Source organism: Mucilaginibacter sp. 5C4 (assembly GCF_034345625.1).
In the GTDB taxonomy this organism is placed as follows: Bacteria; Bacteroidota; Bacteroidia; order Sphingobacteriales; family Sphingobacteriaceae; genus Mucilaginibacter; species Mucilaginibacter aurantiaciroseus.
Map to the genome: position 1 here is coordinate 3,278,168 of NZ_CP133775.1, position 461,373 is coordinate 3,739,540.

The window sequence follows — 461,373 nt, forward strand, 5'->3', positions numbered from 1 at the left end:
ACTGAACTTGGTAAAATGCACGCGCACTTAAAACAGGTCTATCAGGAACATGGTGTAGAAATAACCGACTTTTTCTATTGCCCCCACCACCCCAACTTTACCGGCGACTGTGATTGCCGCAAACCAAAACCGGGTTTGTTATTTCAAGGGATCGAAAAATATAACGTCGACCCATCCCAATCATACTTTATTGGCGACCGCGAGCGCGATGTAGAGGCCGGCACTGCCGCAGGCGTTAAAGGCATTTTGATTGATAGCGACCAGCCCATAAGCACCGTTTTGGATCAGATAGCATAATAGCAGATGAAGAAAATATCTTTTATCATATTAATGCTGATGGCTTTTGCACTTACTACCGCATCTGCACAAGACGAAAACTACCAGGCAAAGCAGCAGCTTAATCAGTTTAAAATAAAGAGCACGCTAAAGACCGAAACCGGTGAGATCAATTACCGCGGTTTGTCTAAGCCCGAACTGCAATCCAAACTAAATAACATCTTAAACGTTTCTGCTGATGACTTTGTAAGAACGCTGAATAACGAGCCTTCGCAGAAGAAGTTCCTGGAGGATGTAAAATTGGGATTATCCCGCTTCAACGGTTTTTATGCCGAACTTGATGCCGAGGATAAAACCCGCATTTGTGCGTACTTTGCCAAACTGATGGACGACGTGGGCATGGAAAGCCCCGAAGCGCTATTAAACAGATGGATCCAAAACCTGGAACCTGCCAACAAACAGTAAACGAACTACATGCAGATACCTGACAAATTAAAAAACTACGACACGCTGCTGTTTACGGCGATGGCTTTTTATGCCATATACCTGTTTACCAGTTATAGCGGCATAGGCATCTCGCCCGATTCTATCATGTACACCAGTGCCGCCCGTAGTTTCGTCGCGCATGGCACCCTGCATACGTTCAATAACATCCCCATTGTAGATTTCCCGGTATTTTACCCGCTATTTTTAGGCCTTATTAGTTTTGTAAGCCAGACAGACCCTGTTGCTTTTGGCGCGGTACTCAACATGTTTATGTTTGCCACGCTGGTATTTACCAGCGGGTGGATCATGTCGCGGTTCGTGCCGTCTTCGCACGTATACAAATGGCTGGTATTGGCGGCAATCATATTAAACCCCGGCTCGTTGCAGGTGTACTCCTATCTATGGTCGGAAACACTTTTTATCCTCGAGGTACTGCTCTTCATCATCGTTTTCCGCAAATATTTGCTTACCCACGCAGGCAAGTGGCTCATCTTTGCTGCCGGTATTGCCGCTGTGGCTTGTATCACCCGTTATGCCGCGGTAACTATCGTTGGTACAGGTGGCTTGTTATTACTGCTGGACAGGAAACTACCTATTAAGAAAAAGATCATTCATATATTAATATATGGCGTAGTTTGTATCTCGCTGCTAGTTGCCAACCTTACGTTCAACGCCCTGCACACCGGCACGGTAACCGGCCCAAGGGAACCATCGATAACATCCTTCAGCCAAAACCTTTATTATTTTGGCAGCGTGTTTTGCGAGTGGATGGGTATGAACCCGGATATGTACCCGGTGTTCGCTTTACCATTAGGCATCATTATTTTGGTTGGCTTCATAGCCGCGCTGGCCTTTAACTTTACCCGCCGCAAGCTGGATAGCTTTGAGAACCTGGCCATCACCTTCGCGCTGGTTTACGGGTTGTTTATTGTACTGTCATCTACCTTTTCGCGGTACGAACGCATCAACCCGCGCCTACTCGCGCCTATGTACATCCCCGCCTTATGGGGTTATACTAGTTGGGGCTTGCTGCTTTTAAAACGCATTTTAGATAAACGGGTACGCATAGCTGTGGCTGCTATATTTATACTGATGATGCTGGGTTATATCACCAAGATATTTTTGGTTGACAAACAGCGCTACAACGACCAGATAGCCGACGAATACGGCAACCCCGGCTATACCGATAACGACTGGATGGACTCCGAATTTGCCAAATATTTAAAAACTATTGATAAAGGCATGTTTGCGCCGAATGTGGGTATATATTCGGATGCACACGAAGCGGTTTACTTCTTCTCGGGAATGTCATCATACCTGGTGCCGCATATATTCTTTAAAAAGGATGTAGAGAAATTTTACAAGATCAAACGCTTCTACCTCATCTGGTTCAACAACCTCGAGAACCCGGAACTCATCAACATTAAAGACATCCAAAAGGTAAAAAAACTGAAAGTTATAAAGCAGTTTGACGAGGGTGCTATTTATGAGTATGAGGGAGAAAGATAGTCTGAACTCGAATTTAGGAATTTAGGAATTTAGGCTAATTCATTCTGTTAATTCACTAATTCCAAAAATTCGAGTTCAAACAATTACATAAGCACTTATACATATTGCCATTCTTATAAAAAAGCACATCAAAAATTATATTTTTGATAATCATTTTCACATAAAATTTTGATTTAATAAAATACGACATATATTTGCATCGCTTACCCAAAGCAAAATATAAAAATGAACGGACTTAACACATATCATTTACATCTGCACCATCACCACCATGTGGTGATCAGATAATATATGTTTCTACGCGAAATATCGTCCTCTGTTTATATTCATTTCCTAAAAATAAATTTGTGAAAACATTAAAAATAGCGATCCAGAAATCGGGTCGGCTCAACGAAAAATCCGTTGAATTATTAAAAAATTGCGGCCTTAATTTCGAAAATTATAAGAGCTCGCTTATCTCCCCCGTATCAAATTTCCCGTTAGAGATCCTTTTTCTGCGTGATGATGACATCCCCGAATATGTACAAGACGGCATTGCCGACCTGGGCATTGTAGGCGAAAACGTGATAGAGGAAACCGAGGTAGAAGTAAGCTACCTGCAAAAACTTGGCTTTGGTAAATGTTCGCTAAAAATAGCGGTACCAAACAATAACAGCATCACTGCTTTAGATCAGCTTAACGGCAAGGCAATCGCTACCACCTACCCGGTTATATTAGGGAAATACCTTAAAGAAAAAGGCATATCATCTGATATCCGCACCATTTCGGGTTCGGTAGAGATCTCTCCGGGCCTTGGTTTAAGCGATGCCATTTGCGACCTGGTATCTACCGGCGGCACATTAAAAAGCAACGGACTTGTGCCATTTGCGGATGTGATGAGCAGCGAGGCGATATTGATTGGCCAAAAAGGCAGCGAGAACGATGACCTGATCAAAGAACTGATCCAGCGCATCCAGTCGGTATTGCGTGCTAAAGAAACCAAGTACGTGGTACTGAATGTAGAGCGTAAAAACCTTGACGCGGTAATCGCATTATTACCGGGCGTTAAAAGCCCATCGGTAGTGCCATTGGCCGAGGTTGACTGGGTGGCAGTACACACCGTTATCCCCGAGCGCGATTTTTGGGACCGCATCAGTCAGTTAAAACAAGCCGGCGCGCAAGGCATTGTAGTAATGCCGATAGAGAAGATAATATTATAAAGCCCCACCCAAACCCTCTCCGCTGGTAAGCGGAAGGACTTTGTGGAGTGGGTTTAAAAAAATAAAAAGTCTCCCCAACCGGGGGAGATTATTCACAAGGTGTTGTTCTTATGGTGTTCATGAGGGCTACGCCGTTTAGAGGGTGCTTATGGAGACATTCAATTATTCAGAATTAAGTAAAACCGATATCGCCCGCCTGGTACAGCGTAATGTTGACCCTGCGAACGAGATCCGTGCTTTGGTTGAGGAGGTTATAGAAAACGTTAAGCAACATGGCGATAGCGCCCTGATTGACTACGCCAGCAAGTTTGACAAAGTTGACCTGACCAAACTTTACCTGGACAAGGCCGAACTGGAAGAGATCGCCTCAGCGGTATCCGAAGATCAGCAGGAAGCTTTGCAAACGGCTTACGCCAATATCTATAAATTCCACAAGGCGCAGTTAAAAGACGAGGACAAGGTAGAAACCATGCCCGGCGTAACCTGCTGGCGCGAGCTACGGGCAATTGAAAAAGTTGGCCTTTATATCCCCGGTGGTACGGCTGTATTGCCATCTACGTTTTTAATGCTGGGTATCCCTGCAAGGATAGCGGGATGCAAGGAGATCGTAGTTTGCTCGCCACCGCAAAAAAACGGCAAGGTTAACGCGTTTATCGCCTATGTAGCGTTGATGCTGGGTATTAACAAAGTTTATTTGGTTGGTGGTTCACAGGCCATCGCCTCTATGGCTTACGGTACGGAGACTATTGCGAAGGTTGATAAGATCTTTGGACCAGGCAATCAGTTTGTAACTAAAGCTAAAACCATTATTCAATCAACCACTACAACTGCTATAGATATGCCTGCGGGCCCTTCGGAAGTTTTGGTGATTGCTGATAGAAGCGCCAAACCTGCTTATGTAGCCGCCGACTTACTGGCACAGGCCGAGCACGGGATAGATAGCCAGTCGATACTGGTATGTACTTCGCAGGATATCGCTGATAAAACTTTGGCAGAAGTACAAAAGCAACTGGCCGTTTTACCACGTTACGAAATTGCTAAACAAGCATTGGATAATTCATACATCATCATCACCCAAAATTTGGATGAGGCGATGGATTTCAGTAATGAATACGCGCCCGAGCACTTAATTTTAGCGACTGAAAAATGGAAGGAGCTAACGCCAAATATCATCAACGCCGGTTCGGTATTCCTTGGTAATTTAACCCCGGAGAGCGCGGGTGATTATGCATCCGGCACCAACCATACATTGCCAACCAGCAGTTATGCAAGGGCATATTCGGGTGTATCGGTAGATTCGTTTGTGAAGAAGATAACCTTCCAGTATTTAACCGAAGAAGGCATCAAAAATATAGGCCCCTCGGTAGAGATACTGGCCGAAATGGAAGGCCTGCACGCGCATAGGAATGCGGTGAGTGTGAGGATGAAGAAATAAGAAGTAATGAAATAACAAATAAGCGCGTCGTTGGGGCGAAAGCCTCACCTAAATCCTTTCCAAAGGAAAAGACTTAAAAACAATAGAACCTCTCCTTTGGAGAGGGCAGGTGAGGCTACCTCGCAATGACAGACGGAACTAAAGACTATACAATGTTCGAGTTAAACAACATATTACGCGAAAACATCAAAAACCTAATCCCCTACTCATCCGCACGTGATGAGTATACGGGCGAGGCAAGTGTGTTTTTGGATGCGAACGAAAACGCGTTCGGTTCGCCTTTGGAACAGGCCTACAACCGCTATCCCGACCCTTTGCAGTACCGGGTAAAGATGAAGCTGAGCGAAATTAAAGGCGTACCTGCCCGCAACATCTTTTTGGGCAATGGCAGCGATGAAGCCATCGATATCCTGTTTCGCAGTTTCTGTAACCCGGGGGTAGACAATGTGATAATCGTACCGCCAACGTACGGCATGTACCAGGTATCGGCCAATATTAATGACATCGAGGCCAAAAAAGTATTACTTACCGAAGAGTACCAGCTCGACCTTGACGGCATTTCCGAAGCTATTGATAAAAACACTAAACTGATCTTTATCTGCTCGCCAAATAATCCAACGGGCAATTCCATCAACCGTGATGATATTGAAACCTTACTGGCAAACTTTAACGGTTTGGTTGTTATAGATGAGGCTTACATCAATTACAGTCGCCAAAAAACCTTTATACAGGAATTGACCGAGTACGCCAATTTAGTTGTGCTGCAAACCCTTTCCAAAGCCTGGGGGCTGGCAGGTTTACGTGTTGGTATGGCCTTTGCCAGCGAGGAGATCATCGAGGTGATGAACAAAGTTAAGCCACCTTATAATATGAACGAAGCATCGCAGCAACTGGCTTTGCAGGCGCTAAACAATGTATCGCTGGTAAACCTTTGGATCAAAGAAACGCTTGAACAGCGCGACAAACTGGTGCTTACCTTAAAAGAGTTTGATTTTGTGCTGGACATTTATCCATCCGATGCCAACTTCATTTTAGTAAAAACCACCAACGCAAAAGCCATTTACGACTTTTTGGTGCAACACGGCATCATCATCCGCGACCGCTCTAAAGTGGAGCTTTGCGAGGGCTGCCTGCGCATCACCATCGGCACGCCAGATGAAAATAAAACACTGATAGAAACCTTACAGCAATACAAATAATAATGAGCAAGCTGCAAAAAGTACTTTTTATTGACCGCGACGGCACCATCATTAACGAAACACCCGATGAGCAGATAGATTCGTTCGCGAAGCTGACGTTTTACCCCGGCGCTTTGCAATACCTGCCAAAAATTGCCGCCGAATTGGATTTTGAGTTAGTAATGGTAACCAATCAGGATGGTTTAGGTACAGCCGTTTACCCGGAGGACACCTTTTACCCGGTGCATAATTTCATCCTCAAAACGTTTGAGAACGAGGGCGTACACTTTTCGGATCAGGCTATCGACCGTACTTTTCCTGCTGACAATGCCCCTACCCGCAAACCGGCAACGGGCTTGTTAACAAAATATCTGGATGCAACTAAATACGATCTGGTCAATTCATTTACCATTGGCGACCGTAAGAACGACGTTCTGCTGGCTAAAAACCTGGGCGCAAAAGCTATCTGGCTAAATAACAAGTCGGGTTTGGGCGATGGTGAGTTTAAAACTGAAACAGATAGCGATATTGCCGGTGTAGTAGCCTTGCAAACCATAGAGTGGAATGATATTTACGAATTTTTAAAGCTAGGTCAACGTGTTTTTGAGCACAGCCGGGTTACAAAAGAAACCGACATCCGCATCAAAATAAACCTGGATGGTACGGGCGAGGCTAAAGTTTCAACAGGCCTGCACTTTTTTGACCACATGCTGGACCAGATCGCCCGCCACGGCAGCATCGACCTGGAAGTTACCGCCAAAGGCGACTTGCATATCGACGAGCACCATACCATTGAAGATACCGGCATCGCGTTAGGCGAAATTTTCGCTACAGCATTGGGCAATAAAATGGGTATTGAGCGTTATGGTTTCTGCCTGCCTATGGATGATTGCCTGGCACAGGCCGCAATAGATTTTGGCGGGAGAAACTGGATAGTATGGGATGCCGTATTTAACAGGGAGAAAGTTGGCGACGTTCCTACTGAGATGTTTTACCACTTTTTTAAATCGTTCAGCGATGCATCGAAATGTAACCTAAACATTAAAGCCGAAGGGCAAAACGAACATCACAAAATAGAAGCTATATTTAAAGCCTTTGCCAAAGCCATAAAAATGGCCGTAAAGCGCGACGTTAATAAAATGGTTTTACCTTCTACTAAAGGACTTTTGTAGGGAGGCAAGATGACAGGAAACAAGAATCAGGACAAAAAATTCTTGATTCTTAGGTCTTGACATCTTGATTCAATTTTAAAATATGATTGGTATAATTCGATATGGCGCCGGGAACATTTTCTCGCTTACTGCTGCTTTAGAGCGGCTGGGGATCGACTATGGTATGGTGAACACCGAGGCCGATCTGCTACAGTTCGACCGTTATATCATTCCGGGTGTTGGGCATGCGGGTGCTGCCATGCAAAAATTGGAACAAACAGGCTTGGTTCCGGCTATAAAAGCGCTTAAAAAACCCACATTGGGTATTTGTGTGGGGATGCAACTACTTACGGCTTATAGCGAAGAGGGCGATGCTAATTTGCTTAACCTGTTCCCTATCAAAACCTTAAAGTTTCCGCATAAAGACAGTTTTAAAGTACCGCATACGGGCTGGAACCAGGTGTTCGCTGAGAAAGAAAACCCCTTATTTGAAAATATACCGCTTGGGTCACACTTTTACTTCGTACATTCATACTTTATTGAGTACGATCAATCATTCACTTTGTCTTCAACCAGTTACATAAATAAATTTTCGGCATCAATTTGGCATGATAACTTTTACGGTGTGCAATTTCACCCTGAAAAGTCGGGCCCTTATGGCGAAATATTATTAAAAAACTTCTCTAAAATATAAAACATGTATATTATTCCTGCCATTGATATTCTGAATAAAAAAGTTGTGCGCCTGCGCGAAGGCGATTATCAGCAGGTTACAGAATACGATGTTACCCTCGAAGAAATGATAGATAGGTACCAGAGCAACGGTACCAACTTCATCCATATAATTGACCTTAACGGTGCCAAAAACGATTTTAGCAACCAACAATATCTGTTTGATGTGATCCGTAAAACAGACATGCAGGTGCAATACGGTGGTGGCATCCGCAGTATTGATAAGGTTAAGGAACTGATAGATGCCGGCGTTCACCGCGTTATTGTGGGCACACAGGCTATTACTAACCCATCTTTTTTAGAAGACTTGAGCAAAGCCATCTATGGCCGCGATAAATGCAGCGACCAGGTGGTTATTGCCATTGATGTGTTGGACGAAGTAATAAAATACTCCGGCTGGATGGAAAGCTCGCCCATTAAACTAATGGATTACGTGGACAAGTGCCTGGCGCTTGGTTTCTTCCGTTTTTTGTGTACAGATATTAATAAAGACGGTAAACTGGGCGGCGCGGGTGTAGACTTGTATAGCAAACTGCTTGACCATTCTCCGTTCATCAAACTTATCGCATCGGGTGGTGTAAGCTCAATGGCTGATATTGACGAACTAAGTAAAATAAAGGTGGAAGCTTGCGTGGTAGGCAAAGCCATTTACGAAAACCATATCAGTATCGAAGAAATTAAAAATTGGAATTTGGAATCTTTGATGTCCATATAATCGCGTCCGAAAGACGCTTACCCCAAACCGTCATTGCGAGCGTAGCGTGGCAATCCCCTACTTACAGAGCCGCTCTGTATAGCAAAGAGATTGCTTCGTACCTCACAATAACGATCTTATAAAATCATGCTCGCTAAAAGAATTATTCCCTGCCTTGACGTTAAAAACGGCCGCACAGTAAAAGGTGTGAACTTTGTTGACCTGCGCGATGCCGGCGACCCTGTAGAACTTGCCTGGAAGTATTCGCAGCAGGGTGCGGATGAACTGGTTTTCCTGGATATTACCGCTACGGTAGAGCGCCGCAAAACCATGGTAGAATTAGTAAAATCGGTAGCGAGGCAAATTAATATCCCATTTACTATTGGCGGTGGCATAAACGAGATTGCCGATGCCGATGCATTGCTTAATGCCGGTGCTGATAAGATCTCCATTAATTCTGCCGCGGTACGTAACCCGGCTTTGATTGATGAGTTAGCAAAGGCGTTTGGGGTACAGTTTGTGGTGATAGCGGTTGATACAAGGGTGATTGGCGATAAAAATATCGTCCACCTGAATGGCGGACGCTTACCAACAGAGAAACAAACTTTGGACTGGATCAAAGAGGCCGAGAGCCGTGGTGCAGGCGAGATCCTGCTTACCTCTATGGACCACGACGGTACAAAAGCAGGTTTTGATAACGGTTTACTTAAATTAGTAAACGATACGGTTAATATCCCAGTAATAGCATCGGGTGGTGCAGGGTCGGTGCAGCATTTTGTGGATGTTTTTCAAAAAACAAACGTTGATGCCGCGCTGGCAGCATCCGTATTTCATTACGGTGAAATATTGATACCCGATCTGAAATCGGTTTTAAGAGAAAATAATATTGAGGTGAGGGTGTAAAGCCCCACACAAATCCTCCCGAAAGGGAGGGCTTAACAAGAATTTAACAACAATAATTACATGTCTCTCCGCTAACCAGCGGAGGAGATTTAGAGGGGGCTTATGAACATCGACTTTAACAAAACAGACGGTTTAGTGCCGGTAGTGATACAGGACGAGCAAACGCTTGAGGTGCTGATGCTGGGTTACATGAACCAGGATGCATACGATAAAACGGTGCAGGAAAACATCGTTACTTTCTTCTCACGTTCAAAAAACCGCTTGTGGACCAAGGGCGAAACCAGTCAGAATTTTCTGCATGTAAAAAGCATGCATATCGATTGCGACAATGATACCATCCTGATAAAAGTTAAAGCCGACGGCCCAACCTGCCACACCGGCGCTCGCAGCTGTTTCCAAACAGAGTACAACCAGAACTTTTTGATGCAGCTGGAAAACATCATTGCTGACAGGTACGAGAACCCTAAAGAGGATTCGTATATCAACAAACTGCGTAAAAAAGGACTTAAAAAGATTACCCAAAAAGTTGGTGAAGAGGGCGTTGAAGTGGTAATAGCCGCCCTTTACGAAACAGAAACAGAACTGGTTGATGAAGCATCCGATCTGATGTTCCACCTGTTGGTACTACTAAAAGAAAAAGGCTTAAATTTGGAGCGCATAGCAAAGAATTTAGAGGAAAGACATAAGTAGTTCATAGTGGATAGTTCATGGTTCATAGCAGCTCAAACACCATGAACTATGATCTATTAACCATGAACCTATAACATGGAAGTACAAAAATCAGCAGAATTAACCGGCCACAGCAACCCTATATTTAGCCTGGAGCTTTCTCAAAAGCCAGGCATATTGTTTAGCGGGGGTAATGATAAAGGGCTTGTTGAATGGAACCTGGAAACCAACTCGTTCATTAAAGTAATGTTCCCGGTGATGGCTTCTATTTATGCTATCCATTGCCCTGCGGGTTATCCTTTGATGTTTGCAGGACTACGCAGCGGCGAAGTGTTAGTGTTCAACTTTATCGAGCAAAAGATAACGCATCGCTTAAGGCATCACGTAAAACCCATCTTCGATATAAAATCATCAGCCAAAAAAGATGAACTATTGATAGCATCCGAGGATGGCACTGTATCTGTTTGGAGCTTAAAAACCTTAGAACTACTTCATAGCATAAAGGTATCAAACGATACCATACGCTGCATTGCCATAAACCCTTCCGAAAACCGCATTGCTTTTGGCTGCCGCGATAACCGCGTTGTTATTTACGACCTGGAAGATTACAGCCTGATAAAAGCTTTGATAGGCCATACCATGGCGGTATTCTCCTTGCAATACTCGCCCACCGGCGATTACCTCGTATCCGGCGCACGAGATGCACAGATAAAGATCTGGGATGTTAAAACGTATTCGCTTATTCAAAATATTCCCGCGCACCTATTTGCGGTTAATCATATCCTCTTCCATCCTACCCAACCATATTTCGCTACAGCAAGCATGGATAAGAGCATCAAAATTTGGGATGCGGTTGATTTTAAGCTCCGAAAGATCATCAATCGCGAAAAAGGTTACGCCAGCCATGTATTATCTATCAACAAACTTGCGTGGACTGGCACTCAACTGCTTTCTGCAGGTGACGACAAAAAGGTAATTATTTGGAATACAACCTTTTAAAAATATTCTCAATAGCTCTAAAATTAACCAACAATTTCCCTTTTGTTCACAATAGTTTAATCTGTTCATTTTGTTCATTCTATTTTTACTATAACAGTCTACCTACAATTGGCGCGGAGGTACAAGCGCAGACTGGAGCAACGTCGCCAACTGGCGCATTGGCGCTGCTACTGTGGCACCCGCAACCCCACCTACTGCAATAGACAACGTTTTCATAGGGGTAACGGCACCACTTTTACTATTTAACCTCAAATAAACTCGGGCTATACGCCAACCGTTGCTTCGGTAACAATGGGCACTGTTAAAACAGTTAATCTTATCGTTAACGGCACACTTACGGTTACCGGGACACTCTTGCAAAGGCACGATGGTGCAACAGGTTTAAATATAAATGCTACAATAGCCGGTAGCGGCACCATCAATTGTAATAACCTGCACAGAGGAGAATTTAAGATGAGAACGAAAATTTTGATCAATAAAACACAACTTTTAAAGTTGGTTCTTTTATGCCTGGTGTTAACACTACAAACAATGGCAATTGTGCAAGACGACCTGCCCTGCTGCGGCGGCGCTACCTAATGTTCTATTGATGCCTGGTTAAGCATATTAATGCTCTTGGGAGTAGCTTATGGTGCTTACGCTATTAGCAGATCAAAAAAACGGGTCAAAAAAACAAGAATGAAAAAGAAATGAGTTTTAAGAATATCGCTTCACAACTTTAAGCCTGTGGGTATGGCGCTTAAGTTCTTCCGAGTAGATACCCTCAGTATCGATAGAATCTATCTTAACCTTGCCGGAGGCATGTATTATTTTACCCCCGCCCATAATAATACCCACATGGGTGATGCGCCCTTCGGGGTTATTGAAGAAAGCAAGGTCGCCGGGTTTGGCTTTTAGTACCGAGTCTACCAGTTCGCCCTGTTCTGCCTGTTGCGAGGCATCGCGTTTTAAAGCTATTCCCCTTAATTTATAAACTACCTGGGTAAAACCCGAGCAATCTATCCCAAAATGCGTGCGCCCACCCCACAAATAGGGCGCGTTTAAAAACGATTGGGCAATATTTAATATACTATTAGTATCGCCTATGGTGCCTATAATCTCAAATTTTTGATTGCCAACGTAGCTTGTAGTCCCTTCTAAAAAAGCAAGCGAAGCACCCGCGGGGAGATGAACTACAGTATTATCTATAATTTTCCAGGCTTGGGTAACGGCACTAAAGGTTACGGGCGGCGGCGTTTGTACAAGGCGCTTATAAGCCAGGTGGCCAAGCATAACAAACTGTAAACGATCTATCCAACCAGTGTAATTATCATAAGCAGTGGTGATTTGAACCCACTTATCTTTCCACTCTAAAATCTCGAAGGCTTCTCCAAACAACACTTGCGACACCATTTCGCTGCGGTCATTTGGTTCGGCACGTAAGGGTACAACGCTTAAATTACAGATCCCGTATTCCATTTATCAAGTCACAGATTATGACGGTAAAATAGTTATAAACTTTTGTTAAACAAAAAAGGGGAAAGCATTATCTGCTTTACCCTTTTTAAATAAGTATTTTAAAATTATCCGTTTTGATGCAACCAGTCTTTTTTGGCGTGCAATTCTTCTTCGGTTTCGCGTACATCTTCGTCATCCACACAGCAATCAACCGGGCAAACAGCAGCACATTGCGGCTCGTCATGAAAACCAACACACTCGGTACATTTATCCGGAACTATATAATAGATATCGTCAGACAATGCAGCCTGTGTTTCTTCGGCATTTAAGGTATTACCGTCGCCAAAATCAATTATTCCTTTTAAATCTGTACCGTCGCTAAAGCGCCAAGCCGCACCTGCATCATAAATAGCATTATTTGGGCACTCTGGTTCGCAGGCCCCGCAGTTTATGCATTCATCGGTGATTATAATCGCCATATTATTTAAATATTCTTGTAGTATTCTATTTACCTTTGCCCTATAATTCGGGTTGTGCAAATATAACAAAAAAAGGCCTTAAGGGTTTAGCCCGTTAACATATATATGTCAAAATTTAATATTCCGGGTATAGTAAATATATTTTCGGCGTTGGGGGAACTGTTGGCCGCGCCCGATCATGGGCTAATGGAAGTAATAGAGACCGAACGCCAGCACAACGCCTGGTTTACACCCCAAAGCGTACTAAACGCCGTAAAAGCTAACGGCGAAATGCTTAACAAAACCGACCTGGAGCAATGGATTGGCAAATACAATATTGCACAAGGTGGCAACAAAAAAGTTGGTTTGGTACTTGCCGGCAATATCCCGCTGGTGGGCTTCCATGACGTGCTTTGTGTGCTGGCAACCGGCAACCATGCGCTTATAAAAGCCTCCTCGCAAGATTCGCGCCTGATCAAATACGTACTGAACAAATTGGTGGAGATAGATGGTTCATATGCCGATAAATTCAGCATAGTAGAAAGGTTAGAAAATTTTGACGCTATCATCGCCACCGGCAGCAACAATACATCGCGCTATTTTGAGTATTACTTTGGCAAAGTGCCCAACATCATCCGTAAAAACCGTAACAGTATTGCGTTGCTTACAGGCGATGAAACAGCAGAGCAGTTAGCTTCTTTAGGCCACGATATTTTTGATTATTTTGGCTTAGGATGCCGTAATGTATCTAAGCTTTTGGTGCCCGAGGGTTATGTATTCAATTTCTTTTTTGAATCGATAGAACACTTTGCCCCTATCATCCATCACCACAAATACAATAACAATTACGATTATAATAAATCTATTTACCTGGTAAACCGCGACTTGCATTTGGATAACGGCTTCCTGTTATTGAAACAGGATACCCGATTAACCTCGCCCCTGGCCTGCCTGTTTTACGATACCTATACCGACCTTGCAGCAGCCGAACGATTATTGCAGGAACAAAGCGAAAACCTGCAGTGCATTGTCACCAATGCTAATATAAAAACAGAAAACCAGGTGGTAACGTTTGGCCAAAGCCAGCACCCTCAGTTACGGGATTATGCCGATGGTGTAGATACGATGGAATTTTTGTCGGGCTTAAGCTGAAAGCCGAATGCTAAAAGCAAAAAGCTTATTTCGGAATAACGATACGGCTTTCGGCTAAAAAAAGTAAATTTGAAACCTAAAGCTTTAAGCGCTCTGCTTTTAGCTTTTAGCTTTTAGCTTAAAATATGTACATTATAAAAGTAAAAGGCGTTGCCAAAATACCCGATTACGTGCAGTTGCGGGACGATAAATTCACCTTGCTAGCATACTTTAGGGTAGACAGGCCCGAGAAATCGTTACAAAAAATTGGCCTTTCTGATAAACATGACTACATTATGGGCGTTGTTAAAGAGCTGCCCTTTGGTAAAATATTAAAATTAGAGCTGTAAGTAAAATGATTGGAAACTCTATTATAAAACTAAATAACGTTGATATTTTTCAGCAAAAGCACCTGGTTTTATCAAACGTAAACCTGCATATTGATAAAGGCGATTTTGTTTGGCTTATTGGCCAAACCGGTTCAGGTAAAAGTAGTTTGCTAAAAGTTATTTATGGCGATCTGAACATTACCAGCGGCACGGGCCACGCATGTGGCTACGAGTTAAGTAAACTTGCTACCAAAGATGTGCCTTACCTGCGCCGTAAGCTGGGTATAGTTTTCCAGGATTTTCAATTATTGACAGATAGATCTGTTGAGCAAAACCTGCATTTTGTGTTACGTGCCACCGGCTGGGACGATAAAAAACAAATTACCGACCGCATTTTAGATGTATTAGAAAAAGTTGGCCTGCGTTCTAAACTTAAAAAAATGCCTCATGAGCTTTCGGGCGGCGAGCAGCAACGCGTAGTTATTGCCCGTGCATTGCTTAACAATCCCGAGATCATATTAGCTGATGAGCCTACAGGTAACCTGGACCCTGATACATCTGAAGAGATCGTTTTACTGCTTAAACAAATTAGCCAAAGCGGCACCGCTGTTGTTGTTGCCACACACGATTATCATATCATCCGCACCTTCCCCTCGCGTATTATCAAATGCGAGAACGGTAAGGTTTTAGAGGACGTGCAGATAGCATAGTTTTAGTAGCAGTTGCAGGTAGCAGCAGCAGTTTTAAACATACTGCCACTGCCACTTTTAACTGCCACATTACTTTCTGCCAGTATTTACAACATTTTCAAACCACTACTGCCAGCTTGTCGGGTTTAACCCGATGGCAGGATACTTGATTAGCACTACTTGCTATGAATTTTAACGACATGCTAAAGAAAAAAAATAAAGGAAATTCAGAAACTCCTGAAAATACCGCCGAAGTGACCAATGAAAACGGACAAGCTGACGGACAGGAACAAACTACTGAAACCACAGAGGCCGAAAATGGCCTTTCTGCCGAGGAAAAACATAAAGAAGAGTTAACCCAGGCAAATGATAAATATTTAAGGCTTTATGCCGAGTTTGATAACTTCCGTCGCCGTACTATCAAGGAGCGCGAAGATGCACGCAAAACAGAAGGTAAAGACATTATTATTGCCCTGTTGCCCGTTTTGGACGATTTTGAACGCGCTTTACGTGCTATGGATACGGTTACCGATGTTGTGCCTGTTAAAGAAGGCGTTGCTTTGATACAGCACAAACTAAAAAACATCCTAACCCAAAAGGGTTTAAAAGAAATGCAATCCATAGGCACCACGTTTGATCCTGATTTGCACGAGGCCATTACCAACATCCCTGCCCCGACTGACGATATGAAAGGCAAAGTGGTTGATGAAATGGAAAAAGGTTACGAGCTTAACGAGAAAGTTATCCGTTTCGCCAAAGTAATTGTTGGAGCGTAAGGATAATTAGTGATTAAGTGAATGACTGATTAAGTTAGTCGGCAACAGATCCTTCTTAATTTAAATACAGATTACAAAGCGTTAGTGATAAGTGATGCGGAAATCATCAATTCACTATCCCGATAGCTATCGGGACAATAAATAAATAATTAAAAACAATGGCTAAGAGAGATTATTACGATGTGCTGGGGATTAGCAAAGGCGCAGAGGCTGATGAGATAAAAAAGGCATATCGTAAAATGGCTATTAAATATCACCCAGATAAAAACGAGGGCGATAAAGAGGCTGAAGAAATGTTTAAGGAAGCTGCCGAAGCCTACGAGGTTTTAAGCAACCCCGAAAAACGCCAGCGCTACAACCAGTTTGGCCACGCTGCCAACGCGTCATCACCAAATGGTGGTGGTTACGGTGGCGGCAGCATGAATATGGACGACATATTTAGCCAGTTTGGTGATATATTTGGCGGTGGTAGCCCGTTCGACGGTTTCTTTGGTGGCGGCGGCGGTGGCCGCCAGGGTGGTGGCCGCAGGGTTGCCCGCGGCAGTAACCTGCGCATTAAAGTAAGGCTTTCGCTTGAGGAGATCGCTAACGGTGCCGAAAAGAAAATAAAAGTAAACAAGCAGATCCTATGTAAAACCTGTGACGGTACAGGCGCTAAAGATAAATCATCGTTCCAAACGTGTAAAACTTGTGGCGGCCAGGGTGCTGTACGCAGGGTTACCAATACCATTTTGGGCCAGATGCAAACAACCAGCACTTGCCCAACTTGTAACGGCGAAGGTTCTACCATTACGTCAAAATGTACCGTTTGCCATGGCGACGGCGTTATACGTGGCGAAGAAACCATCACCATAAACGTACCTGCAGGTGTAAGCGAAGGCATGCAGTTAAGCATGAGCGGCAAAGGTAACGCAGCCCCACGCGGCGGTGTACCCGGCGACCTGATCATATTGATAGAAGAGATCCCTCACGAAACCTTAAAACGCGATGGCAACAATGTGATATATGACCTGCATGTAAACTTTGTTGATGCCGCTTTAGGTACCAGTATAGAAGTGCCAACCATTGATGGTAAGGCCAAAATAAAACTGGAGCCTGGCACACAAGGTGGTAAAATATTGCGCCTGAAAGGCAAAGGCGTACCGGAAGTAAACTCATACCACCGCGGCGATCAATTGATCCACATCAACATCTGGACACCAAAAGCCCTGAGCCGCGAAGAACGCGAAGCTTTAGAAAAGCTACAAGGCTCACCAAACTTTAAACCCAACCCCGGCAAAAACGAAAAAAGCTTTTTCGAACGGATGAAGGAATATTTTGAATAGGTTTTGAGTTGAAAGCAGAAAGCTAAACGACGAAGATTTTAGAAGCCCGTGATCAAATTGATCATGGGCTTTTTTGTGTTTATAGAAGTTCACTAACGGTATCTTTAACGCATGCCTAATTCTCGCCATCTTGGTATATTACCCCTTATATTTTTCTTTCATTTCGCCATTGCTCAAAAACCGGCTATTAAAAACAATTACCAAACAGAAGCGGGGTTGCAGCATCTAAAGATATAGCGTCAATGATTTATTCGCTCGATATACACCCGCGGCCAAATTAGGTTTACCGCCATTGTGCGAAGGTTCATTTTACCAAACGGATAATAAGGTATTACATATACTGCTGCGTGTAACAGGCAAAGGCTGGAAAGGCCGCCTGTGGCTAACAGAAAGCGCAAACGATGGCGTTACCTGGTCGCGGCCGGTAGAAACCGACTTTTCTGACAACGATAGCAAGTTTCAATTGGGGCGCCTGCCCGATAAACGTTTTTATTATGTAGGTATACCCGATACCCTGCACCATTACGATTGCAATCCCTTAGTATCGTCTCTATCCGCAGATGGGAAACAATTCAACAAAAACTACATTATAGCCAATGAGCTTTACCACCTGAAACAAGAGGGACTATCGAAGGGCGGCCAATATGGCTATCCGGTCAGCACGCTCTACAATGGCGAAATGTACGTGATCATTTCCAGGCAAAAAGAATCGGTAGAGTTTTTACGGTTTAAATTAAATCAGCTTAAATAGCCCTTGGTTGTAACAATAATAGCCCTGCAATATCTAATTTAGCATAAAATTAAACCCAGCTATGCTAAGTATTCGCAACATTGTTAAACAATACGCCGGCCACCGCGCGTTAAACGATGTGAGCCTGGAGGTTGAAAGCGGCAAAATATTTGGCCTGCTTGGGCCAAATGGCGCCGGCAAAACCTCGCTCATCCGTATCATTAATCAAATTACAGCGCCTGATAGTGGCGAGGTATATTTTAACGGCGAAAGGTTAAACCAGTCGCACATCGAGCGCATTGGCTACCTGCCCGAAGAACGCGGCCTGTACAAAAAGATGGAAATTGGCGAGCAAATGATCTACCTGGCCCGCTTAAAAGGGCTAACCCGCGATGATGCTACCAAGAAACTTAAATTTTGGTTCGAGAAACTGGGCATGGAAAGCTGGTGGAAGAAAAAAATCGAAGAACTATCTAAAGGGATGCAGCAAAAGGCACAGTTTGTAGCCACCGTTTTACATGAGCCCGACCTTATCATATTGGACGAGCCCTTTAGCGGTTTCGACCCGGTAAATGCCGAATTGATAAAGGATGAGATCTTAGAACTAAACCGCAAAGGTGCTACCATCCTCTTCTCTACCCACCGTATGGAGTCTGTTGAGGAACTTTGTGATTCTATCGCCCTCATCCATAAATCGCATAAGATATTGGATGGCCGTGTTAAGCATATCCGCAACTCGTACAAAAACGAAACTTACCTGGTAGAATATACCGGCGAGCCGCTTGCCTTTGATGGCTCGCAGCCGTTTGATATTATCAGCGAACTTGCGGGCGAGGATCACAGCAATACTATCAAGCTAAAACTGAACAACAGCAATACCGCTAATGATGTGCTGCAGTACCTGTTACCCAAAACACGCATCAATATGCTGCAGGAAGTTATCCCGAGCATGAACGAGATCTTCATCGAAAAAGTAAACTTAATTGCCTAGGCCATGAACAAAATATTACTCATCATACAGCGCGAATACGTTACCCGTGTGCGCAAAAAGGCTTTTTTGATTATGATGTTTGCCGTGCCCTTGCTGCTGGCAGGCATGACCGCGTTGATCGCTTATGTGGCGAAGGACAACAACCAAATAACTAAACCGCAAGTGGTAAAAGTCATTGATGAAAGCCATTTATTTGAAAGCAAGTTAAAGAACGCCAAAAACATCCAGTTTATCCCTACTGATGAGACGGTAGAAAAAGCTAAAGAGGGTTTAAAAGACAACGAAGATCTTTCGGTGCTGTTGATCTCTAAAAATTATGCACACAAGCCTGTGCAGTTCTTCTCTAAAAAGAAACCATCTTTCACGCTTACCGGCGAGGTAGAAAACCAAATGAACGAGATCGCATCCACCAATACTATGCTGGCTAACCACATTGACACCGCATTGCTTAACCAGGCAAAAAAAAACAGGGTTAATGTAAGTGCAATGGAAGTTACAGAAGCTGGCACAAAAGATGCTAATGTTGGTGCGAGTATGGGCGTGGGCATTGCCTGTGCTATCCTCATTTATATGTCGCTGTTTATATATGGCGCACAGGTAATGCGCGGTGTTATCGAAGAAAAAACAAGCCGTATTATTGAGGTGATCATTTCGTCTGTAAAACCTTTTCAACTGATGCTGGGCAAAATTATCGGCGTTGGCCTGGTGGGTTTAACCCAATTTACTGCTTGGATAGTGTTATCTATCATCGCCACAAAAGTTGCGGGCAATAACTCTTCAAGTGGCATTATGGGTGCTTTACAAACCCTGCAAACCATCCCGGTTGGTTACGTGCTCGGTTGTTTCCTGTTTTACTTTATAACCGGCTACTTGTTGTACAGCGCGTTGTTCGCGGCGGTAGGCTCAGCGGTTGACAGCGAAACCGAAACGCAGCAGTTTATGTTCCCCATTACTTTGCCACTATTGTTTACTTACATTTTGTCTGTATCAGTATTATTCCAGGCACCGGATAGTCCGTTGGCTGTTTGGTTATCCATCATACCATTTACAGCCCCGGTTGCCATGATGGTAAGGATCCCGTTCGGCGGCGTGCCCGACTGGCAGTTAGCCCTGTCGATGTTTATGATGGTAGTAGGCTTCCTATTCACCACCTACGTAGCAGCACGTATTTACCGTGTAGGCATCCTGATGTATGGTAAAAAAGCAAGCTTTAAAGAATTGTCTAAATGGTTCTTTTATAAAGAGTAGTTTCCTAAACTAACAAATTTTAAAAATCCCTGCCTAAGCCAAAACTTTTGCAGGGATTTTTTACTTTAGCTGTCGATGAATAACAAGCGCATTGCCGTAATGGACCTCGGTACAAATACCTTTCACCTGCTGATAGCAGAAGGCCCTGCAGATAACTTTACCGAGATACTGCATCTTAACGAAGATGTAAAACTGGGCGAGGGCGGCATCAACAAAGGTATCATCCAGCCCGAGGCTTTTGAACGTGGCATTGCTGCTATGAAACGTTTCCGCAGTTACATTGATGCCAACAGCGTTACCGACATTAGGGCTATTGCCACATCTGCCATTCGCAGCGCTGCAAATGGTGCTGCTTTTATCCGCGAGATAAAGGCACAGGCCCACATAGATATTGAACTGATAACTGGCGAACAGGAAGCGGCCTATATTTACGAAGGTATTAACGCAAGCGGATGCCTTACGGATGATAACGCCCTTATTATGGATATTGGCGGTGGCAGTGTGGAGTTTATTATCGGCAATACCGATGAAGTGCTGTGGAAACAAAGTTTTGAGATCGGCGCCGCCCGCCTGATGGACAAGTTCCACCAAACCGACCCTATACCTGTCCAATCCATTAAAGAACTTACCCAATATTTAAACACCAAACTACCCGAGCTTTTCCTGGCGGCAGCTAAATACAAACCGACTATCCTCATCGGTTCATCGGGTGCGTTCGAGAGTTTTGCCGAGGTGATAGAACTGGAGAAAGGCAAAAACTTCAATCTCAAACAAACCAAAGTTTACGAGTTTGATATCGATGAACTGCTGGACCTGATAGAGCGCCTTATCAGATCATCACATAACCAGCGTGCCAAAATGAAGGGTATTATCCCGGTACGGGTAGATATGATTGTGGTGGCCAGCCTAATCACTATTTATATGATGCAAAAAATGGGCATAGCAGATGTTACTATGTCTACCTACTCATTAAAAGAGGGGGTGCTAGCGCAAATGCTGTGTTAAACCTCACGTCATGTCGAAATAAATTCGGCATGACGTGAGGTTTTTTTATCTTGCTCTCCTTATCGTCATCATACATGAAAAAACTTATCGGTGCGTCCTTGCTCCTGCTTTCTGCCGCTTTTGCTCAGGCGCAAAAAAAAACTAACGATACCATTATTACCAGCTACCAGCCTGCGCTGCTGTTCGCTCCTATTCCTTATACCGAAAAGGGGAACGAGTTCCACTCCGTAAACGGCGAACCGGGGCCAAAGTACTGGCAAAACCGGGTGGATTATAAATTGGCCGTAAAGCTGGATACTGTTACTAAAAGCATAAGCGGTACTTCCGATATCAGCTATACCAATAATAGCCCTGATGCCCTGCAATATTTATGGCTACAACTGGACCAAAACACTTATAAAAAAGATGCCCGCTCTAACTTTGTTACCGGCGCGCAGGCTACGCAGCATACCTCCGGCTACGAGATTGAATCTGTAGAGGTTGTTTCAGGGAACATTCGCACTAAAGTCAATTATAAAATTACAGATACCCGCATGCAGGTGCGTTTGAATACGCCTTTGTTGAAAGGGCTTATTAAACTAAGCATCAAATACCGTTATACCATTCCCGGTAATTTTGGCGGCCGTACCGATTATGTGGATACCAAAAATGGCAAGATCTACGAGATAGCCCAGTTTTTCCCGAGGATGTCCGTTTATGACGATAGCAGAGGCTGGGCAACTGCGCCATTTTTAGGAAGCGGCGAATTTTACTGCGAGTATGGCGATATTGACTACACCGTAACCGTACCATGGGATGTATTGGTGGCCGGCCCAGGCGACTTGCTGAACCCCAAAGAAGTTTTGACCGCTAAACAAATTGCAAGGTTAGAGGCTGCCCGCAACAGCGATAAAACCATCATGATCCGCAGCGCGGCAGAAATTAAAGACCCTTCATCGCGCCCGGTAAACAAAGGTACACTAACCTGGCACTACAAAATGCTGAACACCCGCGATGTGGCCTTTGGCGCATCTAAAGCGTTTATTTGGGATGCCGCAAGGGTGAACCTGCCCGGCGGAAAAAAATCGATGGCGATGTCGGTTTACCCGGTGGAGAGCCAGGGCAATGATGCCTGGGGCCGTGCGACAGAATACCTGAAAGGTTCAATGGAATATTTTTCGGAAAAGTGGTTTGTGTACCCATGGCCTACAGCCATCAACGAAGCCGGTATCGCAGGTGGTATGGAGTACCCCGGCATTGTATTCGATGGCATAAACGACAAGGGCAAAGAACTTTACTGGGTTACCGCGCACGAGATAGGCCATAACTGGTTCCCGATGATCGTGGGCAGTGATGAGCGCCGATTTGCATGGATGGACGAAGGGTTTAACACGTTCATCGACATTTACGCTTCAGATGCGTTTAACAAAGGCGAATACGCACCTAAACGCGATGGCGAATACGCCCCCGGTGGCGGCAACCCTGCCGATGAGATCATAGAGCATATCATCGACCCAAATTCGCCAAGTATTATGACCGCGCCGGATGCGATACCTGAAAAATACCGCCATCCCCTAACCTACTTTAAACCTGCCTTTGGGATGGTTTTGCTGCGCGAGCAGATCTTAGGGAAAGACCGTTTCGATTACGCTTTCAAAAACTACATCAACAAATGGGCATACAAACACCCGCAGCCCGATGATTTTTTCCGCTCGATGGAAAACGGCGCCGGCGAAGATCTGAGCTGGTTCTGGAAAGGTTGGTTCTACAATAACTACAAATTGGATATCGCCCTGATAGATGCCAAATACGTAGATAAAGACCACACTAAAGGCGTTAAACTAACCATTGCCAATAAAGAAATGATGGCCATGCCGTTCACTGTTGAAGCCAAACTTAAAGATGGCACAAAGCAACGCACCTATTTCCCGGTAGAAACCTGGCTGCAAAATAAGGTAACCACCTACATTTTACCAACCACGCAGGATGTAGAAAGCGTTACCATAGACCCGGATAATGCGTTACCGGATGTAAACAGGAAGAATAATAGTAAGAAGTTGTAGAGACGCGATACTTCGCGTTTAATATTCTTCACGTCATTGCTGTAAAGGTCAACTAATTCGGTAACAGAATTAGCTTTAAAGAATTAAAGCTACAACGTTATGCGGAACATTAATAATGACCTTACTTTAAAACGGAATTATTTAAGTAAATACCGTTTTCTGATTGGTGAGTACGAACAGGTAAAACGCCGGGAGCATCCCCATTTCAGGTTTGCCAAAGATTTCTATTTGGCTCACGATACAGATGCAAGGGCTTTCTTAAGTATTACAATCTTTTCAAGCAGTCGGGTAACGAAGATGATCTGTTGCCTGGTAAGCGCGGACCTAAGTATGGTAAGCGCAGGCCGTCCGAACAGGATGAGCAGCAGATATTAGACCTGCGGGACCGTGGTTGCAATAAGTTTGAGATCACGAATCAACTTAAACAGAAATCAAATAACTTTACACCATCACCTTCAGGTGTATACAATGTCCTGAAGCGGCATAACCGGAACCGTTTAAAGCCGGCAGACCGGGAAGTAAAGGTAAAGATCATTAAGGAACGTATGGGCCAATTAGGGCATATTGACTGTCATCATTTAAGCAAAAGTGTGATCAGGGGGCAAAACAGGAGGCTTTATCTCCTGTGTGTGCTGGATGATTACTCACGCGTAGCATGGGCACAGGTGATGGAAGACATTACCGCGCTAACCACCATGTTTACTGCTATGCATTGCATGCAGGCAATCAAGCGGGAGTTCGGTATACAGTTCGAGGAAATGATCGCAGACAACGGTCCTGAGTTTGGGCCATTTTCCAGTCAAAACAAAAAAAAGCACCCGTTTGAAAGAATGCTAATGGAGACTGGCATTAAACGCCGTTACATGAAACCCTACAGACCACAAACTAACGGTAAGGTTGAACGATTCTGGAGAACTTTAAAAGAAGATCTTATCGAAGAAACAGATTTTGATAGCCTGGAAGAATTAGAAGATGAATTGTTAAAATACCTCGTTTACTATAACTGGGAAAGACCACATCAAGGTATTAATGGGAAAAAACCTATAGATATGGTCTCCCTAAACAACAAATAAAATACCTGATTCTGTTACCGAATTACGTAACCCTTACAGCAATGACGCACGGTTGGGTGAAAATTATCTCATTTTCTTCAACTGCTGATACACCTTTTCGGTAGGCAGTCCCACAACATTGGTATAAGAACCATTGATCCGCTCGATGCCGATAAGGCCGATGCGTTGCTGGATGCCGTATGAGCCGGCTTTATCCATGGGTTGATATTCTACAACATAACTGCGGATCTCTTCATCCGTAAGCTTGCGGAAAAACACTTCACTCCTGTCGTAAAATTTATTGTATTGGCCTTTGTAAAGCAGGCAAACGCCTGTATAAACTTCATGCACCTTCCCCGATAAACGCTGCAGCATTTCAATAGCATGCTCGGTTGATTCGGGTTTACCCAATATCAGGCCATCGATTGCAACAATGGTATCCGCGGTAAGTACGATCTCGTCGTTAATATCTTCATCAAAGGCTTCAGCTTTTTTGGCAGCGATGTAAACGGCGATCTCGGCAGGCGTTAAACCATCCGGGTACGATTCATCAACCTCCTTTAAAACTACCCGGAAATCAATATCCATCAGCTTTAAAAGTTCCTGCCTGCGTGGTGATTTAGATGCGAGAATGATTGAGGGAAATTTGTTCATGGTTAATAGATCATGGTTCATGGTAGCTACTAAATTCCTAATGGCGATGACCATGAACCATCAACCATGAACTATATGCTAATATCCTACCAGCTATACGCTTCGGCGCTCATCCATTTGCCCTGTACCTTCATTACCTTTTCAATAATGTCGCGGGCACAGCCTTTGCCGCCGGCATAAGGTGATACATAGGCGCTAATGGCCTTAATTTCTTCGGCGGCATCAGCCGGGCAAACCGGGAGGCCAACCAATTTCATTACAGCCAGATCGGGGATATCATCGGCCATGTAAAGGATGTTGGCCGGGTTAATGCTTTTCTCCTCAATGTAGATCTTAAACCTTTCAGATTTGGTATGCGCACCCAAATAAACATCGTTTACACCCAGGCTATTTAAACGGAACAAAGCACTTTTAGACCTGCTACCAGATATTGCCACAACGTTATAACCGCATTTAACAGCCAGTTGCAAGGCGTAACCATCTTTAATATTAAAGGCACGGCTTTGCACACCGGTTTCGGTCACAAATATCGACCCATCGGTCAGCACGCCATCCACATCAAAAATAAACGTGGTAATATCTTTAAGCTTAGTTAAAAAAGATTCCATTGTTTGGGATTACACTGATTTAATATAAAAATCACCGATTGCAAAGCATCTGCACATCTAAAATTTGCACATGTGCACATGCAAAAAACTACTGGTTATCTCTCCACTCGTACACCCAGGCGCTTTGAATTTGCTCCAGGTGGCCTTCGCTCGATTCCTCGCGCGTGCCTTTAAAGTTTGGCAGGCTAAGCACCCAATCCAAAAGCTCGGTAAAGCGGATGCGGTATATTTTCGATTCACCAAAATCGTCACCAAATTTTTCGTACAGGCTCATAGCTATGTCCTCATGGTCGTTCCAGTGTATTGGCAGGGCGAATTTATCGTCGTTCATGTTTTCTCTTGATTCTTAGTTCTAAATGTCTTGATTTTACAGTTAGTGTCCCATAAAACCCGATTGATCCGGCAGGGTAACTTCAATATCGCCATCAATGATAACACACTGGCAACCCAGGCGCGATGTAATGCGCGGGTTTACAGCCCTATCGATAAAGTCTTCTTCCTTATCAGATATTTCCTGGATGTTATCCATCCCTTTGTTAACATATATATGGCAGGTACTGCAACCGCATACGCCACCGCAATTATGCTGCAGGTCGATGCCGTTTTCCAGGCAAACGTCTAAAACAGACTCTCCTTCGGCAATCGCAAGTTCCACACTTTCGTGGTCCTTCTCCTCAAAGTTAATCTTTACTTTAAAAATATTCATTTTGGCAAAAGTAACAAAATTACTTATCCCCGTTGCGGGTGTTTTGGTTTTTGATAATATCCTGACTTAAACGTGTATAAATTTCCTGCAAGTCGGGCTTCCCATTAAGCATCTGTAAATGGTTTCGCATGGTTTGTTCATCGTTACGCACAGCCGGGCCTGTTTGTACACCGTCAGGTGAGTGCTTTTTTATTTTATCAGCAGTTTCAGCTATCAGCGGGCGTAACATGTCGAAACCCATGTCGCTTCCGGCCAAAAGCTGCTCACCTATATTATAAAGGTGGTTAGTAAAATTACAGGCAAACACCGCAGCTAAATGCAATATTTTGCGCTGCGCGGAATTTACAAGGTAAACACTATTACTAATATCCCGGGCAAGTGCTTCCAACGTTTTAGTAATTGCTTCATCGGCACCTTCGATGCAAAGCGGCACTTCTCTAAAATTCACCTCTTTGGTTTTGCTGAAGGTTTGTAGCGGATAAAACACACCCGCGTTCGGTGTGCTTTTTAAGATTTCCTGCAGACCTACGGCCCCGGAAGTATGCGCAATAAGTTTATTATGGGTGGATAAAAGCGAGACAAATGATGCGATGGCATCGTCTTTTATGGCCAGTATAAAGATATCAGTATCCGGGCTGATGTCTTCTGGTTTATCTGTAGCCCCTGCCCCTACATGGTAAGCTAACAGCGAGGCGTTGTGCAAGTTACGGCTATACACCTGCACTATACGATGGCCTGCATTTTTTAATGCCGCCGCCAAATGAGTGGCAACATTGCCCGAACCAATAATAGTAATTCGCATAACAACTACATAAATAGATGGCACTAAATTAAATATTTAAAGTATTTTTAATCACTTAAATCTGTCAACTTAATTGATATGGAATTTTTGAAGAAACTTTTCTGGTTCATCGTGATCCTGTTGGTATTTGTAGCCGCTGCAGGCTATATTATTTACGACCATTATAACGTCGAGAAAAAAGAACTGACCTACGACCTCCGTAAAAACAGCAACGGCAGCTACATCGAACTTACCAACGGCGTTACCCACTACGAACTTGACGGCCCAGATACCGGCAAAGTGGTGGTGCTTATCCACGGCTTTAGCGTACCCTATTACATCTGGAACGGCACTTATGAATACCTAACCGAACACGGTTTCCGCGTTTTACGATATGACCAGTTTGGCCGCGGCTTTTCCGACCGGCCGAACGTTACTTACAACAAACAGCTTTATTTTGAGCAGTTGAACGAACTGCTGGACAAACTCCACCTTAAAAAACCGGTAAGCCTGGTTGGTGTATCATTCGGCGGCGAGGTAGCTACAGATTTTACAGCCGCTTACCCCAATGCGGTAAATAAAGTGGTACTAATAGACCCGGGCTATGTTGCCGAAAAACCAAAGTACCCATCCTTTGTGCTTGATTTTTACGAAGCTACCCATGCCGAACAACGCGCGCTTGGGCAAATGACTGATTTTAAACACCCAACCCGCCACCCAAGTTGGGTTGACCAATACCAGCCTCAAATGGAATACAAAGGCTTCCGCAGGGCGTTAGTTTCTACCGTTTATAATTACAACTACAATGCCCGCGAGGCCAATACTGCCCTGAATGATAAACATAAACAGGTTTTACTAATATGGGGCAAGGAAGATAACACCGTACCGTTTAAATACAGCGATTCGGTACGTAGTGTGCTTAAAGCAGAGTTTTTGCCTATAGATGATGCCGGCCACCTGCCTTACATTGAGCAGGACCAGATAGTTAACCCCGCTTTGGTAACATTTTTGAAGAAATAGTATCTAACTAAAAACAAACACTAATTAAACTACTATGGACATTTCCTTAATTACCACCAGCACCGGGTTAGACGGTTATAAAGTTGTTAAACATTTAGGCGTTGTACGCGGCATTACCGTGCGCAGCCGCAGCGTTATAGGCAATTTTGCCGGTGGCATCCAATCGCTGTTTGGCGGCAGGCTTTCTGTTTATGTAGAACTTTGCGAGAACGCCCGCGAAGAAGCTTACCACCTGTTGATACAACATGCCCAAGCTATAGGGGCAAACGCCATCATAGGTATGCGTTATGATGCCAACGAGGTGATGCAAGGCATTACCGAAGTATTGGCTTATGGTACCGCTGTGGTGGTTGAGAAAGTGGCGGAATAAATATTTTAATTGTCATGGTGAGCTTGTCGAACCATTTGTCGCGCGCGCAAGTCTTCGACAAACTCAGACTGACAAAACACAATAATCTTCTATCTTTGCTTCAAATTACACTCCTATGCAAGTAATAAAGCAATATATAGAAGAGAACAAGCAACGCCTGCTTGACGAATTATTTGAACTGCTGCGCTTCCCATCTGTTAGCGCCGATCCAAAATACGCGGCCGATGTTTTAAACGCTGCCGATTACGTAGCCAAAAAACTTACCGACGCCGGTGCCGATAATGTAGAGGTTTGCAAAACTGCAGGCTACCCTATTGTTTATGGCGACAAAATAATTGACGCTTCCCTGCCAACAGTTTTGGTTTACGGCCATTACGATGTTCAACCGCCGGATCCGTTGGAATTATGGCATACCCCACCCTTTGAGCCAACCGTGCGTGATGGTAAGATCTACGCCCGCGGCGCTTGTGATGATAAAGGCCAGTTTTACATGCACGTAAAAGCATTTGAGCTGATGATGCAAACTGACACCCTGCCCTGCAATATCAAATTTATGATTGAGGGCGAGGAAGAGGTAGGCTCCAACAACCTGGGCATTTTTGTTAAAGCCAATAAAGAACGTTTGAAAGCCGATGTGGTATTGATCTCTGATACCTCTATGATCAGCATGGAGCATCCGTCTTTAGAAACAGGCTTGCGTGGTTTATCATACCTGGAAGTGGAAGTGACCGGCCCTAACCGCGACCTGCACTCCGGCGTTTACGGTGGCGCTGTGGCAAACCCGGCAACTGTTTTGGCTAAAATGATCGCGTCGTTGCATGACGATGATAACCATATCACCATCCCCGGTTTTTATGACGATGTTACCGAACTTACCCCTGCCGAACGTGCAGAACTAAACGCAGCACCATACGACGAGGAAGAATATAAAAAAGACCTTGATATTGCCGAAACCTGGGGCGAAAAAGGTTATACCACATTTGAGCGTACCGGCACCCGCCCAACCTTAGAAGTTAACGGTATTTGGGGTGGTTACATTGGCGAAGGCGCCAAAACCGTATTACCATCAAAAGCAAGTGCCAAAATTTCGATGAGATTGGTACCTAACCAAACCTCAGAAAAGATCACCCAATTGTTTACAGATCATTTCCTGAAGATAGCGCCGAAATATGTTAAGGTAAAAGTTACCCCGCACCATGGCGGTGAGCCGGTAGTTACCCCTACCGATAGCGTTGCATACCGTGCGGCCCAAAAAGCCATTGCCGAGGCATTTGGCAAACAGCCTATCCCCACCCGTGGTGGCGGCAGTATCCCAATTGTGGCCCTTTTTGAGGCGGAATTAGGCCTAAAAACGGTGTTGATGGGCTTTGGCCTTGACAGTGATGCACTGCACTCACCAAACGAGAAGTACGATATCTTCAATTACTATAAAGGGATCGAAACTATCCCATTGTTCCACAAATATTTTGCGGAGTTGAGTAAATAAGATCAAAAACATTTCATTGTAGAGACGCGATACTTCGCGTCTCTTTTTATTTAGGGCATAAAGTGGCTTTGTACGAGGCAGACGCGAAGTATCGCGTCTCTACAATATTAAATTGTAATCTTCTCACACCCACTCAAAAACTCCTCATCAGCATCTGCTCCGATACCAATAGCGTTACTGATGTTTAGTTTGTAGCCATCGTAAGTAACACCGCCAACGCATGGGTCAACAAGGTGGCCCAGCATGCAGGTATCCATATCATAAAAATGAATATTGGGGCTGGCGTAAACAAAATGCAGCTTGGCGCTCAGGGCTATGCGGCTTTCCAGCATACCACCCATCATACAGGGGATGCCATGCTCAACAGCGATGTCGTGAATTTTCTTAGCTTCCAATATCCCGCCCGATTTTGCCATTTTGATATTGATGTAATCGCATGAATTGCTTTCTATCTGCATCCTCGCATCGTGGTGGTTATACACACTTTCATCAGCCATGATTTTTACAGGCGATAGCTTCATCAGCTCGGGCAGGCGGTCGTTGTACCAGGTGCGCATGGGTTGTTCGCAAAACTCAATATCGTAGGCGCCAATCGCCTGCAAAGCAAAAACAGCATCATCAAAACTCCAACCCTGGTTGGCGTCAACCCTTATCTTCATTTGCGGACCAACAGCCTCGCGAATTTGCTTAATGCGTTCCACATCGGTTTCGGCACCTTTGCCCAGTTTTACTTTCAGTATATTTGCGCCGGATGCTTTAAAGTCGATGGCTTTCTTTGCCATTACTTCCGGCGTACTGATGCCTATAGTAATGTCACTTTCTACCACACGTTTTTCTCCACCCAAAAACTGATATAAAGGCAAACCCGCGTTCTTAGCGGCAATATCATAAAGTGCAATATCAAATGCGCTTTTAATAGTAGTGTTACCCGCAACGGCATCATGTAATTGCTGCATCCGGGCGGGGATATCAAGCGCATCCTTGCCTATCCACAACCCGGCAAAATATTTAGCCATCACCAAACAGGTATCCTGCGTTTCGCCGACGATCATCGGGAAGGCTGAACATTCGCCCACGCCATAAAAACCCTTATCAGTATGGATGCGGATAAACACATTTTGCGCGTGGTCCATAGTACCGGTTGCAATGGTAAATGGCTCCATGGAGATGCTGAAACGGTATATATCGATGGAAGTGATGGTAACTGACATGGTAGAATTGCTTATCGCTAAATTAAGCGAATTAAATGTCGGTTTAACAAAAATTGTACATTAACACATTTATACTATATTTGCGTTAGTACTTCGTACTAATTCATTTCGGTTCTCCGGTTTCTGCCCTCTGTTCTAAGAAGCCGTCCATGCATCGAAAAACATCTTCAAGACAATTTATTTAAATAAAAAAATACATGGTATTAACAAATTTGCCTGGTCCGTTTGATTATAACTCAACCAGGAATAAACTTTTATTAACCGAATACGGCCGTAACGTACAAAACATGGTGAAATACATCGTGGCGTTACCAACAAAAGACGAGCGCAACAAATACGCGCAGGTAGTGATAGACCTGATGGGCTTTTTAAACCCCCACCTGCGCGATGTGGCCGATTTTAAACACAAACTTTGGGATCACCTGCACATCATTTCAGATTTTCAGCTGGATGTTGATTCGCCGTACCCAAAACCAAGCCCGGAGGCCATACACATGAAACCCGAGCCGCTTAAATACCCGCATCAGCGTATCAGGTACAAGCACTATGGTAAAACCATCGAGATGATGATCGAGAAGGCCAAAGCGATTGAAGAGCCGGAGCGTAAACGCCACATGGTGCAGGCGATAGCCAACTTCATGAAAATGGCTTACGTGCAGTGGAACAAAGATTCGGTTGCTGATGAAACCATTCTGTCGGATCTTTACGCATTATCCGGCGGTACATTAAAACTGGAAGAGAACATCAACCTAAACCGTGTCGAGTTCCGTGCTAACCCATACCAAAACAACCAGAACAATAACAACAGCCGCGGGCGTACCAACAATAACCAAAACAACCGCGGTGGCAGTGGTGGTAGCAGCAGCGGCGGGCGTACCAATAATAACAACCCGCGCAGCAACAATAACAACAACCAAAACAATCGCAACCGTAACCCGGGAGGGGCAAAAAAATACTAATTGATCATTAGTTCATAGTTGATGGTTAAGAGTTCATAGCAAGAACTTGCTACAGGCTACAATTGCGATTATTTTATAATCTTTGTGCCATAAGCATGATCTGACCATATGAATTAGGCCATGAACTATGAACCATCAACTATGAACTAAAAATGAGAAACGCATTCGAAATACAGGGCGGTAAAAAGCTTAAAGGCGAGATCATCCCCCAGGGCGCTAAAAACGAAGCATTACAAATTATAGCGGCGGTTTTATTAACCGCCGAAAAAATGACCATCAGTAACATCCCGGATATACAGGATGTAAACAAACTGATAGAATTACTGGGCGACATGGGCGTTGAGGTTAACCGCATATCGCGCGATACCTGCACATTCGAAGCCAAAGAGATTGACCAGGATTTCTTTAATTCTGAAGCATTTAAAACCAAGGGCGGCGGTTTACGCGGCTCTATTATGATATTGGGCCCGTTATTGGCCCGTTTCGGTAAGGCATCTATCCCAAAACCGGGTGGCGACAAAATTGGCCGCCGCAGGCTGGATACCCACTTCCTGGGTTTCGAGAAACTGGGCGCACGCTTTGATTTTAACCCCGAGAACGGTTTTTATAACGTTGATGCATCAAACCTGCAGGGTACTTACATCCTACTTGATGAAGCATCGGTAACCGGTACGGCTAACATTGTAATGGCAGCGGTACTGTCAAAAGGGACAACAACCATTTACAACGCGGCCTGCGAACCTTACCTGCAGCAGCTTTGTAAAATGCTTAACCGCATGGGCGCCAAAATAAGTGGCATCGCATCAAACTTACTGACTATTGAAGGCGTTACCGAACTTGGTGGTACCAAGCACCGTATGCTACCGGATATGATCGAGATAGGCTCGTTCATTGGCCTTGCCGCCATGACGGGTTCCGAGATCACCATTAAAGATGTGCATTACGACGAATTAGGGATGATCCCTGACGTATTTAAACGCTTAGGTATTAAACTGGAACGCCGTGGTGATGATATTTACATCCCATCACAAGACCATTACGAGATTGATACTTTCATCGATGGATCATTACTAACCGTTGCAGATTCACCATGGCCAGGCTTTACCCCCGACTTATTAAGCATCGTGTTGGTAGTAGCCACACAGGCAAAAGGATCGGTGTTGATTCACCAGAAAATGTTCGAAAGCCGTTTATTCTTTGTGGACAAATTGCTGGATATGGGCGCAAACATCATCCTTTGCGATCCGCACCGTGCTACCGTTATCGGTCTTGATAAAATGGTGCAGCTGCGTGGTATCTCCATGACCTCGCCGGATATCCGCGCGGGAGTATCGCTACTAATTGCTGCATTATCGGCACAGGGACAATCTACTATCTACAACATCGAGCAAATAGAACGCGGCTACCAAAATATAGATGAGCGCCTTATTGCGCTTGGTGCTGATATAAAACGCGTTTAATATTGAGGCAAAAGGCGAAAGGTAAAGGGTGAAAGGTTTTAACTTCCACATCTTTTACCTTTCACCTTTAACCTTTTACCTCAACCAAAATATTCCTACCTTTAGCCAAACCATCCTAAAACCCTATAATGCCTTATAAAAACCGGAGGTCATCGTATTCAACCTTTATACTGATCTTTGTTGCTTTAAAAATCATCCTTAACCTGTTTGCCATCAGCAATTTTGGCTTCCACCGAGATGAACTTTTGCACTTGGTTTTAGGCGACCATCTGGATTGGGGTTATAAAGAAGTACCACCATTCATCGCCTTACTGGCAAAAATAACCCTTACCGTTTTTGGCGATTCTGTTTTTGCGGCGCGTATCTTCAGCACCATAGCAAGCGGCTTTATTGTTTGGCTTACCGGCCAGATAACCACTGAACTGGGTGGCCGCAGGTATGCCATCACCATCGCTTGTTTATCATTGATCTTCGCCCCTGCCTTTGCCGCGAGCGGCTATTTATTCCAACCCGTGGTGTTCGATCAACTTTGGTGGGTGCTAACGGTTTGGCTATTTGCCAGGTATTTAAATACAGCAGATGTAAACTACCTTTACTGGATTGGTGCAGCTGTAGGTATAGGGATGCTTACCAAATATACCATGGCATTTTTTACCGCCTCGCTTATTGTAGGGATACTTATTAGCCGTGAGCGAAAGTTGTTGTCTAATAAACATGTTATTTACTCAGCGCTGATAGCCGTTTTGATATTTCTGCCTAATATAATCTGGCAGTTTGCGCACCATTTGCCGGTTATCCACCACATGCGGGAACTGCGCGAAACCCAGCTTGATTATGTAAAGCCTATAGATTTTGTGATGCAGCAGGTATTGGTAAATGGTGTTGCACTATTTGTTTGGTTCACCGGGTTTTGCTTTCTGCTATTCGCGTTTAAACTGCGCCGGTTCAGGTATCTCGCTATCGCATACATATTGATATTTTTGTTCTTGCTGGAGATGAACGGTAAAAGTTATTATCTGTTTGGTGCCTACCCTATGCTATTTGCAGCAGGTGGGTTCGCTTTAGAGCGGATGCTGAACCGTACCTACTATGTGTTGCGCACGGTAGCAGTTTTACTATTTGTTGTTCCTAACCTGCTATTACTGCCACTGGTATTACCAATACTACCACTTGGCCGCACGGTTAACTTCATCAAAAGTACCCAACAGCATTTACCGTTTTTTGCCTTCCTCACGAGATGGGAAGACCAAAAACAGCATCCCCTAACCCAAGATTATGCCGACATGCTGGGCTGGGACGAAATGGCTAAAAAAGCCGCTGATACTTACCATAGCCTTACCCCAGAGCAACAAAAGCACACCCAAATATTTGCAGATAATTACGGCCAGGCAGGTGCGCTGCATCATTATAGGCACAAATACAATCTGCCCGAAGTGATCAGCCTAAACAGCAGTTTCCAGCTTTGGGCTGCAGATAGTTTGAGCGCGCACTATATTATTTATGTGGATGATGATGACAACGTAGAGCGCAGGCTTAGCCCGCTTGTAGAAAGCTACCGCGAAACAGGAAAAGTATTAAACCCGCTGGCCCGCGAGCATAATTCGCGGATCTACCTCATCATCAACCCATCGCCCAAGCTCAACGAAGTTTACAAGGCAGAACTGGCTAAGAAAAGGTTACAGTAAAATGTGTGTCATGATGAGTTTGTCGAAACATTTATCGATTTGATAAGTCTTCGACAAGCTCAGACTGACTAAATCTAATCAATCCTTGTCAAGCTAAACAATTGTGAAGCATCTTATCGCCGCCTTTTGATTCCCTTATCAGATCGCCTTCGCTATAAAGGTGACAAAGTATACGATCCCTCTAAATTCCGCTCAGATCATCCGCAGGTATAACCAGCTTTCGATGTTTGGATACTTTCTCAAATAAGGTGTCGGGTGCAAAGGGCTTGGTCAGGTAATCGCACATACCGGCTTCGTAGGCTTTACTATGGGTTTCGGGCATGGCATCGGCTGTAAAAGCAATTACAGGCAGGTTAGGGTAGCTTAGTTTGATGACCCGGGTAGCTTCAAAACCATCCATTACAGGCATCTGCAAGTCCATAATAACAATATCATAGTTTCCGGCGTTCACCATATCAACCGCAATTTGCCCGTTCATGGCCTCATCTACTTTAGCCTGCCATTTCTTTAGGAATTTGGAAGCGATCATCAGGTTCATCTTGTTATCATCAACTACCAAAATGTTCATCCCATTAAGATTTGGCGGCAATACAATATCTGCAATGGCATTGGTGTGCTCCGGTTCGGTAACAGGCGCAGCAATTTTGAAGCGGATGCTGAAGGTAAAGCGGGTGCCTTTCCCCAGTTCACTAAATACGTGGATGCTGCTTTCGTAAAGCTCTATAAGGCGTTTGGTAATGGTTAAGCCAAGGCCGGTTCCACCATAATTATGGGTAATGGTTTGCGGGCCTTGTATAAACGGATCGAACACGATAGCCATATTCTCCGCTGCTATACCGATGCCTGTATCGTTAATAGTGAATTTGATGCTCACCTCATCGCTGTTCAGCTGTTCATTTTCAAGGATGATGCTTACTTTTCCCTCATGGGTAAATTTAACGGCATTGCTTACGAGGTTTATTAATATCTGACCAAGGCGGATTTGGTCGCCCATTAAAAAGTCGGGGATAGTTTCGTCGGCGATCAGTTCAATATCCAGGTTCTTTTCAACCGCTTTGGCATAGAATGATTGCCTGATGTTTTGCGCCAGTTGGTGGATGTTGAACGGTATATTGCTTAATTGAAGTTTACCAGCCTCTATCTTATTATAATCTAAAATATCGTTGATGATAGCCAACAAACTCTCGCTGCTGAATTTTAGGGTGTTCAGGTATTCTAATTGCTCGGGCTTGGGGTTTTCTTCGAGCAGGAGGTTTGTTGTGCCAATAACCGCATTCATGGGCGTGCGGATCTCGTGGCTCATGATCGACAAAAACTCCGATTTAAAGTGCGACGAACGCTCGGCCTGTTCCTTAGCCGAGATCAGTTCCTGCCTTACTTTTTGCTGTACGGTAATATCCTCGCCAATACTGGTGGTTTCTTTAATGTTGCCGTTCTCATCATAACTAACCGTGTTTTGCCAGCTAATGGTGCGCAATTCGCCGTCGCGGCAAATAACAGGGGTAACGTAGTGTGCCCGTATCGAGTTTGTTTTGAACCATATTGTCAGGATGTCTTGATGTTCGTCTGGTACAAAGCGTTCAATCCAGTCCATACCCAATATTTCCATCTGGCTGTACCCAAGCAGGTTTGCCAGGTACTTGTTACAAAAAATGACTTTACCATCAGCATTTAACGATACAGCTGCCAGTTTTATGGTTTCCAGCACCAATCGGTATTTATTTTCGGTACGGCGGTAATCAATTTCGGCCTGTTTGCGTTGGGTAATATCCTGCAGGGTGCCGATGATCTTGCGCACGCTGCCATCCTCGCGGTACATTAATTTGCCGGTAATAACGCTAATGTGCTTGATAGTGCCACTTGGGGTAATGATGCGGTATTCGTAAGACGAGCCGCTGCTATCGCCACTTTTAAACAGATGTTTTACAATATATTTATCATCGGGGTGGATTTGGTTTAGCAGCATCCGGCCAAAGCGCGATGCTGAACCATCTTGGTTTTCAACCTCGTAAATAGAATTTACCTCGTCGCTCCACGATAGCATATGTGTGTTGCTATCGTATTTCCAGTTACCAATTTTGGCAATGGTTTGTGCCTCTATTAATTCGGCCTGGCTAACCTTTACAGCTTTTTCGGCCAGCTTAGATTCGGTAATATCCTGTATAATGCCTACTACCCGTTTTAAACTGCCGTCTTCGTTTTGTGATACCTCACCGCGTAATATCCTCAGATATTTAAGGTTACCCTGTGGTGTGATGAATTTATGCTCCAAGCTATTTTCGCTAACGGAATTGATGTTGGTGAAATAGTTAACAGCAAACTCACGATCATCGGGGTGAACCATGCCCATGTAATATTCAAAACGGCTTAAATCTTCAGGCGCTTCTTCAACTTCTAAAATTTTAAAAAGGCTTTCAGACCAGTAGATTTCTTTGGTTTCGTCATCGTACCACCAGTTACCGGTTTTGGCAATATCCTGCGCCTGTAGCAAAAGATTTTTATTTTCGATAAGGGCGTCGGCATGTTTCTTTTGCTCAGAAATATCCGTTACCGAAACCGAGATACGTTTGGTATAATTGCCATGAACATCAAGCACCGGCGAAGCTTTGGCTACAAACCAGCCCGGCTCGCCATAAACCGATTGAAATTCTACCGTGGTGGTTTTTTGAAAGCGCATTACATCTTCATACACTTCATCAAAAGGCTTAGCCCTCTCGGGGCCAATGGCTTCGATAATAGTTTTATTCAAGAATGCATCAACCGTTAAATAATCGGGGCTGTTGGGGCCAAACCAAACGTTAATGCAAATACGGTTCTCATCAAACTCGAAAATAGTATCGTTAACCGAACTTATCAGCGCGTGCATTTGCTGCTGGCTGTTGCGCAGCTTCTCGGTATTGGTTAAAAGTGATTCGTTAAGTTGTATAATATTATTTACCGCTTTGGTAAACTGCATTTTATATGCCAGCATCACTAAAAACGAAACGTAGGCTATCACGGTAAATATACACAGCAAAATCATTAATATGTTAACCGATATGGCAACTTCTGGCGCCGTGTAATAAGCGGCAACAACCGCTACAAAATTAACGAGGCTGATACTTACAAATTCGCGCCGTTGTTTACAGAATAACGATAACGCAATAAATATAGTGATAGAACTAAAAACATAAACGTGCGAAAAACCGTTTACACTAAGCAGCACAAAATTATTTATAAAAAGGAAAGAGCATATGGTAGTATATACCATAGCTTTAAAAAGGCCTTCATTTTTACTATATGATAACCCCAATGTTACCAGGCAAAAAGCGCAGTTAATAGCACGCAGCCAAAGCGGGTCGTAAGAATTATCGAAACAAAGGTAATGTAACGCAGGGCTGGCTATTAATAAGCCCAATAAAATAAGCCTGTAAATAGTTATGTCGTTTTCAACCAATAGCAGCGCCCTGTTTTTAAATGACATATACAGTAGGGGAATTTTTATTTAAGCCAAACAAAATTGGGTAGTTAATAAGAATTAGTTAATAAGAATTTTACAAAGAGTAAATATATCTTACAGGCCATTAATACGCAGATTTATTTACATTTGTTGCAAATACATATTTTTTCTATGTCTGAAACTGCACAATTAAAAATTGGTGATAAAACATACGATTTGCCGGTGATAGAAGGTACCGAAGGCGAAAAGGCTATTGATATTTCTAAACTGCGCGACCTAACCGGTTATGTTACCTTAGATATTGGTTACAAAAATACAGGTGCCACCAAAAGTGCCATCACTTTTTTAGATGGCGAAGTAGGTATATTAAAATATCGCGGTTACCCAATTGAGCAACTTGCCGAAAAATCGACCTTTATTGAGGTTGCTTATTTGTTGATATACGGTCAACTGCCAACTACAGACCAATTGCAATCTTTCGAGTTTGAAATAAGCCACCATACCCTTGTACACGAGGATATGAAAAAGTTCTTCGATGGTTTCCCTTCGGGTTCGCACCCAATGGGTCAGCTGTCATCGTTAATTGGCGCTTTGGCTGCATTTAACCCTGCATCGTTAAAACAAGGCCTGTCTGCCGAAGAGATCAACATCGAGATCATTAAGCTTATTGCTAAAATGAGCACGATAGTATCTTGGATCTATAAAAAATCGTTAGGGCACCCGGTTATTTACCCGCGCAATAAAATGGATTATGTGACAAACTTTCTGCACATGACCTTTGGCCAGCGTACCGAGGATACCGAAATTGACCCTGTTGTAGTAAGCGCGATGAATAAATTACTGATACTGCATGCAGATCATGAGCAAAACTGCTCTACATCTACCGTGCGTATCGTTGGTTCATCAGATGCTAACCTTTATGCTTCTATATCTGCAGGGATCTCGGCACTTTGGGGCCCGCTTCATGGCGGTGCAAACCAGGCTGTGGTAGAAATGCTTCAAAAAATTAAAGAAGACGGCGGCGACGTTGATAAATGGGTTGCCAAAGCAAAAGATAAGAACGATCCTTTTCGATTAATGGGTTTTGGCCACCGTGTGTACAAAAACTTCGACCCGCGCGCTAAGATCATTAAAAAGGCCTGCTATGATATCCTGGAGAAATTAGGCATCAACGACGAAACTTTAGAGATAGCCAAAAAACTGGAAGAAGTTGCTTTAAGCGACCCTTACTTTGTTGAGCGTAAGCTTTACCCTAATGTAGATTTTTACTCGGGTATTATTTATACCGCGCTTGGTTTCCCTACAGAAATGTTTACCGTGCTTTTTGCCTTAGGCCGCCTGCCGGGATGGATTGCCCAATGGAAAGAAATGAAAGCGAACAAGGAGCCTATCGGCCGCCCACGCCAAATCTATGTTGGTGAAACCAATAAAGATTATACTGATATAAAAAACAGGTAATTAAAAGCCTAACCCCAGCCCTCCCCAACGAGAGGGAGTAAAATATAATAGCTTCACCTAAATCCTCTCCTTTGGCGAGGATTTAGGTGAAGCTACAAGCCCGCCGAACGACGGGCTTTTTTTGTAAAACGATGACACCACGCGAACTACTTAAACAATATTGGGAACATGACAGCTTCCGGCCGTTGCAGGAGGAGATCATCACATCCGTATTGCAAGGCAGGGATACGTTGGCTTTGCTGCCTACAGGTGGTGGTAAATCGGTATGTTTCCAGGTGCCGGCTATGGCTATGGAGGGAATCTGTATTGTGGTATCCCCGCTTATTGCCCTGATGAAAGACCAGGTCGAGAATCTGAAGACCAAAGGTATCGAGGCGATATATATTGTATCGGGCATGGGTAAACGTGAGGTGGATATCGCTTTAGATAACTGCGTTTACGGCCCGGTGAAGTTTTTGTACCTATCGCCCGAGCGTTTATTGTCTGACCTGGTGCGCGAGCGGATCAAGTACATGAAGGTAAACCTGTTCGCGGTTGATGAGGCACACTGTATTTCGCAATGGGGCTACGATTTCCGCCCGTCGTACCTGCACCTGTCCGACCTGCGGGAACTGCACCCCAATGTACCTGTACTTGCCCTTACCGCTACCGCAACTGCCGAAGTACGCGATGATATACAGGACAAGCTTCTTTTTAAAGATGGCATTGTTTACCAGCAAAGTTTCGAACGCAAGAATTTGCGGTATGTGGTACAAAACACTGAAGATAAATTGCGCAAACTATTGGATGTTGCCCACGGCATCAGCGGCAGCGGTATAGTATATGTGCGTAGCCGCAAGGAAACCTTTGAAATAGCCAAGCACTATAATCAACATAACATTAGTGCCGATTATTACCATGCAGGCCTCCCAACAGAAGAACGTTCGGCAAAGCAGGAAGCCTGGAAAAATAACCGTACCCGAATAATTGTGGCCACCAATGCATTCGGGATGGGGATAGATAAACCGGACGTTAGGTTTGTAATTCATAAAGACATGCCCGAGAGCCTGGAAGCCTACTATCAGGAAGCAGGCAGAGGAGGACGCGACGAAAAACGTGCTTACGGTATCTTATTATACAACCCAACCGACAGGCTAAGGCAGGAGAAGCGCTTTATCCAGAACTTTCCATCTATTGATGAGATAAAACAGATCTATCATTTTTTGGCGAATTATTGCCAGATAGCCTATGATGCAGGGGAAGGCACCAGCTTTGACCTTGACTTGGGCGAGTTTTGCAGTCGTTTTCAACTGGATGCTATTAAAACCATCAATGCCCTCAAGTTTTTGGAGCAGGATGAGTACCTCGCCTTTAACGAAAGTGTGTTCTTACCGTCGCGATTTAAATTTGAGGTTTTGAATGAAGAGCTTTATAATTTCCAGATCCAGAACCCGGGGTGGGACCCGTTTGTTAAAACTTTGTTGCGCTCTTACGGTGGTTCGTTTGAAAACTATGTGCGCATAAAGGAATACGATGTAGCCAAACGTACCGGCATGAACACCCAGCAGGTGATAGATGGACTAAAGCAATTACAGGATTTTAACCTGTTAAGCTACCTGCCGCAAACCGATAAACCACAGATAACCTGGCTTAAGCCAAGGCAGCATGCCAATAACCTATATATTAATAAAGTGTTTATAGACCAGCGGAAAGAAACCTATCGCCAGAAAATGATAGCTGTTTTTGCCTACGCCGAGCATAAACGTTGCCGAAGCCAGATGCTTTTGAATTATTTTGATGAGCAAAACGCACACAAATGTGGCGTTTGCGATATTTGCCTGGAAGAACGCCGACAAAAAAACGCCGACGAGATCTTCGATGACATCACCAATGAGATAGTGCAACTGCTAAGCACCGACACCTATACTATAGACGAGTTGATCACCTCCCTAAAGCTCGGCACCGAAAAAGAACGCATCGAAACCATCCGCCTGCTGCTTGATGCAGGCAAAGTTAAAACAGATGGCGGAAATTATTATTTGTAGAGGGATTCCCCGTCATCATTAATGACGCGTTTTTAATAAGGTTTTCCTTTTCAATCCGCTATATCCCCGCTGCTGTTACACCCGCCTCAAAAAACTTTACCATTTCACCGTCACAAACAGTCCGTTTACCGACATAAACTGCCCGTACATCTATTAGAGCCAAAATGGCTGTAACGTTTTGAAAGTGGTGACGTCATATTGGTGTATTTAAAAACAAGAAAATAATTAACACACTCACACTCAAAACAATAATAAAATGAAAAATTCAGTTTTAACCATAGCAACCATCTTCACTTTAGCATTAGGTACAGTAACATCAACCTTTGCATCTGTTACAAATAACAACAACGAAGAAGTAAGTACAGTACTTACAAATGTTAGCAAGATCAACAAAATAGAATTACACGGAAACGTTGAACTGTTCGTATCTGACGGCAACGCGGATGAAGTGAAGGTTTACAATAAATACTACGCAGAAAGCGCATTGGTACAAAGCCAGAACGGTACATTGCGTATCTCATCATACACTGATAAAAAACTAGTGGTTTGGGTAAAAGCTGCCGACCTGCAATCAATTGTTGCCAACGACAACTCAACCGTAAAATCATTCGGTAGTCTTGATAAATTGGATATCAACGTAACGCTGAACAACAACTCATCTGCCGATTTGAACCTTGACGCTTACAAAGCAAGCATCAACGTAAATGACCGTGCTAAAGCAAATATCAGTGGCACCGTTAACAACTACAGCCTTGTACAAGACCAGTCTGCAACTGTAAACCATACTAACCTGGCTGCTGCTAACCGTAGCAAAACAGTAACAAACAAATTTGTTAAGGCTGATGTATCTGAGTTAGCCGTACTGTAAGCATTACTTTTGCAAAAGTTCAACATATATTTAGGAAGCCATCGCTATAAGCGGTGGCTTTTTTGTTTATAGATGATTTGGCACGCTAAGAGTTTACTCACCCCGACTACGCTTCGCTAGTCGACCCTTTCTACTGCGCAAAGGGGTAACGCACATTGTTATAAATAAATCACCCCCTCTTTGCGCAGCAGAAAGGGAGGCAGTGGTAAGTAAACTCGTAAAGCGACGAATCATATGGTGTAATAGATACTTCATACGTTCAGCATGAAAAAACTAATGACACCCTGTCTTGGCTCTTGCTTCCTAACCTCTTCCATCAAAATCCCCTCTCCCTTTCACCGACAGTTTTCTAGCGTTTACCGATAGAAACCCGCACTGTATCTAATACACCCAAAATGGCTGTAACGTTTCTTTCGCACGTTCGTCATATAGGTGTATTTAATAACACAACTTATAGTATTCATAATCAAAATATTAATAAAATGAAAACAACAATCTTCACCATGGTAGCCGTAATGATTATGGCAGTGGTAACCACAACAAACACTTATGCAAGCGTTAATAATACCAATGAAGAAGCAGCAACTGTATTAACCAATATAAGCAAGATCAACAAGATAGAAATCCACGGAAATGTTGAGCTTTATGTATCTGACGGCGCTACCGACCAGGTTAAGGTTTACAACAAATACTACTCAGAAAGCGCTTTGGTACAAAGCAAAAATGGCGTGTTAAGAATCTCATCTTACAAAAACCAAAAATTAGTGGTTTGGGTAACCGCAGCAGACTTACAAACCATCAACGCTTATGATAATGCTGAAGTAAGATCATTTGGTAAATTAGAAAAATTAGACCTTGAAGTTAACTTATACAACACCGCAACTGCCGATTTAAATGTAGAAGCCTACAAAGCAACAGTAAACGTTAACGATGATGCCAAAGTAAGTTTAACAGGTAACATCAACAACTACAACTTAACCTGCTCACACCCTGCAAACGTTAGCCACAAAAATTTTGTAGCCGTTAATACTACCGCACAAACCACAGGGCCGGCAATTGCCAAAGCAAAACAAAACGAAATAGCAGTTTTATAATCAGACCTACTTTACAAAAGTCCATCATATATTAAAAGCCGTTAGATTAATCAGCGGCTTTTTTACTTTTAGTGTAACTTCAACCCATAAACCATCGTCCAAATACTAAACTAACAAAACATGAAAAACTTAAACTTTAAAATAGTGCTGCTGGTAGCAGCTGTATCTATCACCTTGTTCTCATCGTGCCGCAGGTTCAGGTGTATAAAAGGTACCGGTAACGTACGTACCGAAACCCGTAAAATGAAAGGTTTCACCAAAATAGATATCTCCGGCGGTTACAAAGTTACCTTAAAACAGGATAGTACCGAATCTATCTCCATTAGCATAGATGATAACTTGTTTAAATATGTAGAAACAACAGTGGAAGGCGGTACCCTAAAAGTACACAGTCGCCGTAACATTTGCCCAAGCGGCGAAAGCGTATTGGTAATAGGTGTTAAAAACCTGGAAGAGATTGGTGCATCGGGCGCTGTTGAGGTAAGATCTGACGGTCGCTTAAACGTAAAAGATTTGAGTATCGATCTATCGGGCTCAACAAAAATTGACCTTGACCTTAACGCCGGCAAAGTGCGTACAGGTGCAAGCGGCTCAAGCGAGATCTATCTGAAAGGCCAGGCGGCATCAAATGATATTGATATGAGCGGATCCGGTAAAGTTGAAGCCCTTGACTTTGTAGTAGGTAAATACAAGATCAGCACATCGGGCGCAAGCGAATGTAAAATAAATGTTTTGAACGAGTTGGATGTACATACCAGCGGCTCGAGCGACATCCAATACCGCGGTAACCCATCAAAAGTAAACAACGATCAATCGGGCGCGTCGTCTGTTAAAAAGATCGACTAAAAAAATATAATTTATATACTGTTTTTAAACAATGGCGGCTTTTAGCCGCCATTGTTGTTTTAGTGCAATTTTAAAATCCATAGTACATTGGGCGTTTATCTTAAAAAGCTTAAACCAGTAAACAACAGGGTGGTTAAATTTCAAAGCCAAGCCAAATGCATAACTAAATTCAAAATAAATTTATACTTTTGCGCCTCGAATTTTGTGCAGCCACAGGGCTATATTTTCAAAAAAGATTAAATTAATACCAGGTAAAAAAGATGAATATATCACAGGAAAAAATTGATAACCTGAATACAGTTGTTAAGATCAACATCCACCCGGAAGATTACCAGCCACGTGTTGAAAAAGCAATGAAAGACCAGGCTAAGAAAGCGAAATTACCAGGCTTCCGCCCGGGTATGGTTCCGGTTGGTCACATAAAAAAAATGTACGGTAAAAGCATTTTGGTTGATGAGATCAACAACATGCTATCTGATACTTTAAATAAATATTTAGACGAAGAAAAACTTGAAGTATTAGGCCAGCCTTTACCAAAAGTTGACGACAGTAAAGAATACAACTGGGATTTTGCCGATAACTTTGAGTTTAACTACGAAGTTGGTTTGGCCCCACAGTTTGATATCGATTTTTCATCGAAAGATAAATTACAGCATTACGTAATTAAAGTTGATGACGAGACTTTAGCATCACGTATCAAAAACATTCGCCGTAGCTATGGCAAAATGACAAATCCTGACGTATCGGCAGATGATGACGTGCTTTATTCTGAATTAACGCAACTTTCTCCGGATGGTTCTGTTTTTGAAGGAGGTGTAAGCAATATCGCATCTGTACGTTTAGACCAGATCAAGGATGAGAAAATCAAAAAATCTCTATTAGGTTTGAAAAAAGGCGACGAGCTGGTATTTGACATCAACGCGGCTTTTGATAACGATGCAGCTAAGGTTGCCGGTTTATTAAAAATTGAAGAAGATGAAGCAGCTGACTTAAAATCGAACTTTAAACTAACGGTAAAAAATGTTAACCGTTTAGAAGAAGGCGATTTGAACCAGGAGTTCTTTGATAAAATATTTGGTGAAGGTGTTGTTACCGACGAAGCAGGTTTCAAAGCTAAAATTACCGAAGAGTTAGAAATGATGATGACCCAGGATGCTGACCGCAAACTGCAGGACGAAATTTACAGTTACAGCGTTGGTAAAGTAGATTTTGAACTACCTGATGCATTTTTAAAACGTTGGTTAAAAGCTACAAACGAAAAGCTTACCGAGGAAGAACTGGAAGGTGGTTACAACGATTTTGCAAAAAACCTTAAATGGACACTTATCGAAAATAAATTGATGAAGGAAAACAACATCGATATTAAATACGAGGAAGTGTTTGAATTTGCAAAAGGCAGTTTAGACCAGCAGTTCCGTATGTACAGCCCACAGGCATTAACAGAAGAGCAGTTAGGCCAGTACACTGTACAATACCTTCAAAATAAAGAAAATGCTAACAAGGTATTTGAGCAAGTAAAAGCGCTTAAGGTGTTTGATTACATTAAGAGTGTTATTACGCTTGATAATAAAGAGATCCTGTTCTCTGATTTTAACAAGCTTACTGCATAAACAGTAAAGTTCAAATAACATAATTTACCAAAAGCATTTGCCCAACAGCAAGTGCTTTTGTGCTATAAGAGCAGCCCCGACAGCCCCACCCAAACCCTCCCCGGAAGGGAGGGCTTAAGATTTTTTTAAGTCTCGCCTTCCGGGGGAGACTTAAAGGGGGCTGGTGGGGCTACTTTTTTTTACTTTCAAAAAACTAAATAGTATAAAATCTATTCAACTAAAAACTATATTTATTGCGGGTAAGCGCCCGCTCTACAACAACTAAAATAACATACACATGAACAGTAATCCAGATAAAAACGAATTCAGAAAATATGCTGTTAAACATCACCGTATCAGCAGTACTTATGTAGACAGGTTTATTGGCGGTGTAAACCGTAACAGTATGCCAACAGGTATTGTAACCCCGCCAATGGGTTATACGCCTTATATTATAGAAGAGCGCCAGTTAAATATTTCGCAGTTAGACGTGTTTTCGCGTTTAATGATGGACCGTATCATTTTCCTGGGCGACCCTATTTACGACCAAAACGCTAACGTTATCCAGGCACAATTGTTATTCCTGCAATCTGCCGATGCAAAACGCGATATCCAGCTTTACATTAACTCACCGGGTGGTTCGGTTTATGCAGGTTTAGGTATTTATGATACTATGCAATTGATCTCAAACGATGTAGCTACTATCTGTACAGGTATGGCAGCATCAATGGGTGCGGTATTATTATGCGCCGGTGCAGAAGGCAAACGTGCCGCGTTACCACACTCACGGGTAATGATCCACCAGCCATCAGGCGGTGCACAGGGCCAGCAATCTGACATAGAGATCTCTTACCACGAGATCACAAAATTGAAAAAAGAATTATACCAGATCATTGCTGACCACAGCGGTGCATCATACGACAAAGTTTACGCGGCATCAGATCGTGATTATTGGATGATTGCCGAAGAAGCCAAAGAATTTGGTATGATAGACGAAATATTAAAAGGGAATAAAACAAAAGCAAAATAAATTTATTAGTAGTGATAATTGATCAGGCTGAGTTTACGGAAGGTACTATACCAGTCAAACAATCAGCTTGATCATTACTTACTTAAAATTGGTTTATACGAAGCCAAATTCCTATTTTTGAATAAAGTATACAAAAGATGAATAAGAACAGCAAGGAGATCAGGTGCTCGTTTTGTGGCGCCGGCAAGCAGGATTCCCTGATGCTGATTGCCGGTTTGGACGCACACATTTGTGATAAATGTGTAGACCAGGCAAACGAGATACTGGCAGAAGAATTAAAGGTGCGCAAAGTAAAAGCGGCACCGGCAATACCTTCTATGCTTAAACCAGCCGAAATAAAAGCCCACCTCGACCAATACATCATAGGCCAGGACGATGCCAAAAAGGTATTGTCGGTAGCTGTATATAACCACTACAAAAGGTTAAACCAGCGTATTGATAAGGATGAGGTAGAGATCGAAAAATCGAACATCATTATGGTGGGCGAAACCGGTACAGGTAAAACTCTGCTGGCTAAAACGCTTGCTAAAGTGCTTAATGTTCCGTTTTGTATTTGTGATGCTACGGTATTAACAGAGGCTGGTTACGTAGGCGAGGACGTGGAAAGTATTCTTACCCGTTTACTGCAGTCGGCAGATTACGACGTGAATACTGCCGAGCGTGGTATAGTATATATTGATGAGGTTGATAAAATTGCCCGCAAAAGCGATAACGCATCCATCACCCGCGATGTAAGCGGCGAAGGTGTGCAACAGGCTTTATTGAAGATCTTGGAGGGTACAATGGTCAACGTACCACCACAAGGTGGCCGTAAGCACCCGGATCAAAAAATGATAACGGTAAATACCAATAACATCTTGTTCATTTGCGGTGGCGCTTTTGATAGCATCGAGAAAAAGATAGCTAACCGCTTGCGTACCCAAACAGTTGGTTACAAAATGAAACGCGACGACAGCGAGATTGATATGAAGAACCTGTACAAGTACATTACTCCGCAGGATCTGAAATCGTTTGGTTTAATACCCGAGCTAATAGGCCGTTTACCGATATTAACTTACCTGAACCCGCTTGACCGCGAAGCATTGCATAATATCCTGACCGAGCCTAAAAACTCGTTACTTAAACAGTACAAAAAACTGTTTGAATATGAAGGTGTAAAGCTTGATTTTGATACTGATGTGCTTGATTTTATTGTTGATAAGGCAATGGAGTTTAAACTTGGCGCGCGTGGCTTACGCTCGATATGTGAGGCTATCATGATTGATGCGATGTTCGAATTCCCGTCCAAAAAAGATGTGAAGCGTTTGAACGTAACTTTAGCGTACGCGAGAGACAAATTTGAGAAGAGCGACCTTAAAAAGTTAAAGGTAGCTTAACATTAATTTGATAGTATAAGATTATTTTCGTACATTACACACTAACCCTGGTGATATCCACCGGGGTTTGCTGTATAAAAAGGTTTTATAACCTTAAATTATATACACATACACACAAAAAAGAGGAAAAAAAGATGAACGAAGAATTAGACGTAAAAAAAGACGACAACACAAACCCCGCAAAGAAAATTAAAGAAGTTTCAACCCCGGTAAAATCGGGCTTAAAAACTAAAGAAGCCATAGTGGCCAACTGGCTGCCGCGATATACCGGCCGCCCGCTTGATGCCTTTGGCGAATATATCATCCTGACCAATTTCTCCAAATACCTACATCTGTTTTCTGAATGGCATAATAATGAGCCTATTATGGGCTTAGATAAACCAATGCAAAGCGTAACAGCCGATGGTATCACTATTATCAACTTTGGAATGGGGAGCTCGGTAGCCGCCACGGTAATGGATCTTCTTACAGCTATTCACCCTAAAGCGGTAATATTTTTAGGCAAGTGCGGCGGCTTAAAAAAGAAGAATAACGTAGGCGATCTGATCCTGCCAATAGCCGCTATAAGGGGCGAGGGTACATCAAACGATTATTTACCTGCAGAAGTACCTGCACTACCTGCATTTGCCCTTCAAAAGGCAATTTCCACCACCATTCGCGACCAGGCACGTGATTATTGGACTGGCACCTGTTACACCACCAACCGTCGCGTTTGGGAGCATGATAAAGAGTTTAAAAAGTATTTAAAAAGCCTGCGCGCCATGGCGGTAGATATGGAAACAGCAACCATCTTTACCACCGGCTTCGCCAACAAGATCCCGACCGGAGCATTACTGCTGGTATCAGATCAGCCGATGATCCCGGAGGGCGTAAAGACCGCCGAAAGCGACAGCAACGTAACTACCCAATACGTAGAAACCCACCTGCGGGTAGGTATCGAATCGTTAAAGCAACTGATAAACGGTGGCTTGACGGTTAAGCACCTGAAGTTTTAGGGGTTAGTGAATGGTGAGTGGTTTGAACCTTTTTGAAATCTATGTCAAATACTCACTTAATCAACCACTCACTATTCACCATTAATTGCTAATTTTGGCGCCTATCCTGTTAAGTACACAGGTTAGTAGATTTTATAATATGTGGTACAACAATATACTCGAAACTGTAGGCAACACGCCGATGGTTAAGCTTAATAAGATAGCAAAGGACATCCCTGCTACCGTTTTAGCTAAAATAGAAACAACCAACCCCGGCAACTCTATTAAGGACCGTATGGCCCTTAAAATGATAGAAGACGCCGAGAAAAGCGGTAAACTTAAACCCGGCGGTACTATAATCGAAGGTACATCGGGCAATACCGGTATGGGTCTGGCTATCGCGGCGGTAATAAAAGGCTATAAATGTATTTTTACCAGTACCGATAAACAATCCAAAGAAAAGTTTGATGCCCTGCGCGCTTTCGGTGCCGAGGTCATTGTTTGCCCCACCAATGTAGAGCCGGAAGATCCAAGATCTTATTATTCGGTATCATCCCGTTTGGAGCGCGAGGTACCTAATTCATGGAAACCAAACCAGTACGATAACCCGAGTAATTCGCAGGCGCATTATGAAAGCACCGGGCCCGAGATATGGGAACAAACCGAAGGTAAAATAACCCACCTTATTGCAGGTGTTGGTACCGGCGGAACCATTAGTGGTACGGCCCGTTACCTCAAAGAAAAGAACCCTGCTATCAAGGTTTTAGGTATCGATACCTATGGCTCGGTATTTAAAAAATACAAGGAAACAGGCGAGTTTGATAAGAACGAAATCTACCCTTATATCACCGAAGGTATTGGCGAAGATTTCCTGCCGCAGAATGTTGATTTTAGCCTGATAGACCACTTCGAAAAAGTAAGCGATAAAGATGCTGCCCTGATGACCCGCGAAATTGCCCGCAAAGAAGGCATTTTTGCAGGTAACTCAACCGGTTCTGCTGTCGCGGGATTATTGCAGATGAAGGACATGTTTAAAGAGGGTGATGTAGTTGTGATCATCTTCCCTGATCATGGTACCCGTTACCTGGGCAAAATGTATAACGACGATTGGTTGCGCGACCGCGGCTTTATCAAAGAAGAAAAGCTAACCGCACGCCACATCATCAGCAAAAAGGAAAATCAGGAGATCGTTACCATCGATTGCGAAAAAACTGTTTTGGAGGCTATCAATACCATCAAATCACTTAACATCAGCCAGATCCCGGTTACCCAAAAAGGTATGGTGATCGGCAAAATTACCGAAAGCGATATACTGGATTCGCTGATAGAGAACCCGGGCATCAAATCGCAACCCGTTAAAAATATCTCAACCGCGCCATTCCCTTTTATCGACCTGAATACTTCTATCGATAAAATTTCGGGCATGATCAATAAGGATAATATTGCCGTATTGGTTGAGGATGATAATGGTAAAATAGAGATCATCACCCAGTACGATATCATTAACGCGATATCGGCTTAACAGGCTGAATCAAAAGATATAAAGAGAGACGCGATACTTCGCGTCTCTCTTTGTTTATATTAGTTTTTCACCCTGTTAAACATAGTGCAGATCAGATACTTCACTCATTCAAAACAAGAGCCCTGTAACTTTAATTTGTCCTTATCGCCTCTACCGGGTCAAGCCTTGAAGCAAACCAGGCGGGAACGATGCCAGATATCATACCGATGGCAACCGAGATACCGATACCAAATATGATGTTGCCCATATCAAGCACCACTTCAATACCGGATGCTGCCTTAACGCCGAGGGTACCCAAATACACCAGCAACAGGCCTATAACCCCTCCCATCAGGCATAATGATATGGCTTCTATCAAAAATTGAAGCAGGATAAAGTAATTTTTAGCCCCTAATGACTTTTGGATGCCGATGATATTGGTACGCTCTTTAACCGATACAAACATGATGTTGGCTATACCAAAACCACCTACCAGTATGGAGAAACCACCAATGATGGCGCCGGCTACATTTACAATACCAAATAACTGGTCGAGCTGGTTGGTAAGGATGGTTGATTTATTTAACGAAAAATCATCCTCGCCACCGGGGCGGATACTGTGGATAGAACGCATCAAACCGCGTACTTCACTTTCTACCTCTATATCGCTCAGGTTATCCTGGCCACGCACAACTATCTGCGGGTTATATTTCTCGTTCTCAATGTCGATAACGTTTTTGGCGAAGTTAAGCGGCAGCAAGATCTGGTTATCGCTGGTGATGCCTAATATATCTTTACCCTCTTTGGCAAAAACACCAATAATGGTAACCTTACGGCCCATAATTTTTATTTGCTTGCCCACACCCGTACCTCCCGGGAAAAGCGCGTCGGCAATATCAGCGCCAATAATGGTAACCGGTGCGCCCGTGCGCGATTCGATATCGGTAAAGTACCTGCCATCCTGAAAATCAAAATTCCATGTTTTATCATGATCGTGAGATACGGCATCTATCTGCGCGCCATCAACCGTATTACTTAGGTATTTGACGGTGCGGTTATCAATGCTAATTTCGTAAGAAAGGGCTTTTGCAGTTTGGCTACGGCGGCTTAACTGGTCAAAATCTCGCAGCTTAGGTACCGGGCGCTGCATATATTTCCACCAAGGGAAGTTATCCTCCCCTACCCATGGCCATTTTTGCACATAAATACTGTTACTGCCCAGCTTATTAACGCTTTTTTGCAGGTTGTTCCGCAACGTGTCAACTGCCGAAAATACCGCTATAATGGTAAAAATACCAATGGTTACGCCCAATAATGATAGCATGGTACGCAGCTTGTTTTGCCTAAGCGCATCGTACGCAAACAAAAAACTTTCGCGGATAAGTTTAAGTAATATCATATCGTTATTTTGATGTAACCGGGTGATTGATTCGCCTTGTTTAAAACAGTATTTGTTAGACGGTGTTAAACTATTTAAGTTACAGTAATTTTCACTTTTACTATTAACTATGTAGCCGTATCAAAAAAAGCGTGGAAAATAACAAATATTCCGTACATTTGCGCCCTGAAAATTCATATATATAAGCATGAAATTATCTCAATTTAAATTCAATTTACCCGAATCGTTAATTGCTCATTCTCCGTCAGATATCCGCGACGAATCCCGTTTGATGGTCCTACACCGCGATTCTGGTAAAATTGAGCATAAAATATTTAAGGATGTATTGGATTATTTTGATGACCAGGATGTAATGATCCTGAACAACACCAAAGTATTCCCGGCGCGTATGTATGGTAACAAAGAAAAAACCGGCGCTACCATCGAAGTATTTTTGCTTCGCGAATTAAATAAAGAATTACGCCTTTGGGATGTATTAGTTGACCCCGCCCGTAAAATACGCGTTGGTAACAAACTTTACTTTGGCGACGACGACCTGCTTATTGCCGAAGTTGTAGATAACACCACATCACGTGGCCGTACCATCCGTTTCCTTTTTGACGGTACCGATGAAGAGTTTCGCCGCAATGTGGAGATTCTGGGTGAAACACCACTTCCAAAATACATAAAACGCAAGGCTACTGCCGAAGATAAAGAGCGCTACCAAACCATATTTGCCAAGCACGAAGGAGCTGTTGCAGCCCCTACTGCCGGCTTACACTTTAGCCGCGAGCTAATGAAACGCCTTGAATTAAAAGGTGTTGAATTTGCCGAGGTTACCCTGCACGTTGGTTTAGGCACCTTCCGCCCGGTTGAGGTGGAGGATCTGACCAAACACAAAATGGATTCTGAGCAATTCATTATTGAAGATAAACAAGCAAGGATAGTTAACCGTGGTATCGAAAGAAAAAAACGGATTTGCGCGGTTGGTACAACATCTATGCGTGCAGTTGAATCGGCAGTATCTGCAGGTAAGATCTTGAAACCCGCAAACGACTGGACCAGCAAATTCATTTTCCCGCCGTACGAATTTAGTATCGCAAATACCATGATCACCAACTTCCACACACCCGAATCAACTTTGTTGATGATGGTTGCAGCATTTGGCGGTTACGACCATGTAATGAACGCCTACGAAGTAGCGGTTAAAGAAAAATACCGTTTCTACAGCTACGGCGACGCGATGCTGATTATATAAAATTAGATCTGAGACGTTAGATAAGAGATTTGAGATTAAAATCAATTTATCCGGATAAGAAAATGAGATATGAGACGGAAGTCCATATCTCATTTTTGTTTTATAGCTTTGGTTTATCAATAATTGCACATGCCCGGTCTCAACTCTCACATCTCATATCTCAAATCTACCTATGCAGTCATCGTCGCTGGTGGTTCGGGCAGCAGGATGCAGTCGGTATTGCCCAAACAATTTATTGAGCTTTGTGGCGAGCCGGTTTTGATGCATACCATCAGGGCGTTTCAGCAAAGCAATTCATCGCCAAAAATCATCTTAGCGTTGCATGCAGGCTATCACGGGCTTTGGGCCGAACTTTGCAACAAACATAATTTCACTATCCCCCATACCGTAATTACCGGTGGCGAGACCCGGTTCCATTCCGTAAAAAATGCTATTGATACAATTGACGGTAAGGATGCCCTGATTGCCTTGCATGATGCCGTACGGCCGCTTGTAAGCGCTGCAATCATCGACGAAGCCTACCAATGCGCTTTTAAGGATGGCACCGCTGTAACAGCCGTAAAAAGCCGCGATTCGATAAGGCAGGTGGTTGATAGAAGATCTACCAGCTTAAACCGTGATAACATCTACCTGGTACAAACCCCGCAAACGTTTCAATTAGCTTTATTAAAGAAAGCTTACGAGCAGCCATACACCGATAATTTTACCGATGATGCCTCGGTTGTAGAAAAAAGCGGCGTTGCCATAACGCTGATAGAAGGTAGTTACAGCAATATCAAAATTACCTTCCCCGAGGATATTACCATTGCAGAAGCACTTATAAATAAAAAAGCCACCATCCGTTAATAACGAATGGTGGCTGTAGATATATCTGATAAGATTATCAGGCCCTTCTTATTACACCAAGTAATAAAGCGATAATTGCTATTACCAGTAAAATGTGAATTAAGCCGCCCGCGTGGTTTACAAAGAATCCGAAGATCCATCCTATTACCAAAATAACTGCGATGATGTACAATAAGCCTCTCATAGTGTTGTGTGTTTAGTTAATGTTTAAATAGATGTAAATAATAAACCAACGTTATTATAAAAAGTTTTGGCATAAAAAACCCGGCATATACCGGGTTTATATTTTAATCGCTTTTACTAAGCCCTCCTGATCACGCCTAATATTACAGCAATAATTGCTATAACCAATAAAACATGAATAATGTTACCACCAAATGGTGATATAAATGCTCCAAAGATCCAGGCTATTACAAGGATTACAGCGATAAGGTACAATAAGCTTCTCATGGTAAAATGTTTTTTCTAGTTTAAGTAAATGTATTTACAGCACTTATACTAAAATCATTCCAAAAAAGAGGTATAAATAAAAAAGCCCTGCATGCAGGGCTTCTAAATTACTTAACCGGGGGCGCGTTAGTACTCGTCCTCGTTAAAAAAGAAGTCGTCTTTGGTAGGGTAATCCGGCCAGATCTCCTCTATATTTTCATACGGTTCACCATCATCTTCAAGTGCCTGCAGGTTCTCTATAACCTCTACAGGCGCTCCCGAACGTATGGCGTAATCTATTAATTCGTCTTTTGTGGCAGGCCATGGCGCATCTTCAAGGTGCGATGCTAATTCAAGTGTCCAATACATGTTTTTATGTTAAAGTGGTAAATTTTGCTTTTTCGCAAAAGTATAATATTTTTAAAATGATTATCAATATTTTTTTGTGTTTTTTTTTACATACGCGGGATCCATTGATTTTCAGGGATTTTATCAGCGTATCCAACCATCCTTGCTAAAGTGAACAAGTAATCACTCAACCTGTTCAGATAAATATTCACTTTCTCATCCACGGTACTTTCTTCGGCCAAATGTACGCTCAACCTTTCGGCACGGCGGCATACGCAGCGCGCTATATGGCAGTAAGATATGGTATTATTACCGCCCGGCAAAATAAAGTGGCGCAGCTGGGGCAGGGTCTCGTTCATGCGGTCCATTTCTTTCTCCAGCAGCTCAATATCTTCGGGGTAAAGGTCCGGTATAACCATTTTAGATTTTTCAGGATCAGCCGCCAATGATGAGCCTATGGTGAACAACCTGTCCTGTATTTGTTTCAGGATGTCCTTATCGTAGTCGGTAATTTGCTGGTCGCGGATGAGGCCGATGTACGAGTTCAGTTCATCTACCGTTCCGTAACTTTCTATCCGTAGGTGGTGCTTGGGCACGCGGGTACCGCCAATTAACGATGTATAGCCCTTATCCCCTGTTTTAGTGTATATCTTCATAACTACAATAGCAATTTAACAATTTTAACAGCGTTTTAACATATTGTGCTAAACTTGTACAGTATTATATTGTTCAAATATATTATTTAGAAACTATGAAACCCATAATATCATCGGCCAAAGTGTCGCTTATCTGTTTAATTACAGTTTCATTACTAAGCTTTAAATGCAGCAACGGCAATGCAAAAAAAATCGTTGTCGAAGCGCCAAAACCAAAGGCAGATTTTGCCACCTTTTTAACCGAAAAACAGTTCAACGCCCTGTTTCCCCAGCGCGACAAATTTTATACCTACAAAGCCTTTGTGCAGGCCGTTAACGAACTGGCGCAAATAAAGGTGCAGGTTACCCGCAGGGCGGTATCGGTATACCAATTCATTCGTACCAATAAAACCACCGGCAAGGCCACCACCGTGCGGCAGGACGGCGACTGGAACGAAGCTTGGGCCAAAGTGAAACCCGATAGTGTTTACACCGTAAATTATGGAAATTTTTGTGCCGAGAAAGACGCGGCAGGTAACAAACGCGAACTGGCAGCCTTTTTTGCCCAGATAGCACACGAAACCCGCCACGGACAGAATGAAAGTTACACGGATGGACTAATGCTGATCCACGAAAATAACACCTCGTTAAATTATGTTAGCGATAGCGACGAGTACCCACCCGTTAAAGGGCAAAAATATTATGGCCGCGGGCCGATGCAGATTAGCTATAACGGCAACTACGGCTACGCATCAGATTGTATTTTTGGCGACAGGCACGTATTGCTTAACAACCCTGCCTTAATAGAAACGGACCCGGTTGTTGCCTTTAAAACGGCTATCTATTTTTGGATGACGCCCGAAACCCACAAACCATCGGCACATGATGTAATGATAGGTAAATGGCAGCCAAACGCCGTAGATAAAGCTAAAGGCCGCACACCAGGTTTTGGCATGACCATACTTATTGTTAACGGTGAGTTGGAATGTAATAAAGGTGAAGACAACTACAGCATGAAAGACCGTGTTGGCTTTTACCAGTTCTTCCTTAAAAAATTGGGGGTAACCGATGATAACTGCGCATGCAGCTGCGGCAAAATGGAACCGTATAAGTATTAGTAGCATCGCCGTTCAAGAGTCAACGCTTGAACAATATAAATTGCAAGGGTCCACGCTTACGTCAATAAGATAAGCGTGGGCGCTTGAGTTGGCAGCTATTAACAAAAAAGGTGAACCAAGCTTAATGGTTCCCCTTTTTTATTATCTGCAATTTGGTGTCCCCACCGCATTTATTATTTATTCAGATTTTTCTATAAAGGCCCAGCTGTATTTACCATCAGCACCTTTGGTTATGCCAAAGTAATCGTAAATGCCGCTTGCACGGTCGCCGTTAGCGTCAAGGGCCTCGCTGCCGGTAATGCCCTGGTGTTTATTGGCCTGCTCTATAAAGCTGGTTTTCAGCTTGGCAAAGTCAGTTAAATCGCCATTATTAGCTTCGATAGTGTAAGCAATAGCCCATACAGCATCGTAAGCCGCCAATGCAAAAGCATCGGCATCTAATTTAGTTTTTGCTTTTATCCTGTCGGATATAGGTTTGTACTGAGGCTCCAAAGCAGCAGGTAAACCAACAGATGGTGCAAAAAAGCCCGTCGCGATTGCAAAATCAGCAGCTGTAGTACTTGTTGTGAATGCAGCGCTTAATACTGAGCCATCGCCACCATACCACTTAACTGCAGTAAGCGTAGGTTCGGCAGCTGCCTTTTCCATTATTTTCACACCCTCATCAAACGATGCCAGGTAAACGCCAACTTTACTGGCGCCATAAGTTGCGGTATACGCCGCTACTTTTGTTTTAATATCGGCAACAACCGCGGCATAATCTGCATCTATGGCGTATGGCGTTGCAGCGCTAACCACACCACCTTTAGCAATAAATGCCGCACCTACAGCTGTTTGCAAACCTTTATTACCGGCATCGTCCTGCGCAACCGTTATCAAAGCCGTGCGGCCTTTGTTGTAAATTGTATTTGCCATTGCCGTGCCTTCAATTTTATCTGCCGGGCAAAAACGGAATATAGCATCACCCGGGATAGCCAGGCTGCCCGCGGTACTGCTTTGGCTTACCACAATAATGTTCGATTGATCTACCTCGGGCTTTATGGCAGCCAGTTCTGAACTACTTTGCGGGCCAACAATAAAACTAACCCCATCGGTTTTTGAATTTTTAAACTGGGCAACGGCCAGGTCGGCAGAATGCCTGGTATCTACTACGCTTACACCAATGCTATAGGTATAGCCTTTATCTGCAAAGTATTTATTAACGTCATCGGCAGCAAGTTGCATAGCCGCGCTGGAGGTTATGCCTAATGTATTACCGCTGCCTGTTAATGTAAGCAGCCCCCTGATGTTAATGCCACGCGTTGTTGTAACTATTTTGCTTTTTTTGCACGATTGAAATACAAGCGCAACAGCCAAAAGCACAATAACCGGGAGTAATATTTTTTTCATATTATTTACAAAATGTTTAGTTATGCAAAATACGTTTAATTTGCCATTTTGTTCATTTGCCGCCTGTTTCATAATGAATTTGTTACCAAACTGTAACATCTGATATTATCTTTAGTCTGATTTTTTTATAGTAACGAATGGATAAATTTTTATTTGACACAACCGGGCTATCTTCAACCGAAACCAACGATTTTGAAGCCACCAGCCAGGTATTAAAAGAACAATTTAGGGTAGAAGTACCAGGATTTATCGATTTTCAGCTGGAGCAGTTCGAGGTATTAAATCACCATAAAGCGGTAAATATCCGCGATACCTTCGCCATAAAAAATGCCTGCGGTGATAGCTACCTGCTGTTTGTGGATATGGATACCGAGCATACCCCTCCAAAAGGCCGCAAAACCCTAATTACCGAATACCAACCCTGGGCCCTCGCATACTTAAAGCGCGATTTTGGCAGGGTTTTTATCCGCACCGAAACCATCATCGATAAGATCCGCGAGATCATATTCCCGATAGAGCTCGACTTTAAGGAGGACAAGCCCTTTAGCGACCGTTACTACGTACTAACCGACGATAAACGCAAGGCAGAGTATGCCATTACACAAGAGTTTAGAGATGCCATGATGGCTATCAAAGAAACCGATTTTGTGGTGGAGATCTTCGAGCATACCCTTATCATCGGCAACCGCAAACCCATAACACCCGAGCATACCCTTTACCTTGCCGATTTTGTAGCGCGGCTGGCGGAACTGAAGTGTTAATCCGGGCATTATTTTAATACCGCCGGTAGAATATAATTTTGCATCATTTTATCAACCTGTGGGTGGGCATAGCCCTGGTTAAGCTGCTCAACCGTAAGGTTTGGCGCTATTTGGTGCTGATAGTTAGTCAAAGAGTTACCCATAAAAGCCAGCATGCTTAGGTTACTTGTTGATGTTATCGTCAACTCTTTTAACATATCGCTATCGGTAAGTTTTGCCGCCTGTATGGTGCCCTTCAGGAAATATTGGCCGCATCATTTTCCCATTCACAAAGCAACTACCCTGCAAATTATCGCGGTATAATTCGAGGCTGTTAAACCATTGCTCGTGAAGTTAGATGTGGAAACCGCGGGTGTAACCTTTGGGTTTAATGTTATAATGCGGGTCCTGCCAGTTATGAAATAGCAGGCTGCCGGCGGTGCAATTGTAAACTTCTTTTTTGTTGCCCTCAGTTACTTTACCATCTAAAATAAAGGTAAAGTAGGCGTTTTCGTGGTAGTGCCAGTCTACCTTATTATGGGTGTATTAGGTATCGATAATGGTTGCAAAATCCAGGTGGAGGGTTTGGTTGGTTTGGCCGTAAAACCTGCCTGTTTTTAGCGTTTCCAAGATGTCTTGTTTTAAACTTTGTTAGGATCTGGTTTGGCACTTAATTCAAATGCTCTTATAGCATTATTTAAAATATCAGTATCGTTTTGAGTGAGGTTATTCGTGGTATCAGATACGATCTCTATTATTGCATAATACTCTTCTATCGAATTAATTTTTTGCCTTTTCAGTACTTTTGGAAGAGCCTCTTTCACCTTCAAATAAATTTCAAAGAAACCTGGAAGTTGGGCAGCTTTTAATTCAGCATCTAACAAACGTTGAGCATCACTAGATGAGTTGTTGCCTATACCACTAATTACGTCAGGCAATCCAGACTTTAATCCTCTCAGGGCAATTGTTTTGCTTTCAGCCTCCCAATTATTAAGAACTTTTATTGGAGATAACTCATCGACATCAAAACCGTCGGTAAGCCTTCAGATTGCATTATCTTTAACTGATGCTGCCAAAGTATTTCAAATACCTTTTTATATGTTTCGTAATTTGACTTATCGATTTTTAAAGGCATTTGTAAGCGGTTGAATATTATTTCCCTAAATCAATACCTTCTTTTTCGACTTTCTCCGGCACGCGCCTGCTTACAGTTTGGATATTCTCGTTCTGGTAGTCGTTCTCTACCAGGCCATCGCGCATGCGCACAATACGGTGGGCGTGCATGGCAATATCTTCCTCGTGGGTTACCAGTATAATGGTGTTGCCTTTAGCGTGGATATCTTCCAGCAGGCCCATAATTTCTATAGATGTTTTGGTATCCAGGTTACCGGTAGGCTCATCGGCAAGGATAATAGAGGGATCGTTAATAAGCGCGCGGGCTACGGCCACACGCTGGCGCTGCCCACCCGATAATTCGTTAGGCCTGTGATCGGTACGATTGCCAAGGCCAACATTTTCGAGGGCAAGGCGGGCACGTTCGTTACGTTTTTCTTTGCTGATGCCAGCGTAAACCAATGGCAGGGCAACATTATCTAAAGCGCTGTTACGCGGTAAAAGGTTAAACGTTTGGAAAACGAAACCAATCTCGGTGTTCCTAACCTCGGCAAGGTCATTATCCGTCATGTGGCTTACGTTGATGCCATTAAGGATATATTCGCCTTTGGTGGGGGTATCCAAACAGCCCAAGATATTCATCAGGGTTGATTTACCTGAACCCGACGGACCCATAAGCGCCACAAATTCGCCTTTATTAATATTTAAGGTTACCGATTTTATCGCGTGGATAATCTCCGAGCCAATAACGTATTTACGACCGATATCTTTAATTATAATAAGAGGCTCTTCCTTTTTGGTAACTATTGGCATGTTCCGTATTTTGTTACTTTGACAGCAGAGTGGTAGGAAATGTTACAGCAGGGAAAGATAAAAGATTATAAGAGCAAGAGGCAAGATTAAAGGTCTTTCAACAACTCTTTTGCATCCTTTAGATCAATTTTTCCTGCCGTGTGTAATTCAATCTGACTAAATGATGATTTAAGGTTTTTAAAAATCCGTTGCTCCTTATCATTTAACTTACGATTGTAATCTGGCTTAATTGATTTTTTGTTCATCTTATACCGCTCTACTTAATAACCTTCTCCACCAAAAAGTGGCTTTCGTCATGGTCGGGGGCATTCTCGAGTGCTTCTGCAGAGGTGATTTCTTGTTTTACCACATCTTCGCGCAGTATGTTTGGTTCGGCGGTCATGTACACCAATGGTTCAACACCGGTGGTATCTACCTCGTTCAGCTTATCCATAAACCCCAGTATCTTGTTCATGTCTTTGATCATGTCCTGCTTTTCGCTGTCGGCCAGTTTAAGGCGGGCCAGGTGGGCTATTTTATCAACCGTTTGTTCGTCTATGGTCATGCTCGTTAATTTTATTACTGATAATGGCGTGCACCTCGTCTCGCAGGGCATCGGCATCATCTATGGTTAAGTGCGCCGTTTCAATCGGCTTATGTACAAATATATCACATACGCCTGGCTTGCTGCCATATTTCTTGCCATCGTCCCAAAAAATCTTCCAGGTATTTAATGATGTTACCGGGATGATGGGCACTTTAAGCTCGATAGCCATCCGGAACGGGCCGTTTTTAAAAGTATGCAGTTGGGGTGGGAACCGGTCCGGTATGGTTGCCTCGGGGAAGATGATCACCGTTACGCCGTTACCCAAACGCTCCATAGCCACTTTAAACGCACGGAAGGATGCTATTTTGCTTTCGCGATTAACCGGGATATCAACCGTACGGAAGAAAAGGCGCGTAACTATACCATTAACTAATTCCTCTTTACCCATAAAACAGCAGTTACTTTTTACGAGGATGCTAAGGGCGGTGATATCAAGGTTTGACGTATGGTTGGGGCAAACAATGTATGTTTTACTCCAGTCGATGGGTTGTTCGAACTGGTAATTATATCTTATTCCCACACAAAACGAACTCACCAGCCCCCACACCCGGCGAACGGCATTCATGTTCTTGTATCTTTCGGCTTTGCGTGAAAAGTAATATAGTGAAGGCCAAAACAGAAAATAGAAAAGCCCAACGCTACCCTGGTAAAGGTATAGGTGCACTTTCTTCAATATCATTTTCATCGCCGTCAAAAATATAAAAAATAGTGACGTTTTAGCCTCCGCTAAACGGTGGAGACTTTATGGGCGCTATTAGGACAAACACGCTGTGAATAATCTTCCCCGATAGGGAATACTTATTTTAAAAAAAGCCCCTCTCCCCGGGAGAGGTGTTTGGGGTGAGGCCAAAAAATACTTACTTTCGCCCCCTATATGGAAACTGTTGTTAGCGGTATACGTTCTACCGGAAATTTGCACCTGGGTAATTACTACGGGGCTATTCAAAACTTCGTTAAAATGCAGAGTGAATACAAATGCTATTTTTTTATAGCCGACCTGCATTCGTTAACCACGCACCCTACCCCTGCCAATCTGCACGGCAACGTAAAGCAAGTTTTGGTAGAGTATTTGGCGGCCGGTATCGACCCTGAAAAAGCCACCATTTACGTACAAAGCGACGTGCCGGAAGTTACCGAACTGTACCTGTACTTAAACATGAATGCTTACCAGGGCGAGTTGGAACGCAGCACCTCTTTTAAAGATAAAGTACGCGCCAACCCCGATAACGTTAACGCCGGCCTTTTAACCTACCCGGTTTTAATGGCTGCCGATATATTGATCCACAAAGCAACAAAAGTACCCGTGGGTAAAGACCAGGAGCAACACCTTGAAATGTCGCGCACCTTTGGCAACCGCTTTAACAGGCTTTATAATAATGATTACTTCCCCGAGCCATACGCGTTTAGCATGGGCGAGAGCCTGGTGAAAATACCGGGGCTTGACGGTAAAGGTAAAATGGGCAAAAGCGAAGGCGAAGGCAATGCCATTTTCCTGAGCGATACGCCGGAGGCCATCCGCAAAAAAGTAATGCGCTCCGTTACAGATAGCGGCCCGACAGAAGATAACCAAGCCAAGCCGCAGGAGATCCAAAACCTGTTCGACCTGATGAAGGTGGTATCCACACCAGACACTATCGCGCACTTCGATAACCTGTACAACACCTGCGCTATCCGTTACGGTGACCTTAAAAAACAGCTTGCTGAGGATATGATCATTGCCACAACGCCTATCCGCGAAAGAATTGCCGATATAGCTAATGATGCACCAATGCTGAGGCAGGTGGCCCGCTACGGCGCTGCAAAGGCACGTGAAAGTGCTGCCAAAACCATTAAAGAAGTAAGAGAAATTATCGGTTTCAGGAATTTTTAGAGCCCCCCTCTAATCTCCCCCGGAAGGGGAGACTTTAAAATTAAACAAAAAGTCCTCCCTACCGTGGAGGATTTAGGTGGGGCTAATTTGTACTTTCAACTTTTGAATTATATCTTTAGAAAATGCACATAGCTATTGTAGGAAATATAGGCGCCGGTAAAACTACTCTTACCGAGATGTTAGCGAAAAATTACGGATGGGACCCCCTTTACGAGGCGGTTGACAATAACCCCTATCTGGAAGATTTTTATAACGAAATGAAACGCTGGAGCTTTAACCTGCAGATCTATTTCCTGAACAGCCGCTACCGCCAGATCGTAGACATCCAAAAAGGTGGCCGCGATATTATTCAGGACCGTACCATATATGAGGATGCCTACATTTTTGCAGAAAACCTGCACGATATGGGCTTGATGACCACCCGCGATTACGAAAACTACCAAAGCATGTTTGATAACATCACCGAGTTTATCAAACCACCGGACTTGCTGGTATATCTTAAAGCATCTGTCCCTACCCTGGTAAATAACATCCAACGCCGCGGCCGCGAGTACGAGATTGGCATCCGGATAGACTACCTATCCAAACTGAATGAAAAATACGACAAGTGGATTAACGGCTACAAGCTGGGCAAGCTGCTGGTGCTGGATAAAGACAATCTCGATTTTGCCAACAACACCGAAGATATGGCCTCTATTGTGGAGAAGATAGAGCGGGAAGTGAACGGGTTGTTTTAGCTCTTTGTTGTGTGTCTAAGCTTGTCGAAGGCTCATACACCTTGCTAATGGCTTGACAGGCTCACCATGACAGTTTTCTATCGTTATTATTGCTATCGCAAGCGTCCCGCTTGTGGCCGCACGCATGCTTTCTTAAACTATTTAATGGGGAGTATCATTTTTATAAGCTTGCCCGTGTTATCATACTCAGCTTCAAAAATGAGTTTATGATCTGATGAATATTCCTGCCACATGCCAAGACGCACTTCGTTGTATTCGTTTTTCCCAATAATACTTGCAGCGGTGGAAAATTGCTTTTCTACAATAACAAAACAATTTAAATGGGCATCATTTAGGGGGGCATATAAGGGTTTTTGATAATTGATATCATTTGCGCCATATTCCTGATTATAAAAACCCTTCCAATTAATAATTTCAACAGCGCTTATTATCTTATTCGAATAAAACTTTTCATCAAAAGGCCATTCCTTAATCGTAGTATCTTTTGCTACATAAAAAGCAATACTATCCTTATTAGTGTAATAAAAATACCGTGACGCATCGGTAGATGACCATTCAAAATTGGGGAAGGCTTTTTCTACGTCTTTTACGGTAGTTTTCCCGGGCTCCGTTTTAAATCCCCTTATATTTCCCGAAAAACCTTTCAGTAACCTTATTTTGGTAATAACGTCCGTGCTATCATTTCCCTGCAACACAATCATGCCCGGTTTTATGGTGTAACCATGGCTTAAAACATTAATCCCCCAGCTACTGCCTTTTAAAGTAGCGTTTATGCTATCTATGTCACCCATATTTAAATCATTCACCTTAACCCGCGACAATTTAAACCCGGTGTTCTTTAAATCGGCAAGGGTGGTGTAACCAGGTGTTATTTTATCTACCGTTAAGCCAGGTAAATAACTACTATTATAAAGCGAATCTTTAGGTTTGAAGGCAAAGCGCTGCGCCTCTATCCTGCATGAACTTAAAACAATAAAAAGTGAGAGTATTAAAATCTGCGCGTTGATCTTCATGATTCAGGTTTTGTTAAAGATAACATATCGTACATCAAATCTCTAAAAATTGCTAACCGATTATTTGCAAGCCTTAACACACTCAAATTTTCTCTTTCCCAATCTTTTCCACAAATATAAAATCACTCCCAAAATGCCGTTATTTTTCCTACTTTTGTATCCCGTACACAAACAATTGGTTTCGGCCTTAAAACCGCTTACCGGATTTCAAAAAAATCATGACTAAATACATTTTTGTTACGGGTGGAGTTACCTCATCGTTAGGAAAAGGCATTATTTCGGCCTCATTAGCTAAACTTTTACAGGCACGCGGTTATCGCGTAACCATCCAAAAATTCGATCCTTATATTAACATAGATCCGGGAACTTTAAACCCTTACGAACACGGCGAATGCTATGTTACCGAGGATGGTGCCGAAACCGACCTTGACCTTGGCCATTACGAGCGTTTCCTGAACACGCCAACATCAAAAGCCAACAATATTACTACCGGCCGTATCTACCAAAATGTCATCAACCGCGAACGCGAGGGTGCATTTCTTGGTAAAACCGTGCAGGTTGTACCACACATAACCGACGAGATAAAACGCAACATGCGCATCCTTGGCGAAACCGGCGATTACGACATTGTGATCACCGAGATCGGTGGTACCGTGGGCGATATCGAATCGTTACCGTTTGTAGAAGCTGTAAGGCAGTTTAAATGGGAAGCCGGCCCGGGCAACGCGCTGGTTATCCACCTAACGCTTATCCCTTTCCTTGCTGCAGCGGGCGAGCTGAAAACCAAACCTACCCAGCACTCGGTTAAGATGTTGCTGGAGTACGGCATCCAGCCGGATATATTGGTTTGCCGCACCGAGCACCATATTAATATGGACATCAGAAAAAAAATCGCATTATTTTGTAACGTTAACATCAACGCGGTTGTCGAATCGATGGATGCGTCAACAATTTATGATGTGCCGTTGCTGATGCTAAAAGAACAATTAGATAAAACGGTTTTAACCAAATTAAAGCTATCGCACAAAAACGAACCTAACCTGGATAACTGGAAAGACTTTTTGGGCCGCTTAAAAAATCCAACTTCCGAAGTAAAGATCGGCCTGGTTGGTAAATACGTGGAGCTACCGGATGCTTATAAATCTATCATCGAATCGTTCATCCACGCGGGTGCTAAAAACGAATGTAAGGTGCGTGTACAATATATCCCGTCGGAACAGTTAACCATTGAGAACGCGGTTGACAAATTGCGTGGCCTGCATGGTGTACTTGTTGCACCGGGCTTTGGCGAGCGTGGTTTTGAGGGTAAAATTGAAGCTATCCGTTATGTGCGCGAAAACAATATTCCGTTCTTTGGTATCTGTTTAGGTATGCAATGTTCTGTTGTGGAGTTTGGCCGTAACGTATTGAATTTGAAGGACGCCAGCAGTACCGAAATGAACCCTGCTACCCCTCACCCGGTTATCGCTATGATGGAAGACCAAAAAACTGTGATAAATAAAGGTGGTACCATGCGTTTAGGTGCTTACCCATGCGACCTTAAAAAAGGCAGCAAGGCGGCATTAGCTTACGGCAAAACACACATTAGCGAGCGCCACAGGCACCGTTACGAGTTTAACAACAGTTACTTAAAAGATTACGAAGCAGCAGGTTTAACCCCATCAGGTATCAACCCGGATAACGGCCTGGTTGAGGTTGTGGAATTGAAAAATCACCCGTTTTTTGTGGGCGCGCAGTTTCACCCCGAATTAAAATCAACAGTTGCTAATCCGCATCCGCTTTTTATTAACTTTGTCGCCGCTTCACTGGCTTATGCCCGCAAGAACTGATTAATAGTACGATACAATACATAATGGATAAAAATACGTTTACAGGGTTATTCCTGATCATGATTATTATGGGCGCTTCCATATATTTCATGAAACCTTCTGAAGCTGATATCAAAAAAGAACAGCTTACCGTTCACCTTGACTCGATCAAAAAAGGACTGATAAAAGACCGGGCTGCGATAGCTGCCGCCAAAACCGCAACCAAAATTGATACCGCTAAAAAAGCAGGTATTGTTGATTCGGCCGTTTTAAAAACACCTTTTGGCGCAGCTACTGTTGGCAGCGAGCAATTTGTAACCATCGAAAACAAAGAGATGCGCCTAAAGCTATCTACCAAAGGTGGCCGCATTTACTCTGCCGAGCTTAAAAACTACAAAACGTTCGATAAAAAACCATTAATATTATTTGATGGTAACGATAACAAGTTTGGCATTGCCCTAAAAGCAGGCGACAGGACCTTAAACACCAACGACCTTTACTTTACGCCAAGCGGCACGGGTTTACAGGTGGCAGATAAAGATTCATCGTCTATCACTATGCGTTTAAGCTATAGCCCAACGCAGTATGTAGATTATATTTACTCGCTTAAAGGCACAGGCTTTAAAGTTGGGTTGAACATCAAATCTACCGGTTTAGAGCAAGTAGTATCTACCACAGGCGGTTATAACCTTAACTGGAGCGCAAGTTTGCCTAAAAAGGAAAAGGATATGACGCAGGAGCGCCAATACTCTACCGTGTATTACAAAAATACCGATAACGAGGTTGACTACCTGAGCGAAACCAAAGATGATAAAAAAGCTATTGTAGAAAAGAAAATGCAATGGGTTGCGTTCAAGCAACACTTCTTCTCTAACGTGCTGATCGCTAAAGATGGCATCGCGAAGTCAGATTTTGAGGTTGCTACCGATGTTGCAGATACTGTTAATGTTAAACAGATGAAGGCCAACCTTACCCTTACGCCAAACGCGGCAGGTGCGGTACCTTTAGAGTTTTATTTTGGCCCTAACCGTTTCAATACTTTAAAGGATCAGGGTTACGATCTGCAAAAATTGGTTAACCTGGGCTGGGGACCTTTGAAATACATCAACCAGTTTGCGGTATTACCATTGTTTAACTTTTTGAACAAATTCAACTGGAACTACGGTATCATTATTTTGATACTAACAATCGTACTAAAATTGGTTTTGGCGCCGCTTACATACAAGTCGTACCTTTCGATGGCGAAAATGCGTGTTTTAAAGCCGGAAATGGACGAAATAAAAGGCAAAGTTGGCGAAGATAACCCTACCCTTTTACAACAGGAGTACCTCAAGCTTTATAAAAAGGCCGGGGTGAACCCATTGGGTGGTTGTTTGCCATTGCTGATCCAGATGCCTATCGTGATCGCGTTCTTCCGTTTCTTCCCAAGCTTATTTGAGCTTAGGGGCGAGAGTTTCCTTTGGATGCACGATCTATCCACTTACGATGCGGTTATTACCTTCGCTAAGATCCCTTTTATTGGTAACCACATTAGTTTAATGTGTTTGTTGATGACGATATCTACACTGATATACACGTACTTCAACAATCAGATCTCGGGTGCTACCGGGCAGATGAAATACATAGGCTACATTACCCCTATCATTTTCCTGGCTACGCTTAACAGCTACCCATCTGGTTTGAACTACTACTACTTTTTGGCCAACATGCTAACCTTTTTACAGCAATACTTAATTAAGTTTATGGTTGATGATAAAAAGATTCACGCGCAGATCCAGGAGAACAAAAAGAAACCTGATGATCCTAATAAGAAGAAAACAGGCTTCGGTGCTAAATTCGAAGAAATGATGCGCCAGCAACAACAAGTGCAGGCGAAGAAGAAGTAAGTTAATGGTGATTAGTTGATTAGAGATTAGTTGCCTAAATATTTAGAAACCCACAGCTAACCGCTGTGGGTTTTTTGTTGGAATCAGTTTTTTAAAATTTCTAATATTTACAACTAAAAATATTAGCAAAATTGTTTTACATTTGAAACCATGTATGCAATTGTGGATATCGAGACGACGGGCGGGCATGCCAGCGCTAATGGCATTACCGAGATTGCTATATGCATCCACGATGGCAAGAAAGTAACTCGCCGGTTCGAGTCGCTGGTTAACCCGCAGCGGGATATACCGGTTTATATCCGTGCCTTAACAGGCATCACCAACGAAATGGTGCAGAATGCGCCACTTTTTGAGGATGTAGCGCACGAGATCTACCACCTGCTTAAAGGCCAGATCTTTGTGGCCCACAACGTAAATTTCGATTATTCTTTCTTAAGATATCACCTGAATGCAGCTGGTTACGAACTGAATGCAAACAAGCTTTGCACAGTACGTTTAGGCCGTAAAATTATGCCGGGGCTGATGTCTTACAGCCTTGGTAAACTGTGCACCCATTTAGGCATCCAAAACAACAGCCGCCACCGTGCCATGGGCGATGCAGAGGCAACCGCGCAATTGTTAAGCCTATATTTAAAAAGCGATACTTCAAACCATATTAGTGCGGCGTTAAAGCAAAATAGTAAAGAACAGGTACTACCTGCCAACCTGCCTAAAGCGGACATTGAAGCCTTGCCGCCATCGCCGGGCATCTACTATTTCCATGATGAAAAGGGCAAAGTGGTTTATGTAGGCAAAGCCAAGAATATCAAAAAACGCGTTTGCAGTCACTTTACCGGCAATAATCCAAACCTACAGCGCCAGGAGTTTTTAAAGAACATTTATCGCATTAGTCACCAGGTTTGCGGAAACGAACTTATAGCGCTGGTAACCGAGGCAGTGGAGATCAAACGGCTATGGCCAAAGTACAACCGTTCGCTTAAGCGGTTCGAGAATACCTTTGGCATTTATATGTACGAAGACCAGCGGGGTTACCTGCGCCTGGCTGTAGATAAGCACCGCAAAAACATGCCGACAGTTTATGCCTGCAACTCGCTTTACGAAGGGCGTAACCTGTTGCTTAACCTGATAGATACCTTCGGCCTATGCCCAAAACTTTGTTTTATTCAAAAGAACGACCAGCCATGCTCGGGTGCTAATGTTGGTACTTGCGCCTGCGAAGGGCACGAATTGCCCGAGGTTTATAACGACCGCATCCAGGGTGCTTTAGATGAATTGAAAAAAGTACTGCCAACCTTTGCTATCCGCGATGAAGGCCGCACCGATGATGAGCATAGCTGCATCCTGATAGAAGAGGGCCGCTTTTATGGTATGGGTTATATTTCCCATTACTATGATGTTGGCAACATCCAGGCGCTTAAGAACTACCTTACACCCTACCCGGGAAATGATTATATCCGCAATATTGTAACGGGTTATGCGGAAAGGTTCCCACAAAGAAAGGTTATTTTTTCGGCGTAATGTTCGCCAAAGGCTGGCGCAAGCTTTCAGCTTGTGCCTAAAACAAGGTCAGCGTTTCAGCTAACGCAAGCTAAAAGCTTGCTGTAAATTTCCACACAAGTTACGCTACGCTAAACTTGCGCGAGTAGAATGAGCCAAATGTTCACGTTCACGATTGTGAACACACGCGAATATCCACATATTGTTAATAATCAGATATTTAAAATTTTAAATGCTGACAAAATAGCGCCACCACAGCTATCATTTATAATATTAATATACAAATCGCTCGAAAAGCAAAGGAAATTCTCTTTTCTCATCCTGAGTGATAGCGAAGGATCTATTATTGAACTGTACTCTTCGTTTTGCATGTCGGCGATTAGATGCTTCACGATGTTCAGTATGACAATGTGGACAATCGCGTCTACCACTTCCTTTCCAAAGAGTTATTAAAAGCATCAGCATTTACTTTCCAACTTCTCAAACAAATAAATTTCTAACAGGTTAATATATTATCATTTAAATATACAAAACCTACTATGGATAGCATTAACCAAAATCAACCTGAAGATAATTTTGAGAACCTGGAAGGCAACGAAGCCTGGAAAAAATTAAAAGAAATGGCCGAAGGCTTAAGCTGCTTTTTTTGCAGTAACATTAAAACCGGCTTACCTTTCTCCACCCGCCCTATGTCGCCACAAAAGGTTGACGATAACTGCGACCTATGGTTCCTTAGCGCCAATGACAGCCAAAAGAACGCGGAGATAGCGGTAGACCCAATGGTGCAGCTATTGTTCCAGGGATCAAAGTACGCTGATTTCCTTAACATTTACGGCATAGCCGAAATAACCGATGACAAGGAAAAAATTAAAGAATTATGGGAACCGATCCTAAAAACATGGTTTACCGAAGGTGTGGACGACCCGAGGATCTCTGTCATTAAAGTATCGCCCACACAAGGCTACTACTGGGATAACAAACATGGTAACGCTGTTGCATTTGTTAAACAACTGGTAGGTGCTGCCATCGGCAAAACACTTGATGATTCTATTGAAGGGAAACTGGAAATATAATAAGGGAGGCAAAAGTTCAAGAGACAAGAATCAATAAAGAAAATTTTTCCTGTACTGTCTTGTCTCTGATTTTTACTGTCCTGAATCCTTAAATTACTCCTGTCTTCTCCAGCTCCGCCTGCATTTGTTGTTGCAGTTTTAGGGCTTCGGCACGGGCTGCGTCAGCAAAGTCTTCGCCGTTGCTTGCATATATGATCCCACGGGATGAGTTTACGATCAAGCCACAATCTTTGGTCATACCGTATTGGCACACATCTTCCAGGCTTCCACCTTGCGCGCCAACACCGGGTACCAGCAGGAAATTGTCTGGCGCGTATTTACGGATATTGGTAAACTCGGTGCTTTTGGTAGCGCCAACCACAAACATCAGCCTATCTGCACCTGCCCACGTATTGGCTTTCTGGATCACAGTTTCATATAGCAAGCCGGTTTCAGTTTCCAGGTACTGAAAATCCTTACTCCCTACTGATGAGGTAAGCGCCAAAATGATCACCCATTTACCATCGTACTTTAAATACGGCGTAATACTGTCATTACCCATATATGGTGTAACGGTAATGGCATCAAAACTCATACCCGATGTTTCCTCATTAAAAAAGGCTTTGGCGTAATTATCAGATGTATTGCCAATATCGCCGCGCTTGGCGTCAATAATGTTCAGGATATCTTTAGGGGTATATTGCGCGGTGCTGATGAGGCTCTGCAAACCTTTCAATCCACGGCTCTCATAAAAGGCCGCATTTGGTTTATAGGCGATACAAAGATCTTTAGTGGCATCAATAATGCGCTTATTAAATTCAAAAACAGGATCGGGGGATTGCAGCAGAAATTGGGGGATCTTATCTATGTCGGTATCAAGGCCAACGCATAAAAATGATTTTTTCTGTTTGATCTGTTCAATAAGCTGTGCGCGAGATATCATGTAGATTTTGAATTTATTATGGTTTGCAAAACTAAAAAATTAAAATCAACCCTTTATTTTTTTAATAAATTTGAATTTTAAGATAATTTCGTTAAAATTGCATTGTTCTCCTGAATTATTTCTTGCACTAAAGAAACAATTTCATCTCCACGTACTTTATTAGTTAATACATTACCTGGCCTTTAATTGCATAATCAGGGTTTCACAAAACAATTTTCATATATAAAATCCTTTTGAACTATAATTCATATCATGTCTGATACAATCGAATTGAACGACAAACTCGTTTCTGAGTTGCGCGAAATTGCTAAAAGTTTGGGTATTGCAGAAGCAGATGAGCTTAGAAAAGCATCATTGGTCACAAAAATAGTTGAACAACAGCAGCTAATAGAAGTCGCCAGGAACCAACATAATACTGTTGAAAACAACTACGCAGAAAAACCGGCTGCAGAAGAAGCCGCCCCAGATACCGAGAAAACACGCAAACGCATCCGCTCTGTAAAAACCAAAGATACCCCACGCATTGAGGTACCTTTAGATGATACCAATCTATTTGAGCAGGAAGAAGATGCCCAGCAGCAACAGGAAGACGAAGGCAATTCAATAAATGCCGAAGCAGCACCTGCTACTGAAGCTACCGAAGAGCAAACCGGTGAAAAACCTGAGCAAGCCGGCCAGCCCGAGCAACCTGCCACTGAATGCCGCCCTCAAAAATTTGAGCGCCGCGCGCCGCAGCAGTCAAAAAACCAGGAGCCAGCTATAAACCTCGACTTTGATAACGTTATTGTTAACGAAGGCGTTTTAGAAATTATGCCTGATGGTTACGGTTTCCTGCGCTCGTCTGACTATAACTATCTGACTTCTCCCGATGATATTTACGTATCACAATCGCAAATAAAATTATTTGGCTTAAAAACAGGTGACACTGTTCGCGGTAGCATCCGCCCGCCAAAAGAAGGCGAAAAATATTTCCCGCTGGTACGTGTGGAAGCCATTAACGGCCGTATCCCGGCCGAAGTGCGCGACCGTGTACCTTTTGACCACTTAACGCCGCTTTTCCCGTCAGAGAAACTAAACTTGTTTACTGATGCAGGTAATTACTCTACCCGTATTATGGACTTGTTTTCGCCAATTGGTAAAGGCCAGCGTGGTTTAATTGTGGCGCAGCCAAAAACAGGTAAAACCATGTTGTTAAAGGATGTTGCCAACGCGATAGCCAAAAACCACCCGGAAGTTTACCTGATCATACTACTGATTGACGAACGCCCCGAGGAGGTTACCGATATGGCCCGTAGCGTACGCGCCGAAGTGGTTTCATCAACATTTGATGAGCCTGCAGAGCGCCACGTAAAAATTGCCAACATTGTGTTAGAAAAAGCAAAACGTATGGTTGAGTGTGGGCACGATGTAGTTATCCTTTTGGATTCTATTACCCGTTTGGCACGTGCTTACAATACGGTAGCGCCTGCATCCGGTAAAATATTATCGGGTGGTGTTGATGCCAACGCATTACACAAACCAAAACGCTTTTTTGGTGCCGCCCGTAATATCGAGGATGGCGGTTCATTAACCATCATCGCGACAGCATTAACAGAAACCGGTTCTAAAATGGACGAGGTTATATTTGAAGAGTTTAAAGGTACAGGTAACATGGAGTTACAACTGGATCGTAAACTATCTAACAAACGTATTTTCCCTGCTATCGATATCACCGCATCAAGCACCCGTCGAGACGACTTATTGCTTGACCGCGACACGCTGCAACGCATCTGGATACTGCGTAACCACCTTGCAGATATGAACTCGCAGGAATCAATGGAATTCTTACAGACGCAAATTAGAGGCACCCGTACTAACGAAGAATTTTTGATATCAATGAATTCATAATATCTTTACACCCAAAGGAGTTAATATTTAACAGAACGTTAATTACAACTCCTTTGGGTTTTTGTAAAATTTATGATACCTTCATGACCATTATGAGGCGACGGGTAAAAAAACATCTTCCAAATGCTATAACGTGTGCAAACCTGTTCAGCGGTTGCATAGGCATTGTTTTTACTTTCCAGGATAATCTTGTTTTTGCCGCCTATGCAATTTTCCTGGCAGCTATTTTTGATTTTTTCGACGGATTCGCCTCACGTGTTTTACAATCCTTTTCGGGCATAGGCAAGGATCTTGATTCCCTTGCAGATATGGTGAGCTTTGGCGTACTGCCCTCGGCCATTATGTACGAGCTATTGCTGCAAGCCCCGCAAATACCGCATGTAAGTGATTATCTGAATTTTATAGCGTTCCTAATCCCGGTATTTTCGGCCCTAAGGCTCGCTAAGTTCAATACCGACACCCGCCAGGCCGAAAGTTTTATTGGCCTCCCAACTCCCGCAAACGCTATCCTGATCGCCTCTATACCGTTGATATTAGAAAAATATAGCAGTATATCACGCTATATACTTAACCCTTACGGTTTAACGATATTTATTATTGTGATGTGTACCTTGCTGGTTGCCGAGATCCCGCTAATGTCGCTTAAGTTTAAGAACCGCGATCTGCATAAAAATTTTTATCGTTATATATTGCTGTTATTCTCGGCAATACTCATTCTATTTTTTAAATTTGCGGCAGTTCCGGTGATCATAGTTATGTACATCACCTTATCTTTAATTCAACTTAAATTTGCGGATGGTTCTGTAATAAGCGGCTCACAAAAACATAGTTAAGCCTTTGTTATTTTACTATCCTCTCAACAAAAAAACTGATGAAAAAATTCCTGGCCGAAATTGATGTAATGCCGAAGAAAGAAATACTTGACCCACAAGGAAAAGCCGTAACCGGCAGCATGAAAAACCTGGGCTTATCTGAAATACAAAACGTACGGATAGGTAAACACATCACCCTCGAAATTGAAGCCGACAGCACCGAAACCGCCAACGCTAAAGTTGACCAAGCCTGCAAAAACCTGTTAGCCAACCTTATTATGGAAAGCTACACCTTTACGGTTGAGGAAGTATAGTTAAAGTCGAAAGTCTGTATTCTACAGTCGAAAGTCTTTTTAAAGGTTACACAAAATAAACAGAAAGGGCAATCACATGGTGATTGCCCTTTCTGTTATATGACTTAAAACTTCTGACTGGAAGACTTTCGACTCCTACAAATTCGCTTCTTTTTCTTTCCTAATTTTCTCCAGTTCGATAAGATTGTTTTCTACCACTTCTTTAACGGCATTAAAATTGGCCTTTATTTCTTCGGGGTTTTCACCGCCGGCTTTGCAGGCCAGTTCAACAACTTGTATGTTAGCCTGGCTTTGTGGCATCCCAAAAAAGCCCAGGTTTGGTTTTAATTTATGTGCAGATTGTGCCGCAACAACCCAATCGCCGGCATTTATGGCATCAGTAATAGCCGTAATTAACTGAGGTGTTTGCTCCAGGAACATCCCGATAGAATCAACAATAAAATCGTCGCTGCCATCGGCAATTTCGTATAAAAACGACAGGTCAAGGTCTTGTGGTGGTAAGTTATCTGGCATCGTACAAGTTTATGATCTTAAATTTACACCTTTTTTACGGTCAAATCGTCGTTAAGGTTATTTTTCAACTCTAATATAGTTTTATTTAACACAGGATGCACCAAATTGGGCGCTATCATTCCCAAAGGCTCTAAGGTAAACCTTCTGTTATGTAATTGTGGATGGGGCACAGTTAGATTTACATCTTTAATGATCTCATCCCCATAAAACAAAATATCGATATCAATCGTGCGGCTTCCCCATTTCTCTTCCCGCTTGCGGCCCAGCTCGATCTCAATGGCCAATATCTTTTCCAATACTTTTTGTGCCGATAAAACGGTTTGCAGCAATATAACCTGGTTCAAATAATCGGGGAGGTCCGTTTTTCCCCATGATTGTGTTTCGTAAACAGGCGAGGTTTGTTGTATAGGCGCTATCTCCTGCCCTATGCGCGATATTGCGCTGTGCAAAAACAAATTACGGTTGCCAAGGTTGCTGCCCAGCAGTAAAAAAACATTAATCATGTTGTAACAAATAGTGTGTACGAGGCTCTTAATAGTAAGCTAATTACTAAGTTTGCATATATAGATTATTTATAACAGTTAATGAAACAATTCTTCAAATTTGTATTCGCCACAATAGTAGGTTTTACCCTTATTTTCGTTATAGGGTTTGCAATTTTATTAGGAATAATTGCTGCAGCCAGTAGTGATAAGACGGTGGATGTGGACGCCAATTCGGTGCTGCATATCAAATTTACAACCCCAATAAATGAGCGTACGCCAAATAACCCATTAGCAAATTTGAGTTTTTTGGGCCTCGATGGCGAAAAATCTATCGGCCTTAACGATATATTGGCAGGCATTAAAAAAGCCAAAACCGACGATAACATCAAAGGTGTTTTCCTGGATGAAAGCTACATGATGAGCGGCCAGGCCACAACCGAAGAGATCCGTAACGCGCTTATCGACTTTAAAAAATCTAAGAAATTCGTAATCGCTTATTCTGAAATTTACACCCAGGGGTTTTACTACCTGGCATCTGTTGCAGATAAGGTTTACATCAACCCAAAAGGCATTTTCGAGTTTAGGGGCTTTAGCTCCGAGATCACCTTCCTGAAAGGCGCACTGGATAAATTAGGCATCGAGGCACAGGTTATAAAAGTAGGCACTTACAAAAGCGCTGTAGAGCCTTACATCCTTACCAAAATGAGCGATGCTAACCGTTTGCAGGTTACTTCTTATTTAGGGTCGATGTATGATTATTTCCTTACGGGAATTGCTAAAAGCCGTAACATCAATAAAGATTCATTATTTAATTACGCCAACAGCGGCCTCATCCAACAACCGGAAGATGCCCTAAAATACAAGCTAATTGATGGCTTAAAATATAAGGACGAGATCCTGAGCGACCTTAAAAGCCGCACCGGGAAATCTGAGAAAAAAGATATATCGAGCGTTGAACTTGCCGACTACCTAAAAAGCAGTACTAAAACCACTACAGATCCTGATGATGTATCTTCATCAAACCGTATAGCCATTGTTTACGCATCGGGCGAAATTAACGGTGGCGATGGCAACGATAACAGCATTGGGTCTGAAACCATCTCCAAAGCCTTGCGTAAAGTACGTATGGACGATAAGGTGAAAGCGGTTGTTTTGCGTGTAAACTCACCAGGTGGCAGCTCGCTGGCGTCTGACGTGATCTGGCGCGAGGTAATGCTCACCAAAAAAGTAAAACCTATTATTGTTTCGATGGGTGATGTTGCAGCATCAGGCGGTTATTATATAGCCTGCGCGGCCGATTCTATCATTGCCGAGCCAAATACCATTACAGGTTCCATTGGTATTTTTGCCATACTGCCCAACATGCAAAAACTATTTACCGATAAATTGGGCCTTAGTTTTGACGGCGTAAAAACCGGTAAATATGCCGATCTGGGTGATGTTAGTCGCCCCCTTACACCCGAAGAAAGGGCTATCCTGCAAAATAGCGTAAACCATGGTTACGACGATTTTACAAAAGCGGTAGCCGCAGGCCGTGGCAAAACACAGGCTTACATCAACAGCATTGGCCAGGGCCGCGTGTGGACAGGCACCCAGGCTTTAAAAAATGGTTTGGTAGACAGGTTGGGTAACATTAACGACGCTGTAGCTTCTGCCGCTAAAAAGGCAAAACTTAAAGATTACAAGCTGGTATCCTACCCCGAGCAAAAAAGCATCTTCAACAAATTTGGCGAAGGTTTATCTGCCGAGGTTAAAGCGCATTTCGTACAATCCGAACTTGGCGACAACTACCGTTACTACGAACAAATAAAAGGCGTTACCAAAATGATGCGCACCCCGCAGGCACGCATGCCTTATGATGTGGTGATAAAATAATATTTTCGAGCCTATAGTTGATGGTTCATGGTTGATGGTACGAAATGTGCTGTTGAAACTATGAACCATTAACTATTATCTATGAACTCCCCCACCACTTTTGTATTTTTACCGCATATCTAAATTATGGAGAACAAACCCATAGCGCGTACGCTTCGTTTATTGTCGCAATTGATGGAATTGAACGAGGTAAACCCGTTCAAAATAAAGTCGATAGCTAATGCTGCCTTTAAGGTAGATAAGCTACCCTTTCAGCTTGCAGGTAAATCACTTGCCGAGTTAGAGACGATTGACGGCATTGGCAAAAGCATCGCGTCAAAAATTGCCGAACTGCTGGAAACCGGCACCATGGCCGAACTGCAGGACATGCTCGACAAAACGCCCGAGGGTGTAGTAGAGATGATGAATATCAAAGGCATCGGTGCAAAAAAAGTAGCCATCATCTGGAAAGAGCTTGGCATCGAAAACGTTGGCGAGCTATACTACGCCTGTAACGAGAACCGCCTTATTGAAGCCAAAGGCTTCGGGTTAAAAACCCAGGACGAGATCAAAAAGGTGATCGAGTTCCGCATGGCGGGGAATGGTAAGTTTCTTTATTCGCAGGTAGAGAAGGAAGTTAAAAACCTGATGGAAGAGATTAAAGGAATCTTTCCGGATGCGCTTAAACATGTGGCCGGCGAATTTCGAAGGCTTAACGAGATCATCAGCGAATTGGTTATAGTTGTAGGCAGCCTAAACCAGCAAGTAGCTTTTGAAGCTTTAGCTGAGTTGGATACCTTACAAAATGTTGTTTTAAACGGAACTCATATCTCCGCGGAACTGAAAAACGGCCTGCTGATCGATATTATCTGTGTTGACAAGGCAGACTACTATTACGAGCTGTTTGTAAATACCGGCACAACCGATCATGTGGAGGAAGTACTATCCCGCATCAACATCCCGCTGGAGCAGCCTGAAACCGAAGAAATCATCTATCAAAAAGCAGGCCTCGCCTGGATGCAACCCGAGTTGCGCGAAGGCACCATTTTTATAGAGAAAGCGGCAGAAAATAAACTGCCAACACTGATAAGTTATCACGATTTAAAAGGAACTCTGCACAACCACAGCACCTGGAGCGATGGCGTAAATACGCTGGAAGAAATTGCGCTTTACTGCCGTGATGAGTTGAAACTGGAATACCTTGGCATCTGCGACCATAGCAAAAGCGCCTTTTATGCAAAAGGTTTAAGCATCGAGCGGGTATTACAGCAACAGCAAGAGATTGACCATATTAATAAAAAGATAACCGGTTTCCATATTTTTAAAGGTATCGAATCTGACATATTGAATGACGGCGCGCTGGATTACCCGGACGAGATCCTGAAAAAGTTTGATTTTATTGTGGCATCGGTACACTCCAACCTAAAAATGAGTGAGGACAAAGCCACCGCCCGTTTAATAAAAGCGATAGAAAACCCATACACCACTATATTAGGCCACCCTACCGGCAGGCTTTTGCTAAGCCGCAAAGGGTATGATATAGATTACAAAAAAGTAATTGACGCCTGCGCTGCCAACAATGTGGTGATAGAAATAAACGCCAACCCGGTAAGGCTGGATCTTGACTGGCGCTGCCACCAATATGCGCTGGATAAAGGCGTTATGCTATCTATAAACCCGGATGCGCACCGTAATAGCGGCTTCCACGATATGGAGTACGGTACAAATGTTGCCCGCAAAGGGGGGGTAACAAAAGAAATGTGCTTAAACGCGCTATCTTTAGCAGAGATTACCAAAGTTTTTGAAAAAAAGAGAAAAGGTCAGTAAAGACAGAATTTGTCTGAACCTGAATTTTCAGAATTAAAGAATATTCAGAATGACCAGGTTTGAAGTCAGCAATGATTTAATGACCCAATGATACGAAAGAATGTTAACAGATAAAGTACGCGAACTTCAACAGTCGGGCCCAACACCAAACATTTTGGTAATTGGCGACCTAATGATCGATCATTATATTATAGGTGATGCCACCAGGCTCTCGCCCGAGGCACCCGTGCCCATCGTGAACGTAAAAAAGGAATTTACTACACCGGGTGGCGCAGCTAATGTCGCTCAAAATTTATTGTCGCTTGGTGCTAAAATTTCTTTAGCTGGTATCACAGGTGATGATGCCGATGCAGTGCGATTAACCGATATTTTAGTTGAAGAAGGGATAAATATAGATGGTATTTTTAAAGATACCACCCGCCCTACTACGGTAAAAACCCGTATAATGGCAGGCAGCCACCAGTTGGTACGTGTAGACAGGGAGGTTACAAACCCGCTAACCGAAGCCCTGCAAGCCGAATTTATTGAGCAGATAAAAGCGGGCATTGCGCAAGCGGACATTGTTATATTTTCGGACTACAATAAAGGCTTATTTTCTGAGGAACTTACACAGCAACTTATTGATGAGGCCAACAACCAAGGTAAAAAAGTAGTTATTGACCCTAAAGGCCTTAATTACGGTAAATATAAAGGTGCCTACATCATCAAGCCAAACCGCAAGGAACTGGCCGAGGCTGCCAAAACCGAAAAGATCACCAATATTGAAGAAGTGCAGCAAGCAGCCCGCATCATCCTAAAACAAACTGGTGCGGAATACATTGTGGTAACCCTATCTGAACAAGGTATGGTGATAATTAGTGAGTTGACTTACAAACTGTTACCGGTAAAAGCTACATCCGTATTTGACGTGACAGGCGCAGGGGATACCGTTATTGCCACCATGGTTTACTTTATAGCCCAGGGAATGAATGTAGAAGAAGCCTGCGAATTGGCTAACCATGCTGCCGCCATTGTAATTAGGCAAACCGGCGCAGCAGTTACTACAGTTGATGAAATACTGGAAGACATTAGTGGCAGAAGTTAGATATTTGTGTCCCAATAGCTATAGGGAAGAGATTAGATTTTAAATCTTAAAACTTAAGGTTGCTTAAATTTAGGATTTAGAGCTTAGAATTTAAGATTTAATTTTAGCTTTAGAATTTAAAGTTTTAGAAATCAGGATTTAAAAGAGATGGTTATTGAAGAACTATACGAGCATCAAAAATTAATACAGCTGGTTATCCAAAACCTTACGGGCGATATCGAGACGGCTTGCCATACCATGGTATCTGTATTAAAAAATGGTAAAAAGGTACTAATTGCCGGTAACGGCGGCAGCGCGGCCGATGCACAGCATATAGCTGCGGAATTAAGCGGCCGTTTTGTAAAAGAGCGTAAAGCCCTGCCCGGTATAGCCTTAACGGTTGATACATCGGCCCTTACGGCGATAGCGAATGATTATGGCTACAACCATGTATTCTCGCGCCAGATAGAGGCTTTGGCCCAACCCTGCGACTTGTTTATCGGGATCTCTACAAGCGGTAACAGCCAGGGAATTTTGAATGCATTTGAAACAGCTACTAAAATTGGCTGTAAAACGCTTGGTTTATCCGGCCGCGATGGTGGCAAAATGAATGGCATCTGCGATCTGAATATCATTGTTCCATCAGACATTACGGCAAGGATCCAGGAAATGCATATCCTTATCGGCCATATCCTGTGCAAGGCTGTGGATGAAGCCTATTAATTTTCTTAGCTTTATAACATGCGCCACGATCTCGAAAAAACACTCCTCGGCAAAATAACTACCCTGCCCCAACTTATCGCAAGCATCGCTGCATGGAAAAGCGAAGGCAAAAAAGTGGTGTTTACCAACGGCGTATTCGATCTGTTGCATTTGGGGCATATTACCTACCTATCTAAAGCTGCCGAACTGGGCGATAAACTTATCATCGGCTTAAATGCGGATGCATCGGTGAAAAGATTAAAAGGCGAAAGCCGCCCGGTAAATGATCAGAATAACCGTGCAGCGCTATTAGCGGCCCTGTTTTTTGTAGATGCCGTAATATTGTTTGAAGAAGATACCCCACGCGAACTAATTACCCACCTGATGCCCGATGTATTGGTTAAAGGTGCTGATTATACGGTAGAAAATATTGCCGGTGCCAAAGAAGTATTAGCCAATGGCGGCGAAGTGAAAACCATCACATTGGTTGATGGCTATTCTTCTACTTCCATCATTAATAAAATACGGGCACAAACGGTAAGCTGATGAAAATATTGGTTATCCGCTTTAGCTCGATGGGTGATATTATATATACCACACCAGTTGTGCGATGCCTAAAAAAGCAGTTGCCGGATGCCGAAGTGCACTTTCTGACTAAACCAGCCTTTAAATATATTTACGATAATAACCCCTACGTTGATAAGCTGCTGCTGCTGAAACCAGCCCTTAGCGAAACCATAGCGGAGATCAAAGCAGAGGGGTATGATTGTATTATAGACCTGCATAATAACCTGCGTACCGCTATAATCAAATTGCGTACGGGGATCAGATCGTCCACCTATAAAAAGCAAAGCATCCGTAAGTGGCTCAGCCTTAAGTTTAATTTGAAGCTGGTGCCGCCTACGCATTTGGTGGATAGGTACCTAAAAGCAGTCAGGTTTTTAGGCGTGACCAATGACGGTAAACCTATCGATTACTACATTAAACAAGATTACCAGCTACCTGCCCTGCTCCCGGCATCCCACCAAAATTATGTGGCTTTTGTAATTGGCGCTACACATTTTACAAAGCGGATGCCCAACAAAAAGATCATCAGCATTTGCAGGCAGATCAATTCGCCAATTATACTTTTGGGCGGTAACGATGTAAAAGCCAATGGCGACGAAATTGCCGCGGCTATCGGCACAAATATTTATAATGCCTGCGGGGTTACCACGCTTGATGAATCGGTTTTCCTGGTATCGCAAGCCAAAAGCATTATTGGTTTTGATACCGGCCTTACCCACATTGCAGAAGCTTTCGACAGGCGCATCGTATCTATCTGGGGCGGCACCGTGCCCGATCTTTTGGGCGTACAACCCTACATGGTTAAAGATGTTTTAGTAGCCGGGATTGACCTGAGCTGCCGCCCATGCTCGAAGTTTGGACTTGAAAAATGCCCGCTCGGGCATTTTAAATGCATGCACGACATTCCCGAAGAACCTATAACTGCGTTTACAAACAATGCAGCCGCGTTGCTGTAATTACTATATATCTACACGCCATGAAAAAGTTATTGCTGATCCGCCATGCTAAGGCAACCCACGAAAGTGGCTTTGTTGATTTTGAACGCCCGTTAACCGATAAAGGTTTCCGGCAAGCCGAATTGATAGCCGCGCGATTGCAGGCGAACAGCATTCAACCGCAAATATTGGTTGCAAGTCCCGCTTTGCGTACCCTGTCTACCGCAAACGTTTTTAGCCAGGTTTTAGGATTACAGCAAGCAATTACTGATAAGGCGATATACGATGCCAGCGAAAGTGCATTATTAAAAGTGATTGACGGTTTACCGCAGGATAAAGATTTTATTGCCCTTGTGGGTCATAATCCGGGTATTAGCCAAGTGCTTTATTACCTAAGCGGGGCTATTAGGGAAGTGCCCCCATGCTCGGTAGCGCTAATAGAATTTGAACTGGACACCTGGACAGAGATCTATGAAGCAACAGGAAAACTTGCCTTTTATGATACGCCGGGCTCCCTCTAAATCTCCCCCGGTAAGGGAGACTTTTTTATTTTAAGTCCTCCCTTTCGGGGAGGGTTTGGGTGGGGCTGTTAATTCACCTTATACATTTTCCCGGGTAACGACCGGATAAAACCCTGCAACTCCATATCAAGCAAGGTCATAGCTAACTGGCTCATAGGCATATTGGCTTTTATCGACAGGTCATCAATTGCCAGGGGAAGTTTATTTTGTTGGATGATTTCGTAAACCGCGCGTTCTTCCGCAGATAGGTCAATCGGCAGTATTAATTGTTCAGGCGGGCTTGTGATATCACTATTTTTTTCCCAACCCAGGCTGTAGGCCAGATCGGCAACGCAGGTTAGCAGGGCCGCTTTGTTATTACGGATCAGGAAATTACACCCTTCAGAATATTCGTCCCCCAACCTGCCGGGGAAAGCAAACACATCACGGTTATAACTATTGGCGATCTCGGCAGTGATCAACGCGCCGCCTTTTAGTCCGGCTTCTACCACAATGGTAGCATCTGCCATGCCGGCAACAATGCGGTTACGCGACGGGAAGTTCTCTCTGTTTGGCTTTGTGCCCGAGGGATATTCTGTTAAAAGCCCGCCATTTTGCTGCATCTTTTCGGCAAGTGAACTATTTTGGGTCGGATACATCCTATCGTAACCATGCCCAAGTACACCAACCGTTGGCACATTTAGCGCGATACTTTCGCGGTGCGCGGCTGTATCAATACCAAGGGCAAGCCCGCTTACTATTAAAATATTATAATCCTGCAGTTCCTCAATGAGTTGCTTGCACAAATTACGGCCGTAATCAGTAGCGTTACGGGTGCCTACAATACTAATGATGCGATGATTATTAAGGTTGGCGTTACCTTTTGAATAGAGTAGCAGAGGCGAATCATGGCAGTTTTTCAGGTTTCGCGGGAAACGTGGATCGGTATAGTATAATACATCCACTTTGTTGTTTTCGATGAACTTCAACTCCTGCTCGGCCCTGCGCAAGGCCTCATTAAAGTCGGATAGTTCAAGTCTTTTCGCGCCTACCCCACGGGCTTGGGTTAAGGCCTCCTTCGATTTTTTGAATACTTCTTCGGCACCACCAAAGTGGCTCGCCATTGACCGGGCAAGCACCGGCCCTATTTTATTTACAAATGTTAAAGCAACCTGGTGTAGTAGTGACATGTATTTTTCTGAAGCCCTAAAATATATATTTTCCTAAAATAATTAGCATTTATAGGTGAAATAAATTTGTTAGCGGCAATCAAACAGCCTTGTCATGATTAGCCTGTCGAACCATTAGCGGACTATTCCCCCCGCGCGCGCTTCGACAAGCTCAAACTGACAACCTCTATTTTAAAAATAATTTAAAGAAACTACAAAAATAGTTTGCAAACTATAAAAATAGTTCTACCTTTATTCAACTACAAAAATAGTTTGCTATGCAATTAAAAGAACTTACCAAGGCCGAGGAACAGATCATGCAGATACTGTGGCAATTGAAAGAAGGAATAGTAAAAGATATACTGGAGAAGATCCCCGAACCCAAGCCCGCTTATAACACGGTATCAACCGTGGTGCGCGTGCTGGAGGGCAAAGGATTTATAGACCATAAAGCATACGGCAATTCGCATGTGTACTTCCCCCTTATTAGTGAGGACGATTATAAGAAGTTTACGTTTGATAAGCTGATGACCAACTACTTTGATAATTCCTACAAAAGCCTGGTATCGTTCATCGCCGATGAAAAAGACCTTGGCCTGAAAGAATTGGATGAATTGACTGAACTGATCAACAAACTTAAATCTCAAAAAAAATGAGCTGGCTGCATTACCTGATCGAGGCAAATATTTACCTGAGTGTATTTTATTTGTGCTATTGCTTATTCCTGAACGGTGATACCCATTACCTGCTGGGCCGTGTATACCTCATATTTAGCTGCATAATTGCCTTTGTACTGCCGGTTACGCAGTTGAGTATCTTAAAACCGGTGATTCCTGAGATAAGAATTGAAGAGCCGCTTCCTTCGATAAATTTTAACCCGGTAAGGGTGCAGCAAATCAAATTTGCAGAACCCGTTAAACACTTTACGTTTGACGACGCTATGGTTTATATCTACGTAGCGGGTGTGGTTATTGCACTTTTTGTGTTGATATTCCGCCTGCGTAAGCTGTATATCCTTACACGTAAAAATCATTCATTGTATCAGGATCAGTACAAACTGGTTAAACTGACTGATGAGAACACCGCTTTCTCATTCTTCAATTACCTGTTCATTGGCAGCAACGTACCCCAGGCCGAAACCATTATAGCGCACGAGTTAGTGCACATCCGCCAAAAACACTCGGCAGATATTATCTTTTTGGAAGTTGTAAAAGTTTTTAACTGGTTTAACCCTTTCATCTACCTTATCCAACGCAGCCTTAAAACCATCCACGAGTACATAGCCGACGAGCAAACCGCCGCCTATGAGCAGGACGCCCTCGCCTACTCTTCTTTTTTATTGAACAACGCCTACGGCATACAGGGCAGTACTATAGCGCATTCATTCTTCAATTATAACCTATTAAAAAAGAGGATCATTATGTTAAACAAAAACCGATCGGGTAAGTTAGCGAGGCTAAAGTACCTGGCAGCGCTACCGCTTTGCGCGGGCATGCTCTGCGCATCTACCCTGGTGTTTAGTAAAGATTATGGCTTTATTGACCTGGCCCCGCGAAAAACTGCCGTACCCGCAATTAAACCTGATACCACTTTTGCTGTACGCCCGCCGGCCATTTTTGGTAAAAATTTCGTACTACAGGAAAATGGTTACCTAATAAATAAAAAAACAGAATATGCTACAGTTACCATAACAGATAAAGCCGGCAACAAAAAAACTTATAACAGCACTAATGCCACAGCGGCCGACCGTAAGATGCTAATGGAAAAGTACAACTACAAGTTTTTTAATTATAATATGAAGGCGTTCATCAAAGAAGCATCGGTAACAGACAAGGCCTTTAGTACAAATCCCAAGCTTCTGCCACCACCACCGCCGCCTGCTCCCCCTGTACAAAAACTTATGCCGCCCCCACCGCCGCCTATTGCTCCTTTAAAAACAAGTTTCCGGGATTTTGGTGATTATTTAAACATGAATGTTAAATATCCGAAAGCCGCCTTTGATAAAAAAAGCCAGGGAAGTATATCGTTAACATTTAGCGTTAATAAAAATGGTCACATCAGCAATGTAAAACTAAGCGGAAACCAAAGAATGGGCTTTGATGATGCTTTATTAAACTCAGTAAACGGCTATAAAGGCCAAATAAAAGATAAAGCCGGCGATTATACCATGATTGTGAACTTTATTATCATTGGAGCAAAACCGGTTACTTTCCCGTCACCGGCAAAACCGGGTAACTATGTAGGCGAAATTCATGTTTTAGGTATGACAGCCGAGCAGCGCAAAAGGCTAACCCCACCACCACCGCCGCCTGCCCCGCCAAAACCAGCAAGATCAGCTAACGTAAAACCTGTTGAGCCAATTGAAATTGTGCCGCCTGCTGTTAAGAAGAATGATGCAGCCCAAGTTTGGGGCACTGCAAAAGCGCCACTAATATTTGTAAATGGCGAAAGGTTTAAATTAAGCGAGCCGGTGCCAACCGGTAAAAAAGTATATATAACCGCATCAGATTCATCTGTTGTACATACCAAAGGTGATGCATACGCTTTAAACAAGTGGGAGCCGAAACAAAAAACCGCGTTATAGAACTATTTGGTAAATCATCAATCATAGTTAAGTGATTACCCCTTCACATAAATAACCTGCTTGGTTTCAAAAAACTCCTCCTCAAAGTAGTCTTTGAGATGATATTGCTGAACGGCTAAACCCGCTTCGGCAATTTCTTGTGTAAGGTCCCCGCCTTTTAAATACAGGATGCCGTTAGCTAATTTATTATTAGATTTTTTGCTGAATTTGCCCTTCACCCATGGGTAAAAATCTTTCAGCTGCGTAACCGCGCGCGATACCACAAAATCAAACTGCTGCTTAATCTCTTCGGCACGGGCGTGGGTGCCTTTAACGTTTTGCAAGCCTAAAGCCGCGGCAACTTCGTTAACTACCTTTATTTTTTTGCCGATAGAATCAACCAAATGGAAGTTTGTTTCGGGGAACATAATAGCCAATGGTATCCCAGGGAAGCCACCACCAGTGCCTACATCCAGCACATTTTCGCCGGGTAAAAAGGGCATCACCCTGGCTATACCAAGCGAGTGCAGCACGTGGCGCTCGTAAAGCAGGTCGATATCCTTACGGGATATTACGTTGATCTGGCTGTTCCAAAGGGTGTAAAGTTCCTGCAGCCGGGCAAACTGTGCTTGCTGTTCAGGAGTTAGGCCGGGAAAGTATTTGAGCAGGATATCAGATGTCATCCTTATTATGGCGGTTAATCACATTACCTAACAGGTAGCGTGCCCTAAACAATTGCGCCTTAACGGTGCCCAGAGGTAGGTCCAGCTGTTGTGCTATCTCCTCGTACGATAACTCGTCGAAATAGCGCAGGGTGATCAGGTTACGGTAACGGATGGGTAAACTTTCTATCAGTAATTTAAGTTCTTCTGTCTGTTGTTTTTTGATGGACGACTCCTCGGGATTCAGCAAGTCCGATTTGATCTGCAGCGGCTTTTCGTCGCCATCCTCATCCAGCATCCCGTGTATCGATTGAGTATTCAGCTTTTTCTTGCGGATAAAATCTATACAGTTATTGGTAGCCACACGGAAAAGCCAGGTACTAAAGGCGTACTCAGGCTGGTATTTTTCCAGTTTTTCAAAGGCTTTGGCAAAGGTTTCAACCATAAGGTCGTTGGCATCCTCCTTGTTGTTCACCATCTTCAACACCATAAAGTAAATGGAATCTTTATAGCGGTGCATCAGGTCGGCATAAGCTTTCTGGCTGCCCTCCCTTGCCTTTACAACCAAGTGAAAATCGTTCTTCGCATTTTCGGTAAAATTCTTATTTATTTCCATCTGGTGGTTTTAATAAAGGTACCTATCAATCCAAACACGTTTAAATATATGTAATATATCATATCAAAAAAGGGCAATGACCATACCAGATCACCGCAGGCCAATCGTTTAAATACCTTGCTATAAATAATTAACTGTAATGCTAACCTAAAAACCACTACGCCTATAGCTAACAGCGGCTCAAATTTGAACACCAGGCACAATATAAATAAAACATAAAATAAAAAGCCGCTAACCGCATCAAAACTAAGCGCGCGCCTGTGGATATTTTTATACAATTTACCTACGCCCATATGTCTTTTCTTTTGCCTGAACCAACCACCAAGGGTCGATTTAGCATCGGTATAAATAAAAGTATCGGGGTGTATCTCAATTACTGTATTTTCCGGTGTGGAGTTTTGGTTTACAAAAAGGTCGTCATCGCCGGATATTACGTGCATATGCGCCGCGAAACCCTTCGCCCCAAAAAATAAGGTTTTGGTATACGCCAGGTTACGGCCAATGCCCATGTAAGGGTTACCATTAAGCGCTGCCGATAGGTAGTTAAGAGCAGTCTTCAAGGTCTCGAACCTAATGAACGGGTTTAAGAAATTACCTGTACGGGTGTATGGCGAATAGCCTAAAACGATCTGCGTGCTGCCGGTAAACTTGGCCGCCATACGGGTGATCCAGTTTAGGGTATCGGGCTTGCAATCGGCATCGGTAAACAAAAGGTGCTCGTTTTTAGCCGCTTTGATACCCAGTGTTAAAGCGAACTTTTTACCGGTTTTAAAGCGGACATGCTCGGTAATGGTAACCACCTTAAGGTGTGCAAACTCGCGCTGTATATCCTGCAAAACCTCGTCAGAATTATCGCTCGAGCAATCGTTTATCACAACCACCTCGTAATCGGGATAATTTTGCTGTAATATATAAGGTAAGTTTTCGGTAAGGTTGCGGGCCTCATTTCGGGCGCTGATGATAACGGAAATGGGCACGCTTGGCGCTGGTATTGCATCCTGCAGGCTATAGCGCATAAGCTTACTGTGATTACTAATGAGGTAATACAGCTGCACAATAAAACATAACTGAAATAGAACAAATAATGCCTCTTGTATATAAGCTTCCAAACCCCTTAATAATAAGGTGCAAAGTTGATAAAAAAGGTTGTAATGTTGTAACATTTTAAGGTCGAAATGTTAATATATTTAATATAAGCCCCTACTTTTGATGTGTATTATTCCATAACCGCCAATTTCACACCATTTATATCGATTATTTTGGTTATATTAGTATGTAGGCTGCTCAAATAATCACCAATCTCTAATTATGGCGTTACCTACGGCCCGGGCTTTACGCTCATACTGCGCAGGCCTTATCCGTTAGCCAACGGGCTGCATACGCTGCAATCCTTAACGCAAATCTGCTATGCAAGGAGACGCGAAGTATCGCGTGTCTACAGATGTTTTTAACGTATAGACGCGATACTTCGCGTGTTTTGGAGATACAACAATTTCATTGCCGTTGGCTTCAGCCAACGGATAGCGAACATACATAAATGGCTTTAGCCTAAATTAAGTATGAATATTTGGCTAAAGCCATCTAATATGTTTAACTATTCCGTCCCTTAAAAGTGACGGCAATAAAATCTAAATTATTTTGTTTTCGCAGGCTTCATATCGTGTACTTTACGTTGCCCCTTTACCACTTTGCATCTCCACATTTCTGTCACCTCATAACCCGCAAACTTTTGTTAATTTTACGGGGATAAATGAAATTTAATTTAACAGCACAAGACCCCCTTTCTAAAGCCCGCGCGGGCGAGCTGACTACAGACCACGGGGTTATACAAACGCCAATTTTTATGCCTGTAGGCACAGCCGGCACGGTAAAAGCAGTACATCAGCGCGAGCTGAAGGACGATATTAAGGCGCAGATCATATTAGGGAACACCTACCACCTATACTTAAGGCCGGGGTTAAACACCATTGAACAGGCCGGTGGCCTGCATAAATTTAACGGTTGGGAAGGCCCTATTTTAACGGATAGCGGCGGTTACCAAGTGTATTCGCTTACCGATGTTCGTAAAATAAAGGAAGAAGGCGTAACATTCCGGTCGCATATAGATGGGTCTAAACACCTTTTTACGCCCGAGAATGTGATGGATATCCAACGCATTATAGGTGCCGATATCATCATGGCATTTGATGAGTGCACGCCCTACCCCTGCGATTATAACTATGCCAAACGCTCTATAGAGATGACCCATCGCTGGCTTAAACGCTGCTGCGACCGCTTTGACACTACAGAACCTAAATACGGTTACGACCAAACGCTGTTCCCTATTGTACAGGGGTCGGTTTATAAGGATCTGCGGGTGCGTTCTGCAGAGGTTATCGCGTCTTTTGAGCGCGAAGGAAACGCCATTGGCGGCCTCAGCGTAGGCGAACCGGCCGAAGAAATGTACGCCATGACCGAGGTAGTTTGTAATATACTGCCCGAGCATAAGCCACGTTACCTAATGGGTGTGGGCACGCCACTTAACCTGTTGGAAAACATTGCTTTAGGTATTGATATGTTTGATTGTGTGATGCCTACCCGTAACGCGCGTAACGGCATGTTATTTACCAAAGAGGGCATCATTAACATTAAAAACGAAAAGTGGAAGAACGATTTTAGCCCCATTGAGGCCGATAGCGATCTTTTTGCCGATACCTGTTACAGCAAAGCATACCTGCGCCACCTCATACATAGCGGCGAAATGCTGGGCGCGCAGATAGCAACCCTGCATAACCTGCACTTTTACATATGGTTAGTTAAGGTAGCACGCAATAAAATCATCAGCGGTGAGTTTTACGACTGGAAGAAAGTTATGGTAACCCGTTTAGGCCAAAGATTGTAAATGAAGCGCTTTTTAGATAAGCATTTAACCATTATAGATTCCTTTATCATGAGGAAGTACCTGGGCACATTCGTGTTCACGCTGGGTATTTTTTTGGTGATATCGGTTGTGTTTGACGTATCAGAACACCTGGACAATTTCCTGGGGGATGCTACCACGATACATGATGTAATATTTATTTATTACGCCGGCTTTGTGCCATTTTATATGATGCTACTATCGCCGCTGATCAACTTTTTAGCGGTAATTTTCTTCACGGCCAAGATGGCCAACCAGACCGAGATCGTCCCGATACTGACCAGTAAGGCCAGTTTTTACCGGTTTATGAGGCCGTATCTAATCTCCGCATCACTTATATTTTCAGTTTCTATACTGCTAAATCTTTACGTTTTACCATACACCAACAAGCTAAAAGTAACATTCGAAGCCTTGCATTTCTTTAAAAACGACGCTCCGTCCAAGAGCGAAGTGCACATCCAACTGGATAAACGCACCTTTGTTTACCTCGAAACTTACGACCCAAGCCTGCAAACAGGCTACAATTTTACCCTCGAAAAATTCGATGGGGATGAGTTAAAAGAGAAGCTTACTGCCACCAGCATTAAGTTTGATTCGCTCAAAAACAGGTGGACTTTGAACACGCCAACCATCCGTTATGTGAACGGTTTAAAGGAGATTTTAAAACAAAACATGCCTTCTTTAGATACCGTTTTAGACATGCGCCCGGTAGACTTTGAAGCCCACGATAACGTGATCAGCAACATCTACGGGGCCATGAGTTTGTCTATTTTAAACAAAGGAATTGAGAAAGAAAAGACCCGCAGCACGGGTGTTATTGTAGATATGCAATTCGAAAAATACAGGCGTTTTATAGAACCATTATCAACCTTTGTGCTCACTTGTATAGGCGTTGCTATCTCCTCCAGGAAGGTTCGCGGAGGGGTTGGGCTGCCACTTGGGATAGGGATTTTTATCTGCTTTACCTACATCGTGGTTAACAAATTCGCACTGGTTTTTGCCATTAAAGGAGGCTTCCCGCCATTAATAGCAGTGCTTACACCCAGCTTAATTTTTGGCACCTTAGCCTATATCCTCATCATCAAAGCACCAAAGTAATCAACAATAATGGCCGAAACGGGTATCAATTCAGGACGAAAAAATGTGATTTCGGGACTAAATAAAAACCTATTAATCCTCCATTTTACCGTTTTTATTTGGGGATTTACAGGAATTTTGGGCCAGGCGATCACCATTTCGGCCGTTAATTTGGTTTGGTATCGGGTGCTAATTGCAACCTTATCGTTGTTTTTATACTTCAAATTCAACAAAACCGCGTTCAAAATTGAGGCGAAAACGGTGCGAAAATTGGCGTTTACGGGCGCTTTAGTGGGCGGTCACTGGATACTTTTTTTCGCTTCTATCAAGCTTTCTACCATCCCTGTGGCCTTGGTCTGCCTCTCATCTATCACCCTTTTTACCGCCATTTTTGAGCCACTGATCAATAAAACACGTATCTCTAAAATGGAAATCGTAGCCGGAATTTTAATAATTATCGGCATCATTCTGATCTTCAAATTCGAATCTAAATACACTAAGGGCATCATATCCGGGCTTGTAAGCGCTATACTGGCCAGCCTTTTCTCCATCATCAACAGCCGCTTTGTAAAGAAAATGGACGCCCCTGTGATCGCATTTTACGAGCTGAGCGGCGCGCTGTTATGGATCACTATTTACCTTTTTGCTACCGGCGGGCTGGCAGAGTTTGCCATACCTAATCTCTCAGATATTGGTTACCTGGTTATCCTCGGCACCGTATGTACAGCCCTTGCGTACGTTGCAGGTGTATCTGTAATGCGCGAGATCTCGGCTTTTAAAGTAGCGCTTGTTACCAACCTGGAGCCGGTGTATGGCATCATTATGTCGTTCCTTTTCTTTGGCGATATGAATAAAATGTCGATTGGTTTTTGGGTTGGGTCTGTTATTATTTTGTCTACCGTTTTCCTGTTTCCTGTTGCCCAAAAGCAGGTGGCCAAGCGCCGTAACCGTTAATCTTTACATCCTTTTTTCGTAAAGATCATGTCTCCTTTATGCCTCAACTCCACGGGTAGGGGCAAAGCACGCCTCCATTTCCAAGGCATTTTAAGCCATTGTAAGCCATCCTGATTTTTAGAGGTACGATTTCACACCACAAACTTTTTGGGCGAAATGGTGCCATTTTCCAAAATCAATTAGTGTATTAAATTTAATATCCACTTTTACTTATAAACAAGCCCTAAAAACGGCTTAAATTTCATAATAAAGTTTGAATATACAATTCATAAAAATTAAATAATAGTTTGATAATCAATGCAATATGAAATTTATATATATTAAAAATTGACATATATCAAATTTAAAAAAATTACAAATACTAATAATTGTAGTAATTTATATTATAAGCACCATATAACTCATTTAGTTTATTGTAAATGAGATATTTAAACAAGGTTAAATAACGTAAAAATTCGCTTTGCTTAAACAGTAAGTAATTCGGAAGATAGTGTACCGAACTGGAAAGTTGAGATTTAAAATAAATTGGGGCAGATGCCGAACGCGTATACAGATTTGAATTTTGAGCGAAAAATCGGGATCAAAATTCAACGCCCGTTCAATCGGTATAAGGCGATTATCGTGCCATAAAAACTGAGATAGAATTTATTTGCAGGGGAAATTGAAAAGCCATTTGCCGGGTTGCGATTTTAAAAATAGATCTTAGGGTGTCTTGACCCGCCCGGTTTTATTCCGGTCAGAATTTCCCGTCAGGTTTTCGATTATCAAAATCCGGTATTTTAAAAATAGGTTTTAAAATCGCATCTTGTAGAAACTTAAAACCGGGGAAGAAACGATGAGCATCAAAAATATTATCGCGCTTGTAATTGTGGTGTTACTAACCATCATCATCATGCAAAATACCGACGAGGTGAAATTCACACTTTTGTTTAGTACGGGCTACATGTCGAAGTTGCCGGTGATGACAGCGATCGCGGTGTCGGCGTTTATTTTAGGCATACTGGTTGGCCGCCCAAAAAACAAGAAGTACAACATCAGCGAGCACTATGATGAGCTGCACGCAGATGAGGATAAAAATACACTAAGTGACGAAGACAGGGATTATATCAGCAAAGATTAGATGTGAGGTATGAGACGTTAGATTTGAGATAGATTCACATTCCATACCTTATCACACATTTTCAAATACCTGGTAGTGTTCCTTCATGTCATCAAGGTTTGGCGCTGTCTCAAAAATGCCAAAAACGGATGCGCCGCTTCCGCTCATACTCGCGTAAACGGCGCCATGCTCATACAGTTCTGCTTTTACGCCACGTATAATGGGGTGGTCGCGGAAGATATGGCCTTCAAAATCATTCTTAATATGCCCTCTCCATGCCGTAAGGGGTGTTTTTACCTGGTCGTATAACGAGTCGCGAACGGCAGCCGGTTTTACGCCTCTGTACGCTTCTGCGGTAGATACATGCTCATCAGGCATCACCAATACAATTTTATAGGCTGATAGGTCAAGGTTGATGGGTTCAAACTCATCTCCCTTCTCAAACGCGAAAACCGGCCTGTTACGGATAAAGAAAGCACAGTCGGCGCCAAGCGCGCGGGCGTAATCTTCCATCTTGTCATCACCAAGCTCAAGCCCAAATTTATCGTTCATCAGTTTAATGAAAAATCCGGCGTCGGCAGATCCGCCTCCAAGCCCCGCGCCTATCGGAATATTCTTCTTCAGGAAAATTTTCACGGGCGGTATATCGTGATTTTGTCTCAGTAGATGATAACCCTTGATGCAAAGGTTGTCTTCCAGCCTGCCGGGGATGTCCAAACCGTCAGATTCAAAACTCAGTTTATCGGCCTCCACCACCTCCAGCACATCGTTAATTTTGACGGGGTAAAAAACGGTTTCCAGATCATGGTAACCATCGGGGCGGCGGGCAATAATATTAAGGCCGATATTTATTTTGGCGTTGGGAAATGCTATCATCAAAAATTCAATTAACACCGCATGTATTTATACACATCAGTAGGATACCAAAAATAGATTATTTTTATTTGTAGTGATTTTTAAAAGTGAATAGTGGGTGGTTGATTGGGAGAATGGTTATTCTCTTTTCTAACTACTCACCATTTAACCACTCACCAATAAACTAACAAATGAAACAGTACCTCGACCTGATGCAGCATGTGATGGATAACGGAGCGCAAAAGCATGACCGCACCGGTACGGGCACATTAAGCGTGTTTGGTTACCAGATGCGTTTTAACCTGCAGGATGGCTTCCCGATGGTAACCACCAAGAAACTGCACCTGAAATCTATCATCCACGAGCTGATCTGGTTTTTAACCGGCAATACCAATATACAATACCTGAAAGATAACGGCGTACGCATTTGGGACGATTGGGCCGACGAGAACGGCAACCTTGGCCCGGTATACGGCTACCAATGGCGCAGCTGGCCTACGCCCGATGGCGGCCACATAGATCAGATAACACAGGTTGTAAACCAGATCAAAAACAACCCGGATTCGCGCCGCATGATGGTATCGGCCTGGAACGTTGCCGACGTTAACCAGATGGCGCTGCCACCGTGCCACAGCCTGTTCCAGTTTTACGTGCAGCCTGCTGATGCTTCAAAAGGCGAAACCCGAGGTAAATTATCCTGTCAGCTATATCAACGTAGTGCCGATATATTTTTGGGGGTACCCTTCAACATTGCATCCTACGCCCTGCTTACTATGATGGTAGCCCAGGTGTGTGATCTTGATTGTGGTGACTTCATACACACCTTTGGCGACGCTCACATTTATAACAATCACCTGGAGCAAGCCACGCTGCAATTAAGCCGCGACCCAAGGCCACTGCCAACTATGAAAATAAATCCCGATGTAAAAAACATCTTCGATTTTAAGTTTGAAGATTTTACATTGGAAAACTATGACCCGCATCCGCATATTAAAGGGATGGTTGCGGTTTAACAATATTTATATGTTTGCAATACAAACACGAAAAGAAATACATGATCTGATAAATGAACTACCTGACAAACATTTATTAGAAGTTTTACAATACATAAAACATATTATAAATGATGCTACCATTGCTAAGCATATAGAAAACATCATTGAGGAAAATAAAGAACTTTTTACAAGACTTGCCCAATGACAATAAGTATCATAGTAGCCATAGCCCAAAATTACGCCATTGGTAAAAACAACCAGTTGCTTTGGCACATGCCGAAGGACCTTAAACATTTTAAGGAGATCACATCCGGCCGCACCATTATTATGGGGCGCAAAACCTACGAGTCGGTAGGCAAGCCCCTGCCAAACCGTCGCAATATTGTGGTCACAAGACAGGATATAGAGATCCCCGGCTGTGAAGTGGTAAAATCTATCGATGAAGGCCTGTCGCTTTGCGCGCACGATGATGAAGTGTTTATTGGCGGCGGGGCCGAGATATATCGCCAGGCTATGGATAAAACCGACCGTATTTACCTCACAATAATCCACAAAGATTTTGAGGCCGATACCTTTTTCCCCGAAATTGACTACGTGAAATGGGACGAAGCCAGCCGGCAATATAACGAGCCGGATGAGAAAAACCCGCTCCCTTATTCATTTATCACACTAAACCGCCGGTAACAAAAACTTAGAATATTTTGTTTCAATTAAAAATTTCAGGCTTGTGAAATTTTATTAGATTTGCCGTCTTATTTAAAAAGCTTATAAACTAATTAATTACATATTTAATTCGCGATGCAAGGTAAAGGGGTTATTAAATTTTTCGCCATTCTGCTGGCTGTGGTTTGCTTATACCAGCTTTCATTCACATGGGTGGCCAACAAAGTTGAGAATGATGCCAAAGCATATTCTAAAGGCAATCTTGAAAAGGAAAAGGCTTATCTCGATTCTATTTCAACATTACCGGTTTACCCGGTGTTTGGCCATACTTACCAGTATTGCGTAGACAGGGAGCTTGCCCTGGGCCTCGACTTAAAAGGCGGTATGAACGTTACGATGCAAATTTCTTTGCGCGAGCTGGTAACTAAGTTATCAAACAACAACACCGATGTTGCCTTTAACCAAGCTTTAACAAACGCGCAACAACTTAGCGTAACCGAGCAAAAGGATTACATAACCCTTTTTGTTGACGAGTATGAAAAATTGGCACCAAACAGCAAACTTGCCGCCATATTTGCAAACAGCAACAATCAGGATAAGTTAAAATACAATTCATCAAACAGCGAAGTTGAAACTTACCTGAAAGACCAGGCATCGGTAGCGGTTCAACAATCATACACGGTATTACATACCCGTATTGATCAATTTGGTGTAACACAACCAAACATCCAGCTACAAAAAAGCACCAACCGGATTTTAATTGAACTACCAGGTGTTAAAGAGCCGGAGCGTGTTCGTAAATTATTATCAGGTTCGGCTAAATTGGAGTTTTATCAAACTTATGATAATACCGAGGTTTACGCTTTGTTAAACAACATTAACGGTTTATTGGCTGCTAAAGCTAAAGCTGCTGCTCCTAAAAAAGATACCGCAAAAGCAGACACTGCTAAAGCAAAACTTGCAGCTACTGCTAAACCGGCAACAGCTAAAAATTCTGCCGCATCCTTGTTAAGCAAATTAAAAAATGCAACAGCGGGTAAAGATTCTGCAGGTTTAAACAAAACACAAATTGCTGCACAGAACCCGTTATTCGCAGTAATGTCGCCGGTTACTTACCAGGACCAAAGCGGCCAGCAGCAATTAAACCCGGGCCCTATCGTAGGCTACTCGGCAGTTAAAGACACCGCTAAGGTTAACAACTATCTACACAGTGCAGATATCAAATCTGTTATACCACGAAACATGAAATTCCTTTGGGGTGTAAAACCTATCAAAAAAACAAAGGTATTTGAATTATATGCCATTAAACTTGCGGGTGCCGAAAATGGCCCGGTATTACAAGGCGACGTAATCAACGATGCACGTGCCGATATTGACCAGCAAAAAGGCGGCTTTGAGGTTACCATGTACATGAATTCTCAGGGTGCACAAAAATGGAAAACCGTTACTGCAGAAGCATCAGCTTCAGCACAAAAAAGAGCTATCGCTATCGTGTTAGACGATAACGTTTATTCTGCCCCTAACGTTCAAAACGAAATTTCTGGTGGTGTATCATCAATATCTGGCGGTAACTTCACACAAGAAGATACAAAAGATTTAGCCAACGTATTAAAAGCAGGCCGTTTACCGGCACCTGCCCGTATCATTGGCGAAGAAGTTGTAGGCCCATCATTAGGTGCGGAGGCTATCAGCGCAGGTTTATTATCATGTATCCTTGGTTTAGTAGTTATCCTTATCTTTATGGTAGCCTACTACAAACGCGCAGGTACTGTAGCTGTAATAGCGGTATTGATCAACGTATTCTTCCTGCTGGGTGTATTGGTAAGTATCCGTGCGGTGTTAACACTGCCTGGTATCGCCGGTATCATCCTGATATTGGGTGTTGCGGTTGATGCGAACGTATTGGTTTACGAGCGTGTGCGCGAAGAGCTTGGCTTAGGCAAGTCTATCCGTATAGCTGTTGCCGATGGTTTTAAACACGCTTTACCATCTATCCTTGATGCCAACATCAGTACCTTCTTAACAGGTGTTATATTGTTCTTATTTGGTAGCGGCCCTATACAAGGTTTCGCAACTACATTGATGATCGGTATCATAACAACGTTGTTCTGTTCATTATTGATCTCGAGGTTGATATTTGAGTTTATGTTAGAAAAAGGTTGGGACATTACCTTCTCTCGCCCTTGGAGCTCTCATACCTTCAAAAATGCTAACTACGCGTTTGTTAAAAATCGCTTCAAATTTTATATCTTCTCTGGTATATTTATCGTAGCTGGTCTGATATCAATGGCGACACGTGGTTTTAACTACGGCGTTGATTTTGGTGGTGGCCACACTTACATTATTAAGTTTGCCCATCCGGTTACTACCGAGCAGATCCACGAGTCTATTGACGGTGTTATTGGCCATGGTGCCGAGGTAAAAACATACGGTACTGGTAACAAAATGAGTATCAATACTAACTACCTGATCAATGACACTTCACCAAATGCCGATGATAAAGTAGAGGAAGCACTTATAAAAGCTTTAGCTGCTAACCCGGATACTAAAATTGAGAAGAGCCAGATCTTAAGCCACCAGAAAGTGGAGGCTACTATAGCAAACGAGGTTAAAGCTTCAGCTAAGTGGACCATCATTTTTGCTATCATCGTTATCTCTGCTTACATTTTGATCAGATTCCGCAAATGGCAGTTTAGCCTTGGTGCAATGGTTGCTACCGCGCACGATTCATTGCTGGTACTATCATTCTTCTCGTTGTTTAAGGATATCCTTCCGTTCTCTTTAGATATCGACCAGGCGTTTATCGCTGCATTGCTTACCGTAATTGGTTACTCAATTAACGATACCGTGGTAGTATTTGACCGTATCCGCGAGTTCTTACTGCACGAGAAAAATACCGACCCGAAAGAGGTTATTAACCACGCTATTAACAATACCTTAAGCCGTACCATTATTACTGCGTTTACAGTGATCCTGATATTAGTGATATTGTTCATCTTTGGTGGCGATGTTATCAAAGGCTTCTCATTCGCGTTGTTAATTGGTGTTATTTTTGGTACTTATTCGTCTATCTGTGTAGCCACACCGGTTATCATCGATTTTGGAAAGAAAGACCTGAAATAATCATTTCAATATAATTTTAAAGGCCCCAAAGAACATTTGGGGCCTTTTTTGTTTTACTACTAACAGTCCGCCAGCCCCATCTAAATCTCCCCCCGGAAGGGGAGACTTTAAAAATCATTAGTTCTCCCTTCAGGGGAGGGTTTGGGTGGGGATGGGGATGGCTTAATAAAACATTTGCTCATGAACCCCACTGATCAATCAAAATTCCCAACGGTAGTAATAATAGGCGGCGGCTTCGGCGGCATACAGGTAGCCAAACAACTTGCAGATAAGCCTGTAGAAGTTATCCTGATAGATAAGCACAACTACCACACCTTTCAGCCCCTGTTATACCAAGTAGCTACGGGTAGTTTGGAGTCCGAATCTATCGCTTTCTCGCTCCGGAAGAATTTTGAGGGACAAAAGAACTTGCGTTTCCGCCATACCGAGGTGAGCAAAATAGATGCCGAACGTAATGTTATCATAACCAGTATAGGTGAGATTGCCTATGATTACTTGGTTGTAGCCACAGGCTCAACCACCAACTTCTTCGGTAATAAAGAGATAGAGCATTACGCGATGCCCATGAAATCTATCCCCGAGGCATTAAACCTGCGCTACATGGTGCTACAAAACCTGGAGGAGGCCATTTTAAAACCCTCTAAGGAAGAACGCGCGCCTTTCCTATCATTCGTATTGGTTGGCGCCGGCCCTACCGGTGTAGAGCTTGCAGGCGCATTAGCAGAGTTACGTAACCACGTGCTGAATAAGGATTACCCCGAACTGATGAAAGAGGAAATGAAAGTTTACCTCGTAGACTTTCTCCCGAAGGTGTTAGGCTCATTCTCTGACGAAGGCTCAAAAGCTGCCGAGGATTTCCTGCACAAAATGGGCGTTGAGATATTGCTGAATGTTAAAGTAGAAAGCTTTGACGGTAAAGAAATAAAATTTGAGGGTGGTAAAAGCATCCTTACCAAAAATGTAATCTGGTCGGCAGGTGTGATGGGCGTTGTGCCCGAGGGCGTATCTAAAGATGCCATTGAAAAAGACAACCGTATAAAAACCGATACTATTTGCCGTGTTGCCGGCAGCACCAACATATTTGCTATTGGCGATGTGGCGGCTATGATTACCGAAGAAACCCCTAAAGGCCACCCCGGCGTGGCACAGGTTGCCATCCAAATGGGTGAAACTACAGGTAAAAATATTTATCGATTAATAAAAGGCGAACCAACCGTTCCGTTCAAGTATAATGACAAAGGCTCATTGGCAACTATCGGCCGTAACAAAGCCATTGCCGATCTGGGCAAACTAAAATTTCAGGGCTTTTTTGCCTGGCTGATATGGATGTTTGTGCACTTAATATCACTTATGGGTGGCCGTAACCGCGTTATTGTATTCATTAACTGGGTTGCCAGCTACGTTACCTATAATGGTGGCAGCAGGCTGATAATTCGTAACTTTAAACGCGAAGAGCTTGTGCAAAAAGACGAGCAGGTATCAAAACCAGACTAACCAATGGCCGAACATTTTAAGATCACCGAATGCCCACGCGATGCCATGCAGGGCTTGCACGACTTTGTACCTACTGACGTTAAAGCCGCTTACATCAACCTGCTTTTACAGGTAGGTTTTGATACGATTGATTTCGGCAGCTTTGTATCACCAAAGGCCATACCGCAACTGCGCGATACAGCGGAGGTTTTAAGCAAGCTCGACCTGGATAATACCAAATCGAAACTTTTAGCCATCATCGCCAATTACCGCGGCGCTGAGGATGCGGTTGTTCATCCGGAGATCCACTACCTGGGTTATCCCTTTTCAATTTCAGAAACATTTCAGCTTCGCAATACCAACACTACTATAGAACAGGCGTTTGACAATGTGAAGCGCATTAACGAGCTGTGCGGCGCTAATAATAAAAGCCTGTTAATTTATCTGTCCATGGGTTTTGGTAACCCTTACGGGGACGAGTGGAATACCGAAATAGTGCAGCACTGGGCGCAAAAGATGATAGAAGAAGGCATTGGTTATATTGCCTTATCAGACACCGTAGGCGCATCTACACCTGAACAGATCATCAGCCTGTACCCTGCCCTCACCAACTTATCAGAAATTACAGAAATTGGCGTGCACCTGCATTCCACGCCCGATACCTGGCAGGAAAAGATAGCCGCCGCTTATGAAGCAGGTTGTAAAAAGTTTGATGTAGCCTTAAAAGGACATGGCGGCTGCCCGATGGCCGCAGATGACCTCACAGGCAACATCGCAACCGAAAACCTTATAGCATATCTCCTCCACCAAAACCTCGACCTTGGGCTTGATCTGGGCAAATTAAGCGAAGCTATGGATTACTCGGGGAAAGTTTTTGGATGATGACGATAGTGTCTTGATTCCTGACTCTTGACTTTTTGATTCTATTTCTTCAAAACCATTTTATAATGCATCATCCCCGCCTCTTCAAACTGAGGCCCTACTTTTTCAAAGCCGAAGCGTTCGTAAAGGCCTACCGCGGGTGTTTGCGAGTTAAGGTATATGTAATCGGCATCAGCAGGCAAATTGGCTAATACGGCTTTTACAAGCGCCTGCCCTACGCCAAAACCGCGGAATTTTGAAAGCACAGCAAAACGTTCCAACTTATAGCCATCGGCAGCTTTGCGCCAGCGCGATGCCCCGGCAGGTTCACCATCAACGGTAACTAAAAAATGGTGAGATTCTTCTTCATTCGACCGTTCAAGGTCAGCAGGGCAGTTTTGGCCTATAACAAATACCTCGTGCCGTATAGCAAAAGCCGTCTCCAGGTCTGCGGGATTATTTACCGGCTTTACTTCTATTTTTGATGGCATGCTGGTAATGTGGTTTCGACCGGTAACCGGATAGTTTAGATTCGTGGTTCTCTTCTGCCGCATCTATTGAGTGCGTACAGGTAATATCATCCTCTTTCTCGGCCAAGTCAGATAATTGCACATAGAATTTATGCAGCTGATCCAGTTCTTTTTCGGTCAGGTCTTCAATAACAACCATCCGGTTGCTGGCACCCTGGTGCGATGCAAGCAACTCGTTCAACTTAAGGTGGATAGCTTTTGAATCTTTATTCTGCGTTTTTTGGATCAAAAACACCATTAAAAAGGTAATAATAGTTGTACCGGTATTGATAATAAGCTGCCAGGTATCCGAGTAGTTAAATATCGGCCCGGTTACCAACCATACTAAAATGGTACAGATAGCTATGATAAATGCTGCCGAACTACCAGTTGCTGCTGTTGCCCAGTTGGCAAACCTTTCAAATAGATTCTTTTTACCCTTAGCCATCGTTTTTAAATTTAAATAACAACTAAAAAGAAGCGCCAATGTTGTAACACCGGCGCTTCTTTTATTCCTAATAGTTTTGTAACAATTACAGTTTGCTGTTAACGTCTATACAGTTAAGATCGCCAAAAGCTTCGGTTAGCCTTTTAACAAAGGTCTCTTCTGCTTTACGTAACCAAACACGTGGGTCGTAATATTTTTTGTTTGGAGAATCTTCACCATCCGGGCTGCCAATTTGAGTTTGCAAGTAGCCTTCTTTTGCCTGGTAGTAATCCCTTATACCTTCCCAAAATGCAAACTGCATATCGGTATCTATGTTCATTTTAATAGCACCGTAAGATATCGCTTCGCGAATTTCTTCCTGGCTTGAACCAGAACCACCGTGGAATACAAAGTTGATCGGTTTCTCGGCAGTAAGGTTATGTTTCTCTTTCAAAAACTCTTGTGAGTTGTGTAAGATAACCGGTTGTAATTTAACGTTACCCGGTTTGTAAACACCATGTACGTTACCAAATGCAGCAGCAATGGTAAAGCGGTGGCTAACTTTAGAAAGTTCTTCGTAAGCGTAAGCAACCTCTTCCGGCTGGGTATATAAACGTGAGCTATCTACATCAGAGTTGTCAACGCCGTCTTCTTCGCCGCCGGTAACACCAAGCTCAATTTCAACGGTCATGCCCATTTTGGCCATGCGCTCAAGGTATTTGGCAGATATTTCAATATTTTCTTCGATAGGCTCTTCAGAAAGGTCTAACATGTGCGATGAGAACAACGGTTTGCCGGTTTCAGCAAAAAATTTCTCGCCATGCTCTAATAAACCGTCTATCCACGGCAATAATTTTTTAGCGGCGTGGTCGGTATGTAAAATAACCGCAACACCGTAGTGCTCGGCTAATAAATGCACGTGCTTTGCAGCAGATACACCACCTAAAATGCAGGCCTGTAGTTTTGAGTTATCTAATGATTTACCAGCGTAAAACTGGGCACCACCGTTTGATAACTGGATAATAACAGGTGAGTTAACAGCCGCAGCTGTTTCCATTACCGCGTTAATAGTGTTTGTGCCGATAACGTTAACGGCAGGTAAAGCAAACTGATGTTTTTTAGCTGCTTCAAATAGTTCCTGCACTTGGTCACCATGCAGAACACCTTTAATATTTTTTAAATCCATGAGCGTATGTTTGGGGCTCGAAGTTATAAAAATTATGGGTTTTACCTATATCATTATTAAAGTTTTAGCCAATTACGCTTAGCTAAATGCCAATAAATGTGCATAAAACCCGCCTGCTGCTTTATATAGGGTGTTATTTTTACACTTAGCAATTTTGTAAATTTTAATAAATGCTACCGTTTTAATAGGCATTACAGACAATTGTACTTGTGCGGCGTAAATAATTACATTTGATAAAAATGAAATTAAGTAAATGAACAGGCTACTAATTATCTTTATTGCATATAATATTATAACGGCAACGGCATGCAAGGCGCAACCAAATCCTAAAGTATGGACAAAAAAATACGAACAGGGTTTCTATAATTATCTTGACTCTACATCAAAACCAACGATGCCCAACAAGGTGCAACGAGAAAAATATGTAAACTTTTTTCTTGAGCGGCTAAAGCAGGAGATTCCCAATGGTTTAAACTCCGTATCAAAGGATAGCCTAAAAAACTTAAACATAAGGCTTGGCCGTGAATATGCTTTGATAGCCTATCAAAATGGCGAGATAACCGAACTTATCCCTGTTTACGAACGATGGACGCCATTGATCGATAAAACATTTAGAGATAACTTTAAAGCGATATTTTCGCCCAAATATCCAAAGACGACAGATAAATTTTGTGACTGTGTTTTAGAAAAACTCAAGAAAATGTATCCTAATTCTGTTATGGTACCAGTTCCTCAAAATACAATGAACAAGGTTGCTTTAGAATGCAAACCCATACTTGAACCTTAGCATCCTTGTAAATATTCTTCAAACTTGTTGTGATATTTTTTGTTTCTTTGCAGTACTTGAAAGACTTAGAAATAGACATGGCGTGGTTTAAGCGAGAAATTAAAGGGATAATTACGACTACTGAGGAGAAGAAAGAAGCCCCTGATGGCATCTGGAATAAATGCCCCAATTGTAAAAAACCTTTACATTACTCTGAACAGGTTGAAAACCAATACGTTTGCCACTACTGTGGTTTCCATTTACGCATTGGTTCAAAAGAATATTTTTCTGTTTTGTTTGATGATAACCAGTTTACCGAACTGTTTACCAACCTGCATTCAGGCGATCCATTAGAATTTACCGATACCAAAAAATATACCGACAGGTTAAAAGAAACTAAAACCAAAACAGGTTTAACCGATGCTATCCGCGCCGCTCATGGTAAAATGAACGGACAGGAACTGGTTATTGCCTGTATGGATTTTAACTTTATAGGCGGTTCGATGGGATCTGTAGTGGGCGAAAAAATCGCACGTTCTATAGATTATAGTATCGCTAACAAAGTACCTTTCCTGATGATCTCCAAATCGGGTGGTGCACGTATGATGGAGGCTGCATTCTCGTTAATGCAAATGGCTAAAACATCTGCTAAACTTGCTTTATTAAGCCAGGCAAAAGTTCCTTACATATCTTTATTGACTGACCCTACCACAGGTGGTGTAACCGCATCATACGCGATGCTGGGCGACATTAACATTGCCGAGCCGGGCGCGCTGATAGGTTTTGCAGGCCCGAGGGTTATTAAAGAAACTATCAAAAAAGACCTTCCAAAAGGCTTCCAAACCGCTGAGTTTGTAAAGGAGCACGGTTTCCTTGATTTTATAGTTGACCGACGCGAGATGAAAGAGAAACTGGCATCATTCTTAAAAATGCTTGCACCGGTTGCGACTAAAGAAGAAAAAGCTGAGCCACAGGCTTAACCCAAAATATCATTTAAACAAAAGGCCATTCGTTAGTTTTACGAATGGCCTTTTCTATTTCACTTTGTCATCCTGAGCGATAGCGAAGGATCTGTAGTGAACTATGCAAATCGCAGCCATGCATAACGAATAATAAATACTTCACATACGTTCAGCATGACAAGTTACTATTGGGAATTTAAATTATATCCCCTCGGTACCCGGCTCGTGGCCTAACATACGGCCTGTGGTGCGGCCTTGGTTACGGCTGGTAAAATTTGTTTTAGTTGCAGCCCCTGTGGCCGGAAACTCGTGACTATTCGGCGGGGTTACATCATTTTGTTCGCTATATGATGTATCAGCACCATCCTGCTGTTGTTCCTGCTCGTTTTGCTGGCGGTATCCTGTGCCTTCGTTATCTGATTGGCTTTCTTCAGGTGTTTCGTTCGGGTTGTGGTTCGGAATATATTCCGGGTTTTTTTCGTTACTTTCCATGGTTTTAGTTTTTAATTATTAACTAATAAATTATCAAAAACAAGGCCATTTTTTACAATTTAGAAATCATTTGCATATTATGCGTTTACCATGCAAAGCTCTTTAAGCTTAGCTACCACGTAATCAACTTCATCTTTAGTGTTATATTTAGAAAATGAGAACCTAACCGATGGCCTATTAGGGTTAGCGCCTATTGCCGTTAACACGTGTGAGCCAATATCCGTACCCGAGCTGCAGGCACTGCCGCCCGATGCTGAGATACCTGCAATATCCAAGTTAAATAACAGCATATCTGCCATTTCCATCTCCGGGAAAGAAGCGCTTAATACGGTATATAAACTTTTAGCAGGATCAGTTTCGCCATTAAACTCTACACCCGGAACGTTTTGCTCCAGTTGGGCTTTCATATAACTTTTCAAGTCCTGAATATACGCCTGGTGGGCATCCATATCGGCATAAGCCATTTCAAGCGCTTTGGCGAGGCCTGCAATTCCATAAACATTTTCGGTACCGCCACGCATATTGCGCTCCTGCGATCCGCCATATATCATCGGGTTAATTTTAACTTTATGGTTGATGTGTAAAAAGCCAATGCCTTTTGGGCCGTGTAGCTTATGTGCCGCGCAAACCATAAAGTGCAATTTAAGCTTTTTAAGGTCGTGCTTGTAGTGGCCTACCGTTTGTACCGTGTCGCTATGATACATGGCGTTGTAAGCCTCGCAGATCTCCCCTACGCGTTGGATATCTGTTAAGGTACCCAACTCGTTATTGGCATGCATCAGGGATACAAAACTGCGGTCGTTGATTTTTAATAAAGTTTCCAGGTGCTCATAATCAACGTTGCCCCTACAGTCAACATCGGCATAACTTAATTTGATAACACCTCCTTTTTCCATTGCCTGTAGCGTATGCACCACCGCATGGTGCTCCAGTTTAGTAGTGATGGCATGCGTTAGTTTATGATCAACAATACCGCAACGGATGGCCATGTTATCGGCCTCGGTACCGCCGCTGGTAAAAAATATCTCGGCAGGCGATGTATGCAGCAAGCCGGCAATCGTTTTGCGTGAACGCTCTATTAACGTACGTACCTCGCGCCCATGCGAATGGATGGACGAAGGGTTGCCAAACTGGCCTTCCATCGCCTTGTACATTTCCTTTAAAACTTCCGGATCAATAGCGGTAGTAGCGGCGTTGTCGAAATAAACTCGCATCGTTTCTTTTAATTATTACAGTCAGTAAAAATAACAGTTAACCAGCAGGATTCCCAACCCTAAAGGTTTATCTGTTATTCGTTTAAATTCAAAATTTCTTTTATATCAGTGATGATCTTGTTAGCCAAACTCTCTGCAACAGATTCCGAATTTGCTTCAGAATAAATGCGGATAATAGGCTCAGTGTTTGACCTGCGCAGGTGCACCCATTGCTTGTCAAACTCTATTTTTAAACCATCGATGGTAGAGTGCGGCTGTTTCTGGTATTTCTCTTCTACCTTTAACAACAACGCGTCGATATCCATCTCCGGTGTTAACGTGATCTTATTTTTAGAGATAAAGTAGCTTGGGTATGATGCCCTTAAAACCGATACCGGTTTACCATAATTAGCTAAATGTGTTAAGAACAAAGCTATACCAACCAAAGCATCACGGCCATAGTGCAGTTCGGGGTAAATTACTCCGCCGTTACCTTCACCACCGATGATGGCATTAACTTCTTTCATTTTGTTAACCACGTTCACCTCACCTACCGCGGCAGAATGGTATTCGCCACCGGCACTTTCGGTAACATCACGCAGGGCACGGGTTGATGAAAGGTTTGATACCGTGTTACCTTTTGCATTTTTCAACACGTAATCAGCAACGGCAACTAATGTATACTCTTCGCCAAACATGCTTCCATCTTCGCAAACAAAGCAAAGGCGGTCAACGTCCGGGTCAACAGCTATACCCAAATCAGATTTGGTTTTTAAAACCTCTTGCGACAAGGCTACCAGGTTTTCCGGCAGTGGCTCCGGATTGTGCGGGAAGTTGCCATCAGGCTCGCAATAAAGCTCATGGATAACCTCTACACCAAGTGCTTTTAACAAGGCCGGTACAAAAATACCACCTGTAGAATTAACGCAATCAATAGCTACTTTAAAATTTGCTTTTTTGATCGCGGCAACATCTACCAAAGGTAAGGCCAGCACTTTGTCGATATGTTTTTGCAGGTAGCTGTCGTCGTTGGTAACAGTACCCAAATCATTCACGTCTGCATATATAAAATCGCTGTTCTCAGCAATTTCTAAAACTTCTTTACCATCAATATCATTAATGAACTCACCTTTTTCGTTCAATAATTTAAGGGCGTTCCATTGTTTTGGGTTATGGCTTGCGGTGAGGATGATACCACCTGCAGCCTTTTCATCCGGCACGGCAACTTCAACAGTTGGAGTGGTTGACAAGCCTAAGTCTATCACATCAATACCCAAACCTTGCAGCGTGCCTATCACCAGGTTGTTTACCATACTGCCGGATAGGCGGGCATCGCGGCCCAAAACTATCTTTTTAATACCCGTGCGTTTAACCGCCCAGCTACCGTATGCAGATACAAATTTTACAATATCCAAAGGGGTTAAACCGTCGCCGGCTGCACCACCTATGGTACCCCTGATGCCCGAAATTGATTTTATGAGTGTCAAAATATATAGATGATTAGCCGCAAAAATAAGAATATTTAAGCTATAGCATTGTAAAAAAAGCAATAGTTTGCACATCAATTTATTGGCTATATTTACCCCGGTTCAAAACACTAAGTATATCACCACCATAACCCGATGCCCGATTTCCTACTAAACTTTGACCGGCATTTATTCTACTTCATCAATCACGACCTTTCAAACTCGTTTTTTGACGGTTTGATGCCGCTGATGCGCAACCCCAAATTCTGGATCCTGCTGTACCTGTTCATCATTATTTTTAGCATCTGGCGATACAAGAAACAGGGCATTATACTGGTAATATTTTTAGCTATTGCCGTTGGCTTTGCTGACTTTACCAGCGCCAGTATCATTAAACCCTATGTTTACCGCCTTCGCCCCTGCCGCGACCCGGCGACTGTACAAACCGACATTAACCGCGTAGCCTGCGGCCCGGGCTATAGCTTCCCATCCACACACGCTACAGATCATTTTGCCATAGCCGCATTTTTAAGCTTTATATTTTTTAAACGGTGGAAATGGGTACTGCCAGCAACGGTTGTATGGGCAGCTATCATTTGCTTTGCACAGGTTTATGTGGGTGTACATTACCCACTTGATGTTACCGGTGGGGCTATTTATGGCAGTTTGGTAGGGGTGCTGTTTGCGTTTGCGTTTAGAAAGGTAGTGCCGGGTTTTCAGGCGTAGGAATCGTACAAAACTATAAATGTCATGGTGAACCTGTCTAACCATTTGTCGCTCGCATAAGTCTTCGACAAGCTCAGACTGACAAGTATTTTACAAACAAAAAAGGCGCCTACTAAGCGCCTGGTATATTTTCCTGATTCTAAAAATCCTGACTCTCTTAAATTATCCCCTCATCTTATCCAGCAGATCGCTCAATTGTCCTGCTTCTTCTTCGCTAAGGTTTTGTTTGAACAGGTCTTTGATTTTAAAGCTGGCATCCATTTTTTTAAGGATCTCTAAACCTTCGTCGCTAATGCGGATATCCACGGCGCGGCGGTCGCGGGAGTTTGTACAGCGCGATACCAGGCCTTTTTGAACCAGGCGATCTACAATACGGGATGCATCCGACATCTTGTCTATCATCCTGTCCTTTAACAAATTTACGGTGGCAGGTTTTGGGTACTGGCCGCGTAAGATGCGCAGGATATTAAATTGTTGTTGGGTAAGTTTATAACGCTCAAATTCCGGGCGCATATAGTTGTTGATCCAACCATACGTATAGTTAAGGTTAATTACAGCTTTGTGGTAATTATCCTCAAAATTCGTGCTTTTTATATCTTCCTCTATTCCCATAATTTAACTATTCGGCAAATATAACCTATTTATTTTTTTCTTTTCTGTTCAGTTTTATCCTCGCCCCGGTAATTCCACGGGCAGTGCAGGCATTGGTTCTTACAGCAATAACCGCGCTTTAAATGGTATTCTTTTGTAAAAACGAAGTTACCATCCTCATTTATATAATAATCTACATTCTCCTGCAGCATCAGCTCAGCAATTTCACAAAAATATTGTTATTAAAGTAATTTTTTAAATGTGTGCCATCGCCATGCAGCGTCCATATCTGTTGTGGTTCCGTTTGTTCGATAGTTTTGATGATGTCGTTCCAGTCGGCATGGTCAGATATATATAGGGTATCCTGGTTGTTCACCTGCAGGTTTTTCCAACCCGATGCAAACAGGCGCTTCACCCCCGTAGCCCTTATATAACTCTCAAATGTAAACGGCGGAACGATATATACCCACTCCTCCTGCGTTTTCATCAGTTTGCGGCCATAGATCTGGTGGTTGCCTAACTCGAAGCCTAACTTTTGATAGATGGCATTGATAGGCATAATGCGGTGGTGTACCAGAACCTTTTTCTGCGGCGCGTAATCATTTATCATCCTGATCAATCGCTGGCTTTTACCCAGGCTGTAAGCGCCCAGCAAGATGTTTATTTTAATGTCGTTCAGCTTCTTGATCTCCTCTACCGGATCGGGGTGCGCGGTGTTGGGGTCGGCAAAGGTACTTTCGGTTATCAGCACGTCGGCCTTTACAAACTCAAAGGGTTCGCAGGTGGTATCGGGCTGTAGTTTATAATCACCGGTATACAGGTAGCGTGTGCCCTGGTAGTCCATCAGCACCTGTGCGGAACCCGGCATATGGCCCGCCGGAATAAAGGTTATCTGCACCTCACCAATAGTAAACGGCGCGCTGTAAGCCATTATATGGCTTGTTTTAGCCGCGCCTTTGCCGTAGCGCAGTTGCATAAAGGCATAAGTAGCAGCGGTGGTGTAAACATTGGTATTACCGCTTTTGGCATGATCTGCGTGGGCGTGGCTTATTACAGCGTTGGTAACCGGCAATTGCGGATCAAGGTAAAAATCGGCGTAACGGCAGTACAGTCCATTGGCATTAAAGGCAATAAAATCGTCTAATATCATGAATTTTTTTGGGCGATGGATAGATACAGCTGGTGCAGTTTTAATACCTGCGGGATAACGAGCTGCGTATCATCATTTTTAATTACATCGTTGGCCAAGGCCAGTTTTTTTTCTTCGGTAAACTGGCGGTCGTTCCGGGCCTTTACTTCATCGGCGGTAATGCCGTTGCGCTGGGTAACTCGTTTTATGCGGAGTTCTAATGGTGCGGTAACCATTATAGCCCTGTCGCATTTTTTATAGGAGCCACTCTCGAATAATATGGCGGCTTCCTTTAGTACGTAAGGCGCCTCTTTTTGGTTGAGCACCCATTTATCAAAAGCACGAAAAACAGCCGGATGAACCAGTGCATTCAGTTTGGCAAGCTGCTCTTTATCGTTAAACACAATACCTGCAATGTGCTTGCGGTTGAGCATGCCATCCTCAAAATAGGCTTCGTTACCAAAGGTTTGTTTAATGCCGGCAATAAGTTCGGCATCGGTTACCATCACATCTTTGGCGGCATCATCAGCATAAAAAACCGGGATACCCAATACCTCAAATATCTTGCAAACGGTGGTTTTGCCGCTGCCTATATTACCGGTGATGCCTACTTTAAACATTATTTTTTAATGATAAAATCAATATTCTGCGGCACTATTTTTACCACTTTACTGTACGATGGCATGCGCGTTACTTTTATCGGTAATACACTGTAGCCATTATGTCGCCATAGTTCCAGGTCGGCAACGGCTTCAAAATCATCCTCGCTCAAATCAGGGTAACTGGTTAACGATGTGGTGAACGTTACCTTAACCTTTTGCGGGAAGATCTTCACATCGTAATAATTATGGTTGTTCACCAGCTTTACGGGCACTTCTATCGTTTTCTCGGTGTATTCATCAATAGGAATGTTCACCATAACCGTTTTAGGCAGTACGCTGAGGTTACCCTCCCTAACGCCCTGAACCTTTATGCGGCCGTAATAATCCTCGTTCGCATTATTAATTTTAACGGTGTCTGTCTTCCACGAAGTTATCTTCTTCAAAATCTCGGCCGGGCCGCTAATGGTCACATAACGGGGTTTTATGTTGATGTTATCTGATTGTGCAAACTGCTTTTGATAGTTAACTGCCTGTACCAATTCGACAGGTACACGTTTTACCGTACGGCTGCTAAAATCAAAAAATAAGGTATCGGGAGTTATGGCGATGATCTCGTGCTCCATATCCTTATTGGCATTAATTTGCTTTAGCTGCGAACTAAGTACCACGTAATTTTTGGGGTCGATGGTATGGAGATCGACCGTAACTACCTTCTTCTCGTCACTCATCCTGAACATCAGCATTTGCCAGCCTGTACCCTGTACCATGGCATTAACCGTATCTGGCTGTAATGGATGAAAAGCGCGTTTCTGAGGTGCGTTCTTAAATACAATTACCTGTTTTATACTGAATTTGTAGGGATTGGACAACGTGGTAAAGATCCACGCAACTATGGCAATCACCAAGCAGGTTACAAAGGCTGATAATCGCCGGCGCTCAATTGCAGATAATTTAATTATTGCCATATTTCTTGAGGTAAAAGGTCAAGGGTTAAAGGTAAAGCAAAAGTTTTTAATGCGAAAAGGCGAAAGATAAGGCAGGCTATAAACCTGTGCCAATACCCTTCGCCTTTTACCTTTATCCTTTTAACCTTATTTAGTAACTACCGACGTATTCAATGCTTTTGAAGCATCTAACGATACGGCAGATTTATCGAAACGGATGCGGCCTCCGCCTTCTGTTTCGACAAGGAAAGTAGTATCGGCAACTTCGTAAATTTTACCGTGTATACCGGCAGTGGTTACAATTTTATCGCCTTTTTTTAGCTCGTCAACGTATTTCTTCTGGTCTTTTTGTTTCTTCATTTGGGGGCGGATCATGAAAAAGTAAAACACCACGGCAATTGCGCCAAACATAAGTAATTGTGGTAAACCTAAGCCTCCGCCGGCTTGTAATAAAACTGTATTTATCATCTGTATATTTAAATTATTTAGTAGTTGTTGGTGTGGTTACTTCGCCAATTAAATGTACCATGCTTTGCGCAGGGTTGGTATTGGATGTAATGGTAATTTGTTTATCCTGCAAACCCATTTTGTGGGCGCTGTTAAAAGTTACTTTTATAGCACCATCGGCACCCGGTTGTATTGGGGTAGCAGGCCACTCGGGCTTGGTACAGCCACAAGTTGCCACGGCATCTTTAATAATTAAAGGCGATTTACCGGTATTAGTGAACTTAAATTCATAAGTAACCTTTGCACCTTCGGCAATTTTGCCAAAGTCGTGGGTTTCTTTTTCAAACTTCATAACAGGCGCGTTGGTTGCGCTTGTATTACCATTATCAGCAACAGCCGCGCTTGCATTCTGGCCGGTTTGGTTACAGGCTGTAAACAGCATACCTGCAACAATTGCACATAAAAACAGCTTTTTCATTTGGGTTTATTTTAATTTACTACCCGATAGCTAACGGGATTATCAAATATTTTTCTTATATTGGTGATAGGCATTCGCCAACACTACTCAATCAATCCCCTGCCTATTTTCTTTATTTTGTTCTGCTCTTTAAGCTCAAACAAAATCTTGTCTAAGATACCGTTTATAAACGAATTACTCTTAGGTGTACTAAACTCCTTCGAGATCTCCAGGTACTCGTTAATGGTAACCTTAACCGGGATGGATGTAAAGTTAATAAACTCGGCAATAGCCATCTTCATTAATAGCGTATCCATCATCGCGATACGGTCAGGCTCCCAGTTCAGGGTCTTTTGTGCTATAAGCTCCTGGTAAGCTACATCATGGCGGATGCTTTGCTCAAACAGGTTCACCACAAATTCCCTGTCCTCAACCCAGTTACCGCTAATGTCGGCAAGCTTGTTTTCGGCGTAATTATCTGATGAAAAATTTTTGAATGTTTTTGCGATCAAAGCCTGAAGCACCTCGCGGTCAACCGGCCAGTATATAAATTTATCCTCAAAAACCTGCTCAGCTAATGACGATTTAAGGATCACCTTTTTAAAGATGAACTTAATAATGTCTTTATCCGTCTGCAGGGTATCGTCCGTTTTTGCGATGTATTCCGCATACTCGGTTGAATTTTTCAGCGTGGTGAAAAGTGATTTTGCAAGTTCAGGATCAAACGACCATTCAACTTTATACTTTTTAAGCGCGATAAGGTAATCGCGGTTATCTTTTAACGATACCAGGAAACGGTTGCTCATGATCTTAATACTGGCGTTAAGGTCATCGGCTGTTGGCAAATGTTTGTTGGCCCTCTCGGTCGCATCGGTTTCGCTGTAATCAATAACTTCGCTTATGAGCGATAGCATCCAGATATACATTTCAAAAACCTGGTCTATACTGCTGAGCAGGTTTTTCTCGTGCGCTTTAATATCTCTTGTATCCGATTGGTGGAACGCGTACAGCGACTGTAACACTTTTACCCTAAGGTGCCTTCTGTTTAACATGTTGTAAGAACGATTATGCCCACAATGGGCTGATGATAAATTTTAATAGGTTGATTTTACTTTTTTAATATCAGCAATACGCTTTTCGGCAATTTTATTTGCCGCGTTAGTAGTAGAAATATTTTCCAACTTAGAAAGTTTCAAAACATTACGGGTTGCCTCGTAAATATTTTCGGTAAGCTGCAGGGTGCGTTTTTTACTAAAACCCATCAGTTCCGAGTAGCAGTTAATAATACCGCCCGCGTTTATAACATAGTCGGGCGCAAACAGGATGCCTTTCTCCAGTAACATCTGCCCGTGCTCATGCTCGTCCTGTAATTGATTATTGGCCGATCCGGCTATAATGCCGCATTTTATCTTGACAATGGTTTCGGTATTGATAGTAGCGCCTAATGCGCAGGGCGAATAAATATCCGCGTCGATATCAAATATCGAATTGTTGGATACTGCTTCGGCACCGTATTTTTTAGATACCTGGCGGGTGCGTTCGTCGTTAATATCGCTGATGTAAACCTTGGCGTTCTCGTCGCGCAGTAACTTCACCAGGTTTTCGCCAACATGGCCAATGCCTTGTACAATTACCGCTTTGCCGGTAAGGCTATCGCTGCCAAACTGTTCTTTTACACAGGCTTTAATACCCATGTAAACACCTTTAGCTGCAATTGGCGATGGGTCGCCACTACCGCCTAAGCTTTCGGGGATGCCGGTAACGTACTGCGTTTCCATACGGATGTACTCCATGTCGCGCGGGTTGGTACCCACATCTTCAGATGTAATAAACTCCCCATTAAGGTTTTTGATAAAGCGGCCGAACTTACGCATCAGCGCCTCGTTCTTATCCTTGCGCGAATCGCCGATGATAACCGAATAGCCACCGCCCATATTTAAGCCGGCAATAGCACACTTGTAAGTCATGCTTTTTGAAAGGCGCAAAACATCATTCAAAGCATCTGCCTCGGTTTTGTATGCCCACATACGGGTACTGCCAAAAGCAGGGCCAAGCGTGGTATCATGTATCGCGATGATCGCCCTTAAACCGGTATCCGGGTCGCTGCAGTACACAACTTTTTTATGTCCGAAGGCATCGAGCTGGTTAAATATACTATCGGTGGGTTGTTGAACAGACATTTTATGGACGTGGCAAATGTATATTAATTATCGTTCGGCAAAAGTAGAGGTTTTTTTTTGCGTGGCAAAGTTAAAGTCGGGAAAGTCGATAGCCGGAAAGTCCGAAAGAAGAACATTATAGCTACTTTTTACTTTAGAGTTACTATTAAACATGTACTTTTGAAACACAAGGCAGCATCTTCCCGTCTTGCGGACTTTACTGACTTTTCGGACTGCTAATAAATGAAAGACCTCGCATACCTCAATAAATTCTTTTATAAATACCGCTGGCGCCTGGTGCCGGGTATACTGTTTGTGATCATATCTAACATATTTGGTGTGCTGCCGGCACAGGTTATCCGCATAGCTTTTGACCTGGTTACAGAGAATATCGGCGTTTACCAATTATTCGATGGTTTTAACAGGCAAACGGTTATTTACGATATTTTCGGCTCGAGTTTGTTGCTGTTTGGCATATTGGTGTTGGTGCTGGCATTGCTCAGGGGCTTGTTCCTGTTTTTTATGCGGCAGACCATTATCCTGATGTCGCGGCATATCGAGTATGACTTGAAGAACGAGATCTATGCCCATTACCAGCTTTTATCCCTTGCCTTTTACCGCCGCCACAACACCGGCGATTTGATGAACCGCGTTACTGAGGATGTAAGCCGTGTGCGCATGTACCTCGGCCCGGGCATCATGTACACCATTAATACCATTGTATTATTTGTACTGGTAATATATGCCATGCTTACGGTGAATGTAAGGCTGGCCGTTTTTTCGGTACTGCCATTGCCCATCTTGGCGGTGATCATATTTTATGTAAATACAGTTATCGAATACCGCAGCGAGAAGATCCAGCAGCGCCTGTCTTCTCTATCCAGCTTTGTACAAGAGAACTTTTCGGGCATCCGTGTCATCAAGTCATATGTGCGCGAAAGTTTTGTACGCGAAAAGTTTGCCGCCGAAAGTGAAGATTACAAAACCCAAAGCATGGCCATGGCTAAGGTGCAGGCTATGTTTTTCCCGTCGATGCTGTTGCTGATCGGTTTGAGTAATGTGATCACCATGTACATCGGTGGCGTTGAAGTAATGAAAGGCAACATCACCCCCGGTAACATCGCCGAGTTTATTGTGTACCTGAATATGCTGGCCTTCCCGGTGATATCCTTAGGATGGGTTACCTCGCTGATCCAGCGTGCGGCGGCTTCCCAAAAACGTATCAACGAGTTTTTGCACGAAGAGCCGGAGATCATTTCACCAAAGGCTGTCGACCATAAACTTGCCGGAAAAATAGAATTCAGGAACGTTTCATTCAATTATCCGGACACGGGCATAACCGCCCTGAAAAATGTTTCTTTTACGGCTAATCCGGGCGAAATGGTGGCGATAATTGGTCGTACAGGGTCGGGTAAATCCACCATTGCCAACTTGGCAATGCGGATGTATGATACCACCGGCGGCGAGATTTTAATTGACGACCTACCACTCACCAAACTCAACCTGGATAATTACCGCTCGCAAATTGGCTTTGTACCACAAGAGGTTTTCCTGTTCTCGGATATCATCTCCCACAACATTGCCTTTAGCGCCGATGTACTGGATATGCCCCGTGTAGAGCAAGCCGCCAAAGATGCTGCCGTTTATAACAACATTATGGAGTTGGAGAAAGGTTTTGAGACCTTGATCGGTGAGCGTGGCGTTACGCTATCTGGCGGTCAAAAACAGCGTGTAAGCATCGCCAGGGCCATCGTAAAACACCCGCAGGTATTGGTATTTGATGATTGCTTATCGGCAGTAGATACTCGTACCGAGGAAGAAATACTAAGCAACCTGGGCCGCATTATGCAAGGCAAAACCAGTGTTATCATATCGCACCGCATCTCTACCATTAAAAATGCCGACAATATTTTAGTGCTTGATAATGGTGAAATTGTAGAGCAGGGCACACATAGCCAGCTGATGGAACTTAAAGGCCCATATTTTGAGTTATACGAAAAACAACTTCTCGAGGAAGAGGAGCAAGCCTAAAACGCAACCCTTTACTCCTAATTGGCGTAAAAAAATGAAATAAAGGCTTATTTGTTGCCAGATTAAATACTTGCAATTAGTTTTTTATATATATTTATGCCACCAAAACTATTACAATAAAAAAAATATGGGAGATTTTGACAATAGAGAGCGTGAAGAAGTGTACTCCAAAAAGGTAAGGGCAGGTAAACGCACTTATTTTTTTGATGTAAAAGCAACCAGGTCTAACGATTACTACGTGACTATCACAGAAAGTAAAAAACGTTTAGAGGATGGTGTTTTTGTAAAACATAAAATTTTTCTTTATAAAGAAGACTTTGAGAAATTTGCCGAAGGCTTTAAAGACACGGTAGATTATATTAAAGACCACCAGGAAGTAGTTGAAAAACGCTATGAGTTTGGCGAGAACGTTGAAACGGCAAAAGCCGACGAGGATTTCTCTTTCTAATAAGAAATAACAAACCTAAATTATACAAAGAAATCCCCGCTTAATTAAGCAGGGATTTCTTATTTTATTTGATTTTGTAATTACCTACCCATCATTGCTGCGGCACCGCCAAGAACAGCGATAAGAATAAACAGCGCCATAAATGAAAGGTAGATGATAGCAAATATCCCCCACAATTTAAAAAACAATTTCAGTTTACCAAAAGCCAGATTGATTTCTTCCTGGTTTTGAAACGTCACTCCTTTTTTGATGAGATCGCCAAATTGATAAAGATACAAGGCAAAGAAAAAGCTTACCGCGGCTATAAGTAAATATAAAACTGTAGCTGCACCGCCTGCACCCACAGCGCCAGCCATCATTGGGTTTAAAGCGGCCATGGTAGTGAAAATAGCACCAACAAATAATGCCATAATAGCAATAAAAGCGGTGCCAATAAAGCCCATGATACCTAAAAAGCACGCCTATTGGCCGGCTTTTAGTAGGTAATACTGTGCTTGCTCGTTCAGGATAAGTTGTGGTTCGGGGGTTACCGGTTGTACCGGCATTTCGTCAATTTCCATTGTGTTAGTTTAAGGTGTTTAAAATTCTATTAAAGATATAAATTATCAAAATCGAAACAAGAAATAAACTAAATTTTCGGTACAAATATTCTTAATGGTTAATGCCTGGCATAAACAGCACGGCTATGGTAAAGTAAATAATAAGGCCGGTAACATCTACAAGAGTTGCCACGAATGGTGCGGATGACGTTGCAGGATCGGCCCCTAATTTCTTTAGAAGTAATGGCAGCATAGATCCCGCTAACGAGCCCCAAAGCACTACCCCTACAAGTGCTATACCCACTACAAAACCAACTATCATCCAGTCGGCGCCATAGATATTGCTGAATAGCGTCCAAATATAGATCCGCATAAAGCCTATTACACCCAAGGTTGTACCCAGTAATAAACCCGATATGATCTCGCGGCGCATAACCCGCCACCAATCTGAAATTGTTACCTCGCCCAAGGCCATTGCCTGTATAATTAAGGTTGATGCCTGCGAGCCGCTGTTACCCCCGCTTGATATAATAAGCGGCACAAATAAAGCCAGCACAACTTTTTGTGCAATAGCATTCTCAAAATGCCCCATAGCAGTAGCGGTAAGCATTTCGCCCAGAAAAAGCACAATTAGCCAGCTTACACGCTTTTTTACCAGGCGAAAGATATTTATATCCAGATAAGGTTCGTCCAAAGCCTCGGTACCACCAATTTTCTGGATATCCTCAGTGTATTCTTCATTTGCAATCCAAAGGATGTCATCTACCGTAACGATACCCAACAGGATGTTATCAGCATCGGTTACCGGCAGCGCGGTGCGGTTGTTCATTCTGAACACATTGATAGCGTCTTCCTGCGGGTCGTTGGCGCTAAGGGCAATCAGGCGGCCATCCATCAGGTCGCTGATTTTGGTTTCGGGTGCTACCAATAAAATCTCGCGGATCCGGATGTCATCCAGCAGGATACCGTTATCCCCTATCACATATATAACATCGATGGTTTCGGAATTTTTACCGTAGCGGCGAATGTGCGCTAAAACGCGGTTTACATCCCAGCTTTTTTTAACGGCAATGTAGTCGGGCGTCATCAAACGGCCAACGCTATCTTCTTTATAACCTAACAGGGAAAGCGCCTCTTTACGGTCGGCAGGCGATAGGTGCAATATCAGTTTAGTAACCGCATCGCCATGCAATTCGCTAAAAAACGCGGTACGGTCATCGGGTGGCAGTTCGTTTATGATCTCGCTTACCTTTTTTCCCGAAAGTTTTTTGATGATACGTTCCTGTGTAGGAAAATCAAGTATGCGGAACACATTTACCGCCCGGTTGATGGACAGGATCTCAATAAATTTGGGGCCATGTTCGGGCAGTTCATCTATAAGTTCCTCAACGTCAGATATATTGAGATTATTTAAATACTCCTGTAGCTGCGTAGTATCTTCCTGCTCCAGTAATAATTCTATCTGCTCAACCATCTCTTCCATAAGCCCCGTTTTTACATGTTATTAACCTATTTTGCTGCCTTTTATGACGTTGGCAAAAGTCGTTTATTTTTTCAAATTACAAGGCTTTTTTTCTGTTATCTTTGCGCTTTTAAAAGAGGCAGGAAAACAGAATTAAGAGACAAGATTCTTTTCTTGATTCCTGCGTCTTGTAATCTTGATTCAAAAAATAAACAAATGGGTTTACAATGTGGTATAGTGGGTTTGCCAAATGTGGGCAAGTCTACACTTTTTAACTGTTTATCAAATGCCAAGGCGCAGGCGGCAAATTTTCCGTTCTGTACCATTGAGCCAAACGTGGGTATAATTACCGTACCCGATGAACGCCTTACAAAATTAACAGAGATTGTTAACCCAAAAAGCATCGTTCCGAATGTTATAGAGATCGTAGATATTGCCGGCCTTGTTAAAGGTGCCAGCAAAGGCGAAGGTTTGGGTAACCAGTTCCTGGCTAATATACGTGCTACTAACGCTATTATCCACGTATTACGTTGCTTTGATAACGATAATGTGATCCATGTAGATGGTTCGGTTAACCCTATCCGCGATAAAGAGATCATCGATACCGAATTACAGTTGAAAGATCTGGATTCGATAGAAAAGAAGATCCAAAAGGTAGAAAAAATGGCTAAAACCGGTGGCGATAAAGAAGCTAAAAAAACCTACGATGTGCTAACCGTTTACAAAAACCATTTGCTTGAAGGTAAAAGCGCACGCACCGCACCTGTTGCCGAAGAAGATAAAGAATACATTGAAGATATTTGGTTGCTTACCGCAAAACCGGTAATGTACGTTTGTAATGTTGACGAAGGTTCGGTTACCACCGGTAACGCTTACGTGGAGAAGGTAAAGGCAGTAGCCAAAGAAGAAGGCGCCGAAGTTTTGGTGATATCTGCCCAAATAGAAGCCGAAATTGCCGAACTGGAATCATTTGAGGAGCGCCAGGAGTTTTTGGGCGATCTGGGATTAACTGAATCCGGCGTTAACAAGCTTATTAAAGCGGCTTACAGCCTGCTTAACCTTGCCACATACTTTACCGCGGGTGTACAGGAAGTACGCGCCTGGACTATTACCAAAGGCTTTACAGCCCCACAGGCGGCAGGTGTTATCCACACCGATTTTGAGAAAGGTTTTATCCGTGCCGAAGTGATCAAGTATGATGATTTTGTGAAATTTAAAGGATCTGAAGCATTAATCAAAGAAAACGGTAAAATGTCTGTAGAAGGCAAGACATACATTGTGCAGGATGGCGACATTATGCACTTTAGGTTTAACGTGTAGTTTTAGGGAATCAGGAAATTAAGAATCAGGAAACAAGACAGGACGAGCTCATCTTATTTCCTGATTCCTTGTATCTTGATTCTAAAAGATATCTTTGCAAAACGTTCTCGTAGTTCAATGGATAGAATTATGGCCTCCGAAGCCGTCGATATGAGTTCGAATCTCATCGGGAACACTGGTAGCAACCGTCTTAATTAATTTTAAGGCGGTTTTTTGTTTTAAGGGTATTCATGACTATTATTGTAATGTCGAATTCAGTTAACCAAACGCTACCTACATCATGAAGATCAAATTTGCACTGACCGTGTTGCTTGCTGCCTTTAGCTTTAATGCTGTAGGGCAAAGCAACAATACTTCTATTGCTGCTTACACACCTGCCAAAGCACCTTTGCGCCAAAGCCCTTATATCGAGCTTCCTCTTGGCGCTATTAAACCGCAAGGCTGGCTGCGCGAAATGCTGATCCGCCAGAAGACGGGGGCTACCGGCAACCTTGATAAATTATATCCGTTGGTAATGGGCAAGCGAAACGGCTGGCTTGGAGGCGACGGCGACCTTTGGGAACGTGGCCCCTACTGGATAGATGGTTTATTGCCACTTGCCTACATTTTGCAGGATAAAGAATTGATCGCTAAAGTAAAACCATGGATAGAATGGAGTTTGAAAAGTCAGCGTGCCGACGGTTACTTCGGCCCGTCGAAAGATCTTGGCCCTGAGAATGGTATCCAGCGAGATAACGCGCAGGACTGGTGGCCCAAAATGGTGATGCTTAAAGTAATGCAGCAATATTACTCGGCCACGGCCGATAAAAGGGTTATCCCTTTCATGACCAATTATTTTAAGTACCAGCTACAGGAATTACCCAAAAACCACCTGGACCACTGGACGTTTTGGGCACGATACCGCGGCGGCGATAACCTGGCGATGGTTTACTGGCTGTACAACAAAACCGGCGACAAGTTCCTGCTCGACCTTGCCGAGGTGATTCACAAGCAGACCTTTGATTATACCAACGCCTTCTTAAATACCGAGCTGCTACAAACAGATAACAGCATCCATGGCGTTAACCTTGCGGAGGGTATGAAAGAACCGATCATCTATTATCAGCATCATCCCGAAGCAAAATATGCCGACGCGATGGTGAAAGGTTTTAAAGACCTGCGCAAATACAATGAATCGGTTCCCGGCATGTTTGGCGGCGATGAGTCGTTGCATGGCAATAACCCTACCCAAGGGTCAGAACTTTGCAGCGCGGTTGAAATGATGTACACACTGGAGAACACCCTTGCTATTACGGGCAATGTAGGCTACGCCGATCATTTGGAGAAAGTAGCCTTTAACGTGATGCCAACCCAGGTTGATGAGAATTTTGTAGGCCGACAATATTTCCAGCAGGCTAATCAAGTAATGCTTACCCGCGCTACCCGCAACTTTGATGTAAACCACGATGGTACAGATGTTTGCTACGGCATACTTACAGGTTACGCCTGCTGTACATCAAACATGCACCAGGGCTGGCCAAAATTCGCGCAGAACTTATGGTATGCTACGCCTGATAAAGGTTTGGCGGCATTGGTTTATTCGCCAAGCGAGGTTAAGGCCTATGTGGGTAACAACACGGAGGTATCGTTTAAAGAAGAAACCAATTATCCGTTTGATGAAACCATCAAGTTCACCTATGGCGCTAAAAAAGGCGGTTTGGTTACGTTTCCGTTCCATCTGCGGATCCCGGAGTGGTGTACAAAGGCTACAATCAAAATTAACGGTACGGAATTTAAACAAGCCGATGGCAACCAAATAGTAATCATGAACCGCGCATGGAAAACCGGCGATGTAGTTGAGTTAAACCTGCCTATGCACATTTCTAAAAACGTGGGTTATGAAAACTCCATTTCGGTACAACGAGGCCCGATTGTTTACGCTTTAAAAATTGGCGAAGAAGTAAAAGAAGTAAAAAACACCAAAGATGCCGGCGAATATGGCGACAGCTATACCGAAATCCGCCCCACTACGCCATGGAACTACGGCCTGGTACGTGTAGATGATAAAAAACTGGATGAAGCCTTTAAAGTAGAGAACATAAAAGCTGTTGGCATTTACCCGTGGACAACCACAAACGCGCCTTTACAAATAAAAGCAAAGGGCAGGCGCATCCCGTCATGGGGCTTATATAACGACTCGGCGGGGCCGCTGCCATTTAGTACGATATGGAATTTGGAGACATCGAAAGAGGAAGAAGAACTGATTTTGATACCTTACGGATGCAGCCGTTTACGCATAACGCAGTTCCCGGTGATAGATAAAAGGTAGAATAGTTAGCGTAACCGATTAATTAGTCTACCTTTACCCACACACATGGAAGAAAGAAAATATTTAACAACCTGGAGAAAATACATCCCGGTTATACGCCTGCATCTGAAAAGGAGCTTGAATGAGGATCAAAGTTTTAAACTGAACATCACCGATTTCGAGTCGGCAGGCGACAGGGGCAAATCTGGCTACACGTTTAACATCGCGATGGAAAACGGTAAAGTAACCAACAACATTAGCGGCTCAGCTGTAGCACGCGATCTGTATGAAGCCCTTAAAACCGACGAGGCCATCAAAGAGATGCTTCAGGACAAAAATATCAAAATAAGCGTAGGTAAATCTTTTGTGCTGAGCATTAAAACTACCCACGTATCTGCTTTTAAATAAGCTATACCGATATTAAAAAAAAAAAGCCGCTTACTTAAAGTAAGCGGCTTTTTTATGTCCATAGATGTTCACGTTAACGCATGAACACTCGCAACATATTTGTAATAAATTGATAAACAGTTGATTAATAAATTCATTTTTTTGCAAAATCGTGAACATGAACAATTAAATCCTGAAATTATTTCTGCAACGCCGGTTGAAAGTGCGAGCTGATAGAGATCCTGTTCCATGCGTTTATGATGACGATAGCCAAAATTACCTGTCCCACATATTTAGCGCCTAATAGTTCGGTTGCTTTGTTATAGGTCTCGTCAGATACGCCTGCTTTGTTTATCAACGTAACCTCTTCTTTTAAAGCCAGTATAGCTTGTTCTTTCTCATCAAAGAATGGGGTATCCCTCCAGGCGCTAAGTGTATAAATGCGTTGCTCGGTCTCCCCTAATTTGCGGGCATCCCTGCTGTGCATATCTAAACAGTACGCGCAACCGTTTATTTGTGATGACCGTAGTTTGATCAGTTCTTTATGGATCGGGTCTATCTCGCTGCTGATAACGTAATTTTCTAAAGCCATTATAGCTTTATATGCATCGGGCTGGGTGGTTAAAATGTTTGCTCTTTTCATGATTGTCTTTGTTTTTTGTTAAGACAAATTTGCGCACAAACACCCCTTCAAAAAATGAACTGAGGTTAAGAAAAGAATCAAGATGTAAAGAGTCAGGAATCAAGACAAGGCCAAAAGGTTTCTGTCTTGATTCTTGATTCTAATAATCTTGATTCTCCTACTTCTCTCTCTTCGCCCTTATCCTACTCAAAAACTGCGGGGTAAAACCAAGGTATGATGCCAGCATGTATTGCGGCACGCGCTGTACAAAGTCTGGAAATAGTGAAATAAAGTAGCGGTAGCGCTGTTCATCGGTTTGGTTAAACAGGAAGCCTATACGGCGTTGCGAGGCCATGAAAGCCCTTTGCATGGTTAGCCTGAAGTAAGTATCCAGTTTGGGGATCTGCTCCAGCAGCGGGCCTTTATCGCGGTTATTAAGCAGCAATATTTCTGATGCTTCAATAGTTTGGATATAGGTCCCCGCGGGTACGTGGTTCAAAATACTGTTGTGGTCGGCAATCCACCAGTTCTCTAAAGCAAAATGTACTATCTGCTCATTCAGTTTGGCATTAACATAGTACTGCCTTAGCAAGCCACTCAATACAAAATACTCACCTTTACAATGCTGGCCGGGCTCGAGGATGATCTCCTTCTTTTTATATTTCTTCAGCTCCATAACATCGCAAAGCACCTGCTCTTCCTGCGGAGTAAGCTGCACATGGCGTTTAATATGGGCAAGTAGTTGTGGATACATAGGGGTGCTAATTTAGCTAATCCCCGGATATGTTTGTTTTTTAAGATTATGGCAGTTTAAACTCAAAGCGGTATAAAACCTTTTTCCCGGTTTGGGTTTTGGCATTAACTACCCCGCCATCTACCTTAATGGTGGTTACTAACTGACTTGCAGAATCAGTTTTGGCAGTTTTACATCAATAGTAAGCTTTACGCCCTGGCCAGATGATAACTCTACAGTTTTATTGAAGTTGCCTTTGTGGTGCTTTTCTATATGCTTACATTGTCTTGATCCTAGTATGAGATAAGAGCCGTTGTACCATCCGGGATCTCTGAAGTATACTCCACTTTATAAGAACTTTTCTTAGCGATCTTCAGTTCGCCTTTGCTCATATCATAAACGGTGTAACTGCAGCTGCTGGCAATAAGGGCAACAATAAAAAAGATAAATGTATTTTTTTATAAAACGAATATAAAAATGTGTCTTAAAAAAACGAGGCGTCTATAGCCTAATAGACGCCTCGTTTTTTAATCCGTTGCAAACTATTTTAAAGCCTTGGTGGCGTACGCGCGGCAGGCTTTTACTTCCCTCACCGCGTCAGACCCTTCAGGGATATTGTATTCCAGTTCTATCGTAGCCGGGAATTTGTATTTATTCTTCTTCATTAAGGAAAGTACTTCTTTTATAGGCGTACCGCCCTGCCCCCACACCGCGTTTGGCCCGTTGTTAAACTTGCGGTCCTTAATGTGCATGCTGGTGATGGGGTCGTGGTATTTCTCGATGAACGGCACAGGGCTGTTGGTTGGTTTAAAGTTATCAATTTATAATACGCATCAAACGGTGTATTAAAAGTTTTACGCTTGCAACTGCGGTAACGCTATCTCAAAATTAGCGCCGTTACCCGGGTGCGAGTCAATATGCATCGTACCCTTCAGGCTATCTACCAAATGTTTTACCAATGCCAACCCAAAGCCGTAGCCATGTTCGCCGCTTGTGCCATCGGTAGATTGGGCCTTGCCGCTTAGTATGATATCTATAGCCTGCTGACTTAAACCTACTCCCGTATCCGTCACATTTATTTGGAGCAAGTTTTGCGTTTCCTCTATTTTAAGGCTCAGGCTAACCGTTACCTTCCCGCTTATTGGGGTAAACTTCAGGGCGTTTGAAATGAGGTTACCGGTAATTTGCAGCAGTTTGCTTTTAGAGAATGGTATGGTTGATGAATTTATCGATGTACTTACAGTAAAGGCGATCTTCTTATTCATGGCTTGCGGCGTGTAAAGCTTTTCGAGTTTGTCTTTAAAAACAATCAGGTTAAACTCGTCAGCTTTCAGGTCGCACTGGGGCTTGTCGGCGGTCAATATCTCGTCTGCAAGTTCCAGTAACGAGCGGCCGCTTCGCTGGATCAGATTAATAAACTCCAGCACCTCTTCTATCTTATTCTCGTGTCCCTGCTCACTTATTACCTGCGCCAGGCCTATAATACCCCCTAAAGGCCCGCGGATGTCATGTGCTACCTTCTTTTTGGTTTCGTTGGCTTCGTGCAATTTGGTTTTGAGGCCGGTAATTAAACGGTGCACGTTCAGGCGGTTAACTATTTCGTCGGCTATGATCTTTAACAGCTCTATCTTCTCTGGCGATAACGTTTTCAGGTCTTTATCAAGCATACACAATGCCCCCAAATTATGGCCTTCATTTGTGGTTAAGGGGATGCCATAGTAATAGCGCAGATTGGGTTTACTTGCCACATAAAATTTATCTTTAAAACGGTCATCGGCTTTAAGGTCCTGCACTTCAAAGTGGTCGTTATTGCCGGCAATGGTATATTGGCAAACCGAGTCCTCGCGCAGCATCTGGTCAGTATCCAAACCGTGGTTGGTTATCGTCCATTGTGTAAACGAATCGATTAAATTAATCAGCGATATTTCGGTACCTGCAACTTTCGCGGCTAACTTCGCCAGATCTTTAAAACTGTCCTGGAAGCTCGTATAATCAAGGTCATAGTCGGCCAGACTGATAATCCTTTCCATTTCATTCTCGGGGATCGGGTTGTTTAGCATATATAAGAATTAATCGAACCTAATTACGTATATTTATTCTAAATGGTTGTCAAAAAACCATCCAAAAACGGCAATTATTCCTTGTAGTTTTAAAGTTGTAATGCTTTTCGCAATTTTATCGCAACAAACAATTTCGGGTTCAATTCTATTACTCAATAAACAATATTTATGGTACGCTTAATAATCCTGTCGATAATGTTATTTTTTCAAACTAATGAAAAACGTGTTTTAGCGCTATATACCACCAGTGCTGATAATGCTGCCTATACACAGCAATTGAAAATATTAAATGACGATAAGCCCGGCCTTGCCAGCAGGAATGTTGTTATCCAGACTTATATTTACAGTGACGCAAACGCTGCTGTATTTAATAAAAATAAGATAACAGGCTTTTTTACAGTTACATTAACGGGGAAAGACGGAGGTGAGAAATACCGTAGTTCGCAACCCATAACCCTGCAAAAACTTTACGGAATTATTGATGCGATGCCGATGCGGAAACAGGAAATGAAAAAACAATAATCACCCCACCAGCAAACCTTCATTATCTTTCAAGTCCACGCCCGAAAGTTTGCGCCTGAAACTTTCCTGCACCAGGTAAAAGATCTTATCTGCCGCCGATTTAAAATCCAGCCCGCCGGGGCGGATGTTGGAGATACAATTGCGAGAATTATCCTTTAAGCCGGGTTTGGGCTGATAAGTAAGATAAGCGCCAATACTATCTGCCGAGCTTAACCCTGGTCGTTCACCTATCAGTACGATAGAAAGTCTTGACTGTAACTCGTGGGCTATATTATCGCCAATGGCTACCCTGCCCTGCTCTACCAGGCATAGTGGCGCAATTTTTAAATTGGCGGCTGATAATTTGGGTATGAGCAATTGCAAAAGCGGCAGCACATTTTCATTTATCGCTATCGCGGATAACCCATCGGCAATAATAATCACTACATCGTCCCCTATTATCTGGTCGGCGAGTCGGTTAAGGGATTCTTCGTTGGATTTTCGGCCGAGATCGGGGCGTTGCAGGTATTGCGCGCGGCTGTCAGCCATACTATGCAGTTGCAAAACGGGGCGGTGGAATTGCCCCAGCGCATCTTCCAAACCTTCGGTGTCCATAGCAGAATAAACGGCGTCGCGGGCGTGGGCATGCGCCAGTTTAAACTCCAATGATTGTTTGGTTGGGATGCTGCTCCCCGTTGCGCCAATGGCGATGCGCGCGGCGGTAAACTCCTTTAAAAAGCTCAATGGATCGTTTTGGTCTGGTTTGGTTATTTTATCCATAAGCCCCCCATATCTTTTAACAAACCGGCTGCAGCGGTAGCAGAGCGGTTGCCTTGTTCATCAAATATGCCTTGTTTTATCAGCCATCGCTCAAACTCAGGCGCTGGTTTTAAGCCTAATACCTTACGCAAATACAAAGCATCATGGAAGGATGTGCTTTGGTAATTCAGCATAATATCATCGCTGCCGGGGATGCCCATGATGAAGTTGCAGCCTGCTACACCAAGTAGGGTGAGCAGGTTATCCATATCGTCCTGGTCGGCTTCGGCGTGGTTGGTATAGCAAATATCCATCCCCATGGGCAGGCCGAGCAGTTTGGCGCAAAAGTGATCTTCAAGCGCTGCGCGGATGATCTGCTTACCATCGTACAAATACTCGGGACCGATAAAACCCACTACCGAGTTCACCAAAAACGGGTTAAACTTTTTAGCTACCGCGTAAGCCCTCGCCTCACAGGTTTGCTGATCTACCCCGTGATGTGCATTTGCCGATAAGGCGCTGCCTTGGCCTGTTTCAAAATACATTACATTGTTGCCTACCGTGCCGCGGTTTAATGATAACGTGGCCTGGTAAGCTTCATCCAATAAGTTTAAACTCACCCCGAAACTTTTATTGGCCTTTTGCGTACCCGCGATGGATTGAAAACAAAGATCGACGGGTGCATTTTTATTGATGAGTTCAAGCGTAGTGGTGATATGGCTAAGCACACAGCTTTGGGTGGGGATGTCGAATTGCTGCCTCAGGTTGTCAACCAACACGAGGATCTGCATTACCGCCTGCGGACTATCCGTTGCCGGGTTGATACCTATTACCGCATCGCCGCTCCCATACAGCATCCCTTCTATCAAACTGGCAGCAATACCGCGCAGATCATCTGTGGGATGGTTGGGTTGTAACCGGGTAGAGAAGTGGCCGTGTAGGCCTATTGTATTACGGAACCGGGTAACCACCTCGCATTTTTTTGCTACCGCGATAAGATCCTGGTTGCGCATTATTTTTGAAACCGCGGCGGCCATCTCGGGCGTAATGGCATTTTCGATACTCTTTAGAACAAGGGTATCCGTTTCATCCTTTAGCAACCAGTCGCGCAGTTCACCGATGGTTAAATGGCTTATTAGTCCGAATGCATTTGCATCGTGGCTATCGATTATCAGTCGTGTAACATCATCCTCTTCGTAAGGGATGACAGCTTCATTCAGGAAAGTTTTAATGGGAACATCAGCCAATGTTATCTGGGCGGCAACACGTTCTTCGTAGGTTTCGGCGCTTAATCCCGCCAGGGCATCCCCGGTACGGAACGGCGAGGCTTTTGCCAGCAATATCCGCAGGTTATCAAACCTGTAAATCTTACCCTGTACGGTATGCTGATACGGCATATTGCTTTAGTTTTTACTAAGATAAATTCTTCGGCGTAAAAACCCGCAATTATGGGCTGTTTTAATAAAAGCTTAACATTGGCATGTCTTAGAGGAACTGCAAGACAGAGAAGAAAAATGAAGTGAGCACCACCACGGATAATAAAAATCCTCACCAACCTTAAACATGGCGAATGCTCACTTATTAATTATTGTACCACAACAGTAGCAGTAGCCATAGTTGAGTGGATAACGCATTTGTAAGTATAAGTACCGGCCATTGCAAACGTATGCGAAAACGAACCGGATTGGTTTAACATGCCGCTGTCAAAGCTGCCGGCAACATCGGTCGCTGTGTGTGGCGCGGTATCGGCATTTGTCCATTTTACGGCTTCGCCGGCTTTAATAGTAACGCTTGCAGGAGAAAAGGCGAAACCCGAAATACTTACAGAAGCGCCGCCTGTGGTGGGGGTCGTGGGAGTAGTAGGCGTAGTGGGCGTGGTTGGTGCAGGATCCTTGCTGCCCGATTTTGAACAGGCTGCAATACCCATAACCACAACCGCAATCATAAATGATACCCCTAAGATGTACTTTTTCATATTAAATGGTTTTAGTGTTTAATATGATTACGCCCACAATTGCAGGATGGTTGCTTTGTGCCGATAATGTTTTTTGGGATTATTTACTGATTGGGATAACCTGCTGTTCCAAAGCTTTTTCCATTAGCTCATCGTCCATTATCCGTTGCTTATGTTTACCCATCAGCATAAAAATGGCAATGGCAACAGCAAGCCCTGCAAAGAAGATTATGCTCAGCATAAAATTATAATACATAATGGCGAACATGCAAATGGTAGATATCACCAGCGCGATAGCCGGGAACAAAGGATAAAATATAGCAGCGAAAGGCCGCTCCATACGGGGTTCTTTTTTGCGGAGGATGAACAGGCTGATCATACTCATCATGTACATCACCACCGCCCCCATTACCGATAGGATGATGATCTGCCCTGTGGTACCGGTAAACAAGGCGATAAAACTAACTGCCCCGCCCGCTATAATAGCCCGGTGCGGCGTTTTAAATTTTTGATTGACCAATGCCAACCCGCGGGGTAAATAACCGCTCCTGGCCAAGGCAAACACCTGTCTTGATGATGCCAGAATCGTCCCATGGATGGATGCGATCAACCCGAACAAGCCTATACTGGCGAATATTTTGGTGAATCCGTTTGCCTTGCCTAAAACGATGCCGATAGCCTCAGGCAGGGGGTAATCCAGGTTGCTTAGTTTGCGCCAGTCGGTAACACCGCCGGTTAATATCATTACACCTAAAGCTAAAAACACAAGCGTAATTAGTGCCGAGATATAGCCCCGCGGGATGTTACGCTTTGGGTCTTTCACTTCTTCGGCAACCATAGCTACGCCCTCTATCGCCAGGTAAAACCATACCGCGAATGGCAGGGCCGCGAATACGCCGCTCCAGCCGAAAGGCATGGGGTTGGCTAAATAGTTATCCATTTTAAAGGATGGCGCAACCACACCCATAAAAAGCAACAATTCGCCAACAGCTAAAATGGTTATAAATACCGAGAACCTCGCCGACTCTTTCACCCCAGAAATATTCAACAATATAAACACCACGTTAAAAACCAGTGCCGATGGTAAAACCCCTATTTGCGGATGCAAAAAATGCAGATACGCCCCCAAAGAAAAAGCTATGGCGGGGGTGGCAAACAAAAAGTCTATCAGCGTGGCATAACCGGCTATCAGCCCACCAAAAGGCCCCATGGCACGGTAAGCATAAGCAAATGCACCGCCTGCATGCGGAATAGCGCTTGTTAACTCGGTATAGCTAAATATAAAGGTGACGTACATCAGCGTGACTACCAATGTGGCTACCAAAAAACCAATTGTGCCCGATACCGCCCAACCCAAATTCCAGCCAAAATATTCGCCGGATATTACAAGGCCTACCGCTATGGCCCAAAGGTGGATAGGCTTTAAAACACGTTTCAGTTGCTTGGCGTCAATATTTTCCAAAGGCTTGATATTTATGATTTTTACAAAGCCTTAAGATACTCATTAAAATTACCCAAACAAAAACAACTATACGCAACAATTTTAGTAACAATTGCTTACCATCTCAGTCTATTCTAACGAAAATGTAATATTCAACTAACCCTAAATTAATACTGGGGGTTTTTGTAAATTTGCGCTCCCTTAATTAATATGTATAGTGTCGGAATTAGGTAAACCTTCTATAAAACAAGCCTGGACTGCTGCCCTGCAATCACCAAAAAAACGTGATAAATTATTAATAGGTTCTTTTATTGTTGCCATCCTGCTATCATCCTTACCCATATTTTTTAGCTATATACAAAAACGACAAGGCATTGTACTTCATGATTGGATTTTGGCCCATGTGCCTGCATACGACGTTTCCATCATAATATTCACCATTATTTGGGGCATGGCTACACTGATATTTGTGCGCGCATTGTATAACCCTGTTATCTACATTAACTACGTGTGGACGCTGATATTCATCAACCTTGCACGCATGATAACCATTTACCTCATAGCGTTGGACCCGCCTGTTGGCCTTATCCACCTGGCAGACCCGCTTACCGGGGTATTCTACGGCAATACAGTTATAACCCGCGACCTGTTCTTCTCCGGCCACACATCAACCATGGTGCTTATATTTTTATGTTTGGAGAAACGTAACGATAAGATCCTGGGTTTTATATGCATTGTTGCTGTTATGGTACTATTGCTTGTTCAGCATATCCACTACACCATTGATGTGGTTGCGGCGCCCATCCTGGTATATCTGATATTCCTTGGCGTACGCAAAATGCTGAAGCTGGATACACTTAAAAACAACGAAAATTAAGTATGCGCCCCTCATAAACCGTTTGTGTTTACTGCATTAAAAGCTTAAATTTAAGGGCTTTATTATAACCAATAATACCCCTTATAAATGAAAAAGACCTTTATTGTGGCAGCCTTATTGCTTTGCACTTTTGTAGTGAAAGCGCAGCAAAAAACACCCCGCCAATTATTTCCAGACCTGTTCGAATCGGTACAATCATCAACTATATTCCCTGATAATAAAACCTTTGTGGATTGTACGCCAAAGTACGCGCCATCGCAGATCATGAAAGCATATAATGAACAATTGGGCAAGGCAGGGTTCGATCTTAAGGAGTTTGTGATGGCTAACTTTACGGTACCATCCGGTGTTACCCACGCTTTCCAAACCAATATCGAAGATGGTATCCGCAAGCATATTGATACCCTTTGGCAGGTGCTGCAACGCAAGCCCGATGCTACTTCAAAACTATCGTCATTAGCGGCATTGCCTAAACCTTATATTGTACCGGGCGGCCGTTTCCGCGAGATCTATTACTGGGATAGCTATTTTACCATGCTTGGCCTGCAGGAAAGCAAACAAACCAAGGTGATCAGCAACATGATAGATAACTTTGCTTACCTGATAGATACTTATGGCTTTATCCCCAACGGGAACCGCGCTTACTATTTGACCCGTTCGCAGCCGCCGTTTTTCTCGCTGATGGTAAACCTGCTTGCAAAAAGTGAGGGCAATACTATACTTAGCAAATACCAACCGCAACTCATCAAAGAATATAATTATTGGATGCTGGGCGGCGCAACGCTAACAAATAACAAAGCTACCCACCGGGCAGTGCGCATGGCCGACGGCACCCTACTTAACCGCTACTGGGACGAAAGCGACGAACCACGCGAGGAAAGCTATATTAAAGATGTAGATGCGGCTAAAACTACCAAACAACCGTTACCGGTATTTTACCACAACGTGCGTGCAGCAGCTGCCAGCGGGTGGGATTTTAGCAGCCGCTGGTTTAGTGATGCTACTACACTTGGCACTATAGAAACTACTAATCTTGTCCCGGTTGATCTGAACTGCCTGCTTTACAACCTGGAACTAACCATTGCCCACAGCTACCAAATCAAGGGCAATACCAAACTTTACACCGCCTATACCGCTATAGCAAATGCCCGTAAAAAAGCCATCCTAAAATACTTTTGGGATGAAAAAACCGGCTGGTTTGGCGATTATAATTTTACCACTCAAAAATTCTCGCCCATCCCAACTTTAGCAGCAGTTTTCCCCTTGGAATTTAAGATAGCCACGCCTGCACAGGCCAATAAAATAGCCGACGGTTTAAAGGCCAACTTCCTGAAACCGGGCGGGCTGGTTACCACCCTAAACTTTAGCGGCCAGCAATGGGACGCGCCGAACGGCTGGGCACCCCTGCAATATATGGCTATTGACGGATTGGAGAATTACGGACACAGCGAACTGGCGAAAGACATAGCCACACGCTGGCTGCAGCTAAACATCCGCGTATTTAAAAAGACCGGCAAACTGTTAGAAAAATATAACGTAGTTGATACCAGCCTAACCGCAGGCGGAGGCGAATACCCGCTACAAGACGGCTTCGGCTGGACGAATGGGGTGTTATTGAAGTTGATGAATCGGTATCATTATGAGGAAAAGCAGGGGGAGTAATTTATCCCTTTGCTTCGCAAGCTTTCAGCTTAACCGCGCAGCTCATTAAATCTCCTACCTTACAGGCTTAGGAAACACCGGTAAACTTTCGTGCCCCTCAGCGTCAACGGCTTGTACGGCGAACAGGTAATTATCTTTCGAGTAGCCAATGTTGGCGGTAGTTCCGGGTACATAAAATTTCTTTTCCCAGTACGGACTGCTGGTTTCGCGCATCAGCACATAATAACCTGCGGGTGCTTTCCCCTTTGAGGCATCCCATTTCAATTGCGTTTTATTGGTTAAGCCACTGGTGATGATGCCTACGTTTTGTGGCGATGCCGGCGCAAGTGCAAGGTTTGCCAATACCGATAGGTTCATCCGTGCTACTTTTTGGGTGTAATCATAATCGGCAAAATCGGGCAGGTCGCCATACTCAACGCCATTTTCCTTGCGGATATCCTGGTGCTGGCGGTTAAAGTCCTCGTTCATTTCGGTGATGCGGATGGCGGTATAGCCTTGCTGAGAAAACGGGGTATGGTCGCCGCCACGCAGGTAGCGGTCGCGGCGATAGATGAGTTTTACATCCAGTTGCTCCACATATCGCTCGGCAACCTCTTTGGTATAACGGGCCAGTTCCCGTGCCGGGCTATCATTCTCTCCACCTACAGAATTACGGATTGCGGCTTGTTTTTCTGTTTCGGCAGCAGGCACACCTTCGCTAAAAACGCGTACGCTTCGGTTATCTTTGAGGCCGGTTTCCATACCAAAGGTATTTCCAACAATGTCATTGTTCAGCATGGCATCTATTTGCCAGCCTTCGGCCTTGGCGCGTTTGGCAACATTGGTAGAGCCATAAAGCCCCTGCTCCTCGCCCACCACGGCCATAAATATAATGGTCGCCGGGAACGACCGCTTAGCCATCACCCTTGCAAGTTCCATCGAAACCGCGGTGCCCGATGCATCATCAACCGCGCCAGGCGCGAACGATTTTACGTTCATTACATCCGTCACCCTCGAATCATAATGGCCAGAAATGATGTAAATGCGCTTATCGGCAGTATCCGTTCCCTTTAAAATCGCCAGTACATTTTTCATGGGTGTTGGCTTATCAATTCGGCTGCCCTGCGGCTGGATAAATTCGTCGAAAGATACTTTCATCCGGCCATTTGAAGCGGCAGCATACTTTTCATATTCAGCCTTGATCCAGTTACGGGCGGCACCCACACCTTCAGTTTTGCTTACGGTATCACTTAATGTGTGGCGGGTTTTAAAACTCACCAGTTTGCGCACTATCGCCTCAATTTTTTTGGAAGAAACCTCTTCTACCATTTGTTTGATGCCCGCATCCTGCTTCACAGTAGTTTGTGCCGATGCCGAAATAGTTATAAGAGAAGTGATAAACAGGCCGATGTATTTCATGACAGCAATTTATAAAATTACAACTGCTGAGAGGAAATGAATTTGTATTATATGCGTTACCGTTTGCTGATCCTGTTCAGCGTTATTTGGCGTTGAAGGTTACATTTAAACCTGTCGGTACCATCAACCTGTAATTTGGCATGTTTAGTTTGGCGGCCCTGCACCCTTGCCCGCCACATTTTAAAACTGGATAATTTCATTTGCCTGCGCATAAGGTCTATCACATTTTGCTCGCTTAGGCCAAATTGTGCTTTAATAGCATCAAATGGCGTACGGTCTTCCCAAGCCATTTCGATTACCCGGTCAATATCAATAGTAGAAAGATCTTTAATGATTGCAGCTGTGCTCATACCTGTTTAACCGTTAAAATCATAATTTGTTAGCTTGTAAAATAAAAAAGAGACGCGGGATATCGCGCCTCTACGGTATTACTTTAAGATGAGATTATTTCACAGTATAGGTTGTCTTGTTAACCCCCACACCGGTAATTTTTAACGATTTCCAGTTAGCCGGCAGTTTGCTTTTTATCTGTATGATACCTGTCGGTGTAATGTCCAATCCACCGAAACCCATCAGCATGGCCTGGATAATGCCACCCGCGCCGGTTGCAAAGTATGGATTGGTACCACCCTTGGTTTCCGCAATTACACGGAACGGTGGGTTAAGGTTTGGCTCGTAAGCTTCCTTAAACCATTTATAGGCTTTTTGCCCATCGCCCAAGCGGGCGTAAAGCAGGGCGAATACGCCTTGCGTCATGGCCGGGGTACCCTCGTTTGGTACACGAGTTTCATAATATTCCAGGTCTTTTCTGATCTGCGCCGGGTCGGTTATGGTTTTAAGCGGGTAAGCCAGCAGGTTTACGTCTGCCTGCTTAATGCCCTCACCTTTATATTGTGCATGCTCCTGCGTTACGCCGTTTGCCATTTTAAGGATAGGGATATTGTTAGCAACATTCACCCAATCGCTATCAGCTTGTATGCCCAGGATCTGCGCGGCGGCTGTGGCATTCATCAAATTGGCTTTTGCAGCTGCATTGGTGAACGCGTTATTATCGATATTCTCGGCCCACTCATCGGCAGCCACCACGTTCTTAATATCGTAATGGCCTGCACCGTTACGTTCTACCCTGCTTGCCCAAAAATCTGCAGTGGCAGATAGCAGCGGCCAGCCCCTGTCGCGCAACCATTGCTTATCCTGCGTTACACAATAATATGCCCAGGCGGCGTTGGCTACGTCGGCACTTATGTGATGCTCAAATGGGCCGCTTAATGCCCAAACGGGTGTCTCTTCTACCCCGCTATCGGCGCTTTCCCAGGGGAACATCGCGCCTTTATACCCATGCGAGAATGCATTTTTACGAGCGTTCTCCAACCTTTCAAAACGATACTCCACCATCGATCTGGCAATCTCAGGGTGCATCACCAGCATAGCCGGGAACATCCAAAGGTCGGTATCCCAAAACACGTGGCCGTTATACCCTAAACCCGACAACCCCATTGGCGATGGCGACAAAGCGGTGCCCGCGCGCGAGAATGAGTACAGGTGATACAACATGCTATGCACATCCTGCTGTGCCTGTGCGTCGCCCTCTATTTGTATATCGCTTTTCCAAAGCTCGTCCCATGCTTTATTGTGGAATTGGATCAGCCTATCGCGGCCTTCTAACTTTGCAAAAATAGTAAGGCGCTCTGCTTCGTTCAATGGGTCGGCATGATGAGCCGATGTAATTGAGGAACCTGTTACCCCATATTTATAGGTTTGCCCGGCAGTTATAGCACGACTAAACTTCATCAGGTGCATGTTATTGTCCCACATTTCGTGGATAACCCGAGGCTCTTTGCCGTGCTCTTCGTTAAACAAAAACGACGTTGATGCACATAACTGTAGTTTACCTGTAGGCGATTTTGCCGTTGATGTAAGCAGACTGATAGTTACATGGGGGCGGTCAATTTCGTTATAATAATTTTGTACATCCTTTAGGGCGTCCGGTGCTTCCATTACACTGGCAGCGGTTATATTAATAGCTTTTTTTGCGGTAATAGCAACATCCATCAGCACGGTAAATGGCAACTGGCGTAAGGAGTAATAAGTATATGTAATGCTCGCCTTGTCACCATAATCAAAGGCAGTTGTCATAGCGGCATGTTGCATATCCAGTTCCTGCTTCATGTTGCTTATCATCTTGACATCAAGGCGTTTGCCGTCAACCTCCAGGTACATATTTAGCAGGTTAAAGCTGTTCAGAAAATTACTTACCCTGCCACGCCCATAAAGGTCATAAGCCCCGGCGAGTACTACATTTTTTACTCTGAATGGCTCGGGAGACGATACTACACCGATCATCCCATTGGCAACTGTAATACCATAATAGTTATTTGGATCTATCTTGCCAGCCTTAATAACCCACGGACTAACGCTTTGCGCATTTAAATTCGGGGCAGCAAACGCATTTAGAATTATAAAAAATAAAACTGTTTTTTTCATAAAAAGCATTGTTACCTAATTTTTAGATGTAACTTTTCTACCACCAGACGTCCAATTTTACGGCCCGACATATTACCTGCAACACATGCCATTTTATAGTGGATCCCACCATAAACGCGCGATAAACCTGCCTCTTGTGCTGCTGCCCTAAATGATGTAAAGGTGCGTGCAGGAATACCAAATTCAGATTCGGAAGCATCGGTGTAAGCCTTATTATCCCCAAAAGCATGGGTAAGCACTTCGGCGGCCGCTGCTGATATTACGGCATGCCCGCTAATATATTCGGGAAATGGCGGGGTTTGAATGTACGGCCTCCAATCAGGGTTAATCATTTTGGTTATTACAGTTTCGGGGCGAACGCTGTTAGATGTATATTTTACGTACCAACAGTTTATAAAAGCATCAAATAACGCTATTGATGCTTCAGTATAGGCTGCGGCGGTTGTGCCAAAATCGGCATTTTTCATTTTAGAGCCAATGGCTGCAATATTCATCCAGTGGCCAGCAGGGCCAAATTTTTTGGTAGCGAATGATGCGTGGCCTATCACATTTAATTTGAAGGCGTTATCATCCCAAAAATCAGCCATGTTCTTTTGATCGGTGGTTAGGCTATCACCTAAAATTTTAACCTCCATTACATTCTTGTAAAACACACCGCTTTTATCTGTCATGTTATAAGCAGGAGGTTCAGGTGCGGATATCTGCGAGGCCGAGTCTAACACCATTGTGCGAATTTCGCCCCAATGCGGCTCAAGGGCCTGGGCATACATTGGAGGCGTAGGAATCCAACGGCCATCTTTACGTGTTACAGTATACTTACTTGCAGATCGGGTTTGAGCGTAATTGTCTTTCTTACTCCATTTCATAATGTGTTTAGCAACACTATCTGAGTAGGCTACCGAATTTTCAAAAACATCTGACGGCATACCGGCGTCTTTAACCATTTGTTTTAACTCATCAACATATATTGACATACTACCTTCGGGAAAGGTAACCGCGTTACCTACAAAGCAAAATGATAAAAGCGATGCAAATTGAAAATCTATTACCTTTCCCTTTTCTGGTTGTGGTGCTTTAAGCAAGTGCTTAATCTGCCCGGCCAATGAGCGGTAATGTTGGGGGTCACCGGCGGCAATCACTTCATATGCGGCAATATTGGCATATACGTAATTACGAGATGCTATAACCGGCGGGAAATTATTTTCGAGCACGATATCATTTAGCTTTTTTACTGTAGCGCGATAAAGTTCGGGGTTGTGAGTAAACTTTTGGTAGTCGGGCTTTTTGCAGGATGTAAACACAAAGATCACACCTGCAAGCAAAAACAAGAAACGGTTCATATCATAATTTAGTTTAAGAAAAACGTGATGGCATGTACCATAAACTTACATTTGCTTTTCTTTGATTATAGGCTAATATAAGGTTTTTTAGGTGATAGCCCAGTACATATATTATTTGATATTAACCCGCTTAAATAATTACTTTTACAGTACGAAAGGGCCTCGTTATAAGTTAAGCCCCCGCCATAAAATATTTCCTGATTTCCATGAAAAAACCGGTTCTCATTCTCTTCGGCTTATTGCTTTTAGCTTTTATCAGCATTTATTTTGTTATCCCTCAAAAAATAAAAACTACCAATGTTATTGACATTGATGCGACTGATATTAACGTTTCTAAATTTTTAGTTAATAAAAAAGCGTGGGCTAAATGGTGGCCGGGCCAGCACAATGCTATTGATAGCAGTAATTACAGCTTAAAGGGTGTAATATATACATTGAAAGAAAGCACTAACAGCGAAATGAAGGCGATTATTAAATTTGATGATATTAAATTAAATACACAATTAATTTATGCTACAACAGGCGAAGATATTTGCGAAGTAACCTGGTTCACCGAAATGCAAAGCAGCCTTAACCCTTATACGCGTGTGGCCGATTTTATAAAAATTAAACGCATTACCAAGGACATTGATGGTATATTAAAGAGCTTTAAAAAATTTATGCAAACTGATGTTAATGTTTACGGTATGTCTATTAAGATCTCACGGATTAAAAACCCAATTGTACTTGCATTAACCACAAATACACCCAACTACCCAACTCCCGAAGTAATCTACAACCTTGTAAGCGAGCTTAAAAAACAAATAAACGAACAAAATGCAATGGGATTAGATTCGCCTATGCTAAACATACACGTTAACGAAACTAAAGGCTACCAGATAATGATTGCCATACCTATAAACAAAGTTATAATGCCAGGTAAAAATATGGCAATAAACAACCTGGTTAAAAATGGTAACCAATTAGAAACCAATGTTAAAGGTGGCAAAAATGTTATTTTAAATGCTTATGCTCAATTAAAAAATTACCAAACAGCACATCGTTTAATATCACCTGCTATGCCATATGAATCGCTTATAACTAACAGGTTTACAGAAAAAGATACTGCCAAATGGGTAACAAAAATATTCTGGCCCATTTTTTAAAATTCTTACTTAGTTAGCAACATAACTTTGCCATCGTAGGTAGTAATAATAAAACTATTTCCATTAACTGTTTTGTAATTATACAAATGAGTTAGTTCCTGCGAATTTATCATCCCGTTAATCCAATATTCAGGCGTCGAAAACTGTTTAGTGCGCTTATCATAATGGGCAGTTACTAATCCTAAGGCATCATATTTACCTTCGTACGGTACAATGCCCCAAAAATTACCACTAATCAATACATCATCTTGCTTATTATTTAATGGTGTTATAAAACGTATTGGCGCCTGCTGGTATAGGTACGGCAATTCGTTTACATTTTTGGCATTTAAAATATCGCTTATATAAATACTGCTAAATTGGTTTGCTTCTAAACGTCCACTATCTGTAAGCTTATCTTTAAATATCTCGGCAGTAGTTTTATCAGCCATCTTTTGATAGCTTAAATACTCTTTTTTTAGATACGGCAATTCTTGCTCCAGGTCGTTCTTGGGGCGGAAAGGGTAATAGTTTTCTTTATAAAAGTAAGAAAGGATCAAATCGTTTTTACCATCATTATCTAAATCGTTGTTGTAAGCATAAAGTGGCTGCTTGCCATTTACATTATACTTGTTATTCGTGCCCCAATTACCGGCTATCAAGTCGGCTTTTCCATCGCCATCAATATCAGTAATTATTGCCGACTGCCACCAACCCTTTTCATTGTTAAGTACCGGTGATGAAAATTTAAGTAATTTCTTATTCTTGTTGAGAAATATCTGTATCGGTTGCCATTCGGCGCAAATAATCAGGTCATCAACTCCGTTGTGGTCAATATCTGCGGTAGCAATATTGGTGATATAGGGAATACTCGTCAAATCTGCAAACCGATCTTTGGCTGCTATTGCAAAATTACCATTGGATTTATTTAGCAATACAACCGATGCCGCAGGTAATGTATAATTTTGAAATGATACGCTACTACTAAAAAACAAATCTTTAATGCCATCGCCATCAAAATCATAAGCTAATATTTTTGATACTAAATTATTGATTTTTGGCAGTGCTTTATATTCAAACTTATAATTCCCTTTATTAATGTACAAGCGAGGCTGTGTATTTTTGCCTGATTCTACTAAAGGGTGGTTGGCACTTAACACAACCAGATCGGGCAGGCCATCGTTATTTACATCAACCCATTCGGCTTCAGTATCGCCTTGTTGCTTAAATGGGGCAAAGGCATCAACCATAACTTTGGTAAAGGCACCATTTTGGTTACCTGCTAAAATATATTTGTCTTCGCCGGCAATACCGCCGACGTAAATATCTTCTATACCATCCCCATTTACGTCGGCAACCGCAATACCGGGTGTGTGTGGCAAATAAGTATGTGGTAGTAAGCCATAATAATTAAAATCGGGAGTTTCAAACGGCTGAACCGTGGCAAGTAACTTTGCTTTGACATTGGCATAAGTAAACTGCTTTTTATCGCTTATGTACGACGAAATTAAACCCGATACATCTAAAGCTGGCTGCGTTTTACTTTTGGCGTAAGTAATAACTGTTTTTTCACCAAGATTTAACTTTTTAATTATCTGGTAAGAATTATCCGGCCAGAGCACCAAAAGCTCCAGAGGTTTATCACCGGGTAAAAAAGTAAAAAGTAGGTTATTACCCTGGGTACTTTCATAAGCAGTGCTGGTTTGTATCTCTTGGTGGTCTACCTGTTTCGCCGAGCGCAGGTAAAACTTTGTGCCAATACCATCCGGGTTGGCTTTTGTATACTTTATGCTAAGTTTCAAAAACGATGGCTTATTCTTGTGGTTCTCCATTGTCATGTTTTGATAAATAGAGGCCGGAGCATTCATATTATTCGTTACCAGTTCAAGATCACCGTCGTTATCCAAATCAACCGCTATCGAGCCTGCAGATATTGAAGCATCCTGCATATCGTTACCGCCAGATACATCATTAAACTTTAGTTTATCGCCTCCGTGGTAAAGGTAATTATGCACGTCGCCATCTGGCATCAGGTTTATTTTCTCCTTATCAAAAAAGCGACTGGTCTTAAAATCTTTTATCACGTTGGGGTCGCCCAAATATTTGAGATAATCCATATCGTTAAGGCGCTTTTTTATACCATTAGAAAAAAACATATCCTTACGACCATCCATATCAAAATCCTGTACTAACGGTGACCATGTCCAGTCCGTTGCAGACATGCCTGCGTATAGGCTTATATCTACAAACTTTTTACCATTGCCAACATTTAACTGCAAGCAATTTTTAGAATATTGGTAGTAATACCCGGCGTTTACCTCTTGGTTATATATATCCAGCGGTTCGTCGTTTATGGTTGATTTTAGCACCTTCATTTCTTCGGGAAGCATATCAGTACTAATAACATCAAGGTATCCATCCTTATTTACATCGCTTAATGTATTACCCATTGAAAACAGACTGGTATGCCCAAAAGCACTTTTCAATTCCTCTTTAAATGTTCCATTTTTTTGATTCACGTAATAATAGTCCTGCTCAAAAAAATCGTTACTTACATATATGTCGTCCCAGCCATCGTTGTTTAAGTCGCCAACGCTAACACCAAGTCCATAACCAATGGGTGCCGAGTAAATCCCCGAGCCGGCGGTTACATCAATAAACTTATTGTTATCATTCCTAAACAGGTGATCGCCGGCATCATGACTTATCTTATAACGCAGGGTAGAGTCGCCGTAAGTATCATTACTATGCACAGATGAGGTGAGCAGGAACATGTCCAAATCGCCATCTTTATCGTAATCGGTAAAAGACGCCTGTGTTGAAAAGCCCGAGAAATCTAATCCATATTTGGCGGCAGATTCGGTAAAAGTTAAGTCACCGTTGTTTATGTAGAGCTGGTTTTTGCCTTTAAACCCCTTATAATTTGATACTACGCAAACGTAAATATCCTTTAAGCCATCTCCGTTTATATCAACCACCGTTACCCCGGTTTTCCAACTACCGGTACCGGCAACACCCGCCTTGGCGGTAATATCCTCAAATTTAAGGTCGCCTTTGTTTAGGTATAATTTGTTAGGGCCTTGGTTTGATACAAAATAAAGATCTTCCAACCCATCATTATTAAAATCTGCAGATGCCACACCTGCACCATTGTAAAAGTAAAGGTAGTCCAGTATGTTAACAGAATCTGAAACAGTATTTTTATTTACAAAATTAACGTTGGTTTTACCCGGTGGTAACAATTTAAAAATACCATAACCAACCTTCTTTGTTTTGCACGATGTATAAATTGCTACACCTGCCAATATAATGCAGCAAAAAAGTAACAGTTGTTTATAGGGTTTAGCTATTGGCTTTTTATTTTTAGCTTTTGGCATATTACTAACGTAGTTTGTAAGCTTTAAGCTTATCGTCATTTACACCGAACAAATAATATTTTTCTCCCCTGCTATTTTTTATCATTAATGAAGATCGTATTTGCCCGGTAAGTTTGATACCACTTTTTGCAGGTGAAAAGTATACAAATCCATTTTTGGTATATTTATATATTGGGCCGTAACTTGCATCTAAACGCCCAACCTCGGGCTTAAAACCATAAAAGTTACCGCCAAGTATAATAGCTGGTATGCCGCTATTATCAATATCATCGCACAAAATGGTACTTACATTTGATAACTGCGCATTATAAGGAAGTGGTTTACATGTAAACTTGTTATTATTTCCATTTATAAATACTGCCGATGACAGGTAATTCATTTCGTGTTCCTCTGCACCCTTAAGCATCTCGCTGGTGAAAACTTCGTTAAAAGGCTTGCCGGCATAATCTGCATATTTCAAATATTGCTTTTTTAGGATAGGAATTTGCCCTGTCAAATCGGGCTTCATATGAAATACGAATGGCAACCCCTCCCGGTATATTGATGTAACGCATTCCTTTGTGCCGTTACCATCAAAATCTTTAATATAAATTTTCATTGGTTCGGTTGTGGTTGCCTTAAACTTTGAGTTAAGACCCAGGTTACCCGCAATAATATCTAATTTCCCGTCGTTGTTTATATCGGCAATTTCCAAGCTGCTCCACCATCCTTTGTAGCCGTTAAGCTGTTTATCCTGTGTAAATTTACCATTATTATTCATGTAAATTTTGATACCCATCCAATTACCGGCAATTACAAGATCGGGGCAACCGTTACCATCAATATCGGCCCATTTGGCGGCGGTTACCATTCCAGGCTTAACATCTCCTAAAACCTGTGCTGATACATCAGTAAAATTTCCCTTGCCATCATTGTGTAACACATATGACCTTGGCGAAACCCCATAGGTACCAGGCACACTACGCCCACCAATAAAAAGATCAGGGTGGCCATCTTTATCATAATCGCAAGCGACAACAACAGAAGCGTTTACCGATAGCTTGATAGCCTTTTGAGCATTGCGATGCAAATTACCCTTGCCATCATTCTCATAAAATCGTGGGTAATAAATATTGGTACCAGCTTCTTCGGCATTACCGCCTACACCAATAATCAGGTCCTGGTCGCCATCACCATCGAAATCGCCAAACGCCGCGCCTGCATTTTCAAGGTAACTTTGCTTCTCAAAATCCTGAGGAATGTATTGTTTAAATTTGCCGCCTTTTTGCTGCGTATATATAGCAGCCGGACTATCTTTTGAACTGCCGAAATAAAAATCGGTTAACCCATCTTTATTAATGTCACCTTTGGCCATGTAAGGGTTTTCGGTAGATAACATTTGCAGCATCAGCCGTTCGTTGTCAAAATCTATAAAGCCATCTTCGGTATGCTTTGGTATCGTATCAAACAAAGCCTTTCCAGCCTCAACAAAAATGGTTTTTACAGGTGGTTTAGTAAAATTGTATTGCAGATGAGCATCTGTAATTTTATAAGTATAAACTTTGTTGCTATGCACGTTTGTGGCAAGCTGGTACTTACCTCCAGGCCAAATAATTTGTACTGAATCGGCTTGTTTAACTTTCCCGATACCTATAGTAAGTAAATTTGGCGATGTGCTGCTTTCAAACCCGCGTGTTGGTTGCTGATAATATGTTATTAGCGAACCTTTTGAATAAACATTAATGGTAGTGCCCACCCCAAAACGATTAAGTTTAGCACCTTGCAGCTTTATTTGAATAAAGTTATTATGTAATTTCTCTGCGTTATTTTTATAAATAAACAAAGGCATGTTTACATTATTAACAACAAGGTCGTTATCGCCGTCGCCATCCAGATCGCCGTAGGCGGCACCGTTGCTAAAGCTTGGTTCATCCAGGCCAAAATCGATAGTTTTATTAGTAAACGTTAAATTGTGGTTGTTTAAGTATGCGTAATTCACTAATGGCGTAGAAACCATCTTATTAGTAAAATCCTTATAGTCGAATTTCTTTTTTTCTGCAATCTTATCCATGTTTTCTCGGTTGCCCAAAAACTCTACATAATCCTGATCAGTTAGATCTTTATAAATTCCGTTCGATACAAAAATATCCTTCCAGCCATCGTTGTCCATATCAAAAAAAAGCGCGCCCCAACTCCAGTCGGTCGCGCTTACGCCGGCTTTAAACGCAACTTCAGAAAACGTGCCATCGCCATTATTTAGCTGAAGACAGTTTTGCATAAATTGGTTAAAATAGCCATCGTGCTGTTTTAGTTTTATCACGTCGTATGATTCAAACGACGTCATTTTTTTTAACCGCTTATCACCTTCAGGCAACATTTCGGTTGTAAAAATATCAAGATTGCCGTCGTTATTTATATCCGCGATATCTGACCCCATCGAGGCCAGGCTAAGGTGACCTGTTTCATTTTGAATATCTTCTTTAAACGTGCCATTTTTTTGATTGATATATAAGTAATCGCGTTCAAAAAAATCGTTAGAAACATATAAATCAGGGTAACCATCATTGTTAATATCCGCTACAGATACACCAAGGCCGAAGCCTATATCACTTGAAAAAATCCCGGCCTCTTTAGTTACGTTTGTAAAGTGGCCGTTATCGTTACGATAAAATCTTGCTCCACCCAATTTATCAACAACTGCGCGCAGGTTTTGACTAAAATCAAAAGAGCCGATAGGCCTAAACGAATTATTTAGAACAAAACAGTCCAGATCACCGTCATTATCGTAATCTAAAAATATTGCCTGGGTTGATAAGCCATTGTCTACCAAACCATACTTTTCGGCTTCTTCTTTAAAAGTGCCATCTTTTTGATTAATAAAAAGCTCGTTACCCCTTCTGTCGATTATATTACCGCTATGGCAAACATAAATATCCAGCCAGCCATCACCATTAATATCAACCATGGTAACGCCTGTGCTCCAATACTTGGTTCCTTTTACGCCGGCTTTATCCGTAATATCATCAAATTTCCAGTTTCCTTTGTTTAAGTATAGCTTATTACCCCCCTGGTTTGATGTAAGGTAAATATCATTTAACCCGTCGTTATTAATATCACCAATGGCAACGCCGCCACCGTTATAATAATTACGAAAGGTAAAAACATTAGTTTTGTCCTGCTCATCTAACTTATTTATAAAGTTAATGCCCAGCTTATTGTTATCCTGTATAGAAAACAAGGGGTTTTCTACGCCTTTTCTATGACAAGATGTTAAACCAATAATAATAACTGTCAGGATAAAAAAGCTACTTCTTTTAATCATTTGTAAAGGGAACAAAAAACAAACGTAGCGAATTACTTCGCTACGTTTATAAAAATCAAATCAAATATAACTAATTGGAAATTGTTTTAGTTATTAATAACCCGCGTTTTGTTTTAGGTTAGGGTTAGTATCAACCGCACGTTGTGGAATTGGGTATAAGGTGCGAGTTTTAGGTGATGCTATTGAACGCTGATCAACCGGATCATTAAATTTCTCAAAACGAATAAGGTCGTTTCTTCTCCAACCTTCCCAGTATAACTCACGGCCGCGTTCTGCAAGCATATCGGCAGGTGTAATGGTTGCTAAGGCAGTTGCACCGCGTGGTACACGTATATCATTAACAAGCCCTATCGCAGTTTGACCGTTAGGATCTATACCACCACGCATAATTGCTTCAGCTTTCATCAACAATAAATCGGCGTAACGTAAAATAACATAATCGTTTGATGAGTTATCGTCATTAACCGTATTATTTGCAGATGGTTGCGGAAAGTATTTAAACACCCTTATGCCTTGAGCTTCTGTTGAGAAGTTGAGATTTACTTCTGGAGTAAACACTAATGGTTTACCGCTTCTTTGTGTTAAAGCTTTGTTAGCAGGGCCATATTGTTGCCCAACTGCGAAACCGGCTCTCAAACCAACTTTATCAGTTAAGCCAGGATAAGCAACACCCCGGCGTTCGTCAGTGGCCTGAAATGAGTTGTAAAAATCAGCAAGAGTTGTAAAGCCGTTCCAGCCGTCTGGGGTTTGATTATAGTGTAACCCCATTCTCCAGCGATTTCTAGCAGATGCTGGCGCGCTGGTTGTTGTATTATAAAAACCAAATATATTGCCATGAGATTGCTCTGAATTGTCCCATGCAAAATCTTGGAAGTATTTACCGGTAGGCTCCAACATGTAGCCGGCAGCCGAAACTTTATTAACGTATTCAACTACCTTATTCATATCTGCTGCGGCAAAAGTGAATGGGCCGCCAACTGTAGCCGATGCATACACTGCTTTGTTAAGATATACTTTAGCAAGCAAAGCTTCTGCAGCAGCTTTTGAAGCAACACCAATGTTTGCAGGACTAGCAGTAAGATTAACTTCAGCTTCTTCAAGATCTTTAATAATAAAGGCAGTTGCTTCAGAACGTGACATTACTTTTGGTACTGAAAGCACCGGTGCATCTGCTTCACGAAAAGGGGCTTGCCCGTACAGATCTACAATTTGGAACATAAAGTATGCCCGTAAAAACTGTGCCTGTGCTTTAATATTATTATCAGCAGCTTTTGAAATTACTTGTGTTGCACGAAACACACCAATGTTTAATTCATCCCATGTATCGCTAACTTGGTTGTGCGTTGACGTCCAGGTATGGGTATGCAATTTACGCCATGTACCAAAGTCACCCCAGTCGGTGCCACGAGTTGGGCCCATCATTTCATCGGTAGAATGCTCTTGCAACGCATAAGTATTGGCCTGATTTGTTTGTCCGTATAATTGCGAATAAACACCATTTAAATCGGCTGAACCCGATGCCGCATTCGGATCTTTTAACGACTTTGAGCCATATAGCTTTTCATCCAGTTTTGCACATCCTGCGGCTGTTACGACAATAAGCCCGCAGATTAATGCTTTAATAGTTATTTTTTTCATACTAATATTTATTTAAAAACTTGCGTTTAAACCTAATGTAAATATCCTTGCTTTAGGGTAAGATGTATAATCAATACCTCGTGAAGCAACATCATTTCTTTGCTTATCTGTGTTTACCTCAGGATCAAGACCGCTGTAGCTGGTAATCAAAAACAAGTTTTGACCTGTTAAGGATAACCTAAAAGATTTAAATACACTTTTTTGTAATGGGAATGTATAACCAACAGTAGCATTGCTTAGTCTCAAGAAATCACCTTTTTCAAGGAAACGTGTTGACACCTCTCCAGAGTTAAGAGCATTTTCATTAGTAGCAGCTACTGCTTTAGTTACGTTACGGCCGCTAACAAGGTTGCCTTTGTAAAAAAAAGCATTAGCTGTATTATTGTAAATTTGGAAACCAGTAGCAGCATTTAAGAAGAAGCTTAGGCTAAAGTTACCATAATTAAAATTGTTGGTTAAACCAGCGGTAAATTTAGGATTAGGGCTTCCTTGTATAGTCAATGCATCTATACCTTGAGGGTAAATACCAAAGCCGTTTGCATCTAAACCACTATAATTTGGCACGTTAAAACTAAATAAAGGATAACCATTTGCAATGATCTGTGCATATGCACCTGATAAACCTTGACCATCAACATTACCTGTTACTATGTTACGACCAACAAAGTTACTTACGCTGCTCTTTATAATAGTCATGTTATACGAAATATCCCAGGTAAATTTCGGACCTTGTATAGCGGCAAAATTTAAACCTAACTCAACCCCTTTGTTCTCAACTTTAGCAGGCAGGTTTAAGTAAACCCTGGAAGACAATGATGGTTGTGCAATATCCTGGTAAAAAAGCAAGTCGGTAATTGATTTATTAAAATAGTCAAACGATCCGTTTAAACGACCTTTTATTAATGAGAAATCTAAACCTGCACCGTAAGTGGTGTTGGCTTGCCATTTCAAATCGGGATTACCCTGGTAATCTGATGTAACTGCAGTTCCATCGAAGTTCAGTTGACGCACAACATCCAAAGATGCATAAGATGGAATTTCTTGGTTACCCGTTTTACCGTAATTCAGTCTTAAACTTAAATCTTCAAAAAAGCCACCTTTAGGCATAAAGCTTTCACTGCTTATGCGCCATTTAACTGCAACGGCCGGGAAGTTACCATATTTGTTGTTATTACCAAAGCGGGTAGAGCCATCGCGGCGTATTGTACCGGTTACAATGTATCTATCTTTGTACGAGTAATTTACTCGTGCAAAATACGACTGCAAACGATAGCTCGAGCTATCTCCTACAGGGTAAGGCAAGTGTTGCTGAAAATCATTATAATTTTTAACTAATACACCTGGCTGGGCTGTTTTAAACCCAAATTCATTACGATTAAAGTTTTTAAATGTCTGGTATGAATAACCTAATAGGGCAGTTAAACTGCTATTGTCGCTCCATTTTTTATCATAGTTCAAAGTATGCTCAGTAGTATAATTTGTTAATTCATTATACTGATTAATTGCAGTACCATTACCTGTTGGAGAAGGGAAATTAACTTGTCTGATACCAATTGCATCGGTATAACCAACAACTTTGGGATCGTAGTACGTTTTTCTAACACCCCTTGATATATCAGCTCCAAAGTTCCCTTTGTAAGAGAGGCCTTCAAATAACCTAACCGTCATAGTAAGGTTATTTAAGTACCTGTTAATATTATCCCTATCATCAATTTGATTTAGTAATGAAACCGGATTTCTAAAGCCATTACCGTTAGGGAAGCCATCAGAGTTATAACCGTTTAAATTAAAATAACGGCCTTGGTCATCAAATACAGGTGCAGTTGGGTTAAGTTGAATAGCCGCACCAATTAAACTACCGTTGAAACCAGCATTGTTTGTAACTGGAGCAAATTGATTTTTTACGTTTGAATAAGCTGATTGTAGATCAAATTTCAACCGCTCACTAAAAAACGATTTGGAAGCGTTGATACGTGCATTTAAACGTTTAAGCCCAGAATTTTTAACAATGCCTTTCTGGTCATCATAACCGATTGACGCGCGATAGTTAGATGTATTGTTTGCACCACCAAAACCAACATTATAGTTTTGAGATATTGCTGTACGGAAAATTTCCTTTTGCCAATCCGTGTTGCCTCCGTAATCAACACCACCTGACGATGCAGGGCCTGCATTAGCACCCACTGCTGCTACTGCTTCAAGAAACTGACTACGGTTAAGTATATCATATCTTTTTGCTGTTGTGGCAAGACTCGTATTTGCAGAGAACTGGACGCCCTGCCCTTTACGGCCCTTGCGTGTGGTAATTAATATTACACCATTTGCTCCACGAGAACCGTATATAGCAGCAGATGATGCATCTTTTAATACAGATATATTTTCGATATCGGCCGGATTAAGAAATGCCAACGGATTACGTGCTGATGAGCTACCTGCACCTACGCCGTAGCCGCCAGATGTACCACCATTATCTAACGGAATACCATCTACTACATATAACGGACCATCGCCAGAACGAATAGAACCGGCACCACGAATATTAATAGTGGCAGCCGCGCCTGGCTCACCACTTGATGGTGTAACCTGAACGCCCGAAATACGCCCTTGTAATAACTGGTCTGGAGTTGTAATAATACCCTTGTTAAAATCTTTAGGACTTAATGAAGCTACAGAGCCTGTTGCATCTTTAATACGCTGTGTACCGTAACCGATAACAACAACTTCATTTAACGCTGTATTTGTCGACTCAAGACTTACAGCCAAAAATGTTTTGCCCTCAAGGTTTACTACCTGGGCTTTATAACCTATATAGGTTATATTTAAAGAAGTTGTGCTTGCAGGTATAGAAAGCCTGAAGGTACCGTCTGCACTTGTTAAGGTGCCAACACCGCCTGTAGCACCAATAGATACGCCAATGAGCGTTGAACCGTCTTTTTTGTCTGTTACCTTACCTGTAATAACTTTGTTTTGAGCCAATACTGGCTGAACAAAGAAACAAGTTAAAGCAAAAAAACATAGTGTGAGTAAGTTTTTAATTTGCATAGTTTGGGGTTTAATTAATAATTGGTTATATAATTGTTAGTACATGGTTCATATGAATCTCCGGAAATGGCTTACGCTATTAAAACAGGCAAACAAATTTACAGACGCACACAATAGTTAGTTGTGTAATAAAAACTCGAAAAATTGAAACAGTATATATTGGTTTATAAATGCGCTCTTTAAAGCTGCATATCTGGTTTTTAAAGTTGGTTAAGCTCAAAAAACTTTTTATCTGAATACAAAGATGTATGTCTCACGGCTCATTCCCTACTACTTTATTGGCGTTACAAAAAAATATAAACTTTAAAAAACATAAATACTTGTTTATCAATGTTTTAATTGTTAAAATACCCTAAAAAATATAAACTTAGTTAACGGTTTTTCTTTACAAAACCTACCAATTAGGTTACTTATATAGTTTTTAAAGTATCAGAAATATTACAATTTAAAATTTAATTATTCAACGGCTGCAACGGCCTTAATGTTCATGATACACTGTTCAAACCGGTCGGGGTTTTTGGCTTTGGCTTTGATACGCATTTTATATACGTAAATGGTATTTACAGAATATTCTAAAATTTTCGCGATAGTTTCGTTATCATTTATGCCCATGCGAATAAGCGCGAATATGCGCAAATCCGTATTTAACACCTCATGCTCGTGTGGCCATACCTGGTCTTTTTCTTCAAACTGAGAATTAAATACCGGTATAAAGTTTGGGAAAATTTTTAAAAAAATATGGTCGAAGCTGTAATACAACGCCTCCCGCTCCATTTTTATATTGATGTTATTTACTATCAGCCGGATATCATCGTATTTCTTTATAGACAATTTAGTATCTACCGACATTTTTAATTTCTCCAGTTTTAAAATATAGCCTGATATGATCTTAAAAAACTGCCCTATATATTCTTCTTTAATGTGCGCATCTTCCCCTAACTTGTGATTTATATCTTTCAACTGGATATTCTGTTCTTCAATGATATACTCTTTGTGTTTAAGTTTCCCTAACTGTTTGTATATCATAACCAAAAACAATATAACCAATGATGCCAAAGCGGTTATAGCCAAAAGGTACATTAATATGGTATGCTTCTCGTTCTCGGAATGGTTTAGTTCCTCGGCAGCTACCAACGGTAATATAGCCCCGATCTGTATTTTACGCTGCCTTGCACCATAAAAATCAGCATCAGATTTAGCCAGTTGAATAAAAGCGTAAGCATCTTTTATATTACCTGTTTTGTAAAGCTGCTCTGCAAGGGTAAATAACGCTACAGTTTCTTTTGTTGATGATTTAACATCTGCAATGGCCGATTGAATGAGTAAAGGTAACGCTTCTTCTTTCCTATTGGAGTTTAGATAAGTAATGGCAAGCGAACAATTAATCATAGCCCGCAGGTGCATAGAAATTGGCCTGCCCGACTTTAATATTTTGCTTAGTTCGTCATTGCCTGTTGGCTCATTGCCAATTTGCGCATCCTTTAACCCTGTATAATGCATCCACTCTGTCGATCCCTTTTTGGTTAGACCGATGGCCGAATCGATATAGGCATTACTGGTTTTAATATAGCCCGGAGATGAATATTTATCATTGTTGTATTTGGCAAGATCGCTGTTACAGCGGTACATAATAAAATAGTACTCCACCTTCATCGAATCGTTAAGCACTTTTGGATTAACCTTACTCATGCTGTCAAAAGTTTCCTTAAACATGCCCGACGAAAGGAGGATAAAACCCAATTTGATCTGGCTGTAATAGGACCTCGACATATCGTTCATAGATACGCTTAGTTCCTTTAGCTTATTTACATAAACATAGGCCGAATCATATTGGTATGATTTATATTCATCATACAATTTAATGCATAAGTCGTACTGTTTGGCATAATCAAGCCTTGACGTGGCGTGTTGTTGCTGCTTAAGACTAAGTATCCTGGTTTGCTTTTTGCCTTCATAAATATTTTTTTTACTAATCTCTGTTTTTAAGGCTGTAAGCAAACTATCAGTACCGTAACCTAAAGAAACGGCCGGGTACGCAAGCAGCATCGTAAATAAAACCTTTAGAAAAAATCTCATATTTAAATTATAACAGGGAATACAATTAACACTTTAATTAAGTCCTAAAATTATACTTGCAAAAAAGCATAAAGTTAAATATTCAACCCTTTTAACTGCGATAAATGTTCAGTTTTTATAGAATAACTACTAACTCTCCTAAACGTAATATTAGCAATAATCAACCAAAAATTTTAAACAGTGTGTACTTTTGCAAATACACTAATAAAAAAGCCCGCATCTTAAAAATAAGATGCGGGTTACTATATAAATTGCTTAAATCTATTAAAAACTAATAGCTGATGCTAAATTGGCCGCTTGTATTTTTAATTAGTAAGCTTTTTACCTTTTCGCCTTCAATAGCGTTTGACAAACCAGTAGGGTCGAACCTTGAAATGGGCGTCATTAAAGCTTCGAAGCTGTTTTCGACCTTACTTTGTTTGCCGTTAAGTTTTATAGCAGGATTATCGCCAAAGCCATGCAGTAATAATTTAATATTATTGAATTTCGATTTTCCAGAGCCTTCCACTTTTGCAAACGAGATGGCTTTTTTAGCCGCATCATAACTGATGGTACGTTTGTAAAACGCTCCCTTTTCGTAATCGAAGCTTTCGCCATCATCCTCGTAATAAACAAACTTATTGTTTACGTCGCCTTTGTAAACGTGCACATAAAGCGTATCGGTAGGTTTTTCTGCCGTGGTTTGTATTTGCGACTGCATCGGGATAATGCTGCTCTCTTTTACATAAACAGGTAATTGAGAGATACCGAGGTCGAGCGCTATTTTTTGGTTACCCTGTTGTACCTGCCCGTTGTACAGGTTATACCATTTACCTGCCGGGAAGTATAGCTTACCATAATTGGTTACCCCGTCAAACGGAAACACCAAAAATGCTTTACCAAACATGTACTGGTTCTCGTACTGGCCGTTGTACACGTTCTCATCATGCGTATAATCTATAGTAAGCGAGCGCATAATAGGGCTGCCGGTTTGGGTAGCATCGTAAAAGCTCGAGTAAAGGTATGGCAGCAGGCGATAACGCAGGTTTATATAGTTACGGGTTATCTCTAATACTTCCTCGCCATAAGCCCATGGCTCTGATGCTTTGGAGTTGATGCCCGAGTGGTTACGCATGTATGGGTTAAACGCGCCGATCTGCATCCAGCGGGCGTATAACGATGGTGATGCACCGCCGGTAAAACCACCAATATCCATACCTGCAAATGGCACACCGCTTAAGCCAAGGCTGTTCATTAACCTTACCCCTAACAGCATGTGGTCATTCTCGGCACGGTTATCCCCTGTCCAGATAGCGGCATAGCGTTGTAAACCTGCATAGCCAGAACGGGTTAAAATGAACGGGCGTTTATTATCGCGCGCTGCCTTAAAGCCTTCATAACTCGCGCGGATCATTTCTAAACCGTACACGTTATGGATCTGCGGGTGCGATGCCATTTTACCTTCAAAATTAAACAGGATGTTATCCGGCGCTTTCTGGCCCCAGGTGCTAAACTCGTTCATATCGTTCCAGATGCCGCTCACACCTTCGGCAGCATATTTCTTTAGTTCGCTGCCCCACCATGCACGGCCTTTAGGGTTTGTAAAATCGGGGAAGTTACACCAGCCCGGCCAAACCTGGCCTGTGTAGTTGGTGCCATCGGGATATTTAGCAAAAATATCTTCTTTTAGCCCACGCTCGTAAACGCCATAGCCTTTTTCTTCTTTAATACCCGGGTCAACGATCAGGGTTACCTTAAAGCCGGTATTATTCAGCTTTTTGATCATGGCGGTTGGGTCGGGGAAACGGTTGGCATCCCAGGTAAACACCTTGTATTTATCCATGTAGTGGATATCCAGGGTGATACCATCCGCAGGGATCTTTTTCTCGCGCAGGGTTTCGGCAATGCGCATCACCTCTGCCTCGGGATAGTAGCTATAGCGGTTTTGCTGGTAGCCAAGGCTCCAAAGCGGTGGCAGTTTCATTAAACCGGTAAGCGAGGTGTAAGATTTAATGATATCGGCAATGTGGCTATTATATACAAAGTAATAATTCATTTCGCCACCCTTAGCGCCGAACGAAGAGAACCTGTTGTTGCTGGCGCCGAAATTAAAATCAGACTGCCAGGTGTTATCAAAAAAGATCCCGTACTGCACATTGTGGTGCACACCTATATAAAACGGAATGGTTGAGTAGATAGGATCCTGCCCCGTTGTGTATGCGTAGGTATCGCTGTTCCAGTGTGTGTAAGCATTTCCTTTACGGTCCAGGGGGCCTGTTTTTTCCCCCAGGCCAATAAAGTGCTCATTATCCTGCATGTGCTTATAGGTGGTAACGCTTTCATTTACCCATGAGGTAGTGAGGCCGGCTTCATCCTGGTTAATCACCTCGCCCGATAGGGTGCTGAAGGTTACCTGGTACGGGTTTTTGCGGATGTTAACCTTCAACGAATCGGTGGTAAGGTTTATCTCATCATTGTTTTGGGTGATGTTTACCTTTGTTTTAACAGGCTCGCCAATAACGGCGTAAGAGAAGTCGGCGGCAAGCTTTTGCTTATTCATCCGCACCCTTATGATGTTGGGGCTATACACGGTAAGCTTTACAAAAGCATTCTCGGTAGTAATATCAATGTCCTGGTTGTTTACGGCAACAGCGGTTACCTTGCCCACCTGTTTTATTGGGCTTTGGGCAGATAAGAGTTGGGCACAAGCCGTAAAAACTACAGCAATGGCTATACAGCGATTTAATTTCATGTTTTTATTGAATGGTTTAGCAATGGTTTGTTAAACAGCCTTAGGCCTGTTTAACACCTGCAGCATATTGGTATCTGCCGCCAATTAATTGCTGAAATTAAAACACATTTGCCGCATGGCGCATCAATATCAATCGCCAAAAATATTTTATAACCTAAAACCCCCTAATTTTTAAAATTAGAGGGTTTTTGATGATTTAAACGGCCAAAAATATAAGGCTGAATATTAATCCGTATCTTTGTATAAAATCAATAATCGGCCAATACGATAATGTTATTGCTGATGGGGCTTATCTTTTCTACCCCCTTTAAAAAGCTTAAACCAACCACAAAACTAAAGCCTGCAACAATACCGCCCATGTCCTGGATCAGTTCGCTGGTGGCCGTTACGGTGCCGCCTGTAGCCAGCAGGTCGTCGTGGATCAGGATGCGGTCGCCCGGGTTAAAGGCATCTGTATGGATCTCGATAGTGGCCGTACCATACTCCAGTTCGTAAACTTTTTGGTTAACCGTATAGGGCAGCTTACCTGCCTTACGCACCGGTATAAAAGGCACACCCAGTTTGGTAGCTAACGACAGGCCGAACAGGAACCCGCGGCTCTCTACGCCTGCAATGGCATCTATCTGCATGTCTTTTATCTTTTCTAAAAAGGCATCGTTTATTTTGCTACAAAGCTGGGGGTCTTTCAGTATCGGGGTAATATCTTTAAAGATGATGCCCGGCTTCGGGAAATCGTGAATATCGCGGATAGCGGTCTTGATCTGCTGCTCTATCATTTATAAATTAAATATGGGCCAATTTTACGCAAAATATCGGCATCTATAATGGCAATGTTCTCTAAATTGTGGATGGAGGCGTAATTGCCGTGCTGGTTGCGGTATTCGATAATGGCGTTTACCTGCTTGTAGTTGAGGTATGGCATCGGCCTTAGCTTGTCAAACGTAACGGTGTTGATGTTGATCTTACGGATGCGATCTGCATCAACCTTAACCTGTCCTTTTATCTCATCGTATTTCAGGTCGTCAATCCCGAACACCTCTTTCAGTTGTTCCTTAGATGTAAAGCCACCCAAGCGTTCGCGGTAGTAGATGATGCGTTTGGCAAAGGCGCCTCCTATCCCATCTATGGTGGTGAGTTTTGCTGAGTCAGCCGAGTTCACTTCTACCACTACATTCGGTTTCGTTTTCTCCTCCGGGATGATGATGAATGGTGCCAGCCGGGCGTAATCAACTTTGGTCAATCCGTAAATTTTTTGCAGGTCCCCCACCTTGCGGAACCTGCCGCCTTTGGTGGTGTAATTTTTGATGATGGCAGCCTGTTTCGCGGTGATGCCAAGCCGTTGCCAGTCGTTTGTCGATACAGTGTTAGGATCGAACTTAAACAGGTCGGTTTTTGGTGATTCAGGGCCGTTTAAAAGTCGTGGATTGGCGTGGTTTAGCGCTGCAAAATCGGCGTTAAACTCCGTTACATTTATTGTATTATCTTTGTGATAGAACTGATAAATATATGGGGCCGCAAGCACAGCGGCAATCAGTACCAGCAGCACAACCATACCGTTCCATTCTTTTTTGGTAAGGGATATGTAATTTTTGAACTGCGTTTTCATTATCAATGGCTATAAAGCCGTTAAATTAGTAATTTCTAAGACTTTTATCGCGTTAATCACAGCATGAAAATTATAACCACCGAAGAGTTTGCCAAAGCCACCAAGCTGGACACCCTAAAAATGCCCGGGTTAGCAGCCATGTTAATGGAGCTGATGAAAATTAACCAGGTGAACGACCTTTTCGCCCAAGCCCAACCCAAGCAAGGCCCTGATTTTGTGGACGCTATCTTAAAAGGTTGTGGTATTGAGATCGAATTTGACGAGCGCGAGCTAAGGCACATCCCAAAAGATGGCGCTTTCATCGCGATAGCAAATCACCCCTATGGTGGTATAGAGGGGCTTATCCTGCTTAAAATACTGACCATGGTAAGGCCCGATGCCAAGCTGATGGCTAACTTCTTATTAAAGAAGATCCCTAACCTAAGCGATTACTTTATAGCTGTAAACCCGTTCGAGAACGTTGAACATTCGTCCAGCATCAGCGGGTTAAAGAATACCCTTGAATTATTGAATAACGGTACTCCTATAGGTATTTTCCCTGCCGGGGAGGTATCAACCTTCAAATTAGATAAACGCGAGGTTACCGACCGCCTTTGGCATCCGGTTGTGGGTAAGATCATCGCCAAGGCTAAGGTACCTGTTGTGCCCATATATTTCCATGGTAATAATGGCCTGCTGTTTAACCTGCTGAGTATGATACACCCTGCCCTGCGCACGGCTAAGCTACCATCAGAGTTATTTAACAAGCAGGGACAAACCATTAAACTGCGGATCGGCAAGCCTATTAAGGTGGAGAATATTCCCGATAACCGGAATAGCGCCAGCATACTTAACTTCCTTCGCGCTAAAACCTATGCCCTTGGTGCAGGCTTGGATGAGGAGAAAAAGCTATTTAACCCACGCAACCTTTTTAAAATAAAAAGCCTCCCCGAAGCGATAGTTCCCGAAACCTCTGCAATTAAGTTGGAGAAAGAAATTGATGGACTGCGTGAGAACTACAAGGTTTGGACGGAGAAGAATTACGAGGTATACATAACCCCAACATCGCAGATCCCAACCGTGATCCGCGAGATTGGCCGTTTACGTGAGATCACCTTCCGCGAGGTTGGCGAGGGCACTAATAAAGCCACCGACCTTGATGAATACGACATTTATTACCATCACCTTTTTATTTGGGATACCGAAGGAAGGATGATAGTAGGCGCCTACCGCCTTGGTTTGGGCGACGAGATCTTTTACGGCGTAGGTAAAAAAGGTTTCTACATTAACGAGCTGTTCAAGATAAAAGAGCAGTTTACCCCGGTGCTTAAGAAAAGCCTGGAGCTTGGCCGCTCATGGATTCGTAAAGAATATCAATTGAAGCCTTTGCCCCTGTTCCTGTTATGGAAAGGCATCCTGAAGTTTGTGATTGATAACCCGCGCTACCGTTACCTGATAGGCCCGGTAAGCATCAGCAACTCTTTCTCGCAGTTCAGCAAATCGCTTATTGTAGATTATATTAACCGCAACCATTTCGACCATGAGTTGGCCCAATATGTTAAGCCGCGTAAGAAGTTTAAAGTAAACTTTGAAAATATAGATACCGACCTGCTAATGTCGGCAGGAGATACGTTTAAAGGCCTCGATAACCTGATATCTGAAGTGGAAGCGCATAATATGAAGGTGCCTGTGCTGCTTCGCCAGTACCTTACCCTTAACGCACATATCATCAGCTTCAACATCGACCCTAAGTTTGCCGATTGCCTGGATGGGTTCCTGGTTTTAGACCTGGAACAAGTGCCGCAGGATATGTTAGAGAAATTGGGGAAGAACCTGTAAACTATTTACTTTGTCATCCTGAGCGATAGCGAAGGATCTATTATTGAACTTTACTATTGAAGATGCATGTCGGCGATTAATGCTTCGCAATCGCTCATCATGACAGATTGATATTATCTTGTCCGTCCGTTTCTAAGTGCGACACCTTTGGACAGAAAGCGGACACTATTTTCCAAGATAGATCAACCCAAATGCACATAACGCGTATATTATAAAGAACACGTAATCTAACCAATTAATAGATCTTTCATCGAATATATCAGTTGTGCTTCCCCGATTAGGGGCAACGAGTTCCTGATGTTGGATATTGAGACTTGCAATTCTTAATATTTGAAATACTACAAGCATTATAAATATGTTCCGTAAACCTAATGCTGCACTTCCCCCCTGTGCCATCATTAATGAATAGTCATCTTTTAAGTGGAGATAGGCGAAAAATTGAACAAGACCCAAAAACAGCCAAACCAAATAAACCGATAGGTTTCTTAACGACTTATAATTAAATATATAGATAAAAAGATAAGTTGATATAGTATATAGCGATATGACATTTTTATCGCGATAAAGAAATACGCAGACACTAATAACAACATAAATTGTTATCGACCAAATATCCCAAGGCTTAAACTTTTCAAAATAGAATATTGGACGTTTCATAACTAATCTCTTAATATCTCAAACCAAACCTCTGCGTAAGCTTATAAAACACCCATAACGGGGTTATATGGGCCAGTTTGGTATCATCGTTAAAAGATTTTTCGTTGCCCTCTATTTTGCCGCCGATGTACTGGCCTGCAAGGGATACCATTAGGATGGCTACGCTGATAACGCTTAGCTCTACCCCGCCTGTTTTTTCGTAAAGTTCCAGCTGCATAATGCCGTAGCTTAGGCCAAAGAACAAGAATAGCGCGAAGTAGGATAACAGCGGCGACATCTTAAGATAGTAGTATATTCCAAATGCAATGATAAACGATGCCCAGTTAAAGTAGCCGTTATACTTGCCTATAAAACCAATATGCGGGAATGGGATAGCCCAAGCCATGCCCAGTATGCCCAGCACCATCAGCGGTACAAAAAAGTAGTGCATCAGTTGGTTGGTTGGGTTTTGATGGCTAGCATCTAAACGCTTAAAGTACACGTCTATCTTACGTTGATCGCCGGGTTTGGCCGGCTGAAGTTTAATGTTTGATTGTTGCTTTCCCATAAAACAAAAAAGCCCTCTCCTATGTGAGGGAGGGCCTGTATAAGCTTCTTATTAATTACTTGGCAAACGCTACCGAACGGGTTTCCCTGATTACGGTAACCTTGATCTGACCAGGGTAGGTCATTTCTGTCTGGATGCGGTTGGAGATATCTGCCGCTAAGATCTCTGATTGTGCATCACTGATCTTTTCGCTTTCTACCACAACGCGTAACTCGCGGCCTGCCTGTATAGCAAATGTTTTTTCGACACCGGGGTACGATAATGCAAGCTCTTCAAGCTCTTTTAAGCGCTTGATGTAACCTTCTACAACTTCGCGCCTTGCACCCGGCCTTGCGCCTGAAATAGCGTCACAAACCTGTATTATTGGTGATAGCATCGATGTCATTTCCACCTCATCGTGGTGGGCGCCAATGGCGTTACAAACTTCAGGGTGTTCTTTATATTTTTCGGCTAATTGCATACCTAAAATTGCGTGTGGCAATTCCGGGTTATCATCAGGCACTTTACCAATATCGTGTAACAGGCCTGCACGTTTAGCCAATTTAACATTTAAGCCAAGTTCTGCTGCCATAGTAGCGCAGAAGTTTGCTACCTCGCGCGAGTGCTGTAACAGGTTTTGCCCGTATGATGAGCGGTAACGCATACGCCCTACCATCCTGATCAGCTCGGGGTGAAGCCCGGTGATACCCAGATCGATAACGGTACGCTCGCCTATCTCAACAATTTCTTCTTCTATCTGCTTTTTAGTTTTAGCAACTACTTCCTCGATACGTGCCGGATGGATACGTCCGTCGGTAACCAAACGGTGCATAGCCAAACGGGCGATCTCACGACGAACCGGGTCAAAGCCCGATAGGATAATGGCTTCCGGTGTGTCATCCACAATGATCTCGATACCGGTTGCTGCTTCCAGCGCACGGATGTTACGACCTTCGCGACCAATGATACGGCCCTTGATCTCATCATTCTCGATGTTGAAGATAGATACCGTGTTCTCGATAGCGCTTTCTGTAGCGGTACGCTGGATGGTTTGGATAACTATCTTTTTAGCCTCTTTGGTAGCGGTTAGCTTGGCTTCGTCAACAATATCCTTGATCTGCGCCATGGCCTTACTGCGTGCTTCTTCGCGCAGGTTATCTACCAACTGGTCACGCGCCTCATCTGCCGATAGGCCTGCAATGGTCTCCAATTGCTGTACGTGCTGGTTCTTCAGGATGTCAACCTCTTCCTGTTTCTTCACCAGGATATCGGTTTGGGCTTCCAGTTTTTTACGCGCGTTGTCCACTTCCGTTTCCTTGCGGGTCATGTTTTCCAGCTTCTGGTTAAAAGATTGCTCTTTTTGTTTGATGCCGTTCTCGCGTTGGTTTAATACGTTGTTTTTAGCGTTTACTTCCTGCTCATGCTCGGCTTTCATCTGCAAAAACTTCTCTTTTGCTTCAAGCTGGCGGTTCTTTTTAAGTATCTCGGCGTTGTTCTCAGCGTCTTTCAAGATCTTTTTCACCTTGTTCTGAGCATTTACTTCCTGGTCTTTAAAGAGTTTACGGAGCAGGAAACGCCCTATGACAATTCCTGTTGGGATGCCCGCGAGCAGCCCAATAATGATGTATAATATGGTGTTCATTGGTTATTTAGGTTATAAAATAAAAAAACCGCAACTAAACTTCTAAGTGTCATGTATTGTTAAAACTTCTTGTCGGATGGAGTGGATCACGGGTTACCGTTAAATACACGATCAACGCATGCCTCTTTGTAATCCGAAGATATTGAAGCGTTAAGTTTTTAATAGTGAAACTTAAAATTTAACTGCGGTTAAATCTTAAAATGGCTCTGTAATATGTAAGAACGTTATTGTTTCGAAAAAAAATCGTTCAGTAAGTGATCCAGTTGATAAACCTTTTCGGCTACCTCGGTATCATCCGTAGTAACTTTCTTATCCGCTTTTAATGACGATGTTGCATAATGCAGCACACACATCGAAAGCAAATCCTGTTTATCCCTAACCGCGTAATTTTCCTGATATTCTTTTATACGGTCGTTGATCAGCTTAGCTGCTCGTCTTATAATTTCCTCTTCTTCCATGTTTACCTTTAAGGGGTAAACTCTGTCAGCAATATTTATTTTTATTGAGATTTCTCCCATCTGAGCTTTTCACTTTCTGTATTACTTCTTCAGCAATACAATACACTTATCTATTTCCTGCACAAAGTCGTTAATTTTTTGCTTAATGTCAACACTTTTTTCATTTGTTTCTGAAAACGACTTTGCCAGCTTTAACACACGAAGCTTTTCTTCGAGGTCCTTGGTCTTGTTTGTACTGGCTTTTAGGGCCACATTTAATGCTTCACTTTCCAGTTTAAGCAGGTCATTCTCTTCCTGCAACGCAGCACAAAGCTCTATTAACCGCTCTGTTTTTTCTACAACTTTACTTAATTGTTCTGCTACTGAGGCCATTTATTTGGTTATTGGTTGATTGGGTTGATGGTGAATGGTTCTTGTTTACAACTACTTAACTACTCACCAATTAACCACTCACTATTTACGGATCTCCGCTCCTGCTTCTTTGCCTAAATTATAAATTAATTTTTGCATCACGGCATCAACTGCTTTATCTGTTAAGGTTTTTTCGGTGTCCTGCAGCACAAAGCTTAACGCGTATGATTTTTTGCCCTCAGGTAGTTTATCGCCCTGGTAAACATCAAATACATTTACTTCTTTCAGCAGTTTCTTGTCCGTCCGTCCGGCTATCTGCTTCAGTTGTCCGAAAGTAACGGACAGATATACCAGCATACTCAGATCCCTGCGCACCGCCGGGAACTTTGATACCTCCTGGTAAACAATCACATTCTTGCGTACGGCATTCAGTACCACATCGAAGTTAAAATCGGCATAAAATACTTCTTTATCTACATCAACCTTTTTTAATGCGTTTGCACCTACCTGCCCAAATTTAACCAGTTGCTTGCCGTTAAGCATGTACTGTAAACCAAAGGCCAGTTTGCTGCAAGTGCTATCTTCTACCACCACATCGGTAATTTTAAGGCGCTTCAGGATGCCATCAACAATAGCTTTCAAATTATAGAACGTTACCGGCTTTTGCTTTTGGTTCCATTGCTCGGCGGTACCGGCACCGGTGATAAAGATGCTGAAACGTTGTGTTTCGATATACTTATCTTCTTTGGTGCTATACACCTTGCCAAACTCGTAAAACTTCAGATCGGCACTGCGGCGGTTTTGGTTATAGCCGATAGCCTCTAAACCCGAGTATAACAGGGTTTGGCGCATGGCATCCAGGTCGCTGCTTAACGGGTTCACTATCTTTACGGCTGCTTCGGGTTTATCTGAATAAGCGAGTTTAGTAAGCGAATTGGCCAGCATCTCGTTAAAGCCGTTCGCGCTCAGCAAGTCGGCAATTACATTTTGCACTGTATCTTTCTCGGGACGTACCGAATTATTCAGCGACGCCCTGATCTGCGTAGGGATCTCGATATTGTTGTAACCGTAAATGCGCAGTACCTCTTCCACCACGTCCACATCGCGGGTTACATCCACACGGTATGGGGGTACTTCAAGCGATAAGCCTTCGGCAGTTTCGTTAACGATCTTAATATCCAAAGCGGTTATGATGCTTTTGATGGTATCATTACCAATGGCTTTACCTATCAGCCTATCGATAGTGTTATAAGTGATCTCGACAGGGAACGCCGCTACCGGCTGCGGGTAATGGTCAAAAATGTCTGACGTAACCTTGCCACCTGCTACCTGCTGTATCAGCAGGGCTGCTCGTTTAAGGGCAAATACGGTCATATCCGGGTCTGTACCACGCTCAAAACGGAACGAGGCGTCTGTCTTCAACCCAAACCTTTTGGATGTTTTACGCACCGCTACAGCGTTAAAATAAGCGCTTTCTAAAAAGATGCTCGTAGTGCTTTCGCTTACACCGCTTTTTGCACCGCCAAACACACCGGCAATACACATAGCCTCATCGGCATTGCATATCATCAGGTCATCGGCGCTTAGCTTGCGGTCAACATCGTCTAACGTTTTAAATACGGTGCCTTCGGCTACATTCTTTACAATAACCTTGTTGCCGGTTATGGCAGCGGCATCAAAAGCATGCAGGGGCTGCCCAAGTTCGTGCAGTACGTAGTTGGTAACATCTACAACGTTGTTAATGCTGCGCACGCCTATTACGGCCAAACGCTCTTTTAACCACGAGGGCGACTCGCCCACCTTAATATCAGAGATAGTTAAGCCACTGTACCTTGGGGCAGCAGTTTCATTTTCTACCACCACCTGTATAGGGTTGGTATCGCTATCAACCTTAAAGGCGCTTACATCGGGCTTTTTGATGCCCAGCTTCAGAAAAGCGGCAATATCACGTGCCGTACCCAGGTGCGATGCCGCGTCGGCACGGTTTGGGGTTAGGCCAATCTCGTACAGGTAATCGTCGTTCAGCTTAAAGTAATCTTTAGCTAAAGTGCCTACTACAACATCGGCATCAAGCACCATAATACCAGCATGGTCATGCCCTAAGCCAATCTCATCTTCGGCACAGATCATCCCTTCGGATACCTCGCCCCTGATCTTCGATTTTTTGATGCTGAACGGCTCGCCAACGGTTGGGTAAATAGTTGTACCCACGGTTGCCACTACTACCTTTTGGCCTGCCGCAACGTTATGCGCCCCGCAAACAATTTGCAGGTCCTCGCCGGTGCCTACATCTACCTTGGTAACATGCAGGTGGTCGGAGTTGGCGTGGTCTACACATTCTTTAACGTAACCTATCACCAGGCTTTCTAAACCGCCGGGGATGGCCTGCACCTTCTCGAGGCTCTCCACCTCTAAGCCGGTACCTGTAAGTATGGTAGATAATTCCGCAGGGGTTTTATCGGTATCAATAAATTCTTTAAGCCAGTTGTACGATATCTTCATTATAGGAGAATGATAATCGGCAAAGATAGGATTTGGAGGCGAAAGGTTAAAGGTAAAAGGAGAAAGGTTTTTGAAACACTATTCCCTTCCAACGAGAGAGGTGTCCGTCCGCAGATGCCGTTGCCTGCGGACAGTTACGGACGCTTCAACGGGTGTCCGCTTTCTGTCCGCCAATGTCGTCTCCTGCGGACGGACGGACACCCTTGCATTAGCAGTATTAATGAAGTTTACTTTTAATAACTATTTGTAAATCAAATATTTATGTGTAAATTTGTATACTCCAAAGCAAACTTACAGCAACCACGTTACCCAGCCGTCTGATTTTATATGTCTATATAAATATTAGTAAGGGAGGGGTATTATATAAACCCATGGTTTATATCTTTATTTAGTAGCAATAAAAGCATCAGTGTGGATTAAGGTTGATTACCAAACACGCTAACCTTTGGGATTGCTAACGTTTTTATGGCAATGGATGGATTGCCGTAGGGTATTGGGCTTTACTAAACAGAACGTTATGCTGTCCGTCCGTCCGGAAGTGCGCACACTTCCGGACGGACGGACAGACAAAACATCGTTATTTATTCGCCATCGCCGGTGCTGGTTTCATCATCATCCAGGTTAAGGGTATATGATGGCTCTGCGGCATCGTAGGCGCGTTGTGCCTGGCTGCTTTCGTCTGTTTCGCCAATATCTTCGTTGGTATCATCAAACCCGTTGCCATGCACATCCTGCTGGCTCATCTGGTCTTCGTTCTCGGTTTGGCTTAACTGATCATCCTGTTGTAACTGATCGTCATGCTCTTCTGGTGCGTTTATCATAGTTTATGATTTTAAAGTTTTGTAAAGATAGAACGTTACAAGAGGCTGGTTGTTTGAACCGGGATTAAACAGATTTTAGCGATTGAGGGCAATTACGCGCGGGAACAAATCACAACAGCCCTTCATCCCCAAAGCTAAAGTACCCGCTATCGGTTATAATGAGGTGATCCAGCACGTTAATATCCAGCATGCGGCCTGCATCGGCTATCTTTTTAGTGAGCACCAGGTCTTCCCTGCTTGGTTTTAGGTTGCCCGACGGATGGTTATGCACCATAATAATAGCACTTGCCTGGTGCTGCAATGCCATGTGGAAGATGATCTTAGGGTCGGCAACGGTACCACTTAAGCCACCTTTACTCACCAGTTCTTTAGCCAGCACTTTACTTGACCGGCCTATCAGCATAATCCAAAACTCTTCGTGGTTCAAATCCATTAAATGGCGGCGCATAATGTTGTAACCATCGCGGCTGCTCTTTACCTCGTCCAATGCTTTTATCTCTGTATCGCCTCTTCTGCGGCCTATTTCCAGCGCAGCTATAATAGATATCGCCTTGGCTTCGCCGATACCTTTAAACTTGCTTAATTCGCTGATGCCGGCCTTGCCAAGCTTGTTCAGGTCGTTCTCGTAATGGTGCAGTATGCGCTTGCTTAGTTCAACGGCGCTTTCGTTGCGGCTGCCGCTACCTATTAATATGGCTATCAGCTCGGCATCCGTAAGCGCACGGCGGCCTTGTCCGCTTAGTTTTTCGCGCGGGCGGTCTTCTTCGGCCCAGCTTTTAATACTTATTTTATTGGGGTAATCTTCCACAGGAGGTTAGGTTTTGTTTGCCTAAAGTAGGAAATAAAAGGCAACAAAAAAGGGATAATGCACAATGCACTATCCCTTTTAAATATTGTTAAATTAAGCTATTAGCTTAAAGCGTTTACAAATTTAGTAAGCTTTGATTTGTTGTTCGAAGCTTTGTTTTTGTGGATAACATTCTTTTTAGCCAAACGATCTAACATTGAAATCACTTTAGATAATAAAGGAGCAGCATCAACCTTAGTTGTAGTACCTCTTAATTTCTTAATTGCATTTCTGGTGGTTTTTGCCTGATACCTGTTACGCAGACGCTTCGCAGCATTTGACCTGATTCTTTTTATGGATGATTTATGATTTGCCATCGTATAGCTTTGTTATTCTTTTCTTTATTTTGAGGTTGCAAATATAGGGACACATTTTTAAATATGCAAGCCTATTTACGTTATTTTTCAATTGTGGATAAATAAGGGGTTGTTCATTAGTTTTCCCGATAGGTATCGGGAGGTTCATAGTGTGGGTTTTGTCCGCAAACCGTCCGCAAGCAACGGCACATCCGGACGGACGGACAAAACAACGCAGCTGTACCTGCGTTTAATTTACATGACCACAAATAGCACCACCCGTTTTAGCGATCGTGTAAACGATTACGTAAAATACCGCCCCGGATACCCTACCCTCTTCATTGATTTTTTGCAGCAGCAATTTGGCCTTGACAACGATAAATTGGTAGCTGATATTGGCGCAGGTACAGGCATATCCACCGAATTGTTTTTAAACGCCGGCTATCACGTAATAGCCGTTGAACCTAACGAACATATGCGCAATAAAGCCATTGAACTATTGGGTAACTGGCCCGGCTTTAAGGCCCAAAACGGCACTGCCGAAGATACAGGCCTTGCAACCGCCGGTGTTGATGCTGTTATTGCAGGGCAGGCCTTCCATTGGTTTGATGCTGAAAAGACCAGGGCCGAATTTGCACGGATCCTAAAACCAAACGGCATTATAGCGTTGATATGGAACGAAAGAAAGACCGGGTCGGCTTTTGAAAAGGAGTACGACGAGCTCATCATTAAACATGGTAAGGATTATGTGCAGGCAGACCACCGCAATATTGATGCAGCGCATATCGCCAAATTCTTCGCACCGCAAACTTACGTGCTGCAAACTTTTTATAACGAGCAGATTTTTGATTTTGACGACGTGGTTGGCAGGTTAGCATCCTCATCATACATGCCAACAAAAAACGATGAGGGGTATGAGAATATGCTCAGCGATCTAAAAAGACTGTTTGATAAGTATCAGCAAAAAGGCCTTATCACCATTCAGTACGACACCAATGTATATGCCGGGCGGATAAATCTTACTTAATTTCCTGATTATTTAATCATATTTACCCTATGAAACGGTTGCTTGCCTTGGTTTTATCGGGTTTAATTGTTGTTACGCTCTGCTCGTCGTGGGGTTTCTTTGCGCATTACCGCATCAACAGGCTTGCCGTTTTTACGCTACCTAAGAGCATGGCGGGATTTTACAGGGCCAATATCAACTTTATTACCGAACACGCCGTTAGCGCCGATAAAAAGCGTTACGTGGACAGTACCGAGGCGCCTCACCACTTTTTTAATGCCGACCATTACGGCAAGCAGCCTTTTAGGGATGTGCCGCAACGATGGATAGGCGCTGCCGCAAAATACACCAGCGATACGCTAAACAAGTACGGCACCGTTCCCTGGGCTATACAATCCAACTATTACTGGCTGGTAAAGGCCTTTAAGGCGAGGGATACCATGGCTATCCTCATCTCGTCGGCCAACCTGGCGCATTACATTTCTGACGCCCATACGCCCCTGCACCTCACCCAAAATTACGACGGGCAACTAACCAATCAGCAGGGCATCCATTCCCTTTGGGAAAGCCGCCTGCCCGAGTTGTTTAGCAACAACTATAACTACAACGTGGGCAAGGCAAAGTACATTAGCAACCCGCTTGCCGAGGCCTTTAAGATTTGCCGCGCTTCATTTAAAAGTATTGATACTGTGTTACGTGTTGAACGGGTGCTAAACAAAACCTTCCCTCCCGCGCAGAAGTACACCATGGAGCAACGCGGTAACCGCAAGGTAAAAGCATACGCGGTGGCTTACAGCAGGGCCTATCATAGGCTGTTAAGGGGTATGGTTCAAAGGCAAATGAGGGCAAGCATCCTCAGCGTAGGCAGCTACTGGTTTTCGGCATGGGTAGATGCCGGGCAGCCTGATCTGGATAAACTGATATTGAAACCACTAACAAAAGAAGAAAAGCAAAAGATAGACAAGGAAGAAGCTTTGTACAAAGCCGGGAAAGTTTATACAGGCCTGTAATTATCAATTAGGCCGCTTCCTTTTTGCTGAATTTGCTTTTCAGTATGGCTATTATTGGTGGTATGATAGATACCAGGATAATGATGATAGCCACCAACGAGAAGTTCTTTTCGATAAAAGGCACTTTACCAAACCAAAACCCGCAGAACAAAAAGATCAATATCCAGGATACACCACCAACCACATTGTATAGCGTGTAACGGGTAAACGGCATATGCCCTACCCCGGCTACAAACGGCGCAACTGTACGTATTATGGGCACAAAACGACTAAATATCACCGCCTTACCGCCGTGCTTGTCAAAAAACGCTTTGGTTTGCAGGTAGTAACTTAACTTTAAAATTTTGTTCTCTTCTTTAAATACCTTCGCTCCTAAAAACTTGCCCAAAAGGTAATTTACCGTATTACCACTAACAGCAGCAATGATCAGGATAACGGTAAGCAGGTAAATATCAAGGCCCGATTTACCGCCAGCTATTAGTGCCCCTGCAGCAAACAATAACGAATCGCCCGGGAGGAACGGGGTTACAACAAAACCGGTTTCGGCAAATATGATGATGAAGAGGATAAGGTAGGTCCAGCTTTGGTATTGGCTGGTTATCTGCACTAAATGCTTATCAATGTGTAATATAAAGTCGATTATGCTGTGTATTAATTCCAAGGCTTTAAAATTTTAGCAAAAATAGAAAGATAATACGTATAGCCAACCTTTAATATTTAGTCCCCACCGGTAATGTATTCAACAGGATGTTGGCGTTATACTTGGCGCTATCGGTGTTGTTAGACAGCCCGTAGAAATAAACGGTGTACAATTTACCATCGAGTACAGTAAAATTAGGTACTGGTGCAAGTACTGCTAATGGCGAGTTTGTTGCTGCTACCTTAAAATTATAAGCACCTGCAGTTACCTCAACAAAATCGGTTACTTTTTTGTAAGCAATGTTCTTAAATGCCACGGTATCGTTAAGCGACAAATTCATGTTAATAGCCGAGGGGGCTGCATTTACAAACCGTACTTTGCCCCTTCCGTTAGCGGGGACACTACCGGTATCAACGGTTAAAATTGTGGCAAGCGCACTATCTTTTCTTATGCCTGTAACAAACCAGGTGTACGGCACACCGGCTTTTAACGAGCCGGGCAGCGTTAATAAATTTATTTGATTTATACCATTAGTAGTGGAAGTGCGGATCTGTAAAGGTGTATCAATGCTGTTCACCAAAAAATAACCCGACGCGTTGGGATAGGAATAAACGCCTGTACCTTGCTTTATAAAAAACGCATATAAGTTAAACGGCTGTATATCCGGGCTTAAATTAACGATCTGCAGCCTGGCGTTTGTGCCGCTGCTGGCGTTTACCCCTGTTTTACTACACGATTGTATTAACGGCAAAATCAACGAACCCAGTATAGCCAAAGAAAGACCCAGTAGTATGCCGCTTTTGTTTTTATTAGCCATTATTATTGATTAATAATTAAACCTGTAGCAGGGGTTGTGACTCCCGCATCCGATAATCCCGCTTTGGTGAATAATGTGTACGCACGTCCAATTTGCAAAATGCGTTCTTCCTGGCTTAACAATGTAAGGGTGCCGGCTTTATAAATTTGTATGTTTTCTACACCTTCTTTCAAAGTCAAAAATACTGATGTTGTTTTAAAGCTTCTGTTATTGATCCTAATAATTTTTTTTGAGTCATCTGTTAATACAATATCCACAGGCCCTAATTTTGGTGAGGTATGTACAAACCTTATAGAAGAAACTTTATTTGATAGGGTGGATAGGGTATCTAAAGTAACGAATGAATTTTCCATTGTGCGGTCAATTGCATAAAATGAGTACACACCGGCCGAATCTAATTTAATGGGCACTGTAAATAATACATCGCCACGGCCAAACCTTTTTACCTGGTAATTTTGCTCGCCCAAAGGCGACTGGATATAGCCTGACGAACCTAAAGGATAGGTTGAGGATATATTATTTAGCCTGCTCCCATTCACATAAACATTCAGCGTATCGGCAGAGGCATTTATAAAATTCAGATAAGTTGTTGGGATCTTAGGCGGTGCTTCATCAAACTTTTTACATGCAGCCGCAGCCAAAAGCCCTATCAGAACAATAAAAACCGGTATTTTAAATTTCATCATTTATCAGCAGATGCTATATAACTCAATTATAACGAGTTTTGTTATAAGACGAACAAAAAAGTCCGGCTGAAGTGCCAGACTTTTTTGTGGTTGAATAGTGAATGGTTTATTGGTGAGTAGTTATAAGCGAGCGGCAACCACTCTCTACTTAACTATTCACCACTCACTAATTATGCATAACTATTAAGCATAACCGGCATAACCAGCATCAGTACGTCTTCGTTCTCGTCGCCACCTTGTGGTAATAATATACCTGCACGGTTAGGTGTCGACATCTCTAACGATACTTCTTCACAGTTTAAATTTTTCAGCATTTCTATCAGGAAACGGGCGTTAAAGCCAATTTCCATATCCTCGCCTTCGTACTGGCAGCTCAAACGCTCGTGTGCTTCGTTGGCAAAATCAATATCTTCTGATGATATATTTAGTTCGCTTCCGTTTATTTTTAACCTAACCTGGTGGGTAGTTTTATTGGCATAAATAGCAACGCGGCTAAGCGAGCCTAAGAACGCCAAACGATCAATAGCCAATTTGTTAGGGTTTTCTTTAGGGATAACCGCTTCGTAGTCGGGGTAGCGCTCATCAATTAAACGACACACCAAATTGATGTTGCCAAATTTAAAGAAAGCACTTGTGCTATTATATTCTACAGAAACGTTAACATCATCTGCCGGCAAGGCCGATTTTAATAACGTTAAAGCTTTTTTTGGTAATATGAATGATGTTGTGCTGTCTGCCTTGGCATCTTTACGGCGGTAACGTACCAGCTTATGGGCGTCGGTAGCTACAAAGGTAAGGTGCTGGCTGCTTAACTGGCAAAACACACCCGTCATGGCAGGGCGCAACTCATCGTTACTAACCGCGAATATGGTTTTGTTGATAGCCTCGCCTAATACAGATGCAGGCAGGTTTACCGATGATGCGTTCTCCACAACCGGGATCTTCGGGAAATCTTCGCCGTTTTCGCCACTAAGCTTGTATTTACCGTCTCCGGCGCTTATCTCAATGGCAAAGGTGGTATCATCAACAGAAAAGGCTACAGGTTGCTCAGGTAACGATTTTAAGGTATCTAACAATATACGCGATGGTATGGCAATGCGTCCATTCTCTTTAGCCTCTACAGCTAACGAAGTAGTCATGCTGGTTTGCAGGTCTGTAGCAGAAATGGTTAAGTTCCCTTCTTTTATCTCGAACAAAAAGTTTTCCAGTATAGGCAATACGGTGCTGTTGCTTAAAGCCCCGCTTACAGACTGTAATTGCTTAAGTAGTGTTGATGTGGAAACAATAAATCTCATAATGTCTAATAACGTTTATCTACCAAAAGTATAAAATTTAATGAGCATACTTTCGCTTGCGGATATAATGTTGAAAAATAGCAAATATTAACACTATGCCAATGGGTACAACATTATTTACGACCTGCCAAAATAGCTTTTCCTCGCGAATGCGGGCACGGTTCAGCAGTCGGATCTGGATCTCTTTGCTACGCAGCGCAATAAGGCCCGAATCATCGGCCATGTAATCGGCAATGTTTAGCAGCAGGTTTTTGTTGCCGTAGGTTTGGTGGCTGTAATGGTCGTACCCAAGCGGGTATGGTGAGCCATCGGCACCTACCTGGTTGCGCAAGATGTCGCCATCACTCAACACGATCATTTTGGTTGGTGTGCTTTGGGGCTGTATGGCCACCTTTTCGTTTAATCCCTCTGGCAGCGGGCGGTTCTTAAAATCAGACGTAAAGCTGCCTTCTAACAATACACCTGTAATTTTTGGCACGCTTCGGAAATCTTTGGGCTTTGGCTCATCCTGTAAAGCCTGTAACGACAGTACTTTGGGTGTACTTATTTTTTTATTGTAGGGCGATGAGGTAAGCAGTATGGTCTTCTCGATATTTTTGGTGTCCAGCAGATCGATGGTGCTTGCAAACTGGCTGGTAATACCATCGAGGTTTTTTACAATAGGGTGTTTAGATAACGGCAAAAAAACCGGGTAATATAACCACTGCAGCATTTGTATCTGCGCCTGCCCGCCTGCGTTACCTGTAGTAACCGGGATGGATGCGCAGTTCATATCAGCAATCAGATCATAGTTGATCCTCACTCCGTAACGAAATAACTGATCGTCCAGGTTCAGTTGTTTGTTAAAGGCCAGTTGCTCGCCGCCATGGCCGCGCAGGCTATCCAGTTCGGCGCTTACCTGGTCAATAGCCCAAAGCACACGGCCGCCGTGCATAATATATTGGTCTACCTTAAATTTTTCCAGTTCGGTAAAAGCTTTGTCGGGCTTGGCTATCACCAGCATGCCCACTTTAGCAAGGCTATCTATAGGTATGCTGGCAAGGTTGATGCGGCCTACTAAATATCCATCACCCAGTGAACGCATAGCATCATTAAGTTGCAGATCGGTAAGTTCGTTGTGGCCTTCGGTGAAACCTATGCGTTGTTTACCGCCATACACCGCTTTTTTTATGGCCGATGTAAAGGCATATTCTAAATTCTGGATAGAATTATTCAGGATCTCATCGGGCGAAAGGTTCATGTTGCTTTGCGATTGCAGCAGTTTAACGGGGATGCTTTTATCGCCATAAGTAACTAAAGCGTAAGGAAAGATCACTTTTTGCGATACGCCGTCATCAGTTTTAACGCTAAGGTTTTGCGCCTCGATACCTTTGGCGGCCAAATCTTCATAAGCCTGGTTTTGCTGCTCGTTAGACAGGCCTTTTATGGGGTCTACAAAATCATATTTCAATTCGCTACGGCTGTAGGCCTGCAAGTCGGCCAGCATATCTTTTACGGAGGTTTGCAGCTTTTTCATCCCCCCCGGGAAGTCATTTCCCTCTAAATAAACGGTAACGTTAACGGGTTGCTTAAGGCTATGCATCACGTTGCGGCTCACTTGCGATATGGTGAAACGTTTCTCTTTAGTAAAATCAAACCGGGTAAATAGCTTATCGGATACAATAGTTACGGCGGTTAACGAAAACATGATGCCCAGGATGCTTAAAAACACCGTATTGATAAACTTTTTTCCTGCCTGCCTGTGCAATACAAACAGCGTAAGCCACAGGAAGAATATCACCAATATAATAAAATACATCAGATCACGGGTGTCTAACACGCCCCGGCTTATAGATTGATAATGCTCGTTTATCCCTAAGCCCTGTAGCCTTAGGTTTTGAAGCGATAATATCGAACTTAGCGAATCGAACCCACTATAGAAAAAGAAGCAAAGAAACACAGCGATGGTAAACGATATCACCTGGTTTTTACTTACCGATGAAGCAAACAAACCGATAGCCGCAAATGACGAGCCTAACAGGAATAAACCGATATAAGAGCCAATAACCGCACCGGTATCTATATTACCCTGCGGTGTACCCAACGTATAAACGCTGAAGTAGTAAACCAGCGTAGGCACCAATGCAAAAAGCACAATAACTACGCCTGCAAAATATTTACCTAAAACTATCTGGATATCCGTTAAGGGGCGGGTTAGCAAAAGCTCAAAGGTACCCTCCCTCCGTTCCTCAGCAAGCGAGCGCATGGTGATGGCCGGCACCAAAAACATAAACAGGTATGGCGCGGTGCTAAACAGACTATCGAGCCCGGCGTAACCGTATGCCAGGATGCTGGTATCGGCGAATACCCATAAAAACAAACCCAAAACCAACAGGAAAACGCCAATAGTGATATACGCCACCAACGAGCTTAAATAGGTTGTTATTTCTTTTTTGAGGATGCTGAACACTTTGTTGGAATTGTTATGAGTAAACGCCCGAAAATACGATTAATAGTGTGAACCTGAATTTTCAGAATTAAAGAATTTTGAGAATTAAAATTCAGACATAAAATAAAACGCCCCACAATATATCGTGGGGCGTTCATATAAAGTTTTGGTTCTGATTTTAGAAACCGTATGCAATGCGCACGCCAACCTGGCTAATGGTGCCGTTGTGCGACCATCCCTCGTAACGCACGCCTATGTCAAAACCGCCTTCGAGTGCGTAACCTATACCTGGCGCATATGCAAATGCAGTACCGCCACCACTTTCTGTACTAAATGTTGCACCTAACTGGCTTTCGCCATAAAAGCCCTGGTCAAAAAAGTATTTGATACCGGCTTTCAATGGCACAAAACCATTAGTACCACCACCAAAATCATCTTTAATTTTAAATGAGGTGTAGCCACCAGATATGGTGAACAAGGTACTTGCAGCAATAGGCGTTTCGTATTTAAGTGACCCGCCCAAACCAATGTCATAAACATTTTTGGCATTGCCCACGGGGATACCGCCTTCGAAGCCGATACTGAATCTTGCTTTGTGGGACTGGGCCGACGCGGTGAATGAAATACCACCTACAATCGCTAATAACAACAATAATTTTTTTTAGTTATAAAGTTGATTAATAGCAACCAATGTAAAAGATATCATAAATAATCAAAGCCAATCCATTAAAAAAGTTCTAATCGAAAAAGCCTACCAACTAATGCTGGTAGGCTTTTTCGATAGTTGATAAATGTTAGAGGCTAAACAGGCCTCAACAAATATACTTGTACTTATAAATTAATAGCTACACGAAGCGCCAACTGGCCTAATGTACCGTTATCTGACCATGCCTCGTAACGTACACCGGCTTCTAAGCCACCATCAAAGGTATAACCAACGCCCGGTGAATAAACAAATGAGGTACCTGCACCACTTGCGGTACCAAATGCAGCACCTAATTGGCCTTCAAGAAAAAAGCGGCGGTCTGCATAATACTTAAGTCCTGCTTTTAAAGGCACGGCACCGTATGAACTAAAAAAGTTTTTGTACCTGTCTTTAATAATGAATGAACTATAACCTACCGATACATTAAAATAAGTGCTTGGTGCAATTGGAAGATCATATTTTAACGAACCGCCTACAACCGCACTGTAAGCGGTAGATGCATTGCCTACAGGTACGCCAAGCTCAAGGCCTAAACTAAATTTTCCGTCTTTTTTTGATTGTGCAAATGATGTGATGGATAGCCCGCAAACTACGGCCAACAGAAGTAATACTTTTTTCATGATGTTAACTTATGGTAAATATTTAATACTAAAAGCACCTTTATGCTTTCGGAATTAAGACAAGTTTATCACGAAAAGGTTTTTACCAAATAGAATTTTTCTGTAACCCCTACACGTTAGTGAGTTCTATAAAGATATTTTCGAGGGTTTTATCAGCATTTTTAGCTCTAAGGGCTTGTAACGTGTCGTTGGCTACAATAACTCCTTTGTTGATAATGATTACCTGGCTACACACGGCCTCAACCTCCTGCATAATATGGGTTGATAGGATAATGGTTTTGGTTTTGCCCAGATCAGTAATTAACTGGCGGATGCCTACCAATTGGTTGGGGTCGAGACCGGAGGTTGGCTCATCCAGTATCAGTACCTGCGGGTCGTGTAATATGGCTTGTGCCAAACCTACTCTTTGGCGGTAGCCTTTTGATAGCTGGCCTATCTTTTTGTGCTGCTCGGGGCCAAGGCCGGTTTCTTCGATAATTTCGGCAATGCGTTTATCGGCATCCTTCATCCCGTGGATGCCCGCCACAAATGCCATCGATTCCTTCACATACATATCTGTATACAACGGGTTACTCTCGGGCAGGTAGCCAATGTTGCGTTTAACACTTAGGGGGGCTTTGCTGATATCAAACCCGCAAACCGATGCCATTCCCGATGTTTGGGGGATAAAGCAGGTAAGCATTTTCATGGTGGTAGATTTGCCCGCGCCATTTGGCCCCAAAAAGCCCAATACGCCCACGCCTGCTTTAAAACTGATACCATCCACAGCCTTTTGCTGCCCGTAAACTTTTGTTAATGCATCTACCACTATGCTCATGCGGTAAAGTTAGAGATTAAGTCGGAAAGTCCGAAGACCGCAAGTCTTAAAGATGACGAATCAAAGTTTCTTTCTTCCTGACTTTCTGACATTCAGACTTTCGGACTTTCCTACTAAAAACTATCTTTGCCCCTATTATGAGCAAATCAACCGACGAACTTTTTAAAAATGTTATATCGCACAGTAAGGAATACGGCTTTGTTTTTCAGTCGAGCGAGATTTATGATGGCCTTAGCGCCGTTTACGATTACGGCCAAAACGGCTCGGAGTTAAAAAACAACATCAAAACCTATTGGTGGAAATCAATGGTGCAGATGCACGATAACATTGTCGGGATAGATTCGGCCATATTTATGCACCCAACCATTTGGAAAGCGAGCGGCCACGTTGACGGCTTTAGCGACCCAATGATTGATAATAAAGACAGCAATAAACGTTACCGTGCAGACCAGTTACTGGAAGACCGCATAGCCAAACTTGATGAAGAAGGCAAAACAAGCGAAGCGGAAGAACTGCAGATAGAAATGGATAACGCCCTAAAGGCCGAAGATTTGCCACGCCTGCGCGAACTGATCATCGAACAAAACATAAAATGCCCGGTAAGCGGCACCGCCAACTGGACAGATGTACGCCAGTTTAACCTGATGTTTAGCACACAAGTTGGCGCCATTGCCGATGAATCTGAAACGATATACCTGCGCCCGGAAACGGCACAGGGGATCTTTGTAAATTACCTTAACGTACAAAAATCCGGCAGGATGAAGATTCCGTTCGGTATCGCGCAAATTGGTAAGGCTTTCCGTAACGAGGTTATTGCCCGCCAGTTCATTATCCGCATGCGCGAGTTTGAGCAAATGGAAATGCAATACTTTGTACGCCCCGGCACACAAAAAGAATGGTTTGCCAAATGGAAAGAAACCCGCTTAAAATGGCACCTTGCCCTGGGTACCGATGCTGCCAAATACCGTTACCACGAGCACACCAAGCTGGCACACTACGCTGATGCCGCTTACGACATCGAGTTTGAATTTCCTTTTGGATTTAAAGAGGTAGAAGGCATACACAGCCGTACCGATTTCGATTTAAGCCAGCACGAGAAATTCTCGCGTAAAAAAATGCAGTACTTTGACCCTGAACTGGGCGAGGATGGCAAGCCATACGGTAACTATATCCCTTACGTTATCGAAACTTCGATAGGTTTAGACAGGATGTTCCTGTTAACCATGATCAACGCTTATGAGGAAGAAGACCTGAGCACCGAAGAGAAACAGGATAGCCGCACCGTGCTGCGCCTGCACCCTTGCCTTGCCCCGGTTAAAGCCGCTATTTTCCCGCTGACCAAAAAAGATGGTTTGCCGGAGAAAGCCCGCGAAATAATGGACAGGTTGAAACTTGATTTCAACATCCAGTACGAGGAGAAAGATGCCATTGGTAAACGTTACCGCCGCCAGGATGCTATTGGAACACCTGTTTGTGTAACGATAGATCACCAAACGCTTGAAGATAATACCGTAACTATCCGCCATCGCGATAGCATGGCCCAGGAGCGTGTACCTGCCGACCAGTTGGAGAAAATAATTGGCGACATGGTTAGCTGGAAAAATTTGTTAGGATAATTTATTAGTCCGAAAGTAAACGAAGAACGAAAGTCTGTAATAACAAAAGCGCCTGTAACGGGCGCTTTTTTGTTATCCCCAAACAATTTTCTTACACACTCCTTTTGTGTGTATATGAAAACACAAGTACATGTCGGTAAAAATTAAAGATCAGCCATTTTATATTCAAAGCACCATGGTGCTTTTTGGGCTTATATTACTGGTATATGTAATGGTACAACTGGCAGATATACTGGTGCCACTTGCCTTCGCGGCATTTTTGGCCATATTGCTAAATCGCCTTGTTAACCGTTTAGTGCGGTTTAAGATCCCGAAGGTGCTCTCCATTGCCATTGCAATGCTGGTAGCGATAATTGCTGTGGCAACGGTATTTTATTTCCTGAGCACACAGATAGTACAATTTAGCGATTCGTTGCCGATGCTGCAAAAGAAGTTTGAATCGATAACCTTTGAATTGAAAAACTGGATCCAGGAAACCTTTGGTGTTGAGATAAGTAAACAGGAAAAAATGCTGAAGGACGCGCTAAACAACAGCCAGGCCATGGTGGGCAAAACAGTAAACGGTTTGCTGGGCACACTGGCTATTATATTCCTGCTGCCGGTTTACATCTTTTTAATGCTGCTTTACAAAACGCTTATTCTTAATTTTTTATACGAGGTGTTTTCTGAAGAGAATACTAAAAAAGTAAGCGATGTACTTAGCGAAACCAAAACTGCTATACAAAGCTATATCGTTGGTTTACTAATAGAAATGATCATCGTAGCTATCATGAACTCTACCGCGCTGGTTTTATTAGGCGTTAAGTACGGCATCCTGATAGGCTGTATAGGTGCTATCCTTAACCTGATACCTTACCTTGGCGGCATCATCGCGATAGCATTACCTGTGCTGATGGCTACCGTTACTAAAGATGGTTACTCTACACAGTTGGGCGTTATTATCGCTTACATCGTAATCCAATTTATTGATAACAACATATTGGTGCCACGCATCGTATCATCTAAAGTGCAGATAAACGCGCTGATGTCCATCATAGTTGTGCTGCTTGGCAACGCGCTCTGGGGCGTATCGGGCATGTTCTTGTCTATCCCTTTTGTGGCAGTTTTAAAGATCGTTTTCGACCGCATAGACGACCTTAAACCATGGGGTAAACTACTTGGCGATAACATCCCAACCCACCACATGGGAGAGCGATGGGGAAACCGGAGTAGGAAGAAAGTGGTGGTATCAGAAAAGTAAATGGTAAATGGTTTATTGATCATAGTTGATAGTTCATGGTAGCTGCAACAAAAAAAAGTCCGCAATTCAGTCGCGGACTTTTTTGTTATAAATCAATCAATGGCTATGATCTATGAACTATCAACTAAATCTTAATGACTAACCGGATTGTCAGCTTTGTTAAGCGTACCATTTGTGAACAATAGCGGGTTTACTTTTTTAGGGTCGCCCTGGTACACCCATATCATATTACCAATGTATTTGCGAAAAGCATCGCTTACCTGCGTTGGGGTTAGTTTTTTAACATCATCGGCAAAGGTTAAAGATCGCCTCCAGTTGTTCTGCAATACCTCGTTAGATGCTATTGAACCTGCCTGTGCGGTATTGGTTTCGTTCTTGTAGTAAAAACCGGTTAGGTAGGTAACCTTCATATCAGCCACATCGGCAGCATTGAAACCGTCTTTTTTTATCCTGTCAACAAGCTTATCAAAAACGGCGATGTATTTATTAGGTTCGGTAGTTGATACAGAAACTTTTGATACCGAGGTCGCCCCCCCGCTAAACCATGCAGAAGGCGCATACGACAGGCCGTTGTTGGTACGGATATCTAAAAAGTGCTTATCGTAAAAAATGCGCATAGCTACCGAAAAGGCATCATAGTCCGCCATGCCCGGTGACGGACCGCTGCTTACACCTTCCACATAATTTGTAGCCAGATCGCGCTTTTCAGCAGAGAAGGTGGTTTTATAAACCCTAAAGAATGATTTTTTCAGTTCGAATGGCGCGCCTTGTTTGATTGTGTTTAGCAAGCCTTTCACTTTCGCTTCAATATCGGCACGTTCAAGATCGGCAACTACCACTATCACCATACGCGATTTGGTTAGGATGGAGTGGTAGTAGTTTTTTGTCTCCAAGGCGGTAAGCGGCGTTATGGTTGCGGCAGTACCGTTAGGATCCTTTGCATAATCGAGGCCGTTAAAGGCAACCTTATCCGCGTATTTATCAATAGCGTTATCCGGGTCAGAGTCTTCCGATTTAATCTGGCTTAACTGGTCCTGCTTAATGCGTTCAAACTCTTTTGCATCAAACCTGGGGATGGTTATGGCCTCCACATACAAGGGCCATGCCGTTGCCAGATCGCTTTTTATACAGTTTACTTTTATTACCGAATAGTTTTTGAGCGCAACGCCATAAACAGCAGCGCTAATTTTATCCAGTTGGTTTTTAAAAGCGTTTTTATCGTGCTTAAGCGTTCCGCATTCGTTTAAGGCATTCATGGCCATAGCCTCAATACCTGCCTTGTTTGCGGGGTAATTTTGTACACCACCTTTTATTACGGTTTGTATCTCTACAATATCGTTACCGCTTGGCTGTACAATAACCTTTACGCCATCAACCATCATTTCATAAGCTTTTTGCTGTGCCGAGGCTGAGTTAACAACCGAGCTTGCTGCAGCAATAAGCAATACATATATATATTTCCTCATCATGATCTGTTTAAATTATTTAGCTACAAAAAATGAAGCCACATTGGCCACTTTATTTGCCTCGGGCGTTAATATAATACCAGACACTACCGGTTTACCTACAATGTAAGTGTTCATATATTTGGCAATATCCACACGGGTAACCTTTTGATAATTATCCGTTAGGTCAGTATAGTAATTAAACGAGGTACTGCACCAGTTGAAGCTTAACTGCGATGGCAGCGACGACGGCTTCTCCAACTCACGACTATGCTGGCGAAGCAAAATGGCCTTCGCATCGGTCAACTGTTCGTCGGTATAATAATCAGCTTTACCCCACTGGCTCATTTGCTTTTGCACCTCATCGTAGCACTCTTTAACTTTTGTTGGGTTAGGGCTCACAATAAGCGATATCATGCCGGGGTAACGGCCTGTACTGTAACTTAGGTTTGCTGATGATGCCAGGCCTTTATCAATAAGTGCCTGCTGTAGCTTTGATGAGTTGAGGCCAAGCACAGTAGTGTAAACATCGGCCGCTATGGTAGATGCAGAATCTGTCATATACGCCGGGCCCTGCCATCCAAACCACATCAGCGGCGATTGCGCTATCGACATTTCTTTTACAAACGCCACGCTTTTTTCCACCGGTTTAAAGGCCGGGATTGGGTATTTTACAAGCGGGTCGAAGCCACTATTGGCCCAATCGCCAAAAATATCTTCTGCTTTTTTAAAGGCTGCTTCGTGCTTTACATCCCCACAAATTATAAGCAGGCTATTATTAGGGAAATAGTATTTGTTTTTGATGACCATCATCTTCTCGGGCGTGGCCGTATTGATCACTTCGTGGATCCCGATGGGCATTTTGCGGGTGATGAGGTCGCCCCAAAGATTTTTGCTGATATCGTAGTATAGCTGGAAACCCGGACTGCTCTCATTACGCTGAAATTCACCATCAACAACCGGGCGTTCTTTTTTCATATCCTCTTCACGGTAAATAGGGAAACGGATCGAAGCATTTATGAGCTTAAGGCCGCCGTCGAGGCTATCCTTACCAACAGTAAAGTAGTAGTTTACACGCTCGTTACCGGTAGTACCATTCCAGATAGCGCCAAGTTCTTGAGTGCGTTTCAGGAATTTCTCTTGTGTGGGGTAATCCTTATTAGCCTTAAAAAACATGTGCTCAAAAAGGTGCGATAGGCCGCTGTACTCGGGACCCTCGGTGTAAGCACCATTTTTTACAGCAATTTCGATAGTGGTAAGCGGCACTTTGCTGTTCTCGATAACAACAACATCCAATCCGTTTGGCAGCTTTTTGTAAAAGTAGCCTTCGGGCAGCCGGGGTTGGGCAACCACGCATAGGGCACATAGCATACCCACGGCGGTAACCGTTAATAGTTTAGTGATTTTTAGGGTCATATACTTGCTTTGATATGAGGTTAGATTATGATACCCCTAATATATTACAAGTAATTTGAAAATAGCTAAAGGTTGTTACCGAAACTTGATCACCACCTTTTTGCCCGATACATTTTCCAGGAATGGTTTAAAGATCAGGTTGGCATTCTCGCGGGCTTTACCTAAAAGGTTCATGTCGGTGGCGGTAGTAAGCATTTTCTTTTCGGCCAGTTTGTACACATCCTCTACCATAGCGCGTGCCTTATCGGGGAACCAAACGCCCGATACATCATATACCTTCGACTTTTGGTGATCGAGTTTTACATAACAGATCTCGGGCTGGGGCAAAGTAATTTCAACCGTGTCTTTACTTTGGCTAATGTCTCCTCGCTTAACTTTGGTAAGATCGATACAAGCGGTAACCTCTCCTACAGCAACAAACAGCACGCGCGAATCGGGCAACAGGCGGTACAATTCTTTCTTCTCCACTACATCTTTCATGGCATATTTAACCAGTTCCAGTTTCCCCATGCTTATTACACGCGATACCATGGCGTCTTCAGTAACCTCGGTACGGGTAGTGTTAAATTCATGTTTGATGTAAAAGAAAAGGAAGATCAAAAACCCGGTGATGACCAGGGCGAATACAAGGGTAAGCGATATTTTGGAACGCTGGGTATTTAACATGCTGCGGCTATTTACACATACCTACAAACAAAAATAGCGATGGTTTGCACCATCGCTATTAACAAGAATATTTGATACTTAATTTACGCGTATGTAACGTTTAATGTAATTGGCACACTAAGCGCTTTTGATACAATACAGCCGGTTTTAGCGCCTTCTGCAACTTCTTTAAATTTGGCTTCGTCCACACCGTCAATAACAGACGCTTTCAATTCCAGGTGGATACCTTTAATTTCTAAAGCCTGCATATCCAAGTCAAGGATAGCGTCAGTAGTTAAATCACCCGGGGTGATGCCTTGCTGGGTTAAAGCAGCGCCAACAGCCATAGTAAAGCAACCTGCATGCGCTGCAGCTATCAGTTCTTCGGGATTGGTGCCTACGCCATCCGTAAAGCGGGTTTTGAATGAATATTGTGTTTTGTTAAGGATGGTACTTTGTGTGGTTATTTCGCCTTTACCTTCTTGTAAGGTGCCATTCCAATGTGCATTCGCTGTACGTTTCATAATGTTATGTTTTTCTAAGTTTTTGCTAATTTACTTCGTTGGGTTGATATATAAAATATTTTAATGTTACCATTTCGCGCGTTCATACTGCACCGGCCATTTAAGGTCGATGCCCAGTTCATGCGCAGCACGCAACGGGAAGTGTGGATCGCGTAATAATTCGCGAGCCATCATTACCATATCTGCCTGGCCAGTTTCGATGATCTGGTTTGCTTGTTTTGCTTCGGTTATTAAGCCGACAGCGCCAGTCAGGATATTGGTATGTTTTTTTATCGCTTCGGCAAATTCAACCTGGTAACCAGGTTTCAACGTGATCTGCGCGCCGGCAACGTTACCACCTGTTGAGCTATCGATCAGGTCGACACCCTTTTCGCTTAGTACTTTTGCTAACGCGATGGAATCTTCTATAGTCCATGCACCTTCCGTCCAGTCAGTTGTTGAAAGGCGAACGAACAGAGGCAGATCCGCAGGCCAAACTTCGTTAACGGCATCAATAACCTCCAACAAGAACCGGCTGCGGTTTTCAAAGGATCCGCCATATTCATCGGTACGTTTATTACTATGCGGAGAAAGGAACTCGTTAATTAAATAACCATGTGCTCCATGCAATTCAATCACCTTAAAACCAGCTTTTAACGAACGCTCTGCAGCGGCTTTAAAATCGGCTATAACTTTATCAATTCCGGCTTTATCAAGTTCCAAAGGTGCGGTTTCGCTGCGACTAAATGCCAATGCACTCGGCGCTACCGATGGCCAGCCGTTCTCTTCTTCCGGCTGAATTTGTTTACCGCCGTTCCAGGGTTGCTGGTGACTTGCTTTGCGGCCTGCATGTGCTAATTGTACACCTGCATAGGCGCCTTGTTTTTCAATAAAAGTCGTTATTTCTTTCAGCTTCGCGATGTGTTCGTCCTTCCAGATCCCTAAATCAGCAAAGCTGATGCGGCCTTCGGGTGATACTGCTGTAGCTTCGGTTATAATCAACCCTGCACCACCAACAGCCCTTGCGCCTAAATGCACCAGGTGCCAGTTATCAGCAAAGCCATCGATGCTCGAGTATTCGCACATTGGCGACACTACGATGCGGTTCTTAAATTGGATACTTTTTATTTTGATTGGAGAAAACAGATGCGGCATGTTGTGATTATTTGATTTGCAAATATGAATAAGTAACACAAACCGTGGTTCATGGTTTTGTCATTAACATAGTCGTAAGGTTTAATTTACTCAAAAATGAAGAAAGCTAAAATAAGTACAGATAGTTACGCCGGGGCGTCAGCAAATTTGTCGGTTTCCTTTTTACTTTTTACCAACAGTACTTCGTCGGCATCAAGCAGCAGGTAGCCATATTCGTAACAGAAAAAGTAGCGCGCTCCGGCCTGGGTTTTAAAACTGCTTGTAAAGTAATCAAAATCAAAACCCTTCACCAGCATTTTTTCGCGGTTGGTTTTGGTTTTACCTGTGGGGTTTAGTTCTTCAATTATCCTGCGGTTTCGCCTTAAAATATTGTTGATGTTGCGCACCAAATTATAACTATTGCTATTAAGCTGGTTGTTATAATTGTTACGGCATAAATCGTTACAAAACTTTTTATCGGCCCTGCCATGCAGGGTTGTACCGCAGTCCAAGCATTTTCTTTCAGCTATCATACCCTAAAGGTAGCTAATAAATTATCCGTTTGCAAACGCTTGCAAACGGATACAAGCGCTTATAACTATTTACTGACCGACTAACCCTCAACACATGCTGCAACTTTGTGACATCAATAAATTAAACGTAATACAAAATGGCAACTATTAAAAACAGTGTAAGGTTAATTGGCAATATAGGCATGGACCCGGATGTAAGGACATTTGATAATAACCGTAAAATGGCCCGGTTATCAATAGCCACCAACGAGAGTTATAAGAATGATAAAGGCGAAAAAGTTACCGATACGCAATGGCACAACATAGTGCTTTGGGGCGCACAGGCCACCATGGCCGAAAGCTATCTTAAAAAAGGTGATGCGGTGATTATTGAAGGCAAACTGGCATCGCGTGTTTATGCTGATAAGGATGGCGTAAAACGTTACGTTACCGAAGTTGTAGTGAACGAGTTTGTAAAAATGGGCGGTAAGGAATAAAGTACAATTATTATCAGAACCAATTGTTACTAAAATGAATATGAAAAAAATACTATCCTTAGCCATATTAATTATCCTCTCCACAACAGGCTGTAAAAAAGAGCCAAAGTTTTGTTGGAAATGTACAATGTATAAGTTGAACTCGAAAGGTTACTTAAATACTTCTAACCCAATACTAAGCACCGAGTGCGATAAAACCGAAAAAGAAATTAGGGCGGTAGAAAAAACAAACACCAAAACTATGGAAGTTTTTAACGGCAATAATTATCAAACTAATACAGTACAATCCATGAGTTGTCAATTGAACCAATAGTTCAAATATGCCCGCAATTACAATGTATACGCGGGCGTACTTTACTTTATTATGGCGTAGATACAGCAACCGGCAAGATCTTTCCGTTAAAAAAACGATGGCCCGAAACCGCGAAATCGGCAATATATTTGCCCATTTCAAAGGCCATAACCGGCGATTCGTAGCCCGGGAAAGCTTGCTCCAACATTTCGGTTTGTGCCGAGCCAAGTGCAAGGCAATTTACCTTGATACCCTGCTCAACCAGTTCTTGTGCCAGGCATTCGGTAAGGGTATGCAAAGCAGCCTTGCTTGCGGAATAAGCCGATAGCCCGTTAAACTTCGCACTCCCCTGGAAACCGCCCATGCTACCTATATTAACAATATGCGAACCATCGCCCATAAATTTCAAAAGGCTTTGGATGATGCGTACGTGGCCTATATAATTGCTTTGCAGCATTTCTACAAAGTCGCTTTCCTGCAGTTGCAAAAAAGGTTTATTGATGAGCACGCCAGCGTTATTAATAAGCACATCAACCTTGCCATCAAAATTAGCGGTGACAAACTGCTCTAAACCGGCGTAATCGTCATGTACAATATCAAACGCAATCGCAAAAACCTCACAATCAGGATTTAAGCTTTTGGCAATTTCTAACAAACGGGTAAGTTTATCCTGCGAACGCGCAAGGGCTATAACTTTGTGTTTACCCGATAAGATCAATTCCAATACAGCTTCAAATCCTACACCGCTGCTGGCGCCTGTTATAATGATGTTCATAGATAGCCCCCTATCCCCCTGAAGGAGGAATAAAATAGTTGTTTGGCAAATTTAATGGAAGATCTCAAACTATCAACTTCTCCTCTACCGGATGTTTGATAAGATACAGGCCATCGCTTATTAGCTTCTTATATTCAGGTTCGTTAATTGCTTTATTTTCAAGGAATTGACGGATTTCCTCGGCCAGATTTGGCTCTGCATCTTCATGGTCTAAAAGCTCCATAATCTCTAAAGCGCACAGCCAATCGCCATGATGGAACTTTTGCAGCATCCTCCATACGTTACCTAAAAAGCCAAGGTCGCCGCCGGTGTGGCGGCGGTTGCGTACCTGCTGGTAAAGCTTGTGTAACTCCCTGGTATTGTGGTCATAATCTAAATGGTGGGTGCCTGTGCTCGATTTATAAGCTATCTCCAGAAACGCGTCCTTATCGGCTGCGCCGCAATAAACAGAGGTGATTTTTTCGCCCACCGCCATGTCGTAAACGCCCCATGATGGGTCAAAAAGGACGCGCCTTTTTTCACCCAAAACCGTACATTTTTCGACCTTGATTAGCACTATTTTGTTACTTTCTGCACTTATTTTTGACACTTTACCAGACAAGGTGACACCGCTCTCAAAAGTCAAGGAAATTTCGTTTCCGGTTTCAATTCCGGCGGCTTTCAGATCATCGGCAGTAAAATCTTCGAGTGGCTTATCGAAACCTTTTAACCTGCCAACCGGTGAGCTGAAACCATCCTGATGATAATTTTTGCCATGGCCTTTTAACTGTTTGTTGCCAACGGCCAGCGCGGCCTCTCCGGTAGTTTTGATAAAGGTGGGATTGCCACTCTCATCAGCCTTAAATTCTGTAAATGTACCCGAAACCTGCAGGCCCGAACTGTAAACCGCCGTACAGGTATTTTTACTGTCGATAGCTTTTTGAAGCCCGTATGCCCCGCCACGGCGGAACGACATGGTATCGGCAAACTGCTCCAGCACATCTATCAGGTTTTGGAAGGTTGGTGTTACAAAAAGCTGTGGTTGCGTTTTGGTGATGTCGTAACTGTAATTTACCGCATCTATGGTGTAAGGCAGCTTCTTCACCTCGTCCAGCATGCAACTGGCGCTTTCGCCGATGGATGACAGCAGGCCGGCACCATAGATCTTTGGCTCTTGTAAAGTACCGATCAAGCCATACTCTACCGTCCACCAGTGCAGGCGGCTTAGCAGGGCCATTTCAGATGGTTCGCCCATGTTGTCCTGGTGCCAGGAAACAAGTTCGTCAGCCTTCTTAATTTCGGCCTCATCGGCATCGGGCATTTCTTTTAATATAGATAAGGCGCGGATAGCCTCATACAATTCAAAATCCTGCGCGCTAAACATCGCCTTGGCCCCTATGGACCCAAAGTAGCTTAGGTACTCGTGGTAATCCTTATCAGCAATGATGGGCGCGTGCCCCGCCGACTCGTGGATAATATCCGGCGCGGGGGTATATTCAATATGTTTTAACTGGCGGATGTCGGCAGCGATAACCAGCACCCGGTAAGCCTGGTACTCCATAAAGGCCGCAGGTGGTATAAAGCCATCAACCGTTACAGCGCCCCAGCCAATTTTGGCTAAAGCGTTATTCATGTCTTGTAGATCAGGGATCTTCTCTATGGTTAACCCCGCCTTTTGCAGGCCGGGGATGTATGGGTAGTAAGCAACATCTTTAAGGTAGCTGTAGTTCTGGCGCATTACGTAACGCCACACGGCGTGGTCTACCGGGGTGTAATGCCCGTAGTGCTGGTCAACAATAAATTGCTTTAAATGGCGGGGCAACGCCGCAACCTGCGGGTTGTTAAAATCATTAAAATCGCTCATTTCAAAATCAGGTTTACTAAAATAGAAACACGAAATTAGGAAATAAGGTTTAGCTAAAAGCGGATTGTATCAGATAAATTGCAGAAATATTACCTTTTATTGGGGTTCGAAAAATCAGTTCAGTATTAAATATTTTAAGCCTGTTGATTTTCCAAATTATCTTCTGTTTTAGGCAAACCCTCTTCTAAACGGCTCGGGCGGAGTACATAATAAATACCTGACAATGCCACGATTATAGAGATGAGGTAAAAGGAGATCGGCAGGAAAACCGCCAGGTCAACATCCATCGGGAAAACTTTAGTCAGCTGCTGAAAAACGGTTTCACGGATACCGGCACCACCTACGCTGATAGGGATAATAGTAGCCAGGGCCGAGATCAAAAATGAAAGCAAATAAGGCGAAAATTTACCGGTAAAATCCTGCCCAAACAATATGAAAACGATAGCGGTAACCTGTAAGCTTTGTACTACCAACGCTTTTAAATGCGCCTGCCAAAAATAATGGGTGTACTCCCTAAAGAATTTATAAGCCACAAAGTAATAGATCAGCGAGGCCACCACAAAAATACTCAACGGAATCCCGATGTGGATATCTATCTGCGGGATCAAAAATATCAGCGCAACAGTAATTAAGCCAATCGCCCAAAGGCCGCTCAGCCTATCGAACATTATTGCCCAAAACACCTTTTTGGCAGGTAATTTATAAGTTTTATTTAAAAGGTAGATCTTGTATCCATCGCCCCCGATGCCACCCGGCAGCAGGAAATTATAGAATAAGCCCAGCAGGTACAAACGGAAGTTGAATCGTGGGTCGAGCTTTAGTTTGATAGACTTAAAGAAGCTTGATAAGCGCCACGACGACATGATCATCGAAAGGAAGAAACAAACCAAAGCGGCCAGCATCCACCAGTAATTGGCGTGGATAAGCCTAAGCTTAACCTTTTGCAAGGGCACTTTGCTAAACACATAATACAGCAGTGCAGCTGTCACCGCGAATTTAAGTACCAGTTTGGTGATACCCCACAGGCGTTGTTTTAACGTTTTGGGGGCAACCAGTTCCTGTGCTTCGTCCTCTTCGGCTTGTGCTAAGTCTTTCATTACCTGCAAAGCTATGTTTTTTTGGATTACACCGATTTCTTTAGATTGATTTCACAGTTTTTAACAGTTAATTGCCATATCAAGTCGAAGTGAATCATTCTTAATCGGTGTAATTCTAAACCATCAAATCGGTGTAATCATTCATTAATATCGGTGAAACCACCAATCAAATCCTTATTTTTGCACCAAATTTCTATCAGATATGAGTAAGGTAAAAGTTGGGATAGTGCAGATGACCTGCACCGCAAATAAGCAGGAAAACCTGGATAAAGCTATTGTTAAAGTACGAGAAGCAGCCGCCAATGGCGCGCAGATCGTTTGCCTGCAGGAGCTTTTTACATCGCTGTATTTTTGCGATGTGGAGGATTACGATAACTTTAAGTTAGCCGAACCTGTCCCCGGCCCATCAACCGATGCTTTGCAAAAAGTAGCCGGCGAACTGGGCGTGGTGATCATCGCCTCGTTATTTGAGAAACGCGCACAGGGCGTTTACCACAATACCACCGCTGTTTTAGATGCCGATGGCAGCTACCTGGGCAAATACCGTAAAATGCACATCCCTGATGATCCGGGCTTTTACGAGAAATTTTACTTTACCCCGGGCGACCTGGGTTACAAGGTTTTCAAAACCAAATTCGCTACCATAGGCGTGCTCATCTGCTGGGACCAATGGTATCCCGAAGCTGCCCGTATTACCGCGTTGATGGGTGCCGAGATCTTGTTTTACCCCACCGCTATCGGCTGGGCAACCACGCAGGATGAGGCTACCAACGCCAAACAATACAATGCCTGGCAAACCATCCAACGCAGCCATGCTGTTGCCAATGGCGTACACGTAGTAAGTGTAAACCGTGTTGGCGAAGAAGCCGGCGTAAAATTCTGGGGTGGCTCGTTCTTTGCCGATCCGTTTGGCGAACTTTTGCATCAAACTACCGTTGAACAGGAAGAAGTGATCGTTAAAGAACTTGACCTGGCTACCAGTGATTATTACCGCAGCCATTGGCCGTTTTTACGCGACAGAAGGATTGACAGCTATCAACCGATAACGAAACGCCTGTTAGATAACGATTAATTATAGTTAACCGACCATTAACCCACGCGTTATTGCGAGGTACGAAGCAATCTCTTAGCCTCACCCTGCCCTCTTCAAAGGAGAGGGTAAAAAGAGATTAAAGGCCTCTCCTTTGGAGAGGGTTTAGGTGAGGCTTCCTCGCAATGACGGTTTTAATAAACCCCATACCATGAACCATCGACCATCGACTATGGACAAAAACACTCTACCAACCGGCTTTCATTTCCCTGCCGAATGGGCTAAGCAAGACGCTATTTGGCTTAGCTGGCCGCATAAGGAGGCTTCGTGGCCCGGCAAGTTGCCACTTATTTATCCTAAGTATTGCGAATTTATTAAGGTGGTATCCGAAGGGCAAACCGTCCGCATAAATGTGGTTGATGAGCAGATGACGGCTTTTGCAAAACAACAATTACAGCTTGTTGGCGCCGACCTGAGCAAGGTTGAGTTTTTTGAATTTGGCACTAATGATGCCTGGTGCCGCGACCATGGCCCGGCGTTTTTGGTAAATTACGAAACCAAAGAAAAAGTTATTGTAGACTGGGGTTATAATGCCTGGGGCGATAAATATCCTCCGTATGATCTGGATGATGTTATCCCTACAAAAATTGCCAACCAGTTTGGCCTACCGGTATACCATCCCGGTATTGTGATGGAAGGCGGCTCGGTTGATTTTAACGGCGCGGGCACATTGATCACCACTACCGCTTGTCTACTAAATAAAAACCGCAACCCGCATTTAAACCAGCAGCAAATAGAAGTATACCTGCAAAATTATTATGGTGTGGAGCAAATTCTTTGGCTGGGAGATGGCATTGTTGGCGACGATACCGATGGGCATATAGATGACATTACCCGCTTTGTTAACAAAGATACGGTTATTACCGTTGTGGAACAAAACAAGAACGACGAAAACTACCACCTGCTGCAGGAAAATCTGCAAACCCTAAAAACTATGCGCCTGCTAAACGGCAAACAGCTAAACATTGTAGAGCTGCCAATGCCCGAGCCGGTGATCTACGACGACCAGCGCCTGCCTGCATCGTACGCCAACTTCTACATAGCCAATGCCGCAGTGGTAGTACCAACCTTCCGCTCGCACCATGACGATAAGGCGTTGGACATTATCCAGAGCTGCTTCCCCGACAGAAAAGTTGTGGGTATAGATTCCACAGATATCATCTGGGGATTGGGAAGTTTCCATTGTTTAAGCCAGCAGGAACCGGCGGTGTAAGGGGTTAACTGACAATCATAACAACCGTAGAGACGCGATACCTCGCGTCTCCCTTAGAACGGTAACGAAACGGTAATTAATTGCAAATTTGAGACGCGAAGTATCGCGCCGCTACGATAAAATGGAAGATAAATACAAGAATAAACATCGCGTATCTTCAGCCAGATTAGAGGGTTGGGATTATGGCTCTCATGCCTCGTATTTCGTAACCATCTGCACCAAAGATCGCGCCCCGTATTTTGGAAAAATCGAAACTACCCTGCAAGGTATATCATCTTTACAAAAAACACATATTGCAAATGTTGCTTATGATAATTGGCTAAAAATTCCAGAATATCACCCTTATGTTGAATTAGATGAATTTATAATTATGCCCGATCATATTCATGGGATATTATTTATAAATAAGCCCGATAAAATAACCTGGGAATTAAATAAGGCTGGTTCTCAATCAAAGAATTTAGCTTCAGTAATCAGGGGATACAAGTCAGCAGTAAAACAATATGCAATGCTTAATGATATTGATTTTACCTGGCAACCCCGCTATTATGATAGGGTCATTAGGGATCAAAAAGAATATCTAAACATACAAGAATACATATACGACAATCCCGATAAGTGGGAATGGGATGGTAAGAGTTTTGAAAATCTTTACAAACCGTAGAGACGCGATACCTCGCGTATCCTTTAGGGCGGTCGACGAAATATTATTTAATTGCAAATTAGAGACGCGAAGTATCGCGTCTCTACGGAAAAATCCACCATCCATATACCCTATCCGAAATTTGCAAACCGGTAACGCAATTTTTTCACCGACAATTCTGCCACACTTACCGACTTCTTCAATCATATTGCCAATATTGAGTTTGCAGATTTGTAATCTTAAGTTAGTTTTGGTTAATATTTAAAATAGAACAACACCATGTCCGATCATATAGACGAAACAAACCGTACCCCAAAAAACAAGGTTTTAGCCGGGGTGATACTATTGGCAGTAGGCGGTGTACTGCTTGTAAAACAATTTAACTTTTTCTTTTTCCCCAACTGGTTGTTAAGCTGGCCTTTAGGGCTCATTGTTTTAGGCTTGTATTTTGGGGCTAAACATAACTTCCGTAAACCGGTATGGTTTATACTGGTTATCATAGGCGCGTTCAATTTACTTGATGATATTTTCCCGAGGGTAAACTGGGGCGATATCGGTTTCCCGGTGATCCTGATCTCTTTCGGTTTATGGATCATTATGCGTAAACGCAACGAGCCGGTTATCCCTAACAGCGACTACTGGGACAAAAAATATAAAGCCAACCCGTTCGGCAATCCGGCTACAGCTACCGAAAAACCTTTGGCAAACTTTGATACCGAGGGCGCTGCCGGGCCGGAAACTGCCGAGCAGCCCATTGGCAGCATCCCCCCGCCTACACCGGATGATTACCTTAACGCTACCGCGATATTTGGCGGCGTTAACAAAACCATCCTGTCGAAAAACTTCCAGGGGGGCGATATTACCAACGTATTTGGTGGTACCGAACTCGACTTTACCCAGGCAGACATCCACGGCCGCGTTACTATCGATATTACACAGATGTTTGGCGGCACCAAAATCATCGTTCCTGCCAACTGGCATGTGGTGCCAGACCTGGCCGCTGTATTTGCCGGCGTGGACGATAAGCGCATAAAAACCAGCAAGCCAAACCCTATCGAAAAGGTGCTGGTGCTTAAGGGGGTATCCATATTTGCGGGGGTAGATATCCGCAGCTATTAACAAAAATTTATAAACGTTTTGTCCGGGCCCTCTCTTATGGAGAGGGTTTGGGTGAGGCTTCACCTAAACAAAAAGCTTTGGCTTCATCACACATATCGCAATCAAAATTAATCGGCGCCTTCGCGGTCTGCGGGTTGGTGTGGACTGCCTTACAAGCATACATCATACATGGCTTCGGCTTCCCGTGGATGACCGCCGTGAACGATTCGGGCGTAAGCGCCCTGCTATTGGCAAGTGCGTGCTGGCTCATTAACAACAACCTACGCTATTACCAGCCCGATAAAGAAAGCTACGTGTATTTGCTGATATGGTGTGCCGCACTTGCCGGCGCATGTATAGCGGGCGTCCGTTATAGTATGCCACTGTTTAATATGGGGCAGGTTTATTTCAACTTCCTGCAGCAATCGTTGGTTATACGTTTCTTTACCCTGTTTTTAGCTATTGGTTGGATGGCCATGATCAGCGCACTTTGGTATTCGCAGCTCGACCATAAAAAAACCGTAGAGCGCAAAACTGAGGCCGAGAAACTTGCCCGCGATGCCGAGTTATATAACCTTCGCCAGCAATTACAGCCACACTTTTTGTTCAACAGCTTAAACTCTATCAACGCGCTTATCGGTTTTAAGCCTGATGAAGCACGTAGGATGATCCACCAGCTATCAGACTTTTTACGCGGGACATTAAAAAAAGATGATCAATTGTTAGTCCCCCTTAGTGATGAGCTTACACATTTAAATTTGTACCTGGATATTGAAAAGGTGCGTTTTGGCCACCGCCTGCAAACCGAAATAAGCTGCGATGACAAATGTGGCGAAGCCCTGCTGCCATCGTTATTGTTGCAACCACTTGTAGAGAACGCCATCAAATTTGGCTTATATGATACTATAGAGGATGTTATCATCAGCGTACGTGCCGAAACGGAGGACCAATACCTGGTGATCATGATCCAAAACCCTTACGACCCTAAAACCAGCAGGCGCAGTAAAGGCACCGGGTTTGGCCTAAGCGGGGTACAGCGCAGGCTTTATTTGATATTTGCCCGTAATGATTTAATGGAAACTCACGCAAATGATAATATATTTACAACCATAATAAAAATACCGCAGTTATGATCAGCGCTTTAATAATTGACGACGAGCCTCTGGCCCGGATGGTTGTACAAGAATACTTATTGGATTTCCCCCTGATAACCGTACTGCAGGAATGTGGCGACGGTTTCGAGGGCCTAAAAGCCATCCAACAGCACCAGCCCGACCTGATATTCCTGGACGTGCAAATGCCCAAAATAAACGGCTTCGAAATGCTGGAACTGGTAGATAACCCACCCGCGGTGATCTTCGCGACTGCATTTGACGAGTACGCTATTAAAGCATTTGAAACGCACGCGGTTGATTATCTTTTAAAACCTTTTAGTAAAGAGCGTTTTACCAAAGCGATAGAAAAATTATTGGCGCAAGCCCCCGCCGGCCCTACCCCTGTAACTAAAACCAACCCGTTATTGGAAGAAGCGGCGCAATCGCCGGGGCAAAACGAGCGTATTGTGGTAAAAACCGGCACCAAAGTAAAGATCATAGCCGTGCAGGATGTAGAATACCTGCAAGCAGATGACGACTACGTAAGCGTTATCACCGCCGAAGGTGCCTTCCTTAAAAACAAAACCATGGCCTTCTTCGAAAAAACGCTGGATCCGCGTTACTTTGTACGTGTACACCGTTCGTATATCATAGCCATACAGCAAATTACCCGCTTAGACCCATACGAGAAAGACAGCCACCTGGCCATCCTAAAATCGGGCGCCAAGATCCCGGTGAGTAAAACAGGATATGTAAAATTGAAACAGGTGCTGGGGATATAATATCCCCTACCTTGTTTTTAACGATCTGACAACTGCCAATGCCTGGTTCGAGTGTTCGGCGCCACTTAGCATGGCTTCGTAAGAGAAAGCTATATTTCCTTTTATATCAACCACAAAAGTCTGCCTGCCGCTCATGAAGAACTTTTTGCGGACACCGAACATTTTGTAAACCATGTTTTCAGGATCGCTTAATAATATGAAGGGTAATTTATAGTGCTGCTCAAACTGTTTGTGGCTTGCTACCGTGCCGCCATTTATCCCAATAACTTTGGCACCCGCCCTGGTATAATCATTAAAACTATCCCTAAAAGCACAGGCTTCTTTGGTACAAACCATACTTTCATCTTTCGGGTAAAAATAAATAACCAAGATATGTTTACCTATCTCGTCCTTAATGTTAAACGTTTTATCGTTTTGGTCTTTCAGCGTAAAGTTGGGTACCGCATCGCCAACAGCTAAGGGCTTAGACGGGTTTTGTGCCGATAGCGATAGGCAAAACACTACAGTACAGGCAAGCGTGGCAAAAATATTTTTCATAAGTTGGTTATATATAGCAAGTACGTAGTATCTCAACAAATCGATTTAATTTTTGCATCAACACACTATCTATGCCTCGTTCACATTCCGTTAATCCGGCAACATTTAACCTTCCAACTCAACCGAATACTCGCCACGGCGGGCTGCATTGTTTATGCTGAGGCGTTTGTAAAGCAATTGCTGGGCTACGGCTACGTTCTCGTCTTTACCTTTCCAATGATCCATCGCCGGTTGCTGCACAGCACGGGCGAATGAAAAGGTAAGCGCCCAGGATAATTCATTTTTATATTTTACATGCATGGCGTTTAAATGCGCGCTGGCATCCTCTGCTGCCTGCCCGCCCGATAGGAAAGCCACACCCGGCACCGCCGCCGGTACGCAACGTAATAGACATTGAACGGTTAGATCGGCTACCTGGTCAATATCTGCTTGGGTGGAAGCGGCAGAACCGGAAAGCACCATATTCGGTTTTAAGATCATGCCTTCCAGGTAAATGCGCTGCTTGATGAGCACTTCAAAAACTATATGTAAAACCCTTTGGGTAACCTCAAAGCAACGTTCAATAGTGTGGTTGCCGTCCATCAGCACTTCCGGTTCTACGATAGGGACCAGGCCGGCTTCCTGGCATAATGCAGCGTAGTGTGCAAGGGCATATGCATTAGCGTAAATACTGCCGTTGGTGGGTGTATCATCACCAATGGTGATCACCGCCCGCCATTTGGCGAATTTTAAACCCAGGTCGGCATAATCTTTTAATCTTTCGCGTAAGCCGTCCAACCCTTCTGTTAATTTTTCGCCCGGGAACGCGGGCATATCTTTAGCCCCTTCATCCAGTTTTATCCCGGGGATGATTCCCGCATGTTCCAATATCTCGATAAAAGGCGTGCCGTCGGCAGTAGCTTGTTTGGTGGTTTCGCTAAACAGGATAGCCCCACTGATACATTCGCCTAATTTTGGTGTGGTCACGATCAGTTCGCGGTATTTGCGGCGGTATTCTTCTGTTTGGGGGATGCCTGCTTCTTCGAAACGCTTATTGGCGGTAGGGATGCTCTCGTCCATGGCTAAAAGGCCTCTGTCGCCCGCCATTAACCTTTGTGCTATTGTTCTTAAACTTTGCTTATCCATGCATTGTAAACAGCGTAACAACGCACATTGTTTACAACGAACGACGGGTGTTTGTCATTTTCTGATATCAGCGGGATGTTGTAAAAATAATTTTCTGTATAATGGTTTTACATCAGCAACACCATCCAGGCCTCTTCTACGCTGCCTTCATCCAGTAACTGTTTAGCTTTTAAATGCAGTTGCAGGTCGCGGGTTTGGCTGTCGCCAATGGTGGCATCAAATATCTCTTTCAGTTCGTCGCTTTGCGAATAGGCTTCAATCGCATCATCAGTTGGTAAAGCAACCACATTACCCAGTTGCCCCAGGTTATTGCCTGTAAGCACTTTGGAGTTAAGGATGGCATACGGAATAGCATCTACCCCAATACCTATAGTAGACACGGGCTTTGCTACCTTAAACAGACTATCGGCGGTAACGCGGCAATACCAGTCGCCGCCAAGCCGGGCCACCTGGTCGGTTTTATGCTGATCTATAGAGCCGTCGGCATTTAAAATATCTTCATTAATATGAATCACCTTTACTTCCGCAATCACCAAATTACCGGCTCCCGGCGTATCACCCAGGCTTATAACCTCCCTCACTACACACTCCAATTGGATCTTAGATTCGGCCACGCGGGGTGGTTTCACCATGGTGGATGGCAGTTCGGTTAGTCCTGCTTTTATAAATTCGTTAACGCCGGCCGGATATTCCACGCTGGATAATGACACCTGTTGTACCATATCGTAATTAACGATATTGATAACACACTCGGGCACTTCTTTAATATTCTCCAGCGTATGCTTGGTGGTATTGTCTCTCACCCTGCGGCTCGGCGAGAACACGCATACCGGCGGGTTAACACTAAACAAATTAAAAAAACTAAACGGACTAAGGTTTACATTACCATCCTTATCCACCGTTGAGGCCAGGCAAATAGGCCTTGGTGCCACCGCGTGGTTCAGGTAAGATTGGATTTGTACCGGGGTAAGGTCGTTGGTGTTGAGGGTAAGCATAATGAAGTGTTGGAATGTTATAATGTTATAATGTTATTTTTTACCTCAAACTTTTTTAGGTACGCTATCAACGTTTTCGTTTTACCGGAAAACTCCAAACTCTTACTGTATAAATCGTCAAATGTCAATTGTTCTATTTTTCCTGCTGAAACCAAAATCGTCAATTTATTCCTAAACTCCCCGGACGCCCCTTTAGCATAATTAAGAAATCTAATAAAATCAGGGTTGTTATTGTACTCAAATCCTTCTGCGATATTGTCCGACATGGAACATGCCGCCTGATCTAATCTTTCATTCCCCAATCGGATTTCAAAGGCTCAGAATCGCATAAAATATAAACCTGAACGGTGATTGCTACAGCAATTTTCCATATCTCTAAATCTTCAAACCTATCAATTTTAGCCATTGGCAATCAACATTTCAACTTTCCAACCTTTAAACATTACAACTTTTTGAGTCCTAAAATTGAAAAATCATCATCACTCTTCTTAATAATATTACCTAATACGCCAAGGCCGGTTATCTCCATTTCAACCAAATCGTTTGGTTGCAGCCATTGGGGTTGATAATTGGCATCATTCAACAAGCCAGTACCGTTTAATTCCAGGAAACAGCCTGTACCTACCGTACCCGAGCCTATTACATCGCCGGGCAGTACATCGCAACCGTATGCGCAACGCTCTATGATCTCGGCGAAGGTCCAGTCCATATCGGCCATGTTGCCGCTGCTTACTTCTACGCCGTTTACATGGCATTTCATCACTAAATTATAGGTAACGCCGGTGTGGCCTTCTTTAGGGCTGGTTTTGTATTGCTCCAACTCATCAGGCGTAACCAACCACGGGCCTATCACTGTCGAAAAATCTTTGCCTTTTGCCGGGCCAAGGTTTAGCAGCATTTCTTCCATTTGCAGGGTGCGGGCGCTCATGTCGTTCATTATCATATATCCGGCTATGTAGCTGTCGGCCTCTGCCGCGCGGATATTGCGGCCCTTTTTATTGAGCACCACGGCTACTTCCAGTTCAAAATCGAGCTTCTGGAAATGGTCGGGCATACACTCGATCTCGCCGGGGCCTTGTATGGCGTTATGGTTGGTGAAGTAAAAAATCGGGTACTGGTCAAACTCGGCTATCATATCCACCTTGCGGTTGCGGCGGGCAGCGGCAACGTGCTGGCGAAAGGCGTATCCATCGCGGCAGGATGTTGGATGCGGCACGGGTGCCGTCAGTTCATAAAACAATTCTTCCTTAGCCTCTAACTTGCCGCTTTTGATGGCCCCGTTCACCCGTTTAGCGTGCTCCATCAACTCATCGCCACCCCATAAAAATTCGTTCATGTTATCGGGTATCAACTTATCGCACGAGTTTAGGTTATAGATATGGCCATTGATATAAATGCCCAAATGCTCCCGGTCTTCGGTTTTGTAGGATACTAATTTCATAAGGTATAATTGGTTTATTGGAAATCAAAAGTAGTAAAATAGTTGATTGAAATTATTTGTAGAGACGCGATACTTCGCGTCTCAGGGTGTGCAGATCATTTACTGTGCTTCAACAAGACGCTTCAATAAGACGCGAAGTATCGCGTCTCTACGGCAACCAATCACTACTCACCAATATTATGCTTGCATATTAAATTCTTATACCGTAATTTTGATAATAATGATGAGTATTAAAAAACAGTTTTACTTTTCCCTCGGGCTTACTTCTATGAGTAACTCGTCTTCTTTCAGGGATGCTGTGCTCTCCAAGATCGCTTTGGCGCAATTCTAATTTTCTTGTTGAAAAGTTTTAAGGTTAAAAAGTTGGAATGTTATTCCGACGAGCCTATTTAAAACTATCCTGCCTTGCAAACGTTTAATTATAAATGATTTTAATACCGTAAGTTTTTCTTTTTCAAAACCTTACAACCTTAAAACATTCCAACTTTTAAACCAAAAAATCATGCCTATTTACCACACGTTAGGGTCTATCCCTCATAAGCGGCATACGCAATTCCGTAAGCCCGATGGCACTTTATACGCCGAAGAACTGGTATCAACCGAAGGTTTTTCGAGCCTGTATTCGCTGGTTTACCATGCGTATCCGCCAACTATCGTAAAAGAGCTGGGCGAGCCGTATTCTGTTGAGCCGAAGATTGCCCGCGAAAAGCACCTGAAACATACCAGCCTCATTGGTTTTAACATACAGCCCGAAGACGATTACCTGAAAAGCCGAAAACCGGTTTTGGTAAACGCCGACCTGCATATTTCGCTTGCTGCCCCGCGCAAAAGCATGACCGACTATTTTTACAAGAATAGCCAGGCCGACGAGGTGATCTTCATCCACGTTGGCTCGGGTACTTTAAAAACGGGTTTCGGTAAGATAAAATTTGAATATGGCGATTACCTGGTTATCCCACGTGGCACCATTTACCAACTGGAATTTAATGACGAGAATAACCGCCTGTTTATTGTAGAAAGCTTTAGTCCGATACGTTCCCCAAAACGCTACCGCAACGAATACGGCCAATTGATGGAGCATTCGCCTTACTGCGAACGCGATATTAAACGCCCTACCGACCTGGAAACCATCGACCAAAAAGGCGATTTTAAGATCCTGATCAAAAAGCAGGGGCTTATCTATCCATATACCTACGGCACCCACCCTTTCGATTTTATTGGCTGGGATGGCTTCCATTACCCTTGGGCATTTTCCATTCACGATTTTGAGCCGATAACCGGCCGCGTACACCAACCGCCACCCGTACACCAAACTTTCGAGGGCCACAACTTTGTGATCTGCTCTTTTGTGCCGCGCAAATTTGACTATCACCCGCTATCTATCCCTGCGCCTTACAACCACAGCAATGTGGACAGCGATGAGGTACTATACTATGTGGATGGCGATTTTATGAGCCGCAAGAGCGTGGTAAAAGGGCAAATAACCCTGCACCCCGGCGGCATCCCGCATGGCCCTGCGCCGGGTTCGGTCGAGAAATCAATCGGTAAGGAATTTACAGATGAACTGGCCGTGATGATAGACCCTTTCCGCCCGCTGATGCTAACCGAAGATGCCGTGAATATAGAGGACGAAAGTTATTATAAAAGCTGGGTTATTTAAGGTGAAAGGTAAAAGCTGAAAGGTAAAAGGCTTTAAAAAATCACTAATTCGCTAACTCACTAAATCACTAATTAAAATAACAAATGGAAACATTAACATTAGATACAAAACCAACCACAACAGATTTTTTGCCGCTTAACGGTACGGATTATGTTGAATTTTATGTGGGCAACGCCAAGCAGGCAGCCCATTATTACAAAACCGCTTTTGGGTTCCAGGATCTGGCATACTCGGGTCCTGAAACTGGCGTGCGCGATCGTGCGTCATACGTTTTACAGCAAGGCAAAATCCGTTTGGTATTAACCACGCCGCTACATTCGGACCACCCGATTGCAGAGCATATTAAAAAACATGGCGACGGTGTAAAGGTATTAGCCCTTTGGGTTGATGATGCTTACGATGCTTTTGAGCAAACCACCAAACGCGGCGCCGAGCCTTACCAGCAGCCACAAACCATTACAGATGAGTTTGGTGAAGTGCGTACCAGCGGTATCAAATTGTATGGCGAAACCGTTCACCTGTTCATCGAACGTAAAAACTATAGCGGGCCATTTTTGCCGGGGTATAAAGCGCATCAAACCGCATATCAGCCACCTGTTGCAGGTTTGCTGTATGTAGACCATTGCGTGGGTAACGTAGGCTGGCATAAAATGGATACATGGGTTAACTTTTATGAGGACATTATGGGTTTCCGTAACATTCTTACGTTTGATGATAAAATGATCTCGACTGAATATTCGGCATTGATGAGTAAGGTAATGAGCAACGGGAACGGTTATGTAAAGTTCCCGATAAACGAGCCTGCCGAGGGTAAAAAGAAAAGCCAGATTGAAGAATACCTGGAGTTTTACGAAGGCGAAGGCGTACAGCATATGGCTTTAGCCACTGCTGATATTGTTAAAACCGTTACCGACCTGCAAAGCCGCGGCGTGGAATTTTTAACCGTACCAACATCATACTATCGCGAACTAACGGCGCGTGTGGGTCATATTGATGAGGACCTTGGGCCATTAGAAAAACTGGGCATCCTGGTAGATCGTGATGACGAGGGCTACCTGCTGCAGATCTTCACCAAACCGGTGGAAGACAGGCCTACCCTGTTTTTCGAGATCATACAGCGTAAGGGTGCAAAATCATTTGGCGCGGGTAACTTTAAAGCTTTGTTTGAAGCTATTGAGCGTGAACAGGAATTGAGAGGGAACTTGTAAAGCCCCCTCTAATCTCCCCAGGTAGAGGAGACTTTTTTAATATTTGGGTGAGGCTAAGCCGGGTGAAATCACCCGGCTTTTTTATTTACATTTAATAAAAAACTATCCTACCTTAGTTTAAAAATTTTAGCAATAAACGAGTTTATACCCTTTTCATGAAAACCAATATTTCCGATCCTAAGTTTAAACCTTTTGCTCTTATTATTAGCCTTTTAATAACCCTTGCTATCGGCGTAGTTGCGGCTATATTTACACGCCCCGAAATTACAGGCTGGTACGTTACTTTAAAAAAGCCCGATTTTACGCCGCCTAACTGGCTTTTCCCGGTGGCGTGGACAACGCTTTATATCCTCATTGGTATTGCTGCCTACCTGGTTTGGCAGCTGCGCGATGGTTCGCGCACGTATAAAACCGCTTTAACTATCTATATTATTCAGCTGGTGCTAAATTTTTCATGGCCGATAGTGTTCTTTGGGATGCACGATATTTTGGGCGGATTGGTGATTATTATAGCATTGCTGGTAACCATTATTCTTAACATATCGTGGTTTGGCAGGTTTAGCAGGGCCGCCGCCTGGTTACTGGTACCCTATTTATTATGGGTTGGTTACGCCATGCTATTAAACCTGAGTATTTTTGTGATCAACAAATAATAAAAACGCTATTTTTATTGCACGTTTACCGTGTACCTAAAAATGAAAAGATTATTCCTTACCTACGTCCTTGCTATCGCCACCGCCTTTTGTTTTGCGGATACCGTTTCCATTAATCATTTTGTTGTAAAAGAGAACCCGTTTGCTAAAGATGAGGTTGCTATTGTCGCGGTAGATACCGCGGGCACCATCCAGGAAAAGGTAAACGGACTATTCACCTTCAGCGTGAATGGCTTTAGCGAGCAGCTGACTTTTGATAAAGGCACAGCATTTTACAGGCATAAAATGGAAAAATCGATGTTTGTGTTTGCTCGCCACGAGAACGACAGCGGAACACATTCTATGCTGTATTACGTTTACAGGCACGATAGTAAGCTGAGCCCAGTTAAAATAAGCTGGATAGTATTGATAGCGATCCCTTTAGGATTGATTTTATTAGGCTATTTGTTCAAGCGCTTTATTATTATCGCCGCTATTATCTTTTGCATATTCCTGTACTTTAACCACAGCAACGGGCTAAGCATTCCAACCTTTTTCCAAAGTGTAATTGATGGGTTAAAGGGGGTATTTTATTAGTAGAGATTAGAGGGGAATGCTTTGTTAACTTATATTTTTTAAGTTTTTCAATCTAATCTCTAATCACCATTCTTTAATCACTTAAGCGAAGCGCTTAAAACGGCAACCCTATACCAAAGTTCAGCTGCATAAAGCTATAGCCATCGCCTACGATTTTGCCGTTTGTGTCGACACCTGTTTTGTTGTTCCTTAAATAGGATTCTTTAAAACTTCCGTTGCCAAAAATTTCGTTAAAGTGTTTAATAAATACCCATTGATCAGACCCGTTAAACTGAGGGTCTTTAAACTTAAAGGCCGCATCCAGGCGGAAGATGAAGAAGGCCAGATCGAACCTTAAACCCGTACCAATACCAATTGCAGTAGAGTTCCAAAGATTGTTGAACCTAAACTCCCCATTGGGGTTTTCTACCTGTTTATGCAGGCGCCAAACGTTACCGGCATCTACAAAAAATGCCCCTTTAAGCTTAGCTCCAAAAAAATTGTCGGCAAGTTTATAGCGATACTCGGCGTTAGCCACAATCTTTATCTCTCCAAATTGATCAAGATATTTTAGGCGGGCACGCGCGGTATCGGCACCGCCGCCAACGCCATAGCTTTCACGGTTAAACTGGCCGGGGCCTAAAGTACGTGGCAACCAGGCACGGATATCGTTTGCACCACCGGTGTAAAAATTCTTCTCGAACACTAACTGCCTACTATTTCCGTAGGGTATACCTATCCCGGGGTTAAAGCGAAAGATGAATTGTTTTTCGCCACCCAAACTGCGGTACCAGCGGTAATCTATCTCGGTTTTTACATATTGCGTAAAGGCATAACCAAATACGGTACGCTGCCCAAGGGAATCCCTTGGTGTGTTTGCAGCATTACTTAACAAGCTAAGTATATTACCGCCGATCTCTAATCCACCGCGGAAATAGATAAAGTTTTTATAAGAGTTTAATTCCTGCGCGTTGTACTGGAAGGTGTACTGGCTACTTGTAGTAAACGTGGTACGGCCTATCAGGTACACGTATGAGAAACGGTTTTGCTTCAATAACTCGGCCTTTGCAATAGGGTCGATAGTACCGCTGGAGAACTCGATGCTTAGTGGTGTTACTGAATGTTGCTTGCGGGCGGTCTCAAAAAAGTCGTAAGTGATGGAGTTGATAAAGCTCCGGCGCTCAACCAGTCCTTTTTGGTAAAACAACTGAAAATTGGTAGAAAATGTAGTATGTGGAACGCCAAATTTCGCCAAATTTGGGAACTGGAACGGCAATAAAAGCCTAGGGTAGATCAAATTCACGCCTGCCCTAAAATCCTGGTTTTGGATGCCCTGGTTAACCGATGAGTTTCCATTATCAAACAAGATACTCCAGTTTAATTTTACCTGCAAAATGGCAGACTGCTTAAATATGTTACGGTTGGTAAAGGTGTTGCCCAAGTTATATCCAAAACGCCCCTGGTTAAACAAAAACTCGGCCTCTACACGGTCTGTCTTTTGTTTTAAAGGAACGATATCAATTTTAGAATTTAAACGGTTGGTACTATCCGGCAGTTTCTCATACGTGGGGTTGGGCACATTACGGAACACGTTTAACTCCGACAGGCGGGTGGTGGTCAGCGTTTGCTTATCAAGGTTGTAGATCTCCCCTTTCTTTTGAAAGGTGTAATCGGTAACCGTACGGGGTTTAAACCTGCCCGAGTAATCAACAAACCTAAACTGCGAATCTACCTGGATGGTATCGGCTTTACCCGCCATGCGGCCATTGCTGCGGGCAATGGTAATTAGGGTGTTGTTGATGGTATAAATAGGGTGCTCCTTTTTATCTGCCGGGTTATCGATGATCATCACCAGGTCTACCACGCTTTTTTTGTAGCTCGAATCGGGCGTGTAGCTGATGTACTGGCGATAAAAGTCATAGTAACCGTTCCGCTTCATCACCTGGTAAAACTGGTCGCGGTCGTAAGCCAAACTATCGGTATCATACCGGCTGCCTGTGTTTACATGCGAGTATTGTTTACGGGTATCGCGGTAAAGCTGCCTCACCTTAGCATCGTAAATACTATCTTTAAAATTGCGGATCTTAAACAGCGGGCCTGGTGTAGCGGTAAAATACAGCTGGGCTTTTCTCTTTTTCACCACAATGGAATCGGCCACTTTGGCCTTCAAATAGCCTTTGTTAACTAAATACTTTTGAATCTGGAGGCGCGAAAACTCAACAAGGTTGCTATCCAGCAAGGCGGGTGCCTCGCCTATTTTACGTTTGCCTTTGTTGCTGAACAGGTAATAAAACTGCAGGTTAAGCCAGTTATTGGGTTGCTGCTCTTTATCAACGTAGTTAATGGCAGCTTCAGAAAATTGTTTATCAATACCTTTAATAGTAACTTTACGCACAATGGCCTGGTTATCTTTTAGCCCGCGTGTAACACTACAGCCGGCACCTATAATAACCATCAAAATACTTAATATTGCAAGACGGAAATTTCCGGGTATATGATATGCTTTCAAAATCACAGATAAGTTTACTAACGTCCTTACAACATAAAAAGTTTCGCAGGGAACATGGTTTATTTATGGTGGAGGGTTATAAATCGATAACCGAATTTTTTGATTCTGATTACCAGGTCCACACCATATATCATACGCCTGATACAGCCCCAAAATTGCTTAAATTATCCCAAAAAATAAACTTTCAGGAGATTTCTTTAATCGACCTGCAAAAAATAAGCGCCCTAAAAAATCCTGCCGATGCAATTGCCACGGTTAATATACCGCAATGGGGCGGTTTAAACCACACAACGCTAAAAAATAAGTTTAGTTTGGTGTTAGATGGCTTGCAAGATCCGGGTAACATGGGTACCATCATCCGCACGGCCGATTGGTTCGGCATCAGCAATATAATCTGTTCGGAAGACACGGTTGACGCCTACAACCCCAAGGTTGTGCAGGCTACCATGGGCTCATTGGCGCGCGTAAACGTTACTTATACTAATTTAGCGGGCCTCATTTCGGCCGCGAAGCTGCCTGTTTTTGGAACTTTATTAAATGGCGATAATATTTATTCCACAAATTTTGGCACCGAAGGTTTACTGGTGATGGGTAACGAAGGCAACGGAATTAGGCCTGATATACAGGCTTTAGTGAATAAAGCCATCACTATTCCGCGTATTGGCAAGGCCGAATCGTTGAACGTGGCGATAGCTACAGCCATATGCTGTTCACAACTTGCTGCAAAATCGTTTAAATAAAAATTGATTGACAACAAATAATTACTATTTTTGCAATCCTTAAAATTGGTCGGGTGGCCGAGTGGCTAGGCAGAGGTCTGCAAAACCTCCTACAGCGGTTCGAATCCGCTCCCGACCTCAAGGTTAAAAACATTTAAAATAAAAAGTCATGGGCGTTACTCGTTTAAAAAGAAAAGATAGAAGGAACAAAACTACTTCACGTTTAGAAGTTCAGTTTTTGAAATTAGCTACTAACATTGAGTTAGGTGATCGTTCTGCGCAGAAAAAAGGCAACCAAATTGATAAAAACAACGCGGTTTTGGCTAAAGCTGCTGCAAGCAACTAATTCTTTCTTTTTTAAGAAATTAAAAAGGCGTACCATCAACCGGTACGCCTTTTTTGTGCTTATGTAATTCGCTTTACAATAACTTCCCAACCGGGAAATTCTCCTTATTGTAGATCTCTTTCCAGTAATCGCGCACAATTTTTAGCCTCGGTACGCTGTGCGACTCTTTTATAATTTCCAAAAAATCGGCCTTGGCCTGTCCTTTAGCTAAGCGGCCTAAAATGGCATCGTTGTAGGATGCAACAACCAATTCAAACACGTGGAATTTAGTTTCCTCGTCCAGGTCAACACTTTTGTAATACTTAATAAACTCGGCCACCCTCGTCGGGTCCGAATTTACAATTCCCCAATCCTGCATATCGCCCGGGTCAAATTCAATTTTCAAGGCTTTACAAACCTTCTTTAACGATTCTTCTACGCTCATTACTTTTTATTCAATATTTCATTGTTTATTCTTCCTATTAAAGCCGGCCCTTCGTAAATAAAGCCGGTGTATAGCTGCACTAATGATGCACCAGCGGCAATCTTATCCATCGCATCCTCAGCAGAGTGGATACCACCCACCCCAATGATCGGGAACGAACCACTTGATCTCTTATACAGATAACTGATAACTTCAGTCGAGCGCTTGGTTAAGGGCACGCCACTTAACCCGCCTGTTTCGCCTTTATGCACGGATGTTAAACCCTCGCGGCTAATGGTGGTATTAGTAGCTATAATGCCCGCGATGCCGGTTTGTTTTACAATATCTGCAATATCATCTAACTGCTCGTTACTAAGGTCTGGCGCTATCTTTAATAAAATAGGCCTGCTTATACCATTCTTACTATTGCGTTGCTGTAACGTGTTTAAAATATGCATCAGCGGCCCTTTTTCCTGCAACTCGCGCAGGCCCGGGGTATTTGGCGAACTTACATTCACCACAAAATAATCTACTACATCAAAAAGCTTGTCGAAACATTTGATATAATCGCTTACGGCATCGTCGTTAGGTGTCAATTTATTCTTGCCGATGTTACCACCTACGATCAGCGCCTGCTGGCCCGGTTTAAGGCTTTTACGGTAAGCGGCAATCCGCTCTGCAGCTACATCAACACCATGGTTATTAAACCCCATACGATTTATCAGCGCCGCATCCTCGGGCAGGCGAAACATACGAGGCTTATCGTTACCGGCTTGTGGTAATGGCGTAACGGTACCAACTTCTACAAAGCCGAAACCGAGGTTACCCATTTCGCTGATCAGCTCGGCATTTTTATCAAAACCTGCCGCAAGGCCTACGGGGTTTTTAAATTTAAGGCCAAAAACTTCACGTTCCAATCGCTTATCTTCGCTACCCCAAAGGGCTTTGCTTAACGCTGCGCCGCCCGGGAAACGATTAAAACGCCTGAGGTTTCGCGTTACAAAATAATGCACATTCTCCGGGTCGAACCGGAACAGCAGGGGCTTAAGCAATTGATACATGCTGCAAATTTACCGATTTTAACAAAAAGGTTTAACATAGTTTAGAATATTGTATTTTGGCAGCACCAATTAACCGTTATTAAGACGGGTATCTATACATGTCAAATGAAAAACAACGATCAAAACTCCCTTCGGAGTTTTATAAAAACCACTGCTTTGGGCACTGTCGCTGCTATTAGCATCCCTCAAATTGTATCTGCTTCTGCAAAAAGCTTTGGCAGCAAAAAGGTGCGGCTAAACAATAACGATGTAATCCTTTTCCAGGGCGACTCGATTACCGACTGGGGGCGCGATCATAATAAAACTATAGCGAACGACAATAGTTCGCTGGGTAACAGCTACGTTTTGCTTACCGCTGCCGAATTATTGGAAAAGCACGCGGCAAAAAACCTACAGATCTACAACAAAGGCGTGGGCGGTAATAAAGTGTTTCAACTGGCCGACAGGTGGGATGCCGACACCCTGGCACTAAAACCAACCGTATTAAGCATCCACATTGGCGTGAACGATTTTTGGCATACACTTGGCGGCGGCTATACCGGCACTATCGAAACTTACATTACCGATTACCGGAAACTCATCGACCGTACCAAAGCAGCACTCCCGGGTATCAAACTCATTATTGGCGAACCGTTTGCCATGATAGGTACCAAGTCTGTTGATGCACGCTGGTACCCAACGTTTGACTTGTTCCGCAAGGCCGCGCGCGACATCGCATCGCAATACGACGCCCCTTTTATACCCTACCAAACCATATTTAACAACGCCCTTAAACAAGCCCCCGCTACCTACTGGACGCTTGATGGCGTGCACCCAAGCCTTGCCGGCGCAAAACTAATGGCACAGGGATGGATGGAAACGGTAAAGGGTTAGTGATTAGCTAATTGGTGATCAGCGATTTGTAATTGGCATAATAACGTCACAAACGCTTATCTATCATCATTTATCTCTGATCTCGCTTTTGAGGCTTCGACTCAAAAGCGTATCTTTGCGCCGAAATGATAGCTATAAATGACCTTACGTTCGAGATTGGTGCGCGCGCCCTATATGATGAAGCCAACTGGCACATTAAACCGGGAGAGAAAATTGGCCTTATAGGTGCTAACGGCACGGGTAAAACCACTCTGTTAAAAATAATTGTGGGCGATTACAAGCCTACATCGGGTACCATTTCTATGGCTAAGGACCTTACCATGGGTTACCTTAACCAGGATTTGTTATCGTACTCATCCGACAAAAACATCGTACACGTTGCCATGGAAGCCTTTGAGCGCCAAAACCAACTACATGACGAGATAGAGGTGCTGCTTAAAAAACTGGAAACAGATTACAGCGAGGACCTGCTACACAAGCTTAGCGATAAACAACACGAGTTTGAACTGCTTGACGGTTACAACATCGAGTATAAAGCACACGAAATTTTAGCGGGTTTGGGTTTCACTGAAGCTGAATGTGAGCGCAAGTTAAGTACCTTTAGCGGGGGCTGGCGGATGCGCGTGATGCTTGCCAAAATCCTTTTACAGGCGCCGGATATCCTTTTACTGGATGAGCCGACCAACCACCTGGACTTACCGTCGATACAATGGCTGGAGGATTATCTGAAAGCCTTTAACGGCGCTATCATCATCGTATCTCACGATAGGTGGTTTTTAGATAAGGTTATTAACCGCACGGTGGAATCGCGCAAGGGTAAACTGAACGTTTATGCCGGTAACTACACTTTTTACCTGGAAGAAAAAGCACAGCGTGCCGAAATTCAGCGTGGCGAGTTCAAGAACCAGCAATCAAAAATAAAACAAGAGGAGCGTTTGATAGAGCGTTTCCGTGCGAAGGCATCAAAAGCAAAAATGGCGCAATCGCGTATCAAAATGCTTGATAAACTGGAGCGAGTGGATGATGTGGATGATGATAACCCTGAGGTTAACTTCAGCTTCCGTTTCAGCAAGCAATCTGGCCGCCACGTATCTACATTGGAGCATATCACCAAAAAATACCCTACAATTGATATTTTAGCTGATGCCGAAGCGATCATCGAAAAAGGTGATAAAATAGCGCTGATAGGTGCCAACGGTAAAGGTAAATCAACCCTGCTACGTATTGTGGCCGGTGCCGATAAAGAGTATGCAGGTACTGCCGTTACAGGCCATAACGTTTCGCAAACCTTCTTTGCCCAGCATCAGTTGGAGAGCCTGCACTTAGAACATCAGATTTTACAGGAGTTGCAGTCGTTCGCCCCAAAGCATACCGATACGGAGCTGCGCTCGATATTAGGTTCGTTCCTATTCACGGGTGATGATGTATTTAAAAAGATAAAAGTACTATCGGGTGGTGAAAAATCGCGTGTGGCGTTGGCGAAAGCCCTTACCGCGGATGCAAATTTTTTGGTACTGGATGAGCCTACCAACCACCTGGACATGGCGTCGGTAAATATATTGATCCAGGCGCTGCAACAGTACGAGGGTACGGTGATCGTGGTATCTCACGATAGGTACTTCCTGGATAATGTTGCCAACAAGATCTGGTTCATCGAAAACCAAAAAATAAAACAATACCCGGGCACTTATGCCGAGTATGATGTGTGGAACGCTAACCGCAAGCTTGACCCTAAAGCAGAAGTGCCGGCCCCTCAGCCTAAAAAGGAAGAGAAAAAACCTGAGCCTGCCAAACAGCCGCAAAGCGAAAACAAAACGCAGCAGCTAAAAAAGCTTAACCAGGACCTGACCAAAATGGAAGAGCACATTGCAGGCCTTGAAAAAGAAGTAAAAGTATTAGAAACCCAACTGGCCGATAATAGCATCTACAACCAGGCCGAAAAGCTAAAACAGATCAGTGATAGCCATCAGCTAATAAAGCTTGAATTAAGAGAAAACCAGGCACGCTGGGAAGCCCTTGCCGACCAGATAATGGAATTAGAAGGTTAATATAAAAGCTTTATGCTTCAGGAGGCAGTTGCTTAGCAGCTGCCTTTTTTGTTAGGCCCCTTCGCCATCCCATCCGCTGGCGACCGGATCGGGATTCCACGGGACATGTTACTAATTTTCCCGCCATTGTTGGTGTTGTAACCAACAACTTTATACCCTGAAATAAATTCGGCATAACGTGGGTTTTTCCTACCTTGTATCAATGAAAAATTGTTTCTGCACCATTGTTTTTTGCCTGTTCGCAAGCCTATACTGCTTCGCACAAAACCCGCCTTTTGATAATAACGTTTACAAGCACGAGATAAAAAGCGTTGAGTTTTACAATTCAAAAAAGGCGGCATCCTTCCCGGCTATTGACCTGGGTGGTAATGAAACGGTTACCCTTGGTTTTGATGACCTAAGCGGTTCCAGCCGTACTTTTAATTACACCATACAGCATTGCGACGCTAACTGGAACCCATCCCGCCTATCCCCCGCCGAATACCTGGAAAGCTTTACCGATGACCGCATGAACGATTACACCTATTCTTCAGCAACGTTTCAAAAATATACCCACTACGAGGTTAAGATCCCCAACCGCAACATCATTCCAAAAGTATCGGGTAATTATATTTTAAAGGTTTACGAGGATGGCGACGTTAATAACCTGATCCTTACCCGAAGACTTTATGTTGTGGGCAAACGTGTTTCGGTGAGTGCCACTATCATAAGCTCTAACAACGTAGCGACAAGGCGTACAAACCAAAAGGTAAATTTCACCATTGAATACGGCGGCCTGCCGGTACAAAATCCCAATACCGATATCCGTGCATTTTTAATGCAGAACGCAAGGCCCGAAACAGGCATCATGAACAATGTACCGACTTACATCCGCGGTACGCAACTGGTTTATAACGATGTTAACATAAACGACTTTGCGGGCCGTAACGAGTTCAGGCATTTTGATACGCGTACGCTTAAACTAAACTCGGAACGCATTTCCAAGATCTATAAAGATACCGCCAATACCGTTATGCTACTGGGCGACCCAAACCGCAACCTGCCTAACTACACTTTGCTATATGACATCGATGGCAAGTTTTTCATCCTGAACCAGGATGGCAGCGATGCCCGCCGAGATGCCGATTACGCGCACATGTATTTTAACCTGGCGGCCAATAAATCGCCGGAGGATGGCACGCCTTACATTGTAGGCCAGTTTAATGATTATAAGCTGGATGACCGCAGCAAACTTACTTTTGATAGCAGAGGCCGCTGGTACACCGATCTGCTGCTTAAACAAGGCGTATACGATTACCAATACGTTTGGGTGAACAAAGCCACCAACAAGCCCGACGATATCGCTATAGAAGGCAATTATTTTGAAACCGAGAACGAATACCAGCTATTGGTTTACTACCGCCAAACCGGCTCGCGTTACGAGCAACTGGTGGGCTATAATTTACTGAATAGCGCAAGGCAATAATTATTAAAATGCTTTAACAAGCGCTATATCCAATACACTAAAATCACATGAGCAACAAAGCAAAAAAGATTTCGGCGGGTGCAATTATCGCCATTGCTTTTCTAACCTACCAGCTAGGTAAGGATATCGTGAAGATAGGCATCAAAGACGGCAAGGCTACCCAAATGGCCATAACTAAGAAATAGGTGCACAAAACCTTTGGCTTACAGGCGTTTTAGCGGCTTTACTTTCCTGTTAAATTTTATCTTTGCAGCATGAAAGGAAAATCGTCCAAAGAATCATTCACTATTATGAACGAGTTGGTATTACCCAATGATACCAACACTTTTAATAATTTAATGGGGGGCCGTTTGCTGCACTGGATGGATATTGCCGCTGCCATATCTGCACAAAAACATTGCAACCGGGTGGTAGTTACCGCATCTGTAGATAATGTTTCCTTTCAGCACCCTATAAAACTTGGTGATGTAATTACCATCGAAGCAAAAGTTTCCCGCGCGTTCACCACTTCGGTAGAAGTAAGAATGGATGTTTACGCCCAAAACATACCATCCGGTACGAAAGTTAAAAGCAACGAGGCATATTACACATTTGTAGCTTTAGACGAGAATGGCCGCACCATGCCCGTACCCCCAATGCTGCCCGAAACCGAGGACGAAGTTGAACTTTACGAAGGTGCATTACGCCGCCGCCAGTTACGTTTAATTTTGGGTGGCAAAATGAAACCATCCGACGCTACTGAACTAAAAGCTTTGTTCTTCGGCGCGGAGAAATAAGATCCTGAATTTGATTTTAACTACGAAGGACACTAAAATAAAGCACAAAGGTCACAAAGAATACTTTGTGACCTTTGCTATAAAATATAAAATCTTTGTGTTCTTTGTGATTAACAAGAGTTACTCGCCCGCCAGTTCCAATATCCTGTCAAATTCCTCGCGTTTCATGCCCATTACCGATAAGCGGCCTTGCCTAACCAGGCCAATATCTTTTAAGCGTTCATCGGCTTTAATTTGCTCGAGGGTTACCGGTTTTTTAAGGGGTTCTACGGGTTCAAGGTCTACCACTACCCAATTCGGATCTTCTGTTGTTGGGTCCTGGTAAAATTCTTTTACAACTTTGGCAATGCCTACAATTTCTTTGCCTTCGTTACTGTGGTACCACATCACCAGGTCGCCCTCTTTCATTAGCCTGAGGTTGTTACGCGCCTGGTAATTGCGCACGCCATCCCAAAATGTGCGGCCCTCTTTATTAAATTTTTCCCAGCTATATTTAAACGGTTCACTTTTTACTAACCAATGGTTCATATGATGCATCCTTATATAGCGGCAAATTAGGAATTTTGCAGCAAAAACGCGCTCATTAAATACAAGTTTAAACATCTACAATTATTCCTGTTTTGTTTAATCTCTATTAATTTTTCAACAACGTTTCAATTGTTGTGAAAAAACAATCAGGAAATTGAGATACTTATGCTAATGTGCATTTTATCATCAAAGATATTAACAGCCGGGTGGAGGATACGATAAAGTAGGTTGGGTTGTGCGGTTAATGCAATATCTTAAACATCAGTTCTTTCATCAAACCCCCATGGTCCGTGTTTGATTCTACGCCTTTGCTTTTAAGGTCGTACTCGCGCAGGTAGCTGATTATCTGGAAGGTTTTGCCAAGGTTATAGTTGCGTGCCGCCTGTTCATAATCCTTTAAAAAGTACGGATTAACACCTATTTCGCGGGCAGCGTTACCTTTATCTTTTACGTAGTGATACGCCAGCACCTTGCTAAAAAAGTTATTGAGGTTACCCAGTACCAAAACGATAGGGTTGGCTTTGGGGTTGGCTTCAAAGTAATTTACAATTTGGTTTGCCTTGTAAACATCCTTACGGGTAAGCGCGCTCTGCAGTTCAAAAACATTATATTCTTTGCTGATGCCGATGTTATCTGCTATCAGTTGCAAAGTAATTTCCTGCCCGGCGCTGATGTTCAGCATCAGCTTGTCCAGTTCGTTGGCTATCTTGGATAGGTCGTTACCCAAATATTCAGATAACATGGCAGATGCCTGCTGGTTGATCTTATATTTCTTATCAGACACATATCCTTCAATCCAACCCGGGATCTTATTATCATACAACGCGGTCGATTCAAATATCAGCCCGTTCTTTTCAATGGCCTTATAAGTTTTTTTGCGCTTATCAAACTTGCCGTATTTGTAGCAGAATACTAAAACTGTGCTTGCTAAAGGGTTCTCCAGATAGCTTAATACCGGGTTGATGCTTTTTTTATCGTCATCATCGCGGCCCCATTTCATATCCTGCGCCTCTTTAACCATCACCACCTGGTAATCGCTCATCATAGGATAGCGTTTTGCGGCGTTTATAGCCGTCATCACATCGGTATCCTTACCATATAAAACCGTTTGGTTAAAACCCTTCTCAGCGTCTGTCAGTAGGTTATGTTCGATGTAATTACTCACCAAATCGATATAATAAGGCTCCTCGCCATGCAGCAGGTACACGGGTTTAAGTTTGCGGTTCTTAAGGTCTTTTATAATATCGGGAGCAGAGGCGGCCATCAAGTCAAAAGTAAAAAGTTAAAATTCAAAAACCTTATTTTACGAGATATAAAGTAATAAACATCATTATGGAAAGTGCATTTTTACTTTTGAATTTATACTTTTGAATTTACAAAATGCTCCAGCCGCTTAATCTCCCGCCCTATCCGTTTAAACTAACCGACGATAACGGGCAGCTTACACTTTTTGATGAGCTGCGGAAGAAGAACATTATACTTACCCCCGAAGAATGGGTACGCCAGCACTTTGTACAATATCTCATCAGGCAAAAGCAATACCCCAAATCGCTTATAAAGTTAGAAGGCGGGTTAAGGCTGCACGGCATGGCTAAACGTACCGATATTGTGGTGTTCAATTCATCGGGCGAAAAGATCTTATTGGTGGAATGTAAGGCGCCTTCGGTAGCCATAAGCCAGGCGACGTTTGACCAGGCCGCGCGTTATAACATGGTGCACAAAGTAAAACTGCTGGCGGTTAGCAACGGCTTACAACATTATTATTGCAGCATCAGCCACGAAAACGAAACTTATAAATTTTTGGAGGAATTGCCCGGTTATAAAGAGCTTTAGTTTACGGCAGCAACAAGGTTCTGGATCTTTTCCATCAACTCATCGGGTTTAAACGGTTTGGCAACGTAATCATTCATGCCCGCATTGGTTACCTGGTCGCGGATGTCAAATAATGCCGAAGCGGTTAACGCGATAATTGGCACTTTTGCTTTGGCAGGGTCGGTCATTTTACGGATCTCCATCGATGCATCAAACCCGTTCATTACCGGCATTTGCAAATCCATTAGCACAACATCAAAATTACCGTACTGCATAATTTCTACCGCCCGTTCGCCGTTTTCGGCTATGGTTGGCACTATCTTCCATTTAGAAAATAGCTTCTTCATCAGCATTACGTTAACCGGGTTATCTTCTGCTATCAGAATGCGCAGGTTGCTGCCTTGCTCTTCGGCCATTGCCATGGTTTGCGCCAGTTGTTGTGGCACAGCAGACCTTTCTTTTGTAGAAGCCAATTCCGTAGAAACAGGGAACTCCATATTAAACGAAAACTCCGACCCCTGATTTACCTTACTACTTACATGCATTTGCAGGCTTTGCAGCTCCAGCAAACGTTTAACAATGGCTAAGCCTAAACCTGTACCACCATACTGACGCGTAGTGGTAATAGATTCTTGAGTGAATGGCTCAAATATGGTATCGAGGTTTTCCTTTTTTATGCCGATGCCCGAGTCTTTTACCGAAAAGCCAACTGTGATATTATTATGGCGATCTTCCAAACAGGTTACCCTCACCAAAATATTACCCTCCGAGGTAAATTTAATGGCATTACTCACCAAATTAAATATGATCTGCGTTAAGCGGGTGGGGTCGCCAAATATTACTTTGCGACGTAGTTCGCTATCAATGTCGAGCTTAAATAAAAGGCTCTTTTCTTCGGCTTTGATCATCTGCCCGCCACAGATGTTCTGCATCAGGTCGACAAGATTGAACTTGATCTTCTCGAACACTACTTTACCCGATTCTATCTTGTTAAAGTCGAGCACATCATTCACAATAGCCAGCAGGTTATTGGCCGAAAATTTCAGGATCTCCAGGTTCTCGCCCTGGTCCTGCCTTGGGCTATTCATCAGCAGCAGGTTGCTCATACCAATAACGGCATTCAACGGTGTGCGGATCTCGTGCGACATGGTAGATAAGAACTCCGATTGTACCTGTGACGATTTTTCGGCCTTTTCTATAGCCCGCTCAAACTTAATATTTAATGCTGCCTGCTGTTCACCGGTTTCTTTAAGTTGTTTAATATTCTTTAAAAACGCGGTATAAAAATGGCTGTGAATAAATATGATGAGGATAAAGTTTGCAAATACCGCTATAATGGTAGTTGATCCGTCGGCCGTTTCGGGTTTAAAATTGATGAAATAATTATGGTCATACTTCATCACCATAAATATAAGTACGGGCAGCAAGTTTAACAGCGAGAAAAACATGCCCCAGTTTTGCCCCAGCATATAAAAGCTAAATACAATTACCAGTATGATAATTTGTACAGAAATAATATTTACATCCTGCAGAATAACAAATACTGTTAACAGGTTAACCAGCGTACCAATAATAAGCAGCATGTGCGAAATAGTACGCCAGTGCGGTTTAAACGTAAGGTATTTAAAAAGCGCAACAATCGATACAAGTACACCGCCTGCCACAATAGTCATTACGTGTAGGTTTTGCACGTAAATGCTTAAGAATAAAGCTCCTATAACTACGGTAGCTAACAACAAACCAAAATACAGCAAACGGATACGGGCTTGGTCAAGAATTGACATTTCCCTCGTAAGTATCTTGTTTATAGAAAAATTGAAAAAGCTCACTTACTTAGTTGTCGCTATTAATATAGGTTAAATAATTATAATAAACAGTTGTTTAATATACGCAATTACTTGTTGTTTAATTATGTAATGCCGATAAATAGCGCAATTAGCCTGCCAATACCCTTAAATTGTCTTCAACAATTTTTAACCTCACTTCTGCATCGGCCTTCTTTTTTAATTCGTTGTCAATTATCTCTGGTTTGGCATTTGCCATAAAACGTTCATTATTTAACTTAGCGTTTACCGATTTTAAAAAGCCTTCCAGGTATTCTTTTTCTTTATTAAGTCGTTCTGTTTCAGCAGCAACATCAATTTCTATATCAAGTTTAATAAAAAACTCGTCTGTACCGGCTATAAAGCTGTTTGCACCTGCTACAGCATCAGTAACGGTACTTAGCTCGCTAATATTACCCAATTGTTTAATAACGCCCTCATACGCCAAATAATCAATACCCGATGTTGTTTTTACTGCCAATGGCAAGGCCTCTTTCGGCGAGAGCTGGTTGCTGTTGCGGGTATTTCTAACCTGCGCAATAACCTGTTGTATAACTTCTATCTCGGCAACCAGGCGGGTATTTATTTCCCCGATTGTTGGTAATTGGGCAACAATACAGCAATCTAATTCGGCACGTGTGCCAAACAGTTCGTCGTGCCAAAGTTCCTCGGTCAGGAACGGCATGTATGGGTGTAATACTTTTAATATATTTTCAAAAAACGCTACGGTAGCTTTGTAGGTTTCGGCATCTATCTTTTGCTTTTCTACATCCTGCTGGTAGGCAGGTTTCACCATTTCCAGGTACCAGGCACAGAAATCGTCCCATACTAATTTATAGGTGGTCATCAGCGCTTCAGATAAACGGTATTGCTTAAAGTCGCTTTCAATATCAACCAAAGCCTGGTTAAAGCGGCTCTCGAACCACTCTATCGCGATTTGGTTTTTTGGGGCGATGCTCTCGTCAATCTCCCAACCTTTTACCAGTTTAAAAGCGTTCCAGATCTTGTTTGAGAAATTACGGCCCTGCTCGCAATAGCTTTCGTCAAACATCAGGTCGTTACCGGCAGGCGAGCATAGCAACATCCCTACACGCACACCATCGGCACCGTATTTAGCGATAAGGTCAAGCGGATCGGGCGAGTTACCTAAGGATTTTGACATTTTACGGCCAAGCTTATCCCTAACAATACCGGTTAGGTATACGTTAGTGAACGGTTTGGTCTCGCGCAGTTCGTGCCCGGCCATAATCATCCTTGCCACCCAAAAGAACAAGATCTCGGGGGCGGTAACCAAATCATTTGTTGGGTAGTAATAGTTTATCTCGGCATTATCCGGGTTACGCACACCATCAAAAACAGAGATCGGCCAAAGGCCCGATGAGAACCAGGTATCTAAAACGTCTTCGTCCTGGGTTAGGTTATCAATGGTAAATGATGCATCGATCTTTTGTGCTTCAACCAAAGCTTCTTCTTTGGTTTTGGCAACCACAAACTCGCCGTTTGGCAGGTAATAAGCAGGGATCTGCTGGCCCCACCACAACTGGCGGCTGATGTTCCAATCCCTAACATTTTGCATCCAATGCATGTAAGAATTAGTAAACTTATCAGGAATTAAATTCACCGACATGTCTAATATATCTGACATAGCAGGTGTTGCTAATTCGGACATTTTGCAAAACCATTGCATACTTAGCTTTGGTTCGATAGCTGCGTTGGTACGTTCGCTATAACCTATTTGTGAGGTATAGTCTTCCGTTTTTTCCAAAGCACCGGCTTCTTCTAAAAGCACGGCTATTTTTTTACGGGCGATGAAACGGTCTTCACCAATCAGGATCTGCGCTTTTTCGTTCAGCGTAGCATCGTCATTCAATATATCGATGATCTGTAGTTTATGTTTTTGCCCAAGTTCATAGTCATTCAGATCATGCGCCGGGGTTACTTTCAAACAACCTGTACCAAAATCCATTGTAACGTACTCATCGGCTATGATTGGTATCAGCCTATCAATTAATGGTATACGTACTTGGCGACCTATTAAATCTACATATCTCGGATCATTAGGATTAACGCAAATTGCCGCATCTGCCATGATTGTTTCTGGACGCGTTGTAGCTATAAGGACATAATCAATTTGTTCGCCCGTATGATTTACATCTTTCGCGGTTTTTGTCCCCAATAAAGGGTATTTAATATAGTATAACTTCTGATTTACTTCTTTCCTAATTACCTCCTCATCGCTTACCGCTGTTTTACCCTGCGGGTCCCAGTTTACCATGCGTACGCCACGGTATATTAGGCCCTTTTTATGCAGGTGTACAAAGTAGTCGATAACCGACTCGCTCATGTCCTCGTCCATCGTGAACTTGGTACGTTCCCAATCGCACGAGGCGCCTAATTTTTTTAGTTGATCGAGGATAATACCGCCGTATTTCTCTTTCCACTCCCAGGCGTAGCTTAAAAATTCTTCGCGGCTAAGGTCTTTCTTATTGATGCCACGTTCTTTCAGCATAGCAACAACCTTTGCTTCGGTAGCAATACTGGCATGGTCGGTTCCCGGCACCCAGCAGGCATTTTTGCCTTTCATACGGGCACGGCGGATCAGCACATCCTGTATGGTATTGTTTAACATATGGCCCATGTGCAGCACACCAGTAACATTTGGCGGAGGGATGACGATAGTATACGGCTCACGCTCATCAGGCACAGACCTGAAAAAGTTGTGTTGTAACCAGTAACTATACCATTTTTCTTCGGCTTCTGCGGGCGAATAGGTTTTTGCAATACTCATAGGCCGCAAAAATAACTATTTGGCGCTAATTGGGAACAGGTAAAATGATGATAGCCTCTCCCCGGCCCTCTCCTTTGGAGAGGGAGCCAATAATTACTTTGAAAATAATTTTAAAGCCCTCTCCTTTGGAGGATTTGAGTGAGGCTTCTTCCCCACCCTCTCTGCTTCGCAAAGAGGGTGGGGCATGTAGTGCCGCGGGCTGAGTTAAACCTACACGTTTTAGGTGGAATAATTATAAATTACGCCCTTCAATCCATCAGCAACAATATTTTTACATACAGCCGTTTATACTGTATAAACTTTGCGCCCGGTATGAAAACATTGCCTGTAAATCGTTTTTTAGCAGCTTTTATAAGAATGTCGCGTTTGTCATTTGTTATAAACTGGTTCAACAAGTAGTTGCCGCTGCCCTATTATTTGCCATCCGGCAGATAAATAATTAACTTCACGTTTTACTGATTTTAACATGAAATTAAAGTTCACCAACTTAATGCTGATGGGTGCCCTGTGCCTGTCTGCCAATGTTTTTGCCGCCAATGGCGATAAAACCCCGAAAACAAAATCACCAAACGATCCGCCCAAAAAATACATCGACCCGGCCAATATGAACCTGTCGGTAAAACCAGGCGACGATTTTTTTGATTACGCCAACGGCAACTGGATAAAACAGAACGCCATCCCCGCCAAAGAAACCCGCTGGGGCAGCTTCAATATCCTCCGCCAGGAAAACACCAACCGCCTGTTAGGCCTACTTAACGAGGTTAGTAAAACGCCCGGCCAGCCAAAAAGCACCCTTAAACAACGCGTGGGCGACCTTTACGCCAGCGGTATGGACAGCCTGACCATTGAAAAGAAAGGCTATACCCCAATCACTACCGACCTTACCCGCATCAACAAAATAAGCGACCTGAAAGGCATTGTTAACGAATTGGTTTACGAACGCGTTAATGGCATAGGCAGCCCGCTATTTGGTTTTGGCGTTGGGCAGGATGACAAGCATGTAGATAAATACATCATCAGCCTTAGGCAAGGTGGCACCAGTCTGCCCGATAGGGACAACTACCTGAAAGATGATGCCCGCAGCAAAAAGATCCAGGACGCGCTTAAGACATATATCACCACCCTGTTCACCCTAACCGGGACAGATGCTGATGCGGCATCCAAAAACGCAGGTACCATTTTTGAACTGGAAAAAACCCTTGCCAAATCACAGTTAAGCCGCGTAGCACAGCGCGACCCTAATGTTACTTACAACAAATTCTCGGTAGCCGATTTTAGCAAAACCACCCCGCATTTAAACTGGGTGCAGATATTGCCGATGTTAAAAGCAGCCGGGCAGGATACGATCATTGTTGGTCAGCCGGCTTTCTTTAAGGATGCGGATGCATTGCTTGCTTCCACCCCGGTTGAGGACTGGAAAACCTATCTAAAATGGAATATCCTGCGTGGATCGGCTTCATCATTAAGCTCACCATTTGTGAACGCGAGTTTCGCTTACAGCGCAGCGCTTAGCGGCCAAAAAGCCCAAACACCGCGCAACGAGCGCATGAGCGGCCTGGTTGATGGCAGCATAGGCGAATTGTTAGGCCAGCTTTACGTAGAAAAATATTTTACACCAGCGGCTAAGCAATACATGATAGACCTGGTGAACAACCTGAAAGTAACCCTTGGCGACCGCATCAAACGCCTGGACTGGATGAGCGAAGAAACCAAAGCCCGCGCACTTAAAAAGCTTGCAGCGTTTACTGTAAAAATTGGCTATCCAGATAAATGGGAAGTTTACGATGGCTTAGTGATCAACCGTGATGATTACGCCGGTAACTTAAAGCGCATTGCCGTTTGGCGTTACAATTTTAACGTGAGCCGCCTGGGTAAGCCTGTGGACAAGACCCGCTTTGGCATGACCCCGCCAACTGTTAACGCATCATACAATCCAACCAATAATGAGATCGCTTTCCCTGCGGGGATCCTGCAGTTCCCTTTCTTTGATTTTGGGGCCGATGACGCGGTGAATTATGGTGGTATCGGGGCGGTTATAGGTCACGAAATGACCCATGGTTTTGATGATGAAGGCCGCCAGTACGATGCCGATGGTACCCTACGCGACTGGTGGACCAAAGCCGATGCCGACAAATTTAAAACCCGCGCCGACCAGGTGGTTGGCCAATACAATGCATTTACCGTGCTGGATACCATCCACGTAAACGGCAAACTTACCCTTGGCGAAAACCTTGCCGACCTTGGCGGCTTAAACGTAGCTTACGAAGCCTACAAGAAAACCAAACAAGGACAATCAACTACTAAGATCGATGGATTTACGCCTGATCAAAGATTCTTCCTGTCGTGGGCGCAGGTTTGGCGCAGCGCGCAACGCCCCGAGGCGGCCGCGCAACGCATCCTAACCGACCCGCATTCGCCCGAGCAGTTCCGCACCAACGCCCCTGTTGTTAATATGGATGCCTGGTACATCGCCTTCGATGTAAAACCTGGTGATAAGATGTACAAGAAACCCGAAGAGCGGATAAGGGTGTGGTAGGTTAGAGATTAGCGATTAGATAGCTATCGGGATGTGAATAAAGATTAGATAGAGGGAAGCCTGGTCCAGAATCGGGCTTCCCTTTTATACTGATTGCATCATTTTTAACGCCGCGATGGCAGCGCCGTTTTCAGGGTACTCTTCTAATACTTTAATATAAACATCTTTACCTTCAGCACCCCGCCCTAATTGGGTAAGGCTGAAAGCGATATTGCACAACCCCATTTCCCGATAAGTCATTCTTGATGCACTTAATAACGTTATATACTTGTATTTATCAACCCACGCGTATCGTTCAAAATAAAAAACGCTTTGTTGGAAATGTAATATAGCCTGTTCAAAATTACTCTTTTTCAAAAGTGCTACCCCTTGCCTGTGTTGCCTTGCTATTAAATTTCTTAAAAAATATATAATAAACCAGTAAACTAAAACACCATAGATCAAATCCATGCGGTCCTCAGTAAATAACGAGAAAAACCAAAACAGCGAAAAAAGCAATATAAATTGCGGGATGGTATACAACCAAACAACCTTACCCCGCACGAATGGTGTATCTGCCATGTTCTTTAATTAGTCTTGCTAAAATAGAATTTCCTATCTAATAATTTTTATATAATCTTTACCTCTCCCCCACAATCTCTACTTTCGACGTTTAATCTAAACCTATATCTTTGCGGCACTGACACATGATATGATAGTTCATCAATTTTACGATAAGGGATTGGCGCATGCTTCGTACGCCATTATTCGCAGCAATAGGATGGTTGTTATTGATCCTGCCCGCAACCCGCAACCTTACTATGATTTTGCCGCTTTGCACAATGCAGACATCACCGGCGTTATCGAGACCCATCCCCATGCCGATTTTGTAAGCTCTCACCTCGAGATACACCAAACTACTGGGGCGGTTATTTATGTAAGCAAGCTTGCCGGTGCCGAATACCCTCACGAAAGTTTTGATGACGGCGATGTGATCCGTTTAGATGACATCAAGCTAAAAGCTATTAATACCCCCGGGCATTCACCCGATTCTATCTGTATTTTATTAGAGAACGAGAAAGGCCGCGATTGCGCCGTTTTCACTGGTGATACGCTGTTTGCAGGTGATGTTGGCCGCCCCGATCTGCGCGAAAGCGTTGGTAATATCACTGCAAAAAAAGAAGAACTGGCCCGCCAAATGTATCACAGCACTCGCGAAAAACTGATGGTTTTGCCTGCGGATGTTACTGTTTATCCCGCGCACGGCCCCGGCTCGCTTTGCGGTAAAAGCATGAGCCCCGATCTGCAAAGCAGCATTGGTAAGGAACTGCGCGATAATTACGCCCTGCAACTGATGGACGAACTCGCTTTTGTAAAAACCCTAATGGCCGACCAGCCCTTTATGCCAAAATACTTTGGCTACGATGTGGAACTAAACAAAACCGGCGCGCCAAATTTTGAAGAAAGCATTGGCATGGTTACCCGCCCGTCTAAAGATATTAAGCTGGAGAAAGGCGCTTTAATTGTTGATAGCCGTACCAAAGTGGCTTACCGCAGCGGCCACGTAAAAAATGCCATTAACCTGCAGGATGCCGAGAAATTCGAGAGCTGGTTAGGTTCTGTTATAGGCCCTGATGAGCAGTTTTATTTGATAGCCGCAACCGACGAAGAACTGGAAGTTGTTATCCGCAAAACGGCTAAGATAGGTTACGAGAAAAATATTATCGCGGCTATACTTGTCCCGGCGAATGCCAAAGAACAGTCTGCTAATATTGACTATGCTGATTTTAAAGCGTACCCGGATAACTATACTATTATCGACGTGCGTAACTGGACAGAGATTAAAGGCGGGAAAATCTTTAGTAATTCACTAACTATTCCATTACCCGAACTGCGCGAGCGTGTTGGTGAGATCCCAACAAATAAACCTATTGCAGTGCATTGCGCGGCAGGTTACCGCTCTACAGCGGCAACGGGGATCATTGAGGCTGCGATAAGCAATGTGCCAGTTTATGATTTGGGTGAGGCTATTAGAGATTGGCAGTAAAGGGTTTTATGCCGGTGTACTGGCTGCTTCGTTTCAGCAACCCTTTCAGGGCATATTGCTTATTTATTCGCGCTATCATAACTCTCCCCTTTTCAACGCATCGGCAGCATAGTTTGCCGAACGGGCGGTTAAGGCCATAAAGGTTAGCGATGGGTTTTGCGTACCTGTAGACGTCATGCAGGCGCCATCAGTTACAAACACATTGGGGCAATTATGTAACTGGTTCCATTTATTAAGCAGCGATGTTTTAGCATCGTGCCCCATACGCACCCCGCCAACTTCATGAATATCAAGCCCCGGTGCTTGCTTGCTATCATTAGTGACTATGTTTTTACAGCCAGCTTTATCCAGCATCTCGGCCCCCTGCACCAAAAAGTCTTTTAAAGATCTTTCATCATTATCGTCATAATCAACAGAAATACGTAGTTGCGGTATCCCCCATTTATCTTTATGATCATTACTCAACTGCACAAAATTGCTCTCTTTAGGGATGGTTTCGCCCTGCATCATCATGTAAACGCCCCAAGGCCCGGCCTCACCGATGGCATCTTTATAATTGGCACCAATTGGGTCGCCGTTGGTAAAGTGCCCCCAGCCGGGGCGGGTGGCGGTATAAAACACCATATAGCCGCGTAAAAAATCTGTTTCCTGCTTATGTACGTTCCTAAAATTTGGCATCATTACAGCTGTTGGCCTGCGCCCATAGTAGTAACTATCCATATGCCCATCCTTACCGGCAGTGATAGAGCCACGATAATTCTGAAACGCGATGTATTTGCCCAATAAGCCATTATCATTCCCCAAGCCGTTTGGGAAGCGGTTTGATGTTGAATTAAGCAGGATAAGGTTACTGTTTAATGCCGCCGCGTTCACAAAAATAATTTTAGCAAAGTATTCTATAGCCTTATTGGTAAGCGCGTCTATAACCTTTACACCAACGGCTTTTTGCTTCTTTTCATCGTAAATAATGGAGTGCACTACAGCATCTGGCCGTAGCGTTAAGTTGCCCGTTTTGGCTGCCCACGGCAAGGTTGACGAATTTGAACTGAAGTATCCACCAAACGGACAACCTCTTTCGCACAGGTTGCGCGCCTGGCATTGTCCACGCCCTTGCTGCAAATGAATTGCTTTTGGTTGGGTAAGGTGAGCGCAGCGCCCAATAATTACGTTACGATCTTTATAATTTGCCATAATACGCTGCTGTATCTCCTTTTCTACCACATTCATCTCCCATGGGGGCAAAAAGTCGCCATCGGGCAGGGTTTCTAATCCGTCATGGTTGCCGCTTATGCCGGCAAATTGCTCTACATAAGCGTACCAGGGGGCCAGGTCGTCATAGCGTATTGGCCAGTCTACCGCAAAACCATCCCGGGCGGGGCCTTCAAAATCAAACTTGCTCCAACGCTGGGTTTGCCTTGCCCAAAGCAGTGATTTACCCCCAACCTGATACCCCCGGATCCAATCGAAAGGTTTATCCTGCACATAGGGATGCTCCTTGTCCTTCACAAAAAAATGCTCGGACGCCTCACTGAAAGCATAACACCTTTCTACTATTGGGTTTTGCTGTTTAACAGATAGGGGTATTTGGCCGCGATGTGGAAAATCCCAGGGGTTTTTGGTAGCTGTTGGGTAATCTTTTAAATGCACAACGTCTCTGCCACGCTCTAACACAAGCGTTTTAAGGCCTTTGCCGCAAAGCTCTTTGGCCGCCCAGCCGCCGCTTATACCCGACCCTATAACGATAGCATCAAAAGTATTAGCCGCAAATTCGTTTGAATTTAAATATGCCATTAAAATTGGTTTAATAAACTGAAATTAACGATTGTAAACGATAACATCAACAATAGCATCCTTTTCATTTTTTACCCTTATTTTTATAAAAGCCCCTTTATCACCGGCCAAACGGTTTCTGCAACTACTTTGTAGCCTTCTGCAGATGGGTGCAGCCTGTCCCACAGGTTAAGGTGCTTTACGCCCGATACGCCACCAGCAGGAAGGGAACAAATGCTATTTGGTTATTATCCTTCGCAAGTTTTTTGTAGATGCCATTAAACGCTATCGCGATGTTGCCCCCTAAAAATACCGGTACTTCCATTCCTAATAATACAATTTTTGCTTGCGGATATTTGCTTTTTACTTTATCGATAATAAGCTGCAGGTTTTGGGCGATGATGCGTGGAGGCACTCCCCTGCGGATGTCGTTTATACCCAATTCCAGCACAAAAACATCAACATGTTTACTTAGCCAGTATTCTAACCGGGATAAGCCTCCTGCTGTAGTATCGCCACTAACACCGGCATTAATGATGTTATAATTTAATCCATCAGCGTTGATTTTTGTACCGATCAACGCCGGAAACGATTCTGTAGCCGCTCTTGCCAGCCCGTAGCCTGCCGTTAAGCTATCGCCAAAAAATAAAATATTCTTCATAGGTGAAGGGACGATTGACGGTGAATTATATTGCAGAATTATGTGTAGCGTGTCTTGTCTCTCGATTCATGACATACTGCCTCCCTAATCTATCCCTTCCACACTCCACAAACCGGGATGGTCGCGGTAATGGGTTATATTCTCGATAATCTCCTCTATTTCGTGCGAGGTAAGCTCATCATGGCCATCGGCAGTATAGGTAAATAGCTTTCCGGGGTATTCAAAGGTAATATAGCCGAGATAGTTGGGGTCTGTTTTTGTTTCAAGTAACAATTCGCTTTCCTGCCGATGCTCTTCTACTTCGTCCAATTCGCTATTGCTATAAATATTATAGGTATAGGTGAGTACCTGGTGGCCATTTACCTGCGCCTGCGTATTAGGTATTATCTTCACAGGTCTATTATTTCCGACGGTAAAAAAAATGGGCATCATGGCTTTTAGTTCTTGCCCTATACGACAAATGTTGAAACAAATAGTTTTGCCAATAATAGTTATTATTAACTTTAACGGTAGATAAAAATCCTAAAACTTAATAACGACTTGTTGTTACTGATAAAAACCGCTGGTTGAAGGTTGCGACTGGTAGTAGCTGATGACACAATGGAGTTGGCTTGCCGTAAGGAAACTACAGGCAAACTATCCCGATTTTTAGCATCCGTAGAAGATGGAAGCCTGTTTAAAGGCAGGATACAGTTTCATAAAAGCGAGGATACAATTACTGTGATGCTTAAAGGAAACAAGGTAGGTTCTATCAACCTATTCAACCTAAAAGAGGTACTTAACGCTTATAATGTATAATCAGTATTAATTATTTACAAAACAAGAACGCCCCCGATTGCTCGGGGGCGTTTTGATTAAATATAAAGAACGAGTGAAAATTAAAATGCGTAACGTAAACCAAACTGCATTTGCCAGCGTGATGCAAATAGGTCAACAGAGTACGGTACACCCGGGTCGGTAAAGGTGTATTTAGGGTACGTTGTTGATACTGCTGTAAATGCAGGGGTTGTTTTTGGTGTTAAACCAACGCTTGCCGTTGAGTTGAACGTATTAGCCGAGAAGTAATACTGGCCCCAGTGCTTGTTCAACAGATTGGTAAGGTTGATGATATCGTAAGTAAAAGTTAACACTTGTTTGCGTTTGCCGCTGCCAAACTTAAAGTCTTGCGAGAAACGGAAATCAAGGTTGTTATTCCACGGAGTGTAAGCCGCGTTACGCTCGGTGAATTTACCACGACGAGAGCTTAAGTATTTGTTGGCATCAATGTAGTTATCAAAAGTTACTGCCTGTTGTGCGGCTGTTGCACCACCTGCTATATCGCTAAAGAAATTAACGGTTTCGCCTGTTTTAGGGATGTAAGATAAGCTCACTTGCTGGCCTGTACCGTCGATAGCTTTAGGGTAAATACCGTAGGTGTACGGGTTACCTGTTTGCGCACTCAGGAAGAAGGTAAAGTTTGCCGTGTAGTTTTTGGCTTTATCCCAGTTAAACACATAGTTTACGTTTGATACGATGCGGCTGCGGATATCAAAGTTTGAATTAGCCAAACCCGGGTTGTTTGGGTTAAGCGCCTGGTTCAACTGCCAGTTAGATTCCATTGAGTTACGGATGCCGTTTGTAACATCCTTAGAGTGACCGTAAGTATACGCTACCGATGCATTCAAACCAAACGGGAATTGTTTAGCAACCTGCACGGTTAAGCTGTAACGATAACCCTGATTGGTATTTGATAACAAATAAGCATTAGTATACGAAGGGTTAACTTTTTTGTTAACAAATATTGGTTGCTCTTTATTTACATCGTAAGGGTAATAAGTAACACTATCTACAGTATTTACCTGCTGGAATTTAAGATCGTGGATTACTTTTGTGTAGATACCTTCTAAAGTAAACTTCCATTTATCGTCTGTTTGATAATCGTACGCTAAGTTTGTACGCCATACCTGCGGCATTTTAAAGTGGTTGTCTATCAAATCCACCTGTGTAGGGCCGGATGCACCCGTATTAGCTGCCGGATTATTCTGCTGGTTTACATAACCTAAACCACCGTTAGCGGGGGCCTGCACAGGGTTTGTACCCGGCGTAATTGGGGCGGCAGCTTTTGGACTGCGGTCATAAGCGCCATAAGTATTACCGTTGTTGTAAAACGCGTAACCAAACCATGCAAACGGCACACGACCAGTAAATAAACCGCTACCACCACGCAATATCGCGCTTTGGTCTCCATTAATATCATAGTTGAATGATACGCGTGGGTTTATTTCCAGGTTATTTAAGTAGTTATTTTTGATATCTGCCGGTTTGGTGTAGGTAAAGGTGTTACCATAGTTAACATCAACCGGGGCACCTGTTGTTTTGCTGCTTAAAGGCTGTTTGTTTGGGATACCGGCATAGTCAAAACGTACGCCTGCAGTCAGCTTAAATTTATCGCTTAGTTGAATTTCATCCTGTCCGTAAAAACTCAATAGGTCAACTTTAAACTGTGCCGATGGATGGGCAAGGATATAGTCGCGGGTGTTATCTATATAGTTATAATTGGCGCGTGTACGCGATGGGTTGTTAGCTAAAAAGTTGGCAACGCTGCTGTAAGCTATACGGCCGTTCCATGCGTTTACAAAGTTGTAGGTAATGTCGTAAAACTCGTTGTGTGTACCAAAAGTAAAAGTATGTTTGCCTTTGGTATAGGTTAAGTTATCGGTAAACTCGGTTGTTTTTTGGCGCATATCAAATATGGCAGCTTCCCTGTCGGTACCTAAAAATATGGTTGTACCCGGGGTGTTACCGGTGATCTCAATTTGTGGTAAAGCCGGGTTTGAGTTTGGTGTGCGGTAATCATGCACGTTTGAGTAACCTACTACTAAACTGTTGTTCAGGTTGTTGTTGAACCTTGTTTTTAACTCGGCAACGGTAGAACTGCTGTTATTGTGCGATGTGTAATCGATATCGCTAAAGCGGAAATTCTGCTGATCGCGCTCCAGGTTGGTAGCGGTTGATGAGATGGTATTATTACGCAAGGTCAACTGGTTTTTATCGTTAATGTTCCAGTCTAAACGGTTAAAGTATTTGTTAGAGCGAGAAAAGATAGACGCGTTCTCGTAACTACCGGCATCAAAACCATAAGACGCCATTTTATCTTTAATGTTGATGGCATCCTGCAAGGTTAATACTTGAGCCGAACCGGCTGTACCTGCCGCCGCGATAACAGGGTCTTGCCTACGGGCGATCTCTTCATTGGTAAAGAAGAATAATTTGTTCTTCACGATAGGGAAACCTAAACGGATACCCGTCTGGTAATCATGAAAGGTTGAGGGCAGGCTTGAGCCATCGCCACCAGATGCTGCTTTTGCATTGTTGGGACCAACCATGAAGGCACCACGGCCGTAGCCATAAACAGATCCTGAAAAATCGTTTGTACCGCTGCGGGTTACCGCGTTGATACTACCACCCAATACGTTACCAATTTTAATATCGTAAGGGGCTACAAGTACCTGAATATCCTGTATGGCATCTAACGATACCGGGCTGGTACGCGTGCTGCTACCCACCTGGCCAGACGCGTTATTTTGGCCCCCTAATGAAGGGCTAAAGCCGATTGCATCGTTATTGATGGCACCATCAAGCGTTACGTTGTTGTAACGGTAGTTGGCACCCTGGAAAGAGTTATTATTGCTTTGCGGCGTAGCGCGGGTAAGATCCTGCAAACTGCGGTTTATCGACGGCATGTTCTTGATCTGGTTTTGGCTGATGCGGGTGCTTGCACCGTTTTTGGTGCCGCCGCTATTACCCACAATTTTCACCTCTTTGAGGGAAGTGGTTTCGTCTGCCAAAATAAAATTATAAGTGGCACTACCTAAAGATAGGTTAACATCTGTACGTTCATCTTTTTTATAACCTACAAAAGAAGCGCTTAAAATATAAGGACCACCCGGGTTTACATTGGGGATGGTATAACGGCCATCGGCATTGGTTTGTGAACCGTAGCGTGTGCCGGTGCTGGTGTTTAAAACAGATACGGTAACACCCGGCATGGTAACGCCTTTAGCATCAACAACCTTACCGCTTATAACGGCCGTTGTGATCTGTGCGTTAGCCGCTACTGTTACCAGCAGGGTTAAAATTATCAGGTAAATTTTTTTCATTATAGAAGGGGTTTTTATTTACCCCAAAAGTGTACCCGCTACATTACGCGTTTGTTACGCCGAAATTAGAATGGGATTAGAATAGTGTTGTTAATGTTAAATTAATGTTAAGCAAAGTGGGAAATGTGTCAACAAAAAAGCGGCTACCCAAATGGATAGCCGCTTATAATATTATTATGCTTTATGACTATTTAACAGCACCAGGAGAGGTGTAAGCCATAGCTTGTGGGTTAAAGTTAGCCCAACCAGTAGTCCAGTCTTCAGTACCGAAAGCGCCTTTGTAAGCAACTTTAGTAAAGAAAGCGTCGGTAACTTTTGCATCAGTAAATACTGCACCTGTTAAAGCAGGTGAAGTACCTATTTGAGTGAATACCGGCACACCAGCTCTTGCAGCAGGGGCAATATCAGCACCAAATTTGTAGGCATCAGTGTAAATACCAGCTGCATAAAGATCAGGCGTGAAAGTATTGTTTAACATTAGTTTAGCAGATACAGCAGCTAATGCAGCACCTGTTGCTTTAATCTGGTTGTTTTTAACGTTGCTACCTGCTACCAGGTTGTTAGCAAATACAGATGCACCGGAAGCTAAGTTAGCAGATGCATTAGCAGTACCACCTGCTGGTAAAGCGTCATCAAAAAATACGCCTTCGGTATACCCAACTATAACAGAGTTTAAAATGCTGATAGCTGTGTTACGACGGATCTGAGCACCATGCTGGAAATTAGCATTGATTGCAGTGAATGTAGCAGTTTCTTTTGGACCTAATATAGTCATGTTAGAAAATACCGCGCTTGTTTGTGGCGTACCGTTAGTACCGGTTGCGTTGTTATCAGATTCGAAACCGTTTGAACCAGATACATCGGCAGTTGCAGCTAAACGCTGAGCTAAACCAAACTGGATCTTACCAGAGAAACCGTTATCAGTATCAAAATCATCATCCCAGCTATCGATAGCTAATAAGTGTTTAGCATTTACGCTGCCACCAAACCATTCGAAAGCATCATCACCAGAGCGGTAAACTTCTACGTAATCGATAGTTGTACCAGAACCAACGCTACCGAAAGTTAGACCGTTGATCTCATTATCGGGGCTTAAAGCGATACCGGCGTACTCTATACGTACATATTTCATTGTACCAGAGTTATCGGCAATGTCGGTACCACCATGCTTACCTTTATCGGTAGCATCAGATATACCTTCGATTGTTACAGAAGCACCTACGTTATTAGGGGCTTTACCCAAAAGGATAACGCCACCCCAGTCGCCTTGTGAACGGCCACCGGCTGCTACATTAGATGTAAATACAATTGGTTTATCTGCAGTACCGGCAGCTTCAATTTTTGCACCGCGGGTGATGATCAAAGCAGCTTTTGTTGCTTTATCACCTTTAATGATTGTACCCGGTTGGATAGTTAATATAGCATTGTTGGTTACAAATACGTTACCTTTTAAAAGGTAAATTTTATCTGCAGTCCATGTGGTTGCTGTAGTAATATCAGCGTTTACTGTTACAACACCGTCTGGTGGGGTAACAATACCGCCGCCATCACCGGCATCAACAGTGTTTTTTGAACAACTTGAGGCTAAGATTGTGAAGCCCAGTGCCGCTACTAATAGAATTTTTTTCATTGTTTGATTTTTTAATTTTCAATTCAAAGTAACACAAGCACCTTTTACTTAAAGTTAAGGGTTGTTTATGTATATGTTAAATAACATGGCTTAGTGTTAAGCCCGTATTAATATTAAAGTGTATATGTAAATGCCAATGAATACGTAGACCCTGGTTTATAGCTACTTTGGATACCGTCACCGGCGTCAACCTTTTTATTAAAATTATTATCATAATAAAAAGTGCTGGCGTTATTGAAAATATCTGCAGCGGTAACTTTTATCTCGCCTTTACCTTTAAATACTTTTAAGCCAAGTTGCGCGTCAAATACGTTACGTGGTGCTTCCCAAATATCTTCATATAACGCTCCTGCTGCAACGTTAAGCCTGCGGCCTACCCTGTTATACAATGCATTGAAGTTTAATTTATTATTAAGGAACGAATGCTGTACACCGCCGTTTATTACGTATGGTGCCTGGCCTACTAACGAGCGTTTGGTGTATTTAAAATTAATACCCGCGTTAGTTGGGTTATAGGCTGTAGATTTAATAACCGCTAAGTTTGCATATAAGGTTGTGTTCTTCATAAAATCGTTAGCATAAATAAAATCTAATGTTTTACGAATCTCTAACTCGGCACCAATTACGTTAGCCTTATCAGAGTTGAAGTATGTAATGGTACGGGTCGAGTTAACATCATTATTATAAGTTTCTATCGCGTTTTTGAACCTTTTGTAGAAACCCGATACCGATATGATCTGGCCGGCTTGCGGATAAAGCTCAAAGCGGACGTCAAAATTATCAATATTTGACTTTTTCAAATTTGGATCACCTTGTTGCAACGCTAATAGCTCGTAGTCATAATATTGCGAGATAGATAATTCTCTAAACTCAGGGCGTGCAAGTGTACGCGAATATGATGCCCTTAAGTTTATCTTTTCTGATAAACTGTAAGTTAAGTTAGCAGATGGTAAAACATCTACATAATTTTGGTTAACAATACCATCGGCTCTTTTACTAACCGGGGTAACATTTACATCAAATTGTTCTACACGAACACCCCATACCAATCTCAATTTATCGGTAAGCTTGTTATCTAACATCGCATAACCAGAGTTAGTTAATGAGTGGGCATCATATGAATCATCAGATCCGTCTATCTCATCTAATTTATAAACACCTGCATTGATAACATCGCTGCGGAACAAGGTATTTAACGGACGTTGTTTTAACGGACGAAGGAAATCAGGATCGTTAATGTCGGGATTACTTCCGTCAACTACAGCCCCAAGGAAACGCACGTTGTAACTTCTCTTTCTGTATAAACTTGTTAAACCTGTTTTGAAAGTTGCCGATTGTGAAAACATTTTAAATGGCATAGAGTAATTAACCGCACCAGAGTATGAGTTTTCGTTAAGTTTGGCATATAAAGTTGCATTATCTTTACCCAGGGTTGAAACGTTTGCCTCAAAAGGTTCGCCGCTACCAATATTGCGCGAGTAGCTTATTTTGCGTTGTTGCGGCTGATCATTAAGTACATTACTATAGCTTAAGTCCCAGTTTATTTTTGCTCCTTTTTCGCCAATTGGGTGGTTACCCTCTAAGGTCGATTTTAGTAAAGCTTTCTGTAGGAGGTCAAAAGCATAATATTTTACATCAACACCAGATGCCTGGTTGCTACCCGTACGTTGCAAAAACTGATCGTCATAGATCCTATTGTACACATTTTTGAACGTGATCTTGTTTTTACCGAAAGTGTAACCTAAGTTTAATAACGCGCCAAGGTTGGTAGAGAATTTATAAATATCATCATTGTAATCATAACCGTAAGCGTTGCGCTTAACATCATTACTTATAGTTTGGGCATTGCGGTAAGTTAAACCGAAAATAGCTCCAAAACGGGTGCCGTTTTTTTCGTTATCCTTAACCCTGGCTAATGTAAACTGGTAATTTTGAGTTGGCAGTGCTGTATTTTTGTAGATGTTATAATCTTGTGAAATACTTTTTAACAAAGAATTATTTTGTTGCTGGGTTAAACCGTTAACAATTTTAGAGTATGGTAAAAAGCCATTTGGCAACTGTTTTTTACCGTTATCAAAACCAAAATAATCGCTGGCATTACGCTGCCCACTTAAAAAAGTTTTACCTGTTGATGCCGTATTGTAACCGGCACCAATACCAAATGATATCGAATTTTGCTCGGGCAAATCTTTGGTATTTATCGCGATCAAACCACCTGCAAAATCTCCGGGCTGATCAGGGGTAGCAGTTTTGGTGATGGTTAAACTTTCTACCAGGTTTGATGGCACGATGTCAAACGAGAACGCTTTCCTGTTTGGCTCGGTACTTGGCAACGATGCGCCATCAAGCATAGCGTTATTATAACGATCGCTCAAACCACGGATAACTACGAATTTGTTATCCTGCACGGTGGCACCGCTTACACGTTTTAAAACGTCGGCAGTGTTCCTGTCCGGTGATTTTTTGATCACCTCGGCAGATGTACCATCAGAAATAGATACGCTATTTTTTTGCATGGCGTATAAGGCGCCGATTGATTGCTGCCTATAGGTAGCTTTAATCACAACCTCTTTAAGGGCTTGCGACTCGGCCTGGCCTATAGTAATATCAAGAGCGGTGTTAGCACCTTGCTTTACTTCAATTTCAGATACTGTTTTGCTTTGGTAGCCTATATACCTTATAAGAATGGTGTATTTACCGGGCGCAATGCCGCTTAATACATAATGGCCGTCAACATCGGTAGCGGTAGCCTTGGTGGTGCCCTCTATGTTGACCGTAGCACCTATTAAGGTTTCGCTGGTTTTTTGATCGATGACCTTACCTGAGATACGGCCCGTGGTTTGGGCAAGCAAATTGCCTGCCGTAAGCGTCATAATAACCATGACGGTGATTGCGGATAAAATTTTTTTCACGTGTATTAATTTAATACCGCAAAACTATTACCACGATGTTAGTTGAATGTTACGAATGTATTACCATAACCGCCACTTAATATTATCCCAGCATTAACGGGTGGCCTAAACGTACTGCTAACCAGCTTTTTGCCTATCAGTTAAGTTGTACTGCTTTAATTCTCCCAGCTGAATTTCGTAGGTGCGCATCCTGGCATGCAGTATATCTACTTCTGTACGCAGCATTTGGATCTCGGTGATCAGCTTGGCCGAATCGGGTTTGTGGATCATCTTATCACCCGTACCCAGTATCAGCCACTCGGGCGAGTACTTTAACTGGAAACAAAGCTTACGGATAAGATAGTAACTGATTTCCTGCTTTTGGTTGATTACCTTGCTGATAAAGCCCTGGTCTACCCCTATAGCGTTGGCCAGTGCCAGCTGCCCGCCGTGCTCCTTCACTATTACTTTTATCCGTTTTACAACCGCTTCGTCAGACATGGTACAATTATAAACATTTTTGGCAAAGTGGCAGGTTTTTGTGAAAAAACCATCGGTGATTTTATTACTGTCCCATTTATTTTATTAGAAAACACTTAAAAATATAATAAATTGATTATCAATGAATTAAAAATTGACTTTTATAAATAACAAGTCAGCTTATAATTACAAGTAATTGATTAACAAATATTTAAATTTTAAAATAGGTGTCCCGCTTATTTCTGAATGGGACGGAATGGGACACCATCTTTCCGCGCCCGTAAATGACTTTTTTCCGACTTGTTTTCGCCGGGGGCGAAACCATTTGGTGAACAAAACGGGACAGCAGGATACACCTCTTTCCTGATCCAACAAATAACAAGGATAAAGTGAAAGAACTGTTGTATTTTTATAATTGCCTGAAATACGCTTAAAACTATCAACGTTATCTCATCAATCCCAAGTCACAAATTTCATTTGCACATCCGCTTATTCGCACATCTGCACATTAACCCCTATCTTTGCGGCACTAAATTAAACACCTATGTTAAAAGGATTTTTTAATGTTCCTGCCCCTGTAAACGAGCCTGTATTAAACTACGGCCCGCGCAGTTTGGAACGTGCAGCGCTTAAGGCGGCCTTGGTTGAAGCCCGCTCAAAACAAGTAGATATCCCCATGTATATTGGCGGTAAAGAAGTTAGGACAGGTAAGCTGATGGAACTGCGCCCGCCGCATGATCATAAACACCTTTTGGGTACTTTCCACTATGGCGATAAAAGCCATGTGACTGCTGCCATTGATGCGGCCCTTGCCTCTAAGGCCGATTGGGAGAACCTGCCATGGGAACAACGTGCCGCCATATTTTTAAAAGCCGCCGAACTTTTGGCCGGCCCTTACCGCGCTACCATTAACGCGGCTACCATGCTTGGCCAAAGTAAAAACGCATACCAGGCCGAGATTGATGCCGCCTGCGAATTCATAGACTTTTTGCGCTTTAACGTGCAATACATGACCGAAATTTACCAGCAACAACCGCCGGTATCCGGCAAAGGTGTTTGGAACCGTTTAGAGCAACGCCCGCTGGAAGGTTTCGTGTTCGCGCTTACGCCGTTCAACTTTACGGCTATTGCTGGTAACCTGCCAACATCTGCCGCCATGATGGGTAACGTTGTGGTTTGGAAACCGGCCGATACACAGGTTTATGCCGCTAATGTGATTATGCAGGTATTGATAGAAGCCGGCCTGCCTGCAGGTGTTATAAACATGATCTACGCTGATGGCCCCGAGGTTGGCGATGTGGTATTTAACCACCCCGATTTTGCAGGTATCCACTTTACAGGATCTACCAAGGTATTTCAGCACATCTGGCAAACTATTGGTACCAACATTCATAAATACAAAACATACCCGCGCATTGTAGGCGAAACCGGTGGTAAAGATTTTGTGCTTGCCCATCCAAGCGCTAATGCCGACGCGGTTGCGGTTGCCCTTTTACGCGGCGCGTTTGAATATCAGGGACAAAAATGTTCGGCTGCTTCACGTGCGTACATCCCGGCAAGCCTTTGGCCCGCGGTTAAGGAGCATGTGGTACGCGAAATGGCTACCTTTAAAATGGGCCCTACCGAAGATTTCGAGAACTTTATTAATGCCGTTATCAGCGAAGTATCGTTTGATAAACTGGCTAAATATATTGATGCCGCTAAAGCGGATGATGCCGTTGAAATAATTGCCGGTGGTACTTACGATAAAAGCCAGGGTTGGTTTATACAACCTACCGTGCTGCAGGTGCAGGACCCATACTATGTAACTATGTGCGAGGAATTGTTCGGCCCGGTATTAACCGTTTACGTTTACGAGGATAACGAGTGGGATAACATCCTGAACATTGTCGACAAGACGTCTATCTACGCTTTAACAGGCGCCATACTGTCGCAAGACCGTTACGCCATTGCCGAGGCTACCACACGCCTGCGCAACGCTGCCGGCAACTTCTACATCAACGATAAACCAACAGGTGCGGTGGTAGGCCAGCAGCCATTTGGCGGCGCCCGCGGATCAGGCACTAACGACAAAGCCGGATCAATGATCAACCTGCTGCGCTGGGTATCGCCACGTACTATTAAGGAAACGTTTGATTCTCCAAAGGACTACAGATATCCGTTTTTAACGCCAGAGCACTAACTTAGGCGAAAGGCAACATAAAAAGGCGAAAGGTTTTAAGAACCCTTCGCCTTTTTTATGTTATTTGTCATTCTGAGCGATAGCGAAGAATCTAATAACGAACTGTGCAAACGAACATGCATGTAGTAGAACAGATCCTTCGCTATCGCTCAGGATTACAAATTTTAATCTTTTCTTAATTCCCGGCTCTTAAAATCTTGATTCTCCCCGCCTATTTTGCAAACCTAAACACCTCAGCCATTTTTGAGTTGTTGCTGGTGCTAATCTGCATATCGGTGATAACGCCGGTTGCAAGGCTGTAAACCCAACCGTGTACATCTAGTTCCTGGCCGTTTGCCCAGGCATTTTGCACAATAGATGTTTTGCAAAGGTTGCTTACGTTCTCTACCACGTTCAGTTCCACCAGGCGGTCGCCACGTTTGGTTTCATCGGCAATGGCATCCAGCTCTTTGGCATGTACGCGGTAAACATCTTTAATGTGGCGCAGCCAGTTATCAATCAGTCCAAATTGTTTGTTGGTCATACTTGCCAGCACGCCACCGCAGCCGTAATGGCCGGTTACTATCACGTGTTTTACCTGCAATACATTTACGGCATAATCCAGCACGCTCAGCATATTCATATCCGTATGGATCACCATGTTGGCAATGTTACGGTGTACGAATATCTCGCCCGGGTTGGTATTGGTGATCTGGTTGGCGGGTACGCGGCTATCGGCGCAACCGATCCATAAAACAGGTGGCTTTTGGCCGTTAGCCAGCTTTTCAAAATACTGAGGATCTTCTTTTAAAGTATCTTCAACAAACTGGCGGTTGCCATCCAGCAGACTTTCGTAAGTGATATGGCTGGTGTCGTGAATTAATTTTGTAGCACACATAGCATCTGTTTTTTATAAATTTTTATTCTTTGTGATTTTTGTTTTGGTTGGATAGATCACCTGGTACACCTTATGGAAAAACACAGGTAACATATCATAATACAATATGGTAAGTAATATAACAGGTACAAAGTAAAACACCTTAAACTCGTATATGTTAAAAAAGTAACCGCCTACCAGCCCTCCAAAAATAAAAAAAGCAAGCACAGTTAACCGCACGTAGATCTTATTCTTTAAGGTTTGGCTTTCTTTGGTTTTAGGGTGCAGCCAGTCGGCCAGTTCGCTACCCAGGTCAGTAAACAAACCGGTAAGGTGGGTAGATTTGATCAAGCCGCCCGATATGTTTGATACCAGCCCATTCTGCAAGCCCATAGCGAATAGTAGCGAACCGATTACAACTTTACGCTCAATTTCGGTTTCCTGGTAAAATTTATGCCCGTAAATTGCAACAAAAAGCAGCACAATAATTTCCAGGATGATAGGTACCGAATGCGCCCTGTAAGAGCTTTTGTGTTTTAAAGATTGTACGATAAAGTTGGATGTGAAGGATCCGATCATAAACATCAGCAGCCATAGTACAAATATGATAATGTCGTTAAAATTCTGCTGTAGGATATTTTTAGCCAGATTTGCCACATGCCCTGTAACGTTAGAGGTAAACGCCAAAAAAGCCAGCAGCCCCACCACATCGGTTATGCCCGCCACAAATGCGGATGATGACGCCAGCATCAGGTTTTGATTTAATGTGCGTTTTTCCTGTGGTTGTCTTAACATATTTGCTAAACATACATAATTATATCCTGTTTTACACATTAACAAAAACCCGGTTGTATTAAACAACCGGGGGCAAATATATAAAGAGATATAAGGCTTATTAATGCGCGGCTATCGCGTCTACACTGCTATCAAACTCGTACACGTAACCCAGGTTATGCGGGCTGCTGCTACTCACACCAAGGTCTTTAATTAAACCGGTGCTGATGTCAACCACCCAACCGTGTACTTCAAGATCGTTGCGTTCCATCCAGGCGTTTTGTATGATAGATGTTTTACAGATGTTGTACACCTGCTCGGTAACGTTAAGCTCCACAAGGCGGTTCACTTTGGCTTTATCATCGGTAATACGGTCAAGCTCGTTGGCGTGTAAGCGATAAACATCTTTAATGTGGCGTAACCAGTTATCAATAATACCAAACTGCTTATTTGTTAAAGCTGCTGCAACACCACCGCAACCATAATGCCCGGCAATGATCACATGTTTTACCTTAAGCACGTTCACGGCATAATCCAGCACGCTCAGCATATTCATATCCGAATGTACACACACGTTGGCAATATTACGGTGCACGAACACCTCGCCCGGCTTAGTACCGGTAACTTCGTTTGCAGGCACACGGCTATCCGAGCAACCTATCCACAAAACTTCGGGGCTTTGGCCCTTTGCAAGGTTGGTGAAAAACTCAGGGTCTTCGGCAGTACGCTTGGCAGCCCAGTCGCTGTTGTTTTTCTTTAGTTTGTTATAGCCGGCGCTTTGCGCCAGTTTTATACTGTTGGTATCAATACCGTTTTTTCCGTTTTTATTTTCTGTATTGTTCATGGTAGTTTTTTAATTAAATGATTTTAAACAAATTAGCCCCTCTAAATACCCCCGGTTGAGGAGAATTAAGCCCTCCCTACAGGGGAGGGTTGGGTGGTGGCGGATTATATATTAAATCTTTTAAAGGCGGCACTTCATACCTTTCCTTTATCTCTTTCAACTGCACAATTATGCCTTTAGTGTAGGCATTGTGCTTGTAGTTATTAATGATCTCCAATACATCCGGATCGATATAGCGCGAGTTTGAGCCATCAATAACCACATCACTGCCCTTTGGCAGGCTGGTAAGGGTTATCTGGATGGCGGCTTTGTTCAGGAACGAAACCTCCTCGGCCAATTTTATTCGGATGGTATTTTTTTCGCCGTTCGGCGATATGGTGTAGAAGTATGGGTTACGCATGTTGGTGCGTAAAATGTAGAATATGCCTACCATCATACCAATACCTACGCCTATTAACAAGTCAGTAAATACAACGGCTACTATCGTTATCACAAATGGGATAAACTGATCAAGCCCCTTATGCCACATGTGTTTAAACAGGCCAATCCTTGCCAGCTTATAACCAACCGTTAACAGGATGGCCGCCAAACAAGATAGCGGGATCTTATTCAGCAACGATGGTATGGCAAGCAAACAGATCAGCAATAAAAACCCATGGAATATAGCGCTCATTTTTGTACGGGCACCCGCGCCAACATTTGCTGATGAACGTACGATAACGGCCGTCATAGGTAAACCACCCAGCAGCCCGCTCACTAAGTTGCCAGCCCCCTGGGCAACCAATTCACGGTTTGTTGGCGATATCCTTTTGATAGGGTCAATTTTATCAACCGCTTCCAGGCTTAGCAGGGTTTCTAAACTGGCTACAATAGCTATGGTAACCGCTGTTATCCAAACCGCTTTATTGCCTATCCCGCTAAAATTTGGTGATTTAAACAGGCCAAAAAACTCGCCCGTGCTGTTTACTAAAGGGATTTGTACAAATTGCTTATCCAAAAGCGCAAGGCCTGTGCCTGCAAACAGTGCAGATAATGCCACACCCACAATTACAACCATTAACGGTGCGGGTATCATGGCAAGCTTTTTAACTTTAGGCCAGTAAATCATGAGCAATAACGATACAACACTTATAATAACCGCGCCGTAGTTTATCTTATGTAAAGCGCTAAAGATACCCGAAAAAGTATTGTTCTGATCGGTTTGGCTAAAGCCCTCGTCACCCTCAAAATCCCTGTCGAAGCCTACGGCATGCGGAAACTGTTTCATGATGAGGATGATCCCTATCGCGGCAAGCATCCCCTCTATAACCGATGATGGGAAGTAGTTAGCTACAGTACCCGCTTTCACCAATCCGAAGATGATCTGCATAGCACCGGCAAGCACCAACGCAAGCAAAAACACATCGAACGAACCAAGGGAAGCTATAGAATTTAAAACAATAACCGTTAAACCTGCAGCAGGCCCGGCCACGCTTAACTGCGAACCGCTAAGCGTACCAATAACGATACCGCCGATGATACCCGCTAAGATCCCCGAGAATAACGGCGCGCCGGACGCCAGCGCGATACCCAAACATAAGGGTAGGGCTACCAGGAATACGACTAAGCCCGCGGGCAGGTCCTTTTTTAAATTTTTAGCTAAGAAATACTTTTTCAGGTTGAGGCCGCCGGCGGGAACGCCGCCTTGCTTGATTTGCATAAACAATAATTTTATAATGAAACTTTAGTAAACAGCATGTTTAGCAACGCCAAAGCAGGGTTGTAAACAATACATAGTTTTTCCCGGCTGTTATAAAAAAACAGCGGTATGCGGTTAATCACCGGATACCAAAATATCCGGCAAATTTTAATTAAACGTTGGGAGGGGGTGTTGGTACAACAGGATGGTATACCTGCTTGTAAAGGGAGCGTTCCTGGTTGTGCAGGATGTTGGTCTCGATAACAATTGGCCTGTAAACTATAAGGTGGTTTATATTTTCATCAAAAAACTTTTTGTCTTTAAAGGCATCCTTTTCAGGGTCTTCCTTTTCATTTTTTGATTCATGCTCCAGTTGCATAATCACCGCGCGAACGGCTTTGTTATCCATACATAAAAAAACAGGCGCAACAGATATAACCATCTTCATAATAAAGATGCCCATAAACAATGCTGCAATTGAATTTTTGAAAATTCTGTTTTTCATGCGTGTCAAAGATAACGTTTTTTGGAAATGGAAAGTATCATTATGCCGTTTAAAGCTAATCTTACAATATAATTACTAATAGCCCCACCCTGCCCTCTCCAAGGGAGAGGGTTCAAAGAAGCTTCTTTAAGTCCCTCTCCTTTGGAGAGGGGTTGGGGTGAGGCTAAATAATTAGCAATATAATTACTAATTTTATCGCTTTACCAATAAACCACATCGTGAAAAAAAAGCTGGAAATTTTACAAAAAAAGCGCGACCAAGCGCTTGAAGGTGGAGGCGCTGCACGTATTGAAAGTCAGCACAAAAAAGGGAAATTAACGGCACGCGAAAGGCTGCATTTTCTGCTGGATGAGGGTTCGTTTCAGGAGATAGGGATGCTGGTGTCGCACCGCAGCACCGATTTTGGGATGGAGAAAGAAAAGTATCCCGGCGATGGTGTGGTTACCGGTTATGGTACTGTAAATGGCCGTTTGATCTATGTTTTCTCGCAGGATTTTACCGTTTTTGGTGGCTCGCTGTCAGAAACCCATGCCGAAAAGATCGTTAAGATAATGGACCTTGCCATGAAGAATGGAGCTCCCATAGTTGGCCTTAATGATTCCGGCGGTGCACGTATCCAGGAAGGTGTAGTTTCACTTGGTGGCTACGCCGATATATTTTACAAAAATACCATGGCCAGCGGCGTTGTTCCGCAAATCTCGGCCATTATGGGCCCCTGTGCAGGTGGTGCGGTTTATTCACCTGCCATTACCGATTTTATTTTGATGGTAGAGCATACCAGCTACATGTTTGTGACCGGCCCTAACGTGGTAAAAACCGTAACACACGAGGTAGTAACATCCGAAGAATTAGGTGGCGCAAATACTCATGCAACCAAAAGCGGTGTTACCCACTTTGCCTGTGCTAACGAGATAGACGCCATAAACCACGTAAAAAAACTACTGAGCTACATGCCGCAAAACTGCGAGGACCGTGCACCTGCCCTGCCTTACGAGGTGAAGAACGAGGAACGCCCCGCATTAACAGATATATTACCCGAGAATATTTCGCAACCCTACGATATCCGCGAGGTTATTGAACAGGTGATAGATGGCGGCTCGTTCCTGGAGGTTCATAAAGATTTTGCCGAGAACCTTGTGGTAGGCTTCGCCCGGTTAGCAGGCCGTAGTATTGGTATAGTTGCCAATCAGCCAGCGTTTTTGGCTGGGGTACTTGATATTAATTCATCAACTAAGGGCGCGCGTTTTGTGCGTTTTTGCGATAGTTTTAACATACCACTGTTGGTATTTGAAGATGTACCGGGCTTTTTACCGGGCACCGACCAGGAGTGGAATGCCATTATTACCAACGGTGCAAAACTACTTTATGCTTTCTGCGAGGCTACCGTTCCGCGTATTACGGTTATTACGCGCAAGGCTTATGGCGGCGCGTACGATGTAATGAACTCCAAGCATATTGGTGCCGACATGAACTACGCCTGGCCAAGTGCTGAGATTGCGGTAATGGGTGCTAAAGGCGCTGCCGAGATCATCTTTAAACGCGAAATAACATCCGCAGAAGACCCGGAAGCTAAATGGCGCGAAAAAGAAGAGCAGTACGCAGCCATCTTCGCCAACCCCTACCGTGCCGCCGAGCGTGGCTTTATAGATGAAGTAATCGCCCCGTCAGAAACTCGCGTTAAATTAATTCACGCCTTTAAAATGCTGGAGAATAAAGTGGTGAATAATCCAAAGAAGAAGCATGGAAATATTCCATTGTAAATTCGGATTTTAAAACTCACTACCGTCCCTTTTAAGAAACGGATAACATAAGATTTTTAAGTGGCTTTGGCCCAAATAGCAAACTCTCTATTTCGGCTAAAGCCATTTTTATTTGCTGGCTATCCGTTGGCTAAAGCCAACGGCAATGATATTTTTCCCTTGACATTCAAATTTAACACCTGTGCTCCACATTATTGACCTACCTTTATCTTGATATCTATACCAGTTTTAATGAACGCACTTCATCACCCTGTTACAAATTATTTGATCCAAAAAACGGGTATCAAATTTAAACCTAAAACATTATTAATGTTTGCGTTGATGGCAGCGTTTGCATGGACAATAAATCTATTTGGCCAGGTAACCTTTCCCTCTAACAATTTGATCCCTTTCCTAATACGTTCCTTAATAGCGTGTGCTGCGTTAGTTATTGTGTTGTTTACTAATGTTCGTTTACTTAAAGCAAATCAACTTCCTGCATCTTCTTTGGGATTAGAGTTTTCTGTAAAATCATCTATTGGTTTTCTATTAGGCATATCTATAGGGATTATAGCAATGGTTATAATGAGCACTTTAATGTATCTTTTTGTTCCCTATCATTTCACAAAAGGGCCAATGAGTGTTGCCGAAGTTTTTAAGACCAGTTTTTCATTTTTAATAGGAAACACTATCGAAGAACTCATATTTCGCGGTCTCCCATTGATTGTTTTAAGCCAAACCATTGGGTGGCGAAAGGCTGCATTTGTTATGGCCCTGCCCTTTGGGCTATTCCATCTCCCAGGCACCGAATCGGTTTCGTGGGGTTTAAATATTGTAACCACAACGGCCTTTTACTCAATGGTGTTTAGCTTCGCGTTTATTTTAACCGGTTCGCTTTGGGCAGCGATAAGCACACATGTTATCAGTAATGTTATACTGCATTTGCTTTTGGGGTTAGATGGTGCAAATAATGCGTTGTTTGTTCCTGTTTTTGATGCTAAATGGCCAACAGATTATAATTTAGGCTTAGTATTGTATGTCACCACCTCAATTGCTGTGGCTTTTTATCTTTATATCCGTATTAGCAAAAGAGCAAAACTATTACATGGGCAACCAACAGCCCACATTCCAAATTAAAAAACCTTTTACCTTTTACTTTTCAATTCCAAAATGCTTTCCATCGAACAAATAACCCCTCACCTCACATGGCGCCTGCGCAGGGACGTATTGTACCCCGGCGAGTACATGCATAACATGGAAATGGAGGAGGATAACCAAGGTTACCATTTTGGGGCGTTTGAAGATAATAAGCTAATGGGCGTGGTATCGCTGTTTAAGCATGCCGATGATTGGCAGTTCCGCAAACTGGCTGTTGTTGCTGATGGACAAGGTAAAGGCATCGGCACACAAATAATTGCTTGTGTAACCGGGTTTGTGGAGCGCGAGCATGGTACAAGGCTTTGGTGTAATGCGAGGCTATTTGCGACAGGATTTTATGAGAAACTGGGCTACATAAAGGTTGGAGAAGAATTTCATAAGAATGGTGTCGACTACATCATCATGGAGAAAAGCCTGCATATAAAATAAAAAAAGTCAGCTCGCCTTGCGCAAACTGACCTCGTGTGACTTTAACTAATTAACTGATCTTTTATTACGCCGCAAAGGTGCGGTTACAGTATAAAGTGAATGTTAAATAATAAACAAGCTTTATAACTGTTTAAAAGACATTTCTTCGTTATCACAATTGCTTTATTATATTTGCCTTGTGCTATTCTATTAAATAGCTTATAAACACTCCTGTACATGGCAAAAAAGAAACCTGAGGCCGAGCAAAAACCGGCTATAGTAACTGAAACATCTTTAGCGTTTTTCGAAAAATATATCAATAACCCTTCGCCTACCGGCTTTGAATACAAAGGCCAGGAACTTTGGTTGGAGTACCTAAAACCCTACATCGACGACCATTTTGTAGATAATTACGGCACCGCGGTTGGTGTTATTAACCCACAGGCCGAATACAAGGTAGTTATTGAGGCACATGCCGATGAGATTTCGTGGTTTGTAAATTATATTACTAACGATGGTTTGATTTACGTTATCCGCAACGGCGGCAGCGATCACCAAATCGCGCCATCAAAACGTGTAAACATCCATACCGATAATGGTATTGTTAAGGCCGTGTTCGGTTGGCCTGCTATCCACACCCGCTTAGGCGGCGAAAAGGAAGAAGCACCAACACTAAAAAACATTTTCCTTGACTGCGGTTGCGTTACCAAAGACGAAGTTGAAGCCCTTGGCATCCACGTAGGTTGTGTAATTACTTACGAAGATGAGTTTATGGTCCTTAACAACCGTTACTACGTTGGCCGCGCTTTAGACAACCGTGCAGGCGGTTTTATGATTGCCGAGGTTGCCCGTTTATTGAAAGAGAACAACGTTACCCTTCCATTCGGTTTATATATTGTAAACGCCGTACAGGAAGAAATTGGCCTGCGTGGTGCCGAAATGATAGCCCACCGCATTAAACCAAATGTTGCCATTGTTACCGATGTTACACATGATACCGGTACCCCAATGATCAATAAAATTACCCAGGGCGATCTGGCTTGTGGTAAAGGCCCGGTTATTTCATACGCCCCTGCGGTACAAAACAACTTGAATAAATTACTAATAGAATCGGCACAAAAAGCAGGTATCCCGTTCCAGCGCCAGGCGTCGAGTAGGTCGACAGGTACCGATACCGACGCGTTTGCGTACTCTAACGATGGTGTACCATCAGCACTGATCTCGTTACCGCTGCGTTACATGCACACCACGGTAGAGATGATCCACAAAGAGGACGTTGATAACGTGATCCGTTTGATCTATGAATCGTTATTGAACATCCAGAACGGGCAAGATTTTAGGTACATCAAATAATTTAAAACATTTATACACTATTAGCATTGTGTATTACACGCACACCTATATCCTATTTTAAGAAAGAATGAAACCAACACTATTGATTTTGGCCGCAGGTATGGCCAGCCGCTACGGCAGCATGAAACAAGTTGACGGCTTTGGCCCTAACGGCGAAACCATCATCGACTATTCTATTTACGATGCTATTAAAGCAGGTTTTGGAAAAGTTAGCTTCATTATCCGCGAGGAATTTGCAGAACCGTTTAAAGCTATATTTGATCCTAAATTAGCAGGACGTATTGAAACCGATTACGTTTTTCAGAGCTTTGACCTGGAGCCATTCGGCATCAGCGAAAAAATTGAGCGCGCTAAACCATGGGGTACTGCCCATGCGGTTTTAGCTGCCCGCAACCAGATAAATGAGCCGTTTTGTGTGATCAACGCTGATGATTATTACGGTTACGATGCTTTTGAAAAAATGGCGAAGTTCCTTACTACCGAAGTAGATGATAACAAATACGCTATTATTGGTTACCAGATAGATAAAACCTTATCAGACCATGGTACCGTGTCTCGTGGTGTTTGTGCGGTTGACGATAACGGTAACATGACCGAAGTAACCGAGCGTACCGAAGTATATTTTAAAGAAGACGGCACAGTAGCATACAAAGATGCTACAGGCGAACATGGTTTAGCTAATGATACGCGTGTATCTATGAACTTCTGGGGCTTTACCCCGGCTGTGTTTGGACAGAGCGAGGAATTGTTCAGGAAATTTGTTGAGGCAAATAAAACCAACCCTAAATCAGAGTTCTTTATCCCGTTGGTGGCCGATGAACTGATCAAAAGCGGTACAGCATCATTCAAAGTTATCCCAACTGCTACCAAATGGTTTGGCGTAACTTATAAAGAAGATAAACCTATCGTTCAAAACTCGATCTCCCAATTGGTTAACAATGGTACTTACCCAAGCAACCTTTGGAGCTAAGTACTCGCTAATAATTTTGAAAGCCCCCGTTGTAATGGGGGCTTTTTTGTTTTAGGCAGACTTACCAATCTGTAACTTTCTTATTACAAAGCACCGATTGATTTATTTTAAATCTTCCACCTAAGTAAATAGTTAAGTCGCTTGTTTATATTTATATACTTAACTATTAACATGAAACTAAAAATATTACTTCTACTACTGGTAGGCGGTTATGCGGGCCGAATATCGGCGCAGACCACCAACCTCTGGAAAACAGCCACTTCCGGGAGTTACACCTACAAATATGTAACCGGCGACCCAACCAACTCGCGGTTTTACACACTTAAGAACGGCTTAACTGTAATACTTAGTCCCACTGATAAGCAACCACGTATCCAGGCATACATCGCTGTAAAGGCGGGCAGCAAAACAGACCCGGCCGACCATACCGGCCTTGCCCACTACCTGGAACACATGATGTTTAAGGGTACCGACAAATTCGGTTCGCTAAACTGGGCAAAAGAAAAACCACTGCTTGGCCAGATAGACGAACTTTACGAGCAATACAACTCTACCAAAGACGAGGCAAAACGTAAAGAGACCTACAAACAGATCGACAAAACATCGGGCGAGGCTGCGAAATTTGCCATTGCCAACGAGTATGATAAAATGATGGCAGCCATGGGCGGCCAAAATAGTAACGCGTTTACTTCTTTTGAGCAAACCGTTTACACCGAGGATATCCCAAGCTCATCTATAGATAAATTCCTGGCTATGCAGGGCGAACGTTTCCGTGCGCCGGTTCTTCGTATCTTCCATACCGAGTTAGAGGCCGTTTACGAAGAGAAGAACCGCGGAATTGACAGCGACCCAAGTAAAGTGCAGGAAGCCATGTTTGAGGCATTGTTCCCTAATAATAACTACGGTAAACAAACTACCATCGGTACAATCGAGCATTTGAAAAACCCATCATTAAAAGCTATCCGCAAGTATTATTACAATTACTACGTACCCAACAACATGGGTATTATCCTGTCGGGAGATTTTAATCCTGATGTGATGATCAAAAAAGTGGCGCAAAACTTTGGGTATATGAAAACCAAGGCTACCCCGCCATATACCTTCGCGCCGGAAGTGCCAATTACCGCGCCTGTTCAGCGCGACGTTTACGGCCCTAACCCCGAGAACCTGACCATTGCATACCGTTTCCCCGGCGCCAGCACACGTGATGCACGTTTGTTGAGCCTGATGGGTTCATTATTGACCAACGGTAAGGCAGGCCTGTTCGACCTTGACCTGACCAAGAAACAAAAACTACTTAGCGCTTTTGCATCAGCCAATACTTTAAAAGATTACAGCGTACTTGTGCTACGCGGCACACCTGTTAAAGGGCAATCGCTTGATGATGTGAAAGCTTTGATGTTGAGCGAGATTGACAAGTTACGTAAAGGTGAGTTTTCTGACGACCTGATCCAGTCTATCGTTAATAACTACAAAAAGGGCAAAATTGAGCAGGACGAAAGCTATAACCAACGCGCAAGCAACCTAATGGATGATTTTACATCGGGTGTTGACTGGCGTACGGATGTGGCTTCGATAGCCGAGCTTTCTAAAGTAACAAAGGCGCAGATCGTGGCCTTCGCTAATAAATACTTAAAGGCCAACAATTTTGTAATTGTTTACAAACATCAGGGTGCCCATAAAAACATCATGAAGGTTGATAAACCAACCATTACACCTGTTGAGGTGAACGCGGGCGAGCAATCTGCTTACGTTAAAACTATTAACGCTATGCCGGCCAACCCGGTACAACCCGTATGGTTGGATTTTAATAAGGATATACAGCGTGCTAAAGCAGGCCCCGTTGATGTATTATCAGTACAAAATAAAACCAACGCCCTTTTCCGCTTGTACTACCGTTACGATATGGGCAGCTGGAACAACAAAATGTTGCCAATTGCTGCGCAGTACCTGCAATTTTTGAGTACTGATAAACTAAGCGCAGAGGACATTAGCAAGGCATTCTACAAACTAGCATCAAGCTTTAACTTTAGCGCCAGTAACGAAAACTCTACCATCAGCATAAATGGGTTGCAGGAAAACTTTGGCGCATCTGTTACCTTGTTTGAGAACCTACTGGCAAACTGCAAAGCAGATGATAAAGCACTTGTCGGGTTAAAGGCCCGCCTGAAAAGATCAAGAGAAAACCTTAAACTAAACAAAGGCGCTATTATGCAGGGGCTGGTAAACTACGCCCAATACGGCGCGCAAAACCCGTTCAACAACGTACTTAGCGACGAGGAAATTGAGAACCTTAAAGCCGAAGACCTGGTTGCCATACTACATGGTTTGGTTAATTATAAACACACCATATTATACTATGGCCCGCAAACCGCGGTACAGGCAGGCGCAACATTAGCTAAGCTGCATAAAACACCGGCAACCTTCCAGGCATACCCTGCCATGAAAAAATTCGCGCGTGTTAAGGCTGATAAAAATACCGTGCTGTTTGGCAACTTTGACATGGTACAGGCCGAAATACAATGGGTACGCAACGAGGATGCTTACAATGTAGATAAAGCCCCAACCATTGAATTGTTTAACAATTATTTTGGATCTGGTATCAGCTCTATCGTGTTCCAGAACATTCGCGAATCAAAGGCACTGGCCTACTCTACTTACGCGTTTTATATAGAATCGCAGAAGAAGAATGATGATAACACTTTTGCAGGCTACGTAGGCACACAGAGCGACAAGATGAACGATGCGATCGCAGCCATGAACAAGTTATTAAACAAAATGCCTGAATCTGCAGAAGGGTTTAAATCGGCTAAGGAGAACATCCGTAAATCAATTGAGACCGAACGCATTACCCAGGATGGTATCATTTTTACTTACCTGGCGGCACAACGCAAAGGTTTAAATTATGATGCGCGTAAAGCAACTTTTGAAAAAGTGAACAACATCAGCTTTGCTGACATGAGTACTTTCCATGATACCGAATTAAAAGGCAAACCATATACCTACTGTATCGTAGCATCAGACAAACGCGTTACTGATGACGACCTTAAAAAATACGGCGAGCTAACCAAGCCTGATATGAAACAAATCTTCGGATATTAATTATCAATGCATAAATACGGGTTGAAATTGTCTTTTCAACCCGTATTTTTAACTACAAAGAACGTTTCATAATTTTATTCTAAATCTCATTTATTTTACATTAACTTAATGTCGAATTAAAATCGTTTTGTAACAATTTATGCAGTACATCAATAATGAACAAATTGGATAAAGTTAAAAAAAGCATTTTTTTTAACTTTACAACCTTGATAAGGTTAAACAACTATTGACTCATTGCAATGGTTAATGCGCACCCCGGCGTATTAATATTTAACACTAAGCAAACCAAACCCTAACATTCAACGTAGTTACAACACTACTATAATAGTAGAAACAATTTGAGCCATAAACCTAAACCATCCAGCACACATTGCCCAAAATGCGGCAATCTATTTCATCACCAGTTGCACAGAAGCTGGTTAGTGAAAAATATTTTATTCTTTCTCCCGGTCAAAAAATACTTTTGCGCCAATTGTAAAAAAGCCAGATACATCATTAAAAAGTAGACTAATTTCACATTAATTTTATTTTGGTATAAGTATTGCTTCGTAACAAATTATAAAACATTGAGATACTAAGAATATAATAAAATGAGAAGGATTTTAGCTGTGGATGACGATCACGATATACTGGAAGCACTAAAATTCATCCTTGAAGATTCGGGCTATAAAGTAGACACTCTGTCTGATGGACATAAGTTACTGGACACTATACAGGAAAAACACCCCGACTTGATCTTGCTTGATATTATGCTTGGCAATATGGATGGCCGGGAATTATGCAAACTTATTAAACAGCAAATTAAAACTCAAAAAATCCCGGTTATCATGATTTCTGCCAGCCACAATGTAGGCGCTACCTTAAACCACGAGAATGGCCCTAACGATTTTGTAGCAAAACCATTTGATATTAATGTACTCCTAAACTCTATTAAGAAGCAATTGTCCACAGCGGCTTAAAACTTTCCCAATACAATATTTTTGCAGCCAAATGATACCAACATTTGGCTTTTTCTTTTGACAAAACCTTTTAAAAGCACCATTAAACCCCACTATTTAAAGTTTTCCACAGCTATACCACAGATAAGAGTGCATCGTTTTAAAAAAAGCGATTATCCACATTTGTTAATTACTAATGTGGATTGCATTTTTGCGTTTAGCTAATTTAGCACCCATCATTATTGCGCTTTATGATCAAACTTAGATACATCACCTTTATTGCACCGGTGCTTTTGGCCCTACCAACACTGGCGCAGCAAAACCCATCATTCCACACTAACCGCATTTATCAGAATGCGAACAACCTGTTGGCAATGGGTAAATATGCTGCCGCTGCAGAGCAATATCGCCTGGTTGAACAAATCCGCTTAAAAACCGGCCAGCAATCAAAATTCGAGTCGGAACTGTCTTTGCTTAAAGAGAATTCGCAATATTACGAAGCCCTTTGCGCGCTTGAATTGGGTAATGATGATACCGAAAGCATGTTTGCCCGCTTTATAAAGGAGCACCCGGAAAACCCGCTCACCAAGCAGGCGTACTTCCAGGTTGGTAAATCGTACATTAAACAGGGTAAGTATAACGAGGCTTTGATTTGGTTCAACAAAGTGGATGCAGTTGATTTAACCGGTTCGCAAAATACTGAATACAAATTCCGCAAGGGTTACGCCTACTTTGTAACTAACGATTATAAGAACGCGCAATTATTATTCGCCGATGTGAAAAACAAACGCTCGCCGTTTACCGATGATGCTACCTATTACTTCGCCTACATCGCGTACTTGAATAAAGATTACCACTTAGCACTGCTCAACTTCGAGAAACTTAAAAACTCTAAAAAATACGAGAACAGCTACCCTTATTACATCACTGCCGTTTACTTTTTAGATAAGCGTTACGATGATGTGATCAACTACGCTATCCCGATCATCAACAGCACCAAGCAACAAAATGAAACTGAAATGCTGCGCATTATTGGTGCATCGTATTTTGCCAAGGGAAATTACGACAAGTCGGTGGAATATTACAGCCGCTTTGAAGAACAGGACCAGGGCCGTACCCAAAACACGCAGGATAGCTACCAGATAGGTTACGCTTACTATAAAGTAGGCAACTACGGCAAAGCCGCTACCGTGTTAGAAAAACTGGTAGCCCAAAATGATAATTACAGCCAAAGTGGTAGTTATACCCTGGGCGATGTGTTTCTGAAAATGAACAACAAGCAAAGTGCCCGTAACGCATTCCGTACCGCATCAAGACTAACTTACGACAAACAGTTACAGGAAGACGCTTTGTACCAATACGCCAAACTTTCTTACGAGCTCGATTTTAATAACGAGGCGCTGATAGCCACCCGTGCATATCTGAAGAATTACCCGCGATCTACCCGTAACGATGAGGTGAAGATCTTGTTGGGCGAAGCTTTGCTTAACTCAAAAAACTACAAGGAAGCTGTTGAGATACTGGAGCCCATTCCCAATAAATCTGAAAGCGCGCAGATAGCTTACCAGAAGGTAACCTACTATCGTGGTTTAGAGTTTTACAACGAACGCGCGTTTGAAAACGCTATAGGCATTTTCCTACGCTCTTTACGCAACCCGGTTGATACTAAGGTGCAAGCGTTAACCCTTTACTGGATGGCCGAATCGATGTATGAGGTGAGGAAATACACCGAGTCGGTTGAAAACTTTGAGGAGTTTTTAGCGATGCCGGAATCTAAACAGACCGACGTAGCCAACTTTGCCAATTATGCCCTTGCATACGCCGCATTTTACGATGAGCAATACAAAAAAGCCGCTACTTACTTTGAGAAGTTTTTGCGTGGAGATGTAAAAGACCAGGCTACCGAGAACGATGCCATCAGCCGTTTGGGTGATAGTTACTTTGCGCTAAAAAGCTATGGCAACGCCTTAGAAAATTACGACCGTATTATTGGCCGCCACAGCCAGGGACAGGAATATGCCTTGTTCCAGCGTGGTATTATACAGGGTTTACAGAACAACCCGGATGCTAAGATCAGCACGCTGAACAGCCTGCTAAACCAGTTCCCAAATTCGGATTACGCGGATGATGCATCTTTCGAGATCGCTTACGCTTACTTCCTGAAAAACGATGGCGACCGTGCCAAGGCCGACCTGAACGCCATGATAGCCAAATATCCACGTAGCAGTTATATACCGCGTGCTTACACCACCATCGGTTTAATTGATTACAATGCCGGCAGGGACGACGAAGCAACCAACTCGTTCAAAAAGGTGGTATCAGATTACTCATCATCTGACGAGGCTAAGCAGGCCTTAAAACAAGTTGAAAAGATATATACCGATAAAGGTGACGCATCGTCGTTCTTAAACTACGCCAACTCTACTGCAATAGGTAACTACACCACTGCCGAGCAGGAAAGCATTTTATACACCGCTGCAAACAACCTTTACTTAAAAGGCGACTGGCAGGGAACGGTTAATGCCGTTGGCGCCTACTTTGATAAATTCCCCACCAAACAGATCTACGAGAAACAATCAAGGTTCATCCGTGCGCAAAGTTTGGTTAAACTGAATAAAGGAGATGATGCTGTTGTAGACTACAACGTGATCCTGAACGACTGGACAAGTGCTTACAGCGAGAAATCATTGATTAGCATGGCTAAGTTGTACATGGCGCAAAAGAAATACAACGATGCCATTGTATTCCTGAAAAGGCTGGAAACCAATTCAGAATATAAAGCTGATTATAGCTTCGCGGTGAACAACCTGTTGTTGAGCTACTCGCAAATAAACATGCCGGATGATGTATTGAAATACGCCAAACTGGTACGCGATAACGAAAAATCATCACAAGAAGATAAATTCAAAACAGGCCTTTACGCCGGTAAAGCTTACCTGCAAAGAGGCGATACCACAGCGGCTATTAAAGAGTTGAACTACACCGTTACCAACACCAAAACCATCGCAGCAGCAGAAGCCAAATATAATATTGCCAATGTAGAATACCTGCAAGGCAAGTACAAGGCATCACAAAAAACCTGTTTCGACTTGGTGAAGGATCTGCCAAACTACGATTACTGGGTGGCAAAAACATACATATTGTTATCAGACAATTACGCCGGTTTGAAAGACGCCTTCCAGGCCAAAGCTACGCTGCAAAGTGTTATTGATAACTATAAAGGCGATGATGATATTTTAACCATAGCCCGCCAGAAACTGGGCGTGCTTGAACCATCTAAAGCTAAACAGGAAGCACCGGTAGAAACCAAACCGGCAGGAACAGCACCTGTGGAAGCAAAACCAACAGAGACGGCACCTGCAACAACCACACCTGCCACTACAGAACCAACCAAACAGGAAAACAAAGAACAATAGAACAAGACAAGCAATGAACCAAAGACACACCATAGCACTGCTTACCTTATTAACGGTATTCTTCTTTGTCCCGGCCTCGGCACAAACAAAGAAACCCGCGGTGAAGAAACAACAGGCTAAGACTACCGCTAAGCCTGTATCCAAAGCTAAAACACCTGCTAAAAGCACCACCGTGCAAAAAGCGGGTGCCAAAAACCTTGGCGATGCGGCATCAAAAGTAGCGGCGGATACTACAAAAAAAGGCGGACAGAATAATCCGAATGATAATAACAGCAGCCTTGCCGAAGAGATTGTAGTAACCACATCATACAAACCGGTATTAGCCGAGGCGGTAAAAATCCGCCGTAACCCCGACCTGGAAGATAAAACTCCATACAAAGCGCCATTGAACTATGTGCCGTTAGACAAAAAACTATCACAAGATAACAACATCCGCCAGCTGGACGCCATGAAAAGGCCACAGGAACAAGATTCGATACAAACTAATAATTACGCAAAAGTGGGTATCGGTAGCATGAAAACTACCTTTGGCGAAGCTTACTTTGGCAACGGTAAAGACCAGGCACTACAGGTTGGCGGTTACCTGAAACACTTCGCGCAATCGGGCTCATCGCTTGATAAGCAGAACGACAGTCGCCAGGAGGTTGGCGTATTTGGCAAAAGCATTGGCGCAGAAAATACGCTGACCGGCCGCATCACTTACAAACGCCATCAAACCTATTTTTACGGGATAGACCAGGATAACCCACCGGTCGCTTTTGAACCCGCTAAACAGGTATTCAACACCATTGGTGCCGAAGGAGAAATAGCTAAAAACTTTAAAGACGTAGAGAACGCGTTTACTTATGCCGCCAAATTTAAAGGGTATGTATTTAACAATGCGTTCAGTGCCAAAGAAAGCAACGTGGTTATCAGTGGTTTTTTAAACAAAACCGTTAAACAATTTTACGCGGGCTTAAGTGCCTCGTTAGACCTTGGTTCACAAAAAGATGTGCTTTACTCTCAAAACAACAGCATTGTAAGGGCTAACCCATACATTAAGTTCCAGGGCGAAAATTATAAGATAGACGTGGGTGTGAACATTGCCAAAGAGTTTGGTTTTTCAGACCGTTTCTTCATCTTCCCTGCCGCAAAACTGGAGTTCCAGGTAGTGCCAAAGTATGTACGACTTTTTGCCGAAGCTAAAGGGGACGTAAACCGCGCATCTATTAAAGACCTAACCGATGTTAACCCTTTCCTGGGCGAAAATATCAATCTGGCTAATTCGGTAGATAAATTGGACATCACCGTAGGTTTAAAAGGAACACTCGCACCGGGCCTTGGCTTTAAAGCAGCCATCTACCGCAACAGCATTAAAAACCTGCCTTTGTTCGTCAACAACTTTGCAACAACCTTTAACAAATACCAGGTTATTTATGATAACGGCGACGCGCGCGTAAGCGGCTTTAACGGCGAACTTGATTTCAAAGCAAGCGAAGATGTAAACGTTTATGGCCGTGTTGAATTTAAAGATTACAAAATGGCAAGCGAAGCGCAACCATGGAACCTGCCTAAGTTTATCCTTACCGCGGGTACCAGCATCCACATTAATGATAAGGTTGACATCAATGGATCTTTGATGTTCCGCGGTAGCACGCAGGACCCATTATTGGTAACGGGCAGCACACCGGCAGCACCGCAATACACGCAAATAAATTCGTTTGCCGATATAAGCGGCGGCGCTACATATAAAATAAACAAACAGCTATCGGTATTTGTTCAGGCCAATAATATCTTGAATGCCAGCAGCAAAACATGGGTTTATTATCCAAATTACGGGTTTAATATATTCGGTGGTGTAGGCTATGCATTTTAAGCTTTTTGATGTTTTATAATTATCCTTACTTTTAGCGAATGGATGTAGGCAATTTTATAAGCGACCTGCTGGCGCAACATGGAGATGTAAGTGTGCCGGGTTTGGGCTGTTTTGCACATACCCGCATTAATGGCCATTATAATGAAAGGGAGGATAAAATATACCCGCCAACTTACAGCGTACAGTTTGACCCGCAATTTATAGAGGATGAAACGCTGGCACAATATATTGCCGATAGAAAGAACATTTCGCTGGCCTCATCAAAATACTTTACCGAAAAATTCATCAATAACATAAAACTACAGGCGCAGTATGAGGAAGTTGCCCTGGCCGATCTTGGCTGGTTTTATACCGAAGGCGATCAGCTTTACTTCCGCCCAAGCACAGGTAACAGTTCCGATCCTGAGTTTTTTGGTTACGAACCGTTAAGTCTTTATAAACTAGGGAACGCACCGGAACAAAGTGCGGCATTATATCCAACAAACCAGCCTGCCGAACAAACAACTTCTGTTGCCCCGGTTGCTGTGGCCGGTGAAGAAGAGCCGGCAGCAGAAGGCTATCGCTATGAAACTGATGAAGAGCACGAAGCTTACCTGGTTAAACTGACCCGTAAAAAACGCCGTAACTCCACCATATTGTTTATTACGCTGGCTATAGTATTTACCGGGATAGCAGTTTATTTAGTTAACCGGTACGATTCTACCATATTTAACCGGGAAGCGCCAAAACCAAAATCTACCAAAACGGCGGAAGTGATACACGCCAAAGTTGATACGCTTGCACCGGTTGACACTACTAAAAAGACTGTAAAGGCTGATAGCATAGTTTCAAATATTAAACCACCTGTAAAAGATACGATCACCAAAAGCGCGCCGATTGTAGACAATAAAATTACAGGGCCACGTTATGAGATTATAGTTGGCGCATTTAGCACGATAGCTAAAGCTGACATAGAAATAGCCAACTACGAAAAAATGGGCTTTACAGCACACATTGCCGAAGGCGTGCCGGGTAAAAAGCAAAATATATCGCTTGGCACTTACAGGCTAAAAGGCGATGCGGCATCCGCATTAGATAAAATATTAAATACCGGTAAAATTAAGCCTTCGCAGGTTTATATATTACCGATAGACGTTAGATAATTATCCCCACTACAGGGTCTACATTTTACATTAAGAATTAAACAAAAACTATGATGTTATTATTGCAGGTTGCAGCAGATACCACCGCAAAACTGATTGATACCGCGCATACGGCCGCAACCCAACAACTGGCAAAAATCCCCGAAGAAGAATTGCGCTTTGGCGACTTGTTGATAAAAGGTGGTTGGGTAATGGTACCTATCGGGATACTGGCTATACTGGGCCTTGTTATATTCTTCGAGCGTTTCTTTACCATCCGCAAGGCATCAAAAGACGAATCGCATTTAATGAGCCAGGTACGCAGCAGCATCCACTCCGGCGATCTGCAATCGGCTATTGCTATTTGCCGTAATAGTAATTCACCTTTGGGCCGTATGCTTCAAAAAGGCTTATTACGTATCGGCCGCCCGATTAAAGATATTGAAGGCGCTATCGAAAACATAGGTAAGCTGGAGGTATCCAAACTGGAGAAAAACATCGGTATCATCGGCATAGTAGCCGGTATAGCGCCCATGTTTGGTTTCCTGGGTACTATAGCGGGTGTAATCAAGATCTTTTATGATATTTCTAAAACCGATAACATCAGCATGGGTGTTATTTCGGGAGGTTTATACGTAAAAATGGTTACATCGGCAGCAGGTTTGTTTGTGGGTATCATCGCCTACATCTGTTACCACATTTTAAATATGATGGTTGATAAGGTGATCCTGAAACTGGAAACTGACGCCATCGAATTTATTGACCTGTTAGAGGAGCCAAGCAAATGAATTTAAGAAAAAGACATAAAGGTGCATCGGCAGAGGTACATACTTCAGCCATGAACGATATCATGTTCTTCCTGCTTTTGTTCTTCCTGATCGCGTCTACGGTAACCAACCCCAACGTGGTAAAGCTGATGCTGCCAAAATCATCAAGCGGGCAATCGGTATCCAAAAAAACTATCAACGTATCTATCGATAAGAATTTGGTTTACACCATCGATAAAAAGCAGGTACCGGTAGATCAGATACAGCCTACCCTGCAAAGCTACAAAAGCCTTGCAACGGAGTTGACCATAGTACTTTATGTAGACCGCACCGTGGCTATACAGGATGTGGTGCAGGTGATGGATATAGCACAAAAACTAAACATAAAAATGGTACTGGCAACAGAACCGAAGGGATAGACAGGAAAGTGAAAGGTAAAAGCTGAAAGGCAAAATGTAACGCCAATTGCAATCAACTTTTAAAACCTTTTACCCTTAACCTTTCGCCTTTTACTTAAATATAAATGGACTACAGGGAAGAAAATAATTATCCAAAGGCATTTCTGGCTACAGGCATCATACTTGGTTTGGTGATGGCGCTATGCTATTTTCTTGTTTTCCATAATCCGCCGCCAAATGAGGAGGGAACCGGCGGCATCCTGGTAAATTACGGTACGGTGGATGAAGGTATGGGCAGCGACTATATGAGTACCGAAGAACCCTCAGTAGCCGATAAAGCCAACAACACCAAACCCGATAAGGTAACCCCTGCCCCACCAACCGAAGAAAAACAACAGGTGGAGAACAGCGATAAAAACGTGGTTACCCAAAGCACCGACGATGCGCCCGAAGTAGCTGCGAATACAACAAAACCAAGCAAAAGCGTAGCTACACAACCAACAACCAAAACCGTTGCTAAACCGGCAGTAAACCAAAACGCCCTGTACAAAGGCAAAACCAATAATGGCACCGGCGAAGGCGACGGTACAGGCAGCACTCCGGGTAACCAGGGCAAACCAACCGGTACAACGCTTACCAATAACTATAATGGAACAGGTGATGGTAATGGTGGTAATGCGTTAACCGCTCGTAACTTCACACGACCACCTTCAAAACCTGTTGTTACCAACTTTGAAGGTAAAATCGTGATTACATTCAAAATAGACGCTGATGGAAATATTATCTCTGCAAGCGTTGCCCGAGGTTCTACATCCATCGAAGGTGACATAGTTGATAAGTGTATACAAGCTGTTAAAAATGCAAAAGTAAACCCTTCAGCAAATGTAAGCGAAGACCGGACTTACACACAAACTTTTGTATTTAAGCGGCAATAATACCATTTAATAGTTCATTGTAAAATTTCTTTGGCTGATAGCTCTTATCAGTTTTCGATGCTACATTTGTATGCAAGTAGTTCGGCCATGAATTATGAACCACTCTTCTCATGAACTACCAACAAACCCTCAACTACCTCTACACCCAGCTACCCGTTTTTACCCGTGTAGGCGCTTCTGCTTACAAGGAAGACCTGACCAACACCATTGCGCTACTGAAGATCCTGAATAATCCCGAGCACAAGTTTAAAAGCGTGCATGTGGGTGGTACAAACGGCAAGGGTTCTACATCGCACATGCTGGCGGCAATTTTGCAGGTTGCGGGCTATAAAACCGGGCTGTATACATCACCGCATCTAAAAGATTTCCGCGAGCGCATCCGTATCAATGGTGAGATGATCAGCAAGCAAACCGTTATCGATTTTGTAGCTAAACACAAATCAGATTTTGAAGAGATCCAGCCCTCATTTTTTGAGATGACGGTCGCGCTCGCTTTTGATGTATTTGCCAAAGAGCAGGTTGACATTGCCATTGTAGAAGTGGGTTTAGGTGGGCGGTTAGATTCTACCAATGTCATCAACCCCCTCCTATCCATCATCACCAATATCGGTTGGGACCATATGAATTTACTGGGTGATACCCTTCAAAAAATAGCAGGCGAAAAAGCGGGTATCATTAAATCAAATACCCCCGTAATTATTGGAGAATACCAACAGGAGGTTGCGGATGTGTTTATCAGTAAAGCAAAGTCGGTAAATGCTGATTTTGTGTTTGCATCGGATGTAAAATCAAAAGTTAAAAGTCAAAAGTCAGAAGAGAACCTGGAGTATCTGGAAATAGACGCTCCTCAAACCCCACTCCCCGCTCTTCATATCCAACTCGATTTGCCTGGAAGCTACCAATTAAACAACCTACGCACAGTTTTAACCGCTGTTGATGAATTGCGCAAACAAGGCTTCAACATTACTAATCAGCACATCACAGCAGCCTTAAAACAGGTTAAAACGCTAACCGGCTTGCATGGCCGATGGGAGGTGTTGAGCCATAAGCCACTTACCATTTGCGATACCGGCCATAATCCCGAAGGCATTGCCGAAGTAATCAAAAACATCGCGTCGGTAAAATATGAGCACCTGCATTTCGTGATAGGGATGGTGAACGATAAAGACATCAGCAAAGTGCTCTCTATGCTGCCAACCGACGCTACCTACTATTTTTGTCGCCCGGATATCCCGCGTGGTCTCGAAGCCGAAAGCATCAAACAACAAGCCGCAAGCTTTGGTTTGCAGGGCGAAGCATACGGGTCTGTTAAAGAAGCATTCCGTGCGGCACAAGCAAACGCTACAGATAAAGATCTGGTGTTTGCAGGTGGAAGTACTTTTGTAGTAGCAGAGGTTGTCTGAAGTCGAATTGATAGAATTTTTGAATTAACCGAATGCAAAGATTAATATTCTGTTAATTCTTTAATTCCGAAAATTCGGGTTCAGACAAAAAACCCTACTTTAGCTTCAAACAAACCAAAAATCATGACCTACCTACCCTCCCCCGCACGATACGATAAAATGCAATACCGCCGTTGCGGTAAAAGCGGTATAAAACTGCCGGCTGTTTCATTAGGCCTGTGGCATAACTTTGGCCATGTGGATGTGATGGAAAACTTCCGCAGCATCCTGCATTTGGCATTCGATAGCGGTATTACCCATTTTGATCTGGCAAATAACTACGGCCCGCCCCCGGGTAGTGCCGAAACCAATTTTGGCAAGATCCTGAAAGAAGATTTTGCAGGTTACCGTGATGAATTGATAATCAGCAGCAAGGCGGGTTATACCATGTGGGATGGCCCTTACGGCGACTGGGGGTCAAAAAAATACCTAGTATCCAGCCTTGACCAAAGCCTAAAACGAATGGGGTTGGATTATGTAGACATCTTTTACCACCACCGCCCGGATCCCGACACCCCGCTGGAAGAAACCATGGGCGCTTTAGACCTCATCGTTCGCCAGGGAAAAGCTTTGTATGTGGGCATCTCTAACTACAACGCGCAGGAAGCAGAGAAAGCTATCGCTATATTAAAACAACTAGGCACGCCATGCCTTATCCATCAGCCAAAATATTCGATGTTCGTCCGCGATGCGGAGGCTGGTTTGTTGGATGTATTGGGGAAAGACGGCGTGGGTTGTATCCCATTCTCTCCACTTGCACAGGGCTTACTAACCAACAAATACCTGCACGGCATCCCTGAAGATTCGCGCGCGGCAAAATCAACCGGCTTTTTACAGGAAAGCCAGGTTACTGATGAAGTTATCAGCAAGATCAAAAAACTAAATACCCTTGCTGAGAAACGCGGACAAACTTTGGCCCAAATGGCATTAGCCTGGTTGCTGAAAGACGAACGCGTAACATCAGTACTGATAGGCGCCAGCAAACCTGCACAGTTAGCAGATTCGTTGAAGGCATTGGATAACATCGTTTTTTCATCAGAAGAATTAGAGAAAATAGAGACGATCTTAAAATAGGTTTTAAACAACTTAAAACTTCAAAAAGGCGTATTTAGAAATAAATACGCCTTTTTGTTTAACAAACATTAACATTCTGCATCTAAAATCTTTACCCATATTTACGCTACTAAATCTTCTTCATGAAATCATTTTTCCTTGTCGCCATATTTTTGCTGTTGACATCCGGTTTATTCGCGCAGGACTTTACCCTGAGCGGTAAGATCACCGATGGCGCAGGTAATGCGGTCCCTTTCGCTACAGTTTATATCCGCAATACTACAAGGGGAACGTCAGCTAACAACGACGGTAACTATACGTTAAATTTAAAGGCCGGCCAGTACGATGTACGTTACCAGGCCATAGGTTTTAAGCAGGAAAGCCGCAAGGTAGAACTGAAAGCAAATCAAACCATCAACATCTCTTTAAAGGCCGAAGATTACCAGCTGAAAGAGGTTTCAATAAACGCGGGTGCCGAAGACCCGGCTTACGCCATCATCCGCAAAGCGATAAAAAAGCGCAAGACTTATTTGAACGAAGTGAATGCATACACCTGCGAGATCTACATCAAAGGCCTGCAAAAACTGCTGGCCGCTCCAAAGAAATTACTGGGTGTTGATGTGCAAAAGATAGCCCGCGAGAACGGGCTGGATTCCAACCGACGTGGAATTATTTATCTGTCGGAATCGCAATCAAAGCTCAGCTTCATCAGGCCGGATAAGGTGCACGAGGAGATCATCTCCTCCAAATTCTCGGGCAGTAACCGGGCGTTTACCTTTAACCGCGCATCAGATATGCAGGTGAATTTTTATGAGAACCTGCAAAACTGGAAAGGATTAAGTAACCGCCCGCTCATTTCGCCCATTGCAGATAACGCCCTATCCTATTACAAATACAAATACGTTGGTTTTACTACCGAAAATGGCGAAACCATCAACAAGATATTAGTTACACCGCGCAATGCTTACGACCCTTGCTTTAGCGGCTATATTTATATTATGGACGATAGCTGGCGCATCCAAAGCCTTGGTCTGTACATCACCAAAAAATCGAACATCAACTTTGTAGATACCCTAAAGGTTAACGAGCAGTTTTTCCCGGTGGGCGATAAAGTATGGATGCCATCTTCGTTAAAGTTTGAATTTACAGGCGGTTTCTTCGGCTTTAAATTTGGCGGTTATTTTATCTCGGTTTATAAGAATTATGAGATAGACCCTAAGCTGGATAAAAAAAAATTTGCCGAGGTGCTGCGCATTAACAAAGGTGTAAACAAAAAAGATTCGGCCTATTGGGAACAGGAACGCCCCATTCCCCTTACCGACGAAGAGAAAATAGATTACCAGAAAAAAGCCGTCCTCGCCGCCAAACGCGAATCTAAACCCTATCTCGATTCGCTCGACAAGGTGAATAATAAATTTAGCATAGGTAAATTCCTGTTAGGGGGTTACCGTCACCGCAACCGGTACGATCATGAGTATTACAATTTCAATTCCCTCCTAAGTTCTGTAACCTATAATACCGTTGAAGGTCTGGCTTTGGGATACGGCGGCTCGTTCACCAAACAGATAGACAGTGTTAACAATCGTTATCTGAATATCTACGGTAAAGTCCGTTATGGTTTCTCTAACAAACTGTTTAACGCGAGTGGCGGTATCACTATGCCTGTTGGATCATATACATTAAACTTAGCAGGTGGAAGCGATGTGATAGATATGAATAACCGCGAGCCTATCAGTTCGTTCATGAACACGGCTAACACCCTTTTGAACAGGCAGAACTTTGAAAAGCTATACCAAAAGCAATATGCAGCGGCCACTATATCTAAACGTATTTACGGCGGATGGCAGGCAAGCGTTGGCGCCGAGTGGGCAAACCGTAAGTATTTGTCAAACACAACCGATTATAGTTTCTTCCACCCAAAGGGGCATGAGTTTACATCAAATAACCCCTTATCGCCTGCGGTAGACGCGCCTTTGTTCCCCGAGAACCAATCATTCAATGTAAACGTGCGCACTACGTATGATTTTAGCAACCGTTACGAAACCTACCCTACAGGTAAACGTTACATCCCGTCCAAATACCCAACCATTGGTTTAAACTTTACCAAGGCGGTTAAAAACGTGTTTGGCTCTGATGCGGATTATAATTTGGTATCGGCAGATATCTCCAAGTCGGATATCCCCATGGGCTTTTACGGAAAAACCTCGTTCTACATCAGCGCGGGTAAATTCTTCAATACCAAAAGCATTTACTTTACCGACTACGGGCATTTTAGCGGTAACCAGGTGTTGTTTTACCAAGGCGGCATTAATAAGTTTCTGCTGTTAGATTACTACCAGTTCAGCACCGGCGATAAATATCTGGAAGGCCATTTAGAGCATAACTTTACAGGTTTACTTTCCAATATGATCCCGCTTATCCGTAAACTGAAATTACAAGAGATCATCAACGTTAATTACCTATCCACCCCAACCTTAAAAAACTATACCGAATTGGGCGTAGGCTTCCAAACCAATATCGGCTTAAGGGTAATGTATGGCACATCGTTCAACAACAAAGTTGCAGGTGCAAACCAGGCGATAAGGATCGGGACGAGTTTTTAGTGAGGAAATCTATTTATAAAACCGCTCACGAATTTGAACTAAAACATCCTCAGCAGTTTTAACATCAGGTTGTTCGGGTAAGTCTGCGTTTTTGTAGAGTTCATCTACTTTGTGCATTTTTTCATCTATCATTCCCATCAGTTCATCAAATTCAAAAGCACCACTTCGGATACTTAGTAAAAAATCACGATCTTGTCGATGAACCCTTACTTCCTTATACAAGGCTATTTCTTCTGCCATGTTTAACAGCCTAAAAGTGTGCATCATGTTTTTAGCATCATAACTTTTCCCATGTGATAAAGTGCTTTCATACCTTACCTGATTCCGCTTTTCTTCCCATTCTAAATACTCTTTATAATTACGACAGTAGATAGAGTAAGCGTCCTTGTTAAAAGTCATCGTAGCTAACGGGCTTAATGCTTTAGGTACCGAACTTAGCTGCACATCATTTGCGTTTGACCCAGAAACAATACCATTGAATGAACTGCCGGCTACTTGCGCCTGGCTATACAAAAGATAAACATTTCTAAAATGCTCAACATTTACTAACCCGCAGGTTTCCTGCGACAAGGCGTTTTGCTCCAACCAATCCGTTAATAACGCACTTCCACTGTTTTGGATAACGTAACAAAAATCAAGCACCGATTTTTTCTCCTTATCTATTGGGTTGTTGATCTTTTTATTGAGGCCCTTTGCTTTTTTAATTTGCGTTTGGGCGTACCCTGCAAAAGTATCACGGCAAAGTTTTGACAAATAATCGGATGGTTTGACCAGATCCATAATAGGGTGTCTGAAAATCACATGTTGTTCTGGCGTGTTCAACAGCTCCAATATGTTGGGGTTGTTTTTTCCGAGTAACTCCAGGAACCGACCTATTTCAAAATATACTTCATCATTAGTATTATTGGCTACCTGATCCTGAAAGTTAAATCCATATAGTTCCTTTTGAGGCAAGATAAATATCCCTTTTTTATCTATATCTGATGTGGGCAAGCTTAAATTATAAGCATTGCTTCCACTTACGCAATCTAGTAAGATGTATTGTCTTTTATTTATCAATTGCTCGTAAGTCATTTTGAGATATATTTTCTAAAGATCAAGTCGAGTTTTTCAGTTGTTTTATGATTTGCAGGTAATTTGCTCACCTCTTCTTTACAAAACTCGAGTGTATCATTTAACCATTTATTCACCACTGGAACTTGTTTGATCAACGTTTTCTCATCACTTACAGCTTTTAGTTTCAACAGATCGTCGATACTGGCCTGAAAAATCTCATCGTCAACCAATATTCGTAATTTTTCAAATTCCATCGGTGGCACTTCCTGCTTTTCGATGATCCACTTGCAAGCTAATGTTGATCTTAATGCATAAAAATAACGTTTGATTTTCACCTCGCCACCTTGCAAATCGTTGTTAACGGTATTTATTGCCATAGACAGATAGTGGTTACCGCCCGACCGTAACGAATAATAATTATGCATTAAAAACCTCACTTCCGTAGCAAAACCAGAGTCATCTTTATAAATTATTGGCGATTGTAGCCACTCATATAATGGAGAATTTGACTTAAGAAATAATTTCAAACTCTTTTTAACATCCCATCCGCCGATATCCAACAAATCATTAATCGGTAGGTCTATAACATCCTTCAACTCTGTAATAGATAAATAATCATTCGTGTTACGAGCATATATGAATCTTACATCGAAATCGCTATCAGGCGATTTAAAACCCCATGCCCTGCTACCCGATTCACAGGCATAGAGCACCTTTATACTGTACTTTATTTCTAATTCTTCAAGTTCGTGTTTTATTGTATCAAGCATATTGCTGCAATTTACAATATTAGCTATTGCATTGCCTTTAAATTTCTACAATCTCATATCAAACTTTTCCGCTCAAAATCCTATCTTTGCCCATGCAAGAAAAAATCCTCATTCTTGACTTCGGTTCGCAGTTCACCCAGCTTATCGCGCGCCGTGTCAGGGAACTCAATATTTACTGTGAGATCCATCCCTTTAACAAAGTTCCTGAAGTAGACGAAAGCGTAAAAGGTATCATCCTTTCCGGCAGTCCATATTCTGTACGCCAGGACGATGCACCTCATTTCGAGTTCATTAAACACCACAAAACACTGCCTATTTTAGGCGTTTGTTATGGCGCGCAGTACATGGCACATTTCCATGGAGGCGAGGTATTGGCATCAAGCACACGCGAGTACGGCCGTGCCAATCTGGATTACATCAAACCGGATAATATCCTTTTTAAAGATGTGCCTGCAGGTTCACAAGTGTGGATGTCGCACGGTGATACCATCGCGAGGATCGCAGATGATTTTGAAATTATTGCAAGTACCGATAGTGTGAAAGTTGCCGCTTACCAGATCACCGGCACCAAAACCTACGGCATCCAGTTCCACCCGGAGGTTACCCACAGTATTGATGGCAAGCAATTGCTGCAAAACTTTTTGGTTGACATTTGCCATTGCAGCCAGGATTGGACCCCGGATTCGTTTATTGAAACAACCATTGCCGAACTGAAGGCGAAATTGGGTGATGATAAGGTGGTTTTAGGTTTATCGGGCGGTGTCGATTCGTCGGTAGCGGCGGTATTGCTGCACCAGGCCATCGGCAAAAACCTGCACTGTATATTTGTTGATAATGGCTTATTGCGTAAAGATGAGTACCAATCTGTATTGGATTCTTACCAGCACATGGGCCTTAATATAAAAGGGATTGACGCCAAGCAACGTTTTTACGATGCGCTTGCCGGGATTAGCGACCCCGAGAAAAAACGTAAAGCCATTGGCCGCGTGTTCATAGAGGTATTTGACGATGCCGCGCACGAGGTACAAGGTGTAAACTGGCTTGGCCAGGGTACTATTTACCCGGACGTTATCGAATCTGTTTCGGTAAAAGGGCCGTCGGCAACTATCAAGTCGCATCATAACGTTGGGGGATTGCCCGACTTTATGAAACTGAAGGTTGTAGAGCCGTTAAACACCCTTTTTAAGGACGAAGTACGCCGCGTTGGGGCCGCTTTAGGTATAGACCCAAACATCCTTGGCCGCCACCCCTTTCCGGGGCCAGGCCTTGCTATCAGGATCCTTGGCGACGTTACGCCGGAGAAAGTTGACATATTACAACAAGCCGATGCGATTTATATCAACAATTTACGCAGTGGCGGTGTTTATGATAAAGTTTGGCAGGCAGGCGCCATATATTTACCGGTACAATCGGTAGGGGTTATGGGCGATGAGCGTACTTACGAGAACGTAATTTGCCTGCGAGCGGTAGAATCATTAGATGGGATGACGGCAGATTGGTGCCACTTACCTTACGATCTGCTTGCAAAAATATCAAACGAGATAATCAACAACGTAAAAGGAATTAACCGGGTAGTATATGACATCAGTTCGAAACCACCGGCCACAATTGAGTGGGAATAAGTGGTTTATATTTGTTTTAACGGCGCTAATAATTGGTGCATGTTCGCCTAAGATCCGGACTGTACCCTCATCTACCGTAAAAACAACAACTAAAAATCCCGTAATTAAAAAAGAAAAACCTGCCGAAAAGCCTCCGGTGAAAACACCTGAGGCAAAGGCATCGGTTATATCGCTTATCCTTCCGCTGGGTCTTGATCATGCCGTTGCGGGGCAAAGCTACACTGCTGCCAAACTAAAAACCGCGAACATGTCGATTGAGTATTACCAGGGCTTTAAGCTGGCGCTGGATTCACTCACCTCCACAGGTAGCAATTACAAATTACAAATTTTTGATAGTAAGGACGATGCGGCGCAGTCGCACAGCCTTAGCCTAAATCCGCAGGTAAAAAACAGCGAGATCATTATCGGCCCTGTATTCCCTGATGATGTAAAGGCTTTTACAGCAATGCTTACTTCAGCTCGCAAACCCATAGTTTCGCCGTTGTCGCCTGCCGCACCTGCTATTTTTAAAAATCAGAATTTGGTTACTATGACGCCCCCGCTGGAATATCATGCTATGGGCGCGGCAACCTACATCGCCAAAAGCATTAAGCCCAAAAAAGTATTCATTTTAAACTCAGGCTTTAGCGATGAAAAGCTATATACCTCTCCGTTTAAACGCACTTTAGATAGCCTGAGCAAACGTAAGATCCAGGTGGTAAACATTACGGTTACACGCGGTAATTTAACCCCTTTGGTCGCACAACTATCCGCAAAAGATCAAAACATTTTCTTGGTGTCATCAACAAAACAAGCCTTTTTGATGGTTACGTTGCGGTCGCTGGATACTTTATCTAAAAAATTCCCTGTAACGCTGTTCGGTCACCCAAGCTGGGAGAAGTTCGCTTTCTTGAAAGCCGCGCTTTTACAACGGTTGAACACGCACATCACCTCCACCGATAAGGTTGATTACAAAAGCGCTGAAACAAACACATTTTTACGCAGCTATCGCCATACTTATCATACCGAACCTACCGATTTCGCCATTAAAGGCTTTGACCACGGCCTGTACTTTGGTAAATTATTGGCCGATGGTGAGGATATGAGCAAGGCCGAATTTGAAGATTATACTGGTTTGCACAACAGTTTCCATTTCATCAAAAAACCGGGGCTGGGCTGGATAAATACCCACGTGGATATTCTTAAATATCAAAATTTCGACCTAAAGAAAGTAGAATGAAAGCCATAAACCAGTTAAAGACGTTTCAGCGAATATTGGGCGAATACCCTGCAGATACGCCTTTAGGTAAGTTTTTACCCGGCTTTTATCGTCAAAATAAACAGATGGGATCTACCGACAGGCGCGTTGCTGGCAGGTTGATCTATAACTATTTCCGACTGGGGCGAGCCTTGCCTGATGCACCCGTTGAAGATCGTTTGATGGTGGCCGAGTTTCTGTGCAACAAGCAATCAAACTCGTTTTTGCAGCACTTTAAACCCGACTGGGCCGCCTGTATAGGTTTTGGCATAGATGAAAAGATAAACCTTATCAAAACTACCTATCCCGATTTTAAACTGGAGGATGTATTCCCGTGGACAGCGCAGCTTTCGGCAGAAATTGACAAGGATGCCTTCCTGAAATCATTATTCATTCAGCCCGATCTGTTCATCCGCGTAGCTAAAGGTTACGAGGCACAGGTAAAAGCCGAGCTTACAAAAGCAGGAGTTATCTTTAAAGACGAGGGCAATAACTGCCTCTCGCTGCCAAACGGAACGCGGCTGGAAACCATTTTCCCCAAACAGCATTGGTTTGAGGTGCAGGACCTATCGTCGCAACAAACTGCTAATTACTTTAAGCCCCAGAAATGGGATAGCTGGTGGGATGCCTGCGCGGCATCCGGTGGTAAATCTTTACTATTGCATAGCCTCCAGCCTGATATTAAGCTGGTTGTATCTGATATCCGCGAGTCTATACTGTCTAACCTGGATGAACGTTTCCAGAATGCCGGTCTGCGCAAATACCAGAAAAAGGTAATGGATTTGACCGAGAATAACGAACAGCTTTTATACAAGTACGAGTTCGACGGTATTATACTAGACGCTCCCTGCAGTGGATCGGGCACCTGGGGCCGCACACCCGAAATGATCAGCCAGTTCGAGATCCATAAAACTGACTTTTTTAAGCGCCTGCAACAGGCCATAGTTACCAACGTTGCCAAACACCTTAAGCCGGGTAAGCCACTTATTTACATCACCTGCTCAGCCTTTAAAGCTGAGAATGAGGATGCTGTAACTTACATCACCAAACAACTTGGCCTGCAACTAGAAGAAATGAAAGTGCTAACCGGGTATGAAAATAAGGCTGATACCATGTTTGTGGCGAGGATGATAGCGAAGGAAGAGAAGCAAGGAAATAAGAAGCAAGAGGCAGGAGAATAAATCAACATGTCATTATTGCTGTAAGCGATAGCGTGGCAATCTCAGCATATCTGCTTGTCCTCTAAGATTGCCGCGTCGCTACGCTCCTCAGCAATGACATGGTAATATTATCAAGACGTTAAAAAGTGTTAATCTTTTCATTACTTGCGTATTAGCAGCTAAATTAGTTTAACAAACCCGTTACCTATGCTGCACAACTACTTTACTATTGCCTGGAGAAACATCTGGAAACACAAGCTTTTCTCGCTCATTAATATCTTCGGCCTATCTGTTGGGATAGCGTTTACTTTGTTGATAGCGGCCTATGTGTGGCACGAGGTTAACGTAAACGCCGACCTTAAAAACGCTGATAACCAGTACATTATTCAAAGCAAATGGAAAGATCCTAATATGGGTTTTGTGTTGACGGCCCTTGCCGCCATGCCTAAGGCGCTTAAGGATGAATACCCAAATTTGGTTGCTAATTATTATCATTGGGATGGCGTAAGCTCAAACATATCAAAAGGTGATAAGCACTTCCGCGAAAGCTTGCAGGTTGGGGACAGTACTTTCTTAAATATGTATGGTTTTAAGCTACTATATGGCGACCAAAAAACGGCTTTGAATGACCCTTTTTCGACCGTGATAACGCAGGAAATGGCCATTAAATACTTCGGTAAAAGTGATGTGGTGGGGCAGTCGCTAACCATCGAAAGTTTCACCGGCACGAAGCACGATTTTATGATCACCGGCGTTTTGGATCAACTAAAAAAGAACTCTGTCACCAATGTGGCCGACGCCAGTAACAGCACTTTCTTTTTGCCTGCCGCGGCGGCAAAGTTCCTGGGCCGTAGTTTGGACGGCTGGAACAATACCAATATAGTAGGCTTAATAGAATTAAAAGATGGCGTTAAACCCGAAGCCTTAACCGGGCCAATGAAAAGCCTCATCAAACGAAATGCTTCACCGCAAATAGCAGAGAACCTTACGCCTTATATTGTTCCGCTAAAAACCTACTATTTAGAATCCGGCATCAAAAAGATGCTTTACACGCTATCGTCAATAGCGCTATTCATTTTGCTGATGGCGGTGATCAATTTTGTGAATATCTGCATCAGCCGCTCATCGCAACGGATGAAGGAAATGGGGATTCGCAAAGTGCTGGGCGGGTTAAGGAAACAACTCATTTGGCAGTTCCTCATCGAATCGGTTTTGATGGTGCTGATCGCAACCCTGATAGCCTTGGTGCTTTATGTATTGGCAAGGCCATTCTTTACAGACCTATTGGCTACCGACATTAACGGCCTGTTCTCTTTCCCTATTTATTTCTATGCATTGCCGGTGCTATTGGCTTTGATGATTGGACTGCTTGCCGGGCTATATCCGGCGCTGGTTTTATCGTCCCTAAAATCTATCGATTCGCTGAAAGGCAAACTGGACCGGGTGAAAGATAACGTGCTGTTCCGCAAATCGCTTATCGCGTTCCAATTTGGGACGGCTGCGGTGGTGTTGATCTGTGCTATTGTTATCTCCAAACAGATCAACCTGTTTTTTGGTAAAAGCCTGGGGTATGATAAAGATTATGTGGTATATGCCCAACTTCCGCGCGACTGGAGCAAACCCGGCGTACAGAAAATGGAGGACAAACGGTACCGGCTGTCTCAATTGCCACAGGTAAGCTCAGTCGCATTATCATGGGCAATCCCCGATGGTAATAATGGTGGTAGCATGCAAGCTTACAAAATGGCTGATAACCCAAGCCAAGCGTTCGCATCGCAGCTATTAACTGTAGATAACCAATACGCGGCAACCTACGGCATCCCGCTAAAAGCCGGTGAATTTTTCAAACCACAGTATGCGCCCGGCGATTCGGCCGAGGTTGTGATCAACGAAAAGCACTTAAAAGCATTGGGCTTTAAAAAGGCCGAAGACGCTATAGGGCAACAGTTCCATGCGCAGGGGATGCCGCCGTTAACCATACGTGGGGTCGTGGCCGATTTTCAGTTCGGATCGATGCAAAGCCCGATAACGCCGGTAACATTTATCAATGTAAACTGGTCGCCGTTTTACAGGTACTTTTCTATCAAACTAAAACCGGGTAATATCGAAAGCAGCCTTGCTGCCCTGCAAAAGAAATGGGCCGAGGTGTTACCCGGTGCACCATTCGAATACGGTTTTATGGATGAGGCCATTGCCAAAATGTACAAAACCGAACTACAGCTAAAGAAAGCATCGTACCTGGCAACGGGTTTAGCCATCATTATAGTACTGCTTGGCGTGTTGGGATTGATCTCGCTCAGCATCCAGAAACGCACCAAAGAGATAGGCATCCGCAAGGTGCTGGGTTCATCTGTTAAGGATGTAATGCTGCTTTTCCTGAAAGATTTTTTGGGGACGGTAGTAATTGCCGGCCTTATCGCCTGCCCCATCGCCTACTGGATGATGAATAAATGGCTTAATAATTATGCCTGTAAGATCAATTTAACCGTAGTGCCATTCGTGATTGCGGTATTTGCTTTGCTTGCGGTTACAGCAGTGCTCATTAGCTTGCAAACAATAAAAGCGGCATTGGCAAACCCGGTGAAGAGTTTGAGGACGGAATAGGAATTGAAGCAAGAAATTAAGAATCAGGAAACAAGACAAAAACAAACGTAAAAACCCGTGATTGATGTAAGCGTAGCATGGGTATCCTCGACAGACCGGTCTGCGGCTCTGTAAGTAGGGGATTGCTTCGTGCCTTACAGCAATGACGCGCGGATAAAAATAATGCGTTGGGACATTTTCTTCTTGATTCTTGCCTCTTGACTTCTAACCTCTCTTTACAACCCGCTATTACTCCTGAACAACTTTATCGCGATAGCTAACAAGATAACCCCGAATGCTTTACGCAGGATATGCAGGCCTGTTTTACCGAACAGTTTCTCCAGCCACTTTACATTTTTGAGCACAAGGTAAACAAACAGGGTATTTAGGATGATACCTACGATGATATTTTGGGTTTGATATTGAGATTTTAAGGAAAGCAGAGTGGTCATAGTACCGGCGCCTGCTATTAGTGGGAAGGCCAGTGGGACAATTGATACCGCCTCAGGCATTTCTTCTTTAAAAAAGTTTACGCCTAATATCATTTCCAGCGCAATGATGAAGATCACGATGGAACCTGCTATCGCGAAGGAAGAGATATCCAGCCCGATCACCGCGAGCAGTTCATCTCCCGCAAATAAAAAACCTATCATCAATACCAGCACCGCTATACTTGCCTTTTCCGATTCGATATGCCCTGCCTTTTGGCGCAACTGAATAATTACCGGGATGGCGCCAAGGATATCGATAATGGCGAAAAGAATCATCGTTACGGATAATACCTCTTTAAAGATAAGTGGATGCATAAGCTTAGGATTGTTTTTCTTTTGTGATCAAACGAATACTAAACAAAAGTGCAATTAAAATATAGAAAGATGCTAAAAAGAATATACTGTGTATTGATATAGCTGTGATAAGCCCCGCCGTTATAGGCCCTAAGGTTTGCCCTATTGAAGCGTACGACTGATTGACACCCATTACCTCGCCCTTCTCGTTACCTTCGTTACGGTCGGCTATAATAGCGTTTAGCATAGGGTTACGCAGGCCGTTGAACAAGCCGTAGATACCAATTGATACTGCGAAGAGTATGATGCCTGTTGCGAACCCCGCCAGGATCATCATCCCCAAACAAAAAAGGGTGGAGATGAGCAGGATAATAGCCTGAGATGAGATCACTTTTTTTACCGCAGGCACCATCATCTGCATCAATATCCCGCTGAGGCCAAAGCCACCGTAGAACAAGCCTATCTGCGTAGGGTTCAGTTTCAGTTCGTCGACACTAAAGGTTTGGAAACCTATCAGCATGGTAAACTGCGCCATCGTCAGTAGAAACCCGGTAAATATGGCTGTACCAACAACAGGCATTTTCAACACCGTATAAAGGGATACAAAACTAAAACTGTTCTTTTTAAAAGGCGATTTTCCGGTCTTGTTCTTGTTGGTTTCTTTCAGGAAAAACAGGGTAAGCAGCACGCCAAGGATAGCTATGCCCGCCGCGAAGTAGAAGGGTACTTTCAAACCAAACTTACTCAGCAAGCCCCCTATTGCAGGACCTATCACAAAGCCGAACCCAAATGCAGACCCGATGATCCCGAAGTTTTTGGCGCGTTCTTTTGGGGACGAAATATCTGATACCATGGCTTGGGCTACCGAGATATTACCGCCCGTTAACCCGTCCAATATCCGCGCAGCGAAAAGCATAATAATACTATTGGCCAACCCAAACATAATAAAGGAAGCACATGTGCCTATTAAGCTAAAAACAAGCAAAGGCTTGCGGCCAAACCTATCAGACAATGACCCTAACACCGGCGTTGCGAAGAACTGGGCTATGGAGTAAGCCGCGGTTAGCAGGCCGATGGTATGTTCGGTAACGCCAAACTTTTTACCGTAGGGGTATAGCAGGGGTATAATAATGCCAAATCCCATGGAGTTGATGATGGCAATAAACACAAGCACCCACAGTATCCGTTTGGTATTCATTGCTTACAAAAGGGTTTAAACCAAAAAAGGTTCTGCAATTGCAGAACCTTTTTAATATGGTAATAATTTAAATTACTTTTTTTCGAAATCTGATGCTGTAGGCAGCACATCTGCTATGTTACCCAGTTTGCTGCGTTTGCGGCTGTAACCAAAGTAAATAACCAAACCGGCAAGCATCCAAACAAGCGCACTCACCTGTGTCTCGCCCGGTAAGCTAACGATCATACCGGCACATACTATCACACCCAAAATAGGCACCAATGGCACTAAAGGTGTTTTAAACGGCCTTGGCAGATCGGGGTTGGTTTTACGTAATAACATTACGCCAACACATACTAATATAAAGGCAAACAGCGTACCGATCGATGTTAGATCGCCGGCAACACTACCCGGGATAAACGCCGCAAACAAGCCCACAAAAACAAACAGGATGATGTTGCTTTTGTACGGAGTGCGAAATTTGGGGTGAAGATCTGAAAATACTTTTGGCAGCAAACCATCCATCGACATGGTGTAAAACACCCTCGACTGGCCCATTAGCATCACCAAAATAACTGATGAGAAACCTGCAAGGATAGCCACAGTTACCAAAGTAGATAACCATGCATAACCGTGCATGTAAGTGGTTATGGCGTAAGCTACAGAAGCCTCTTTACCAGATTTCATAAAATCCTGGTAAGGTGCAACACCTGTTAATACCCAAGAGAATAAAATGTAAAGGATAGTACAAACCACTAACGAACCCAAGATACCAATAGGCATATCGCGTTTAGGGTTTTTTGCTTCCTGCGCTGCGGTAGATACGGCATCAAAACCAATAAAGGCAAAGAAAACCACACCGGCACCACTAATGATACCACCCCAGCCGTGATTAAAGAACGGCGCATATGAGTACGTTTTGCCATTCGCCAATACAACATCCGGCGCGTTAGCAGGTATCATGTATGGTGTATGGTTAACCGGGTTAACATATTGCCAGCCTATAGTGATGAATACCAATACGATAGCCACCTTAATGAAAACGATGATACCGTTTACAGTAGCAGATTCTTGCGTACCTTTTATTAATAGTAACGATAAAATCAACAGGATCAATAATGCAGGAAGGTTAGCGATACCATGTACCGATGCCCCGTTAACCATTACAGATTCTAACGGAGAGTGGCACCACTCGTAGGGTATGGCCCCGCCGAGGAGCTTATTGACGTACTCGCTCCAACTGATAGATACCGTAGCCGCGCCAAGTGCGTATTCTAATATTAATGCCCAACCAATAACCCAGGCAACAATTTCGCCCATGGTGGCGTAGGCGTAAGTGTAAGCGCTACCTGCAATAGGGATAATAGAAGCAAATTCTGCGTAGCAAAGGCCCGCGAATGCACAACCAATAGCCGCAACAATAAATGATAACGTTACCGCCGGGCCCGCGTGCTCGCCTGCTGCTGCAGCCGTTCTTACGAACAAACCTGCACCAATAATAGCACCAATACCCAACGCAATAAGGTTACCCGCCCCAAGCGTTCGCTTCAGGCTTCCTTCTGCATCTACAGAAGAGGTTAGCTGTTCAATAGATTTTTTTACAAATACCTTCATGTTTTAATTTAATAGATCAGTTATAATAGTTTTGAAATCAGTTTCCCCAAACGTACTTAAATTTATTGAAAAGTTAAAGGGCAGAATGTAACAAGGCTATACGTGTTTTCCACAGAATTAAAGGTTGTGATAGTGAATGATTTAGTGGTGGATATTGGTGGGATGTTTAGCGGTGTTGAAAACACTAAGTAGCCGACACCTGCATGGTAAGAGACGCGAAGTATCGCGTCTCTACAGCCACATCGTCATTGCTGTAAGCGTAGCGCGGCAATCCCCAACTTACAGAGCCGCAGACCGATCTATCGAAGATTGCCACGCTTCGCAATGAAGCGTTGGGTATCATCCCGGTAATCCCCGCAAAATAAACCAGGGCGTAAATACCACGTTCATTAATATCATGGTGATGCCTAAAGCTTTGTTAAACTTCCCGCCTGCGCGGATCAGCATAATGCCAATTACAATCCCTCCTGCCAATAACATGGCGGCATCAAAATACATCAGGTAATCTGTAGTAGGTGGCTGGATGTCCAGCTTAAACAGGTCGAAGAGATCCGGCAGGTAGAGGTATAGGTCGTACAGGCAGAGGGTGTAGAGGATATATCGGACTGTCGGTTTCTTCATCACCCCTAATATAAACCTTTTCTAATAACCGGATATTTTTTGTGATATTGTATTTCAATTAAAACTACAAATTATGGCTACCAATAATGATACGATGATGCAAGTTTACGCCGGGAGTTTTAACGACGCATCACAAGTTCAATTCCTGCTCGAAAACGAGGGTATCGAATCTTTCATCGAAAATGGATTGATGGGAACAATTGCGCCCTGGCAAGTATCTGCAGGCGGAGTTGCCCCGGTAAAAGTAATGATATCTGATAAAGACATGGAAAGAGCACTTAAACTTTTGAAAGATTTTCAGGAATAATAAAACTTAAAAGATTTTTAACAAAAAAAGCCCTCCGATAACTCGAAGGGCTTTCCTATTTCATTCAAATCCTGTTAGATCTTTTTATCTACATGGACCTGGTGTACGTTCATTGATTGTACCTTCTCTTGTTTCTGCATCATTTTATTGGTGTTATCGGCAGTGTTTAAGTGCGGCGCGATAACCAACGAAACGATTGACATCAACTTGATGAGGATGTTCATTGATGGACCAGAGGTATCTTTAAACGGATCACCAACGGTATCACCTGTTACAGATGCCTTATGCGGTTCAGATTTTTTGTAGTAGATCTCGCCGTTTATCTCCACACCTTTCTCAAATGATTTTTTAGCGTTATCCCATGCACCACCCGCGTTGCTTTGGAAAATCCCCATCAACACACCGGAAACCGTAACACCTGCCAATAAACCACCTAATACTTCGGGGCCGAATGCAAAACCAATAACAATTGGGGTAATTAAGGCGATCAATCCCGGTGCAACCATCTCGCGGATTGATGCTTTGGTAGAGATCTCCACACATTTTTCATACTCGGGGCGTGCCTTGTACTCCATAATGCCGGGGATCTCGCGGAACTGGCGGCGAACCTCTTCTACCATCGCCATTGCCGCGCGGCCTACTGCCGAGATACACAATGCCGAGAAGATGAACGGGATCATCCCACCCACAAATAAACCGGCCAACACGTTGGCCTTGTAAATATCAATATGTTCGATACCCGCAACACCCACAAACGCCGCAAATAAGGCCAGTGAGGTTAACGCTGCCGAAGCAATAGCAAAACCCTTGCCTGTTGCGGCAGTAGTGTTACCTACAGCATCTAAATTATCTGTACGGCCACGCACCTCTTCAGGTAAGCGGCTCATCTCGGCAATACCACCTGCGTTATCGGCAATTGGGCCGAAAGCGTCGATAGCCAACTGCATAGCTGTTGTAGCCATCATACCTGCAGCGGCGATAGCCACACCGTATAAACCTGCGAAGAAATATGAACCGTAGATACCTGCTGCTAATACCAGGATAGGCAACACGGTAGATTCCATACCCACAGCTAAACCCGCAATAATATTGGTAGCATGCCCTGTTGATGATTGCCTGATGATGCTCATCACCGGGCGTTTGCCCATAGCGGTATAATATTCAGTAATGATAGACATCAGCGTACCTACCACTAAACCTACCAGGATAGAACCAAATACACCGTTTTTAGTGAATACCAGGGAGCCTGCCTTAATAGCACCTGAAGCATCCTCGTCACGGATCATGTGGAAGCTATCGGCAGGTAACATCCATTGCACCACAAAATAAGTGGCAATTGCTGTTAATAATATCGAAGCCCAGTTACCTATGTTTAAAGCTTTTTGTACGCTATCGGTCTCTTTAGATATTTTAACCAGCGATGCGCCAACAATAGAGAAGATCAAACCTAAACCGGCTATCACCATTGGCAATAGTATCGGAGCAATACCACCAAATTTATCATGCGATACGATCTCGCGGCCCAATACCATAGTAGCCAACATTGTAGCCACGTAGGATCCGAACAGATCGGCGCCCATACCGGCAACATCACCTACGTTATCGCCCACGTTATCTGCAATGGTTGCAGGGTTACGCACGTCATCCTCAGGGATGCCCGCTTCAACTTTACCTACAAGATCCGCACCTACGTCGGCAGCTTTGGTATAAATACCACCGCCAACACGCGCGAAAAGCGCGATAGACTCGGCACCTAACGAAAAGCCCGCCAATACATCAAGCGCTTTAGCCATAGCCTCACCATTAACGCTTTCGCCTTTACTGGTAACATACATGGTATAAAACACTATAAATAACGAGCCTAAGCCAATAATAGCCAAACCCGCAACGCCCAAGCCCATAACGGTACCGCCTGTAAACGAAACTTTTAATGCTTGCGCCAGGCTTGTTTTAGCCGCCTGTGTAGTGCGCACGTTTGATTTTGTAGCGATGCGCATCCCCAAATAACCTGCAAAAGCAGACAGGAAAGCGCCGATAATAAATGACACCGCGATAACCGGGCTTGATTTGTCCCCCACTATTGTACCGCTCCAGGCAAGTAGTAAACCCGCAACAACAACAAAATAGCCTAATACTTTCCATTCCGCGCGTAAAAAGGCCATTGCCCCATCAGCAATATAGCCTGCAAGCTGGTTCATGGAGGCATCGCCTGTTTCCTGTTTGGTTACCCATGCAGATTTTATCGCCATCACGATGATACCTACGAGGCCGAAAACAGGGATCAAATAAATTAAGTAAGTGTTCAAAAGATCCATATTGTATAATTAGTTTATAAGTGTGCTATGTACTTTGCGCAGAGCGCTGTTTATAATTTGGTTGCCGCAAAATAGTAAATTAATTTCTTTACAATAGCCTGTCAATTTAAAGTTTTTGAATAGTTTAGTACTTTAAACTAAACCCTAATGTCAAACGAGACTACCCAACCCAAGTTAAAACACGAATTAGGCCTGCTTGACGGCACCATGTTGGTGGCGGGTTCCATGATAGGTTCCGGTATATTTATAGTAAGCGCGGATATTACCCGCAACGTAGGCTCGGCCGGCTGGCTGATAGCCGTTTGGTTGATCACCGGTTTCATGACGCTTACCGCAGCCCTAAGCTACGGCGAATTAAGCGCCATGTTCCCAAAGGCAGGTGGCCAATATATTTACCTTAAAGAATCGTACAATAAACTCATAGCTTTTTTATATGGCTGGAGCTTTTTCGCGGTGATCCAAACCGGGACGATAGCTGCTGTGGGTGTGGCATTTTCGAAGTTTGCCTCTTATTTATACAAACCATTAAGTGAGGATAATATTTTATATACCATTGGCTCACTTAAAATAAGTGCCGCGCAAATTGTAGCTATCATATTGATATTCCTTCTAACTTTTATCAATACAAAAGGTGTTAAAGGTGGTAAGTGGATACAAACCACTTTCACTTTAACAAAGCTGCTGAGTTTGTTCGGCTTGATTATTTTTGGATTTTTGGCCTTTAAAAGTGAGATCTGGACAGCCAACTGGACCAATGCCTGGGATATGCATAAACTGGCGAAGGACGGTACCACAACCAATTACACCATGAGCGCTGCTTTAGGTGCTATCGCGATAGCCATGGTAGGTTCTATCTTTAGCAGCGATGCCTGGAACAACGTAACTTTTATAGCTGGCGAAATGAAGAACCCTAAACGCGATGTTGCGCTAAGCCTGTTCTTCGGCACCATGATCGTAACCATTATTTATGTATCTGCAAACGTGGTTTATACCGGCGTGCTTTCCCTGCATGATATTGTTAATGCCGATAAAGACCGTGTAGCGGTTGCGGCATCGCATGTAATATTCGGCAACATTGGTACTTTAATTATTGCCGTAATGATCATGATTTCGACCTTTGGCTGTAATAATGGGCTGATCCTTGCTGGATCGCGCGTTTATTATTCCATGGCTAAAGATGGCTTGTTCTTCAAAAGGACAGGCACCCTAAATAAAAACGGCGTACCAGAATTTGGCTTGTGGATCCAGGCGGTGGTTGCATCCTTATTATGCTTAAGCGGATCTTACGGAAAGCTGTTAGATATGATATCATTCGTAGTTGTGGTATTCTACATATTAACAATTGTAGGTATCTATATTTTACGTGCTAAACGCCCTGATGCCGAACGCCCTTATAAAGCTTTTGGATACCCTGTGTTACCTGCTATTTATATTTTAATGGGATTGGCCTTTTGTACACTCCTTTTAATATACGAGCGTGAATACACACTTTATGGTTTAGGAATCGTTTTAATAGGCATCCCTATTTATTATATATCACAACGCAACGTTACCAATGAGGATAAAACGGACGTGTCTTTTTAGTTTTCTATTTATAGCCAATATTGCAGGCGCGCAAACCCTGCAGCAAAATATCCAAAAAGCATTTGGCCACCTGCAACAGGATAGCCAGTGCCGTTATGCATCGGTATCGTTAACGGTGCTTGATGCCAAAACCGGCGAAGTGGTGTTTGCCGCCAACCCGGATATGGGCTTGGCGCCCGGCTCTACCTTAAAAACGGTTACCAGTATCACCGCGTTTAATGTTTTAGGAAAGGATTTTCAATACCAAACCCAACTGGGCTATACCGGCACTATCAGTGCCGATGGTACCCTAACCGGCGACGTGATCATCAAAGGCGGCGGCGACCCTACCCTGGGTAGCTGGCGCTGGGCTACTACCCGCGAGGGTGTGGTATTAAATACCATGGTTACCGCGCTTAAAAAAGCAGGTATCAAAAAAATTAATGGAAGGGTTATTGGCGATAACGGCGCGTTCAAAAGCCAGGGGATACCAGACGGGTGGATCTGGCAGGACCTGGGCACCTATTACGGCGCGGGCATAGCAGGCCTTTGCTGGCGCGAAAATCAGTTTGACATTTTACTGCGCACGGGCGCGGTGGGCAATACCATCGGCATAGCCGGCACCAACCCCGAAACCAATTACCTGCAATATAAAAGCGAACTAACCAACGGCGGCGCCAAAACCGGCGACCTGGCCTATCCTTATCTGCCCGCATACGGCAGCAAAGTGATGTATGTCCGTGGTACTTATGCCATAGACCAAACCAAGAAACGCATAGGAGCCGCCATCCCCGACCCTGCTTATGATGCAGCCCTGCGACTGAGCGACACGCTGAAACGTATCGGTATTACTATTAGCGTTGAGCCAACATCATCCGTGATGCTGGCAGATAAAGGGCAAACCGTTGCGACAGCTACCAAAAACATTACCACCATCTTATCGCCCGAGTTGAGCAAGATAGTTTACTGGCTTAACCAAAAAAGCGTAAACCTGTATGCCGAGCAATTACTGGCAACTATCGCCTCCAAAGTGGGCAAAGGGGTATCTACCAATGATGGTGTAGATGCCATGAAGGATTTTTGGCAGCTAAAGGGCATTGATAAACGCTCCATGAACATCTTTGATGGCAGCGGCCTTTCTCCCGAAGACAGGATAACTACCTCTACCATGGCGCGCATCCTGCAATCTGCCCGCGCAGCCGCTTGGTTCAATGATTTTTACGAGAGCCTGCCTGTGTATAACGACATGAAAATGAAAAGCGGCAGCATCAACAGCGTGCAAGCCTACGCCGGTTTCCAAACGCATGATGGCCGCCAGCTTTGTTTTTCTATAATGGTTAACAACTACTATGGCCCGGGCTGCGGGATAAGGGAGAAGATGTTTAGGGTTTTGAATGAGTTGAAGTGAGTGTTAGAGATTAGAGGTTGGTGTTTAGAGATTAGGCAATCCTTCTCCGCGCGTCATTGACGGATTTTGTTAATCCCGGTACAACTCCGCAAGTTTCGGGTTTTAATGCCTATGCCACCAGGGTACTTTTGTGTTATAATAATCAATCATGGAAACACAAAACAACATTAATTACGAGCGTATTGCCGAGGCGATAGGCTACATAAAACTGAACTTTAAAGCCCAGCCCAACCTTGACGAGGTTGCCGAAAAGGTAAACCTTAGCCCCTTTCATTTTCAGCGCATGTTTACAGATTGGGCAGGCATCAGCCCCAAGAAATTCCTGCAATACCTGAGCTTGGATTATGCCAAAGGGATTCTCAAAGAACAACAAGCCACCCTGTTTGATGCCGCGTTCGAAACCGGCCTATCCGGCACCGGCCGCCTGCACGACCTGTTCGTTAACATCGAGGGCATGACGCCTGCCGAGTATAAGAACGGTGGCAAAGCATTATCTATAAACTTTAGCTATGCCGAAACGCCATTTGGCAATATCCTGGTAGCATCCACCCCAAAAGGTATTTGTTATATGGCTTTCGCAGATGATAAGGACGAAGCCTTTAACGAGCTTTACGCGCAATTCCCAAATGCAAGTTACTACCAGGTGGTAGACATCGCGCAGCAAAACGCGTTGTTCATATTTAAAAAAGACTGGTCGCAGCTATCAAACATCAAACTTCACCTAAAAGGTACAGACTTTCAGTTGAAAGTTTGGGAAGCGCTATTGAAGATACCGATGGGTGGTTTGAACACCTATTCAACTGTGGCCAATACGTTGCAGATGCCTACGGCAAGCAGGGCTGTTGGGAGTGCCATTGGTGCCAACCCAGTCGCGTTTTTGATCCCCTGCCACAGGGTTATAAAATCCACAGGCGAGTTTGGGCAATACCATTGGGGCAGCACCCGTAAAACAGCCATGATAGGTTGGGAAGCGGCACAACACGACTTAAAAACGGCCATATAAATATGGAATTACAGGAAAGAATTTCGCAAGTAAATTGGGTGGAGGTAGCCGAAAGCATGCACGCCAAAGGATATGCTCCCATCCCCAATATTTTATCGGCAGATGAGTGTGATGAGTTGATAGACCACTATGCAGACGAAACCGGTTACCGCAAAACCATCGTAATGGAGCATCATGGCTACGGCTTGGGGCAATACAAATATTACAGCTACCCGTTGCCGGGCGTGGTGCAGCAATTGCGGGAAGCCGTGTACCCAAACATTGTCCCCATCGCTAATAAATGGATGGAGGTATTGAACATTAACAAGCAGTTCCCGGCCACCTTGAACGAGTTGACAGACCTCTGTCACCAACATGGCCAACTGCGCCCTACCCCACTAATATTAAAGTACAACAAGGGCGGCTACAACGCTATCCACCAGGACCTTTACGGCGAAGTGTACTTCCCTATGCAACTGGTGGTGTGCCTTAGCGAACCGGGTGAGGATTTTGAGGGTGGCGAATTTGTACTGGTAGAACAACGGCCAAGGATGCAATCGAAGGCCATAGTACTAAACCCAAAGAAAGGCGACGTGCTGCTTTTCACCACCAACTTTAGGCCGGTAATGGGCACAAGGGGTTACTACCGCGTAAATATGAAACACGGTGTAAGCGAAGTAACCCTGGGCGACAGGCACACGCTGGGGATCATCTTCCATGATGCTACATGATAAGGCACGTTGATCTGGGCGATAGTGCTTTTAGTCGCGCCAAAGCATTAAAACTATCGATAGATGCGGGCAAGGTGTCAATTGGTGGCAACCGTAAGTTGAATATCTACGGTAAGCTGAGTTGCACCTCAGGCAAGCGAATGAATGAGGAAAACCGGGTGTTTTTTGCTGACGAATCGGAAGCTAAAGATAACAACTACCGCCCCTGCGGACATTGCATGAGGGAGGCGTATCAAAAATGGAAGGCACTAAACTAATGTGGTTTAAACCGGTCATAAGAATAATAATATCGAACACTGAATGATGAATGCCGATGTGTAAATAATTTACATTTAGTTTATTATTCTTAATTCATAATTCGATATTAGCTATTACAGAACCGCTTATGTTTAAGAAACTCATTATCCTGTCGTTCATATTATTTGCCGCTGCTACCACCCATGCGCAAACCGCTGATGAGGTATATAATAAATACCTCGATTTTAATCTGAAACGCCTTCAGGGCGAGGTTGATGCGCTAACACTTGGACAAGACATCATCCCCAATGCCGATAAGCTTAAGGAAAGCATGCGCAACAGTTTTTATTATTCAATAGCCAATTTGTTTGAAAACGACGGACAATCGGTAAAGGCAATTGAGTATTACGAAAAGGTAGCTGTAGCAGTGCCTAACTATTACGTAGCCCATAGGGCGCTTGGGTATCTTTATCTTAAAGACGTTACCGCTATAAGCGAAAAACTGAACGCCGCAAAAAGCGACATCAACGAGAATAAACGCCTTACCGCTTTGTACATCGCGGCAGCAATAAAAGCCCTGCCCCATTTGGAAAAAGCCCAGGCCTGCGACCCAAGCGACGAGACCCTTGCCATTATAAAAATGCTTTATAAAAACATGAAAGATACACAAGGCGCGGCAACGCTTGATGCCCGCTTAAAAGCTATGTCTAAAAACTGTATCGATCTGTTAGATGATAAGTAAACCCTAAAATTCCAGCGCCTTGCCCTGCTGAGGGTAAATTAAATTCAACTGCATTTTGTTGCCGGCTTTAAGCTCCGCTTTTATTTGGGTGATGTTTTTATAAGGCGGCTTTAGGTGAGTAACCACAACGTTAAACCCTTTTAAGGATGTATTGCTGAGCTTACTCAGCTCGCCCATTTCGTTCATTAGCAAACGCGGGGTAAGGTGGCCAAACAGGCTTTTGTCGGGTTGTTCACTGGAGAATGATACCTCTATCATAATAGCCTTTAACTTTTGAGCTTTTACCAATGGGGCTACGGAAACCCACAGGTTGTGCAGGTTCTGGCTTTTTTCAATTTCATCGGCGCCGGTATCACCCAGGTATAATAAATAGTTATCCTTGCTCCTCACCAAAAACGCGGTACTGGTTAAGTTGGAATGCGCCAGCGGAAACACCTGCACCTGCAGGTCTGTATTTTCAATAGCCGTTTCAATACCCGGCTCTAAGGGTTTGTAATGATATTTTTTGAGTAGCGGCGCGCCGCCATCATCGGCAAAGTTAGCCCAGCTTTCCCAGGTAAAATAATGGGTTTTTATGGTTTCCAGCGTGCTTTTTAATCCGTAGATATTCTTGGTGCTATCATCCGGCGCGTTCATAACCATCCCCGCCAAATGATCCAAATGCGCATGGGAGATGAAATAACCTTTAATATATTTCCGCAATACATCCGCGGCAGGCACAGTAAAAGTTTTGTACGCTTGCGCTTTGGCAATACCCGCATGAATTGTCCCGGCATCTAAACAGATGTAATTATTAGTGCCTTTTGCCGCCAGCATATAAGCCGATAGGTTACTTTCATCGGCACCGCCTAAAACGCCCAAAGGCACAATGCGGAACGAAGTTGCCGGCTTAACCTGCGCTAAAGTAAACACAGGTAACAGTAAAAATATGAGCAAGGATAGTTTGCGGTGATTATACATAACGCCAAATTTACTAATTTGGCCGCTAATGAAAACAAGCCAGATAGCCGCTAAAGTTGTAACCCGTTTATTTTTCTTTTTATTGCTTATAGCGTTAGTGCCATTCTTACAGGGCGATACCGCTAAACTGCAGCACATTTACCTATCGCCCAAAAATCCGTTTACGTTAGTATTTCCTATCCTGCTGATATTGGGGTTCATAGCCTTGCTTGTCATCTGCTCCATCAAAAAATTCAGCAAAAACGACTTGAACTGGCTATTGGTATTGAACACTATTATGCTGATGGCTTATGGTATCACCATCTACATCAGCATTTACAAACTCATCGGCTAAGCTACTCTGTTTTCATTTCCTTCTCTGCCGACTCATTGTACTCATAGTTTCCGCCCAGCAGGTAACCCCATGGTTTAAGGCTTGCTACCCTATCGAATACTATCTTAAAAATGGCTATGACCGGGATTGACAGGAACATGCCCGATAATCCCCACATCATTTCGCCAATAATAATACCAACAAATGATATCAACGCGTTAAGCCTAACCTTTGAGCCCACAACTGCAGGCAGTAAAAAGTTAGCATCAACAAGGTGGATACCCACTACACTACCCGTAACAAAAAGTGTTTGACTAATGGTGCCGGTGGCAAATGTTACAATGGTACTTAGTAATAGTGCACTAAATATCCCTATGTACGGGATAATGTTAAACACCCCTACAATAATGCCCAGTAAGGCCGCGTATTTTATGCCGAGGATATAAAACACGGTAATAGCCATGCCAGATACGATCACCATTTCTATCAGCAAGCCAAAGATGTACTGGCGCAATATTTTTTGAACGTTCTCTACAATATCAACCACAACCTCTTTATGGTCGTCGCTAAATACCCAGGTAATAAAGCGGAACAGCAAGCGTCTGTAAAAAAGAATGAAGAAGGTAAAGATCAATATAAATACATAGAACAATAACAGCGATGATACTGCACCGAATGTGGTACCCAATACCGCCGTGCCCGATGCCATAATTTTATCGGCAGTGCTATTTACGTATGTTATTTGTTTATGCGCGTTGATATGGAAGGTATCCTGCACCCAAACCTGCAGGTTAGCTATTGATTCTTTTACCTGCGTTTGCAGCATAGGCCAGTCGTTGGCTATGTTTGATATTTGCGACCCTATCAGGTATAAGATACTTCCAACAAAGCTAATTAATAACAGTATGGATATAAAAGATGACGCGCTGCGTGGCAAACGCAGTTTCTTTTCCAGCAGGTTTGATACCGGCAGCAGCAGCACCGCAAACAGGAAGCCAAACATCATAGGGTCCAGTATCTCTTTACCGGCAACAACAATATATCCTAAGATGCAAACGCCGATGAGTACAAGGGCAAGGCGTTCGTAAAAGGGGGCAATTATTTTTTTTGTGGGCATGAAGTGGTCTTTTATTTGTAGTGGTGAACGTACTAAGGATTTATATGTTTGATATGACGATATAAATGTGCGATTAATTTAGTTCTTATTTGCCTGGGATAGGGGTTTAACAAATGAAAAAATCGAACCTTTTTTTCGTTCAGGTAAAATATTTCTGTTATTTTAGAGACCTTAACCAGCCTTATCTAACACAATGTACACCCCAAAATCAAAAACATCCACCCGCCGGATAGCTATTGCCTTTTCTTTTTTATTCATCACCTTTTGTTTTACAGCTAACGCGCAACGCCGCACACAGGGCATCAATGGCGATGGCGATATGCTTGGCGGCAGCAGCTACAATAGCGGCGGCTATGTAATGCAGGATGGCTGGATGATGGCCATTAGTGGCGGTTACGAGTCGCCGCAGGGCGACTTGAAGGAGATCTATAAGGGTGCCAAAGTATTTGGCGCGTCTGTAAGGCGGAGAATGGGCCGTGTGGTATATTCGGCCACGCTTGATTACCGCTCTTACAAACCCAAACAAAGCAGCTTTACCTATACCGAAGATGACGTAAACTATTACACAGCTACCTACAGCAATTACAGCGGACTGGGCGTTTATTTGGGAACAGCCTACGAACTGCCCATCAGCGGTTTGGTAAGTATATATGGCGGCGCAAACGCGGGCTTTGTATTTACCAAATTTGAAATGACAGCGGGCGAAGGCACGTCGACCTCCGTCTCCGCATCGGCCAGCCAAAAAGAAACTTATATCGCCCCTAAAGCGGGGTTCAACATCTCATTAAGTGAAAATATAAGCTTGGGTATCGAGGCAAAATATAGCTTGGGTGCTGTAGGTGCTAACTATAACTCACGGGATGGTGGTTCCGTTACGCCGGGCTTCCACACCTTTGCTACAAATGCTTTTTTGATCATTCAGTTTTAGTTAATGCAATTGAAAAAAACACCGCTTTTGCGCTAATTCAAAATTTCTTACCTTCACCCACTCGAAAAACTCATACTTAATTATGAAACTACTTGAAGGAAAAACGGCACTTATTACAGGTGCATCAAAAGGTATAGGCCGCAAAATAGCAGAAACATTTGCTGCACACGGCGCTAATGTTGCCTTTACATATTTATCATCGGTTGAAAAAGGCCAGGCGCTTGAGCAAGAATTGCAGGGCGCAGGCACACAGGTAAAAGGTTACCGTAGCGATGCCTCTAAATTTGACGAAGCCGAAAAACTGATCAACGATATTGTGGCCGATTTTGGCGCTTTAGATATTGTGGTGAACAACGCCGGCATCACCAAAGATGGCCTGCTGATGCGCATGACCGAAGAACAATGGGACGACGTGCTGAATGTTAACCTTAAATCGATTTTCAACGTTACCAAGGCGGCATCAAAAATTATGATGAAAGCCCGTAAGGGTGTGTTTATTAACATGAGCTCGGTTGTAGGCATCCAGGGGAACGCGGGGCAATCTAACTACGCGGCTTCAAAAGCGGGTATCATTGGCTTCTCCAAATCGGTTGCTAAAGAATTAGGTTCGCGTAACATCCGTACCAACGTGGTTGCCCCGGGCTTTATCCGTACCGAAATGACGGACGTTTTAGACCCTAAAGTGGTCGAAGGATGGGCGGCAGCTATCCCTTTAAAACGTGCCGGCGAGCCCGAAGATGTGGCTAATACCTGCGTTTTCCTGGCATCAGACCTGGCAGCATACATCACCGGGCAGGTAATTTCTGTCGATGGTGGGATGTCGTAGTAAGTAAAAAATAAAAAGTAAAAAACTGATACCTTGTGGTGGCAATGTTTTGTCAGTAGATTAAAATGCAAAATATTGATTATTAGCTGATTGTAAAAAACAACCTGTGTTCACAATCGTGAACGTGAACATTTGACCAACTAAAAGCATCATAAATTATCAAAAGCGGCAAGCATAAACTTGTCGCTTTTGTTATAAAAGAATGGCCAATAACTCCATCACCCAAACCATCCTAACTATGGCCACCGAACGCGGGCCGGATAAAACCGTTTGCCCGAGTGAGGTAGCGCGGGCATTATTCCCAACCAACTGGCGCAAGCACATGCAGGACCTAAGGGATGCGGCTATTGAGTTACAGAAGGGCGGCAAGGTTACTATCACACAAAAAGGCAAGCCGGTAGATGTCAGACATATTAAAGGGCCAATCCGCATAAAAATTAATTAAACCGTTCCACAATAATTTCGCATTTTGCGGGTATGGATGTTATGTGCTTTAACAAACGTTTCACCACTCATTACCTGCTTAACTAATGTCACTAACCTGGGGATCAGTTTCGGGGTTGTGGGTACCTGCCTGCTTGGTTTTGGGCTTGCTTTATGCTTGGTTACTGTACCGCAAACCGGTGCAATTGGTAAAGGGCATACGCTATGCTTTGTTTGCGTTCAGGGTATTGGTGGTTAGTTTTTTAGCGCTGCTGCTCGTTTCGCCATTGGTGCGTTCTTCCAGTTACCTGCCACAAAAACCCGTAGTGCTGATAGCGCAGGATAATTCGGAATCGATAAAGTTGTTTGGAGCCCTACCCAAACCCTCCCCGGAAGGGAGGGTTTTAAGTCAAAAAGTTTCCCCTATCGGGGGAGATTTAGAGGGGGCGCTTGCTACTTTAAAAAAAGAGCTTGGCGATAACTACGAGGTCCACGAATTTCATTTTGATAAGGACCTGAAAGATAACCTGTCTACTAAGTATGACGGCCGGCAGACCAACATCTCCTCGGCCCTGCACCAACTGAACGAACGCTTTGTTAACCGTAATATCGGCGCATTAGTGCTGGCGACTGATGGCCTCTACAACCTTGGCACAGACCCGCAATACGAGGCGCGAAACATCAAAACTAATATTTACACCATCGCCCTTGGCGATACCATCCCCCGCCGTGATCTGCTCATTAGCAACGTAAACTATAATAAAACCGCTTTTTTGGGGAACGATTTTGAGGTAGAGACATTAGCCGAAGCCTACCAGAGCGCGGGCGAACAAATGCGGTTAAGTATTACACAGGATGGCCGTCAGGTAAATGCACAAAACATTGCCATTACCTCGGCAGCGTTTAAGAAAGTTATCCCGGTGAAGCTGAATGCCGATAAAAAAGGTATCCGCAAGTTTACTATCAGCCTCGCCCCGGTAAAAAATGAACTATCGGTAAAAAACAATACCGAAACTATTTATATTGATGTGCTGGATGCCCGCCAAAAGATATTGCTGCTATATGATGGCCCCCACCCAGATCTGGCCGTTATTAAACAAGGCATCGAAAACAATAAAAACTTTGAAGTGAAAACAAGCTTGGTAAGCGATATAAGCTCCCTTAAACTGGCGGATTACAGTATGGCTATCCTTTACCAACTATCAGCTGGCAGTTACGGCAAATTGCAAACTTTGCTGCAAAGCAAAACGCCGCTTTGGCACATAGCGGGTACGCAAACCAACCTGTCGGCATTTAATACCGCGCAAAAATCGGTCAAAGTAACCTCCAATAGCCAGGAAGTACAGGAAGCATTTGCGCAGCCGGTTAGTACTTTCTCAGCTTTTATTTTGACGGATTCTACCCAAAATAAACTAAGCAAACTACCGCCATTGGTTGCAGCCTTTGGCAATTACGAAGCATTGGGCACAGCTACGGTACTGCTTAAACAAAAGATTGGCAATGTAGAAACGCTGTATCCCCTGTTGGCTTTTAATGATGAGGGTGGCCGCAAATCTGCCGTGCTTGCCGGCGAAGGCCTATGGCGCTGGCAACTGGCCGAATACCGCGAATTTGGCAATCACCACGCCGTAGAAGAATTACTAAGCCAAACCGTGCAATACCTTACCGCTAACGCCAACCGCCAGCGCTTTAGGGTTTACGCGTCCAAAAACGTTTTTGACGAGGGCGAAAATGTGCTGCTAAACGCCGAGTTGTATAATGACGCTTTAGAACTTATCAACACGCCGGATGTAAAGATCAATTTGAAGAGCCAATCGGGTAAGAACTACAGCTTTTTGTTCACACGCAGCGGGCAAAGCTACCAGCTTAATGCAGGCACCCTGCCGGTTGGCGAATACACTTACGCCGCCACTACAAGCAACGGCAAACAGGCATTTACCGCTAACGGGCAGATCACTATAAAGCAGCTTAATTTGGAGACCCGCCAAAGCACGGCTAACCATCAATTGCTGCGTAGCATTGCGGCACAATCTGGCGGGCAAATGCTGTTGCCATCGCAAATTAGTAAACTTGCCGACCTGATCCGCAAAAACGAAAACATCAAAACTGTTGTTTATGAAGATAAACGTTACAGCGATCTGATTGATGTAAAATGGTTTTTTGTACTGATACTATTGCTGCTTAGCGCCGAATGGTTTTTGAGGAAGAGAGAGGGAGAGATTTAGAGTCCCGATAGCTATCAGGAGGAGATTTGTTAATTAAAGATTAGTTCATTCTGTTCATTACCGCTGGCTTTAGCCAACGGATAACCAATAGCATTTCTGGCTTCAGCCGAACCTTTGGCTAAAGCCAATTAGGAAATTTATTAGTCCGCCCCATAAATGGGACGGCAATGAATTTTTATATTTGGATTTCAATTCTATCTATATGAAAATCAAATTAACACTCCTAATGCTACTGCTTACAGCAACAGCCTCAATAACCCAGGCACAACAGTTTAATATCGGCACCTACAACCTGCGTTACTCCAACCAAGGTGACTCTACCGCAGGTAATGGTTGGGGCGGCCGCTACCCCTGGGTGGCTAAACTCATCCAATTTCAGGACCTCGATATTTTTGGTACACAGGAAGCAAAATATCATCAGTTGACTGAGCTTACTGACAGCCTGCCCGGCTACAAATGGGTTGGCGCGGGGCGCGATGATGGTAAACACGGCGGCGAGCATTCAGCCATATTTTATAAATCGACAAGGTTTAAATTGTTAAAAACAGGCGATTTCTGGATGTCGAACATTACGGATAAACCTAACAAAGGCTGGGATGCAATGTTCCCACGTTTGTGTACCTGGGCGCAGTTTAAAGAGATCAAAACCGGGTTAATATTCTATTTCTTTAACCTTCATATGGATCATATTGGTGTAGTTGCCCGCAGGGAAAGCGCCAAGCTTGTATTGCAAAAGATAAAACAAATGGCAGGTACTATCCCAACCATCCTGACAGGAGATTTCAACGTGGATCAAACATCAGATAGCTACGCGGTGATCAACAACTCGGGCGTGCTGAAGGATAGTTATGTATTATCGTCTACAAAACTGGCGCCAAGCGATACTTTCAACGGTTTTGAAGCCAATACCGCAGGTGATAAACGCATCGACCATATTTTTGTAACCAAACAATTTAAGGTAAAGCGGTATGGTATTTTAACAAACACTTACCATGGCCGCACCCCTTCAGACCATTACCCTGTGGTGGCTGTTATGGATTATAGCAAATAGTTCATAGATAATATTTCATGGTAAAAAAATCAATGCTATGAACCATCATCTATGAACCATTAACTAAAAAAACTATCTTCGCTATCATGTCGCCTAACGAAGCCAAAGACCAAATTAAGGCCCTTACTGCCGAGCTGAGACAGCACACTTACAACTATTACGTGCTGGCTATGCCTACTATTTCTGATTACGATTTCGACCAAAAGCTGGAGCAGCTAAGCACGCTGGAAAAACAGTTCCCCGAGTTTTTAGACCCCGAATCGCCTACGCAGGTGGTTGGTGGTGATATCACCAAAGAATTTGTAACGGTTAAGCACCGCTGGCCGATGCTCTCGTTAGGAAACACCTATAACGAGCAGGAGTTAATAGATTTTGATCAGCGCATCCGCAAGTCAATAGGCGATAATTTTGAATATGTATGCGAGCTGAAGTTCGACGGCCTTTCTATGAGCCTTACTTACGAGAATGGCAAACTTGCCCGTGCCGTTACCCGTGGCGACGGTACGCAGGGCGATGAAGTGACAACTAACGTTCGTACCATCCATAGCATACCCAAGAAATTAGATAACGGCAACTACCCGGATCTGTTCGAGATTCGTGGCGAGGTATTTATGCACCTGAAAGCTTTTGAACGCCTGAACAAAGAGCGTGTAGATAACAGTGAAGTGCCATATGCTAATCCCCGTAACTTTGCATCTGGCACTATGAAACTACAGGACTCGGCAGAGGTTGCCAGCCGTCCGCTGGATTGTTTTTTATATGGCCTTTACACCGAAAAAACTTTATTCAAAACCCACTGGGAAAGCCTCGAAGCTGTTAAAAACTGGGGCTTCCATGTAGATAACCATAGCCGTTTGGTAAGTGACATTAACGGCGTATTGGAGTTTATTAACCATTGGGATATCGCCCGCCATGACCTGAGTTATGACATTGATGGCATTGTTATTAAAATAAACAACTACTCGCAACAGCAGGAACTTGGCTTCACCGCCAAATCGCCACGCTGGGCTATCTCCTACAAATTTAAGGCAGAACGTGTGGAGACCGAATTACTGGCTGTTACCTACCAGGTTGGCCGCACAGGCGCGGTTACCCCGGTGGCCAATTTAAAGCCGGTACTACTGGCAGGCACCACTGTAAAACGCGCCACATTGCATAACGCTGATGAGATAACCGAACGCCTTAAACTGCACGAACACGATACCGTTTTTGTAGAAAAAGGCGGCGAGATCATCCCTAAGATCATTAGCGTGAATCTCGACAAACGCAAACCCGGCGCGAAGGCTATTGAATACATCACCCATTGCCCTGCTTGCAACACCAAACTGCTTCGTGCCGATGGCGAGGTTGCATGGTATTGCCCCAATGATGAAGGCTGCCCGCCGCAGATCATGGGCAAAATGCAGCACTACATTGGCCGCAAAGCGATGAATATAGATGGTTTGGGCGACGAAACTATTGAAACTCTTTACCGCCAGGATTTTATTAAGCACATCAGCGATATTTATCATTTATTTGAACGTGCCGATGACCTTAAGAAGCTTGGCCGCTTTGGCGAAAAATCTATCAACAATATGTTGGATGGTATCGAGAAGTCTAAACAGCAACCGTTTGAAAAAGTGCTGTTTGGAATGGGGATCCGCTACGTGGGTGAAACAGTTGCCAAAAAACTGGTGGCGCATTTTAAAACCATTGATAACCTGATGGCTGCTACCGCCGAAGAACTAATTGCTGCCGAAGAAATTGGCGGCCGCATAGCCGAGAGCGTCACCGAATATTTTGCAGACGAAAGCCATCGCCAGGAAATTGAAAGACTACTGGCAAGCGGCCTGCAATTTGTGGCCGAAGAAAAAGAAGTGAACCTTGCCAGCGATAAATTCAGCGGGCAAAGCTTTATTATCTCCGGCGTGTTTGAGAAATACTCGCGAGATGAGTTGAAAGATATTATCGAGCAAAACGGCGGGAAGATCCTGAGCAGTATCTCTGCCAAGCTGAATTACCTTGTGGCGGGTGAGAATATGGGCCCTGCCAAATTAGAAAAAGCAAATAAATTAAATATACCTATCATCAGCGATGAAGAATTGCTGGCAATGTTAAGCTAAACATACATGACTACAATTAACTGGGGCATTATAGGCTGCGGCAACGTAACCGAAAAAAAGAGCGGACAAGCTTATAATAAAATTACCGATAGCAAACTGGTTGCCGTAATGCGCCGCGATGCCGCCAAAGCCGCCGACTATGCCCAACGCCACAATGTTGGCAAATGGTACAGCGATGCCGAAGACCTGATGAACGACCCGGAGGTTAACGCGGTATCGATTGCTACCCCACCGGCTTCACATTTGCAGTATGCCTTGCGCGCTATTGAAAAAGGGTTGAATATTTATGTAGAAAAACCCGTTACCCGCAACGCGCAGGAAGCGCAGAACATGGCCGATGCCGTGCGAGAAAGCGGCGCAAAACTTACTGTAGCGCATTACCGCCGGGCTTTGCCTATGTTTTTGCATGTGAAGAGTTTGATAGACAGCAACGCCATTGGCGACATCCGCACGGTGCAGATCCGCATGTGGAAATACCAAAACCCAAACCCGCAAGCCGATGTAGACAACTGGCGCCTGCAGCCCGAATTTTCGGGCGGTGGCTATTTTCATGACCTAGCCCCTCACCAGCTCGATCTGATGTTATATTACTTTGGCAAACCGGCATCTTCAACCGGGTACAGCTTTAACCAGGGCGGGTTTAGCCCTGCAGACGATCATGTTTGCGGGCAGATCGTATTCAAGAACAAAGTGGTGGTGAACGGCTCCTGGTGTTTTAATGTAGCGCCAAGCGAGGCTACAGACACCTGTGAGATCATCGGCACAAAAGGGAAAATAACCTTCCCGTTCTTTGGTACATTTGTTACCCTAAAGAATGAAAAAGGCGAGGAAACGGTAAATTTTACCCATCCAGAACATATTCAGCAGCCGATGATCACCAAGATAGTAGCCTACTTTAAAGATGAAGGCCCAAACCCCTGTACTATTGACGAAGCTGTTGTTTTGATGAAAATAATGGATACGTTTACCATCTCTCAAAAATTAGAATTATCTTAGCATCAGCTTAATAGAATGAAAAATATTTTAAGGTCTGTTTTATTGCTAACGTTGTTCATCAGCACAAAGGCATTTGCCCAAAGCTATGAAGTGCCTAAAGATTATCATTTTACCAAACCGGAAGATTATACCAAATACGAGGCCGACGTTATCAAAACAGCCGACTGGCTGATGCATACCCACTGGGGTACCGAGCCTGTAAAAACAGAGGCGGCCACACAGTTCATCTTAAAATGGACAGAAGGGACACCTGATGTTGTGATTGAGTTGAAACAGGCTATTATGGACCTGTCGGATACGAACCCGCAGTTAGGGTTCATCTATATGTCGCAGTTTTCTAAATATGCTATACAACACAAGCAAGATTTTAATAAAACGCAGGCTAATTTAGCCGCGCTAAAGGCTGTTATTGCCAAGTACACCGCAGAGCCTACCCATAAGCACGATAACGATGTAGAGCAATTGATACAGCTTAATAAAGAAAGCAAACTGGAAGCCTGGTTAACCAACGAGTTTTCATTTCAATAAAAAAGCACCCATGTACCGGGCGATTCATAACATATTTAATCTTTCTTCTTAGGCACTTTAGCGCCTTCTTTACGTGCCTCAGATAGCCCTATCGCTATAGCCTGTTTTTTGCTGGTAACCTTTTTACCGTTGCCGCTCTTCAGCTTGCCTTCTTTCATTTCGTGCATGGTTTCCTCAACCTTTTCGCCCGCTTTTTCTGAATATTTTGCCATGGTAGTATGTGTTGAATTTGTACTTAATTGTAGCAAAGGTTTTGCCAAAAAATTTGTTAACCACAGAGGGCACGAAGGAAAACACAAAGTACACAGAGATGAAAATTCTTCTACAAACTCTCTTGATACTCCTTTTGTAATTGCAGAAGACAGTTCGCGCAGAGGCAACCATCATAAAGCTCACTTACATACTGCACCTCGTTGATACTTAGCTGCACGGTACTGCACTGGCACTTAGTGAATGAGTTTGCTTTACATTCAAAGGGCGCGCTGCAACGGTCGCAATAGAGTATTTCGTGTTTGGGTGAAGTGAGCATTTGTTTTGAGTCCGAAAGTCGGTGAAGACCGAAAGTCCGTGAAGTGATTTTTTGTTTAATTAAAAAGTCCGAAAGCAAAGATGAGAAAACATCTTTTAACTTTCGGACTTCTGCGGACTTTCTGACTTTCCGACTACTTATAATTTATATGAAATATTAGGCAAATTATGCAGAGCAGGTAACACAACCCTCTTCCATGGAGCAAGATGGGCCGGCCGGCATTTCTTCCTGGTTACTGTCAGAAACAACTTCAGGTATAACGGCTTCCATGTTTTTACCACCACCCTGGTTCTCAACGGTAAATTTAACCGCTTGCGATGCTGCTTGTGTACGCAGGTAGTACATACCTGTTTTTAAGCCTTTCTTCCATGCGTAGAAGTGCATTGAAGTTAGTTTTGACGCATTTGGCGCGTTGATGAACAGGTTTAACGATTGCGACTGGCAGATATAAGCTCCCCTATCGGCAGCCATATCTATAATGTTACGCATCTTAATTTCCCAAACGGTTTTGTAGATCTCTTTGAGATCCTGAGGGATTTCGGCGATGTCCTGGATAGAACCGTTCGCGGTAATGATCCTGTCTTTCATTGAGGTATTCCAGATACCACGGTTCACTAAGTCGCGCAGTAAGTGTTTGTTCACAATGATGAACTCGCCGCTTAGCACACGGCGGGTGTAAATGTTTGAAGTATATGGCTCAAAACATTCGTTGTTACCCAGAATCTGTGAGGTAGATGCAGTTGGCATCGGCGCTACTAACAATGAGTTACGCACACCGTGGTTCATTACATCTAAACGCAGATTTTCCCAATCCCAACGGCCGCTCTCGGGTTTTACATCCCAAAGATCGAACTGGAACTTACCTTTTGATAAAGGCGAGCCTTTAAAGGTTTCGTAAGCGCCATCTTTTATAGCCAGGTCTTTAGAAGCCGTCATGGCAGCAAAGTAAATGGTTTCAAATATGTCTTTGTTCAGTTGTTTTGCTTCTTCGCTTTCGAATGGTAAACGTAACAGGATGAAGGCATCAGCCAAGCCCTGTACACCTAAACCAATTGGGCGGTGGCGCAGGTTAGAGTACTCTGCCTCAACAACTGGGTAGTAGTTATTATCGATGATCTTGTTAAGGTTCAACGTAGCCTGGTAGGTTACTTCGTACAACTTAGCGTGATCAAACTCGCCATTGATCACGTAACGTGGCAACGCTAATGAGGCAAGGTTACATACCGCAACTTCTTTATCAGAAGTAAACTCCATTATCTCGGTACAAAGGTTTGAGCTTTTGATGGTACCAAGGTTTTGCTGGTTAGATTTTGCGTTGGCAGCATCTTTATACAACAAGTATGGGGTACCGGTCTCAACCTGGGCATCAAGCACTGCAAACCAAAGTTCTTGCGCTTTAATGGTTTTACGGCCTCGGCCTTCTCTCTCATAACGTTCGTAAAGTTCTTCAAACTCTTTACCATGGCAATCTGCCATGCCCGGTGCTTCGTGCGGGCAAAACAATGTCCACTCCTCGTTAGCTTCTACACGGCGCATAAATAAGTCAGATACCCAAAGGGCGTAGAACAAATCACGTGCGCGCATTTCTTCTTTACCGTGGTTCTTACGCAGGTCAAGGAACTCAAATATATCTGCATGCCATGGCTCCAGGTAGATAGCGAAAGCGCCTTTACGCTTGCCACCACCCTGATCTACATAACGTGCGGTATCGTTAAATACTTTTAGCATTGGGATGATACCGTTGCTGGTACCGTTTGTACCGCTGATGTATGAGCCTGTAGCCCTTACATTGTGGATGCTTAAACCAATACCACCCGCGCTTTGCGAGATCTTGGCAGTTTGTTTAAGCGTATCGTAGATGCCCTCGATGCTGTCATCCTTCATGGTTAACAGGAAACATGATGACATTTGAGGTTTTGGTGTACCGGCATTGAAAAGGGTTGGTGTAGCGTGGGTAAACCAGCGTTCGCTCATCAGGTGGTATGTTTTGATGGCACTTTCGATATCTTCTTTGTGTATACCTACCGATACACGCATAAACAGGTGCTGCGGGCGTTCAGCAATTTTACCGTCTACCTTTAACAGGTACGATTTTTCTAAGGTTTTAAAACCGAAGTAATCGAAACCAAAATCGCGGTCGTAAATAATGCTGCTATCCAGGATATCGGCATTCTCGCGGATGATCTCGTATACATCATCGGCAAGTAAAGCGGCGTTTTTACCGGTTTTTTTATCAACGTACTCATACATACGTTTCATAGTTTCAGAGAACGACTTGGTGGTGTTTTTGTGCAGGTTGGATACCGCTATACGCGAGGCAAGTAAAGCGTAATCCGGGTGTTTGGTGGTTAACGATGCTGCCGTCTCGGCTGCAAGGTTATCCAGTTCGGAGGTGGTAACACCATCAAACAAACCTTCAATTACTTTTTTTGCCACATCAATTGGGTCAACCAGGTTAAACCCATAGCACAGTTTTTCGATACGTGCTGTGATCTTGTCGAATTTTACCGACTCTTTTCTTCCGTCTCTTTTTGATACGAACATTTTGCCACCTCCTTATTCCCTGCCAACCCGACAGGGCTTATTGTTAATTATTTTATTATTTGGGATTTCACCGATTTGAGGATGATTTCACCGATTTTTTGCTGTTGCGATTTCACCGATTTAAAAACCAATCTCTAATCTCCAGCCTCTAATCTCTACCCTAAAAATCCTCGTCTAACGAGAACGCCTTGCTTTCTGCGGTGCTGTTCATTACGCCGCTTTTTTGGTAATCGCCAACGCGTTTCTCAAAAAAATTGGTTTTGCCTTGCAGGCTTATCATCTCCATAAAATCAAACGGACACGATACGTTGTATACTTTAGGGTAACCTAATTCGTCTAACCAACGGTCGGCCACAAATTCGATGTATTGGCTCATCAGTTTGGCATTCATACCAATAAGGCTTACAGGTAGCGCGTCGCTCACAAATTCTTTTTCAATCTCAACCGCATCTGTGATGATCTTGGTCGCATCTGCTGTTGATAATTTAACATCCAACATTTTGTAAAGCATACAAGCAAACTCACAGTGCGAACCCTCATCACGGGAGATCAGTTCATTGCTAAAGGTTAAACCCGGCATTAAGCCACGTTTTTTTAACCAGAAGATAGAGCAGAAACTACCGCTAAAGAAGATCCCCTCTACTGCCGCGAATGCTATTAAACGCTCGGCAAAGCTTCCGTTGTTTATCCAGCGAAGCGCCCATTCGGCCTTTTTACCTACACATGGCACGGTATCAATAGCGTGGAACAAACGGTCTTTTTCGACAGGGTCTTTTATATAAGTGTCAATTAATAACGCGTAAGTTTCTGAGTGGATATTCTCCATCATGATCTGGAAACCATAAAAACAACGTGCCTCAGGTAACTGCACCTCGCTCATGAAATTGATGGCCAGGTTCTCGTTAACAATACCGTCGCTTGCTGCAAAGAAAGCCAGGATGTGCGAAATAAAATGGCGCTCTCCATCGTTCAAAGCTTCCCAGTGTTTCATATCGTCAGACAGGTCTATCTCTTCTGCTGTCCAAAAGCTGGCTTCGGCCTTTTTATACATTTCCCAAATAGCGGGATATTTTATTGGGAGGATCACAAAGCGGTCTTTGTTTTCCTTTAGTAGTAATTCTGTTTGCTCTGCCATACGAACGGTTCCTTATATATTATGTATTAAATTCATCTTCCTATTAACCCTCTATCCTACTACTTTTGTACCGAGCCGACAGCAGACAGGTATACCATGCGAGTTTTTGCTTAAACGGCGAAAAATTTGCTTTTCGCATTTATATTACTCACTTTCTACACCCCCACTAATCGTTTCTAAACTATTTTTAGTTGCACATTAGCCCATGTTTTACCATGGTCTTTTCTTTTCTGTTTCGATAGAACTATCGACAACATAGATAACGTTAAAAAGAACTTCTAATTCAAAGATAGGCTAAGACACCGTTTCATGTTAGTCTAAGTTTTTAACATCACCTATAAGTTGTCAACAATATCCAGCAATACTTCAAAAGTATTTTAGAATGACATTAAAAACAAGAACTTAAGAAACAGTATGTTACCAAGTTTCAAACCAATAAATTGAATATTTAAAAATAAAAAACTGTTAATCCTTGCAGGATATAAACACGTTGTCAACAGGCCTAAAAATCAAAGGAATACCTAAGGTAAAAGGCCTCAAAAACGCCATTTTTACGCGCCGAAAATTTAATATTGAGTGACTGATTATTTAACAAAACAACATGTGGAAAAAGAAAAAATCCCCGCCGAAAAATCGGCGGGGATTTAAATTTTCGGGGCTCATTAAGCCTGTCGTACTGACTTATTTTTTCAGTTCGTCAACCGGTACAAATTTCATAGAAACCGAGTTTACACAATGCCTGGTATTTTTAGGTGTAAGATACTCACCCTGAAAAACGTGGCCTAGATGAGCACCGCAATTCGCGCAAAGTATTTCTGTCCTACTACCGTCCGCGTCGGCTTCCCATTTAACTGCACCGGCTATCTCATCGTCAAAACTTGGCCATCCACAATGCGATTCAAATTTTGATTCGGATGTGTACAACGGTGTATCGCAACGCTTACAAACGTATACGCCTTCGGCCTTGTTATCCAGCAACGCGCCGGTAAAAGGGCGCTCGGTACCTTTGTGTAATATGATATATTCTTCTTCGGGTGTTAATTGGTTATATGCCATTATAATTAATGATTTATTGAATTATTGTCCCGATAGCTATCGGGATAGTGATTTGAGGTTCCGCCTTCACCTCTCCTGCTATATAAATATACGACAATTTGAGGGCAGATTTTGTTTGTGGAATGGATGTTTACATGGCTTTGACGGATGAATAGTATATTTACTTTAATAAACTGTAATCGTGAAATATTTCCTTTTTGTGAGTTTCTTAGCGTTTATTAAGACTGCAAATAGCACCATTAAACAGCCCGAAAATATTATAAACAAGTAATAGTTGTTACTAATGCTAAAGAAGAAAAAGAGGTTTGGGTAAATTGCTGTTGCTCAGTTCAAAATTCATGGAAAACTCAAATACAAATAGTTGATGATGGAGGTACGTGCTACTTTCAGATAAAAATAAACCCGACAAAGAACACTATTATTCTTTCAGGATAAATGGTTTAGCATAACAGCAGCAATATTTAAAGGTGTATTTATAATCCTGAGGAACAAAATATCTATTCTTACGAATTTGCAGTTGGTAATAGATGTTTCAATTCAGGATTATAAAAGGATACATTTACTTCACCACCCCTATATGATACTCCTGTATCAACGCCGGGTTCTCGGGCGTTAAGGTAAACGACACGCGCACGTCAGCCTTCTCGCCCTTCATAATAAAATAACCTCGCAGGTTGTTATCGGGTATAATCTCTCCCACGCTTACTATTTTACCGGCTTTGGCGTAAACATCAGTAGCCTCGACTTTTAATTTGTCAGGGAAGTAATCCATAAAAAAGTTATCGGCGAAAATCCTGGTTGCTATTGGGTTGTCCCAGTTGGGTAACAGTTTTACTAATTCATCGCGGCGTTGAGTTAATATTTGCGAGGCCGCAATAGCCCTAGGTTTAATACCCGACAATGCCAGCAAGGTATCTAACGCGATGGCATTAGCCCTGCCGCCGTTAGCATACGTTAAATTAGCGAAGCAAACTACCCCAACGCCATACTCCGGCAGGATATTCCATTGGCTGCCAAAGCCGGGTAAACCACCGCTGTGGCCAACATAAACCCGGTTATCGCAATCTTTAGCCCAGCGCAGACCGTAGCCATAGGCGGACACCGTTGGGCAGGGCCTGCCAGTAGTGGTTTTAGCATCTGGGGTTAAATAATTGACATCCCAGGGACATTGCATCTCCCGGACAGAACTGCGTTTAACCGGCCCCAATTCCGCATCATTCCTGGCCGGCCAGGCATTTTGGTGCACTGCTATATACTTGCTAAAATCTTCAATAGTGGTTATCAACCCGCCCATGGCGCCGTATGCACCATCGTGCAGTAAGGGTTGCTCTACCCATTTTTCATTCATCCAGCGGTAACCGTGGGCCAACTTATCTTTGGGTGCTTTTGTGTATTCCCAATAAGTATGCGTCATGCCGAGGGGTTTCAAGATATTGTCGCTGATGTAATCCTCATAGGTTTTGCCCGATGCTTTTTTTATGATATACCCAAGAGTTGCAAAACCCAGGTTGCTATACTCATACCCATTTCCGGGATTATTAGAGAACGATACCCCTTTTTTGTAAATGGCTACCAGTTCATCATCGCTAACCGCCAGCTGGCGGTCGCCCCATGGGTTATCTTCCGGGAAACCTGCGGCATGAGTAAGCAAATGGCGAATGGTTATCGGTGTAGCATCTTTTGTGAGATACTTATTGTTCTTCATTTCGGGTATGTAAAGCGAAGCGGGATCATCCAACTTTAATTTACCTTCGTCGCGCAGTTTCAAAATAGCCATAGCTGTAAGGCTCTTGGTCATGGATGCTATGCGAAAATCGGATTGTGAGCTTACCTGTATTTTGGCGTCGATATCGGTATAACCCATATTGCCCGTATGCACCAACTTACCATCCACCACAATACCATAAGCCATACCCGGCCAGTGGTTTTGCTCGGCATATTCTTTATAAAGCTTATCGATAACCGGGAAAGTCGCCTCAATTTTCTTCAGCCTGTCGGGGTCTGTAAAGGTTGCAGGCTTGTATTGGGCGAAAGTAGTAGTGGAGACTAAAAGAAAAAGAACAAGGTATTTTTTCATAGCGGGATGATTTTGTCTGAAGCGGAATTAACGAATTTAAGGATTTTTAGAATAAATATGTTATGTAATTGCGAGAAGCATAGCAACGTGGCAATCTCAGCATATCCGCTTGTCCTATAAGATTGCTGCGCTATCGCTCGCAATGACACAGTAGGTATTAAACAAGAAAATCCCGGCCAAAATTGACCGGGATTTTCTTATATCTTGATTCCTGACTCTTGCAGTCTTGATTCTATTATTTCAGTTTCGCCAATTCCTCTGCCATAGCAGCGCCAATTTCGGCAGGAGATTCTACTACACGGATCCCACACTCGCGCATGATCTTCATTTTTGCAGCAGCTGTATCATCGGTACCGCCAACAATTGCACCAGCATGGCCCATACGACGGCCCGGAGGCGCTGTTTGGCCGGCAATAAAGCCAACAACCGGTTTCGTACCAAATTCTTTGATCCAAAGAGCGGCTTCTGCTTCCATACCACCACCAATTTCACCAATCATGATGATGCCGTGTGTGTCTGGGTCGTTCATTAATAGTTCAACAGCTTCTTTGGTTGGGGTACCTATGATTGGGTCGCCACCAATACCAATAGCGGTAGTGATACCTAAACCGGCTTTAACAACCTGGTCAACCGCCTCGTAAGTAAGCGTACCCGATTTTGAAACCACACCTACATGGCCTTTTTTAAAGATAAAACCCGGCATAATACCAATTTTACTTTCATCCGCAGTAATAACACCCGGGCAGTTAGGGCCAATAAGGCGGCTATCTTTATCGGTTAAATATTCTTTTACCGCAATCATATCCTTTGTGGGGATACCTTCGGTGATACATACAATAACTTTGATACCGGCTTCGGCAGCTTCCATAATAGCATCGGCACCAAAAGCTGGCGGAACAAAAATGATAGATACATCGGCACCTGTTTGGTCAACCGCGTCTTTAACCGTGTTAAAAACAGGCCTGTCTAAATGGCTTTGGCCACCTTTACCCGGTGTAACACCACCAACTAACTGTGTACCATAAGCAATCATTTGCTCAGCATGGTAGCTACCTTCTTTACCGGTAAAACCCTGTACTATAACTTTAGAATCTTTGTTTACGAGAACGCTCATCGGCTTTTTAGTTTTTGTAGGGCAAATCTAAAGTTATTGCCCTTAAAGTCAAATTATATTTTACCTGCATAGGTGTACTAAATTGAAATTCATCAAAAAATTACTTTTAAGTTATGTATTTGCTAAAACGCCGATTTTGACAATAAACAGCAATGAATTTAAGCATAACATTACTTTAATATCTTTTTAGTTAATTTTAAGGGGCTAAAAACAAAAAGTATAAATATATAAAATGGCAAAAATGGCAAAAATGGCGTTTTTGATACTGTAAAGCCACTTTATTTAAGACAATCCAAAAATGGCGAAAAATCCAAAAGTATAATTCACTACCATTTAAGCACCATTCTAAGGTTATAACTAATTCAATATGGTAGATGTTTTGGACGTAAGTATAATTACGATTGTAATAATACTATTTAAACGGTGTTTATTTGCCCTTTAAAAGGCTTTCAATTAAAGCCAGACGGCCCTCCAGATCGTTGATCCTTGTATATACCGTTCCTGGCTCTGGAGATTCCCTAATGATAGATGCTCTCCAGTACCATATCTCCAGTACATCCTCAGGCGAAACCAGATAATTTGGGTATTCTCTTTTGTTATCGTTATCTGATAACAGTATTAGCTTATTATCGTCTGCAATACGGTTTAAAACGCGTTTTAAGACAATCCCCTCCTTAGTAACAAGTATATATATACGCCTATCCCTAATGTCATTAAACGATTCGACAAAACGGCCAATAGCTATAGATCCGCTATGGTGTGTAGGTAGCATTGAGTTACCTTTTATTTCAAATGCTCTATGCGTTGCTCCGTTCAGCCCTGGCAGGTTAATTACCTGCAATGAATCCCTGTATTCGGGATCTTCAAAACCGTTTAAATAACCGGCTGCTGCCTTAGCAGTAACAAAGATGGTATTCTCCTCATTATCGCTATTTACAGTTATGTAATTAGGCATGTTCAAGGCAGGGAAAGATCCCGACTTTTTACCGCTTTTTAATACAATAGGTGCAACATTAGATGCAGGAATAGGTGCAATTTCTTTGCCGTCTATTACCAGCTCATACGGCTTGTGATAAATTCTAACAATGTTAGAGATTGTTTCAAGCGTTGGATTTTGCTTTCCCAACTCTATTTGCGCATAGTTTGCCCGCTTAAGTCCTACAGAAGCTGCAAACTCCTCCTGACTTAGTTCTGATTCCAGTCTAATGGCTTTTATACGGGCGTGAATACTCATGTGAAATATATTGTTAGAAATTCTTGCAATTGTTAGAATTACTTACAATCTTTGTTTCGTTGTTCGCAACAAAGGAAACAAAAATCTTTCAAATAATATGGAAAAAGAAAAAAGAGATGACACCGCAACGCTAACAGCACGAGCTCACAGTGTAAGCGCCTCCTATGTAAGAATGGTAGTTAATGGCAAAAGAAAAAACGAGGCAATCCTCGCAACCTATAATACCATCCTTGAAGCAAAGGATAACCTGTCAAAACCTGCTGAATCCATTGATGAAAGCACCAATTAAGCCACAATAAAACACTTAAATAACATGAAAAAAGCAATCGTTACCTACTCAAAAGCTATCTGGTTTAAACTAATGAATGATGATATGACCCAAAATGAGGCTATCCTATTATTCTGTATTGCCATGGGTTTATCCCTGCTTGGTATCCATATCGGTGATACGCTATTAGGGGGAGGTCAATAATGAATACCCTATTAGAGCTATTCTGCGATAATTGCGGAGCACACACTACAGAGCCCGAAACAACAACCTGCGAAACCTGCGGGAGCACACTATGCCCCGATTGCATCTGTGAGCAATGTGAAAGCGAATCAGCATTACCGCTGAATAGATAATTAAAAATAACCTGGCTTAGAGGATAAACGGAGATCGCTACTCCAGCCAGGTGCACAACACCACCAATGAGAATAATTGATAACATATTGTATTTAGAAGTGCCGGAGCTGGAAGCTTGTGGTGTACCACGGAGAACAATTCTCTCCTGGGATGCTATCAAAGATCCGTCTGATAAGCGCAAAACCCTGATACAGTATGAGGATCTTAAATCCAAATATCAGGATATGATCATTAAGCGGTTTGGTGATCCTTATACCTATTACCACAACCAGATCATTAAGCAATACCTACGTACAGATACTAAAGCAATGGATTATTTCACAGCATATCGCAAAGATGCCATTGCCCTGCCTAACGATACTATAAAGGAATATGTTACTTGTGCTAACTGGTTAAACCTCCTCATAGAGCTTGATAATAACTGGAGCAAATGCAAAAAGGTGCTTTGCATGGATAAAAAACCAGAGCTATATGATGCCATTGCCAGAATTTTTGAGGCTGATGTAATTAAATTACCTAAGGTTTATGTACCTCTTAAGCGCAAAATTGCAGAATACAAAGATCTTGGCTATGAGTGTATAGTATCCGGCAAATGGGGAAACACCAATAGCAAAAAGGTTAAGGATGAGCTAAACAATGCATTACTGATTGAAATGATCAGCCATCCGGCTCAATATAGTGATCTGTTTATTGCCGAAAAATACAATCTCGTTGCTGTTCAGGCAGGTTTCAAGACAATAACCGCTGTTACCGTTGGTAATTATAGGCACAATAACGCTGTCGAAATTGACGGATATAGGTATGGTAAAGATGTTTGGTACAACAAAGCGGGTAAGGTAATAAACAGAAAACGCTCAACAGCGCCACTTTTATTGATAAACTCTGATGATAATGAGCTGGATGTATTCTTTCAACAGGTTAAAACGAACAAAAAAGGCCACGATGTCGCATATCACTATTACAGGCCTACTTTATACATCGTAATAGATGCGTTTAACGACTATATTTTAGGTTATGCTATTGGTGATACCAATACAAAGGATCTGATTAAAGCGGCTTACTTAAATGCTGCAAACCACGTTAAAGAACTTACCGGAGGCCGATATTTTTGGCATCAAATTCAAACAGATCGTTGGGGCATAGACCGCGAAGCGAAAAACGATTTCTCTCAATGGTTTAGTAACCAGGCTGAATTTTCACCTACGCAATTAGGTAACTCCAGAGGTAAAGTTATTGAGCAAACCTTTAGAGGTAACTGGAGCAGCAAGTTAAGAGAGCTATTTCCTAACAACTATTCCGGCCCTAACGTAACCGCCAAAACAAAGATCAGCAGAGACTGGCTCGAATCCAATAAAAAGAGCTTTCCCACAGTGGATCAGGCTGCTGATCTGGTAGCGAATTTCATAAATGAGCTTAGAAATATGCCGGATAAAACAACCGGAACAACTAAGCAACAGCAATGGCTTAATGCATTCGGTGCAATGCAGGAAAATAAGAAACGGATCATTAGCGATGAGCAGCATTTAATGCTATTAGGTTATGATCATGTTAATCAACACACAGGCCAGTTAGAGCTTAATACACTTACCAATAAAGGCCTTACACCTATCCTGCAAGAAAGAAAAAGGATATATGAAGCACCTAAAGAGCTGTATTTAAAAACCCTCGGTACTACATGCAAGATCAAATATGATCCTTACGATTTAAGGGGTGTACTGGCCATCAGCGCCGACGAAAAAACGAGGTTGATGTGCTATGACTATGAGCTTGTAGCAATGGCTAAAGCGGATTATGAAGATCACACATCCGACTACTTGAATAGTCGAATAGGCGAAAAAGCCGGCCATGTTAAAATGATTGCAACATCCAAAGAAACCCGCCAAAGCGTATTGCAAAGAGCCCGTATGGATGCAGCCAGCTACCTATCTGCTGGAGGCCTTGTGAAAGAGTTAAAGCATGCTGCTACTCAATTACTGGAAAGTGATTTTGATGATTATACAGAGGATATTGACATCAATAGTATGATGTAATCCCATTAAAAGCCCCGCGTTGCAGGGCCATTAACGAGCCACAATAAAAAACAAATATAATGAAAGAACAATCAAAAGTAAAAATCAAGGATCTCCTGGAGAAATTCTGTGAGGGATTTACCAGCCAGGCAAAGGCCTCAAAGGCCTTGAAAGATGTATCACCTGGTACAATTTCACAAATATTGAATGATAAATGGGATCTCATTGCAGATCGCATGTGGATCAATATTGGTAAACAAGTAGGCTTTGAAATGGGTGACTGGAAAGTTGTAGAAACTTACAATTACAAAGTTATCCGTGGCTTTCTAATGGATGCTAAAGCTCAAAGCCGTGTACATGCCATTACAGGCGGTGCCGGTTGGGGAAAGGATGCAGCTGTCAAAGATTTTGCAACAGAAGTAAATGATGTTTACCTAATCAATTGCGCTGAGTACTTCAACAAAAAATATTTTATGATGGAGTTGCTTAAAGCAATGGGCAAAAGCGTTGACGGCACTGTACCAATGATGGTTGAACGCGCTGTAACCAACATTAATAAAACTTTCAGGCCTTTAGTTATCCTCAATGAGGTTGACAAACTAAAAGATGAGGCCTTTTACTTCATTATCACCTTTTACAACCTATGTGAGGATAAATGTGGCATCGTTGCCCTGGCTACAGATCAGTTGGAGAAACGGATCAGCCGTGGCTTATTCCTTAACAAAAAAGGCTATCAGGAAATATTCTCAAGATTTGGCAGGCGCTTCATAGAGCTTAAAAAGCCATCAAAAGCGGATGTTACCGCTATCTGTACAGCAAACGGAGTGACTAATCCGGAGCACATATCTGAAATATACAATAGCAGTGAGGGTGATTTGAGGAGAGCTAAAAAGCTGATTCAAAATAAGGCAACTACAGAGCCAGCTGAGGGAGAGCAGGCAGCATAATACCAATAACAACAAACATCAATAGCATGAACACTACCAGAAAAAGCCATGTAACAAGCGTTAAGCTGCAAATTTTAAACAATGAGCAGATGATACAGGCCGTCCTAAATTGGGATGAGATGCAGTACTGTGAGTTTAAATACGAGGCTGGCATTTCCTATGCCAAACGCATCACAGATGGTGATGAGCTTGGTTATAGGATGCTTATTGAAACAAGGTTTTTCTGGCAGTGGTGGAAAAATGAGTGGTCAAAAAGGGATGAAGATTTCTTGATCTACTACTCAGGATCTGCTGATAAGTCGGTGCTGCTGGATCAATACTTATTTCAGCATAACATCCAAAGGCTTAAAAGTGATGACCTGATGGATCGTAAAAGCTGCTCAATGATTGGCTATTGCATGGATGAGTTTCACAAAAAAGGGAAAAAGGAGGCAGTAAAGTGATCAAGTTGAAATTAAATAGAGATCAGCTTTATACCGTTTGCGGGTTTACAAACCCCGCTATCTATGAGGCCAAAGTTGATCATTGTATCCAGTGGCAAAACTATGCAGATCTGGATGCTCTATTTAATATCATTCAGATCGGTGAAATGGTGTCAAAAAAATACCTGTACACATTTAAAAAAAAGTACATCATCAGCTTGAAATATTCAGAAGCTGCATCACTACACACCCATACCTATGAGCTAACAGATTGCTTAGATCCGCTGAGCTATGAGTACAACGTGGCAATAATGATCAGAGCCGAATTACATTTTCATTTAACTAATTATCAAAAACGATTTCATGGACAAACAAACAGACAAAACCTCCTTAGCGCTGGAGATCAAAGCGCTGGAGGATCGCTTGCAAAGCTTACCTGATCAACAGGTTGAGGAGCGGATTGAGGTTCGCAAAAAGCTAATAGCACTATACGCACAAAACGGTAACACAATAAATATTTAGGATATGACAATCGAAACAGCAGAAACGCTAACAACAGAACAATTACAAGACCTGCTAAACCAAAGGCTGGCCGAACAAAAAGAGCAAGAACAGGCTGAAAGAAACAGTTATGAGAGCCTGAAAGATGCCACGGTAACGAAGCTGGCTACAAGTGCCCTGGCATTAAACGAGGCTATGAGAAACTTTAAAGATCTGGCTTTTGGTGAAGCCGAAACGCTTTATGAGCTACTGCAAAAATATAGCAAAAGGCATGCAGATGGTAAAGGCACATTTAAGGTTCGCAATGCTGATGGCAGTATGGAAATGAACCTTAAAAGGCATCAGCTGGGCACTTTTGATGAGCGATCGGTACAGGCAGAGAAGCACATCAGAGACTTTATCAACAACAGATTTGCAGGTGATCAGGATGTGCTTGATATAATCATGGGCGCTATGGAACGCACAAAAGGATTTCTTGATGTAAAGCAAATACAGCGCCTTTACGCAATGGAGGATCGTTTCGATGATCATAACTGGAAAGAGGGAATCAAGCTTTTAAAAGAGAGCTGGATACCAACTACAACTAAAGATTACCTAAGCTTCACAATATGGATATACCAATTTAATTGACCCCTCTCGCCAATCGTTCGTGACCCCTTTGAGTTAAGGGTTTAAAAGAGCATAAAGTTATTGTACAGACAGGCTCCTGGGAGCGGATGCTTTTGTCCGGTTTAACAACTATTATTTTTACAAAAATACATTTTCTGATTTAGAGTTTCTTCTCCTTAGTGATTCGCCATACAGTTCAACCCTTAATGAGTGATGAACAATGCGGTCAAGGATAGCATCGGCGATTGTTTTTTCACCGATAACATCATACCATTCCTTGACTGGGATCTGCGAAGTGACCACCGTAGAGCGCTTTTGGTGCCTGTCTTCTATAATATCCAGTAAAGAAGCCCGGCTCTGGGCATCAAAAGGCTGTAGACCGAAGTCGTCCAATATCAACAGATCGGCCCGTTCTATTTTTTTCAGTTCTGCCAGAATGGTACCTTTTGCTTTGGCCAGCTTCAGCTGGCCCATAAGCTTGGCCGTATTGACGTATAAGACCTTGTACCCATTCTGACAGGCCTGATAGCCAAGCGCTGTCGCCAGATAGCTTTTGCCTGTTCCGGTGGAACCGGTAATAAACAGATCCTTGTGCTCCTTAACAAAGTCAAGCCCGGCCAGCCTGTGTACCTCATTCTTGTCCAGACCACGATCTATACCGTAGTCAACCTGCTCCAACGAAGCTTTATACCTAAAGCCTGCTCCCCTGATGGCTCGTTCTACGTAACGGTTTCGCCGGTCGTCCCATTCACTGGCGACCAGCAGGGCGATGAACTGATCGGCTGTAAGCGATTCTTTTACTGAACTCTCCAGATTGGTTTTAAAGGCATCATACATGCCATAAAGGCGAAGCTGACGCATCTTGTCTAATGTTTCATTATTCATTTGTTCTATGTTTTATGGGTTACTGGTAATATTCTTTTCCTCTGATATTGTTATGGGCGGGGATCACTGATGTCTCGTCCTCTGGCTGAAGCTGGTCCAGGCGTTTCTTGAGTATCTCTTCGATAATTGGATAGTTATACTGGTGGAGGTTGTAGGCCCAGCGGCAGGCACCAGCCAGCCTTCCGGCACCAACACGACGGGCAAAGCTTAGAATGCCAGCGCATGATTTGTAAGCCTGTTCCGGATAGACCTTATGTTCCAGTACCTTGGTAATGTAGCGGGCTACATCCTCATGAATAGCTTCGGCCTCCTGAATAAACTTTTCAGGGCACCATTCAGTAAGGAAACGATGCTGCGAGGCCAGGTGATTGTCATCTGTTGTGTGGCGATACTTGATACGGACACGTGGATGGGCTGCGATCTGAGTGTACTGGTAATAGATCTTAACGGAACCGGAAGTATATAAGACCTTGACCTTCTTTCCGATATAAGTGTAAGGCACGCTGTAATAGTGAATATCCTCGCCCAGGCGGATATATCCGTTCTTCATAACGGTAACCATTACCTGTTTATTAACCTCGTAACGCAATGGGTTCAGTGGTGCCAGTACATCCCGTTCGATCTCTTCGAACTGTTCCCTGCGGGAGTAGGTCCGCCCGGAGAAGGGTTTGTTGTTATGGATCTCTAAAGCGGGACGTATAGCCGAGTTCAGCGATCCCAGATCGCTGAACCTGCGGCCTTCCAGCCTGGTGTATATGCTCCGGTAGATCAACTTTACCGCTCCTTCCACTAAGGACTTATCACGCGGCTTATAAACACGTGCAGGCACAACGGTAACGGAATAATGTTCAGCGAAGGAAGCGAACTCGTCATTAAGTATGGCTTCGTATTTACTCCCCGGGTTACCGCAGAACGCAGGTTGTCCGGCACCATGGCAACAGGAACCCCGCCAAAGTAATGCAGCGCATTCTCACAGGCTTTGATCAGATCTTCTTTACGCTGGCTTTCCACCGCTTCTACATAAGTAAGCTGACTGCAGCCCAGGATAGCTACAAACACCTCCACATCCTGTACGCTACCTTCGGATAGGGTGATCTGCAGCTTACTTCCTGTGAAGTCAATATACATCTTATCGCCGGCCTTGTGATCAATGTGCATGACCGGCCGCGAGAGTTGTAGATAAGTGTGGACCGCATTATTGAACCGCGAACGGCCATAGCCATCAGGATACTTTTCGATATACTCATTATGCAGCATCTCGCGGGTTACGCCCTTCTTTTTGAGCTTCTTGCATATCTCGGGAAGCAAGGCCTCCAGCGTCTGCATACGGGGATTGTTCTCGGTCTTGCCAACCGGGGTAGTGAACAGCACGGCAAGCTCGCTATCGCTCCTGGCGCCAAATGCCTCGTGGCTTATGCCCAAATCGTGCCATACACGTACGTACTTTTTAATGGTGTTACGGGAAATACCTACCATCCCGTGAATCGTTTTGACCCCGGTACCCTGACAGTATAATCGAATGATCTGCCTTAGTTTATTCATCTTGATCGGTTTATTGGACATTGTATTCGCTGGTTTTCGTTTATCTAAAAAGTAAACAAAAACTTTGTCCGCAGGTACCGTCAATACAAAAACTTCGAGCTCTTTTAGGGGGTCACTTTCGCGTGGCGAGAGGGGTCACTTTGCTTTGGCGAAGTGGGGTCATCATCACGCGGCAAAAGGGTACTTCTTCAATCGGTCTGATGGGGGCATTTTATTGAGTTTTATCCAGCCAATGCACTCATCCGGTATCATCTCAAGATAGATCCGGATGAGTTATCTGATGAGAAGTTCTCAGAGATATGGCAGGGCCTCCGCTGGACACTCGAATTTGAATCACAAAGATTTTCATTAAAAGACGGTAAAGACACTATAAAATTTTAATCATGGCATCACAAAACAGCTTTAATATTGCAAACCTTTACCAAAAGGTTTTCGGCCTTAAAGGTGTTAGGTTTGCCATTCCTGAAACCGATGTGTTAGGCAATGTTGCTAAATCAGCAGTGAATTTTGCAGCTAATGCCGCAACGTTCGCTGCTGGGCAACTTGTTAACAAGGCGCTCAGAACCAATGAGAATCAAAAGCAGCTGTATGATGGAATTGAAACTATACCATTACCTGCATCAAGCATAAAAAGCGCTTTAGGCACGCCCATTTACGAGCAAATTGCGCTCACTATACCGGCAATCATAAACGCGGGGGTTGTCACCGCTCCACAAAAGATCTACACGTTTCCTGATTGGCCTTTGTTCGATATAACCGGCCAGGACATCATCACCAAAACGATGATGACAAAGAAAAAAGGATCTGTAAAAGAATATATCACAGAAGATGATTATTCAATTACCATCAGGGGCATTTTAATTAATTACGATTCACAGGAATATCCTGAACAGCAGCTACAGGATTTAATGCAGATCATTAAATGCAAAAAGGCAATGAGCGTAACCTCGCAGGTATTAAATCTGATGGATATTCACAGCCTTGTTATCGAGAGGGCTAATTGGCCATCATCTGAGGGTTTCCAAAACATACAGCCTTTTGAGCTGGAGTGTTTAAGCGATGAGCCAGCTGAGTTAGAGATTAAATCGGTAAAAACTAAAAAACCAATTATACAAGGATTATGAGATCTGTGATGGTTAAAGACAGGCAAAACCTGATAGATCTGGCAGTACAACATTACGGATCAGCAGCAGCCGTAATTGATTTATGCCTGGATAATGATCTGGAGCTGGATGCAGTGATTCAACCAGGTACAATGATCAACATACAGGATGAATATCCCGAATCTGCTCAACCCGACTATGCAGCCTATTTACTGCAAAATCAAATTATAGTTGTGAGCATCAATGAGCAGGATGAGGCCGCTGTATTAGGCACAAACAATGATGAATTTATCATAACAAACGACAATATTTCAATTAGCGCGTAATGGATATTATAAAGATACATGAGTTGCCAGAGGGCACAGAGTTACTGGATAGCCACGAGCTGCCAGTATCAACAAGCTCGGGCGCTGGAGGGGTTAAGCGCTACAGCCTTGCAATTTTTAAAGCGTGGGTAATAGGTTTTGTTACGCCCTTAATATCCGCAATTGCACAAGGCCCTCAAGGCCCTGCCGGAGCTCCAGGTGCACAAGGTGCTCAGGGCGCTGCCGGTGCTGCTGGCTTACAAGGCCCTGTTGGGCCTCAAGGTTTAAAGGGCAATACCGGATCTGCTGGCCCTGTTGGTATTCAAGGCCCTATAGGAGAAAGGGGAGAAAAGGGTGAAACGGGCGCTCAGGGTGGTCAGGGCATACAAGGCCCTGCTGGAGCTGATGGTGCACAGGGGCCTCCTGGAGCTGATGGAGGTAATTTTGACATGGTCACCTATATTCAAAACGCACCAATTTGTGCTGATGAAGCTGAGGCCACTGTTTTAAATCTTTCAAATTACACGCTTTACAAAACTGCAACAGGAGAGCTCAGGTACAAACTACCTGCATCCAATTCAAGATTTACAAATCAATTCACAAATCAATTTTCATAATATGAGCCTTTTAGACGATTTGAAAACTGCAATAGATGCAGATATAAATAACGACAAGCCCGTTGAGAGCATAGATCCAAATACTATAGCTGATAATTTAAAAGCAGTAGCGGATTTTGCTGCAACTAATCCAGGCCCACAGGGCCCTGTGGGTCCACAAGGACCTGCTGGCCCTCAAGGCCCTACTGGCGGCGGCGGTGGTGGTGGGGTTTCGGGTTTACAAGACAAGCAAATCGCATTTGGAGCTGCTGATGGTACAATTGCGCAGGATGGTGCTTTAAAATTTGATTCGGCTGCGAAATCTCTTATGTTAAATAACCCTCTATCAGTGGCATTCCCGACTGCGGGTAACATTCATTTTTTTGGAGATAGCATAACTGGTGGAACGGGATCTGCTGGGGGAAGCCCATTTGCAACACTGGTGGCTGGTTTTCTCGGTTTAACAGAGGTCAATTACGGGGTTTCTGCATCGTTTTTAGAGAAACGCGCCCCCGTTGATCCGTCTGGAGCACCAAACATGATTGACCGCTTAAATCAAATACCTACAAAAACATCCGCTGATAAGTTTATCGTTTTTGTTTATGGCATTAACGATGTTAATTATGGTGGAACGAATTACAATGCAGCAAATTTTCAAGCAGATTACACAACAGTTTTAAATAATTGTATTTCGAAAGGCTGGATTGGCTCAGATATACTAATTACTTCTACAACCTATCAAAAACCTGCATTTTATGGCAATACGGGTGCCGGTGGTGGTGTGGTGACTTTAGCCATTCAACAAGCATTCAATGCAGCGGCTTTAGCCGTAAGCACCGCTTTTGGCACTAAGTATTTTGATGTATTTAACTATATCAAAGACAGGGGCGGTGATTTTAATGTAGCTGATAGTGTACACCCAAACGCAGCAGGACATTACCTAATGGCATGTGGCATCACAGATGTAATTAAACCGGATGTTTATTCGCACGGGCAATCTGTTGCCATCAATGGTGTAGCCGAAATAAAACAATTATTGCTTAGCGTAAATAAGATTCTTAAGGATGGGAGTGCTGTTTTAGGAATTGATGCTGATGGCAAAGTAGGGGTTTTAAACTCTGTAAAATCTGGTTTTAGATTAAACGGCAAGGCTTTTTTTAGTCAATTGATACAGTCGGGTGCCGACCTCCCTGATGAGCCTGGAGCAAATGATATTATTCTAAAGCATCAATCTAAGATCATTCAAAAGGCAACTGATGGTAAGGAAATGTTTATCCAATTATCGGATAGCGGTGATGTTATGACTATAGCTGGAGGGTTAAGAATCCGTTATGTCGTTAACGGTCAAGACGTGATGTATATACCTCATCAAGGCTGGATTGTTTTGGGTGCAAGTGGCACTTTTGATACAGCGCCCGATATAAAAAGAGGCGATGTGGCCATAGGTACAACCAACGGTATAGCTGCATCTATTGGGGGGATACAGGGAAAATTTATTCCGCTTACACAATCTAATTACACAGCAATCAAAAATGATTATTCAGCTGGTAAAATACAATTCTTAGTAAGCGGTGGTGTGAGTAATAATGAGGTTAACGCCTGGAACATCAATGCTGATGGCACTTTTGAAAATTTAATTAATGGTAATGGCATAATCCTTAAATCACCCGATGGAACAAAGTACAGGGTAACTGTTGCGAACGGTGGTGCTTTAACTACGGTAGCGGTTTAATTTTAATTGATAATTTAACGTCATGAAAAAACATATTTTAACGGTATCTATTTTGGTCAATTTGGTGTTTGCGGGTTTAGTTGTAAGGCATTATGTGCTAATGCCTAAGCCTAATCTTAATCCCCGATTAACATATTTTGTAAATCGGGATCAGGTACTGAAAAACTTACCTAAAGATTCCAATGATGTTCTTTTCGTTGGTGACAGCCAATTCCAAAGCTATGAGGTAAGCGAGCTTTTTGGCTCAATAAATGTCAAAAACAGAGGGATTTATTATGACACATCAACAGGTGTTTTACATCGTTCCTTAGATATAGCAAGCGGACATCCAGCAAAGGTTTTTATAGAGATTGGTGTTAATGATCTATTAGCTAACGAAAGCACTGAAAAAATCATCAATAACGTTTCCAACACAATTAAAACCATTCAGGAGATAAGCCCGCAAACAGAAATATATCTGCTAAGTGTATTTCCAACCTCACTTATTGATAATACAAGCATCTCCAGGAAGATTTTGAACAATGGTTATCGATCACTATCAAAAAAGTCGAATGTCACATTTATTGATTTAGATAAGCAATTTTTAAATAAAGGATTGAACGCAAATTACGATTCCGGAGATAAGGTGCATTTGAATGCAAAAGGTTATGGTAAGCTTACAGATGTGCTCAAAGCATACATAAAATAATATATCCAATGCTCACATTATCATCTTATATAAAAATTACAGATCCATCAGGTAGTAACTATCTGGAGTTTGATTTTGTGAATGAGGTTGTGATAGAAAAGAGCCGTAAAACTTTGACAAATACAGCCTCAATTACGCTGGCCAGAAAGTTAAAAGTTTTGAACGGTGATATTAACCAGATCCTGAAACGTAAATCAAAAATTGAGATCAGCTTAGGCTATGATGGTAACTTAATCAAAGAGTTTACTGGATATATTTCTAATGTTGGCGCTAAAATACCATTGGTGATCAGCTGCCAGGATGAAATGTGGAATCTTAAGCAAAATAGCTTTACAAAAGCTTGGAAAAAGGTTAAAGTGGCTGACGTGGTAAAGTACGTTTATCCAGGTGCTACTCAAATTATAGATCTGGAGATTGGCGGGTTTGTAATAAAAAAGCAAAGCACCGCTCAGGTGCTTGAGGGGCTTAAAAAGTTTGGGCTGCAATGTTACTTTGATCAGGATGTGCTGGTTGTTGATTTTGGTGGATCTATGCGTGTTAAACGCAAAGAGGTTATTTACGATTTCTATCAGAACATCATCGAAAACAATTTGGAATACAAGGTTAAGGATGATTCCAGAATAAAAGTTATCGCAACATCAAAATTGCACACCGGCAAAAAGCTGGAGATAACTTTAGGTGATCCCGATGGAGACGTGCACACGTTGCACTACGTAAACCTTGATAAAAGCCAGCTGGAGAAAATTGCTACAGCGGAAATTGAAACGTTAAAATATGAGGGCTATAAAGGTGATTATACAACATTTGGCCTGCCTTACATTGAGCCTGGGGATGTTGGAATCATGATAGATCCCGAATATCCGGAGCATCAGGGATCATACCTGGTTGAAGCGGTTAAAACAACATTTAGCACAAATGGATTTAGGAGATCCGTTGTGCCGGAAAGGAAAGTAGCATAATGACAGCGATAAAGCAAGCAATCAGGAAGCTGGCTACAAACAGCGGTTTCTCTGCTATTATAGATAGGGCTATCGTGCTCTCGGTTGATAAAAATGAGCTTACCTGCACGGTGCAGCTCGTTGCTGATGATAGTGAGCTGGAGGGCGTGAAATTGAAGCCGGTTTACAATGATGCAGATCTCGCAAAGATGGGATTGATCATGTTTCCGGCAACGGGCTCATTTGTCATCATTGGCCAGGTTGATGAAGATAATACAGATCTATGTGTTTTGAGTTTCAGTGAGGTTGAGAGCATTGCCCTTGATACGGATACCGCGCTTAAGCTGCTGATTGGAGGAGATGGTAAACTTAGTTTAAATACCGTTTTAACAACGTTTAATGATGGTAAAAATGGAGGGATACCACTATTAAAACCGCTTACCAAAATCATCAGTGATCTACAGCAGCAGGTGAATGATTTGAGCGATGCATTTGCAAAGCATCAGCATCCCGGTGTTTCTTTAGGTGGTGGTTTAACGCCAATTACCAAAACGGCTACACCTGCAAAAGCAACTCTCATAAAGGAAAAAGATATTGAGAACAAATCTATACTACAATGAACGATATTCTATTAGATGACAATCTGGATCTGGCCATTGAGAATGGAGATTTTGTAGTTGACGATGCAGAGCAGCAGCATCAGGAGCTGATCCTGATCGCGCCTCAAGGTAGTTTCAGGGGTAGCCCTTTAACGGGTGTCGGGATAACTAAATATTACAAAAGTGCATTTACCGTTGCAAACATTGATAAGCTCAGACAAAAGATCAGGCTGCAAATGCAGTATGATGGATATACAACAGTAAAGACAGTGATCAACTCATTTGAAGATATACAAATACAATCAGAAAGATAAACATGGCACGTTCAGCAGAAGAAATACAGGATCAGATATTAACCGAAAAAGCAGCAAGGCCTGAACTTAACGGGCTAAACAGCGTAAGTAATTCAGCTATTTACTTGCTATGGATTATTTTAACATCTAACATAATTGCCTTTTTTGAGCGGATCATGGATCTGTTTGAGGTCAGGATTCAGGCAATACAGGATAGCAAGCAATATGGTACAGATGAGTGGTGGTTTGATATTGTGATGGCTTACCAGCATGGAGATCTGTTGGCGTTTATAAATAACATATATCAGTATCCGGTTATTGATGCATCAAAGCAGATAGTGAAATTTTGCTCAATCACATCACTTAATGGCAGGGTACAAATTAAAGCAGCTGGCTCAGCTGGAGGCCAGCCGGTTGTTTTAGATAATGATCAGATCAATGGTTTAACTGCATACCTAAAACAAAAAAGGCCATCAGGTAGCAAGTGGCTTGTGCAATCGTTGCAGGCAGATACCTTAAAAATATTTGGTAACGTGTACTACAATGCATCCGGTGATATTAATGTAATAAAACCAGCGGTTAAGGCAGCTATCCAAACATTCCTTAGCGAGCTTAACACGGCCAGCAGCACCGCCACCAACAGGAACTTTGACGGTACATTGTATGTAAATAAATTGATTGATGCGATACAGGCGGTGCCAGGGGTAATAGAAAACCAATTTGATCTGTTGCAGATCTCAGCCAAAAATGGTGCTGATGCTTACCAAATATTTACCAGCAGCTATCAACCTAAATCGGGATATTTCAAGATAGATCCTGATTTCGATTTAGACACCACGTTAACGTACATAGCATGAGAAATTACAGGTACGATGTAAAAAAGATGATCAGGTGGCTAATGCCTTTTTTCCTGATCAAGCCAAAACATTTAGCCTGGTTGGAAACGCTGTTGTTGCCTGTGAAACTTATGTATGATGACTTTTTAGTTTATAAAGATCAACAGTTAAGAGAGGCAACTATTACGTCCGAAACCAACAGGCTCACAAGGGCATTAAGAGATAAGTTTTTAGATGAGACTATTTACATCATTCACCCCGACGACTACCTGGAGCAATCCTTTATCTATTTAGAAAGTGAGGGGGCTTCACCTGAGTTTGATTATCTCGATGAGGAGAATCACCAACCCTACACATTCGATTATTTGGATGAGGAGTTTAATTCGCAATACGACTTTATAGTAAGGATACCGGAGATCCTTATTGGCAATGCAGATGCCATCAGGGCATTTGTAAAAAAATACATTTTCTCCGGTATCACATTTACAATTGAAACATTTTAATATATGAAAGAGCTTTTAAGATTAGCAGGCGGGTATAAAAGGGTTATGGATTACGTCCTTAATCTACAATCCGAAAATTTGACGTTGGGCAATTCACTATTTTCAGCGCTGGGCGTTGACCTGGTATTGTCGGGTTGTGCCATAACTAACAATAATAACGGAACAATTAATATAGCTGATGGCTTAATCTATATTTCGGGTGATGCAGTGAGATTTGATGGCGCTAACAATATCGCATCCAACGGCTCAAAAACATTCGTAAAAGGCGGTTATGTTACATCAGATCAAAAGGAGTTTGGAGATGGTTCGCAAAAGAATGTTTATAGAGAGGCTAAAGCCGCTATTGTAAATTCAACAGATGGCAATCAGCGCCAAATTAAAATAACAACTACTCTGTACGATTTAAAGCAGTATATCCGCGATGTAGTTGCCAATAGTGATGTTAAAGGCGCTTATAAAGAAATCTATGATTTTGATGGAACGTTCAGGCCAAACTTTGATGAGAGTGGCCTTGGTGTTACACCTCGTTGGTATGGATGGGCAATCGATAATGGTGAAAACGGCACGCCTGGAACATCCGGTATGGCGCTCATCGCGGCTGGCACTTATACAGATCCTGTAAGTGGAGAAGAAACCGTTTATGAGATGGGGCAAAATGTCGGTGAGAGGCTGCACAAATTATCACAAAGTGAGAGCGCCACCCCGACTGGAACAGTACCAGGTTTGGTTGGCCCGCGTGGCAAACCCGGCGATGGCGGCGGTGGCCCTGTCTACTATGTTAGTGGCCCTTTAAAAGCGGGGGCTGATGCTCAGGTTGGACATAACAATATGCAGCCATCAAAAGCGGTGTACAGGGTGATCAAAATAGTAGATTAGGAGAGCCCGAAACAGCAAGGTGTTTAAGTATTACCTAAAAATTTAAGGCGCTTGAGTGAGATCTCAAGCGCCTTATTTGTTAGATTTTCAAAAGGAGGTCTAAAATTTATTTATTTTAAAGTCATGCTCTTAAATTAGCCCGTTTGGTTTGGATTAAGATATTGTAGTGTATTTACAGAGGCCTCAATAAATCAAGGTGTTTAAGTAAAGCCAATTTTTTTTAGTGCGTTTAAAGGTCATTTAAACAGCTTTTATACATGATTTTTAAAAGGAGGCCTATAACGAGGCCGTTTTGAACAAAGGCTAAAATTTATACTTTTCGTTTTTAAAATTTATACTTTTGGTTTTTGCGACTATAATTTATATTTTAAAAACACACCTACTATACCACATGAAAAAACACAACTTACTCATCTTTAACATCTTTACAAGCTTACTTTTCACAACAGCGGCCCAGGCGCAGTTTGGCGATTTTGGCAAAAAAACTGCTTGATAAGGGTACGGAGATCGTATCCGGCGGCGGGCTCGACAAAATTTTAAAGCAGCCGCAAGCCATCACCACCAGTTTTAAAGAACCTGCAAAGGTTTAGGGCAAAGACAGTAGCGGCGAAATTTACCAAGCCGGATTTTAAGGTGGATACGTCAAGCAATAGCGAATAGCTATTAAAAAGCTCCCCCTTCAGGGGGCTGTTGGATAAACTCTCCCTCACTCTTAGCCACCACAATTGTAGCCACCCCATTGCCTATCACATTGGTAATAGCGCGTGCTTCGCTCATAAAGCGGTCTACACCTAAAAGGATAGCCACCCCTTCTACCGGGATAATTTTGATAGCCGCCAATGTGGATGTTAGCACAATAAAGCCGCTGCCGGTTACGCCTGCCGCACCTTTTGAGGTGATCATGAGAATGCCGATGATGCTGAGTTGTTGCTCTATCGAAAGATTTACCTTAAATACCTGCGCCAGGAAAATTACCGACATAGACAGGTAGATAGTAGTACCATCCAGATTAAAAGAGTATCCCGCAGGGATCACCAAGCCCACTACCGATTTGGAGCAGCCAAACTTCTCCAGTTTTTCCATCATCCCCGGCAGGGCCGATTCGGATGAGGATGTACCCAGCACGATCAGGATCTCTTCCTTAATATGTTTCAAATATTGCCAAAGGCTGAATTTAAACAGGTAGGCGATAATATTCAACACCACAAAAATAAACAGGAACATGCTCAGGTAAACCGAACCCATCAGCAAGGCAAGTGGTTTAAGCGTAGCCAATCCGTATGTACTAATAGTATATGCCATCCCGCCAAAAGCACCTATAGGCGCCACCTTCATCACTATCTTCATGATGTTAAAAAACACCTTAGATAGTTTATCAAACGTGGTGATGATGGATTGGCCTGTTTCGCCCATCTTGCTTAAGCCAAAACCGAACAGGATAGCAAAAAACAGGATCTGTAGAATATCGCCCTTGGCAAACGCCTCAAAAGCATTGGTTGGTACTATGTGCGCTATAAAATCGCCCCATTTCATTTCTGCAGCGGCTTTTTCGTAGGATGTAAGCTTGGCGGTATCAACCTTAACATGGTTATTAATGAAGTTAGCGCCGGGTTTTATGATGTTTGCAACGGTAACACCTATCACTAAAGCCAGTGTGGTCACAATTTCAAAGTATAACAGGGCTTTACCACCAACCCGGCCTACCTTTTTCATATCGCTCATGCCGGCAATACCCAGCACAATGGTGAAAAAGATAATAGGAGCTATTAGCATCGTTATCAAGCTGATGAAGATCTTGCTGATCATCTGCGCGGTGGGCGCAAAACCTTTAAACTCAAGGCCAACTATTACGCCCAATATAATGGCAATAATAACCTGGAAAGTAAGGTTGCTGAAAAGGCGTTTCATGCGTTTGTGAGTGGTGAATGGTTTATTGGTGAGTGGTTGCAAGATAAAAGGTAAATATAAAGATTAAAAACTACTCACCATTCTCTACTCACCACTCACTAAATTATATCTTCCCCGTAATACCGTTATATATCATCTGGCTGGCTAAAAAGGTTACTACTACGGCAAATACCCAGCGTAACCAGCGCGATGATTTCGTGTGGACAAGGATCTTGGAACCCGTAATGGCACCGAAGAGTACGCCTATTACCACCGGCATAGCAATACCGGGGTCTATGTAGCCACGTTGCAGGTATACAACCGCGCTTGCTGCAGCCGTTACCCCTATCATAAAATTGCTGGTAGTGGTGCTTACTTTAAACGGAATGCGCATAATGGTATCCATTGCCAACACCTTTAACGCACCCGAACCAATACCTAATAAACCGGAGATAATCCCTGCGAAGAGCATCATAAAGAAACCGCCGCTTACACGGGTAACGCCATAATTAATCTGCTCGCCATTACCGTCGGGGTAGCTTCCGTAGAGTTTTAGTTTGGCTGCCAGGTAAGTTGGCTCTGTCAGGATCTTTTCCGCTTTTTTACGTAACGACATGATTGCGGAGAAGATCAGTATCACCCCAAATAGCACCGCAATGTATTGTACCGGAATATAAACGGCTATTAATGCGCCTATGAGCGCCCCTGTGGTTGTAGCTATTTCCAAAAACATACCAAGCCGTATGTTTGTAATACCCTCCTTTACATATGCCGCTGCAGAACCTGATGAAGTAGCGATAACTGATACCAGCGAAGCGCCGATAGCATAATGAATATCAACGCCTAATACAAGGGTAAGTAAGGGAATTATAACCACCCCGCCGCCAAGCCCGGTCAATGAACCCAACAAGCCCGCGAAATAAGCGCCAACAAGTATGATGATCGTAAAAATAAGTACCGACATAGAGGCTGGTATTGGTGTCAGGCCAAAAGTAATATATCTTTTTAAATGATAAAAAGGAAGTAAATCTATCGTATTACTTTTTTACGCTATTGAGATGTTTTATGGCTTTCAACTGCGCATTTAAAACCGCCTGGTTAAAACCATGTGCGGCATTGGGCACTAATATCATCTGTTTTTTCGGTGCCTTTATTTTATCAAAATAAACTTTGGTTGTTTCCATTACCGCATACATCCGGTTTCTCCAGGTTCACTTTATTTTGGGCCGCGTGGATATTTGCAGGAAGTAATAACTCCAAAAAGAATATCACAAACCAGGCAACAGGCTCGCGCACGGTTTTAACCAGCATACCTATAGCCGCCAGGATCTCAATATAGTAGCCGGTAATATAAACTAAGGCCTTTTATAAGGTATATAATTTGGCATGATCAGTACCATACCATTGGTAAATTTAAAGTGTGCCGTAGCCGCGAAGATGAGCATTACACACATAGCCAGCCTTCCGCAGAAGCAATAATCGGGCGGGTGGCCTGCAATAAATATTGCCAGCGAACTCACGCCAAATACGGCCAGTAATACAATAAGCGGTTTCATGACCTAAATATCGCTAAAAACATTAAAATGTATAATATCTTTGGGCTTTAATCAGCTTAAAATGGGTTACAATAGTTTACAGGCTTGCATTACCGACCTTGAAAAGAACGGCCACCTCATCCGCATTAAGGAAGAGGTTGACCCTTACCTGCAAATGGCTGCCATACACCTACGTGTTTTTGAACACCAGGGCCCTGCCATTTTATTTGAAAACGTAAAGGGCAGCAAGTTCCCGGCGGTGTCAAATTTATTTGGTACGCTGGATAGGTCGCGCTTTATTTTTAGGGATACACTGGAGAAAATAAAGACCTTAATTGATATTAAAAACGACCCGATAAAGGCCATCAAACACCCTTTTAAGTACGCAAATACAGCAATGACAGCACTATCGGCCCTGCCGATGAAAGTACGCAAAGATGCGCCGATAAGTTTTGATAAAGCCTTAATTAGCGACATACCGCAAATAGTAAACTGGCCTAAAGATGGCGGCCCTTTTGTAACCATGCCGCAGGTTTATACCGAGGATGCCGATATGCCGGGCATTATGAATGCCAACCTGGGCATGTACCGCATCCAGCTTGGTGGTAACGATTACGTGCAGGATAAAGAGATAGGCCTGCACTACCAGCTACACCGAGGTATTGGTGTGCACCAAACTAAGGCCAACGCTAAAGGCCAACCCCTAAAGGTGAGCATTTTTGTAGGCGGCCCGCCTGCACACCCCGTTGCTGCCGTAATGCCCCTACCCGAGGGCTTATCTGAAATGACCTTTGGCGGCGCTTTAGGCAATCGCAGGTTCCGTTATTTTTATGACGATGAAGGCTTCTGTATTTCTGCCGATGCCGACTTCGTAATAACCGGTACAGTGATGCCGATGGAAAATAAACCCGAAGGCCCGTTTGGCGATCACTTGGGCTACTATAGCCTTGCGCACCCTTTCCCACTAATGAAGGTGCATAACGTTTATCATAAAAAGGATGCGATATGGTCGTTCACCGTAGTTGGTCGCCCGCCGCAGGAGGATACCAGCTTTGGCGCTTTGATCCACGAAATTACCGGCAGTGCCATCCCGAAGGAGATCCCAGGTTTGCATGCTGTAAACGCGGTGGATGCTGCCGGTGTGCACCCGCTTTTGTTTGCCATTGGCAGCGAGCGTTATACGCCTTATGTGAAAGAGCGCTACCCGCAGGAGATCATCACCATTGCCAACCATATATTAGGCAAAGGGCAATTGAGCCTTGCCAAATACCTGTTCATCGCCGCGAAAGAGGACAACCCAAGTCTGGATGTGAACGATATAGGCGGTTTCCTAAAACATATCCTGCAACGCATAGACCTTACCCGAGACCTTCATTTCCATACCCGTACTACTATTGATACCCTCGATTATAGCGGCGATGGCCTCAACAGCGGCAGTAAAGTTGCCATTACCGTAGCCGGTGATATCAAACGCGAGCTTTGGAACGAATTGCCATCAACCTTTACCCTGCCCCGCCCCTTTGTAAATTATAAAATAGTGATGCCGGGCGTATTAGCTGTAGAGGTGCCTAAAAACATCCGCACCAGCGATATGCCTTTAATGCTGGAAATACTACAGGAACATTTAGCCGAAGCTGAATTAAGCGGGTTGCCGCTGATGGTATTGTGTGATGATGCCACCTTTACCGCGCAAAGCATCAATAATTTTGTATGGGTAACCTTTACCCGCAGCAACCCAAGTCATGACATTTACGGCATCAACAGCTTTACCGAGCACAAACACTGGGGCTGCAACGGCCCGCTAATGATAGATGCCCGCATCAAACCACACCATGCCCCGGTTTTGGAACGCGACCCGGAAGTGGAGAAGTTGGTTGATAAAATGGGTGAAATTGGTGGGGTGCTGCACGGGATCATCTAAACGATGTCATGGTGAGCTTGTCGAACCATTTGTCGCGCGTATACGTCTACTTCATTGCGAGCGATAGCATGGCAATCTTCGATAGAAAAGTCGTCGATTGGCGCCTCGTCAGGTTCGGAAGTGAGTTATTACAAGCCTGTGGATGTTCATTTTCTTTGCCTTAGCCGCAAAGAAAAGTAACCAAAAGAAAAGGCCAAGTCAAAGCGAAGCTTCCGCCCGCCCTGCCGGTTCTGAACGCTTTCTCGCCGCATGCGCGGGCTTCGAAGCTAAACCGACATTCCCGCCAGACTCCCGGCCCGCCCGCTTTGACGTTTGGCCAACGCTCTTTAGAGAAAACTTTTTGAAAATTCTTTAATTCTGTAAATTAAGATTCAGACAAAATCTGGTAAAAGACGCGAAGTATCGCGTCTCTACGTTACAGCACCCGTAGATACGCGGTACTTCGCGTCTCGTTCCATAAAGGATTTGCGTTAGATTCTGTGTTGATATGCAAGTATTAAAAGTATTTTTATATTTGAGTCTTAAGGCGGCTTTATGCCAGCCTGTTTAGGACGGCCCTTTTTAAGTGGCTGCTCTAATTATTTAATACCAGTTTATTTTCTTTTTGAGTTTGCAGGTAATTAACCTGATAGGGTGTTTTAGTTTTATAAATGGTGTAAGCTATTTCCAGTAGTTTTCTTTGTACAGCTACACATCCTTTCATTTTTATGCCATTCTTTGATACTATTCTCACAAAGATTTCTTTATACTTTTCCGAATGCCTGATAGCTGGCATATACATTGCTTTTCGCAAATACCGGCTGCCTCTTTTGGATATGCAGGGCTTGCCTTTTACAGACGTTCCGGATTCTTTCTCTTTGACATCAAGGCCTGCATAACTGGTTAACTGCTTTTGCTTCTCATGAGTTCAAATCCATTAGTTTCAGCCATGATTACTGCCGCTGCTTTGCGGCCCGATGCCAGGTATCGAAGTAATTAACTCATAGAATATCTGGTGTAGTGCTTCCATTACGGCAATCTTCTCAATGAGGCTAAAATATTTATTGATGAGTTTATCAAAAAAGGCAGACTCTATCTTGAAAATTCGAGGTCAAATTCCCAGTGTTCTGCCATCACATAATATTGTAAGGAACGTGCGGATAATGCGTTTAATGTTTCCATGTATGATCTGTTTTTATTTGTTTTCAAATAGCCGGGTGAATGTCTCGTTAAAAATTGCATACCGGCGTTGTAAAGGTGGGCAATGCCGCTTCGACAACACATGATCTGCATCACATTTAAAAGCGGGGTACATCAAATGCATAACCGCCTATCATTTCAAAGCATCAAGGTCATGATATTTGCGGGATGTTAGTTATAAAGGGATAACTTAGCCTATGGAAAACGCGGCGCTGCTTAAAGCGATCATTCAAAATGCCATTGATGGTATCATCACAATAGACGAAAGGGGATTGATAGAAACTATTAACCCTGCCGCTTGCACGCTGTTTTGCTACGCCCCTGAAGAGGTTGTCGGCAAAAACATCTCGTTCCTGATGCCCCCTCCGGATCGTACCCAGCATGACGAATACCTTAGGCGCTACCAGCATACCGGCGTGCCACATATAATTGGCATAGGGCGTGAGGTAACCGGTTTGCGTAAAGATGGCACTATGTTCCCGTTCAGATTAGGGGTGAGTGAGGTTGCCTATTCGGGCCGAAAAATATATACCGGCTTTATACATGATCTAAGCAAGCAAAAGGAAGCCGAAGAGCAATTAAAGGATTACGCCGCACATTTAGAAGAACTGATACAAGAGCGCACCCAATCATTAAAAGAAACGGTACTGGCCTTGCAAAGTGCCAAAGAGGAAGTAAGCTTATCGTTAGAGAAAGAAAAAGAGTTGGGCCAGTTAAAAAGCAGGTTTGTATCTATGGCATCGCACGAGTTTCGCACGCCTTTAAGCGCCATACAACTATCGGCTTCGCTGGTTGATAAATATGCACAGGCTTTTAGCAGCGATAACATCACCAAACATGTGGGTAAGATAAAAAACGCGGTAGGTAACCTCACCACTATTTTAAACGATTTTCTTTCGCTCGAAAAACTGGAAGCCGGCAAAGTAGAACCCACTTTTATGGAATTTGACCTTGTTAAATTAGCTGAAGAGATAACCGAAGAAATGCAAATGGTAGCTAAGCAAAACCAGCATATTATTTACCAGCATACCGGTAAAGAGAGTATGGTAAAATTGGATCAAAACCTGCTAAAAAACTGTGTATTTAATTTAATAGCCAACGCCATCAAATATTCGGGCGAAAATACTTTTATAGAGTTTAATACCGAGATAAGCGAAACAGGTTGCACCGTCATTATAAAAGATAACGGCATTGGCATCCCCGAAAAAGACCAAAAACACCTTTTTGAACCATTCTTTAGAGCCCATAACACCGGCAACATACCGGGTACGGGCCTGGGGTTAAACATTGTTGAACGCTACACCCAACTAATGCAGGGAACCGTAGCATTTAAAAGTAACGTTAACCAAGGCACATCGTTTACAATTTCGTTTGATAAAATATGAGTAAGCAAGTATTGATTATTGAAGATAATACCGATATCAGGGAAAATATTGTTGAGATATTAGAACTGGCAGATTTTAACGTATTACAGGCAAGTAACGGAAAAGCTGGGGTAGACCTGGCACTTAAAAACAAACCTGATATTATCCTTTGCGATATTATGATGCCCGATCTGGATGGCTACGGCGTATTGTATATGCTAAACAAAAATCCCGAAACCGCCACCATACCTTTTATATTTTTAACGGCCAAAGCCGAGCGTGTTGATCTGCGAAAAGGTATGGAAATGGGTGCCGACGATTATTTGACCAAACCCTTTGACGATATTGAGCTGCTTAACGCCATAGAAACCCGGCTAAAAAAGAAAGTGGTACAGGAAAGTTTTTACAGTAATCCGCTCGAAAAGTTAAACAGCCTGCTATCAAAAAACAATGGGCTGGCCGAACTTAAGCGTATTGTAACCGAACGCAAGAGCCGACAGTTTAAAAAGAACCAGGTTATTTATTACGATGGCGATAAAGGTAACGGGCTCTACATCATATTAAGCGGTAAGATCAAAACCATGAAACTTGCCGAAGACGGACGCGAACTGATGACAGGGATACATGCTGTTGATGACTACCTGGGTATAAACGCCATGTTAGCCAACGAACCATATGCCGACACAGCAACCGCCATGGAAGATTCCCAACTTTGCCTGATACCAAAAGAACAGCTGGACGAAATGATCAACCAATACCCCGATGTTGCACGCGCATTTATTAATATACTGGCTAACGATGTTAGGGATAAAGAGGAACAATTATTACACCTGGCCTATAATTCGGTACGTAAACGCATGGCCGAGGCCTTATTACGCTTACATAAGCAAAATGATGCGCCGCAAGGGTTTAAAATAAGCCGTGAAGACCTGGCTGCGATGACAGGTATGGCCACCGAAACCGTAAGCCGAACGCTAACAGATTTTAAGGACGAGGGCCTTATAGAAAAAAAGGGCAGCCTAGTTACCGTACTTGATGAAATACGGATCGCTAAAATGAAAAACTGACGAGCGTCACTTTTGGGGGTGACCGCGCTCAATTAAATCAACGGCTATTCGCTATAATTTTGAAAAAATAAATTATTGCGGATGAAAGTAGTAGCATATAGTATAAAACCGTTTGAGAAAGAGTTTCTTTCAAAAGCGAATCAAAAAAAACACGAAATAACCCTGATATCAAACCCGCTGAGTATAGAAACAACCAGCTATGCAGAAGGCAAGGACGCGATCATTGTTTTTACAAACGATGATGTTTCTGCGGGTGTTATCGAAAAATTGGCCGGCCTTGATATAAAATATATTGCCACTCGCTCTGCAGGTACCGATCATATCGACAGAGAAGCCGCCAGCCGGCACGGCATAAAAGTTGCCAACGTGCCTTATTATTCGCCGGAGGCTATCGCAGAACATGCGGTTGCACTTGCCTTCGCGCTAAATCGCAACCTGATCAAAGCTAACGAGCATAGCCACCATTTTAATTTTACCAACAATGGTTTAATGGGGTTTAACTTTTCGGGCAAAACGGTTGGCATAATAGGTCTTGGCAACACAGGCCTGGCAACGGCAGCAATATTTAAAGGGCTGGGCTGTATCGTAATTGGTTACGACCTTAATTTCCCCGAAGGCAACAATGTTATTGAACAGGTAACCCTCCCTTATTTATACGCCAATGCAGATATTATATCGTTGCACGTACCGCTTAATGATGGAACGAAGCATATCATCAACAAAACGTCGTTACATCAAATGAAAGACGGGGTAATGCTCATTAACACTTCGCGCGGGCCTTTGGTTAAAACTACTGATATTATCCAGGCTATTTATACTGGCAAGGTTGGTTACCTGGGCCTTGATGTTTATGAATTTGAAAAAGGCCTGTTTTTTGAAGATCATGAAAAAGATAGTTTTAAAGATGAGTTACTTGAAGAACTATTGCAGTTTGATAATGTATTGATAACCCCGCACCAAGCTTATTTAACCCGCGAAGCACTGCAAGGTATAGCCAACCAAACCATTAAAAACCTCGATCTATGGCAACAAAATAAATGTGTTGGCAAAGCATGTGTATGCGCTAAAAACTGCCGGGCTATGGAAGGATGAACCACATCCCCAACTGTTAAGCATCGACGGTCAATAACAAAGAAAGGCTACCCAATTGGGTAGCCTTTCTTTGTTATTGCATTATATAAATTTATTCGCTTGCTATCTGCAGCACCACCCTACCGGTAATAATTCCCTTACGCATATCATCAAAAATATTGTTGATATCCTCCAGTTTAGCGGTGTGTACGTCTGCTTTTACTTTACCCTCAACAGCAAAAGCGATGGCTTCCTGCATATCCTTCCGGGTGCCTACTATAGATCCGCGCACGGTAAAGCGGTTTAATACCGTTTCAAATATGGGCAAGTCGAAACTACCGTTTGGCAAACCGTTTAAAGCAATAGTGCCCTTACGGCGCAGCATGCCTATCCCCTGTTCAAAAGCAATTGGCGATACGGCGGTAACTAATACACCATGCATACCACCCGTAGCTTTCTTTAATACTTCGCCCGGGTTTTCATTAAGGGCGTTAACAGTAAGCTGCGCACCAAGCTGTTTGGCCAGTGCTAATTTATCGTCGGCAATATCAACCGCGGCAACATGCATGCCCATAGCTTTTGCATATTGCACCCCCAGGTGCCCTAAACCGCCAACCCCGGATATAGCCACCCATTCTCCGGGCTTTACTTCAGTTTCTTTCAATCCCTTGTAAACAGTTACACCCGCGCAAATGATCGGTGCCATTTCTGCAAAATTTATCCCTTTCGGGAAATGGGCTATGTAGCGCGAATCGGCAACAACATATTCGGCGAAACCGCCATTAACGCTATAACCACCGTTCTTTTGCTCTTCGCAAAGGGTTTCCCAGCCGGTTATACAAAACTCGCAGCACCCGCATGCGCTGTATAGCCACGGGGCGCCAACTATATCGCCTATGCTTACATTTTTTACGCTTGCCCCTAAGGCTACCACGTAACCAATGGCCTCGTGCCCGGGTATAAGCGGTAACTGCGGTTTTACGGGCCAGTCGCCATTTGCGGCATGCAGGTCGGTGTGGCAAACGCCACAGGCTATTACTTTAACCAATACCTGGTTATCGCCAGGGGTTGGCACCGGCACATTTTCTATTACCAGCGGTTGCCCAAATTGATGGATAACGGCTGCTTTCATTGTTTTTGGAATCATAATTTATATCGTAAATACCAGTATCATTAATAAATGCGCAAGGATGCTAACAGAAAAAAAGCCAAGCATAACACGGATACCCGCACCGCCCATACCTGCGATAATGTTAGAAAAGAAAAGCCCTAATGTTACCGCCAGCACAGCAAGCGGCGCATTAAAATAATAAAGCAAAACAGCAGGAATAGGCAAAAACAGTACGCCCTGGGCTATTAACGATACCATAAACCATAGCGTGCGGTTGGGAGCCTGGCCATCTGCCCAGGCTGTTATTTTTGTTAATAACTTACTGTTGCTGTTAGCTAAAGAAACTTCGCTCCATTGAGCGGCGGTGTTTGTTAAGGTTGCCATATTGTTAATTTTTATATAACAAAGGTGGCCTATTAAGTACATCGGATGAATGACGCAGAGGCCGTAAATATATGACAGAGGTCACATTTTTTAAAATCCTAACGGCACACACTGATACCTATTAGTTTTGCAATCGGGCCTAAAAAAACCAATGGTGACCGTAGTCATTTTTATATTGATCGCCCGTACTTAAATTAGCACTTAAATTCAACCATTATGAAAACGATAACATTTAATTTTAACCACCCGGTGAAGGGGAACGCCATTTTATCGCCGGTTAATTGTATTGGAGGTTTATCCCTGCGGATGAAAGTGGAGAGTTCTAAAGATAATTTGCTGAAAATACCCGTGAGCGATTGTAACGAAGGTAAATGGAAACTGCTACTTGACTGGGAGTACGATGGGCGTATATTTTCCCACCAGGAAGATTTTGAGGTAACTAAAAAGCCCGGTGTGGTGTAATATTATTAGGTGATTGAAAATGTGTATAAAAGCGGGTTTACACTGAATTTATAGCCCTAAACCTTTGTTTATCCACCGGCAGATGTTGTTTGCGTTGCACAACTCATAAAATAATCAGCCAGCCCAAACGTTATTTTCATTAGTAAAGTATGAAATATAGGTGTTTGGGGATTTGGATAGTTGCTTTTTTGCTATTGGCCATTGCAGGCTGCGATGTAGTACAGTCGGTAGGTAAAAACCCTGAGGGCGAAGAACTTGCACGGTTACAGGCCTTGCCTAATTATAAAAATGGCAGTTTCGAAAACCTGGCAGAACGGTCTGACTCCACAATTAAAAAGCGCTTACTTTTTCTTCGTAACCACCCCGGGAGCGTAAGACCTTCCCGCGTGTTGCCCTGGGTTAAAACAGATCTGAATACATTAACAGCCGCGGCACCTACCATAGTCTGGTTTGGCCACTCTTCTTTGCTCATCAAATCCGCACAGGGGAACATTCTTATAGACCCCATTTTTAGCAACCATGCAGGGCCGGTTCCCGGCTTGATGAAAGCATTTGCGGGTACTACACATTACCACGCCAAAGATATGCCGCCAATAGATGTGCTGATCATCTCCCATGACCATTACGATCACCTGGATTATCGCACGCTTAAAAAGCTGAAAAACCGTATCAAACTGGCAGTTGTGCCCATGGGTGTAGGTTCAAACCTGGTGTATTGGGGGTTCGATCCAAAGAAGATCACTGAGCTGAACTGGGGGCAATCTACCACGCTGCCCGGCGGCCTCCAAATAACCGCTACCCAGGCGCAGCATAAAAGCAACCGCACGTATTCAAAAGAAAACAAAACGCTTTGGGCATCCTATGTGATACAGGCCGGCGAATACCGTATTTTTTACGGCGGAGACGGCGGCTATGGCCCATTTTTTAAACAAATTGGCCAACAATATGGTCCGTTTAACTTGGCGCTGTTAGAGTGCGGGCAGTATAGCCCAAACTTCCCCTGGGCACACCTATGGTTTGGGCAAGCTGCCCAAGCCGCGGTTGACCTGCGGGCCGATCTGCTACAACCCATCCACTGGGCTAAGTTTGTAGAAGCCGATCACCCCTGGAATGAGAGCATAAAAAAGCTCCTACCCGCTGCTAAAAAACTGGATATCCCGGTAAATATGCCCCGTATTGGCGAACCCTATACCTTGGGTGATACACCAAAACAAAACGCTTGGTGGGGTTTTGAATAATTACAGTATTAATCAATAACACCGGCGTCCATGTAGTACAAACCTCTAAAAGTCACATACTCCTATCTAAATTGTGTAATCTACCCAAGCCAAATCATATCCCCCCAAACTACCGCGAGTACAAAAGATTAACAGGCATAAGTAACACACCAATCAAAATAGGGTTACCGGCCGGGCTGGATGTATTGGCTGTAAGGGTATAAATAATTCCTTTGTTAACCACCTTACTGGTGATGGCTCCATCGGGGTTTACGGGAAAATAGTGTGCAATTTGCAATAATATGGTCTTTGAAACCGATTGCAGCTTTAAGCTCACATTTATACTATCTGCAATCACCAAAGCTATGCAGGCCTTAAATACCGGTTTAGTACTGCTGATTTCAAGAGGGTTGCGTACTGCCTGCGCAACCAAACCCTGTACGACTAAATTTTTGTAAACACAGGGGGTAAACCAGGGGCTATAATTATTCAGGGCGAAATTATTGGGATTGGCAATTGCGTATGGGCTGGAGTTAAAGATAAGCGCGCGGCCAAAATCACAGCTAATACTTACGTTTACCCTTGTAATTGTTAAGCCCAAGAGGTTATTTATTGATAATGGTTTTAAAAGCTGATCGGTAATGGTTTGCATAATAGTATCGGCAATAAAATGCAAGCCGTGGCTTAGGGGGATTTTGGCAAATAACTGATCGATGGTTTTGTCCCAGGCGTATTGGTTGTTCGCGGCAATATAACGCAGTATGGCTGTGTTAAGCTGGCAACTATCGGCTAAAACCGGGATGGCAAAAGGAATTGGTTTTGCCCGTGATAATAAACTACCGTAATAGTCCGAAAAACTATTATGCTGATCGGGGTTGTAATAATAAGCTGAAGTATCGGCCGTAATGGTGTCAAATATACTCCACATCCAATTTGAGGATCGCAGTACGGTAACACTGCCCTGGCTCAATTTAAAAGATTGCGGCGAAACCCCTAATTGGCGAGCGAGCGTTTTATGCCAGTAACCTATCATTATGCCATTATCAGGCTGGCCGTAAAGCAGCTTTGTAAAAAGCAATAAAAATGCAAGGCAATACAGGCATTTGTTGTTCATACTTTTTTATAAAATAGGCCTCCTTGAGGGAGGCCTATAATAAATTGGATTAACTAAATATCGACCCAACAGATGATTGCAATACGCCCAAAATTTGCGGGTTACCAAGCGGGCTGCTTGTTGTAGCTGTCATCCTGCCCTGGTCGTCAAACGTTACCGTGGTAGATGAACCACCCTGGCCCGATGCCGAAAAAAATGGCCAGAAACCGCCCGAAGCTGCTGCAGTAATAGTGGTTTGATCTGACGTGCTAAAGGTTGCGGCAGAAACAATGGTAATATTAATACCATCTGCAACAACTAATGCAGTTGCCATACGCTGCAGAAAACCTGCCGCGCCAAAGGCCTTATCCCAGGTAACAGGTTTAGCGTTATTCCAAACGGTGTTATCTTTTGTAGTGTAAGCCAATGCCAACACCGAACTTGCGTACCACGGTGAATAACTGCTTAGAGCAGGGTTATTGCTGTTAGCCTGTGCGTAAGGGCCTGCGGCAAATGTAGTTACCTTTTGGTAGCTGGCACTGATATTTAAACCAGCCGATGTTAAATTGGTGGTAAGGTTATCATAGCTGGCACCGCCGTCAATCGAAAAGAAATCAAACAAGCCTGATGCACTGCCACTTGCCCACGTGTGCGAAATATCGCTGCTTGCTGTAGCGGTGTTTAAGGTAAAACTTTTTGACTGGCCGCCGCTTAACGCATTTTGCAGTGCATCAATAGTTTGGTTCCAGGCGTAACTGCCATTAGCTCCCGCAAAAATTTTAGTAGCATACAACACCGGGTTAATAAATGCTTTTGTTAAAGCAGATGCGCATCCGGCCTGGCCTGGTGCGTTTATCATTGCCCAGGTATTAAATACATCAGATACAGTAGAGGCATTAAACGGACTTGGAACGTTTGCTTTAAAATAAGTAAGCCATTGCCCATAGAAATCGCCCATACAGCTTTGGAAATCCGAATCGCTGCCGGTTACCAGCGAGCTAAGGATCAGACCGTAGTCAGAAGCAAAACTATTTGCCTGGGTTGGGTCGTAAAAATTGTTTACCGACTGTGGTGGTACGGCATTAAAAATAGACCACAGATCCTGGGATGTTTTAGGCGTTGTGCCCGTGCCCTGGAAAAGTTGAAATTGTTGGTTGCTTAAACTCAGGCCTGCTACCATGGCATTGTACCATTGTGCGGAAAGGGTTTGCATAGCGTCGCTTGATGCTGACATAATGATTTAAGGTTTAGGTGAAAAATTTGTGAATTGTGATAACCACGCTTCCAAAATTTTGTTAAAAGGTTGCTGTGGATATCGTTGGTAAAGCAACACAAAAAGGAAAGGGTTGTATAGGGTTTAATAACCCTTTATAAGAAGCGTATATAGCTATTAAAAGCGCGTATAAATACCCATATAATTTTAACTATCAGATACTTGCATTGTTGTTTAGCTGTAGTATCCAACAATTGAATAAACGACAAAATAGCAGGCGTTATCCGGCTATCGTATTTAGGATTAGTCGAGCTTAATGTAGATCACTGCTTCGCCATCAGTTAATTGCATAGCGGGGCCGGGGCCGCCTTTAGGCCGTAGCGTAAACTGTAACTTAAGCTTTATTTTTATCCGCTCGGGCGCACCGGATTGGGCGGGTACAATGGTTGTTGATATTACGTTTAAAAGCTGTTTGTATGGAAGCCCCCGGTAGAATATTCTACTTTATTCTTATCAATATACTGCACAAACACATCTTTAGTGCCGATGTTCAGGTCGCCGTTTGGCGCGTAAACCTGCGCCCCGGATTTAACAAAATTCTCAAAGGCCAGTACCCGGTCATCAAACACAACAATATGAAACGTTTAAAATAAAAAGTGATGCGTGGCTCGTTAACCATAAACACCTCCGCATTGGTTATCGACCCGCCGTATCATCCTGTAATAACATCCTGGTCTATTTCGGTAGTGTTGCTTGTACCTTCGGCCCAGTGGGCGCGCTGTTCATCAACCGCCCAGGTAAGCTGGATATTGCTTATTTTAGCTTTAAAATAGCACTCTGCCGTGAGGTATTCATCCGCCTTGGCGTGATCCAAAAAAGAAACTGGATGGCCTTTTAACTGTTTGCGTTTGCACAACCATCAGTGTGCTATACGAATTTTTAGAGTGGTTTGTGTCCATCGCATCCGGCCAATCCGGTGATTCATTCCTGGGAACGCAAGGTTATAGTTTGGGATACACAGTCGAACACGCTGTACGCCATGATAGGTGCAATATTGATGGCTAAAACGCAGGATAAAGCGCAGTTACCCAACTGCGGCAAGCTTAATTTTTGATGATAAAATCGAACCACACGAAGAGCTGGTCGAACAGGGAGCCCGAATTAAACCCGATGCCTTTTGAGGTAACCATCCGGATGTAGCCATCCTCGTTATCGGCAATAACATATTCAAATTCGGGGCTGCTTAAATTCTTGTCGAAGGTAAATTTAACTTTTACCACATTGCCGGTTTGTTCTATATAACTATGCGTGGGCACTAAAAAGCTGCCCTTAGTGGTTTTTATAATGATATGCCTGGTGTTACGTAAGTTCATGGGATAAATAGCTGTTGATATCGGATGTAAAGCAACGTAAAAGCCGAAATTTAAAACAGGGTAAAATCGCCCTTTTTCAGAAGCTTTTTTTAGCCATCGCCACAACCTATGCAAATAAACCATATAGGTTTTTCGTTATCAGGCAGGTAACTTTCGTTGTACACTAAATAAACTGCAAGATTTTAATGTTAAAATTTAGCACCGCAATGTGCCTGTAATTGATATATTTACAATATCGGCCTGCCGAAAACGTTTTTTATACTTACCAAACCAACAAAACATGAAGTTTTTAAGGACATTCTATTTCCCTATCGTAATTGTAACTGCCATAGCTGTATTGCCGGCATGTAAGGCAAAAAAGCCCATTGTTAAAGCACCGGAACCGGTTGCAGAAACCAGGCCGGCACCTGCGCCAACCCCTGCACCGCCACCGCCAGCACCAACACCGCCACCAGCCCCGGTTGAAAAACCCGACTATAATTTCAAAAACATCCAGTTCGAATTTAACTCTGGTATCTTAAAAACAGCTGCTTACCCCGCGTTGGATAAAGCAGCTGCCGAAATGAAGAAAGACCCAACAGTGAAATTTATATTGAATGGTAATTCATCTGCCGAAGGCAGCAACGAGCATAATATGTTCCTATCTGTAGAGCGTGCTAACGCGGTAAAAACTTACTTGGTTAACACTGGTGTAATTGCAGATAACCTTGCTACAAAAGGCTATGGCGAAAGCAAACCAATAGAATCAAATGCAACCGAAGCGGGCCGCGTAATAAACCGACGCGTAGAAATAAAACTGCAATAACCTTTGTTTAGTTAAGTGTGAGGGGCCGGGCATTTTTTAAATGCTCAGCCCTTTTTTGTTGGCAGCGATATTTACTTTACTATCTTTATAAAGCAATAAACCTCGCACCATATTGGAAAACAACATCTACAACAAGCTACACGCCGATGGCTACATCAGTGATGAGTCGTTTGAAAAAATAAAGCAAAAATACGCCACCCAGCTATTCTCTGTCCATTGGGAATTAAAAATATTGCTTTACCTGGGCGTAATGCTGCTATCTGGTGGTTTGGGTACGCTCGTTTACAAAAATATTGATACCATTGGGCACCAGGTTATTCTGGCATTTATCGCCTTGATCTGCATTGGGTGTTTTACCTACTGCTGCAAAAATAAACTACCCTTTAGCCCTGCTAAGGTAAAAGCGCCAAACACCGGGTTCGATTATATTTTGCTGCTGGGCAGTATTAGTATGGTAACTTTTTTAGGTTACCTGCAGTTTAAGTATAACGTGTTTGGCACCAACTATGGCATGGCAACTTTTATACCTACGGTGGCGCTGTTCTTTGTAGCCTATTATTTCGATCATTTGGGTATCCTGAGCATGTCCATAGCCAGTTTAGCCTTGTGGATGGGCGTATCTGTCACGCCAAAAACGCTGCTGGCCTACGGCACCTTCAACAATAAGGATATTATTTTCACCTACGTACTTTTCGGGATAATATTACTTGCGGCGGCTTACCTTACCGGGCGGTTAAATATCAAGCGGCACTTCAAATTCAGTTATCATCATTATGGGGTGCATGTAACATTCATCGCCCTATTAGCAGGCTTTTTTGAGTATTACGATAGCGGTTTTAGTTTTTTATGGTTGATGGTTGTTTTTGCCTTAGCTATTTACGTTTACCTGGGTAGCTTTAAGGAACACTCGTTTTACTTTGCACTGCTAAGCATATTGTACGGTTACTTTGCCACCTGTTGCCTGCTTGTAAAACTGATAGCTACCAGCAGGGCCAGTGAAGGGACTTTTGAATTACTGTTATTGCTTTTTATACTGTCGGCCGTGGGGTTGATATATCTTATTATACACGTTAACCATAAAATCAAGGCCGATGATCATCTATAATAAAGAATGGGTGCATAATATGCGCATTGTTGATGGGCTAAAAGATAAACTTAGGGAAGGCAGCATAACTCCCGAAGAATTTATAGCTGTTAAAACAGTTCACCCTTTTTATTTTTATTTGCCACGCCTGGTAATACGCGTGGGGTTATTTATCCTAACGTTTATAATTGCTTCGTTCGCTACAGGGCTTTTAAGCTTACTTGGTTTAAGCACACACATGATTGATTCGCCGGGTTGGCCCATCTTTTTGGGCGCTGTATGTTACGGGGCATTAGAGTTTTTTGTTAAAGAAAACCGCTTTTTCCATTCTGGGGTTGATAACGCCTTGCTTTATTACTCGGCATGTTTATTTGGGGGCGGGTTTATCTGGATGATCTCTAAAATGTATTTAACCGTTGGTGATAACCTGCCATGCGCAATTATCATCTGCCTGCTCTGCATTTACCTAACCCTGCGTTTTGCAGATGTGCTTACTACCTTAGTAGCTTGCATTGCATTTTTCGCGGTGGTGTATTTTACCTGGGCAAAGGCAGGGTCTTTCGGTTTAGCTACCATGCCTTTTATGATGATGATAGCCGCGGGCATGGCTTTTTATTTAATAAATAAATTGGGCAAAGATATAAGGAGTATTAACTATGAAAGCTGCATTGATTACGCTAAGATCATCAGCCTGATAGCCCTTTACGCGGCGGGCAATTATTTTGTAGTGAACCGCCTGAACAACATGCTTAACAACCTGGATGATTCGCATACAAGCATCCCGCTCGGTTTTATTTTCTGGATCTGGACTATGTTGGTTCCTGTAGCTTATACCCTGCTGGGCATCCGTAAAAAAAGCGCTATGTTTTTGCGATTGGGGATGGTTTTAGCGGCGGCATCTATAGCTACTTTCCGCAACTATTACCATTTGCTGCCCATAGAGGCTATGCTTACCCTTTCGGGGATGATCCTGTTAGCCGCATCTTACACTATTATCAAATACTTGAAAACTCCACATAACGGCATCACTTACGCAGAACCGGAAGAACGCAGCGATTTTGATAAACTAAATATTGAAGCGCTAATAGTAGGCCAGGCAACATCGCACCTGCCCACCCCTGCACAACACCCTACCGACCGCTTTGGCGGTGGCACAGGCGGCGGTGGCGGCTCAAGTGGCAAATTTTAAGGGATGCTTATTTCTTTACCAAATCTATCGGGTTAACCGGGTTGCTTAATAGATGCCCGAATAATTCCCAGCGTTTGGTAGTGTCTTTAGTAGTGCCGCCGTTACGTTCAATGTAATCCTTAACCAAATCCTGCCCGTAATTGTAGTTGATAACGTAGCTGCGGTATTTTTTGATGAAGCTGATAGATTTATCAGCGGTCTCATCATTCATCAGGCAATACTTTCTTAGATAATTTCGCGCTTTGCTTTCGCTCATGGTTTCGTTTATTAAACCACGGGCGGCCTCGTTACGGGCATAGTTTAGGCGGCCTTTAATGGCCAACGCTTTAAAATACATATCAATGCCTGTAGTATCTAACCCGGCAAGCGGAAGTAACGTAGTTTTAGCAAATTTCACTTTATCATCCCCCGGGAAGGCAACCTCTATCCCATAATTGGCGCTCCCCTCGGCAATAAGCGATTGCGGACTAAATAGCGGATACAATGAGATCTCTACCCAGCCCCTGTCGTGATACAGGTTTTTCTCCAGCAGCATATTGTACACGTGGTGGCCGGGATAACTCTCGTGGCTGCCTACATCGATGGCGCGGTCTATAAAAATCTTCAGGTCGGTATTTATTTGTACAACACTTTGATATTTGCCTTTATACCAGTTGTAGCCATTCCATGGTTTGTTGGTCACAAACTCCAGCGTAAAGTTTTCACCGGCAGGTAGTTTATAATGGGCAAGGGTGCGTTTGCGGGCCTCGGCAATAGCGGCTTTCATCACGGCGTCCAGTTTATTTTTAGGGATGATAAACTTATTGGCCAGTTTCTGAAACCTATCGTTCACGTTACCATTGCCCGGCAGCATGCTGTCCAGCTTATCTATATCTGCCTTAAAAAACTCCTCGGCATATGATGGTGCAGCAACGCCAAACAACTCGCGCGATTCTTCATCGAACGAACGGTACTCACCGCCGTAAATCCTAACCCGCCTGCCAAAAGCTATCAGCTGGTTATACATCCAGTTAGCACGGATCTTATTTGAATCCACGGTCGACCTGTCGGCAATTACCTTAATATCATTCATCAGGCTGTTGATGTTAGCCAGGATGCTATCCCTCGGGAAGGTTTTACCGGTAATTTCTTTGGGTTTAAGCGAATCGGGGCCGTAGTAGGCATCCACAAAATCGCCGTCGTATTGGCCTATGGTAAGGCCAAGAGTTACATAATCCTGCGCAAGCTTGTTGAGTTTTTTACCTTCAACCGTATCAGCCGGGTTTTGCTTACAGGCAAGCACAAATAATACAGGTATAAGCAGCAGTAACTTTTTCATGGGGCAGGTGTAATGTACCGCGAAGTTAAGAAATCCTTTTAAAAGCCTGTAAAATTACCATTAAGCCCTTATGTTCATTATATATATTATTGATTATCTGTAGTTAAACTTAGCGCTAAAAATCTCATCTTTGGCTTATCCGAATGAGAAATATACTATTACTCTTGTTATTTATAACGCCTTGTATCGCGCTTGGACAAACGGGAACCATTCGCGGTAAAATAACAGCTACATTAAGTAACACCCCGCTTATCGCAGTAAGTGTTACCATAATTGCTACAGATAAAGGTACCGTAACAGACACCACAGGGGCGTACCAGTTAAACAATCTAAAACCAGGCTATTACAGCTTACAAATATCGTTGGTTGGCTACCGCTCAAAAACATTGTATGATATACAGGTAACCAATGCCAAAGTAGCCGTAGCAGATGTTTCTTTAGATGATGACGCCCAAACCCTGAGCGAGGTAAAAATATCTGCAGCAAGGTTTTATAAAACATTGGAAAGCCCGGTATCGCTACGCACAATTGGCTCTACAGAAATTAAGCGTAACCCAGGTGGCAACCGCGATATTAGTAAGGTTATCCAATCGCTACCCGGGGTATCGTCGCCTGTAAGCTTCCGTAATGATATCATAATCCGCGGTGGCGCCCCAAACGAGAACCGGTTTTATATCGACGGTGTCGAGATCCCCAATATCAATCACTTTGCCACACAAGGCTCATCGGGCGGGCCTGTTGGCTTAATAAATGTTGATTTTATAAACGAGGTTGACTTTTACTCGGGTGCATTCCCAGCTAACCGGGGCAATGCGCTAAGTTCCGTTTTTGAGTTTAAACAAAAAGATGGCCCTACCGACCGCACCAACGCTACATTAACACTTGGCTCCAGCGACCTTGCAGCAACTCTGGCAGGTCCGCTTGGTAAAAAAACTACCTTTATATCATCATACCGGTATTCGTATTTACAAGGCTTGTTTAAGCTTATCGGGTTACCGTTTCTGCCGTCATACCAGGATTTTCAATTTAAGTTAAAAACCAAGTTCAATCAAAAAAACGAGTTAACCATTTTAGGTTTGGGTGCCATAGACCGCTTTAAACTTAACCTTGATGCAAAAAAAACCGAACTAAACCAATATACGCTGGCAAACATCCCGGTTAACTCACAAAATAACTATACCGTGGGTGCCACCTACAAAAACTTTCGTAATAACGGGTACAGTCTATTTGTTTTAAGCCGCGACTTTTTAGACAACAAGGCTATTAAATACCATGATAATAACGAAGCAGGCACTAAAACGCTTGATTATACATCTCAGGAAATTGAGAATAAGTTTAGGTTTGAGAACGTAAGCAGCACACATAATTACCGTATAAACTTTGGTGCCGGAGCCGAATCTGCACAATACCAAACAAATACTTATAATTTACTCCCGTTTGGGAGCAACATATATACATCCCATATCAGCTTTTTTAAATATAGCCTGTTTGGGCAGTTGAGCCGTGCCTACCTTGAAGATAAACTAAACCTCTCTTTAGGAATCCGTGCTGATGCCAATACATTTTCAGCCAGAATGAACAATCTGTCAAAGACGCTTTCGCCGCGTTTTTCGGCCTCTTACAATTTTACCGATAAGTTTAGCCTTAACTTCAACACCGGAATTTATTACCAGCTGCCGGCTTATACCGTTTTAGGCTACCGCGATGATGTTGGTGCACAGGCCAATAAAAATGTCGACTACATTTCTAACAAACAACTAGTACTTGGCATAGAGTACAACACCCTAAAAAACACACGTTTCACTATTGAAGGTTTTTATAAATTTTATAAGGATTACCCGCTTGTGCGTGTTTTGGGAGATAGTATCCCCCTGGCTAACCTTGGTGCCGACTTTGGGGTTGTAGGTAACCAACAAGTTGTTGGTGCCACAAAAGGCCGTAGTTATGGGGTTGAATTTTTTGCACAGCAACGCCTTAACAAAGGTTTTTATGGCATTTTATCGCTCACCTTGTTCCGTAGCGAATTTCAGGACAAGACAGGTGAATATGTGCAATCGTCATGGAATAACCGTTACATATTAAGTATCACAGGCGGAAAGGTGTTTAAACGTAACTGGGAGGTTGGTGCAAAATTAAGGTACACTGGTGGCAGCCCTTATACCCCTTATGATGTTGTTTCATCAACCCTTAAAAGTAATTATGCAATTTTCCCGCAAGGCATCCCAAACTGGCAACAGTTAAATACCCAACGACTTAAAGATTTTTACCAGTTGGATGTACGAGTTGATAAGAAATACCCTTTCCGAAAATTTACGCTTAACATTTATCTCGACATACAAAACTTAAGCTATAATCAATACCAGCTACAATCGTACCTGGTGCCAGACCGCGATGCAAACGGCAATATACAAGATGCCACCGGCGATCCATCGCGTTTTAAATCAAAACTTTTAGATAATAAAGGTGGCAATGTCTTACCTACGCTCGGGGTGATATTTGAACTTTAGGCTTAAACATTAGTAACCGCCGGGGAAATCAATAGTGTGGTATCTTAATAATTGATAAAAAACTTAACTGCATAATATTGTAATTTGAACCTAAACTTTTGACCAGATATGCCTTTAGCTTTGGTTTTTATAACGCAGATGGCTATAATTGCGAATTATTACTTTTTCTCATCCATCATGACAAAACAAAAAGGATTCACAACCACCCTGCTACATGCCGACCGCCTTCGCAAACCGGAGTTTGGCGCATTGCACCAGCCCATACATACCACGGTTACCTGGGGTTTTGATGATGTGCAGGGCCTTGTGGATGTGTTTCAAAATAAGGCCAAAGGTTACGCTTACTCCAGGCAGGGCAACCCTACTACCGCCGCTTTAGAGAGCAAGGTAACCATGATGGAAAGCGGCCTGGCATCGGTAAGTTTTGCTACCGGGATGGCGGCTATTATGGCTACTGTTTTCGCGCTGGTAAAAAAGGGCAGCCATATTGTGGCGAGCAGCTACCTGTTTGGCAATACCCGCAGCGTGCTGCAAACGTTTACCGAAATTGGTTTAGATATATCTTTTGTTGATGCCACATCGGTAGATAAAGTAAAAGCTGCTTGCAAGGATAACACCTGCATGGTGATGGTAGAAACCATTGCCAACCCGGCCACCCAAATTGCCGATCTGGTCAACATTGGCGAATTATGTGCCAAAAAAGGTTATATCTACGTAGTGGATAATACCATGACATCGCCATACATTTTTCAACCGGTTACGGTTAAGGCATCGTTGGTAATCAACTCGTTAACCAAATATATTGGCGGCCATGGCAACGCGCTTGGCGGCAGCGTTACCGATACCGGCTTGTACGACTGGGCTAACTATCCCGGCATTGCCCCTATTATTCGCGAGCAGATAAAACCCGACATGCAGGGCATTACCCAGATCCGTAAACGCGGCCTGCGCGATGGTGGCGGTACGCTTGCCCCTGAAGCGGCACATAGTTTATCGTTAGGTGCCGAAACTTTAGCTTTAAGGCTTGAACGCGTGTGCGGAAATGCAGGCGAACTGGCCGAATATCTCGAAAGCCACCCGTTGGTTGACAAGGTTTACTATCCCGGCTTAAAAGGCCATCCGCAGCACGAGCTTTCTAAAAAGTTATTCCGCTTCCATGGCGGGTTAATGAGTTTTGCATTGAAGGATGGTGTGGATATTTTCGCGTTTTTGAACCGCCTGCAGGTGGTTATTAAAAGCAGTAACCTTGGCGATACCCGCACACTGGCTATCCCGGTGGCGCAAACCATATTTTTTGAGCTTGGTGCCGACAAACGTGCCGAAATGGGGATCCCCGAAGGGATGATCCGCCTATCGGTTGGTATCGAGGACCGAGAAGATCTGTTGGAAGATTTTAAGCAGGCATTGGATGCTGCTTTGTAAGCACCAAAACAAGTAGCATACAAAAGGCAAATGAATTATCATTTGCCTTTTGTATTATCTGTTTATTTGAACATGAGCCTTAGCAGGCATAACTGCCGCACGCGCTGGCTCATTAATGCACTTGGCCGGCAGCACATATATCACAATAAAAATAACAATGGTCGACAGGAAACCACCGCCTATTTTTTAGCGCCCCAGGCAGCTATTATCCCTCTAAAAAAATTATTCATGTATGCCTACACATTATAGCATATAATTTTGGCCAATAGTATCACAGCTATCTAATAACACAAATCAAAACCGGCAATTTAAACGCAAATATTTAGCTTAGCGGCCATCTGCATAACACATGATAAAAGCTTATAAACTATACACCGGCGACGACGGCCACTCGCATATCCAAACCGGCACTTTAGCCGAGGGCGCTTTTAACCAGGCCTCAGCCATCAGGTTCCAGGAATCGCCACCGCATTCGTTTTACGACTGGCATAACGCCCCCGCCAATCAGTATGTGATCACTCTCTCGGGCACGCTGGAATTTGAAACTATGCCCGGCGAAACGTTCATCCTTAAACCCGGTGAAATTTTAATAGCCATGGATACCACCGGCACCGCCCATAAGTGGAAGTTAATTGATGAGGCCCCGTGGATCCGCGTTTATGTCCCGTTGACAGGTCGCAGCCAATACCATTTATCGCTGATGAGATAGCGTAGGCTTCCTTATTGTACAATTGGATTTTTAGTATTGGTGATGTTGTTATTCAACAACTCGTTATTATAAGGTGCAATGTCCTGCACGGTGCGCGATGGATAGCGCTTAGTGTCGAACTTACCGGTCCAGTCGGCGTTTTTGGCACCACCTATGAGGATGCCGGTATCACAATATTTGATTTGGTTATTTTTAATAATGCAATCGCCGGCTGCAATGTAGAAGCCGGTATCTATTTTACCCTTCGCCATGCCATACATTAGCCTGATAGCGATGGGCAGTTTCTCAAATTGATTATTGCTGATGGTATGCCCGGTACCGTTTATTCGGATGCCGCCGGTGCCGCCTTTAAAACGGTTGCTATCTACCAAACATTCGTGGCCGCCGCGCATCACCAGTTCGCCATGGCAATCTTCAACATAGTTATTGATATATTTATTGCCCGATGCCTTGTTACTGATCACCTCCGGCTCGCCACTACAGCGAATAAAGCGGTTATCCCGCACCGTGGCATAAGCATATCGGTTACCCAGCAGGATGGGGTCCTGCCCTATTTGTACGCATTCGCCGCCGTTATTGCCTTTCCAGGTAACGCTGTCCTTGTTCATAAAGGTATTATGGTCTACAAGGGAATGTAACGGTACGGTTTCTTTACCTATCCTCACCTGCACATCCATGTTATTTTTATTGCTGATGAACAGGCTATGATCTACCCGGTTATTATCCCCATCGCCGGAGATAACCACTATCGGCATAAACTGGCTATTAACGCTGATCTTTGTAAAAAAGCAATCAGTAACCCGGCAGTTTTTTGTCGCGTTAAGCTGAATGAGTATCACATCCTTCCCCTGTCCTTTAAACAATTGGCAATCCTCAAATTTTAATCCCTTGAGTTGGATATAACTCCCCAAAACATAAAACACAGATTGGCGTACCTTGCCCGAGAAAACCACTTTGCCCTTGTGCTCCGCCCGGATAACAATTGGCTTATCTACCGTGCCATTGGCATTGATGGTAACCGCCCAACTGGTATAAGTACCGTTAGCTATCACAATCTCATCGCCAGGAGCGATGGTGGCAGCTGCTTTGTTAAACTCATCCGGCGATCTTACTTTGTAAACCTTGCCAAAGCTTAGCTGAACGGCAAACAGGCATATTATAATGGATAATGTGTTTCTCATAAAGGCGGTGGTAAAAATTAAACCAGGCCCACACCCGGGCCGGGTTCACTCAACTTAATGTACTAACTCACTTATTCAACTATTTTATCTAAAGGGGGAATATTATTTTCGGAACCGGCATACCCTTTGTTTTGATTGATGTGCCCGTTAATGTTCAGGTCAATCTCTGACTGGGGTACCGGCCACAACACGTGGTAAGGCGAAATGGTATAGTGGTTACCCGAGTTGGTTAAAACGTTAGGATTTTTGTAGAAATCGTTCTTCTCCATTATCCTATCGTAAAAAAAGTTGCTGGTAGCAAACGTACCAACCTGGTAAGTTTTACCATTGTATGCCGCTTTGCCGGTTTGGGCAAATATGAAGGCGATACGGGTAAGCTCTGTTTTACGCGGCTCTTCCCAGTAAAGTTCGCGTTGGCGTTCATCTAATATGGTGCCTATGTTTACCTTGCTGTCGTCTGTCAATAACTCTGCTTTTGCACGGGCCCTTACTTTGTTAATATCAGCCATGGCCAATGAGGTTTGGCCTTTCCACCAGTATGCCTCGGCGCGTAACAGGTAGGTCTCTGCCAGGCGGAAGATATACCAATCGGTATTGGTACCGCGTGGCGGGCTCCACCATTTGTCTGCAGCTGTTTTACCGGATCCGATAAACACCTTATAGTGCGGCCAGCCAAACCACGCGCGGATGGTATCTTTAGCACCATTCAAAAAGCGTTGATTTACGTTGGCTGCGGTGTATTGCTGCAGGTTTTTGCCGTACCATGTTGGGTCACTTGTTTTTAGCCCCGGCTGGTTATAAACCAGGTCGGTCATATCTGCCCACATGCCTTTGGCGTGGCGCAGATCTGTGTTATCCGTCCAGATGTATTTGGTAGCGTAAGGCGTACCACGCATCCGGCCAATACCACGGCCATATAATAAGGTAAGCGGGAACTCCTCAATAATCTTATCAGATATGCCGGGTTTTAACGCGCCAGGTGTTAGAATGGTACCATTATGCCACATGGGCACACAGTTACGCATCACCTGCGACCCGTTTGCGGTAGCGCCCTCTAAAGCCTCGCGATCGATCACAACATAAAGCGCTTCGGTGTTTGAGGCAATAGATTTATTCTCGGGGCGGTGCAGGTCCCAAACAACATTTTTGCTGGCATCGCTCGCAACAATACCAAAGCGGTTATTCATCAATGCATAGGGGCCGTTTATGGCGATGTTTGCCGACGCGATGGCATCATCAAACAAACCTAAAGCCAGGTTAATTTTGGTTAGCAAGTGGGCTGCCGCGCCTTTTGATGGCTCGCCTTTGTTGCCGTTATCTACCATTTTAGTAACCGCAAACTCCAAGTCGGTTTTCATCTTTTTAAGGATGACGATGCGTTGAGTGCTTTGGAACGCGGTGTTCACGATAGTTTCTTCTTTCAAGATCAATGGCACATCGCCAAACTCGTGTACCAGGCGGTAATACCTGTAAGCCCGGTGGAAATAAGCACCTGCCAGCACCCTGTTCTTGTCATCGTCAGATGGCCAGGTAACGTCGTTTATCCTGCTGATGATCACGTTGGCATCGTGCACACCCTGCCACCAAACCTGCCAGTAGCGGCCTATTTTGTTAAAGTCGTCGCTATTTAGGTTAGCGGTTGGCGTTATGCGGATGTTAAGATCCTGCGCCGGGGTGGTTTTATCAGTAGTACCCTCCACAGCAGCATCGGTAAATATCGACTCCGTTAGCATGGGTGCCGCATCACCAAAAAATTCGAACCTTACGCTCAGGTTTAAGTTAAGCAATGCCGCGCGGAATGCACCCGGGTTAGTTAGGGTATTGCCCGGCGTAAATTTCGACGGTGCCTCGGGGAACAGGTCGCTCCGCTTGGTACATCCACCGGCTGCAAGCATGGCAGCAACGGCAAACACGGTTATTATACTTTTATTTATATTTTTCATGTTCTGATTTTCCTTTATACTTTAAAAAGTGACGTTAACACCTGCGGCCAAAAATCTTGGGGTTGGGCCGCTGTTTTGTGGGTCCCACAATGGCCAGTCGGATATTACGGCGGCGTTGGTAGCGTTTACAAAGATCTTTGTGCTGCTCATGCCTACGCGTTTGATCAAAGCCGGGGCGAATGTGTAACCCAGCGATACCGTTTGCAGCCTCACAAATGATGCTTTGCGCCACACGTTGATGGTTGTACCCGATGAGCCTGAGTTTAAGCGGGCGTAGTCATTAATGGGGTTATCCGGCGTCCAATATGGCATCACATACGAGTTCATACGGCCATAACCTACACCGCCCGCGTTGTTGGTAGCCTGGTTAAACTGTTTTAACTGACCGATGCTTGATACCAGCATGAACGAAAAATCAAAATGCTTAAAAAAGTTAAAATCGTTACGTAACGACCAGTTGAATTTCGGTGCTGTCGAACCCAGGAAAACCTTATCATCATTGGTGAATTTTAAGTCGCCGTTCATGTCCTGCAACTTAAAATCGCCCGGTACGGCACCGTATTTTTTGGCTTCGTCTACCTCCGGGGTTTGCCATACACCCTGGATCTTGTAATCCCAAACGGCATCAATATCATGGCCTACAAACCAGCCGTTACCGCGGTCGTCATTTTCTTTGGTAATAGTATTGCCGGCAGCGTCTTTTGTTTGGTATTCGCCATAAAGGTGATTGATCTTGTTACGGTTAAGGTAAAAGGTACCCGTAGCGCTCCAGTTAAAATTCCTGCTTTGGATGATCTTACCCTCTATCAATACCTCTATACCTTTATTGTTAACCTCGCCAATGTTGGTGTACAGGTTTGAGGTGGCAAAGCCCTGTAATTGCAGCAACTCGCGTTTTACGATCAGCCCGGTTGTTTTACGGTTGTAAACATCTATCGACCCATTGATGCGGTTGTTCAAAAAGGCAAAATCTAACCCTAAGTTAGGGCCGGTGGTGCGCTCCCAGGTAAGGTCGTTGTTTTGTAAAGAGGTGATGAAGATACTGTTGTTGTTCAACAGCGTTCCATCCGGGCCAACGGTTGGGTATTTGGCACCGCTGATAACAGCAAGGGCAAGGCTTGGATCTGCAGTGCCGCTGGCTAAACGGTTACCATTAGTACCGTAACCAAAGCGTAGTTTACCATAGTTTAACCATTTAAAGAGATCAGTTTTAAAGAATTTCTCCTCGCTGAATGTCCATGCTACTGCCGCATCCTGGTAGTTTTGGCGTGGCCTTTTTAAACCGAACGGCGAGAAACCATCCCGGCGGGCTGTAAACGTAAAGTTATACTTGCCTAACAGGTTGTAGTTGATCCGCCCCATTATCGCGTCGGCATTGTACACACGGTCGTCGCTACTTTCTACAGGTAATGTACCGCCGCCAATGTTGTGGTAGCCTAAAACATCGCTCGGGCTAAACTGCGAGTTGTTGGCACGGGTGTACCAGGTTTGGTATTTCTCTTTATTCAACAGGAATGTCGCATCAAAGGTATGGACGCCGAATGTTTTGTTCCAGGTTAAGATGTTATCCAGATTGTAACGGTAGCGCTGCTCCATCGAGCGGTAGGCAGTACCCGTAAGCCCATTCACCGGGATCTCGTTAGGGTTTGCCCCCGGCCTGAAGAAGAAGTTTTTGTACGACTCGAATTGCGGCGAGAAGTTCAGCGTGTATTTAAACCCGAAAGGAAGATCGACCTTGGTAAACAGGGTGGTGAACAATACATTTTGGGTGTACAAATTGCTATTGTAACGGCTACCCAGGAATGGGTTACGCTGGTTTAAGCCGCTATCGTCCGTCGCTATCCGGGTTAAATTGCCATCGGGTTTGTAAACGTCCCCGTAAGGCGATGATTGGATGATCTGCCCCCAATCGGCCTCATTAAGGTCGTAACCGGCAACGTTGAACGGGTTGCTCGAGTGGCTTTCATCGCGCACCGCGTATTGGGCATTAACACCCACGGTTAAAAAGCTGGCGGCCTTGCCCTCCAGGTTCACACGGAAACGGGTATTGTTGTAATCGCCGCCCTGGATCAGGTTTTGGTTTTTGGTGAAGTTGCCCGAAAAGTAGTAGCTAACCTTATCGCTTTTGCCGGATAAACTCGCGGTATAATCCTGGCGGATGCCATCCCTAAAGATCAGCTTTGACCAATCGGTAACCTTACCGGCTTTGTAATTGGTTATCTCGTTAGGGAACAAACCAAGGCGCTGCAGGTAAACATCAACCGGGTCGCCGGTAGCGCCTGAGAGAAATTGGTCGAGCGTTACGCCCGACGGCAGGTTTCTTGGGTCGCTGTAAAAATAGGCTGGTTTGGTTGAGTTAGCGCTACGCTGCACATCAGAACGCCAGTGCAGGAAGTCCTCACCCTGGTAAAATTTCTGGTTTTGCAGCAACTGGGCAATGCCTGTATTGGCGTTTAGGCTAACCACCGGGGCACCTGTTTTACCTTTTTTAGTGGTGATGGCAACTACGCCACCGGCAGACTGCGCGCCGTAAACGGCCAAAGCACTTGGGTCGCGCAGCACATCTACCCTATCAATATCATTTGGGTTAACATCGGCAAGGTCACCGAAAAAGATCACCCCATCCAAAACGATCAACGGCGATACGTTACCGGACAGACTGGCTTTACCCCTTATTTGCAGATCGCCCGCGCCACCACCTTTGGCAGAGGTGTTTAGCCCTACCGAAATACCCGGCACCGCGCCACGCAATACATCGGTAACGCTGGCTGGGTTGTCATTCTCAAATTTATCGGCCTTAACGCTGGTGATAGCGCCGGTTACATCTTTTACAGCACGTGTGCCGTAACCAATAACCACCACCTCGTTTAAATCTCGCGAGTTTGGCAGTAGCTGCACGTTATATTCGGTAGCGGCACCAACGGTTACTTCTTTGGGGTTGTATCCAATAAATGTGTACACCAATACAGCACCTTCATTTGCTTCAATTGTAAATTTGCCGTTCACATCGGTAGTGATGCCAATGGTGGTACCTTTTATGCGTACGCTTACACCGGGTAAGGGCAGGTTCTTTTCATCGGTAACGGTACCGGTAATTTTAGCCTGGGTTGCTGGCCGGTTGTTTTTAATAACTGCTTTACCGGCCTGCTCCTTCTGGCCGGGGCTGTGCGCGTAAGTGTTCCCAACCAACGCGAATAACGATATGGTGGTGAAAACGGCGCACTTTTTTAGCGTTTTTTGTAGAGGTCTATTCTTCATATTTATATGCTAAGAATTAAGTTTTCAAAAAAATTGGCAAAAGGGTTCCCCAGCGGGTATTGCACCGCAAATTTTTGCTTCCGATAAGATGTTACCTGATTTTTTTAGAGGTTGTCGGGGTATGGCATCAGCGGTGATCTATATCACTGGCTTTCGGGTTTTTTATTGGTCATTGGTTTCTGGGGTTTAGTTAACACTGGCTTATTGGTTTGATTGTTTGTGAGATAAAAGGAATGTGGTAAGGTCTATAGCGGCCTTATCGTTGTCGAAGCCCGCAGGCAGGCGTCCGTTTACATATTCGTTATACAGCCAAGGGTCGCCAACGGCAAAAATTGTTCCCTTGCCGTACCGTACAATGGCGGCTATTGTTGAGCCGATCGCTGATTTTAAGATCGGTTTTGCGCTGCCGGTTAATGCTATGCTGCAAACGTCTTTCATGAAAACTTTCCTGGCCGTTTTAAAGACGAAATTGTGGCGGATCAAAGTCGCGCCGTCCTCAAAATGGGCATCGTCTATCACATGGTTTTGCATGTCGTTATTAAAATGCAAGCCAAATTTTTCTGCCAGGATATTGAAATGCGGCAGCTCCACATTGGCGCTGTCGTTGGCCATCAGCACCAGCTTGCCGCCTGCTTTTACCCACTGGGCAATGTTATCGGCATCGGCTTTGGTGATATAATTAGGTAATGGATTTTCCTTTTTGCTATCCGGGTCAACAATGATATAAACAGCTGTTCCTTTGAGGTTTGCAATAGTTGGCGTAACCTCCAATGTGCTTAAAATTGCACCCTGCGATTTAAAGATCTCGCCCCATTTAGAGAAACCCGTATTGGCCGTATCTTCCCATAAATAATGAAATCGCTCGGGCTGCCCTGCTTTATTGGTACGCGTTTCCCGGTTAAAATAATAATCGAGCGCAACCGTTTGCCCCATTACCTTAATGGTAACAATTGAATACACGAAGAGTATTACAACAAACAGCTTGCGTTTCATTTCCGTAAAAAAATTGATAATATGTATACAGCGTTTATAATTGGTATATGTATAACTGCACTAACCAAAAATACCTTTGTTAGCTTAACGTTGGTATTGTTTAGGCATATTTATTTACTACATCGTTTTCGCTACGTGGCAGTTACGTAATTTTTGACGCTTATAAACCCTGTTTAGGCAGGCGCTGTCATACAAACAATTAAAAACACTAAGGTGGGAATTTTATCTGGCAAAGAATTATTGCTTTTTGGGAGCGGTCGAGTCGCGTGTTACCAGTTGGGTTGGCAACACAATAGTTTCAAATTCGTACACGGGGCGTTTGGCCAAAATAAGTTCTAAAAGCTTTTGGGTAGCCTTTTGGCCCATCTCGAAACCGGGCTGGTAAACCGAGCTAAGTGAAGGGTTAAGCACATCGGCAAGGTTGGTATTGGTGTAGCCTATCAGGGCAATTTCCTGCGGAATTTTGATCTTCAGTTTATTCATCAAAAACAGTGTTGTGGTGGTTATCCTATCGGATGTGGTGAAGATGGCATCGGGTTTATCGTCAACTGCAAGCAGTTCGGCTAAAGCATTTTCTATCTCTCCAATATCGCGGCCGCCATGCGGGCAGTATTTTATAATGCTTTCATCTACAGCAATACCGGCTTCTTCCAACGCTTTTTTGTATCCCGCGAAGCGTTCTTTGGTGATGGAAATATTCGGCGGACTGGTGATATGCGCTATCCGTTTATACCCCGAATCCAGCAGGTGGCGGGTGGCATCGTAACCGCCTTTAAAGTTATCTGTAATTACTTTGTGGGTATCTATCTCATCCGTAATCCTGTCAAAAAATACGATGGGCAGGCCCTGTTGGTGCAGGGTTTTCAGGTGTTCAAAATCGTGGGTTTCTGTAGATAGCGAGATCAGCAAACCATCAATAGAATGGTGTGTAAGCTGCCCAACGTTTTTCACCTCAATATCAAACGATTCGTGCGTTTGGGTGATGATGACGTTGAAGCCCGCCTCGTAAGCAACCGACTCGATGCCGTTGATCACCTGTGAAAAAAACTGATTTTCGATGGTAGAAACTACAATACCTATTGATTTGCTGTGCCCCTGCTTTAAGCTTTGGGCCATTGGGTTTGGGCGGTAATTATGCTCTTTGGCGTATTCGTTTACAACTTTTTTGGTATTCTCGCTTATCTCGTAACTATCCCGCAAAGCCTTTGAAACCGTAGAGACCGAGAGGTTTAGCGCCGCAGCAATATCCTTTATTGTAATTGAACTGAAATTCATATTGGGTTGCACGTTAAGCAAACATCACTGCACCGGCTTAACATTGTACCAATATAGAAAATCTTTACCTGTTTGCCTAAATTAGGCCACTACAATTTTACAATTCGGGGTTTAGGAGATAACAAATGCATAATAAGCCACGCCAGCAAATAGGCGCAGGCGCAAATAATGAATAAGATGTTGTACCCGCCTGTAATATTCCCCGATGCCTTGGCCGAATCCAGGATCCAACCGATGAAGAACGGAAAAGCTATACCCCCAATTGAACCTGCCATCCCCCCAATACCTACTACCGAACTTACGGCCCGTTTAGGGAACATATCTGACGCGGTTGTAAAGATATTGGCGCTCCAGGCCTGGTGAGCCGCGGCTGCCAGACTAATTAAACCTACCGCCTGCCAGATATTGGTTGCATACCTCGCCGCGAATATCGGCACCACGCAAACCGCGAAAATGAACATCGCAGTTTTGCGTGCCTTAAATATGGGCATGCCCCTTTTTATAAACCACGACGATAAATAGCCGCCGCCTATGCTGCCAATAGTGGTAGCGGTGTAAATCAAGATCAGGGGCAATGATGGCTTTTTAAGATCAAGGTTGAACGTGCTTGAAAAATATGACGGCAGCCAGAAAAGGAAAAAATACCACATCGGGTCGGTAAGGAATTTGCCTACTAAAAACACCCAGGTTTGCCTGATGCCGAATAGCCTGCCCCATTTTATTTTTTCTTCGGGGACATTCTCCGTTACCGGCTCTTCTATATCACTATGGATATGCTCAAACTCGGCCTCGTTTATTTTTTTATGCCTTGACGGGATCTCGTAAAGTATCACCCAAAAAAACAGCCATACAAAACCTATTGCACCCGTTATAATAAAAGCCATCTGCCAGCCATAAATACCGAGGATCCATGGCACCATGGCCGGGGCCAATACAGCACCAATGTTGGCGCCAGAGTTAAAGATACCCGTAGCCAATGCCCGTTCCTTTTTTGGGAACCACTCCGCCACAACTTTTATAGCCGCCGGGAAATTACCCGCTTCGCCTAAACCTAAAGCCGCCCTTACCGCACCAAAACCCAGGGTAGATTTTACGATGGCGTGCAGCATAGCAGCCAAACTCCAAACCACAAGCGATATGGTATAGCCCAGTTTAGTGCCTATTTTATCGATAATGCCACCAAAAGCGAGCAAACCAAGGGCGTACGCGGCCGAAAACGCCATAACAATGTGGCTGTAATCGGTCTCTGTCCAGCTAAATTCTTTCTCCAGCGTTGGTTTCAGGAAGCCGATCACCTGCCTGTCGAGGTAGTTAATGGTGGTGGCAAAAAACAGCAGTGCAACTACCACCCATCGGTAGTTGGTTCTTTTGGTATCGCTCATAATTGGTTTATATTTTATCTTGCCGATGCTACCATTTGCAGCGCCCGCAGGGTTTCGGTATATAATTGGTCATATGCTTCATTGTCGATAACATCTTTCGTGATCAGCTTGCTGCCCATCCCAACAGCTGATACGCCGGCCTTAAACCAGCTGCTAATGTTCTCCTGGTTCATCTCCACCCCACCCGTTGGCATCATCAAAAGCCCCGGGAACAAGTCTTTTACCGCCGATACAAATCCCGGCCCCAGCACATTGGCGGGGAACAGTTTTACAAGCGTTGCCCCAAGTTCCTGCGCCTCGTACATTTCGCTCGGTGTCATACAACCGGGGATCCAAAGCAGGTTATGCTGTTTAGCTACGGCGGCCACTTTGTGGTTCACCAAAGGCGAAATCAGGAAATCGGCCCCGGCCTCCTCAAAAGTTTCGGCCTCTTGTGCCGATTTTATGGTACCGATACCAAGCAGCAAACCCGGCAGGTCCAACTTTTTTAGTGCCTTAAAATTCGCGATAGCAGCCCCGCCACGGTTGGTATATTCGATAACACGGATGCCTGCCTCATACAGTTTTTGGGTGATAACGATGCTTACCTCCGGGCTGTCGTTATAAAACAACGGCAATATGCCTTGCTTAATAATGCTATCCTGTATGGCTTTTTTATCTGTCATGTTTAATGGCTTTGGTTATTTGCGCCACGGTGCTTTTTGTAGCATCGCCGGGTATAGATAGTTTTTCGAAAGCCGCGGCTGTGGCAAAATCAAGCGTATCTTGCGGCTGCATTTGTTTGCAATAACCATAGATTAGCCCGGCCATAAAGCAATCGCCGCTGCCTACTTTGTCTATTACCTGCTCGGCAACATATTCGGCGCTGTTATGAAACTCGACGTCCTGGTAAAGGGTAGTGTAATATTTTATCCCCTGCTGATGATTGAACCTAAAGGTATTGGCAACTGCCCTGCATTTTGGGTATTGTGCCATGATTTTTTCGGAAACATTCGCTGCTTCTTTCAAATAGTTTTCTTTTATACCGATGCTATGGATATTCGCATCAACCGCTATCCCTAACAGGCTTTCGGCTGCCCAAACGTTACCCATGATGAGGTTGCAATACTTTACCAGTTTCGGCATAATTTCTTGCGGAAGCTTGCCGTATTGCCAAAGTTTGGCTCGGTAATTCAGGTCGATAGATATTGTAATATTGCGTTGCGATGCAGCTTTTAAAACCTCCTCGCAAAAATCGGCGGTTTGCTGGCTTAGCGCCGGGCAAATAGCGCTAAAGTGAAGCCAGCTTACGCCCTGCAACACTTTATTCCAGTCGATGATACCGGGACTTAACTCCGCAAAAGCCGAGCCTGCCCGGTCATAGATCACGGCATCATGTTTCATATCTGCACCTTTGGTCAGGTAAAACAGGCCAAGGCGGCTGCCGCCTTTAAAAATGGCCGAGGTATCAATACCCCGGTTAGCCATGTAATTAACCAACGTACTTGCAAGCCCGTTATCAGGCAACGCCGTAAAATATTTTGTATCGATGCCCCATAAAGCAAGCGCTGTGGCAACGTTTAGTTCGGCACCGCCGACATGAACTGGCAACTGGTTTGTTTTCAGCCAATCGCCATCCGCATCGGGGCAGATCCTGAGCAGCAGTTCGCCAAAGGTTAAAACCATACCGTTATTTGAATTAGCTATGTCCATTATACGCCGCCAAATATCGAGAACCCACCATCAACACATATCATAGACCCGGTAACAAATGCCGAGGCATCGCTCAGCAGCCAAACCAGCGCGCCTATCAATTCATCCGGGTTACCAAAACGTTTAAATGGCGTTTGTTTAATAACTTTTTCACCTCTTTCTGTAAAACCACCATCGGGCGTGGTTAACAGGTTGCGGTTTTGCTCGGTAAGGAAAAAGCCGGGCGCCAGGGCATTCATGCGGATAGTATCACCATAACGGTTAGCCAGCTCCACCGCGAACCATTGGTTATAGCAATCAACCGCGGCCTTACCCATATTGTATCCCAGCACTTTTGTTATAGCCCGTTTAGAGTTCATGGACGAGATATTCACGATACTGCCCTTACCCGTTTTGGCAATGGCCTCGCCAAAAACCTGTGTAGGTAAAAGCGTTCCCCAAAGGTTTAGGTCGAGCGTGCGTTTCATGCCATCAATATTCATTTTGAAGATATCCTCATCGGGTTGTAAAACGCCTTCGGGCATATTGCCGCCAGCACCGTTCACCAGGCCGTCCAATCGCCCAAATTTATCAAGCAAAGTTTGTTTGGCGGCTTGCAGGTCCTGCTCGTTCAAAACATCGGCGACTAAGGCAATGGCTTGTCCGCCGTTTTTGTTAATTGCATTGGCACGTTCTTCGGCAACCTCTTTATTGCGGCCCAAAATGCCTACCGCGCCGCCCGCCTCAACAATACCGTTGATGAACGAGTTGCCCAGTATGCCGGTACCGCCGGTTACTACTATTACCTTACCCTTTAAAGAGAAATTATTTTCCATGGTCTGTTACCTGATGTCTTCAATTTTTATAGCGTCCATATCGGTATAGTCCAGGTTTTCGCCGCCCATACCCCATATAAAACTATAGTTGCTGGTGCCCGCGCCGGAGTGCATACTCCATGGCGGCGATATCAGTACGCTATAGTTATCTACTAAGATATGTCTTGTTTGCGTTTCTTCCCCCATTAAATGAAAAACCCTTTGCCCCGCGGGGATGTCAAAGTAAAAGTAGGCCTCCATCCGGCGGTCGTGCACGTGGGGTGGCATGGTGTTCCATATGCTGCCATGGTGCAAAATGGTAAGCCCCATTACCAGCTGGCAACTTTGGATGCCCGCGGTGTGGATATATTTATTGATGGTGCGTTTATTAGCGGTTTCATCAGCCCCGGCATGCACTTTTTCGGCCTGTTCTAACGTCATTAATGCGGTAGGATAATTTGTGTGTGCAGGTGCCGATAAAAGGTAAAAAACAGGCGGATTTTGGTGATTTTCGGGCGCAAAAATTACCTCTTTTGTACCCTTGCCAATGTATAAACAATCCATTTTTTGGAGATGGTAAACTTGCCCATCGACAGTGACTGTTCCTTCGCCAGCCACGTTAATGATACCTATTTCGCGCCGTTCTAAAAAGTATTCTGCTTTGAGGTTATCATAAGTTTCCAGCTTTAGGGGTTGGTTTACAGGGTGCGCCACGCCGGCAATAATGCGGTCGTAATGGGTGTAAACGCAGTTTACCTGGTTGGGCTGCAAAAGGTTATCTATTAAAAAGCGGTCGCGTATCTGCTCAGTCTTATAACTTTTAAAGTCGTCGGGATGAACGCTGTGTATTACTCTCAAAACAAAGGAATGTTAGGTTTAATTATAATTGCAGGCAAGTGTACAATTATGCGGCAGCAATCAAAAGTAATTGGCGCGTTATTTCTACGATAACGTTATCGAAGAAATTTTCCCGGCCTTGTAACGATAACGTTTGCGTAGAAATAGTAACCCGACGTCATCTTTTTAAGCGGATTTCCTTGTAATATTGACGTGTGATAGCCCACGTTTCGCCCCGGAACGGCCCGCTATCCGCACAAAACCAATTAGTACACCAAATGAAAAACAAATCATTATTGCGGCTGCTGATAGTTGCTATTACTTTTATCACGATGGAAAACACCTCGATCGCACAAACCAAAACAGACGGCAGCGTAAGCCAAAAAACAGCCGAAAACTGGCTTAAAAGCAGTAAATGGAAAGATGGGCTAAAGATGGAAGTAGCCCCATCGGTAAATGCCGCCGAGTTTTACAAACAATACTATAATAATAAAGCTGTTTGGGATAAGGTGTTCCTGTTTCTGAAACAGACCAATTTGGATACCCTAAGCACCGGCAAACACCCTATTGACGGCGATAATGCCTATACCAGTATTACCGAAACACCATCCAAAGAACTGGACAAGGCGGGCTGGGAATCGCACAAGAAATACATCGACTTGCAATATGTGATCAAAGGTAAGGAGCGGATTGATGTTATAGATATTAGCAAAGCAATCGTAACCAATCCTTACAACGAGGCTAAAGATGCGGCTAACTATACCGCTGAGGGTACCTCGTATACTGCTGAACCAGGCACTTTCTACCTGTTCTTCCCCCAGGATGTGCATCGCCCCAACATTAAAGTGGACGGGTATGATGTGGTTAAAAAATTAGTTATCAAAATTAAAGTGGCCAATTAAGATGAATATAAAACACCTGTTCCCCATTATAGCCTTAAGCGCAGCAACGATCAGCGCATCCGCACAAAACAATACGGCTAAGGCTATCCTGTTTGCGGAGCATCAAACCAAATTATTGCTAAAACAAACCGCGGAAACTAAGAAAACTGCTGCAAAGCCAAACTTGCTATCGCCACGCACGGTAGAGAACGGCAAGTTAACCATTGTATCACCAAAAGATTGGTGCAGCGGTTTTTTCGCGGGTAATCTTTGGTTTTTGTATGAGTACACGGGCGATAAATTTTGGAAGGAACAATCCGAGCCTTTTACTACCGTGATGGAACAGGAAAAAAGTAACATCGGCACCCATGATCTGGGCTTTATGGTATATAATAGCGTGGGGAATGCTTACCGCTTAACAAACGAGCAGAGATACAAGGATGATATTATACAGGCGGCCAATTCACTCATTACCCGCTTTAACCCAACCATCGGCTGCATCAAATCATGGGACCATCAAAAGCAATGGCAGTTCCCGGTGATCATAGATAATATGATGAATTTGGAATTACTGTTCGAGGCTACCAAACTAAGCGGCGACTCCAGCTTTTATAAAGTGGCTGTAATACATGCCAACACTACGTTGAAAAATCATTTCCGTGCAGATAACAGCTCTTACCACGTTATCAATTACGATCCTGCAACAGGGCAGGTTTTGAACAAGCAAACGGCGCAAGGCTTTGCAGATAGTTCGGCATGGGCACGCGGGCAGGCCTGGGGGCTTTACGGCTACACCATGTGCTACCGCGAAACCAAAAACAAAATTTACCTGCAACAGGCCGAAAAGATCGCCAAGTACATTTTTAGCAACCCGCAAATGCCTGCCGACCTTGTGCCTTACTGGGATTTCGATGCCGCCAAACTGGGTAACCAACCCCGCGATGCATCTGCCGCGGCTATTGCTGCATCGGCATTATATGAGTTGAGTACGTTCAGCAAAAACGCCAGGGTTTATAAAAACACTGCCGATAAAATTTTAAACAGTTTGGCCACCAAATACCAGGCACAAACGGATAGCGCGCGCGGTTTTTTACTACTGCACAGCACCGGCCACAAACCGGCCAACAGCGAGATAGATGTGCCGATAATATATGCAGATTATTACTATTTGGAAGCCTTACTTCGCCAGAAACGGTTGGCGGAGAAAAAGCCTGTTCTCAATATATCTGGCCGATTAAAGAATTAGGATATGATACAAGGCAACTTGTTCCAGTTTGAGGAAACTACCGAATGGCAAACCGTTGCCGAGGGCGTGCAACGGCAGGTTTTGGGTTACGATGATAAGCTGATGCTGGTGAAAGTAAAATTCGCCAAGGGTGCATGCGGCACCCTGCACAGCCACGCCCACTCGCAGGTGAGCTATGTAGAAAGCGGCGCTTTTGAGATGACAATTGGCGAAACGGTAAAGATCATCCGCAAGGGCGACGGTTATTATGTGCCGCCCTTTACCGTGCATGGCTGCGTTTGTTTGGAAGACGGCATGCTGGTGGACGGCTTTAGTCCCGCCCGCCGGTATTTTTTAGGCAACAACAGCGAACAATATACTTTGTAAATTAGGCCGACGAAAATCCACCAAAATGAGTTTAGAACAAACATGGCGCTGGTACGGCCCAAATGACCCGGTTAGTTTAGCTGATGCCAAACAGGCGGGCGCCACGGGCATTGTTACCGCCCTGCACCATATCCCCAACGGAGAAGTTTGGCCGGTGGATGAGATCCTGAAAAGAAAGCAATTGATTGAGGATGCGGGCCTGAGATGGTCGGTGATCGAGAGTGTGCCTGTGCACGAGGATATTAAAAAACGCAACGGTAATTATGAGCAGTATATGGCTAACTATTGCCAAAGCCTGCTTAATATCGGCCAATGTGGATTAAATATCGTTTGTTATAATTTTATGCCGATACTGGACTGGACACGCACCGACCTGGATTACCCGATGCCGGATGGCTCTACCGCTCTGAGGTTTGATACCGCCGCCTTTGCCGCGTTCGATCTGTATATTTTGAACCGCCCCGGTGCTGAAAGGGATTATACTGAAGACATCAAAACAAAAGCAAAAACCTATTACAATGGCCTGAGCGAACCCGCGCAAAAGCAGCTGGTAAAAAATATCATTGCCGGTTTGCCGGGATCAGAAGAAGGTTACACCACAGATCAATTCCTGCAAATGCTGGCCAGTTATAGCGATATAGATTCCGCGACACTAAAGGCTAACCTCGCCTATTTCCTGCAACAGGTTATCCCCGCCGCAGAAGAAGCGGGTGTGCTGATGTGCATCCACCCCGATGACCCACCTTATACTATTTTAGGTTTACCACGCGTGGTGAGTAATGAGCAAGATATACTTGATGTTTATAACGCGGTGGATAGCCTTAATAATGGCCTTACTTTTTGCACAGGTTCTTTCGGTGTTATTGAAAGTAACAACCTGCCCGACATGGTGCAGCGCCTTGGCGACCGTATCCATTTTATCCATCTGCGCGGCACCAAACGCGATGCGGATGGCAACTTTTACGAAGCCGACCACCTCAACGGTGATGTAGATATGTATGCGGTAATGAAGGCGTTGTTAGAAGAGCAGCAAAAGAGGATAGCTAAAGGTCGCAAAGATATTGATATGCCATTCCGCCCCGATCATGGGCATAAGATGCTGGATGACCTGGATAAGAAAACCAACCCCGGCTACTCTGCCATTGGCCGCCTGCGTGGCTTAGCAGAACTGCGCGGATTGGAACTGGGGATCAAACGTTCGTTAAACCTGTAACATCCACATGAAAAAGTTCATTTGTTTTTTGATCCTGACTGTTTTAGTACTTTCTGTAAAGGGCCAAATTGTAAGCCTTGATAAAAATGAAATAGCGCTGATGCGCAAAGCAATCAACGCAAACAATCAATATAAAAAAGCATTTGAACCTATCCAAAAGACAGCGGATAAGGCGCTAAATGAAACGCCTAACCCGATAGAAACTATTCTGTCGCAAGGCCTTTTGGCGGGCGATACGAAGAAGACTGCAAGTCTTAAATCATTGGAAGATGCCGATAAAACCTACGCGCTGGCGCTAGTTTACAAATACTCCAACAAAAAAGAATATCTAAATAAAGCGGCTGATTTTTTAAAAGACTGGGCCAAAACCAACAAAGCTACCCAAGACCCTATCAACGAAACCAAACTGGAGGATATGGTTACCGCTTACGACCTCATCAGGAATGATATAGAGCCTGCTGACCGAACATTAATCGACGCGTGGATGAAGAGTATGGCCGATGCCCAACTGTACAGCGGCACGGCTAAAGGCAATAAGGGCACAGCCATCAACAACTGGAATTCGCACCGGATAAAGATGTTCACGCTGATCGCTTATACGCTGCATGATAGCAGCTACCAAAGCGCCATAACCCGGGCATTAGAGCAGCAACTCAACATTAACCTAAACCCCGACGGTACCACGCATGATTTGATGGAGCGCGACGCTTTTCATTACCAGACCTACGATATTGAGCCGCTGCTATCGGCCTGCATAGCCATTTACCGGGCAACGGGCAAAAACTATTTCACCTGGCAAACCGTCAACGAATCGACCCTGAAAAAATGCGTGGATTACATGACGCCCTACATGACCGGCGAAAAAACGCATCCAGAATTTGTAAACAGTAAAGTACCTTTCGATAAAAAACGTGCGGAGAACGGTGAAAAGGGATATGCGCCGGGTACCCTATTTGAACCTAAGAATGGCATCTATATATTCTCGCTTGCTGCTTTTTTTGATGATGATTATCTAAAGGTTATCCACGAAGCGGCTAAGGATGAGAATTACTTTAACTGGCGGATGGCTTTGAATAAATATACCACCAAATAAACACCTGATTACACCAAAAAAATACCAGTCCATAACAGACTGGTATAAAGAGATATATAAAAATTAGTGTTCTCTCACAAGGATTCGAACCTCAATTGTCTGAACCAGAATCAGAAGTGCTACCGTTACACCATAAGAGAAGGTATAAGGCGTTTCTGATGTTGCAAAAGTAATAATATTGCCAATGCAACACCCTGCGTTTATTTAAAATTAACATTAGTGTGTTAATGCCCTGCTTTTAAAATGCGTCATTGCAGGTACGAAGCAATCTCTTTAGGACATTGTCCACCCTGCATATCACACTTGCCTATGTGCGATTGCTTCGTAATGACGCGCTGAAAGGAAGCACCTACACATCTCCCCTATATATTCCACCAATACGTCCACTTGATAGTTAACTGGCGGTTTTTGACAGTGAACGGCGAGGGGATAGAGTTATCGCCATAAACAATGAACAGATCTGATGCAGGTTTATAGCGCCATTGGAAGCGGCTGTTAATGTTCATGTTCTTAGCCTGCTCGTTATACTGCACAAAGGTGGTAAAGTACAAGGTGTTGGTAAAAGTAACATCAGCACGCGGACCAATGAGCCAGAATTTATTATGGCCGTATGGCGCGGGCAAATGCAAATCGTTATACGAGGTATTCAACACCAAATTTACATAAGGCTGGAAGCGGTAGCCCACCTGGCCTATCAGCGTGGTTTTTGTTCCGTTATCGTAATACCCGCCGCGGGCAGCTTCAAACAGGTAGGTAAACACGCTTTGTGGTTTGGAGGCATATTGCACATCTATAGTGTTCCAGTGGTTGGTAAAACCAGTTGCCAGCATTGGTTTGCCGGTGTTTGTAGGGTCGAAAGGGCGCAGTAATTTTACATAATCATCCAGTCCTGATACCGTCAGTGTGCTGCGGTTACGGAAGGTGATAAGATAACTCAGGATCGTTTCGTTATCTGTCGATTTAAAACCTTCGTCAAAAAAGTAAATTCCGCTGGCTTGCACGCCGTGCGAGAGTATGGCTCCGCTTTTTGGGAAAAAGTTATGTTGGATTAATGGGTTTAGTTTATTGTAACCCACACGCGGCACATAGCCCACTTCGGCATTGTAGTTTTTGCCTACGTACTGCTGCTGCATGGCAAACGTCCAATATTTACTTAGGTATTGCAGGTTGGCTGCGGCCACAAAATCGCTGCCGCTAACGCCGGGTGTAAATGATTTTAGGCCAAGCAACTTACCTGTTAACAGGTTGTTTGATGATGCTAGGTTAAACTCGGCACCCACGTTTCTATTATAGGCATTGGCTGTACTGCCAGCCATTGGTGCGCTGCCCGTACCATCCTTGTTCACAAACATAAACCCGATGTTGGAGCGCGCGAAAACCCGCCTTTGCAGTGTTACGATCCCAAAGTTTTGCCCCGGTAAATTAGCAGAACCCGATTGTCCCGTTTGGATATCCATTACGCCGATGCGCCAGTCCTTATCTATTTTACCAGTAAGCCTTGCCCCTGCCCTGATGGGTGCATTCAGCCCTACCCTGCGCGAAAAGAACGGGCGGATATCAGCATAACCAAAATTGGCAAACAGGTCGCCGTTCTCTAAAAAGAACTGGCGTTTCTCGGGGAAGAACAACTCGTAACGGTTCAGGTTGATCACCTGCTGGTCCACTTCCACTTGGGAAAAATCGGGGTTAACGGTCAGGTCGAGGTTTAAGGACGAGGTAAGGCCTATCTTAACATCGCCACCTATCTCTTTGTGGTAAACAGCATCTTTTTTATTTTCAAAATCTTTAGTGATACCACCCAATGCGTATGGGATAATGGAAATATTGCGGGTGGCTACAGGCGGTGCTTCGTCCCAAATAATAGTACCCGTATAGGCCAGCGATGCCGTTGGGAACTGCCTTGGTACAGGCGCCCAGCTTGATTTTTCGGTGGTCTTTAAGTCGTTACGACTAAAATTGATCCCCCATTCTTTAATACCCTTTTTATAGCGGATGCTTTTGAACGGGATAGCCGCCTCGAACACCCATTTATTATCGTAGTTTTTAACTGCCGAGTACCATTTGTTATCCCAGCTGAGGTCTACCTTGCCGCCTTCGTACATGGTGCCATCCCATTGGGCACCGGCCGCGTTGGAGCCAAAGCTAAAGCCATCGGTACGGGCATCAAACGGGTCCATAAAAAAGATAAAGTTGTCGTTCTTCTGAAAGTTAAAATCGCGCTTCAGCGACTCTACCATGTACCCCGGTGTGGGCATATAACACTCTGCCGAAATGTAAAAGTTATCGTTATCGTAAGCCATGCGTACTACGGTACGTAATTTGGCAAAGCTGGTATCCATAGGTAAAACCATAAAAAATTTACCAGCGGTGTCGGCGCTGAGCCAATCGGCCTCGTCAAGCAAACCATCAATTTTTATGGGTGACGCCACCCGGCGGATGTGGTATTGATAACCGGCGTTCTTTTTTTGGGCAGATACGTAACCACTAAGCATGCAGCAGCACAGCAGTAACAGTATGGTTTTAATTTTAGGCAATTTAGTATGGTACTTAGGTTGTGAGATAATACCATCGCAGGTGTGTTAGCGATACACAATAATATAAATATTATGTGATAATGTGCGCGTCAAAAGAATTGATTGTTAAAGGGCTTGCAATATTGTTACATTAGCCTCTCCCCGGCCTCGAAGCGAAGCGATATCGGGGTGAGTAGACTGCGACTTAGAAAATTAACATCATGGCAAATACCCTCCAGCAACAACTCGGCAATATTGATATTTACCTGTTCGATCAGCTTTTAAAAGGCCGGTTTGATGATTGTAAAAAAGTACTTGATGCAGGTTGTGGCGGCGGCCGTAACTTAATTTATTTCCTGCAAAACGGCTTCGAAGTTCACGGCATCGACCCAAACCCCGACGCAGTTGCGCATGTTAAGGAATTGGTTAAAGAACTTGCACCAAAACTATCAGCCAAAAACTTCAAAGTTACGCCTGCCGAAAAGCTGCCATTTAAGGATAATGAGTTTGACCTGGTGATCAGCAGCGCGGTATTGCATTTTGCAACAGATAGCAACCATTTCGATGCCATGCTGCGCTCGATGTGGCGGGTGCTAAAACCTGGTGGTTATCTGTTTGCAAGGCTGGCGTCTGATATCGGGATAGAGGATAAGGTGGTCGCTTTGGGCAATAGTTGCTTTGCCCTGCCTGATGGCTCCGAACGTTTTTTGGTTAACGAACAGATATTATTAGAATATACCTCTGAGTTAGGCGGCGAGCTTTTTGAGCCGATAAAGACCACCAATGTGCAGGGATTGAGATGTATGACCACGTGGTGTGTGCAAAAGGCCTCACCCCGGATTTCTCCAAAGGAGAGGGAGAATAGCTTCTCGTTTTGATTTGTACCGCGTGTTCACGTTCACGGTGTAAACACAGCAACACCTTCACAAACCACTCATTATCAGATCATAAATTTTTTAATATTTGGGATTTCCGTGAACACACCACAAAAAAACGGCCTTCAGGCGCTTTTTTTAGACATCTTTTTACCTCTTTCTACGAAGAAGAGGGCCGGGGAGAGGCTTTCTACTCCTTCAACCCCTGCAAATCACATTCTAAACTCTTATCCCAATCGCCGGTGATTGCCGCGGCATCATAGGTGCTTTGCAAAAACTGACGAAGGGTTTCTTCGGGATGTTCTGATTGTTGTATTACTTCATAGGTCAGTAAAAACTCGCCCATTTCGCCGCTGTAAAATGCTTCGGGCGGGCTAACCTGCTGCTTACTGAACTCCTCGGGCGTTGGATAGCAGTAACTATAAAATGCAGGGTGCGGGAACTGTTCACCACCCAACCAGAAACCGCATGAGCTAACCTCGTGCGAGTAGGCTTCCTGCATCACATCATCGGGCATGTTTGGTGCGCCGCCGGGATGTTTGGGTGCAGGCCTGCCGCTAAAGCGGGTAACCGCCAGATCGAACGCGCCCCAAAAGAAATGTACAGGGCTGCACTTGCCCAAAAAGCCCGACCGGAAATCGGTAAATACATTATGGATTTTGATAAGCGCCTGCCAAATGGTGTTCATCACTTCGGGATGGTAGGTGCATGGCACGGTGTTTTCTGCAAACGGGATAGCTACTTCAAGTTCATTTGGTACGGCGTAAATATCCACCTCTACTCCTGCAGCTTTAAGGTTGTTCATCAGTTGGTGATAAAAAGCAGCAATAGTTTCGGCACATAAGGCTGACGAGATCTTTTGCCCGTTACTGGTAGTTATATGTATCTGATGGTTTATAAAATCAAGATCTATCTGGAAAACACCGCCACTATACGGGATGCTGCCGGTTGTTAAACCTGTAGCGCCAACATAAAGTGTTACCTGCCAGGAGTGATTGATCCAGGGCATTTTTTTGAGACGCACCTTACCAATCATCTGCGTCCACATATGTACGGTGTTAATGGTATCTTTCAGGTAATGGAAATCGAGTTTGGGCCAGGCGTGGGTTGGGTTACTCATATTTAAATATACAAGTGAAGGGTGGGATTGTTATTAAATAAGCCCGTTTGCTATTTTACTCACCCCGCGGCACTCCGTGCCCCACCCTCTCTGCTGCGCAAAGAGGGTGGGTAATATTTTGTTTTTGACCCTCTTTCCGCTTGCGGAGAGAGGGTGGGGAAGCGTAGCGATTACCGGGTAAGTAAAAAACAAAAAAAGGCGATGGGCTCCTCAGCCCACCGCCCAGTCATTATTAGTCAGTCAGTTTAGACGTCGCGGGTAGATTCGAACTACCGTTAAAGGTTTTGCAGACCCACACCTATCCTCTCGGCCACGCGACTTTATATCATTTAAACCCTATTTGTTGGGCTGTGGTGTCATCCTCAAATAAGGCTTCACCTCGGTAAACCCTTTAGGGAATTTTGCCGGTATATCTTCTGTTTTGATAGATGGCAATACTACAACGTCTTCGCCGTCTTTCCAGTCGGCAGGGGTTGCCACGCTGTAGTAAGCTGTCAATTGCAGGCTGTCTATCACCCTCAAAATTTCCTGGAAGTTCCTGCCTGTTGATGCCGGGTAGCTGATGATCAATTTGATCTTTTTATCCGGCCCTATAATAAACAACGAACGGATGGTAGCCACCAATGAAGCATTCGGGTGTATCATATCATAAGCCTGCGAGATCTCGCGGCTCTCATCGCCAATGATCGGGAAGGTAACTTCCACGTTTTGCGTTTCGTTAATATCGCTGATCCAGCCCTTGTGAGATTCTGCACTATCGGTACTCAAGGCAATTACCTTTACATTGCGTTTCTCAAACTCATCTTTGAGGGATGCGGTTTTGCCAAGTTCAGTGGTACACACCGGGGTATAATCGGCCGGATGCGAAAATAGCACACCCCAGCTATCGCCCAGGTATTCGTAAAAATCAATCTCGCCTTGTGATGTTTGTGCTTTAAAGTTTGGGGCGTCGTCGCCAAGTCGTAAACTCATGTTGTTGGTTTTTTATGTTAATATAGCCTTTGTTATTAAGCCCTCTGCAAACCAAGAGGGTTTGGGTGGGGCATATATCAATAAAGCTAAGTTTTGCAAAATAGTTTCAATAATTATCCGTTGGGAAAAGCGTTTAAGAGAGCCTTGTAAAAAGGCGATAAGAGAAATGCCATGTGGCATTCAATTTCTATTAAGTCAGCTTATCTGTCTTCGCTAAACCGCGAAGCAGGAATTAGCACCTTACACAAGCCACAAGGGCCGTACAGGTTGCTAAGACATCATAGGGCCTTCCCCTCTGTCTTTCTGGATAAGTATATTTAAAGAACGATTAGATCACAAAAATAGATATTAATTCTATAATCCCTATAGACGTTATATTTTATTACAAATCCCTGATTTAATTGATTGTAATACAGGTAGAAAAAAATGACCCGGATTGAGCGGATCTTATTGATTTAGGGGATTTTTCTTTCTTTAACTAATCCCCTATTCTCCAATAACTAACCACTAACCATGGCGTTACCTGCGGCCTGGTCCGTTAGCCAACATATCATACGCCTGCAGGCATTGTGCTCAAGGCCGGTATCGGCTCCTACCCCTAACGCAAAAGCCACTTTGCACCGGCATTTAAAGTTTAATTGCTACCCTTTTTCTGTTGCTACGCGATAGTTGGGGTCTTCTATAATGTTCACATCTATTACATCTGCGGCATTTTTTAGCAAAGCGATGCAATCGGTACTTAAATGCTTTAAGTGAAGTTTTTTACCTGCTTTATGGTAACGTTCTGTTAGTTTGTTGAGGGCTTCTATGCCCGACATATCTGCCACGCGGCTGTCTCTAAAGTCGATGATAACCTCATCAGGATCATTCGCCACATCAAATTTTTCGGTAAAAGCTGTTACCGATCCAAAAAATAACGGGCCATAAATTTCGTAATGTTTAGCACCGTTGTCATCAATATATTTACGGGCACGGATGCGTTTGGCACTCTCCCAGGCAAACACCAGTGCAGATATTATAACACCTATAAGCACGGCCAGCGCAAGGTTATGCAGCAGTACGGTTATAATAGCAACCAGTATGCCTACAAAAACATCCTGCTTTGGCATTTTATTAAAGATCCTAAAACTGATCCATTCAAAAGTGCCGAACGCCACCATTATCATTACGCCGGTAAGTGCTGCCATTGGTAAGCGGCCAATAACGGGCGCGCCAAAAAGTATTATTATTAAGATGGTAAGCGATGCTATTATCCCGGATAACCGTGCCCTTGCACCGGCCGAAAGGTTTACCAACGTTTGCGCTATCATAGGGCAGCCGCCCATCCCAAAAAAGAAACCGTTTAAAATATTGGCACTGCCTTGTGCAATACATTCGCGGTTACCATTTCCTTTTGTTGCTGTCATTTCATCAACCAGGTTAAGGGTCAATAAACCCTCGGTTAAACCCACGGCGGCCATAATTATGGCATAAGGAAAAACGATATTTAGCGTATGCAGGTTTAAGGGCACAGCCGGGATATGAAACGGCGGGAAACCACCACTAACAGACGCAATATCGCTTACTGTTTTGGTGTGGATACCAAAGCCAAGAACCAATACGAATACAACAATTATAGCTACTAACGATGCAGGCACAGCCTTCGTTATTTTAGGTAAAACAACTACAATGGCGATAGTTAGCACAACTAACCCCGCCATAACTAACAAAGGGGTGCCGCTAAGCCAGGTTTCGTGCCCGTTAACCATAGTTTTAAACTGTTGCAGCTGGGCCATAAATATGATGATAGCCAAACCATTTACAAAACCGTACATAACCGGTTGTGGTACCAGCCTAATCAGCTTTGCCAGTTTAAATAAACCAATAGCAATTTGAATGACGCCCGCTAAAGTTACGGCAGCAAAAACATACTCGATGCCATTGGTTTTCATGAGGGCAATTAGCACTACAACTGTAGCCCCTGCCCCGCCCGAAATTAAACCAGGCCTGCCGCCAAATACAGCGGTAACAAGCCCCATGATAAAGGCGGCATACAAACCCACCAGAGGCGGAAACCCGGCCAGTATCGCAAAGGACAATGATTCGGGCATCATGGTCATGGCTACGGTAAGGCCTGCCAAGATCTCGGTTTTATAGTTAACCCGTTGCGTAAAGTCGAATAATTTGGGGCTGGCCTTCATGGCTGCAAAGCTATCAAAATACCTGCAACATGGCTGCAGAGGTTATTTCTTACTTCCCATTCAACTTTTTAATAAGCTCCACTTCCTCCGGCTTGTACGGCGTGCCATCCTTGCGGAAAATATCATGAAACCATTCTTTTGGTTCGCTTCCATCAGGTATAGGGTTATCCCACGCGTAAATGGTATTGGTTTTACCCATTACAAAACCCCAGTTTAGCGCGCCTACGTTTTCTTTCTTAAGCATTGGCATTACGTTGGCAAACTTGCTGCCGCGGGTACGGGCCATATACTCGGTACATATCAACGGCCTGCCGTGGCTTTTTAGCAGTTGAATAGTTTTCAGGTGCGATGCCTCGTCGGTGTAATCGTGGTAGGTAACAATGTCAGAGTTTAAGGCCTGGTAGGCGTTTAGTTTTTCAAAACTCCAGTCCCAAAGGCCCACAGATAGTGGTTGGTCCGGGTTTACGGCGCGGGCCCATGCAAATACTTTGGTAAGCAATCCTATCGATGCCTCTTTTTTATTGGAGTTGCCGGGCTCATTGTAAAGGTCCCACAACAAAATGCGTTTATCGTGTTTAAAGGTAGTTAATATATCGGTTACATAAGCTTGCAGCATGGCGGTTTCGCCGGTGTTGTTTAGGCGGTTGCCCGGGTCCTGTAGCCAGCCCGAATTATGGATGCCAACCTTTGGTGCGGGTTGTTTGCCAATTTTGGCGTCGCCATTCCAGCAATCGTCAAAAAACACAAACATGGTTTTGATGCCGTGTTTGTTGGCAATGGTTAGGTATTGGTAGATGCGTTTTTTAAAGCCTGCTTTATCCTGTTTCCAGGCAAGGCTATACAGGAACACGCGCATGGTATTAAAACCGATGCCTTGCGCGTAGCCCAATTCACGGTCGATAGTTGTTGGGTCGAAACTATCGGCCTGCCACATCTCCAGTTGGTTAATGGCAGTGCTGGGTATAAAATCGGACCCGCTCATCCATTTATGCTGCGCGTACCAGGTATTTGCTTTAATTACCGGCCATATTTTGCCCGGCGTCGCTTTTTGCGCGGATGCGCTTGTAGTTATCAGTAATAAAACTGCGAGTAGTCTCGGGAATTGGTTTTTCATAAATGTTTGTAATTGGCAAAGATAAATATAGCAGGATTTATTTTAACTACAGATACAATATCTGACGAAATATCTCATAATAGCCCACTAAATAGTACCCCAAAAAGCAATATTATTTCTTAAAACTTTAATATTATTCCGGTAAATATTATACTATTTTTACATGCCCAAATTTTCATAACCCTGCGGCTAATTAACCGTATAAGACACTTACGTTATATTAATAGTGTAATTTTCAGCGTAATAGCGTTTTTACCTTGTAAAGGATTTGTAAATACCCTGTTATGCATAAGGTAGTATAAAATATTTATGCTGTTTAATAGTTTGTAACAACACGCGGTTGTAAATGATGGATATTTGCCTGTTTGGCATGTATTTTATAATACCCTGTGGTAATTAAAATAAATTAGAGATTAGGTGTACAATGAGTTCTGAAGAACATAAGTTTTCTGGCGAAAGCATAGCTCATATTGCGCGGATAATTGATCATATTAACTTAGGCATTTGGGAGTATAACACCGATACCAGGCAAGCAAAATGGTCGGTGGGGTTTTATGCTGCGCTGGGGTATACCCCGGGCGAGATCGAATGCTCGTACAACTACTTTTTTGAATACCTTTTATACTATCACGACAGGCAGGCATTCCTAAAAGCCACCTATCACCCAAGGCATGGCGGCTCGCCCGTTGTACAAATAAGGCTGCTTACCAAACAAAGTGGCTACCTATGGTTTGAAAGCACCACCCAAAAGCACGATACCAGCGATGGTCCGGTTATTTACGGCGTTATCACTAATATAAACTCGCTTAAAATTTGCGAGATTAGGGTTGCCGAAAGTGATTTTAAAAACGCCGAGATAGGCCGTATAGCCAAACTGGGGAGCTGGGAAATTGATGCGGCCACTATGGTGCTGTCTTTCTCGAAAGAGATGTACGAGATCTTCGAGCTGAATGATCACCCCAAATTATCGGTTGAAGAGGCTATCCGCTTTTTTGAACCGCAGTATCTTACGCTAATAACTGATTCTATAGATAAGGCCATTAAGTTTTGTAAGCCCTACGATGTTGAACTGCAATTCCGCACGGCTAAAAATAACGTGATATGGGTACGTTCTAAAGGGGTACCGATATTGAATGCACATGGCAAGTGTATAACCTTGCGCGGTGTTTTCCAGGATATTGATAGCATTAAAAAGAAGGGCATAACGCTGCAGTCGTCCATTAATTTACTGGACGACCAGAACAAGCGCCTGCAAAACTTCGCATACATCGTATCGCATAACCTGCGTTCGCATGCGGGTAACCTTAAGTTTATGGTGAACCTTTTTGAGGATAGCCAGCTTAAGGACGACCGCATGGAGATCTTCTCGCACATAAAAACCATTAGCGAGAGCCTGAGCGCCACGATGGGGCATTTGGATGAAATAGTACGTATACAATCAGAAATTAGCAAGGAGCGCAAGCTTATTGGCTTTGAGACCATATTTAATAACGTAGCATCGGCACTGCATACCAATATTTTAAACTCGGATGCTAAGATAAAAACCGATTTTTCTGACTGCCCACAAATTGATTATATTCCGGCATACCTGGAGAGCATTTTCCAAAACCTGCTCACCAACGCTATAAAGTATAAACACGCCGACCGCGCACCGGTTATAAACATCCATACCCAAAGGGTTGGTAACGAAATTTACCTGGTTTTTGAAGATAACGGCATTGGCATAGATATGCAACGCTATGGCGACCAGGTGTTTGGCATGTATAAAACCTTCCACCACAATAACGACTCTAAAGGCATAGGCCTTTTTATGACCCGTAACCAGGTGGAAGCATTGGGCGGAAGTATCCAAATTGACAGCGCTGTAAATATTGGCACGAAATTTACTGTAAAGCTGGTATAGCTAATACCATAAAATGATTACCGAAAAAAAAATTGTGACTGCCGGCATTGTTGATGATGATGAAATTTTTACTTACGGTTTCAAAAAGCTTTCAGTAATAAAGGGCTTGTTTGATGAAATAATGAACTTTAGCAACGGGAAAGAAGCTATAGATTATTTACTTAACCCCCAAAACCGCAACCATTTACCCGATGTTTTATTTGTAGACATTAACATGCCGGTGATGAATGGCTGGGAATTTAACGATGCTTTTGATGAAATAAAATCGCAGTTGGGTAAAAATATCGTAATTTATAACATCGGCTCATCCATTGACCTTGAGGACATTAAACGTGCGAAAGATAACCCTGTGGTGACAGATTATTTGTTGAAACCTATTGATGAAATTTGCCTTACAGAAATTTTTACGTCGTTGCAAAACCCAACGGATATGAGAAGGTATAATTAATTGGGATTACACTGATTGGTCCCGATAGCTATCGGGATAATTTCACCGATTAGATTCATCAAAAAGATATATATCCTACTAAAACATAAAAAGACCGGCCTGTTATACAAGCCGGTCTTTCTTTTTTCGGTGAAATCATTCACCAAAAATCGGTGAAATCATTACTCTATATAGCTTTCTAAAATTTTGAAACCTGCCGTGGTTTTCAGTTCTACCTTGCCTATAGTTTTCGGTAGCAGGATACATTCGCCCATTTTAACGGGGTAAGCCAGGTCGTTGTATTTAATGGTGAACTCGCCTTCGATACAAACATAGATCACAAATGAATCGAGGTTTGAGTAATCCTTATCCACGCCATGCGTAAAGTCGAGCACGTTGGTGGTAAAGTATGGGCAGGTTACCAAATGCACTTCCTCGTTTTTTTGCGGGGTGTATAGGGTTCTATATTCCGGGTAATGTTTGTAGTCGATAGCTGCTAAGGCTTCTTCGGTATGCAGTTCGCGCTTATTGCCTTTATCGTCAACACGGTCAAAATCGTAAATGCGGTAGGTGATATCAGATGTTTGCTGGATCTCGGCGATCAGTAAACCTTTACCAATGGTATGCACACGGCCTGCCGGTAAAAAGAAAACATCGCCCGCTTTTACATCTTCCTTGTTCAGTATATCCATAATGTGGCCGCTGTTTAAAGCGTCTACATATTCCTTCTGGGTCATTTCGCGGTTAAAACCTGCAATTAAACTACTACCCGGATCAGCCTCAATCACATACCACATTTCGGTTTTACCGAATGAGTTGTGGCGTTTTTTGGCCAACTCATCATTTGGGTGCACCTGTACGCTCAGGTCATCATTGGCATCAATAAATTTTACCAATAGCGGGAAGATGTTGCCGAAGTGTTTGTAAACCTTCTCTCCTACCAACTCGCCCTGGAATTTCTCCAGTAGATCGGCAAGCGATTGCCCCTGCAACTCGCCACCCTCCACAACTGAAACATCCGACTTAACGCCCGAGATCTCCCAGGTTTCGCCGCAGTTTGGCAGGTCGCCAATGTTTTTGTGCAGGTAAGTTTCAATTTTATGGCCGCCCCATATTTTGTCTTTAAATATGGTTTTAAATTTTAATGGATATAGCGTTGACATAGTAGTGTGGTCTTGTTAATGCGGCTAAGTTAGGGATTTTGCGGAATGAGGGAATAGGTTTCAGAAAAATTCTAATCTCCACAAAAAAAGCCCGCTCTTTTCAGAACGGGCCTTCATATTTCATCGGGACAATACTATTTACCCAACTTTGCTTTTAAGTTTTCGTTGATGGCTTCTAAAAACTCTTCGGTGTACAGGTAATCGGTACCGTGCTCCACTTTAGGTTTTATGGTGATGGCCAAATCTTTGGTCATTTTACCGCTTTCAACAGTTTCGATACAAACTTCTTCTAATGCTTTACAGAAGTTTACCAACTCCTGGTTACCATCTAAGATACCGCGGAACTCTAAACCACGTGTCCACGCGAAGATAGATGCGATTGGGTTGGTAGATGTTGGGCGGCCTGCCTGGTGCTCGCGGTAATGGCGGGTTACCGTACCGTGTGCAGCCTCAGCTTCCATAACGGTACCATCCGGTGTAACCAGGGTAGACGTCATTAAACCTAATGAACCAAAACCCTGTGCTACGGTGTCGCTTTGTACGTCGCCATCGTAGTTTTTACAAGCCCAAACAAAGTTACCGTTCCATTTAAGGGCCGATGCAACCATGTCGTCAATTAAGCGGTGCTCGTAAGTAATGCCTGCTTCAGCAAATTTGGTTTTGTAATCTGCCTGATAGATCTCTTCAAAAATATCTTTAAAACGGCCATCGTATTTTTTAAGGATGGTGTTTTTGGTAGACAGGTATAAAGGCCAGCCTTTCATCAGCGCCTGGTTAAAACAAGCGTGTGCAAACCCACGGATAGACTCATCGGTATTATACATAGCCAATGCTACGCCATCGCCTTTAAAGTTGTACACTTCAAATGCTTGCTCGGCACTGCCATCTTCAGGGGTGAATTTTATAGTTAATTTACCTTTGCCTTTAGTAACAAAATCGGTAGCGCGGTACTGGTCGCCAAAAGCGTGGCGGCCAATGCAGATAGGGGCTGTCCAGTTTGGAACCAAACGTGGTACATTGTTCATCACAATTGGCTCGCGGAAAACCGTACCATCTAATATATTACGGATGGTACCATTTGGCGACCTCCACATTTGTTTAAGGCCAAACTCTTCTACACGCTGCTCATCGGGGGTAATGGTAGCACATTTAATACCTACACCATATTTTAAGATAGCGTTGGCAGCATCAATGGTAACCTGATCATCGGTTTCATCACGATACTCGATACCCAAGTCATAATATTTTATATCCAGGTCCAGATAAGGGATGATCAGTTTATCTTTAATAAACTTCCAGATGATACGGGTCATTTCATCACCATCCAGCTCTACTACCGGGTTTTCTACTTTAATTTTTGACATACCAGATTTTTGTGGTTAATTTTTATTTGAAACGGTTTCAAACTTACATAAAATTTTATTTGTAAAAATTCAAGCGCGTAAAAATTACAATTTATTTATCCCCTTTGTTTGATAATATTTTACCGGGTTAAAATACATGGGTAAATGCGGCGTTTAAAACGGTAAATGCATTTAATATCAAACATGGTATTGCTTTTTAAAAGTTTGATGTTACTTTTATAAAAATAAAGAATACACCCTTCAGCAAAATTTGGCTTTTACATTATGATAAAGTTGCTTACTAAAACTATATTTTTTACGCTATTATTATCTGCAATAACATCTATAACAAAAGCCCAAATTGGTTACGACTACGCCCAATATGACGTTGGTTTTGGCGGTACTGTTAACCAGCTATATGGCGATGCCGAAGGAAAAATAAAAAGCACCCCATCTGTTTTTGTAAACTTTAACTACAACCAAACGCCTTACTTAAATTACCTTATAGAAATACAAACCGGCAAGCTGGAAGGCGGCAGCAGAACTGAGAACCTATCGGGACGCTACTTTAAAAACAACTTTACCGCACTTGTTTTTAGGGCGCAGTTACAAGCGGGCGAATTGATGGATTACTCTAACGGTGGTATAGCTAATGCTATTAAAGGCCTGTATATATCTGCCGGTTTAGGCTACATCCTTAATAATATCCACGATGACAACATTAACCGGGCCTCAAACACCTCCCCGCAATTTTTCACCCCCGGCTTAAACAAAAGCAACGAGCTTTTTCTACCCGTGCGCCTGGGTTATGAGATTAAATTTTTCAATCAGTATAATCAGCCATCTTTTAAAATAGACCTTGCCTACCAATTTAATAACGATTTTACGGATAACATGGATGGCTTTACCACCGGTAAAAGCACTGATAAACTGGTACAATACTCTATTGGTTTAAAGTTTGCCCTTGGCGATGTTACCTCGTACCGAAAATCGGTACAGTAATAAGCTATACTTCCCAAAACAATAATTTTTTGGCAGGGTTTTTAGGGTATATACATCAAATACATAACCTATGATACCCGAAAACGAAAACCCGGATTTTGTAACTGACCCTGAGGACAGGAACACTTCATTGAATAACGATAGCAACGAAACCGCAGATAGCGAAAACCTTAATTACGACGAGACTACAAACAGTTACGAGTACGATGTTAAGAGCGATAACCCCGACTACGACCACCCCGACCCTTACGATACCTCTGTTAAAGATGGCGAGGACATGAACTCGACCTATGACGAAGCTAACCCTTATGATACCAAAGGCGAATACGATGCCGACCGTTCTTTAGAAACCGATGCGGATGCATTAGGAATGCATATTGATAGCGGTAAAATAGTAGAACTTAACCCGCGCGATGCCGCTTTGGCACACACGCCCGAGGATGACCGCGATGACCTTGACGAAGAAGGTTATCCTAAAAATGATACACCGCGCGTGTAATTGGTTCGATTTAACCACAAAGTACACAAAGATAAAATCACTAATAGCACAGAGATTGCAACTGGCAAACCTTTGTGCTATTAGTATTATCGAGTAATAAGATCCTTAGTGTCCTTTGTGGTTAAATCAGCGCTAATCAAAATCCAAATTAAATTTATTTTTTAGATCTATCAGTTGCGGATTTTTGGCGGCCATATGCTGGAATTTCTCCATAGCGGTATATGGTTTGCGCACCACGGTAGATTCCTCTACCCTGGCATTCACCTCGATGCTGAAATTTTTAAGCGTAGTTCGTAAAAAGTTTAAGATGTAAGGGCGCTCGTCCCTAAAGGCTTGCTCCTGTACTTTGTTAGATACCGGCACCTCAAAATTTTCGGGGCCTAACACCTTTGGTGTAACCGATGTAAATATGGTATATAGCGTTGCCGCCTTGTTTTCCTTTTTCAGCTTAGCGCCATGGTCCGTCCACAGTTGTAAAAACTGATCGGAAGTAAAACTTTCTTTATCCGTACCTTTTAAGTAGGGGTCTTCCTCTTCCAACGCCGCTTCTTCTACCTGCTTACCAAGGTCTTTTAAGGATGGTATCTTAACAGATGTTGCCCCTGCATGCGCATTAGGTACAAAGAACTTTGGTTTTTCGGCTGGCTCGGGTTTAGCTTCCGTAGCAGGTGTAGCCATCGCTGGTGTTGCTGGTGTTGTAACCGGCGCCGTACGATTGTAAGTAACCGGGTTATCCCTCGCAACACTCATTTCATCCGCCGTATTTTGGGCCGGTGGGGCACTATTTGCTAAAGTATCAGGTTTTTTTTTAACTCCCCGTTTGGGGCAGCTACGTTTTGGCCGGCCGGCAGTACCGACATATTGAATATGGAGAGCAGGTTGCTCATCTTTAACAAAGCCAGTTCTACCTGTAAACGCTGGTTCTTACTTAGCTTGTAGCTAATATCGCACTGGTTAGCAATATTCATAGCGGATAGCAGGAACGAGACCGACGCCGCCTGCGATTGCTGCAGGTAACGCGCCTTAATGGTTTCGCTAACCTCCAGTAATTTTATGGTTGATGCATCCTTACCTACCAGCAGGTTACGGAAGTGTTCGGACAGGCCCGATATGAAATGCGCCCCGTCAAAACCTTTGCCCAGTATCTCATCAAACAGCAACAGCGATTGCGCGCTGTCTTCGCTTAACAGTTTATCGGTAACGTTAAAATAGTAGTCGTAATCAAGTATGTTCAGGTTATCAATAACCGAGCGGTAGGTAACGTCCCCCCCGCTAAAGCTCACGATCTGGTCGAACATCGACAGGGCATCCCTTAAACCGCCATCAGCCTTTTGGGCGATGATGTGCAGGCCGTCGTCCTCATAAGTGATGCTTTCTTTTTGGGCGATGTTTGCCAAATGGCCGGCCATATCTTCTACCTTGATGCGGTTAAAATCAAAGATCTGGCATCGCGACAGTATGGTTGGCAATATCTTATGCTTCTCAGTAGTGGCTAATATAAATATGGCGTAGTTAGGTGGTTCCTCAAGCGTTTTCAGGAAAGCGTTAAACGCCGCCTGCGATAGCATGTGCACCTCATCAATAATATAAACCTTATAACGGGCGGCTTGTGGCGGGATGCGTACCTGCTCTATCAAGCTGCGAATGTCATCAACCGAGTTGTTTGATGCCGCATCCAGTTCGTGCACGTTAAACGAGTTACCGTTCATAAATGCTCGGCAACTGTCGCAAGTGCCGCAGGCCTCGCCATTGGGCTGTAAATTGGTACAGTTTATGGTTTTTGCAAGGATACGCGCGCAGGTGGTTTTACCTACGCCCCTCGGCCCGCAGAACAAAAAAGCCTGCGCCAGCTGATTATTCTTAATAGCGTTTTTTAACGTATTAGTTATATGTTGCTGGCCTACAACGGTTTCGAAGGTAGCCGGGCGGTATTTACGTGCCGAAACTATGAAATTATCCACAGGCATAAAGGTAGAAAGATTTTGCTTTACCCAAAAGCCCTAAAACGGTTTGTGAATAAAATGCTTTAGCACCCCTCTATTTCTGGTCGCCGTTTGGCATGTGGTCTGCATCTTCGGGGTCGGGTTCGCCAATATCATCGCCCGTGCGAATTTCACGCATATCTTCTTCAAACTCCATACTATCGTCAAAGTCCTCGTCTTCTTCATCCTCCCAGTCGCCTTCAACAGGGTTGCCCTCGTCGGTGGGTTTTAAATTAAGGTCATCCGCAAAATCTTCGGCATTCTCATCAGGGTGTTGGCTGGCAAATTGCATAGCGTTGGTGTTTTTAATAAAGACAGATTTTTAGGGCTTTATGTTTTTATTAATTTACAGTTTAACTGCTTATGTTATATCGAAAACCTATATATTAGGGCAACATAAACCTATTATGAAGCAGCTACTATTCATTGCAACATTATCATTTTTAATTACAACGTTCGCCGCTGCACAGGATAGTTTAAAAACAATTATTGTAAAGCCCGATAGTATCACAATTGCTCCAAAAATTAAAACCAACCTCATTATATATGGCGATATAGGTTTTGGGCTTGGTATAGCAGGCGCCAAAGGCCCGCAAATAAGCACCAGCTTAAATTACCAGTTTAACCACAACTTATTTACCTTAAGGTACATTGGCATTGCCGACCTTAACATTAATTTTACGTTGCTTAGCCCATTTACAGCAATCCCGGGAATAAAAGATAACGGCAGCCTTAGCGAGTACGCCTTACTTTACGGCCTGCGTTTCCCAAAAGATGGCCATGCCTTTAGCTTCGCACTGGGTGCATCAACTAATAACCGTGTTATTAAATATAAAGATGCCAACGATCAAAACCAGCGGATAGAAGAACACTATGTTGGCCTGCCATTCGAGGTAAATATCATGTGGTTTAAAAAATCAAAAGAGCGTTTCCGCATTTATCATATTATCCCGGTGGGCAGGCCAACGGGCTTTGGCGGAAGCATTGGTTTTAAACTTTCGGGCAATGTATCCAAACACAGCTATGCGGCGTTGGGCATTGTTTACGGTTTGGGCTTTCATAAGCAATATTAGGCTTACAAAACTTCAACCCCAATAATTTCCTTAACCTTATAATAGCCTTTGGCGGCAGGTAAATAAACTTCCATCTCTTGCCAGCTTATTTTTAGTTTTTTGCCGGCGTATTTGGTGGTAAGCCCCATGAATTTTTCAGAGCCGGGGAATTGTCTTAGCCAAATGAACGAGCGTTCGCTGCCTTTGCCATCGGTTAGCACTATATAATTAAAGCCTTTAACATCTATACGTTTAAAGGTACCGGTGGTAGTTTCAGTAGCCACTTCATCCGCATCTGCCCCACTCATTTTGGTGGCCAGCTTCATAAAGTTGGCGCAATTTTGCTTCATCAGGTTTTGGGCGAGTTTTATACCGATGGCCTCCATCGCCTTAGCATCGGTAAACTCAATGCCTTGCGCGGTAGCCCATTCCTGTAGGATATCTACGTGGTGGCTAATCGCTTCGGTGTAAAGCGCAACAGCCTCTTTTTTGTTGCTTACCTTGCTTATATCCATTTTATTTAAAATGATGCAAACGCTGTCGGTTAACTTTTTTTCAATAGTTGATGATGCCGTAGTTTGGGCTTTGGCTGTTGTTACAAAAAATGCAAAAGCTGCAGCTAAGAGTAGTAAAGATCTTTTCATACCCGGGGATGTATATTTTGGTGTGTTTTAGACTGTTAAAATACAACAAAATCGGCTTGTTTGGTAATAAATTTCTTACTACATTTGCAGCCCCGATATACAGGGATAAATAATTAAAAATCAAAATAATAATGCAACAGTACGAAATCGTGATCGTTCTAACCCCATTGTTATCTGATGAAACTGCTAAAGAGGCAATTGCCAAATACAGCAAGACATTAACAGATAACGGAGCCGAAATTGTCCAGGAGGATAATTGGGGTTTGAGAAAATTAGCGTACCCTATCCAGAAGAAAACTACAGGGTACTATCACTTAACTGAATTCAAGGCTCCGGGTGATTTAATTAATAAACTGGAAGTTGAATTAAGGCGCGATGAGCGTGTTTTGCGCTTCCTTACCATTGCTTTGGATAAACATGCCATTGCTTACAATGATAAAAAACGCAGCGGTGCCTTTAACAAGAAACCTGCAGCTAAAGTGGAGGAAAAAAACTAATGGCAAACGACCAAATTAAATACGTTACCGCTCCCAAAGTGGAGGATAACCGTAAAAAATACTGCCGTTTCAAAAAGAATGGTATTAAGTATATCGATTACAAAGACGCTAACTTTTTATTAAAGTTTATTAACGACCAGGGTAAAGTATTACCTCGCCGTTTAACAGGTACTTCTTTGAAGTTCCAGCGTAAAGTGGCACAGGCTGTTAAGCGTGCGCGCCACATCGGTTTATTACCTTATGTTACAGACTCATTAAAATAATCAGGAGGTAAAAAGCAATGGAAGTTATTTTAAAACAAGACGTAAAAAACCTCGGCGATAAAGACGATGTAGTGAATGTAAAGCCAGGTTATGGCCGCAACTTTCTTATCCCAAAAGGTTACGCAATATTAGCAACTGTAAGCGCACGCAAAGTTTTAGCAGAAAACTTGAAGCAAGCACAGTTTAAACAAGAAAAAATACGCAAAGACGCGGACGCGATTGCAGCTAAATTAGAAGGCGTTAAGCTTACTATCGGCGCAAAAGCTGGCGAAAGCGGAAAGATCTTCGGTGCTATCAATACCATCCAGGTAGCTGATGCATTGAAAAAAGAAGGTTTTGAAGTTGACCGTCGCCGTATCACTTTTGACCAGGAGCCTAAATTTGTTGGTGATTACATCGCAATAGTGAACCTGCATAAAGAAGTAAAAGTTCAGGTTCCTTTCTCAGTTGTTGCTGAGTAAGGCCTCACCCAATCCTCTCCTCCGGAGAGGGCTTTAAAAATAAATAGTCTCCCTTCCGGGGAGATTTAGAGGCACAAAAAAGGTGTTTAGCTATGCTAAACACCTTTTTTGTGCTTAATAAGAAGATTATCCTGAAATTAGCGGGGCATCAAATATCGCAATGGCCAAAAAAGCACAAAACCGTAAAAGCAGCAGCAAAACAAAGGGGTTTTTTAATAACGGCGTGGTAAGGCTGGTTTTGCGCGTAGTAAAGCTGGTAATTATTGTATTTGTTGCAGCCAGCTTGTTTGGCGTGCTGCTGTTCAAATTTGTAAACCCGCCTTTTACCTGGCTAATGATACAGCGCGGTTTTGAACGCAAGGCCGATGGCAAGGATTGGAAGATAGACAAGCAATGGGTTGCCTTTGATGATATTGCAGATAACATGAAACGCGCCGCGGTAGCTGCCGAAGATCAATCGTTTTTGGAAAATCATGGTTTCGATTTTAAAGCCATTGAGCGCGCCATTCAAAAGAACGCCAAAAGCAAAAAACTTATCGGCGGCAGCACCATCAGCCAGCAAACCGCCAAAAACGTTTTCCTGTATCCCGGCCGTTCGTTTGTGCGCAAGGGTTTCGAGGCCTGGTTTACCATCCTCATAGAGGCCTTTTGGACCAAAAAACGTATTATGGAGGTTTACCTCAACGTAATTGAGATGGGCGATGGCATTTACGGCATCGGGGCCGCATCGCAGGCCTACTTCCACAAACCGGCATTGCAGCTTACCCGCAGGCAATCTGCCGCCATAGCAGTAATCTTCCCGAGCCCATTGCGGTGGAGCGCCACCAACCCTACCCGCTACCTAAGGCACAGGCAATACCTTATCATGAAAAACATGCAACGGTTAGGGCCACTGGAGTTTTAGCCCTCTCCGTGCCATTTAAATTTGTCATGCTGAACGTGGCGAAGCATCGATTCGCCGACAAGCAAGCAGGCAATAGCAAAGTAGTTAGAACGACTAATTAACCAACCAAATCCCTAAACAATTGGATATGCCAGCTATCCTTAAACGGCACTTCCCATTTGGTTTGCAGTTCGGTTAGGTTTTGGGCAAGGTTGTTAAATACGATCGTTTCAGCGTTAATGGTGCCGGCTTTTAGCAGGTCTTCAAACTGGTGGCGGGGCACGGATACCACCTCTTCGCCATCGCGGTAGGCCAGGTTAAACCTGTCGAACAGGTTTATGCCGAATTGCTGCTCCAACTGCTTCATGAAATTTACCGATTTATCTATCGAGCACCCACTTGCGCCGGCCTGGCTTTCATCCACGATCAAGATCAAAAACCGATTGTACCTTATCTCGGCTTTGGCAAGCAACTGATTGTTGTGGGCCGTCCACCCGGTGGTAAAGTTATCCAGCAAAACCTGCGCTTGCAGGGTTTCGGCGTTGGTTAATTTACGGTCGGATTGGTATACCCAAACTCTCGAGTGTGAAGAAAATTCCATATCGCAAATTTATCAAATTATTAACTTAGGTTTATTATAAGTTGTCATGCAAACATCACTTCTGCCTGCGAAGATTAAAACCTTTATAATTGCCTTAATATCCCTTTCGGGGCTGTTTTTTGGTGGTTTTAGGCCGATTATGAGCGAGCAGGAATGGATAAGCTGGGGCAACCGCTTCCTTAACGAGAGTTACGACCCTACCGTTGAGCCTACTCTTAAAAAGCACGAAATCAACCTAACACCCGACCATTTTATACGCCTGCGCAAAACTTATCAACAGGGTAAACAGGAGTATTATTCGTTTAGTTTAAAGCGATTTTCGGAACTGGACTACATCCCCGGCAGCGCTGCTACAGACACCCTTGAAATGAAGACCCAGGCAGATGATATTATCTACCAAACCTATGAAGACCCGCAAGGCGACATCGACTCTATGGCTACCCATTGGGATATCCCGGTCAAAAAATTATCACCCCAAAGGCTGGATAGTTTAAAACAAGCGCTTAATTTTTTAAAGGGGAAAGGGCTATAACCCATTAGCCCTAACCGTAATCTCGGCAATATCCAGCACCTTTATTTCCTGCTCTTTTTCCATGTGCTTAACACCATCGGTCAGCATGGTCATGCAGAAAGGGCAGCCGGATGCAATTACGCTGGCACCTGTTTGGATCACATCCAGCATGCGCTCGTGGTTAATGTCTTTTTTGCCCGGCTCGGGTTCTTTAAACATTTGCGCGCCGCCTGCACCACAGCAAAGGCCGTTGCTTTTACAGCGTTTCATTTCTACCAGTTCGGTATCTAATATCTCTAAAGCCGCTCGGGGCGCTTCATAAACGTTATTGGCTCGGCCAAGGTAACATGGGTCGTGAAAGGTTATTTTGCGGCCCTTAAAGCTTTCGCCGCCCTCGGCCTTTAGTTTGCCTTCGTCAATTAAGCTCTGTATTAATTGAGTATGATGGATCACTTCGTAAGTGCCGCCAAGCCCCGGGTATTCGTTACGGATGGTATTAAAGCAATGCGGGCAGCCGGTTACAATCTTCTTGATGTTATAACCGTTCAGCACCTCAATATTTACCATCGCCTGCATCTGAAACAGGAACTCGTTACCTGCGCGTTTAGCCGGGTCGCCGGTGCAGCTTTCTTCCGTACCCAATACAGCATAGCTGATGCCTACATGGTGCAAAATCTTGCAGATATCGCGGGTTATTTTTTGGGCGCGCTCGTCAAAACTACCGGCACAGCCTACCCAAAATAAAATCTCTGGCTCTTTACCTTCGGCAGCCATTTGGGCCATGGTTGGGATATTATGCTCCATTATTGTTCTTCGCTTAACTCGGTAATAAACTCTTGTATGCTGCTGTAATTGGTAAATGTAATGGCCGAATTGATAGCCGCTAATCTGTTTAAAATATCCATCGCTACCACTAAAGCAACAGCCTCCGTGCCAAACATTTTGGTATCCCATTCAACACCAGCCAAAACATCATTTTCGGCCATATCTATACACAAGTCCTCTAAAAATATAGCCAGCGGAATCTCCGTTGGTGTATAGGTTTTCCAGTCATCCCGGGCACCAAGCTTGGCAAGCCCCCGCTCTGACCAAAACGGGATCACGGCCACTTCCGCGTTCTCGGTAGCATCGGCATTAGCCCATCCTGCTTTACTTTTTAAGCCCCAAACCTGTTTGCTGGCGGCTACCTTTTCTACAAAGGCTATATATTTTATTTCTAAATCTTGCGACATGTTTTTTATTCTTTTTCGGCCCAGTTTAACCTATCGGCCTGGCTGTATTTCCATGGGGCGCCGTTATTTTCCATATTACCGAACATGTTGTTCAAACTTGCAGGTGCCTGCGATTCTTCCATCACCACGTAACGGCGCATTTCGGTGATAATCTCTAACGGGTTAATATTCACCGGGCAGGCTTCTACACAAGCATTACAGGTGGTACAAGCCCATAATTCCTCGCGGGTGATGTAGTTATCCAATAAAGTTTTATCATCGGTATAATCCTTACCGTGCTTATCAATATTATCGCCCACCTCTACCAGCCTGTCGCGGGTATCCATCATGATTTTGCGGGGCGATAACAGCTTACCCGTAATATTAGCGGGGCAAACCGATGTACATCTGCCACATTCGGTACAAGTATAGGCTTCCATCAGGTTTTTCCAGGAGAGGTCGGTTACGTCCTTCGCCCCAAAACGGCTTACCTCGGCAGGCTCGGGCACGAACGATGGATCGAGCATGGCCTTTACCTCGTTGGTAACCGACGCCATATTGCTGAACTCGCCCTTTGGTTCCAGGTTAGAGTAGTACACATTCGGGAACGCCAGCAAAATATGAAAATGCTTTGAATACGGCAGGTAATTCAAAAACGCCAATATCCCGATGATGTGAAACCACCAGCAACCACGTTCTATGGCTACCAGCGCGCCTGAACCCAAAGGCAGCAAAGGCGCGATAAGGTCACTTACCGGGAAACTGCCCGCGGTAGCGTAATGGCCAAAATGTAAAAGCTGCAGTTTATAGTCGGCGGCGTTCATGGTGAGGAAGGCCGTCATTAACAGGATCTCGATAACAAGGATATAGTTCGCGTCCGATTTTGGCCAGGTGGTCATCTCGGCACCTGTAAAGCGTTTTAATTTAAGGATGTTACGCCGGGCCAGGAACACCACGCAGGATACCAACACCAGCAGCGCCAATACTTCAAACCCGCCTATAAGCAAGCCGTATAAACTGCCCAATGGTTTGGAAAATATTCGATGCGAGCCGAAGATGCCATCTATCATGATCTCCAGTACCTCGAGGTTGATAATCACAAAACCTACGTAAATAAAAAAATGCATTACGGCGGCCGTTGGCCTTTTCACCATTTTTGTTTGGCCCAGGGCAACCTTTGCCATAATGGCCCAGCGCTCGGCGGGGCGGTTGCTGCGGTCGGTATCGCGGCCTAACAAAATATTACGCCTAACCTTGGCTACGTTCCTGCCAAACAGGTAGGCAGCGGCCAGTAAAATGATGATGAAGATAACCTGTCCGACCATATATAATATTATGCGTGCATAGTAATTTAAAGCTAAAGTAGGAATTTGATTTAAAGTAAAGATAGATATTGCCGAAATGTTTTAAACTTAGAACTTGTTTAAATAAGGTCCGTTATATGTCCTCCGAAAAAAACTTAAAATATTTTCGCGTTGTAATTCCCTGAATTTCAATTACCGAGCGACAGAAGATGAGATCCATCCAACTAAAGTTGAAAAAAATGTTTCCAGAAATAAAAAAAACGCTACATTTGCAAACCTTAAACGGAGCGGTATCATAGCTCAGTCGGTAGAGCAAAGGACTGAAAATCCTTGTGTCGCTGGTTCGATCCCAGCTGATACCACCAAAAACAAAAAGCCTTTAGTCGAAAGATTAAAGGCTTTTTTGTTTTGGAATAATTTTCTTACTCTTTTAGAATGAAAGATGAATCTGATTTAGCTATTGCCCGGCAACTTACTTAAAGGTCAATTGCTTCCCTTTTTTATGGGGGCTACAATATTTTTAATCATCCAAACAATATTATAGCTGTTGACAATTGATATGATATTATTAACCAATTTGACTAATGGGTTTTATAATGCATGCAATATTCTTTTATTAATTTAGCCGGTCATCACCTACATTTATGAAAGTTTCCGGTTTTACCTTTATTAGAAATGCTGTAATAAACGACTATCCTATTGTAGAAGCTATTACATCCATTTTACCACTTTGTGATGAATTTATTGTTGCGGTAGGCCAATCAGATGATGAAACAAGGCAGTTAATCGTCGGCATCCAATCTCCTAAAATTAAAATAATTGACACCGTTTGGGATATGTCTTTAAAAGAGGGTGGCAAAGTGTTCGCAGACCAAACTGACATTGCTTTTTGTAATATTTCACCCGAGGCAGACTGGGCGTTTTACATCCAGGGCGATGAAGTTATTCATGAGAAATACTTGCCGTTAATAGAGGCCGAGATGCAGAAAAATCTAAATGATATAGACATCGAAGGTCTGTTATTAAAATATGTTCATTTTTATGGCTCTTATGATTACGTAGGAAATTCGCGGCGGTGGTATAGGAGAGAAATTAGAATACTTAAAAATATAAAAGGTATTCGATCATATCGGGATGCGCAGGGCTTTAGGCTCAATGGCAACAAAATTAACGTGAAATTAATTGACGCTTATGTTTATCATTATGGATGGGCAAAGCCGCAAACAGGCTTATCAAATAAGGCCCGAAATTTTAATTGTTTTTACCATGATGATGCATGGGTTCAGCAGCACTTACCCGAAACTTTTGAATTTAATTATGACAATGCTGATCGATTAAAAAAATTTGAAGGCAAGCATCCAAAAGTTATACTACGCCGCATCAAAGCAACAAATTGGAATATTGATTTTACTAATAAACCCATAACTAAAAATTTCACTTTCCGGCGAAGATTCTTACAATTTGTAGCTGATACCTTTGGATGGCATATTGGCGAATATCAAAATTATAGGATTGTAAAAAGGTAAAATCCATTGAATTTAAATTCGGCTGGCACCTGGGGAAGTAAAGGCACTGTAACTGATGGTAAAACTGTTGCTAACTTCCCGGCTGTGTATTGGAAGATTGCTGTTTACAATGACAAGTACACTGTTATTAGATGCCTACAGCAATGATGAGTGCCGGATAAGCTAATTACCCTAAGTTAGAGATGAGATTAGGTTAGTTAGTTACCAGGTTGAAGTTTGACCCAATGGAGGTAATTAAAAATTAATAACGTATCAAGCTTAAATTTGAGCATCTGTTTTAGCATTAAAAATCGTTAACATTAACCGATGTTTAATGTTTTTATATTTGTCATGGTTAACAAACCTCATGGTTAATTTTTTCGCTTTTTAAGAATTGAAATTTGAACGATAACAATTAACAGCATTACAGTTATCATCAAATAAAAACAAACATTTTGGCCAACTGTCCCTACATCTAGTTGTTCAAGAACTTCTTTTAGGTAATAAGCCATCGTTACAGGTTAGATTTTTAACAAATTTAATATTAAAAGTAAAGCTTTGTCAAGGGTGATTTAACCCTTATGAAATTTAAATAACGTGTAAAAAAACTTATTTCTAATATTACAGGGATATTGATTCTAATAAACTGATTGCCGACAATTTTACTTTTCGGCGAAGGTTTTTGCAATTTTTCGCAGATACACTCGGGTGGCATATAGGGGAATATCAAAAATATATAATTGTGATACGATAGAAGTAATAAAGCCGCAATAGTTAGCCTTCATGCAAACCCTAACCCTCGAAACCTATTACCTCACCAAGCCCGAGCCTTATCAAAGTTGCTTGCTGGCTTTGAGGGATATTATTTTGCGGTTAGATGCAGAAATTATTCATGAGCGTAAATTTCAGATCCCGTTTTTTACTTACCGAGGCAAAAAACTGGCTTATCTTTGGCTTGATCATAAGAAACTTAAAATGGGCTTTTGCCTCGATAAAAGTTTGCAGCAACCGGTGGGAGGTGCAAAGCCAAAAGACCAATACGAATCTATCCTGATAGACCCTAATCAAGATCTCCCTCTGGATCTCATTTGCCAAAAGCTTAATGTCTACATCAACCAGATAAAAAACCTGTAGCTTGTTTAAAGGATATAAACCAAGTTAGTATCTTCGCGCCTATTAAACTCCTATAATGAAACAAGCGCTTACCCGGCTTATTTATAATAAGCCTTTTGTGTATTCTTTATGGTTTGGCGTATGCATACTTTTAGCTTTAAAAGGTGTATTGACGCATCAATCCATCAATAACTACCTGATATTCAAACACAACTTTATAAATACCATATCGCAGCAGAGCCTATACATTCAGCAGCCCGAATTTTATTACGACCGCAACCACTACGGGCCTGTATTCTCGCTGATCATCGCCCCATTCGCCCTACTGCCCGATAGTATTGGCGTAGTACTTTGGGTAGCCTTCAGCGCTTTTATACTCTTTAAAGCCATACAGATGCTTCCTTTGGGGCCGGGTAAATTCCTTATTATTTTGCTACTGTGCGCTAATGACCTTATTGGGTCGACACTTTATTTCCAGTTTAACCCGCTTATAGCAGCGCTCATCATCTTAAGCTTTAATTTTATTAAACGGAAGCAGGATTTTTGGGCCGCGTTGATGATTGCCCTGGGTATGTTTACTAAACTTTATGGCATTGTTGGCCTGGCGTTCTTTTTCTTTTCGGATAATAAGCTGAAGTTTATTGCCAGCTTTATTTTTTGGTCGGCAGTATTATTTGTGCTGCCAATGGCTATCTCTTCACCATCATTTATCGTACGCACCTATCATGATTGGTTTTACGACCTGATTGCCAAGAACGCCGAGAACGAGGGTTCTCTAATGCAGGATATTTGCGTAATGGGGATGATCCGCCGGTTGTTTAATTACCCGGCACTTAATAACCTGTTTGTGATAGCACCGGCATTGGTGCTTTTTGGGCTCTCCTATTTACGGATCAAACACTACAGGTCAACCCAATACCAGTTGCTTATACTGGCGTCAGTTTTAATTTTCACGGTGATCTTTAGCAGTTCGGCAGAGGCGGCAACTTACATCATCCCTATTGCTGGTGTGTCTATCTGGTTTATGAATTTAGATAAGCCTACCGGGTTCGAGATCTTCCTGCTGGTATTTGCCATCGTTATTAGTTTCGCTGGGTCAGATCTTTTCCCTAAACCCCTCTACCATTTTTATATACAGCCATATAAGCTAAAGGCATTGCCATGTTTGTTAATTTGGCTTAAAATAATCTACGAAACCTTAACACGCGATTTTTCGGGAGAAAAAACCTTGAAAAAGACGGAAAGTATAGCGTAAAATACTCATCGTAAATAAACTGTCATCTTTGTAAACTATAGCGAATTTTCGTTTGTGTTAATACGATTTGTGTATATTTGTAACGCGAATATTACGACTTGGGCGCTATTGCAACTTTAATGTTACACAAGCTGTTACATTAAGGTTTAACATTGCGTAATAGAATCATTGAATCAATAATAATTCGCTTTTAAAATTGATCTGTTAAATATTTACATTATAAAACCGTCACTTATTAAATCTTCTAATTATTGTTTAACATGATGATACCCCCTATAAAAAAGAAGATCTCCATTGTAATTCCCTCGTACAACGAAGAAAAAAATATAGCTTTTTTGATCGGACAGATCAATGAGACCCTAATGCCTACCGACTACGATTTTGAACTCATTTTTGTAGACGATGGTAGTAAAGACAATACCCTTAACGAGTTAAAATTTAATTCGGAACTGCACCGCAATGTTTACTACATAGAGCTTTCGCGCAATTTTGGTAAAGACCACGCCCTTAAGGCCGGCATCGGTATGGCAAAAGGCGATGCGGTAATAACCATGGATGCAGATATGCAGCACCCGCCCGAGATGATCCTGAAGATGCTGAACTATTGGGAAAACGGGTACGATATCGTTTACACCTACCGCCAAAATGCCAATCCGCACGCAAAGCGGTACCAAAAGGCAACCTCAAAAATGTTCTATAAGGGCATCAACATGCTATCAGACATTAAACTGGAGAACGGCACTGCCGATTTCAGGCTGATGGATGAAAAGGTTGTAAAGCAGCTAACGCAGATAGACGAGTACGAGATCTTTTTACGCGGCATTATCAAATGGACTGGTTACAAACAACTCGGCATCCCATACACCCCATCTAAAAGGCATACCGGCGAAGCCAGTTATTCGTTTTTTAAATTGGTTAAACTGGCCTTGCGCAGCATCATGACGTTTAGCGCGCGCCCGCTATACATTGTTAGCGGCATCGGCTTAACATTTTCGGCCCTGGCTATTTTGTATATCCCGTATGTGCTCATTAGCTATTTAACCGGTAAAGCGGTTACCGGCTGGGCATCCATTATGGCAACTATCGCGTTTTTTGGCGGCCTGCAATTATTGGTGTTGGGTATTATAGGTACGTATGTAGGTAAAATATTCATGCAATCGAAACATCGCCCTACTTACATCATCCGTTCTACAAACCTTATGCTGGTAAATAATGATCTTGTTAGGGTTTGATGTAGAAGAATTTGATATGCCATTAGAGTACGGCAAATCGCTTCCTTTTGATGAACAGTTAGCCATTTCAACCAGTGGCACAATTAAAGTGCTGGATGTATTAAAGACCGCAGGCATAAAAGCCACGTTTTTTTGCACCGCTAATTATGCCATCCATAAGCCGGATATCATCCGTGCTATTGTTGAGCAGGGCCACGAAATAGCCTCGCATGGGTACTATCATTCCAATTTCAAACCCGAGCATCTTAAACAGTCCAAACTCAAGCTCGAGGAGATCTCGGGGGCGCCGGTAACCGGTTTCCGCATGGCGCGGATGATGCCTGTAGATGAGGCGGAGATAGAGCAGGCGGGATACGCCTACAACTCATCCCTCAACCCTACCTGGCTGCCGGGCCGATACAATAACTTTGATAAACCGCGCACCTGGTTTTACGACCATAACGTATTGCAGATCCCGGCATCGGTATCGCCGCTAATAAGGATCCCGCTTTTTTGGCTCAGCTTCCATAACCTGCCCATGCCGCTTATTAAATGGCTTAGCGGGGCTGCTTATAAAAAAGACGGTTACCTCAACCTCTACTTCCACCCCTGGGAATTTACCGACCTCAGCGATAAAGACAAACTCGGCTTGCCCGGATATGTCACCAAAAACTCGGGCGAGCCCTTCATAAATCGACTGAAAGATTTTATAGGCTGGGCGCAAGCTAAAGGATATTCCTTTGCTAAAACAGGCGATTTTGCAGATCGGATCATCAGGAGACAAGCATAACTCCACATCGCTTGTAGCACTTCCATTTCAAATTGCCAATTTAGTTTGTAGATTTAACATCTCAATATAAACCGTTTATGAAAAACACACTTGTTTCAAAGCCGGGGGCACTTACCCGCTTTTTCGGCATCAGCCTTATGGCGTTAACATTAATTTGTGGTATAAAAGCTTCGGCACAAACCCATGCAATGGCTAAAGACCCTGACGTTATTGGCCGCTGGGATATCACCATGGAGAAAGACGGCAAAAGCATCCCATCGTGGTTAGAGGTTCAAAAATCGGGCACGCATACGCTTATCGGCCGTTTTACCTATGCTTTTGGTAGTGCACGCCCTATCTCTGAAGTAAAACCTAATGGCGGCAAGTTTAGCTTTTCTATCCCGCCACAATGGGAAGAAGGCGCCCGCAATATGGATTTTGAATTTGAAGTAAGCGGCAACACCCTAAAAGGCGCCATGGTTTATACCGATGGCAAAAGCTATAGCTTTACCGGCGTACGCGCGCCGGCGCTTATCCGCACCAAAGCACCTGTTTGGGGCAAACCTATCCGCTTGTTTAACGGTAAAGACACCAAAGGTTTCCATACCGATGGTAAGAACCAGTGGATTGTAGAGAATGGCATTTTACGCAGCCTTAAATCGGGCGCTAACTTAATCAGCGATCAAAAATTTAACGACTTTAAACTGCACATCGAGTTCCGTTACAAACAGGGCAGCAACAGCGGCGTTTACCTGCGCGGGCGTTACGAGATCCAGGTGATAGATACCAAAAGCGGCGAGCCCGAGCCTATCAACAACCAGTTCAGTTCGGTATATGGCTTTTTGCCGCCAAATAAAATGATGGCAAAAAATGCCGGCGAATGGCAGTCGTATGATATTACTTTGATTGGCCGTATGATCACCCTTTCGGCTAACGGTACCGAGGTTATTACCCGCCAAATTATACCGGGGCTTACCGGTGGCGCTATAGATAGTAAAGAAGGCGAACCTGGCCCATTGTTTATACAAGGCGACCACGGCCCTATCGATTACCGCAACATCATCATTACACCGGCTAAGTAACCTGCCGACTGTACACTTATTAGCTATATTTTACAAAGGCTGTCTATTTTTTAGACAGCCTTTTCTGTTTTCTGTACAGCAAATGAATGATTTTAACTAAAATGAGTGGGGGTATAAAATACTGGCATGGATTTAGATTAACCAATATTATGAAAGTAGTACATATCAAAACAAACAGCACCGTAAAAAAGATAGAAGCTAAAGTGGTAAGCCTATTTAAACAAAAAGCTTTTTGCTTAAAAACTTTTAATCAATTGCAATTTACGGGCTTTATCGCCTGATCTATATATACCATATCACTATGGAAACGAGCTTCTTACAAGAGGCTTTTTTTATTAGCGAATAATTATGAAATCTGAACTAAGCATATCATACTACTGCTTTAACAACGCCTGCTTTGGCTCGGTGTATAACCATAAATATGCGCTTGTGCTATCACTCCCCTACGTGCTATCTACCTTTCACCAAAAGCATACCTGCCTGCTGTGCTGTTCAGAATTGATCTCCCTCGTAGACCTGGATATTAAACAAGTAGGGGCAATGGTGTACCGTTAGCGGCTTAATTACTGCACCTCATCCAATTCAATAACCACGCTGGTATGATAGCTGCTCACCTGCGGGTTGATGCCTACATTCATTAAAAAGTCGCCTTTGTATTTGGGTTCGGTTTCTAAAACCGTAACGGTACCCGGATACAGGTTGATCTCTTTTACCGAGTACGTTTTGCTTGGGTCGAGGCCTTTGAAGCGTATCGGAGCTTTGGCACCCGCGTTATAGCGGTTGTTCACCAAATAGTTAAACACCACCGCTTTTGATTTTGAATCGTTCACATACATCAGCGATGCTACATCATTTGCCCATGGGCTTTGCAGGCGGTACTGATCACCATGCCAGATCACATCTTTAAGTCCGTCGTAATTTTTAAGGGCAATGTGCGCATAAGCCAGCTCCTGCTCGTTTAGTTTACTCACCACAATATCAAAACCCATTTTACCCATCATGGCCACATCTATCTTAAATTTAAGCGGCTGTTTCCCCCAATCTGTAACATGGTTAGAGCTGGCTATGGCCGGGAAGAAATAAGAATACTCCCATTGAATAAATACCCGCTCCAGCGGGTCGGTGTTATCGCTCGGCCAGTATTCGGTAAAGTATTTAAGCGCGCCATAATCTACACGGCCACCACCGCCAGAGCAGAGCATCAACGGAACCTTTGGATATTTTGCCCGCACCCGGTCAAGCACTTTATACAACCCGCGCACATAATCGGTATACAGATGCGATTGATCTTTCTTTAAATATTGCGAATGCGCGTTGTAAATAACCGCGTTGCAATCCCATTTAATATAAGCCAGCGAAGGGTTTTTGATGAACAGGTTATCCACCACGCCGAAAACAAAATCCTGCACCTTGGGGTTCGTCAAGTCCAGCACCAACTGGTTACGGAAATACTTTTCGGGGCGGCCGCTTTCTCTGATCACCCAATCCGGGTGGGCTTTGTAAAGGTCGCTGGCGGGGTTAACCATTTCAGGTTCTATCCAAATTCCGAACTTTACGCCATTGGCATCCGCCTCTTTTACCAACGCGCTAATGCCGTTGGGGAGTTTCAGCTTGTTTTCCTGCCAGTCGCCAAGGCCTGCGTTATCGCCGTTACGGGGGTGGTTATTACCAAACCAGCCATCATCCAGCAAAAACATATCAACACCAAGTTTTTTGGTATCCTTAAACAGCTGCGCCAGTTTAGTTTCGTTAAAATCGAAGTAGGTAGATTCCCAGTTGTTCAGCAGCGTAAGCCTGCTGCCCTCGCCATCTACAATTTTATACTTGCGTGCCCAGCGGTGCATTTTGCGGCTGGCATCGCCCGTACCGTGGCCGCTGTAGGTGTACACCAGGGCGGGGGTAACAAAGTCTTCGTTTGGTTTTAGGTGATATTCGGCAGCGGCATTGTTGATACCGGCAATTAATCTTAAATAATTTGATGGCTCGGGGCTCAGCTCAAAATCCAACCTAAAATTCCCCGACCATTCCAGCGAACCCAGCAACACTTTGCCCTCATCCTCGGTAGCGGGCTTATCCATCGAGATAATAAAAGTCGATGGCTCGTACAAGTTGGCACGCGTACCCAGTTTGCTATCGATGGTTTTGATGCCGTGGGTAAGTTTGCTTTCCTCGGGTTTCATTTCTGATGCCCAGTTGCCATGATATTGTTTCAGCCAAAAGCCATCAGCCTTAAAATTAAGATTGGCCGATGCGAATTTGTTCAGCGTTACCACGCCCTTCTCGTTATGCTTAATTACACTCCATTGCTCGGTAACATCCTCTTTAAAAAATGTTTTATAGTATAGCTTCACCTCAAACGGGTAAGCAGGGTCTTTAAGGGTTACGGTAAGCAGCGATACATTATCATCCACCTTAGTAACGGCATAACTAACATATTGGAGGTCCAGCGATTTATTACCATCGGCATGGGTAACCGTAATGGCAGGCTCTGCCAGGTTAGCCGAACCCGACGGCGTGTAAGCATCATCCAAAATCCCCGAATCATCATTCGGTTTATACATTTTGGCGATGCCTGCGTATTCCTTGCTATCGTTAAGCTTAGCACCAAAGTAAACCATCTTCAGGTTTTTGCCGGCGTCGGTTTGTAGTACCAGGGCATTGTGCTGCGTTTCTACCGGGATGGTGACAACTTGTGCTTTAGCGAATAAAGAGGCCGCGATAAGACATGCGGTGAACAGGTAATTTTTACTTCTCACGTTTATTAAATTGGTTGTATTAGCTACAGGCAATATTACGGTAAAGTAATTTGTATTTGTTGCGCGCCATTAAATTTATGGTTTTTGCACAATGCTTTACCAAAATAGTTTATTAAACCGGTGGGTAAATTTACAGGTGGTAGCCAAAATTTAGCATGGATAAACCTTATAAACAGATGGACATTCTTACTATTTTGCACAACCATGATACGACAAGCCCCCCCCGCCGACGCGCCCGCCATATCCCGACTGATCGTTTTGGCTATGGGCCCGGTTGCCGCGAAATTCGCCAACAGCGATGACCCTGCAAAACCGCTTGAATTATTTGAACACTTCGCGAAGCTAACCGGCAACCAGTATAGCTTCACCAATATTTTAGTTTGGGCTGAGCAAGGCGAAGCCTGCGGTATGATCATTGCCTATGATGGCGCTAAGCTTGATGAATTGCGCAAACCTTTTTTGGATTACACCCGCAGCCAACTTGGCTTTACCGGCACACCAGAAGACGAAACCCAACCCGGCGAATACTACATAGATTGCCTCGCCGTAAACCCCGATCAGCAAGGCAAAGGAATAGCCAAAAAGCTCATTACCGCCCTATTTGACCACGCCGCAGCATTAGGGCATAATACTGTTGGCCTATTGGTTAGCAAAGGCAACGATAAAGCCAAAAAACTGTACACCTATCTGGGTTTTGAGGAGCAGGGAGAGAAGCAATTGCTGGGCGGCTCTCACTACCATTTGCAATATAAAATACCTGCATAGCTTAAGTATGGGGCGTTCTGTCTTACCTTTTTAAATCTCTTGTCTGTCATCAAAATTCTTATTGATTGATAATTAACCGCTTAAGTTTAAAACCCCAAATCAGACAAATAATACTACAAACAACATGCAATATCCGGGCATTTTTATACGTCTTTATAGGACATCGCTTTACAACTACCACCTATATGAAACACAAAATTAACCTGCCCGATGGAACCGCCCACCTTATTGAAATTACAAGCGCATACTTTAAAACCTGGCACGTATGGAATGTAAAATTCCCCGACGGCAAGGTAGCTACCCTGTTTAAACTTGGCAGCGACTGGATGCAGCGTAACGAAGACTTTTTGGATGAGCAGATCATCAATGCCATAGGTAAACGCATAGATAGCATACTGATTAGGCGGAGGATGGCTTTCTAAAGCGTAGCCTTATAATACTTAGCAGATCCTCACCTGGCAAACATGCCGACAACTTAATTAATATTGGGTACGCCGATAGGTTTGCCATAAAACATATTATGATTGTATCAACAGTTATTGGCTCCCCCGGGGAAAAGCACAGTGCAAACACTATTTCCTGCCCATGCTGCAGCAAAACGGAACTGGAACGCATCCATCGCAATGGCCTGCTCAAAATGCTGCTTTTTTGGCTGCCCTTTAAAAGGTATAAATGCTATTACTGCAACCATAAGTTTTATTCGTTTGGGGGATAAGTGCCTTATTCCAATTCACCATATTACCAAGCGTCATTGCGAGCGATAGCGTGGCAATCTTCGATAGAAAAGTAGCCGATTAGTTCTCCGTTAGGAATGGGTTAGTAAGTTTTTGCCAAGCCTGTGGATGTTCATTTTTTGGTAGTTGTTTGTTTTTATTTGGCACTCAAGAGGGCTACGCCGTTTCTTTTTTGTCGCAAAAAAGAAACGGAACCAAAGAAAAAACACGCGGCTTAACCGTGTCGCTGTTTAAGGGTCTGCTAAGGCAGTGCCTAGGCTATCCGCAACACGCTAAGGCCTCATTAGGAAAGCTAACGTTATGTTTGTCAAACTCATTGTCTGAACCATAATTTACCCGATTTTAGGATTTACAGGATTTCTTTTCTACCCCGTCAGCAAACCAGCTTCGTCCGAAATTGGGCAGAACGATGGTGGCCCCGTGTGTGGTAAGGGCATAGGGAACTTTTGTAGAGGGGTGGATTGTGGGTGAGGGCAAAAGATTTCCGGCCCGTGGTTCTGACCGATTTGCGGCGGGGGCCTTGTGCGGCAAAGAAGCCTTTTTGCTGACTTGATTTTTTGCTTCTTTTGTATCAAGACAAAAGAAGTAGCCCTCCGCGGCAATGAGCGGGCTGACATGCCCACCGAGATCCGCTTTGAAGCACCCGAAGCCACCGATACATTCACCTGGAAATTTATCCCCACCACCACCGAATAATAAGCCCAAACAGTTTCATAGTTAATTATCACGGCGGCAGCCGCGTTCCCTCAAAAGAATGCGGCTGTCGCCATTTTAATTACTGAAGTTTTATGAAAAGCAAATGCAGTGGTACTTGGGATAAGATTGTTCCTGCTATGCGCTTATACTGCACAGGCCTTCGGCACGAGGCCGGTATCGCTGCTATCAGGTTTAGAGGTGAGCGGCAACACAAAACCTTCCTCTCCACCCTGTCATTTCGTACGAGGTACGAGGAGAAATCTTATACAAGCGACTTGGCAAACTTACAGGGCGAAGCAAATTCCTCTTCGCCTCACCGCGGAACTAAAGTCAGCTTATTTGAAATGACGGGGTGGTTAGGAAACAAAAAAGTCCTTTAGAATTCTAAAGGACTTAAGGTCTATATTAATTAAATGGCTCTTTTTCTGCTTGGTAGTTCAAGCTTCCAGCGTATCATATCCCCAATTATTGGATATATGTCATTGTGCTTAGCACCAAATCTGAATACTTTTGTATGCTCATCATATTTACCCATATCTCTATTAAAACCTTCATCTTCTGATGGTAAATACTCTTTGAGTGATACAAAACCATTAGCGATCTTTTCTTCATCACTAAGTTCGTAATATCTCCAAATCGGATTATCATGGCTGAAATCAAATGTTTTAATCCCAGACGATAATCTTTCAGCGTAATCATCTTTTACCCACTCTTTGTTTTTACCAAAAACAAAATCGAACGTCAATTTAGATAATGCTTTTAACACTACAGGTTGTGCAGCGACAGTTAGATGTTTTGCATTTCCTTCTGCAATATTATCAATTGATAATACATTTTCCCAAAATGCGCGGGCAGTATCTGTTTTAGGTTCAATAACAGCAGGTACGGCTCCATTGATATTGGTCTTATTCATAAACAAAAGAGCATTTATTGAAACTAATTCTTGTCTTGTTAAACCGGCACTATTCCAATCTGCTTTTTCTTTTTCATTAGTAAGTGGGAAATTAAATTCGTTAAATAAGTCATCGATAATAACTTCCTTAACAAATGAGTTTACAGGATTTGACCCATCAAAGTTTAGTGCCAAACTTTTATCTACTTTTTTGCTTAAGTTATTAAGGTCATGAAACAACTGCCTTTCCTGATCAATTGTTAATCCTAAATGCACCTCAACAGATACATAGCATTCTCTAAGCATTTCAAAGCAATCTGCCCAAACACTTAAATGTTCAGTAGACATGTCTGTTTTTGTATCGCCTTTGTATAACGAACCTCTAACTGGGTATCTATGGCCTGAAGCGACATTTTTTAAAAAATCATAAGCTATGTTAAGCCCCATTCTTCTATGTTGCCCATCAACAATCCAAAGTGTATCTCCAGGATTTAAATAAATCTTGAAACAAGATGTTTCTCCCTCTAAATTTTGTAAAGGTGTAACCTTTAAATTGGTACCATTGGGTTCACAATTTCTCAAAGACGCTACTAATGGAGGAATAGATAAGTAGGGTTGCATTCCTAAATTTTTCTGTATTTCATCAAATGACTTTGACACAGGTTGTCCTTGTTTAAGTTTCTTTCTTTTAGCTGCAGTTAGTAAGCCCTTTACAATGTAATTAGCAATTCCTGTAGCATGGGTTAAGTCTAATTTTCTTTGAGCAATTTCAGTTGATGATTTTGATTGCTCATTTGCAACCTCCGTCATTTCTTGAATTTCAAAAAGGGATAAACTTAAAGTAAAGGTTCTGTAACCGATATTAAAACCTATAAAAGTTTTAACAGGTCGTCCGTAAGTATTTTGGTTGGTTAAAGCATCTTCTAAAGATACTACTTGAGAATAATTTGACGTCATAATTGTTGGTTTTTGGAGATACAAACATACAACCTGGAATTGACAAAAACAATACCTGGCGCAAATTTATTTTAACCCAGGTATATTTAAAAAATTTCCTGGAATAAAAAATGAATTTATTTTACTTTACTTTTTTCCAATCGATTTCAGGCTCACAAGCATAATTATTCCAATGCCGGGAACTACCTTTTGCCATATCTTCTTCTACCATTGCAAACTTCCACGCCTAACCAAAGTCGAAACCAAGCCAAAAAATGTAACGAAAATAGGGTGTCCCATTTTTTCCCATTCAGTGACTAATTTGCACCGCTAATGCAATCTTCCAGGCCGAACCAAAGTCGAAAAAATGACGAAAAAAAGCGATAAAATAGGGTGTCCCATTCCGTCCCATTCAGAAACCAGTGGGACACCCTTTTAATTTTTTAAATGCCTTATAATCAATAATTTATAATTTTTGCTAACTATTTTAATGCAAAAGTCAATATTGTAAATAATTAGTTATCAATACATTAAATAAAATTTCTCATTTGTATAATATTTAGTGGGACACCCCGGTACAAAACAGTAAAATCAATTGCTTGGCGGCGGTGTTGTTACTACACCTTTTACTACTCAAAAAGCCGGTAGCTCTCACAACTAACCGGCCTTCTCATTAAAACAAATCGCCCCAAACTATTTAGAGTATATAAAACACTTTTGATTTATTATACGATGCACCATTTGCAGGTTCTTCTTGCTTGTAGTTCTCTTTCAGCATTTGTTTGATATCCCGCTCAATAGTGCGCGAGATAGTAGTGGTTGGGGTATCTGTAGGTTTGTTCTCAAACGGATCCTGCAGGTGGATGGCCATGTTCTCTATCAAAAAGAACGACGATGCTATAGCAATAACCAAAGGCACTTCTATCACCCCAAAAAATTCTATCAAACCAAACGGCAGCAACAACACAAACAGCAATACCGACAGGTGGATGTACACACTATACGTAGCCGGGAATACGGTATTCTTGATGCGTTCGCAACCACCCATTTCGTTACTGAAACGGGTTAAGGTCTCATCTATAGCAACCTGTTGAAACTCGTTTATCCAACCCAATTTGTAGGCGCTACGCAGGTCGGCCGACTGCAGTTCTAACAAGCCCATGGGCACGTTATCATACCGTTTTAAATGCTCAATATCTTCTTCACTTAGCAAACGTTCAAGGCCTTGTAAAGAGTCCTCTTTACGTAAGTGATGGCTCAGGCTGTAGCACCAGGCTATCTGGCGTTTGGCCATTTTTTCGCAGAATTCTTTTTGCTCGTGCTCGGCGTAAGGTGTGTCAACAAAGGTTAACAACTGGCGGGTTAAGCTGCGGGTATCGTTAACAATAGCGCCCCAAAGGGTACGGGCTTCCCACCAACGGTCGTAGGCCTGGTTAGATTTAAAGGCCAGCAGCAGCGATATTACCGTACCCAAAATGGTAGGCACTGCAATGGGTATAGAAATACGGGTAAAATGGAACGTACTGTACATAATGGCGATAAATACCGAGTACACGGTTACCAGCAGCACCTCTTTTTTGATTTTCCCGAAGATGTATGTTACGGGGATATTTTCTTTTAATAACATAATGGCAGCTGTTTTAGGGGTTATACTTCTAACAATTCTTCGTGCTGTTGAGCGGGCACGGCAGCTTTTTGTTCACCCATCATTTTAGCATAGTCGCCTTTAGGCACATTAATTACCGGCAGGCCCGAACGTTTGATCAACAGACCAGGGTCTACACTTGATTGATGGATGGGCGTGAACGTATAGCTATCGCTTTCCAATACCATATCCACATCGTTATCTTCAATAAAGTCTTTAAACATGCTTAGCGTGCCGCCATACAAGAAATCGATCTTGATGTTTTGGATATGCGGATACTGGGCGCGCAGCACATTGCAGTAGCGGTAAAACTCGTCGCTTACTTTTTCGTACTCGCGGCTGCGGCGGCTTAACATCAGCAGGTCGCTGTACGAATCTGACAGCTTAAACACGTGTACAAATACAAAGTTCAATTCCTCGTTCTTAAATTGCCTGCAAATGGCGTGGATGCTATCTAAAGATGTTGCCTGGTAGTCGGTTGGGATTAATATCGTTTTCATAGGTAGATGCTTTAAGTTTAACATTTTGTTATTTGCTTATTACAATACTACCTCGCACCTATTAAAATGAATTAAGAGCGCTATTAGAAATTTATTAGAATGTGGGCTTTTTATTTCGACATAAAATACTGATTATCAGTACATAAAATACAAATAAATGTTTATTGTATAAGATACAGGGATAACTTATTAGAAAGTTATTAGAAACACTTTGCTATATTATTGGCTTTGTGCTTTAAATCCCCTCTTGAGAGAGGGCGCGGATGGCTGTGTTGTGGCAGGGATGTGTTTCTGCGTATGGAAAGATATACCAATCCAAGTTCGCGCGTAGAGACACACCCATACCCCCACAAGAAGGGAACTAAGAAGCCACCGGCAGTATGATTTGGATCTCCGTCCCCACCTGTTCTTCCGAGCGGATGCCGATAGTGCCTTTATGCAGGCGAATGATATTCAGTGTTAACGGCAGGCCTATGCCATGCCCCTTAAACTCTCCTGTATTTGATGCCCGAAAGAACGGCTCGAAGATGTGTTGCTGCTCCTGTTCGGGGATGCCAATACCTTTATCGCTTACTTTGATAATGATGCAGCCATCCTGCGCGGTAACCTGTACGTTAACCGGGCGGTTGTTAGAATATTTACAGGCATTGAGCACAATATTACTTACGGCCAGTTGCAGCAGGTTAACGTTGCCCTCGGTGTAAAGCAAATTTTCATCATTCGGCAGGGACGAAAAATCCACATCGATAACACTATTGCGGTCTATCTTTTTCACCGAATCGGCAACGTCCATTACCAGTTCATCTACCCGTATTTTTGTCCAGTTTTGTTTTTTACCATCAAAACCTGTTTGCGCCAGGCCAAGCAGACTTGCCAAAATATGTCCAAGTTTTTCGGCTTGGGCCAAAATAGTATTGACAGCCTCCCTGCCGTCTTCGGTCACTTTGTTGCCCATTAAAAGCAATTGCGTTTCGCCGCTGATGATGGCAAGAGGGGTACGTAACTCGTGCGATGCATTGCTTACAAAGTTGTTCTGCGTTTCAAAGGCGGTTTCCAGCCGGGTAAGCATATTATTAAAGGTGAGCACCAGTTCGGCAATTTCATCCTTGCCTTTTACATCATCCAGCCGCATGTGCAGGTTATTGGCGCTTATATTTTTTACACTTTTAATGATATTGCGAACCGGCTTTACCGTATAATAGGAAAAGATCTTACCCGCTACATACGTCATGATGATGGACACTACGAAAATAATAAGCAGCACCCGTTTCAGTTGTTCCAATTCCTTAAAGCCGTAAGGGTCATTAGCGGTTACAATAACAATGTACTTTTCGCCATGCACAATAAACAATCCCCCGGCATAAAAATGATTTTCCTGGGTATAACGGTCTTTCTTTTTTGCCAGGATATTTTGATAAAATTCGTCGGGCAGGTCTATTATTTTTGTATAAGCAGGCGATTTAGTGGTATCGAGTTTTATAATATATTCCTGCTCGTTCGCCAATTTTTCGAGATACCGGGTACGTACTTGCTTATAGGCTACCGATTCTTTATCCGGCTGGATGTTTATTTCGGCGGCAAGGTTTACGCGGGCTTCGAGGCGTTTAAAAAAATCCTCGAAGTTAAATTCGGACACAAAGTAAAATATAGACGCGTTGAGCAACACCAAACCAATGGTAGATATTACTACAAACAGCAGGGTTATTTTAGTTTGAAGCTTCATTCACCTCTTCCTTAAAAATATAGCCCATTCCAAATACGGTATGGATCAGTTTGGCATCGTAACCGGTATCTACCTTTTTACGCAGGTAGTTTACGTATACGTCAACCACATTGGTGCCCATGTTAAAATCAATATCCCAAACATTCTCCAGGATCTGGATCCGCGACAACACCCTATTTTGGTTTTTAGCGAAATACTCTAACAGGTGATATTCGGTAGCGGTAAGCGATATGGCTTTGCCCGCACGTTTAGCGGTTTTAGATACAGTATCTATCTCCAAATTAGCAACGGTAATTACATTTTTAGGTGCGTTACCAGCCTTGCTACGGCGTACAAGCGTGCGGATTCGGGCCTCCAGCTCGGCAAATTTAAAAGGTTTGGCAAGGTAATCGTCGGCACCGCTGTTTAAGCCGGTTACAATATTTTCTGTACTGTTCAGTGCGGTCAGCATCAGTATGGCAATACCATCGTCCCGCTTGCGAATCTCTTTACAAACCTGGATGCCGTTCATACCCGGCAGCATAATATCCAGCAAAATAATATCAAATTTATGCGTCTGCGCCATCTCCAACCCCATAATGCCATCGGCGGCTACGCTTACCTCCATACCGGCGTCGGTTAGGCCACGCACAATTACCGATACCAATCCCGGTTCATCTTCTACAAGCAGTACTTTCATTTATCTGGGGTTACGCAAAATACAACCATCCGCCCAAAATAATTGTTTTAACTTACTATGTCGACTAATTTTTGAACAAAGCGCTTTTTGATAGCAAAAAGCCAAAAAAACAAAAAAGTACCACGCACGGTCATCCCCCGATTTCCCGCATGCAGCACTTAATTGTATTAACTAATAAGGTTTAGGTGTTCTTATATTAACGATGTAAAACTACAGCGAGCGTAATAATGTTCACAGGGTGTAAAAACCCTTTAATTAGGTTGTTTTTCACCTATCGGTTTAAACAAAAAGTCCCCCGCAATTATTGCGGGGGACTTTTCAAATATCGTACTATTAATTTTAAGCTGTTTTGCCAAGGGCGATAATATCCTTACCTTCAATGACCTGGGTATGATAACCATCCTGCGTAACCTTTATCATCGCTTCTCCTATCTCCTTAACTTGTGCAAAACCTCCGGGGAACATTGCCCTACCTATTGGATACATCCAAGCAATAAATTTAAAAAGCTTATTTACCCGGGTTTGGCCTGCTATAGGTTTTATAAAGCCCGGCCTAAAGGCAAAAACCTGCTTAAAGGGTAGTTTCATCAGGTCGTTCTCTGTTTTGCCTTTTACGGCTGCCCAGCCGGTGCCTTTTTCCTTACTCTCTGTACCCGCGCCAGATACATAGCAGAAGGTCATGTCCGGGTTTAGCGCTGCCAACGTTTGGGCAACACCAAGCGTAAGCATATATGTGGTTTTATAGTAATCGTCCTTACTTAATCCTACTGACGAGATGCCGAGGCAAAAGTAGCAGGCATCATAACCCACCAACTGGTCTTCAATGGGCATCAGATTATAAAAATCGGTATGGACTATCTCGGTTAGTTTTGGGTGTTTGTAGCCAGATGGTTTACGGTTGATAATGAGCACCGCTTCCACATCCGGGTTTTGTAAGCATTGCAGCATTACGCCCTCGCCTACCATGCCGGTAGCACCTGTTATTATCGCCTTTATTTTTTTGCCTGCCATATTTGTAAATATCTTTTTAAAAAAGCAAGTAATGGTAATGGTTTTGCAATAATCAGGCGGGCACGTTAACGGTAACGGTTGTACCCATGCCCGGTGCGGATTGGCAATCTATTGTTCCACGCAAATATTCGATACGGGTTAAGATATTTTTTAGCCCGATGCCTTCAAAGCTTCCTGCTTTTGTGGTATCAAAACCAACACCGTTATCTTTTATTACGGCCGTTATTTCATTATCATACCGTTTCAAAGTAATGTCCAGTTGGGTGGCATTGGCGTGTTTAATAACGTTGTTAATGGTTTCCTGGATGATGCGGTAAAGCATGGTTTCCACATTGCTTTCCAATTGGTCTTTAAACCCTGTAGTTTCCAGTTTTATTTTGAGGCTGTCTGCGTCTATCTTTTCTATAAACTTTTTCAGGTCGGAAGCAATGCCTGATTTAAGCAGGCTGTTAGGCATCATTTGGTGCGATATCACACGCACTTCCTTACAGCTTTCGTCAACCAGTGCCAGCGTATTTTCGGCCAAAAACCTGTCCTCATCCCGTTGTAAATTTATCCTTTCGAACAAACCGTTCAGGTTCATTTTTACTGCGGAGAATAACTGCCCCACTCCATCATGCAGATCGGCACCAATACGTTTGCGCTCGTGCTCTTCCGCATCTATCACGGCTTTGGTCAGCGTATCCTGATACTCCAGCATTTGGGCTTGCAACTGTGCCTTTTGCTTTAGCTTATTACGGTTGTATATTAACCAGGCCACCACTACCGCGACTATTAGCAAACCTATAATTATAGCAATAGTAGTTTCTTGTTTGCTTATGGATAACTTTTGAATGGTATTCTCATTATTTAGCAGGGTTATTTTTTGCTCCTTCTTCTCGGTATCAAATTGGGTTTGCATCAGCGCTATTTGCTGGTTACTTTTCTCGTTGATAAGGTCAACACTCATCGACTGGTACTTCTGATGAGCGGCAAGGGCATTTTTATAATCGCCCAATTGCTCGTAAATATTGCTAAGCGCACCCCAGCCCTGCTTTTCGCCTTGCTTATATTTACTTTCCCGGGCGTATTTAAGGCCTTTCAGCATCCAGTCGAGCGCGGGTTTAAATTGCTTTTGATCGGCATAAGCAGCGCTGATGTTCATGTAGGTATCGCTTATGTTCTTTTTATCGCCAAAAAACTCGTCGATCTTTAATACTTCTAACTGGTATTTTAGCCCTTTGTCGTACTGCTTCATTGCGGTATAGCAGTTAGCCATGTTAGAATATACCTGCGATAAGCCGCGCATATCATTATGCTGCTTGCAAAGTATCAAAGCTTCCGCATCGCGGGCAAGGGCTTTATCAAACTTACCGTCCTGCCCGTAAACGTTGGCCAGCAATTGCAGGTTGCTGATAACGACATTGCTTTTATTTACTTTTTTGGCAAGTTCTACGCTTAGCAGCGCATTACGCTCGGCTTCTTTGGAATTTTGATTATCAAAATAAACCAGCGCCAAATTTCCTAATGAAGTAGCTATACCAACCGTGTCTTTTAGTTTTTCGCGAATGGCTAATGCTGAAAGGTGGTTTTTTATCGCTTCGCTAAAGTTGCCCGTTTGCCAGTAAAATATGCCCAGGCCATTTTGGCCTTTGGCGATGCCCAGCGGAAAATTGGCTTTCGTGGCTATCTCGATACATTTCTCGCTATAGACTTTCATGGAATCAAACTCCCCCTTATACGAGCTTTGGATTGATTTGAAGGAATAGACATTGGCAATACCTTTCTGGAAATTTACTTTTTGAGCGATAGCCATCGACTGGTCTATCATTTTTTGAGATTGTGCGGGGTCCATCCGCTGCAGTTCCAGCGCTATATTGTAGTACAGGTCCGACCGGGTGGTGTCGGGCCTGGCATTAGCCAGTACCTTTTCTAAACTGTCAACAGTTTTATTTTGGGCGAATGCAAAAACCGGAATGCACAGCAACAGTATCAATAATAACTTTCTCATCAGGGGAATAAGACTTGTTTATTAAAGATATATATTATTGCTATTAATAAAAATATTTACTTGCAGAATAATAAATTAATCGACTGACGCTAAGCCTTCTTCATGGTTTGTTTACGCAGTAAGTTAAGTACCACATAAGCCCCTATCAATGCAGGGAAAAACAACAGGAACGACCGTTGCAGCAATGTAAAAACGGGGATGAAAGCAGCGGGCACTATCTTACCAAATAACGTAGCTATAAAACCTTCGGCAAAGCCGCTGCCACCCGGGGTTGGTGCAAAATAGATCATGAACTGGATCAATATCTGGATAGATATTACCTGTACCAAATTAACACTAATGCCTAAACCCATTAATAACACCCATTGCAGACAATATTTATTAAGATATAATACGGTTGTAATGAGCAAGCTTAGCGGGAATAAATACGGGTGTTTGCGGATGATGACGCTACAGGTCTGTTGGTATTTACTAATACTTTGGAATGTGTTATCAGCCCATTTTTCCAGCTCCTCTTTCCGTTTAGGGAAGATCTTTGAAAGGCCCTTAGCTATTTTTTTGATGATGGTACCCACCCATAGTGGTTTCCAAAAAGCCATCAGGAATGCTAACAGAAAAAGCAGGAAAAAGCTAAAACCATATTTAAGCATCCCCGGCACTACACTGCCAACCTCGGTGGTATCCATCAGCATAATAGCTATAAACCCTGCCAATGGCATAAATATCAGCGTAGCGCCCAGGTTTAATAAAGTCACCGCGAAAGAATCTATAAACGTTACGCCGTTGCTGGTGTAAACAAAGATCTGCGCGGGGCCTGCACCACCATGGGCCGGGGTTACAGCACCCATAAACATGTTAGCCACATTGGCCCTAAAGCTTACCCAATGTGACAAACCGGGCGCCAGTTTGCGGATGTAAATATGGTTGCGCCAGCTGCCCAGCATCAGGTCTACAAAAAGCATTACAATGCAAATGGCGATGTACTTATAGGATATATGCGACAAGGCCTTTAACGTATCGCCGGTGTTATTGTAAAAGAAAACCACCGCTATGGTAGCAACCGTGATCAGCGCGAACCAAAAGGCACCTTTGATTATAACTTTTCTGTTGAATACACTTTTCGCGTCCTGCTTCTCGGGTTCGGCGGTTTGCTGGGTATTTTGTGTCATTTATAACGGGGCAGTAATACTTAAAATAATGGTTCGCCTTCGGAGCTTTTTGGGGTGATGCCTTTCCATTTCAGGATGCTGTCAAACAGATCCGCAGTGCGCATTGGCTTTTCGTCCCAACCTTTTTGGTTGTAGATCATCGGTACATGGATGTGGTATTTGTGTAACGAACCATGCGAACCTTTGTGTTCCGGGTACTCCCAAAAATCGCGCAGATCGTAACCCAAGGCGGCACTTATTACAATATCCCCTGCCCTGCGGCTTTGAAATAATTGATAGATCTGGAATATCGCATCCGGATAATTGGTATCAAAAGTAGCGGCAAGTATCGCACGGTGCCCCTTAACTTCTATCTTAACACCGTATTTTAAAACGTCGGCAGTTTGCGGTTCGTAGGTAAACACATCAGCCTTAACCGAGATCTTCGCCTTACCATCTTTATTTTGTACAATAAAGGTTTGTTCTTCATCTCCACGGTAAATGGCAAAATCAACGGCATCCTCTTTCAGTAATAAAGCTAAACGCTCGGCACCCATGGCTTCGATGATGCCTTGTTCGCGTAGCACATGGTCGCCCTCGTGATTAAGGAAATGGATGCTGCCGAACGAGTTGCCCGATATCATCACCGCGCATTTCGGGTTGCTTTTCCAGATCACCGGGTAGTACACAGATTTTAGCCCGTGGTCGGTCATCCAGTCGGCAAGGTCAAGATGTTTGGTTGTTGGCGTAAGGCCGTGGTCTGATGTCATGATGAACAGGATATCTTCCCATTTGCCCTGCTCCTCTAACTTGGCGCGAACTTCGCCCAGGCTGCGATCCGCAATTTTATACGCCTCAACCGTGCGCGGGTCGCGGATGTGGTGGTAATGCGAATCCCAGTCTACACTCGGGAACACCGCAAATAGAAAATCAAAATCCTTACCCGAATTTATCATTTCCATAATTCGGGCATGGCCCTGTATATCTACCGGGTGGTGTCGCAGTTTAAAGTGTGCGCGGGTGTACATTAAACCCTTGCCTTTTTTACCCAGGTCATATTCATCGGGTACGCTGCGGGTTATCATGTTGTACAAGTTGTACGATTCGCCCATTAGCTCAAACAGCGTGGGTTTATCGGCAGGCATATCGGTATTAAACCAGGCGGCTTCGGGGCCGCAGTAGCTGCGCATGGCCATTTTGTTTAGGCGGCTGCGTTTAAATTCCTTTTTATCGAACCAGCGGATGCCTGTAATATCCATGGTGCCGGGGAAATGCCCGGTTAAAAATGGCAGGTATGCAGGGCCGGTGGTAGATGGGAAACAGGTGGTAGCCTTGCGATAGGTTCCCTCGTCTATTATCCGTTTTATATTGGGTAGTTCACCCTTCTCTATTAATTCGGGTAAAACTTCACTGTGGGCGCCGTCGACTAAATAAAACAGCACTCGCTTTTTGCTTTGCATCAGTAAAAAAAATATTATAAAACCGGTTTTAAAAGGGTGTTAAGGCCTATATGAAAATTATGTTTGCAACTGTAAAATAACTAAATAATTATTAATTTTTGGCCGCCAACGTGCAACTATTATACATACGTTAAAAAATGCGCTCAGTAGCGCGACTCATAAAAATTTTAGTTTAAATTGCGTTTTACAGGCCTAATTACATTTGAAACGCATTTTCGCCATACTTCTGTTAACTATCCACTTTTTTAATTGGGGAGGATACATGCTGCTGCAGAATTACATGGTGGAGCGCGCCGACAGGCATATGAACGAATTGATCAGCAACGACCTGTACGACCCAAACGCGCTGGTTGAGCTTAAGGTAAAGCAAAACCTGCCCGGCATAAACGAATGGAGCGATTACAAGAATGTAAGCGGATCTATCCAGCTGAAAAATGCTTGCTACAACTATGTTAAGCTGAAATTTACTAAGGACACGCTTTATGTAATGTGTGTGCCTAACTGCGAAAAAACCAAGCTGATAGATAACAACGTTATTTACGCCAAGCAAATAAACGACATCCCTACGGATAAAAACGCTAAGGATAATTCCGTTAAAAAAGGCGGCGTTGACAACACTTACGACCACATGCAACTGGTGATCAATTTCCTCCGTTTCGATAATATCCCGCCGCAAGGCTTCACCAAAACTTATGCCCTTGCTACCCCGCAGTATATCCCGGTAGCGGGCCAGCCTCCCGAAGTTATAGGTTAACACTTCATTTTATAGCATCCTGTTAAACAATGCACAGCACTACAATGCTTTGTGCCAATGCTATTTTATTTAACCCTATAATTTCTATTTCTTAAAAACTGTACATGAAAAATTTTTATAAAACCCTGTTAGCAGTGGTTATATCTGCAAGCGCGTACCATACGCAGGCGCAAACTACAAGTAAGGACACCGTTAAACTCAATAGCGTGATCATTAAAGAATCGCGCAACAAAAACCTGCCCGATGTATCGGGCACCTACATCTTCTCGGGCAAAAAAACCAATATTATTTATGCCGACCCGGGCAAGGCAAACTTAGCGGGCAACAACGCCCGTACCCTGTTCTCGCAAGTACCGGGCATCAATGTTTGGGAAATGGATGGCGCAGGCCTGCAGCTTAACATTGGTACACGTGGTACCGATATGCACCGCTCTATAGAAACCAACATCCGCCAGAATGGCTATAACACCAACTCGGATGTGGTAGGGTACCCCGAAAATCACTATAATATGCCTTTCCAGGCTATCGGCGAGGTGCAATACGTGCGTGGCGCATCATCCCTGCAATTTGGCAGCCAGTTTGGTGGGATGATAAACTTTAAAATTAAACAGCCGGATACTACCAAAACCTTCGGCATCGAAAGCGAGCAGACAGCAGGGAGCAACCGTTTCTTTAACTCGTACAATGCCATAGGCGGCAAGGTGGGCAAAGTGAGTTACTACGCTTACTTTGACGCCCGCAGCGGCGATGGCTGGCGCCCGGATGCAGCCTTTAATTCCCATGCATACTATGCCAACATCAAGTACCAGTTCAACACGAAAGGTAGCTTGTCGTTCCAGTTCTCACGGTCAGATTATGTGCAGCAAATTGCCGGTGGCTTAACCGATGATATGTACAATGCTACCAGCAGGCAATCGAACCGTTTTCGCAACTTTTTTAGGCCGGCTATTAATATCCCCGCTATTATTTTCAATTATAACTTTAGCCCTAATACTAAGTTAGAGATAACCTCGCACGTGTTGTTTGGCGAGCGCAGTAGTGTGCAGTTTATAGCGCCATCCAGCACAGCCGATTTGGTAAACCCCGCCTTAGGCACCTACAACCCGCGCCAGGTTGACCGCGACCATTACAAAAGCTTTACCACCGAAGCCCGTTTATTGCATAACTACCATATTGGCAACGTAAGCAGTACGCTTACTACAGGTTTAAGGTTTGCAGATGGATCTACCCATCGCCAGCAAAAAGGTGTGGGCACAACCGCCAGCAATTTCGACCTGAGTTTGGTTAAAGATTATGGCATCGACCTTGACCTGAACGCCATTAACTATGCGGCTTTTGCAGAAAACATCTTCCGCATCACCAATAAATTATCGGTTACGCCGGGCATACGTTACGAGGGTATTAAAACCACTATCGATGGCGTTGTGAATAACCGCAGCACCAATGTAAATTACAAACGCGACCGTAGCTTCCCATTATTTGGTACCGGTTTGCAATATCAGGCGGGCAGTACCACACAGCTTTATGGTAATATTTCGCAGGCTTACCGCCCGTATATTTACGCGGCTGTTACCCCTGCCGATCAGCTAACTATTGTTGACCCTAACATGAAGGACAGCAAAGGCTACAATGCCGACCTGGGTTACCGCGGTAAATCAGACCAGGCCTTTACATTTGATGTGAACGGCTTTTTTGTACGCTTTAACAACCGCGCAGGTACTTTAACCGTGCAAAATGCAGGCGGTGCAAATCATTTTTATTTAACCACTGTTGGCAATGCCGAAGCTAAAGGTGTAGAAGCTTATATCGAGCTATCACTCATCCGCGGGTTTAATAAGCAGGCAAACAGCGATTTGCGTTTGTTTAACACCCTGGCCTACACCCATGGCAGATATGTTAGCGACAGCATCAACAATGCCGGTGTAAACACAAACCTGGCAGGCCATAAAATTGAAGGCACACCAGACTGGACCAACCGTACAGGCCTTACTTACCTAACCAGCCACATTACTTCTACAGTATTGTTCAGTTATGTAAGCAAGCAGTTTAGCGATGCCAATAACACCGCGTTTAACCCAACTGGTGCAACAGGAGTGGTACCGGCCTACAAATTGGTTGATCTGGCGTTTAACTATGGTTTTCTGAAAAACTACCACGTTAATTTCAACATCAACAACCTTACCGATCAGAAATACTTTACCCGCCGCATAAACATGTATCCCGGCCCCGGCATTTTGCCCGGCGATGGTATCTCGTTTAACATTGGTTTGGGTGTGAAGCTGTAGCCCAAAGTTAAGCCTCCCAGCCCCCTAAAGGGGGAGCAGGATTTTATATATAATAAAGCCCAACTTCTTTCGGAGTTGGGCTTTGTTATTATTTATGCTTTTCAAAAACTCCTTCGTTAGCTAACGAAGGCTTGGGGGGCTATAAGTGTTTCTTCACTATCCCATATAACTCATCAAGGTTAAATGGTTTTTTGAGATATCCGTCAGACAATCCGGCTTCGGCTATTTCGGCGATATTGCTTACTGCCGATACGATGATAACGGGGATATGCTTTGTTTTAGGATCTGATTTTAGCTCACGGCTTAATTGCTGGCCGTTGGCATCACTTTTCCATTCGGTTAGCCAGTTGTCTATCATGATCAGGTCAGGCTTGTGTTGGTCCAACGATTTTAGTATACGGGAATTATCAGAAGAGATCACTTCATACCCCTCGCTTTCCAGCGCGAGCGTAACCGTGTCCCTAATATCTTTATCATCCTCAATTACTAAAATCTTCTTGGCCATAACTTCAATCAATATTAATTTTTAATTATAACAGTAAATTATAATTATTGTTTATGTTGATACAAGCAAAAATGCCTTAAATTAAGCGTGTAAGTATTTTCACATCGGCAGGCGTTTCTAAAAGCGCCGGAGAGATATGTACAAAGTATTTGTAGTGAGGGGCTTCCATGTGACGGCTTAACGCATCCTCATCTGCCCATTCCTCTTCTATAACATATTTGGTAGGCTCATCCTTATACTGGTAAAGTTCGTAGGCCAGGCAGCCTTCTTCCTTTAACGATGCTTCTACCAATTTCTTCAACTCTGTATCAAACGCTCCCTCTGCATCTTTTTTGCAGTGTATAGAGGCAAGTAAGCTAATGCTCATGGTGTATCGGTTATCTTAGTAAGATAAGCTTAATTATTGGGTTATTGTTTATTTGCCTATTGTAATTTTATTTATACAAAGTGTGTTTGCGGGATGTTTAGGGGATTTGGGGGATTAATTGCGGATGTTTTTTAGCATGGCGACGAGTTTACCCACCCCGGTCATTGCTTCGCTCGACCAACTTCCCTTCGCTGCGCGGAAGGAGAGTAAAAAAAAAATCCTTTATTTCTTACTCTTTTTGAAAAGCAGAGAGGGTCGGCAAGCGTATCGATGTCGGGGTGAGTAAACTCACCAAGTAACAAACAGTTATATGCTCCCGTCCAAATTAAAGCAATTGCGGCAGCGGGCTTCGTAGCTTTCTTTCTCGCCTAAAAGGATCCGGCTTTCGTTGGGTACCAAACGGTACGAGTACATAGCCTGTTGCCCACATTTTACGCATACTGCATGCAGCTTGGTAACAGAATCTGCCATGGCCATTATTTGGGGCATAGTGCCAAACGGGCGGCCCTTAAAATCCATATCTAAACCGGCCACAATTACGCGGATGCCGGCATCTGCAAGGGTTTGGCAAACTGAAGGAAGCTCGTCATCAAAAAACTGGGCTTCGTCAATCCCAACCATTTGGATGTGGCTTGCCAGTGGCAAAATTTCGGCGGCTTTAGTAACTGCTTTTGAAGGGATAGAATTGAGGTTATGCGACACGAGGGCACTTTTATCGTAGCGCTTATCGGCCACCGGGCTAAAAATCTCCACATTTACTTTTGCTATCCGCGCGCGGTTAACCCGCCTGATCAACTCTTCGGTTTTACCCGAAAACATTGATCCACAGACCACTTCCAAACTCCCGCCAATCTCATTTCGCCTCTTAAAAACTTCCTCGGTATACAAACGCTCAAAACTTTAGTGAGGGGCTAATATCAGAATTTTATGCTATTTTTGGTAAGCAATTTCCTAACATTAAAGCCATGAAGCAGCAGGAAGTATTTAAAAAGACCGGCGCAATAATAAAAGAACTTAACGAGCAATATGAGTACCTGCAAAGCACTGCAGATAACCTTAACGACCTTGAACTTGAACTTTTTGTTGCCAACACCCACTTTTTAAAAGACCACGCCGAAATTTTAAGGAAACTGAACCTGCAAAAGGTACAGCTACAGCATACATTGCCACCACACGTGGAGGAAAAAAAGCTAGACCTGCAAAAACCTGCAGACCTGAGGCCCGAACCTGCAAAGCCCGTTGTAGTAGAAACAAAGAGGCCAAGCACCGACGAACCCAAATATTTTGAACCGCTTGTGCACCAGGCGAGGCCGGTGGTTGAACGCACACTGTTTAAACCCGAAAAACCTGTTGAACAAAAGCCTCTACAAATAGAGATAACCCCGGTTGAGGACGAACAGCCAACTCCGCACGTAGATCTGAGCAGCGGCAGCGATAAAGACAGCTACTCGTTTGAACGCGAGGAGCCGGAAATTATTAAGCATAATTTGATCCTGGATGAGGCTGATGACCGGGACGAGGAAGATGAAGCCCCGGTTGTAGTGCCCGAGAAAAAGGAAGTGCCAAAAACCAACGCGGTTACCATGGAGAACATCCTGGATGGTGAGATCATCAATACCGACGACGAAACGCAGGAACCCAACATAGTACCAACCAACCCCGAGCCGGTTATTGATAATACACCAAAAGTTAAGGAAGAAGAACCTGTGCCTGCTCCTGCACCCACTCCCGAACCTGTTAAGGAAACCAAGCCGCTTTCGTTTAACGAGCGGATGTCGGCACAGTTGAAGGGCAACCAGGGCGCAACAAGCGTTGAGCCTGCTGAAGCACCGATAAAGGATATTAAAGCGGCCATCAGCCTGAATGATAAACTGCTTTTTGTGAAAGACCTTTTTAACGGCTACAGCCTTGCCTACAGCGAAGCCATTGAGATAGTGAATCGCTTCGCTAATTTTGAAGAGGCCGACCGCTTCCTAAAAACCAACTACGTTACCAAAAACAACTGGGAAGGTAAAAAGGCTACTATGGATAAGTTTTACGCGTTGCTGAAAAGGCGTTACACGTAATTCGGCAATACCTCCTTTGTAATTAAAACCTGTCTGTAGATAATCCCATTCGGTTAGAATCCAGCTTGAGCAGGATGAATAGCAGGATGGTAAAACTCCATAACGAAGATCCACCGTAACTAATAAATGGCAGCGGGATCCCGATCACAGGCATATAACCGATAGCCATCGCTATATTTATAATAACGTGGCAAAAGATAATGGATGCGACCCCGTAGCCATAGATACGCGAGAACGGCGCGCGCTGTCGCTCGGCAATTACAATAATGCGCAACAGCAGGAACAGGTATAAACCCAGCACCACAACCGAGCCTGCAAAACCCCACTCCTCGCCTACGGTGCAGAATATAAAGTCGGTGCTTTGCTCGGGTACAAAGGCGTATTTTGTTTGGGTGCCTTGCAGATACCCCTTACCCCATACACGGCCGGACCCTATGGCAATTTTAGATTGGTTTTGGTTGTAACCCACGCCACGCAAGTCTTTACTCAAGCCCAAAACCTCATCGATACGTACGCGCTGGTGTGGTTTTAAACCATGCATGTATAGCGGCTTCGCTACAAATACAAAACCGATGGCTACTACCAACCCGATGATAACTCCGGTGGCAAACTTGCGGTTGCGGCCAAACATAAACAGCAGCAGGGCTACTATAATTATTATGGCGATGATGATATACCAAACGCTTACCAGTAATGCCGATATAAACAAAGCTACCAATAAACCGATAATGATTAGGAAATAAACCGATAACCCCTCGCGGTAAAGCACCAAAATCAAGGAGCAAAACACCAAAGTAGACCCGTCATCGGGCTGCATTTTGATGAGCAGCATGGGAAGGAAGATAATTCCGCCCGCTATCAGGAACGATTTTGGATCGGTTACTTTTACGTTGGTAGCGCTGAGGTATCGCGCCAGCAGTAAACAGGTGGCAAACTTGGAAAACTCAGATGGTTGCAGCCTAAAACCGCCCCCCATATCAATCCAGGCCTGGTTACCGCCCACATTACGGCCCGCAACAAGCACAACCAAAAGTAGCAGCACCGTAACGACGTAAAACACCGGCGCGAGTGCCGAGAGGAAACGGCTTTCCAGCAAAAGGATAACCGTACCAATAACCAGCGCCGACATAATGTAAATAAATTGCTTCCCGTATTGGGTATCCATATCAAAAACACTCCGATGGTTTTCATCGAACACCGCCGCGTGGATGTTGAACCAGCCAATGGTACACAGCGCCAAATAAAGCAGCACCGTTAACCAGTCCACGTTAAAAAAGAAGCTCCGCTGGTTATTCATCGCCCCTCCTTTTTGGCAGCAAGGCGGTTAACTTATTCTGTTCGGCTTTTTTTGCCGGTTTGTTTTTTGCCGATTTAAGTTTGCTTACAGAATCTATAGCAGCTTTTTTTACAGAGTCGGCAGTGGCTTTTTTAATACTATCAGCTTTAATTCTTGCTTTATCGACAGGTTTCACGATTATGGCAGGCAACAGGTTTTTCTCGATGTAATACTCCGGGTAAATGCCCGACGGACGTTTGGAGATACTTCCCTTTAAATATTGTTCAACAATAAAGCTGGCTATAGGCGCAGCCCAGGTACCGCCATCGCCGGAATTTTCTACTACAACCGCTATGGCTATCTTAGGGTTATCACGTGGTGCAAATGCCACAAATAACGAGTGGTTTTTACCATGCGGATTTTGTGCCGTACCCGTTTTACCGCACATCACAATCCCCGGTATTTTAGAGCCTTGCCCCGTACCATAATCAACCACACTTTGCATCCCGTTTATAACAGGTTCAAAATACTGGGCATCAATACCTACATAATTTTTAACTGTATATTCCTTTTTAATTACCTGCTTATCGCCTATGGCCTTTATGAGGTGGGGTTTATAGTAAAACCCATGGTTAGCAATGGTAGCCTCGATATTTGCCAACTGTAACGGTGTGGCCAGTAATTCCCCCTGGCCAATGGCTAACGATGCTACCGTGGTAGAACGCCAGCCGCCGCGATGATAGATCTTATCATAATAATTAGCGGTAGGTACAAGTCCCTTGCCTTCGCTCGGGATATCAACCCCTAAACGTTCACCAAAACCAAACTTGTTTACATTTGCTTTCCAGCTGGTGTAACTGGCATCGGTATTTTTACCCCCCTGCGCGTTTAGCACCTTGGCAAATACCATATTAAAATATCCGTTACAAGAACCGGCAATGGCACCTGCCAAATTAACCGTGCCATGCACGTGCGTACATTTAACCCTATGGTTGCCGGCCATATAATAGCCTATGCAATTGTAAGTGTCGGTTGGTTTAATAATTCCTTCCTGCAAACCTATCAAAGCGCTTAGCGGCTTAAATGAAGAGCCCGGAGGATAATAAGCCTGTACCGGCCTTGTAAAAAATGGCTTATACGGGTCTTTATATAACGCGGCTGCATTGTTTCCGCGCTGGCGGCCTACAAGCAAATTAGGATCATACGTTGGGCTGCTTACAAAGCAAAGGATCTCGCCGGTTGATGGCTCAATGGCTACAATACTGCCAACCTTGTTCGTCATTAGCTTTTCGCCCAGTTTTTGGATGGTCATATCCAATGACGAGATCAGGCGTTCGCCGGCTACTGCCGATGTATCGAAAGCACCATTGGCATATTTGCCTTTGCGCACGTTGCGCGAATCTACCATCATATTCTCTACACCGCGCTGCCCACGCAAAACCGTTTCGTATGATTTTTCTACCCCGGTAATGCCCACATAATCACCCGGACTGTAGTACCCGTTAGATCTTTTGATGATGGCATCCGTGGCCTCGCCAATGTAACCAAGAAATTGCGCGGCGGCAGTATCCGGATAGGTACGTAGCGAGCGTTGCTGAGTATCAAAACCGGGAAATTCCGACAAGCGTTCCTGGAAGGCGGCGTACTGCTCTACCGTTACCTGTTTCTCAAAAACCGAAGTGCGATACGGCGAGTACTTGCGGGCCTTGATCATGCGCTTATCATAACCTTCCCGGTCGATGCCTAATAACTTGCAAAACTCAACGGTGTCAAATGCTTTAACTTGTTTGGGTACAACGGTAATGTCGTAAACGGGTTCGTTCTGCACCATTATTTTGCCGGTACGATCAAGTATGGGGCCGCGGGCCGGGTACTTTACAAATTTACGTACAACGTTTTGGCTGGCGTATAAAGCGTAGCGGTCATCTACCACCTGGATATAAAACAAACGGGCAAGCAGCACCAGTATCAATGTGATAAAAATGCCGGCAATAACGTACCTCCGCTCAAAAAAACTATTCATTATTTACGCTCTTTCTTTCTGAAAAATAATAAGCCCGAAACCAGCATCAAAAATACTGTAAATATTGAACTGAATATAAACCGGCTTAGTGTGTAACCTATCTCATCAAACCTAAAAACTTCGAGGTTGAACAGGAAGAAATGGTGAAAAAGCGTAAGGATAAGCGCGTACGTAAAAAACCACCTGAAACCCATAATGCTCAGCGTAGGCTCGGGCTCGTTATCAAACCCATCTTTTTGTACCGTTATGCTGATGAACATTATCCTAACCAATGCCAGCAAGGTACACGATGCAGCATGCAGGCCCGGTGTATCGTAAAAGGCATCTATGGTTAAACCCAGTACAAACGCCAGCGCGAAAAGCACCACGTTTGGCGTTTCGAACGGCAGCAACATTATGAATAAGATGTACAGGTATGGAGTAGAAAGATTATACAGCGAAATGTTTTTCAGCAGGAAAACCTGCAGCGCTACCAGCACTACAAAACGGATAAGGTTAATGATCAGTATCCTACTCATCGGCTTTTTTCTCCTGTGCTTCTAAGGTAGCCTGCTCTATGGCAAATTTATTAATTACCACATCTACGTATTCCAGTTTACTAAAATCAACAGCGAGGGCAACTTCCATGTTCAGGAAAAAGCCACCTCCTTTAGCGTTTAGCTTGCTTACCTTCCCAATTGGGATCCCCGCCGGGAATAAGGATAACTCTGACGTAACCACCAACTCGCCAACCTTTGGCTGGGCATTGTTTGATACATCAATCAGTAAACCTTTATGCGGGTTCATATCTTCGCCCCATTGCAGGTAGCCAATGGCTTTGTTGGTAGCCAGCATGGCGCTAAAGCGCGAATCTTTATGAAGCAGGGATTGTACAATAGATAAATGCTCGCCCACAAAAACAACCTTGCCCACTACCCCATCGGCAGAGGTTACACCCATACCTTTAGCTATGCCATCTTTACTGCCGCGGCTAATAGTTAAATAGTTGTTCCGCTTGTTTACCGAGTTACTGATAACCTGCGCAGGAATGTAAACGTACTGCTGTTTGTAAACCGAATCGGTAACCTGGTGCTTAGATATGGTATCAACATATTTGGATGAACGCAGTTCGTTCCGTAATTCGGCATTCTCTTTGGCAAGTTTATCATTAACTTCTTTAAGGCTTAAGTAACCCTTAAATTCATCCGCTTTAGCGTACAAATTACCGGTTACCTGGTTGGTGCTGTTGATGAAAGATGCCTTTTGGAAAGAGTTGTACTTGATATAAATGATAAGCGAACTTATCATAAAAATAAGGAACAGGAAGAATGCGTTGTACTTAGTGATAAATATCAGGAGGTTGCGCATCTGTTGGTGAGTGGTTGATTGGGTAAGTGGTGAATGGTTTTCAGAGCGGCCATAACCACTCTCTAATCAACTATTCACCACTCACTAATCCTCTATTGCATTAAAAACTTAAAGTTACCTATATTTTTAAGGGCTGTGCCTGTACCGCGTACTACGGCGCGAAGTGGATCTTCGGCTACGTGTACAGGTAATTTTGTTTTGGCAGCCACACGCTTATCAAGTCCGCGTAGTAATGCGCCACCGCCTGTAAGGTAAATACCGGTCTGGTATATATCCGCAGAAAGTTCTGGTGGAGTGATCTCTAACGCTTTCAAGATTGCTTCCTCAATTTTCGAGATCGATTTATCAAGGCAGTGCGCGATTTCGGTGTATGATACGGTGATCTGTTTCGGCACGCCTGTCATCAAATCACGGCCTTGTACGGCGAAATCTGCAGGTGGTTCGCTAAGTTCCGGTAAAGCAGCACCTACTTCAATTTTAATTTTCTCGGCAGTACGGTCACCAATCATGATATTGTGCTGGCGGCGAATGTATTGTACAATATCAGAGTCGAAGTTATCTCCCGCTACGCGAATAGACTGGTCACAAACGATACCTGATAAAGCGATAACCGCTATCTCGGTAGTACCACCACCAATATCAATGATCATGTTACCCATAGGCTCTTCCACATCGATACCAATACCTACAGCAGCAGCCATTGGTTCGTAGATCAGGTAAACCTCTTTGGCACCTGCAATTTCGGCGCTATCGCGTACCGCGCGTTTCTCTACCTCGGTAATACCCGACGGGATACAGATAACCATACGTAATGATGGGAAAAACCATCCTTTACCCTGGTTTATCATTTTGATCATCCCGCGTATCATCAGCTCGGCAGCGTTAAAGTCGGCAATTACACCATCTTTAAGCGGGCGAACGGTACGGATGTTATCGTGGGTTTTGCCCTCCATTTGCATAGCCTGGCGGCCAATGGCAATTACTTTGTTTGTTGTACGGTCAAAGGCCACAATAGATGGCTCATCAACAACAACTTTATCATTATGTATGATAAGGGTATTTGCGGTACCCAAATCAATGGCTATCTCTTGTGTGAAAAAATTAAATAAACCCATTTGGCGTTATTTCTATTTAAGCTGGAATGTGATATTAAAACTGTTTTTGGCGACAAATAACACGGCCGCTGTATTCGTGTAAATTAGTAATTAATAACTCTAATTTTTAATAATTCGTATATGTTAGTTATTGGTTAATTGAGTTAATTAAGTGAGTAGCTGTCAATTTTATATTTTAAACTATTTAACAACCACCCCCACTCACCCAATAAACCACTCACCCCTAATGTTTAAAGTGACGCACACCTGTGGTAACCATGGCAATGCCTTTTTGGTTACACATGTTTACCGAATCCTGATCTTTTATAGAACCACCCGGCTGTAAAACGGCTGTGATACCTGCATTGGCGGCTATCTCCACACAATCAGGAAAAGGGAAGAAAGCATCAGATGCCATCACCGCGCCTTTCAGGTCAAAACCAAAACCTTCGGCCTTGATGATAGCCTGTTTCAAAGAATCCACCCTTGATGTTTGGCCCACACCGCTTGCCATTAACTGGTTGTCTTTAGCGAACACGATAGTATTAGATTTGGTATGCTTAACCACTTTATTGGCAAAATGCAAGTCGCGCAGTTCATGCTCGGTCGCTTTTTTATCGGTAACCGAATTCATTTGTGCCGGGCCTTCAACGGTTAGGTCTTTATCCTGTTCGATAACACCGTTCAGCAAGGTTTTAAATTGCTTAAGCGACAGCTCCACCGGCTGGCGAACCAATACAATGCGGTTCTTTTTAGCCGATAAGATCTTAACCGCTTCGTCTGTATAAGCCGGTGCTATTAATACCTCGTAAAAGATCTTGTCAATCTCTGTCGCGGTAGCGGCATCAATCTCATCATTAGCGATAATAACACCACCAAAGGCCGAAACTGGGTCGCAAGCCAAAGCATCAATCCAGGCTTGTTTAATGTGCTGGCGCGATGCAATACCGCAAGCATTAGTATGTTTTAATATAGCGATAGTAGGCTCGGTAAACTCATCTATCAAAGCAACGGCAGCGTCAACATCAACCAAGTTGTTGTATGACAGCTCTTTACCATTCAGTTTGTTAAACATGGCATCAAGGTTACCGTAGAATGTACCTTTTTGATGCGGGTTTTCTCCGTAACGTAAAACCTGGCTGGTTTGGATGCTTTGTTTAAAAACAGGCATCGGCTCGCTTTGGTCAAAGTATTGGAAAATATGGGTATCGTAGTTTGATGAAATATTGAATGCTTTTTGAGCGAAACGGCGGCGCTGATCAATGGTAGTACTACCTTCCTGTGTTTTCAGAATCTCTTCCAGTTCGCTGTAATCGTTTTTAGAAGCCAGGATCACTACATCCTTAAAGTTTTTGGCTGCCGCGCGGATAAGCGAGATACCGCCAATGTCGATCTTCTCGATAATATCTTCCTGCCCTGCGCCCGAATTTACCGTTTCTTCAAACGGATAAAGGTCAACAATTACCAGGTCAATTTCGGGAATCTCGTACTGGGCCAGTTGCTGTTCATCGCTATCAAAACTTCTGCGGGCAAGAATACCGCCAAACACCTTTGGGTGCAGGGTTTTTACACGGCCACCAAGGATAGACGGATACGACGTAAGATCCTCAACAGCAATTACATCAACACCAAGGTCGCGTATAAAAGTTTCGGTACCACCAGTAGAATAGATCTTCACACCAAGGCGGTTCAACTCATGAATTATAGGCTCGAGGTTGTCTTTGTAATAAACAGAAATCAGCGCGTTTTTTATTTGAACAGAATGACTCATTACAACAGGGAATTTTTGAGCCGCAAAGGTAAGGATTTGAGATTAGTTAAAGTAGATTAATTGCATTATTTTTAATGACTTGTAGTGCAAATAATAAAACTGATAAATAAAATGACTACCCCTGCTACCACGCCCGATAATATTATCGAAATCCCCTTAAACAAGCTAAAAAATATCAGCATTATTATTAGGCGCTAACTATTTGTTGCCGCCGGCATTTGGTTTGTTAACCACCCGGCTATGTTCCATAAAAGCCCCTTGCTAATAACAATTGTAGGCTATACCGCGATTATATTTTTTGGCATATCTGCCTTGTTTATAGCCAATAAGATGTTTGATGCAGGCCCCGGCTTTGTTATTGACGACAATGGCATTGTAGATAATCCAAGCGCATTTTCGGTTGGTTTTATCTCCTGGGTAGACTTTATAGGGTTATCTGTAATAGACATTGGCCGCCAAAAATTTAGTAGTAAAAATAGCTGATACAGAGGACTATATCAAAAGGCAAAGCAATACCCTTGGCAGGCGCGCAGCACGGATGAACTACCGGATGTACGGCTCAACCGTAAACATCAGCACCAGTACGTTACAGACCACTTTTGAGGACCTATACGAACAGATTAATGTGCGCTGGAAACAAATTGGGGAAGAGATTAAAAATAGTTAATACTCTGATTACCAGAATTACAATTGGCGATATCCGTCCAATACCACTTATTTTTTCTTCTCGTGAACGATCACAAATACGTCTTCGTTATCCTTTTTCATGAGGTACTTTTCGCGGGCGAACTTCTCCAGTTTAGCTTTATCTGAGGTAAGTTCAGACAGGTCTTTATTAACCTTCTCTGTTTCAGATTGATAAAAGGCTTCTTCTTGCTTTAACTTGTTGAGTTGCTGATGGTAATCGTATTGAGAGAACAGGTCGTTCTTGTCAAAAAAGGTCATCCACACTACAAAAGCCACCGTAACCAGGAAGAATTTGTTCTTGATAAGGTCTAAAAGGCGTCTCATTTGTGTGGGTTCGATTTTCACTTTAAAGCTATTTAATTTCTTTGAAGGTTGCAAATATGGTTATTAACATCCTAACAAAAAAGTTTTTATAACTGGAAAATAGTTGCCCTGGTATTGGAAAATTGCCGCAAAATACAGGTAAAAAAATCACCATTTTTCGCCCCTAAACCACCAAAAAACGACGGTTTAACGCCAAAAAACAGGCAATAAAAAAAGAGGATAAAAATTACGGCTTACCTAATCTCTATCCTCTAATATCTAACCTCTTAAAAGGTACTATCTTCTGCCCGATGATGACCTGCTGGCGCCGCTCATGCCGCTGGCACCGCCGCGACTATTGGTTGCGCCGCCGCTACCGCGATGACCGGATGGCCTGCCGCCTGCGCCGGCCCGCTTGTTGCCACCACCATGCCTGCCACCTGCCGAAGCCGGGCTCTTGGGTGTGCCGTTCTTGGCTTTGCTCATCATCTTGGCCGTCATCGCATCATAGCTTAACGGGTAAGGATGGCCCAGCTCAACCGGGATCTCTTTAGCGATCAATTTATGAATATCTTTAAGGTAATCTATTTCTTCCTCGCCATCGCAAAATGTAAGAGCTATACCGCTTGCACCTGCACGGCCGGTACGGCCAATACGGTGTACGTATGTTTCAGGGATGTTAGGGATCTCGTAATTGATCACGTGGGTAAGATCGTCGATATCAATACCGCGGGCGGCAATATCTGTAGCAATAAGCACGCGGGTAGTACGGTTCTTAAAGTTGGCTAACGCACGCTGGCGCGCGTTTTGCGACTTATTACCGTGGATAGCCTCGGCAGTGATACCGGCACGAAGCAGGTCTTTAACCACCTTATCTGCACCGTGCTTGGTGCGGGTAAATACCAACGCGGTTTTGATGCCTTTATCCTCTAAAATATGATTAAGCAAAAGGCGTTTATCGTTCTTGCTTACGTAGTATAACGATTGCTGAATGGTATCGGCAGTTGATGATACCGGGGCAACCTCAACCCTTGCAGGTTTTTGCAGAATGCTATCTGCCAGGTGTTGAATTTCGTTAGGCATGGTAGCACTAAAGAAAAGCGTTTGCCTGTTGGCAGGCACTTTGGCGATAATCTTTTTAACATCGTTCACAAAGCCCATATCCAGCATACGGTCGGCCTCATCAAGGATCAGCATTTTTATCTGGTCGATGTGTACGTGGCGCTGGTTCATCAGGTCTAACAAGCGGCCCGGGGTAGCTATCAGGATATCTACACCGCGGCGCAAAGCGTCAACCTGTGGGTTTTGCGATACACCACCAAAAATAACCAGGTTTTTAAGGCCTGTGTTTTTACCGTAAGCGGTAAAACTTTCGCTGATCTGGATAGCCAGCTCGCGGGTGGGGGTAAGTATAAGCGCCTTAATAGATTTTTGCTCCTTGTGCTTTTGCTTATCCAAAAATAACAATTGCAGGATAGGGATAGCAAAGGCCGCGGTTTTACCTGTACCGGTTTGGGCACAGCCAAGCAGATCGCGGTGTTGTAATATATAAGGTATCGCTTGTTCTTGTATGGGGGTTGGGGTTGTATAACCCTCTGTTTTTAAAGCCCTTAAAATAGGCTCAATTAAATCTAATTTTTCGAATGACATGTATTATTTGTAATGTATATGTGCTAACGCGAAGCATTAAGCGGATCTGAAGAGTGTCTAATGATCAAAACCGTAAATCAACGGGTAATTAAATGCAAAGATACGTTTTTTATAAGCAAGTAGTGTTAACGGCCGTAATGTGATGAAATAGTGACAGGGTTGGTGGTGAGTGGAGTGTGGTTAAGTAGAGAAAGTTGGCTGATCTATAATTTAAAACTGCATGCAGGGAGACGCGAAGTATCGCGTCTCTACATTATGGTCTACGTAGAGACGCGATACTTCGCGTCTCTGAACTTGAGATTACTTCTCGGTTACCGCTACCTCATCGTTTTTATGCTCTTTCCTCTTCAAAAAAGTGTCCAGCAGTATCAACCCAAGGCCTATCATAATAGAAACGTCGGCTGCATTAAAGATGCCGGTTTGCAGGGGGCCGAACTTCAGGTGCATAAAATCGGTAACCGACCCTTTTGTTATCCTGTCGTACAGGTTACCCACACCGCCGCCTATGCAAAAGATAATGCCGGTAACCATCAGGTTACTTAAGCCTTTTTTGGCGAGGCTGTAAATTAACGCCCCTAATAAAGCTATAACAGGCAACAGGGTAAGCATTATAAACCTGAACGGCTGCACCAGTTTATCGCCGAGGCTTAAAAAAGCGCCGGTATTTTCAACGCGCAGCAGGGTTACATGGTCGTTAAAAAAACGGTACTGGTCGTAAATCCCAATATGCGCGCGCATCATGCTTTTGGTTACCTGGTCGGCAATTACGTTTAGTGCCAGTATAACCAGGAAAATTATAATGCGTGGGGTGCCTGTAAATTTCATTGGGACGAAAATAGAAAAAAATATTTGCGCGGCAATTGGGGTACAATGTATTGCACTCAGGGTTGTACTTTATGCCGCCGCAGGGGGTCTCACATCGTGGATCCTGCGCTGCCTTACACACGGCGCAGGGTCTCTTTCAGAAGACCCTGCGAAGACAAAGTCAACTTGTCGCCGCAGGGTCTCACATCGTGGACCCTGCGCTGCCTTGCACACGGCGCAAGTCTCTTTCAGAAGACCCTGCGAAGACAAAGTCAACTTGTCGCCGCAGGGTCTCACATCGTGGACCCTGCGCTGCCTTGCACACGGCGCAGGGTCTCTTTCAGAAGACCCTGCGAAGACAAAGTCATTTGTCAAGCATTTTTCGAACTTCAGGATCGATTGCTGTTGGGTCAATTTGATCTGTAATTTTCAAGTACTTATATGCGCTGTCTTTTTGAGTAAAGTAGGTATAAGCCGCGGTCAACTGTGCATATGGGTGAGGATTTTGGGGACTAATAATGACAGCTTTTTTCAACGCATCTATTGAAGTATTTAAATAGCTAACATCTTTAGTTTCAAAAAAAAGATTTCCTAAGCTGATTGAATAATCCTGCCAAACTTTTTCATCATTTGGATACAGTTTTAAAGCTTTTTTAAAGTGTTTAAGCGACTCTGAATATTTTCTTTGAAGCCCTAAAAGATTTCCAAAACCCCAATAAATTTGATAGTTTGTGCTATCCAATAACCACGCCTGGTTAAACCTCATCATTGAGGTATCTAATTTTTGAGCGTATAAATATTCCCACCCACGCTTTACAAAATGTTTTGCCGCATCTTTCCTATTTGGATATCCTTTACTGGTAGATGCAATAAATTCCGCATCGTAACCTATTTGTTCCGGACATTTTTTAACGCCGCCATACATGGGTAATTTGTTGATATTTTCCGGGCAATCCTGGGATTGTACACAGCTTACAAAAAGACAGGCAATTACAACTAATGGTAAAAAAAATTTCATAACAAGTGGAATAGGTTTGATCTAAATGTATTAAATAATTATTGGTTTAGGCCAAATAAAAAAAGCTTTTTTTGTCGCCGCAGTGTGTCAAATCGTGGACCCAGTTGCCCTACATACGAGCAGGGTCTCACAGCCTGGTCTAAGTTTTCAACTTAGACCAGTGATTGAATTATATGTCGCCGCAGGGTCTCACATCGTGGACCCTGCGCTGCCTTGCACACGGCGCAGGTATCTTTCAGAAGACCCTGCGAAGACAACAGTCAACTTGTCGCCGCAGGGTCTCACATCGTGAACCCTGCGCTGCCTTACACACGGCGCAGGGTCTCTTTCAGAAGACCCTGCGAAGACAAAGCTTTCAGCTTGCGAAACAAGTAAAAGCAATGACCAGGAGATTGTACAATAACATGTTAAGCTGAAAGCTTAACTCATTTTGGGTCTAAGTTGGAAACTTAGACCAGTGATTGGAAAAACAAAAAAGCCTTTCAAATAAATGAAAGGCTTAATCTTATAAATCGAAAAAATCGTTTTAATCCCGGTTTACTTCTTCATCATCCCTATAAAATCATCAAACAGGTAGCGGCTATCGTGCGGGCCTGGCGACGACTCGGGGTGGTATTGTACCGAGAAGGCATTCTTATTTTTTACACGGATACCTTCTATCGACTGGTCGTTTAGGTTTACGTGGGTAATTTCTACTTTGTCAGACGCGCGCACGGCATCTTGTACCACGCCAAAACCATGGTTTTGCGAGGTTACTTCGCAATGGTTGATGATAACGTTTTTAACCGGGTGGTTTAAACCGCGGTGGCCGTTAAACATTTTTTGGGTTGGGATATCGTTAGCCAAAGCCAGTAATTGGTGGCCAAGGCAAATACCGAATAACGGTTTATCAGTTTCTAAGATCTTTTTAACGGTATCGATAGCGTATGGCATAGCCGATGGATCGCCGGGGCCGTTAGAGATGAAATATCCCGAAGGAGAAAAATCTTTCTCCATTTCTTCGAACGTGGTTTTTGCCGGGTAAACTTTGGCATACACGTCGCGGTCGTCAAAATTGCGCAGGATGTTTTTCTTCACACCAAGGTCCAACACGGCAACGCGGTAGGCAGCATTCTCGTTGCCAAAGGTGTAAGTTTCTTTTGTTGATACCTGTGATGATAGCTCAAGGCCGTCCATATCTGGTGCTTCGGCCAGTTTGGCTTTCAGTTCATCAAGGTCTAAAATTTCTGAAGAGATAATAGCGTTCATGGCGCCTTTATCGCGGATGTGGCGAACGATCTGGCGGGTATCTACATCAGAAATACCAACGATGTTTTGCTCCTGGAAATAATCCTGGATGCTTTCATCGGCCTGTTTGCGGCTGTAAGCGATGTTGTAGTTTTTACAAACCAAACCGGCTATCTGGATATTGCCCGATTCAACCTCTTCGTTAGCGATACCGTAGTTGCCAATGTGCGCATTGGTAGCTACCATAATTTGCCCAAAGTAAGACGGATCGGTAAAAATTTCCTGGTAGCCGGTCATGCCGGTATTAAAGCAAATTTCGCCTGTGGTAGTACCAATTTTCCCGGCGGCCTTGCCATAAAAGGCTGTTCCGTCGGCTAATAATAAAACTGCAGGTAATTTGGTGAAATGATTCATTTAGCAAAAAAATTGAAAGGGTTATTGATTCGGATTTTCTGGCACGAAGCTCCGTGAAAACAAACCGGATGGCTGAAGTAAGATACCTCTTTATTCACGGCGCAAATGTAGGGAGAAATTTCGAAATTTTGAAGATAGATTGAACTTTTACAAAATGGGTAGATATCTTTAAATTCAGAAGCCCCGTTTATCAGTTTCGATTACTATTTAAACGGGGGGCTAACTTAAACTAAGCGGAGATGGAGGGATTTGATTTTAGACCTTTTTCATTGAAAAACAGGTTCAATTTATACTTAAACCACGCTTGTTGTTTCGCTTTTTTGGCAGACTTTTGGCAGACTTATTAATGCTCGAAGTTTACCCCGTTTCTTAGTACTCATGGTTATTGTTTTTTTCCGTCATAGTATGATAACCTACCTTTAAAAGTAGGTTCAGTATTTATCACGTACAATACAAAAACCAATAATGCAACACAGCATATCAACTCTATTTTACTGGATGAAATATAATATAAAATGTCCTTCTGACGCTCATCAAGTGGTTTTCCTGAATAAACTGTATCCTGCACTTCATATTTATAACTTACTTCGCTATTAATCCAGCCAAAACCTAAAAGCAATATTGATATAACTAAGAATATTACCGACAGTGACAGCCATCTACGTTTAATTTTTATTTCTTTCAAGTTTTATAAGATTTAGTGTCCAAGTCAATTCTGAAATAGCACCCATTGCTGTGGATTCATGTCCGATAATAGTAAACTATGTTTACTATTTACTTAGTTTAGTATCAGATTAAACTTTAAGTCACTTATTAAATCTAGACCAATGAACAAACTATATGCTTAATTATTACCCTTTTCATTGACAACGCAACCGCACAAGATAACCTAAGAACCGCCGAGGCACAAGATACAAAAAGGGATACAAAAATAGTTCATGTAGTATCAATTGACGACAAAGGAACCATAGTAAAGGTAATACCTGATTATGTTAATAGAGTGCTAAGAATGTCATGTTTGAAGGATACAATAAGTATTCCTGATTTTTGGGGCGTACCTCCTAAAATTGAACAGTTAAATAAGAAGTTTGTTAAGATAAGTTACGAAGTTAGAGGCGGTTCAAATTTGGGATTGGGAAATGTCCTAATTTTATGTGTTAAAGATAACAGGCTTTTTGAAGCGATGCATGTCCTGAGGTACACAAATTGGGACTCAGGCGATGAAAAAATGGGTTACTTTATAAAACTAAAGTTGACCGGGAATACCAAAAGTGATTACCATTTAACAGTTGGAGTAAAAGACTATGTTTACTCTAAAAGAAATCCTGAAACAAATTATACTTATTACAATAATACCATTTTGAGTTTCGACCAAACCAACAATGTTTTTTACAGCATCAAAGAGGGTGTCTATAACCAAGTTGCTGCGACAAAAGAAGCAAAGTCGGCAAAGCAAAAAGTTAACGGTAACTTCCCTGTGATTATTCTGGGAAAGGAAACCTATTATTAATGTAATAATAGATGGTATCAAGCAGGAACGAATAATGAAATGAATGAAATTTAATTCGAAGGTTCCAAACTCTCACACTTTTAGGGTATAGCTTTTTTTGTGACCGGGGATTTTGTGATAAAGTAAAAATAAATTTGGTTTTACGATATTGGCAATAGATTGCCTACTTATCGAAACACTACAATCCTTTTACGAGGGTATAACTGTTTTAATATTGGTATGGCCTAACATTTTAGAAACGCTTTCGATGGTATACCATTAGACAGCGTTACAGTAGTGGCGAATATGTGCCGGGCAATAAGAAAGGTGAAAAGGGATTCGAACCCCGGCCCTGACAGTCTCCAGATTCGTAGTCAGGGACAATTGAACACCCTTCTACATCGGATAATTCATAAACTTATATTCTCCGATGGGGTAACCAAATATATGTATTTTAATGATTGTTAGTAATCCCAAAAGTAGTTTCTACATTTGCTTTTCAAAACTAAAGAAACACCATGTCGGTAAATAAGGAAGTTAAACGCATTACCACGCATATTTTGCAGGAAATGAAGAACCGTGGCGAGAAGATTGCCATGCTTACAGCCTACGATTTTTCGATGGCGGCCATTGTAGATAATGCCGGTATGGATATTATCCTGGTGGGCGATTCGGCCAGTAACGTAATGGCCGGGCACGAAACCACGCTGCCCATCACGCTCGATCAGATGATCTATCACGCCTCGTCGGTAGTCCGCGCGGCTAAGCGTGCGCTGGTGGTTGTCGATCTGCCTTTTGGTTCGTACCAGGGTAACTCTAAAGAAGCTTTGGCATCCGCCATCCGCATCATGAAAGAAGCCGGTGCACACGCGGTGAAACTGGAAGGTGGTGTAGAGATCGCGGAATCGATAACCAGGATCTTAACCGCGGGTATCCCCGTAATGGGCCACCTGGGTTTAACCCCACAATCCATCTATAAATTTGGCACGTACACGGTTCGTGCAAAAGAAGAAGCAGAAGCGCAAAAGCTAAAGGAAGATGCCCTGAAACTACAGGAACTGGGCTGTTTTGGTATTGTGTTAGAAAAGATCCCGGCAAAACTTGCTAAAGAAGTAAGTGAAAGCCTCACCATACCAACCATAGGCATTGGCGCAGGCCAGCATTGCGACGGGCAGGTATTAGTGATCCACGATATGCTGGGCATAAACAAAGGTTTTAAACCCCGCTTTTTACGCCAGTACGCCAGCCTGTTTGATGTAATGAACGATGCCATTAGCCACTATGTTGGCGATGTAAAAGCAAAAAGTTTCCCTAACGAGAAGGAAGAGTATTAGCAGCCTTTCCCCGTCCCTCTCCTTCGGAGAGGGAGATATAAAAATAAACACTTTCGGACTTCCGGACTAAGGACTTCTGACTTAAAAATATGGCCCGACCGGAATTCAACTATATAAGTAAAGACATTACCGACGCTGATATACTGTATGAGGATAACCACCTTATTGCGGTGAACAAACGCGCAGGCGATATTGTGCAGGTGGATGATACCGGCGATGAATCGCTGGATGAAAAAGTGAAGCGGTATATCGCCCAAAAATATAACAAGCCTAATGGCGCTTTCTTAGGTGTTGTACACAGGTTGGACAGGCCAGTGAGCGGTGTGATCTTGTTTGCTAAAACCAGCAAGGCCTTAGAGCGTATCAACAAAATGTTTAAGGGCCGCGAAATGCATAAAACGTACTATGCCATCGTGCGCAAACGCCCGCAGCCCGAGGCTGGTAACCTGGTGCATTACCTCATCAAAAACCCGCAGAAAAACGTTACCAAAGCCCACGATAAAGAAGTGGCCGGCAGCCAGCGCAGCGAATTGAACTATAAACTGGTTGGCGAACTGGACGGCTACTATGTAATAGAAGTAGACCCCATAACCGGCCGGCCGCACCAGATACGGGTGCAGCTATCAACCCTGGGTTGCCCTATAGTTGGCGACAATAAATATGGTTACCCCCGCGGCAGCCTGCGCAAAAGTATTTGCCTGCATGCCCGCCGCCTGCAATTCATCCACCCCGTAAAAAACGAACCGATATTAATTGTAGCCCCCCTGCCAAAAGATGGTTTCTGGGAGAAGTTTGAGGGGTTGATAAGGTAGGGTTAGAATGATTTGTAATAAATGCGGTAACGATAATTAGAGTACCTGGACATCTTCGTCTTCATTTAAAGTCTATAAATATTGGAATGTCGGTTTAGCTTTCGAACTCCGCGGATGCGGGGAGAAAGCATTAAGAACCGGCAGGGAGCGGGGGAAGCTTCGCTCTGACTTGGCCTTTTCTTTTGGTTCGTTTTATTTGCGGCTAAGGCAAAGAAAATGAACTTCCACAGGCTTGGCGACAACTTACTGCCGAACCTAACGAAGCACCAATCGACGACTTGTCCTAAAGAGAATGCTTAGCTCCTTACAGCAATGACGCGCGGGGTACTACAACCCCTTCACTTTCGCCCATGCTTGCTCATCAACCCAAACGCCTTCTTTTAAGCTTTGTTCCCTTGTGCGCAGCATGTTTTCGCCGGGGAAAAGGATCTCGGTATCGCTCTCGCTGCTTTTGGTGTAATCAATGATCTGTTCTATCAATGATGCATTCCTTTCGTTATCAGTTTTAATGGCGATGAACACTTGTGATACCCCGGTTTCTTTACGCCCCGATTGGGTAATAACCGCGGTAGAATCGCCCCCGCTTAGTATGGTAGCCAACAGATCGAGCACCAATGACAACCCCGAACCCTTCCAGAAACCGATGGGCAGGGCACGTTTGCTCTCCACTATCGCGGCGGCATCGGTAGTTAAATTGCCTTCGGTATCGTAACCGCCGGGAACGGGTAACGGTTTGTTTTGCGCCTCGTACTGCCATAGTTTGCCAAATGCATATTGCGAGACAGCCATATCCAGCACCACATTCCCACCCTCGCGGGGTATAGCAATAATGAGCGGGTTGTTGCCCAGTCGCGGCTCGGTGCCCCCCCAGGGCGGCAGGTTGGCTATGGTATTGGTAAAGCAAAGGCCAATGTAACCGGCATCTGCAGCTTGCTGGCCGTAGGTACCGCCGCGCATCCAGTGGTTGGTGTTTTTAATGGCTACACAACCAATGCCGTTATCGTTCGCAAGGCTGATGGCCCTGTCCATACAAAACCGCGCGTTCAACATGCCGGGGGCGAGGTTACCGTCCCACTGTTCTATCGCCCCAAAAGCATTTACTTTGGTTGGTACAGCATCAGGGAATACCAAACCTTCTTTTATATATTCGATAAAAGTAGGGAAACGGTTAAGGCCGTGGCTATGTACGCCGTCGCGGCTGTTATCGGCAAATACGGTGGCTATAGCACCGGCAATGGTGTTGTTAATATTTAGGCCGGTAAGCACGCGTTCAAATTCGGCTTTAAGCTGTTGGTAGGGTATGCGCATAAAGCAAATATAGCAGGCTTGGGCACGCTGTATAATTATATCCGCCCGAAATATTTTTATAGATAATGAGTTATAATAAAGCGGCTTTTGAAATCGCTTAAAAAACTATCTTTGTAGCTTAAATGAAAAATAAAAATTTATACTTTTTACTGGCCGGATTAATGGTTTTAAGCTTTACGTTTAACTCCTGCAAAAAGGATAAAACCGACAGCATACAAAGCTTATTCACCAATGGTAAATGGGAGTTAGGTTCAGTTATAGAGTATAAATATTTAGGCGGACAGGAAACCAATAAAGATACCCTGAAATGCGACCATTCCCAGATCTTCAAATTTAACGACGACATGACCTGCAGCTACAGTAACCTTGATTGTAAATTATCCACGGTAAGTGGCAAGTGGTCCCTGTCTGACACGAGGTTGTTTTTATTTGCCGATATCACCTACCCTACGGTAACAACAGCAGGCACCAAACAGCCCTTTATAAACTCGCGCATCAGCAACCTTGGCGAGTTTTCGATGGTGCTGGAAACCGGCGATCTGCAAACTTATTATACCGCAACCGACTGGCGGACCATACGGCGTTGGGGTTTTATCAGGATAAAGCCCAATGTTACCCAATAATTTGAATTAATTTTATATTTTGCGTAACAAAAGCTACCATTTATTTTGAAAAAGAGAATTGCCATTTTTGCCTCAGGGTCGGGATCTAACGCCCAAAAGATAATGGAGCATTTTAAGCGTAATGCTGATGCCGAAGTTGTACTGATATTAACCAACAACCCACAGGCCTACGTTTTGCAACGTGCCGATAACTTCGAGATCCCATCGCACATTTTTACCCGCCAGGAGTTTTACGATACCGACGATGTGATAAGCCTGCTTAAAAACCTGCAGGTAGATATTATTGTGCTGGCAGGCTTTTTATGGCTGGTACCACCAAGCCTGCTAAACGCGTTCCCTAATAAAATCATTAACCTGCACCCTGCCCTGTTACCAAAATTTGGTGGCAAAGGCATGTATGGCGATAACGTACACAAAGCCGTGCTGGAAGCCGGCGAAGAAGAATCTGGCATTACCATCCACTTTGTGAACACCCAGTTTGATGAGGGCGAGGTGATTCACCAGTCGCGCTTTAAGATAGAGCCCGGCGATAACCTGGAGATGGTGAAATTTAAAGGCCAGCAGTTAGAGCACCAGCACTTCCCAAAGGTTATTGAAAACCTTTTGAAGAAGATGCGGAGCTAATGATAGTTTAAATTTGAATTCCTAATTAATGGTTCTTCGGATCTATCTTAGGTATCGCGAACATCGCCTCTTTAATATACTTCACCGGGGCGCTGCCATAGCTAAGGAATTTCTCGTTAAACTCTTTAAGCTTATACTTATCCGCTTTCTTTTTTTTCCATTCTTCGTGCAGGGCGTTAATTTCTTTGTAACCCGTATAATAACTGGTCAACTGTATACTGCTTACACTAACACGCTTCCATTTGCCCTCGGCTTCGGCCTGTTGTTGAAAAGCCTCTTTGGTTAGCATTTTAATAGCGTCCTCTTTGGCCATGTTGGAACTATGCACGCTGTAATCCAATATCGTATTACATACCGAACGCAGGTGCCACTTGTACCACATCAGGCGCATTTCGGGGGCGCTATCGCCAAAGCCGGCATCTATCATTTCCTGCTCGCTAAAAACCGCCCACCCTTCTACCATCGCACCATTACCAAAAATAGATTTGATCATACTTGGCGCTTTGTTGGCATACACCAATTGTGTATAATGGCCGGGGATAGCCTCGTGGATGCAAAGGATCTGCAGGATATAGTCGTTATACTCGCGCAGGTAACTCTCCGACTTCTCTTTTGACCAGCCCGCAAGGCTGCCCACGTTATAATAGGTATTACCATTTTTATCATACGGGCCGGGCGCACTGATAGACGCGCCTGCAACACCGGCCATATAAGCGGGTTCTTTACGCACCACCAATGGTTTTGTTGGATCGAGCGTTACAATGTCTTTACTCCTGATGAACGCGGTAAGCTTAGGGATCTCCTTTTCAATTGCCAACTGGAAATCGCCGGGGGCAACATGTTTGGCCGAAAGTGTATCTATCACCTTAGCAATAAACTCCAATGAATCTTTCGGGATAGGCTGTGTACCAAAATATTTTGGCCAAAGCGTGCGGCTTAATTTAGCCATCTCTTTATGCAAAAACTTTTTACGCTCTACTGCCGAGTTATAGGTTTGCTGGGCTGTGCCCTCTGCCTGGATCTCGTATTTAAACTTGGTTTCGTAAAACTGTTTGCCCAGCCTAAAGCTGCGTGGCTTATCATTCTTTAATGCTTTTAACCATGCAGCATATTCTTTTATGGCAGCGGCAGCTGTTTTAGCCCTGTTAAGCATCAATGTTTGCTCGGCAGCAGGGATATTTGTTTTTTTAAGGGAATCGGCAAAGTCATTTTCTATAACGCCAACGCCGCCCAGGTGCTGGTCTATAGCCAGTGAGGTAAGTTCCACAACCGGGTTTTTAATTTGCTTTTCGGCCTCTTTGTAATACGCCGGGATGTTCTCCATTTTTTGATGAAAACTGCGCAGGCGTTTAGTTAGCGGCGCGTAGTTTTCATTTAATATGGTAGCGAAAGAACCAATAACATTATATGATGTAGGGTCCCACTCGTATGCTTTTAACTGATTGTTGTAGAATTGAATCTTTTCCAGCTCGTTCTGCATCATGCGGCTGTCCATCTTGTTCAGGTCGCTCAGCGTATTAGGCTGGTAGCGGCTTAACGAATCTATCTGCACTTTGGCAAACTTAACAGCCAGGTCGCGGGTTTTAGCGCTGGGTATCAACAAAAGGCTGTCGTATTTATGGTAGCCTACACTGGTAGCCCAGTCGGGGTTGTTTTTCCATAGCTCTTCTAAAAAGTGGTCTTCATATCTTAAAAAAGCGGCATCATCTTTTAAAGACAAGTCCTGCATCATTTCGCCGTCCTTTTTACAACCGGTAAAAGCAGCCACATAAAGGGCCATTAATAGTAGTTTTTTAATCACTATGGTACAATTTAACTTTGGTGCATAAACTTAAAACTTTTGCACCATATAAATCAAACCTGTATCTAATTTGTTAAACAACAAACACATTTATTATGGACCATCAGCACGAAATACTCATAAACGAATTAATAAAACTGATCGAAGGCGGCGGCGCGCATGCTACTTTAAAAGATGCCCTGGCAGATCTGCCTAAGGAACTGCGCGGTGTAAAGCCGCATAACCTGCCTTACAGCATTTGGCAACTGGCCGAGCATATCCGCATTGCACAGCGGGATATGCTGGAATTTAGTAAAGACGGCAGCCATCAATCGCCAAAATGGCCCGATGATTACTGGCCTAAAGAAGCCGAACCAAAACATGATGCCGCATGGGATAAAACCATCGAACAAATTAATACCGACAGGGCCGAATTTATAGTCTTACTAAAAAGCGCGGACATTTACGAGAGGATCCCTCATGGTGACGGACAAAGCATACTGCGAGAAGCCTTGCAGGCAGCCGACCATACATCGTACCACACCTCAGAGATCATATTATTGAGGCGATTGCTGGGGGCTTGGAAAAGCAAGTAACAGATGTGCGGAGTCTCTCCGCGCGTTATTGCGAGCGATAGCGTGGCAATCCCCGACTTACAGAGCCGCAGACGAGTCTATCGAAGATTGCCACGTCGCTACGGTTCCTCGCAGCAATGACGCGTGAGAACTATTTCAACCCCTTTATAAAATTCACTATGCCGGTTACCAACTCCGGTTTTAGGGGGAGGTCGGGTTTGCTATAGGTGGCGGTGTTTTGCTCTTTATCTGCCGGGGCTTCCTTTAAAATGTGGTTCATGTTAGGGATCAGCAACAGCACCGCGTCAGATTTTGCTTTCTTCAGCAGGTCGGCATCAGTAACAGGCACTTGCAGATCTGTAGTGCCCTGCACGATCAGTACAGGTATTTTAGCTTTTTTTATCTCGCGCGCTGGCGAATACCTGAACCACGATAACAGGTACGGCTGTATATCCGGCCTGGCAATGGGGTAAAGTTTGGGGTCGATATTATCGGTAAACTTGCCTCTTTTCAAGCTATCCAGCATCCTTTTAAAATTATCCTGGATAAATTTTGGGTAGGCTTTCATTTGTTCAGTTACCACAATATCTGCCGAACGGCCCGCGCCCGCAACAGATATATACGCCTTAACCGGTTGGTCGCGAATGGCCAGCATCCCCACCAGCGAACCCTCGCTGTGCCCTAAAACAATTACTTTAGAGAAGCGCTGATCATCGCTTAGCAAATTCACCAACCCTACGGCATCGTCAACATAATCTTCAAACTTCAGTTCTTTTTCTTTGGTGGTGGTTATGCTTTGGCCTATCAGCCGTTTATCATAACGCAGGCTGGCTATGCCATTTTTGCCAAGTTCATTCGCCAGCATTTTATAGGTATTGCCGTTAAGGCCAAGTTTGGGGCTGTTGCCATCACGGTCAGTCGGGCCAGATCCTGGTATAATAAGCACTACCGGTATTTTGCCTGATGCATTAGCGGGTGTTGTTAACGTTCCAGATATAGACCCCGAAAAGGTTTTAAGCAATATTGGTGCTTCTTTTAATGATGGGTCCATCGCCATGGCTTTAGTTCCCTCCACATATGGGGCAAGAAACAACCCTATTATTTTGCTCTGGCTGTTAAGCGACAGGTTAAGCTGAAAAACCGCGTTAGTAAACGTGCCCTTGTAAATTGCCAGCGGCGAACTAAATTTTAAGAAATCGATTTGTTTAAGGCTTCCCAATTGTGATTTTAGCTGCACTGTGGTAGGCTTAAACTTATCTAAAGGTAAGCTTGCCTTCATTTCGGGGCTAAACATAGCAAAGATGCTATCGGGCTGGTTGGCGTTATAAAACTGCTTAAATTTATTGGCGACAGCCGCGTAATTGGCAGGCTCCTGCGCCTTAAGCTGTGCGGCAAATAATAAAACAAAAGCTATCAGGTATATTTTCTTCATGTAATATTCTAATTGTCTGTTGGCGAAATTAATAAATAGAAGGGATTTACTTTTATACTAATAACTTAAAGCAACATTTAATAGTATAAAGCCGTAAAAAACAACAACACATTCCTATCCAATTTAAAATTGTTCTTATATTTAAGGCTTTAAAATGTGGACACTATAAGAAAAATTTCTACGAGGTAATATTAATGAGGGTTAAAATCGGGTGCTTATTTATAGCTATCCTGTCAAGTCTATTTAGTTTTTGCTACGCCCAAACGGGTACGTCAACTATAAGCGGCACTGTTTTAATACAAAATAACCAACCGGCCCAGGCGGCCACGGTTATTCTGTTAAACCTGCCAGACTCGTCTGTGGCTATGTCTGCCCTGGTTGGTAATACCGGAACCTTCCGTTTTAATTTTGTTAACCCCGGCAAGTATATTATACTTGCCACAAGGCTTGGGTTTAAAAAAGCTTACTCCACAAATATTTCTGTTACAGCCGGGCTTGATATCACCACCGCCCATATCACACTATCATCCCTTAATAAAGAATTGAAGGAAGTTTCGATAGTTGCCAAAAAGCCTTATATCGAAGTAAAGCCGGGTAAAATGATCATCAACCCATCGGCCAGTATCGTTGCCGACGGCCAATCGGTATTAGAAATTCTGAGGCAATCGCCGGGGGTGCGTGTAGACAATAACGACAACGTGAGTATTAATGGCCGCCAGGATGCTTTGGTGATGATTGATGGTAAAGCCACCAACCTAACCGGCGCCGACCTTGCCGCACTACTAAAAAGCACCCAGGGCAACAATATCGACCGCATGGAGGTAATAAAAGGAGGTTCGGCCAAGTATGATGCTGCCGGCGGCGGTATCATCAACATTATTTATAAAAAAGGCACTAACATAGGCACTAACGGTACCTTTAATGCATCGGCAGGTTACGGCAAATATTATAAGGGAAGCACGGGCATAAGCTTAAACCATCGCACAAAAACATATAATATTTTTGGTAGTTATAGTGTTGTAGCCAATAAGCAATGGAAAGATGTATATACCGACCGCGCCATTAATTATGCCGGGGTAAAAAGTGATTACAACACTACTTACAAAAGTATCATCGAGTCGCTTAATCATAATTTTAGGTTAGGTGCCGATCTCTCCTTGTCGCCAAGCCAAAGTATTGGTTTTTTGGTATCGGGCTTTGTAAACAACAACAACATTGATAAAGATAACACGCTTAAAATTTACAATAATGGCGTGTTTGATTCTACCATTGTTGCCCGTTCCAATATCGACAGGGACATCAGCAACATCAATTACAACCTTAACTACACCGCCAAACTGGATAAGGTGGGCAGGAGCATTACAGCCAACGCAACTTATAGCAATTCTAACCGCCACTCGGACGAATATATTACAAACACGTTTGCAGATGACCGGGGTTTTGCTTACCGCGACCCGTTATTGCTGGAAAATTTATCGCCCACAAAAATAAAAAACTGGAGTGGCTTGCTTGCGTATACCAACCCTTTGCCAAAGGGCAAAATTGATGCGGGTTTAAAATACAGCTATACCACAACAGATAATAACCTGGTGTTTGGCCCCCAGGTAAATGGCGTATACACGGTTAACACTACTTACAGCAATCATTTTTTGTTTAACGAGAAAATTGGGGCCGCCTATATTAACTACACTACCAAATTTGGCAAGTTTGATTTTGACGGTGGCTTACGTGGCGAGTATACCAACAACGAGGGCAACTCATTAACCACTAATGAAGTAACGCCGCGTAAGTATTTTAACCTTTTCCCTACGGCGATATTAAATTACAGGCATAACGATAAAAACGAGTTTGCCGTAAATTTAACAAGGGGCATTACCAGACCGGGGTATGATAAACTTAACCCGTTCCTGTACTTTGTTGACCTTTACACCTACCAGGCAGGTAACCCATATTTAAAGCCCGAATACCATAACACCATCATACTAAGCCACACGTATAATAGCCAAACGGTTACATCCATCCGTGCCGATTTGGCAACAGGCGCCACATTCCCGTTTTACGAGCAGGACGATGCCAGTAAATTAAGCCTGAGTGCCGATGTTAACCTGGGCAGGGTTTATACTTATGGCATTAACATTAATACGCCTGTAAAATTCACCAGCTGGTGGGCCAGTAATTATGATGTAGATGCATCGTACCAACGCTATGTAGCCTACGCGGAATATGGCAACCTTAATAAAGGCACCGCCGATGTAATAGTTACCTCTACCCAAACCTTTACTTTGCCGGGTGGCTTTGCGGCGCAGCTATCGGGCAAGTTTGAAACTGCTACTTTTTATGGCATTAAACAATTTAGGCCGGCCGGTTTTATGGACGCGGGCATCAGCAAGCAGATCCTTAACAAAATGGGCCGTATTAGTTTGGTTGGGAACGACGTTTTTAAGCTGAACCGCGACAAAATCTCTATCAATTACCAAAATCTTAATATTAACCTGTTAGACAGGCGCGAATACCGCAAAGTTTACCTAAACTTTAGCTATCGTTTTGGTAAAAAAACTGTTAAAAACGCTGCACGGCACGTAACCGGTAACGAGGATGAGCAAAATCGTATGAAACCGCCTCAATAAGACTACACTTTTCATTCAGGATTTAACACCAAAAAATATGTTTGATGTTAACAAGGTTGCCCACATAAGCGGACAACCAAACAAAACTATTTAATTAATATTAGGCGTTACATATGAATTCATCCATACATCTTGGCTTAAAATTTTGTTTTTAATTATTTAAAAGCAGGGCAACGCAAAAATGGTTTTAGAAAATCACCCCGCATGGCCGCTAAAGGCGCTAATAATGATAATAAGCAGTACGATGAAGGTGATGGCTGTATACAGATGGTCTTTTTCGAGAATGAAACCAACGGCGCTGAATAGCACCCTTACCACGGGCGTTGCAATAAGCAGCACAATACCTGCCTGGATAATAGCCCGCCCCCTTAAATTGATGATGCCGTTAATAATACCACGGGGACTCTGGATAAAATCGGGCACGCCTACAAACTTGTGATAGTTGGCTATACTTTGGCCATGGCGTGTCAAATAAATAACACCGCCGATAAAAACTACAGCCATAGAAATAAAAACGCCGGCACGCAGTACCCACCCTATTACCACCTGCATGTCTTTATCTTTAAACCGCTGTATCATTAAGTGTCGAAAATAACGCTTAAAAAATGGCTTGCCAACTTTAATGTTAACCTATATAATATATAGACTTTATTGAAACTTTGGCCTCTCCCCAGCCCTATCCGAGGAAGAGGGAGCTGAAATCTCTTCCTGTTGATCAGTGAAGTATCCCCTACCGGGGGAGATTTAGAAGGGGTTTAGCTGATTTTAAAGCAGTTTTTACTATTTTCGCAACCTCAATACGGTAAATAAACAAATGGATTATCAATTTAAAGATATAGAGCAAAAGTGGCAGCAGTTTTGGGCCGAGCATAAAACCTTTAAGGCCGAAAACACAAGCAACAAACCCAAGTATTATGTGCTGGATATGTTCCCCTACCCATCTGGCGCGGGGCTGCATGTTGGCCACCCACTGGGTTATATTGCCTCTGATATTTTTGCACGTTATAAGCGTTTAAAAGGCTTTAACGTATTGCACCCAATGGGTTACGATAGCTTTGGCTTGCCGGCCGAGCAGTACGCCATACAAACCGGGCAGCACCCTTCAGTTACTACCGAGGCTAACATTGCCACCTACCGCCGCCAGCTGGACCAGATAGGTTTCTCGTTTGATTGGGACAGGGAAGTGCGCACCAGTTCGCCAGATTATTATAAATGGACACAATGGATCTTTATCCAGTTATTCAATAGCTACTATGATAAGGGTGCGGATAAAGCGCAAAGCATTGCCAACCTGGTTGAGCATTTTGAAAGCAAAGGCTCGGTAGGGATCAACGCTGTTTGCGATGAAGAAATACAAAGCTTTACCGCCACTGAGTGGAAAGCCTTTAACGAGCAACAACAACAAGCCGAACTGTTAAAATACCGCTTAACCTACCTGCGCGAAAGCACCGTTAACTGGTGCCCTGCACTGGGTACCGTATTAGCTAACGACGAGGTAAAAGATGGCTTTAGCGAGCGCGGGGGCTACCCTGTAGAGCAAAAGAAAATGATGCAGTGGAGCATGCGCATCACCGCCTACGCCCAGCGTTTATTAGAAGGTTTAAACCATATTGATTGGCCAGAGCCTTTGAAAGAAATGCAGCGCAACTGGATAGGTAAAAGCGTTGGCGCAAGTGTGAGGTTCCCGTTAGATAAAACCACTCACCTTTCACAACTCACTACAAACTACATCGAGGTTTTCACCACCCGTGTTGATACCGTTTTCGGTGTAAGCTTTTTGGTAATAGCGCCCGAGCATGAGTTGGTTGCCGAACTAACCACGTTGGAGCAAAAGGCCGATATTGATGCTTATATTACCCAAACTAAAAAGAAAAGCGAATTGGACCGTATGGCCGATACAAAAACCGTATCGGGCGCATTTACGGGCAGCTATGTAACCAACCCGCTTAACGGCACCCAGATCCCGGTTTGGATAGCTGATTATGTTTTGGCAGGTTACGGTACAGGCGCGGTTATGGCCGTACCATCGGGAGATCAGCGCGACTTTGTGTTTGCGAAGCATTTTAACTTGCCGATAATCCAGATCATCGATATCCAAAATATTGAGGTAGAAGCCGACCCAACCAAAGAAGGTAAATACATCAACAGCGATTTTATAAACGGCTTGGGTTACAAAGAAGCATCCGCAGCTGTAGTTGCTAAACTGGATGAACTGGGCTTGGGTAAAGCAAAAGTGAACTTCCGGATGCGCGATGCCATTTTTGGCCGCCAGCGTTACTGGGGAGAACCCGTACCGGTTTACTTTAAAGGTGGCCTTCCTTACCTTATCGACGAGCAACACCTGCCATTATTATTACCCGAGATAGATAAATACTTACCAACCGAAAGCGGCGAACCGCCATTAGGCCGCGCGACCGATTGGAAACACCCGGAGGGTGAATACGAATTAAGCACCATGCCGGGTTGGGCAGGCAGCAGCTGGTATTGGTACCGCTATATGGATGCCCATAACGATCAGGAGTTTGCATCGCGCGAAGCGATCGAATACTGGAAGGACGTAGATTTATACATTGGCGGCAGCGAGCATGCTACAGGTCACTTGCTCTACAGCCGTTTCTGGAACAAGTTTTTGAAGGATATAGGCAAAGTGGTTGAGGAAGAACCATTCAAAAAGCTGATCAACCAGGGGATGATACAGGGACGGAGTAATTTTGTATATCGTTTAATTGATGACGAAGGCAAAGGAACCAACACTTTTGTATCGCATGGTTTGATCAAAGAATACAAAACCTCTCCGCTACATGTTGATGTAAACATAGTAGAGAACGAAGTTTTGAACCTAAACAAGTTTAAAACCTGGAGAGAAGATTTTGCTGACGCGGAATTTATCCTGGAAAACGGAAAATACATTTGCGGCGTGGAAGTGGAGAAAATGTCCAAGTCCAAATTCAATGTGGTTAACCCGGATGATCTGATAGCCCGTTACGGTGCGGATACTTTGCGTATGTACGAAATGTTCCTTGGTCCGCTGGAGCAAAGCAAACCTTGGAATACCAATGGTATCGAGGGGGTGTTCAAGTTCCTGCGTAAATTCTGGAGGTTATTCCATGATGCGGACTGGAACTTTAACGTAAGCAACGAGGCACCGACTAAAGCCGAGCTAAAATCACTTCACAAGATCATCCAGAAGGTGGAGCAGGATATTGAACGTTTCTCGTTCAATACATCCGTATCCAGCTTTATGATAGCCGTTAACGAACTTACCGACCTGAAGTGCAACAAACGCGCTATCCTACAGGAACTGGTTATTACCCTTGCCCCCTATGCCCCGCATATTTGCGAGGAACTTTGGGTATTGCTGGGTAACCCGGCGGGCAGTATCTCTACCGCGACATACCCTAAATTTAACCCGGCCTACCTGGTTGAGGAGGAATTTAGCTACCCGGTATCTTTTAATGGAAAAATGAAAACTAATGTTAGCCTTTCGTTGTCTATGGAGGTAGCTGATATTGAAGCTGCAATTTTAGCCAATGCCGATGTGCAAAAATACCTTGATGGCAAAACCCCTAAAAAGGTAATTGTTGTTAAAGGCCGTATTGTAAACATCGTTATCTAACAATAAAATAATTCAGCCCCTGTGCCTGAGCGCTTTAATAAGCAGCAGGCGCAGGGGCTTTTTGCTGCCCCTTAGTGTAACATGTACATTACATTAACACATAATTTACACAAAAGCGATAACTGCCTGTAACATTTTTGGCATTTTCGCCTCCAATTACTAAAAACGCTCTAAATAGTTCTTATATGAAACGAATACTTTTACTTTTATTAGTTATATGTGCCTCAATATCAGCCAAAGCCCAGTTTGGGGTTGGCGGTGGTGGCGGCTCAAATATCATCGGCAAAATCTCTGGCACGGTGATAGATTCACTTACCAAAAAACCGGTTGATTATGCTACCATCAGCATCTTTAAAAGCGGTGCAAAAACGCCTATAAACGGTGTGTTAACAGATGCGAAAGGAAACTTTAAGCTGGATAACATCCGTGCAGGTAAATACAAAATCACCGTATCATTCATCGGTTACCCTACCAAAACTTTCGACCCTGTTGAAACCACGGCTTCAAAACCGGATAACAACATGGGCCAGTTAGTTATTGCCCCAAGCGCAAAAACCTTAAAAGAGGTGCAGGTTGTTGGCCAGCAGGCGCTTATCGAAAACAAAATTGATAAGATAGTTTACAATGCCGAAAAAGACCTTACCGCAGCAGGCGGTAACGCTACAGACGTTTTGCAGAAAGTGCCATTGGTATCTGTTGATATGAACGGTAACGTAGCCATCCGCGGCGATCAGAATGTTCGTGTGTTGATCAACGGCAAACCATCGGGTGCAACATCAGCAAGCCTTAGCGACGTATTAAAAACCATCCCTGCCGATCAGATCAAAAGCATAGAGGTGTTAACCTCGCCATCTGCTAAATACGATGCAGAGGGTTCTGGTGGTATCATCAACATCATTACTAAAACCAAAAATGCATCGGGCATCAGCGGTGGTGTTAGCGGTGGTGTAGGTACACGCCAAAACAACGGTAACATCAACTTCAATTACAACAAAAACCGTTTTAACTTTTCGGCCAACCTTGGTGGTAACCTTACCTGGCCGCAAAGGTCATTTTCAGACTTCAGGCAAGAATTAAAAGTTGGTGCTGCTACAGAGAAAAACTCAAGCAAAACCAGTAACGAAATTAAACGCCATGGTGCGAGGGGTTCGCTTAGTGCAGGCTACGAGTTTAACGGCTTTAACAGCATTAACAGTACGCTTACCTTAAACGATGGTGGTTTTAACGCCAACGGTGGTGGTGATTACCACTTTGAAGATGCCGCTAATTCTATCGTGAAAGACTACATAGGCCGCTCAATATCACACAATAAATTTAGTGGATTTGACTGGAATGTTGACTACACGCACAAATTTAAAAAAGAAGGTCACGAGATAGTAGTATCCGGTCAGTGGAGCCACAGCATTGTTAAATCGGATTACCTGAATGAGTTCAGCGACCGCTATGCAAGTCAAAAAGGTAACAACAACGGCAAAAACAACGAGTACACCGCCCAGGCAGATTATACCAACCCTATCAGCAAAACATTAAAATTGGAGGCTGGTGGTAAAACCATCCAAAGGCGCATTAACAGTGTGTACGATATATTCACCGTTACGCCGGGCGATATCAACGACCCTAACCCGGTTGGTATAAATCCTATTAGGGATAACCTAAACTCTAACCTGTACAATTACAATCAAAACGTATATGCCGGTTACAGTGTGGTCACCTTTAATTTGCCTAAGAACTATGCGATTTTAGCCGGTTTCCGTTACGAAAACACGCAGATCACAGGTGACCCGCAAACACCTTACGCAACGCCGGGCAGCAACTCGCAGGAGTTAAAACCATTTAGCGCGAGCTATAATACTTATGTACCAAGCTTAACGTTGCAAAAAACTTTGGGCTCCAATACGTTTAAATTATCGTACAGCAAACGTATACAGCGCCCAAGTTTACAGGTGTTAAACCCGTTCATTAACCGTGCACAGCAGCAAAGCCAAAGTGTAGGTAACCCTAACCTTGCACCGGAAGTATCGCAAACGGTTGAGTTAAACTATAACACGTTTGTTAAATCATCGGTATTAAACTTCTCGGTTTACTACAAAAACACCCGCGACCTTATTGAAGGTATTGCTACACCAATAACTGATAATGGTGTTGTGGTTAACCGTACTATCCAAAATAACGTTGCCGCAAATAACTCTGTAGGTGCAAGTTTCTTTGGTTCCATAAACCCTATCAAAGCTTTAACCATTCGTGGTAGCATCAACGTGTTTACCTATAATCCAAGTGTGTATGATGCTTACGCAGGCTTTGTTAACCAGGACGCGTTAAAAACCCGCTTAGTGTCTACCCTATTTGGTAGCGCGCAGCTTAATTTGCCTAAGAACTTTATTGTAGAGGCATTTGGGTTCACCAACTCGGCCCGCCGGACCATCCAGGGTGCAAGCCCTGCTTTCGGGATCTACGCGTTCGGGATCAAAAAACAGTTCCTGGATAAAAAGGCGTCTATCGGTTTCAACACAGTGCAGCCTTTTGCAGTTAACAAATCGTTCGATCAGAATATCTCAAGCCCTACATTCACACAAACATCACACACCCAGTTCCCTTTCCAATCATTTGGTATAACATTTAGCTACAGCTTTGGTAAAATAAGCTTTAAAGCACCAAACCCTACCCAGAAAAAGAAAGGCGTTAATAACGACGACCAGATACAAGGTGGCGACCAAAACGGTGGTGGCGCAGCACCCGCAGGCGGCAGATAATAATAGCCCAAAACAACAATTACATATAAGCAAAACGCCCCTTCAAATTGAAGGGGCGTTTTTTTGTATCTCCCCACCCATATCATCCTGAACTTGTTTCAGGATCTCTCAGGGCAAGTAACCATGCAAACTATCGACCTTGCATGTGGAATGCCGAAATAAATTAGGCATGACGGATAAGATTTATCCCAACAATAAAAGCCGGTCAATTACTCGACCGGCTTTCTATTTCAATTAAGCTTGCGCTAAATTATTTCTTATTGTAATATTTAAAGTCCTTACCAATAAAACGTGCAGCATCGCCAAGTTCTTCTTCGATGCGCAGCAATTGGTTGTATTTAGCTATCCTGTCAGATCGTGACGCAGAACCGGTTTTGATCTGGCCACAGTTAAGGGCAACAGCAAGGTCGGCAATGGTAACGTCTTCAGTTTCTCCAGAACGGTGACTCATTACAGATGTGTAACCGTTAGTTTGCGCTAAAGTAACCGCATTGATAGTTTCTGTTAACGAACCTATCTGGTTAACTTTTACCAGGATAGAGTTTGCAGTTTGGGTAGAGATACCTTGTTGTAAACGTTTTACGTTGGTTACAAACAAATCATCACCCACTAACTGTACTTTATCACCAATTTTCTCGGTTAATAATTTCCAGCCTGCCCAGTCATCCTCGCCCATACCATCTTCGATAGATATGATCGGATATTTAGCAGCTAACTCAGCAAGGTAATCTGCCTGTTGCTCACTGGTACGGATAGCACCTTTTTCGCCTTCAAATTTTGTGTAATCGTATTTACCGTCTTTGTAAAACTCAGAAGCGGCACAGTCAAACGCAAGGCAGATATCTACACCCGGTTTGTAACCAGCTTTTTCAATAGCCTGTAAAATGGTTTCAACGCCATCTTCGGTACCTTCAAAGGTTGGTGCAAAACCACCTTCGTCGCCTACTGCTGTAGACAGGCCCCTGTCATGTAATATTTTCTTAAGGTTGTGGAACACTTCGGTACCCCAACGCAAAGCTTCAGAGAAAGATGAAGCGCCAACCGGCATGATCATAAACTCCTGAAACGCGATAGGCGCATC

The 461,373-nt window shown here is 43.5% G+C and carries 426 protein-coding genes, 4 tRNA genes, 2 pseudogenes and 1 riboswitch (2 of these 433 only partly in view); of the genes and pseudogenes, 222 read left to right on the plus strand and 210 right to left on the minus strand.

Annotation, left to right across the window (positions count from 1 at the left end; translation table 11 throughout):
• The 13 genes from RHM67_RS15415 to RHM67_RS15475 all read left to right on the plus strand — a co-directional run.
• Positions 1-297, plus strand: partial view of an HAD family hydrolase gene (locus RHM67_RS15415; RefSeq protein ID WP_322227748.1) — the 3' portion only. It extends 195 nt beyond the left edge of the window; only the last 297 of its 492 coding nucleotides appear in the window; the start codon falls outside the window, past its left edge; the stop codon is at positions 295-297.
• A gap of 6 nt (positions 298-303) precedes the next feature.
• Complete coding sequence (locus RHM67_RS15420) at positions 304-741, plus strand: DUF4844 domain-containing protein (RefSeq protein ID WP_322227749.1); 438 nt, start codon at positions 304-306, stop codon at positions 739-741.
• A gap of 9 nt (positions 742-750) precedes the next feature.
• Positions 751-2,271 carry a hypothetical protein gene (locus RHM67_RS15425; RefSeq protein ID WP_322227750.1) on the plus strand — a complete coding sequence of 507 codons (1,521 nt, stop codon included), beginning with the start codon at positions 751-753 and terminating at the stop codon, positions 2,269-2,271.
• A gap of 347 nt (positions 2,272-2,618) precedes the next feature.
• Positions 2,619-3,470: an ATP phosphoribosyltransferase gene (hisG, locus tag RHM67_RS15430; RefSeq protein WP_322227751.1), complete on the plus strand. Its 852-nt coding sequence runs from the start codon at positions 2,619-2,621 to the stop codon at positions 3,468-3,470.
• A 148-nt stretch (positions 3,471-3,618) separates the two neighbouring features.
• Positions 3,619-4,905, plus strand: coding sequence for a histidinol dehydrogenase (gene hisD, locus RHM67_RS15435; RefSeq protein WP_322227752.1), 1,287 nt, complete (start codon positions 3,619-3,621; stop codon positions 4,903-4,905).
• 125 nt (positions 4,906-5,030) lie between these two features.
• On the plus strand, positions 5,031-6,104 hold the full coding sequence (hisC, locus tag RHM67_RS15440) for a histidinol-phosphate transaminase (RefSeq protein WP_322227753.1): 1,074 nt from the start codon (positions 5,031-5,033) through the stop codon (positions 6,102-6,104).
• Positions 6,105-6,106: 2 nt separating this feature from the next.
• Positions 6,107-7,255 (plus strand): bifunctional histidinol-phosphatase/imidazoleglycerol-phosphate dehydratase HisB, encoded by a 1,149-nt coding sequence (gene hisB / locus RHM67_RS15445; protein ID WP_322227754.1) that lies wholly within the window; start codon positions 6,107-6,109, stop codon positions 7,253-7,255.
• An 82-nt stretch (positions 7,256-7,337) separates the two neighbouring features.
• A complete protein-coding gene (hisH, locus tag RHM67_RS15450; RefSeq protein WP_322227755.1) occupies positions 7,338-7,928 on the plus strand; it encodes an imidazole glycerol phosphate synthase subunit HisH in 591 nt (196 codons plus the stop codon).
• A 3-nt stretch (positions 7,929-7,931) separates the two neighbouring features.
• Positions 7,932-8,681, plus strand: coding sequence for a 1-(5-phosphoribosyl)-5-[(5-phosphoribosylamino)methylideneamino] imidazole-4-carboxamide isomerase (locus RHM67_RS15455; protein ID WP_322227756.1), 750 nt, complete (start codon positions 7,932-7,934; stop codon positions 8,679-8,681).
• Positions 8,682-8,807: 126 nt separating this feature from the next.
• Entirely contained in the window at positions 8,808-9,563 is a 756-nt protein-coding gene (gene hisF, locus RHM67_RS15460; RefSeq protein WP_322227757.1) for an imidazole glycerol phosphate synthase subunit HisF, read from the plus strand.
• 102 nt (positions 9,564-9,665) lie between these two features.
• Positions 9,666-10,253, plus strand: coding sequence for a bifunctional phosphoribosyl-AMP cyclohydrolase/phosphoribosyl-ATP diphosphatase HisIE (gene hisIE / locus RHM67_RS15465; protein ID WP_322227758.1), 588 nt, complete (start codon positions 9,666-9,668; stop codon positions 10,251-10,253).
• A 75-nt stretch (positions 10,254-10,328) separates the two neighbouring features.
• Positions 10,329-11,231: a WD40 repeat domain-containing protein gene (locus tag RHM67_RS15470; protein ID WP_322227760.1), complete on the plus strand. Its 903-nt coding sequence runs from the start codon at positions 10,329-10,331 to the stop codon at positions 11,229-11,231.
• Between the two features lie 291 nt (positions 11,232-11,522).
• A complete protein-coding gene (locus RHM67_RS15475) occupies positions 11,523-11,810 on the plus strand; it encodes a hypothetical protein (protein ID WP_322227761.1) in 288 nt (95 codons plus the stop codon).
• 117 nt (positions 11,811-11,927) lie between these two features.
• Here the strand turns inward: RHM67_RS15475 and RHM67_RS15480 are convergent, their stop codons facing one another.
• Both RHM67_RS15480 and RHM67_RS15485 read right to left on the minus strand, forming a co-directional pair.
• Positions 11,928-12,689 carry a C40 family peptidase gene (locus RHM67_RS15480; protein ID WP_322227762.1) on the minus strand — a complete coding sequence of 254 codons (762 nt, stop codon included), beginning with the start codon at positions 12,687-12,689 and terminating at the stop codon, positions 11,928-11,930.
• A 104-nt stretch (positions 12,690-12,793) separates the two neighbouring features.
• Positions 12,794-13,147 (minus strand): 4Fe-4S dicluster domain-containing protein, encoded by a 354-nt coding sequence (locus tag RHM67_RS15485; protein ID WP_323514632.1) that lies wholly within the window; start codon positions 13,145-13,147, stop codon positions 12,794-12,796.
• Positions 13,148-13,252: 105 nt separating this feature from the next.
• Here RHM67_RS15485 and RHM67_RS15490 point away from each other — a divergent pair, with 105 nt between their 5' ends.
• From RHM67_RS15490 to RHM67_RS15540, 11 genes are all read left to right on the plus strand, one after another.
• Entirely contained in the window at positions 13,253-14,278 is a 1,026-nt protein-coding gene (locus RHM67_RS15490) for an acyl-CoA reductase (protein WP_322227763.1), read from the plus strand.
• A 125-nt stretch (positions 14,279-14,403) separates the two neighbouring features.
• Positions 14,404-14,607, plus strand: a complete 204-nt coding sequence (locus tag RHM67_RS15495; protein ID WP_252756480.1) for a fructose-6-phosphate aldolase — start codon at positions 14,404-14,406, stop codon at positions 14,605-14,607.
• A 5-nt stretch (positions 14,608-14,612) separates the two neighbouring features.
• Positions 14,613-15,296, plus strand: a complete 684-nt coding sequence (locus RHM67_RS15500) for a cell division ATP-binding protein FtsE (RefSeq protein WP_252756479.1) — start codon at positions 14,613-14,615, stop codon at positions 15,294-15,296.
• 164 nt (positions 15,297-15,460) lie between these two features.
• On the plus strand, positions 15,461-16,051 hold the full coding sequence (locus RHM67_RS15505) for a nucleotide exchange factor GrpE (RefSeq protein ID WP_322227765.1): 591 nt from the start codon (positions 15,461-15,463) through the stop codon (positions 16,049-16,051).
• Positions 16,052-16,209: 158 nt separating this feature from the next.
• Positions 16,210-17,376 carry a molecular chaperone DnaJ gene (gene dnaJ / locus RHM67_RS15510; protein ID WP_322227766.1) on the plus strand — a complete coding sequence of 389 codons (1,167 nt, stop codon included), beginning with the start codon at positions 16,210-16,212 and terminating at the stop codon, positions 17,374-17,376.
• 292 nt (positions 17,377-17,668) lie between these two features.
• The gene (locus RHM67_RS15515) at positions 17,669-18,127 is read left to right on the plus strand and encodes an exo-alpha-sialidase (RefSeq protein WP_322227768.1); all 459 of its coding nucleotides are present in this window, start codon (positions 17,669-17,671) and stop codon (positions 18,125-18,127) included.
• 61 nt (positions 18,128-18,188) lie between these two features.
• Positions 18,189-19,097 (plus strand): ATP-binding cassette domain-containing protein, encoded by a 909-nt coding sequence (locus tag RHM67_RS15520; RefSeq protein ID WP_322227769.1) that lies wholly within the window; start codon positions 18,189-18,191, stop codon positions 19,095-19,097.
• A 3-nt stretch (positions 19,098-19,100) separates the two neighbouring features.
• A complete protein-coding gene (locus tag RHM67_RS15525) occupies positions 19,101-20,345 on the plus strand; it encodes an ABC transporter permease (RefSeq protein ID WP_322227770.1) in 1,245 nt (414 codons plus the stop codon).
• A gap of 75 nt (positions 20,346-20,420) precedes the next feature.
• Entirely contained in the window at positions 20,421-21,350 is a 930-nt protein-coding gene (locus RHM67_RS15530; protein ID WP_322227771.1) for an exopolyphosphatase, read from the plus strand.
• Positions 21,351-21,424: 74 nt separating this feature from the next.
• Positions 21,425-23,392 carry a M1 family metallopeptidase gene (locus tag RHM67_RS15535; protein WP_322227772.1) on the plus strand — a complete coding sequence of 656 codons (1,968 nt, stop codon included), beginning with the start codon at positions 21,425-21,427 and terminating at the stop codon, positions 23,390-23,392.
• 305 nt (positions 23,393-23,697) lie between these two features.
• Complete coding sequence (locus tag RHM67_RS15540; protein ID WP_322227773.1) at positions 23,698-24,465, plus strand: integrase core domain-containing protein; 768 nt, start codon at positions 23,698-23,700, stop codon at positions 24,463-24,465.
• Positions 24,466-24,528: 63 nt separating this feature from the next.
• On the opposite strand, the gene RHM67_RS15545 is transcribed toward RHM67_RS15540, so the two are convergent.
• The 5 genes from RHM67_RS15545 to RHM67_RS15565 form a co-directional block, all read right to left on the minus strand.
• The gene (locus tag RHM67_RS15545) at positions 24,529-25,098 is read right to left on the minus strand and encodes a Maf family protein (protein WP_322227774.1); all 570 of its coding nucleotides are present in this window, start codon (positions 25,096-25,098) and stop codon (positions 24,529-24,531) included.
• 86 nt (positions 25,099-25,184) lie between these two features.
• Positions 25,185-25,706, minus strand: coding sequence for a KdsC family phosphatase (locus RHM67_RS15550; protein ID WP_252756469.1), 522 nt, complete (start codon positions 25,704-25,706; stop codon positions 25,185-25,187).
• A gap of 88 nt (positions 25,707-25,794) precedes the next feature.
• Positions 25,795-26,037 (minus strand): Fe-S cluster assembly protein IscX, encoded by a 243-nt coding sequence (iscX, locus tag RHM67_RS15555; protein WP_252756468.1) that lies wholly within the window; start codon positions 26,035-26,037, stop codon positions 25,795-25,797.
• Positions 26,038-26,079: 42 nt separating this feature from the next.
• The gene (locus tag RHM67_RS15560; RefSeq protein WP_134337556.1) at positions 26,080-26,412 is read right to left on the minus strand and encodes a 2Fe-2S iron-sulfur cluster-binding protein; all 333 of its coding nucleotides are present in this window, start codon (positions 26,410-26,412) and stop codon (positions 26,080-26,082) included.
• Positions 26,413-26,431: 19 nt separating this feature from the next.
• Complete coding sequence (locus tag RHM67_RS15565) at positions 26,432-27,214, minus strand: Rossmann-like and DUF2520 domain-containing protein (protein ID WP_322227776.1); 783 nt, start codon at positions 27,212-27,214, stop codon at positions 26,432-26,434.
• 78 nt (positions 27,215-27,292) lie between these two features.
• Between RHM67_RS15565 and RHM67_RS15570 the strand changes: the two genes are divergently transcribed.
• The 3 genes from RHM67_RS15570 to RHM67_RS15580 all read left to right on the plus strand — a co-directional run bounded on the left by RHM67_RS15570 (position 27,293) and on the right by RHM67_RS15580 (position 30,069).
• A complete protein-coding gene (locus tag RHM67_RS15570) occupies positions 27,293-28,213 on the plus strand; it encodes an alpha/beta hydrolase (RefSeq protein WP_322227777.1) in 921 nt (306 codons plus the stop codon).
• A gap of 34 nt (positions 28,214-28,247) precedes the next feature.
• A complete protein-coding gene (locus RHM67_RS15575; RefSeq protein WP_322227778.1) occupies positions 28,248-28,583 on the plus strand; it encodes a YbjQ family protein in 336 nt (111 codons plus the stop codon).
• Positions 28,584-28,698: 115 nt separating this feature from the next.
• Entirely contained in the window at positions 28,699-30,069 is a 1,371-nt protein-coding gene (locus RHM67_RS15580; RefSeq protein WP_322227779.1) for a dipeptidase, read from the plus strand.
• Between the two features lie 107 nt (positions 30,070-30,176).
• On the opposite strand, the gene RHM67_RS15585 is transcribed toward RHM67_RS15580, so the two are convergent.
• Positions 30,177-31,280, minus strand: a complete 1,104-nt coding sequence (locus RHM67_RS15585; RefSeq protein ID WP_322227780.1) for a dipeptide epimerase — start codon at positions 31,278-31,280, stop codon at positions 30,177-30,179.
• A gap of 197 nt (positions 31,281-31,477) precedes the next feature.
• Between RHM67_RS15585 and RHM67_RS15590 the strand changes: the two genes are divergently transcribed.
• The 3 genes from RHM67_RS15590 (at position 31,478) to RHM67_RS15600 (ending at position 35,384) form a co-directional block, all read left to right on the plus strand.
• Entirely contained in the window at positions 31,478-32,239 is a 762-nt protein-coding gene (locus RHM67_RS15590) for a DUF4290 domain-containing protein (RefSeq protein WP_322227781.1), read from the plus strand.
• Positions 32,240-32,391: 152 nt separating this feature from the next.
• Entirely contained in the window at positions 32,392-33,699 is a 1,308-nt protein-coding gene (murA, locus tag RHM67_RS15595) for a UDP-N-acetylglucosamine 1-carboxyvinyltransferase (RefSeq protein WP_322227782.1), read from the plus strand.
• Positions 33,700-33,827: 128 nt separating this feature from the next.
• Positions 33,828-35,384, plus strand: coding sequence for a glycosyltransferase family 39 protein (locus tag RHM67_RS15600; RefSeq protein WP_322227783.1), 1,557 nt, complete (start codon positions 33,828-33,830; stop codon positions 35,382-35,384).
• A 181-nt stretch (positions 35,385-35,565) separates the two neighbouring features.
• On the opposite strand, the gene RHM67_RS15605 is transcribed toward RHM67_RS15600, so the two are convergent.
• On the minus strand, positions 35,566-38,847 hold the full coding sequence (locus RHM67_RS15605; protein ID WP_322227785.1) for a PAS domain S-box protein: 3,282 nt from the start codon (positions 38,845-38,847) through the stop codon (positions 35,566-35,568).
• A gap of 147 nt (positions 38,848-38,994) precedes the next feature.
• Here RHM67_RS15605 and RHM67_RS15610 point away from each other — a divergent pair, with 147 nt between their 5' ends.
• From RHM67_RS15610 to RHM67_RS15655, 10 genes are all read left to right on the plus strand, one after another.
• Complete coding sequence (locus RHM67_RS15610) at positions 38,995-40,281, plus strand: citrate synthase (RefSeq protein ID WP_322227786.1); 1,287 nt, start codon at positions 38,995-38,997, stop codon at positions 40,279-40,281.
• 131 nt (positions 40,282-40,412) lie between these two features.
• A complete protein-coding gene (locus RHM67_RS15615) occupies positions 40,413-42,305 on the plus strand; it encodes an ATP-dependent DNA helicase RecQ (RefSeq protein WP_322227787.1) in 1,893 nt (630 codons plus the stop codon).
• A 256-nt stretch (positions 42,306-42,561) separates the two neighbouring features.
• Positions 42,562-43,173 carry a GIN domain-containing protein gene (locus tag RHM67_RS15620; RefSeq protein WP_322227788.1) on the plus strand — a complete coding sequence of 204 codons (612 nt, stop codon included), beginning with the start codon at positions 42,562-42,564 and terminating at the stop codon, positions 43,171-43,173.
• Positions 43,174-43,655: 482 nt separating this feature from the next.
• A complete protein-coding gene (locus RHM67_RS15625) occupies positions 43,656-44,267 on the plus strand; it encodes a GIN domain-containing protein (protein ID WP_322227790.1) in 612 nt (203 codons plus the stop codon).
• A 120-nt stretch (positions 44,268-44,387) separates the two neighbouring features.
• Positions 44,388-45,113: a head GIN domain-containing protein gene (locus RHM67_RS15630; RefSeq protein WP_322227792.1), complete on the plus strand. Its 726-nt coding sequence runs from the start codon at positions 44,388-44,390 to the stop codon at positions 45,111-45,113.
• Positions 45,114-45,373: 260 nt separating this feature from the next.
• Entirely contained in the window at positions 45,374-46,723 is a 1,350-nt protein-coding gene (gene tig / locus RHM67_RS15635; RefSeq protein WP_322227794.1) for a trigger factor, read from the plus strand.
• Positions 46,724-47,000: 277 nt separating this feature from the next.
• Positions 47,001-47,732: an ATP-dependent Clp protease proteolytic subunit gene (locus tag RHM67_RS15640; RefSeq protein ID WP_322227795.1), complete on the plus strand. Its 732-nt coding sequence runs from the start codon at positions 47,001-47,003 to the stop codon at positions 47,730-47,732.
• Between the two features lie 137 nt (positions 47,733-47,869).
• Complete coding sequence (gene clpX / locus RHM67_RS15645; protein ID WP_322227796.1) at positions 47,870-49,108, plus strand: ATP-dependent Clp protease ATP-binding subunit ClpX; 1,239 nt, start codon at positions 47,870-47,872, stop codon at positions 49,106-49,108.
• A 134-nt stretch (positions 49,109-49,242) separates the two neighbouring features.
• A complete protein-coding gene (locus tag RHM67_RS15650; protein ID WP_322227797.1) occupies positions 49,243-50,103 on the plus strand; it encodes an AMP nucleosidase in 861 nt (286 codons plus the stop codon).
• A gap of 139 nt (positions 50,104-50,242) precedes the next feature.
• Positions 50,243-51,604, plus strand: coding sequence for a pyridoxal-phosphate dependent enzyme (locus RHM67_RS15655; RefSeq protein WP_322227798.1), 1,362 nt, complete (start codon positions 50,243-50,245; stop codon positions 51,602-51,604).
• A gap of 130 nt (positions 51,605-51,734) precedes the next feature.
• Here the strand turns inward: RHM67_RS15655 and RHM67_RS15660 are convergent, their stop codons facing one another.
• Complete coding sequence (locus RHM67_RS15660) at positions 51,735-52,982, minus strand: ABC transporter permease (protein WP_322227799.1); 1,248 nt, start codon at positions 52,980-52,982, stop codon at positions 51,735-51,737.
• A gap of 187 nt (positions 52,983-53,169) precedes the next feature.
• Between RHM67_RS15660 and queA the strand changes: the two genes are divergently transcribed.
• On the plus strand, positions 53,170-54,219 hold the full coding sequence (gene queA / locus RHM67_RS15665; RefSeq protein WP_129878109.1) for a tRNA preQ1(34) S-adenosylmethionine ribosyltransferase-isomerase QueA: 1,050 nt from the start codon (positions 53,170-53,172) through the stop codon (positions 54,217-54,219).
• Positions 54,220-54,348: 129 nt separating this feature from the next.
• Positions 54,349-55,065, plus strand: a complete 717-nt coding sequence (locus tag RHM67_RS15670) for a 2-C-methyl-D-erythritol 4-phosphate cytidylyltransferase (protein ID WP_322227802.1) — start codon at positions 54,349-54,351, stop codon at positions 55,063-55,065.
• 37 nt (positions 55,066-55,102) lie between these two features.
• On the opposite strand, the gene RHM67_RS15675 is transcribed toward RHM67_RS15670, so the two are convergent.
• The 4 genes from RHM67_RS15675 to RHM67_RS15690 form a co-directional block, all read right to left on the minus strand.
• Positions 55,103-55,249: a lmo0937 family membrane protein gene (locus RHM67_RS15675; RefSeq protein ID WP_252756446.1), complete on the minus strand. Its 147-nt coding sequence runs from the start codon at positions 55,247-55,249 to the stop codon at positions 55,103-55,105.
• A gap of 116 nt (positions 55,250-55,365) precedes the next feature.
• Complete coding sequence (locus tag RHM67_RS15680; RefSeq protein ID WP_322227803.1) at positions 55,366-55,515, minus strand: lmo0937 family membrane protein; 150 nt, start codon at positions 55,513-55,515, stop codon at positions 55,366-55,368.
• Positions 55,516-55,641: 126 nt separating this feature from the next.
• Positions 55,642-55,863 carry a DUF2795 domain-containing protein gene (locus tag RHM67_RS15685; protein WP_002996718.1) on the minus strand — a complete coding sequence of 74 codons (222 nt, stop codon included), beginning with the start codon at positions 55,861-55,863 and terminating at the stop codon, positions 55,642-55,644.
• Positions 55,864-55,949: 86 nt separating this feature from the next.
• Positions 55,950-56,498: a cob(I)yrinic acid a,c-diamide adenosyltransferase gene (locus RHM67_RS15690; RefSeq protein ID WP_322227819.1), complete on the minus strand. Its 549-nt coding sequence runs from the start codon at positions 56,496-56,498 to the stop codon at positions 55,950-55,952.
• 95 nt (positions 56,499-56,593) lie between these two features.
• On the opposite strand from RHM67_RS15690, the gene RHM67_RS15695 reads away from it, so the two are divergent.
• Positions 56,594-57,595 (plus strand): chitinase, encoded by a 1,002-nt coding sequence (locus RHM67_RS15695; RefSeq protein WP_322227820.1) that lies wholly within the window; start codon positions 56,594-56,596, stop codon positions 57,593-57,595.
• A 177-nt stretch (positions 57,596-57,772) separates the two neighbouring features.
• Here the strand turns inward: RHM67_RS15695 and RHM67_RS15700 are convergent, their stop codons facing one another.
• A complete protein-coding gene (locus RHM67_RS15700) occupies positions 57,773-58,984 on the minus strand; it encodes an ABC transporter substrate-binding protein (protein WP_322227822.1) in 1,212 nt (403 codons plus the stop codon).
• A gap of 137 nt (positions 58,985-59,121) precedes the next feature.
• Between RHM67_RS15700 and RHM67_RS15705 the strand changes: the two genes are divergently transcribed.
• Positions 59,122-59,745 (plus strand): hypothetical protein, encoded by a 624-nt coding sequence (locus RHM67_RS15705; protein WP_322227824.1) that lies wholly within the window; start codon positions 59,122-59,124, stop codon positions 59,743-59,745.
• A gap of 8 nt (positions 59,746-59,753) precedes the next feature.
• On the opposite strand, the gene RHM67_RS15710 is transcribed toward RHM67_RS15705, so the two are convergent.
• The 6 genes from RHM67_RS15710 to RHM67_RS15735 all read right to left on the minus strand — a co-directional run bounded on the left by RHM67_RS15710 (position 59,754) and on the right by RHM67_RS15735 (position 62,921).
• Entirely contained in the window at positions 59,754-59,942 is a 189-nt protein-coding gene (locus tag RHM67_RS15710) for a hypothetical protein (RefSeq protein ID WP_322227825.1), read from the minus strand.
• A gap of 423 nt (positions 59,943-60,365) precedes the next feature.
• Entirely contained in the window at positions 60,366-60,662 is a 297-nt protein-coding gene (locus RHM67_RS15715; RefSeq protein WP_322227826.1) for a hypothetical protein, read from the minus strand.
• Between the two features lie 214 nt (positions 60,663-60,876).
• Complete coding sequence (locus RHM67_RS15720) at positions 60,877-61,650, minus strand: ABC transporter ATP-binding protein (protein ID WP_322227828.1); 774 nt, start codon at positions 61,648-61,650, stop codon at positions 60,877-60,879.
• Between the two features lie 86 nt (positions 61,651-61,736).
• Complete coding sequence (locus RHM67_RS15725) at positions 61,737-61,895, minus strand: hypothetical protein (RefSeq protein WP_322227829.1); 159 nt, start codon at positions 61,893-61,895, stop codon at positions 61,737-61,739.
• Between the two features lie 11 nt (positions 61,896-61,906).
• Positions 61,907-62,194 carry an Asp-tRNA(Asn)/Glu-tRNA(Gln) amidotransferase subunit GatC gene (gatC, locus tag RHM67_RS15730; protein WP_322227830.1) on the minus strand — a complete coding sequence of 96 codons (288 nt, stop codon included), beginning with the start codon at positions 62,192-62,194 and terminating at the stop codon, positions 61,907-61,909.
• Positions 62,169-62,921, minus strand: coding sequence for a lysophospholipid acyltransferase family protein (locus RHM67_RS15735; RefSeq protein ID WP_322227831.1), 753 nt, complete (start codon positions 62,919-62,921; stop codon positions 62,169-62,171). The genes gatC and RHM67_RS15735 overlap by 26 nt, the downstream gene beginning before the upstream one ends.
• 189 nt (positions 62,922-63,110) lie before the next feature.
• Here RHM67_RS15735 and trpS point away from each other — a divergent pair, with 189 nt between their 5' ends.
• Positions 63,111-64,106, plus strand: coding sequence for a tryptophan--tRNA ligase (gene trpS, locus RHM67_RS15740; protein WP_322227834.1), 996 nt, complete (start codon positions 63,111-63,113; stop codon positions 64,104-64,106).
• Between the two features lie 122 nt (positions 64,107-64,228).
• On the plus strand, positions 64,229-64,843 hold the full coding sequence (locus tag RHM67_RS15745; RefSeq protein ID WP_322227836.1) for a deoxynucleoside kinase: 615 nt from the start codon (positions 64,229-64,231) through the stop codon (positions 64,841-64,843).
• A 137-nt stretch (positions 64,844-64,980) separates the two neighbouring features.
• Here the strand turns inward: RHM67_RS15745 and RHM67_RS15750 are convergent, their stop codons facing one another.
• Positions 64,981-65,856, minus strand: a complete 876-nt coding sequence (locus RHM67_RS15750) for a hypothetical protein (RefSeq protein WP_322227838.1) — start codon at positions 65,854-65,856, stop codon at positions 64,981-64,983.
• A gap of 218 nt (positions 65,857-66,074) precedes the next feature.
• Between RHM67_RS15750 and RHM67_RS15755 the strand changes: the two genes are divergently transcribed.
• The 4 genes from RHM67_RS15755 to RHM67_RS15770 all read left to right on the plus strand — a co-directional run bounded on the left by RHM67_RS15755 (position 66,075) and on the right by RHM67_RS15770 (position 72,120).
• Entirely contained in the window at positions 66,075-67,685 is a 1,611-nt protein-coding gene (locus RHM67_RS15755; RefSeq protein WP_322227839.1) for a CTP synthase, read from the plus strand.
• Positions 67,686-67,708: 23 nt separating this feature from the next.
• Complete coding sequence (gene yidC / locus RHM67_RS15760; protein WP_322227841.1) at positions 67,709-69,550, plus strand: membrane protein insertase YidC; 1,842 nt, start codon at positions 67,709-67,711, stop codon at positions 69,548-69,550.
• Positions 69,551-69,700: 150 nt separating this feature from the next.
• Positions 69,701-71,068, plus strand: coding sequence for an exonuclease domain-containing protein (locus RHM67_RS15765; RefSeq protein WP_322227844.1), 1,368 nt, complete (start codon positions 69,701-69,703; stop codon positions 71,066-71,068).
• 518 nt (positions 71,069-71,586) lie between these two features.
• A complete protein-coding gene (locus RHM67_RS15770) occupies positions 71,587-72,120 on the plus strand; it encodes a pyridoxamine 5'-phosphate oxidase family protein (RefSeq protein WP_322227845.1) in 534 nt (177 codons plus the stop codon).
• Between the two features lie 88 nt (positions 72,121-72,208).
• On the opposite strand, the gene pyrF is transcribed toward RHM67_RS15770, so the two are convergent.
• Positions 72,209-73,039 (minus strand): orotidine-5'-phosphate decarboxylase, encoded by an 831-nt coding sequence (gene pyrF / locus RHM67_RS15775; protein WP_322232201.1) that lies wholly within the window; start codon positions 73,037-73,039, stop codon positions 72,209-72,211.
• Positions 73,040-73,294: 255 nt separating this feature from the next.
• Between pyrF and rho the strand changes: the two genes are divergently transcribed.
• The 3 genes from rho (at position 73,295) to purS (ending at position 76,055) form a co-directional block, all read left to right on the plus strand.
• Positions 73,295-74,929, plus strand: a complete 1,635-nt coding sequence (rho, locus tag RHM67_RS15780) for a transcription termination factor Rho (RefSeq protein WP_322227847.1) — start codon at positions 73,295-73,297, stop codon at positions 74,927-74,929.
• A gap of 83 nt (positions 74,930-75,012) precedes the next feature.
• On the plus strand, positions 75,013-75,762 hold the full coding sequence (pssA, locus tag RHM67_RS15785; RefSeq protein ID WP_322227849.1) for a CDP-diacylglycerol--serine O-phosphatidyltransferase: 750 nt from the start codon (positions 75,013-75,015) through the stop codon (positions 75,760-75,762).
• Between the two features lie 38 nt (positions 75,763-75,800).
• Entirely contained in the window at positions 75,801-76,055 is a 255-nt protein-coding gene (gene purS, locus RHM67_RS15790) for a phosphoribosylformylglycinamidine synthase subunit PurS (RefSeq protein WP_322227851.1), read from the plus strand.
• Between the two features lie 135 nt (positions 76,056-76,190).
• Here purS and RHM67_RS15795 read toward each other — a convergent pair whose 3' ends face one another.
• A complete protein-coding gene (locus RHM67_RS15795) occupies positions 76,191-76,568 on the minus strand; it encodes an Hpt domain-containing protein (RefSeq protein WP_322227852.1) in 378 nt (125 codons plus the stop codon).
• Positions 76,569-76,591: 23 nt separating this feature from the next.
• Positions 76,592-77,071: a 2-amino-4-hydroxy-6-hydroxymethyldihydropteridine diphosphokinase gene (folK, locus tag RHM67_RS15800; RefSeq protein WP_322227854.1), complete on the minus strand. Its 480-nt coding sequence runs from the start codon at positions 77,069-77,071 to the stop codon at positions 76,592-76,594.
• A gap of 81 nt (positions 77,072-77,152) precedes the next feature.
• Between folK and sppA the strand changes: the two genes are divergently transcribed.
• The 7 genes from sppA to RHM67_RS15835 all read left to right on the plus strand — a co-directional run bounded on the left by sppA (position 77,153) and on the right by RHM67_RS15835 (position 84,522).
• Positions 77,153-78,928, plus strand: coding sequence for a signal peptide peptidase SppA (gene sppA, locus RHM67_RS15805; protein WP_322227856.1), 1,776 nt, complete (start codon positions 77,153-77,155; stop codon positions 78,926-78,928).
• Between the two features lie 126 nt (positions 78,929-79,054).
• Positions 79,055-80,734 (plus strand): helix-hairpin-helix domain-containing protein, encoded by a 1,680-nt coding sequence (locus RHM67_RS15810; protein WP_322227858.1) that lies wholly within the window; start codon positions 79,055-79,057, stop codon positions 80,732-80,734.
• Between the two features lie 100 nt (positions 80,735-80,834).
• On the plus strand, positions 80,835-81,818 hold the full coding sequence (gene rfaE1, locus RHM67_RS15815; protein WP_322227860.1) for a D-glycero-beta-D-manno-heptose-7-phosphate kinase: 984 nt from the start codon (positions 80,835-80,837) through the stop codon (positions 81,816-81,818).
• A 147-nt stretch (positions 81,819-81,965) separates the two neighbouring features.
• Entirely contained in the window at positions 81,966-82,520 is a 555-nt protein-coding gene (locus tag RHM67_RS15820) for a D-sedoheptulose 7-phosphate isomerase (protein ID WP_322227861.1), read from the plus strand.
• A gap of 18 nt (positions 82,521-82,538) precedes the next feature.
• Entirely contained in the window at positions 82,539-83,045 is a 507-nt protein-coding gene (gene rfaE2, locus RHM67_RS15825; RefSeq protein WP_322227864.1) for a D-glycero-beta-D-manno-heptose 1-phosphate adenylyltransferase, read from the plus strand.
• On the plus strand, positions 83,045-84,022 hold the full coding sequence (locus tag RHM67_RS15830; protein ID WP_322227865.1) for a glycosyltransferase family 9 protein: 978 nt from the start codon (positions 83,045-83,047) through the stop codon (positions 84,020-84,022). Before rfaE2 ends, RHM67_RS15830 begins: the two co-directional genes overlap by 1 nt.
• Positions 84,023-84,042: 20 nt before the next feature.
• Positions 84,043-84,522, plus strand: coding sequence for a SixA phosphatase family protein (locus RHM67_RS15835; protein ID WP_322227866.1), 480 nt, complete (start codon positions 84,043-84,045; stop codon positions 84,520-84,522).
• Between the two features lie 68 nt (positions 84,523-84,590).
• Here RHM67_RS15835 and dprA read toward each other — a convergent pair whose 3' ends face one another.
• A complete protein-coding gene (dprA, locus tag RHM67_RS15840; protein WP_322227869.1) occupies positions 84,591-85,691 on the minus strand; it encodes a DNA-processing protein DprA in 1,101 nt (366 codons plus the stop codon).
• Between the two features lie 257 nt (positions 85,692-85,948).
• Here dprA and RHM67_RS15845 point away from each other — a divergent pair, with 257 nt between their 5' ends.
• The gene (locus RHM67_RS15845) at positions 85,949-86,326 is read left to right on the plus strand and encodes a BlaI/MecI/CopY family transcriptional regulator (RefSeq protein WP_322227871.1); all 378 of its coding nucleotides are present in this window, start codon (positions 85,949-85,951) and stop codon (positions 86,324-86,326) included.
• A complete protein-coding gene (locus tag RHM67_RS15850) occupies positions 86,323-88,254 on the plus strand; it encodes a M56 family metallopeptidase (RefSeq protein WP_322227872.1) in 1,932 nt (643 codons plus the stop codon). The genes RHM67_RS15845 and RHM67_RS15850 overlap by 4 nt, the downstream gene beginning before the upstream one ends.
• A gap of 35 nt (positions 88,255-88,289) precedes the next feature.
• On the opposite strand, the gene rsmG is transcribed toward RHM67_RS15850, so the two are convergent.
• Genes rsmG through RHM67_RS15865 form a run of 3 tightly spaced genes read right to left on the minus strand, consistent with a single transcriptional unit; the run spans position 88,290 to position 90,527 of the window.
• A complete protein-coding gene (gene rsmG / locus RHM67_RS15855; RefSeq protein WP_322227873.1) occupies positions 88,290-88,916 on the minus strand; it encodes a 16S rRNA (guanine(527)-N(7))-methyltransferase RsmG in 627 nt (208 codons plus the stop codon).
• On the minus strand, positions 88,906-89,511 hold the full coding sequence (locus RHM67_RS15860) for an RNA polymerase sigma factor (RefSeq protein WP_322227876.1): 606 nt from the start codon (positions 89,509-89,511) through the stop codon (positions 88,906-88,908). The genes rsmG and RHM67_RS15860 overlap by 11 nt, the downstream gene beginning before the upstream one ends.
• The gene (locus tag RHM67_RS15865; RefSeq protein WP_322227877.1) at positions 89,502-90,527 is read right to left on the minus strand and encodes a glycosyltransferase; all 1,026 of its coding nucleotides are present in this window, start codon (positions 90,525-90,527) and stop codon (positions 89,502-89,504) included. The genes RHM67_RS15860 and RHM67_RS15865 overlap by 10 nt, the downstream gene beginning before the upstream one ends.
• Positions 90,528-91,261: 734 nt before the next feature.
• Here RHM67_RS15865 and tgt point away from each other — a divergent pair.
• From tgt to RHM67_RS15885, 4 genes are all read left to right on the plus strand, one after another.
• A complete protein-coding gene (tgt, locus tag RHM67_RS15870; RefSeq protein ID WP_322227878.1) occupies positions 91,262-92,392 on the plus strand; it encodes a tRNA guanosine(34) transglycosylase Tgt in 1,131 nt (376 codons plus the stop codon).
• Positions 92,393-93,508 (plus strand): LptF/LptG family permease, encoded by a 1,116-nt coding sequence (locus RHM67_RS15875; RefSeq protein WP_322227879.1) that lies wholly within the window; start codon positions 92,393-92,395, stop codon positions 93,506-93,508.
• 9 nt (positions 93,509-93,517) lie between these two features.
• Positions 93,518-94,441 carry a DMT family transporter gene (locus RHM67_RS15880; protein WP_322227880.1) on the plus strand — a complete coding sequence of 308 codons (924 nt, stop codon included), beginning with the start codon at positions 93,518-93,520 and terminating at the stop codon, positions 94,439-94,441.
• Between the two features lie 835 nt (positions 94,442-95,276).
• On the plus strand, positions 95,277-95,561 hold the full coding sequence (locus tag RHM67_RS15885) for a hypothetical protein (RefSeq protein ID WP_322227881.1): 285 nt from the start codon (positions 95,277-95,279) through the stop codon (positions 95,559-95,561).
• Between the two features lie 51 nt (positions 95,562-95,612).
• Here RHM67_RS15885 and ispE read toward each other — a convergent pair whose 3' ends face one another.
• Entirely contained in the window at positions 95,613-96,416 is an 804-nt protein-coding gene (ispE, locus tag RHM67_RS15890; protein ID WP_322227882.1) for a 4-(cytidine 5'-diphospho)-2-C-methyl-D-erythritol kinase, read from the minus strand.
• Between the two features lie 170 nt (positions 96,417-96,586).
• On the opposite strand from ispE, the gene RHM67_RS15895 reads away from it, so the two are divergent.
• The 6 genes from RHM67_RS15895 (at position 96,587) to RHM67_RS15920 (ending at position 103,531) form a co-directional block, all read left to right on the plus strand.
• Positions 96,587-97,408, plus strand: coding sequence for a thymidylate synthase (locus RHM67_RS15895; RefSeq protein WP_322227883.1), 822 nt, complete (start codon positions 96,587-96,589; stop codon positions 97,406-97,408).
• A 10-nt stretch (positions 97,409-97,418) separates the two neighbouring features.
• Entirely contained in the window at positions 97,419-97,595 is a 177-nt protein-coding gene (locus RHM67_RS15900; RefSeq protein WP_322227884.1) for a hypothetical protein, read from the plus strand.
• Positions 97,592-98,074 (plus strand): dihydrofolate reductase, encoded by a 483-nt coding sequence (locus RHM67_RS15905; RefSeq protein ID WP_322227885.1) that lies wholly within the window; start codon positions 97,592-97,594, stop codon positions 98,072-98,074. The genes RHM67_RS15900 and RHM67_RS15905 overlap by 4 nt, the downstream gene beginning before the upstream one ends.
• Positions 98,075-98,188: 114 nt before the next feature.
• A complete protein-coding gene (gene secDF, locus RHM67_RS15910; protein WP_322227887.1) occupies positions 98,189-101,176 on the plus strand; it encodes a protein translocase subunit SecDF in 2,988 nt (995 codons plus the stop codon).
• Positions 101,177-101,356: 180 nt separating this feature from the next.
• Positions 101,357-102,670 carry an NAD(P)/FAD-dependent oxidoreductase gene (locus RHM67_RS15915; RefSeq protein WP_322227891.1) on the plus strand — a complete coding sequence of 438 codons (1,314 nt, stop codon included), beginning with the start codon at positions 101,357-101,359 and terminating at the stop codon, positions 102,668-102,670.
• Positions 102,671-102,673: 3 nt separating this feature from the next.
• Positions 102,674-103,531, plus strand: a complete 858-nt coding sequence (locus RHM67_RS15920; protein ID WP_322227893.1) for a hydroxymethylglutaryl-CoA lyase — start codon at positions 102,674-102,676, stop codon at positions 103,529-103,531.
• Between the two features lie 41 nt (positions 103,532-103,572).
• Here the strand turns inward: RHM67_RS15920 and RHM67_RS15925 are convergent, their stop codons facing one another.
• The 3 genes from RHM67_RS15925 to fbaA all read right to left on the minus strand — a co-directional run bounded on the left by RHM67_RS15925 (position 103,573) and on the right by fbaA (position 105,632).
• Entirely contained in the window at positions 103,573-104,001 is a 429-nt protein-coding gene (locus RHM67_RS15925) for a GNAT family N-acetyltransferase (RefSeq protein WP_322227896.1), read from the minus strand.
• On the minus strand, positions 103,967-104,467 hold the full coding sequence (locus RHM67_RS15930) for a low affinity iron permease family protein (RefSeq protein WP_322227897.1): 501 nt from the start codon (positions 104,465-104,467) through the stop codon (positions 103,967-103,969). Before RHM67_RS15930 ends, RHM67_RS15925 begins: the two co-directional genes overlap by 35 nt.
• Positions 104,468-104,552: 85 nt before the next feature.
• The gene (gene fbaA / locus RHM67_RS15935) at positions 104,553-105,632 is read right to left on the minus strand and encodes a class II fructose-bisphosphate aldolase (protein ID WP_322227898.1); all 1,080 of its coding nucleotides are present in this window, start codon (positions 105,630-105,632) and stop codon (positions 104,553-104,555) included.
• 253 nt (positions 105,633-105,885) lie between these two features.
• Here fbaA and RHM67_RS15940 point away from each other — a divergent pair, with 253 nt between their 5' ends.
• Together RHM67_RS15940 and accD are read left to right on the plus strand one after the other, a co-directional pair.
• Positions 105,886-106,419: a hypothetical protein gene (locus RHM67_RS15940; protein WP_322227899.1), complete on the plus strand. Its 534-nt coding sequence runs from the start codon at positions 105,886-105,888 to the stop codon at positions 106,417-106,419.
• A gap of 77 nt (positions 106,420-106,496) precedes the next feature.
• Positions 106,497-107,378 carry an acetyl-CoA carboxylase, carboxyltransferase subunit beta gene (gene accD, locus RHM67_RS15945; RefSeq protein ID WP_322232202.1) on the plus strand — a complete coding sequence of 294 codons (882 nt, stop codon included), beginning with the start codon at positions 106,497-106,499 and terminating at the stop codon, positions 107,376-107,378.
• 183 nt (positions 107,379-107,561) lie between these two features.
• Here the strand turns inward: accD and RHM67_RS15950 are convergent, their stop codons facing one another.
• The 3 genes from RHM67_RS15950 to glmM form a co-directional block, all read right to left on the minus strand.
• Positions 107,562-107,852 carry a hypothetical protein gene (locus RHM67_RS15950; protein WP_322227902.1) on the minus strand — a complete coding sequence of 97 codons (291 nt, stop codon included), beginning with the start codon at positions 107,850-107,852 and terminating at the stop codon, positions 107,562-107,564.
• Positions 107,853-107,929: 77 nt separating this feature from the next.
• Complete coding sequence (locus RHM67_RS15955; RefSeq protein WP_322227903.1) at positions 107,930-109,066, minus strand: cysteine desulfurase family protein; 1,137 nt, start codon at positions 109,064-109,066, stop codon at positions 107,930-107,932.
• A gap of 74 nt (positions 109,067-109,140) precedes the next feature.
• Complete coding sequence (gene glmM, locus RHM67_RS15960) at positions 109,141-110,532, minus strand: phosphoglucosamine mutase (protein WP_322227904.1); 1,392 nt, start codon at positions 110,530-110,532, stop codon at positions 109,141-109,143.
• A 135-nt stretch (positions 110,533-110,667) separates the two neighbouring features.
• Here glmM and RHM67_RS15965 point away from each other — a divergent pair, with 135 nt between their 5' ends.
• Positions 110,668-111,237 carry a phosphatase PAP2 family protein gene (locus tag RHM67_RS15965; protein ID WP_322227906.1) on the plus strand — a complete coding sequence of 190 codons (570 nt, stop codon included), beginning with the start codon at positions 110,668-110,670 and terminating at the stop codon, positions 111,235-111,237.
• 162 nt (positions 111,238-111,399) lie between these two features.
• On the opposite strand, the gene RHM67_RS15970 is transcribed toward RHM67_RS15965, so the two are convergent.
• The 9 genes from RHM67_RS15970 to RHM67_RS16010 form a co-directional block, all read right to left on the minus strand.
• Positions 111,400-111,849 carry a MarR family winged helix-turn-helix transcriptional regulator gene (locus RHM67_RS15970; protein WP_322227908.1) on the minus strand — a complete coding sequence of 150 codons (450 nt, stop codon included), beginning with the start codon at positions 111,847-111,849 and terminating at the stop codon, positions 111,400-111,402.
• Between the two features lie 29 nt (positions 111,850-111,878).
• The gene (locus RHM67_RS15975; RefSeq protein ID WP_252756392.1) at positions 111,879-112,040 is read right to left on the minus strand and encodes a DUF5522 domain-containing protein; all 162 of its coding nucleotides are present in this window, start codon (positions 112,038-112,040) and stop codon (positions 111,879-111,881) included.
• Positions 112,040-112,978, minus strand: coding sequence for an MBL fold metallo-hydrolase (locus RHM67_RS15980; RefSeq protein ID WP_322227910.1), 939 nt, complete (start codon positions 112,976-112,978; stop codon positions 112,040-112,042). The genes RHM67_RS15975 and RHM67_RS15980 overlap by 1 nt, the downstream gene beginning before the upstream one ends.
• Positions 112,975-113,577: a dephospho-CoA kinase gene (gene coaE, locus RHM67_RS15985; protein ID WP_322227912.1), complete on the minus strand. Its 603-nt coding sequence runs from the start codon at positions 113,575-113,577 to the stop codon at positions 112,975-112,977. The genes RHM67_RS15980 and coaE overlap by 4 nt, the downstream gene beginning before the upstream one ends.
• Complete coding sequence (locus RHM67_RS15990; protein ID WP_322227915.1) at positions 113,577-114,524, minus strand: YbbR-like domain-containing protein; 948 nt, start codon at positions 114,522-114,524, stop codon at positions 113,577-113,579. Before RHM67_RS15990 ends, coaE begins: the two co-directional genes overlap by 1 nt.
• Positions 114,525-114,650: 126 nt before the next feature.
• The gene (yajC, locus tag RHM67_RS15995; RefSeq protein ID WP_322227916.1) at positions 114,651-114,971 is read right to left on the minus strand and encodes a preprotein translocase subunit YajC; all 321 of its coding nucleotides are present in this window, start codon (positions 114,969-114,971) and stop codon (positions 114,651-114,653) included.
• A 13-nt stretch (positions 114,972-114,984) separates the two neighbouring features.
• Positions 114,985-115,428 carry a DUF1573 domain-containing protein gene (locus RHM67_RS16000; protein WP_322227917.1) on the minus strand — a complete coding sequence of 148 codons (444 nt, stop codon included), beginning with the start codon at positions 115,426-115,428 and terminating at the stop codon, positions 114,985-114,987.
• 83 nt (positions 115,429-115,511) lie between these two features.
• Complete coding sequence (locus RHM67_RS16005) at positions 115,512-116,459, minus strand: transcription antitermination protein NusB (protein WP_322227918.1); 948 nt, start codon at positions 116,457-116,459, stop codon at positions 115,512-115,514.
• A gap of 42 nt (positions 116,460-116,501) precedes the next feature.
• Positions 116,502-117,587, minus strand: coding sequence for a Glu/Leu/Phe/Val dehydrogenase (locus RHM67_RS16010; protein WP_322227919.1), 1,086 nt, complete (start codon positions 117,585-117,587; stop codon positions 116,502-116,504).
• 222 nt (positions 117,588-117,809) lie between these two features.
• Between RHM67_RS16010 and RHM67_RS16015 the strand changes: the two genes are divergently transcribed.
• A complete protein-coding gene (locus RHM67_RS16015) occupies positions 117,810-119,597 on the plus strand; it encodes an ABC transporter ATP-binding protein (protein ID WP_322227920.1) in 1,788 nt (595 codons plus the stop codon).
• Between the two features lie 127 nt (positions 119,598-119,724).
• Entirely contained in the window at positions 119,725-120,045 is a 321-nt protein-coding gene (locus tag RHM67_RS16020) for a DUF3276 family protein (RefSeq protein ID WP_322227921.1), read from the plus strand.
• 80 nt (positions 120,046-120,125) lie between these two features.
• Here RHM67_RS16020 and RHM67_RS16025 read toward each other — a convergent pair whose 3' ends face one another.
• Together RHM67_RS16025 and mgtE are read right to left on the minus strand one after the other, a co-directional pair.
• A complete protein-coding gene (locus RHM67_RS16025; protein WP_322227923.1) occupies positions 120,126-120,488 on the minus strand; it encodes a DUF5362 family protein in 363 nt (120 codons plus the stop codon).
• A 208-nt stretch (positions 120,489-120,696) separates the two neighbouring features.
• Positions 120,697-122,067, minus strand: coding sequence for a magnesium transporter (gene mgtE, locus RHM67_RS16030; RefSeq protein WP_322227924.1), 1,371 nt, complete (start codon positions 122,065-122,067; stop codon positions 120,697-120,699).
• 195 nt (positions 122,068-122,262) lie between these two features.
• Here mgtE and ychF point away from each other — a divergent pair, with 195 nt between their 5' ends.
• The 4 genes from ychF to RHM67_RS16050 all read left to right on the plus strand — a co-directional run bounded on the left by ychF (position 122,263) and on the right by RHM67_RS16050 (position 126,061).
• Positions 122,263-123,366 (plus strand): redox-regulated ATPase YchF, encoded by a 1,104-nt coding sequence (ychF, locus tag RHM67_RS16035; protein ID WP_322227926.1) that lies wholly within the window; start codon positions 122,263-122,265, stop codon positions 123,364-123,366.
• A 103-nt stretch (positions 123,367-123,469) separates the two neighbouring features.
• A tRNA-Arg gene (locus RHM67_RS16040) sits at positions 123,470-123,541 on the plus strand.
• A gap of 105 nt (positions 123,542-123,646) precedes the next feature.
• Positions 123,647-125,674, plus strand: coding sequence for a beta-L-arabinofuranosidase domain-containing protein (locus RHM67_RS16045; RefSeq protein ID WP_322227928.1), 2,028 nt, complete (start codon positions 123,647-123,649; stop codon positions 125,672-125,674).
• 45 nt (positions 125,675-125,719) lie between these two features.
• Entirely contained in the window at positions 125,720-126,061 is a 342-nt protein-coding gene (locus RHM67_RS16050; RefSeq protein ID WP_252756378.1) for a hypothetical protein, read from the plus strand.
• Between the two features lie 178 nt (positions 126,062-126,239).
• On the opposite strand, the gene RHM67_RS16055 is transcribed toward RHM67_RS16050, so the two are convergent.
• From RHM67_RS16055 to RHM67_RS16070, 4 genes are all read right to left on the minus strand, one after another.
• Positions 126,240-126,683, minus strand: a complete 444-nt coding sequence (locus RHM67_RS16055; protein ID WP_322227931.1) for a carboxymuconolactone decarboxylase family protein — start codon at positions 126,681-126,683, stop codon at positions 126,240-126,242.
• Positions 126,684-126,840: 157 nt separating this feature from the next.
• Positions 126,841-127,416, minus strand: coding sequence for a Crp/Fnr family transcriptional regulator (locus RHM67_RS16060; RefSeq protein ID WP_322227933.1), 576 nt, complete (start codon positions 127,414-127,416; stop codon positions 126,841-126,843).
• A 521-nt stretch (positions 127,417-127,937) separates the two neighbouring features.
• A complete protein-coding gene (locus RHM67_RS16065) occupies positions 127,938-128,186 on the minus strand; it encodes a hypothetical protein (protein WP_322227935.1) in 249 nt (82 codons plus the stop codon).
• A gap of 63 nt (positions 128,187-128,249) precedes the next feature.
• Positions 128,250-129,455 carry a GAF domain-containing sensor histidine kinase gene (locus RHM67_RS16070; protein ID WP_322227936.1) on the minus strand — a complete coding sequence of 402 codons (1,206 nt, stop codon included), beginning with the start codon at positions 129,453-129,455 and terminating at the stop codon, positions 128,250-128,252.
• Positions 129,456-129,623: 168 nt separating this feature from the next.
• Here RHM67_RS16070 and RHM67_RS16075 point away from each other — a divergent pair, with 168 nt between their 5' ends.
• Positions 129,624-129,977 (plus strand): DUF4174 domain-containing protein, encoded by a 354-nt coding sequence (locus RHM67_RS16075; RefSeq protein ID WP_322227937.1) that lies wholly within the window; start codon positions 129,624-129,626, stop codon positions 129,975-129,977.
• On the opposite strand, the gene eutC is transcribed toward RHM67_RS16075, so the two are convergent.
• The 4 genes from eutC to eat form a co-directional block, all read right to left on the minus strand.
• Positions 129,978-130,736, minus strand: coding sequence for an ethanolamine ammonia-lyase subunit EutC (gene eutC, locus RHM67_RS16080; RefSeq protein WP_322227939.1), 759 nt, complete (start codon positions 130,734-130,736; stop codon positions 129,978-129,980). It abuts the gene before it with no gap.
• Complete coding sequence (locus tag RHM67_RS16085; RefSeq protein WP_322227940.1) at positions 130,724-132,112, minus strand: ethanolamine ammonia-lyase subunit EutB; 1,389 nt, start codon at positions 132,110-132,112, stop codon at positions 130,724-130,726. Before RHM67_RS16085 ends, eutC begins: the two co-directional genes overlap by 13 nt.
• Positions 132,113-132,300: 188 nt before the next feature.
• Entirely contained in the window at positions 132,301-132,690 is a 390-nt protein-coding gene (locus RHM67_RS16090) for a plastocyanin/azurin family copper-binding protein (RefSeq protein WP_322227941.1), read from the minus strand.
• Positions 132,691-132,769: 79 nt separating this feature from the next.
• Positions 132,770-134,131, minus strand: a complete 1,362-nt coding sequence (gene eat, locus RHM67_RS16095; RefSeq protein WP_322227942.1) for an ethanolamine permease — start codon at positions 134,129-134,131, stop codon at positions 132,770-132,772.
• 196 nt (positions 134,132-134,327) lie between these two features.
• Here eat and RHM67_RS16100 point away from each other — a divergent pair, with 196 nt between their 5' ends.
• Together RHM67_RS16100 and treA are read left to right on the plus strand one after the other, a co-directional pair.
• Entirely contained in the window at positions 134,328-134,987 is a 660-nt protein-coding gene (locus tag RHM67_RS16100) for a phosphatase PAP2-related protein (RefSeq protein WP_322227943.1), read from the plus strand.
• 87 nt (positions 134,988-135,074) lie between these two features.
• Entirely contained in the window at positions 135,075-136,649 is a 1,575-nt protein-coding gene (gene treA, locus RHM67_RS16105) for an alpha,alpha-trehalase TreA (RefSeq protein ID WP_322227945.1), read from the plus strand.
• A gap of 54 nt (positions 136,650-136,703) precedes the next feature.
• On the opposite strand, the gene RHM67_RS16110 is transcribed toward treA, so the two are convergent.
• The 4 genes from RHM67_RS16110 to RHM67_RS16125 form a co-directional block, all read right to left on the minus strand.
• Positions 136,704-138,047 carry a M20/M25/M40 family metallo-hydrolase gene (locus RHM67_RS16110; protein WP_322227946.1) on the minus strand — a complete coding sequence of 448 codons (1,344 nt, stop codon included), beginning with the start codon at positions 138,045-138,047 and terminating at the stop codon, positions 136,704-136,706.
• A 56-nt stretch (positions 138,048-138,103) separates the two neighbouring features.
• Positions 138,104-138,397 carry a TIGR03643 family protein gene (locus RHM67_RS16115; protein ID WP_322227947.1) on the minus strand — a complete coding sequence of 98 codons (294 nt, stop codon included), beginning with the start codon at positions 138,395-138,397 and terminating at the stop codon, positions 138,104-138,106.
• A gap of 94 nt (positions 138,398-138,491) precedes the next feature.
• Entirely contained in the window at positions 138,492-140,531 is a 2,040-nt protein-coding gene (locus RHM67_RS16120) for a glycosyl hydrolase family 95 catalytic domain-containing protein (RefSeq protein WP_322227948.1), read from the minus strand.
• Between the two features lie 11 nt (positions 140,532-140,542).
• Positions 140,543-141,871, minus strand: a complete 1,329-nt coding sequence (locus RHM67_RS16125; protein ID WP_322227949.1) for a vanadium-dependent haloperoxidase — start codon at positions 141,869-141,871, stop codon at positions 140,543-140,545.
• Positions 141,872-142,077: 206 nt separating this feature from the next.
• Between RHM67_RS16125 and RHM67_RS16130 the strand changes: the two genes are divergently transcribed.
• Positions 142,078-143,016, plus strand: coding sequence for a hypothetical protein (locus RHM67_RS16130; RefSeq protein WP_322227950.1), 939 nt, complete (start codon positions 142,078-142,080; stop codon positions 143,014-143,016).
• A 5-nt stretch (positions 143,017-143,021) separates the two neighbouring features.
• Here the strand turns inward: RHM67_RS16130 and RHM67_RS16135 are convergent, their stop codons facing one another.
• The 8 genes from RHM67_RS16135 to RHM67_RS16170 form a co-directional block, all read right to left on the minus strand.
• Positions 143,022-146,372, minus strand: a complete 3,351-nt coding sequence (locus RHM67_RS16135; RefSeq protein WP_322227951.1) for a VCBS repeat-containing protein — start codon at positions 146,370-146,372, stop codon at positions 143,022-143,024.
• 4 nt (positions 146,373-146,376) lie between these two features.
• Complete coding sequence (locus RHM67_RS16140) at positions 146,377-149,673, minus strand: VCBS repeat-containing protein (RefSeq protein ID WP_322227952.1); 3,297 nt, start codon at positions 149,671-149,673, stop codon at positions 146,377-146,379.
• A gap of 93 nt (positions 149,674-149,766) precedes the next feature.
• A complete protein-coding gene (locus RHM67_RS16145) occupies positions 149,767-151,311 on the minus strand; it encodes a RagB/SusD family nutrient uptake outer membrane protein (protein ID WP_322227953.1) in 1,545 nt (514 codons plus the stop codon).
• A 12-nt stretch (positions 151,312-151,323) separates the two neighbouring features.
• Positions 151,324-154,353, minus strand: a complete 3,030-nt coding sequence (locus RHM67_RS16150; protein ID WP_322227954.1) for a SusC/RagA family TonB-linked outer membrane protein — start codon at positions 154,351-154,353, stop codon at positions 151,324-151,326.
• 456 nt (positions 154,354-154,809) lie between these two features.
• A complete protein-coding gene (locus tag RHM67_RS16155; protein WP_322227956.1) occupies positions 154,810-156,429 on the minus strand; it encodes a DUF6377 domain-containing protein in 1,620 nt (539 codons plus the stop codon).
• 271 nt (positions 156,430-156,700) lie between these two features.
• Complete coding sequence (locus RHM67_RS16160; RefSeq protein ID WP_322227957.1) at positions 156,701-159,160, minus strand: glycoside hydrolase family 31 protein; 2,460 nt, start codon at positions 159,158-159,160, stop codon at positions 156,701-156,703.
• A gap of 248 nt (positions 159,161-159,408) precedes the next feature.
• Positions 159,409-159,936 carry an adenine phosphoribosyltransferase gene (locus RHM67_RS16165; RefSeq protein ID WP_322227958.1) on the minus strand — a complete coding sequence of 176 codons (528 nt, stop codon included), beginning with the start codon at positions 159,934-159,936 and terminating at the stop codon, positions 159,409-159,411.
• The gene (locus RHM67_RS16170; protein WP_322227959.1) at positions 159,933-160,766 is read right to left on the minus strand and encodes a ComEA family DNA-binding protein; all 834 of its coding nucleotides are present in this window, start codon (positions 160,764-160,766) and stop codon (positions 159,933-159,935) included. The genes RHM67_RS16165 and RHM67_RS16170 overlap by 4 nt, the downstream gene beginning before the upstream one ends.
• 63 nt (positions 160,767-160,829) lie before the next feature.
• On the opposite strand from RHM67_RS16170, the gene RHM67_RS16175 reads away from it, so the two are divergent.
• Complete coding sequence (locus RHM67_RS16175) at positions 160,830-162,584, plus strand: lysophospholipid acyltransferase family protein (RefSeq protein ID WP_322227960.1); 1,755 nt, start codon at positions 160,830-160,832, stop codon at positions 162,582-162,584.
• A gap of 667 nt (positions 162,585-163,251) precedes the next feature.
• Here the strand turns inward: RHM67_RS16175 and RHM67_RS16180 are convergent.
• The 8 genes from RHM67_RS16180 to rpsT form a co-directional block, all read right to left on the minus strand.
• Positions 163,252-163,788 (minus strand): Mpo1-like protein, encoded by a 537-nt coding sequence (locus RHM67_RS16180; RefSeq protein WP_322227961.1) that lies wholly within the window; start codon positions 163,786-163,788, stop codon positions 163,252-163,254.
• Positions 163,789-163,843: 55 nt separating this feature from the next.
• A complete protein-coding gene (rny, locus tag RHM67_RS16185) occupies positions 163,844-165,409 on the minus strand; it encodes a ribonuclease Y (protein WP_322227962.1) in 1,566 nt (521 codons plus the stop codon).
• 224 nt (positions 165,410-165,633) lie between these two features.
• The gene (locus RHM67_RS16190; RefSeq protein WP_121246295.1) at positions 165,634-165,927 is read right to left on the minus strand and encodes a cell division protein ZapA; all 294 of its coding nucleotides are present in this window, start codon (positions 165,925-165,927) and stop codon (positions 165,634-165,636) included.
• A gap of 21 nt (positions 165,928-165,948) precedes the next feature.
• On the minus strand, positions 165,949-166,239 hold the full coding sequence (locus RHM67_RS16195) for a hypothetical protein (RefSeq protein ID WP_252756349.1): 291 nt from the start codon (positions 166,237-166,239) through the stop codon (positions 165,949-165,951).
• Between the two features lie 81 nt (positions 166,240-166,320).
• Positions 166,321-168,720 (minus strand): phenylalanine--tRNA ligase subunit beta, encoded by a 2,400-nt coding sequence (gene pheT, locus RHM67_RS16200; protein WP_322227965.1) that lies wholly within the window; start codon positions 168,718-168,720, stop codon positions 166,321-166,323.
• A gap of 581 nt (positions 168,721-169,301) precedes the next feature.
• On the minus strand, positions 169,302-169,541 hold the full coding sequence (locus tag RHM67_RS16205) for a hypothetical protein (protein WP_322227966.1): 240 nt from the start codon (positions 169,539-169,541) through the stop codon (positions 169,302-169,304).
• A 109-nt stretch (positions 169,542-169,650) separates the two neighbouring features.
• Positions 169,651-170,349 (minus strand): RadC family protein, encoded by a 699-nt coding sequence (gene radC, locus RHM67_RS16210; protein ID WP_322227967.1) that lies wholly within the window; start codon positions 170,347-170,349, stop codon positions 169,651-169,653.
• A gap of 101 nt (positions 170,350-170,450) precedes the next feature.
• Positions 170,451-170,705, minus strand: a complete 255-nt coding sequence (gene rpsT, locus RHM67_RS16215) for a 30S ribosomal protein S20 (RefSeq protein ID WP_252756345.1) — start codon at positions 170,703-170,705, stop codon at positions 170,451-170,453.
• A gap of 238 nt (positions 170,706-170,943) precedes the next feature.
• Here rpsT and RHM67_RS16220 point away from each other — a divergent pair, with 238 nt between their 5' ends.
• A complete protein-coding gene (locus RHM67_RS16220; protein WP_322227968.1) occupies positions 170,944-171,711 on the plus strand; it encodes a class I SAM-dependent methyltransferase in 768 nt (255 codons plus the stop codon).
• A gap of 29 nt (positions 171,712-171,740) precedes the next feature.
• On the plus strand, positions 171,741-172,700 hold the full coding sequence (locus tag RHM67_RS16225; RefSeq protein ID WP_322227970.1) for a zinc dependent phospholipase C family protein: 960 nt from the start codon (positions 171,741-171,743) through the stop codon (positions 172,698-172,700).
• Between the two features lie 7 nt (positions 172,701-172,707).
• On the opposite strand, the gene RHM67_RS16230 is transcribed toward RHM67_RS16225, so the two are convergent.
• From RHM67_RS16230 to RHM67_RS16265, 8 genes are all read right to left on the minus strand, one after another.
• Positions 172,708-173,361: a DedA family protein gene (locus RHM67_RS16230; protein ID WP_322227971.1), complete on the minus strand. Its 654-nt coding sequence runs from the start codon at positions 173,359-173,361 to the stop codon at positions 172,708-172,710.
• Between the two features lie 49 nt (positions 173,362-173,410).
• Entirely contained in the window at positions 173,411-174,157 is a 747-nt protein-coding gene (locus tag RHM67_RS16235) for a DUF4397 domain-containing protein (protein WP_322227972.1), read from the minus strand.
• Between the two features lie 2 nt (positions 174,158-174,159).
• Positions 174,160-174,843, minus strand: a complete 684-nt coding sequence (locus RHM67_RS16240; protein WP_322227974.1) for a DUF4397 domain-containing protein — start codon at positions 174,841-174,843, stop codon at positions 174,160-174,162.
• A 170-nt stretch (positions 174,844-175,013) separates the two neighbouring features.
• Positions 175,014-176,138 (minus strand): DNA polymerase III subunit beta, encoded by a 1,125-nt coding sequence (gene dnaN / locus RHM67_RS16245; RefSeq protein WP_252756339.1) that lies wholly within the window; start codon positions 176,136-176,138, stop codon positions 175,014-175,016.
• A 37-nt stretch (positions 176,139-176,175) separates the two neighbouring features.
• Positions 176,176-178,587 (minus strand): gliding motility-associated ABC transporter substrate-binding protein GldG, encoded by a 2,412-nt coding sequence (gene gldG / locus RHM67_RS16250; RefSeq protein WP_322227975.1) that lies wholly within the window; start codon positions 178,585-178,587, stop codon positions 176,176-176,178.
• 157 nt (positions 178,588-178,744) lie between these two features.
• A complete protein-coding gene (locus RHM67_RS16255) occupies positions 178,745-179,215 on the minus strand; it encodes a hypothetical protein (protein WP_322227976.1) in 471 nt (156 codons plus the stop codon).
• Positions 179,216-179,397: 182 nt separating this feature from the next.
• Positions 179,398-179,892 carry an outer membrane beta-barrel protein gene (locus RHM67_RS16260; protein WP_322227977.1) on the minus strand — a complete coding sequence of 165 codons (495 nt, stop codon included), beginning with the start codon at positions 179,890-179,892 and terminating at the stop codon, positions 179,398-179,400.
• A gap of 109 nt (positions 179,893-180,001) precedes the next feature.
• Complete coding sequence (locus RHM67_RS16265; protein ID WP_322227978.1) at positions 180,002-180,709, minus strand: ATP-binding cassette domain-containing protein; 708 nt, start codon at positions 180,707-180,709, stop codon at positions 180,002-180,004.
• 137 nt (positions 180,710-180,846) lie between these two features.
• On the opposite strand from RHM67_RS16265, the gene RHM67_RS16270 reads away from it, so the two are divergent.
• Entirely contained in the window at positions 180,847-182,325 is a 1,479-nt protein-coding gene (locus RHM67_RS16270; RefSeq protein ID WP_322227980.1) for a glycine--tRNA ligase, read from the plus strand.
• A gap of 130 nt (positions 182,326-182,455) precedes the next feature.
• Positions 182,456-183,565, plus strand: a complete 1,110-nt coding sequence (locus RHM67_RS16275; RefSeq protein ID WP_322227982.1) for an AI-2E family transporter — start codon at positions 182,456-182,458, stop codon at positions 183,563-183,565.
• Between the two features lie 131 nt (positions 183,566-183,696).
• Here RHM67_RS16275 and RHM67_RS16280 read toward each other — a convergent pair whose 3' ends face one another.
• From RHM67_RS16280 to RHM67_RS16305, 6 genes are all read right to left on the minus strand, one after another.
• Positions 183,697-185,034 (minus strand): pitrilysin family protein, encoded by a 1,338-nt coding sequence (locus RHM67_RS16280; protein ID WP_322227984.1) that lies wholly within the window; start codon positions 185,032-185,034, stop codon positions 183,697-183,699.
• Between the two features lie 12 nt (positions 185,035-185,046).
• The gene (locus RHM67_RS16285) at positions 185,047-186,426 is read right to left on the minus strand and encodes a pitrilysin family protein (protein WP_322227986.1); all 1,380 of its coding nucleotides are present in this window, start codon (positions 186,424-186,426) and stop codon (positions 185,047-185,049) included.
• 75 nt (positions 186,427-186,501) lie between these two features.
• Positions 186,502-187,092 carry a DUF4230 domain-containing protein gene (locus tag RHM67_RS16290; protein WP_322227988.1) on the minus strand — a complete coding sequence of 197 codons (591 nt, stop codon included), beginning with the start codon at positions 187,090-187,092 and terminating at the stop codon, positions 186,502-186,504.
• A gap of 83 nt (positions 187,093-187,175) precedes the next feature.
• On the minus strand, positions 187,176-187,595 hold the full coding sequence (locus RHM67_RS16295) for an OsmC family protein (RefSeq protein ID WP_322227990.1): 420 nt from the start codon (positions 187,593-187,595) through the stop codon (positions 187,176-187,178).
• A gap of 66 nt (positions 187,596-187,661) precedes the next feature.
• Positions 187,662-188,729, minus strand: a complete 1,068-nt coding sequence (gene namA, locus RHM67_RS16300; protein WP_322227991.1) for an NADPH dehydrogenase NamA — start codon at positions 188,727-188,729, stop codon at positions 187,662-187,664.
• A 125-nt stretch (positions 188,730-188,854) separates the two neighbouring features.
• Entirely contained in the window at positions 188,855-189,241 is a 387-nt protein-coding gene (locus tag RHM67_RS16305; protein WP_322227993.1) for a hypothetical protein, read from the minus strand.
• 137 nt (positions 189,242-189,378) lie between these two features.
• On the opposite strand from RHM67_RS16305, the gene RHM67_RS16310 reads away from it, so the two are divergent.
• Both RHM67_RS16310 and RHM67_RS16315 read left to right on the plus strand, forming a co-directional pair.
• Positions 189,379-189,717, plus strand: a complete 339-nt coding sequence (locus RHM67_RS16310; RefSeq protein ID WP_322227994.1) for a single-stranded DNA-binding protein — start codon at positions 189,379-189,381, stop codon at positions 189,715-189,717.
• Positions 189,718-189,757: 40 nt separating this feature from the next.
• On the plus strand, positions 189,758-190,030 hold the full coding sequence (locus tag RHM67_RS16315; RefSeq protein WP_322227995.1) for a hypothetical protein: 273 nt from the start codon (positions 189,758-189,760) through the stop codon (positions 190,028-190,030).
• Positions 190,031-190,079: 49 nt separating this feature from the next.
• Here the strand turns inward: RHM67_RS16315 and RHM67_RS16320 are convergent, their stop codons facing one another.
• The 3 genes from RHM67_RS16320 to RHM67_RS16330 form a co-directional block, all read right to left on the minus strand.
• Positions 190,080-190,784, minus strand: a complete 705-nt coding sequence (locus RHM67_RS16320) for an SDR family oxidoreductase (protein ID WP_322227997.1) — start codon at positions 190,782-190,784, stop codon at positions 190,080-190,082.
• A 64-nt stretch (positions 190,785-190,848) separates the two neighbouring features.
• Positions 190,849-192,627, minus strand: a complete 1,779-nt coding sequence (locus RHM67_RS16325; protein ID WP_322227999.1) for an aromatic amino acid hydroxylase — start codon at positions 192,625-192,627, stop codon at positions 190,849-190,851.
• A 134-nt stretch (positions 192,628-192,761) separates the two neighbouring features.
• On the minus strand, positions 192,762-193,724 hold the full coding sequence (locus tag RHM67_RS16330; RefSeq protein ID WP_322228000.1) for a lysylphosphatidylglycerol synthase transmembrane domain-containing protein: 963 nt from the start codon (positions 193,722-193,724) through the stop codon (positions 192,762-192,764).
• A 202-nt stretch (positions 193,725-193,926) separates the two neighbouring features.
• Here RHM67_RS16330 and RHM67_RS16335 point away from each other — a divergent pair, with 202 nt between their 5' ends.
• The 6 genes from RHM67_RS16335 to RHM67_RS16360 all read left to right on the plus strand — a co-directional run bounded on the left by RHM67_RS16335 (position 193,927) and on the right by RHM67_RS16360 (position 199,644).
• The gene (locus tag RHM67_RS16335; protein WP_322228002.1) at positions 193,927-194,796 is read left to right on the plus strand and encodes a carbon-nitrogen hydrolase; all 870 of its coding nucleotides are present in this window, start codon (positions 193,927-193,929) and stop codon (positions 194,794-194,796) included.
• A gap of 190 nt (positions 194,797-194,986) precedes the next feature.
• Complete coding sequence (locus tag RHM67_RS16340; protein WP_416182859.1) at positions 194,987-196,027, plus strand: agmatine deiminase family protein; 1,041 nt, start codon at positions 194,987-194,989, stop codon at positions 196,025-196,027.
• A gap of 121 nt (positions 196,028-196,148) precedes the next feature.
• Positions 196,149-196,691, plus strand: a complete 543-nt coding sequence (locus RHM67_RS16345) for a transposase (protein WP_322228004.1) — start codon at positions 196,149-196,151, stop codon at positions 196,689-196,691.
• 258 nt (positions 196,692-196,949) lie between these two features.
• Positions 196,950-197,789: a LiaF transmembrane domain-containing protein gene (locus RHM67_RS16350; protein ID WP_322228006.1), complete on the plus strand. Its 840-nt coding sequence runs from the start codon at positions 196,950-196,952 to the stop codon at positions 197,787-197,789.
• 77 nt (positions 197,790-197,866) lie between these two features.
• Positions 197,867-198,901 (plus strand): sensor histidine kinase, encoded by a 1,035-nt coding sequence (locus RHM67_RS16355; protein ID WP_322228007.1) that lies wholly within the window; start codon positions 197,867-197,869, stop codon positions 198,899-198,901.
• Positions 198,898-199,644 (plus strand): LytR/AlgR family response regulator transcription factor, encoded by a 747-nt coding sequence (locus RHM67_RS16360; protein ID WP_252756317.1) that lies wholly within the window; start codon positions 198,898-198,900, stop codon positions 199,642-199,644. The genes RHM67_RS16355 and RHM67_RS16360 overlap by 4 nt, the downstream gene beginning before the upstream one ends.
• 6 nt (positions 199,645-199,650) lie before the next feature.
• Here RHM67_RS16360 and RHM67_RS16365 read toward each other — a convergent pair whose 3' ends face one another.
• The 5 genes from RHM67_RS16365 to RHM67_RS16380 form a co-directional block, all read right to left on the minus strand.
• On the minus strand, positions 199,651-200,181 hold the full coding sequence (locus RHM67_RS16365; RefSeq protein ID WP_322228008.1) for a peroxiredoxin: 531 nt from the start codon (positions 200,179-200,181) through the stop codon (positions 199,651-199,653).
• 105 nt (positions 200,182-200,286) lie between these two features.
• The gene (locus tag RHM67_RS16370) at positions 200,287-201,306 is read right to left on the minus strand and encodes a class I fructose-bisphosphate aldolase (protein WP_322228010.1); all 1,020 of its coding nucleotides are present in this window, start codon (positions 201,304-201,306) and stop codon (positions 200,287-200,289) included.
• 107 nt (positions 201,307-201,413) lie between these two features.
• Complete coding sequence (locus RHM67_RS16375) at positions 201,414-202,301, minus strand: flavin reductase family protein (protein ID WP_322228012.1); 888 nt, start codon at positions 202,299-202,301, stop codon at positions 201,414-201,416.
• A gap of 17 nt (positions 202,302-202,318) precedes the next feature.
• On the minus strand, positions 202,319-202,567 hold the full coding sequence (locus RHM67_RS20685; RefSeq protein ID WP_369124776.1) for a four helix bundle protein: 249 nt from the start codon (positions 202,565-202,567) through the stop codon (positions 202,319-202,321).
• 176 nt (positions 202,568-202,743) lie between these two features.
• Positions 202,744-203,742: a fumarylacetoacetate hydrolase family protein gene (locus tag RHM67_RS16380; protein WP_322228013.1), complete on the minus strand. Its 999-nt coding sequence runs from the start codon at positions 203,740-203,742 to the stop codon at positions 202,744-202,746.
• Between the two features lie 502 nt (positions 203,743-204,244).
• On the opposite strand from RHM67_RS16380, the gene RHM67_RS16385 reads away from it, so the two are divergent.
• The 4 genes from RHM67_RS16385 (at position 204,245) to RHM67_RS16400 (ending at position 207,839) form a co-directional block, all read left to right on the plus strand.
• Positions 204,245-205,402: a homogentisate 1,2-dioxygenase gene (locus RHM67_RS16385; protein ID WP_322228014.1), complete on the plus strand. Its 1,158-nt coding sequence runs from the start codon at positions 204,245-204,247 to the stop codon at positions 205,400-205,402.
• Between the two features lie 83 nt (positions 205,403-205,485).
• A complete protein-coding gene (hppD, locus tag RHM67_RS16390) occupies positions 205,486-206,610 on the plus strand; it encodes a 4-hydroxyphenylpyruvate dioxygenase (RefSeq protein ID WP_322228015.1) in 1,125 nt (374 codons plus the stop codon).
• A gap of 155 nt (positions 206,611-206,765) precedes the next feature.
• Positions 206,766-207,263, plus strand: a complete 498-nt coding sequence (locus tag RHM67_RS16395) for a TspO/MBR family protein (RefSeq protein WP_322228017.1) — start codon at positions 206,766-206,768, stop codon at positions 207,261-207,263.
• Positions 207,264-207,305: 42 nt separating this feature from the next.
• Entirely contained in the window at positions 207,306-207,839 is a 534-nt protein-coding gene (locus RHM67_RS16400) for a hypothetical protein (protein WP_322228019.1), read from the plus strand.
• Positions 207,840-207,933: 94 nt separating this feature from the next.
• On the opposite strand, the gene RHM67_RS16405 is transcribed toward RHM67_RS16400, so the two are convergent.
• On the minus strand, positions 207,934-210,273 hold the full coding sequence (locus RHM67_RS16405; protein WP_322232203.1) for a BamA/TamA family outer membrane protein: 2,340 nt from the start codon (positions 210,271-210,273) through the stop codon (positions 207,934-207,936).
• A gap of 44 nt (positions 210,274-210,317) precedes the next feature.
• Between RHM67_RS16405 and RHM67_RS16410 the strand changes: the two genes are divergently transcribed.
• The 3 genes from RHM67_RS16410 (at position 210,318) to RHM67_RS16420 (ending at position 211,392) form a co-directional block, all read left to right on the plus strand.
• Positions 210,318-211,067, plus strand: a complete 750-nt coding sequence (locus RHM67_RS16410; RefSeq protein WP_322228021.1) for an RNA methyltransferase — start codon at positions 210,318-210,320, stop codon at positions 211,065-211,067.
• A 47-nt stretch (positions 211,068-211,114) separates the two neighbouring features.
• Positions 211,115-211,185: transfer RNA gene (locus RHM67_RS16415), tRNA-Cys, on the plus strand.
• A gap of 30 nt (positions 211,186-211,215) precedes the next feature.
• Positions 211,216-211,392 carry a spore protein gene (locus RHM67_RS16420; RefSeq protein ID WP_252756306.1) on the plus strand — a complete coding sequence of 59 codons (177 nt, stop codon included), beginning with the start codon at positions 211,216-211,218 and terminating at the stop codon, positions 211,390-211,392.
• A gap of 73 nt (positions 211,393-211,465) precedes the next feature.
• Here the strand turns inward: RHM67_RS16420 and RHM67_RS16425 are convergent, their stop codons facing one another.
• Both RHM67_RS16425 and RHM67_RS16430 read right to left on the minus strand, forming a co-directional pair.
• Positions 211,466-211,816 carry a hypothetical protein gene (locus RHM67_RS16425; RefSeq protein ID WP_322228022.1) on the minus strand — a complete coding sequence of 117 codons (351 nt, stop codon included), beginning with the start codon at positions 211,814-211,816 and terminating at the stop codon, positions 211,466-211,468.
• Positions 211,816-212,856, minus strand: a complete 1,041-nt coding sequence (locus tag RHM67_RS16430; RefSeq protein ID WP_322228023.1) for a quinone-dependent dihydroorotate dehydrogenase — start codon at positions 212,854-212,856, stop codon at positions 211,816-211,818. The genes RHM67_RS16425 and RHM67_RS16430 overlap by 1 nt, the downstream gene beginning before the upstream one ends.
• 105 nt (positions 212,857-212,961) lie before the next feature.
• Here RHM67_RS16430 and RHM67_RS16435 point away from each other — a divergent pair, with 105 nt between their 5' ends.
• The 5 genes from RHM67_RS16435 to RHM67_RS16455 all read left to right on the plus strand — a co-directional run bounded on the left by RHM67_RS16435 (position 212,962) and on the right by RHM67_RS16455 (position 218,018).
• Positions 212,962-213,729 carry an SGNH/GDSL hydrolase family protein gene (locus tag RHM67_RS16435; RefSeq protein WP_322228025.1) on the plus strand — a complete coding sequence of 256 codons (768 nt, stop codon included), beginning with the start codon at positions 212,962-212,964 and terminating at the stop codon, positions 213,727-213,729.
• A 125-nt stretch (positions 213,730-213,854) separates the two neighbouring features.
• Positions 213,855-215,777: an ABC-F family ATP-binding cassette domain-containing protein gene (locus tag RHM67_RS16440; protein ID WP_322228027.1), complete on the plus strand. Its 1,923-nt coding sequence runs from the start codon at positions 213,855-213,857 to the stop codon at positions 215,775-215,777.
• A gap of 202 nt (positions 215,778-215,979) precedes the next feature.
• Positions 215,980-217,242, plus strand: a complete 1,263-nt coding sequence (locus tag RHM67_RS16445; RefSeq protein WP_322228028.1) for a DUF5103 domain-containing protein — start codon at positions 215,980-215,982, stop codon at positions 217,240-217,242.
• A 47-nt stretch (positions 217,243-217,289) separates the two neighbouring features.
• A complete protein-coding gene (locus RHM67_RS16450; RefSeq protein WP_322228029.1) occupies positions 217,290-217,427 on the plus strand; it encodes a hypothetical protein in 138 nt (45 codons plus the stop codon).
• A 69-nt stretch (positions 217,428-217,496) separates the two neighbouring features.
• Positions 217,497-218,018, plus strand: a complete 522-nt coding sequence (locus RHM67_RS16455) for an acyl-CoA thioesterase (protein WP_322228030.1) — start codon at positions 217,497-217,499, stop codon at positions 218,016-218,018.
• A 120-nt stretch (positions 218,019-218,138) separates the two neighbouring features.
• Here the strand turns inward: RHM67_RS16455 and RHM67_RS16460 are convergent, their stop codons facing one another.
• Together RHM67_RS16460 and holA are read right to left on the minus strand one after the other, a co-directional pair.
• Positions 218,139-218,546, minus strand: coding sequence for an EVE domain-containing protein (locus tag RHM67_RS16460; protein ID WP_322228031.1), 408 nt, complete (start codon positions 218,544-218,546; stop codon positions 218,139-218,141).
• A 241-nt stretch (positions 218,547-218,787) separates the two neighbouring features.
• Complete coding sequence (holA, locus tag RHM67_RS16465; protein ID WP_322228033.1) at positions 218,788-219,810, minus strand: DNA polymerase III subunit delta; 1,023 nt, start codon at positions 219,808-219,810, stop codon at positions 218,788-218,790.
• Positions 219,811-219,926: 116 nt separating this feature from the next.
• Here holA and RHM67_RS16470 point away from each other — a divergent pair, with 116 nt between their 5' ends.
• Positions 219,927-220,379: a type I restriction enzyme HsdR N-terminal domain-containing protein gene (locus RHM67_RS16470; RefSeq protein ID WP_322228035.1), complete on the plus strand. Its 453-nt coding sequence runs from the start codon at positions 219,927-219,929 to the stop codon at positions 220,377-220,379.
• Here the strand turns inward: RHM67_RS16470 and RHM67_RS16475 are convergent.
• Both RHM67_RS16475 and RHM67_RS16480 read right to left on the minus strand, forming a co-directional pair.
• Positions 220,376-222,142, minus strand: a complete 1,767-nt coding sequence (locus RHM67_RS16475; protein WP_322228036.1) for an ATP-binding protein — start codon at positions 222,140-222,142, stop codon at positions 220,376-220,378. The two genes, RHM67_RS16470 and RHM67_RS16475, sit on opposite strands and share 4 nt — an antisense overlap.
• 151 nt (positions 222,143-222,293) lie before the next feature.
• The gene (locus RHM67_RS16480; RefSeq protein ID WP_322228037.1) at positions 222,294-224,969 is read right to left on the minus strand and encodes a valine--tRNA ligase; all 2,676 of its coding nucleotides are present in this window, start codon (positions 224,967-224,969) and stop codon (positions 222,294-222,296) included.
• 466 nt (positions 224,970-225,435) lie between these two features.
• Here RHM67_RS16480 and RHM67_RS16485 point away from each other — a divergent pair, with 466 nt between their 5' ends.
• Positions 225,436-227,505 carry a M13 family metallopeptidase gene (locus RHM67_RS16485; RefSeq protein ID WP_322228039.1) on the plus strand — a complete coding sequence of 690 codons (2,070 nt, stop codon included), beginning with the start codon at positions 225,436-225,438 and terminating at the stop codon, positions 227,503-227,505.
• 84 nt (positions 227,506-227,589) lie between these two features.
• Here RHM67_RS16485 and RHM67_RS16490 read toward each other — a convergent pair whose 3' ends face one another.
• Positions 227,590-228,066: a hypothetical protein gene (locus tag RHM67_RS16490; RefSeq protein WP_322228041.1), complete on the minus strand. Its 477-nt coding sequence runs from the start codon at positions 228,064-228,066 to the stop codon at positions 227,590-227,592.
• Between the two features lie 130 nt (positions 228,067-228,196).
• Between RHM67_RS16490 and RHM67_RS16495 the strand changes: the two genes are divergently transcribed.
• Positions 228,197-229,531 (plus strand): MBL fold metallo-hydrolase, encoded by a 1,335-nt coding sequence (locus RHM67_RS16495; protein WP_322228043.1) that lies wholly within the window; start codon positions 228,197-228,199, stop codon positions 229,529-229,531.
• Positions 229,532-229,606: 75 nt separating this feature from the next.
• Here RHM67_RS16495 and RHM67_RS16500 read toward each other — a convergent pair whose 3' ends face one another.
• The 3 genes from RHM67_RS16500 to RHM67_RS16510 all read right to left on the minus strand — a co-directional run bounded on the left by RHM67_RS16500 (position 229,607) and on the right by RHM67_RS16510 (position 232,355).
• Entirely contained in the window at positions 229,607-231,322 is a 1,716-nt protein-coding gene (locus tag RHM67_RS16500; protein WP_322228044.1) for a GMC family oxidoreductase, read from the minus strand.
• A gap of 178 nt (positions 231,323-231,500) precedes the next feature.
• Entirely contained in the window at positions 231,501-231,962 is a 462-nt protein-coding gene (locus RHM67_RS16505) for a GDSL-type esterase/lipase family protein (protein WP_322228045.1), read from the minus strand.
• Positions 231,963-232,046: 84 nt separating this feature from the next.
• Positions 232,047-232,355: a hypothetical protein gene (locus tag RHM67_RS16510; RefSeq protein ID WP_322228047.1), complete on the minus strand. Its 309-nt coding sequence runs from the start codon at positions 232,353-232,355 to the stop codon at positions 232,047-232,049.
• A 207-nt stretch (positions 232,356-232,562) separates the two neighbouring features.
• On the opposite strand from RHM67_RS16510, the gene RHM67_RS16515 reads away from it, so the two are divergent.
• Complete coding sequence (locus tag RHM67_RS16515) at positions 232,563-232,760, plus strand: hypothetical protein (RefSeq protein ID WP_322228050.1); 198 nt, start codon at positions 232,563-232,565, stop codon at positions 232,758-232,760.
• Between the two features lie 80 nt (positions 232,761-232,840).
• Here RHM67_RS16515 and RHM67_RS16520 read toward each other — a convergent pair whose 3' ends face one another.
• The 4 genes from RHM67_RS16520 to RHM67_RS16535 all read right to left on the minus strand — a co-directional run bounded on the left by RHM67_RS16520 (position 232,841) and on the right by RHM67_RS16535 (position 241,123).
• Complete coding sequence (locus RHM67_RS16520; RefSeq protein WP_322228052.1) at positions 232,841-236,101, minus strand: TonB-dependent receptor; 3,261 nt, start codon at positions 236,099-236,101, stop codon at positions 232,841-232,843.
• A 187-nt stretch (positions 236,102-236,288) separates the two neighbouring features.
• Positions 236,289-237,731 (minus strand): hypothetical protein, encoded by a 1,443-nt coding sequence (locus tag RHM67_RS16525; RefSeq protein ID WP_322228053.1) that lies wholly within the window; start codon positions 237,729-237,731, stop codon positions 236,289-236,291.
• Between the two features lie 113 nt (positions 237,732-237,844).
• Complete coding sequence (locus tag RHM67_RS16530) at positions 237,845-240,643, minus strand: TonB-dependent receptor (RefSeq protein WP_322228054.1); 2,799 nt, start codon at positions 240,641-240,643, stop codon at positions 237,845-237,847.
• A 117-nt stretch (positions 240,644-240,760) separates the two neighbouring features.
• Complete coding sequence (locus RHM67_RS16535; RefSeq protein ID WP_322228055.1) at positions 240,761-241,123, minus strand: helix-turn-helix transcriptional regulator; 363 nt, start codon at positions 241,121-241,123, stop codon at positions 240,761-240,763.
• Positions 241,124-241,646: 523 nt separating this feature from the next.
• Here RHM67_RS16535 and pruA point away from each other — a divergent pair.
• Positions 241,647-243,284, plus strand: coding sequence for an L-glutamate gamma-semialdehyde dehydrogenase (gene pruA, locus RHM67_RS16540; protein WP_322228057.1), 1,638 nt, complete (start codon positions 241,647-241,649; stop codon positions 243,282-243,284).
• A 211-nt stretch (positions 243,285-243,495) separates the two neighbouring features.
• On the opposite strand, the gene can is transcribed toward pruA, so the two are convergent.
• From can to RHM67_RS16565, 5 genes are all read right to left on the minus strand, one after another.
• Positions 243,496-244,161: a carbonate dehydratase gene (gene can / locus RHM67_RS16545; RefSeq protein WP_322228059.1), complete on the minus strand. Its 666-nt coding sequence runs from the start codon at positions 244,159-244,161 to the stop codon at positions 243,496-243,498.
• A 12-nt stretch (positions 244,162-244,173) separates the two neighbouring features.
• Positions 244,174-244,935, minus strand: a complete 762-nt coding sequence (locus RHM67_RS16550) for a YoaK family protein (RefSeq protein WP_322228062.1) — start codon at positions 244,933-244,935, stop codon at positions 244,174-244,176.
• A 100-nt stretch (positions 244,936-245,035) separates the two neighbouring features.
• Positions 245,036-245,758 carry a carbonic anhydrase gene (locus RHM67_RS16555; protein WP_322228064.1) on the minus strand — a complete coding sequence of 241 codons (723 nt, stop codon included), beginning with the start codon at positions 245,756-245,758 and terminating at the stop codon, positions 245,036-245,038.
• Positions 245,759-245,834: 76 nt separating this feature from the next.
• Positions 245,835-247,457 carry a SulP family inorganic anion transporter gene (locus RHM67_RS16560; protein ID WP_322228065.1) on the minus strand — a complete coding sequence of 541 codons (1,623 nt, stop codon included), beginning with the start codon at positions 247,455-247,457 and terminating at the stop codon, positions 245,835-245,837.
• Positions 247,458-247,608: 151 nt separating this feature from the next.
• Positions 247,609-247,941, minus strand: coding sequence for a hypothetical protein (locus tag RHM67_RS16565; RefSeq protein WP_322228066.1), 333 nt, complete (start codon positions 247,939-247,941; stop codon positions 247,609-247,611).
• A 218-nt stretch (positions 247,942-248,159) separates the two neighbouring features.
• On the opposite strand from RHM67_RS16565, the gene RHM67_RS16570 reads away from it, so the two are divergent.
• The 16 genes from RHM67_RS16570 to RHM67_RS16645 all read left to right on the plus strand — a co-directional run bounded on the left by RHM67_RS16570 (position 248,160) and on the right by RHM67_RS16645 (position 271,199).
• Positions 248,160-249,701 carry an acyl-CoA carboxylase subunit beta gene (locus tag RHM67_RS16570; protein WP_322228067.1) on the plus strand — a complete coding sequence of 514 codons (1,542 nt, stop codon included), beginning with the start codon at positions 248,160-248,162 and terminating at the stop codon, positions 249,699-249,701.
• Between the two features lie 231 nt (positions 249,702-249,932).
• Positions 249,933-250,817 carry a type II CAAX endopeptidase family protein gene (locus tag RHM67_RS16575; RefSeq protein ID WP_322228068.1) on the plus strand — a complete coding sequence of 295 codons (885 nt, stop codon included), beginning with the start codon at positions 249,933-249,935 and terminating at the stop codon, positions 250,815-250,817.
• 33 nt (positions 250,818-250,850) lie between these two features.
• Positions 250,851-251,267, plus strand: a complete 417-nt coding sequence (locus RHM67_RS16580; protein WP_322228070.1) for a GNAT family N-acetyltransferase — start codon at positions 250,851-250,853, stop codon at positions 251,265-251,267.
• Between the two features lie 216 nt (positions 251,268-251,483).
• Positions 251,484-252,599 carry a M42 family metallopeptidase gene (locus RHM67_RS16585; RefSeq protein ID WP_322228071.1) on the plus strand — a complete coding sequence of 372 codons (1,116 nt, stop codon included), beginning with the start codon at positions 251,484-251,486 and terminating at the stop codon, positions 252,597-252,599.
• 67 nt (positions 252,600-252,666) lie between these two features.
• Positions 252,667-253,569, plus strand: coding sequence for a nucleotidyltransferase family protein (locus RHM67_RS16590; RefSeq protein ID WP_322228073.1), 903 nt, complete (start codon positions 252,667-252,669; stop codon positions 253,567-253,569).
• 171 nt (positions 253,570-253,740) lie between these two features.
• Positions 253,741-256,671, plus strand: coding sequence for a M16 family metallopeptidase (locus RHM67_RS16595; RefSeq protein WP_322228074.1), 2,931 nt, complete (start codon positions 253,741-253,743; stop codon positions 256,669-256,671).
• A 590-nt stretch (positions 256,672-257,261) separates the two neighbouring features.
• Positions 257,262-257,630: a response regulator gene (locus RHM67_RS16600; RefSeq protein ID WP_322228076.1), complete on the plus strand. Its 369-nt coding sequence runs from the start codon at positions 257,262-257,264 to the stop codon at positions 257,628-257,630.
• Positions 257,631-257,860: 230 nt separating this feature from the next.
• Positions 257,861-261,025, plus strand: a complete 3,165-nt coding sequence (locus RHM67_RS16605) for a tetratricopeptide repeat protein (RefSeq protein WP_322228077.1) — start codon at positions 257,861-257,863, stop codon at positions 261,023-261,025.
• 13 nt (positions 261,026-261,038) lie between these two features.
• Positions 261,039-262,880 (plus strand): TonB-dependent receptor, encoded by a 1,842-nt coding sequence (locus RHM67_RS16610; RefSeq protein ID WP_322228079.1) that lies wholly within the window; start codon positions 261,039-261,041, stop codon positions 262,878-262,880.
• A 38-nt stretch (positions 262,881-262,918) separates the two neighbouring features.
• Positions 262,919-264,022 (plus strand): hypothetical protein, encoded by a 1,104-nt coding sequence (locus RHM67_RS16615; RefSeq protein WP_322228080.1) that lies wholly within the window; start codon positions 262,919-262,921, stop codon positions 264,020-264,022.
• A gap of 50 nt (positions 264,023-264,072) precedes the next feature.
• A complete protein-coding gene (locus tag RHM67_RS16620) occupies positions 264,073-264,789 on the plus strand; it encodes a MotA/TolQ/ExbB proton channel family protein (protein ID WP_322228081.1) in 717 nt (238 codons plus the stop codon).
• Positions 264,786-265,187: a biopolymer transporter ExbD gene (locus RHM67_RS16625; protein ID WP_322228082.1), complete on the plus strand. Its 402-nt coding sequence runs from the start codon at positions 264,786-264,788 to the stop codon at positions 265,185-265,187. The genes RHM67_RS16620 and RHM67_RS16625 overlap by 4 nt, the downstream gene beginning before the upstream one ends.
• 104 nt (positions 265,188-265,291) lie before the next feature.
• A complete protein-coding gene (locus RHM67_RS16630; RefSeq protein ID WP_322228084.1) occupies positions 265,292-266,101 on the plus strand; it encodes a TonB family protein in 810 nt (269 codons plus the stop codon).
• A gap of 110 nt (positions 266,102-266,211) precedes the next feature.
• Positions 266,212-267,504 carry a folylpolyglutamate synthase/dihydrofolate synthase family protein gene (locus tag RHM67_RS16635; protein ID WP_322228085.1) on the plus strand — a complete coding sequence of 431 codons (1,293 nt, stop codon included), beginning with the start codon at positions 266,212-266,214 and terminating at the stop codon, positions 267,502-267,504.
• A 123-nt stretch (positions 267,505-267,627) separates the two neighbouring features.
• Positions 267,628-268,617, plus strand: a complete 990-nt coding sequence (gene mgrA, locus RHM67_RS16640) for an L-glyceraldehyde 3-phosphate reductase (RefSeq protein ID WP_322228087.1) — start codon at positions 267,628-267,630, stop codon at positions 268,615-268,617.
• A gap of 122 nt (positions 268,618-268,739) precedes the next feature.
• A complete protein-coding gene (locus RHM67_RS16645) occupies positions 268,740-271,199 on the plus strand; it encodes a DUF5686 and carboxypeptidase regulatory-like domain-containing protein (RefSeq protein ID WP_322228088.1) in 2,460 nt (819 codons plus the stop codon).
• Positions 271,200-271,208: 9 nt separating this feature from the next.
• On the opposite strand, the gene RHM67_RS16650 is transcribed toward RHM67_RS16645, so the two are convergent.
• Positions 271,209-272,273 (minus strand): DNA polymerase beta superfamily protein, encoded by a 1,065-nt coding sequence (locus RHM67_RS16650; RefSeq protein WP_322228090.1) that lies wholly within the window; start codon positions 272,271-272,273, stop codon positions 271,209-271,211.
• Positions 272,270-273,025, minus strand: a complete 756-nt coding sequence (locus tag RHM67_RS16655) for a nucleotidyltransferase domain-containing protein (protein ID WP_322228092.1) — start codon at positions 273,023-273,025, stop codon at positions 272,270-272,272. Before RHM67_RS16655 ends, RHM67_RS16650 begins: the two co-directional genes overlap by 4 nt.
• 92 nt (positions 273,026-273,117) lie before the next feature.
• On the opposite strand from RHM67_RS16655, the gene guaA reads away from it, so the two are divergent.
• The 4 genes from guaA (at position 273,118) to RHM67_RS16675 (ending at position 279,648) form a co-directional block, all read left to right on the plus strand.
• Complete coding sequence (gene guaA, locus RHM67_RS16660) at positions 273,118-274,647, plus strand: glutamine-hydrolyzing GMP synthase (RefSeq protein ID WP_322228094.1); 1,530 nt, start codon at positions 273,118-273,120, stop codon at positions 274,645-274,647.
• The gene (locus tag RHM67_RS16665) at positions 274,634-275,866 is read left to right on the plus strand and encodes an ABC transporter substrate-binding protein (RefSeq protein WP_322228095.1); all 1,233 of its coding nucleotides are present in this window, start codon (positions 274,634-274,636) and stop codon (positions 275,864-275,866) included. The genes guaA and RHM67_RS16665 overlap by 14 nt, the downstream gene beginning before the upstream one ends.
• On the plus strand, positions 275,863-277,065 hold the full coding sequence (locus tag RHM67_RS16670; RefSeq protein WP_322228097.1) for an RsmB/NOP family class I SAM-dependent RNA methyltransferase: 1,203 nt from the start codon (positions 275,863-275,865) through the stop codon (positions 277,063-277,065). Before RHM67_RS16665 ends, RHM67_RS16670 begins: the two co-directional genes overlap by 4 nt.
• Before the next feature lie 186 nt (positions 277,066-277,251).
• Positions 277,252-279,648, plus strand: a complete 2,397-nt coding sequence (locus RHM67_RS16675; protein ID WP_322228098.1) for an ABC transporter permease — start codon at positions 277,252-277,254, stop codon at positions 279,646-279,648.
• 215 nt (positions 279,649-279,863) lie between these two features.
• Here RHM67_RS16675 and RHM67_RS16680 read toward each other — a convergent pair whose 3' ends face one another.
• From RHM67_RS16680 to RHM67_RS16695, 4 genes are all read right to left on the minus strand, one after another.
• Positions 279,864-280,433 (minus strand): MarC family protein, encoded by a 570-nt coding sequence (locus RHM67_RS16680; protein WP_252756253.1) that lies wholly within the window; start codon positions 280,431-280,433, stop codon positions 279,864-279,866.
• Positions 280,434-280,437: 4 nt separating this feature from the next.
• Complete coding sequence (locus RHM67_RS16685) at positions 280,438-281,610, minus strand: MFS transporter (protein ID WP_322228100.1); 1,173 nt, start codon at positions 281,608-281,610, stop codon at positions 280,438-280,440.
• Positions 281,611-281,682: 72 nt separating this feature from the next.
• Positions 281,683-283,203 carry an amino acid permease gene (locus tag RHM67_RS16690; RefSeq protein WP_322228101.1) on the minus strand — a complete coding sequence of 507 codons (1,521 nt, stop codon included), beginning with the start codon at positions 283,201-283,203 and terminating at the stop codon, positions 281,683-281,685.
• 339 nt (positions 283,204-283,542) lie between these two features.
• Positions 283,543-283,824 (minus strand): hypothetical protein, encoded by a 282-nt coding sequence (locus tag RHM67_RS16695; protein ID WP_322228102.1) that lies wholly within the window; start codon positions 283,822-283,824, stop codon positions 283,543-283,545.
• Between the two features lie 73 nt (positions 283,825-283,897).
• Here RHM67_RS16695 and RHM67_RS16700 point away from each other — a divergent pair, with 73 nt between their 5' ends.
• On the plus strand, positions 283,898-284,131 hold the full coding sequence (locus RHM67_RS16700; RefSeq protein WP_322228104.1) for a DUF2007 domain-containing protein: 234 nt from the start codon (positions 283,898-283,900) through the stop codon (positions 284,129-284,131).
• A gap of 74 nt (positions 284,132-284,205) precedes the next feature.
• Here RHM67_RS16700 and RHM67_RS16705 read toward each other — a convergent pair whose 3' ends face one another.
• Positions 284,206-286,446 carry a sodium-translocating pyrophosphatase gene (locus RHM67_RS16705; protein ID WP_322228106.1) on the minus strand — a complete coding sequence of 747 codons (2,241 nt, stop codon included), beginning with the start codon at positions 286,444-286,446 and terminating at the stop codon, positions 284,206-284,208.
• 147 nt (positions 286,447-286,593) lie between these two features.
• On the opposite strand from RHM67_RS16705, the gene RHM67_RS16710 reads away from it, so the two are divergent.
• The 6 genes from RHM67_RS16710 to RHM67_RS16735 all read left to right on the plus strand — a co-directional run bounded on the left by RHM67_RS16710 (position 286,594) and on the right by RHM67_RS16735 (position 292,109).
• Positions 286,594-288,030: an APC family permease gene (locus tag RHM67_RS16710; protein WP_322228108.1), complete on the plus strand. Its 1,437-nt coding sequence runs from the start codon at positions 286,594-286,596 to the stop codon at positions 288,028-288,030.
• On the plus strand, positions 288,002-289,417 hold the full coding sequence (dacB, locus tag RHM67_RS16715; RefSeq protein ID WP_322228111.1) for a D-alanyl-D-alanine carboxypeptidase/D-alanyl-D-alanine-endopeptidase: 1,416 nt from the start codon (positions 288,002-288,004) through the stop codon (positions 289,415-289,417). The genes RHM67_RS16710 and dacB overlap by 29 nt, the downstream gene beginning before the upstream one ends.
• Before the next feature lie 148 nt (positions 289,418-289,565).
• Positions 289,566-290,420, plus strand: a complete 855-nt coding sequence (locus RHM67_RS16720; protein ID WP_322228112.1) for a methylated-DNA--[protein]-cysteine S-methyltransferase — start codon at positions 289,566-289,568, stop codon at positions 290,418-290,420.
• Between the two features lie 2 nt (positions 290,421-290,422).
• Entirely contained in the window at positions 290,423-291,130 is a 708-nt protein-coding gene (locus tag RHM67_RS16725; protein ID WP_322228113.1) for a 2OG-Fe(II) oxygenase, read from the plus strand.
• Positions 291,127-291,387 (plus strand): Ada metal-binding domain-containing protein, encoded by a 261-nt coding sequence (locus RHM67_RS16730; RefSeq protein WP_322228114.1) that lies wholly within the window; start codon positions 291,127-291,129, stop codon positions 291,385-291,387. The genes RHM67_RS16725 and RHM67_RS16730 overlap by 4 nt, the downstream gene beginning before the upstream one ends.
• Before the next feature lie 128 nt (positions 291,388-291,515).
• Positions 291,516-292,109 carry a hypothetical protein gene (locus RHM67_RS16735; protein ID WP_322228116.1) on the plus strand — a complete coding sequence of 198 codons (594 nt, stop codon included), beginning with the start codon at positions 291,516-291,518 and terminating at the stop codon, positions 292,107-292,109.
• Positions 292,110-292,112: 3 nt separating this feature from the next.
• Here the strand turns inward: RHM67_RS16735 and RHM67_RS16740 are convergent, their stop codons facing one another.
• Positions 292,113-293,069 carry a 3',5'-cyclic-nucleotide phosphodiesterase gene (locus RHM67_RS16740; protein WP_322228117.1) on the minus strand — a complete coding sequence of 319 codons (957 nt, stop codon included), beginning with the start codon at positions 293,067-293,069 and terminating at the stop codon, positions 292,113-292,115.
• A gap of 28 nt (positions 293,070-293,097) precedes the next feature.
• On the opposite strand from RHM67_RS16740, the gene RHM67_RS16745 reads away from it, so the two are divergent.
• Complete coding sequence (locus tag RHM67_RS16745) at positions 293,098-293,403, plus strand: hypothetical protein (protein ID WP_322228119.1); 306 nt, start codon at positions 293,098-293,100, stop codon at positions 293,401-293,403.
• A gap of 1 nt (position 293,404) precedes the next feature.
• On the opposite strand, the gene RHM67_RS16750 is transcribed toward RHM67_RS16745, so the two are convergent.
• Positions 293,405-294,499: an AI-2E family transporter gene (locus RHM67_RS16750; protein ID WP_322228120.1), complete on the minus strand. Its 1,095-nt coding sequence runs from the start codon at positions 294,497-294,499 to the stop codon at positions 293,405-293,407.
• A 193-nt stretch (positions 294,500-294,692) separates the two neighbouring features.
• Between RHM67_RS16750 and RHM67_RS16755 the strand changes: the two genes are divergently transcribed.
• From RHM67_RS16755 to RHM67_RS16790, 8 genes are all read left to right on the plus strand, one after another.
• Positions 294,693-295,427 (plus strand): hypothetical protein, encoded by a 735-nt coding sequence (locus RHM67_RS16755; RefSeq protein ID WP_322228121.1) that lies wholly within the window; start codon positions 294,693-294,695, stop codon positions 295,425-295,427.
• An 82-nt stretch (positions 295,428-295,509) separates the two neighbouring features.
• Positions 295,510-296,253, plus strand: a complete 744-nt coding sequence (gene fabG / locus RHM67_RS16760) for a 3-oxoacyl-[acyl-carrier-protein] reductase (protein ID WP_322228122.1) — start codon at positions 295,510-295,512, stop codon at positions 296,251-296,253.
• Between the two features lie 202 nt (positions 296,254-296,455).
• Positions 296,456-296,698, plus strand: coding sequence for a DUF3253 domain-containing protein (locus RHM67_RS16765; protein ID WP_322228123.1), 243 nt, complete (start codon positions 296,456-296,458; stop codon positions 296,696-296,698).
• An 85-nt stretch (positions 296,699-296,783) separates the two neighbouring features.
• The gene (locus RHM67_RS16770; protein WP_322228124.1) at positions 296,784-298,901 is read left to right on the plus strand and encodes a hypothetical protein; all 2,118 of its coding nucleotides are present in this window, start codon (positions 296,784-296,786) and stop codon (positions 298,899-298,901) included.
• Positions 298,902-299,103: 202 nt separating this feature from the next.
• Complete coding sequence (locus RHM67_RS16775) at positions 299,104-299,952, plus strand: endonuclease/exonuclease/phosphatase family protein (protein WP_322228125.1); 849 nt, start codon at positions 299,104-299,106, stop codon at positions 299,950-299,952.
• Positions 299,953-300,038: 86 nt separating this feature from the next.
• Positions 300,039-302,054, plus strand: a complete 2,016-nt coding sequence (gene ligA / locus RHM67_RS16780) for an NAD-dependent DNA ligase LigA (protein ID WP_322228126.1) — start codon at positions 300,039-300,041, stop codon at positions 302,052-302,054.
• A gap of 6 nt (positions 302,055-302,060) precedes the next feature.
• The gene (locus RHM67_RS16785) at positions 302,061-303,050 is read left to right on the plus strand and encodes a Gfo/Idh/MocA family oxidoreductase (RefSeq protein WP_322228128.1); all 990 of its coding nucleotides are present in this window, start codon (positions 302,061-302,063) and stop codon (positions 303,048-303,050) included.
• Between the two features lie 15 nt (positions 303,051-303,065).
• A complete protein-coding gene (locus RHM67_RS16790; RefSeq protein WP_322228130.1) occupies positions 303,066-303,578 on the plus strand; it encodes a hypothetical protein in 513 nt (170 codons plus the stop codon).
• 35 nt (positions 303,579-303,613) lie between these two features.
• Here the strand turns inward: RHM67_RS16790 and RHM67_RS16795 are convergent, their stop codons facing one another.
• From RHM67_RS16795 to RHM67_RS16830, 8 genes are all read right to left on the minus strand, one after another.
• A complete protein-coding gene (locus tag RHM67_RS16795; RefSeq protein WP_322228132.1) occupies positions 303,614-303,790 on the minus strand; it encodes a DUF6496 domain-containing protein in 177 nt (58 codons plus the stop codon).
• A 110-nt stretch (positions 303,791-303,900) separates the two neighbouring features.
• Positions 303,901-304,107 (minus strand): cysteine-rich CWC family protein, encoded by a 207-nt coding sequence (locus RHM67_RS16800; RefSeq protein ID WP_322228133.1) that lies wholly within the window; start codon positions 304,105-304,107, stop codon positions 303,901-303,903.
• A gap of 165 nt (positions 304,108-304,272) precedes the next feature.
• Positions 304,273-306,651 (minus strand): ribonucleoside-diphosphate reductase subunit alpha, encoded by a 2,379-nt coding sequence (locus RHM67_RS16805; RefSeq protein ID WP_322228135.1) that lies wholly within the window; start codon positions 306,649-306,651, stop codon positions 304,273-304,275.
• A gap of 160 nt (positions 306,652-306,811) precedes the next feature.
• Entirely contained in the window at positions 306,812-307,786 is a 975-nt protein-coding gene (locus RHM67_RS16810; RefSeq protein ID WP_322228136.1) for a ribonucleoside-diphosphate reductase small subunit, read from the minus strand.
• Between the two features lie 681 nt (positions 307,787-308,467).
• Positions 308,468-308,842 carry a methionine-R-sulfoxide reductase gene (locus tag RHM67_RS16815; protein ID WP_322228138.1) on the minus strand — a complete coding sequence of 125 codons (375 nt, stop codon included), beginning with the start codon at positions 308,840-308,842 and terminating at the stop codon, positions 308,468-308,470.
• Positions 308,843-309,401: 559 nt separating this feature from the next.
• Complete coding sequence (locus tag RHM67_RS16820; protein WP_322228139.1) at positions 309,402-310,919, minus strand: serine hydrolase domain-containing protein; 1,518 nt, start codon at positions 310,917-310,919, stop codon at positions 309,402-309,404.
• A 235-nt stretch (positions 310,920-311,154) separates the two neighbouring features.
• On the minus strand, positions 311,155-312,033 hold the full coding sequence (gene sucD / locus RHM67_RS16825; RefSeq protein WP_252756223.1) for a succinate--CoA ligase subunit alpha: 879 nt from the start codon (positions 312,031-312,033) through the stop codon (positions 311,155-311,157).
• A gap of 427 nt (positions 312,034-312,460) precedes the next feature.
• Positions 312,461-313,267, minus strand: coding sequence for a LexA family transcriptional regulator (locus RHM67_RS16830; RefSeq protein ID WP_322228141.1), 807 nt, complete (start codon positions 313,265-313,267; stop codon positions 312,461-312,463).
• 97 nt (positions 313,268-313,364) lie between these two features.
• Here RHM67_RS16830 and RHM67_RS16835 point away from each other — a divergent pair, with 97 nt between their 5' ends.
• From RHM67_RS16835 to RHM67_RS16865, 7 genes are all read left to right on the plus strand, one after another.
• Complete coding sequence (locus RHM67_RS16835) at positions 313,365-313,556, plus strand: hypothetical protein (protein ID WP_322228142.1); 192 nt, start codon at positions 313,365-313,367, stop codon at positions 313,554-313,556.
• 24 nt (positions 313,557-313,580) lie between these two features.
• A complete protein-coding gene (locus RHM67_RS16840; protein ID WP_322228145.1) occupies positions 313,581-313,739 on the plus strand; it encodes a hypothetical protein in 159 nt (52 codons plus the stop codon).
• A gap of 218 nt (positions 313,740-313,957) precedes the next feature.
• Positions 313,958-315,922 (plus strand): hypothetical protein, encoded by a 1,965-nt coding sequence (locus RHM67_RS16845; protein WP_322228148.1) that lies wholly within the window; start codon positions 313,958-313,960, stop codon positions 315,920-315,922.
• A gap of 59 nt (positions 315,923-315,981) precedes the next feature.
• On the plus strand, positions 315,982-316,848 hold the full coding sequence (locus RHM67_RS16850) for an AAA family ATPase (RefSeq protein ID WP_322228150.1): 867 nt from the start codon (positions 315,982-315,984) through the stop codon (positions 316,846-316,848).
• 26 nt (positions 316,849-316,874) lie between these two features.
• Positions 316,875-317,291, plus strand: coding sequence for a hypothetical protein (locus RHM67_RS16855; RefSeq protein ID WP_322228152.1), 417 nt, complete (start codon positions 316,875-316,877; stop codon positions 317,289-317,291).
• Positions 317,288-317,710: a hypothetical protein gene (locus tag RHM67_RS16860; protein ID WP_322228154.1), complete on the plus strand. Its 423-nt coding sequence runs from the start codon at positions 317,288-317,290 to the stop codon at positions 317,708-317,710. Before RHM67_RS16855 ends, RHM67_RS16860 begins: the two co-directional genes overlap by 4 nt.
• Positions 317,711-317,795: 85 nt before the next feature.
• A complete protein-coding gene (locus RHM67_RS16865; RefSeq protein WP_322228155.1) occupies positions 317,796-318,401 on the plus strand; it encodes a DUF3164 family protein in 606 nt (201 codons plus the stop codon).
• Between the two features lie 117 nt (positions 318,402-318,518).
• Here RHM67_RS16865 and istB read toward each other — a convergent pair whose 3' ends face one another.
• Genes istB through RHM67_RS16880 form a run of 3 tightly spaced genes read right to left on the minus strand, consistent with a single transcriptional unit; the run spans position 318,519 to position 320,807 of the window.
• On the minus strand, positions 318,519-319,265 hold the full coding sequence (istB, locus tag RHM67_RS16870) for an IS21-like element helper ATPase IstB (RefSeq protein ID WP_322227467.1): 747 nt from the start codon (positions 319,263-319,265) through the stop codon (positions 318,519-318,521).
• 19 nt (positions 319,266-319,284) lie between these two features.
• Positions 319,285-320,055, minus strand: a complete 771-nt coding sequence (locus RHM67_RS16875) for a Mu transposase domain-containing protein (RefSeq protein WP_322227468.1) — start codon at positions 320,053-320,055, stop codon at positions 319,285-319,287.
• Positions 320,055-320,807, minus strand: coding sequence for an IS21 family transposase (locus tag RHM67_RS16880; protein ID WP_322227469.1), 753 nt, complete (start codon positions 320,805-320,807; stop codon positions 320,055-320,057). Before RHM67_RS16880 ends, RHM67_RS16875 begins: the two co-directional genes overlap by 1 nt.
• A 383-nt stretch (positions 320,808-321,190) precedes the next feature.
• On the opposite strand from RHM67_RS16880, the gene RHM67_RS16885 reads away from it, so the two are divergent.
• The 11 genes from RHM67_RS16885 to RHM67_RS16935 are packed head-to-tail and all read left to right on the plus strand — an operon-like array spanning position 321,191 to position 329,276.
• Positions 321,191-321,931: a DUF6046 domain-containing protein gene (locus tag RHM67_RS16885; protein ID WP_322228156.1), complete on the plus strand. Its 741-nt coding sequence runs from the start codon at positions 321,191-321,193 to the stop codon at positions 321,929-321,931.
• Positions 321,928-322,236 (plus strand): hypothetical protein, encoded by a 309-nt coding sequence (locus RHM67_RS16890; protein WP_322228157.1) that lies wholly within the window; start codon positions 321,928-321,930, stop codon positions 322,234-322,236. The genes RHM67_RS16885 and RHM67_RS16890 overlap by 4 nt, the downstream gene beginning before the upstream one ends.
• A complete protein-coding gene (locus tag RHM67_RS16895) occupies positions 322,236-322,832 on the plus strand; it encodes a hypothetical protein (protein WP_322228158.1) in 597 nt (198 codons plus the stop codon). Before RHM67_RS16890 ends, RHM67_RS16895 begins: the two co-directional genes overlap by 1 nt.
• A 1-nt stretch (position 322,833) precedes the next feature.
• A complete protein-coding gene (locus RHM67_RS16900) occupies positions 322,834-324,543 on the plus strand; it encodes an SGNH/GDSL hydrolase family protein (RefSeq protein WP_322228159.1) in 1,710 nt (569 codons plus the stop codon).
• 22 nt (positions 324,544-324,565) lie between these two features.
• On the plus strand, positions 324,566-325,231 hold the full coding sequence (locus RHM67_RS16905) for a GDSL-type esterase/lipase family protein (RefSeq protein WP_322228160.1): 666 nt from the start codon (positions 324,566-324,568) through the stop codon (positions 325,229-325,231).
• An 8-nt stretch (positions 325,232-325,239) separates the two neighbouring features.
• Entirely contained in the window at positions 325,240-326,190 is a 951-nt protein-coding gene (locus RHM67_RS16910) for a hypothetical protein (protein WP_322228161.1), read from the plus strand.
• Positions 326,190-326,789, plus strand: a complete 600-nt coding sequence (locus RHM67_RS16915) for a hypothetical protein (RefSeq protein ID WP_322228162.1) — start codon at positions 326,190-326,192, stop codon at positions 326,787-326,789. Before RHM67_RS16910 ends, RHM67_RS16915 begins: the two co-directional genes overlap by 1 nt.
• Positions 326,786-327,082 carry a hypothetical protein gene (locus RHM67_RS16920; RefSeq protein ID WP_322228164.1) on the plus strand — a complete coding sequence of 99 codons (297 nt, stop codon included), beginning with the start codon at positions 326,786-326,788 and terminating at the stop codon, positions 327,080-327,082. Before RHM67_RS16915 ends, RHM67_RS16920 begins: the two co-directional genes overlap by 4 nt.
• A gap of 2 nt (positions 327,083-327,084) precedes the next feature.
• On the plus strand, positions 327,085-327,918 hold the full coding sequence (locus RHM67_RS16925; RefSeq protein ID WP_322228165.1) for a hypothetical protein: 834 nt from the start codon (positions 327,085-327,087) through the stop codon (positions 327,916-327,918).
• Positions 327,915-328,400: a hypothetical protein gene (locus RHM67_RS16930; protein WP_322228166.1), complete on the plus strand. Its 486-nt coding sequence runs from the start codon at positions 327,915-327,917 to the stop codon at positions 328,398-328,400. The genes RHM67_RS16925 and RHM67_RS16930 overlap by 4 nt, the downstream gene beginning before the upstream one ends.
• Before the next feature lie 3 nt (positions 328,401-328,403).
• Complete coding sequence (locus tag RHM67_RS16935) at positions 328,404-329,276, plus strand: hypothetical protein (protein ID WP_322228168.1); 873 nt, start codon at positions 328,404-328,406, stop codon at positions 329,274-329,276.
• A gap of 663 nt (positions 329,277-329,939) precedes the next feature.
• Here the strand turns inward: RHM67_RS16935 and dctA are convergent.
• The 5 genes from dctA to RHM67_RS16960 all read right to left on the minus strand — a co-directional run bounded on the left by dctA (position 329,940) and on the right by RHM67_RS16960 (position 332,719).
• Positions 329,940-331,184 carry a C4-dicarboxylate transporter DctA gene (dctA, locus tag RHM67_RS16940; protein ID WP_322228171.1) on the minus strand — a complete coding sequence of 415 codons (1,245 nt, stop codon included), beginning with the start codon at positions 331,182-331,184 and terminating at the stop codon, positions 329,940-329,942.
• Positions 331,185-331,287: 103 nt separating this feature from the next.
• Positions 331,288-332,127: a sulfite exporter TauE/SafE family protein gene (locus tag RHM67_RS16945; protein ID WP_322228173.1), complete on the minus strand. Its 840-nt coding sequence runs from the start codon at positions 332,125-332,127 to the stop codon at positions 331,288-331,290.
• 73 nt (positions 332,128-332,200) lie between these two features.
• Entirely contained in the window at positions 332,201-332,347 is a 147-nt protein-coding gene (locus RHM67_RS16950; RefSeq protein WP_322228175.1) for a hypothetical protein, read from the minus strand.
• Entirely contained in the window at positions 332,322-332,474 is a 153-nt protein-coding gene (locus RHM67_RS16955) for a hypothetical protein (RefSeq protein WP_322228177.1), read from the minus strand. Before RHM67_RS16955 ends, RHM67_RS16950 begins: the two co-directional genes overlap by 26 nt.
• A 44-nt stretch (positions 332,475-332,518) precedes the next feature.
• Positions 332,519-332,719: a hypothetical protein gene (locus RHM67_RS16960; protein WP_322228180.1), complete on the minus strand. Its 201-nt coding sequence runs from the start codon at positions 332,717-332,719 to the stop codon at positions 332,519-332,521.
• A 61-nt stretch (positions 332,720-332,780) separates the two neighbouring features.
• Between RHM67_RS16960 and RHM67_RS16965 the strand changes: the two genes are divergently transcribed.
• Positions 332,781-334,619 carry a UbiD family decarboxylase gene (locus RHM67_RS16965; protein ID WP_322228181.1) on the plus strand — a complete coding sequence of 613 codons (1,839 nt, stop codon included), beginning with the start codon at positions 332,781-332,783 and terminating at the stop codon, positions 334,617-334,619.
• Between the two features lie 574 nt (positions 334,620-335,193).
• On the opposite strand, the gene RHM67_RS16970 is transcribed toward RHM67_RS16965, so the two are convergent.
• Positions 335,194-335,352 (minus strand): hypothetical protein, encoded by a 159-nt coding sequence (locus tag RHM67_RS16970; RefSeq protein WP_322228183.1) that lies wholly within the window; start codon positions 335,350-335,352, stop codon positions 335,194-335,196.
• A 33-nt stretch (positions 335,353-335,385) separates the two neighbouring features.
• A pseudogene (locus tag RHM67_RS16975) lies at positions 335,386-335,508 on the minus strand (transposase); the annotation flags it as partial.
• Positions 335,509-335,995: 487 nt separating this feature from the next.
• Between RHM67_RS16975 and RHM67_RS16980 the strand changes: the two are divergent.
• The 3 genes from RHM67_RS16980 to RHM67_RS16990 all read left to right on the plus strand — a co-directional run bounded on the left by RHM67_RS16980 (position 335,996) and on the right by RHM67_RS16990 (position 339,321).
• Entirely contained in the window at positions 335,996-337,183 is a 1,188-nt protein-coding gene (locus RHM67_RS16980; protein ID WP_322228186.1) for a PAS domain-containing sensor histidine kinase, read from the plus strand.
• On the plus strand, positions 337,180-338,229 hold the full coding sequence (locus RHM67_RS16985; protein ID WP_322228187.1) for a response regulator: 1,050 nt from the start codon (positions 337,180-337,182) through the stop codon (positions 338,227-338,229). The genes RHM67_RS16980 and RHM67_RS16985 overlap by 4 nt, the downstream gene beginning before the upstream one ends.
• A gap of 81 nt (positions 338,230-338,310) precedes the next feature.
• Positions 338,311-339,321 carry a 2-hydroxyacid dehydrogenase gene (locus tag RHM67_RS16990; RefSeq protein ID WP_322228188.1) on the plus strand — a complete coding sequence of 337 codons (1,011 nt, stop codon included), beginning with the start codon at positions 338,311-338,313 and terminating at the stop codon, positions 339,319-339,321.
• A 91-nt stretch (positions 339,322-339,412) separates the two neighbouring features.
• Here RHM67_RS16990 and adhP read toward each other — a convergent pair whose 3' ends face one another.
• Together adhP and RHM67_RS17000 are read right to left on the minus strand one after the other, a co-directional pair.
• A complete protein-coding gene (adhP, locus tag RHM67_RS16995) occupies positions 339,413-340,432 on the minus strand; it encodes an alcohol dehydrogenase AdhP (RefSeq protein ID WP_322228189.1) in 1,020 nt (339 codons plus the stop codon).
• Positions 340,433-340,450: 18 nt separating this feature from the next.
• The gene (locus RHM67_RS17000) at positions 340,451-340,795 is read right to left on the minus strand and encodes a hypothetical protein (protein ID WP_322228191.1); all 345 of its coding nucleotides are present in this window, start codon (positions 340,793-340,795) and stop codon (positions 340,451-340,453) included.
• 216 nt (positions 340,796-341,011) lie between these two features.
• Between RHM67_RS17000 and RHM67_RS17005 the strand changes: the two genes are divergently transcribed.
• Entirely contained in the window at positions 341,012-341,257 is a 246-nt protein-coding gene (locus tag RHM67_RS17005) for a hypothetical protein (protein ID WP_322228193.1), read from the plus strand.
• Between the two features lie 149 nt (positions 341,258-341,406).
• Positions 341,407-342,495, plus strand: coding sequence for an MBL fold metallo-hydrolase (locus RHM67_RS17010; RefSeq protein WP_322228194.1), 1,089 nt, complete (start codon positions 341,407-341,409; stop codon positions 342,493-342,495).
• A gap of 109 nt (positions 342,496-342,604) precedes the next feature.
• Here the strand turns inward: RHM67_RS17010 and RHM67_RS17015 are convergent, their stop codons facing one another.
• From RHM67_RS17015 to RHM67_RS17030, 4 genes are all read right to left on the minus strand, one after another.
• A complete protein-coding gene (locus RHM67_RS17015; RefSeq protein WP_322228197.1) occupies positions 342,605-343,588 on the minus strand; it encodes a hypothetical protein in 984 nt (327 codons plus the stop codon).
• A gap of 49 nt (positions 343,589-343,637) precedes the next feature.
• Entirely contained in the window at positions 343,638-344,801 is a 1,164-nt protein-coding gene (locus tag RHM67_RS17020) for a hypothetical protein (RefSeq protein WP_322228200.1), read from the minus strand.
• 440 nt (positions 344,802-345,241) lie between these two features.
• Positions 345,242-345,409 (minus strand): hypothetical protein, encoded by a 168-nt coding sequence (locus RHM67_RS17025; protein ID WP_322228201.1) that lies wholly within the window; start codon positions 345,407-345,409, stop codon positions 345,242-345,244.
• Positions 345,410-345,492: 83 nt separating this feature from the next.
• On the minus strand, positions 345,493-345,654 hold the full coding sequence (locus tag RHM67_RS17030; RefSeq protein WP_322228202.1) for a hypothetical protein: 162 nt from the start codon (positions 345,652-345,654) through the stop codon (positions 345,493-345,495).
• Positions 345,655-345,756: 102 nt separating this feature from the next.
• Between RHM67_RS17030 and RHM67_RS17035 the strand changes: the two genes are divergently transcribed.
• Positions 345,757-345,894: a hypothetical protein gene (locus RHM67_RS17035; protein WP_322228204.1), complete on the plus strand. Its 138-nt coding sequence runs from the start codon at positions 345,757-345,759 to the stop codon at positions 345,892-345,894.
• Here RHM67_RS17035 and RHM67_RS17040 read toward each other — a convergent pair.
• Positions 345,884-346,153, minus strand: a complete 270-nt coding sequence (locus RHM67_RS17040; RefSeq protein WP_322228205.1) for a hypothetical protein — start codon at positions 346,151-346,153, stop codon at positions 345,884-345,886. The two genes, RHM67_RS17035 and RHM67_RS17040, sit on opposite strands and share 11 nt — an antisense overlap.
• A gap of 280 nt (positions 346,154-346,433) precedes the next feature.
• Between RHM67_RS17040 and RHM67_RS17045 the strand changes: the two genes are divergently transcribed.
• The 3 genes from RHM67_RS17045 to RHM67_RS17055 all read left to right on the plus strand — a co-directional run bounded on the left by RHM67_RS17045 (position 346,434) and on the right by RHM67_RS17055 (position 349,231).
• Positions 346,434-346,958, plus strand: coding sequence for an OmpA family protein (locus RHM67_RS17045; protein ID WP_322228207.1), 525 nt, complete (start codon positions 346,434-346,436; stop codon positions 346,956-346,958).
• A 112-nt stretch (positions 346,959-347,070) separates the two neighbouring features.
• A complete protein-coding gene (locus RHM67_RS17050; protein WP_322228209.1) occupies positions 347,071-348,063 on the plus strand; it encodes a DUF2157 domain-containing protein in 993 nt (330 codons plus the stop codon).
• A complete protein-coding gene (locus RHM67_RS17055) occupies positions 348,050-349,231 on the plus strand; it encodes a hypothetical protein (RefSeq protein ID WP_322228211.1) in 1,182 nt (393 codons plus the stop codon). The genes RHM67_RS17050 and RHM67_RS17055 overlap by 14 nt, the downstream gene beginning before the upstream one ends.
• A 7-nt stretch (positions 349,232-349,238) precedes the next feature.
• Here the strand turns inward: RHM67_RS17055 and RHM67_RS17060 are convergent, their stop codons facing one another.
• Positions 349,239-350,549, minus strand: a complete 1,311-nt coding sequence (locus RHM67_RS17060; RefSeq protein ID WP_322228212.1) for a hypothetical protein — start codon at positions 350,547-350,549, stop codon at positions 349,239-349,241.
• A 143-nt stretch (positions 350,550-350,692) separates the two neighbouring features.
• On the opposite strand from RHM67_RS17060, the gene RHM67_RS17065 reads away from it, so the two are divergent.
• From RHM67_RS17065 to RHM67_RS17075, 3 genes are all read left to right on the plus strand, one after another.
• Positions 350,693-353,056: a TonB-dependent receptor gene (locus RHM67_RS17065; protein WP_322228213.1), complete on the plus strand. Its 2,364-nt coding sequence runs from the start codon at positions 350,693-350,695 to the stop codon at positions 353,054-353,056.
• Positions 353,057-353,233: 177 nt separating this feature from the next.
• The gene (locus RHM67_RS17070; RefSeq protein WP_322228214.1) at positions 353,234-354,478 is read left to right on the plus strand and encodes a cystathionine gamma-synthase family protein; all 1,245 of its coding nucleotides are present in this window, start codon (positions 353,234-353,236) and stop codon (positions 354,476-354,478) included.
• Between the two features lie 349 nt (positions 354,479-354,827).
• Positions 354,828-355,187, plus strand: a complete 360-nt coding sequence (locus RHM67_RS17075; RefSeq protein WP_322228219.1) for a hypothetical protein — start codon at positions 354,828-354,830, stop codon at positions 355,185-355,187.
• Positions 355,188-355,198: 11 nt separating this feature from the next.
• On the opposite strand, the gene RHM67_RS17080 is transcribed toward RHM67_RS17075, so the two are convergent.
• The 10 genes from RHM67_RS17080 to kduI form a co-directional block, all read right to left on the minus strand.
• Positions 355,199-356,368, minus strand: coding sequence for a polysaccharide lyase 6 family protein (locus RHM67_RS17080; protein ID WP_322228224.1), 1,170 nt, complete (start codon positions 356,366-356,368; stop codon positions 355,199-355,201).
• A 71-nt stretch (positions 356,369-356,439) separates the two neighbouring features.
• On the minus strand, positions 356,440-358,311 hold the full coding sequence (locus RHM67_RS17085) for a RagB/SusD family nutrient uptake outer membrane protein (RefSeq protein ID WP_322228225.1): 1,872 nt from the start codon (positions 358,309-358,311) through the stop codon (positions 356,440-356,442).
• Positions 358,312-358,332: 21 nt separating this feature from the next.
• A complete protein-coding gene (locus RHM67_RS17090; protein ID WP_322228226.1) occupies positions 358,333-361,569 on the minus strand; it encodes a SusC/RagA family TonB-linked outer membrane protein in 3,237 nt (1,078 codons plus the stop codon).
• A 201-nt stretch (positions 361,570-361,770) separates the two neighbouring features.
• On the minus strand, positions 361,771-362,562 hold the full coding sequence (locus RHM67_RS17095) for a DUF4350 domain-containing protein (RefSeq protein ID WP_322228227.1): 792 nt from the start codon (positions 362,560-362,562) through the stop codon (positions 361,771-361,773).
• Between the two features lie 237 nt (positions 362,563-362,799).
• Positions 362,800-363,837, minus strand: a complete 1,038-nt coding sequence (locus RHM67_RS17100) for a LacI family DNA-binding transcriptional regulator (RefSeq protein WP_322228228.1) — start codon at positions 363,835-363,837, stop codon at positions 362,800-362,802.
• An 89-nt stretch (positions 363,838-363,926) separates the two neighbouring features.
• Positions 363,927-365,219, minus strand: a complete 1,293-nt coding sequence (locus RHM67_RS17105) for an MFS transporter (RefSeq protein ID WP_322228229.1) — start codon at positions 365,217-365,219, stop codon at positions 363,927-363,929.
• A 14-nt stretch (positions 365,220-365,233) separates the two neighbouring features.
• Positions 365,234-365,884, minus strand: a complete 651-nt coding sequence (locus RHM67_RS17110) for a bifunctional 4-hydroxy-2-oxoglutarate aldolase/2-dehydro-3-deoxy-phosphogluconate aldolase (protein WP_322228231.1) — start codon at positions 365,882-365,884, stop codon at positions 365,234-365,236.
• The gene (locus RHM67_RS17115; protein ID WP_322228233.1) at positions 365,874-366,911 is read right to left on the minus strand and encodes a sugar kinase; all 1,038 of its coding nucleotides are present in this window, start codon (positions 366,909-366,911) and stop codon (positions 365,874-365,876) included. The genes RHM67_RS17110 and RHM67_RS17115 overlap by 11 nt, the downstream gene beginning before the upstream one ends.
• The gene (locus RHM67_RS17120) at positions 366,911-367,726 is read right to left on the minus strand and encodes an SDR family oxidoreductase (protein ID WP_322228234.1); all 816 of its coding nucleotides are present in this window, start codon (positions 367,724-367,726) and stop codon (positions 366,911-366,913) included. Before RHM67_RS17120 ends, RHM67_RS17115 begins: the two co-directional genes overlap by 1 nt.
• A gap of 6 nt (positions 367,727-367,732) precedes the next feature.
• Positions 367,733-368,563, minus strand: a complete 831-nt coding sequence (gene kduI, locus RHM67_RS17125) for a 5-dehydro-4-deoxy-D-glucuronate isomerase (protein ID WP_322228237.1) — start codon at positions 368,561-368,563, stop codon at positions 367,733-367,735.
• Positions 368,564-368,820: 257 nt separating this feature from the next.
• On the opposite strand from kduI, the gene RHM67_RS17130 reads away from it, so the two are divergent.
• The 5 genes from RHM67_RS17130 to RHM67_RS17150 are packed head-to-tail and all read left to right on the plus strand — an operon-like array spanning position 368,821 to position 373,341.
• Positions 368,821-369,444 carry a YhcH/YjgK/YiaL family protein gene (locus tag RHM67_RS17130; RefSeq protein ID WP_322228238.1) on the plus strand — a complete coding sequence of 208 codons (624 nt, stop codon included), beginning with the start codon at positions 368,821-368,823 and terminating at the stop codon, positions 369,442-369,444.
• Position 369,445: 1 nt separating this feature from the next.
• A complete protein-coding gene (locus tag RHM67_RS17135; protein ID WP_322228239.1) occupies positions 369,446-370,669 on the plus strand; it encodes a glycoside hydrolase family 88 protein in 1,224 nt (407 codons plus the stop codon).
• 3 nt (positions 370,670-370,672) lie between these two features.
• Positions 370,673-371,035, plus strand: a complete 363-nt coding sequence (locus tag RHM67_RS17140) for a cupin domain-containing protein (RefSeq protein WP_322228242.1) — start codon at positions 370,673-370,675, stop codon at positions 371,033-371,035.
• 25 nt (positions 371,036-371,060) lie between these two features.
• Positions 371,061-372,248 carry a mannonate dehydratase gene (gene uxuA / locus RHM67_RS17145; RefSeq protein ID WP_322228244.1) on the plus strand — a complete coding sequence of 396 codons (1,188 nt, stop codon included), beginning with the start codon at positions 371,061-371,063 and terminating at the stop codon, positions 372,246-372,248.
• Between the two features lie 7 nt (positions 372,249-372,255).
• Positions 372,256-373,341: an alginate lyase family protein gene (locus RHM67_RS17150; protein WP_322228245.1), complete on the plus strand. Its 1,086-nt coding sequence runs from the start codon at positions 372,256-372,258 to the stop codon at positions 373,339-373,341.
• Between the two features lie 362 nt (positions 373,342-373,703).
• On the opposite strand, the gene RHM67_RS17155 is transcribed toward RHM67_RS17150, so the two are convergent.
• Positions 373,704-375,875 (minus strand): carbohydrate binding family 9 domain-containing protein, encoded by a 2,172-nt coding sequence (locus tag RHM67_RS17155; RefSeq protein WP_322228246.1) that lies wholly within the window; start codon positions 375,873-375,875, stop codon positions 373,704-373,706.
• A gap of 200 nt (positions 375,876-376,075) precedes the next feature.
• Here RHM67_RS17155 and RHM67_RS17160 point away from each other — a divergent pair, with 200 nt between their 5' ends.
• Complete coding sequence (locus RHM67_RS17160; RefSeq protein WP_322228248.1) at positions 376,076-376,732, plus strand: class I SAM-dependent methyltransferase; 657 nt, start codon at positions 376,076-376,078, stop codon at positions 376,730-376,732.
• A 187-nt stretch (positions 376,733-376,919) separates the two neighbouring features.
• On the opposite strand, the gene RHM67_RS17165 is transcribed toward RHM67_RS17160, so the two are convergent.
• The 5 genes from RHM67_RS17165 to RHM67_RS17185 all read right to left on the minus strand — a co-directional run bounded on the left by RHM67_RS17165 (position 376,920) and on the right by RHM67_RS17185 (position 382,115).
• Positions 376,920-377,849: a DUF5996 family protein gene (locus RHM67_RS17165; RefSeq protein ID WP_322228249.1), complete on the minus strand. Its 930-nt coding sequence runs from the start codon at positions 377,847-377,849 to the stop codon at positions 376,920-376,922.
• A 249-nt stretch (positions 377,850-378,098) separates the two neighbouring features.
• A tRNA-Cys gene (locus RHM67_RS17170) sits at positions 378,099-378,169 on the minus strand.
• Positions 378,170-378,185: 16 nt separating this feature from the next.
• On the minus strand, positions 378,186-378,821 hold the full coding sequence (locus tag RHM67_RS17175; RefSeq protein WP_322228251.1) for a peroxiredoxin: 636 nt from the start codon (positions 378,819-378,821) through the stop codon (positions 378,186-378,188).
• A gap of 197 nt (positions 378,822-379,018) precedes the next feature.
• Positions 379,019-379,135: riboswitch (SAM riboswitch) on the minus strand.
• A 327-nt stretch (positions 379,136-379,462) separates the two neighbouring features.
• Positions 379,463-381,001 (minus strand): SulP family inorganic anion transporter, encoded by a 1,539-nt coding sequence (locus RHM67_RS17180; RefSeq protein WP_322228252.1) that lies wholly within the window; start codon positions 380,999-381,001, stop codon positions 379,463-379,465.
• Positions 381,002-381,050: 49 nt separating this feature from the next.
• Positions 381,051-382,115 carry a cellulase family glycosylhydrolase gene (locus RHM67_RS17185; protein ID WP_322228253.1) on the minus strand — a complete coding sequence of 355 codons (1,065 nt, stop codon included), beginning with the start codon at positions 382,113-382,115 and terminating at the stop codon, positions 381,051-381,053.
• 424 nt (positions 382,116-382,539) lie between these two features.
• Between RHM67_RS17185 and RHM67_RS17190 the strand changes: the two genes are divergently transcribed.
• Both RHM67_RS17190 and RHM67_RS17195 read left to right on the plus strand, forming a co-directional pair.
• On the plus strand, positions 382,540-384,018 hold the full coding sequence (locus tag RHM67_RS17190) for an ATP-binding protein (protein ID WP_322228254.1): 1,479 nt from the start codon (positions 382,540-382,542) through the stop codon (positions 384,016-384,018).
• Positions 384,019-384,031: 13 nt separating this feature from the next.
• The gene (locus tag RHM67_RS17195; RefSeq protein WP_322228255.1) at positions 384,032-384,466 is read left to right on the plus strand and encodes a response regulator; all 435 of its coding nucleotides are present in this window, start codon (positions 384,032-384,034) and stop codon (positions 384,464-384,466) included.
• Positions 384,467-384,627: 161 nt separating this feature from the next.
• On the opposite strand, the gene RHM67_RS17200 is transcribed toward RHM67_RS17195, so the two are convergent.
• Both RHM67_RS17200 and RHM67_RS17205 read right to left on the minus strand, forming a co-directional pair.
• Complete coding sequence (locus tag RHM67_RS17200; protein WP_322228256.1) at positions 384,628-385,608, minus strand: type I phosphomannose isomerase catalytic subunit; 981 nt, start codon at positions 385,606-385,608, stop codon at positions 384,628-384,630.
• 134 nt (positions 385,609-385,742) lie between these two features.
• Positions 385,743-386,972, minus strand: coding sequence for an NADP-dependent isocitrate dehydrogenase (locus tag RHM67_RS17205; protein WP_322228259.1), 1,230 nt, complete (start codon positions 386,970-386,972; stop codon positions 385,743-385,745).
• A gap of 264 nt (positions 386,973-387,236) precedes the next feature.
• On the opposite strand from RHM67_RS17205, the gene RHM67_RS17210 reads away from it, so the two are divergent.
• The gene (locus RHM67_RS17210; RefSeq protein WP_322228260.1) at positions 387,237-387,953 is read left to right on the plus strand and encodes a hypothetical protein; all 717 of its coding nucleotides are present in this window, start codon (positions 387,237-387,239) and stop codon (positions 387,951-387,953) included.
• A gap of 70 nt (positions 387,954-388,023) precedes the next feature.
• Positions 388,024-388,452: a hypothetical protein gene (locus RHM67_RS17215; protein ID WP_322228261.1), complete on the plus strand. Its 429-nt coding sequence runs from the start codon at positions 388,024-388,026 to the stop codon at positions 388,450-388,452.
• Between the two features lie 132 nt (positions 388,453-388,584).
• Here the strand turns inward: RHM67_RS17215 and RHM67_RS17220 are convergent, their stop codons facing one another.
• The 3 genes from RHM67_RS17220 to RHM67_RS17230 all read right to left on the minus strand — a co-directional run bounded on the left by RHM67_RS17220 (position 388,585) and on the right by RHM67_RS17230 (position 390,726).
• On the minus strand, positions 388,585-389,202 hold the full coding sequence (locus tag RHM67_RS17220) for a hypothetical protein (protein WP_322228262.1): 618 nt from the start codon (positions 389,200-389,202) through the stop codon (positions 388,585-388,587).
• A 38-nt stretch (positions 389,203-389,240) separates the two neighbouring features.
• The gene (locus RHM67_RS17225; RefSeq protein ID WP_416182860.1) at positions 389,241-390,413 is read right to left on the minus strand and encodes a DNA polymerase III subunit gamma/tau; all 1,173 of its coding nucleotides are present in this window, start codon (positions 390,411-390,413) and stop codon (positions 389,241-389,243) included.
• A 76-nt stretch (positions 390,414-390,489) separates the two neighbouring features.
• Positions 390,490-390,726 (minus strand): hypothetical protein, encoded by a 237-nt coding sequence (locus tag RHM67_RS17230; protein ID WP_322228264.1) that lies wholly within the window; start codon positions 390,724-390,726, stop codon positions 390,490-390,492.
• A 115-nt stretch (positions 390,727-390,841) separates the two neighbouring features.
• Between RHM67_RS17230 and RHM67_RS17235 the strand changes: the two genes are divergently transcribed.
• The gene (locus tag RHM67_RS17235; protein WP_322228265.1) at positions 390,842-391,507 is read left to right on the plus strand and encodes a hypothetical protein; all 666 of its coding nucleotides are present in this window, start codon (positions 390,842-390,844) and stop codon (positions 391,505-391,507) included.
• A 2-nt stretch (positions 391,508-391,509) separates the two neighbouring features.
• Here the strand turns inward: RHM67_RS17235 and RHM67_RS17240 are convergent, their stop codons facing one another.
• On the minus strand, positions 391,510-392,130 hold the full coding sequence (locus tag RHM67_RS17240) for a hypothetical protein (RefSeq protein ID WP_322228267.1): 621 nt from the start codon (positions 392,128-392,130) through the stop codon (positions 391,510-391,512).
• Between the two features lie 131 nt (positions 392,131-392,261).
• On the opposite strand from RHM67_RS17240, the gene rpsF reads away from it, so the two are divergent.
• The 4 genes from rpsF to mtgA all read left to right on the plus strand — a co-directional run bounded on the left by rpsF (position 392,262) and on the right by mtgA (position 394,255).
• On the plus strand, positions 392,262-392,627 hold the full coding sequence (rpsF, locus tag RHM67_RS17245) for a 30S ribosomal protein S6 (protein WP_252756160.1): 366 nt from the start codon (positions 392,262-392,264) through the stop codon (positions 392,625-392,627).
• Positions 392,627-392,890, plus strand: coding sequence for a 30S ribosomal protein S18 (gene rpsR, locus RHM67_RS17250; protein ID WP_067054791.1), 264 nt, complete (start codon positions 392,627-392,629; stop codon positions 392,888-392,890). Before rpsF ends, rpsR begins: the two co-directional genes overlap by 1 nt.
• A 17-nt stretch (positions 392,891-392,907) precedes the next feature.
• Entirely contained in the window at positions 392,908-393,351 is a 444-nt protein-coding gene (gene rplI, locus RHM67_RS17255; RefSeq protein ID WP_252756159.1) for a 50S ribosomal protein L9, read from the plus strand.
• A gap of 160 nt (positions 393,352-393,511) precedes the next feature.
• Complete coding sequence (gene mtgA / locus RHM67_RS17260) at positions 393,512-394,255, plus strand: monofunctional biosynthetic peptidoglycan transglycosylase (RefSeq protein WP_322228273.1); 744 nt, start codon at positions 393,512-393,514, stop codon at positions 394,253-394,255.
• Between the two features lie 97 nt (positions 394,256-394,352).
• Here the strand turns inward: mtgA and RHM67_RS17265 are convergent, their stop codons facing one another.
• The gene (locus RHM67_RS17265; protein ID WP_322228274.1) at positions 394,353-394,835 is read right to left on the minus strand and encodes an ABC transporter ATPase; all 483 of its coding nucleotides are present in this window, start codon (positions 394,833-394,835) and stop codon (positions 394,353-394,355) included.
• A 46-nt stretch (positions 394,836-394,881) separates the two neighbouring features.
• On the opposite strand from RHM67_RS17265, the gene RHM67_RS17270 reads away from it, so the two are divergent.
• The gene (locus RHM67_RS17270) at positions 394,882-395,367 is read left to right on the plus strand and encodes a hypothetical protein (protein WP_322228275.1); all 486 of its coding nucleotides are present in this window, start codon (positions 394,882-394,884) and stop codon (positions 395,365-395,367) included.
• Here RHM67_RS17270 and RHM67_RS17275 read toward each other — a convergent pair.
• From RHM67_RS17275 to RHM67_RS17285, 3 genes are read right to left on the minus strand one after another with little or no spacing between them, the layout of a single operon-like run.
• Positions 395,362-396,150: a (Fe-S)-binding protein gene (locus RHM67_RS17275; RefSeq protein WP_322228278.1), complete on the minus strand. Its 789-nt coding sequence runs from the start codon at positions 396,148-396,150 to the stop codon at positions 395,362-395,364. The genes RHM67_RS17270 and RHM67_RS17275 overlap by 6 nt on opposite strands.
• Positions 396,150-396,578, minus strand: coding sequence for a DUF2750 domain-containing protein (locus RHM67_RS17280; RefSeq protein WP_322228280.1), 429 nt, complete (start codon positions 396,576-396,578; stop codon positions 396,150-396,152). The genes RHM67_RS17275 and RHM67_RS17280 overlap by 1 nt, the downstream gene beginning before the upstream one ends.
• Positions 396,579-396,583: 5 nt before the next feature.
• Positions 396,584-397,882, minus strand: a complete 1,299-nt coding sequence (locus RHM67_RS17285; RefSeq protein ID WP_322228283.1) for a (Fe-S)-binding protein — start codon at positions 397,880-397,882, stop codon at positions 396,584-396,586.
• 268 nt (positions 397,883-398,150) lie between these two features.
• Between RHM67_RS17285 and RHM67_RS17290 the strand changes: the two genes are divergently transcribed.
• From RHM67_RS17290 to RHM67_RS17330, 9 genes are all read left to right on the plus strand, one after another.
• Positions 398,151-398,226, plus strand: a tRNA-Phe gene (locus tag RHM67_RS17290).
• 279 nt (positions 398,227-398,505) lie between these two features.
• The gene (locus RHM67_RS17295) at positions 398,506-399,387 is read left to right on the plus strand and encodes a glycosyltransferase family 2 protein (protein ID WP_322228285.1); all 882 of its coding nucleotides are present in this window, start codon (positions 398,506-398,508) and stop codon (positions 399,385-399,387) included.
• 762 nt (positions 399,388-400,149) lie between these two features.
• Positions 400,150-400,500 (plus strand): DUF1801 domain-containing protein, encoded by a 351-nt coding sequence (locus tag RHM67_RS17300; protein ID WP_322228286.1) that lies wholly within the window; start codon positions 400,150-400,152, stop codon positions 400,498-400,500.
• 55 nt (positions 400,501-400,555) lie between these two features.
• A complete protein-coding gene (locus RHM67_RS17305; RefSeq protein WP_322228288.1) occupies positions 400,556-401,734 on the plus strand; it encodes a glycosyltransferase family 87 protein in 1,179 nt (392 codons plus the stop codon).
• 260 nt (positions 401,735-401,994) lie between these two features.
• The gene (locus RHM67_RS17310; RefSeq protein ID WP_322228290.1) at positions 401,995-402,966 is read left to right on the plus strand and encodes a glycosyltransferase family 2 protein; all 972 of its coding nucleotides are present in this window, start codon (positions 401,995-401,997) and stop codon (positions 402,964-402,966) included.
• Complete coding sequence (locus RHM67_RS17315; RefSeq protein WP_322228294.1) at positions 402,947-403,735, plus strand: polysaccharide deacetylase family protein; 789 nt, start codon at positions 402,947-402,949, stop codon at positions 403,733-403,735. Before RHM67_RS17310 ends, RHM67_RS17315 begins: the two co-directional genes overlap by 20 nt.
• Positions 403,736-403,812: 77 nt before the next feature.
• Positions 403,813-404,796 carry a DUF1080 domain-containing protein gene (locus RHM67_RS17320; protein WP_322228296.1) on the plus strand — a complete coding sequence of 328 codons (984 nt, stop codon included), beginning with the start codon at positions 403,813-403,815 and terminating at the stop codon, positions 404,794-404,796.
• A gap of 149 nt (positions 404,797-404,945) precedes the next feature.
• Positions 404,946-405,077, plus strand: a complete 132-nt coding sequence (locus RHM67_RS17325; protein ID WP_322228298.1) for a hypothetical protein — start codon at positions 404,946-404,948, stop codon at positions 405,075-405,077.
• 67 nt (positions 405,078-405,144) lie between these two features.
• Positions 405,145-405,351, plus strand: coding sequence for a hypothetical protein (locus RHM67_RS17330; protein ID WP_252756146.1), 207 nt, complete (start codon positions 405,145-405,147; stop codon positions 405,349-405,351).
• A gap of 8 nt (positions 405,352-405,359) precedes the next feature.
• On the opposite strand, the gene RHM67_RS17335 is transcribed toward RHM67_RS17330, so the two are convergent.
• The gene (locus RHM67_RS17335; RefSeq protein WP_322228301.1) at positions 405,360-407,552 is read right to left on the minus strand and encodes an alpha-galactosidase; all 2,193 of its coding nucleotides are present in this window, start codon (positions 407,550-407,552) and stop codon (positions 405,360-405,362) included.
• 204 nt (positions 407,553-407,756) lie between these two features.
• On the opposite strand from RHM67_RS17335, the gene RHM67_RS17340 reads away from it, so the two are divergent.
• Positions 407,757-408,317, plus strand: a complete 561-nt coding sequence (locus tag RHM67_RS17340; RefSeq protein ID WP_322228303.1) for a GNAT family N-acetyltransferase — start codon at positions 407,757-407,759, stop codon at positions 408,315-408,317.
• A 185-nt stretch (positions 408,318-408,502) separates the two neighbouring features.
• Positions 408,503-408,739, plus strand: coding sequence for a hypothetical protein (locus tag RHM67_RS17345; RefSeq protein ID WP_322228305.1), 237 nt, complete (start codon positions 408,503-408,505; stop codon positions 408,737-408,739).
• Between the two features lie 107 nt (positions 408,740-408,846).
• Here the strand turns inward: RHM67_RS17345 and RHM67_RS17350 are convergent, their stop codons facing one another.
• The 11 genes from RHM67_RS17350 to RHM67_RS17400 all read right to left on the minus strand — a co-directional run bounded on the left by RHM67_RS17350 (position 408,847) and on the right by RHM67_RS17400 (position 421,731).
• A complete protein-coding gene (locus RHM67_RS17350; RefSeq protein ID WP_322228306.1) occupies positions 408,847-409,008 on the minus strand; it encodes a hypothetical protein in 162 nt (53 codons plus the stop codon).
• Positions 409,009-409,393: 385 nt separating this feature from the next.
• Positions 409,394-409,756 carry a hypothetical protein gene (locus RHM67_RS17355; RefSeq protein ID WP_322228307.1) on the minus strand — a complete coding sequence of 121 codons (363 nt, stop codon included), beginning with the start codon at positions 409,754-409,756 and terminating at the stop codon, positions 409,394-409,396.
• A 400-nt stretch (positions 409,757-410,156) separates the two neighbouring features.
• Positions 410,157-411,596: a DNA sulfur modification protein DndB gene (locus RHM67_RS17360; RefSeq protein ID WP_322228309.1), complete on the minus strand. Its 1,440-nt coding sequence runs from the start codon at positions 411,594-411,596 to the stop codon at positions 410,157-410,159.
• 676 nt (positions 411,597-412,272) lie between these two features.
• On the minus strand, positions 412,273-413,202 hold the full coding sequence (locus RHM67_RS17365; RefSeq protein WP_322228311.1) for a bestrophin family protein: 930 nt from the start codon (positions 413,200-413,202) through the stop codon (positions 412,273-412,275).
• 20 nt (positions 413,203-413,222) lie between these two features.
• Complete coding sequence (locus tag RHM67_RS17370) at positions 413,223-413,720, minus strand: hypothetical protein (RefSeq protein WP_322228312.1); 498 nt, start codon at positions 413,718-413,720, stop codon at positions 413,223-413,225.
• 361 nt (positions 413,721-414,081) lie between these two features.
• Complete coding sequence (locus RHM67_RS17375) at positions 414,082-415,443, minus strand: HAMP domain-containing sensor histidine kinase (protein ID WP_322228314.1); 1,362 nt, start codon at positions 415,441-415,443, stop codon at positions 414,082-414,084.
• The gene (locus tag RHM67_RS17380) at positions 415,427-416,122 is read right to left on the minus strand and encodes a response regulator transcription factor (RefSeq protein WP_322228315.1); all 696 of its coding nucleotides are present in this window, start codon (positions 416,120-416,122) and stop codon (positions 415,427-415,429) included. The genes RHM67_RS17375 and RHM67_RS17380 overlap by 17 nt, the downstream gene beginning before the upstream one ends.
• Positions 416,123-416,461: 339 nt before the next feature.
• On the minus strand, positions 416,462-417,133 hold the full coding sequence (locus tag RHM67_RS17385) for an NAD-dependent epimerase/dehydratase family protein (protein WP_322228316.1): 672 nt from the start codon (positions 417,131-417,133) through the stop codon (positions 416,462-416,464).
• A gap of 52 nt (positions 417,134-417,185) precedes the next feature.
• Complete coding sequence (locus RHM67_RS17390) at positions 417,186-419,123, minus strand: sensor histidine kinase (protein ID WP_322228319.1); 1,938 nt, start codon at positions 419,121-419,123, stop codon at positions 417,186-417,188.
• 89 nt (positions 419,124-419,212) lie between these two features.
• Positions 419,213-420,292 carry a lysylphosphatidylglycerol synthase transmembrane domain-containing protein gene (locus tag RHM67_RS17395; protein ID WP_322228321.1) on the minus strand — a complete coding sequence of 360 codons (1,080 nt, stop codon included), beginning with the start codon at positions 420,290-420,292 and terminating at the stop codon, positions 419,213-419,215.
• Positions 420,293-420,312: 20 nt separating this feature from the next.
• Entirely contained in the window at positions 420,313-421,731 is a 1,419-nt protein-coding gene (locus RHM67_RS17400; RefSeq protein WP_322228323.1) for an alkaline phosphatase family protein, read from the minus strand.
• Between the two features lie 202 nt (positions 421,732-421,933).
• Between RHM67_RS17400 and RHM67_RS17405 the strand changes: the two genes are divergently transcribed.
• Positions 421,934-422,485, plus strand: coding sequence for a hypothetical protein (locus RHM67_RS17405; RefSeq protein ID WP_322228325.1), 552 nt, complete (start codon positions 421,934-421,936; stop codon positions 422,483-422,485).
• Positions 422,486-422,589: 104 nt separating this feature from the next.
• Entirely contained in the window at positions 422,590-424,770 is a 2,181-nt protein-coding gene (locus tag RHM67_RS17410; protein WP_322228327.1) for a TonB-dependent receptor family protein, read from the plus strand.
• 139 nt (positions 424,771-424,909) lie between these two features.
• Here RHM67_RS17410 and RHM67_RS17415 read toward each other — a convergent pair whose 3' ends face one another.
• From RHM67_RS17415 to RHM67_RS17425, 3 genes are all read right to left on the minus strand, one after another.
• Positions 424,910-425,275, minus strand: a complete 366-nt coding sequence (locus tag RHM67_RS17415; protein ID WP_322228328.1) for a response regulator — start codon at positions 425,273-425,275, stop codon at positions 424,910-424,912.
• Positions 425,276-425,351: 76 nt separating this feature from the next.
• On the minus strand, positions 425,352-425,642 hold the full coding sequence (locus tag RHM67_RS17420; protein WP_322228329.1) for a putative quinol monooxygenase: 291 nt from the start codon (positions 425,640-425,642) through the stop codon (positions 425,352-425,354).
• Positions 425,643-425,948: 306 nt separating this feature from the next.
• Positions 425,949-426,530, minus strand: coding sequence for a thymidine kinase (locus RHM67_RS17425; protein ID WP_322228330.1), 582 nt, complete (start codon positions 426,528-426,530; stop codon positions 425,949-425,951).
• Between the two features lie 77 nt (positions 426,531-426,607).
• On the opposite strand from RHM67_RS17425, the gene RHM67_RS17430 reads away from it, so the two are divergent.
• The gene (locus RHM67_RS17430) at positions 426,608-427,708 is read left to right on the plus strand and encodes a hypothetical protein (RefSeq protein ID WP_322228333.1); all 1,101 of its coding nucleotides are present in this window, start codon (positions 426,608-426,610) and stop codon (positions 427,706-427,708) included.
• Between the two features lie 22 nt (positions 427,709-427,730).
• Here RHM67_RS17430 and rodA read toward each other — a convergent pair whose 3' ends face one another.
• The 6 genes from rodA to purH form a co-directional block, all read right to left on the minus strand.
• The gene (rodA, locus tag RHM67_RS17435; RefSeq protein WP_322228335.1) at positions 427,731-429,005 is read right to left on the minus strand and encodes a rod shape-determining protein RodA; all 1,275 of its coding nucleotides are present in this window, start codon (positions 429,003-429,005) and stop codon (positions 427,731-427,733) included.
• The gene (gene mrdA, locus RHM67_RS17440; protein ID WP_322228336.1) at positions 428,998-431,007 is read right to left on the minus strand and encodes a penicillin-binding protein 2; all 2,010 of its coding nucleotides are present in this window, start codon (positions 431,005-431,007) and stop codon (positions 428,998-429,000) included. Before mrdA ends, rodA begins: the two co-directional genes overlap by 8 nt.
• On the minus strand, positions 431,007-431,525 hold the full coding sequence (gene mreD / locus RHM67_RS17445; protein WP_322228338.1) for a rod shape-determining protein MreD: 519 nt from the start codon (positions 431,523-431,525) through the stop codon (positions 431,007-431,009). Before mreD ends, mrdA begins: the two co-directional genes overlap by 1 nt.
• Complete coding sequence (gene mreC, locus RHM67_RS17450; RefSeq protein ID WP_322228340.1) at positions 431,518-432,354, minus strand: rod shape-determining protein MreC; 837 nt, start codon at positions 432,352-432,354, stop codon at positions 431,518-431,520. The genes mreD and mreC overlap by 8 nt, the downstream gene beginning before the upstream one ends.
• A 92-nt stretch (positions 432,355-432,446) precedes the next feature.
• Positions 432,447-433,469 (minus strand): rod shape-determining protein, encoded by a 1,023-nt coding sequence (locus RHM67_RS17455; RefSeq protein WP_067054626.1) that lies wholly within the window; start codon positions 433,467-433,469, stop codon positions 432,447-432,449.
• Between the two features lie 223 nt (positions 433,470-433,692).
• Entirely contained in the window at positions 433,693-435,219 is a 1,527-nt protein-coding gene (gene purH / locus RHM67_RS17460; RefSeq protein ID WP_322228343.1) for a bifunctional phosphoribosylaminoimidazolecarboxamide formyltransferase/IMP cyclohydrolase, read from the minus strand.
• 240 nt (positions 435,220-435,459) lie between these two features.
• Between purH and RHM67_RS20690 the strand changes: the two are divergent.
• A pseudogene (locus RHM67_RS20690) lies at positions 435,460-435,886 on the plus strand (STM3941 family protein).
• Between the two features lie 47 nt (positions 435,887-435,933).
• On the opposite strand, the gene RHM67_RS17475 reads toward RHM67_RS20690, so the two are convergent.
• The 6 genes from RHM67_RS17475 to RHM67_RS17500 all read right to left on the minus strand — a co-directional run bounded on the left by RHM67_RS17475 (position 435,934) and on the right by RHM67_RS17500 (position 442,007).
• Positions 435,934-436,230, minus strand: a complete 297-nt coding sequence (locus RHM67_RS17475) for a septum formation initiator family protein (RefSeq protein ID WP_322228347.1) — start codon at positions 436,228-436,230, stop codon at positions 435,934-435,936.
• Between the two features lie 276 nt (positions 436,231-436,506).
• A complete protein-coding gene (locus RHM67_RS17480; protein WP_252756122.1) occupies positions 436,507-437,859 on the minus strand; it encodes a DEAD/DEAH box helicase in 1,353 nt (450 codons plus the stop codon).
• A gap of 300 nt (positions 437,860-438,159) precedes the next feature.
• Positions 438,160-438,684 carry a signal peptidase II gene (lspA, locus tag RHM67_RS17485; protein ID WP_322228349.1) on the minus strand — a complete coding sequence of 175 codons (525 nt, stop codon included), beginning with the start codon at positions 438,682-438,684 and terminating at the stop codon, positions 438,160-438,162.
• Positions 438,685-439,027: 343 nt separating this feature from the next.
• Positions 439,028-439,681, minus strand: coding sequence for a hypothetical protein (locus tag RHM67_RS17490; RefSeq protein ID WP_322228350.1), 654 nt, complete (start codon positions 439,679-439,681; stop codon positions 439,028-439,030).
• A 537-nt stretch (positions 439,682-440,218) separates the two neighbouring features.
• Positions 440,219-441,322, minus strand: coding sequence for a glutamine-hydrolyzing carbamoyl-phosphate synthase small subunit (carA, locus tag RHM67_RS17495; RefSeq protein WP_322228353.1), 1,104 nt, complete (start codon positions 441,320-441,322; stop codon positions 440,219-440,221).
• A 382-nt stretch (positions 441,323-441,704) separates the two neighbouring features.
• Positions 441,705-442,007: a hypothetical protein gene (locus RHM67_RS17500; RefSeq protein ID WP_322228355.1), complete on the minus strand. Its 303-nt coding sequence runs from the start codon at positions 442,005-442,007 to the stop codon at positions 441,705-441,707.
• A 333-nt stretch (positions 442,008-442,340) separates the two neighbouring features.
• On the opposite strand from RHM67_RS17500, the gene RHM67_RS17505 reads away from it, so the two are divergent.
• The 3 genes from RHM67_RS17505 (at position 442,341) to RHM67_RS17515 (ending at position 444,957) form a co-directional block, all read left to right on the plus strand.
• Positions 442,341-442,832, plus strand: a complete 492-nt coding sequence (locus RHM67_RS17505) for a hypothetical protein (RefSeq protein WP_322228356.1) — start codon at positions 442,341-442,343, stop codon at positions 442,830-442,832.
• A gap of 497 nt (positions 442,833-443,329) precedes the next feature.
• Positions 443,330-444,145, plus strand: a complete 816-nt coding sequence (panB, locus tag RHM67_RS17510; protein WP_252756117.1) for a 3-methyl-2-oxobutanoate hydroxymethyltransferase — start codon at positions 443,330-443,332, stop codon at positions 444,143-444,145.
• A gap of 89 nt (positions 444,146-444,234) precedes the next feature.
• On the plus strand, positions 444,235-444,957 hold the full coding sequence (locus RHM67_RS17515; protein ID WP_322228358.1) for an RluA family pseudouridine synthase: 723 nt from the start codon (positions 444,235-444,237) through the stop codon (positions 444,955-444,957).
• A 327-nt stretch (positions 444,958-445,284) separates the two neighbouring features.
• On the opposite strand, the gene yiaK is transcribed toward RHM67_RS17515, so the two are convergent.
• Positions 445,285-446,265: a 3-dehydro-L-gulonate 2-dehydrogenase gene (gene yiaK / locus RHM67_RS17520; RefSeq protein ID WP_322228359.1), complete on the minus strand. Its 981-nt coding sequence runs from the start codon at positions 446,263-446,265 to the stop codon at positions 445,285-445,287.
• Between the two features lie 122 nt (positions 446,266-446,387).
• Between yiaK and RHM67_RS17525 the strand changes: the two genes are divergently transcribed.
• Both RHM67_RS17525 and purN read left to right on the plus strand, forming a co-directional pair.
• Positions 446,388-446,888, plus strand: a complete 501-nt coding sequence (locus tag RHM67_RS17525; RefSeq protein WP_322228361.1) for a hypothetical protein — start codon at positions 446,388-446,390, stop codon at positions 446,886-446,888.
• Between the two features lie 45 nt (positions 446,889-446,933).
• Positions 446,934-447,512 (plus strand): phosphoribosylglycinamide formyltransferase, encoded by a 579-nt coding sequence (purN, locus tag RHM67_RS17530; protein WP_252756111.1) that lies wholly within the window; start codon positions 446,934-446,936, stop codon positions 447,510-447,512.
• Positions 447,513-447,537: 25 nt separating this feature from the next.
• On the opposite strand, the gene RHM67_RS17535 is transcribed toward purN, so the two are convergent.
• Positions 447,538-449,313, minus strand: coding sequence for a DUF885 domain-containing protein (locus tag RHM67_RS17535; protein WP_322228363.1), 1,776 nt, complete (start codon positions 449,311-449,313; stop codon positions 447,538-447,540).
• Positions 449,314-449,408: 95 nt separating this feature from the next.
• Here RHM67_RS17535 and RHM67_RS17540 point away from each other — a divergent pair, with 95 nt between their 5' ends.
• Positions 449,409-449,888 (plus strand): DinB family protein, encoded by a 480-nt coding sequence (locus RHM67_RS17540; protein WP_322228364.1) that lies wholly within the window; start codon positions 449,409-449,411, stop codon positions 449,886-449,888.
• Between the two features lie 130 nt (positions 449,889-450,018).
• On the opposite strand, the gene RHM67_RS17545 is transcribed toward RHM67_RS17540, so the two are convergent.
• Positions 450,019-451,299: an alpha/beta fold hydrolase gene (locus RHM67_RS17545; protein WP_322228365.1), complete on the minus strand. Its 1,281-nt coding sequence runs from the start codon at positions 451,297-451,299 to the stop codon at positions 450,019-450,021.
• Positions 451,300-451,493: 194 nt separating this feature from the next.
• On the opposite strand from RHM67_RS17545, the gene RHM67_RS17550 reads away from it, so the two are divergent.
• On the plus strand, positions 451,494-453,926 hold the full coding sequence (locus RHM67_RS17550) for an outer membrane beta-barrel protein (protein WP_322228367.1): 2,433 nt from the start codon (positions 451,494-451,496) through the stop codon (positions 453,924-453,926).
• A gap of 195 nt (positions 453,927-454,121) precedes the next feature.
• Here the strand turns inward: RHM67_RS17550 and RHM67_RS17555 are convergent, their stop codons facing one another.
• On the minus strand, positions 454,122-454,505 hold the full coding sequence (locus RHM67_RS17555; RefSeq protein ID WP_252756105.1) for a DUF1634 domain-containing protein: 384 nt from the start codon (positions 454,503-454,505) through the stop codon (positions 454,122-454,124).
• A 235-nt stretch (positions 454,506-454,740) separates the two neighbouring features.
• Here RHM67_RS17555 and leuS point away from each other — a divergent pair, with 235 nt between their 5' ends.
• Together leuS and RHM67_RS17565 are read left to right on the plus strand one after the other, a co-directional pair.
• Complete coding sequence (gene leuS / locus RHM67_RS17560) at positions 454,741-457,542, plus strand: leucine--tRNA ligase (RefSeq protein WP_322228371.1); 2,802 nt, start codon at positions 454,741-454,743, stop codon at positions 457,540-457,542.
• A 185-nt stretch (positions 457,543-457,727) separates the two neighbouring features.
• Positions 457,728-460,292 (plus strand): TonB-dependent receptor domain-containing protein, encoded by a 2,565-nt coding sequence (locus RHM67_RS17565; protein ID WP_322228373.1) that lies wholly within the window; start codon positions 457,728-457,730, stop codon positions 460,290-460,292.
• A gap of 250 nt (positions 460,293-460,542) precedes the next feature.
• Here the strand turns inward: RHM67_RS17565 and eno are convergent, their stop codons facing one another.
• Positions 460,543-461,373, minus strand: partial view of a phosphopyruvate hydratase gene (eno, locus tag RHM67_RS17570; RefSeq protein ID WP_322228376.1) — the 3' portion only. 468 nt of this gene lie beyond the right edge of the window; 831 of the gene's 1,299 nt are visible here — the last part of the coding sequence; its start codon lies off the right edge, out of view; its stop codon occupies positions 460,543-460,545.

What these genes read in the sequence shown, in the direction of transcription:
- RHM67_RS15845 (WP_322227871.1), top strand. Translation starts at nt 85,949, where the DNA reads ATGCAATTAAAAGAACTTACCAAGGCCGAGGAACAGATCATGCAGATA.
- RHM67_RS17075 (WP_322228219.1), top strand. Translation starts at nt 354,828, where the DNA reads ATGATAAAAGCTTATAAACTATACACCGGCGACGACGGCCACTCGCAT.
- RHM67_RS15615 (WP_322227787.1), top strand. Translation starts at nt 40,413, where the DNA reads ATGACACCACGCGAACTACTTAAACAATATTGGGAACATGACAGCTTC.
- RHM67_RS16695 (WP_322228102.1), bottom strand. Translation starts at nt 283,824, where the DNA reads ATGAAGAAACCGACAGTCCGATATATCCTCTACACCCTCTGCCTGTAC.
- RHM67_RS15680 (WP_322227803.1), bottom strand. Translation starts at nt 55,515, where the DNA reads ATGAGAAGCTTATTGTACCTTATCGCTGTAATCCTTGTAATAGCCTGG.
- RHM67_RS17160 (WP_322228248.1), top strand. Translation starts at nt 376,076, where the DNA reads ATGGCAAATACCCTCCAGCAACAACTCGGCAATATTGATATTTACCTG.
- RHM67_RS15620 (WP_322227788.1), top strand. Translation starts at nt 42,562, where the DNA reads ATGAAAAATTCAGTTTTAACCATAGCAACCATCTTCACTTTAGCATTA.
- RHM67_RS16615 (WP_322228080.1), top strand. Translation starts at nt 262,919, where the DNA reads ATGGATGTAGGCAATTTTATAAGCGACCTGCTGGCGCAACATGGAGAT.
- RHM67_RS17315 (WP_322228294.1), top strand. Translation starts at nt 402,947, where the DNA reads ATGATCTTGTTAGGGTTTGATGTAGAAGAATTTGATATGCCATTAGAG.
- yiaK (WP_322228359.1), bottom strand. Translation starts at nt 446,265, where the DNA reads ATGCGCATACCCTACCAACAGCTTAAAGCCGAATTTGAACGCGTGCTT.
- RHM67_RS17100 (WP_322228228.1), bottom strand. Translation starts at nt 363,837, where the DNA reads ATGAATTTCAGTTCAATTACAATAAAGGATATTGCTGCGGCGCTAAAC.
- RHM67_RS17085 (WP_322228225.1), bottom strand. Translation starts at nt 358,311, where the DNA reads ATGAAAAATATAAATAAAAGTATAATAACCGTGTTTGCCGTTGCTGCC.
- RHM67_RS15580 (WP_322227779.1), top strand. Translation starts at nt 28,699, where the DNA reads ATGCAAGTAATAAAGCAATATATAGAAGAGAACAAGCAACGCCTGCTT.
- gatC (WP_322227830.1), bottom strand. Translation starts at nt 62,194, where the DNA reads ATGACCATAGACGAACAAACGGTTGATAAAATAGCCCACCTGGCCCGC.
- RHM67_RS15860 (WP_322227876.1), bottom strand. Translation starts at nt 89,511, where the DNA reads ATGGAAATAAATAAGAATTTTACCGAAAATGCGAAGAACGATTTTCAC.
- RHM67_RS15530 (WP_322227771.1), top strand. Translation starts at nt 20,421, where the DNA reads ATGAATAACAAGCGCATTGCCGTAATGGACCTCGGTACAAATACCTTT.
- RHM67_RS17065 (WP_322228213.1), top strand. Translation starts at nt 350,693, where the DNA reads ATGAGAAATATACTATTACTCTTGTTATTTATAACGCCTTGTATCGCG.
- RHM67_RS16125 (WP_322227949.1), bottom strand. Translation starts at nt 141,871, where the DNA reads ATGAACCGTTTCTTGTTTTTGCTTGCAGGTGTGATCTTTGTGTTTACA.
- RHM67_RS17060 (WP_322228212.1), bottom strand. Translation starts at nt 350,549, where the DNA reads ATGAAAAAGTTACTGCTGCTTATACCTGTATTATTTGTGCTTGCCTGT.
- RHM67_RS16580 (WP_322228070.1), top strand. Translation starts at nt 250,851, where the DNA reads ATGCTTTCCATCGAACAAATAACCCCTCACCTCACATGGCGCCTGCGC.
- RHM67_RS16965 (WP_322228181.1), top strand. Translation starts at nt 332,781, where the DNA reads ATGGGTTACAATAGTTTACAGGCTTGCATTACCGACCTTGAAAAGAAC.
- RHM67_RS16310 (WP_322227994.1), top strand. Translation starts at nt 189,379, where the DNA reads ATGGCAACTATTAAAAACAGTGTAAGGTTAATTGGCAATATAGGCATG.
- RHM67_RS17280 (WP_322228280.1), bottom strand. Translation starts at nt 396,578, where the DNA reads ATGTCGCAAGATTTAGAAATAAAATATATAGCCTTTGTAGAAAAGGTA.
- RHM67_RS16575 (WP_322228068.1), top strand. Translation starts at nt 249,933, where the DNA reads ATGAACGCACTTCATCACCCTGTTACAAATTATTTGATCCAAAAAACG.
- RHM67_RS16600 (WP_322228076.1), top strand. Translation starts at nt 257,262, where the DNA reads ATGAGAAGGATTTTAGCTGTGGATGACGATCACGATATACTGGAAGCA.
- RHM67_RS20685 (WP_369124776.1), bottom strand. Translation starts at nt 202,567, where the DNA reads ATGTCGGACAATATCGCAGAAGGATTTGAGTACAATAACAACCCTGAT.
- RHM67_RS16425 (WP_322228022.1), bottom strand. Translation starts at nt 211,816, where the DNA reads ATGAGCGTAGAAGAATCGTTAAAGAAGGTTTGTAAAGCCTTGAAAATT.
- RHM67_RS16160 (WP_322227957.1), bottom strand. Translation starts at nt 159,160, where the DNA reads ATGAAATTAAATCGCTGTATAGCCATTGCTGTAGTTTTTACGGCTTGT.
- RHM67_RS16775 (WP_322228125.1), top strand. Translation starts at nt 299,104, where the DNA reads ATGAAAATCAAATTAACACTCCTAATGCTACTGCTTACAGCAACAGCC.
- mrdA (WP_322228336.1), bottom strand. Translation starts at nt 431,007, where the DNA reads ATGAATAGTTTTTTTGAGCGGAGGTACGTTATTGCCGGCATTTTTATC.
- RHM67_RS16705 (WP_322228106.1), bottom strand. Translation starts at nt 286,446, where the DNA reads ATGGATCTTTTGAACACTTACTTAATTTATTTGATCCCTGTTTTCGGC.
- RHM67_RS15670 (WP_322227802.1), top strand. Translation starts at nt 54,349, where the DNA reads ATGCCCGGTCTCAACTCTCACATCTCATATCTCAAATCTACCTATGCA.
- RHM67_RS16320 (WP_322227997.1), bottom strand. Translation starts at nt 190,784, where the DNA reads ATGAACATCATTATAACAGGCGCCAGCAGCGGTGTAGGATTTGAAGCT.
- leuS (WP_322228371.1), top strand. Translation starts at nt 454,741, where the DNA reads ATGGATTATCAATTTAAAGATATAGAGCAAAAGTGGCAGCAGTTTTGG.
- RHM67_RS15900 (WP_322227884.1), top strand. Translation starts at nt 97,419, where the DNA reads ATGTTTGCAATACAAACACGAAAAGAAATACATGATCTGATAAATGAA.
- RHM67_RS15545 (WP_322227774.1), bottom strand. Translation starts at nt 25,098, where the DNA reads ATGAACAAATTTCCCTCAATCATTCTCGCATCTAAATCACCACGCAGG.
- RHM67_RS16155 (WP_322227956.1), bottom strand. Translation starts at nt 156,429, where the DNA reads ATGAGATTTTTTCTAAAGGTTTTATTTACGATGCTGCTTGCGTACCCG.
- RHM67_RS17375 (WP_322228314.1), bottom strand. Translation starts at nt 415,443, where the DNA reads ATGAAGCTTCAAACTAAAATAACCCTGCTGTTTGTAGTAATATCTACC.
- RHM67_RS16985 (WP_322228187.1), top strand. Translation starts at nt 337,180, where the DNA reads ATGAGTAAGCAAGTATTGATTATTGAAGATAATACCGATATCAGGGAA.
- RHM67_RS15630 (WP_322227792.1), top strand. Translation starts at nt 44,388, where the DNA reads ATGAAAAACTTAAACTTTAAAATAGTGCTGCTGGTAGCAGCTGTATCT.
- murA (WP_322227782.1), top strand. Translation starts at nt 32,392, where the DNA reads ATGAGAAACGCATTCGAAATACAGGGCGGTAAAAAGCTTAAAGGCGAG.
- ligA (WP_322228126.1), top strand. Translation starts at nt 300,039, where the DNA reads ATGTCGCCTAACGAAGCCAAAGACCAAATTAAGGCCCTTACTGCCGAG.
- RHM67_RS16335 (WP_322228002.1), top strand. Translation starts at nt 193,927, where the DNA reads ATGAGTAAGGTAAAAGTTGGGATAGTGCAGATGACCTGCACCGCAAAT.
- RHM67_RS15745 (WP_322227836.1), top strand. Translation starts at nt 64,229, where the DNA reads ATGCACATAGCTATTGTAGGAAATATAGGCGCCGGTAAAACTACTCTT.
- namA (WP_322227991.1), bottom strand. Translation starts at nt 188,729, where the DNA reads ATGCCGCATCTGTTTTCTCCAATCAAAATAAAAAGTATCCAATTTAAG.
- RHM67_RS15905 (WP_322227885.1), top strand. Translation starts at nt 97,592, where the DNA reads ATGACAATAAGTATCATAGTAGCCATAGCCCAAAATTACGCCATTGGT.
- mreC (WP_322228340.1), bottom strand. Translation starts at nt 432,354, where the DNA reads ATGCGCAACCTCCTGATATTTATCACTAAGTACAACGCATTCTTCCTG.
- RHM67_RS15980 (WP_322227910.1), bottom strand. Translation starts at nt 112,978, where the DNA reads ATGATATTAGACGATTTTATTGCCTTTAATGCCAATGGACTGTACTGC.
- RHM67_RS17305 (WP_322228288.1), top strand. Translation starts at nt 400,556, where the DNA reads ATGAAACAAGCGCTTACCCGGCTTATTTATAATAAGCCTTTTGTGTAT.
- RHM67_RS15970 (WP_322227908.1), bottom strand. Translation starts at nt 111,849, where the DNA reads ATGGGAATAGAGGAAGATATAAAAAGCACGAATTTTGAGGATAATTAC.
- RHM67_RS16225 (WP_322227970.1), top strand. Translation starts at nt 171,741, where the DNA reads ATGAAACGGTTGCTTGCCTTGGTTTTATCGGGTTTAATTGTTGTTACG.
- folK (WP_322227854.1), bottom strand. Translation starts at nt 77,071, where the DNA reads ATGATTAATGTTTTTTTACTGCTGGGCAGCAACCTTGGCAACCGTAAT.
- RHM67_RS16835 (WP_322228142.1), top strand. Translation starts at nt 313,365, where the DNA reads ATGGAAAAAGAAAAAAGAGATGACACCGCAACGCTAACAGCACGAGCT.
- RHM67_RS17195 (WP_322228255.1), top strand. Translation starts at nt 384,032, where the DNA reads ATGATTACCGAAAAAAAAATTGTGACTGCCGGCATTGTTGATGATGAT.
- dnaJ (WP_322227766.1), top strand. Translation starts at nt 16,210, where the DNA reads ATGGCTAAGAGAGATTATTACGATGTGCTGGGGATTAGCAAAGGCGCA.
- RHM67_RS16435 (WP_322228025.1), top strand. Translation starts at nt 212,962, where the DNA reads ATGAAAAACAACGATCAAAACTCCCTTCGGAGTTTTATAAAAACCACT.
- sppA (WP_322227856.1), top strand. Translation starts at nt 77,153, where the DNA reads ATGAAACAATTCTTCAAATTTGTATTCGCCACAATAGTAGGTTTTACC.
- lspA (WP_322228349.1), bottom strand. Translation starts at nt 438,684, where the DNA reads ATGAAATTTACAGGCACCCCACGCATTATAATTTTCCTGGTTATACTG.
- RHM67_RS16700 (WP_322228104.1), top strand. Translation starts at nt 283,898, where the DNA reads ATGGCTACCAATAATGATACGATGATGCAAGTTTACGCCGGGAGTTTT.
- RHM67_RS15820 (WP_322227861.1), top strand. Translation starts at nt 81,966, where the DNA reads ATGGTTATTGAAGAACTATACGAGCATCAAAAATTAATACAGCTGGTT.
- RHM67_RS16990 (WP_322228188.1), top strand. Translation starts at nt 338,311, where the DNA reads ATGAAAGTAGTAGCATATAGTATAAAACCGTTTGAGAAAGAGTTTCTT.
- RHM67_RS16455 (WP_322228030.1), top strand. Translation starts at nt 217,497, where the DNA reads ATGAAAGGAAAATCGTCCAAAGAATCATTCACTATTATGAACGAGTTG.
- RHM67_RS17480 (WP_252756122.1), bottom strand. Translation starts at nt 437,859, where the DNA reads ATGTCATTCGAAAAATTAGATTTAATTGAGCCTATTTTAAGGGCTTTA.
- RHM67_RS16430 (WP_322228023.1), bottom strand. Translation starts at nt 212,856, where the DNA reads ATGTATCAATTGCTTAAGCCCCTGCTGTTCCGGTTCGACCCGGAGAAT.
- RHM67_RS15875 (WP_322227879.1), top strand. Translation starts at nt 92,393, where the DNA reads ATGAAGCGCTTTTTAGATAAGCATTTAACCATTATAGATTCCTTTATC.
- RHM67_RS16440 (WP_322228027.1), top strand. Translation starts at nt 213,855, where the DNA reads ATGATAGCTATAAATGACCTTACGTTCGAGATTGGTGCGCGCGCCCTA.
- fabG (WP_322228122.1), top strand. Translation starts at nt 295,510, where the DNA reads ATGAAACTACTTGAAGGAAAAACGGCACTTATTACAGGTGCATCAAAA.
- RHM67_RS15525 (WP_322227770.1), top strand. Translation starts at nt 19,101, where the DNA reads ATGAACAAAATATTACTCATCATACAGCGCGAATACGTTACCCGTGTG.
- yidC (WP_322227841.1), top strand. Translation starts at nt 67,709, where the DNA reads ATGGATAAAAATACGTTTACAGGGTTATTCCTGATCATGATTATTATG.
- RHM67_RS16865 (WP_322228155.1), top strand. Translation starts at nt 317,796, where the DNA reads ATGACAATCGAAACAGCAGAAACGCTAACAACAGAACAATTACAAGAC.
- RHM67_RS15640 (WP_322227795.1), top strand. Translation starts at nt 47,001, where the DNA reads ATGAACAGTAATCCAGATAAAAACGAATTCAGAAAATATGCTGTTAAA.
- RHM67_RS17150 (WP_322228245.1), top strand. Translation starts at nt 372,256, where the DNA reads ATGAAAAAGTTCATTTGTTTTTTGATCCTGACTGTTTTAGTACTTTCT.
- RHM67_RS15920 (WP_322227893.1), top strand. Translation starts at nt 102,674, where the DNA reads ATGGCCGAACATTTTAAGATCACCGAATGCCCACGCGATGCCATGCAG.
- sucD (WP_252756223.1), bottom strand. Translation starts at nt 312,033, where the DNA reads ATGAGCGTTCTCGTAAACAAAGATTCTAAAGTTATAGTACAGGGTTTT.
- RHM67_RS16735 (WP_322228116.1), top strand. Translation starts at nt 291,516, where the DNA reads ATGTTTAAGAAACTCATTATCCTGTCGTTCATATTATTTGCCGCTGCT.
- RHM67_RS16945 (WP_322228173.1), bottom strand. Translation starts at nt 332,127, where the DNA reads ATGTCGGTACTTATTTTTACGATCATCATACTTGTTGGCGCTTATTTC.
- RHM67_RS16635 (WP_322228085.1), top strand. Translation starts at nt 266,212, where the DNA reads ATGAACTACCAACAAACCCTCAACTACCTCTACACCCAGCTACCCGTT.
- RHM67_RS16275 (WP_322227982.1), top strand. Translation starts at nt 182,456, where the DNA reads ATGTCGGTAAAAATTAAAGATCAGCCATTTTATATTCAAAGCACCATG.
- RHM67_RS16470 (WP_322228035.1), top strand. Translation starts at nt 219,927, where the DNA reads ATGCTCCAGCCGCTTAATCTCCCGCCCTATCCGTTTAAACTAACCGAC.
- RHM67_RS16180 (WP_322227961.1), bottom strand. Translation starts at nt 163,788, where the DNA reads ATGGGAAAGCAACAATCAAACATTAAACTTCAGCCGGCCAAACCCGGC.
- RHM67_RS16400 (WP_322228019.1), top strand. Translation starts at nt 207,306, where the DNA reads ATGAAAAGATTATTCCTTACCTACGTCCTTGCTATCGCCACCGCCTTT.
- RHM67_RS15810 (WP_322227858.1), top strand. Translation starts at nt 79,055, where the DNA reads ATGGAGAACAAACCCATAGCGCGTACGCTTCGTTTATTGTCGCAATTG.
- RHM67_RS16900 (WP_322228159.1), top strand. Translation starts at nt 322,834, where the DNA reads ATGAGCCTTTTAGACGATTTGAAAACTGCAATAGATGCAGATATAAAT.
- hisF (WP_322227757.1), top strand. Translation starts at nt 8,808, where the DNA reads ATGCTCGCTAAAAGAATTATTCCCTGCCTTGACGTTAAAAACGGCCGC.
- RHM67_RS15700 (WP_322227822.1), bottom strand. Translation starts at nt 58,984, where the DNA reads ATGAAAAAAATATTACTCCCGGTTATTGTGCTTTTGGCTGTTGCGCTT.
- RHM67_RS16110 (WP_322227946.1), bottom strand. Translation starts at nt 138,047, where the DNA reads ATGAAATACATCGGCCTGTTTATCACTTCTCTTATAACTATTTCGGCA.
- guaA (WP_322228094.1), top strand. Translation starts at nt 273,118, where the DNA reads ATGCAAGAAAAAATCCTCATTCTTGACTTCGGTTCGCAGTTCACCCAG.
- RHM67_RS16745 (WP_322228119.1), top strand. Translation starts at nt 293,098, where the DNA reads ATGAAAACAAGCCAGATAGCCGCTAAAGTTGTAACCCGTTTATTTTTC.
- RHM67_RS17430 (WP_322228333.1), top strand. Translation starts at nt 426,608, where the DNA reads ATGAAGCAGCAGGAAGTATTTAAAAAGACCGGCGCAATAATAAAAGAA.
- RHM67_RS17380 (WP_322228315.1), bottom strand. Translation starts at nt 416,122, where the DNA reads ATGAAAGTACTGCTTGTAGAAGATGAACCGGGATTGGTATCGGTAATT.
- RHM67_RS16140 (WP_322227952.1), bottom strand. Translation starts at nt 149,673, where the DNA reads ATGATTAAAAGAAGTAGCTTTTTTATCCTGACAGTTATTATTATTGGT.
- RHM67_RS16980 (WP_322228186.1), top strand. Translation starts at nt 335,996, where the DNA reads ATGGAAAACGCGGCGCTGCTTAAAGCGATCATTCAAAATGCCATTGAT.
- RHM67_RS16395 (WP_322228017.1), top strand. Translation starts at nt 206,766, where the DNA reads ATGAAAACCAATATTTCCGATCCTAAGTTTAAACCTTTTGCTCTTATT.
- RHM67_RS15895 (WP_322227883.1), top strand. Translation starts at nt 96,587, where the DNA reads ATGAAACAGTACCTCGACCTGATGCAGCATGTGATGGATAACGGAGCG.
- dctA (WP_322228171.1), bottom strand. Translation starts at nt 331,184, where the DNA reads ATGAAACGCCTTTTCAGCAACCTTACTTTCCAGGTTATTATTGCCATT.
- RHM67_RS17415 (WP_322228328.1), bottom strand. Translation starts at nt 425,275, where the DNA reads ATGGCCAAGAAGATTTTAGTAATTGAGGATGATAAAGATATTAGGGAC.
- rho (WP_322227847.1), top strand. Translation starts at nt 73,295, where the DNA reads ATGTCTGATACAATCGAATTGAACGACAAACTCGTTTCTGAGTTGCGC.
- RHM67_RS16645 (WP_322228088.1), top strand. Translation starts at nt 268,740, where the DNA reads ATGAAATCATTTTTCCTTGTCGCCATATTTTTGCTGTTGACATCCGGT.
- RHM67_RS15795 (WP_322227852.1), bottom strand. Translation starts at nt 76,568, where the DNA reads ATGCCAGATAACTTACCACCACAAGACCTTGACCTGTCGTTTTTATAC.
- RHM67_RS17205 (WP_322228259.1), bottom strand. Translation starts at nt 386,972, where the DNA reads ATGTCAAAAATTAAAGTAGAAAACCCGGTAGTAGAGCTGGATGGTGAT.
- eutC (WP_322227939.1), bottom strand. Translation starts at nt 130,736, where the DNA reads ATGGATAAAATAACCAAACCAGACCAAAACGATCCATTGAGCTTTTTA.
- RHM67_RS15915 (WP_322227891.1), top strand. Translation starts at nt 101,357, where the DNA reads ATGAACCCCACTGATCAATCAAAATTCCCAACGGTAGTAATAATAGGC.
- RHM67_RS17325 (WP_322228298.1), top strand. Translation starts at nt 404,946, where the DNA reads ATGAAAGTAGTACATATCAAAACAAACAGCACCGTAAAAAAGATAGAA.
- RHM67_RS17515 (WP_322228358.1), top strand. Translation starts at nt 444,235, where the DNA reads ATGGCCCGACCGGAATTCAACTATATAAGTAAAGACATTACCGACGCT.
- RHM67_RS16475 (WP_322228036.1), bottom strand. Translation starts at nt 222,142, where the DNA reads ATGTCAATTCTTGACCAAGCCCGTATCCGTTTGCTGTATTTTGGTTTG.
- RHM67_RS16145 (WP_322227953.1), bottom strand. Translation starts at nt 151,311, where the DNA reads ATGAAAAAAATAACTATTAAAGCATTAATCTGCGGGCTTATTGTCGTA.
- RHM67_RS16070 (WP_322227936.1), bottom strand. Translation starts at nt 129,455, where the DNA reads ATGCTAAACAACCCGATCCCCGAGAATGAAATGGAAAGGATTATCAGT.
- RHM67_RS17215 (WP_322228261.1), top strand. Translation starts at nt 388,024, where the DNA reads ATGATACCCGAAAACGAAAACCCGGATTTTGTAACTGACCCTGAGGAC.
- RHM67_RS16205 (WP_322227966.1), bottom strand. Translation starts at nt 169,541, where the DNA reads ATGATAAACGCACCAGAAGAGCATGACGATCAGTTACAACAGGATGAT.
- RHM67_RS16720 (WP_322228112.1), top strand. Translation starts at nt 289,566, where the DNA reads ATGGAAACACAAAACAACATTAATTACGAGCGTATTGCCGAGGCGATA.
- RHM67_RS16885 (WP_322228156.1), top strand. Translation starts at nt 321,191, where the DNA reads ATGGCATCACAAAACAGCTTTAATATTGCAAACCTTTACCAAAAGGTT.
- RHM67_RS17555 (WP_252756105.1), bottom strand. Translation starts at nt 454,505, where the DNA reads ATGATACAGCGGTTTAAAGATAAAGACATGCAGGTGGTAATAGGGTGG.
- RHM67_RS17340 (WP_322228303.1), top strand. Translation starts at nt 407,757, where the DNA reads ATGATACGACAAGCCCCCCCCGCCGACGCGCCCGCCATATCCCGACTG.
- RHM67_RS15475 (WP_322227761.1), top strand. Translation starts at nt 11,523, where the DNA reads ATGGGCACTGTTAAAACAGTTAATCTTATCGTTAACGGCACACTTACG.
- RHM67_RS16820 (WP_322228139.1), bottom strand. Translation starts at nt 310,919, where the DNA reads ATGAAAAAATACCTTGTTCTTTTTCTTTTAGTCTCCACTACTACTTTC.
- RHM67_RS17040 (WP_322228205.1), bottom strand. Translation starts at nt 346,153, where the DNA reads ATGAACTTACGTAACACCAGGCATATCATTATAAAAACCACTAAGGGC.
- RHM67_RS15850 (WP_322227872.1), top strand. Translation starts at nt 86,323, where the DNA reads ATGAGCTGGCTGCATTACCTGATCGAGGCAAATATTTACCTGAGTGTA.
- RHM67_RS15975 (WP_252756392.1), bottom strand. Translation starts at nt 112,040, where the DNA reads ATGCTGCAGGAGAATGTAGATTATTATATAAATGAGGATGGTAACTTC.
- RHM67_RS17550 (WP_322228367.1), top strand. Translation starts at nt 451,494, where the DNA reads ATGAGGGTTAAAATCGGGTGCTTATTTATAGCTATCCTGTCAAGTCTA.
- RHM67_RS16285 (WP_322227986.1), bottom strand. Translation starts at nt 186,426, where the DNA reads ATGACCCTAAAAATCACTAAACTATTAACGGTTACCGCCGTGGGTATG.
- RHM67_RS16710 (WP_322228108.1), top strand. Translation starts at nt 286,594, where the DNA reads ATGTCAAACGAGACTACCCAACCCAAGTTAAAACACGAATTAGGCCTG.
- RHM67_RS16150 (WP_322227954.1), bottom strand. Translation starts at nt 154,353, where the DNA reads ATGCAAATTAAAAACTTACTCACACTATGTTTTTTTGCTTTAACTTGT.
- RHM67_RS17240 (WP_322228267.1), bottom strand. Translation starts at nt 392,130, where the DNA reads ATGAAAAGATCTTTACTACTCTTAGCTGCAGCTTTTGCATTTTTTGTA.
- RHM67_RS16370 (WP_322228010.1), bottom strand. Translation starts at nt 201,306, where the DNA reads ATGGATAAGCAAAGTTTAAGAACAATAGCACAAAGGTTAATGGCGGGC.
- mgtE (WP_322227924.1), bottom strand. Translation starts at nt 122,067, where the DNA reads ATGGAAGAGATGGTTGAGCAGATAGAATTATTACTGGAGCAGGAAGAT.
- RHM67_RS16610 (WP_322228079.1), top strand. Translation starts at nt 261,039, where the DNA reads ATGAACCAAAGACACACCATAGCACTGCTTACCTTATTAACGGTATTC.
- RHM67_RS16360 (WP_252756317.1), top strand. Translation starts at nt 198,898, where the DNA reads ATGATCAGCGCTTTAATAATTGACGACGAGCCTCTGGCCCGGATGGTT.
- RHM67_RS15660 (WP_322227799.1), bottom strand. Translation starts at nt 52,982, where the DNA reads ATGATATTACTTAAACTTATCCGCGAAAGTTTTTTGTTTGCGTACGAT.
- RHM67_RS16840 (WP_322228145.1), top strand. Translation starts at nt 313,581, where the DNA reads ATGAAAAAAGCAATCGTTACCTACTCAAAAGCTATCTGGTTTAAACTA.
- RHM67_RS15585 (WP_322227780.1), bottom strand. Translation starts at nt 31,280, where the DNA reads ATGTCAGTTACCATCACTTCCATCGATATATACCGTTTCAGCATCTCC.
- RHM67_RS16350 (WP_322228006.1), top strand. Translation starts at nt 196,950, where the DNA reads ATGTCCGATCATATAGACGAAACAAACCGTACCCCAAAAAACAAGGTT.
- RHM67_RS16280 (WP_322227984.1), bottom strand. Translation starts at nt 185,034, where the DNA reads ATGATGAGGAAATATATATATGTATTGCTTATTGCTGCAGCAAGCTCG.
- RHM67_RS16265 (WP_322227978.1), bottom strand. Translation starts at nt 180,709, where the DNA reads ATGAGCATAGTGGTAGATGCATTAACAAAAGTTTACGGGCAGCAAAAG.
- RHM67_RS17540 (WP_322228364.1), top strand. Translation starts at nt 449,409, where the DNA reads ATGGACCATCAGCACGAAATACTCATAAACGAATTAATAAAACTGATC.
- RHM67_RS17045 (WP_322228207.1), top strand. Translation starts at nt 346,434, where the DNA reads ATGAAGTTTTTAAGGACATTCTATTTCCCTATCGTAATTGTAACTGCC.
- RHM67_RS17175 (WP_322228251.1), bottom strand. Translation starts at nt 378,821, where the DNA reads ATGAGTTTACGACTTGGCGACGACGCCCCAAACTTTAAAGCACAAACA.
- RHM67_RS16655 (WP_322228092.1), bottom strand. Translation starts at nt 273,025, where the DNA reads ATGCTTGATACAATAAAACACGAACTTGAAGAATTAGAAATAAAGTAC.
- RHM67_RS15425 (WP_322227750.1), top strand. Translation starts at nt 751, where the DNA reads ATGCAGATACCTGACAAATTAAAAAACTACGACACGCTGCTGTTTACG.
- RHM67_RS15765 (WP_322227844.1), top strand. Translation starts at nt 69,701, where the DNA reads ATGTATGCAATTGTGGATATCGAGACGACGGGCGGGCATGCCAGCGCT.
- RHM67_RS15550 (WP_252756469.1), bottom strand. Translation starts at nt 25,706, where the DNA reads ATGGAATCTTTTTTAACTAAGCTTAAAGATATTACCACGTTTATTTTT.
- hisIE (WP_322227758.1), top strand. Translation starts at nt 9,666, where the DNA reads ATGAACATCGACTTTAACAAAACAGACGGTTTAGTGCCGGTAGTGATA.
- RHM67_RS16165 (WP_322227958.1), bottom strand. Translation starts at nt 159,936, where the DNA reads ATGATAGAGCAGCAGATCAAGACCGCTATCCGCGATATTCACGATTTC.
- treA (WP_322227945.1), top strand. Translation starts at nt 135,075, where the DNA reads ATGAAAAAGACCTTTATTGTGGCAGCCTTATTGCTTTGCACTTTTGTA.
- RHM67_RS15610 (WP_322227786.1), top strand. Translation starts at nt 38,995, where the DNA reads ATGTCTGAAACTGCACAATTAAAAATTGGTGATAAAACATACGATTTG.
- RHM67_RS16410 (WP_322228021.1), top strand. Translation starts at nt 210,318, where the DNA reads ATGCTTTCAAAATCACAGATAAGTTTACTAACGTCCTTACAACATAAA.
- RHM67_RS16525 (WP_322228053.1), bottom strand. Translation starts at nt 237,731, where the DNA reads ATGAAAAAAATTCTATTAGTAGCGGCACTGGGCTTCACAATCTTAGCC.
- RHM67_RS17385 (WP_322228316.1), bottom strand. Translation starts at nt 417,133, where the DNA reads ATGGCAGGCAAAAAAATAAAGGCGATAATAACAGGTGCTACCGGCATG.
- RHM67_RS15940 (WP_322227899.1), top strand. Translation starts at nt 105,886, where the DNA reads ATGAACAGGCTACTAATTATCTTTATTGCATATAATATTATAACGGCA.
- dacB (WP_322228111.1), top strand. Translation starts at nt 288,002, where the DNA reads ATGAGGATAAAACGGACGTGTCTTTTTAGTTTTCTATTTATAGCCAAT.
- RHM67_RS15575 (WP_322227778.1), top strand. Translation starts at nt 28,248, where the DNA reads ATGGACATTTCCTTAATTACCACCAGCACCGGGTTAGACGGTTATAAA.
- RHM67_RS16915 (WP_322228162.1), top strand. Translation starts at nt 326,190, where the DNA reads ATGACAGCGATAAAGCAAGCAATCAGGAAGCTGGCTACAAACAGCGGT.
- RHM67_RS17015 (WP_322228197.1), bottom strand. Translation starts at nt 343,588, where the DNA reads ATGAACAACAAATGCCTGTATTGCCTTGCATTTTTATTGCTTTTTACA.
- rpsF (WP_252756160.1), top strand. Translation starts at nt 392,262, where the DNA reads ATGCAACAGTACGAAATCGTGATCGTTCTAACCCCATTGTTATCTGAT.
- RHM67_RS16810 (WP_322228136.1), bottom strand. Translation starts at nt 307,786, where the DNA reads ATGGCAGAGCAAACAGAATTACTACTAAAGGAAAACAAAGACCGCTTT.
- mgrA (WP_322228087.1), top strand. Translation starts at nt 267,628, where the DNA reads ATGACCTACCTACCCTCCCCCGCACGATACGATAAAATGCAATACCGC.
- RHM67_RS17400 (WP_322228323.1), bottom strand. Translation starts at nt 421,731, where the DNA reads ATGCAAAGCAAAAAGCGAGTGCTGTTTTATTTAGTCGACGGCGCCCAC.
- RHM67_RS17185 (WP_322228253.1), bottom strand. Translation starts at nt 382,115, where the DNA reads ATGAAAAACCAATTCCCGAGACTACTCGCAGTTTTATTACTGATAACT.
- RHM67_RS16690 (WP_322228101.1), bottom strand. Translation starts at nt 283,203, where the DNA reads ATGAAGGTATTTGTAAAAAAATCTATTGAACAGCTAACCTCTTCTGTA.
- rodA (WP_322228335.1), bottom strand. Translation starts at nt 429,005, where the DNA reads ATGAATAACCAGCGGAGCTTCTTTTTTAACGTGGACTGGTTAACGGTG.
- RHM67_RS15675 (WP_252756446.1), bottom strand. Translation starts at nt 55,249, where the DNA reads ATGAGAGGCTTATTGTACATCATCGCAGTTATTTTGGTAATAGGATGG.
- can (WP_322228059.1), bottom strand. Translation starts at nt 244,161, where the DNA reads ATGTGTGCTACAAAATTAATTCACGACACCAGCCATATCACTTACGAA.
- RHM67_RS16330 (WP_322228000.1), bottom strand. Translation starts at nt 193,724, where the DNA reads ATGAAAGACTTAGCACAAGCCGAAGAGGACGAAGCACAGGAACTGGTT.
- dnaN (WP_252756339.1), bottom strand. Translation starts at nt 176,138, where the DNA reads ATGAGATTTATTGTTTCCACATCAACACTACTTAAGCAATTACAGTCT.
- tig (WP_322227794.1), top strand. Translation starts at nt 45,374, where the DNA reads ATGAATATATCACAGGAAAAAATTGATAACCTGAATACAGTTGTTAAG.
- RHM67_RS17210 (WP_322228260.1), top strand. Translation starts at nt 387,237, where the DNA reads ATGATAAAGTTGCTTACTAAAACTATATTTTTTACGCTATTATTATCT.
- RHM67_RS17275 (WP_322228278.1), bottom strand. Translation starts at nt 396,150, where the DNA reads ATGGAGCATAATATCCCAACCATGGCCCAAATGGCTGCCGAAGGTAAA.
- RHM67_RS16550 (WP_322228062.1), bottom strand. Translation starts at nt 244,935, where the DNA reads ATGTTAAGACAACCACAGGAAAAACGCACATTAAATCAAAACCTGATG.
- RHM67_RS16060 (WP_322227933.1), bottom strand. Translation starts at nt 127,416, where the DNA reads ATGTATCCACAACTACTTGCCCATATTAAACGCCATGTGCAGCTTACT.
- RHM67_RS16445 (WP_322228028.1), top strand. Translation starts at nt 215,980, where the DNA reads ATGAAAAATTGTTTCTGCACCATTGTTTTTTGCCTGTTCGCAAGCCTA.
- clpX (WP_322227796.1), top strand. Translation starts at nt 47,870, where the DNA reads ATGAATAAGAACAGCAAGGAGATCAGGTGCTCGTTTTGTGGCGCCGGC.
- RHM67_RS15600 (WP_322227783.1), top strand. Translation starts at nt 33,828, where the DNA reads ATGCCTTATAAAAACCGGAGGTCATCGTATTCAACCTTTATACTGATC.
- RHM67_RS16785 (WP_322228128.1), top strand. Translation starts at nt 302,061, where the DNA reads ATGACTACAATTAACTGGGGCATTATAGGCTGCGGCAACGTAACCGAA.
- RHM67_RS17455 (WP_067054626.1), bottom strand. Translation starts at nt 433,469, where the DNA reads ATGGGTTTATTTAATTTTTTCACACAAGAGATAGCCATTGATTTGGGT.
- RHM67_RS16305 (WP_322227993.1), bottom strand. Translation starts at nt 189,241, where the DNA reads ATGATAGCTGAAAGAAAATGCTTGGACTGCGGTACAACCCTGCATGGC.
- RHM67_RS15470 (WP_322227760.1), top strand. Translation starts at nt 10,329, where the DNA reads ATGGAAGTACAAAAATCAGCAGAATTAACCGGCCACAGCAACCCTATA.
- RHM67_RS16585 (WP_322228071.1), top strand. Translation starts at nt 251,484, where the DNA reads ATGGCAAAAAAGAAACCTGAGGCCGAGCAAAAACCGGCTATAGTAACT.
- RHM67_RS15485 (WP_323514632.1), bottom strand. Translation starts at nt 13,147, where the DNA reads ATGGCGATTATAATCACCGATGAATGCATAAACTGCGGGGCCTGCGAA.
- RHM67_RS17140 (WP_322228242.1), top strand. Translation starts at nt 370,673, where the DNA reads ATGATACAAGGCAACTTGTTCCAGTTTGAGGAAACTACCGAATGGCAA.
- RHM67_RS16260 (WP_322227977.1), bottom strand. Translation starts at nt 179,892, where the DNA reads ATGAAAAAAGTATTACTTCTGTTGGCCGTAGTTTGCGGGCTATCCATC.
- RHM67_RS16290 (WP_322227988.1), bottom strand. Translation starts at nt 187,092, where the DNA reads ATGTTAAATACCCAGCGTTCCAAAATATCGCTTACCCTTGTATTCGCC.
- hisD (WP_322227752.1), top strand. Translation starts at nt 3,619, where the DNA reads ATGGAGACATTCAATTATTCAGAATTAAGTAAAACCGATATCGCCCGC.
- RHM67_RS16045 (WP_322227928.1), top strand. Translation starts at nt 123,647, where the DNA reads ATGAAGATCAAATTTGCACTGACCGTGTTGCTTGCTGCCTTTAGCTTT.
- RHM67_RS15650 (WP_322227797.1), top strand. Translation starts at nt 49,243, where the DNA reads ATGAACGAAGAATTAGACGTAAAAAAAGACGACAACACAAACCCCGCA.
- pssA (WP_322227849.1), top strand. Translation starts at nt 75,013, where the DNA reads ATGACCATTATGAGGCGACGGGTAAAAAAACATCTTCCAAATGCTATA.
- RHM67_RS16000 (WP_322227917.1), bottom strand. Translation starts at nt 115,428, where the DNA reads ATGAAAAAGCTGTTTTTATGTGCAATTGTTGCAGGTATGCTGTTTACA.
- RHM67_RS16925 (WP_322228165.1), top strand. Translation starts at nt 327,085, where the DNA reads ATGGCACGTTCAGCAGAAGAAATACAGGATCAGATATTAACCGAAAAA.
- RHM67_RS17230 (WP_322228264.1), bottom strand. Translation starts at nt 390,726, where the DNA reads ATGCAATTTGCCAGCCAACACCCTGATGAGAATGCCGAAGATTTTGCG.
- RHM67_RS15565 (WP_322227776.1), bottom strand. Translation starts at nt 27,214, where the DNA reads ATGCGAATTACTATTATTGGTTCGGGCAATGTTGCCACTCATTTGGCG.
- RHM67_RS16625 (WP_322228082.1), top strand. Translation starts at nt 264,786, where the DNA reads ATGAATTTAAGAAAAAGACATAAAGGTGCATCGGCAGAGGTACATACT.
- RHM67_RS17105 (WP_322228229.1), bottom strand. Translation starts at nt 365,219, where the DNA reads ATGAGCGATACCAAAAGAACCAACTACCGATGGGTGGTAGTTGCACTG.
- RHM67_RS17365 (WP_322228311.1), bottom strand. Translation starts at nt 413,202, where the DNA reads ATGTTATTAAAAGAAAATATCCCCGTAACATACATCTTCGGGAAAATC.
- RHM67_RS15505 (WP_322227765.1), top strand. Translation starts at nt 15,461, where the DNA reads ATGAATTTTAACGACATGCTAAAGAAAAAAAATAAAGGAAATTCAGAA.
- rsmG (WP_322227873.1), bottom strand. Translation starts at nt 88,916, where the DNA reads ATGACATCTGATATCCTGCTCAAATACTTTCCCGGCCTAACTCCTGAA.
- RHM67_RS15500 (WP_252756479.1), top strand. Translation starts at nt 14,613, where the DNA reads ATGATTGGAAACTCTATTATAAAACTAAATAACGTTGATATTTTTCAG.
- RHM67_RS17220 (WP_322228262.1), bottom strand. Translation starts at nt 389,202, where the DNA reads ATGAGTGTTGCGAGGGATAACCCGGTTACTTACAATCGTACGGCGCCG.
- RHM67_RS15750 (WP_322227838.1), bottom strand. Translation starts at nt 65,856, where the DNA reads ATGAAGATCAACGCGCAGATTTTAATACTCTCACTTTTTATTGTTTTA.
- RHM67_RS16805 (WP_322228135.1), bottom strand. Translation starts at nt 306,651, where the DNA reads ATGTTCGTATCAAAAAGAGACGGAAGAAAAGAGTCGGTAAAATTCGAC.
- ispE (WP_322227882.1), bottom strand. Translation starts at nt 96,416, where the DNA reads ATGATAGCATTTCCCAACGCCAAAATAAATATCGGCCTTAATATTATT.
- RHM67_RS15535 (WP_322227772.1), top strand. Translation starts at nt 21,425, where the DNA reads ATGAAAAAACTTATCGGTGCGTCCTTGCTCCTGCTTTCTGCCGCTTTT.
- RHM67_RS16090 (WP_322227941.1), bottom strand. Translation starts at nt 132,690, where the DNA reads ATGAAAAAGTACATCTTAGGGGTATCATTTATGATTGCGGTTGTGGTT.
- RHM67_RS17005 (WP_322228193.1), top strand. Translation starts at nt 341,012, where the DNA reads ATGAAAACGATAACATTTAATTTTAACCACCCGGTGAAGGGGAACGCC.
- RHM67_RS17120 (WP_322228234.1), bottom strand. Translation starts at nt 367,726, where the DNA reads ATGGAAAATAATTTCTCTTTAAAGGGTAAGGTAATAGTAGTAACCGGC.
- pheT (WP_322227965.1), bottom strand. Translation starts at nt 168,720, where the DNA reads ATGAAGATATCGTACAACTGGCTTAAAGAATTTATTGATACCGATAAA.
- RHM67_RS15965 (WP_322227906.1), top strand. Translation starts at nt 110,668, where the DNA reads ATGCCCGATTTCCTACTAAACTTTGACCGGCATTTATTCTACTTCATC.
- RHM67_RS15705 (WP_322227824.1), top strand. Translation starts at nt 59,122, where the DNA reads ATGGATAAATTTTTATTTGACACAACCGGGCTATCTTCAACCGAAACC.
- RHM67_RS16890 (WP_322228157.1), top strand. Translation starts at nt 321,928, where the DNA reads ATGAGATCTGTGATGGTTAAAGACAGGCAAAACCTGATAGATCTGGCA.
- RHM67_RS15490 (WP_322227763.1), top strand. Translation starts at nt 13,253, where the DNA reads ATGTCAAAATTTAATATTCCGGGTATAGTAAATATATTTTCGGCGTTG.
- RHM67_RS15690 (WP_322227819.1), bottom strand. Translation starts at nt 56,498, where the DNA reads ATGAAGATATACACTAAAACAGGGGATAAGGGCTATACATCGTTAATT.
- RHM67_RS15725 (WP_322227829.1), bottom strand. Translation starts at nt 61,895, where the DNA reads ATGAACAAAAAATCAATTAAGCCAGATTACAATCGTAAGTTAAATGAT.
- RHM67_RS16750 (WP_322228120.1), bottom strand. Translation starts at nt 294,499, where the DNA reads ATGCCCACAAAAAAAATAATTGCCCCCTTTTACGAACGCCTTGCCCTT.
- RHM67_RS17000 (WP_322228191.1), bottom strand. Translation starts at nt 340,795, where the DNA reads ATGGCAACCTTAACAAACACCGCCGCTCAATGGAGCGAAGTTTCTTTA.
- RHM67_RS16590 (WP_322228073.1), top strand. Translation starts at nt 252,667, where the DNA reads ATGAAACCAACACTATTGATTTTGGCCGCAGGTATGGCCAGCCGCTAC.
- RHM67_RS17370 (WP_322228312.1), bottom strand. Translation starts at nt 413,720, where the DNA reads ATGAAAACGATATTAATCCCAACCGACTACCAGGCAACATCTTTAGAT.
- hppD (WP_322228015.1), top strand. Translation starts at nt 205,486, where the DNA reads ATGGAAACATTAACATTAGATACAAAACCAACCACAACAGATTTTTTG.
- RHM67_RS16905 (WP_322228160.1), top strand. Translation starts at nt 324,566, where the DNA reads ATGAAAAAACATATTTTAACGGTATCTATTTTGGTCAATTTGGTGTTT.
- holA (WP_322228033.1), bottom strand. Translation starts at nt 219,810, where the DNA reads ATGGCCGCCTCTGCTCCCGATATTATAAAAGACCTTAAGAACCGCAAA.
- uxuA (WP_322228244.1), top strand. Translation starts at nt 371,061, where the DNA reads ATGAGTTTAGAACAAACATGGCGCTGGTACGGCCCAAATGACCCGGTT.
- RHM67_RS17080 (WP_322228224.1), bottom strand. Translation starts at nt 356,368, where the DNA reads ATGAGAAACACATTATCCATTATAATATGCCTGTTTGCCGTTCAGCTA.
- RHM67_RS16800 (WP_322228133.1), bottom strand. Translation starts at nt 304,107, where the DNA reads ATGCTCACTTCACCCAAACACGAAATACTCTATTGCGACCGTTGCAGC.
- purS (WP_322227851.1), top strand. Translation starts at nt 75,801, where the DNA reads ATGAAAAAATTCCTGGCCGAAATTGATGTAATGCCGAAGAAAGAAATA.
- RHM67_RS17525 (WP_322228361.1), top strand. Translation starts at nt 446,388, where the DNA reads ATGAAAAATAAAAATTTATACTTTTTACTGGCCGGATTAATGGTTTTA.
- RHM67_RS16930 (WP_322228166.1), top strand. Translation starts at nt 327,915, where the DNA reads ATGAGAAATTACAGGTACGATGTAAAAAAGATGATCAGGTGGCTAATG.
- RHM67_RS16115 (WP_322227947.1), bottom strand. Translation starts at nt 138,397, where the DNA reads ATGAGCACAGCTGCAATCATTAAAGATCTTTCTACTATTGATATTGAC.
- RHM67_RS17320 (WP_322228296.1), top strand. Translation starts at nt 403,813, where the DNA reads ATGAAAAACACACTTGTTTCAAAGCCGGGGGCACTTACCCGCTTTTTC.
- RHM67_RS15455 (WP_322227756.1), top strand. Translation starts at nt 7,932, where the DNA reads ATGTATATTATTCCTGCCATTGATATTCTGAATAAAAAAGTTGTGCGC.
- RHM67_RS15835 (WP_322227866.1), top strand. Translation starts at nt 84,043, where the DNA reads ATGAAAAAGTTATTGCTGATCCGCCATGCTAAGGCAACCCACGAAAGT.
- RHM67_RS17270 (WP_322228275.1), top strand. Translation starts at nt 394,882, where the DNA reads ATGCAAACATCACTTCTGCCTGCGAAGATTAAAACCTTTATAATTGCC.
- adhP (WP_322228189.1), bottom strand. Translation starts at nt 340,432, where the DNA reads ATGAAAGCAGCCGTTATCCATCAATTTGGGCAACCGCTGGTAATAGAA.
- RHM67_RS17545 (WP_322228365.1), bottom strand. Translation starts at nt 451,299, where the DNA reads ATGAAGAAAATATACCTGATAGCTTTTGTTTTATTATTTGCCGCACAG.
- RHM67_RS16085 (WP_322227940.1), bottom strand. Translation starts at nt 132,112, where the DNA reads ATGCCGTATCAGCATACCGTACAGGGTAAGATTTACAGGTTTGATAAC.
- mreD (WP_322228338.1), bottom strand. Translation starts at nt 431,525, where the DNA reads ATGAGTAGGATACTGATCATTAACCTTATCCGTTTTGTAGTGCTGGTA.
- RHM67_RS17390 (WP_322228319.1), bottom strand. Translation starts at nt 419,123, where the DNA reads ATGAGAAAGTTATTATTGATACTGTTGCTGTGCATTCCGGTTTTTGCA.
- RHM67_RS16010 (WP_322227919.1), bottom strand. Translation starts at nt 117,587, where the DNA reads ATGTCTGTTCAACAACCCACCGATAGTATATTTAACCAGCTCGATGCC.
- RHM67_RS17285 (WP_322228283.1), bottom strand. Translation starts at nt 397,882, where the DNA reads ATGGTCGGACAGGTTATCTTCATCATCATTTTACTGGCCGCTGCCTAC.
- RHM67_RS17165 (WP_322228249.1), bottom strand. Translation starts at nt 377,849, where the DNA reads ATGAGTAACCCAACCCACGCCTGGCCCAAACTCGATTTCCATTACCTG.
- RHM67_RS16895 (WP_322228158.1), top strand. Translation starts at nt 322,236, where the DNA reads ATGGATATTATAAAGATACATGAGTTGCCAGAGGGCACAGAGTTACTG.
- RHM67_RS15625 (WP_322227790.1), top strand. Translation starts at nt 43,656, where the DNA reads ATGAAAACAACAATCTTCACCATGGTAGCCGTAATGATTATGGCAGTG.
- RHM67_RS17350 (WP_322228306.1), bottom strand. Translation starts at nt 409,008, where the DNA reads ATGGTTGCAGTAATAGCATTTATACCTTTTAAAGGGCAGCCAAAAAAG.
- RHM67_RS16270 (WP_322227980.1), top strand. Translation starts at nt 180,847, where the DNA reads ATGAGCAAATCAACCGACGAACTTTTTAAAAATGTTATATCGCACAGT.
- RHM67_RS16520 (WP_322228052.1), bottom strand. Translation starts at nt 236,101, where the DNA reads ATGAAAAAAATTTACCTGATAATTTTAACCCTGCTGGTAACAGTAGCG.
- RHM67_RS16605 (WP_322228077.1), top strand. Translation starts at nt 257,861, where the DNA reads ATGATCAAACTTAGATACATCACCTTTATTGCACCGGTGCTTTTGGCC.
- RHM67_RS15495 (WP_252756480.1), top strand. Translation starts at nt 14,404, where the DNA reads ATGTACATTATAAAAGTAAAAGGCGTTGCCAAAATACCCGATTACGTG.
- rfaE1 (WP_322227860.1), top strand. Translation starts at nt 80,835, where the DNA reads ATGTTAACAGATAAAGTACGCGAACTTCAACAGTCGGGCCCAACACCA.
- RHM67_RS16450 (WP_322228029.1), top strand. Translation starts at nt 217,290, where the DNA reads ATGAGCAACAAAGCAAAAAAGATTTCGGCGGGTGCAATTATCGCCATT.
- RHM67_RS16135 (WP_322227951.1), bottom strand. Translation starts at nt 146,372, where the DNA reads ATGCCAAAAGCTAAAAATAAAAAGCCAATAGCTAAACCCTATAAACAA.
- RHM67_RS16220 (WP_322227968.1), top strand. Translation starts at nt 170,944, where the DNA reads ATGACCACAAATAGCACCACCCGTTTTAGCGATCGTGTAAACGATTAC.
- RHM67_RS16725 (WP_322228113.1), top strand. Translation starts at nt 290,423, where the DNA reads ATGGAATTACAGGAAAGAATTTCGCAAGTAAATTGGGTGGAGGTAGCC.
- panB (WP_252756117.1), top strand. Translation starts at nt 443,330, where the DNA reads ATGTCGGTAAATAAGGAAGTTAAACGCATTACCACGCATATTTTGCAG.
- RHM67_RS16235 (WP_322227972.1), bottom strand. Translation starts at nt 174,157, where the DNA reads ATGGCTAATAAAAACAAAAGCGGCATACTACTGGGTCTTTCTTTGGCT.
- hisC (WP_322227753.1), top strand. Translation starts at nt 5,031, where the DNA reads ATGACAGACGGAACTAAAGACTATACAATGTTCGAGTTAAACAACATA.
- RHM67_RS16365 (WP_322228008.1), bottom strand. Translation starts at nt 200,181, where the DNA reads ATGAAAAATATTTTTGCCACGCTTGCCTGTACTGTAGTGTTTTGCCTA.
- RHM67_RS16485 (WP_322228039.1), top strand. Translation starts at nt 225,436, where the DNA reads ATGAAATTAAAGTTCACCAACTTAATGCTGATGGGTGCCCTGTGCCTG.
- RHM67_RS16755 (WP_322228121.1), top strand. Translation starts at nt 294,693, where the DNA reads ATGTACACCCCAAAATCAAAAACATCCACCCGCCGGATAGCTATTGCC.
- RHM67_RS16385 (WP_322228014.1), top strand. Translation starts at nt 204,245, where the DNA reads ATGCCTATTTACCACACGTTAGGGTCTATCCCTCATAAGCGGCATACG.
- RHM67_RS17200 (WP_322228256.1), bottom strand. Translation starts at nt 385,608, where the DNA reads ATGTCAACGCTATATCCATTAAAATTTAAAACCATATTTAAAGACAAA.
- hisB (WP_322227754.1), top strand. Translation starts at nt 6,107, where the DNA reads ATGAGCAAGCTGCAAAAAGTACTTTTTATTGACCGCGACGGCACCATC.
- RHM67_RS16535 (WP_322228055.1), bottom strand. Translation starts at nt 241,123, where the DNA reads ATGTCTGACGAAGCGGTTGTAAAACGGATAAAAGTAATAGTGAAGGAG.
- trpS (WP_322227834.1), top strand. Translation starts at nt 63,111, where the DNA reads ATGGAAACTGTTGTTAGCGGTATACGTTCTACCGGAAATTTGCACCTG.
- RHM67_RS15950 (WP_322227902.1), bottom strand. Translation starts at nt 107,852, where the DNA reads ATGGAAAGTAACGAAAAAAACCCGGAATATATTCCGAACCACAACCCG.
- yajC (WP_322227916.1), bottom strand. Translation starts at nt 114,971, where the DNA reads ATGATAAATACAGTTTTATTACAAGCCGGCGGAGGCTTAGGTTTACCA.
- RHM67_RS16375 (WP_322228012.1), bottom strand. Translation starts at nt 202,301, where the DNA reads ATGCTTACCCTCAACACCAACGACCTTACCCCGGTACAAATCCAATCT.
- RHM67_RS16240 (WP_322227974.1), bottom strand. Translation starts at nt 174,843, where the DNA reads ATGATGAAATTTAAAATACCGGTTTTTATTGTTCTGATAGGGCTTTTG.
- RHM67_RS16055 (WP_322227931.1), bottom strand. Translation starts at nt 126,683, where the DNA reads ATGAAAAGAGCAAACATTTTAACCACCCAGCCCGATGCATATAAAGCT.
- RHM67_RS16770 (WP_322228124.1), top strand. Translation starts at nt 296,784, where the DNA reads ATGTCACTAACCTGGGGATCAGTTTCGGGGTTGTGGGTACCTGCCTGC.
- RHM67_RS17115 (WP_322228233.1), bottom strand. Translation starts at nt 366,911, where the DNA reads ATGGACATAGCTAATTCAAATAACGGTATGGTTTTAACCTTTGGCGAA.
- RHM67_RS16075 (WP_322227937.1), top strand. Translation starts at nt 129,624, where the DNA reads ATGGTACGCTTAATAATCCTGTCGATAATGTTATTTTTTCAAACTAAT.
- iscX (WP_252756468.1), bottom strand. Translation starts at nt 26,037, where the DNA reads ATGAACGACGATAAATTCGCCCTGCCAATACACTGGAACGACCATGAG.
- RHM67_RS16005 (WP_322227918.1), bottom strand. Translation starts at nt 116,459, where the DNA reads ATGTTAAACAGAAGGCACCTTAGGGTAAAAGTGTTACAGTCGCTGTAC.
- RHM67_RS15955 (WP_322227903.1), bottom strand. Translation starts at nt 109,066, where the DNA reads ATGCGAGTTTATTTCGACAACGCCGCTACTACCGCTATTGATCCGGAA.
- RHM67_RS16020 (WP_322227921.1), top strand. Translation starts at nt 119,725, where the DNA reads ATGGGAGATTTTGACAATAGAGAGCGTGAAGAAGTGTACTCCAAAAAG.
- RHM67_RS16015 (WP_322227920.1), top strand. Translation starts at nt 117,810, where the DNA reads ATGAAAGACCTCGCATACCTCAATAAATTCTTTTATAAATACCGCTGG.
- RHM67_RS16505 (WP_322228045.1), bottom strand. Translation starts at nt 231,962, where the DNA reads ATGAAGAATATTTTATTTTTTGGCGATAGCTTAACGGCAGGCTACGGG.
- RHM67_RS17020 (WP_322228200.1), bottom strand. Translation starts at nt 344,801, where the DNA reads ATGTCAGCATCAAGCGACGCTATGCAAACCCTTTCCGCACAATGGTAC.
- RHM67_RS16460 (WP_322228031.1), bottom strand. Translation starts at nt 218,546, where the DNA reads ATGAACCATTGGTTAGTAAAAAGTGAACCGTTTAAATATAGCTGGGAA.
- RHM67_RS17130 (WP_322228238.1), top strand. Translation starts at nt 368,821, where the DNA reads ATGAAAAACAAATCATTATTGCGGCTGCTGATAGTTGCTATTACTTTT.
- RHM67_RS16345 (WP_322228004.1), top strand. Translation starts at nt 196,149, where the DNA reads ATGGAAGATAAATACAAGAATAAACATCGCGTATCTTCAGCCAGATTA.
- RHM67_RS15865 (WP_322227877.1), bottom strand. Translation starts at nt 90,527, where the DNA reads ATGCGCTATAGCCTGCAGGATGCAATACCAGCGCCAAGCGTGCCCATT.
- RHM67_RS17360 (WP_322228309.1), bottom strand. Translation starts at nt 411,596, where the DNA reads ATGACGTCAAATTATTCTCAAGTAGTATCTTTAGAAGATGCTTTAACC.
- RHM67_RS17420 (WP_322228329.1), bottom strand. Translation starts at nt 425,642, where the DNA reads ATGAGCATTAGCTTACTTGCCTCTATACACTGCAAAAAAGATGCAGAG.
- RHM67_RS16845 (WP_322228148.1), top strand. Translation starts at nt 313,958, where the DNA reads ATGAGAATAATTGATAACATATTGTATTTAGAAGTGCCGGAGCTGGAA.
- fbaA (WP_322227898.1), bottom strand. Translation starts at nt 105,632, where the DNA reads ATGGATTTAAAAAATATTAAAGGTGTTCTGCATGGTGACCAAGTGCAG.
- RHM67_RS15570 (WP_322227777.1), top strand. Translation starts at nt 27,293, where the DNA reads ATGGAATTTTTGAAGAAACTTTTCTGGTTCATCGTGATCCTGTTGGTA.
- RHM67_RS16190 (WP_121246295.1), bottom strand. Translation starts at nt 165,927, where the DNA reads ATGGGAGAAATCTCAATAAAAATAAATATTGCTGACAGAGTTTACCCC.
- rny (WP_322227962.1), bottom strand. Translation starts at nt 165,409, where the DNA reads ATGAACACCATATTATACATCATTATTGGGCTGCTCGCGGGCATCCCA.
- RHM67_RS15695 (WP_322227820.1), top strand. Translation starts at nt 56,594, where the DNA reads ATGAAACCCATAATATCATCGGCCAAAGTGTCGCTTATCTGTTTAATT.
- RHM67_RS17110 (WP_322228231.1), bottom strand. Translation starts at nt 365,884, where the DNA reads ATGACAGATAAAAAAGCCATACAGGATAGCATTATTAAGCAAGGCATA.
- RHM67_RS17295 (WP_322228285.1), top strand. Translation starts at nt 398,506, where the DNA reads ATGAAAGTTTCCGGTTTTACCTTTATTAGAAATGCTGTAATAAACGAC.
- RHM67_RS16025 (WP_322227923.1), bottom strand. Translation starts at nt 120,488, where the DNA reads ATGGGCTTTATTGGCACCGCTTTTATTGCTATTATGGCATTATTTGTT.
- RHM67_RS16120 (WP_322227948.1), bottom strand. Translation starts at nt 140,531, where the DNA reads ATGAAAAAAACAGTTTTATTTTTTATAATTCTAAATGCGTTTGCTGCC.
- RHM67_RS16670 (WP_322228097.1), top strand. Translation starts at nt 275,863, where the DNA reads ATGAAAGCCATAAACCAGTTAAAGACGTTTCAGCGAATATTGGGCGAA.
- RHM67_RS17345 (WP_322228305.1), top strand. Translation starts at nt 408,503, where the DNA reads ATGAAACACAAAATTAACCTGCCCGATGGAACCGCCCACCTTATTGAA.
- purH (WP_322228343.1), bottom strand. Translation starts at nt 435,219, where the DNA reads ATGAGTCATTCTGTTCAAATAAAAAACGCGCTGATTTCTGTTTATTAC.
- RHM67_RS15710 (WP_322227825.1), bottom strand. Translation starts at nt 59,942, where the DNA reads ATGTTAAAAGAGTTGACGATAACATCAACAAGTAACCTAAGCATGCTG.
- tgt (WP_322227878.1), top strand. Translation starts at nt 91,262, where the DNA reads ATGAAATTTAATTTAACAGCACAAGACCCCCTTTCTAAAGCCCGCGCG.
- RHM67_RS17490 (WP_322228350.1), bottom strand. Translation starts at nt 439,681, where the DNA reads ATGAAATTTTTTTTACCATTAGTTGTAATTGCCTGTCTTTTTGTAAGC.
- RHM67_RS16730 (WP_322228114.1), top strand. Translation starts at nt 291,127, where the DNA reads ATGATAAGGCACGTTGATCTGGGCGATAGTGCTTTTAGTCGCGCCAAA.
- RHM67_RS17095 (WP_322228227.1), bottom strand. Translation starts at nt 362,562, where the DNA reads ATGAAACGCAAGCTGTTTGTTGTAATACTCTTCGTGTATTCAATTGTT.
- RHM67_RS16130 (WP_322227950.1), top strand. Translation starts at nt 142,078, where the DNA reads ATGAAAAAACCGGTTCTCATTCTCTTCGGCTTATTGCTTTTAGCTTTT.
- RHM67_RS15590 (WP_322227781.1), top strand. Translation starts at nt 31,478, where the DNA reads ATGGTATTAACAAATTTGCCTGGTCCGTTTGATTATAACTCAACCAGG.
- RHM67_RS16675 (WP_322228098.1), top strand. Translation starts at nt 277,252, where the DNA reads ATGCTGCACAACTACTTTACTATTGCCTGGAGAAACATCTGGAAACAC.
- RHM67_RS16175 (WP_322227960.1), top strand. Translation starts at nt 160,830, where the DNA reads ATGAAAATTATAACCACCGAAGAGTTTGCCAAAGCCACCAAGCTGGAC.
- RHM67_RS17310 (WP_322228290.1), top strand. Translation starts at nt 401,995, where the DNA reads ATGATGATACCCCCTATAAAAAAGAAGATCTCCATTGTAATTCCCTCG.
- RHM67_RS16630 (WP_322228084.1), top strand. Translation starts at nt 265,292, where the DNA reads ATGGACTACAGGGAAGAAAATAATTATCCAAAGGCATTTCTGGCTACA.
- RHM67_RS15770 (WP_322227845.1), top strand. Translation starts at nt 71,587, where the DNA reads ATGGATAGCATTAACCAAAATCAACCTGAAGATAATTTTGAGAACCTG.
- RHM67_RS16380 (WP_322228013.1), bottom strand. Translation starts at nt 203,742, where the DNA reads ATGAAATTAGTATCCTACAAAACCGAAGACCGGGAGCATTTGGGCATT.
- RHM67_RS15480 (WP_322227762.1), bottom strand. Translation starts at nt 12,689, where the DNA reads ATGGAATACGGGATCTGTAATTTAAGCGTTGTACCCTTACGTGCCGAA.
- RHM67_RS16340 (WP_416182859.1), top strand. Translation starts at nt 194,987, where the DNA reads ATGGACAAAAACACTCTACCAACCGGCTTTCATTTCCCTGCCGAATGG.
- RHM67_RS17330 (WP_252756146.1), top strand. Translation starts at nt 405,145, where the DNA reads ATGAAATCTGAACTAAGCATATCATACTACTGCTTTAACAACGCCTGC.
- RHM67_RS15605 (WP_322227785.1), bottom strand. Translation starts at nt 38,847, where the DNA reads ATGTCATTTAAAAACAGGGCGCTGCTATTGGTTGAAAACGACATAACT.
- RHM67_RS16050 (WP_252756378.1), top strand. Translation starts at nt 125,720, where the DNA reads ATGGAAGAAAGAAAATATTTAACAACCTGGAGAAAATACATCCCGGTT.
- RHM67_RS15520 (WP_322227769.1), top strand. Translation starts at nt 18,189, where the DNA reads ATGCTAAGTATTCGCAACATTGTTAAACAATACGCCGGCCACCGCGCG.
- rpsT (WP_252756345.1), bottom strand. Translation starts at nt 170,705, where the DNA reads ATGGCAAATCATAAATCATCCATAAAAAGAATCAGGTCAAATGCTGCG.
- RHM67_RS16490 (WP_322228041.1), bottom strand. Translation starts at nt 228,066, where the DNA reads ATGGCAGATACACCATTCGTGCGGGGTAAGGTTGTTTGGTTGTATACC.
- secDF (WP_322227887.1), top strand. Translation starts at nt 98,189, where the DNA reads ATGCAAGGTAAAGGGGTTATTAAATTTTTCGCCATTCTGCTGGCTGTG.
- RHM67_RS17410 (WP_322228327.1), top strand. Translation starts at nt 422,590, where the DNA reads ATGAAAAATTTTTATAAAACCCTGTTAGCAGTGGTTATATCTGCAAGC.
- RHM67_RS15830 (WP_322227865.1), top strand. Translation starts at nt 83,045, where the DNA reads ATGAAAATATTGGTTATCCGCTTTAGCTCGATGGGTGATATTATATAT.
- RHM67_RS16495 (WP_322228043.1), top strand. Translation starts at nt 228,197, where the DNA reads ATGATAGTTCATCAATTTTACGATAAGGGATTGGCGCATGCTTCGTAC.
- RHM67_RS15925 (WP_322227896.1), bottom strand. Translation starts at nt 104,001, where the DNA reads ATGCCATCAAAAATAGAAGTAAAGCCGGTAAATAATCCCGCAGACCTG.
- RHM67_RS16650 (WP_322228090.1), bottom strand. Translation starts at nt 272,273, where the DNA reads ATGACTTACGAGCAATTGATAAATAAAAGACAATACATCTTACTAGAT.
- RHM67_RS16500 (WP_322228044.1), bottom strand. Translation starts at nt 231,322, where the DNA reads ATGGCATATTTAAATTCAAACGAATTTGCGGCTAATACTTTTGATGCT.
- carA (WP_322228353.1), bottom strand. Translation starts at nt 441,322, where the DNA reads ATGAATCATTTCACCAAATTACCTGCAGTTTTATTATTAGCCGACGGA.
- RHM67_RS16955 (WP_322228177.1), bottom strand. Translation starts at nt 332,474, where the DNA reads ATGCTGGTTAAAACCGTGCGCGAGCCTGTTGCCTGGTTTGTGATATTC.
- RHM67_RS16855 (WP_322228152.1), top strand. Translation starts at nt 316,875, where the DNA reads ATGAACACTACCAGAAAAAGCCATGTAACAAGCGTTAAGCTGCAAATT.
- RHM67_RS15930 (WP_322227897.1), bottom strand. Translation starts at nt 104,467, where the DNA reads ATGGCTAAGGGTAAAAAGAATCTATTTGAAAGGTTTGCCAACTGGGCA.
- RHM67_RS17135 (WP_322228239.1), top strand. Translation starts at nt 369,446, where the DNA reads ATGAATATAAAACACCTGTTCCCCATTATAGCCTTAAGCGCAGCAACG.
- RHM67_RS16680 (WP_252756253.1), bottom strand. Translation starts at nt 280,433, where the DNA reads ATGCATCCACTTATCTTTAAAGAGGTATTATCCGTAACGATGATTCTT.
- RHM67_RS17300 (WP_322228286.1), top strand. Translation starts at nt 400,150, where the DNA reads ATGCAAACCCTAACCCTCGAAACCTATTACCTCACCAAGCCCGAGCCT.
- RHM67_RS17010 (WP_322228194.1), top strand. Translation starts at nt 341,407, where the DNA reads ATGAAATATAGGTGTTTGGGGATTTGGATAGTTGCTTTTTTGCTATTG.
- rfaE2 (WP_322227864.1), top strand. Translation starts at nt 82,539, where the DNA reads ATGCGCCACGATCTCGAAAAAACACTCCTCGGCAAAATAACTACCCTG.
- RHM67_RS16910 (WP_322228161.1), top strand. Translation starts at nt 325,240, where the DNA reads ATGCTCACATTATCATCTTATATAAAAATTACAGATCCATCAGGTAGT.
- RHM67_RS16170 (WP_322227959.1), bottom strand. Translation starts at nt 160,766, where the DNA reads ATGAAAACGCAGTTCAAAAATTACATATCCCTTACCAAAAAAGAATGG.
- rplI (WP_252756159.1), top strand. Translation starts at nt 392,908, where the DNA reads ATGGAAGTTATTTTAAAACAAGACGTAAAAAACCTCGGCGATAAAGAC.
- RHM67_RS17070 (WP_322228214.1), top strand. Translation starts at nt 353,234, where the DNA reads ATGACAAAACAAAAAGGATTCACAACCACCCTGCTACATGCCGACCGC.
- RHM67_RS16880 (WP_322227469.1), bottom strand. Translation starts at nt 320,807, where the DNA reads ATGAATAAACTAAGGCAGATCATTCGATTATACTGTCAGGGTACCGGG.
- pruA (WP_322228057.1), top strand. Translation starts at nt 241,647, where the DNA reads ATGTTAAAAGGATTTTTTAATGTTCCTGCCCCTGTAAACGAGCCTGTA.
- RHM67_RS15720 (WP_322227828.1), bottom strand. Translation starts at nt 61,650, where the DNA reads ATGCCAATAGTTACCAAAAAGGAAGAGCCTCTTATTATAATTAAAGAT.
- RHM67_RS16765 (WP_322228123.1), top strand. Translation starts at nt 296,456, where the DNA reads ATGGCCAATAACTCCATCACCCAAACCATCCTAACTATGGCCACCGAA.
- RHM67_RS16830 (WP_322228141.1), bottom strand. Translation starts at nt 313,267, where the DNA reads ATGAGTATTCACGCCCGTATAAAAGCCATTAGACTGGAATCAGAACTA.
- RHM67_RS17265 (WP_322228274.1), bottom strand. Translation starts at nt 394,835, where the DNA reads ATGGAATTTTCTTCACACTCGAGAGTTTGGGTATACCAATCCGACCGT.
- RHM67_RS16565 (WP_322228066.1), bottom strand. Translation starts at nt 247,941, where the DNA reads ATGAAAAACAGAATTTTCAAAAATTCAATTGCAGCATTGTTTATGGGC.
- RHM67_RS16850 (WP_322228150.1), top strand. Translation starts at nt 315,982, where the DNA reads ATGAAAGAACAATCAAAAGTAAAAATCAAGGATCTCCTGGAGAAATTC.
- rpsR (WP_067054791.1), top strand. Translation starts at nt 392,627, where the DNA reads ATGGCAAACGACCAAATTAAATACGTTACCGCTCCCAAAGTGGAGGAT.
- RHM67_RS16960 (WP_322228180.1), bottom strand. Translation starts at nt 332,719, where the DNA reads ATGAAACCGCTTATTGTATTACTGGCCGTATTTGGCGTGAGTTCGCTG.
- RHM67_RS15755 (WP_322227839.1), top strand. Translation starts at nt 66,075, where the DNA reads ATGACTAAATACATTTTTGTTACGGGTGGAGTTACCTCATCGTTAGGA.
- RHM67_RS16515 (WP_322228050.1), top strand. Translation starts at nt 232,563, where the DNA reads ATGGAGTTGGCTTGCCGTAAGGAAACTACAGGCAAACTATCCCGATTT.
- accD (WP_322232202.1), top strand. Translation starts at nt 106,497, where the DNA reads ATGGCGTGGTTTAAGCGAGAAATTAAAGGGATAATTACGACTACTGAG.
- RHM67_RS16195 (WP_252756349.1), bottom strand. Translation starts at nt 166,239, where the DNA reads ATGGCCTCAGTAGCAGAACAATTAAGTAAAGTTGTAGAAAAAACAGAG.
- coaE (WP_322227912.1), bottom strand. Translation starts at nt 113,577, where the DNA reads ATGTTTAAAGTAGGCATCACCGGTAATATAGGCAGCGGCAAAACCACC.
- RHM67_RS16935 (WP_322228168.1), top strand. Translation starts at nt 328,404, where the DNA reads ATGAAAGAGCTTTTAAGATTAGCAGGCGGGTATAAAAGGGTTATGGAT.
- RHM67_RS15685 (WP_002996718.1), bottom strand. Translation starts at nt 55,863, where the DNA reads ATGTATTGGACACTTGAATTAGCATCGCACCTTGAAGATGCGCCATGG.
- RHM67_RS17395 (WP_322228321.1), bottom strand. Translation starts at nt 420,292, where the DNA reads ATGACACAAAATACCCAGCAAACCGCCGAACCCGAGAAGCAGGACGCG.
- RHM67_RS16740 (WP_322228117.1), bottom strand. Translation starts at nt 293,069, where the DNA reads ATGTATAATCACCGCAAACTATCCTTGCTCATATTTTTACTGTTACCT.
- RHM67_RS16595 (WP_322228074.1), top strand. Translation starts at nt 253,741, where the DNA reads ATGAAACTAAAAATATTACTTCTACTACTGGTAGGCGGTTATGCGGGC.
- RHM67_RS17190 (WP_322228254.1), top strand. Translation starts at nt 382,540, where the DNA reads ATGAGTTCTGAAGAACATAAGTTTTCTGGCGAAAGCATAGCTCATATT.
- RHM67_RS16795 (WP_322228132.1), bottom strand. Translation starts at nt 303,790, where the DNA reads ATGGCAAAATATTCAGAAAAAGCGGGCGAAAAGGTTGAGGAAACCATG.
- RHM67_RS17565 (WP_322228373.1), top strand. Translation starts at nt 457,728, where the DNA reads ATGAAACGAATACTTTTACTTTTATTAGTTATATGTGCCTCAATATCA.
- queA (WP_129878109.1), top strand. Translation starts at nt 53,170, where the DNA reads ATGAAATTATCTCAATTTAAATTCAATTTACCCGAATCGTTAATTGCT.
- RHM67_RS17055 (WP_322228211.1), top strand. Translation starts at nt 348,050, where the DNA reads ATGATCATCTATAATAAAGAATGGGTGCATAATATGCGCATTGTTGAT.
- RHM67_RS17090 (WP_322228226.1), bottom strand. Translation starts at nt 361,569, where the DNA reads ATGAAGAATAGACCTCTACAAAAAACGCTAAAAAAGTGCGCCGTTTTC.
- RHM67_RS16950 (WP_322228175.1), bottom strand. Translation starts at nt 332,347, where the DNA reads ATGGAAACAACCAAAGTTTATTTTGATAAAATAAAGGCACCGAAAAAA.
- RHM67_RS16420 (WP_252756306.1), top strand. Translation starts at nt 211,216, where the DNA reads ATGGGCGTTACTCGTTTAAAAAGAAAAGATAGAAGGAACAAAACTACT.
- ychF (WP_322227926.1), top strand. Translation starts at nt 122,263, where the DNA reads ATGGGTTTACAATGTGGTATAGTGGGTTTGCCAAATGTGGGCAAGTCT.
- RHM67_RS16560 (WP_322228065.1), bottom strand. Translation starts at nt 247,457, where the DNA reads ATGCAAATCAAGCAAGGCGGCGTTCCCGCCGGCGGCCTCAACCTGAAA.
- istB (WP_322227467.1), bottom strand. Translation starts at nt 319,265, where the DNA reads ATGAATAATGAAACATTAGACAAGATGCGTCAGCTTCGCCTTTATGGC.
- RHM67_RS15885 (WP_322227881.1), top strand. Translation starts at nt 95,277, where the DNA reads ATGAGCATCAAAAATATTATCGCGCTTGTAATTGTGGTGTTACTAACC.
- RHM67_RS16815 (WP_322228138.1), bottom strand. Translation starts at nt 308,842, where the DNA reads ATGGCATATAACCAATTAACACCCGAAGAAGAATATATCATATTACAC.
- RHM67_RS17180 (WP_322228252.1), bottom strand. Translation starts at nt 381,001, where the DNA reads ATGAAGGCCAGCCCCAAATTATTCGACTTTACGCAACGGGTTAACTAT.
- RHM67_RS15560 (WP_134337556.1), bottom strand. Translation starts at nt 26,412, where the DNA reads ATGAATATTTTTAAAGTAAAGATTAACTTTGAGGAGAAGGACCACGAA.
- RHM67_RS15880 (WP_322227880.1), top strand. Translation starts at nt 93,518, where the DNA reads ATGGCCGAAACGGGTATCAATTCAGGACGAAAAAATGTGATTTCGGGA.
- RHM67_RS16295 (WP_322227990.1), bottom strand. Translation starts at nt 187,595, where the DNA reads ATGAAACGTACAGCGAATGCACATTGGAATGGCACCTTACAAGAAGGT.
- RHM67_RS16555 (WP_322228064.1), bottom strand. Translation starts at nt 245,758, where the DNA reads ATGAACAATACAGAAAATAAAAACGGAAAAAACGGTATTGATACCAAC.
- RHM67_RS15735 (WP_322227831.1), bottom strand. Translation starts at nt 62,921, where the DNA reads ATGAAAATGATATTGAAGAAAGTGCACCTATACCTTTACCAGGGTAGC.
- dprA (WP_322227869.1), bottom strand. Translation starts at nt 85,691, where the DNA reads ATGTCACTACTACACCAGGTTGCTTTAACATTTGTAAATAAAATAGGG.
- RHM67_RS16620 (WP_322228081.1), top strand. Translation starts at nt 264,073, where the DNA reads ATGATGTTATTATTGCAGGTTGCAGCAGATACCACCGCAAAACTGATT.
- hisH (WP_322227755.1), top strand. Translation starts at nt 7,338, where the DNA reads ATGATTGGTATAATTCGATATGGCGCCGGGAACATTTTCTCGCTTACT.
- RHM67_RS15990 (WP_322227915.1), bottom strand. Translation starts at nt 114,524, where the DNA reads ATGGCAATAATTAAATTATCTGCAATTGAGCGCCGGCGATTATCAGCC.
- RHM67_RS16480 (WP_322228037.1), bottom strand. Translation starts at nt 224,969, where the DNA reads ATGAGTATTGCAAAAACCTATTCGCCCGCAGAAGCCGAAGAAAAATGG.
- RHM67_RS16325 (WP_322227999.1), bottom strand. Translation starts at nt 192,627, where the DNA reads ATGAGCGATTTTAATGATTTTAACAACCCGCAGGTTGCGGCGTTGCCC.
- RHM67_RS15655 (WP_322227798.1), top strand. Translation starts at nt 50,243, where the DNA reads ATGTGGTACAACAATATACTCGAAACTGTAGGCAACACGCCGATGGTT.
- RHM67_RS17475 (WP_322228347.1), bottom strand. Translation starts at nt 436,230, where the DNA reads ATGAGACGCCTTTTAGACCTTATCAAGAACAAATTCTTCCTGGTTACG.
- RHM67_RS16315 (WP_322227995.1), top strand. Translation starts at nt 189,758, where the DNA reads ATGAAAAAAATACTATCCTTAGCCATATTAATTATCCTCTCCACAACA.
- RHM67_RS16790 (WP_322228130.1), top strand. Translation starts at nt 303,066, where the DNA reads ATGAAAAATATTTTAAGGTCTGTTTTATTGCTAACGTTGTTCATCAGC.
- mtgA (WP_322228273.1), top strand. Translation starts at nt 393,512, where the DNA reads ATGGCCAAAAAAGCACAAAACCGTAAAAGCAGCAGCAAAACAAAGGGG.
- RHM67_RS17235 (WP_322228265.1), top strand. Translation starts at nt 390,842, where the DNA reads ATGAAGCAGCTACTATTCATTGCAACATTATCATTTTTAATTACAACG.
- RHM67_RS16685 (WP_322228100.1), bottom strand. Translation starts at nt 281,610, where the DNA reads ATGAATACCAAACGGATACTGTGGGTGCTTGTGTTTATTGCCATCATC.
- RHM67_RS16920 (WP_322228164.1), top strand. Translation starts at nt 326,786, where the DNA reads ATGAACGATATTCTATTAGATGACAATCTGGATCTGGCCATTGAGAAT.
- RHM67_RS16405 (WP_322232203.1), bottom strand. Translation starts at nt 210,273, where the DNA reads ATGGTTATTATAGGTGCCGGCTGTAGTGTTACACGCGGGCTAAAAGAT.
- RHM67_RS15420 (WP_322227749.1), top strand. Translation starts at nt 304, where the DNA reads ATGAAGAAAATATCTTTTATCATATTAATGCTGATGGCTTTTGCACTT.